This window comes from Duganella sp. SG902 (assembly GCF_013376005.1).
In the GTDB taxonomy this organism is placed as follows: Bacteria; Pseudomonadota; Gammaproteobacteria; order Burkholderiales; family Burkholderiaceae_D; genus Rugamonas.
The window spans coordinates 1-456769 of the sequence record NZ_JABMJK010000005.1 but is presented as its reverse complement, the minus strand read 5'-3'; the positions used below and the strand labels follow the sequence as shown (position 1 = coordinate 456769).

General features: G+C 64.4%; 413 protein-coding genes, 5 tRNA genes and 2 pseudogenes (1 of these 420 cut by a window edge). 212 read left to right on the top strand and 208 right to left on the bottom strand.

Annotated elements, in window-relative coordinates:
* The 6 genes from FHW83_RS14170 to FHW83_RS14145 form a co-directional block, all read right to left on the bottom strand.
* On the bottom strand, nt 1-1023 hold the 5' end (the start) of the coding sequence (locus FHW83_RS14170) for a hypothetical protein (RefSeq protein ID WP_176646981.1). 5796 nt of this gene lie to the left of the window's left edge; only the first 1023 of its 6819 coding nucleotides appear in the window; its start codon is at nt 1021-1023; the stop codon falls past the left edge of the window.
* Between the two features lie 155 nt (nt 1024-1178).
* Entirely contained in the window at nt 1179-2075 is an 897-nt protein-coding gene (locus tag FHW83_RS14165; protein WP_176646980.1) for a recombination-associated protein RdgC, read from the bottom strand.
* Between the two features lie 72 nt (nt 2076-2147).
* The gene (gene dinB, locus FHW83_RS14160) at nt 2148-3296 is read right to left on the bottom strand and encodes a DNA polymerase IV (protein ID WP_176646979.1); all 1149 of its coding nucleotides are present in this window, start codon (nt 3294-3296) and stop codon (nt 2148-2150) included.
* A 75-nt stretch (nt 3297-3371) separates the two neighbouring features.
* The gene (locus tag FHW83_RS14155; RefSeq protein WP_176646978.1) at nt 3372-4190 is read right to left on the bottom strand and encodes a helix-turn-helix domain-containing protein; all 819 of its coding nucleotides are present in this window, start codon (nt 4188-4190) and stop codon (nt 3372-3374) included.
* 35 nt (nt 4191-4225) lie between these two features.
* A complete protein-coding gene (locus tag FHW83_RS14150) occupies nt 4226-4582 on the bottom strand; it encodes a nuclear transport factor 2 family protein (protein WP_176646977.1) in 357 nt (118 codons plus the stop codon).
* A gap of 64 nt (nt 4583-4646) precedes the next feature.
* Nucleotides 4647-5918, bottom strand: coding sequence for an MFS transporter (locus tag FHW83_RS14145; protein ID WP_176646976.1), 1272 nt, complete (start codon nt 5916-5918; stop codon nt 4647-4649).
* 102 nt (nt 5919-6020) lie between these two features.
* Here FHW83_RS14145 and FHW83_RS14140 point away from each other — a divergent pair.
* From FHW83_RS14140 to FHW83_RS14110, 7 genes are all read left to right on the top strand, one after another.
* A tRNA-Val gene (locus FHW83_RS14140) sits at nt 6021-6096 on the top strand.
* Nucleotides 6097-6117: 21 nt separating this feature from the next.
* Nucleotides 6118-6194: transfer RNA gene (locus FHW83_RS14135), tRNA-Asp, on the top strand.
* A 78-nt stretch (nt 6195-6272) separates the two neighbouring features.
* Nucleotides 6273-7373: a hypothetical protein gene (locus FHW83_RS14130; protein WP_176646975.1), complete on the top strand. Its 1101-nt coding sequence runs from the start codon at nt 6273-6275 to the stop codon at nt 7371-7373.
* Entirely contained in the window at nt 7364-7969 is a 606-nt protein-coding gene (locus tag FHW83_RS14125) for an ATP-binding cassette domain-containing protein (protein WP_176646974.1), read from the top strand. The genes FHW83_RS14130 and FHW83_RS14125 overlap by 10 nt, the downstream gene beginning before the upstream one ends.
* An 81-nt stretch (nt 7970-8050) precedes the next feature.
* Nucleotides 8051-8533 carry a cyclic nucleotide-binding domain-containing protein gene (locus FHW83_RS14120; protein WP_176646973.1) on the top strand — a complete coding sequence of 161 codons (483 nt, stop codon included), beginning with the start codon at nt 8051-8053 and terminating at the stop codon, nt 8531-8533.
* The gene (locus tag FHW83_RS14115; protein ID WP_176646972.1) at nt 8530-9657 is read left to right on the top strand and encodes an AI-2E family transporter; all 1128 of its coding nucleotides are present in this window, start codon (nt 8530-8532) and stop codon (nt 9655-9657) included. The genes FHW83_RS14120 and FHW83_RS14115 overlap by 4 nt, the downstream gene beginning before the upstream one ends.
* Nucleotides 9658-9827: 170 nt before the next feature.
* Entirely contained in the window at nt 9828-10595 is a 768-nt protein-coding gene (locus FHW83_RS14110) for a hypothetical protein (RefSeq protein ID WP_218106265.1), read from the top strand.
* 226 nt (nt 10596-10821) lie between these two features.
* Here the strand turns inward: FHW83_RS14110 and ahpF are convergent, their stop codons facing one another.
* The 10 genes from ahpF to FHW83_RS14060 all read right to left on the bottom strand — a co-directional run bounded on the left by ahpF (nt 10822) and on the right by FHW83_RS14060 (nt 26120).
* Nucleotides 10822-12420: an alkyl hydroperoxide reductase subunit F gene (ahpF, locus tag FHW83_RS14105; protein WP_176646970.1), complete on the bottom strand. Its 1599-nt coding sequence runs from the start codon at nt 12418-12420 to the stop codon at nt 10822-10824.
* A gap of 99 nt (nt 12421-12519) precedes the next feature.
* The gene (gene ahpC / locus FHW83_RS14100; RefSeq protein ID WP_176646969.1) at nt 12520-13083 is read right to left on the bottom strand and encodes an alkyl hydroperoxide reductase subunit C; all 564 of its coding nucleotides are present in this window, start codon (nt 13081-13083) and stop codon (nt 12520-12522) included.
* A gap of 86 nt (nt 13084-13169) precedes the next feature.
* Complete coding sequence (locus FHW83_RS14095) at nt 13170-15977, bottom strand: EAL domain-containing protein (RefSeq protein WP_176646968.1); 2808 nt, start codon at nt 15975-15977, stop codon at nt 13170-13172.
* 84 nt (nt 15978-16061) lie between these two features.
* Complete coding sequence (locus tag FHW83_RS14090; RefSeq protein ID WP_176646967.1) at nt 16062-17516, bottom strand: Ig-like domain-containing protein; 1455 nt, start codon at nt 17514-17516, stop codon at nt 16062-16064.
* 151 nt (nt 17517-17667) lie between these two features.
* On the bottom strand, nt 17668-20022 hold the full coding sequence (locus tag FHW83_RS14085; protein ID WP_218106264.1) for a YgiQ family radical SAM protein: 2355 nt from the start codon (nt 20020-20022) through the stop codon (nt 17668-17670).
* A 296-nt stretch (nt 20023-20318) separates the two neighbouring features.
* On the bottom strand, nt 20319-20594 hold the full coding sequence (locus FHW83_RS14080) for a DUF4404 family protein (protein ID WP_176646965.1): 276 nt from the start codon (nt 20592-20594) through the stop codon (nt 20319-20321).
* A gap of 13 nt (nt 20595-20607) precedes the next feature.
* On the bottom strand, nt 20608-20811 hold the full coding sequence (locus FHW83_RS14075) for a VF530 family DNA-binding protein (RefSeq protein ID WP_176646964.1): 204 nt from the start codon (nt 20809-20811) through the stop codon (nt 20608-20610).
* A gap of 80 nt (nt 20812-20891) precedes the next feature.
* Complete coding sequence (locus FHW83_RS14070; RefSeq protein WP_176646963.1) at nt 20892-23018, bottom strand: M3 family metallopeptidase; 2127 nt, start codon at nt 23016-23018, stop codon at nt 20892-20894.
* 26 nt (nt 23019-23044) lie between these two features.
* Nucleotides 23045-25168, bottom strand: a complete 2124-nt coding sequence (locus tag FHW83_RS14065) for a M3 family metallopeptidase (protein ID WP_229224172.1) — start codon at nt 25166-25168, stop codon at nt 23045-23047.
* 385 nt (nt 25169-25553) lie between these two features.
* The gene (locus FHW83_RS14060) at nt 25554-26120 is read right to left on the bottom strand and encodes a TMEM175 family protein (protein ID WP_176646962.1); all 567 of its coding nucleotides are present in this window, start codon (nt 26118-26120) and stop codon (nt 25554-25556) included.
* A gap of 111 nt (nt 26121-26231) precedes the next feature.
* On the opposite strand from FHW83_RS14060, the gene FHW83_RS14055 reads away from it, so the two are divergent.
* Entirely contained in the window at nt 26232-26507 is a 276-nt protein-coding gene (locus tag FHW83_RS14055) for a hypothetical protein (RefSeq protein WP_176646961.1), read from the top strand.
* Nucleotides 26508-26575: 68 nt separating this feature from the next.
* Here FHW83_RS14055 and FHW83_RS14050 read toward each other — a convergent pair whose 3' ends face one another.
* Entirely contained in the window at nt 26576-27022 is a 447-nt protein-coding gene (locus FHW83_RS14050; protein ID WP_176646960.1) for an SRPBCC family protein, read from the bottom strand.
* Nucleotides 27023-27171: 149 nt separating this feature from the next.
* Here FHW83_RS14050 and FHW83_RS14045 point away from each other — a divergent pair, with 149 nt between their 5' ends.
* From FHW83_RS14045 to FHW83_RS14035, 3 genes are all read left to right on the top strand, one after another.
* Nucleotides 27172-27609, top strand: a complete 438-nt coding sequence (locus FHW83_RS14045) for an energy transducer TonB (protein ID WP_176646959.1) — start codon at nt 27172-27174, stop codon at nt 27607-27609.
* 235 nt (nt 27610-27844) lie between these two features.
* A complete protein-coding gene (locus tag FHW83_RS14040; RefSeq protein WP_176646958.1) occupies nt 27845-28111 on the top strand; it encodes an SEL1-like repeat protein in 267 nt (88 codons plus the stop codon).
* A 55-nt stretch (nt 28112-28166) separates the two neighbouring features.
* Complete coding sequence (locus tag FHW83_RS14035) at nt 28167-28634, top strand: heme-degrading domain-containing protein (protein WP_176646957.1); 468 nt, start codon at nt 28167-28169, stop codon at nt 28632-28634.
* On the opposite strand, the gene FHW83_RS31070 is transcribed toward FHW83_RS14035, so the two are convergent.
* The 3 genes from FHW83_RS31070 to FHW83_RS14020 are packed head-to-tail and all read right to left on the bottom strand — an operon-like array spanning nt 28635 to nt 31461.
* Nucleotides 28635-28847, bottom strand: a complete 213-nt coding sequence (locus FHW83_RS31070; protein WP_176646956.1) for a SlyX family protein — start codon at nt 28845-28847, stop codon at nt 28635-28637.
* A 38-nt stretch (nt 28848-28885) separates the two neighbouring features.
* Complete coding sequence (locus FHW83_RS14025) at nt 28886-29344, bottom strand: cache domain-containing protein (RefSeq protein WP_229224171.1); 459 nt, start codon at nt 29342-29344, stop codon at nt 28886-28888.
* A 53-nt stretch (nt 29345-29397) separates the two neighbouring features.
* Entirely contained in the window at nt 29398-31461 is a 2064-nt protein-coding gene (locus FHW83_RS14020; RefSeq protein WP_176646955.1) for a UvrD-helicase domain-containing protein, read from the bottom strand.
* A 118-nt stretch (nt 31462-31579) separates the two neighbouring features.
* Here FHW83_RS14020 and FHW83_RS14015 point away from each other — a divergent pair, with 118 nt between their 5' ends.
* Complete coding sequence (locus FHW83_RS14015) at nt 31580-32062, top strand: SRPBCC family protein (RefSeq protein ID WP_176646954.1); 483 nt, start codon at nt 31580-31582, stop codon at nt 32060-32062.
* A gap of 3 nt (nt 32063-32065) precedes the next feature.
* On the opposite strand, the gene FHW83_RS14010 is transcribed toward FHW83_RS14015, so the two are convergent.
* Together FHW83_RS14010 and FHW83_RS14005 are read right to left on the bottom strand one after the other, a co-directional pair.
* Nucleotides 32066-33118, bottom strand: a complete 1053-nt coding sequence (locus tag FHW83_RS14010) for an HD-GYP domain-containing protein (RefSeq protein WP_229224170.1) — start codon at nt 33116-33118, stop codon at nt 32066-32068.
* 150 nt (nt 33119-33268) lie between these two features.
* Nucleotides 33269-34711, bottom strand: coding sequence for a dihydrolipoyl dehydrogenase (locus FHW83_RS14005; protein WP_176646953.1), 1443 nt, complete (start codon nt 34709-34711; stop codon nt 33269-33271).
* 96 nt (nt 34712-34807) lie between these two features.
* Between FHW83_RS14005 and FHW83_RS14000 the strand changes: the two genes are divergently transcribed.
* Nucleotides 34808-35695 carry an ArgP/LysG family DNA-binding transcriptional regulator gene (locus FHW83_RS14000; RefSeq protein WP_176646952.1) on the top strand — a complete coding sequence of 296 codons (888 nt, stop codon included), beginning with the start codon at nt 34808-34810 and terminating at the stop codon, nt 35693-35695.
* Between the two features lie 31 nt (nt 35696-35726).
* On the opposite strand, the gene FHW83_RS13995 is transcribed toward FHW83_RS14000, so the two are convergent.
* Entirely contained in the window at nt 35727-37742 is a 2016-nt protein-coding gene (locus tag FHW83_RS13995; RefSeq protein ID WP_176646951.1) for a primosomal protein N', read from the bottom strand.
* Between the two features lie 95 nt (nt 37743-37837).
* On the opposite strand from FHW83_RS13995, the gene FHW83_RS13990 reads away from it, so the two are divergent.
* Entirely contained in the window at nt 37838-38170 is a 333-nt protein-coding gene (locus tag FHW83_RS13990; RefSeq protein ID WP_176646950.1) for a hypothetical protein, read from the top strand.
* Nucleotides 38171-38477: 307 nt separating this feature from the next.
* Here the strand turns inward: FHW83_RS13990 and hemE are convergent, their stop codons facing one another.
* Entirely contained in the window at nt 38478-39551 is a 1074-nt protein-coding gene (gene hemE / locus FHW83_RS13985) for a uroporphyrinogen decarboxylase (RefSeq protein ID WP_176646949.1), read from the bottom strand.
* A 325-nt stretch (nt 39552-39876) separates the two neighbouring features.
* On the opposite strand from hemE, the gene FHW83_RS13980 reads away from it, so the two are divergent.
* From FHW83_RS13980 to FHW83_RS13960, 5 genes are all read left to right on the top strand, one after another.
* The gene (locus FHW83_RS13980) at nt 39877-41790 is read left to right on the top strand and encodes a S9 family peptidase (RefSeq protein WP_176646948.1); all 1914 of its coding nucleotides are present in this window, start codon (nt 39877-39879) and stop codon (nt 41788-41790) included.
* Complete coding sequence (locus FHW83_RS13975; protein WP_176646947.1) at nt 41787-45944, top strand: DEAD/DEAH box helicase; 4158 nt, start codon at nt 41787-41789, stop codon at nt 45942-45944. Before FHW83_RS13980 ends, FHW83_RS13975 begins: the two co-directional genes overlap by 4 nt.
* Before the next feature lie 73 nt (nt 45945-46017).
* The gene (locus FHW83_RS13970; protein ID WP_176646946.1) at nt 46018-46470 is read left to right on the top strand and encodes a CBS domain-containing protein; all 453 of its coding nucleotides are present in this window, start codon (nt 46018-46020) and stop codon (nt 46468-46470) included.
* Nucleotides 46471-46585: 115 nt separating this feature from the next.
* Nucleotides 46586-48502 carry a DUF885 domain-containing protein gene (locus FHW83_RS13965; RefSeq protein WP_176647043.1) on the top strand — a complete coding sequence of 639 codons (1917 nt, stop codon included), beginning with the start codon at nt 46586-46588 and terminating at the stop codon, nt 48500-48502.
* 96 nt (nt 48503-48598) lie between these two features.
* Nucleotides 48599-49147 carry a coiled-coil domain-containing protein gene (locus FHW83_RS13960; protein ID WP_176646945.1) on the top strand — a complete coding sequence of 183 codons (549 nt, stop codon included), beginning with the start codon at nt 48599-48601 and terminating at the stop codon, nt 49145-49147.
* Between the two features lies 1 nt (nt 49148).
* Here FHW83_RS13960 and tatC read toward each other — a convergent pair whose 3' ends face one another.
* The 30 genes from tatC to FHW83_RS13810 form a co-directional block, all read right to left on the bottom strand.
* Nucleotides 49149-49904 (bottom strand): twin-arginine translocase subunit TatC, encoded by a 756-nt coding sequence (gene tatC / locus FHW83_RS13955; protein WP_176646944.1) that lies wholly within the window; start codon nt 49902-49904, stop codon nt 49149-49151.
* Complete coding sequence (tatB, locus tag FHW83_RS13950) at nt 49905-50414, bottom strand: Sec-independent protein translocase protein TatB (RefSeq protein ID WP_176646943.1); 510 nt, start codon at nt 50412-50414, stop codon at nt 49905-49907. It abuts the gene before it with no gap.
* Between the two features lie 12 nt (nt 50415-50426).
* A complete protein-coding gene (tatA, locus tag FHW83_RS13945) occupies nt 50427-50630 on the bottom strand; it encodes a Sec-independent protein translocase subunit TatA (protein ID WP_072783665.1) in 204 nt (67 codons plus the stop codon).
* 91 nt (nt 50631-50721) lie between these two features.
* A complete protein-coding gene (locus FHW83_RS13940) occupies nt 50722-51090 on the bottom strand; it encodes a histidine triad nucleotide-binding protein (protein ID WP_176646942.1) in 369 nt (122 codons plus the stop codon).
* Nucleotides 51091-51102: 12 nt separating this feature from the next.
* Entirely contained in the window at nt 51103-51441 is a 339-nt protein-coding gene (locus tag FHW83_RS13935; RefSeq protein ID WP_176646941.1) for a phosphoribosyl-ATP diphosphatase, read from the bottom strand.
* Nucleotides 51438-51866 carry a phosphoribosyl-AMP cyclohydrolase gene (gene hisI, locus FHW83_RS13930; protein WP_176646940.1) on the bottom strand — a complete coding sequence of 143 codons (429 nt, stop codon included), beginning with the start codon at nt 51864-51866 and terminating at the stop codon, nt 51438-51440. The genes FHW83_RS13935 and hisI overlap by 4 nt, the downstream gene beginning before the upstream one ends.
* An 11-nt stretch (nt 51867-51877) precedes the next feature.
* The gene (gene hisF / locus FHW83_RS13925; RefSeq protein ID WP_176646939.1) at nt 51878-52639 is read right to left on the bottom strand and encodes an imidazole glycerol phosphate synthase subunit HisF; all 762 of its coding nucleotides are present in this window, start codon (nt 52637-52639) and stop codon (nt 51878-51880) included.
* 2 nt (nt 52640-52641) lie between these two features.
* Nucleotides 52642-53430 (bottom strand): 1-(5-phosphoribosyl)-5-[(5-phosphoribosylamino)methylideneamino]imidazole-4-carboxamide isomerase, encoded by a 789-nt coding sequence (hisA, locus tag FHW83_RS13920; RefSeq protein WP_176646938.1) that lies wholly within the window; start codon nt 53428-53430, stop codon nt 52642-52644.
* A 29-nt stretch (nt 53431-53459) separates the two neighbouring features.
* On the bottom strand, nt 53460-54098 hold the full coding sequence (gene hisH, locus FHW83_RS13915; protein WP_176646937.1) for an imidazole glycerol phosphate synthase subunit HisH: 639 nt from the start codon (nt 54096-54098) through the stop codon (nt 53460-53462).
* A gap of 10 nt (nt 54099-54108) precedes the next feature.
* Complete coding sequence (gene hisB / locus FHW83_RS13910; protein WP_092280997.1) at nt 54109-54699, bottom strand: imidazoleglycerol-phosphate dehydratase HisB; 591 nt, start codon at nt 54697-54699, stop codon at nt 54109-54111.
* 18 nt (nt 54700-54717) lie between these two features.
* Nucleotides 54718-55812 (bottom strand): histidinol-phosphate transaminase, encoded by a 1095-nt coding sequence (gene hisC, locus FHW83_RS13905; protein WP_176646936.1) that lies wholly within the window; start codon nt 55810-55812, stop codon nt 54718-54720.
* A gap of 13 nt (nt 55813-55825) precedes the next feature.
* On the bottom strand, nt 55826-56617 hold the full coding sequence (locus tag FHW83_RS13900; RefSeq protein ID WP_176646935.1) for a site-specific DNA-methyltransferase: 792 nt from the start codon (nt 56615-56617) through the stop codon (nt 55826-55828).
* On the bottom strand, nt 56614-57921 hold the full coding sequence (gene hisD, locus FHW83_RS13895; RefSeq protein ID WP_218106263.1) for a histidinol dehydrogenase: 1308 nt from the start codon (nt 57919-57921) through the stop codon (nt 56614-56616). Before hisD ends, FHW83_RS13900 begins: the two co-directional genes overlap by 4 nt.
* Complete coding sequence (gene hisG, locus FHW83_RS13890) at nt 57918-58580, bottom strand: ATP phosphoribosyltransferase (RefSeq protein WP_176646934.1); 663 nt, start codon at nt 58578-58580, stop codon at nt 57918-57920. The genes hisD and hisG overlap by 4 nt, the downstream gene beginning before the upstream one ends.
* A 110-nt stretch (nt 58581-58690) precedes the next feature.
* The gene (gene murA, locus FHW83_RS13885; RefSeq protein WP_176646933.1) at nt 58691-59941 is read right to left on the bottom strand and encodes a UDP-N-acetylglucosamine 1-carboxyvinyltransferase; all 1251 of its coding nucleotides are present in this window, start codon (nt 59939-59941) and stop codon (nt 58691-58693) included.
* A gap of 2 nt (nt 59942-59943) precedes the next feature.
* Entirely contained in the window at nt 59944-60180 is a 237-nt protein-coding gene (locus FHW83_RS13880; RefSeq protein ID WP_176646932.1) for a BolA family protein, read from the bottom strand.
* Nucleotides 60181-60194: 14 nt separating this feature from the next.
* A complete protein-coding gene (locus FHW83_RS13875; protein ID WP_176646931.1) occupies nt 60195-60962 on the bottom strand; it encodes an ABC transporter permease in 768 nt (255 codons plus the stop codon).
* Entirely contained in the window at nt 60959-61873 is a 915-nt protein-coding gene (locus FHW83_RS13870) for an ABC transporter ATP-binding protein (protein WP_176646930.1), read from the bottom strand. The genes FHW83_RS13875 and FHW83_RS13870 overlap by 4 nt, the downstream gene beginning before the upstream one ends.
* Nucleotides 61874-62033: 160 nt before the next feature.
* The gene (locus FHW83_RS13865; RefSeq protein WP_176646929.1) at nt 62034-62453 is read right to left on the bottom strand and encodes an STAS domain-containing protein; all 420 of its coding nucleotides are present in this window, start codon (nt 62451-62453) and stop codon (nt 62034-62036) included.
* Between the two features lie 7 nt (nt 62454-62460).
* A complete protein-coding gene (locus tag FHW83_RS13860; RefSeq protein ID WP_176646928.1) occupies nt 62461-63105 on the bottom strand; it encodes a phospholipid-binding protein MlaC in 645 nt (214 codons plus the stop codon).
* A 31-nt stretch (nt 63106-63136) separates the two neighbouring features.
* Nucleotides 63137-63940 carry a VacJ family lipoprotein gene (locus FHW83_RS13855; protein ID WP_176646927.1) on the bottom strand — a complete coding sequence of 268 codons (804 nt, stop codon included), beginning with the start codon at nt 63938-63940 and terminating at the stop codon, nt 63137-63139.
* Nucleotides 63937-64407: an outer membrane lipid asymmetry maintenance protein MlaD gene (mlaD, locus tag FHW83_RS13850; RefSeq protein WP_176646926.1), complete on the bottom strand. Its 471-nt coding sequence runs from the start codon at nt 64405-64407 to the stop codon at nt 63937-63939. The genes FHW83_RS13855 and mlaD overlap by 4 nt, the downstream gene beginning before the upstream one ends.
* A 25-nt stretch (nt 64408-64432) precedes the next feature.
* Nucleotides 64433-65218 carry a lipid asymmetry maintenance ABC transporter permease subunit MlaE gene (mlaE, locus tag FHW83_RS13845; protein WP_176646925.1) on the bottom strand — a complete coding sequence of 262 codons (786 nt, stop codon included), beginning with the start codon at nt 65216-65218 and terminating at the stop codon, nt 64433-64435.
* A complete protein-coding gene (locus FHW83_RS13840; protein WP_176646924.1) occupies nt 65215-66030 on the bottom strand; it encodes an ABC transporter ATP-binding protein in 816 nt (271 codons plus the stop codon). The genes mlaE and FHW83_RS13840 overlap by 4 nt, the downstream gene beginning before the upstream one ends.
* A 247-nt stretch (nt 66031-66277) precedes the next feature.
* Nucleotides 66278-67741, bottom strand: coding sequence for a glutamate synthase subunit beta (locus tag FHW83_RS13835; protein ID WP_176646923.1), 1464 nt, complete (start codon nt 67739-67741; stop codon nt 66278-66280).
* A gap of 121 nt (nt 67742-67862) precedes the next feature.
* Entirely contained in the window at nt 67863-72587 is a 4725-nt protein-coding gene (locus FHW83_RS13830) for a glutamate synthase-related protein (protein WP_176646922.1), read from the bottom strand.
* Nucleotides 72588-72811: 224 nt separating this feature from the next.
* Nucleotides 72812-73516, bottom strand: a complete 705-nt coding sequence (locus FHW83_RS13825) for a transposase (protein ID WP_176646921.1) — start codon at nt 73514-73516, stop codon at nt 72812-72814.
* A 106-nt stretch (nt 73517-73622) separates the two neighbouring features.
* Entirely contained in the window at nt 73623-74303 is a 681-nt protein-coding gene (locus FHW83_RS13820; RefSeq protein WP_154375606.1) for a response regulator transcription factor, read from the bottom strand.
* 51 nt (nt 74304-74354) lie between these two features.
* The gene (locus FHW83_RS13815) at nt 74355-75491 is read right to left on the bottom strand and encodes a PAS domain-containing sensor histidine kinase (RefSeq protein WP_176646920.1); all 1137 of its coding nucleotides are present in this window, start codon (nt 75489-75491) and stop codon (nt 74355-74357) included.
* Between the two features lie 3 nt (nt 75492-75494).
* Nucleotides 75495-78623 (bottom strand): DEAD/DEAH box helicase, encoded by a 3129-nt coding sequence (locus FHW83_RS13810; protein WP_176646919.1) that lies wholly within the window; start codon nt 78621-78623, stop codon nt 75495-75497.
* 184 nt (nt 78624-78807) lie between these two features.
* Between FHW83_RS13810 and FHW83_RS13805 the strand changes: the two genes are divergently transcribed.
* Nucleotides 78808-81156: a Tex family protein gene (locus FHW83_RS13805; RefSeq protein WP_176646918.1), complete on the top strand. Its 2349-nt coding sequence runs from the start codon at nt 78808-78810 to the stop codon at nt 81154-81156.
* On the opposite strand, the gene FHW83_RS13800 is transcribed toward FHW83_RS13805, so the two are convergent.
* A complete protein-coding gene (locus tag FHW83_RS13800; RefSeq protein WP_176646917.1) occupies nt 81153-81671 on the bottom strand; it encodes a DUF2812 domain-containing protein in 519 nt (172 codons plus the stop codon). The genes FHW83_RS13805 and FHW83_RS13800 overlap by 4 nt on opposite strands.
* Nucleotides 81668-81988 (bottom strand): PadR family transcriptional regulator, encoded by a 321-nt coding sequence (locus tag FHW83_RS13795; RefSeq protein WP_176646916.1) that lies wholly within the window; start codon nt 81986-81988, stop codon nt 81668-81670. Before FHW83_RS13795 ends, FHW83_RS13800 begins: the two co-directional genes overlap by 4 nt.
* Nucleotides 81989-82118: 130 nt before the next feature.
* Between FHW83_RS13795 and grxD the strand changes: the two genes are divergently transcribed.
* Together grxD and FHW83_RS13785 are read left to right on the top strand one after the other, a co-directional pair.
* Nucleotides 82119-82433, top strand: coding sequence for a Grx4 family monothiol glutaredoxin (gene grxD, locus FHW83_RS13790; RefSeq protein WP_176646915.1), 315 nt, complete (start codon nt 82119-82121; stop codon nt 82431-82433).
* Nucleotides 82426-83031 (top strand): UbiX family flavin prenyltransferase, encoded by a 606-nt coding sequence (locus FHW83_RS13785; RefSeq protein ID WP_176646914.1) that lies wholly within the window; start codon nt 82426-82428, stop codon nt 83029-83031. Before grxD ends, FHW83_RS13785 begins: the two co-directional genes overlap by 8 nt.
* Nucleotides 83032-83034: 3 nt before the next feature.
* Here the strand turns inward: FHW83_RS13785 and FHW83_RS13780 are convergent, their stop codons facing one another.
* Together FHW83_RS13780 and FHW83_RS13775 are read right to left on the bottom strand one after the other, a co-directional pair.
* Complete coding sequence (locus FHW83_RS13780; RefSeq protein WP_176646913.1) at nt 83035-83205, bottom strand: hypothetical protein; 171 nt, start codon at nt 83203-83205, stop codon at nt 83035-83037.
* A gap of 230 nt (nt 83206-83435) precedes the next feature.
* The gene (locus tag FHW83_RS13775; protein ID WP_176646912.1) at nt 83436-83843 is read right to left on the bottom strand and encodes a hypothetical protein; all 408 of its coding nucleotides are present in this window, start codon (nt 83841-83843) and stop codon (nt 83436-83438) included.
* A gap of 303 nt (nt 83844-84146) precedes the next feature.
* Between FHW83_RS13775 and FHW83_RS13770 the strand changes: the two genes are divergently transcribed.
* The 6 genes from FHW83_RS13770 (at nt 84147) to FHW83_RS13745 (ending at nt 90711) form a co-directional block, all read left to right on the top strand.
* Nucleotides 84147-84536, top strand: coding sequence for a MerR family DNA-binding transcriptional regulator (locus FHW83_RS13770; protein ID WP_176646911.1), 390 nt, complete (start codon nt 84147-84149; stop codon nt 84534-84536).
* Between the two features lie 65 nt (nt 84537-84601).
* A complete protein-coding gene (locus FHW83_RS13765; RefSeq protein WP_176646910.1) occupies nt 84602-85786 on the top strand; it encodes an isovaleryl-CoA dehydrogenase in 1185 nt (394 codons plus the stop codon).
* Nucleotides 85787-85885: 99 nt separating this feature from the next.
* Entirely contained in the window at nt 85886-87706 is a 1821-nt protein-coding gene (gene aceK, locus FHW83_RS13760) for a bifunctional isocitrate dehydrogenase kinase/phosphatase (protein WP_176647041.1), read from the top strand.
* Nucleotides 87699-88898 carry an acetyl-CoA C-acyltransferase gene (locus FHW83_RS13755; RefSeq protein ID WP_176646909.1) on the top strand — a complete coding sequence of 400 codons (1200 nt, stop codon included), beginning with the start codon at nt 87699-87701 and terminating at the stop codon, nt 88896-88898. The genes aceK and FHW83_RS13755 overlap by 8 nt, the downstream gene beginning before the upstream one ends.
* On the top strand, nt 88898-89566 hold the full coding sequence (locus FHW83_RS13750) for an SDR family oxidoreductase (protein ID WP_176646908.1): 669 nt from the start codon (nt 88898-88900) through the stop codon (nt 89564-89566). Before FHW83_RS13755 ends, FHW83_RS13750 begins: the two co-directional genes overlap by 1 nt.
* A 17-nt stretch (nt 89567-89583) precedes the next feature.
* On the top strand, nt 89584-90711 hold the full coding sequence (locus tag FHW83_RS13745) for an acyl-CoA dehydrogenase family protein (RefSeq protein ID WP_176646907.1): 1128 nt from the start codon (nt 89584-89586) through the stop codon (nt 90709-90711).
* Between the two features lie 37 nt (nt 90712-90748).
* Here the strand turns inward: FHW83_RS13745 and FHW83_RS13740 are convergent, their stop codons facing one another.
* From FHW83_RS13740 to FHW83_RS13725, 4 genes are all read right to left on the bottom strand, one after another.
* Entirely contained in the window at nt 90749-91042 is a 294-nt protein-coding gene (locus tag FHW83_RS13740) for a GIY-YIG nuclease family protein (RefSeq protein ID WP_176646906.1), read from the bottom strand.
* Between the two features lie 109 nt (nt 91043-91151).
* Nucleotides 91152-91727, bottom strand: a complete 576-nt coding sequence (locus FHW83_RS13735; RefSeq protein ID WP_176646905.1) for a flavin reductase family protein — start codon at nt 91725-91727, stop codon at nt 91152-91154.
* Between the two features lie 337 nt (nt 91728-92064).
* On the bottom strand, nt 92065-92982 hold the full coding sequence (locus tag FHW83_RS13730; RefSeq protein ID WP_176646904.1) for a YihY/virulence factor BrkB family protein: 918 nt from the start codon (nt 92980-92982) through the stop codon (nt 92065-92067).
* Between the two features lie 20 nt (nt 92983-93002).
* Complete coding sequence (locus tag FHW83_RS13725; protein WP_176646903.1) at nt 93003-94667, bottom strand: ABC transporter substrate-binding protein; 1665 nt, start codon at nt 94665-94667, stop codon at nt 93003-93005.
* 89 nt (nt 94668-94756) lie between these two features.
* On the opposite strand from FHW83_RS13725, the gene FHW83_RS13720 reads away from it, so the two are divergent.
* Together FHW83_RS13720 and dacB are read left to right on the top strand one after the other, a co-directional pair.
* The gene (locus tag FHW83_RS13720; RefSeq protein ID WP_176646902.1) at nt 94757-95995 is read left to right on the top strand and encodes a nucleoside recognition domain-containing protein; all 1239 of its coding nucleotides are present in this window, start codon (nt 94757-94759) and stop codon (nt 95993-95995) included.
* On the top strand, nt 95979-97478 hold the full coding sequence (gene dacB / locus FHW83_RS13715) for a D-alanyl-D-alanine carboxypeptidase/D-alanyl-D-alanine-endopeptidase (RefSeq protein WP_176646901.1): 1500 nt from the start codon (nt 95979-95981) through the stop codon (nt 97476-97478). The genes FHW83_RS13720 and dacB overlap by 17 nt, the downstream gene beginning before the upstream one ends.
* Here the strand turns inward: dacB and FHW83_RS13710 are convergent.
* Nucleotides 97438-98337, bottom strand: coding sequence for a LysR family transcriptional regulator (locus tag FHW83_RS13710; protein ID WP_229224169.1), 900 nt, complete (start codon nt 98335-98337; stop codon nt 97438-97440). The genes dacB and FHW83_RS13710 overlap by 41 nt on opposite strands.
* 104 nt (nt 98338-98441) lie before the next feature.
* Between FHW83_RS13710 and FHW83_RS13705 the strand changes: the two genes are divergently transcribed.
* The 4 genes and pseudogenes from FHW83_RS13705 (at nt 98442) to ampC (ending at nt 102400) form a co-directional block, all read left to right on the top strand.
* Nucleotides 98442-99419 (top strand): aldo/keto reductase, encoded by a 978-nt coding sequence (locus FHW83_RS13705; RefSeq protein ID WP_176646900.1) that lies wholly within the window; start codon nt 98442-98444, stop codon nt 99417-99419.
* A gap of 85 nt (nt 99420-99504) precedes the next feature.
* Nucleotides 99505-100392: pseudogene (locus FHW83_RS30730) on the top strand (M56 family metallopeptidase); the annotation flags it as partial.
* 66 nt (nt 100393-100458) lie between these two features.
* A complete protein-coding gene (gene blaOXA / locus FHW83_RS30725; protein WP_229224185.1) occupies nt 100459-101256 on the top strand; it encodes a class D beta-lactamase in 798 nt (265 codons plus the stop codon).
* Between the two features lie 40 nt (nt 101257-101296).
* Nucleotides 101297-102400 carry a class C beta-lactamase gene (ampC, locus tag FHW83_RS13695; RefSeq protein WP_176647039.1) on the top strand — a complete coding sequence of 368 codons (1104 nt, stop codon included), beginning with the start codon at nt 101297-101299 and terminating at the stop codon, nt 102398-102400.
* On the opposite strand, the gene FHW83_RS13690 is transcribed toward ampC, so the two are convergent.
* The 7 genes from FHW83_RS13690 to FHW83_RS13660 all read right to left on the bottom strand — a co-directional run bounded on the left by FHW83_RS13690 (nt 102397) and on the right by FHW83_RS13660 (nt 109492).
* Nucleotides 102397-103011: a M15 family metallopeptidase gene (locus FHW83_RS13690; RefSeq protein WP_176646898.1), complete on the bottom strand. Its 615-nt coding sequence runs from the start codon at nt 103009-103011 to the stop codon at nt 102397-102399. The two genes, ampC and FHW83_RS13690, sit on opposite strands and share 4 nt — an antisense overlap.
* Nucleotides 103012-103023: 12 nt before the next feature.
* Nucleotides 103024-103890, bottom strand: a complete 867-nt coding sequence (locus FHW83_RS13685) for an N-acetylmuramoyl-L-alanine amidase (RefSeq protein WP_176646897.1) — start codon at nt 103888-103890, stop codon at nt 103024-103026.
* A gap of 18 nt (nt 103891-103908) precedes the next feature.
* Entirely contained in the window at nt 103909-104808 is a 900-nt protein-coding gene (locus FHW83_RS13680) for an N-acetylglucosamine kinase (protein ID WP_176646896.1), read from the bottom strand.
* 1 nt (nt 104809) lies between these two features.
* Nucleotides 104810-106477, bottom strand: a complete 1668-nt coding sequence (locus tag FHW83_RS13675) for a family 10 glycosylhydrolase (RefSeq protein ID WP_176646895.1) — start codon at nt 106475-106477, stop codon at nt 104810-104812.
* A gap of 32 nt (nt 106478-106509) precedes the next feature.
* Nucleotides 106510-107769: an MFS transporter gene (locus FHW83_RS13670; RefSeq protein WP_176646894.1), complete on the bottom strand. Its 1260-nt coding sequence runs from the start codon at nt 107767-107769 to the stop codon at nt 106510-106512.
* A 100-nt stretch (nt 107770-107869) separates the two neighbouring features.
* Nucleotides 107870-108748, bottom strand: coding sequence for an N-acetylmuramic acid 6-phosphate etherase (locus tag FHW83_RS13665; RefSeq protein WP_176646893.1), 879 nt, complete (start codon nt 108746-108748; stop codon nt 107870-107872).
* A 3-nt stretch (nt 108749-108751) separates the two neighbouring features.
* Complete coding sequence (locus FHW83_RS13660; protein WP_176646892.1) at nt 108752-109492, bottom strand: GntR family transcriptional regulator; 741 nt, start codon at nt 109490-109492, stop codon at nt 108752-108754.
* 101 nt (nt 109493-109593) lie between these two features.
* Between FHW83_RS13660 and FHW83_RS13655 the strand changes: the two genes are divergently transcribed.
* The 10 genes from FHW83_RS13655 to FHW83_RS13610 all read left to right on the top strand — a co-directional run bounded on the left by FHW83_RS13655 (nt 109594) and on the right by FHW83_RS13610 (nt 120944).
* Nucleotides 109594-110031, top strand: coding sequence for a YchJ family protein (locus tag FHW83_RS13655; protein WP_176646891.1), 438 nt, complete (start codon nt 109594-109596; stop codon nt 110029-110031).
* A gap of 113 nt (nt 110032-110144) precedes the next feature.
* Complete coding sequence (locus FHW83_RS13650) at nt 110145-111752, top strand: carboxyl transferase domain-containing protein (protein ID WP_176646890.1); 1608 nt, start codon at nt 110145-110147, stop codon at nt 111750-111752.
* 11 nt (nt 111753-111763) lie between these two features.
* Nucleotides 111764-112549: an enoyl-CoA hydratase/isomerase family protein gene (locus FHW83_RS13645; protein WP_176646889.1), complete on the top strand. Its 786-nt coding sequence runs from the start codon at nt 111764-111766 to the stop codon at nt 112547-112549.
* Nucleotides 112550-112559: 10 nt separating this feature from the next.
* Entirely contained in the window at nt 112560-113888 is a 1329-nt protein-coding gene (gene bioA, locus FHW83_RS13640; protein WP_176646888.1) for an adenosylmethionine--8-amino-7-oxononanoate transaminase, read from the top strand.
* A 2-nt stretch (nt 113889-113890) separates the two neighbouring features.
* On the top strand, nt 113891-115081 hold the full coding sequence (gene bioF, locus FHW83_RS13635) for an 8-amino-7-oxononanoate synthase (RefSeq protein ID WP_176646887.1): 1191 nt from the start codon (nt 113891-113893) through the stop codon (nt 115079-115081).
* Nucleotides 115078-115854 (top strand): dethiobiotin synthase, encoded by a 777-nt coding sequence (gene bioD, locus FHW83_RS13630; RefSeq protein ID WP_176646886.1) that lies wholly within the window; start codon nt 115078-115080, stop codon nt 115852-115854. The genes bioF and bioD overlap by 4 nt, the downstream gene beginning before the upstream one ends.
* 17 nt (nt 115855-115871) lie before the next feature.
* Entirely contained in the window at nt 115872-116918 is a 1047-nt protein-coding gene (gene bioB, locus FHW83_RS13625) for a biotin synthase BioB (protein WP_176646885.1), read from the top strand.
* 145 nt (nt 116919-117063) lie between these two features.
* Entirely contained in the window at nt 117064-119088 is a 2025-nt protein-coding gene (locus FHW83_RS13620) for an acetyl/propionyl/methylcrotonyl-CoA carboxylase subunit alpha (protein WP_176646884.1), read from the top strand.
* 10 nt (nt 119089-119098) lie between these two features.
* Nucleotides 119099-120031, top strand: coding sequence for a glyoxylate/hydroxypyruvate reductase A (locus FHW83_RS13615; protein ID WP_176646883.1), 933 nt, complete (start codon nt 119099-119101; stop codon nt 120029-120031).
* Nucleotide 120032: 1 nt separating this feature from the next.
* Nucleotides 120033-120944, top strand: coding sequence for a hydroxymethylglutaryl-CoA lyase (locus tag FHW83_RS13610; RefSeq protein ID WP_176646882.1), 912 nt, complete (start codon nt 120033-120035; stop codon nt 120942-120944).
* A gap of 203 nt (nt 120945-121147) precedes the next feature.
* On the opposite strand, the gene FHW83_RS13605 is transcribed toward FHW83_RS13610, so the two are convergent.
* The 3 genes from FHW83_RS13605 to FHW83_RS13595 form a co-directional block, all read right to left on the bottom strand.
* Nucleotides 121148-121876, bottom strand: coding sequence for a LytTR family DNA-binding domain-containing protein (locus FHW83_RS13605; protein ID WP_176646881.1), 729 nt, complete (start codon nt 121874-121876; stop codon nt 121148-121150).
* Nucleotides 121873-123168 (bottom strand): sensor histidine kinase, encoded by a 1296-nt coding sequence (locus FHW83_RS13600; protein ID WP_176646880.1) that lies wholly within the window; start codon nt 123166-123168, stop codon nt 121873-121875. The genes FHW83_RS13605 and FHW83_RS13600 overlap by 4 nt, the downstream gene beginning before the upstream one ends.
* Before the next feature lie 118 nt (nt 123169-123286).
* Nucleotides 123287-123363: transfer RNA gene (locus FHW83_RS13595), tRNA-Pro, on the bottom strand.
* A gap of 75 nt (nt 123364-123438) precedes the next feature.
* Between FHW83_RS13595 and FHW83_RS13590 the strand changes: the two genes are divergently transcribed.
* The gene (locus FHW83_RS13590; protein WP_176646879.1) at nt 123439-124044 is read left to right on the top strand and encodes a hypothetical protein; all 606 of its coding nucleotides are present in this window, start codon (nt 123439-123441) and stop codon (nt 124042-124044) included.
* Here the strand turns inward: FHW83_RS13590 and rsmI are convergent.
* Nucleotides 124041-124943, bottom strand: coding sequence for a 16S rRNA (cytidine(1402)-2'-O)-methyltransferase (gene rsmI / locus FHW83_RS13585; RefSeq protein ID WP_176646878.1), 903 nt, complete (start codon nt 124941-124943; stop codon nt 124041-124043). The genes FHW83_RS13590 and rsmI overlap by 4 nt on opposite strands.
* Before the next feature lie 220 nt (nt 124944-125163).
* Here rsmI and FHW83_RS13580 point away from each other — a divergent pair, with 220 nt between their 5' ends.
* From FHW83_RS13580 to cynS, 6 genes are read left to right on the top strand one after another with little or no spacing between them, the layout of a single operon-like run.
* On the top strand, nt 125164-126369 hold the full coding sequence (locus tag FHW83_RS13580; RefSeq protein ID WP_229224184.1) for a penicillin-binding protein activator: 1206 nt from the start codon (nt 125164-125166) through the stop codon (nt 126367-126369).
* 7 nt (nt 126370-126376) lie between these two features.
* Complete coding sequence (locus tag FHW83_RS13575; protein WP_176646876.1) at nt 126377-126727, top strand: YraN family protein; 351 nt, start codon at nt 126377-126379, stop codon at nt 126725-126727.
* Nucleotides 126728-126784: 57 nt separating this feature from the next.
* A complete protein-coding gene (locus tag FHW83_RS13570) occupies nt 126785-127381 on the top strand; it encodes a phosphoheptose isomerase (protein ID WP_155464055.1) in 597 nt (198 codons plus the stop codon).
* Nucleotides 127374-128039 carry a BON domain-containing protein gene (locus FHW83_RS13565; protein ID WP_176646875.1) on the top strand — a complete coding sequence of 222 codons (666 nt, stop codon included), beginning with the start codon at nt 127374-127376 and terminating at the stop codon, nt 128037-128039. Before FHW83_RS13570 ends, FHW83_RS13565 begins: the two co-directional genes overlap by 8 nt.
* Nucleotides 128036-128548: a peroxiredoxin gene (locus FHW83_RS13560; protein WP_176646874.1), complete on the top strand. Its 513-nt coding sequence runs from the start codon at nt 128036-128038 to the stop codon at nt 128546-128548. The genes FHW83_RS13565 and FHW83_RS13560 overlap by 4 nt, the downstream gene beginning before the upstream one ends.
* Before the next feature lie 53 nt (nt 128549-128601).
* Nucleotides 128602-129045: a cyanase gene (cynS, locus tag FHW83_RS13555; RefSeq protein WP_176646873.1), complete on the top strand. Its 444-nt coding sequence runs from the start codon at nt 128602-128604 to the stop codon at nt 129043-129045.
* Here cynS and FHW83_RS13550 read toward each other — a convergent pair.
* The 13 genes from FHW83_RS13550 to yfcF all read right to left on the bottom strand — a co-directional run bounded on the left by FHW83_RS13550 (nt 129042) and on the right by yfcF (nt 141382).
* A complete protein-coding gene (locus FHW83_RS13550; protein WP_176646872.1) occupies nt 129042-129914 on the bottom strand; it encodes a DUF3034 family protein in 873 nt (290 codons plus the stop codon). The genes cynS and FHW83_RS13550 overlap by 4 nt on opposite strands.
* 19 nt (nt 129915-129933) lie before the next feature.
* Entirely contained in the window at nt 129934-130407 is a 474-nt protein-coding gene (locus tag FHW83_RS13545) for a group 1 truncated hemoglobin (protein WP_176646871.1), read from the bottom strand.
* A 41-nt stretch (nt 130408-130448) separates the two neighbouring features.
* Nucleotides 130449-133649: a TonB-dependent receptor gene (locus FHW83_RS13540; RefSeq protein ID WP_176646870.1), complete on the bottom strand. Its 3201-nt coding sequence runs from the start codon at nt 133647-133649 to the stop codon at nt 130449-130451.
* A gap of 34 nt (nt 133650-133683) precedes the next feature.
* The gene (locus tag FHW83_RS13535; protein WP_176646869.1) at nt 133684-134967 is read right to left on the bottom strand and encodes a hypothetical protein; all 1284 of its coding nucleotides are present in this window, start codon (nt 134965-134967) and stop codon (nt 133684-133686) included.
* 76 nt (nt 134968-135043) lie between these two features.
* Nucleotides 135044-136528 carry a tryptophan halogenase family protein gene (locus tag FHW83_RS13530; protein WP_176646868.1) on the bottom strand — a complete coding sequence of 495 codons (1485 nt, stop codon included), beginning with the start codon at nt 136526-136528 and terminating at the stop codon, nt 135044-135046.
* Between the two features lie 187 nt (nt 136529-136715).
* On the bottom strand, nt 136716-137141 hold the full coding sequence (locus FHW83_RS13525) for a PaaI family thioesterase (protein WP_176646867.1): 426 nt from the start codon (nt 137139-137141) through the stop codon (nt 136716-136718).
* A gap of 2 nt (nt 137142-137143) precedes the next feature.
* Nucleotides 137144-137806: a uracil-DNA glycosylase gene (locus FHW83_RS13520; protein WP_176646866.1), complete on the bottom strand. Its 663-nt coding sequence runs from the start codon at nt 137804-137806 to the stop codon at nt 137144-137146.
* A gap of 2 nt (nt 137807-137808) precedes the next feature.
* On the bottom strand, nt 137809-138465 hold the full coding sequence (locus FHW83_RS13515; protein ID WP_176646865.1) for a peroxiredoxin: 657 nt from the start codon (nt 138463-138465) through the stop codon (nt 137809-137811).
* 53 nt (nt 138466-138518) lie between these two features.
* Nucleotides 138519-138749 (bottom strand): PIN domain-containing protein, encoded by a 231-nt coding sequence (locus tag FHW83_RS31325; protein WP_176646864.1) that lies wholly within the window; start codon nt 138747-138749, stop codon nt 138519-138521.
* Nucleotides 138749-138985, bottom strand: coding sequence for a type II toxin-antitoxin system Phd/YefM family antitoxin (locus FHW83_RS13505; RefSeq protein WP_176646863.1), 237 nt, complete (start codon nt 138983-138985; stop codon nt 138749-138751). Before FHW83_RS13505 ends, FHW83_RS31325 begins: the two co-directional genes overlap by 1 nt.
* 101 nt (nt 138986-139086) lie before the next feature.
* On the bottom strand, nt 139087-140061 hold the full coding sequence (lipA, locus tag FHW83_RS13500) for a lipoyl synthase (protein WP_176646862.1): 975 nt from the start codon (nt 140059-140061) through the stop codon (nt 139087-139089).
* A gap of 7 nt (nt 140062-140068) precedes the next feature.
* Nucleotides 140069-140728 carry a lipoyl(octanoyl) transferase LipB gene (gene lipB, locus FHW83_RS13495; RefSeq protein WP_176646861.1) on the bottom strand — a complete coding sequence of 220 codons (660 nt, stop codon included), beginning with the start codon at nt 140726-140728 and terminating at the stop codon, nt 140069-140071.
* Between the two features lie 27 nt (nt 140729-140755).
* Nucleotides 140756-141382 carry a glutathione transferase gene (yfcF, locus tag FHW83_RS13490; RefSeq protein ID WP_176646860.1) on the bottom strand — a complete coding sequence of 209 codons (627 nt, stop codon included), beginning with the start codon at nt 141380-141382 and terminating at the stop codon, nt 140756-140758.
* Nucleotides 141383-141492: 110 nt separating this feature from the next.
* Here yfcF and FHW83_RS13485 point away from each other — a divergent pair, with 110 nt between their 5' ends.
* Nucleotides 141493-142386 carry a transcriptional regulator GcvA gene (locus FHW83_RS13485; protein ID WP_176646859.1) on the top strand — a complete coding sequence of 298 codons (894 nt, stop codon included), beginning with the start codon at nt 141493-141495 and terminating at the stop codon, nt 142384-142386.
* On the opposite strand, the gene FHW83_RS13480 is transcribed toward FHW83_RS13485, so the two are convergent.
* The 4 genes from FHW83_RS13480 to FHW83_RS13465 form a co-directional block, all read right to left on the bottom strand.
* Entirely contained in the window at nt 142387-142662 is a 276-nt protein-coding gene (locus FHW83_RS13480; protein WP_176646858.1) for a DUF493 family protein, read from the bottom strand.
* A 69-nt stretch (nt 142663-142731) separates the two neighbouring features.
* Entirely contained in the window at nt 142732-143517 is a 786-nt protein-coding gene (locus FHW83_RS13475; RefSeq protein WP_176646857.1) for a hypothetical protein, read from the bottom strand.
* 30 nt (nt 143518-143547) lie between these two features.
* Nucleotides 143548-144327: a DUF2491 family protein gene (locus FHW83_RS13470; RefSeq protein ID WP_229224166.1), complete on the bottom strand. Its 780-nt coding sequence runs from the start codon at nt 144325-144327 to the stop codon at nt 143548-143550.
* Entirely contained in the window at nt 144327-145124 is a 798-nt protein-coding gene (locus tag FHW83_RS13465) for a hypothetical protein (RefSeq protein ID WP_176646856.1), read from the bottom strand. Before FHW83_RS13465 ends, FHW83_RS13470 begins: the two co-directional genes overlap by 1 nt.
* 86 nt (nt 145125-145210) lie before the next feature.
* Between FHW83_RS13465 and FHW83_RS13460 the strand changes: the two genes are divergently transcribed.
* Nucleotides 145211-145693, top strand: a complete 483-nt coding sequence (locus tag FHW83_RS13460; RefSeq protein ID WP_176646855.1) for a phage regulatory CII family protein — start codon at nt 145211-145213, stop codon at nt 145691-145693.
* An 85-nt stretch (nt 145694-145778) separates the two neighbouring features.
* Here FHW83_RS13460 and FHW83_RS13455 read toward each other — a convergent pair whose 3' ends face one another.
* Together FHW83_RS13455 and FHW83_RS13450 are read right to left on the bottom strand one after the other, a co-directional pair.
* Nucleotides 145779-147623 carry a FecR family protein gene (locus tag FHW83_RS13455; RefSeq protein WP_176646854.1) on the bottom strand — a complete coding sequence of 615 codons (1845 nt, stop codon included), beginning with the start codon at nt 147621-147623 and terminating at the stop codon, nt 145779-145781.
* A 79-nt stretch (nt 147624-147702) separates the two neighbouring features.
* Nucleotides 147703-148341, bottom strand: coding sequence for a LysE family transporter (locus FHW83_RS13450; protein ID WP_176646853.1), 639 nt, complete (start codon nt 148339-148341; stop codon nt 147703-147705).
* A gap of 100 nt (nt 148342-148441) precedes the next feature.
* On the opposite strand from FHW83_RS13450, the gene FHW83_RS13445 reads away from it, so the two are divergent.
* The 12 genes from FHW83_RS13445 to FHW83_RS13390 all read left to right on the top strand — a co-directional run bounded on the left by FHW83_RS13445 (nt 148442) and on the right by FHW83_RS13390 (nt 161084).
* On the top strand, nt 148442-149362 hold the full coding sequence (locus tag FHW83_RS13445) for a DUF808 domain-containing protein (RefSeq protein ID WP_176646852.1): 921 nt from the start codon (nt 148442-148444) through the stop codon (nt 149360-149362).
* Between the two features lie 110 nt (nt 149363-149472).
* Nucleotides 149473-151107 carry a PAS domain-containing methyl-accepting chemotaxis protein gene (locus FHW83_RS13440; RefSeq protein ID WP_176646851.1) on the top strand — a complete coding sequence of 545 codons (1635 nt, stop codon included), beginning with the start codon at nt 149473-149475 and terminating at the stop codon, nt 151105-151107.
* Between the two features lie 6 nt (nt 151108-151113).
* Nucleotides 151114-152511, top strand: coding sequence for an oxygen-independent coproporphyrinogen III oxidase (gene hemN / locus FHW83_RS13435; RefSeq protein WP_176646850.1), 1398 nt, complete (start codon nt 151114-151116; stop codon nt 152509-152511).
* 7 nt (nt 152512-152518) lie between these two features.
* On the top strand, nt 152519-153322 hold the full coding sequence (locus tag FHW83_RS13430) for a sulfite exporter TauE/SafE family protein (protein ID WP_176646849.1): 804 nt from the start codon (nt 152519-152521) through the stop codon (nt 153320-153322).
* The gene (locus tag FHW83_RS13425) at nt 153301-155748 is read left to right on the top strand and encodes a heavy metal translocating P-type ATPase (protein ID WP_176646848.1); all 2448 of its coding nucleotides are present in this window, start codon (nt 153301-153303) and stop codon (nt 155746-155748) included. The genes FHW83_RS13430 and FHW83_RS13425 overlap by 22 nt, the downstream gene beginning before the upstream one ends.
* Entirely contained in the window at nt 155748-155957 is a 210-nt protein-coding gene (ccoS, locus tag FHW83_RS13420; RefSeq protein WP_176647037.1) for a cbb3-type cytochrome oxidase assembly protein CcoS, read from the top strand. The genes FHW83_RS13425 and ccoS overlap by 1 nt, the downstream gene beginning before the upstream one ends.
* 76 nt (nt 155958-156033) lie before the next feature.
* Nucleotides 156034-157455: a cytochrome-c oxidase, cbb3-type subunit I gene (gene ccoN, locus FHW83_RS13415; protein ID WP_176646847.1), complete on the top strand. Its 1422-nt coding sequence runs from the start codon at nt 156034-156036 to the stop codon at nt 157453-157455.
* A gap of 14 nt (nt 157456-157469) precedes the next feature.
* Nucleotides 157470-158084 (top strand): cytochrome-c oxidase, cbb3-type subunit II, encoded by a 615-nt coding sequence (ccoO, locus tag FHW83_RS13410; protein ID WP_176646846.1) that lies wholly within the window; start codon nt 157470-157472, stop codon nt 158082-158084.
* A gap of 1 nt (nt 158085) precedes the next feature.
* The gene (locus FHW83_RS13405; RefSeq protein ID WP_176646845.1) at nt 158086-158253 is read left to right on the top strand and encodes a cbb3-type cytochrome c oxidase subunit 3; all 168 of its coding nucleotides are present in this window, start codon (nt 158086-158088) and stop codon (nt 158251-158253) included.
* Nucleotides 158246-159193, top strand: coding sequence for a cytochrome-c oxidase, cbb3-type subunit III (ccoP, locus tag FHW83_RS13400; protein ID WP_176646844.1), 948 nt, complete (start codon nt 158246-158248; stop codon nt 159191-159193). The genes FHW83_RS13405 and ccoP overlap by 8 nt, the downstream gene beginning before the upstream one ends.
* Nucleotides 159190-160575 carry a cytochrome c oxidase accessory protein CcoG gene (ccoG, locus tag FHW83_RS13395; protein WP_176646843.1) on the top strand — a complete coding sequence of 462 codons (1386 nt, stop codon included), beginning with the start codon at nt 159190-159192 and terminating at the stop codon, nt 160573-160575. Before ccoP ends, ccoG begins: the two co-directional genes overlap by 4 nt.
* Before the next feature lie 11 nt (nt 160576-160586).
* A complete protein-coding gene (locus tag FHW83_RS13390) occupies nt 160587-161084 on the top strand; it encodes a FixH family protein (RefSeq protein WP_176646842.1) in 498 nt (165 codons plus the stop codon).
* A gap of 100 nt (nt 161085-161184) precedes the next feature.
* Here the strand turns inward: FHW83_RS13390 and fnr are convergent, their stop codons facing one another.
* From fnr to FHW83_RS13375, 3 genes are read right to left on the bottom strand one after another with little or no spacing between them, the layout of a single operon-like run.
* Entirely contained in the window at nt 161185-161943 is a 759-nt protein-coding gene (gene fnr, locus FHW83_RS13385) for a fumarate/nitrate reduction transcriptional regulator Fnr (protein WP_176646841.1), read from the bottom strand.
* A 47-nt stretch (nt 161944-161990) separates the two neighbouring features.
* Nucleotides 161991-162509 carry an RNA polymerase sigma factor gene (locus FHW83_RS13380; RefSeq protein WP_176646840.1) on the bottom strand — a complete coding sequence of 173 codons (519 nt, stop codon included), beginning with the start codon at nt 162507-162509 and terminating at the stop codon, nt 161991-161993.
* A complete protein-coding gene (locus tag FHW83_RS13375; protein ID WP_176646839.1) occupies nt 162506-162718 on the bottom strand; it encodes a DUF2892 domain-containing protein in 213 nt (70 codons plus the stop codon). The genes FHW83_RS13380 and FHW83_RS13375 overlap by 4 nt, the downstream gene beginning before the upstream one ends.
* Nucleotides 162719-162914: 196 nt before the next feature.
* Here FHW83_RS13375 and FHW83_RS13370 point away from each other — a divergent pair, with 196 nt between their 5' ends.
* From FHW83_RS13370 to FHW83_RS13355, 4 genes are all read left to right on the top strand, one after another.
* On the top strand, nt 162915-163661 hold the full coding sequence (locus FHW83_RS13370) for an alpha/beta fold hydrolase (RefSeq protein WP_176646838.1): 747 nt from the start codon (nt 162915-162917) through the stop codon (nt 163659-163661).
* A gap of 115 nt (nt 163662-163776) precedes the next feature.
* Nucleotides 163777-167394 (top strand): response regulator, encoded by a 3618-nt coding sequence (locus FHW83_RS13365; RefSeq protein WP_176646837.1) that lies wholly within the window; start codon nt 163777-163779, stop codon nt 167392-167394.
* 154 nt (nt 167395-167548) lie between these two features.
* Nucleotides 167549-169915: a catecholate siderophore receptor Fiu gene (locus tag FHW83_RS13360; RefSeq protein WP_176646836.1), complete on the top strand. Its 2367-nt coding sequence runs from the start codon at nt 167549-167551 to the stop codon at nt 169913-169915.
* A gap of 73 nt (nt 169916-169988) precedes the next feature.
* Nucleotides 169989-170669: a Fe2+-dependent dioxygenase gene (locus tag FHW83_RS13355; protein WP_176646835.1), complete on the top strand. Its 681-nt coding sequence runs from the start codon at nt 169989-169991 to the stop codon at nt 170667-170669.
* Here FHW83_RS13355 and FHW83_RS13350 read toward each other — a convergent pair.
* Nucleotides 170666-176011: a tetratricopeptide repeat protein gene (locus tag FHW83_RS13350; RefSeq protein WP_176646834.1), complete on the bottom strand. Its 5346-nt coding sequence runs from the start codon at nt 176009-176011 to the stop codon at nt 170666-170668. The two genes, FHW83_RS13355 and FHW83_RS13350, sit on opposite strands and share 4 nt — an antisense overlap.
* A 217-nt stretch (nt 176012-176228) precedes the next feature.
* On the opposite strand from FHW83_RS13350, the gene FHW83_RS13345 reads away from it, so the two are divergent.
* Genes FHW83_RS13345 through FHW83_RS13330 form a run of 4 tightly spaced genes read left to right on the top strand, consistent with a single transcriptional unit; the run spans nt 176229 to nt 181875 of the window.
* Nucleotides 176229-178190, top strand: coding sequence for a TonB-dependent siderophore receptor (locus tag FHW83_RS13345; RefSeq protein ID WP_304506225.1), 1962 nt, complete (start codon nt 176229-176231; stop codon nt 178188-178190).
* Nucleotides 178180-178692 (top strand): YfiR family protein, encoded by a 513-nt coding sequence (locus tag FHW83_RS13340; protein ID WP_176646833.1) that lies wholly within the window; start codon nt 178180-178182, stop codon nt 178690-178692. Before FHW83_RS13345 ends, FHW83_RS13340 begins: the two co-directional genes overlap by 11 nt.
* The gene (locus tag FHW83_RS13335; protein WP_176646832.1) at nt 178689-180554 is read left to right on the top strand and encodes a bifunctional diguanylate cyclase/phosphodiesterase; all 1866 of its coding nucleotides are present in this window, start codon (nt 178689-178691) and stop codon (nt 180552-180554) included. The genes FHW83_RS13340 and FHW83_RS13335 overlap by 4 nt, the downstream gene beginning before the upstream one ends.
* Before the next feature lie 43 nt (nt 180555-180597).
* Complete coding sequence (locus FHW83_RS13330) at nt 180598-181875, top strand: MFS transporter (RefSeq protein ID WP_176646831.1); 1278 nt, start codon at nt 180598-180600, stop codon at nt 181873-181875.
* Here the strand turns inward: FHW83_RS13330 and FHW83_RS13325 are convergent.
* Nucleotides 181872-184364 (bottom strand): cellulose binding domain-containing protein, encoded by a 2493-nt coding sequence (locus tag FHW83_RS13325; RefSeq protein ID WP_176646830.1) that lies wholly within the window; start codon nt 184362-184364, stop codon nt 181872-181874. The two genes, FHW83_RS13330 and FHW83_RS13325, sit on opposite strands and share 4 nt — an antisense overlap.
* A 92-nt stretch (nt 184365-184456) precedes the next feature.
* Entirely contained in the window at nt 184457-185149 is a 693-nt protein-coding gene (locus FHW83_RS13320) for a response regulator transcription factor (RefSeq protein WP_176646829.1), read from the bottom strand.
* A 194-nt stretch (nt 185150-185343) separates the two neighbouring features.
* Between FHW83_RS13320 and FHW83_RS13315 the strand changes: the two genes are divergently transcribed.
* The 5 genes from FHW83_RS13315 (at nt 185344) to FHW83_RS13295 (ending at nt 187841) form a co-directional block, all read left to right on the top strand.
* On the top strand, nt 185344-185556 hold the full coding sequence (locus FHW83_RS13315; RefSeq protein ID WP_176646828.1) for a ParD-like family protein: 213 nt from the start codon (nt 185344-185346) through the stop codon (nt 185554-185556).
* Entirely contained in the window at nt 185553-186323 is a 771-nt protein-coding gene (gene map / locus FHW83_RS13310; protein ID WP_176646827.1) for a type I methionyl aminopeptidase, read from the top strand. Before FHW83_RS13315 ends, map begins: the two co-directional genes overlap by 4 nt.
* A gap of 112 nt (nt 186324-186435) precedes the next feature.
* Nucleotides 186436-186927 carry a type VI secretion system tube protein Hcp gene (locus FHW83_RS13305; protein WP_176646826.1) on the top strand — a complete coding sequence of 164 codons (492 nt, stop codon included), beginning with the start codon at nt 186436-186438 and terminating at the stop codon, nt 186925-186927.
* Between the two features lie 12 nt (nt 186928-186939).
* A complete protein-coding gene (locus tag FHW83_RS13300) occupies nt 186940-187467 on the top strand; it encodes a penicillin-insensitive murein endopeptidase (RefSeq protein WP_176646825.1) in 528 nt (175 codons plus the stop codon).
* Entirely contained in the window at nt 187464-187841 is a 378-nt protein-coding gene (locus FHW83_RS13295) for a hypothetical protein (RefSeq protein ID WP_176646824.1), read from the top strand. The genes FHW83_RS13300 and FHW83_RS13295 overlap by 4 nt, the downstream gene beginning before the upstream one ends.
* Before the next feature lie 307 nt (nt 187842-188148).
* Here the strand turns inward: FHW83_RS13295 and FHW83_RS13290 are convergent, their stop codons facing one another.
* On the bottom strand, nt 188149-188529 hold the full coding sequence (locus tag FHW83_RS13290) for a hypothetical protein (RefSeq protein ID WP_176646823.1): 381 nt from the start codon (nt 188527-188529) through the stop codon (nt 188149-188151).
* A 543-nt stretch (nt 188530-189072) separates the two neighbouring features.
* Here FHW83_RS13290 and FHW83_RS13285 point away from each other — a divergent pair.
* Nucleotides 189073-189807, top strand: coding sequence for a hypothetical protein (locus tag FHW83_RS13285; RefSeq protein WP_373997214.1), 735 nt, complete (start codon nt 189073-189075; stop codon nt 189805-189807).
* Between the two features lie 442 nt (nt 189808-190249).
* Here FHW83_RS13285 and glmS read toward each other — a convergent pair whose 3' ends face one another.
* Entirely contained in the window at nt 190250-192079 is a 1830-nt protein-coding gene (gene glmS, locus FHW83_RS13280) for a glutamine--fructose-6-phosphate transaminase (isomerizing) (RefSeq protein WP_176646821.1), read from the bottom strand.
* 131 nt (nt 192080-192210) lie between these two features.
* Between glmS and FHW83_RS13275 the strand changes: the two genes are divergently transcribed.
* On the top strand, nt 192211-192663 hold the full coding sequence (locus FHW83_RS13275) for an Lrp/AsnC family transcriptional regulator (RefSeq protein ID WP_176646820.1): 453 nt from the start codon (nt 192211-192213) through the stop codon (nt 192661-192663).
* 416 nt (nt 192664-193079) lie between these two features.
* Here FHW83_RS13275 and glmU read toward each other — a convergent pair whose 3' ends face one another.
* Entirely contained in the window at nt 193080-194444 is a 1365-nt protein-coding gene (glmU, locus tag FHW83_RS13270; protein ID WP_176646819.1) for a bifunctional UDP-N-acetylglucosamine diphosphorylase/glucosamine-1-phosphate N-acetyltransferase GlmU, read from the bottom strand.
* Nucleotides 194445-194471: 27 nt separating this feature from the next.
* Between glmU and FHW83_RS13265 the strand changes: the two genes are divergently transcribed.
* From FHW83_RS13265 to FHW83_RS13245, 5 genes are all read left to right on the top strand, one after another.
* Complete coding sequence (locus tag FHW83_RS13265) at nt 194472-195368, top strand: DUF6279 family lipoprotein (RefSeq protein WP_229224165.1); 897 nt, start codon at nt 194472-194474, stop codon at nt 195366-195368.
* A gap of 52 nt (nt 195369-195420) precedes the next feature.
* Entirely contained in the window at nt 195421-196068 is a 648-nt protein-coding gene (gene rsmD, locus FHW83_RS13260; RefSeq protein WP_176646818.1) for a 16S rRNA (guanine(966)-N(2))-methyltransferase RsmD, read from the top strand.
* A gap of 87 nt (nt 196069-196155) precedes the next feature.
* The gene (coaD, locus tag FHW83_RS13255) at nt 196156-196647 is read left to right on the top strand and encodes a pantetheine-phosphate adenylyltransferase (protein ID WP_176646817.1); all 492 of its coding nucleotides are present in this window, start codon (nt 196156-196158) and stop codon (nt 196645-196647) included.
* 12 nt (nt 196648-196659) lie between these two features.
* The gene (locus FHW83_RS13250) at nt 196660-196914 is read left to right on the top strand and encodes a YfhL family 4Fe-4S dicluster ferredoxin (RefSeq protein ID WP_176646816.1); all 255 of its coding nucleotides are present in this window, start codon (nt 196660-196662) and stop codon (nt 196912-196914) included.
* 98 nt (nt 196915-197012) lie between these two features.
* Nucleotides 197013-197597, top strand: coding sequence for a chalcone isomerase family protein (locus FHW83_RS13245; protein WP_176646815.1), 585 nt, complete (start codon nt 197013-197015; stop codon nt 197595-197597).
* A gap of 35 nt (nt 197598-197632) precedes the next feature.
* On the opposite strand, the gene FHW83_RS13240 is transcribed toward FHW83_RS13245, so the two are convergent.
* The gene (locus FHW83_RS13240; RefSeq protein ID WP_176646814.1) at nt 197633-197914 is read right to left on the bottom strand and encodes a hypothetical protein; all 282 of its coding nucleotides are present in this window, start codon (nt 197912-197914) and stop codon (nt 197633-197635) included.
* Between the two features lie 141 nt (nt 197915-198055).
* On the opposite strand from FHW83_RS13240, the gene FHW83_RS13235 reads away from it, so the two are divergent.
* Nucleotides 198056-199027, top strand: coding sequence for a LysR family transcriptional regulator (locus FHW83_RS13235; protein WP_176646813.1), 972 nt, complete (start codon nt 198056-198058; stop codon nt 199025-199027).
* Nucleotides 199028-199059: 32 nt separating this feature from the next.
* On the opposite strand, the gene FHW83_RS13230 is transcribed toward FHW83_RS13235, so the two are convergent.
* Entirely contained in the window at nt 199060-200574 is a 1515-nt protein-coding gene (locus FHW83_RS13230) for a methyl-accepting chemotaxis protein (RefSeq protein WP_373997213.1), read from the bottom strand.
* A gap of 103 nt (nt 200575-200677) precedes the next feature.
* A complete protein-coding gene (locus tag FHW83_RS13225) occupies nt 200678-201133 on the bottom strand; it encodes an Lrp/AsnC ligand binding domain-containing protein (protein WP_008443393.1) in 456 nt (151 codons plus the stop codon).
* A gap of 233 nt (nt 201134-201366) precedes the next feature.
* On the opposite strand from FHW83_RS13225, the gene putA reads away from it, so the two are divergent.
* Nucleotides 201367-205020, top strand: coding sequence for a trifunctional transcriptional regulator/proline dehydrogenase/L-glutamate gamma-semialdehyde dehydrogenase (gene putA, locus FHW83_RS13220; protein ID WP_176646811.1), 3654 nt, complete (start codon nt 201367-201369; stop codon nt 205018-205020).
* Between the two features lie 132 nt (nt 205021-205152).
* Here putA and FHW83_RS13215 read toward each other — a convergent pair whose 3' ends face one another.
* Both FHW83_RS13215 and FHW83_RS13210 read right to left on the bottom strand, forming a co-directional pair.
* Complete coding sequence (locus tag FHW83_RS13215) at nt 205153-205854, bottom strand: 5'-methylthioadenosine/adenosylhomocysteine nucleosidase (RefSeq protein ID WP_176646810.1); 702 nt, start codon at nt 205852-205854, stop codon at nt 205153-205155.
* Nucleotides 205855-206216: 362 nt separating this feature from the next.
* Nucleotides 206217-208892, bottom strand: a complete 2676-nt coding sequence (locus FHW83_RS13210) for an EAL domain-containing protein (RefSeq protein WP_229224164.1) — start codon at nt 208890-208892, stop codon at nt 206217-206219.
* 342 nt (nt 208893-209234) lie between these two features.
* On the opposite strand from FHW83_RS13210, the gene FHW83_RS13205 reads away from it, so the two are divergent.
* The 8 genes from FHW83_RS13205 to FHW83_RS13170 all read left to right on the top strand — a co-directional run bounded on the left by FHW83_RS13205 (nt 209235) and on the right by FHW83_RS13170 (nt 218827).
* Nucleotides 209235-210272: a nitronate monooxygenase family protein gene (locus tag FHW83_RS13205; RefSeq protein WP_176646809.1), complete on the top strand. Its 1038-nt coding sequence runs from the start codon at nt 209235-209237 to the stop codon at nt 210270-210272.
* A 103-nt stretch (nt 210273-210375) separates the two neighbouring features.
* Entirely contained in the window at nt 210376-211992 is a 1617-nt protein-coding gene (locus FHW83_RS13200) for a GMC family oxidoreductase (RefSeq protein WP_176646808.1), read from the top strand.
* A 100-nt stretch (nt 211993-212092) separates the two neighbouring features.
* Nucleotides 212093-212863: an ABC transporter ATP-binding protein gene (locus FHW83_RS13195; RefSeq protein ID WP_176646807.1), complete on the top strand. Its 771-nt coding sequence runs from the start codon at nt 212093-212095 to the stop codon at nt 212861-212863.
* Nucleotides 212863-213570 (top strand): ABC transporter ATP-binding protein, encoded by a 708-nt coding sequence (locus FHW83_RS13190; protein WP_176646806.1) that lies wholly within the window; start codon nt 212863-212865, stop codon nt 213568-213570. Before FHW83_RS13195 ends, FHW83_RS13190 begins: the two co-directional genes overlap by 1 nt.
* 25 nt (nt 213571-213595) lie before the next feature.
* Nucleotides 213596-214792 (top strand): ABC transporter substrate-binding protein, encoded by a 1197-nt coding sequence (locus FHW83_RS13185; RefSeq protein WP_176646805.1) that lies wholly within the window; start codon nt 213596-213598, stop codon nt 214790-214792.
* 126 nt (nt 214793-214918) lie between these two features.
* Nucleotides 214919-215803, top strand: a complete 885-nt coding sequence (locus FHW83_RS13180; RefSeq protein WP_176646804.1) for a branched-chain amino acid ABC transporter permease — start codon at nt 214919-214921, stop codon at nt 215801-215803.
* Nucleotides 215803-216777 carry a branched-chain amino acid ABC transporter permease gene (locus tag FHW83_RS13175; RefSeq protein ID WP_176646803.1) on the top strand — a complete coding sequence of 325 codons (975 nt, stop codon included), beginning with the start codon at nt 215803-215805 and terminating at the stop codon, nt 216775-216777. The genes FHW83_RS13180 and FHW83_RS13175 overlap by 1 nt, the downstream gene beginning before the upstream one ends.
* A gap of 7 nt (nt 216778-216784) precedes the next feature.
* Nucleotides 216785-218827: a 3-hydroxybutyrate oligomer hydrolase family protein gene (locus tag FHW83_RS13170; protein WP_176646802.1), complete on the top strand. Its 2043-nt coding sequence runs from the start codon at nt 216785-216787 to the stop codon at nt 218825-218827.
* A 184-nt stretch (nt 218828-219011) separates the two neighbouring features.
* Here FHW83_RS13170 and FHW83_RS13165 read toward each other — a convergent pair whose 3' ends face one another.
* On the bottom strand, nt 219012-220169 hold the full coding sequence (locus tag FHW83_RS13165; RefSeq protein WP_176646801.1) for an iron-containing alcohol dehydrogenase: 1158 nt from the start codon (nt 220167-220169) through the stop codon (nt 219012-219014).
* A 124-nt stretch (nt 220170-220293) separates the two neighbouring features.
* Between FHW83_RS13165 and FHW83_RS13160 the strand changes: the two genes are divergently transcribed.
* From FHW83_RS13160 to FHW83_RS13090, 15 genes are all read left to right on the top strand, one after another.
* Complete coding sequence (locus FHW83_RS13160; protein WP_176646800.1) at nt 220294-221058, top strand: TSUP family transporter; 765 nt, start codon at nt 220294-220296, stop codon at nt 221056-221058.
* 164 nt (nt 221059-221222) lie between these two features.
* The gene (gene mnmG, locus FHW83_RS13155; RefSeq protein WP_176646799.1) at nt 221223-223148 is read left to right on the top strand and encodes a tRNA uridine-5-carboxymethylaminomethyl(34) synthesis enzyme MnmG; all 1926 of its coding nucleotides are present in this window, start codon (nt 221223-221225) and stop codon (nt 223146-223148) included.
* Complete coding sequence (rsmG, locus tag FHW83_RS13150) at nt 223145-223795, top strand: 16S rRNA (guanine(527)-N(7))-methyltransferase RsmG (RefSeq protein WP_176646798.1); 651 nt, start codon at nt 223145-223147, stop codon at nt 223793-223795. The genes mnmG and rsmG overlap by 4 nt, the downstream gene beginning before the upstream one ends.
* A 102-nt stretch (nt 223796-223897) precedes the next feature.
* The gene (locus FHW83_RS13145; protein WP_176646797.1) at nt 223898-224668 is read left to right on the top strand and encodes a ParA family protein; all 771 of its coding nucleotides are present in this window, start codon (nt 223898-223900) and stop codon (nt 224666-224668) included.
* A 9-nt stretch (nt 224669-224677) separates the two neighbouring features.
* Nucleotides 224678-225547: a ParB/RepB/Spo0J family partition protein gene (locus FHW83_RS13140; RefSeq protein ID WP_176646796.1), complete on the top strand. Its 870-nt coding sequence runs from the start codon at nt 224678-224680 to the stop codon at nt 225545-225547.
* Entirely contained in the window at nt 225540-227651 is a 2112-nt protein-coding gene (locus FHW83_RS13135) for a cellulase family glycosylhydrolase (RefSeq protein WP_176646795.1), read from the top strand. The genes FHW83_RS13140 and FHW83_RS13135 overlap by 8 nt, the downstream gene beginning before the upstream one ends.
* 183 nt (nt 227652-227834) lie before the next feature.
* A complete protein-coding gene (locus FHW83_RS13130) occupies nt 227835-228200 on the top strand; it encodes an ATP synthase subunit I (protein ID WP_373997212.1) in 366 nt (121 codons plus the stop codon).
* Between the two features lie 21 nt (nt 228201-228221).
* Nucleotides 228222-229016 (top strand): F0F1 ATP synthase subunit A, encoded by a 795-nt coding sequence (gene atpB, locus FHW83_RS13125; protein WP_176646794.1) that lies wholly within the window; start codon nt 228222-228224, stop codon nt 229014-229016.
* 62 nt (nt 229017-229078) lie between these two features.
* Nucleotides 229079-229357 carry a F0F1 ATP synthase subunit C gene (gene atpE / locus FHW83_RS13120; RefSeq protein ID WP_072782978.1) on the top strand — a complete coding sequence of 93 codons (279 nt, stop codon included), beginning with the start codon at nt 229079-229081 and terminating at the stop codon, nt 229355-229357.
* A 42-nt stretch (nt 229358-229399) separates the two neighbouring features.
* Nucleotides 229400-229870 carry a F0F1 ATP synthase subunit B gene (locus tag FHW83_RS13115; protein WP_176646793.1) on the top strand — a complete coding sequence of 157 codons (471 nt, stop codon included), beginning with the start codon at nt 229400-229402 and terminating at the stop codon, nt 229868-229870.
* Nucleotides 229871-229872: 2 nt separating this feature from the next.
* Nucleotides 229873-230418: a F0F1 ATP synthase subunit delta gene (locus FHW83_RS13110; RefSeq protein WP_176646792.1), complete on the top strand. Its 546-nt coding sequence runs from the start codon at nt 229873-229875 to the stop codon at nt 230416-230418.
* A gap of 69 nt (nt 230419-230487) precedes the next feature.
* Nucleotides 230488-232029: a F0F1 ATP synthase subunit alpha gene (gene atpA, locus FHW83_RS13105; protein WP_176646791.1), complete on the top strand. Its 1542-nt coding sequence runs from the start codon at nt 230488-230490 to the stop codon at nt 232027-232029.
* 52 nt (nt 232030-232081) lie between these two features.
* Complete coding sequence (gene atpG, locus FHW83_RS13100; protein WP_176646790.1) at nt 232082-232957, top strand: F0F1 ATP synthase subunit gamma; 876 nt, start codon at nt 232082-232084, stop codon at nt 232955-232957.
* A 30-nt stretch (nt 232958-232987) separates the two neighbouring features.
* Nucleotides 232988-234388 (top strand): F0F1 ATP synthase subunit beta, encoded by a 1401-nt coding sequence (gene atpD / locus FHW83_RS13095; protein ID WP_092280724.1) that lies wholly within the window; start codon nt 232988-232990, stop codon nt 234386-234388.
* 58 nt (nt 234389-234446) lie between these two features.
* A complete protein-coding gene (locus tag FHW83_RS13090) occupies nt 234447-234875 on the top strand; it encodes a F0F1 ATP synthase subunit epsilon (protein ID WP_176646789.1) in 429 nt (142 codons plus the stop codon).
* 47 nt (nt 234876-234922) lie between these two features.
* Here FHW83_RS13090 and FHW83_RS13085 read toward each other — a convergent pair whose 3' ends face one another.
* From FHW83_RS13085 to FHW83_RS13075, 3 genes are all read right to left on the bottom strand, one after another.
* Nucleotides 234923-237049 carry an EAL domain-containing protein gene (locus FHW83_RS13085; protein WP_176646788.1) on the bottom strand — a complete coding sequence of 709 codons (2127 nt, stop codon included), beginning with the start codon at nt 237047-237049 and terminating at the stop codon, nt 234923-234925.
* 179 nt (nt 237050-237228) lie between these two features.
* Nucleotides 237229-238278 (bottom strand): ribosome small subunit-dependent GTPase A, encoded by a 1050-nt coding sequence (rsgA, locus tag FHW83_RS13080; RefSeq protein ID WP_176646787.1) that lies wholly within the window; start codon nt 238276-238278, stop codon nt 237229-237231.
* A 196-nt stretch (nt 238279-238474) separates the two neighbouring features.
* Complete coding sequence (locus FHW83_RS13075; protein ID WP_176646786.1) at nt 238475-239308, bottom strand: helix-turn-helix domain-containing protein; 834 nt, start codon at nt 239306-239308, stop codon at nt 238475-238477.
* Nucleotides 239309-239386: 78 nt separating this feature from the next.
* Here FHW83_RS13075 and FHW83_RS13070 point away from each other — a divergent pair, with 78 nt between their 5' ends.
* Together FHW83_RS13070 and FHW83_RS31320 are read left to right on the top strand one after the other, a co-directional pair.
* The gene (locus FHW83_RS13070) at nt 239387-240016 is read left to right on the top strand and encodes a glutathione S-transferase family protein (protein WP_176646785.1); all 630 of its coding nucleotides are present in this window, start codon (nt 239387-239389) and stop codon (nt 240014-240016) included.
* Entirely contained in the window at nt 240013-240705 is a 693-nt protein-coding gene (locus FHW83_RS31320) for a type II CAAX endopeptidase family protein (protein ID WP_176646784.1), read from the top strand. Before FHW83_RS13070 ends, FHW83_RS31320 begins: the two co-directional genes overlap by 4 nt.
* On the opposite strand, the gene FHW83_RS13060 is transcribed toward FHW83_RS31320, so the two are convergent.
* Genes FHW83_RS13060 through FHW83_RS13035 form a run of 6 tightly spaced genes read right to left on the bottom strand, consistent with a single transcriptional unit; the run spans nt 240672 to nt 244510 of the window.
* A complete protein-coding gene (locus tag FHW83_RS13060; protein ID WP_176646783.1) occupies nt 240672-241037 on the bottom strand; it encodes a VOC family protein in 366 nt (121 codons plus the stop codon). The genes FHW83_RS31320 and FHW83_RS13060 overlap by 34 nt on opposite strands.
* Before the next feature lie 9 nt (nt 241038-241046).
* Complete coding sequence (gene speD / locus FHW83_RS13055; protein ID WP_176646782.1) at nt 241047-241439, bottom strand: adenosylmethionine decarboxylase; 393 nt, start codon at nt 241437-241439, stop codon at nt 241047-241049.
* Nucleotides 241436-241615: a hypothetical protein gene (locus FHW83_RS13050; RefSeq protein WP_176646781.1), complete on the bottom strand. Its 180-nt coding sequence runs from the start codon at nt 241613-241615 to the stop codon at nt 241436-241438. Before FHW83_RS13050 ends, speD begins: the two co-directional genes overlap by 4 nt.
* Nucleotides 241612-243081, bottom strand: coding sequence for a DUF4178 domain-containing protein (locus FHW83_RS13045; RefSeq protein WP_176646780.1), 1470 nt, complete (start codon nt 243079-243081; stop codon nt 241612-241614). The genes FHW83_RS13050 and FHW83_RS13045 overlap by 4 nt, the downstream gene beginning before the upstream one ends.
* A gap of 4 nt (nt 243082-243085) precedes the next feature.
* Nucleotides 243086-244105: an SPFH domain-containing protein gene (locus FHW83_RS13040; RefSeq protein ID WP_176646779.1), complete on the bottom strand. Its 1020-nt coding sequence runs from the start codon at nt 244103-244105 to the stop codon at nt 243086-243088.
* 18 nt (nt 244106-244123) lie between these two features.
* On the bottom strand, nt 244124-244510 hold the full coding sequence (locus FHW83_RS13035) for a DUF350 domain-containing protein (protein WP_373997211.1): 387 nt from the start codon (nt 244508-244510) through the stop codon (nt 244124-244126).
* Between the two features lie 90 nt (nt 244511-244600).
* On the opposite strand from FHW83_RS13035, the gene FHW83_RS13030 reads away from it, so the two are divergent.
* From FHW83_RS13030 to FHW83_RS13020, 3 genes are read left to right on the top strand one after another with little or no spacing between them, the layout of a single operon-like run.
* Entirely contained in the window at nt 244601-246112 is a 1512-nt protein-coding gene (locus FHW83_RS13030; RefSeq protein WP_176646778.1) for a polyamine aminopropyltransferase, read from the top strand.
* On the top strand, nt 246112-247722 hold the full coding sequence (locus FHW83_RS13025; RefSeq protein ID WP_176646777.1) for an NAD(P)-binding protein: 1611 nt from the start codon (nt 246112-246114) through the stop codon (nt 247720-247722). Before FHW83_RS13030 ends, FHW83_RS13025 begins: the two co-directional genes overlap by 1 nt.
* 12 nt (nt 247723-247734) lie before the next feature.
* A complete protein-coding gene (locus FHW83_RS13020; RefSeq protein WP_176646776.1) occupies nt 247735-248577 on the top strand; it encodes a PPK2 family polyphosphate kinase in 843 nt (280 codons plus the stop codon).
* On the opposite strand, the gene FHW83_RS13015 is transcribed toward FHW83_RS13020, so the two are convergent.
* Nucleotides 248564-249574, bottom strand: coding sequence for a PHB depolymerase family esterase (locus tag FHW83_RS13015; protein ID WP_229224163.1), 1011 nt, complete (start codon nt 249572-249574; stop codon nt 248564-248566). The two genes, FHW83_RS13020 and FHW83_RS13015, sit on opposite strands and share 14 nt — an antisense overlap.
* 130 nt (nt 249575-249704) lie before the next feature.
* Here FHW83_RS13015 and FHW83_RS13010 point away from each other — a divergent pair, with 130 nt between their 5' ends.
* A complete protein-coding gene (locus FHW83_RS13010; protein WP_176646775.1) occupies nt 249705-250313 on the top strand; it encodes a glutathione peroxidase in 609 nt (202 codons plus the stop codon).
* Here FHW83_RS13010 and FHW83_RS13005 read toward each other — a convergent pair.
* The gene (locus FHW83_RS13005; RefSeq protein ID WP_176646774.1) at nt 250310-250702 is read right to left on the bottom strand and encodes a rhodanese-like domain-containing protein; all 393 of its coding nucleotides are present in this window, start codon (nt 250700-250702) and stop codon (nt 250310-250312) included. The two genes, FHW83_RS13010 and FHW83_RS13005, sit on opposite strands and share 4 nt — an antisense overlap.
* A 96-nt stretch (nt 250703-250798) precedes the next feature.
* Between FHW83_RS13005 and ftrA the strand changes: the two genes are divergently transcribed.
* Together ftrA and FHW83_RS12995 are read left to right on the top strand one after the other, a co-directional pair.
* Nucleotides 250799-251752 (top strand): transcriptional regulator FtrA, encoded by a 954-nt coding sequence (gene ftrA, locus FHW83_RS13000; RefSeq protein WP_176646773.1) that lies wholly within the window; start codon nt 250799-250801, stop codon nt 251750-251752.
* 27 nt (nt 251753-251779) lie between these two features.
* The gene (locus FHW83_RS12995) at nt 251780-252139 is read left to right on the top strand and encodes a DUF1428 domain-containing protein (RefSeq protein WP_176646772.1); all 360 of its coding nucleotides are present in this window, start codon (nt 251780-251782) and stop codon (nt 252137-252139) included.
* Here FHW83_RS12995 and pabB read toward each other — a convergent pair.
* From pabB to FHW83_RS12980, 3 genes are read right to left on the bottom strand one after another with little or no spacing between them, the layout of a single operon-like run.
* A complete protein-coding gene (gene pabB / locus FHW83_RS12990; protein WP_176646771.1) occupies nt 252126-253982 on the bottom strand; it encodes an aminodeoxychorismate synthase component I in 1857 nt (618 codons plus the stop codon). The two genes, FHW83_RS12995 and pabB, sit on opposite strands and share 14 nt — an antisense overlap.
* On the bottom strand, nt 253982-254557 hold the full coding sequence (gene slmA / locus FHW83_RS12985) for a nucleoid occlusion factor SlmA (protein ID WP_176646770.1): 576 nt from the start codon (nt 254555-254557) through the stop codon (nt 253982-253984). The genes pabB and slmA overlap by 1 nt, the downstream gene beginning before the upstream one ends.
* A gap of 29 nt (nt 254558-254586) precedes the next feature.
* A complete protein-coding gene (locus FHW83_RS12980; protein WP_176646769.1) occupies nt 254587-255339 on the bottom strand; it encodes an HAD-IA family hydrolase in 753 nt (250 codons plus the stop codon).
* Between FHW83_RS12980 and FHW83_RS12975 the strand changes: the two genes are divergently transcribed.
* Entirely contained in the window at nt 255338-256237 is a 900-nt protein-coding gene (locus FHW83_RS12975; RefSeq protein ID WP_229224162.1) for a TraB/GumN family protein, read from the top strand. The genes FHW83_RS12980 and FHW83_RS12975 overlap by 2 nt on opposite strands.
* Nucleotides 256238-256261: 24 nt before the next feature.
* Here the strand turns inward: FHW83_RS12975 and FHW83_RS12970 are convergent.
* Together FHW83_RS12970 and argB are read right to left on the bottom strand one after the other, a co-directional pair.
* Nucleotides 256262-256336: transfer RNA gene (locus tag FHW83_RS12970), tRNA-Thr, on the bottom strand.
* Nucleotides 256337-256384: 48 nt separating this feature from the next.
* The gene (argB, locus tag FHW83_RS12965; protein WP_176647030.1) at nt 256385-257278 is read right to left on the bottom strand and encodes an acetylglutamate kinase; all 894 of its coding nucleotides are present in this window, start codon (nt 257276-257278) and stop codon (nt 256385-256387) included.
* A 144-nt stretch (nt 257279-257422) separates the two neighbouring features.
* Between argB and FHW83_RS12960 the strand changes: the two genes are divergently transcribed.
* Both FHW83_RS12960 and FHW83_RS12955 read left to right on the top strand, forming a co-directional pair.
* Nucleotides 257423-257641 carry a cysteine-rich CWC family protein gene (locus FHW83_RS12960; RefSeq protein ID WP_176646768.1) on the top strand — a complete coding sequence of 73 codons (219 nt, stop codon included), beginning with the start codon at nt 257423-257425 and terminating at the stop codon, nt 257639-257641.
* Nucleotides 257642-257661: 20 nt separating this feature from the next.
* Nucleotides 257662-258270, top strand: coding sequence for a hypothetical protein (locus FHW83_RS12955; RefSeq protein ID WP_176646767.1), 609 nt, complete (start codon nt 257662-257664; stop codon nt 258268-258270).
* On the opposite strand, the gene FHW83_RS12950 is transcribed toward FHW83_RS12955, so the two are convergent.
* Nucleotides 258271-259407, bottom strand: coding sequence for a PHB depolymerase family esterase (locus FHW83_RS12950; RefSeq protein WP_176647029.1), 1137 nt, complete (start codon nt 259405-259407; stop codon nt 258271-258273).
* 32 nt (nt 259408-259439) lie between these two features.
* The gene (locus FHW83_RS12945; protein ID WP_176646766.1) at nt 259440-259853 is read right to left on the bottom strand and encodes a CopG family transcriptional regulator; all 414 of its coding nucleotides are present in this window, start codon (nt 259851-259853) and stop codon (nt 259440-259442) included.
* An 88-nt stretch (nt 259854-259941) separates the two neighbouring features.
* Between FHW83_RS12945 and FHW83_RS12940 the strand changes: the two genes are divergently transcribed.
* On the top strand, nt 259942-260154 hold the full coding sequence (locus tag FHW83_RS12940) for a DUF1289 domain-containing protein (RefSeq protein WP_176646765.1): 213 nt from the start codon (nt 259942-259944) through the stop codon (nt 260152-260154).
* Nucleotides 260151-261059, top strand: coding sequence for an MBL fold metallo-hydrolase (locus tag FHW83_RS12935; RefSeq protein ID WP_176646764.1), 909 nt, complete (start codon nt 260151-260153; stop codon nt 261057-261059). Before FHW83_RS12940 ends, FHW83_RS12935 begins: the two co-directional genes overlap by 4 nt.
* On the opposite strand, the gene FHW83_RS12930 is transcribed toward FHW83_RS12935, so the two are convergent.
* A complete protein-coding gene (locus tag FHW83_RS12930) occupies nt 261045-261971 on the bottom strand; it encodes a LysR family transcriptional regulator (protein ID WP_176647028.1) in 927 nt (308 codons plus the stop codon). The two genes, FHW83_RS12935 and FHW83_RS12930, sit on opposite strands and share 15 nt — an antisense overlap.
* Nucleotides 261972-262076: 105 nt before the next feature.
* Between FHW83_RS12930 and FHW83_RS12925 the strand changes: the two genes are divergently transcribed.
* The 3 genes from FHW83_RS12925 to FHW83_RS12915 all read left to right on the top strand — a co-directional run bounded on the left by FHW83_RS12925 (nt 262077) and on the right by FHW83_RS12915 (nt 264455).
* Nucleotides 262077-262712 carry an FMN-dependent NADH-azoreductase gene (locus FHW83_RS12925; protein ID WP_176646763.1) on the top strand — a complete coding sequence of 212 codons (636 nt, stop codon included), beginning with the start codon at nt 262077-262079 and terminating at the stop codon, nt 262710-262712.
* Complete coding sequence (locus FHW83_RS12920; protein ID WP_176646762.1) at nt 262709-263407, top strand: alpha/beta hydrolase; 699 nt, start codon at nt 262709-262711, stop codon at nt 263405-263407. Before FHW83_RS12925 ends, FHW83_RS12920 begins: the two co-directional genes overlap by 4 nt.
* Before the next feature lie 94 nt (nt 263408-263501).
* Nucleotides 263502-264455 carry a nitronate monooxygenase family protein gene (locus FHW83_RS12915; protein ID WP_176646761.1) on the top strand — a complete coding sequence of 318 codons (954 nt, stop codon included), beginning with the start codon at nt 263502-263504 and terminating at the stop codon, nt 264453-264455.
* Between the two features lie 4 nt (nt 264456-264459).
* On the opposite strand, the gene FHW83_RS12910 is transcribed toward FHW83_RS12915, so the two are convergent.
* On the bottom strand, nt 264460-265926 hold the full coding sequence (locus tag FHW83_RS12910) for an amidohydrolase family protein (protein ID WP_176646760.1): 1467 nt from the start codon (nt 265924-265926) through the stop codon (nt 264460-264462).
* A gap of 73 nt (nt 265927-265999) precedes the next feature.
* Here FHW83_RS12910 and FHW83_RS12905 point away from each other — a divergent pair, with 73 nt between their 5' ends.
* The gene (locus tag FHW83_RS12905) at nt 266000-267172 is read left to right on the top strand and encodes a tetratricopeptide repeat protein (RefSeq protein ID WP_176646759.1); all 1173 of its coding nucleotides are present in this window, start codon (nt 266000-266002) and stop codon (nt 267170-267172) included.
* Here FHW83_RS12905 and FHW83_RS12900 read toward each other — a convergent pair.
* From FHW83_RS12900 to FHW83_RS12860, 9 genes are read right to left on the bottom strand one after another with little or no spacing between them, the layout of a single operon-like run.
* Entirely contained in the window at nt 267169-267738 is a 570-nt protein-coding gene (locus FHW83_RS12900; protein WP_176646758.1) for a hypoxanthine-guanine phosphoribosyltransferase, read from the bottom strand. The two genes, FHW83_RS12905 and FHW83_RS12900, sit on opposite strands and share 4 nt — an antisense overlap.
* Nucleotides 267739-267795: 57 nt before the next feature.
* The gene (locus FHW83_RS12895; RefSeq protein ID WP_176646757.1) at nt 267796-269049 is read right to left on the bottom strand and encodes a phenylacetate--CoA ligase family protein; all 1254 of its coding nucleotides are present in this window, start codon (nt 269047-269049) and stop codon (nt 267796-267798) included.
* A 2-nt stretch (nt 269050-269051) separates the two neighbouring features.
* Complete coding sequence (locus FHW83_RS12890) at nt 269052-269402, bottom strand: MmcQ/YjbR family DNA-binding protein (protein WP_176646756.1); 351 nt, start codon at nt 269400-269402, stop codon at nt 269052-269054.
* A gap of 8 nt (nt 269403-269410) precedes the next feature.
* On the bottom strand, nt 269411-270220 hold the full coding sequence (locus FHW83_RS12885; RefSeq protein ID WP_176646755.1) for an ABC transporter ATP-binding protein: 810 nt from the start codon (nt 270218-270220) through the stop codon (nt 269411-269413).
* Complete coding sequence (locus FHW83_RS12880) at nt 270217-271521, bottom strand: ABC transporter substrate-binding protein (protein ID WP_176646754.1); 1305 nt, start codon at nt 271519-271521, stop codon at nt 270217-270219. The genes FHW83_RS12885 and FHW83_RS12880 overlap by 4 nt, the downstream gene beginning before the upstream one ends.
* Before the next feature lie 19 nt (nt 271522-271540).
* The gene (locus FHW83_RS12875; protein ID WP_176646753.1) at nt 271541-272599 is read right to left on the bottom strand and encodes a branched-chain amino acid ABC transporter permease; all 1059 of its coding nucleotides are present in this window, start codon (nt 272597-272599) and stop codon (nt 271541-271543) included.
* 3 nt (nt 272600-272602) lie between these two features.
* On the bottom strand, nt 272603-273505 hold the full coding sequence (locus tag FHW83_RS12870; RefSeq protein WP_176646752.1) for a branched-chain amino acid ABC transporter permease: 903 nt from the start codon (nt 273503-273505) through the stop codon (nt 272603-272605).
* Nucleotides 273502-274323: an ABC transporter ATP-binding protein gene (locus FHW83_RS12865; RefSeq protein WP_229224160.1), complete on the bottom strand. Its 822-nt coding sequence runs from the start codon at nt 274321-274323 to the stop codon at nt 273502-273504. Before FHW83_RS12865 ends, FHW83_RS12870 begins: the two co-directional genes overlap by 4 nt.
* A 14-nt stretch (nt 274324-274337) precedes the next feature.
* The gene (locus FHW83_RS12860; RefSeq protein WP_218106273.1) at nt 274338-276284 is read right to left on the bottom strand and encodes a long-chain fatty acid--CoA ligase; all 1947 of its coding nucleotides are present in this window, start codon (nt 276282-276284) and stop codon (nt 274338-274340) included.
* Between the two features lie 108 nt (nt 276285-276392).
* On the opposite strand from FHW83_RS12860, the gene FHW83_RS12855 reads away from it, so the two are divergent.
* Nucleotides 276393-277082, top strand: a complete 690-nt coding sequence (locus FHW83_RS12855; protein ID WP_176646750.1) for a Crp/Fnr family transcriptional regulator — start codon at nt 276393-276395, stop codon at nt 277080-277082.
* A 60-nt stretch (nt 277083-277142) separates the two neighbouring features.
* Here the strand turns inward: FHW83_RS12855 and FHW83_RS12850 are convergent, their stop codons facing one another.
* Both FHW83_RS12850 and FHW83_RS12845 read right to left on the bottom strand, forming a co-directional pair.
* On the bottom strand, nt 277143-277403 hold the full coding sequence (locus FHW83_RS12850; RefSeq protein ID WP_176646749.1) for a HigA family addiction module antitoxin: 261 nt from the start codon (nt 277401-277403) through the stop codon (nt 277143-277145).
* A complete protein-coding gene (locus tag FHW83_RS12845; protein WP_176646748.1) occupies nt 277403-277681 on the bottom strand; it encodes a type II toxin-antitoxin system RelE/ParE family toxin in 279 nt (92 codons plus the stop codon). The genes FHW83_RS12850 and FHW83_RS12845 overlap by 1 nt, the downstream gene beginning before the upstream one ends.
* Before the next feature lie 125 nt (nt 277682-277806).
* Between FHW83_RS12845 and FHW83_RS12840 the strand changes: the two genes are divergently transcribed.
* The 6 genes from FHW83_RS12840 to FHW83_RS12815 all read left to right on the top strand — a co-directional run bounded on the left by FHW83_RS12840 (nt 277807) and on the right by FHW83_RS12815 (nt 282623).
* Nucleotides 277807-279630 (top strand): aminopeptidase P family protein, encoded by a 1824-nt coding sequence (locus FHW83_RS12840; protein ID WP_176646747.1) that lies wholly within the window; start codon nt 277807-277809, stop codon nt 279628-279630.
* Nucleotides 279627-279875, top strand: a complete 249-nt coding sequence (locus FHW83_RS12835; RefSeq protein ID WP_176646746.1) for a hypothetical protein — start codon at nt 279627-279629, stop codon at nt 279873-279875. Before FHW83_RS12840 ends, FHW83_RS12835 begins: the two co-directional genes overlap by 4 nt.
* Before the next feature lie 11 nt (nt 279876-279886).
* The gene (locus FHW83_RS12830; RefSeq protein WP_176646745.1) at nt 279887-280633 is read left to right on the top strand and encodes an MgtC/SapB family protein; all 747 of its coding nucleotides are present in this window, start codon (nt 279887-279889) and stop codon (nt 280631-280633) included.
* A gap of 2 nt (nt 280634-280635) precedes the next feature.
* Nucleotides 280636-281214 (top strand): DUF924 family protein, encoded by a 579-nt coding sequence (locus FHW83_RS12825; RefSeq protein WP_176646744.1) that lies wholly within the window; start codon nt 280636-280638, stop codon nt 281212-281214.
* A complete protein-coding gene (locus FHW83_RS12820; RefSeq protein WP_176646743.1) occupies nt 281214-282038 on the top strand; it encodes a Rossmann-like and DUF2520 domain-containing protein in 825 nt (274 codons plus the stop codon). The genes FHW83_RS12825 and FHW83_RS12820 overlap by 1 nt, the downstream gene beginning before the upstream one ends.
* Nucleotides 282039-282260: 222 nt before the next feature.
* Nucleotides 282261-282623, top strand: coding sequence for a hypothetical protein (locus FHW83_RS12815; protein WP_176646742.1), 363 nt, complete (start codon nt 282261-282263; stop codon nt 282621-282623).
* Here FHW83_RS12815 and FHW83_RS12810 read toward each other — a convergent pair.
* Nucleotides 282614-283195: a molybdopterin-dependent oxidoreductase gene (locus FHW83_RS12810; RefSeq protein ID WP_176646741.1), complete on the bottom strand. Its 582-nt coding sequence runs from the start codon at nt 283193-283195 to the stop codon at nt 282614-282616. The two genes, FHW83_RS12815 and FHW83_RS12810, sit on opposite strands and share 10 nt — an antisense overlap.
* Before the next feature lie 42 nt (nt 283196-283237).
* On the opposite strand from FHW83_RS12810, the gene FHW83_RS12805 reads away from it, so the two are divergent.
* The 4 genes from FHW83_RS12805 to FHW83_RS12790 all read left to right on the top strand — a co-directional run bounded on the left by FHW83_RS12805 (nt 283238) and on the right by FHW83_RS12790 (nt 286819).
* Nucleotides 283238-283834, top strand: coding sequence for an alpha-ketoglutarate-dependent dioxygenase AlkB (locus FHW83_RS12805; RefSeq protein ID WP_176646740.1), 597 nt, complete (start codon nt 283238-283240; stop codon nt 283832-283834).
* A gap of 94 nt (nt 283835-283928) precedes the next feature.
* Nucleotides 283929-285638, top strand: a complete 1710-nt coding sequence (locus FHW83_RS31150) for a methyl-accepting chemotaxis protein (RefSeq protein ID WP_304506224.1) — start codon at nt 283929-283931, stop codon at nt 285636-285638.
* 185 nt (nt 285639-285823) lie between these two features.
* Entirely contained in the window at nt 285824-286432 is a 609-nt protein-coding gene (locus FHW83_RS12795) for an outer membrane beta-barrel protein (RefSeq protein ID WP_176646738.1), read from the top strand.
* 234 nt (nt 286433-286666) lie between these two features.
* On the top strand, nt 286667-286819 hold the full coding sequence (locus tag FHW83_RS12790; RefSeq protein WP_218106261.1) for a hypothetical protein: 153 nt from the start codon (nt 286667-286669) through the stop codon (nt 286817-286819).
* Nucleotides 286820-286876: 57 nt separating this feature from the next.
* Here FHW83_RS12790 and ettA read toward each other — a convergent pair whose 3' ends face one another.
* A complete protein-coding gene (gene ettA, locus FHW83_RS12785; protein WP_176646737.1) occupies nt 286877-288544 on the bottom strand; it encodes an energy-dependent translational throttle protein EttA in 1668 nt (555 codons plus the stop codon).
* A 75-nt stretch (nt 288545-288619) separates the two neighbouring features.
* Complete coding sequence (gene rarD, locus FHW83_RS12780) at nt 288620-289495, bottom strand: EamA family transporter RarD (RefSeq protein WP_176646736.1); 876 nt, start codon at nt 289493-289495, stop codon at nt 288620-288622.
* A gap of 206 nt (nt 289496-289701) precedes the next feature.
* Between rarD and FHW83_RS12775 the strand changes: the two genes are divergently transcribed.
* Together FHW83_RS12775 and FHW83_RS12770 are read left to right on the top strand one after the other, a co-directional pair.
* Nucleotides 289702-291582 (top strand): potassium transporter Kup, encoded by a 1881-nt coding sequence (locus FHW83_RS12775; protein ID WP_176646735.1) that lies wholly within the window; start codon nt 289702-289704, stop codon nt 291580-291582.
* Between the two features lie 114 nt (nt 291583-291696).
* Nucleotides 291697-292572 (top strand): FKBP-type peptidyl-prolyl cis-trans isomerase, encoded by an 876-nt coding sequence (locus FHW83_RS12770; protein ID WP_229224159.1) that lies wholly within the window; start codon nt 291697-291699, stop codon nt 292570-292572.
* Nucleotides 292573-292634: 62 nt separating this feature from the next.
* On the opposite strand, the gene FHW83_RS12765 is transcribed toward FHW83_RS12770, so the two are convergent.
* From FHW83_RS12765 to FHW83_RS12755, 3 genes are read right to left on the bottom strand one after another with little or no spacing between them, the layout of a single operon-like run.
* On the bottom strand, nt 292635-295037 hold the full coding sequence (locus FHW83_RS12765; RefSeq protein WP_218106271.1) for an ABC transporter permease: 2403 nt from the start codon (nt 295035-295037) through the stop codon (nt 292635-292637).
* Nucleotides 295037-295717, bottom strand: coding sequence for an ABC transporter ATP-binding protein (locus FHW83_RS12760; RefSeq protein WP_176646732.1), 681 nt, complete (start codon nt 295715-295717; stop codon nt 295037-295039). Before FHW83_RS12760 ends, FHW83_RS12765 begins: the two co-directional genes overlap by 1 nt.
* Nucleotides 295718-295748: 31 nt before the next feature.
* Nucleotides 295749-297044 (bottom strand): efflux RND transporter periplasmic adaptor subunit, encoded by a 1296-nt coding sequence (locus FHW83_RS12755; RefSeq protein WP_229224158.1) that lies wholly within the window; start codon nt 297042-297044, stop codon nt 295749-295751.
* Nucleotides 297045-297202: 158 nt separating this feature from the next.
* Here FHW83_RS12755 and FHW83_RS12750 point away from each other — a divergent pair, with 158 nt between their 5' ends.
* Nucleotides 297203-298597, top strand: a complete 1395-nt coding sequence (locus FHW83_RS12750) for a sigma-54 dependent transcriptional regulator (RefSeq protein WP_176646731.1) — start codon at nt 297203-297205, stop codon at nt 298595-298597.
* A complete protein-coding gene (locus FHW83_RS12745; RefSeq protein ID WP_176646730.1) occupies nt 298587-299825 on the top strand; it encodes a PAS domain-containing sensor histidine kinase in 1239 nt (412 codons plus the stop codon). The genes FHW83_RS12750 and FHW83_RS12745 overlap by 11 nt, the downstream gene beginning before the upstream one ends.
* Here FHW83_RS12745 and FHW83_RS12740 read toward each other — a convergent pair.
* Both FHW83_RS12740 and FHW83_RS12735 read right to left on the bottom strand, forming a co-directional pair.
* Entirely contained in the window at nt 299809-300276 is a 468-nt protein-coding gene (locus tag FHW83_RS12740; RefSeq protein ID WP_176646729.1) for a GNAT family N-acetyltransferase, read from the bottom strand. The two genes, FHW83_RS12745 and FHW83_RS12740, sit on opposite strands and share 17 nt — an antisense overlap.
* A gap of 42 nt (nt 300277-300318) precedes the next feature.
* The gene (locus FHW83_RS12735; RefSeq protein ID WP_176646728.1) at nt 300319-300744 is read right to left on the bottom strand and encodes an organic hydroperoxide resistance protein; all 426 of its coding nucleotides are present in this window, start codon (nt 300742-300744) and stop codon (nt 300319-300321) included.
* Between the two features lie 294 nt (nt 300745-301038).
* Between FHW83_RS12735 and FHW83_RS12730 the strand changes: the two genes are divergently transcribed.
* The 5 genes from FHW83_RS12730 (at nt 301039) to FHW83_RS12710 (ending at nt 308505) form a co-directional block, all read left to right on the top strand.
* Entirely contained in the window at nt 301039-301908 is an 870-nt protein-coding gene (locus tag FHW83_RS12730) for an SDR family oxidoreductase (protein WP_176646727.1), read from the top strand.
* An 81-nt stretch (nt 301909-301989) separates the two neighbouring features.
* Complete coding sequence (locus FHW83_RS12725; protein WP_176646726.1) at nt 301990-302868, top strand: LysR family transcriptional regulator; 879 nt, start codon at nt 301990-301992, stop codon at nt 302866-302868.
* Nucleotides 302869-302984: 116 nt separating this feature from the next.
* Nucleotides 302985-305045 carry a TonB-dependent siderophore receptor gene (locus FHW83_RS12720; RefSeq protein WP_176646725.1) on the top strand — a complete coding sequence of 687 codons (2061 nt, stop codon included), beginning with the start codon at nt 302985-302987 and terminating at the stop codon, nt 305043-305045.
* Nucleotides 305042-307426 (top strand): sulfite reductase flavoprotein subunit alpha, encoded by a 2385-nt coding sequence (locus FHW83_RS12715; RefSeq protein ID WP_176646724.1) that lies wholly within the window; start codon nt 305042-305044, stop codon nt 307424-307426. Before FHW83_RS12720 ends, FHW83_RS12715 begins: the two co-directional genes overlap by 4 nt.
* Nucleotides 307427-307452: 26 nt before the next feature.
* The gene (locus tag FHW83_RS12710) at nt 307453-308505 is read left to right on the top strand and encodes a serine hydrolase (protein WP_218106260.1); all 1053 of its coding nucleotides are present in this window, start codon (nt 307453-307455) and stop codon (nt 308503-308505) included.
* Here the strand turns inward: FHW83_RS12710 and FHW83_RS12705 are convergent.
* Both FHW83_RS12705 and gshA read right to left on the bottom strand, forming a co-directional pair.
* Nucleotides 308471-309514, bottom strand: coding sequence for a histone deacetylase family protein (locus tag FHW83_RS12705; RefSeq protein ID WP_176646723.1), 1044 nt, complete (start codon nt 309512-309514; stop codon nt 308471-308473). The two genes, FHW83_RS12710 and FHW83_RS12705, sit on opposite strands and share 35 nt — an antisense overlap.
* A 5-nt stretch (nt 309515-309519) precedes the next feature.
* Entirely contained in the window at nt 309520-311121 is a 1602-nt protein-coding gene (gshA, locus tag FHW83_RS12700; RefSeq protein WP_176646722.1) for a glutamate--cysteine ligase, read from the bottom strand.
* A gap of 156 nt (nt 311122-311277) precedes the next feature.
* Here gshA and FHW83_RS12695 point away from each other — a divergent pair, with 156 nt between their 5' ends.
* A complete protein-coding gene (locus FHW83_RS12695) occupies nt 311278-312192 on the top strand; it encodes a hypothetical protein (protein ID WP_176646721.1) in 915 nt (304 codons plus the stop codon).
* Here the strand turns inward: FHW83_RS12695 and prmC are convergent.
* From prmC to FHW83_RS12670, 5 genes are all read right to left on the bottom strand, one after another.
* Nucleotides 312182-313003: a peptide chain release factor N(5)-glutamine methyltransferase gene (gene prmC / locus FHW83_RS12690; RefSeq protein WP_176646720.1), complete on the bottom strand. Its 822-nt coding sequence runs from the start codon at nt 313001-313003 to the stop codon at nt 312182-312184. The two genes, FHW83_RS12695 and prmC, sit on opposite strands and share 11 nt — an antisense overlap.
* Nucleotides 313000-313470, bottom strand: coding sequence for a disulfide bond formation protein B (locus tag FHW83_RS12685; protein WP_176646719.1), 471 nt, complete (start codon nt 313468-313470; stop codon nt 313000-313002). Before FHW83_RS12685 ends, prmC begins: the two co-directional genes overlap by 4 nt.
* 66 nt (nt 313471-313536) lie before the next feature.
* Nucleotides 313537-314613 carry a peptide chain release factor 1 gene (gene prfA, locus FHW83_RS12680; RefSeq protein ID WP_176646718.1) on the bottom strand — a complete coding sequence of 359 codons (1077 nt, stop codon included), beginning with the start codon at nt 314611-314613 and terminating at the stop codon, nt 313537-313539.
* A 71-nt stretch (nt 314614-314684) separates the two neighbouring features.
* Complete coding sequence (gene hemA, locus FHW83_RS12675) at nt 314685-315959, bottom strand: glutamyl-tRNA reductase (protein WP_176646717.1); 1275 nt, start codon at nt 315957-315959, stop codon at nt 314685-314687.
* Nucleotides 315960-316013: 54 nt separating this feature from the next.
* Nucleotides 316014-316703 carry a response regulator transcription factor gene (locus FHW83_RS12670; protein WP_176646716.1) on the bottom strand — a complete coding sequence of 230 codons (690 nt, stop codon included), beginning with the start codon at nt 316701-316703 and terminating at the stop codon, nt 316014-316016.
* Between the two features lie 247 nt (nt 316704-316950).
* On the opposite strand from FHW83_RS12670, the gene FHW83_RS12665 reads away from it, so the two are divergent.
* Complete coding sequence (locus tag FHW83_RS12665; protein WP_176646715.1) at nt 316951-317469, top strand: hypothetical protein; 519 nt, start codon at nt 316951-316953, stop codon at nt 317467-317469.
* On the opposite strand, the gene minE is transcribed toward FHW83_RS12665, so the two are convergent.
* The 4 genes and pseudogenes from minE to metE form a co-directional block, all read right to left on the bottom strand.
* Complete coding sequence (minE, locus tag FHW83_RS12660; protein WP_154377244.1) at nt 317466-317717, bottom strand: cell division topological specificity factor MinE; 252 nt, start codon at nt 317715-317717, stop codon at nt 317466-317468. The genes FHW83_RS12665 and minE overlap by 4 nt on opposite strands.
* Nucleotides 317718-317719: 2 nt before the next feature.
* Nucleotides 317720-318535 (bottom strand): septum site-determining protein MinD, encoded by an 816-nt coding sequence (gene minD, locus FHW83_RS12655; protein ID WP_176646714.1) that lies wholly within the window; start codon nt 318533-318535, stop codon nt 317720-317722.
* Between the two features lie 26 nt (nt 318536-318561).
* Nucleotides 318562-319335 carry a septum site-determining protein MinC gene (gene minC / locus FHW83_RS12650; RefSeq protein WP_176646713.1) on the bottom strand — a complete coding sequence of 258 codons (774 nt, stop codon included), beginning with the start codon at nt 319333-319335 and terminating at the stop codon, nt 318562-318564.
* Between the two features lie 106 nt (nt 319336-319441).
* Nucleotides 319442-321757 (bottom strand): annotated as a pseudogene (gene metE / locus FHW83_RS12645) (5-methyltetrahydropteroyltriglutamate--homocysteine S-methyltransferase).
* A 107-nt stretch (nt 321758-321864) separates the two neighbouring features.
* Between metE and FHW83_RS12640 the strand changes: the two are divergent.
* The 6 genes from FHW83_RS12640 to FHW83_RS12615 all read left to right on the top strand — a co-directional run bounded on the left by FHW83_RS12640 (nt 321865) and on the right by FHW83_RS12615 (nt 327028).
* Nucleotides 321865-322773 (top strand): LysR family transcriptional regulator, encoded by a 909-nt coding sequence (locus tag FHW83_RS12640; RefSeq protein ID WP_176646712.1) that lies wholly within the window; start codon nt 321865-321867, stop codon nt 322771-322773.
* Between the two features lie 250 nt (nt 322774-323023).
* Entirely contained in the window at nt 323024-324202 is a 1179-nt protein-coding gene (locus tag FHW83_RS12635; RefSeq protein WP_176646711.1) for an acetyl-CoA C-acetyltransferase, read from the top strand.
* A gap of 77 nt (nt 324203-324279) precedes the next feature.
* Entirely contained in the window at nt 324280-325020 is a 741-nt protein-coding gene (gene phbB, locus FHW83_RS12630; RefSeq protein ID WP_176646710.1) for an acetoacetyl-CoA reductase, read from the top strand.
* 91 nt (nt 325021-325111) lie between these two features.
* Nucleotides 325112-326071, top strand: coding sequence for a prolyl aminopeptidase (pip, locus tag FHW83_RS12625; protein ID WP_176646709.1), 960 nt, complete (start codon nt 325112-325114; stop codon nt 326069-326071).
* A 43-nt stretch (nt 326072-326114) separates the two neighbouring features.
* Entirely contained in the window at nt 326115-326555 is a 441-nt protein-coding gene (locus FHW83_RS12620) for a DUF2721 domain-containing protein (protein ID WP_155464633.1), read from the top strand.
* Between the two features lie 20 nt (nt 326556-326575).
* A complete protein-coding gene (locus tag FHW83_RS12615; RefSeq protein WP_155464559.1) occupies nt 326576-327028 on the top strand; it encodes a hypothetical protein in 453 nt (150 codons plus the stop codon).
* Here FHW83_RS12615 and FHW83_RS12610 read toward each other — a convergent pair.
* Nucleotides 327025-327573, bottom strand: coding sequence for an SRPBCC family protein (locus tag FHW83_RS12610; RefSeq protein ID WP_229224157.1), 549 nt, complete (start codon nt 327571-327573; stop codon nt 327025-327027). The genes FHW83_RS12615 and FHW83_RS12610 overlap by 4 nt on opposite strands.
* A 147-nt stretch (nt 327574-327720) precedes the next feature.
* Between FHW83_RS12610 and FHW83_RS12605 the strand changes: the two genes are divergently transcribed.
* Entirely contained in the window at nt 327721-329766 is a 2046-nt protein-coding gene (locus FHW83_RS12605) for an NADPH-dependent 2,4-dienoyl-CoA reductase (RefSeq protein ID WP_176646708.1), read from the top strand.
* Between the two features lie 3 nt (nt 329767-329769).
* On the opposite strand, the gene FHW83_RS12600 is transcribed toward FHW83_RS12605, so the two are convergent.
* From FHW83_RS12600 to FHW83_RS12580, 5 genes are all read right to left on the bottom strand, one after another.
* A complete protein-coding gene (locus tag FHW83_RS12600; RefSeq protein WP_176646707.1) occupies nt 329770-330513 on the bottom strand; it encodes an ABC transporter substrate-binding protein in 744 nt (247 codons plus the stop codon).
* 26 nt (nt 330514-330539) lie between these two features.
* The gene (locus FHW83_RS12595; RefSeq protein WP_176646706.1) at nt 330540-332159 is read right to left on the bottom strand and encodes a hypothetical protein; all 1620 of its coding nucleotides are present in this window, start codon (nt 332157-332159) and stop codon (nt 330540-330542) included.
* Nucleotides 332156-333880, bottom strand: coding sequence for a YbaL family putative K(+) efflux transporter (ybaL, locus tag FHW83_RS12590; RefSeq protein ID WP_176646705.1), 1725 nt, complete (start codon nt 333878-333880; stop codon nt 332156-332158). Before ybaL ends, FHW83_RS12595 begins: the two co-directional genes overlap by 4 nt.
* Before the next feature lie 70 nt (nt 333881-333950).
* Entirely contained in the window at nt 333951-334400 is a 450-nt protein-coding gene (locus tag FHW83_RS12585) for a carboxymuconolactone decarboxylase family protein (protein WP_176646704.1), read from the bottom strand.
* An 83-nt stretch (nt 334401-334483) separates the two neighbouring features.
* The gene (locus tag FHW83_RS12580) at nt 334484-335887 is read right to left on the bottom strand and encodes a PLP-dependent aminotransferase family protein (RefSeq protein WP_176646703.1); all 1404 of its coding nucleotides are present in this window, start codon (nt 335885-335887) and stop codon (nt 334484-334486) included.
* Between the two features lie 79 nt (nt 335888-335966).
* On the opposite strand from FHW83_RS12580, the gene FHW83_RS12575 reads away from it, so the two are divergent.
* Both FHW83_RS12575 and FHW83_RS12570 read left to right on the top strand, forming a co-directional pair.
* Entirely contained in the window at nt 335967-336386 is a 420-nt protein-coding gene (locus FHW83_RS12575) for a GNAT family N-acetyltransferase (RefSeq protein WP_176646702.1), read from the top strand.
* Nucleotides 336383-336904 (top strand): FMN-dependent NADH-azoreductase, encoded by a 522-nt coding sequence (locus FHW83_RS12570; RefSeq protein ID WP_176646701.1) that lies wholly within the window; start codon nt 336383-336385, stop codon nt 336902-336904. The genes FHW83_RS12575 and FHW83_RS12570 overlap by 4 nt, the downstream gene beginning before the upstream one ends.
* Here FHW83_RS12570 and FHW83_RS12565 read toward each other — a convergent pair.
* Nucleotides 336901-338022 (bottom strand): beta-ketoacyl-ACP synthase III, encoded by a 1122-nt coding sequence (locus tag FHW83_RS12565; protein WP_176646700.1) that lies wholly within the window; start codon nt 338020-338022, stop codon nt 336901-336903. The two genes, FHW83_RS12570 and FHW83_RS12565, sit on opposite strands and share 4 nt — an antisense overlap.
* A 187-nt stretch (nt 338023-338209) precedes the next feature.
* On the bottom strand, nt 338210-339655 hold the full coding sequence (locus tag FHW83_RS12560; protein WP_176646699.1) for a S41 family peptidase: 1446 nt from the start codon (nt 339653-339655) through the stop codon (nt 338210-338212).
* Between the two features lie 342 nt (nt 339656-339997).
* Here FHW83_RS12560 and FHW83_RS12555 point away from each other — a divergent pair, with 342 nt between their 5' ends.
* Nucleotides 339998-340576: a hypothetical protein gene (locus FHW83_RS12555; protein WP_176646698.1), complete on the top strand. Its 579-nt coding sequence runs from the start codon at nt 339998-340000 to the stop codon at nt 340574-340576.
* On the opposite strand, the gene FHW83_RS12550 is transcribed toward FHW83_RS12555, so the two are convergent.
* The 5 genes from FHW83_RS12550 to FHW83_RS12530 form a co-directional block, all read right to left on the bottom strand.
* Nucleotides 340573-341919: a TolC family protein gene (locus tag FHW83_RS12550; RefSeq protein ID WP_176646697.1), complete on the bottom strand. Its 1347-nt coding sequence runs from the start codon at nt 341917-341919 to the stop codon at nt 340573-340575. The two genes, FHW83_RS12555 and FHW83_RS12550, sit on opposite strands and share 4 nt — an antisense overlap.
* On the bottom strand, nt 341909-343252 hold the full coding sequence (locus tag FHW83_RS12545) for an HlyD family type I secretion periplasmic adaptor subunit (protein ID WP_176646696.1): 1344 nt from the start codon (nt 343250-343252) through the stop codon (nt 341909-341911). The genes FHW83_RS12550 and FHW83_RS12545 overlap by 11 nt, the downstream gene beginning before the upstream one ends.
* Nucleotides 343249-345402, bottom strand: a complete 2154-nt coding sequence (locus tag FHW83_RS12540) for a type I secretion system permease/ATPase (RefSeq protein WP_176646695.1) — start codon at nt 345400-345402, stop codon at nt 343249-343251. Before FHW83_RS12540 ends, FHW83_RS12545 begins: the two co-directional genes overlap by 4 nt.
* Complete coding sequence (locus FHW83_RS12535; RefSeq protein ID WP_176646694.1) at nt 345395-345595, bottom strand: hypothetical protein; 201 nt, start codon at nt 345593-345595, stop codon at nt 345395-345397. Before FHW83_RS12535 ends, FHW83_RS12540 begins: the two co-directional genes overlap by 8 nt.
* A gap of 61 nt (nt 345596-345656) precedes the next feature.
* Entirely contained in the window at nt 345657-346409 is a 753-nt protein-coding gene (locus tag FHW83_RS12530) for a hypothetical protein (RefSeq protein ID WP_176646693.1), read from the bottom strand.
* Nucleotides 346410-346766: 357 nt separating this feature from the next.
* Here FHW83_RS12530 and FHW83_RS12525 point away from each other — a divergent pair, with 357 nt between their 5' ends.
* The 5 genes from FHW83_RS12525 (at nt 346767) to FHW83_RS12505 (ending at nt 355985) form a co-directional block, all read left to right on the top strand.
* On the top strand, nt 346767-349007 hold the full coding sequence (locus FHW83_RS12525; protein WP_176646692.1) for a TonB-dependent siderophore receptor: 2241 nt from the start codon (nt 346767-346769) through the stop codon (nt 349005-349007).
* A gap of 48 nt (nt 349008-349055) precedes the next feature.
* On the top strand, nt 349056-351047 hold the full coding sequence (locus tag FHW83_RS12520) for a M13 family metallopeptidase (RefSeq protein WP_176647022.1): 1992 nt from the start codon (nt 349056-349058) through the stop codon (nt 351045-351047).
* A gap of 66 nt (nt 351048-351113) precedes the next feature.
* Complete coding sequence (locus FHW83_RS12515) at nt 351114-353141, top strand: M13 family metallopeptidase (protein ID WP_176646691.1); 2028 nt, start codon at nt 351114-351116, stop codon at nt 353139-353141.
* A gap of 65 nt (nt 353142-353206) precedes the next feature.
* Entirely contained in the window at nt 353207-355243 is a 2037-nt protein-coding gene (locus tag FHW83_RS12510) for a M13 family metallopeptidase (RefSeq protein WP_176647021.1), read from the top strand.
* A gap of 184 nt (nt 355244-355427) precedes the next feature.
* Nucleotides 355428-355985, top strand: coding sequence for a hypothetical protein (locus tag FHW83_RS12505; RefSeq protein WP_176646690.1), 558 nt, complete (start codon nt 355428-355430; stop codon nt 355983-355985).
* A gap of 45 nt (nt 355986-356030) precedes the next feature.
* Here the strand turns inward: FHW83_RS12505 and FHW83_RS12500 are convergent, their stop codons facing one another.
* Nucleotides 356031-356585: a cytochrome c5 family protein gene (locus tag FHW83_RS12500; protein ID WP_176646689.1), complete on the bottom strand. Its 555-nt coding sequence runs from the start codon at nt 356583-356585 to the stop codon at nt 356031-356033.
* Between the two features lie 200 nt (nt 356586-356785).
* Between FHW83_RS12500 and FHW83_RS12495 the strand changes: the two genes are divergently transcribed.
* A tRNA-Arg gene (locus tag FHW83_RS12495) sits at nt 356786-356861 on the top strand.
* 233 nt (nt 356862-357094) lie between these two features.
* On the opposite strand, the gene FHW83_RS12490 is transcribed toward FHW83_RS12495, so the two are convergent.
* Nucleotides 357095-358654: a DUF3300 domain-containing protein gene (locus FHW83_RS12490; RefSeq protein ID WP_229224156.1), complete on the bottom strand. Its 1560-nt coding sequence runs from the start codon at nt 358652-358654 to the stop codon at nt 357095-357097.
* A 225-nt stretch (nt 358655-358879) separates the two neighbouring features.
* Here FHW83_RS12490 and FHW83_RS12485 point away from each other — a divergent pair, with 225 nt between their 5' ends.
* Nucleotides 358880-360427, top strand: coding sequence for a glycoside hydrolase 43 family protein (locus tag FHW83_RS12485; protein ID WP_176646687.1), 1548 nt, complete (start codon nt 358880-358882; stop codon nt 360425-360427).
* Here FHW83_RS12485 and FHW83_RS12480 read toward each other — a convergent pair.
* Nucleotides 360421-361905 (bottom strand): glycosyl hydrolase family 28 protein, encoded by a 1485-nt coding sequence (locus tag FHW83_RS12480; RefSeq protein WP_176646686.1) that lies wholly within the window; start codon nt 361903-361905, stop codon nt 360421-360423. The two genes, FHW83_RS12485 and FHW83_RS12480, sit on opposite strands and share 7 nt — an antisense overlap.
* Nucleotides 361902-364970, bottom strand: a complete 3069-nt coding sequence (locus tag FHW83_RS12475) for a TonB-dependent receptor domain-containing protein (RefSeq protein ID WP_176646685.1) — start codon at nt 364968-364970, stop codon at nt 361902-361904. The genes FHW83_RS12480 and FHW83_RS12475 overlap by 4 nt, the downstream gene beginning before the upstream one ends.
* Before the next feature lie 186 nt (nt 364971-365156).
* Between FHW83_RS12475 and FHW83_RS12470 the strand changes: the two genes are divergently transcribed.
* Nucleotides 365157-367286, top strand: coding sequence for a hypothetical protein (locus tag FHW83_RS12470; RefSeq protein ID WP_229224155.1), 2130 nt, complete (start codon nt 365157-365159; stop codon nt 367284-367286).
* A gap of 9 nt (nt 367287-367295) precedes the next feature.
* Nucleotides 367296-369134 (top strand): glycoside hydrolase family 28 protein, encoded by a 1839-nt coding sequence (locus FHW83_RS12465; RefSeq protein ID WP_308936753.1) that lies wholly within the window; start codon nt 367296-367298, stop codon nt 369132-369134.
* Here the strand turns inward: FHW83_RS12465 and FHW83_RS12460 are convergent.
* The 6 genes from FHW83_RS12460 to FHW83_RS12435 all read right to left on the bottom strand — a co-directional run bounded on the left by FHW83_RS12460 (nt 369121) and on the right by FHW83_RS12435 (nt 372672).
* A complete protein-coding gene (locus FHW83_RS12460; RefSeq protein ID WP_176646684.1) occupies nt 369121-370008 on the bottom strand; it encodes a DUF692 domain-containing protein in 888 nt (295 codons plus the stop codon). The two genes, FHW83_RS12465 and FHW83_RS12460, sit on opposite strands and share 14 nt — an antisense overlap.
* Before the next feature lie 66 nt (nt 370009-370074).
* A complete protein-coding gene (locus tag FHW83_RS12455; RefSeq protein ID WP_176646683.1) occupies nt 370075-370362 on the bottom strand; it encodes a hypothetical protein in 288 nt (95 codons plus the stop codon).
* Between the two features lie 24 nt (nt 370363-370386).
* On the bottom strand, nt 370387-371133 hold the full coding sequence (locus FHW83_RS12450; RefSeq protein ID WP_176646682.1) for an alpha/beta fold hydrolase: 747 nt from the start codon (nt 371131-371133) through the stop codon (nt 370387-370389).
* On the bottom strand, nt 371130-371612 hold the full coding sequence (locus tag FHW83_RS12445; RefSeq protein ID WP_176646681.1) for a DoxX family protein: 483 nt from the start codon (nt 371610-371612) through the stop codon (nt 371130-371132). The genes FHW83_RS12450 and FHW83_RS12445 overlap by 4 nt, the downstream gene beginning before the upstream one ends.
* A gap of 18 nt (nt 371613-371630) precedes the next feature.
* On the bottom strand, nt 371631-372377 hold the full coding sequence (locus FHW83_RS12440) for a DNA-binding domain-containing protein (RefSeq protein WP_176646680.1): 747 nt from the start codon (nt 372375-372377) through the stop codon (nt 371631-371633).
* A gap of 7 nt (nt 372378-372384) precedes the next feature.
* Entirely contained in the window at nt 372385-372672 is a 288-nt protein-coding gene (locus tag FHW83_RS12435) for a DUF2282 domain-containing protein (RefSeq protein WP_176646679.1), read from the bottom strand.
* Between the two features lie 172 nt (nt 372673-372844).
* Here FHW83_RS12435 and FHW83_RS12430 point away from each other — a divergent pair, with 172 nt between their 5' ends.
* On the top strand, nt 372845-373507 hold the full coding sequence (locus tag FHW83_RS12430) for a response regulator transcription factor (protein ID WP_176646678.1): 663 nt from the start codon (nt 372845-372847) through the stop codon (nt 373505-373507).
* Here FHW83_RS12430 and FHW83_RS12425 read toward each other — a convergent pair.
* The 5 genes from FHW83_RS12425 to FHW83_RS12405 are packed head-to-tail and all read right to left on the bottom strand — an operon-like array spanning nt 373504 to nt 380673.
* On the bottom strand, nt 373504-376545 hold the full coding sequence (locus tag FHW83_RS12425; protein WP_176646677.1) for a sensor histidine kinase: 3042 nt from the start codon (nt 376543-376545) through the stop codon (nt 373504-373506). The genes FHW83_RS12430 and FHW83_RS12425 overlap by 4 nt on opposite strands.
* Nucleotides 376546-376602: 57 nt before the next feature.
* Nucleotides 376603-377631, bottom strand: a complete 1029-nt coding sequence (gene rtcA / locus FHW83_RS12420) for an RNA 3'-terminal phosphate cyclase (RefSeq protein ID WP_176646676.1) — start codon at nt 377629-377631, stop codon at nt 376603-376605.
* A 2-nt stretch (nt 377632-377633) separates the two neighbouring features.
* Nucleotides 377634-378863: an RtcB family protein gene (locus FHW83_RS12415; protein ID WP_176646675.1), complete on the bottom strand. Its 1230-nt coding sequence runs from the start codon at nt 378861-378863 to the stop codon at nt 377634-377636.
* A 23-nt stretch (nt 378864-378886) separates the two neighbouring features.
* The gene (locus FHW83_RS12410) at nt 378887-379111 is read right to left on the bottom strand and encodes a hypothetical protein (protein ID WP_176646674.1); all 225 of its coding nucleotides are present in this window, start codon (nt 379109-379111) and stop codon (nt 378887-378889) included.
* A gap of 8 nt (nt 379112-379119) precedes the next feature.
* Nucleotides 379120-380673, bottom strand: coding sequence for an RNA-binding protein (locus FHW83_RS12405; RefSeq protein WP_176646673.1), 1554 nt, complete (start codon nt 380671-380673; stop codon nt 379120-379122).
* A gap of 140 nt (nt 380674-380813) precedes the next feature.
* On the opposite strand from FHW83_RS12405, the gene rtcR reads away from it, so the two are divergent.
* From rtcR to FHW83_RS12385, 4 genes are all read left to right on the top strand, one after another.
* Nucleotides 380814-382412 carry an RNA repair transcriptional activator RtcR gene (rtcR, locus tag FHW83_RS12400; RefSeq protein ID WP_176646672.1) on the top strand — a complete coding sequence of 533 codons (1599 nt, stop codon included), beginning with the start codon at nt 380814-380816 and terminating at the stop codon, nt 382410-382412.
* A 189-nt stretch (nt 382413-382601) separates the two neighbouring features.
* The gene (locus FHW83_RS12395; protein WP_176646671.1) at nt 382602-384059 is read left to right on the top strand and encodes a glycoside hydrolase family 30 beta sandwich domain-containing protein; all 1458 of its coding nucleotides are present in this window, start codon (nt 382602-382604) and stop codon (nt 384057-384059) included.
* 104 nt (nt 384060-384163) lie between these two features.
* The gene (locus FHW83_RS12390; RefSeq protein ID WP_229224154.1) at nt 384164-385492 is read left to right on the top strand and encodes a glycoside hydrolase family 5 protein; all 1329 of its coding nucleotides are present in this window, start codon (nt 384164-384166) and stop codon (nt 385490-385492) included.
* A 48-nt stretch (nt 385493-385540) separates the two neighbouring features.
* Nucleotides 385541-388228, top strand: a complete 2688-nt coding sequence (locus FHW83_RS12385; RefSeq protein WP_229224153.1) for a TonB-dependent receptor — start codon at nt 385541-385543, stop codon at nt 388226-388228.
* A gap of 26 nt (nt 388229-388254) precedes the next feature.
* Here FHW83_RS12385 and FHW83_RS12380 read toward each other — a convergent pair whose 3' ends face one another.
* Entirely contained in the window at nt 388255-389151 is an 897-nt protein-coding gene (locus FHW83_RS12380) for a LysR family transcriptional regulator (protein ID WP_176646668.1), read from the bottom strand.
* Between the two features lie 92 nt (nt 389152-389243).
* Between FHW83_RS12380 and FHW83_RS12375 the strand changes: the two genes are divergently transcribed.
* From FHW83_RS12375 to FHW83_RS12355, 5 genes are all read left to right on the top strand, one after another.
* Nucleotides 389244-390026 carry a TauD/TfdA family dioxygenase gene (locus tag FHW83_RS12375; protein WP_176646667.1) on the top strand — a complete coding sequence of 261 codons (783 nt, stop codon included), beginning with the start codon at nt 389244-389246 and terminating at the stop codon, nt 390024-390026.
* 113 nt (nt 390027-390139) lie between these two features.
* Nucleotides 390140-393634, top strand: a complete 3495-nt coding sequence (locus tag FHW83_RS12370) for a response regulator (RefSeq protein WP_176646666.1) — start codon at nt 390140-390142, stop codon at nt 393632-393634.
* Between the two features lie 2 nt (nt 393635-393636).
* Nucleotides 393637-394455: a protein-glutamate O-methyltransferase CheR gene (locus tag FHW83_RS12365; RefSeq protein WP_176646665.1), complete on the top strand. Its 819-nt coding sequence runs from the start codon at nt 393637-393639 to the stop codon at nt 394453-394455.
* Nucleotides 394456-394460: 5 nt separating this feature from the next.
* Nucleotides 394461-395063 (top strand): chemotaxis protein CheB, encoded by a 603-nt coding sequence (locus tag FHW83_RS12360; RefSeq protein ID WP_176646664.1) that lies wholly within the window; start codon nt 394461-394463, stop codon nt 395061-395063.
* On the top strand, nt 395063-396244 hold the full coding sequence (locus FHW83_RS12355) for a hybrid sensor histidine kinase/response regulator (RefSeq protein WP_176646663.1): 1182 nt from the start codon (nt 395063-395065) through the stop codon (nt 396242-396244). Before FHW83_RS12360 ends, FHW83_RS12355 begins: the two co-directional genes overlap by 1 nt.
* On the opposite strand, the gene FHW83_RS12350 is transcribed toward FHW83_RS12355, so the two are convergent.
* The 7 genes from FHW83_RS12350 to FHW83_RS12320 all read right to left on the bottom strand — a co-directional run bounded on the left by FHW83_RS12350 (nt 396245) and on the right by FHW83_RS12320 (nt 402518).
* A complete protein-coding gene (locus FHW83_RS12350) occupies nt 396245-396652 on the bottom strand; it encodes an EF-hand domain-containing protein (protein ID WP_229224152.1) in 408 nt (135 codons plus the stop codon).
* Nucleotides 396653-396684: 32 nt separating this feature from the next.
* Nucleotides 396685-398235: a peptidase S10 gene (locus FHW83_RS12345; protein ID WP_373997207.1), complete on the bottom strand. Its 1551-nt coding sequence runs from the start codon at nt 398233-398235 to the stop codon at nt 396685-396687.
* A gap of 37 nt (nt 398236-398272) precedes the next feature.
* Nucleotides 398273-398749 (bottom strand): nucleoside deaminase, encoded by a 477-nt coding sequence (locus tag FHW83_RS12340; RefSeq protein ID WP_176646662.1) that lies wholly within the window; start codon nt 398747-398749, stop codon nt 398273-398275.
* Nucleotides 398746-399735, bottom strand: a complete 990-nt coding sequence (locus FHW83_RS12335; protein WP_176646661.1) for an aromatic ring-hydroxylating dioxygenase subunit alpha — start codon at nt 399733-399735, stop codon at nt 398746-398748. Before FHW83_RS12335 ends, FHW83_RS12340 begins: the two co-directional genes overlap by 4 nt.
* 2 nt (nt 399736-399737) lie before the next feature.
* Entirely contained in the window at nt 399738-400814 is a 1077-nt protein-coding gene (locus FHW83_RS12330; protein WP_176646660.1) for a BMP family ABC transporter substrate-binding protein, read from the bottom strand.
* Between the two features lie 27 nt (nt 400815-400841).
* The gene (locus FHW83_RS12325; protein WP_176646659.1) at nt 400842-401690 is read right to left on the bottom strand and encodes an outer envelope protein; all 849 of its coding nucleotides are present in this window, start codon (nt 401688-401690) and stop codon (nt 400842-400844) included.
* 117 nt (nt 401691-401807) lie between these two features.
* On the bottom strand, nt 401808-402518 hold the full coding sequence (locus FHW83_RS12320) for a GntR family transcriptional regulator (RefSeq protein ID WP_176646658.1): 711 nt from the start codon (nt 402516-402518) through the stop codon (nt 401808-401810).
* Nucleotides 402519-402749: 231 nt separating this feature from the next.
* Here FHW83_RS12320 and FHW83_RS12315 point away from each other — a divergent pair, with 231 nt between their 5' ends.
* The 5 genes from FHW83_RS12315 (at nt 402750) to FHW83_RS12295 (ending at nt 408344) form a co-directional block, all read left to right on the top strand.
* A complete protein-coding gene (locus FHW83_RS12315; RefSeq protein WP_176646657.1) occupies nt 402750-404306 on the top strand; it encodes an ABC transporter ATP-binding protein in 1557 nt (518 codons plus the stop codon).
* The gene (locus tag FHW83_RS12310) at nt 404293-405354 is read left to right on the top strand and encodes an ABC transporter permease (protein WP_176646656.1); all 1062 of its coding nucleotides are present in this window, start codon (nt 404293-404295) and stop codon (nt 405352-405354) included. Before FHW83_RS12315 ends, FHW83_RS12310 begins: the two co-directional genes overlap by 14 nt.
* The gene (locus FHW83_RS12305) at nt 405351-406232 is read left to right on the top strand and encodes an ABC transporter permease (RefSeq protein ID WP_176646655.1); all 882 of its coding nucleotides are present in this window, start codon (nt 405351-405353) and stop codon (nt 406230-406232) included. The genes FHW83_RS12310 and FHW83_RS12305 overlap by 4 nt, the downstream gene beginning before the upstream one ends.
* Nucleotides 406233-406383: 151 nt before the next feature.
* Nucleotides 406384-408033, top strand: a complete 1650-nt coding sequence (locus FHW83_RS12300) for a PAS domain-containing methyl-accepting chemotaxis protein (protein WP_176646654.1) — start codon at nt 406384-406386, stop codon at nt 408031-408033.
* Nucleotides 408034-408065: 32 nt separating this feature from the next.
* Complete coding sequence (locus tag FHW83_RS12295) at nt 408066-408344, top strand: 2Fe-2S iron-sulfur cluster-binding protein (RefSeq protein ID WP_176646653.1); 279 nt, start codon at nt 408066-408068, stop codon at nt 408342-408344.
* Here the strand turns inward: FHW83_RS12295 and FHW83_RS12290 are convergent.
* Nucleotides 408341-409231: an AraC family transcriptional regulator gene (locus FHW83_RS12290; protein ID WP_176646652.1), complete on the bottom strand. Its 891-nt coding sequence runs from the start codon at nt 409229-409231 to the stop codon at nt 408341-408343. The genes FHW83_RS12295 and FHW83_RS12290 overlap by 4 nt on opposite strands.
* A gap of 112 nt (nt 409232-409343) precedes the next feature.
* Here FHW83_RS12290 and FHW83_RS12285 point away from each other — a divergent pair, with 112 nt between their 5' ends.
* Nucleotides 409344-409880, top strand: coding sequence for a carboxymuconolactone decarboxylase family protein (locus tag FHW83_RS12285; protein WP_176646651.1), 537 nt, complete (start codon nt 409344-409346; stop codon nt 409878-409880).
* Here FHW83_RS12285 and FHW83_RS12280 read toward each other — a convergent pair whose 3' ends face one another.
* The gene (locus FHW83_RS12280; protein WP_176647016.1) at nt 409881-410186 is read right to left on the bottom strand and encodes a hypothetical protein; all 306 of its coding nucleotides are present in this window, start codon (nt 410184-410186) and stop codon (nt 409881-409883) included.
* A 60-nt stretch (nt 410187-410246) separates the two neighbouring features.
* Between FHW83_RS12280 and FHW83_RS12275 the strand changes: the two genes are divergently transcribed.
* Entirely contained in the window at nt 410247-410516 is a 270-nt protein-coding gene (locus FHW83_RS12275; RefSeq protein ID WP_176646650.1) for a MoaD/ThiS family protein, read from the top strand.
* 1 nt (nt 410517) lies between these two features.
* Complete coding sequence (locus FHW83_RS12270) at nt 410518-411609, top strand: exo-alpha-sialidase (RefSeq protein ID WP_176646649.1); 1092 nt, start codon at nt 410518-410520, stop codon at nt 411607-411609.
* On the opposite strand, the gene FHW83_RS12265 is transcribed toward FHW83_RS12270, so the two are convergent.
* Nucleotides 411588-412202: a TetR/AcrR family transcriptional regulator gene (locus FHW83_RS12265; protein ID WP_176646648.1), complete on the bottom strand. Its 615-nt coding sequence runs from the start codon at nt 412200-412202 to the stop codon at nt 411588-411590. The genes FHW83_RS12270 and FHW83_RS12265 overlap by 22 nt on opposite strands.
* Before the next feature lie 86 nt (nt 412203-412288).
* On the opposite strand from FHW83_RS12265, the gene FHW83_RS12260 reads away from it, so the two are divergent.
* Nucleotides 412289-413341, top strand: coding sequence for an MBL fold metallo-hydrolase (locus tag FHW83_RS12260; RefSeq protein ID WP_176646647.1), 1053 nt, complete (start codon nt 412289-412291; stop codon nt 413339-413341).
* A gap of 61 nt (nt 413342-413402) precedes the next feature.
* On the opposite strand, the gene FHW83_RS12255 is transcribed toward FHW83_RS12260, so the two are convergent.
* Together FHW83_RS12255 and FHW83_RS12250 are read right to left on the bottom strand one after the other, a co-directional pair.
* Entirely contained in the window at nt 413403-413741 is a 339-nt protein-coding gene (locus FHW83_RS12255) for a hypothetical protein (RefSeq protein ID WP_373997202.1), read from the bottom strand.
* Between the two features lie 132 nt (nt 413742-413873).
* The gene (locus tag FHW83_RS12250; RefSeq protein WP_176646646.1) at nt 413874-416339 is read right to left on the bottom strand and encodes a TonB-dependent receptor; all 2466 of its coding nucleotides are present in this window, start codon (nt 416337-416339) and stop codon (nt 413874-413876) included.
* 157 nt (nt 416340-416496) lie between these two features.
* Between FHW83_RS12250 and FHW83_RS12245 the strand changes: the two genes are divergently transcribed.
* The 8 genes from FHW83_RS12245 (at nt 416497) to FHW83_RS12210 (ending at nt 426288) form a co-directional block, all read left to right on the top strand.
* Nucleotides 416497-417492 carry a LacI family DNA-binding transcriptional regulator gene (locus FHW83_RS12245; protein ID WP_176646645.1) on the top strand — a complete coding sequence of 332 codons (996 nt, stop codon included), beginning with the start codon at nt 416497-416499 and terminating at the stop codon, nt 417490-417492.
* A gap of 88 nt (nt 417493-417580) precedes the next feature.
* Nucleotides 417581-419902, top strand: coding sequence for a glycoside hydrolase family 65 protein (locus tag FHW83_RS31315; protein ID WP_176646644.1), 2322 nt, complete (start codon nt 417581-417583; stop codon nt 419900-419902).
* On the top strand, nt 419899-420540 hold the full coding sequence (gene pgmB, locus FHW83_RS12235; RefSeq protein WP_176646643.1) for a beta-phosphoglucomutase: 642 nt from the start codon (nt 419899-419901) through the stop codon (nt 420538-420540). The genes FHW83_RS31315 and pgmB overlap by 4 nt, the downstream gene beginning before the upstream one ends.
* Nucleotides 420541-420575: 35 nt before the next feature.
* Nucleotides 420576-421844: a sugar MFS transporter gene (locus tag FHW83_RS12230; RefSeq protein ID WP_176646642.1), complete on the top strand. Its 1269-nt coding sequence runs from the start codon at nt 420576-420578 to the stop codon at nt 421842-421844.
* Between the two features lie 10 nt (nt 421845-421854).
* Nucleotides 421855-422874: a substrate-binding domain-containing protein gene (locus tag FHW83_RS12225; RefSeq protein ID WP_176646641.1), complete on the top strand. Its 1020-nt coding sequence runs from the start codon at nt 421855-421857 to the stop codon at nt 422872-422874.
* A gap of 71 nt (nt 422875-422945) precedes the next feature.
* On the top strand, nt 422946-424085 hold the full coding sequence (locus FHW83_RS12220; RefSeq protein WP_176646640.1) for a hypothetical protein: 1140 nt from the start codon (nt 422946-422948) through the stop codon (nt 424083-424085).
* Nucleotides 424086-424165: 80 nt separating this feature from the next.
* Complete coding sequence (locus FHW83_RS12215) at nt 424166-424570, top strand: hypothetical protein (protein WP_176646639.1); 405 nt, start codon at nt 424166-424168, stop codon at nt 424568-424570.
* Nucleotides 424571-424842: 272 nt separating this feature from the next.
* Nucleotides 424843-426288: a polysaccharide lyase family 1 protein gene (locus tag FHW83_RS12210; protein WP_176646638.1), complete on the top strand. Its 1446-nt coding sequence runs from the start codon at nt 424843-424845 to the stop codon at nt 426286-426288.
* A gap of 41 nt (nt 426289-426329) precedes the next feature.
* Here FHW83_RS12210 and icmF read toward each other — a convergent pair whose 3' ends face one another.
* The 3 genes from icmF to FHW83_RS12195 all read right to left on the bottom strand — a co-directional run bounded on the left by icmF (nt 426330) and on the right by FHW83_RS12195 (nt 434368).
* Nucleotides 426330-429620, bottom strand: a complete 3291-nt coding sequence (icmF, locus tag FHW83_RS12205) for a fused isobutyryl-CoA mutase/GTPase IcmF (protein ID WP_176646637.1) — start codon at nt 429618-429620, stop codon at nt 426330-426332.
* 133 nt (nt 429621-429753) lie between these two features.
* On the bottom strand, nt 429754-433272 hold the full coding sequence (locus FHW83_RS12200; protein ID WP_176646636.1) for an indolepyruvate ferredoxin oxidoreductase family protein: 3519 nt from the start codon (nt 433270-433272) through the stop codon (nt 429754-429756).
* 166 nt (nt 433273-433438) lie between these two features.
* The gene (locus FHW83_RS12195; protein WP_176646635.1) at nt 433439-434368 is read right to left on the bottom strand and encodes a LysR substrate-binding domain-containing protein; all 930 of its coding nucleotides are present in this window, start codon (nt 434366-434368) and stop codon (nt 433439-433441) included.
* Nucleotides 434369-434462: 94 nt separating this feature from the next.
* Between FHW83_RS12195 and FHW83_RS12190 the strand changes: the two genes are divergently transcribed.
* Nucleotides 434463-435686 carry an HD-GYP domain-containing protein gene (locus FHW83_RS12190; protein WP_176646634.1) on the top strand — a complete coding sequence of 408 codons (1224 nt, stop codon included), beginning with the start codon at nt 434463-434465 and terminating at the stop codon, nt 435684-435686.
* Here the strand turns inward: FHW83_RS12190 and FHW83_RS12185 are convergent.
* Nucleotides 435683-436726: a GGDEF domain-containing protein gene (locus FHW83_RS12185; RefSeq protein WP_176646633.1), complete on the bottom strand. Its 1044-nt coding sequence runs from the start codon at nt 436724-436726 to the stop codon at nt 435683-435685. The two genes, FHW83_RS12190 and FHW83_RS12185, sit on opposite strands and share 4 nt — an antisense overlap.
* A 258-nt stretch (nt 436727-436984) precedes the next feature.
* On the opposite strand from FHW83_RS12185, the gene FHW83_RS12180 reads away from it, so the two are divergent.
* The 11 genes from FHW83_RS12180 to FHW83_RS12130 all read left to right on the top strand — a co-directional run bounded on the left by FHW83_RS12180 (nt 436985) and on the right by FHW83_RS12130 (nt 446871).
* A complete protein-coding gene (locus FHW83_RS12180) occupies nt 436985-437164 on the top strand; it encodes a Flp family type IVb pilin (protein WP_176646632.1) in 180 nt (59 codons plus the stop codon).
* A gap of 55 nt (nt 437165-437219) precedes the next feature.
* On the top strand, nt 437220-437750 hold the full coding sequence (locus tag FHW83_RS12175; RefSeq protein ID WP_176646631.1) for a prepilin peptidase: 531 nt from the start codon (nt 437220-437222) through the stop codon (nt 437748-437750).
* Between the two features lie 84 nt (nt 437751-437834).
* Nucleotides 437835-439214, top strand: coding sequence for an ATP-binding protein (locus FHW83_RS12170; protein ID WP_229224151.1), 1380 nt, complete (start codon nt 437835-437837; stop codon nt 439212-439214).
* On the top strand, nt 439211-440047 hold the full coding sequence (gene cpaB, locus FHW83_RS12165) for a Flp pilus assembly protein CpaB (protein ID WP_176646630.1): 837 nt from the start codon (nt 439211-439213) through the stop codon (nt 440045-440047). Before FHW83_RS12170 ends, cpaB begins: the two co-directional genes overlap by 4 nt.
* 88 nt (nt 440048-440135) lie before the next feature.
* Nucleotides 440136-441515: a type II and III secretion system protein family protein gene (locus FHW83_RS12160; RefSeq protein WP_176647013.1), complete on the top strand. Its 1380-nt coding sequence runs from the start codon at nt 440136-440138 to the stop codon at nt 441513-441515.
* A gap of 13 nt (nt 441516-441528) precedes the next feature.
* Nucleotides 441529-441792 carry a hypothetical protein gene (locus tag FHW83_RS12155; protein WP_176646629.1) on the top strand — a complete coding sequence of 88 codons (264 nt, stop codon included), beginning with the start codon at nt 441529-441531 and terminating at the stop codon, nt 441790-441792.
* Entirely contained in the window at nt 441789-442961 is a 1173-nt protein-coding gene (locus FHW83_RS12150; RefSeq protein WP_176646628.1) for an AAA family ATPase, read from the top strand. Before FHW83_RS12155 ends, FHW83_RS12150 begins: the two co-directional genes overlap by 4 nt.
* Nucleotide 442962: 1 nt before the next feature.
* Nucleotides 442963-444306: a CpaF family protein gene (locus tag FHW83_RS12145; protein WP_176646627.1), complete on the top strand. Its 1344-nt coding sequence runs from the start codon at nt 442963-442965 to the stop codon at nt 444304-444306.
* Nucleotides 444307-444311: 5 nt separating this feature from the next.
* Nucleotides 444312-445289, top strand: coding sequence for a type II secretion system F family protein (locus tag FHW83_RS12140; protein ID WP_176646626.1), 978 nt, complete (start codon nt 444312-444314; stop codon nt 445287-445289).
* Between the two features lie 10 nt (nt 445290-445299).
* On the top strand, nt 445300-446229 hold the full coding sequence (locus FHW83_RS12135) for a type II secretion system F family protein (protein WP_176646625.1): 930 nt from the start codon (nt 445300-445302) through the stop codon (nt 446227-446229).
* Nucleotides 446230-446238: 9 nt separating this feature from the next.
* Entirely contained in the window at nt 446239-446871 is a 633-nt protein-coding gene (locus tag FHW83_RS12130; RefSeq protein WP_176646624.1) for a LytR C-terminal domain-containing protein, read from the top strand.
* An 87-nt stretch (nt 446872-446958) separates the two neighbouring features.
* On the opposite strand, the gene FHW83_RS12125 is transcribed toward FHW83_RS12130, so the two are convergent.
* The 3 genes from FHW83_RS12125 to FHW83_RS12115 form a co-directional block, all read right to left on the bottom strand.
* Entirely contained in the window at nt 446959-447729 is a 771-nt protein-coding gene (locus tag FHW83_RS12125) for a head GIN domain-containing protein (RefSeq protein WP_229224150.1), read from the bottom strand.
* 23 nt (nt 447730-447752) lie between these two features.
* On the bottom strand, nt 447753-447947 hold the full coding sequence (locus tag FHW83_RS12120) for a hypothetical protein (RefSeq protein ID WP_176646623.1): 195 nt from the start codon (nt 447945-447947) through the stop codon (nt 447753-447755).
* Nucleotides 447948-448060: 113 nt separating this feature from the next.
* Nucleotides 448061-448963: a LysR family transcriptional regulator gene (locus tag FHW83_RS12115; RefSeq protein WP_176646622.1), complete on the bottom strand. Its 903-nt coding sequence runs from the start codon at nt 448961-448963 to the stop codon at nt 448061-448063.
* 152 nt (nt 448964-449115) lie between these two features.
* On the opposite strand from FHW83_RS12115, the gene FHW83_RS12110 reads away from it, so the two are divergent.
* The 4 genes from FHW83_RS12110 to FHW83_RS12095 all read left to right on the top strand — a co-directional run bounded on the left by FHW83_RS12110 (nt 449116) and on the right by FHW83_RS12095 (nt 452837).
* A complete protein-coding gene (locus tag FHW83_RS12110; protein ID WP_176646621.1) occupies nt 449116-450096 on the top strand; it encodes an alpha/beta fold hydrolase in 981 nt (326 codons plus the stop codon).
* 128 nt (nt 450097-450224) lie between these two features.
* Nucleotides 450225-451217: an alpha/beta fold hydrolase gene (locus tag FHW83_RS12105; protein WP_176646620.1), complete on the top strand. Its 993-nt coding sequence runs from the start codon at nt 450225-450227 to the stop codon at nt 451215-451217.
* 116 nt (nt 451218-451333) lie between these two features.
* Nucleotides 451334-452014, top strand: a complete 681-nt coding sequence (locus tag FHW83_RS12100; RefSeq protein ID WP_373997201.1) for a substrate-binding periplasmic protein — start codon at nt 451334-451336, stop codon at nt 452012-452014.
* Nucleotides 452015-452048: 34 nt separating this feature from the next.
* Nucleotides 452049-452837, top strand: coding sequence for a hypothetical protein (locus tag FHW83_RS12095; protein WP_176646618.1), 789 nt, complete (start codon nt 452049-452051; stop codon nt 452835-452837).
* Between the two features lie 14 nt (nt 452838-452851).
* Here the strand turns inward: FHW83_RS12095 and FHW83_RS12090 are convergent, their stop codons facing one another.
* Nucleotides 452852-453736 carry a dienelactone hydrolase family protein gene (locus tag FHW83_RS12090; protein ID WP_176646617.1) on the bottom strand — a complete coding sequence of 295 codons (885 nt, stop codon included), beginning with the start codon at nt 453734-453736 and terminating at the stop codon, nt 452852-452854.
* Between the two features lie 99 nt (nt 453737-453835).
* Nucleotides 453836-454969, bottom strand: coding sequence for a hypothetical protein (locus FHW83_RS12085; protein WP_176646616.1), 1134 nt, complete (start codon nt 454967-454969; stop codon nt 453836-453838).
* Between the two features lie 186 nt (nt 454970-455155).
* On the opposite strand from FHW83_RS12085, the gene FHW83_RS12080 reads away from it, so the two are divergent.
* A complete protein-coding gene (locus FHW83_RS12080; RefSeq protein WP_176646615.1) occupies nt 455156-456328 on the top strand; it encodes a Fic family protein in 1173 nt (390 codons plus the stop codon).
* The last annotated feature ends 441 nt before the right edge of the window (nt 456329-456769 follow it).

Here is a 456769-nt window from a genome sequence, read left to right as displayed (position 1 = left end):
CGCGGCGCGCAGGTTGGCGATCTGGTCTGCCGTCAGCCCGGCGAACTGGGCGCTGCTCATGGCGACGATTTGCTGCGTGGTCAGCGCGCGGATCTGGTCGGTGTCAAGCTGCGACAGCACGTCCGTGCTCAGGCGCGCGATGGCGTCCGTGCCGAGCGCGGCGATGTCGGCGGTCGGCAACAGGATCAGGGCGTCGCTGTTGAGGGCCGCCACCTGCCGCGTGTTGAGCGCGGCGATCTGCGCGGTGGTGAAGCCGGCCAGCTGGTCGGCGCTCAGCATCGACAGCTGGCGCGTCGACCAGCCGGCGATGGCGGCGGTTTTCAGCGCGCCGATGTCTTCCGCTTCCAGCACGGCCAGGTTGGCGTCGTTGAGCGCGGCCAGTTGCGCCGAGCCCAGGGCGCCGGCCTGGCGCGTGGTCAGCGCGATCACCTGGCCCTGGGTCAGGGCCGCCACCTGTTTGCTGGCCAGGCCGGCGATCACCTGCGTGCTCAGCGCGGCGAAGCCGTCGTCGGCGATGGCCTGGATGTCGTCGGTGGAGAACGCCGCGATCTGGCGGCTGCCCAGCGCGGCGAACTGCCCGCTCAGCATGACGGCGATGTCGGACACGTCCAGCGCGCCGATGTTGGCGGCGCTCAGCGCGGCGACGTCGGCGGTTTCCATCGCGGCGATGAAGCCGGGCCGCATGCTCATGAAGGCCTTGGTGCCCAGCGCGGCCACCTGCGCCGTGGTCAGCGCGGCGATCTGGTCGTCGGAGAGCGCGCCCATCAGCGCCGGCGAGGCGGCGCCGGCAGCGTTCAGCACGGCCGGCTTGAGCGCGGCCACGTCCTGGGTGGTCATCACCGCCATGTTGGACGGCGCCAGCGCGGCCAGCTGCAGGCTGGTGAACGCGGCCACCTGGACCGGGCGCAACGCCATCACCTGCTCGTCGGTCAAGTCCAGGATGTCCGCGGCGGTCCACGCGGCGATGGCCGACACCGGCAAGTTGGCGATGTCCTGGGTGCTCAATCCGATCGGCCCGCTCATAGAAAATTCCTCTTTTGCTAAGACTTTTCACTATAGCAGAGATTGACTTAATTTCCACATGGCAATAGCGAATTTTCTTGCGGCGCGCCACAAAGAAAATGCCGCGAAATCAACGACTTCGCGGCATTTTTAATTGAACGGCAAGGACGCGGGGATCAGGCCTTGGCTTCGCCGCCCAGCGCCTCCACCACGTCGGCCATCAGCTTGGACAGTTCGCCGGTCATCAGCATGAAGTCGCCGTCGAAGCGCTCGTCGTCGTTGCGCACGCCGGCATCCTTTTCATCCAGCACGTCCAGCGGCTTGACACCCTTGATCGCCAGCTGCTCGGTGAGCACGAAGGAAATCTTGCTTTCCCAGGTCATGGCCAGACGGGTGCACTGCTTGCCGGCGGCGATGTGGCGGCGCACCTCTTCCGGATCCAGCGAGTGTTTGACGTAGCGCACCGCGGCCTTGCTCTCGCCGGTGGCGCGCAGCTCGGTGTCCATGTCCACCGTGAAGCCGGCCGGCGCCTCGTCGGTTTGCAGCCACTCGGTCATCACCCCCACCGGCGAGCGCTGCACGCGCAGGCTTTCCAGCGGCATGCGGTCGACCGCCTTCAGCAGCAGCTTGATGACTTCGTCGGCCTTGGCCGGGCTGGCGGCGTCCACCACCAGCCAGCCGTTGACCGGGTCGATCCAGGTCCAGACATTGCTGCGGATCGAGAACGCGCGCGGCAGCAGTTCATCGGCCACGCGTTCTTTCAATTCTTTCATGGCTTTCTTGCCGGGCGCGAAGCCCTGGGCCTCTTCCATCTCGGCCGCGCGCGCCTTGGCCACCTGGTTGATCACGGTGTTGGGCAGCAGTTTTTTCTCGGTGCCCAGCAGGATCAGCATCTGCTTGTTGACCACGTGCACCAGGCCGCCATTCGGACGCGGCTTGTCCCAGCCCTGGCGCAGCAACTCATTGCTGCTGGCCGGGGTGAAGGCCTGGCTGGCCAGCGCCTGTTCCAGTTGTTCGGGGGTGTAGGCCCAAGGGGCCGGCAGACGGTAAATCTGTAGATTCTTGAACCACATAAAGTTGATAGGCCTTGTTTCAGAAGTAAAAGCAAAAGGAGCGCCATTTTACACGCTGGCGCCGCGCCGGGCTCAGGCAAACAGCTCGCCTTGCACCGGTTGTGGCGTCCGCACCATGGCGCCGGGCGGTTCCAACGTGCTGGCGCGCACGCCGAGCAGGCGCAGCTTGCGTTGCAGCGGCACCCGCTTCAGACATTCGCGCGCGGCCTGCAGGATGGCGTCGGCGCCGGCCACCGGCAGCGGCAGGGTGACGTTGCGGCTGACGATCTGGAAATCGTCATAGCGCAGCTTGATGCTGATGGTGCGGCTGACGTAGCCCTTGCGCTTGAGGTCGTCCGCCAGCCGCGCGCACAGCGTGGTCAGGATGCCGGACAGGGTCTCGCGGTCCTGGCGCGCGTGCAGGTCGCGCTCGAAGGTGGTCTCGCGCGAGATCGACTTGCTCTCGCGGCTGGTGGAAATGCCGCGCTCGTCGATGCCGCGCGCGGCGCGCGCCAGCCATGCCGCGTAGTGCGCGCCGAAGTAATCCTGCAGCAGGCCGGCGTCGGTGTGGGCCAGCTGGCCGATGGTCTCGATGCCCAGCGAGGCCAGCTTGGCGGTGGCCTTCGGGCCGATGCCGTTGACCTTGCGCACGTTGAGCGGCCAGATGCGCGCCGGGATGTCCTCGAACCCCAGCACGGTGAGGCCGTTGGGCTTTTCCAGGTCCGAGCAGATCTTCGACAGCAGCTTGTTGGGGGTGACGCCGATCGAACAGGTCAGTCCGGTGGCATCGAACACCGCCTGCTTGATGCGCGCGGCCAGCTCGCGCGTCTCGCCCTCCACATGGGTCAGGTCGACAAAGATCTCATCGATGCCGCGATCCTCGATATCGGGCGCGATGCTGGCCACCGCCTGCTTGAACAGGCGCGAGTAGTGCCGGTAGGCGTCGAAGGTGGCCGGCAGCAGGATGGCGTCCGGCGCCAGCTTGGCCGCCTTCATCATGCCCATCGCCGAGCCGACGCCGAACGCGCGCGCCTCGTAGGTGGCCGTGGTGATCACGCCGCGGCCGACGTAATCGCGCAGGCGCTTGAACACCAGCGTGCCGTCGGCGCGCCGCTCGGGTTCATAGCCGCGCCCGCCGATGACCACCGGCTGGCCGCGCAATTGCGGATAGCGCAGCAGCTCGACCGATGCGAAAAAAGCATCCATGTCGATATGGGCAATGCGGCGGTCGGCGTCAGCCATGGTGCGGAAATAATACTGTAAATAAACACAGTATCCATCGAAAACGGCCGTTGCGCAAGTCGCCGGCCAGGCGCGCTAGCGCTGGCGGAACCAGTCGGCGCTCGCCTGGTCGGCCGGGAAGAACGATTCCACCCGCAATTCGTGCACGGTGACGTCGTGCGGCGTGCCCAGCGTGGCGATGCTGGTGAACAGATTGAGCTCCACGCCGTCCTTGCGCAGGGTCATCGGCAGGAACGGCAGGGCGCGCCGGTCGAGGTTGGGCGTGCGCGGCATGTCGGCGATGCCGGGCAGCGCCAGCAGCTCGCCCAGCAGCGTGGTGGCCTCGCTGCCGGGGCCGTCGCTCATGGCTTCGCGCTGTATCCACAACAGCAGGTCGGCGCTGACCTCCTCCCAGTTGGGCAGGTAGCGGCGCAGGCCGTTCGGGTCCAGCGTCTGGCGGATCACGTTGAGCGAGCCGTCGGTGGGGAAGTCCACCGGCGGCGGCAGGCCGTGCAGCCAGCGCAGCATGTGGGCGGCCGGCTGGTTCAGCATCCGCAGGTTCCACAGGCGGTCCACCACCAGCGCCGGATACGGCGCCTGCTGCGCCAGCATGAACTCCAGCGCCTGGCGCACCGCGCCCAGCTCGGGATCGGACAGGTTGCGCTCTTGGTAGGCCGGCGCGTAGCCGGCCGCCAGCAGCATGGCGTTACGTTGTCGCAAGGGCACCTCCAGCACCATGCCCAGCTTGAGGATCAACTCCTTGCTGGGCTGCGAGCGGCCGCTTTCCAGGAAGCTGATGTGGCGCTGCGAGATCGCGCTCTCGGTCGACAACCTGAGCTGGCTGTAGCCGCGCTTGCCGCGCCAGTACTTCAGGGCGGCGGCGAAGTCGCTGAAGTACTGGTCGCGTGCGGTCATGGCGTCTCCGTGATGGATGGGATGGCGGTAATCTATCACGCCGCGTTGAGGAAGCCGGTCACGCTGGCCAGGCGGCCGTCGGCGGCCACGCGCGCCACGTCGGTGCCGTTGGCGACCGGCTTGCCGTCGGGCGCGGCCAGCGTCCACGAGAAGCGCACCACGTCGTTGTGGCCGTCCGGCGTGCCGTCCAGCGCGAAGCGGTGGCCGGGGAAGTGGCTTTGCGCGCCGGCGATCATGGCGTCGATGCCGTCGTGGCCGGCGCCGCGCATCATCGGGTCCACGTAGTCGGCATCCAGGCTGAAGGTGCGGGCCACCAGCGCACGGCGGGCGGCGGCGTCGCGTTCGTTCCAGACGGCCAGGTATTGGGCGGCGATGTGGGCTGGGTTGCTCATGATGATCTCCTTGGTTGAGGTGGTGAGGAAGCCTCATTGTGCGGAGATCGCGCGGCGGCGGCGATTACGTCCCAGGTAATCGCCGCACCGCCGTCACCACCAGCAGCGCGCCGGCCAGCAGGCTGGCGGCGATCAGGTAGATACCGCTGGCGGTGCTGCCGGTGGCGTCGCGCACCGCGCCCACCAGGTAGGGCGCGACAAAGCCGGCCAGGTTGCCGATCGAGTTGATCATGGCGATGCCGGCCGCCGCCGCCGCGCCGCCCAGCAGCGCGGTCGGCAAGCTCCAGAAAATCGGGAAGGTGGTGAGGATGCCGGCCGTGGCCACGCTCAGCGCCGCCAGCGCGATCGCGGTGTCGCCGCTGTAGAGGGTGGCGGCCACCAGCCCCAGCGCGCCGGCCAGCGCGGCGCCGGCCGTATGCCAGCGGCGCTCGCCCGTGCGGTCCGAGCGGCGCGCGACCAGCACCATGACGACCGCCGCGACCAGGTAGGGCACGGCGGACAGCAGGCCAATGTCGAACACATCTTTCACGCCGCTGTTCTTGATCAGCTGCGGCAGCCAGAAGCTCACGCCGTACAGGCCCATCACGCACAGGAAGTACACCAGCGCCAGCAGCCACACCTCGCCGCTGCGGAACAGCCGCGCCAGCGGCATGTGCTGTTGCTGCTGGCGGTCGGCGGCGATCTCGCGTTCCAGCGCCTGCTTGTCCGACTCGCTGAGCCAGCGCGCGCCGCGAATGCCGTCGTCGAGGTAGAACAGGGTCCACACGCCCAGCAGCACGGACGGCACGCCTTCCAGCAGGAACAGCCACTGCCAGCCATTCCATCCATGGACACCGGCGAAGGCCTTCATGATCCAGCCGGACAGCGGACCGCCGACCACGCCGGCCACCGCCACGCCGCTCATGAACACCGCCACCATGCGCGCGCGCCGCTGCGCCGGATACCAGTAGGTCAGGTACAGGATGATGCCGGGGAAGAAGCCGGCTTCGGCCGCGCCCAGCAGGAAGCGCAGCAGGTAGAAGGTGGCCACGCTGTTGGTGAACATCAGCGCCGCCGAAATCAATCCCCAGCTGATCATGATGCGGGCGATCCAGATGCGCGCGCCGGCGCGCGTCATCAGCAGGTTCGACGGCACCTCGAACAGGAAGTAACCGATGAAGAAGATGCCGGCGCCGATGCCATACACCGCGTCGCTGAAACCCAGGTCGGCCTGCATCTGCAATTTGGCGAAGCCGACGTTGACCCGGTCCAGGTAAGCCGCCACGAAGCACAGGAACAGAAAAGGCATCAGCCGCCAGCTGACGCGCTTGTACAGGGAATCAAGATTGTCATTCATGGAAAATTCTAAATAATTTACAAAAGGCCTTGCGGAAGTGAATATCCGTCCTATAGAATACGGCCTCGTTCAGCAGTTGTGACAAACTGCGATAAGTTTTCTGGGTGCTTAGCTCAGTTGGTAGAGCGGCGCCCTTACAAGGCGTAGGTCGGGAGTTCGACCCTCTCAGCACCCACCAGACAACTTAGTAAAACGAATTGGAGCGGTAGTTCAGTTGGTTAGAATACCGGCCTGTCACGCCGGGGGTCGCGGGTTCGAGCCCCGTCCGCTCCGCCAATATTCCGAGAAAGGCCCGATGCTCGCATCGGGCCTTTTTCATTTCCGCCTCAGAATGTTGCTGTAAGCTGATTGGCAATGAAAAATTCCTATCTTCAGTTTCGGCTTCGGCTGGCGCGCCACGCGCTGCTGCAGTTCGCGCGCAGTCTCCAAAGTTCGCTTGAATATATTTTGCTGGGCTTCGGCCCGGTGCTGGTCGGCTTGCTGGCCGTGATCGCCCTGCCCGGCATGTTCGCCGCCACCCGGCCGTGGCCCGAAGCGCTGGCCCTGTTCGCCGGGCAGACGGTGCTGGCCAGCCTGCCGGTGTGGCTGCTGCGCAAGCGCCTGCATCCGGCGGCGGTGCTGGCCTGGAGCCGTCCGCTGCCGATTTCAACGCGCGGCAAGTGGGGCGCCGACGCGGCGGTGGCCGGTATGATCGTCGGCCCGCTGAGCGCGGCCTATGCGGTCTCCGGCGCGATCTGGTTGTACCAATGGCCGGACTGGCTGCGTCCCGTCGCCGCGCAAGCCGTCATGCTGACAATCGCCTCGCTGCTGCTGGCCTGGCTGCTCTCCACGTTGACACTGGCCCTGCGCGCCCGTCCACCCGCCGCCCACAAGCCATCCGCGCATCGCCACGCGCCGCGTGCCTACGTCCCCGCCGGCGTCCGTCGCGGCGGCCTCGCGCTGCCCTACTACTGGCGGCAGCTTTTCTGGCTGCCGTTCTGGCGCGCCGAGAACGTGGTCGGCATTCAGCAAACCCTGCTGCTGGGCGGCGCGCTGGCCAGCGTCGCTGTCTGGCTATGGCATCCGCCCGTGGTGCCTGCCGCGCTGTGGGGCGCCTGCGCCGCGCTGTTCACCATGCTGCTGACCGATCGCGGCGACAAGGCCGTGGCCGAACAAATCGCCCTGCTGCGCCCGGTCGCCGCGCAGTGGCCGCTGCGCGCCGATCACCTGTACCGCCTGGCCATCGGCTTCACCCTGCTGCCCGGCCTGTGCGTGCTCGGCTGGTTCGCACTGCTGACGCTGGGCCGCGCGGCCGAAGGCTACAGCCACATCGTCGCCACCGTCTGGCTGTGCTTCGCCGCGGTCGCCCAGCTCGCGGTGGTCGCGCTGCGCCGCTTGAGCGTGCGCGGCCGCGTGGGCCTGGTGCTCGGCGCCATCGTCATCCTGACCGCCATTGGAAGCGAATTATGGAACTAAGAATCGAACAACTCACCTTCGAATACGCCAGCCACCCGCTGTTCAACCGGTTCGACCTACAACTGGGCAACGGCATCACCTGGCTGCGCGGCGAGAACGGCGCCGGCAAGACCACGCTGCTGAAACTGATCGGCGGCGCGCTGACCCCGCACAGCGGCAAGATCTGGCTGGACGACATCGAAATTCATGCACAGCCGCTGACCTACCGTCTGCATTGCTACTACTGCGGCGGCGACACCCCGCAACTGCCGTGGCTGACCGTGCGCGAAGTGCTGGACATGCACGTCGCCCTGTATGCCGGCGCCGATCCCGCGCGCCTGAACGCCGAGCTGGCGGCCTTCCACCTGCTGCCCACGCTGGACCAGCCGGTCACCACGCTCTCGCTCGGCCAGCACAAGAAGATGCAGCTGTCGCTGGCCCTGTCGCTGCCGGTCGGCCTGCTGCTGATCGACGAGCCCTTCAACGGCCTCGACGCCGACGCGGTCGCCTACCTGCGCCAGCAGCTGGCGGCACCCGAGCGCCTGGCGCGCCAGTGCATCCTGCTCACCAGCCACCTCGATCCGGCGCTGCCGCTTGTGAGCACCTTGCAACTGTGAGTTCTTAACAACAAACACGCAGCAAGGACGGAAAACCGGCGACAATACCAGACACATCCTGTCCTCGCCCCTGGAGTTCCCTTGATTTTCGGTTTCCTCAAATCGCCCGAGCTGTCGCCGCGCCTGCTGCGCCTGAAAGAATCGGCCCTGTTCTCGTCGCTGACGCCGCTCGAACTGAAGATCGTGGACGGCCTGATGCACGAACGCCGCTACCTGGCCGACGAAATCATCTTCGACGAAGGCGAGGAAGGCCAGGCCCTGTACCTGGTGATGTCCGGCCGCGTCATCATCAGCCGCCAGCTCGGCGCCGGGCGCGAGGTGGTGGCCGAACTGTCGGCCGGCTCCTTCTTTGGCGACCTGGCGCTGCTGGACAACTCGCCGCGCAACGCGCAGACGCGCGCGCTGGACAACTGCGAGCTGGCGGTGTTCTTCCGCGCCGACTTCATGGGCCTGATGGATACCGATCCCGTGATCGGCTACAAGATCTCGCTGGCCCTGGCGCGCTACATCGGCCAGCGCCTGCGCGACTGGATGACCGGCAAGCCGCAAGTCGAGGCGCTATGAACCTGCTGCCTTCCCAACAGCGCGGCGGACCGGTGGTGTGGAGCGGCATCATCGCCGCCACCTGCGTGCTGCTGTTCCTGCTGCAGCAAATGCTGTTCCTGGCGATCCCCTTCCTGCTGGGGATCGTGCTGTACTACATCCTGCAACCGCCGACGCAGCGCCTGATCCGCATGGGCTTCAGCCAGAACGGCGCGACCCTGCTGGTGGGCGCCGTGTTCGTGCTGATCGTGACGCTGGCGGTGATGGCGGCGGTGTTCTGGAAATCCTCCCCCACCACCTCGTGGCAAGACATGCTGGGCATCTACCTGGCGGGCGGCCTGGAGTTCGTGCGCCACACGCTGGTGGCGCTGGAGCAGCAATTCCCCATCCTGCGGCAAGTGCAGCTGGCCGACACCATCAACCAGCGCATGACCGAGTTCACCGGCGACTTCCTGCAATCGCACCTGACCGACATCCTGGTGTCGGTGCTGGAATGGCTGCCGTCGCTGCTGCTGGCGCCGTTCCTGACCTTCTTCTTTTTGCGCGACGGCCTGCGCTTCAAGAAGTTCCTGGCGCGCGCGGTGCCGAACGCCTTCTTTGAACGCACGCTGTGCCTGCTGCACGAGGTCGACCAGACGGCGCACCGCTACTTCCAGGGCCTGATCCGCCTGACCATGTTGGACACGGTGGTGCTGGCGTTTGGCCTGTGGGCGATCGGCGTGTCCTCGCCGCTGACGCTGGGCTTAATCTCGGCGGTGCTGGCGTGGGTGCCGTACGTGGGCTCGATCGTCGGCTGCGTGCTGGTGGTAATGGTGGCCTCGACCGACGCGCCGGCCGATCCCTCGGTGGCCTACCTGGCCATCGGCGTGTTCATCTGCGTGCGCCTGCTGGACGACTTCGTGTTCATGCCGCTGACGCTGGGCCGCAGCCTGCACATCCATCCCTTGATCACCGTGCTGATGATCTTCATCGGCGGCTCGGTGGCCGGGGTGGCGGGCCTGATGCTGGTGCTGCCCCTGCTGGGCGTGGTGATGGTGATCGGCGAAACGCTGGGCCGGCTGATCACCGACCCGCGCCTGCGCGCGCGCCACCGCAACGCCATGGATTTGCGCGCCAAGCAAGCCAGCTATGACCTGACGTCCTAGGGACAGTTCAAGAGGGAGCGTTGATGACAAGTGCAAGCGTGATCGGCATTGCAGTGATACTGATAGTTTTCGCGGGCCCCTTGTCACTGGCTTTGGCAGGGCGGTCGAAAGCGACTCGCGCATCCCCTGCCCCGGACCGTGTCATCGCGTGGAACGTGAGACTGACGGTGATGTCGGCGCTGACGTATGTGATCGCTTTCAATCTCACGTTCTTCATCCAGGAGCTGTTCCTCGTATTGCCCAAGGCCTTTACGCCGGGCTTGCGGCCCACGCTGTTTCACAACAACCACATCTGGGAGGGATCAAACCCACTGGCGAGCTTATTCCAGGGGACGGGCGCGCTGGCGACCCTGCTGAGCGGCGGACTTTGCGCGAGGTTGTTCGGACGAGGCGTTGGCCGCTCCGTGGCGCAGCGCCTGTTTTTATTCTGGATGGCTTACAGCGGCGTGTTCATGGCGCTGCCTCAGATCGTGATTGGCGCCCTGAGCGACCAAAGCGATATCGGCATGGCCATGACGTATTTCGGTCTTGGCACGACAAGCAAAACACTCGCCGCCCTGGTCGCGCTGGCGCTCATTCCGCTGGCTGCCGCCTGGCTCGGCCGCCTGCTGTTCGGCCAGTTGGGCGGTCCGGCGCTCTGCGCGACCCCGAAAGGGCGGCAACATTTTGTATTGGGGGCGGCCACCGTGCCGGCATTGTTGGCGCTGCCACTAATCGTCCTGTTCCGCATACCGCGTGAGTGGATCGAAGTGCTCCTGGTACCGATCGCGGTCAGCCTGGTCGGCGTGGTGTGGATCCAGGCTGGCGCCTGGCGCTCCAAGGGCAAGGCCGCAGGCAATGATGTCGTGGTTGGATCCCTCGCATCGCCGCTGGTCGCGGTCCTGGGCTTGCTTCTAATATTCCAGCTCTTACTCAGGCCCGGAATACGCTTCTACTGAGAGATTGGCCATAACCGGCCAGGAGCAGCCCCGCCGCCCCCGCGAAAGCGGGAGCCGAGGCTCTAATGTCGTTCAGTTAGCGTTTAAGTCGTCATTCCGGCGTAGGCCGGAATCTATGCAAAGCTTGCGTTACCACAGTACATGCGTTCTATGGGTTCCGGCCTTCGCCGGAACGACGGCGTTTAACTGTACGGCATTAGAGCCGAGGCTCCCGTTTTCTTTCGGATCAGGCAGTCATTGCATGCTTGTCCGCCGACTCTTCCACCACTTCCGTGTCATCCGAGCGGATCAGGTGGTCGAAGGCGGACAGGGCCGCTTTCGCGCCTTCGCCGGTGGCGATGATGATCTGCTTGTACGGCACGGTGGTGACGTCGCCGGCCGCGAACACGCCCGGCACCGAGGTCTGGCCACGCGCGTCGACTTCGATCTCGCCGTGGCGCGACAGCGCCACCGCGCCTTTCAGCCACTCGGTGTTCGGCACCAGGCCGATCTGCACGAACACGCCTTCCAGCTCGACCTTGTGCGACACGTTGGTGTTGCGGTCGGTGTAGCTCAGGCCGTTGACGATCTTGCCGTCGCCGTGGATCTCGGTGGTTTGGGCCGAGGTGATCACGGTGACGTTCGGCAGGCTGCGCAGCTTGCGTTGCAGCACCGCGTCGGCGCGCAGTTCGGCGCCGAACTCGATCAGCGTCACATGCTTGACCAGGCCGGCCAGGTCGATCGCCGCTTCCACGCCGGAGTTGCCGCCGCCGATCACCGACACGCGCTTGCCCTTGAACAGCGGGCCGTCGCAGTGCGGGCAGTAGGCCACGCCGTGGTTGCGGTATTCCTTCTCGCCCGGCACGTTGATCTCGCGCCAGCGGGCGCCGGTCGCCAGAATCACCGACTTGGCTTTGAGCACGGCGCCGGAGGCGGTCTGCACTTCCACCACCTTGCCAAGCGGCACCAGCTTGCTGGCGCGCTGGGTGTTCATGATGTCGACCTCGTATTCCTTGACGTGCTGTTCCAGCGCGACGGCGAACTTCGGTCCTTCGGTCTCCTTCACCGAGATGAAGTTCTCGATCGCCAGGGTGTCCAGCACCTGGCCGCCGAAACGCTCGGCCAGCACGCCGGTGCGGATGCCTTTGCGGGCGGCGTAGATGGCCGCGGCCGCGCCGGCGGGACCGCCGCCGACCACCAGCACGTCAAACACGTCCTTCTTGCTCAGCTCGGCGGCGGCGCGCACGCTGGCGTTGGTGTCCAGCTTGGCGAGGATTTCCTCGACCGAGGTGCGGCCCTGGCCGAAGTGCTGGCCGTTCAGGAACATCATCGGCACGGCCAGGATCTGGCGCTCTTCCACTTCCTTGGCGAACAGGCCGCCGTCGATGGTGGTGACCTTGATGCGCGGGTTGATCACCGACATGGCGTTCAGCGCCTGCACCACGTCCGGGCAGTTATGGCAGGTCAGCGACATGAAGGTTTCGAACTCGTAATCGCCATCCAGGTTGCGGATTTGCTCGATCACGGCTTCGTCAAATTTGATGGTGTGGCCGCCGACTTGCAGCAGCGCCAGCACCAGCGAGGTGAATTCGTGGCCCATCGGGATGGCGGCGAAACGCACGCCGATATCGGTGCCTGCACGGTTGATGCTGAACGACGGGGTACGCACGCCGGCTTCGGCACGCTCGACCAGCGAGATCTTGTCGCTCAACTCGGCGATTTCGAGGAGCAGTTCTTTCATCTCGCGGGCTTTGGCGCTGTCGTCAAGCGAAGCGACCAGCTCGATCGGCTGTACCACCTTTTCCAGGTAGGCTTTCAACTGGGTTTTGAGGGTAGCGTCCAACATGATTTTTCTTCCTTTTCACAAATATTTAGGCGTATGCCGGGCCGGACGCCCGGTCCGGCATCGCGGTAACTACTTGTTTGCTGCAGTGTCGTTCAAGACTTAGATCTTGCCGACCAGGTCCAGCGATGGGGTCAGGGTAGCCGCACCCTCGGTCCATTTCGCTGGGCATACCTGGCCTGGGTGCTCGGCAACGTACTTGGCTGCCTTCACTTTGCGCAGCAGTTCGGTGGCGTCGCGGCCGATGCCGTTGTCGTGCACTTCCATCACTTTGATGAAGCCTTCCGGATTGATCACGAAGGTGCCGCGCAGTGCCAGGCCTTCTTCTTCGATCATCACTTCGAAGTTACGCGACAGGGTGCCGGTTGGGTCGCCGATCAGCGGGTAGTTGACTTTCTTGATGGCGTCCGAGGTGTCGTGCCATGCTTTGTGCGCGAAGTGGGTGTCGGTCGACACGCCGTACACGTCCACGCCCAGCTTGGCGAATTCAGGTTGCTGCTCGGCCAGGTCTTCCAGTTCGGTTGGGCACACGAAGGTGAAGTCGGCTGGGTAGAACATCAGAACGGACCACTTGCCTTTCAGGGACTCTTCGCTCAGGTCGATGAACTTGCCTGCGTGATATGCGGTGGCCTTGAATGGTTTGATTTGGGTGTTGATCAGGGACATTGTGGTTTCCTCGTTGGGTTGTGAATCATTGAGACGCCAGTTTAAGGGCTTTTACCCTATTTGCAAAATTGATTGTTCCAATAGTTTCAATTGGATTTGACTATCGATGCCGCAAACGGGATAGCATTATCTCGCAGGAAGGCATCGAACTGGGCGGCGGGCAGCGGCCTGGCGAACAGGTAGCCCTGGCCGTAGTCGCAGCCGGCGGCGGCCAGCAGCTCGCGCTGCTCGGGGGTTTCCACCCCTTCGGCGATGACCTTCAGGCCCAGCTTGTGGGCCATCACGATGATCGCCTCGGACAAGGCCATGTCGCTCGAGTCCGGCGCCAGGTTGCGGGTGAAGGAGCGGTCGATCTTCAGGTAGTCGATGTCGAACTTCTTCAGGTAGGACAGCGAGGAATAGCCGGTGCCGAAATCGTCCAGCGCCACCTGGATGCCGGCGTCGCGCAGCTGCAGCAGGCGGTCGCTGACGGCGCTGCTGGCGTCCAGCAGCAGGCCCTCGGTGATCTCCACCACCAGCGACTGGCCCGGCAGCGCCAGCGATTGCAGCTGCCGCAGCCAGCCGTCGTAGGAGCCGCCCTCGCGCTGGAACTCCAGCGGCGACTGGTTCAGGCTGATCTGGAAATCGGGATACAGCTCCTGCCGCCAGCGCCGCACCCAGCGCGCCGACTCGCGGAACACCCATTCGCCGATCTCGATGATCAGGCCGCTCGACTCCGCCAGCGGGATGAATTCCTGCGGGCTCACCACGCCGCGCTGCGGGTGGTTCCAGCGGATCAGCGCCTCGGCCTTGTGGATGGCGCCGCTTTCGAGGTGGACGATGGGCTGGAAGTACAGCTCGAACTGCTCGCCCTTGAGCGCGCCGCGCAGGTCGTTGGTCAGGCGCATGCGGCTGAGCGCGGCCACCTGCAGCGTCGGCGTGAAATAGCTGTAGCGGTTGCGGCCGGCGCCCTTGGCCGCGTACATGGCCTGGTCGGCGTGCTTGAGCAGGTTGTCGATGTCGAGCGCGTCGTCCGGGTACAGGGTGATGCCGATGCTGGCCGAGACGAACGCCTGCTCGGCGCCCAGCTCGAACGGCTGCAGCAGGCGGCTCAGGATGTCCTGGGCGATGCGCTCGACATGGTCGGGCGCGTCCAGCTCGCACAGGATGACGGTGAACTCGTCGCCGCCCAGCCGCGCCACCGTGTCCGACTTGCGCACGCAGGCGCCGATGCGGCGCGCGGCGTCCACCAGCAGCACGTCGCCCTGCTGGTGGCCGAGCGTGTCGTTGACCTCCTTGAAGTGGTCGAGGTCGATGAACAGCAGGGCGATGCGCGACTGGTCGCGCTGGCTCTTGAGCATGTCGTGCGCCAGGCGGTCGAGGAACATGCGGCGGTTGGGCAGGCGGGTCAGGGTGTCGAAGTTGGCCTGCTGCCAGATCAGCGCCTCGCTCTGCTTCTTGGCGGTCACGTCCTCGATCATGCACAGGTGGTGCGGGTGGCTGCCGGCCTCGGTGTCGATGGCGTTGACCGAGACCTCGATCCAGGCCACGCCGCCATCGGGCTTGAACAGGCGGCACTGCGCCTTGAAGCTGCTGATCTGGCGCGCCGTCAGCAGCGCCATCTGCGCCTTGACGTGCACCATGTCGTCCGGGTGGCCGACCTCGAGCCAGCGGATGGCGCGCAGCTCCTGCTGCGAGCGCCCGAGGATCTCCTGGTAGCGGGCGTTGATGTCGCGGTACTCGTAGCTGATCGAATCGACCAGCGCGATGCCCAGCGGCGAGGCCTCGAACATGGTGCGGAAGCGCCGCTCGCCCTTGCGGATGGCTTCCAGCGCGCGCTTGCGCTCGCGCGCCAGCATGCTGAAGTGGATGGCCGCGCCCAGCACCAGCAACAGCGCCACCGCGCCCAGCGCGCGGTACAGCCACAGCAGGCTGGCGCCGCCATTCTCGACGCGGTACATGAAGCCGTCGAAGCGCGCGTGCCGCGGCAGCATGCCGAGGCTGGCGTAGACCTCGGCGATGTGCTGCCAGCGGTCCGGGTTCATGTAGCCGATCTCCACCAGCACCGGCTGCACCAGCGGCACCATCTGGCGCGCCTCGTACAGCAGGTGCTGGCGGTCGGCGCGGCGCGAATACTTGTCGAGGATGAGGTCGGCCGCCTCCTCCTGGTGGCTCATCGCCCATTGCCAGCCGCGCATGCTGGCGGCGCGGAAGGCGCGCACCCGCGCCGGGTGGTTGGCGATCTCCTGCTCGCTGGTGAACAGGTTGTCGCCGTAGAAGTCGATGCCGACCGCGCGCGGGCTGTAGATGTCGTAGGGGAAGCCGAGGCGGTCGAAGGTGTCCGGCTCGTTGGTGGTGTAGATCGCCATGGCGTCCACCTTGCCGCTGACCAGGTCGTCCGGATTGAAGCTGTGCTCGACGCGCTGGAAACTGCCGGGCGGCACGCCCTCCTTGGTCAGGAAGGCCATCAGCTCGTCGGCGGTGCCGGGGTCGTTGGCCAGCGAGCCGATCATCGCGCGCTTGCCGACGATGCGGCGGATGTCGGGCTCGCTGCCGCTCTGGCGCATGGCCAGCGCGTACGGCGAGTGCTGGAAGATCACGCCCAGCACCACCACCGGCTTGCCGGCCAGCCGCGCCAGCAGCAGGCTGCTGCTGCCGATGCCGTACTCGGCCTTGCCGGCGATGACGTCGCGCTCGGGCGCGTCGCCGTCCTGGCCCTCGACGATGCGCACGTCCAGCCCGGCCTCGCGGTAGTAGCCGAGCTCCTGCGCCGCGTAGTAGCCGGCGAACTGGAACTGGTGCACGTGCTTGAGCCGCAGCGTGACTTTTTCCAGCGCCGTGGCCGGCCCGGCGGCGGCCAGCACGAGGATGGCGGCGGCGCACAGCTTGGCGAGGACGGGGGAGGGGAAGGCCATGGCGCTAGTGTAGCGTATGCCATCGCGCGGGGACAAAAAGCAACGGACGGCCAGGCCGTCCGTTGTTGCGCGAAACAGAAAGACTTAGTTCGGCACGTTCACCGGGATCGGCGACAACACGTTCTTGCCGTTGCCCAGCTGGCCCTCCTGGTTGCGGCCCCAGCCCCACAGGGTGTTGTCGGTCTTGAGGCCGAAGCTGTGGCCGGTGCCGACGCTGACCGTGACCCAGTTGTTGCCGGTGCCGATCTGCACCGGCGCCAGCGCGTCGCCGTTGCCGTCGCCCAGCTGGCCCTCGGCGTTCGAGCCCCAGCCCCACAGCGTGCCGTCGGTGCGCACCGCCATGGTGTGGATGGCGCCGGCCGCGACCACCGCCCAGTTGTTGTCGGTGCCGATCTGGGTCGGCGCGGTCAACGAGGTCGAGCCGTTGTTGCCCAGCTGGCCCGAGCTGTTCAAGCCCCAGGCGTACAGGCCGCCGTTGGCGCTGATCGCCATCGAGTGCGCGGCCCCGGCCGACACCGAGGTGAAGGTCAGGTTGCCGATCTTGACCGGCGCGGTGACGTCGGCGCCGGTCGAGGCGTTGCCCAGCTGGCCGTCCGAGTTGCCGCCCCAGGTCCACAGCGAGCCATCCTTCTGGATGCCCAGCGAATGGGTGCCGCCGGCAGCGATGGCGATCCAGGTGGCGGTGCCGATCTTGGTCGGGGTCGATTTACCGATGGTGGTGCCGTCGCCCAGCTGGCCGTTGGCGTTGCGGCCCCATGCATACAGGGTGCCGTTGGTCTTCAGCGCCAGCACGTGGCCCTTGCCGGCCACCACGTAGGCCCAGTCGGTATCCTTGCCGATAATGGTCGGGGTCGAGCGGCTGACCAGTTGGGTGGCGTCCACGCCCAACTGGCCGTTCTGGTTGTAGCCCCAGGCCCACAGCGTGCCGCCGGTAGCGGTGGCGCCGGTGCCGGCGCGGATGCCGACCGCGAACTGGTCGCCCACCGCCACCTGCTTCCAGGCGGTGGTGCCGGCGCCGGCGTTGACCAGCACCGGCGCGTTGCGCGGGGTGGTGCTGCTGTCGCCCAGCTGGCCCCAGTTGTTCTGGCCCCAGGCGTACAGATTGCCGTCGGCCTTGCGGGCGATGGTCTGGAAGCCGCCGGCCGAGACCGCCGTCCACGGCGCGGTGATGGTCAGGGTGATGCTGCCGACCACGCTTTCCTGGGTGGCGTTGATGGTTTCCGTGCCGACCGCCACGCCGGTCACCTTGCCGCTGCTGAAGATCTGCGCCACGCTGGCGCCGCCGCTCTTGGTGGACCAGGTCAGGCCGCTGGCCGCGTTCAGGGCCTTGGTGCTGCCGTCCGAGTAGGTGCCGGTGGCCGTGATGGTCTGGCTGGAGCCGATTGGAATCGTGCTGCTCGGGATGGCGAGGGCGATGCTTTTCAGCGTCGGGGTGGTGTTGGTGGGCGTCGAGCTGCCCTTGTCGCCGCCGCCGCCGCAGGCGGCCAGCACGGCAAACAGCGGCGCCAGCAGCAGGGAGGAGAATTTAAAGTTTGTCATGATCGTCCAGTTCACAGAGAAGGTCTGCGGTGCGAGCAGTGTAACCCTGCGCGCCAGCAGCGCATCGCACGAGCAGACCTGAATTATCCACGCATTTGCGCCGATAAGGAAATTTACAACATTTCCCCTGGGAACGTCGATCTAAACTTGCCTACTTCCGGCCGCGTCCGCCGCTGGCGGCTGCCGCGCGGCCGGGATTGCCGCCCTTGGCCGGGGCCGGCGCGGCTTTCTTGACCTTGATGGTGTCGAGGATGGACGGCTTGGCCTTGGTTTCCACCGACTGGCGCGCGGTCAGCGAGCCGGTCAGGGCGTTCGGACGGCCGCGGCCGCCGGCCACGGGCAAGCCCTTGCCGCCGCGCTTGTCGGCGCCCGGCGCCAGCATCGGCATCGCGCGCTTGCCCTGCGACGCCTTGAAATTCTCCTCGCCCGGCGTGTACGGCGGGATCAGGTGGCGCTCGCCGGTGCCGATCAGGTCGCCCCGGCCCATGTTGCGCAGCGCGTCGCGCAGGATCGGCCAGTTCTTCGGATCGTAGTAGCGCAGGAAGGCCTTGTGCGCCTGGCGCTGCTTGAGGCTGCGCGGCGTGAACACCTCCTCCGAATCCTCGGTGACCTTGTGCAACGGGTTGCGGCGCGAGTGGTACATGGCGCTGGCCATGGCCATCGGGGTCGGCATGAAGGTCTGCACCTGGTCGAGGCGGAAGTTGTTCTTCTTCAGCCACAGCGCCAGGTTCAGCATGTCCTCGTCGGTGGCGCCCGGGTGGGCGGCGATGAAGTACGGGATCAGGTACTGCTTCTTGCCCGCCTCCAGCGAATACTTCTCGAACAGCTGCTTGAACTCGTCGTAGGCGCCGATGCCCGGCTTCATCATTTTGCTCAGCACATTGGTTTCGGTGTGCTCGGGCGCGATCTTCAGCAGGCCGCCGACGTGGTGGGTCACCAGTTCCTTGACGTACTCGGGCGAACGCACCGCAAGGTCGTAGCGCAGGCCGGACTGGATCAGGATCTTCTTCACGCCCGGGATCTCGCGGGCGCGGCGGTACAGCTTGATCAGCGGATTGTGGTTGGTGCCCAGGTTGACGCAGATCGAGGGGTACACGCACGACAGGCGGCGGCAGGTCTGCTCGATTTCCTTGTCCTTGCAGGACAGGCGGTACATATTCGCGGTCGGGCCGCCGAGGTCGGAGATGATGCCGGTGAAGCCTTTGGTCTTGTCGCGGATGTGCTCGATCTCGCGCAGGATCGACGGCTCCGAGCGGCTCTGGATGATGCGGCCCTCGTGCTCGGTGATCGAGCAGAAGGTGCAGCCGCCGAAACAGCCGCGCATGATGTTGACCGAGAAGCGGATCATTTCCCACGCCGGGATGTTGGCGTTGCCATAGCTCGGGTGCGGCGCGCGGGCGTAGTTCATGTCGTAGACGTTGTCCATCTCGTCCATGGCCAGCGGCAGCGGCGGCGGGTTCATCCACACGTCGCGGTCGCCGTGGCCCTGCACCAGCGCGCGCGCGTTGCCGGGATTCGATTCCAGGTGGAACACGCGCGAGGCGTGCGCGTACATCACCGGGTCGTTGGCCACGGTTTCGTAGGACGGCAGGCGCACCACGGTCCTGTGGTGCTTTTCCAGCTCCATGGCGCGGCGTTCCTCGCGGCTCATGATGCGGATCGGCTTGTACTCGGACGGCGCCGGGGCCGGCTCGGGCGCGGACACCGGCCCGGCGGCGGCGGCGGCCTTGGTGGGCTCGACCATGGCCGGATTCGCTTCTTCGGCCGGCTTGGCGTTCGGGTCGCTGCTGGTGGCGCAGGTCGGCGAGTTCGGCTCGACCATCAGGTACGGGTCGACGTGCTTGTCGATCTTGCCCGGCGTATCGACGCGGGTGGAGTTGTGCACGCCCCAGTCCTCGCCCGGCATCCAGCCGGCCGGCACCAGGAAGGCGGTGCCGCGCAGGTCGCGGATGGTCTTGATGCTCTCGCCCTCGGCCATGCGGCGGGTCAGGTCGACCAGCGCGCGCTCGGCGTTGCCGAAGATCAGCATGTCGGCCTTGGACTCGAACAGCACCGAGCGGCGCACCTTATCCGACCAGTAATCGTAGTGGGCGATGCGGCGCAGCGAGGCCTCGATCGAGCCGATCACCACCGGCGTGCCGGGGAAGGCTTCGCGGCAGCGCTGGGCGTACACCGACACCGCGCGGTCGGGACGCTTGTTCGGCTCGCCGTTGGGGGTGTAGGCGTCGTCCGAGCGCGGCTTGCGGTCGGCCGTGTAGCGGTTGACCATCGAATCCATATTGCCGGCCGTGACGCCGTAGTACAGGCGCGGCTTGCCGAGCGCGCGGAAGGCGTCGGCCGACTGCCAGTCCGGCTGGGCGATGATGCCGACGCGGTAGCCGTTCGCCTCCAGCAGGCGGCCGACCAGGGCCATGCCGAAACTCGGATGGTCGATATAGGCGTCGCCGGTCACCAGGATGACGTCGCACTCGTCCCAGCCCAGATCGTCCATCTCTTGACGGGACATCGGCAGGAAAGGCGCAACGGGAGCGCGGGCAGACCGCTTCGGGACGGCCGCAAATAAATTGGTAGGGGGATTCATGGGGCGGTATTGTACCGGAAATGCGACCGCTACGCTCACCGCGAAATAAATTTTCTTTTACTATTCAATCACTTGCAAGAAATGATGTCAGTCTCGCATTGAATTGAGGGGGATCTTTGCTATAACGGAGGAGCGGCAGGACACTTCTGCCAGCAATCGCCGGTGTTTGAGTAACGCTGGCCGCCCGGGGACCTGGCTTCCCCGGGTTTTTTATTGCCTTTTTAAATACCCATGTTCGACAGGATGGTGCCCAGCTCGCGCAGGGCCGGCTCCAGCTGCGGATGCTTGACGGCGAACTTGGCCGACAGCTCCTGCGTGCGCTCGGCCAGGCCGAAGGTGCTGGACTCGCCCGGCGCCGGCTCGGCGCCGCGCTCGATGAGCGTCTTGATGTCGCCATCCAGTTGCCGCAGCAGTTCCAGCAATTCCTCATCGACGGGACCGGCGTTGGCCAGGTTGGCGTGCAGCGTCTTGAGCGAGGTTTTCAGATTGCTGTCCATATGCGTCCCCTGTTCAGAAATTGGTGGCCAGGTATAGTTCCTCGACCTGCGCCCTGGCCCAAGGCGTCTTGCGCAGGAATTTCAGGCTGGACTTGATGCTTGGATCGTTGTGGAAACAATTGATATCGATCCGCCGCGCCAGTTGCTCCCAGCCGTAATACTGGTGCAGGCGAGTCACGATCGCCTCCAGCGTCACGCCGTGCAGTTGGTTGTTCATATCTTACTCAAAAATCAAAAGGCCATACCTGATTTTAACAAAATCAAGCATGGCCTCGTCGTGGGGCAGCTAACGCAGGCTTACTTTTCGGTCAGGCCACGGCGCTCCAGCAGCGGTTCGATCTTGGCGTCGCGACCGCGGAAGTTGCGGTACATCTGCATCGCGTCCAGCGTGCCGCCCTTCGACAGCAGCATCTTGCGGAAGTAATCGCCGTTCTTGCGCAGCATGCCGCCGTTTTCGACAAACCATTCGACCGCGTCGGCGTCCAGCTTCTCGGCCCACACATAGCCGTAGTAACCGGCCGAGTAGCCGCCGGCGAAGGTGTGCGAGAAGTAGGTGGTGCGATAGCGCGGCGGCACCGGCGCGTAATCGATGCCGGCTTCCTTGAGCGCGGCGGCCTCGAAGCCCAGCACGTCGGCCGGGATCTGCGACACGCCCAGCTGGTGCCATTTCTGGTCCAGGATGGAGGCGGCCAGGTACTCTGTGGTGCGGAAGCCCTCGTTGAATTTCTTCGAGGCGATCACCTTGTCCAGCAGCTCCTTCGGCATCGGCGCGCCGGTCTGGTAGTGCTTGGCGTAGTTGGCCAGCACCTCCGGCCAGACCGACCACATCTCGTTCACCTGCGATGGGAACTCGACGTAGTCGCGCGGCACACGGGTGCCCGAGAAGCGCGGGTACTTCACGTTGGAGAACATGCCGTGCAGCGCGTGGCCGAACTCGTGGAACATGGTGCGCAGTTCGTCGTAGGTCAGCAGGGTCGGCTCACCATCGCTCGGCTTGGGGATGTTGAGGTGGTTGGCCACCACCGGACGGGTGCCCATCAGCGACGATTGCGACACGTAGGCGTTCATCCAGGCGCCGCCGCGCTTGTTGGAGCGGGCGTAGAAGTCGGCGATGAAGATGGCCAGCTGCTTGCCGTCGGCGTCGAACACGTCGAACACGCGCACGTCCGGGTTGTACACCGGCAGGTCCTTGCGCTCCTTGAACGACAGGCCGTACACCTTGTTGGCGGCGAAGAACACGCCGTTGGTCAGCACATTGTTGAGTTCAAAGTAAGGACGCAGTTCGTTGGCGTCGAAGTTGAAGCGTTCAGCCTTCACCTTGTCGCTGTAGAAGGCCCAGTCCTGCGCGGCCAGCTGGAAGCCACCTTTTTCCTTGTCGATCACGGCCTGGATCTCGGCGCCTTCCTTCTTGGCGTTGGCCACGGCAGGGCGGGTCAGCTCGGCCAGGATCTTGTTGACGGCGTCGGTGTCGTGCGCGGTCTGGTCGGCCAGCGCATAGGCGGCAAAGTTAGGGTAACCCATCAAGGCGGCTTTTTCAGCGCGCAGCTTGACCAGCGACAGCACCACTTGCGTGTTGTCGAACTTGCCGCCGTGGCTGCCGCGCGCCAGCGACAGCGCCATCAGCTTCTCGCGCACGGCGCGGTTGGTCAGCACGGCCAGATTGGCCTGGCCGGTGGTGTTCACCACCGGGATCAGGAACTTGCCATCCTGGCCCTTGGCCTTGGCGGCTGCTGCGGCGGCGTCGATCGCCTTGTCCGACATGCCGGCCAGCTCCTCTCGCGTGTCGACCACCAGCGCCGAGGCGTTGGCTTCTTCCAGCACGTTCTGGGCGAAGGTGGTTTGCAGCTTGGCCAGTTCGCCATTCATGGCTTTCAGCTTCTGCTTGTCGGCGTCCGACAGCTGGGCGCCGGCGCGCACGAAGTCGGTGTGATAGCGTTCCAGCAGGTATTTCGACTCGGCGTCCAGATGCAGCTTGTCGCGCTTGTCGTACAGCGACTTGATGCGGGCGTACAGCTTACCGTTCAGGCGGATGGCGTCGTTGTGCGCGGCCAGCTTCGGCGACAGGTCGCGCTCCAGCGCCTTGAAGGTGTCGTTGGTGTTGGCGCCGGACAGGCTGTAGAACACGGTCGATACGCGGTTCAGCAGCTGGCCCGACTTTTCCATGGCGACGATGGTGTTGTCGAAGGTGGCCGGCTTCTTGTTGTTGGCGATGGCGTCGACTTCAGCGGCTTGCTGGCGCATGCCTTCCTCGAACGCCGGGGCGTAGTCCTCGTTCTTGATCTTGTCGAAGGCCGGATAGCCGAACGGCAGGGTGCTCGGCTTGGCGAACGGGTTGGACACCGGCAGCAGCGAGGCCGGCTCCGCGTGGGCGATGCTGAAAACGGCCGCTACGCTGGCGGCGATAATGACGTTGGCGTGGTTCATGCAATTATCCTTATAAACTATTTATATTATTTCAGGCCGCGGCGATCCAGCAGCGGCTCGATCACAGGATCGCGGCCACGGAAATTGCGGAACAGATTCATCGCATCGTCGGTGCCGCCGCGCGACAGCAGCTTGGCGCGGAACCAGTCGCCATTCTTGCGTTGCAGGCCGCCGTTTTCCTTGAACCACTCAACCGTATCGGCATCCAGCTTTTCCGACCACAGGTAGGCGTAGTAGCCGGCCGAGTAGCCGCCGGAGAAGCTGTGCGAGAAGTAGGTGGTGCGGTAGCGCGGCGGCACCGGCGCGAAGTCCACGCCCATGTCCTTCAGCGACTGTGCTTCAAAGCCCAGTACGTCGGTCGGGATTTGTGCGGGGGTCAGCTGGTGCCAGCGCTGGTCCAGCAGCGAGGCGGCCAGGTATTCGGTGGTCATGAAACCCTGGTTGAATTTCTTCGCCGCGAGCACCTTGTCCAGCAGCTCCTTCGGCATCGGCGCGCCGGTCTTGTAATGCTTCGCATAGTTGGTCAGCACTTCCGGCCAGACCGCCCACATCTCGTTCACTTGCGACGGATACTCGACGAAGTCGCGCGGCACGCTGGTGCCGGAGAAGCGCGGATACTTCACGTTGGAGAACATGCCGTGCAGGGCGTGGCCGAACTCGTGGAAGGCGGTCTTCACTTCATCGTAGGTCAGCAGCGTGGGCTCGCCGGCTGGCGGCTTCGGAATGTTGAGGTGATTGGCCACCACCGAGTGGTTGCCCAGCAGCGACGATTGCGACACGTACTCGTTCATCCAGGCGCCGCCCTGTTTGTTGGGGCGCGCGTACATGTCGGCCAGGAAGATGGCCAGCTGCTTGCCATCGGCATCGAACACGTCGAACACGCGCACGTCCGGGTTGTACACCGGCAGGTCCTTGCGCTCCTTGAAGCTCAGGCCGTACAGCTTGTTGGCGGCGTAGAACACGCCGTTGGTCAGCACGTTGTCCAGTTCGAAGTAAGGCTTGAGCTGGTTCTCGTCGAAGGCGAAGCGCTGGGCGCGCACCTTGTCGGTGTAGTAGGCCCAATCGGCGGCGCCGATCTGGAAGCCGCCCTTTTCCGCGTCGACCACGGCTTGCAGGTCGGCCGCCTCCTTCTTCGCGTTGTTGACGGCCGGCTTGGCCAGTTCGCCCAGCAGCTTGTTGACCGAGGCGGTGTCGTGCGCGGTCTGGTCTTCCAGCGAGTAGGCGGCGTAGTTGGCGTAGCCCAGCAGGGTGGCCTTCTCGGCGCGCGCCTTGGCGATCTTCAGCACCAGCTCGCGGTTGTCGAATTCACCGCCATGGCTGCCGCGTGCCAGCGACAGCGCCATCAGCTTCTCGCGGGTGGCGCGGTTGGTCAACTCGGCCAACGGCGGCTGGCCGCTGGTGTTGACCACGGCGACCAGGAATTTGCCGTCCATGCCCTTGGCCTTGGCGGCTGCTGCTGCGGCGTCGATGGCGGCGTCGCTCATGCCAGCCAGTTCGGCGCGGCTGTCCACCACCAGCGCCGAGGCGTTGGTTTCCTTCAGCACGTTCTGGGTGAAGGCGGTTTGCAGCTTGGCGATGTCGCCGTTGATGGCCTTCAGCTTTTCCTTGTCGGCGGCCGACAGCTTGGCGCCGGCGCGCACGAAATCGGTGTGATAGCGTTCCAGCAGATGCTTCGATTCCGCGTCCAGCTTGAGCGACTCGCGTTTTTCGTACAGCGACTTCACACGCGCCCACAGTTTTGGATTCAGGAAGATGGCGTCGCTGTGCGCGGCCAGCTTGGGCGACATTTCGCTGTCGATGGCGTCCAGCTTGTCGTTGGTGTTGGCGCCTTGCAGGTTGTAAAACACGGTCTGCACGCGGGTCAGCAGGGCGCCGGATTTTTCCATCGCCACGATGGTGTTGTCGAAGGTCGGCGCGGCCTTGTTGTTGGCGATGGCCTCGATCTCATTCAACTGCTGGCGCATGCCTTCGTTGAAGGCCGGGATGAAGTGCTCGTCCTTGATCTTGTCGAACGCCGGATAGTGGAACGGCAGGCTGCTGGCGGTGGCCAGCGGGTTGCCGGCCAGCGCGGCGGCCGGCGCCGCCAGTACGGTTTGCGAGAACGCCACGCCAAGCGCGGCGGCAATGACAAGCATGTGAGGACGGTTCATGGGGTTCTTTCTCAGGTGCTGGAAAAATGCTGGCGCGCGGACAGGCGCAGCATGAAGCCGACGATCTTAGCAGGGGAATTACACGCGCGTCACCCGCAAAATGTGCTGCACTGCAATTGATTGGAAACCATCGTGGTTTTCCAAACATTGCTTGGCGAAATCGATCTTTGAGCGTTGGATACTCAAAGCTCTCGCAATTTCACCGTGGAAACGCCTCACGTCATGGGTGTGCCGCTAAGTTAAGTGTTTTTCGACCGCAAACTGATGAGCCGTCATTCCCGCGCAGGCGGGAATCCATAGGGCGCGTGGTCATAAGCTCAGCATGGATTCCCGCCTTCGCGGGAATGACGGCTCTTAATTCAGCGGCATTCCGTCACGCGCCTGTTCAGGACTTGTAGCGCGACTCAATACGGCGGTCCGGCAGGAACCAGATCACCGCCACCAGCACGTACATGGCAAAGCCCAGCAGCGGGTAGAAGAACGACAGCGCGACGCCCACGAGGTACAGCAACATCGAAACCTTGCCCTTGCGGTCGCTGCCGAGCGCCGCCTTGACCGCCTCGTTGTTGGCCTCAAGGCAGCGCACCAGAATCAAGTAGGCAAAGCTGGACATGAACAGCACGAAGCCATAGCAAGCCAGCGGCACGGCGGCGAAGTGGTGCTCACCGATCCAGCTGGTCACAAACGGGATCAGCGACAACCAGAACAGCAAATGCAGATTGGCCCACAGCACGCCGCCGGAGGTCCTGGTGACGGCATGGATCAGGTGATGATGGTTATTCCAGTAGATCCCGACATAGATAAAACTGAGCACATAGCTGAGGAACACCGGGAACAGCGGCGCCAGCGCCTCGAACTCCGCGCCATGCGGCACCTTCAACTCCAGCACCATAATCGTGATGATGATCGCGATGACGCCATCGCTAAACGCTTCCAACCTGCCCTTGCCCATGCCTACTCCTCATAAAATTTCCGCAAGCTTAACTGACCTGACTCAAATGTGCGAGCTATGCTCACTGCCGTCGCGGGAGTAAAGTGAGAAGCGAAATCAAAGGAGCCAGCCATGAACGGCGACAATCAATCTCTGCAGGAACAACATCGCATCGCCGAGCGCGTCGCGCACCTTGAGACAGCGGTCCATTACCAAGGCAAGGTTGTCGAGGAACTTGGCGATGCCATGCGGGCTGGCTTCGCCCGCACCGATGCGGAACTGGTGCGCGTGAACGAGCAACTGATGAAAATCCGCACCACGGATTTCCGCATCCTCTTCGGCGTCAGCCTGACCACAGCCCTTGGCACCTTCGGACTCATGCTGAAGATCTTGGGCTGGCTCCAATAAACCTTAGCGCATCAGTACCTCTCGCTATCTCGCACCCTGCGCATAAAGTCGCCTGCCTTGAGATTTATCTACTCGCGGATTTCCGGCTCCACCAGCTGGGCCAGCAGGGTCAGCGATTCCTGCCAGCCGAGGTAGCAGGCTTCGGCCGGGATGACGGCCGGAATGCCTTCCTGGACCACGTGCATCTCGACGCCGCAGAACACTTCGCGCAGGGTGACGGTGGTCTGCATCCGGCCCGGCAGGTTGGGATCGTCGAATTGCGCGCTGTAGCGCAGCTTGCGGCCTGGTTCCAGCTCCAGATATTCGCCGCCAAACGAATGGCTGCCGCCGGTGGTGAAGTTGGTGAAGGACATGCGGTACTTGCCGCCCACCTTGGCGTCCATCTCATGCACCGTGCCGAAGAAGCCGTGCGGCGGCAGCCATTTGGCCAGCGCGTCTGGATGCAGGAAGGCCCGGTACACGCGGTCGGCGGTGGATTTCAGTACGCGGTGCAGTTGTATGGTGTTGGTAGTCATGATCGGTTCCTTCAAGAGAAAGTCAGAGGACGGCCCTCTACATCCTACGACGAACCAAGGTACAGCAAATCGACAACGCCGCGCAAGATAGACAAATTACCATTTTCACAATAAGATCATCCGCGTCCCCCACCACGCTCTATCCACCGATGCGCATTTTTGCCCCGCTCCTGCTGACGATCACCGCGCTCAACGCCGCCCAGGCCGCCGAGGCGCCAGTCAAAACCGCTGCCGTCGCCAATTTCAAGACCTGCGACAAGCCAGAATGGCCGAAAGACGCGCTGCGCAAGCAACAAACCGGCACCGTGGTGCTGGGTTTCCTGATTGGCGACGACGGCAAGGTGATCGACGCGGTGGTGTTAACGTCCAGCGGCGTGGAGTCGCTCGACCAGGCCGCCCTCACCGGCGTCCGGCGCTGCCAGTTCCGTCCGCCACAGCTCAACGGAGCGAGCTTCAGCAGCTGGACCCGTATGCAATATGTGTGGACGCTGGACACCCTGGAAATAGCCACTACGGAAAGCTGCTGCGCGCCGCCGCCGAGCGTGGCCAGGCGGATGCCGAGGCTGAGCTGGCCGGCAATTACCTGAACGGCCAGGCCGGCATGGCCAAAGATCCGGCGCAGGCGCGGACATGGTACGAGCGCGCCGCCCAACACGGCAACGCCTACGCCCAGTTGCGTATGGCGAACGGGCTCGCCACAACCAGGGCCACGCCCGCCGATCTGGCATTGGCGACGGATTGGTATCGCAAGGGAGCCGAAGCCGGCTACGCGGCGGCCAGCTACGGCCTCGGCAATCTCTACTTGCTGGGCCAGGCGACGGCTTGCGCCAGCCATCGGCCGAGGCGGCGCTGGCCAATTTGTATTTCACCGGCAATGGCGTGCCGCAAAACGATGCCGAGGGCGCGAAGTATCTGCGGCGAGCGGCCATCGCCAGCCATCTTGGCGCCATGCGCCAGCTGGGGCAAATGCTGTCGCAAGGGACGCATATGCAGGCCGATCCGGCCGAGGCCGCCGTCTGGCAGGACAAGGTGGCGCGCCTGGCCGGCTTGCTCACGGAAGACCAGGCCGCGCACTTTACCGACTGGTGACAGCGCCGATCTCGGCTACACTGCGGCCTGGACACAATCAACACGGATATGATGCATGGAAAATTACGCGGAACTGCTGGACACGCTGACGCAACAGGAACAGGAATTGCAATTCACCGCCTTCAGCAGCGACACCGCGCTGACGCTGGGCCTGAAGCTGATTGAACTGGCCAAGGCCGGCGACAAGCGCATCACGATCAACATCACCGTCAACGGCAAGGTGCTGTTCCACCACGCCATGCAGGGCGCCTCGGCCGACCAGGCCGACTGGATCCGCCGCAAGAACAATGTGGTGGCGCGCTTTGGCCGCTGCTCGTTCTACGTCGGCATCGACCACAAGCATCGCGGCGTGGTGTTCGAGGACATCAAGTACCTCGATCCCAGGGATCACGCGGCCAACGGCGGCGCCTTCCCCATCACCCTCAAGGGCACCGGCATCATCGGCACCGTCACCGTGTCCGGCCTGCGCCAGGCCGAGGACCACGCGCTGGTGGTCGAGGCGCTGCGCGCGGTGCTGGCCTGATCAGTAATGTGGCGGCCGCTCGTGCGGCAGCTGGCCGCCGCCATTGTTTTGCGCCTGGTTGCGCACGTGCTGCGCCAGCGATGCGCACAGTTGCTCCAGCTTGTCGATCTGCTGTTGCTGCTCGTGGATGCGCTGGCTCAGCGAGTCCACCATGTCCTCGGCATACGCCAGCTTGATTTCAATGTCGATGAAGCGGTCTTCGGTATTGCTCACGGTCTTACTCCTGCCAGAAAGCAGGCATTGTACCGCCCTTACTTGAGGTAGACCCCGCCGCACACCACCATGTCATCCTCGGGCACGCAATACATGGACTTGGGCTCGATCTTGCCGCTGACCGGGTTGGTGAACTTGTAGTCCTGCCAGAACGGCTTGTTTTTCTTGGCCAGCTCGATGCGTTCCTTGATGAAGTACTTGCCGTCGATGTCCTTGATCTCCATCAGGTTCTTGCCGATCATCTTGCCGTTGGCGCCGTGCGCGCGCACCAGGCCGTCCAGGCCGTAGACCACCAGGTACAGGTCGCGGTCGGTGAACTGGCCGTCTTTTTTGCTGACCTCGGCGTACAGCTTGTCCTTGCCATTGCCTTTCAGGTATTTGAGCGCCTTGCCCACCATGGCCTCGGCCTCGGGCTTGGTGACCACATCCTCGGCCCGCGCCGCCGGCAGCAGGGCGCTGGTCAACACCAAAGCAGCAACAAATTGCGCACGCATCATTATCATCTCCATCGGTATCAGGCCGGATCAGCCCGATTTGATGCTAGCACAGCTTAGGTTTTAGGGGTGGCCAAAAGTTCCTTCATGCGTGCCAGCCGCTCCTTGGGCGTGAGCACCTCGGACTCCATCGGCGGCGCCGTGCCCTCGTCCAGCTTCATCTCCTTGATGAAGCGCGACGGATCGCAATGCACCTGCTCGCCGGCGCGCTTGCGCTTCTTGCACCAGGTGATGTGCAGGGTGCGCTGGGCGCGCGTGATGCCGACGTACATCAGGCGCCGCTCCTCCTGCACCCGCGCCGCGATCGATTCGGCCGGCGCGTCGGCGTCGCCCTTGTGCGGCAGGATGCCCTCCTCGCAGCCGACCAGGAACACGTGCGGATACTCCAGCCCCTTGGACGCGTGCAGGGTCGACATGCGCACCGCGTCCGGGTCCTCGTCCTGGCCTTCCAGCATGGACATCAGGGCCACCATCTGGGTCAGCTCCAGCACGTTCTTTTCCTCGCCGTCGCGGTCCTTGCCGCCGCGGCCGCGATCCTTCAGCCAGTTGACGAATTCCAGCACGTTCTGCCACTTGCTCTGGGCCGCGCGCTCGTCGAACATATCGTATAAATAGTTTTCGTAGTTGATCGCTTCCAGCAGATCGTCCAGCACCTGCGCCGCGTTGTCGCCGCTGCCGGACGGGCCGGGACGGCTGGCGCGCGACTCCAGGTTGTTGATGAAGTTGCAGAAGTCGCGCAGCGGATTGAGCTGGCGATCCTGCAGCAAGCCCTCGATGCCGCCCTTGAACACCGCCTCGAACAGCGAGCAGTTCCACTGCGCCGAGAAGGTGCCCAGCGTTTCCAGCGTCGACTGGCCGACGCCGCGCCGCGGCGTGGTCACGGCGCGGATGAAGGCCGGATCGTCGTCGGTGTTGGCCAGCAGCCGCAGGTAGCTGATGATGTCCTTGATCTCGGCCTTGTCGAAGAAGGACTGGCCGCCGGAAATCGTGTAGGGGATGCGCTCCTTGCGCAGCGCCTGCTCGATGATGCGCGCCTGGTGGTTGCCGCGATACAGGATGGCGTAGTCCGACCACTTGTTCTTGCGCGTGAAATGGTCGACCGAGATCAGCATGGCCACCTGGTCGGCCTCGGCGTCGTCGGTCGGCATCGAAGTCACCTGGATCGGCTCGCCCAGGCCGTGCTCCGACCACAGCGATTTCTCGAACAGCTTGGGGTTGTTGCCGATCACCGCGTTGGCCGCCTGCAGGATGCGGGTGGTGGAGCGGTAGTTCTGCTCCAGCTTGATCACCTGCAGGTCGGGGAAATCGGTCTGCAGGGTCTTCAGGTTCTCCACCGAGGCGCCGCGCCAGGCGTAGATGGCCTGGTCGTCGTCGCCCACGGCGGTGAACATCGGCTTCTTGCCAATGCCGGTCACCAGCAGCTTGACCAGCTCGTACTGGCAGGTGTTGGTGTCCTGGTACTCGTCCATCAGCAGGTAGCGCAGGCGGCGCTGCCATTTGTCGCGCACGTTCTCGTGGTTGCGGAACAATTCCACCGGCAGGCGGATCAAATCATCGAAGTCCACCGCCTGGTAGGCCGACAGCGTGGCCACGTAGCTGGCGTAGACGCGCGCCGATTGCGCCTCGTCCTCGTCCTTGGCCTGGTTGAGCGCCTGCACCGGGTCGACCAGGGCGTTCTTCCACAGCGAAATGTCGGTCTGGATGCGGCGCACCACCTGCTTGTCGGTGGTGATCGCCATGTCCTGGATCAGCGAGCCGCAGTCGTCGCTGTCCATGATGGAGAAGCGGTCCTTCAGGCCCAGCTCGGTGCACTCCTGGCGCAGGATACGCACGCCCAGCGAGTGGAAGGTGGACACGGTCAGCTGCTTGGCCTGCTTCGGCTGCTTGAGCAGCTTGGCGATGCGCTCCTGCATCTCCAGCGCCGCCTTGTTGGTGAAGGTCAGCGCGGCGATGGTGCGCGGATCGTAGCCGCGGTCCTCGATCAGGTGGGCGATCTTCTGCGTGATCACGCGCGTCTTGCCCGAGCCGGCGCCGGCCAGCACGAGGCATGGACCATCGAGGTAGGTGACAGCCTGGCTCTGCGGCAAATTAAGGCCGAATACTGGAACTTTGGTGGACATAGCCCCATATTGTATCAGCCGGCGCGGCCGCTACTGACGCGCCGCATGAAGCGCCGGCGGCATTTGCGTTACCATGCGCTCATCGCGGCGCCCGCCCCACCTTACATTGGTTGCAATCATGAAATTTGAACACTTAATCGAAGTTAACGACCCGCTCAACCCGCTGATCGACGTGCTGTCGGTGGAGCAAGTGTGGCGCGGCCTGGTGCTGCGCGCCGAATCGCCCAAGCTGTTCGTGCCACACCTGGACGAGAGCGTCATCGACCAGCGCACCGAGCACGGCTTCCGCCGCCGCCTGCGCTACGGCGAGCTGGTGGTGGAGGACACGGTGGAGCTGCAACCGATGCGCAGCGTGCGCTACCGCGTGGCCGCGCAGCAGGACATCGCCGAGTCCAGCCTGACCATGACCATCGAGACGCCCACCGAGGACACGCTGTTCGTGCGCTTCCAGTACGAGGACAGCCACGACGCCGCCACCGACGAGGCCAACGCCATGTACGACGAATTCCGCCGCTCGGCCTATGTGGAATCGGACATCGACACCATCGGCATGCTGCGCGAGCTGGCCCAGCAGGGCCGGCTGGACGCGCTGCTCAACTAGGCGTCACTCGACGGCCGCCCGCCCCCACACCTGCGCCATGCGCAGCCGGGGGGCGTCCAGCGCGGCCACCTGGGCGTTGCTGAGCACTTCGCGGATGGCGTGCGAGGCGTTGCGGGTATCGCGCTGCAGGAACACCTCCAGCGGCGCGCCGCGCGGCCCGAGCACCGACTCCACATGCGGCGTGGTCGATTGCAGGCCGCGCCGCGCCACCACGCCCACCTCGCCGTTGATCATGCGCACATAGGTGCCGATCGGGTAGATGCCCAGTTCCTTGATCACCAGCGACACCAGGTTGGTGTCCAGCGTGGTGCGCGCCTCCAGCAGCATGTCGCGCAGCGCGCCATGGGCCGTCATGGTGGGGCGGTAGGCGCGCTCGGACACGCGCGCGCAATAGCGGTCGGCCAGCGCCACCAGCTTGGACAGCAGCGGAATCTGGGCGCCGACCTTGCCGTGCGGGTAACCGCTGCCATCCTCGTTTTCCTGGTGATGCAGCACGCAATTCAGCCACGCCTCGTCGTTGACGCCGGCCGCGCGCAGCAGCCGCACCCCGCGCTCCGGGTGCGCCAGCCGGCGCGCGTCGTCGGCCGCGTCCAGCGGGCCCGCGCTGTCGTGCCAGCGCTGGTGATGCTCCAGCATGCCGGTGTTCATGGTCAGCGCGGCCAGCGTCACGGTCATGACGTCGTTGCGCGAGCGTTGGCGCGCGCGCGCCAGCAGCACGGCGATCAGCGCCGTGTTGACGCTGTGGCGCGCGGCGTAGGGCGCCTGGTGCTGGTTGTGCAGCACGCTGGCGGTGGCGATGTCGACGTTCAGGTCGATGGCGGCGTGCACCAGCAGGGCGATGTCGTCCAGCCGGCGGCGGAAGTCGGGCGGCGCGGCGCCGCGCGAGGCCGCGTCCAGCAGCGTGTGCAGTTCCAGGTAGGCGGCGTTCAGCTTGCGCACCACGGACGGCGGATCGGCCAGAATGGATGTTGGCTCGCCGTCTTCAAACACGCCGCGCTCGACCAGATACGCGATCTGGTTGGCGCTGGCGATCATGTGTCCCTTACGGACCAGCAAAGCACCGTTTTCCCCGTACACATCCCACGGTAGCAGCATACCCAGCTTTAAATCCGCCGCAGTCACTTTGCGAATATTCATGCCCGCAGCATAAGGCTTTTTACATGAAAATGTGTGACTATTTTGTATCTTTGATTTAACAATAACAATTTACGGCGCCGGCGTGCAATCGACGCAAGGGCAGTCATGGGCCGGCTCGTGTTGCAGGTGGTGCGCCAGGTCGCGCAGCGCGGTGCGCACGCCTTCCTCCACCACCGGATGGTAGAACGGCATGTCCAGCATGGCGTCCACCGTCAGGCCGGCCTGCACCGCCCACGACAGCAGGTGGCCGATGTTTTCCGCGCGCGGGCCGATCATTTCGGCGCCCAGGAAACGGCCGGTCTGGTATTCGGCGTAGACGCGCAGCATGCCCTTGTTTTGCAGCATCACGCGGCTGCGGCCCTGGTTGTGGAACGACACCTTGCCCACCGCGAAGCGGCCGGCGTGCGACACGCACAGCTCGCTGTAGCCGCTGCCCATGGTGGCGATCTGCGGCTCGGTGAAGGTGATGGCCAGCGGCGTGCGGCGCAGGCCAGGCTTGACGTCCGGGTAGCGCGCGGCGTTGTCGCCGGCGATGCGGCCGTGGTCGGCGGCTTCCGGCAGCTGCGGGCGTTCGTCGTTGGCGTCGCCGGCGATGAAGATGGCGCTCGTGCCGCACTGCATGGTCTGGCTATCGTACAGCGGAATGCCGTGGTGGTCGCGCCGCAGGCCGGTGTTTTCCAGCCCCAGCTGGTGCACATTGGGCCGGCGGCCGATGGCCGACAGCAGGTAGGCGAAATGCTCGGTGTGCTGGTCGCCATTGGTGTCCTCGCTGGTGATGGCCAGGCCGTCGCCCTGCGGCTCGACCTTGACGATGCGGGTCTTGAAGCGCACGTCCAGCTCGTCGGTCATGGCGCCGCGGGCCACGTCCAGCACTTCCGGATCGCTCAGCTGCGCCACGCTGCCGCCGCGGCCGAAGATGGTCACGCGCACGCCGAGGCGGTGCAGCGCCTGCCCCAGCTCCAGCCCGATCACGCCGGTGCCGGCCACCGCCACCGACGCCGGCAGGTCGTCCCAGTAAAACACCTCGTCGCTGGTGATCACGCGCGTGCCGGCCGCGCGCCACTCGTCCGGCACGATGGGCGTGGAGCCGGTGGCGATGACGAAGCGTTCCGCCTCCACCAAGGTGTGGTCGCCGACCTGCAGCCGGGTCGGGCTGAGGAAGCGCGCGTGGCCGTGCAGCTTGTCCTCGGCCGGATAGCCATCCACGCTCTCCACCACGAAGCCGACAAAGCGGTCGCGCTCGCTGCGCACGCGCGCCATCACGGCCTTGCCGTCGATGCGCACCGCGCCCGCGTGCACGCCGAAGCCGGCGGCCGCCTGCAGCATGTGCGCCGCGTCGGCGGCGGAAATGAGAAGCTTGCTGGGCATGCAACCGACGCGCGCGCAGGTGGTGCCGTAGACATTGCCCTCGATCAGCAAGGTTTGCTTGCCGCCGGCCTTGGCGGCGCGATAGCCGGTCATGCCGGCCGTGCCTGCGCCGATGACGGCGACTTCGGTGCGTAGAGTTTTCATAAGAATAAGTCTACTCTGAACTGGCGAATACGTTTTACTTTGCAACAAAACGGCATTAGTATGCCTTATCGTTTTCAAAATTTATAAGCTCAACTTATGGACAATCTGGATTACCGGGCGCTGGCGGTGCTGGATGCGGTGGTCAGCCAAGGCAGTTTCGAGAAGGCCGCCTTGGCGCTGGGCATCAGCCAATCCGCCGTGTCCCAGCGCATCAAGGCGCTGGAGGACGCGGCCGGCCGCCTGTTGATCGTGCGCGGCCAGCCGGCGGTGCCGACCGGATTGGGCCAGCGGCTGGTGTCGCACCACCGCAATGTGAAGCTGATGGAGGCGGCGCTCGACATCGACCTCGGCAACCAGGTCAGCATGCCGGAGATTTCGCTGGCGGTGGACGCGGCCAGCCTGGCGACCTGGTTTCCGCTGAGCTTGCGGCCATTGCTGTCGCCGCCGCGCTGCCAGTTGAACGTGCAACTGGCCGGCACCGAGATGGCCCTGCATCTGGTGCGCGAGGGCAGCGTGTTCGGCTGCGTCGCGGCCGGGCCGGCCGAGGGAGCGGCGAACGGCCCGCAGATCACGCCGCTGGGCCGCATGCGCTATGTGTGCGTGGCGACCAAGGCGTTTGCCAACCACTGGTTCGGCGATGGTTTCCTGATCGAGGCGGCGCGGCTGGCGCCGGCCGTGGTCGATGATCGCGACATGATGGCGGGCTTTCTGCACGAGGTGCTGGAGCTGCGCGGCGCCTATCCGCATCACACGCTGCCGCTGTCGGCGGCCACCAGCGAATGCGTGTTCGGCGGCCTGGCCTATGGTTTGCTGCCCGAGCAGCAGGTGTCGGCGGCGCTTGCCGATGAGCGGCTGGTCGATCTCGCGCCCGGTCATTACGTGGACGTGGCGCTGAACTGGCACGCGTGGAACCTCGACACCCCATTCACGCGCGCGTTGAGCGAACAAATCGTCGCCACCGCGCGCCGCCACCTGCTAGCTTAGCAATGTCGCACCGGCCTGCGCCGGTGCGACGTCAGATATCAAGCGGATCGACTTCCAGCGACCACTTCACGCGGCTCTTCATCTCGCGCAGCGCGTGCATCCACTCCCTGAGGAACGCTTGCAACGCCGGCCGCGAGGGCGACTCCACCAACAACTGCGCGCGATCGACGTTGTGCACGCGGGTCATGGTCATCGGAATCGGATCGTTGATGGTGATGCCGGGATGCGCGACGCAATCCTTGGCCATGTTGAGGAACTCGATCGCCGTGGCCAGCTCACGCGCCTCGGCCCGCAGCAAGGCCTGGAACAGATACGGCGGCAAGGCCGCCTGCTCGCGCTCCTCCAGCAAGGCCGTGGCAAAATGATCGTAATCATGATGCACCACCGCGCCGTACAGCGGATGCTGCGGATAACGCGTCTGAATCAGCACCTCGCTCGGAATCCCGGCCCGGCCGGCGCGCCCCGCCACCTGCATCAGCTGCGCGAACAGCCGCTCGCTGGCGCGGTAATCCTGCGAAAACAGCGCCGTATCCGGATTCAGGATGCCCACCAGCGTCAGCTTCTTGAAGTCGTGGCCCTTGGCGACCATCTGCGTGCCGATCAGGATATCCACCTCGCCCCTGTGCACGGTGTCGAAGGCCTCCTGCGCGCTGCCCTTCTTGCGGGTTGAATCAGCATCGATGCGCAGCACGCGCGCCTGCGGGAACAGCGCCTGCAAGCCTTCCTCCACGCGCTGCGTGCCGCGTCCCAGCGGTTGCAGATCGACGTTGCCGCAGGTCGGACAATGGCGCGGGATGCGCATCTCCAGACTGCAATGGTGACAACGCAGGCGGTGTTCGGGGCGATGCAGCACCATGAAGGAAGTACAGCGCGTGCACTCGCTGATCCAGCCGCACGATTCGCAACAGATCACCGGCGCATAGCCGCGCCGGTTGAGGAACAACAGCGACTGCTCGCCGCGCTCCATGCGCTGCCTAAGCGCCGCGATCAACTGCGAGGTGAGGCCATCCTGCGGCTTGTCGCGCTCCATATCGATCAGCTTCACCTGCGGCAGCACCGCGTTCTTCACCGCCCGCTCGCGCAGCGGCAGCAGGCGATAGCGGCCCGACTGCGCGTGATGCCAGCTCTCCAGCGACGGCGTGGCGGAACCCAGCACGATCGGAATCCGCAGCTGCCACGCGCGCCACACGGCCAGGTCGCGCGCAGAATAGCGCAAGCCTTCCTGCTGCTTGTACGACGGATCGTGTTCCTCGTCGATGACGATCAGCTTCAAATGCGGCAGCGAGGACAAAATCGCCAGCCGCGTGCCCAGCACGATGCGCGCCTTGCCCTCGTGCGCGGCCAGCCAGTGCAGCATGCGTTCGCCCTCGGACAGGCTGCTGTGCAAGGTGGCCAGCATCACGCCGGGGAAGCGCGCGCGGATATTGCCCTCCAGCTGGGGCGTCAGGTTAATCTCGGGCACCAGGATCAGGATCTGGCCATCCGGCTCGCGTGCCAGCACCTGAGCGCAGGCCTGCAGATAGACCTCGGTCTTGCCGCTGCCGGTCACGCCGTACAGCAACGCGGGCTTGAAGCCCTGGGCGCCGCCGATGGCGTCGGCCGCCTGCTGCTGCTGCGCGTTCAGCAGCGGCATATTGGCCGGGGTGGGATCGTGCGGCAGGTCCAGCTTGGCCAGCTTCTTGATGGCCCGGTCCAGCGCCACCGTGGTCAGCACGCGCAGGTTCTTGGGCAGGCCGGGCAGCGCCACCTCGCCCAGCGGGCGCTGATAGTAATCGGCGGCAAAGCCGGCCAGGGCCAGCCACTGGGCCGACAGCGGCGACAACTGGCTGCGCACGGCCAGCGCATCTTTCAACTTATCCACCGGCACATCGGTCTGGTCGGACACGCCGACGATCAGGCCCACCACCTCGCGCCGCGCAAAGGACACCAGCGCCAGCTGGCCGATTTGCGGGCGCTGGTCGTCCTCGCATTGCCAGCGGTAATCAAAAACCGCATCGAGCGGCGTATCAATCGCGATTTGGAGGATGCAAGGGCGTGGATTATTCATGCTGCACCTTGCGAAAATCCCGATGCTGTATGTATCCACAGTTTCTGTGGATAACTTTGTGGACAATGAAAACTTAATGCCCGGAAAGCATCGTCATGCATGTGGATATCATCGTAAACCGGGCAAAAAATCAAAATTTTTTCTCTTTAAAATCAGTTACTTGGAAAATGCTTCCTAGGGGAGCCAAAATCGCCGTCGCTCGGCTCCGGCTGTGCATAAGTGAAGTATTTAGGATGCATTTTTTGTCGAAATCAAGCACTTTTTGGGGGCTTATCCACCATATTGCACAGCACAAAGACACCAAATTTTATACTTATGCGGGGACCAAGCTTTGTGCTTTGATAATGAGCTTGGCAAGCCTGCTATTTTTGCCTAAAAATCGTGCAACGCAACATGAATTTAAAGAAAAACAGCAATATTATGGCTAAGTCACGGTTTACTAAGTCATTTTATTTTTTATCCACAGTTTTTGTGGATAACTTTGTGGAAAATGAAGAAATAAACCAGATGAAGCTTAGCGGGCGGGTTTACCGCTTGCCAGATATTACCTGATGAGCTACGAAATTTATCTTTATAAATCAATTACTTGCAATATTTTCCGGGGCTAGCCAAAAAGCGCTGCCTATTATTTCCGCAGCAAAAAAATTTGTGTATAAGTCGCTCCGGGTAGTCCGTTCGCACCAATGAAAAAGGGCACGTTCCGGCTCGGAACGTGCCCCGGCAAGGAAGGACAGGCTAGGCGGCGCGCTGCGCCTTGCTGTAGCTGTGCACCGCTTCCACCATGGCCGCCACGTTCTCCGGCGGGGTGAACTGCGAGATACCGTGGCCGAGGTTGAAGACATGGCCACTGCCCGCGCCGAAGGCGTCCAGCACCTTGTGGACTTCGGCGGTGATCTGCTCCGGGCTGGCGAACAGGATGGCCGGGTCCAGATTGCCTTGCAAGGCCACTTTATGGCCCACCAGCTGACGCGATTTGGCCAGGTTGGCGGTCCAGTCCAGGCCCAGCGCATCGGCGCCGATATCGGCGATCTGCTCGATCCAGTGGCCGCCGCCCTTGGTGAAGACGATGGCTGGGATCTTCACGCCGTCCTTTTCGCGCTTGAGCAGGGAAACCACCTGCTGCATGTATTGGAGCGAGAACGTCTGATAGGCGCCGTCGGCCAGCGCGCCGCCCCAGGAATCGAAGATCATGACCGCTTGCGCGCCGGCGTCGATCTGCGCGTTCAGATAATCGGCCACCGACTTGGCGTTCACGTCCAGGATGCGGTGCATCAGGTCGGGGCGGTTGTACAGCATCTTCTTGATGGTGTGGAACTCGCGCGAGCCTTCGCCCTCCACCATGTAGCAGGCCAGCGTCCACGGGCTGCCGGAGAAGCCGATCAGCGGCACGCGGCCGTTCAGTTCGGTGCGGATCTGGGTGACGGCATTGAACACGTAGTCCAGCGAACCGGCTTCCGGCGGGCGCAGGGCCAGCACGTCGGCCTCGGTTTTCAGCGGGCGCTCGAACTTCGGGCCTTCGCCTTCGACGAAATGCAGGCCCAGGCCCATGGCATCGGGCACGGTCAGGATGTCCGAAAACAGGATGGCGGCGTCCAGCGGGAAGCGGTCCAGCGGTTGGATGGTGACTTCGGTGGCGTAGTCCGGGTTGGTGGCCAGGCCCATGAAGGAGCCCGCCTTGGCGCGGGTAGCGCGGTATTCAGGCAGATACCTTCCAGCTTGGCGCATCAGCCACACAGGCGTGTAGTCGGTAGGCTGGCGCAACAACGCGCGCAGGAAAGTGTCATTCTTCAGCGGGGCAAATTGTGGCATGGAAGGCAATATAAGACATTCAAAGCGCTATTATCGCATCCCGCGTCGTTTTTCCCGGCCAAGCAATTCGGGGTCAGCTCTGACATTCGGACATGCAAGCACAAAGCTTGAGAAATATCAGCACGCCCTGTTAAATGTGTGCTAGGAAGCTTGGTCTGCTAAGCCTGGCTTGTCTGGTCACAAAAATGCGGAGGCATTGAGAAATATCAAAAGTGCGCCTCCGCTGTCCGAATGTCAGAGCTGACCCTGAATTGGCGCTTTTTTTTTCGCTGACCTTTCTCTATCATGCCTAGCACCGCGTAAAGACCCTTTCTGGAGCCGCCTCATGACTTCTCAACCATCCATCATCGCCCCCTACGGCGCCTGGACCTCGACCATCAGCGCGGAACGTGTGGCGGCCGGGGCGGTGCCGATGTCCGCGCTCATGCTGGGCGGCGCGGATGGCGGTGATATCTTCTGGCTGGCCGGCCGCGCGGCCGAGGCGGGACGCAATACGCTGTTGCGTTATCACGGCGTGACCACGCAGGAGTTGACGCCGGCGCCCTTCAATGTCCGCGCGCGCGTGCACGAGTATGGCGGCGGCGCCTATGCCGTTGACGGCGAAACGGTGTATTTCACGCATTTCAAGGACAACTGCGTCTACCGCATGGCCGCCGGCGAGGCTCCGGTGCAGGTGACGCAGGCCGGCCCGCAGCGCTTCGCCGATTTCGCCGTGGACCGCGCCCGCAACCGCCTGATCGCCGTGCGCGAACTGCATGGCGATGGCGAGCACGCCCAGCCAATCAACACGATTTGCGCCATCACGCTCGACGGCGGCGCCGAGACGGTGCTGGTGGACGGCGCGGACTTTTACTCGTCGCCGCGCGTGTCGCCGGACGGCCGTTCGCTGGCCTGGCTGAGCTGGGACCATCCGCGCATGCCGTGGCAGGGCACCACGCTGTGGCTGGCCGATTTCAACGACGACGGCACGCTGGCCGCGCCGGTCCGCATCGCCGGCGGCGCCGACGAATCCATCTGCCAGCCCGAATGGTCGCCCGACAACCTGCTGCACTTCGTCTCCGATCGCAGCGGCTGGTGGAATCTGTACCGCCTTTGCCGCGACCGCCAGCGCACCGAGGGCCTGTGCCCGATGGAGGCCGAATTCGCCACCCCGCACTGGACCTTCGGCAACAGCATGTACGGCTTCCGCTCGGCCAGCGAAATCATCTGCACCTATATCGACAAGGGCGTGAGCCGCCTGGCGCGCCTGCTGCCGGGCAGCGGCAAGCTGGAATGCATCGCCAACCCCTACGAGGAAATCCGCGAGCTGCGCGTCGCCAACGGCTACATCGCCATGCTGGCCGGCGGCCCGACCATCCCGATGGAACTGGCCCGCATCGATTTCACCGAGGAAGGCGTCGAAATCCTCGCGCAATCGATCGAAGACTTGCCGGATGAAGCCAATCTCTCGATCCCGACCAGCATCAGCTACGCCAGCAATGGCCGCACCGCGCACGCCTTCTACTACCCGCCGTGCAACAAGGACGTGCAGGCGGCGGCGGGCAGCAAGCCGCCGGTGATCGTCATCGGCCACGGCGGCCCCACCGGCATGACGGTCAACACGCTCAACCTGAAGACCCAATACTGGACCAGCCGCGGCTTCGGCGTCCTGGACGTGAACTACGGCGGCAGCACCGGCTTCGGCCGCGCCTACCGCGATCTCCTCAAGGGCCAGTGGGGCATCGTCGACGTCGAGGACTGCGTCAACGGCGCCAAGGCGCTGGTGGAACGCGGCCTGGCCGATGGCGACCGCCTGATTATCCGCGGCAGCAGCGCCGGCGGCCTCACCACCCTGTGCGCGCTGACCTTCCACGACGTGTTCAAGGCCGGCGCCAGCTACTACGGCGTCTCCGATCTGAAAGGCCTGGACCAGGACTCGCACAAATTCGAGTCGCACTACAATGAATACCTGATCGCGCCCAAAGCGCAGGCCGACGCCGTCTACGCCCAACGCTCGCCGATCAATCACACCGACAAGCTGTCGCGCCCCATGATCTTTTTCCAGGGCCTGGACGACAAGGTGGTGCCGCCGCAGCAGTCGGAAATGATGGTGGCCGCGCTGAAAAAACGCAGCATCCCGGTCGAATACGTCCCGCTGGAAGGCGAGGGCCACGGCTTCCGCAAAGCCGAGAACATCATCCGCACGCTGGAAGCGGAACTGGACTTCTATCAACGCATCTTTGGCCTGAACCACGCATGACCGATCCCAAGCTGCTCGCCGAATTCGAAGCGCTGCCCTATAACGAAAAAGCGATACTGGCGCTGCTCGCGCTGGTCGGTGAGCCCATGGGCCGCACCGCCATCCTCGACCACCTGCATCACGCGCGCATCGAATACAACGACGACGGCAAGCAGTACACCGTGGCGACGCTGGAGGACGCCATGTCCAAGCTGGAACGGCTGGCCTTCATCAGCGTGGTGACGGGACGCGGCTTTGTCTGCAATCCCAAGCTGCGCTGGCCGGCGATCCGCTCCGCCATCGGCACCCATGCGATGGAAGACCTGTGCGCCGCCTACGCCGAACTGGTGCCGATGCGCCAGACCTGGAACAGCATGGAGCCGCGCAGCTACCGCGCCGGCATGGCGCGCCTGCGCATGGGCCTTTTGCGCGGCCACGGGCCGCAGCAGATCCAGTCGGTGCTGGCGTTCTGCCTGGGCAGCTACGAGGCGGCGCAGCTGCATCCGATTGTCGACATCTTCGGCCGCCCGTTCGAACCGGGCATGATCGCGCTGGTCAGCCCACTGCTGCAGGACGACGTGCTGGCGGTGCTGATGCACAACGCCCAGCAGGAACCGCACACCGCGCCGGTGCTGCGCGAGTACTGCGAGATGCACATGCAGCGCCGTCACGGCGACATCAACCCGGAACTGCGCATGGCGATGGCGGAAGACGCGCTGCTGTGCGGCCGCCTCGACGACGCCAAGCGCTATCTCGAACGCACCGCCGGCGCGCAAAGCCAGTACCTGGCCAGCATTGTGGTGCTGCTGCGCGGCGCCGGCAGCGCCGCCATCACCGGTTTTGACGTGGCCCTGAAAACCCTGCGCCGCGATACCGGCAAACGCAAGCAGCTGTTCACCGGCATGGGCGGCAACCTGTATCTGTTGTCGGCGCTGCGCAGCGGCGATCCGCGCCATTTGAAAGCGGCCGAGGCCTACCTGGAAATCGCGGTCAAGCTGCCGAAGAACCACGACAGCTCGGTGCACCAGATGATCGACCTGCTGCGCCAGATCCGCGCCGGCGTGATGCAGGTCGATACCGTGTCGGCGCTGCCGTGGGAGCCCGGCCTGCAAACACAGATGTTCCAGTTCCTGCTGTACTACTGGCTGTCGCTGCCGCAGCTGCAGGAGCGCAAGGAGCAGTTGCAGGAGCTGGTGAAGAACGCCGAACGCGCCGGCTATCTGTTCATCGCCGGCCAGGCGGCGGCGCTGCTGGGACAGATGGGCGACAACGAGATGCAGATCCACGCCCAGGCGCTGCGCTCGCGCCTCGGCTTCCCGGACATGACCAGCTGGTTCGAACGGCAGGAAGGCTGGCAGCGCCAGCTCACCGCGCTGATCAACCTGCAGCAGCCGGCGACGGCGGAGGCGGCGGGCAGCACACGCCTGGTGTGGCTCCTGACCTACGACAACCGCCATGGACTGACCGACATCGCGCCGGTGGAGCAGAAGCGCGACGCGCGCGGCTTGTGGAGCAAGGGCCGCGCTGTGGGCCTGAAACGGCTGCGCTTCGAGGCCGAACAGTTCAACTTCCTCACGCCGCAGGACATCCGCGCGGCCGAAGCCATCACGGTGGCGCATCGCGGCTACCAGTCCACCGGCCTCACTTACGAGATCGATCCGCAGCGCGCGGCGCCGGCCCTGGTGGGCCATCCACTGCTGTTCTGGTCCGATCTGCCGGACATGCGCGTGGAGATGCTGGCCGGCGAGCCGGAACTGCTGGTCAAGCGCAGCCCCGGCAACCTGGAACTGCGCCTGCAACCGCCGATCCCGGACGATAACTCGTCGGTGGTCATCACCAAGGAGACGCCGACGCGCCTGCGCGTGGTGAACATCCTCGAGGAACACCGCAAGATCGCCGCCATCGTCGGCGACGCGCTCAACGTGCCGGCGCACGCGGAGCAGCAGGTGCTGTCGGCCATCAGCGCCATCTCGTCGATGGTGACGGTGCAGTCGGACATCGGCGGCGCCGCGCCGGACATGGAGCAGATGGAGGCCGACATGCGCCTGCATCTGCACCTGCTGCCCTATCAACACGGCCTGAAGATGCAGATCCTGGTGCGGCCGCTGGTGAACGGCGCCTACTACAAGCCGGGCGACGGCGCCGACAGCGTGATCGCCGACATCGGCGGCAAGCCGGTGCAGGCGCGCCGCAAACTGATCGACGAACGCGATGCGGAGCGCGACCTGATCGCCAGGTGCCCGGTGCTGGAACAGGCGGAGCAGGATCATGGCGAATGGCTGCTGGGCCAACCGGCGCTGTGCCTGCAGCTGCTGGTGGAATTGCAGGAACTGGACCCGGCCAGCATCGTTATCGCCTGGCCGGAGGGCGAGAGCTTCCGCGTGACGAACAAGGTGGAGACCAAGCAGCTGCGTCTCGCCATCAAGAGCAACAAGGACTGGTTTGCCGCCAGCGGCGAGCTGCAGGTCGACGAGGGCAAGGTCATCGATCTGCGCACGCTGCTGGAGATGATGGAAAAGAGCCATGGCCGTTTCGTGGAGCTGGGCGAGAACCGCTACATGGCGCTGACCGAGGAGCTCTATCGCCGTTTGCAGGAGGTATCGGCCTACGGCGAGATCACCGCCGACGGCGTGCGCGTGCATCCGCTGGTCTCCTTCGCGCTGGAGGAACTGGCCGACGACGTCGGCGGCCTCAAATCCGACAAGCTGTGGAAAGCGCACCTGGCGCGCATGCAGGAGCAGGAAGCCTTCACGCCCGAACTGCCAAGCACCCTGCAGGCGGAGCTGCGCGACTATCAGGTCGAGGGCTACAACTGGCTGTCGCGCCTCGCGCACTGGGGCGTGGGCGCCTGCCTGGCCGACGACATGGGCCTCGGCAAAACGCTGCAGGCGCTGGCGCTGATCCTGTCGCGCGCGCCGCAGGGGCCGACCCTGGTGATCGCGCCAACCTCGGTCTGCATGAACTGGATGAGCGAGGCGGCGCGCTTCGCGCCCACGCTGAACATGCAGCTGTTCGGTCCCGGCGATCGCGCCGAGATGCTGGGCAACCTGCACGCCTACGACGTGGTGGTGACCAGTTACGGCCTGCTGCAGCTGGAGTCCGCGCTGTTTGCGGGCGTGCAGTGGAATACCATTGTGCTGGACGAGGCGCAGGCCATCAAGAACGCCGCCACCAAACGCTCGGCGGCGGTGATGGCGTTGAAGGGAGATTTCCGCATCGCCGTCACCGGCACGCCGCTGGAAAATCACCTCGGCGAGTTGTGGAATCTGTTCCGCTTCATCAATCCGGGCCTGCTGGGCAGCATCGAGCAGTTCAACCTGCGCTTCGCCGCGCCGATCGAGAAGCCGCAGGATCATCGCGCCGAACTGGGCGCGCGCAAGCGTCTGCGTCGTTTGATCCAGCCCTTCATCCTGCGCCGCACCAAGGCGCAAGTGCTGACCGAGCTGCCGTCGCGCACTGAGATCACGCTGGAAGTCGATCTGTCGGCCGATGAAACGGCGCTGTACGAATCGCTGCGCCGCGCCGCGCTGGAGAACCTGGAAAAGGTGGAAGGGCCGGCCGAGAAGAAATCGATCCAGATCCTGGCCGAGATCATGAAGCTGCGCCGCGCCTGCTGCAATCCGAATCTGATCGCGCCGGAGCTCAAGCTGGCCAGCAGCAAGCTGTCGGCCTTCGCGCACCTACTGGAGAACCTGCTGGACAACAAGCACAAGGTGCTGGTGTTCAGCCAGTTCGTCGATCACCTGGCGCTGATCCGCGAGCATCTCGACGAGCAGGGCGTCAGCTATCAGTATCTCGACGGTTCGACCTCGATGGCCGACCGCAAGAAGCGTGTGGACGCCTTCCAGGCCGGCGAGGGCGACGTGTTCCTGATCTCGCTGAAGGCGGGCGGCGTCGGCATCAACCTCACCGCCGCCGACTACGTGATCCACATGGACCCGTGGTGGAATCCGGCGGTGGAAGACCAGGCCTCCGACCGCGCGCACCGCATGGGCCAGTTGCGGCCGGTGACCATCTACCGCCTGGTGGCGCGCCACACCATCGAGGAAGGCATCGTCGATCTGCACCAGCACAAGCGCGACCTGGCCGACAGCCTGCTCGAGGGCAGCGATGTCAGCGGCCGCATGTCCGCCAGCGAAATGCTGGCGATGCTGCAGGAAGGCTTGAAGAAGTAGCGGAACTTCGCACCCGGTTTTCCCGTCTTAGCCTGATGGCGCCAGCCGGCGCCCATCAACGGGAGAGACCACCATGAAAACCATAGCAGATGTGATGAGCCGCGATGTCACCAGCGTGTCGCCGGACGAATCGATACGCCGCGCCGCCGAATTGATGGAAGACCTCGACGTCGGCGCGCTGCCCGTCACCGAGGGGCAGCGGCTGGTCGGCATGATCACCGACCGCGACATCACCATACGCGCCACCGCCGCCGGCCTCGGCCCGGAAGAAACGCAGGTGGCCGAGATCATGACCGACGATGTCTGCCACTGCTACGAGGACCAGAGCACGGACGACGTCATGCAGGACATGCGCGATATCCAGATCCGCCGCGTGCCGGTGGTCAGCCGCGACGATCATCAGCTGATCGGCATCGTCGCGCTGGCCGACCTGGTGGAATGCGAGACCGACGACAGCAAGACCGCGCAAACGCTGCTCGAAATTTCCGCGCCGTTGCCGGCCGGGCAGGCGTCGACCCCGCTATAACTTGGTTGGCAGGAAAACAAAGTTCCATTTGTTTCATATTTTGTCTTGTATCGGGCGCTCTCAAGCGGGCAGATTAGTGATAATCTCCACCGCTTCAGACACAAGGCTGCACATGATGATCAAGACAAAACTCGCACTGGCTGCACTGATGGCGGCTTTGGCCGCCGCGCCAGCCGGTGCCGCTACCCACCACCACAAGGCCGCACCGACCAAGAAGAGCGGCAACAAAGCCAGCACCAGCAAGGCCAAGAGCAACAAATCCTCCCGGCACACCGGCAAGGGCAAGGCCGTGGCCAAGTCGTCCGGCAAGGCCAAGGTCGCCGCTGTGGCCACCGTGCCGGCCCTCAAGGTCGCCTCGGAGCGCTGGCAGGACCGCCAGTTCGACAACCTCAGCAACCAGTTCCTGAACGCGCTGTGGCGCATCGATTCGGAAAGCGCGATCTACGCCGGCAAGTACGACACCGCCGCCACCCTGACCGTGTTCGACAAGGCCGAGCAGGACAAGGAGCTGGCCTTCATCGACGACTGGAAGGCCAAGTTCGGCGCGGTCAACGCGAGCAAGCTGTCGGCCCGGCAGCGCACCGACCTGGGCCTGCTGATCAACAAGCTCGACGGCGACCGCTTCCGCCTGACCACGCTGCGCGAATGGGAGTGGAATCCGGCCAGCTACAACGTCGCCGGGCCGATCGACCTGATCCTGAACACCGAGTACGCGGCGCAGCCGCAGCGCCTGCGCACGCTGCTCAAGCGCATCGCCAGCATTCCGGCGTATTACGACGCGGCGCGCGCCAACATCGTCAACCCGACGCGCGAACACACGCGCCTGGCGATCAAGCAGGCGCCCGGCGTGCAGGCGCTGCTGACCGAGGTGGACAAGGCGGCCCAGGCGTCGATCCTGACGCCGGTGGAGAAGCAGCTGTTCACCCAGCGCGTGAACGCGGCGCTGACCGCTGTGGATGGTTATGTTGCCTTCCTGACCGAGATGGACAAGCAGATGGATACCAAGGGGCGCCGCACTTTCCGTCTCGGCAAGGAGTTGTACGAACAGAAGTTCGCGTTCGATATCCAGTCGGCCAGCACCGCCGAGCAGACCTACCAGAAGGCGCTGGCCACGCGCGAGGAATTGCTGGCCAATATGGACAAGCTGTCCGACGAGCTGTGGGACAAGACCATGGGCAGTACCGCCAAGCCGAGCGACCGTTTCGCCAAGATCGGCATGGTGATCGACAAACTGTCCGAGCGCCACGTGGCGCGCGAGGATTTCGTCAACGAGATCAAGCGCCAGATTCCGGTGTTGCAGGATTGGGTGATCAGCAAGAACCTGCTGACGCTGGATCCGAACAAGCCGCTGGAGGTGCGCGCGACGCCGGCCTATGCCGCCGGCGTGGCGGGCGCCAGCATCGATGCGCCGGGTCCGTATCGTCCGCAGGACCGGACCTACTACAACGTCACGCCGCTCGATGGCGCCACGCCGGAAGCGGCCGAGAGCAGCCTGCGCGAGTACAACCACTGGATCCTGCAGATCCTGAATATCCACGAGGCGATTCCGGGCCACTACGCGCAGCTGGTGTATGCCAACCGTTCGCCATCGATCGTGAAATCGATCTTCGGCAATGGCGCGATGGTGGAAGGCTGGGCGGTGTACGGCGAGCGCATGATGCTGGAGTCCGGCTACGGCGACAATGCGCCGGAGATGTGGCTGATGTATTCCAAGTGGAACCTGCGCAGCGTGACCAACACCATTCTCGACTACAGCGTTCACGTGCTGGGCATGACCGAGGAGCAGGCCATCGATCTGCTGACGCGCCAGGCGTTCCAGACGCGCAGCGAGGCGGTGGAGAAGTGGCATCGGGTGCAGGTGTCTTCGGTGCAGCTGACCAGCTATTTCAGCGGCTACAGCGAGATCATGGAATTGCGCGAGCAGCGCAAGCAGCAGTTGGGCGCCAAGTTCAACTTGAAGGAATTCCACGAGCAATTCCTCAGCTACGGCAGCGCGCCGGTACGCGTGATCAAGGGCCTGATGACGCAGTAGCCCTGCGCTCGCTCAAACCGATGGGCATGTGATTCGATACGATGGAGAACGGCTGCGATGTGGCCGTTTTCTGCTACGATCAAATCGGGAGGTATCATGACCATGCCCCTTAAATTCGACACGCTTGAGTACACCAAAAGATTGGCCGAGGCGGGTATTCCGCCAGATCAGGCAGAGGCGCACGCACGCGCGCTGCTTGCCGCGCTCTCGGAAAGCACCGTCGCGCCCAGTGAGCTCATACTGGCGCGCAGCGACTTGATCGCTCGTATCGAAATGCTGCGAGCGGAAATGAGCGCAAAGTTCGACGAGTTGCGGACGGAAATGAACGCAAAGTTCGACGAGTTACGAGCAGAAATGAACGCAAAGCTCGACGAGTTACGAGCGGAAATGAACGCAAAGTTCGACGGGTTGCGAGCGGAAATGAATGCAAAGCTCGACGAGTTGCGGACGGAAATGAATGCGAAGCTCGGCGAGTTGCGGACGGAAATGAATGCGAAACTCGCCGAATTGCGGACGGAAATTAACGCCAGGATTGTGGAAGTCAAAGCCAAGTTCACTCCAATATATTGGATGCTTGGCATATCCTTTGCGTTGCATGCCGTGACGATCGGCATGCTGGTGAAGGTATTGGAACGCCTGCCCTGAATCAGGCTTTTTCTTCCGGCGCGGTGGAGATGCGCACGAACAGCGGCGCCACCAGCAGACCCAGCTCGAACAGCAGACACATCGGAATCGCCAGCGAGAACATCGACACCGCATCCGGCGGCGTCACAATCGCCGCGATCACGAAGGCGCCGACGATGGCGTAAGGACGTATCTCTTTCAGCTTGGCCACGCTCACCAGGCCCATGCGCACCAGGATCACCACCACCACCGGCACCTCGAAGGTCGCGCCAAACGCCAGGCACATCGACATCACGAAGTCCAGATAGTTCTCGATGTCCGGCGTCACCGCGATCGACTGCGGCGAGAACTCGGCGATGAACTGGAACACCCGGCCAAACACCAGGAAATAGCAGAACGCCACGCCGGCCATGAACAGCACCGACGAGGAAATCACCAGCGGCGCGATCAGGCGCTTCTCATGCGCGTACAAGCCCGGCGCCACGAACGCCCACAGCTGGTACAGCACCCACGGCAAGGACAGGATGATCGAGATCACCAGGGTGACCTTCATCGGCACCAGGAACGGCGAAATCACGCCGGTGGCGATCATCTTGGAACCGGTCGGCAGCGAGCGGATCATCGGCTCGGCGATGATGTCGTAGATGTGCGAAGGCCCCGGCCAGATCATCAGGCCGATACACACCAGCGCAATGCCGATCGATGCCTTGACCAGCCGGTCGCGCAGTTCGATCAGGTGAGAGATAAAGGTCTCTTCGCCCGGATTAGGTGTCGTCATTTAAAAGAAAGAACTGTTGGTGGGACCGCGCGGACGGAAACGGGCCACGCGCGCCGCGCCCGAGGTCACGTGCAGCTTGCCGCCATGGCGCTGCTTGTACCAGTTGGGGATGGCCGAGTTGCGCACCAGCTTCTTGCGGCGGAACTCGCGCGCCTTGCGCGACAAATCTTCTGTGGTGACATGGCCGAACGAGACCGGCTCATACGACGGCGTGCCCTCGTAGGTGCTGTCGCTGAAGGCGTTCTCCACCTCGGACATGTTTTGCGCGATCGAGTTTTCCACATCCGACTTGATGTTCTGGGCCGCCTCCTGCACTTCCTTCTTCAGGTTGCGCAGCTCCTCGAGCTCGATTTCGCGCGTGACTTCGGTTTTCACTTCGTTCAGGTAACGCTGGGCACGGCCGTACAAGGTCCCGGCCATGCGCGCCACCTTGGGCAGCTTTTCAGGACCGATGACGACCAGCGCAACCACGCCGATGACAGCAAGTTTGGTAAGACCGAGATCGATCATAAGAAGTGTTGCTTACTTCTTCTCTTTCGTGTCGACGTCGATGGTGCCCGGCGCTGGCGCGGCTGGCTTGTCTTCGTCCGCACCCTTCACGCCATCCTTGAAGCCCTTGACGGCCTTGCCGATGTCCGAACCCATGTTGCCCAGCTTCTTGGTGCCGAAGACCAGCATCACGATCACCAGCACGATCAGCCAGTGCCAAATACTAAAAGAACCCATCATATTCCCCTTGTTCGTTGAATCGCAGAACTGCTGCGACAGTATAAGCGAAGCGCAGTGCCTACGGTAAATGTAGTGACCCGGCGGCCAATTAACGCTGGCCGCGCCACGGATGAGCGCCGCCGATCACATGCAGGTGTAAATGGTACACCTCCTGGCCGCCATCCGGCCCACTGTTAATCAGGGTCTTGTAACCACGGGTCGGCGCGCCGTCCGCATCATAGCCGACCGCGCAGCCGAATTCCTCTGCCAGGCGGGGGGCCAGCGCCAGCATCTTGCCCAGCAGTTCAGGCTCGGCGGCGGCGTCCTGCAGGGTGGCGAAATGTTTCTTTGGAATCAGCAGCAGGTGCACCGGGGCGGCCGGGTTGATGTCCTTGAAGGCCAGCAGGTCGTCATCCTCGTACACGGTGGTCGAAGGGATTTTCTTTTCAGCGATTTTGCAAAAGATGCAATTTTCCACGAAGGCTCCGATTTATTCTTTGCGGGATGCTTTTTCCTCAATGCCCGACACGCCCTCGCGGCGCGCCAGTTCATCGAGCACTTGCTGCGGCTTGAGGTCGAACTGGGCCAGCAGCACCATGGTATGGAACCACAAGTCGGCCACTTCGTACAGCACCTTGCCGCTGTCGCCGCCGGCGCGCGCGTCCTTGGCGGCCATCACGGTCTCGGTGGCTTCCTCGCCGATTTTCTTCAGGATGGCGTCATCGCCCTTGGCGAACAGCTTGGAGGTATAGGAGGTGGCGGGATCGCCGCCATTGGCCGGCTTGCGCGATTCGATCACGTCCGCCAGGCGGTCAAGAATGGTGCTCATTTGCCTTCCTTGTAGATATCGGACGGGTCTTTCAGCACCGGCTCGGTGTTTTGCCAGTCGCCTTCATGCTCGTCGCCCTCGAACTTCTGGAAGAAGCAGGAATGGCGGCCGGTGTGGCAGGCGATGCCGCCGGCCTGCTCGATTTTCAGCAGCACCACGTCTTCGTCGCAATCGAGGCGGATTTCCAGCACTTTCTGCGTGTGGCCGGACTCCTCGCCCTTGTGCCATAGTTTCTTGCGCGAACGGCTCCAGTAGACCGCCTCGCCCAGTTCCACCGTCTTGGCCAGCGCCTCGCGGTTCATCCAGGCGAACATCAGCACGTCGTTGCTGCCCGCTTCCTGGGCGATCACCGGCACCAGGCCGTGCTCGTCCCATTTGATTTTTTTCAGCCAGGCCGCCTTGGGCTGGATGCTTGGAGTACTCATTTTCTATTCTCTTAGTCCAGGCGCATGGGGATGCCCTGTTGTGCCATGAAGCGCTTGGCTTCCTGCACCGTGTGCTGGCCGTAGTGGAAGATGCTGGCCGCCAGCACCGCGTCGGCCTTGCCCAGCTTGACGCCGTCGGCCAGGTCCTGCAGGCCGCCCACGCCGCCGGAGGCGATCACCGGGATGCTGATGGCGTCGGACACGCCGCGCGTCAGGCCCAGGTCGAAGCCGGACTTGGTGCCGTCCTTGTCCATGCTGGTCAGCAGGATTTCGCCGGCGCCCAGCTGTTCCATCTTTTTGGCCCACTCGATGGCGTCGATGCCGGTGGCCTTGCGGCCGCCGTGGGTGAACACTTCCCACTTGCCGGGCGAGGTCTGCTTGGCGTCGATCGCCACCACGATGCATTGCGAGCCGTGCTTTTGCGACGCCTCGTACACCAGCTGCGGATTCGACACCGCCGACGAGTTCATGCTGACCTTGTCGGCGCCCGCGTTCAGCAGGCGGCGCACATCGGCCACCTCGCGCACTCCGCCGCCCACGGTCAGCGGAATGAACACCTGCGAGGCCACCGCCTCGATGATGTCGAGGATCAGGCCGCGGTTGTCGCTGGTGGCGGTGATGTCGAGGAAGGTCAGCTCGTCGGCGCCCTGCTCGTCGTAGCGGCGCGCGATTTCCACCGGGTCGCCGGCGTCGCGCAGCTCGGTGAAGTTGACGCCTTTGACGACGCGGCCATCGGTCACGTCCAGGCAGGGGATGATGCGTTTAGCCAGCATGGTTATTCGTCTTCTTCCTCGATCAGGTCACCGCTCAGAATGTCCGCGCGTTCCTGCGCCGACGCCAGGTCGATGGTGCCTTCGTAAATCGAACGGCCGCAGATCACGCCCTCGATGCCCTCGTCCTGCACCGCGCACAGGGCTTCCACGTCGCTGATGTTGTGCAGGCCGCCCGAGGCGATCACCGGGATCTTCACCGCCTGCGCCAGCTTGACGGTGGCTTCAATATTCACGCCGCCCATCATGCCGTCGCGGCCGATGTCGGTGTAGATGATCGATTCCACGCCATAGGCCTCGAATTTCTTGGCCAGGTCGATCACCTCGTGGCCGGACATCTTGCTCCAGCCATCGGTGGCGACCTTGCCGTCCTTGGCGTCCAGGCCGACGATGATGTGGCCGGGGAAGGCGCCGCAGGCGTCGTGCAGGAAGCCCGGTTCTTTCACGGCGGCGGTGCCGATGATGACGTAGGTGATGCCGGCGTCGAGGTAGCGCTCGATGGTGTCGAGGTCGCGGATGCCGCCGCCCAGCTGCACGGGGATCTCATCGAGGTCGTTCTCTTCCGCGAAGTCCTGCACCGCCTTCAGGATGGCCTTGATGGCGGCCTCGTTCTTCGGCTTGCCGGCGAAGGCGCCGTTCAGGTCAACCAGGTGCAGGCGGCGCGCGCCTTGCTTCAGCCAATGCAGGGCCATCTCGGCCGGATCTTCGGAGAATACGGTGGCGAGTTCCATATCGCCCTGTTTCAGGCGAACGCAGTGACCGTCTTTGAGGTCGATGGCAGGAATGAGCAGCATGATGGTGTCAGTGTGTTAGAAAATAGAAATCAAGGGTTCCAGTGAACAAAGTTCTTGTACAGCTGCAGTCCGGCCGCGGCGCTTTTCTCCGGGTGGAACTGGGTCGCAAAAATATTATCACGGGCCACGGCGCAACTGAACGGCGCACCGTAGACGGTCTGGCCGACGGTGTGCGCGCTCTGCTCCGGCTGGGCGAAATAGCTGTGCACGAAGTAGAAATACGCGTTGTCCGGAATATCCTGCCACATCGGATGAGACGCCGTTTGCTTCACTTGGTTCCAGCCCATTTGCGGCACCTTGAAGCGCGAGCCGTCCTCCTGCGTCTGGCCGTCCAGCTGGAAGCGCACCACCTTCCCGGGCAGCAGGCCCAGGCCGGCGGCATTGCCTTCCTCACTGACATCAAACAGCATTTGCTCGCCGATGCACACTCCCATTAGTGGGACTTTCCTGGAAGCCGCCAGCAAAGCCTCCTGCACACCGGACTCGCGCAGGCTGCGCATGCAGTCCGGCATGGCGCCCTGGCCGGGCAGCACGATGCGGTCGGCGCTTTCGATGTCGGCCACCTCGCCGGAAATCAGCACGTTGGTTTCCGGCGCCACGGCGCGCAGGGCCTGCGCAACCGAGCGCAGATTACCCATGCCGTAATCAACTACTACGATTTTTTTCATGATGGATGTCTTACAGGGTGCCCTTGGTCGACGGGATGGTGCCGGCGGCGCGCGGGTCCAGCTCGGACGCCATGCGCAGCGCGCGGCCGAAGGCCTTGAACACGGTCTCGCACTGGTGGTGGGCGTTGGTGCCGCGCAGGTTGTCGATGTGCAGCGTCACCAGCGCGTGGTTGACGAAGCCGCGGAAGAATTCCAGCGTCAGGTCGACGTCGAAGGTGCCGATCATGGCGCGCGTGAACGGGATGTGGTATTCGATGCCTGGGCGCCCCGAGAAGTCCAGCACCACGCGCGACAGCGCCTCGTCCAGCGGCACGTAGGAGTGGCCGTAGCGCACGATGCCCTTGCGGTCGCCGATGGCCTTGGCCACCGCCATGCCCAGCGTGATGCCGACGTCTTCCACCGTGTGGTGGTTGTCGATATGAATATCGCCGGTGGCTTCGACTTCCAGGTCGAACAGGCCGTGGCGGGCGATCTGGTCCAGCATATGGTCGAGGAAAGGCACGCCGGTGTTCAGTTTCTGTTTGCCGGTGCCGTCCAGGTTGATGGATACGCGGACTTGCGTCTCGTTGGTGTTGCGGATGATTTCTGCGGTGCGGTTCATGAAAAGCTCGCGATGGTGTCAGGCTGCCTGCGATGCGGCGAAGGCATCGAGGAAGGTGGAATTTTCTTCCGGGGTGCTGACGGTAATACGTAAACAATTGGTCAGCACACTGTGCATTTTACTCACATTTTTAATTAATACCTTGTGAGACAGCAGTTTTGCGTTGATGGCGTCGGAATCGGGCACCCGAATCAAGATAAAATTCGCCGCCGACGGAAAAACCTCCACGTCCGGCATGGCGGCCAGCGCAGCCATCAGATCGGCGCGTGCGGCGCGCAACGCGGCCGCTTGCTGGTTCAACACCTCCAGGTGATCGAGCGCGAATTCGGCCGCAACCTGGGTCAATACGTTGATGTTGTAAGGAGGCCGCACTTTGTCGAATTCCGCCAGCAATTGCGGCGCCGCCGACATATAGCCGAGGCGGATGCCGGCCAGGCCCAGTTTGGACACGGTGCGCATCACCACCAGGTTGTCAAATTCCGGCAGGCGATGCATAAAGGTCTGCTGGGCGAACGGCTCGTAGGCCTCGTCCACGATGGCCAGCCCGAAACCGTCGAGCGCCCTGATGATGGCGACGATGTCGTCTTCCGCAAACAGATTGCCGGTCGGGTTGTTCGGGTAGGACAGGAACACCAGGGCCGGCTTGTGCTCGGCAATGGCGGCCAGCATGGCCGGCAGGTCCAGCGTCAGGTCCGCCTTCAGCGGCACGCCGACGTAATCCATGCCGGCGAATTGCGCCGAGCGCTGGTACATCACGAAGGACGGCGTCGGCGCCACCACGGTCGCGCGGCGGTCCTGCATGGCGCAGGCCATGCACAGGATGGAGATCAGCTCATCCGAGCCATTGCCGAGGATGACGTCATACCCGGCCGGCACGCCCAGCTTGTCCCTGATGCGCTGTTTGACGCTGCTGTAGGCCGGCGCCGGGTAACGGTTGAGCGCCACGTCGGCCAGGCGCTGGGCCAGGTCCTCGCGCAGATGATGCGGCAGGTGGTAAGGGTTCTCCATCGCATCCAGTTTAATGAAACCACTCGCGTCAGCGACGTGGTAGCTGGCTACAGCTTGAACGTCGGGGCGGATGGTGCTGTTGACCAGCGTGGCGATGGGGGACATCTTACTTGGGCTCCTATGAGTTGACTAAACTTCGGGACTTCTTGACGGGTATTTCGGGCGCCTTCAGGCGCTCGTTGATGATGGCGCAGTATTCAGGATTCAATTCAAAGCCGACAAAATTGCGGCCGCAGCGCTGGGCCGCCACCGCCGTCGTACCGCTGCCCATGAACAGGTCCAGCACCACGCCGTCCGGCGGGCACGAGGCCTTGACCATGCGCTCGATAATCTCCAGCGGCTTTTGCGTGGGATGGTCGGCGCGCTCCGGATGCTCGCGGTGCAGGCGCGACACGCTCCACACATCTTTCGGGTTGTAGCCCACTTCCAGCCACTTGGCGCCGACGAAAATGGAGCGCGTGCGGGCCTTCTTGGTCTCGGCGTCATAAGGGATGCGCACCGCGTCCAGGTCGAAGTAGTAATCCTTGCGGCGCACGAAGAAACCGATGGTGTCGTGCACCGACGAGAAGCTGCGCACGCTGCCGCCCATCGACGGCACGCGGCGGTCCCAGATAATTTCGTTCATCATCGTCATGCGCTTTTTCAGCATGACGAAAATCTCCGGCGAAAAACGCCAGGTGAGGAAAATGTACAAGCTGCCGTTGGGCTTCAGCTTGGGCAGGGCGGCGTCGATCCACTGCTCGGTCCAGCGCAGGTAGTCGTCTACCGTTTGCTGGTCCGAGCCATTGCCGTAGTCCTTGCCGAGGTTGTACGGCGGATCGGTCAGAATCAGGTCGATGGAACCATCCGGGATGCGCGCCAGACCGGCCAGCGCATCCTCACAGAAGACCTGATTCAGCCACTCGCTCATTTGAGGCGCAACTCCGCGCTGCGGGCGTGCGCCTGCAGGCCTTCGCCATAAGCCAGTTCCGCAGCGACCTTGCCCAGCGTTTGCGCGCCGGCTTCACTGACGTGAATGATGGACGAGCGTTTCTGGAAATCGTACACACCCAGCGGCGACGAGAAGCGCGCGGTGCGCGAGGTCGGCAGCACGTGGTTCGGACCGCAGCAGTAGTCGCCCAGCGACTCGGACGAGAAGCGGCCGAGGAACATGGCGCCGGCATGGCGGATCTTGTCGGCCCACTGCTGCGGTTCGACGGCGGAGATTTCCAGGTGTTCGGCGGCGATGCTGTTGGCGATGGCGCAGGCTTCGTCCATATCGCGTACTTTGATCAGCGCGCCGCGGTCGCCCAGCGAGGTCTTGATGACTTCCTGGCGCGACATGGTCGGCAGCAGTTTGGCGATGCTGGCTTCCACCTTGGCGATGTAATCGGCGTCAGGGCACAGCAGGATGGCTTGCGCCAGCTCGTCGTGCTCCGCTTGCGAGAACAGGTCCATGGCGACCCAGTCAGGATCGGTGGTGCCATCGGCCACGATCAGGATTTCCGACGGGCCGGCGATCATGTCGATGCCGACGGTGCCGAACACGCGGCGCTTGGCCGACGCCACGTAGGCGTTGCCCGGACCGACGATCTTGTCGACCGCTTGAATGGTTTCAGTACCGTAGGCCAGTGCGGCCACGGCTTGCGCGCCGCCGATGGTGATCACGCGGGTGACGCCGGCGATGGCGGCGGCGGCCAGCACCATCTGGTTCTTCACACCGTCCGGCGTTGGCACCACCATGATGATTTCTTCGACGCCGGCGACGTGCGCGGGAATCGCGTTCATCAGCACCGACGATGGATAGGCCGCCTTGCCGCCCGGGACGTAGATGCCCACGCGGTCCAGCGGCGTCACGCGCTGACCCAGCACCGTGCCATCAGGCTCGGTGTAGGTGAAGCCGTTCAGTTCCTGCTTCTGGCGCTCGTGGAACACGCGCACGCGCAGGGCGGCGACTTCCAGCGCCTTGCGCTGCGCTTCCGGAATCGCCGCCAGTGCGGCTTGCAGTTCTTCCTGCGAGACGTCCAGCGCCGCCATGCTGGTGGCGCCGCCGTTCGGAAGACGGTCAAACTTGTTGGTGTATTCGAGGACGGCGGCATCGCCGCGCGCTTTCACGTCGGCCAGGATTTTGCCGACAGCGGATTCGATGGCGTCATCGGTGCTGGCTTCAAAAGCCAGCAGGGTGTCCAGACGCTGTTTGAAATCGGCCTGGCTGGAATCGAGCTTGGTAATCATTTTTTGGATGCGCGTTCAAATGCTTCGATAATCGGTTGCAGGCGCTCGCGTTTCATCTTCAGCGCGGCTTGATTCACGATCAGGCGCGACGAAATATCCATGATGGCCTCAACCTCTTTCAGGTCATTGGCGCGCAGCGTGCCGCCGGTGCTGACCACGTCGACGATGGCGTCCGACAGGCCGACCAGCGGCGCCAGCTCCATCGAGCCATACAGCTTGATCAGGTCGACGTGCACGCCCTTCTTGGCGAAGTGCGCGCGCGCGGTCTCGACGAACTTGGTGGCCACGCGCAGGCGCGCGCCCTGGCGCACGGCGGTCTCGTAATCGAAGCCGTTGCGCACCGCGACCGACATGCGGCACTCCGCGATATGCAGGTCGATAGGCTGATACAGGCCTTCGCCGCCGTGCTCCAGCAGCACGTCCTTGCCGGCCACGCCGAAGTCCGCCGCGCCATGCTGCACATAGGTCGGCACGTCGGTGGCGCGCACGATCAGCACGCGCACGTTGGGATCGTTGGTTGGCAGGATCAGCTTGCGCGAGGTTTCCGGATTCTCGGTGACGGTGATGCCGGCTGCTTCCAGCAGCGGCAGGGTGTCCTCGAAAATGCGGCCCTTCGACAGCGCAAGAATCAGCTGCTGGTCGGCTTGGAATGCACTCATAAATATTTCCTAAGTTAGCTCCGTCATCCCGGCGCAGGCCGGGATCCATAGAACGCATGCGTTAACACAGCTCACATGTTCTATGGGTTCCCGCTTTCGCGGGAACGACGCTACTTGATTCGCTTGATGTTGGCGCCTACGGCGGAGAGTTTGACTTCCATCTGATCATAGCCGCGGTCCAGGTGATAGATGCGGTCGATCAGCGTTTCACCGCGCGCAGCCAGGCCGGCGATCACCAGCGAAGCGGATGCACGCAGGTCGGTCGCCATCACAGGCGCGCCGACCAGCTGTTCAACGCCTTTGATAAAGGCGGTGTTGCCATCGGTTTCAATTTGCGCGCCCAGACGGTTCATCTCCTGGACGTGCATGAAGCGGTTTTCAAAAATGGTTTCCGTCACGCGGCTGGCGCCTTCGGCGATGGTGTTCACCGCCATGAATTGCGCCTGCATGTCGGTCGGGAAGCCAGGATATTCGGTGGTGCGGAACGTGACGGCGGTCGGTCGCTTGTCCATCTGCGCGCGGATCCAGTTGTCGCCAACGGTCAGCTGCACGCCGATCTCGCGCAGCTTGTCCAGCGCCGCATCCATGATATCGACGCGGGTGTTACGGATCGTGATGTCGCCGCCGGTGGCCGCCACCGCGCACAGGAAGGTGGCCGCTTCGATGCGGTCCGAGATCACGGCGTGTTTTGCGCCATGCAGTTCGCTCACGCCCTGAATCACCAGACGGTTGGTGCCGATGCCTTCGATCTTCGCGCCCATGGCCACCAGCAGGTTGGCCAGATCGGTCACTTCCGGTTCGCAGGCGGCGTTTTCCAGCACGGTCTCGCCTTCGGCCAGCGTCGCGGCCATCAGCAGGTTCTCGGTGCCGGTCACGGTGATCATGTCGGTGACGATGCGCGCGCCTTTCAGCTTGGCGCACTTGGCATAGATGTAACCGCCTTCGACGGTGATGTCGGCGCCCAGCGCCTGCAGGCCCTTGATGTGCTGATCCACCGGACGCGAACCGATGGCGCAGCCACCCGGCAGCGACACCTTGGCCTGGCCGAAGCGCGCCAGCAATGGACCCAGCACCAGAATCGACGCGCGCATGGTTTTCACCAAGTCGTACGGCGCTTCCAGCTTGGTGATGGCGCTGCCGTTCAGGGTGACCTTGTCGCCGTCCTGCGTGACTTTCAGGCCGGTTTCGCCCAGCAGTTTCAGGATGGTCGAGACGTCGTGCAGGTGCGGCACGTTGGACAGCTCGACATCGCCGGACGTCAGCAGGCCGGCGCACAGGATAGGCAGCGCCGCGTTCTTGGCGCCGGAGATGGTGATGTCGCCGTTCAGGCGGTTGCCGCCTTGGATCAGAAGCTTGTCCATGCTTATCCTTGGTATTCGTCAGGGGTGAGGGTTTTCATCGACAGCGCGTGGATTTCTTCACGCATGCGGTCGCCCAGCGCGGCGTACACCAGCTGGTGGCGCTGGATCAGGCGCTTGCCCGCGAACGCGGGCGACACGATCACGGCCTGGAAGTGCTGGCCGTCGCCTTCCACTTCGAGGTGGGTGCATTCGAGACCGGCCTTGATGTAGCCGTGGATGAGTTCTGGAGTAGTAGGCATGATGAATCCTTGAATTAGTGACGCAGACGATATCCGCTGCGCAGCAAACGAATCGCCAGGAACGCCAGCACCACCAGGAAGGCCGCGACAATGGCCACGCTCACCAGCGGATTGACGTCGGACTGGCCGAAGAAACCGTAACGGAAGCCGTCAATCATGTAGAAGAACGGATTCAAATGCGATACCGCCTGCCACACCGGCGGCAGCGAATGGATCGAGTAGAACACGCCGGCCAGGAAGGTCAGCGGCACGATCAGGAAGTTCTGGAAGGCGGCCAGTTGGTCGAACTTCTCGGCCCAGATGCCGGCGATCAGGCCCATGGTGCCGAGGATGGCGGCGCCCAGCAGCGCGAACACGATGATCCACAGCGGCGCCGCGAACGACAGGTGGGCGAACCACGCCGTCACCAGGAACACGCCCATGCCCACCACCACGCCGCGCACCATGGCGGCGATCACGTAGGCCGAGAAAATCTCCCAGTGCGACAAGGGCGTCAACAGCACGAACACCAGGTTGCCGGTGATCTTGGACTGGATCAGCGAGGACGACGAGTTGGCGAAGGCGTTCTGCAGAACGCTCATCATCACCAGGCCCGGAATCAGGAAGGAGGTGTAGTTGACGCCATCGTAGACGTTGACGCGGCCTTCCAGCACGTGGCCGAAGATCAGCAGGTACAGCATGGCGGTCAGGATCGGCGCGGCGATGGTTTGCGTCGCCACTTTCCAGAAGCGCAGGGTCTCCTTGTAGACCAGGGTGCGGAAGCCGGCGGAGAGGAAGTTCATACGGTACCCTTTTCCATGATCTGGATGAAGATATCCTCCAGATCCGCTTGTTGCAGTTGCATCTCGTCGATGATGGCGCCCGATTCGCGCAGGCGTTTCAGGATCTGTTCGACTTCAGCGTATTCATTGATGCGCAGGCTGTACTTCTTGCCGTGCTCCGAGGTTTCCGGGTGCGTGATCAGCGAACGCAGATCGTCCGGCAGATCGCCGTGCGTCATGTTGACGATCAGCTGCGAGCCGGAGATGCGGCGGATCAGCGACGCCATCGAATCCAGCGCCACCACCTTGCCCAGTTTGAGCATGGCCACGCGCTTGCACATGGCCTGCGCTTCCTCCAGGTAGTGGGTGGTCAGCACCACGGTGTGGCCTTCGCGGTTGAGGCGCGAGATGAACTTCCACAGCGTCTGGCGCAGTTCGACGTCGACGCCGGCGGTCGGCTCGTCGAGCACGATCACGGGCGGCTTGTGCACCAGCGCCTGCGCCACCAGCACGCGGCGCTTCATGCCGCCGGACAGGGCGCGCATGTTGACGTCGGCCTTGTTGGTCAGGTCGAGGTTGTGCATCACCTCGTCGATCCAGGCGTCGTTGTTTTTCAGCCCAAAGTAACCGGATTGCAGGCGCAGGGTTTCGCGCACGGTGAAGAAGGGGTCGAACACCAGCTCCTGCGGCACCACCCCCAGCTTCTTGCGGGCGGCGCGGAAATCGCTGACCACGTCGTGGCCGTGGATCTTGACCGAGCCGTTGTCCGGGCGGTTCAGGCCGGCGATGATGGAAATCAGGGTGGTTTTGCCGGCGCCGTTGGGGCCGAGCAGGCCGAAAAATTCGCCTTCTTCAATGTTCAGTGAGACGCCGCCCAGCGCCTGGAGCGACTTGTAGCGCTTCTCGACATTGCTAATTTGGATCGCTGTCATTCTTGACTTATCTATAAGGTTGCGACGGCCGGGCCGGCGCGGGGGAAGATGTTGCGGGGCGCCACGGCTCTTCGGCTGCGGCAACGTTCAATTATATTGGAATTTTGATCCGGCTGAGCCGGACCGGGGATTTACTGCAGGCGGCGGGGTGGGGCGGAGGTCAATGGTGATGGTGGGAGGCGTCGCCTTCCACCTGGGTCTTCTTGCTGAAGACCGATTCCGGCGCTTTCACCGGGGAGAATTCATCGTGCGCCGGGTTGCGCGCGAGGGCGCCGTCCTGCTCCAGCTTGACGTCGGTCGGGAACAGCAGCGAGCACACACCATACAGCTTGGTCAGGCTTTGCAGCGCCGGCGGCAGGTTTTTCAGTTGCAGGTTGATGCCGGCCGCCTGCGCGGCGCGCTGCCACGCCAGCATGACCGACACCGCCACCGAATCCACCGTCAACACATGGCGCAGGTCGAACACGGTCTGGCCGGCGCGCAGGGCGGCCAGGCCGCGCTCCAGCGCCGCCGTGGCGTTGAGCACGGTCAGGGACGTGAGCGACTGCAGGTTGTCGATGGGTTCGGTAACGGCGTTCATGATGTTGTTACTTCGGTGCGTTGGTTTTCAGCGGCTTGCTGGCGAGCTTCTTGTTCTTCTCGGTCAGCGCCTTGATCAGGCCGTCCATGCCGCCTTTCGAGATTTCCGAGGCGAAAGTGCCCTTGTAGGTCTCGACCAGCCACGCGCCCAGCACGTTGATGTCGTAGATCTTCCAGCCTTGCGGGCCCTTGGCGACGCGGTAGTTCAGCGGGATCGGTTCGCCGCGCGGCATGTTGACCTGCGAGCGCACTTCCACCTCGGTGTCGGCCGGATCGGCGCGCAGCGGCTTGAAGTCGATGGTCTGGTCCTTGACCTGCGACAGCGCGCCCGAATAGGTGAACACCAGCAGCGAGCGGAACTGTTCGGTCAGGGCTTTCTGCTGTTCCGGGGTGGCGTCGCGCCAGAAGCGGCCGGCCGCCAGCGAGGTCATGCGCTGGAAGTCCACGTACGGCAGGATCTTGGTTTCCACCAGCTCCATGACTTTCTTGGTGTCGCCGGCCTGGATCGCCTTGTCGGCCTTGGCCGTTTCGATCACGTCCTGGCTGATGCGTTTCACCAGCGCGTCCGGCGCCTCGTTGGCGGGGGCGGCGGCGTGCGCGTTGAAGGCGAGTGCAACAGTTGCTAAAGCGATAAATTGTTTAATGAATTTCATCTTTTCCATGCCTTATGAGTGGTTCTCGGGGTCACTGGCTGTCAGGTTTTGCAGCCGGTGTGCCGGAGTTTAACTCTTTTGGTGCCGATTCGGATGACACGGGAGCGGAAGTTTCTTCGCTATCATCTTTTTTACGCTTGCTCGACGGACCGTCGCCGTCCGGGTGGATCTGGCTCTCGCGGCGCTGCAGATAGCCGTCGCGCAGGAACTCGTAGCGGTCCAGGGCGGCGTCCTCCAGCAGGGTGGAGGCGTCCAGCAGGCTGGCGCGGGTGTCGATCACGCGCAGCGCGGTGCCGATGTTGCGCACATTGGTCGGATCCTTGTAGCGCCAGATGTCGCCCGAGATGTCGACCGGCAGGGCCACGGTGTCACGCACGGTGGACGGGCCCAGCAGCGGCAGCACCAGGTAGGGACCGGAATCCACGCCCCACACGCCCAGGGTCTGGCCGAAGTCTTCCTTGTGCTTGGGCAGGCCGGCTTCCGAGGCGATGTCGAACAGGCCGACGATGCCCAGGGTCGAGTTCAGCGCGAAGCGCGCGACGTCCGACATGCCGTCCTGGCCCTTGCCCTGCAGCAGGTTGTTGACCGCGCTCCAGGCGTCGCTCAGGTTGCCGAAGAAGTTGCTGACGCCGGTCTGCACGAAGCTCGGGGTCACGTTCTTGTACACGGTGGCGGCCGGTTTCAGGGCGTAGGTGTCGACCGTGTCGTTGAAGCTGAACATGGCGCGGTTGTAGCTCTCGTACGGGTCGCGCGGGTTGGGGCCGGCGCAGCCGGCCAGCATGATGGTGACGCCCAGCGCCAGCGCGGCCTGGCGGAATTTCGTGGTGCGGATCATTTATCGTCCTTTCCTTCTGCGGCCTTGCTGTAGATGAATTGATTGATCAGGTCTTCCAGCACGGCAGCCGATTGGGTGCGGGCGATCTTGTCGCCGGCCGCCAGATTGTTGGTGTCGCCGCCGGCTTCGATGCCGACGTATTGTTCGCCCAGCAGGCCGGCGGTCAGGATCTTGGCCGAGCTGTCCTTAGGAAATTTATAACCTTCCTCCATGTTCAAGGTTACCAGCGCCTGGTAGCTCTTGTCATCAAACTTGATCTCCCCCACACGGCCGACCACCACGCCGGAGGCCTTGACCGCCGCTTGCGGGCGCAGGCTGCCGATGTTGTCGAACTTGGCGGTGACGGCGTAGGTTTTGCCGAACGACAGCGAGCTCATGTTGCCGGCCTTGAGCGCCAGGAACATCAGCGCGGCCACGCCGACCACGATGAACAAACCGACCCAGACATCCAGAGATTTGCGTTGCATATTCTTTTTCCTCAGTTTCTTAATCTTATTTGCTGAACATCAGCGCCGTCATCATGAAGTCCAGCCACCAGATCATCAGCGATGAGATCACGACGGTACGGGTGGTGGCGCGCGCCACGTCTTCCGGGGTCGGCTGCGCCTCGTAGCCCTGATACAGGGCGATGAAGGTGATGGCGATGCCGAACACCACGCTCTTGGCGAAGCCGTTGAAGATGTCCTTGTAGATATCGACGCCGGCCTGCATCTGCGACCAGAACGCGCCATCGTCCACACCGATCAGCTGCACGCCGACCAGCCAGCCGCCCAGCACGCCCACGGCGCTGAACACCGAGGCCAGCAGCGGCACCGAGATCGCGCCGGCCCAGAAACGAGGCGCCAGCACGCGCTGGATCGGGTTGACGGCCATCATTTCCATGGCGGACAGCTGCTCGCCGGCCTTCATCAGGCCGATTTCGGCGGTGAGCGAGGTGCCGGCGCGGCCGGCGAACAGCAGGGCGGTGATGACCGGGCCCAGCTCGCGCGTCAGGCCCAGCGCCACCAGCAGGCCCAGCGACTGCTCGGCGCCGTATTTATTCAGCGTGTAATAGCCCTGCAGGCCCAGCACCATGCCGACGAACAGGCCGGACAGGGTGATGATCAGCATCGAGTAATTGCCGATGAAATGCAGCTGCTCGACCACCAGGCGCGGGCGCTTGAGCAGGCCCGGCGACAGGCCCAGCATGGCGCCGAAGGTGCGCGCGCCAAAGCCGATGCTCTCAATGTAGTCGCGCAGGGGCGCGCCCAGCCGGGACAACCAGTTCTTCACACTCATACTTGCACTCCCAGGCCCAGATCGTCGGCCAGGGACTTGCCTGGATAGTGGAACGGCACCGGGCCGTCCGCCTCCGCGTTGACGAACTGCTTCACATACGGGTCGGTGGACACCATCATCTCGTCCGGCGTGCCGCTCGCGACGATCTTGCCCTGCGACAGGAAATAAACATAGTCGGCGATGGCGAAGCTTTCCTTGACGTCGTGCGACACCAGCACCGTGGTCGAGCCCAGCGCCGTGTTCAGGTTGCGGATCAGGTTGGCGGTGACGCCCATCGAGATCGGGTCCAGGCCGGCGAACGGCTCGTCATACATAATCAATTCCGGGTCCAGCGCGATCGAGCGCGCCAGCGCCACGCGGCGCGCCATGCCGCCGGAGATTTCTCCGGGCTTCAGCTTGGCGGCGTTGCGCAGGCCCACCGCCTGCAGCTTCATCAGCACCAGGTTGCGGATCAGCTCTTCCGGCAGGTCGGTATGCTCGCGCAGCGGGAAGGCGACGTTTTCAAACACCGTCAGGTCGGTGAACAGGGCGCCATGCTGGAACAGCATGCCCATTTTGCGGCGCAACAGATACAGGCCGGCGGTATTCAGCTTGTGCACCACCTGACCCTGGACCTTGACGTGGCCTTTTTGCGGACGCAGCTGGCCGCCGATCAGGCGCAGCACGGTGGTCTTGCCGCTGCCGGAGCCACCCATGATCGCAATCACCTTCCCGCGCGGGAAGTCCATGTTCAAGCCCGTCAGGATCGCGCGCTTGCCATAGGTGAAGTGTAGATCACGGATTTCGACTAGATTAGCCACGACTGAACTCATTTTTTGGAATGCCGTATTGTAGTGCAGAAAGGTCAATCTCTGCTGGAGACCACCTCGTTTGCGCGAGATGAATGGCAGATAATACAACACTACTGAACCCAAAGTCAGTAATTTACACCAAGCACTAATTGTTACATTCATGCGGTGCAGCAGGCGATACCTTCAAAAAAAAACCGGATATGGTCGGGGATCGCCCGTCCATACCCGGCAGGGAGTCAGGCAAAGCCTGAGTGCCGTGTCGTTGAGCTTAACGCGGCAACTCGGAACTGCCCATCAGGAACTCGTCGACCGCGCGCGCGCACTGGCGGCCTTCGCGGATCGCCCACACCACCAGCGATTGGCCGCGGCGCATGTCGCCGGCGGCAAATACTTTAGGGGAGGAAGTCTTGTAGCAGCCTTCGCCGTCGGTCGTTGCCTTGGCATTGCCGCGTGCATCTTTGTCAACACCGAACGCGTCCAGGATGTTGGCCACCGGCGAGACGAAGCCCATGGCCAGGAACACCAGATCGGCCTTCATTTCGAATTCCGAGTTCGGCACTTCGGCCATCTTGCCGTCTTTCCATTCGACGCGGCAGGCGATCAGCTTTTCAACCTTGCCGCCCTTGCCTTCCAGGCGCTTGGTGGCCACTGCCCAGTCGCGCTCGCAGCCTTCCTCGTGCGAGGACGAGGTGCGCAGCTTGGTCGGCCAGTAAGGCCACACCAGCGGCTTGTTCTCTTGCTCCGGCGGCATCGGCATCAGCTCGAACTGGGTCACCGAGGCGGCGCCGTGGCGGTTGGAGGTGCCGACGCAGTCGGAACCGGTGTCGCCGCCGCCGATCACCACCACGTGCTTGCCGGTGGCCTTGATCTGGTCTTTCAGCTTGTCGCCGGCGTTGACCTTGTTCTGCTGCGGTAGGAAGTCCATGGCGAAGTGCACGCCCTTCAGCTCGCGGCCCGGCACCGGCAGGTCGCGCGGCTGCTCGGCGCCGCCGGCCAGCACCACGGCGTCGAATTCCTTCTGCAGGTCTTCAGGGAAGATGGTTTCCTTGGCCCAGTTGTTGACGTTGGCCGGGAAATCCTTGCCGATCAGCACCGAGGTGCGGAACACCACGCCTTCGGCTTCCATCTGCTTGACGCGGCGGTCGATGTGCGACTTTTCCATCTTGAAGTCGGGAATGCCGTAGCGCAGCAGGCCGCCGACGCGGTCGGCTTTTTCAAACACGGTCACGGCGTGGCCGGCGCGCGCCAGCTGCTGGGCCGCGGCCAGGCCGGCGGGGCCGGAACCGACCACGGCGACTTTCTTGCCGGTCTGTTTGGCCGCCGGTTGCGGCACCACCCAGCCGTGTTCCCAGCCCTCGTCGATGATCTTGTGTTCGATCGACTTGATGCCGACCGGCGCTTCGTGGATGCCCAGGGTGCAGGCGGCTTCGCATGGCGCAGGGCAGATGCGGCCGGTGAATTCGGGGAAGTTGTTGGTCGAGTGCAGGGTGTCCAGCGCCTCGCGGTAGTTGCCGCGATACACCAGGTCGTTCCAGTCCGGGATGATGTTGTTGACCGGGCAGCCGTTGTTGCAGAACGGGATGCCGCAATCCATGCAGCGCGCGCCCTGGATCTTGGCTTGCTCGTTGGTCAGTGGAATAACGAATTCCGCATAGTTTTTGACGCGCGTCGCTGGCGGCAGATAGCCTTCTTCCTGACGCTGGAATTCCATGAAGCCGGTGATTTTACCCACGATATTTTCCTTCTAAGTTGGTGCTGGCTCCGTCATTCCGGCGGAAGCCGGAATCCATGCTGACTCAGATCAGCCGTTCCATGGATCCCGGCCTGCGCCGGGATGACGTCGTGTCCGTGTTTTAAGCAGCGATCGGTTGAGCGGAAGCGGCTTCGTTCGCCACGTCTTCGGCCATCTCGGCCAGCGCGCGTTTGTATTCGCTTGGGAACACTTTCACGAACTTGGCGCGGCTCTCGGCCCAGTTATCGAGCAACAGGCGGGCACGGGTGCTGCCGGTGTGCTTGAAGTGGCGCTCGATCAAACGCTTCAGGATCACCTCGTCCGACTCGCGGCCGATATCCTTGTGCTGGACGTGCCAGGTTTCGCTCTGCGCTTCCTGTTCCTTGGTGGTCAGCACCGGCTCCAGCGACACCATGGCGGTGTTGCAGCGGGTTTCGAAATCACCATCCGGATCGTAGACGTAAGCGATACCGCCCGACATGCCCGCCGCGAAGTTACGGCCGGTGTTGCCCAGCACCACCACGGTGCCGCCGGTCATGTATTCGCAACCGTGGTCGCCGGTGCCCTCGACCACGGCGGTGGCGCCCGAGTTACGCACGGCGAAGCGCTCGCCGGCCACGCCGTTGAAGAAGGCTTCACCGGAAATCGCGCCGTACAGCACGGTGTTGCCGATGATGATGTTGTTCACCGCCCAGCCGCGGAACTCGGTGTTCGGACGCACGATGATGCGGCCGCCCGACAGGCCCTTGCCGACGTAGTCGTTGCCCTCGCCCACCAGGTCGATGGTGATGCCATGCGCCAGGAAGGCGCACGCCGATTGGCCGGCCGTGCCTTGCAGCTGGATGTGGATGGTGTCGTCCGGCAGGCCGGCGTGACCGTAACGCTTGGCCACTTCGCCCGACAGCATGGTGCCCACGGTGCGGTTCAGGTTCTTCACCGGCGAGATGAAGGACACGCGTTCGCCTTTTTCCAGCGCCGCCTTGGCCTGGGCGATCAGCTTGTGGTCCAGCGCCTTGTCGAGGCCGTGGTCCTGCTCCATCGTGTGGTAGATGGCGTCGCCGTTCGGCACTTCCGGCGAGTAGAAGATGTTGCTGAAGTCCAGGCCTTGCGCTTTCCAGTGCGAGATGGCTTTCGACTTGTCCAGCAGGTCGACGCGGCCGATCAGCTCGTCGTAGGTGCGGATGCCCAGTTGCGCCATCAGCTGACGCGCTTCCTCGGCAACGAAGAAGAAGTAGTTCACCACGTACTCAGGCTTGCCCGAGAACTTGGCGCGCAGCACCGGATCCTGGGTCGCGACGCCGACCGGGCAGGTGTTCAGGTGGCATTTACGCATCATGATGCAGCCCTCCACCACCAGCGGCGCGGTGGCGAAGCCGATCTCGTCGGCGCCCAGCATGGCGGCGATCACCACGTCGCGGCCGGTACGCATCTGGCCGTCGGCCTGGACGCGGATACGGCTGCGCAGGCCGTTCAGCACCAGCGTCTGCTGGGTTTCAGCCAGGCCCAGCTCCCACGGGGTGCCGGCGTGCTTGACCGAGGACAGCGGCGAGGCGCCGGTGCCGCCGTCATGGCCCGCGACCACCACGTGGTCGGCCTTGGCCTTGGTGACGCCGGCGGCCACGGTGCCGATACCCACCTCCGACACCAGCTTGACCGAGATCGAAGCGCGCGGATTGGCGTTCTTCAGATCGTGGATCAGCTGCGCCAGATCTTCAATCGAGTAAATATCGTGGTGCGGCGGCGGCGAAATCAGACCCACGCCCGGCACCGAGAAGCGCAGGGTGGCGATGTATTCCGACACCTTGTGGCCCGGCAACTGGCCGCCTTCGCCCGGTTTCGCGCCCTGGGCCATCTTGATCTGGATCTGGTCGGCCGAGTTCAGGTAGGCTGCGGTCACGCCGAAACGGCCCGACGCCACCTGCTTGATGCGCGAACGCAGCGAGTCGCCTTCCTGCAGCGGAATGTCGACCACCATCTGTTCCTTGCCCATGACCGAGGCCATGGTCTCGCCCTGCTTGATCTTGATGCCTTTCAGCTCCATGGTGTAGCGCGATGGATCCTCGCCGCCTTCACCGGTGTTGGACTTGCCGCCGATACGGTTCATGGCCACGGCCAGGGTCGCGTGGGCTTCGGTCGAGATCGAGCCCATCGACATGGCGCCGGTGGCGAAGCGCTTGACGATTTCCTTGGCCGGCTCGACTTCATCCAGCGGAATCGCCTTGCTCGGATCGATCTTGAATTCGAACAGGCCGCGCAGGGTCAGGTGGCGCTTGCTCTGGTCGTTGATGATCTGGGCGTACTCTTTATAGCTGCTGTAGTTGTTCGAACGGGTCGAGTGTTGCAGCTTGGCGATCGCGTCCGGGGTCCACAGGTGGTCTTCGCCACGGATACGGAAGGCGTACTCGCCGCCGGCGTCCAGGTGGTTGGCCAGCACAGGGTCGTTGCCGAAGGCCAGGTTGTGCAGGCGCAGCGCTTCTTCCGCCACTTCAAACACGCCGATGCCTTCCACGTTGGAGGCGGTGCCGCGGAAGTACTTGTCGACCAGCGACTTGTTCAGGCCGACGGCTTCAAAGATCTGCGCGCCGCAGTAGGACATATAGGTCGAAATGCCCATCTTGGACATCACCTTCATCAGGCCCTTGCCGATGGCCTTGGTGAAGTTGTAGATGGCTTTTTCAGCCGACATATCGCCCGGCATGCCTTGCGCCATCTCGGCCAGGGTCTCCATCGCCAGGTACGGGTGGATCGCTTCCGCGCCGTAGCCGGCCAGCAGGGCGAAGTGATGGGTCTCGCGGGCCGAGCCGGTTTCCACCACCAGGCCGGTGGAGGCGCGCAGGCCCTTGCTGACCAGGTGCTGGTGGATGGTCGAGGTGGCCAGCAGCGCAGGAATCGCCACGCGGTCCGGGCCGATCGAACGGTCCGACACGATCAGGATGTTGTGGCCCGATTTGACGGCGTCCACGGCTTCCGCGCACAGCGAGGCCAGGCAGGCTTCCACGCCTTCCTTGCCCCAGGCCAGCGGGTAGCAGATGCCCAGCTCGTACGACTTGAACTTGCCGCCGGTATGCTGGCTGATGTTGCGCAGACGCTCCATGTCGTCGAAGCCCAGCACCGGCTGCGCCACTTCGAGGCGCATCGGCGGGTTGACGTTGTTGGTGTCCAGCAGGTTCGGTTTCGGACCGATGAACGACACCAGCGACATCACCATCGCTTCGCGGATCGGGTCGATCGGCGGGTTGGTCACCTGGGCGAACAGCTGCTTGAAGTACGAGTACAGCGGTTTCAGCTTGTTGGACATGACGGCCAGCGGCGAGTCATTGCCCATCGAGCCGGTGGCTTCTTCACCGGCGGCGGCCATCGGCGCCATCAGGAATTTCAGGTCTTCCTGGGTGTAGCCGAAGGCTTGCTGGCGGTCCAGCAGCGACGGCACGGCTTTTTCGCCGGCGGCCGGCTTGTCCTTGGCGCGGTTGTGCGCCAGCTGGCTTTCGCTCAGCTTGATTTCGTTCAGCTTGATGCGCACCGCGTTGATCCATGCCTTGTACGGCTTGGCGTTGGCGTAGGTGTCCTTCAGTTCCTTGTCGTCGATGATGCGGCCGGCTTCCAGGTCTATCAGGAACATCTTGCCTGGCTGCAGACGCCATTTCTGGATGATCTTCGATTCAGGAATCGGCAGCACGCCGGATTCCGAGGCCATCACCACCAGGTCGTCATCGGTGACGATGTAGCGGGCAGGGCGCAGGCCGTTACGGTCCAGCGTGCCGCCGATGTAGCGGCCATCGGTGAAGGCCAGCGCGGCCGGGCCGTCCCATGGTTCCATCATGGCGGCGTGGTATTCGTAGAAGGCGCGGCGGTTGTCGTCCATGGTGCCGTGGTTTTCCCAGGCTTCCGGCACCATCATCATCATCGCCTGGGCGATCGGGTAGCCTGCCATCAGCAGCAGTTCCAGCGCGTTGTCGAAGCAGGCGGTGTCCGACTGGCCTTCGTAGATCAGAGGGAACAGCTTTTGCAGGTCTTCGCCCAGCACGGCCGATTTCATCACGCCTTCGCGGGCGCGCATCCAGTTGAAGTTGCCGCGCACGGTGTTGATCTCGCCGTTGTGCGCCAGCAGGCGGTATGGGTGGGCCAGCGGCCATTCCGGGAAGGTATTGGTCGAGAAGCGTTGGTGCACCAGCGCCAGCGCCGAGACGCAGCGCGCGTCTTGCAGGTCTTTATAGTAGACGCCGACCTGGTCGGCCAGCAGCAGGCCTTTGTAGACGACGGTACGGGCCGACATCGAGGCCACGAAGAATTCTTTGCCGTGGATCAGTTTCAGGGCCTGGATGGCGTGGCCGGACGATTTGCGGATCACGTACAGCTTGCGCTCCAGCGCGTCGGTGACCATGATGTCGGCGCCGCGGCCGATGAAGATCTGGCGGATCACCGGCTCTTTGGCGCGCACAGTGGGCGACATCGGCATGTCGAGGTCGACCGGCACGTTACGCCAGCCCAGCACGATCTGGCCTTCGGCGCGGGCGGCGCGCTCGATTTCCTGTTCGCAGGCGATGCGGGAGGCGTTTTCCTTCGGCAGGAACACCATGCCGACGCCGTATTCGCCTGGCGGCGGCAGTTCCACGCCTTGCTTGGCCATTTCGTCGCGGTAGTACTGGTCCGGGATCTGGATCAGGATACCGGCGCCATCGCCCATCAGCGGGTCGGCGCCGACAGCGCCCCGGTGATCGAGGTTCTTCAAGATCAGCAGACCCTGTTCCACAATCGAATGGCTCTTGTTGCCCTTGATATGGGCGACGAAACCGACGCCGCAGGCATCGTGTTCATTGGAAGGATCGTAAAGACCTTGGGCTTTCATGGCTAAACTCCGGACTAATTGGCTCGAAGGCTAAGATTAGTGCAACGCAGCGTAAACCTCAACAACAACAATTAGGGTCGGAGTCGAATTAAATTTTCCTCAGAAGCTTATTTTTTTAATTGGGGACAGAGTGAACGTCATTCCGGCGAAGGCCGGAATCCATAGAACATCAGCTCATATTCAGCATGGATTCCGGCCTGCGCCGGAATGACGGCCAGGGCGTATCAAGTTTCAGTGGCAGGCTTGATTTTGAATGGCCGGCCGCGTTTAGCCGGCAGCACCTGGCGCTTCACCTTGGCCTGCAGCGCGGTCTGGAACTGCTGCGAACCCAACGGCCAACCCTTGAGCAGCGATTTGCCGATGAATGCAATTTCCTCGTCGGTCAGCGGCGGCTGGGACAGCGCGCTGTAGGCCGCTTCGCGCTGGAATGGCGTGTTACCCAGCTCCCAGACCTTGGCATGGTCGGTCACCAGCCCATCCGGGCGGATGCCGGCATGGTGGCAGTAGCTGGACCACGGATAATCCTCCGCCCGCGCCACCATGCCGTTGCGCACGGGATTGAATTCGATGTATCGGCTGCACAACATGAAGTACGCGTCGGCATCGATCAGCGAGGTTTTGTAGCGTCCATTCCACAAAGTGCCACTGCGCGCGTATTTTTGGTTGAAATACGGTACGTAGTAGCGGCCTATCCACTGCATCATCTGTCCGAGACCGGTTTCGTCGGACGGCGTGACCAATAAATGCAGGTGGTTCGGCATCAACACGTAGCAATGGATCGCCACTTTGTAATTCTTGGCGGCCGAGCGCAGCCAGCCCAGGAAGGTTTGGTAGTCCTCGGCATCGAGGAAGACGTTCTGGTTGTTGGCGCCGGTCTGGATGACGTGATGCGGCTGGTGGGGAACGATTAAACGGGGCAGGCGAGCCATGGGATAACAAAAAAGGGCAGATCGGAAACCCGATTCTACCCTTGCCGCATGACTCTGTCCCCGATTATTTTCGCAAATCGGAAAATCGCGCCGACTCTGTCCCTGTTTATGAGAGATTGAAGCTGGCGGACAGGCTGTAGCCCTCGCCATAGGCGCTGCGCAGCGGCAGATCCTGGCCGAGGCCGGTGCGCGCCTTCTTGCGCAGGCGATAGACCAGCATGTCGACGCGGCGGCCGGCATCCGGATCATCGCCACCGATGCCGGCCACGATCACCTGGCGCGGCACGGGACGGGTGTTAATTGTCAGCAGATGCAGGAAGTTGCACTCTTTTTCAGTCAGGGTGATGGCCATGCCCTGCAACTCCAGCTGGCGCGCGCTGACCTTGAGCGTCCACTTGCTGGGCACCGGCACCGTTTCCTGCGGACCGACGCGCCGATCCAGCGCTTCAATGTGCGCCGCCAGTTCGGGAAATTTGATAGGCTTGGTCAAATAGTGGTCCGCGCCCAGGCGCAGGCCAAGAATGCGGTTGTCGAACGCCACCCGGCCGGTCAGCACCAGCAGGCCGATCTGTGGATACAGCTGGCGCATGCGCGGGATGACGTTGAAGCCGTCCTCGTCCGGTAGGCCGAGGTCCAGCACGACCACGCCGACGTTGCCTTGGCTGAGGGCGGACCACATGTCGCTGGCGTTATTGGTGATGTGCACTTCGTGTTCAAGTTCAGTCAGGAACTCCGCCATTTCTTCGGCGTAGTCCAGATTGTCTTCCACGATGAGTATTTGCGTCATTGATGCGCCATTCGTTCGATTGTTGAGCAATTGTGCCCAGACCTGGGACAATCAGCTTGCGTCCAAGGAATTATCACTGCTGGCATCGGCAGGCGCAAGACTTTTCCCCGCATTGGTTGCCACCGGCAACCAAATCCGAAATTCCGCGCCGCTTTGAGAAACATTCCGTGCACTCACCGTTCCGCCGTGCACATCCGCAATCGCGCGCGCCATGTACAGACCCAAGCCCGATCCCGCGACGCTGGACGCATTGCTGCCCCGATAAGCTTTGCCGAAAACCAAGGGCAATTCCGCTTCCAGGATGCCGGCGCCGTGGTCGCGCACCAGGAATTCGACGCCACCTTCCGTTGCAATTCTTCCCACTAATTCTATCGGAATATCATCGTTTGTATACTTTATTGCATTGTCGAGCAAGATTTCCAGGCACAAGCGCATGCCGGCGGGGTCGCAACGCATCCATTGCGGCAGGCCGGAAGTCTCCACCGTGACCTGCGGCCGGCGCAGCCGGGCCTGCTCGGCGGCGGCCTGCAACAGCGTGGCCGGGTTGATTTCGTTGGGCTGGCGCTCGCGGCCGATGCTGGCCATGCGCTCGGGCGACAGGTATTCATCCAGCATGGCCAGCATGCGGTCGACCGCGGTCTGGATCTTGCGGTAGCGCTTGCGTGTGCCTTCGTCATGGTGGGCGCCGGTCATTTCCAGCCGCTGCACGGCGCCGTCGATGGTGGACAACGGGGTGCGGAATTCGTGCGACAACATGGAGGCGAATTTCTTCTGCTGCTGCGCCAGCGCGCGCCGGGCGGTGAGGTCGCGCACCACGCCGACCACGCTGACAGGGACGCCGCCGGCGTCGAGGATCAGGGTCGATTCGATTTCCACCGGCACCGGGTGGCCGTCGCTGTGGGGCAGCTCGGTTTCACGCAGCAGGCGACGCCGGCTGAGGTCGCCCTCGGCGTAGCGCGCCAGGCGCGGCTGCAAGTCCTTGAGCAGGCCGGCCGCCAGCGCTTGGGCGCTATCCAGCGTATAGCCGAACTGGCGTTCGGCCGCCGGGCTGAGCCAGGTGAGCGTGAGGCTGGCGCAATCGGCCATCCAGCTGATCTCGCCGCTGTGGTCGAGCAGCAGCCGGTAGCGGGCCTCGTTTGCCTGCGACCGCGCCAGCGCCGCCTGCAGCTCCGCTATCGTCCGCGCCATCGCTTACTCCACCAGCGGGGCGAAGATTTGCTGCAGATCTTCCTGCGTCAGCGCCATCTTCTGCGATTCGCCCTCGGCCAGGATGGATTGCGCCAGGTCGGATTTCTTCTGCTGCAAGACCTGGATTTTCTCTTCCAGCGTGCCCTTGGCGATCAGCTTGTAGACAAACACCGGCTTGTCCTGGCCGATACGCCAAGCGCGGTCGGTGGCCTGGTTTTCCGCCGCCGGGTTCCACCACGGGTCGTAGTGGATCACGGTGTCGGCCGCCGTCAGGTTGAGGCCGACGCCGCCGGCTTTCAGCGAAATCAGGAAGATTGGCACCGCGCCTTGCTGGAAGGCGGCCACCTGGGCGCTGCGGTCCTTGGTGTCGCCGGTCAGCAGCGCGTACGGGATGTCGCGCGCTTCCAGTTCCTCCTCGATCAGCTCCAGCATGCTGGTGAACTGCGAGAACACCAGAATCTTGCGCTTCTCTTCCAGCAAGTCCTCGACCATCTGCATCAGGTCGGCCAGTTTGGCCGAGCCGGCCTGCTGCTGTTTCTTGGTGGTGGACTTGACCAGCCGCGGATCGCAGCACACCTGGCGCAGCTTGAGCAGCGCCTCCAGGATCACGATCTGGCTGCGCGCCACGCCCTTGCGGTCGATTTCCTCGCGCACTTTCTGGTCCATGGCCAGGCGCACGGTTTCGTACAGGTCGCGCTGGGCGCCGGTCAGCTCGACCTTGCGCACCATTTCGGTTTTTGGCGGCAACTCCTTGGCCACGCTGTCCTTGGTCCGGCGCAACAGGAAAGGCTTGATGCGGCGGTTCAGCAGCGCGCGCCGCAGCGGGTCGTCCTGGCGCTCGATCGGGTGACGGAACACGGTGTTGAAGCCCTTCTCGTCGCCCAGCAGGCCCGGCAGCAGGAAGTGGAATTGCGACCACAGCTCGCCCAGGTGGTTCTCCAGCGGCGTGCCGGACAGGCACAGGCGGTGACGCGCGCGCAGCAGGCCGGCGCTCTGGGCCGCCTTGGAGCGGGTATTCTTGATGTAGTGCGACTCGTCCAGGATGACCAGGTGGAAGTCGTGCTCGCGCAGTTTTTCCTCGTCGCGCGGCAACAGGGCGTAGGTGGTCAGCACCAGGTCGGCTTCGGCGATCTGATCGAATTGCGCCATGCGGTCCTTGCCTTGGAGCAGCAGCACCTTCAGGCCGGGCGCGAAGCGCGCCGCCTCTTCCTGCCAGTTGCCCATCAGGCTGGTCGGCGCGATGACCAGCGCCGGCGCGGTCAGGCGGCCCGCCTCCTTTTCCACCAGGATGTGGGCCAGCGTCTGCACGGTTTTACCCAGACCCATGTCGTCGGCCAGGATGCCGGCGAAGCCGTATTCGCGCAGGAATTGCATCCACGACAAACCGTCGGTCTGGTAGTCGCGCAGCGTGGCTTGCAGGCCGGCCGGGGTGGCCACGCGCTTGACCGCGCCGAACTGGTTCAGGCGGGCGCCCATTTCGCGCAGCTCGGCGCCGCCGGTCCACTCCATCTCCACGTTGCGGGCCAGCTCGTCGAGACGGGCGGCGTCCAGCGTGGCCATGCGCAGCGTGGTCTTGACCTTGTCGCTGAAATACAACTCGCCCAGCGTGTTCAGGATGGGGCGCACGCGGCCCCAGGGCAGGGCGACCCGGCTGCCATCCGGCAGCGTGGCCAGCATCTGGTCTTCCTCGCCGTGGTTGGCGATGGTTTTCGGATTGAAGTCGTTGGGGGCGTTGCGGATCAGTTGCACCAGCACCGGCAGCAGCGGCACGCGCTCCTGCTCGACCATGATGCCCAGTTCCAGGTTGAACCAGGCATGGCCGCCGTCGGCCTCGTCTTCCGTGACCTCGGCGTACCAGTCGCCGACTTCCTGCGTGTCGTAGCGGTACTTGACGGTCTTTTCAATCTTCCAGCCGGCTTCCTTCAGTGCACTGATGCCGTCGCGCGCGAAGCGTATCCACTCGGCCTGGCTGGGCAGCAGCAGGCCGCCCTTGACGCTGCTCAACGGCAGGGTGGTCGGGGCCACGAAGTGGCGCTCGGTCAAGACCGCCAGCGCGTCGTCCTCGGCGCCGCTGTCGCGCTGGATGATCTCGGTCACCTCGCCTTTTTGGCGCACCACGCGCTGCGACGGGTCGAAGGACACGCGCTCGCCGTCGTAGTCGAAGGACAACACGGCGAAGTCGTGCCAGCGCTGCAGCGAGCCGTCGGCCAGCATGGCGGCGTCCAGCGTCAGCACCGGGCGCGGCTTGACGTCGTCGCGGATGCGTTGCGGCAGCGGTTGCGGCAGCGGCATCAGGCCCTGCAGGCCATGCGCCAGCAGCAGCTGCGACACGCGCATCTTGTCGTTGTTGGTCAGCAACGGCGCCTGCGCCACCAGCGCCTGCAGGTCGGCCAGCGGAATCTGGGTGCCGCCCTGGTTCAGCTGCAACACGCCGCACGACAGGTTATCGATGTACCACGGCGGATCGGTCGGCAGCATATAGTCGACCTGGTCGGCGCCGACGTGCTTGGCGCCGGGCGGCGGCGCCACCTGCCAGCCCAGGCGCAGGCCCTTGCCCTCCTCGCGCCAGGCCAGGTTGGCCTCGCGCAGCACGCCGCCCTTGAGCGGATACACCAGGCCGTTGCCGACGTCGGCCCACGAGTTGGCCCACAGCAGCTTGTCCTGCTCGGCCAGCATGTTCAGCAGCGCCGCGCCGATCTTGCCGCGCGGCTCGGTGGCCGAGCCGGTCTGGGAATTCTGGCCGCTGCGCATGGCCACGAAGAAGCGGATCAGGTCCTCGTCGGCCGGGGTCATGAAGCTCGGCGGGGTCGACAGCAGCGAAAACACTTCGCTGACCGGGCTGGCCGCCGCCACGTCGCCGTTCGGGCGCAGGCGGGCCTTGTACAGGCACAGCGCCACGTGGCGGCCGCCGCTGGTCGGCGCCATCACGTAGATCAGTTTGTATTGGGTTTGCTTGGGGTCGTTATCGACCGGCGGCGGGGTGAGCTTGGCTTTCGGGTGTGCTGCCGCATCCACACGCTGCAGCCAGGTGGCGACAGCGTACGACAATTGATTCGCGGGCGGCGCAGGGCGCGTTGGGGCCGGTGCTGGGGCAGCAGGGGCGGCAGGGGCGTCGTCGCGGGTAAAATCCATAGGTCGCATTGTTGTTCAAGATGGTTCAAAAACGGCAACAGGCAATATTATCCGCCATTGAAGCGTTCGTGTTCATGTAATTCTTTATAAAAACTGCCCGGCAAAGTGGGAGCACCCACGTTCGTGGCCTTTTGGGCCGCCGATGTCGTATTATTCCGGCCTTGTCTGTCTAGGAATCATCACCATGTTGCCTTCCATCGAACAACGTCTCGCCCTGGAACTGTCCGCCAAGCCGGCCCAGGTCGCCGCCGCCATCGCCCTGTTGGACGAAGGCGCCACCGTTCCCTTCATCGCCCGCTATCGTAAAGAGGCGACCGGGGGCCTGGATGACACCCAGCTGCGTCTGCTCGAGGAGCGCCTGCGCTACCTGCGCGAGCTGGAAGACCGCCGCGCCAGTATCGTGGCATCGATCACCGAGCAAAACAAGATGACACCAGAGCTGTTAGATGCTGTCATGCACGCGGAAGACAAGACCCGCCTGGAAGACTTATATCTTCCATATAAGCAAAAACGCCGCACCAAGGCCCAGATCGCCATCGAGGCCGGCCTGGCGCCGCTGGCCGACGACCTGCTGGCCAACCCCGAACTGAACCCGGAAACCGAGGCCGCCAAATACCTGCGCGAGGCGTTCACCACCGCCGACGGCAACAATCCGGGCGTGGCCGACACCAAGGCCGCGCTGGACGGCGCGCGCCAGATCCTGATGGAACGCTTCGCCGAGGACGCCACCCTGCTGCAATCCTTGCGCGAATATGTGCAAGAGCATGGCATTGTGGAATCGAAAGTTATTGAAGGCAAGCAAGAAGAGGGCGAAAAGTTCGCCGATTACTTCGATTATTCCGAGCCGCTGGCCAGCGTGCCGTCGCACCGCGCGCTGGCGCTGATGCGAGGCCGCCGCGAGGGCATCCTGGACGTGGCGCTGCGCCTCGACACCGAGCCGGAAAAACCGAAGTGGGACGCGCCGCACAACCCGTGCGAGAGCCGCATCGCCGCCCGTTTCGGCATCAAGAACGCCGGCCGCCCGGCCGACAAGTGGCTGTCCGACACCGCGCGCTGGACCTGGCGCGTGAAGAGCTTCATGCACCTCGACACCGAACTGATGGGCGCCCTGCGCGAGAAATCCGAGCTGGAAGCCATCAACGTCTTCGCTACCAATTTGAAAGCCTTGCTGCTGGCGGCCCCGGCCGGCCAGCGCGCCACCATGGGCCTGGACCCGGGCCTGCGCACCGGCGTCAAGGTGGCGGTGGTCGACGCCACCGGCAAGGTGGTCGATACCGCCGTGATTTATCCGCACCAGCCGAAGAACGACTGGGAGGGCTCGCTGCACACGCTGGGCAAGCTGGCCATGAAGCACAACGTGTCGCTGATTTCGATCGGCAACGGCACCGCCTCGCGCGAGACCGACAAGCTGGCGCAGGACCTGCTCAAGCGCTTCCCCGAGCAAAAAATGAACAAGATCGTCGTGTCCGAGGCGGGCGCGTCGGTGTATTCGGCTTCCGAATACGCTTCGAAAGAGTTGCCGGACATGGACGTGTCGCTGCGCGGTGCGGTCTCGATCGCGCGCCGCCTGCAGGACCCGCTGGCCGAGCTGGTGAAGATCGATCCGAAATCGATCGGCGTCGGCCAGTACCAGCACGACGTTTCGCAGACCCAGCTGGCGCGCACGCTGGATGCGGTGGTCGAGGATTGCGTGAACGCGGTCGGCGTGGACGTCAACACCGCCTCGGCGCCGCTGCTGGCGCGCGTGTCGGGCCTGTCGAGTTCGGTGGCGCAGGCGATCGTGTCCTACCGCGACCTGAAGGGCGCCTTCACCTCGCGCGCCGCGCTGAAGTCGGTGCCGCGCCTGGGCGACAAGACCTTTGAGCAAGCCGCCGGCTTCCTGCGCGTGATGAACGGCGAGAACCCGCTGGACGCCTCGGCGGTGCACCCGGAATCCTACCCGGTGGTGGAAAAAATCCTGGCCGACATCCAGAAGGACATCAAGTCCGTGATCGGCGACAGCACCCTGATCAAGCGCCTGCAACCGGCCAAGTACGCCGACGACAAGTTCGGCGTGCCGACCATCACCGACATCCTCAAGGAACTGGAAAAGCCGGGCCGCGACCCGCGTCCGGAATTCACCACCGCCACCTTCAAGGAAGGCGTGGAGGAAATCAAAGACCTGCGTCCGGACATGATCCTGGAAGGCGTGGTGACCAACGTGGCCGCGTTTGGCGCGTTCGTCGACATCGGCGTGCATCAGGACGGGCTGGTGCACATCTCGGCCCTGTCCAACACCTTCGTCAAGGACCCGCACACCGTGGTCAAGGCCGGCCAGGTGGTCAAGGTCAAGGTGCTGGAGGTGGACGAGAAGCGCAAGCGCATCGCCCTGACCATGCGTCTGACCGACAGCGCGCCGCAAGCCGGTTCGCAGCCGCAGCAGCGCGGCGACCGCGGTGACCGCCGCGCCATGGGCCAGCAGCAAAAACAGCAGGCCCGCGAGCCTGCGATGGGCGGCAGCATGGCGGCCGCCTTCGCCAAGCTGCGCGGTTAAGCGGCGGCGTGGGACTTGAGGGCGGCGATGCGCCGCCCCAGTTGCACGGCGCTGTAGGCGGCCACCGCGCCGAAGACCAGCGCCACCCAGTTCAGCGCCGACAGCGCCGACGGCGCGCGGCCCCAGTCGGTCCGCTGCAACAGCAGCAATGCTTGCACCGCCGCCAGCGCCACGCACGGGACCATCAGGCGCCGGTATTTGCGCAGTTTCTCGGCTGGATCGGTGAAGATTTCCGGCACCCTGCCGCCCTCGATCGGCTTGCGCCAGCAATGCCAGCCGCCATGGGCCGCGACATATTCCCAGCCGGCGTCCTCCAGCAGGCGGCGGTAGTCAGGCTCGAACTTGTTGGGCCATAGATCCCAGCGATACGCGACCTCGGCCGGGGCGCCACGCTCAAAGGTATAAACATCGAATACGCTCGCCGCGCGCAAATGCCATCCCTTGGCCGCCATGTGCTGCAGCCACGCGCCGTGCCGCTCATCCTGCCAGGAAAACCACAGCTTGAATTTCTTCATCGCGTCCCCTTCAATCGCGCCGCGCTGCTGACCATGATTTCCAGCCGGCGCACTTGCTCGGCCAATACCGAGCGCCCCAATTCCGTCAGCGCATAGATCTTGCGCCGCTCTTCCTCCGCCACCTTGACGATCAGCGCCTGCTTTTCCAGGGTCGCGAAAATGCCGTACAGCGTGCCCGGCCCCAGCGTCAGGCTGCCCGCGCTCAGCGTTTCCGCCTGCTGCATGATGGCGTAGCCGTGCAGCGCTTGCTGGCTCAGGGCCAGCATCACGTAAAACGTCGCTTCGGACAGCGGCAGGTAGCGGCCGGGATCGGGCATATATCGTGTTTCGCTATATCGGGTGTCGATATAGCGAATAGTACCGCAATTTTTTGCGGCGTCAAATACGTGGTGGGCGCATTTCTTATAAAATGCCGGTATTCCACATCTTTACACCCTAGAGGCAGCTATGAGCGACGTACAAACCTGGATCAAAGAAACCGTGACCAACACCCCGGTGGTGCTGTTCATGAAGGGCACCGCCCAGTTCCCGCAATGCGGCTTTTCCGGCCGCGCCATCCAGATCCTGAAAGCGTGCGGCGTCGAAAACATTGCCACCGTCAACGTGCTGGAAGATCCGGAAGTGCGCCAGGGCATCAAGGACTACTCGAACTGGCCCACCATTCCGCAACTGTACGTGCGCGGCGAGTTCGTCGGCGGTTCGGACATCATGGGCGAAATGTTTGAATCCGGCGAGCTGAAAGCCCTGCTGCAGAATGTCTGATCGCCCGCGGCGGATAGTCATCGCCATCACCGGCGCCACCGGCGCGGTGTATGGCGTGCGTCTGCTGCAACATTTGCAACATCTGCCCGGCATGGAGACGCATCTGGTGCTCTCCGACGCCGCGGTCCTCACCCTGCACCAGGAAACCGGCTTGCAGCGGCGTGAAGTGGAAGCGCTGGCCCACGTGGTGCACAAGGTGCGCGACGTCGGCGCCGCCATCGCCAGCGGCTCGTTCCAGAGCGACGGCATGGTGATCGCTCCCTGCTCGATGAAAACATTGGCGTCGGTGGCGCACGGCCTGTCCGACAATCTGATCGCGCGCGCGGCCGACGTGGTGCTCAAGGAGCGCCGCCGGCTGGTGCTGATGGTGCGGGAGACCCCGTTCAACCTGGCGCACCTGCGCAATATGACGGCGGTCACGGAAATGGGCGGGATTATCTTCCCGCCGCTGCCCAGCTTCTACCACAACCCCACCACCATCGCGGAGATGGTCGACCACACGGTCGCCCGCGTGCTCGATCTGTTCGGCATCGAACACGCGCTGGCGCCGCGCTGGGCGGGCATGAAAGGCGCGCCGGCGGCAGCGCCTGACGCTTAACCCTTAACGCTTGTCGTCGTAGGAGCTGACGGCGCGCTTCAGTTCACGGGCTTCTTCCACCATGCGGCGCTGGGCGATGCGCTTGCGCATCACTTCGGCGTGCTGGGCGGCGCTCATGGGCGGGGCGGTCATCAAATCCTTCAGCTGGGCGGCGTTGCTGTAATTGCTTTTCATCAAACGGCTCAAAGCGTGACTCCCCGAAAAGTAGGTTCTGCCCTATTGTGCCTGAAATCCGTGTCGGGACCATGACATTTCGCAAAGGTGGCGAAAATAAAAAGGGCGCCGCCCTGGGCGCGCCCCGCTCCAAACAAAAACCGGCGAATCCTGAACCTGGTTTAACGAATATGCGGCGCCACCGGACGCCGCCGCAGTCCACATTTCTGCGTAGTACTACGTAAAAATAACTACTTTTGGTAGTTGACGCGCACCAGCATGCGGATAAATTCGCGGGCGATCTGGCGGTGGTGCTCGTCCAGGCGCTGCAAATCGGCGATCAGCTTGACGTCGGCCGACTCGAAGCGCGACACGCCACCGGCGTTGTCGCCATTCGGCGCGCCATCTTCGGGGCCGCCAAAACGCAACCATTCCGCCGGGACGCCCAGCCATTGGGCGATCATGCGCAGCTTCTCCTGGGTCGGAATCGCCTCGCCTACCAGCCATTTCCGGGCCGCGTGCACGGTAATCGGCCGGCCGTCGAAACGGATGTTGAATTCGCGCGCCAACCGGGTCGGACTGTCGGGCGAGTAGTGGGCGTTCTTGAGGGCCTGTTGCAGGCGTTGGCTAAAGCTTTCGCGTTCATTAGAGGAATTCATAATTGAACTATTTCACGTTGCGCCATGAAAGTCAGTCTCTGCGAAGCGGGCCGGAATCGTGACATCATGGGATTTTATAATTAACATTCTATCCTCTGTCGGGGCGGACGCCGGCGGAATTCCCGGGCGAATTTTATTCGGCCCCGAAGTGTGGATGGCCATCATGCTGCCGCGTCGCGTTTCACGTCGCACGATACCATTACGCGTGCCCGCCAGTCACCTTGTGCCACCAACTCTACGTTTGACGGTGGGTTTCGCGCTACAATGGCTTGACGTTGACGTAAACGGAAATCCATCAAAAACATGTCCACCTACACCATTACCGAACTGGCCCGCGAATTCGACATCACGGCCCGCGCCATCCGCTTCTACGAGGACCAGGGCCTGCTGAGCCCATCACGCGAGGGCGCCGGCGGCCGCAACCGCGTCTACACCGGGCGCGACCGCACGCGCCTGAAACTGACCCTGCGCGGCAAGCGCCTCGGCCTGTCGCTGGCCGAGATCAAGAGCCTGGTCGACATGTACGAAACGCCCAAGGACTCGGTGGCGCAGATGCACCGCTTCCTGACCGTGCTGGCCCAGCACCGCGAGACGCTGGAGCAGCAGCGCGAGGACATCGAAATGTCGCTGGCCGAGATCCAGGCCCACGAAGACGAGTGCAAACGCCTGCTGGCCGCGCAGAACGCCGCTTGACGTTTACGTTAACGTCACATCGGCGTATCATGGCCGCTTCAAATCCATAAAGAATAGAGGAAGACATGCTCCATCTCCCAGGCCTGACCTTTGACCATGGCGAGGACATCGCCGCGCTGCGCGAGGCCGTGCAGCAGTTCGCCGCCGCCGAGATCGCCCCGCGCGCGGCCGAGATCGACCGCAGCGACCAGTTCCCGATGGACCTGTGGCGCAAGATGGGCGAACTGGGCGTGCTGGGCATCACCGTGCCGGAGGAATACGGCGGCGCCAACATGGGCTACCTGGCCCACATCGTGGCGATGGAGGAAATCTCGCGCGCCTCGGCCTCGGTCGGCCTGTCGTATGGCGCCCACTCCAACCTGTGCGTCAACCAGATCAAGCGCAACGGCACCGAAGAGCAAAAGAAAAAATACCTGCCCAAGCTGATTTCCGGCGAGCACGTCGGCGCCCTCGCCATGTCCGAGCCGAACGCCGGTTCCGACGTGGTCAGCATGAAGCTGCGCGCCGACTTCAAGGGCGACCGCTGGGTCCTGAACGGCACCAAGATGTGGATCACCAACGGCCCCGACGCCGACGTGCTGGTGGTGTACGCCAAGAACGACCTCGAGGCCGGCCCGAAGGGCATGACCGCCTTCCTGATCGAAAAAGGCTTCAAGGGCTTCTCGATCGCGCAAAAGCTGGACAAACTGGGCATGCGCGGCTCGCACACCGGCGAGCTGGTGTTCGAGGATTGTGAAGTGCCGGCCGAAAACGTGCTGGGCGGCCTAGGCAAGGGCGTCAACGTGCTGATGTCGGGCCTGGACTTCGAGCGTACCGTGCTGTCCGGCGGCCCGCTGGGCATCATGCAGGCCTGCATGGACGTGGTGGTGCCGTACATCCACGACCGCAAGCAGTTCGGCCAGCCGATCGGCGAATTCCAGCTGATGCAGGGCAAGCTGGCTGACATGTACTCGACCATGATGGCGTGCAAGGCCTACGTCTACGCCGTCGGCCAGGCCTGCGACCGCGCCACCACGCCGGAGCAGGTGCGCAACCTGCGCAAGGACGCGGCCGGGGCCATCCTGTACAGCGCCGAAAAGGCTACCTGGATGGCCGGCGAGGCGATCCAGACCTTGGGCGGCAACGGCTACATCAACGAGTACCCGGTCGGCCGCCTGTGGCGCGACGCCAAGCTGTACGAAATCGGCGCCGGCACCAGCGAGATCCGCCGCATGCTGATCGGCCGCGAGCTGTTTGCCGAGACCAAGTAAAATGAACGTCGCACCGGCGCAGGCCGGTGCCCATAGAACGCCGGCGTAGCCAGCTCAGCATGGGTACCGGCTTCCGCCGGTACGACGATGATGACACTCATGACCCAGGCCGCTTTTCCCAAACTGCTGCGTTCGCAAATCGCGTTCGACATCGCGCGCACCATCCGCGACGGTTTCGACAAGCACTACCGGCTGTTCCGCGCGGCCAGCCAGCAGGCCAAGCGGCACTTCGAGCGCGGCGCCTGGGCCGAGGCGCAGCAAGCGGCCCGCGCGCGCATCGACTTCTACGACCAGCGCGTGCAGGAATGCGTGCAGCTGCTGGAGGACGAGTACGAACCGTCCGAGCTGACCGACGAAGTGTGGCGCGAGCTCAAGCTGCACTACATCGGCATGCTGTCCGACCACAAGCAGCCGGAACTGGCCGAAACCTTCTTCAACTCGGTATGCTGCAATATCCTGCACCGCAGCTACTTCCACAACGAATTCATCTTCGTGCGTCCGGTGGTCTCCACCGAATACATCGAAACCGCCGAACCTCGACCGACCTACCGCGTGTACTACCCGGCGGCGGACGGCATGCATTTCACGCTCAAGCGCATCATCACCAACTTCCAGCTGGAGGCCAGGTTCGCCGACCTGACGCGCGACGTCGAACAGGTGGAAGCACGCCTGAAAGACCTGTACGGCGACGCCAGCATCGAACCGAATCACCAGTTCCAGGTGCTATCGAGCCTGTTCTTCCGCAACAAGGGCGCCTACATCGTCGGCAAGCGCATCAACGGCAATCGCGTCTATCCCTTCGTGGTGCCGATCCTGCACAACCGCCACGGCGAGCTGATACTCGACACCGTGCTGTGCGACCCGGAGCAGATCGCCGTGCTGTTCTCGTTCACGCGCGCCTATTTTTTGGTCGACATGGAGGTGCCATCGGCCTACGTGCAATTCCTGCGCACGCTCATGCCGCGCAAGCCGCGCAGCGAGATCTACACCATCCTCGGCCTGCAAAAGCAGGGCAAGGCGCTGTTCTATCGCGACTACCTGCAGCATCTCAAGCACTCGTCCGACCTGTTCGAGATCGCGCCCGGCATCCGCGGGCTGGTGATGCTGGTGTTCGCGCTACCGTCCTTCCCTTACGTATTCAAGGTGATCAAGGACTTCTACCCGCCGCCCAAGGAAACCACGCGCGCGCTGATCAAGGAGAAGTACCTGCTGGTCAAGCACCACGACCGCGTGGGCCGCATGGCCGACACGCTGGAATACTCCAACGTCGCCTTCCCGCGCAGCCGCTTCAAGGAGGAACTACTGGCGGAGCTGAAGCAGCACGCGCCATCGATGCTGGAGGAGGATGGCGACCAGATCGTCATCAAGCACCTGTACATCGAGCGCCGCATGGTGCCGCTGAATATCTGGCTGAGCGAGAAGGAGCACGACGAGGCGCAGCTGGAACACGGCGTGCTCGAATACGGCAACGCCATCAAGGAACTGGTGGCGGCCAACATCTTCCCCGGCGATATGCTGTACAAGAATTTCGGCGTCACGCGCCACCAGCGCGTGGTGTTCTACGATTACGACGAAATCGAATACGTCACCGACTGCCACTTCCGCGCCATCCCCGAGCCGCGCAACGAGGAGGAGGAAATGGCGTCGGAGCCGTGGTACCCGATCGGCAAACACGATGTCTTCCCCGAGCAGTTTGGCAGCTTCCTGCTGGGGAACCAGAAGATACGCAAGTATTTCCTCAAGCACCACGCCGACCTGCTGACGCCCGAGTATTGGCAGTCGCGCAAACAACGCATTCTGGACGGCGTGCTGGAAGACGTTTATCCCTATCCGCAGCACATCCGCTTCTCGCACAAGCATGACTCGAACATCCCCGCGGTGACCCCACCGCCTTTTATGGAGACCTTAGAAAATGAATGATCCTATCGTAATCGTCGGCGCCGCACGCACGCCCATGGGCGCCTTCCAGGGCGACTTCTCCGCCAAGTCCGCGCACGACCTGGGCGCGGTGGCGATCCAGGCCGCGGTCGAGCGCTCCGGCATCGACGGCAAGCTGGTGGAACACGTCTACTTCGGCAACTGCCTGATGGCGGGCCAGGGCCAGGCGCCCGCGCGCCAGGCGCTGCTGAAAGCCGGCCTGCCGACGTCCACCGGCGCCGTCACGCTGTCAAAGATGTGCGGCTCGGCCATGCAGGCCACCATCTTCGCCCACGACCAGCTGGTGGCCGGCAGCGCCGACGTGGTGATCGCCGGCGGCATGGAATCCATGACCAACGCGCCTTACCTGATTCCCAAAGCACGCGGCGGCTACCGCATCGGCCACGGCATGATGTTCGACCACATGATGTACGACGGCCTGGAAGACGCCTATTCGCGCAACGAGAAAACCGGTGAAGGCCGCTCGATGGGCACCTTCGCCGAAGAGTGCTCGGCCAAGTACGAATTCACGCGCGAGGCGCAGGACAACTTCGCCATCGAATCGGTGAAGCGCGCGCAAGTGGCCACCAACGAAGGCTGGTTCAAGTGGGAAATCGCGCCGGTCACCGTGACCTCGCGCGCTGGCGACACCGTCATCGACAAGGATGAAGGCCCGCTGAAAGCCAAAGTGGAAAAGATCCCGACGCTGCGCGCCGCTTTCAAGAAAGATGGCACCATCACCGCCGCCTCGTCGTCCTCGATCAACGACGGCGCCGCCGCGCTGGTGATGATGCGCGAGTCGAAAGCGAAAGAGCTGGGCCTGACGCCGATCGCCCGCCTGCTCGGCCACGCCACCTTTGCGCAAGAACCGAACTGGTTCACCACCGCACCGATCGGCGCCATCGAAAAGCTGTACAAAAAAGTCGGCTGGGGCACCAAGGACGTTGACCTGTTCGAGATTAACGAAGCCTTCGCCGCCGTGCCGATGGCGGCCATGCGCGACCTCGACATCCCGCACGAGAAGGTCAACATCCACGGCGGCGCTTGCGCGCTGGGCCATCCGATCGGCGCCTCGGGTGCGCGCATCATCGTCACCCTGCTGGGCGCCTTGAAGCGCACCGGCGGCAAGAAAGGCGTGGCGGCGCTGTGCATCGGCGGCGGCGAAGCGACCGCTGTCGCGGTGGAGCTGGTGTAATGGCCACTGCGTTGGTGATCGGCGCCTCGCGCGGCATCGGCCTGGAACTGGTCAAGCAGTACCGGGCCGACGGCTGGCGCGTGATCGCCACCGCGCGCAAGCAGGAAGATTGCGACGCGTTGGCGGCGCTGGGTGCCGAGCCGCACAAGCTGGACGTGAACAACGTCGAGGCGGTGGCCGGCATCGGCTGGAAGCTGGATGGCGAAGAGCTGGACGTCGCCATCCTCAACGCCGGCGTGTACGGCCCGCGCCACGACGGCTTCCCGATGGAGAGCGACTTCAACGCCGTCATGCACACCAACGTGCTGGCAGCCATGCGCCTGCTGCCCATCATCGCGCCGATGGTCAGCGCGGCCAAGGGCAAGCTGGCGGTGCTGTCTTCGCGCATGGGCTCACTGAGCGAGCGCACTTCGCCGGCGGGATCGCTGTACCGCGCCAGCAAGGCGGCGCTGAATTCGGTGTTGATCGATACAGCGCTCATCCACGGCAAACAAGGTGCGACCTGTGTGGCCTTCCACCCGGGCTGGGTACGCACCGACATGGGTGGCGCAAGCGCAGATCTCTCGGTAGAAGAGAGCGCGGCGGGCATCCGCAACACGCTGGCGACGCTACCCGCGTCCGACCAGGCGACCTATCGCAACTACGATGGCACAACCATCGGCTGGTAAAGAATAGAAGAGACAACATGACACTGAGTCAGGAACACGAAATGATCCGCGACGCCCTGCGCGCCTTTTCGCAGGAACGTCTGGCCCCCAACGCGGCGCGCTGGGACAAGGAGCACCACTTCCCCAAAGAAGAACTGAAGGAGCTGGCGGCGCTGGGCGCCTTCGGCGTCGCCGTGCCCGAGGAATTGGGCGGGGCGGGCATGGATTACGTGTCCCTGGCTTTGGTACTGGAAGAAATCGCGGCCGGTGATGGCGGCACGTCCACCATCATCTCGGTCAACAACTGCCCGGTATGCAGCATCGGCATGATGTATGCGAACGCGCGGCAAAAAGAACAATGGCTGCGGCCACTGGCGCAGGGCGAGATGCTTGGCGCCTTCTGCCTCACCGAACCGCACACCGGCAGCGACGCCGCAGCGCTGCGTACCACCGCCACGCGCGACGGCGACCACTATGTGCTGAATGGCGTGAAGCAGTTCATCACCAGCGGCAAGCATGCCGACGTGGCGATCGTGATGGCGGTGACCGACAAGGCGGCCGGCAAGAAAGGTATCAGCGCGTTCTGGGTGCCGACCAATACGGCGGGCTACATCGTGGCCGGCATTGAGCAGAAGATGGGCCAGCATTCATCGGACACTGCGCAAATCCTGTTTGAAAACTGCCGCGTGCCGGCCGAGAATCTGATCGGCGAGGAGGGCCAGGGCTACAAGATCGCCTTGTCCGGATTGGAGGGAGGCCGCATCGGCATCGCCTCGCAATCGGTGGGGATGGCGCGCTCCGCGTATGAAGCGGCGCTGAGCTACGCGCGCGAGCGCGAAAGCTTCGGCAAGCCGATTTTCGAGCATCAGTCGGTGCAATTCAAACTGGCGGAAATGGCGATGCAGATTGAAGCCGCACGCCAGCTGATCCTGCACGCGGCGGCGATGAAAGACGCCGGCCTGCCGTGCCTGAAGGAAGCCGCGATGGCCAAGCTGTTCGCTTCCGAGATGGCGGAGAAAGTGTGCTCGGACGCCATCCAGATCCACGGTGGTTACGGATATGTGAGCGACTTCCCGGTGGAACGCATCTACCGCGACGCGCGCGTCTGCCAGATCTACGAAGGCACCAGCGACATCCAGAAAATCCTCATCGCCCGCGCCCTCTAACCGTCGTACCGGCGAAAGCCGGTACCCATAGAACGCATCAAGCACAGATATCGGGGAACAAATCCCGCCACAAAGGATTTGTTTTCTGAATCAATTCAATCTTCCAATCCCGCCGCCACTCCTTGATCTGTTTTTCCTTGGTGATAGCACCATAAATATCAACATGCTGCTCATACCAGACCAGGTTCTTCACGCCGTATTCATTGGTGAACCCATCAACCAACCCCTCACGATGCTCCCACACGCGCCGGATTAAATTGGATGTAACGCCGATGTACAAAGTGCCGTACATGCCACTCGCCAGAATATAAACGTAGCTCAACTTCTCCATTTTTCTCATCCTTCGATGTTGAGAAAAAATGGTTACGCTTTTACTTGCTGCTAGTGGTGACTTTACTCAATGGTTCTATGGATTCCGGCTTTCGCCGGAATGACGTTGCTCAGGTGTCTGCCACCACCGCCTCGCCGATGGCGTAGAAATTCCCGCCGGCGATGTAGTGCAGGCTGCGCAGCGATGGATCGGCCGTCTCGAAATGCCAGTGGCCGTCGCTGAACACGCGCTCATCGGCATACGCCGCCACCACCTCGCCAATGAACAGGTCATACACCTGCTCATTGCGCGGCTCCGGCAGCACCTTGCAGATCAGCCAGGCCGATGATCCGGCCACCAGCGGCACATCATAACCCTCCACGCGGAACAGCTCCACGCCGGCTTTTGCCAGCTTGTCCGGCGTGTCGTTCGCGCTGATGTGGCCTACCTCGTAGGTCAGCTGCAGCTGCCCCACATTCGGCACCTGCAGCACGAAATAACCACTCTTCTCCACCAGCGGACGCGTGGCCGTGGCCTTGTCCAGCACCAGCGTCACCTTGGGCGGCGCGAAATCCAACGCGCACGACCACGCCGCCGACATCACGTTATCCACACCACCGTGCGAGGCCGACACCAGCACCGTCGGTCCATGATTCAACAAACGATACGCCTTCGCCAGTTCCACCGGCTTGATATGCTGATCCACTGTCTTCCTCGTACTATGCAAAGACATCCATGTTAGACGAAAAAAAAGCCCGCATCGCTGCGGGCTTCGTTCCAATGTATTACCTATTCTTTAATCGTGCCGGGCTCCCTGGCTATCTGCCAGGTGAGGCGGCGTCCCAGGCGCCCATGCTATCTGCGTGGTGCCCCTGACGTGTAAATCGACCAACGTATTCGGAATTACAACTCCAGCTCTTGCGTCACCTGCGCCATCGAACTTACACAACTCTCGGCGCGGCGCATCGGCCGGACGTGGGACTGTTTGCATGCAAACCTCAACCACAAACGCAGTGTACCACATTTTTTGTGCGACGCACAAATTATTTTACTTGTGTGGTTTCCGTGGTCATCGGCCGTGGCGCGCGGTTGGGGCGCCCACGACCCACACGCTCGAACTCGGAAATCACCTGCGCACCAAACAACAGCAAGGTCGCACCGATCTCCAGGCTGAACATGACGACGATGGCGGTCGTCATCGAGCCATACACCACGTTCACCTGCGACAAGGTGGTGAAGTACCACACCAGTATCCGCCGCGCCACCTCCCACAGCAGCGCCGCCGTCACGCCGCCGATCAGCGCGTGCGACAGCGACAACCGCCCGACCGGCATCACCAGGTAAATCGAGGTCAGCACCAGCACCTCGCCGCCCAGCCCCAGCAAATACAACAGCACGCCCGAGACGCCGTTCAGCGACCAGCTGTAGCCAAACAACTGCACGCTCTCTTCGCCCAGCACCTGCAGGCTGCCGGCCACCAGCGTGACCACCAGCATGCCCGCGCCCAGCGACAGGATGTAGCAGTAGGGCATGATGGCCGAGACCATGAAATGCCGCCGCCGTATCGCCACGCGGTGCTTGAAAATCACGCACATGGCGTTTTCCAGCACCGTGAAGGCCAGCGAGCTGAAGAACAGCATGGTCACCACCAGCACCCCGCCCACCAGGTCGCGATGCTCGAGGAAGTGCGCCACCTCGTCGACGATGGGCTTGGACTGCCCCGGCACCAGCCAGTTCAGGTAACGCCCCACCGCCTGCAGCAACTCATCCTGGGAGATCACATGCGACAGGGCCACCACCACCAGCATCAGCAGTGGCAGGATGGACAGCAGCGAGTAATACGCCACCGCGCCCGCCAGCAGCAGGCCTTGATTGGCGCGGAAGCCCTTCAGGCATTGCACCGTGAAATCCATGGGATGACCGGCCACATAGGCCAGCGCCCTGCGGTTGAGTAGGTTCATGCTGTCATTCTAGGCACAGCTCAGTGTGCGGTATGTGCGTCTACGTCCAGATAGCGCCAGTTGGTGAACTCCACCGGGTGTCGACGGTAATTTTTCAACCACGGCTGCTGCAAGTCGGCGGAAATGGGATGCGTCAACAGCACCCACGGCGTGTAGGCGTGGATGATGTTCGCCAGCTCATCATACAGGGCCGTGCGCCGCGGCGACTCTCCCATCAAGCGGGCTTGCTCATAGCGCTGATTGTATGCCGGAAGATTGAAACGCGCGTAATTGGCGCGGCCGGCGTTGGGGCCATACAGCAGCTGGTAAAAGTTGTCGCCGTCGGGGAAGTCGGCCACCCAGTTGGTTTCAAACATCATCACCGCGCCCAGCCGCGAGGCTTTGATGATCTCGGTTTTCTTGTCGCTCTTGAAAACGACTTTGAGGCCGATGGCGTTCAGGTTCTTGCGCCACAACTCGTCGCGCAGGCGGCCGACGGTGGAGGCTTCGCTGTGCATCACCAGCGTCAGCGGCTTGCCGTCGGGCTGGGTGCGGAAACCGTCGCCGGCCTTGCGGTAGCCGTAGCGGTCCAGCAGCGCGTTGGCCAGCGCCGGATCATAGGCCACCGGGCTGCGGTAGCGGGGATCGTTACCCAGCACATTCGGCGGCAGGGGCGTGACAGCCGGCAGGGCCAGACCTTTTTTCATCAGGGCGATGTCCTCGGCCTGGTTGTAGCCGAGCGCGATGGCGCGTCGCAGGGCCACCTTTTCCTTGCTGTAGCCGCCGATCAGCGGGTCGTCCATGTTCATCCACATGTAGTAGGTTTGCAGCACAGGGAAGGGGGCGAGGACGATACCCTTGCGCGCCAGTTCGGGCTTGAGTTGGGCGTCGTCGGTCAGCACCATTTCCTTCATCGATTCCGGCAGCTGTTCGAGGAAATCGAATTCGCCGTTCAGGAAGCCCAGCACGCGCGACTGGTATTCCTCGACGATCTTGATGTCGATGCGGTCCAGTATCGGCAGGCGCTTGCCCTGGAATTCCATCGGACGGAAGTCGCGGTTGGCCAGCAGGATGATCTGGTCGCTACGCTTCCATGTGCCGATCTTGAACGGGCCGCTGCCGACCGGGTGGTTGCCGGCTTGCGCGCCGTACGCCTCCATCACTTCGCGCGCCACCACGCTGGTGGCGGGCATCGCCAGGTAGAACAGGAAGTTGGGGTCGGGCGCTTTCAGGCGGATGCGCAGGGTGAGCTTGTCCGGGGCCTGCACATCGGCCACGCCGTCGAACAGGTAGAGCCATGGGGATTTCAGGGCCGGATCATGCAGGCGCTTGAAGCTGTAGACGTAGTCGTCGGCCGTGACTTGGCGTTTCGCGGCTTTGAAGGCGGCATCCGGTGTGAAATAGACGTCGTCGCGCAGGCGGAAGGTGTAGGTTTTGCCGTCGCCGCTTACCTCCGGCATGGCGGCCGTCGTGTTGGGGATGAGTTTGACCGGGCGGGCCAGGTAGTCGTAGCGCAGCAGGGGATCGAACAGGTTTTCCAGCAGGCTGAGGGTGGCGATGTCCGAGGCGACGGCCGGGTCGAGGGCTGTTTCGCCGGTGCTGAGGAAGGCACGTAGGACTTTTTGCTCGGCATGGGCTCCCGCCTGCGCAGGGGCGACGGTGGTGAGTGCCAACACGACTGCACAAATTTTCAGCATCCTTCGCATGGGGCCTCGCACGGTAAAGCGGCAGCTTATAACTTTTTCGGCTTGCTTACCCGCTATACTTCGCAAATCCATTACTGCGCAAAATAAAAATGTCGCTCAATTACATCTGGTCCGGATTCTTCCTCGTGGGCTTTTTGGCCGCGCTGGCGCAATTCCTCTTCTTGGGCGACACGGAAATCTTCAAGCGCATCATCGACGGCACCTTCGATTCGGCACGCACCGGCGTGATGGACATCGCCCTACCGCTGGCCGGCGTGATGACGCTGTGGCTCGGCATCATGAACATCGGTGAAAAAGCCGGCGCCATCGACCTGCTCGCCAAGCTGATCGCGCCCTTCTTCTCGCGCATCTTCCCCGGCGTGCCGTCCAACCATCAGGCCACCGGCCACATGGTGATGAACTTCTCGGCCAACCTGCTGGGCCTGGACAACGCCGCCACGCCGTTCGGCCTGAAGGCAATGGAAAGCCTGCAGACGCTCAATCCCAACAAGGACGAGCCGACCGACGCGCAGATCATGTTCCTGGTGCTGCACACCTCGGGCCTGACGCTGATCCCGCTGGCCATCATGGCACAGCGCTCGATCCTAGGCGCGGCCGATCCGTCCGACATCTTCATCCCCTGCATGGTGGCGACCTATGTGGCGACCATGACCGGCATCATCGCCGTCGCCATCCGCCAGCGCATAAATTTATTCAACCGCGTGGTGGTGGGCTGGCTGGGCGGCATCACCGCGTTCATCGTGGCCGTGGTCTGGTACTTCACCAACTACCTCACCAAGGGCGAGATCGAAGTCGTCTCCAAGGTGTTCAGCAATTTCGTGCTGATGGCGGTGATCGGTGGCTTCATCGTCGGGGCGCTGCGCAAGAAGGTGAATGTGTACGAGGCTTTTATCGAAGGTGCCAAGGGCGGCATCCAGACCTCGCTGACGGTGATTCCCTACCTGGTCGGCATGCTGGTGGCCATCAGCGTGATCCGCAACGCCGGCCTGCTGGGCTTTGTGGTGCAGGGCTTCAACTGGCTGTTCAGCGCCATCGGCATGAATACCGACTTCGTCGCCGCGCTGCCGACCGCATTGATGAAACCTTTGAGCGGCAGCGCCGCCAAGGCCATGATGATCGACACCATGCAAACCTACGGCGTCGATTCCTTTGTCGGCCGCCTGGCCTGCGTGTTCCAGGGCTCGGCCGATACCACCTTCTACATCGTCGCGCTGTACTTTGGTTCGGTCGGCATCCGCAAGACGCGTTACGCGATCTCCTGCGGGCTGATTGCCGACCTGGCCGGCGTGATTGCCGCGATTGCGATTTCCTATGTCTTCTTCCATTAAGTCGTTGTTGCTGGCCGCGCTGTTCGCGGCCGGCGTTGCCCATGCCGCGCTGCCGGAACCGGTGGCGCAGCTGATGCAGTCCTCGCAGATTCCGCAGGAGGCGGCCGGCATCATCGTCATGCGCGGCGACACCGTGCTGGTGTCGCACAACCCGACGCAGAGCATGCAGCCGGCATCCACCATGAAGCTGTTCACCACCATGACGGCGCTGGAGCAGCTGGGTCCCGTGTTCCGTGGCCGCACCGAATTTCGCACCAACGCGGACGTGGTCAACGGCGTTCTGCAGGGCGACCTGATTCTGCGCGGCGGCGCCGATGCTGACTTCAACGAGGATGCGCTGTCGCACATGCTGCAAGCCTTGCGCAACCAGGGCATCCGCCGGATCAAGGGCGACATCGTAATCGACCGCCAGCTGTTCCAGCCATCGCGCCCGGACGCGGGCCAGCCGCCGTTTGACGAATATCCATGGGCATACTACAACGTCATCCCGAATGCGGCGCTGGTCAACACCAACCTGCTGAAAGTGGAGATGCGCTCCAGCGCCGACAAACTGTCGCTGGTGATGATGCCGGAGCTGGACAAAGTCAGCATCCGCTCGGACATGAAGCTGAGCGACGTCCCCTGCGCCGCATGGGAAAACGGCTGGCGCGCGCCGGATTACAGCCGCAAGGGCGATCGCATCGAAGTGGTCCTGCACGGCAGCTTCCCGAAAGACTGCACCAAGTCCACCAGCATCAACGTCTTGGACAGCCAGGACTACCTCGCCCGCCTGTTGCTGGCCGAGTGGCGCAAGCAAGGCGGCACGCTGGCCGGCGAGGTGCGCGAGAGCGAGGCGCCGGCGCCGGCCAGCCGCCTGCTGGCCGAACACGTCTCGCGCACGCTGCCGGAGATCCTGCGCGACACCAACAAACAATCCGACAACACACTGGCCCGCACCATCTTCCTCAGTTTGGGCAGCTTGGAAGCCGACCCCACGCTCGGCAGCCGCCCGCTGGCGGCCGACGCCGGCGGCGCCAGCACCGCCATGCGCGCCGAAACCGCGATCCGCGCCTGGCTCCAGCAGCACAACATCGACGGCAATGGCCTGATACTGGATAACGGCTCCGGCCTGTCGCGCACCGAACGCGCCACGCCGGCGCAACTGGCCGGCGTGCTGCAAGCCGGCCTGAAAAGCCTGTGGATGCCCGAGTTCCTGGCCAGCCTGCCGATCGCCGCCACCGACGGCACCATGCGCCGCCGCCTCAAGGAAAGTCCGGCCGCCCAACGCGCGCGGCTGAAAACCGGCAGCCTGAAAGGCGTGATCGCGGTCGCTGGCTACATCCCGGACGCCAACAACCAGCCCTGCGTCGTCGTCGCCATCCTCAACGACGAACACGTCGCCAACGGCGCCGGCCGCGCCGTGCTGGACGCGCTGGCCGACTGGGTGGCACGGCAAGGCGGCCCTACAGCGCCGGCGCCGCTTCCTCCACAAGATAATCGATAAAGGCGCGCACCTTGAGCGCCAGGTGAGGTCCAGGCGGGTACACCGCATACACGTTGCCAGCGTAAGGCTCATCCAGCTCCCAGTCGGGCAGCACCTGCCGCACCCGCCCCTGTTCCAGCGCCGCCCGCGCCGTGAAGTTGGGCAGCAGACCTATGCCGCTGCCAGCTTCCACCGCCGCCAGCAACGCCACGCTGTTGTTGATCGTCAGGCGCGACGGCACGCGCAGCGAGCTTACCGCGCCGCTACGGCGAAACGTCCACTCCTCGCCAAAGCGCGCATAACCAAGATAGCTGCAGGCATAGCGGGGCAGATCCTGCGGCGTGGCCGGCGCCCCATGCGCGGCCAAGTACTGAGGCGACGCCACCAGCACATACCGCACCTTGCCCAGCGGGCGGGCGGCCAGGCCGGGCGCCGGCTCGGTGGCGATGCGGATCGCCAGGTCCACGCCTTCCTCGACCAGATCGACGTTGCGGTCGACCAGGATCAGCCGCACCTGCACCTCGGGATAGCGCTCCAGAAACACCGGCAATCGCGGCGCCAGCCAGATCTGCCCCAGCGCCACCGGCGCCGTCACCGCCAGCACGCCGTTGGGACGGGCGCGATAACTGCCCGCCAGCGCGTGGATCTCGCGCGCGGTGCTCAGCATCCGCACGCAGCCGGCGTGGACTTGCTGGCCCAGCTCCGTCAGCGACAGCGAGCGGGTGGTCCGGTGCAGCAGGCGACCGCCGATATGCGTCTCCAGGCGCGACACATGACGGCTGACGGCGGAGGTGGTCAGCCCCAGTATCCGCGCCGCCGCCGAAAAGCCGCCGCTGTCGACCACCTGCGCAAACACCGCCATTTCCTTGAGCATTTCCATGATTTCACCATTGCACCAGCTTCAACAATGTTTTGCATTTTAATGTAATTGTGTATTTTTTAAGCGGGGTTCATACTCAATCCATCACATCGCAAGGAGCCATCATGAAACAACGCAAATTGGGGAATCAGGGCTTGGTCGTTTCCGCGCAGGGCCTGGGTTGCATGGGCATGACGCATGCCTACGGACCGTCCGACCAGCAGGAAGCCATCGCCACCCTGCATCGCGCGCTGGAACTGGGCGTCAATTTCTTCGACACGGCCGAGGTCTACGGCCCGTATAACAATGAGGAATTGCTGGGCCGCGCTTTCGCTGGCCGCCGCGGCGAGGCGATCATCGCCACCAAGTTCGGTTTCGATATCCGCGATGGCGCCACGGTGGGCGTCACCAGCGATCCGGCGCGGATACGCGAGCACGTCGAAGGTTCGCTGCGCCGGCTGGGCACGGACTACATCGATCTGCTGTACCAGCACCGCATCGACCCCAAGGTGCCGATCGAGGAGGTGGTGGGCGTCATGGCCGATCTGGTGCGAGAAGGGAAAGTGCGATACCTGGGGCTGTCCGAGGCCGGGGTGGCGAACATCCGGCGGGCGCACGCGGTGCATCCGATCAGCGCGCTGCAAAGCGAGTATTCGCTGTGGGAGCGCAATCTGGAAGACGACATCATTCCCGTGTTGCGCGAACTCGGCATCGGACTGGTGCCGTTCAGCCCCTTGGGACGCGGCTTCCTGGCCGGCACCGCCAAGCGCGCCGAGGAATACCCGCCGGAGGACTTCCGCCATCAGGACCCGCGCATGCAGGGCGCGAACTTCGACGCCAACATGCAGGCGGCGCAGGCGGTGCGCGATCTGGCCGCCGCGCGCGGGCTGACGCCGGGGCAGGTGGCGCTGGCCTGGGTGATGCAACAGGGCGAGGACATCGTGCCCATCCCCGGCACCCGCCGCCGCGCCAATCTGGAGCAGAACGCCGCCGCCGTCGATATCGTGCTCAGCGCCGCCGAGATGACGGCACTGGAAAGCGCGCTGCAACAGGTGGCCGGCCCGCGCTACAGCCAGGAACGCATGGCGACGGTGGACCGCTAGCCTCTCCCTGTGCGGCTCAGCGGCGCTTGACTTGCTTGCGACAGTTGTCGCACAATAGTGGCAACAGTCGCACACGGGGCATCGCATGGCTATTTCCACATCCTTTACCGGCATTGATTTGCTGGCATTCCAGTTCCTGCTGGCCAGCCTGGGCTGCGTGGCCGCCGGGCTGGGGGTATGGGCCGTGACCGCGCTGGGCCGCCACTGGCTGCCCGGCATTGCCGCGCAGCGCACGGTGTGGCTGCTGGCCCAGTGCACCATCGCCGCCGCCTTCCTGCTGGTTCTGATGCCGCAGAGCGAGCGCTTGCATCTGCTGCCGCCGATCGATATCGAAAGCTTTAGCGCCGAACCAGCCGGCACCGCCGGCGCCGCCGGGCACGCCACCACCGACGGCGGCCGGCCAGCCAGCGCGCCCGACCAGGACCTCACCCCGCGCAATTACCTGGCATGGGCCGCGCAGACCTGGCTGCTGGTCTACGCGGCAGGATTGGGTCTGGCGCTGCGCCAGTTGCTGCACAGCCGGCGCGCACTGCAAGCGCTGGCCAACGCCGGCGACCGCACCGCCACCCGGCCGGTCGATACCATCGAAATCGACGCCCCCATCGCGCCCATGCTGTTTGGCCTGCTTCGTCCGCGCCTGCTGCTGCCGCGCCATCTGCACGGCTTCGCCGACGACCAGCGCGAGCTGATCGTTGAGCATGAACTGACCCACTGGCGCCGCCGCGACCTGCACTGGGCCGGCGCCGGCATCGTGCTGCAAACCCTGTTCTGGTTCAATCCCTTCATGCGTCTGCTGCGCCGGCAGCTGTCGTGGGCGCAGGAACTGGGCTGCGACCGCGACGTGCTGCACGGCCGTCCAGCGGCGCAGCGCAAAGCCTACGCGACGGCGCTGATCGCCCAACTCAAGCTGCAACAGGCCAGCATGCCGACCGCGCTCGCCTTCGGCAACGTCACGCCCGACAGCATGGCTGACCGCATCGCGCTGATCCGCGCGCCGTCGCGCCGCAACCGCTGGACCGGCATCGCCACTGCGGCCGGCCTGGCCGCGGTCTTGGGCGCCAGCCTGGCGCTGCAACCGTCGCTGGCGTCGCAAGCCAGCATGCAGCTGTCCTGCACCGCGCTGATGGACGCCGCCAGCGGCCAGCGCCTGCGCTACGAGGGTCAGTGCGAAGAGCAGGTCACGCCGGCTTCCACCTTCAACATCGTGGTCGCGCTGATGGGTTACGACAGCGGCGTTCTGATCAACGAACACACGCCGCTGCTGCCCTACAAGCCCAGCTACGCCAGCTGGAACAAGGAATGGCAGACCGACACCGACCCATCCAGCTGGATCGTCAACTCCACCGTGTGGTACGCGCAGCAGGTCACCGCGCGGCTGGGGCAGCAACGCTTCCAGCGCTACATCGACAGCTTCAACTACGGTAACCGCGACGTCTCGGGCGACGCCGGCAAACACAACGGCCTGACCCAGTCGTGGATCGGCTCTTCGCTGCAAATTTCGCCGGCCGGGCAGCTGGACTTCCTGCGCAAGATCGTCACGCGCCAGTTGCCGGTTTCGGACCAGGCCTACGAAATGACCAGCCGCATCCTGCATCCGCAAACACTGGCCAACGGCTGGACCATCTACGGCAAAACCGGCACCGCCTCGCCGGTGCAGGCCAATGGCCGCGACGACGAGAGCCGCCAGTACGGCTGGTACGTCGGCTGGGCCACCAAGGGCACACGCACCATCGTGTTCACCCGCATGACGCTGGACCAGCGGCAGCAGACCTACGCCGGCCCAAGGGCCAGGCAAAGCTTCCTGCGCGACGTGGCGTCACAACTCGATACGCTTTAGCCCACCAACCCAAGGAGCCAACTTGTCTACTCTGAGCCGCATGGCATTCGCCATCGCAGCGTGCTGCTGCACACCTATCGCCTACGCCGCCGACCTGCAAACGGTGGTCGACCAAGCCATCAAACCGATCATGCGGGAGTACGACGTGCCCGGCATCGCTGTCGCCGTCACGGTCAACGGCAAGCCGTCCTACTTCAGCTACGGCGTGGCGTCGAAGGAGAGCGGAACGCTGGTCAGCGAGAACACGCTGTTCGAACTGGGCTCGATCAGCAAGACCTTCACCGCCACCCTGGCCGCCTACGCGGTGGCCGAGGGCAAGCTGTCGCTGGACGATCATCCCAGCCGCTACATGCCGCAGCTGAAAGGACGCCCTGTGGATAAAGCCACGGTTCTCCACCTCGGCACCTACACCGCCGGCGGTTTTCCGCTGCAATTTCCAGACGCGGTGAAAAATGACGAGGCGGGGATGCTGGCTTACTTCCGCAACTGGAAGCCGAGAGCAGCGCCGGGCAAGCTGCGCGAGTATTCCAATCCGAGTCTTGGCTTGTTCGGCCATCTGGCCGCGCTGGCGCTGAAGGAGGATTTCGCCGAGGCCATGCAAAAGCATGTGATCTCGCCGCTTGGTTTGAACAACACCTACGTGCGCGTGCCGGAAAGCGCGATGCCGAACTACGCATGGGGCTACGACAAGGACAAGCCGGTGCGCACGCAGCCCGACCTGTTTTATGAGCAGACCTATGGCGTGCGTTCCACCAGCACCGACATGATCCGCTACGTACAGGCCAACATCGACCCGGATGCGCCTATGCGGCCGGTCATCGCCAGCACGCATATCGGCTACTTCCGTACCGGGCTGATGACGCAAGGTTTGGGTTGGGAGCAGTTTGCATACCCAACTTCGCTGGAACATCTGCTGGAAGGGAATTCGAGCGACATGTTCTTTAAGGGCAACGCCACCAAGCGCATCGCGCCGCAGGTGGAATCCGGCTTGTACGACAAAACCGGTTCCACACGGGGCTTTGGCGCGTATGTGCTGTTCGTGCCTGAGAAGAAAATCGGTGTGGTGATCCTGGCGAACCGCAATTATCCGATTCCTGCGCGCGTGAAGGCGGCGCATGCCATCCTGACGCAGTTGGAGAACTAAAGCACGCGCGTGTAGTGCTGGCGAACGTGAATGCGATCGCCGCAATCGAAGTGCCACCACTCGGTGTTGATGCCTTGCCAGCCGTTGTGCAGCATGGCGTCGCGCAGCAGGTGGCGGTTTTCGATGTGTTGTTGGCTTAGCTGACCGATCGCCAGCAGGCCTTCTTCCAGCGCGGGGTGCGAGAGTTCGCTCAGATCGTCGAAGCCGGTGCCCATGTCGAGTTCACGACCTTGCGCGTCCAGCAGCGTCAGGTCGAGCGCCATGCCGAAGGAGTGTATCGAGCCGCGTACCGGATCGGCGATGTAGGTCAGCAGATCGGTGCCTTGCAGGGCGGCCCAGAGTTGTTCCTGCACCCGCTGCGGGCGCAAGGCGTCCAGCACCAGCAGCTTGTATTCCGGCTTGCGCGCGGCCAGCCAGGCGACGGCATGCTCCAACGCGGCGGCGGCATCCTTGTGCAGCCAGCGGCAATCCAGCGGGGAATAGAGATCGCGGCCGACGAAGTTGTCGGCCGAGGCGTAGCGCAGGTCGACCGCGATGCCTGCGATGCTATCCAGCCGGCGGAAATCGGGATGGCCGGGAATCGCTTCGCAGGCAACGGTCGGCGCGCTCATGACGGTGCCGCGTCAGGGCGACTCGATGGGGACGCTGGCCGGTTCCGTCACCGGCGCTGGCACTGGCGCGGCCGGCACCGCGGGCACAGGACTGGTCAACACGTCCAGCATCGCGGCGGTTTCGGCGTCCGGCGTGCCGTCGTAAAGCGATGGGCGGTACTTGGTCTGGAACACCGAAATCACATTGCGCGTGGCCTGATCCAATTCGCCGTTCTGCGGCACCGCGTAGCCGATCTCCGCCAGCTTGCGCTGGAACCACGTCACATCCGGCATCTGCTCCTGCAGGCCCGGAAGGCGCGCCGCCACGCGGCTCGGTTCCGGCCACGGAATCAAGCCCGCATCCGCCAGCTGCTTCCACGGGAAGGCCGGCCCCGGGTCCTGCTTGCGCTGCGGCGCGATATCGTTATGCCCGAGGATATTCCCCATCGGGATATTGTGGCGCTTGACGATATCCTTCAACAGCAAAATCAGCTGATCGATCTGCGCCTGCGAGAACGGCGCGTACACGCGTCCCTGCGCGGTCTCCTTGAAGCCCGGATTCACGATCTCGATCCCGATCGACGCCGAATTGAGCTGGTTGTAAATCTTCCAGCTGCTCAGCCCAGCGTGATTCGACTGCCGCGACTCATCCACCAGCGTATAGAAGAACGGCGGCTCCGTATCCGTCAGCAGATAATGCGCGCTGACCTGCGTGCCATGCGCCAGCGTGTTGATGGAGCGCGGCAGATCGCTCACCGTGTAGTGCAGGATCACATACTTGACGCGGTCACTCTGCGCCTTCGCGGTCAGCGAGTGATCGAAGCGCGGCCCTTGCGGCGGCGCCACCGTGGCGCAGCCGGCCACCAGGGCGGTCAAAGCGAGGAGCGGAACAATTTTCATAAGCGTGTCAGCATCGGTTCAATGATGGGAGTGTAGAGCAATCCGCGCCGCCGCGTGGTGCGCCAGCATATGCCGCTGCTCCATCGATAGCTCGGCGGGCAGCGCCGCCCGCATGCTCTGCGCGATCAGGGGGTGCAGATGCGCCGCCCGTCCACCCAGCGCAATCGGCCGCGCGCCGTGGCGGCCCACCAGCGCCAGCGCGATTCGCGCCAGCTCGCCGCCGGCGCGTTCCAGGATGTCGCGCGCCACCGGATCGGTATCGGCGCTGGCGGCGACGGCCAGCGCCAGCCGCCCGATCGCGCCGCGATCCTGGCCATAGATGAACTGGCGCGACAGCGACCAATCGCTGCCGCCGACCTGCGCGAACACCGCGCGTGCCATGGCCGACTGCTGCCACACGCCGGGCTGTTCATCCTCCAGCCGCCAGATATGGCGCATGGCTTCGCGCGCGATCCAGAAGCCGCCGCCGCCGTCATCGAGCGTGACGCCGCGCCCACCGGCGCGGTGGAACTGGCCGTCCGCATCGATAAACGCGGCGATGGAGCCGGTGCCGGCGTACACCAGATAACCCTCGCCCGGCGCGAAACTGTCCAGATAGGCGATTTCCACATCGTTGCGCATGCCGACCGACGATGGCGCCAGCTTCAGCGCCTCCGCCAGCATCTGCGCGGCTTGCGTGCTGACGCCATCAAAGCCCGTCAGGCCGGCGCACACGCGCACCGGCCGGCCGGCGGCCAGCACCTGCGTCGCCAGCATGGCGAAGATGCCGCGCACCGCGTCGCGCCCGGCGGTGCTGCCCATCTGCGTGGCCGACATGCCGGCCACGCTGCCCTCGGCCACGATGGCGCCCGCCGCATCGGCCAGCGCCCAACGGGTTTGCGTGCCGCCGGCATCGATGCCCAGACCGAGATCGCTCATATCAGCTCCGTGTGTAGACGTTGATACGTTCACTTTCATTGCCAAGGCGGTCGACCGCGCTGACCACCACCGATTGCGCCGCGCCGCCCGCCGCGTCGTCGGCCAGCAGCAGCACCGGACGCGACGCCGGCGCCACCGCGAAGCGCCATTCGGCGCCGTAGCGCGACCAGATGGCGTAATGCGCCACAGGGCGGCCCGCGCCGGCCGACAGTTTCAAGGCCACGCCATTGCTCTCGCGCCGCGCGGCGGCTTGTGGCGCGGCCGGCGCCTCCGCCCCCAGCCACGGCGTGGCCGGCGTCAGCGCGGCGGTTTGATAGGCCTGCGACTTCAATTGATCGGCGATGCCCTTGCGGTTCTCCATCAGCGCCGCGATCGAGAAATGCAGGTGCCCGCGCACGCCGCTGCGGCTGCGCGTGACGCCGATCTGCTTGACGATTTCCTCCGGCGCGAAGGCCTTGGCGCTGTTGTCGATGCGGCTGGTGTACAAGCCCGGCCACACATGGCGCGCGCGCGTGTTCTGCGCCAGCCAGTAATCGAGCAGCACATCGAACGCCTGCGGCGCCTGCGACACCGGCCAATATAGCTGCGGCGCCAGGTAATCGAGCCAGCCATTGGCCAGCCACAGTTCCGCATCCGCATACAGCTTGTCGTACTGGCTGAAGCCCATGATGCCGGCGGGCCGGCGATCCGGACGGCCGATGCCGAACGGGCTGATGCCGAAGCGCACCCACGATTTCTCCTTGCGGATGCCGAGATACATGGCCTCGATCAGCGAGTTGACGTTCTGGCGCCGCCAGTGCGCGCGGTCCAGCGTGCCGCCGCCGAGCAGATAGCGCTGCCACGACGCCTGGTCCGGGAACTCCAGCTCCTGCTTGGCGCCCACGCCGCCGTCCAGCGCCACGCCTTCCGGGCCGGCCGCATTCGGCGTATCGATCGGATACGGATAGAAGTAGTCGTCGATGTGGACGCCGTCGATATCGTAGCGGCGCACCACGTCCAGCACCACATCCAGCGTGTGCTGCGAGGCGGCGGCTTCGCCCGGATCCATCCACAGATAGCGGCCGTACGGCTTGACCACCTCCGGCCGCGTGCGGCCGATGTGGTTGGCCGCCAGCGGCGACCTGGCCGTGGCATGGCGCGCGCGATACGGATTGAACCACGCATGCAGCTCCAGACCGCGCGCGTGCGCCTGCTCGATCCAGAACTGCAGCGGATCCCACGCCTGCGCCGGCGGGCGGCCCTGCTGGCCGGTCAGGAATTCCGACCATGGCTCCAGCGTGGACGGATAAATCGCATCCGCGCTCGGGCGCACCTGCAGCACGATGGCGTTCAGGTTCAGCGCCCTGGCGCGGTCGAGAATGGCGAGGGCCTCGGCCTGCTGCCTGGCCATGCCCAGATTGCTGCGGCTGGGCCAATCGATATTGGCCACCGTGGACACCCAGGCGGCGCGGAATTCGCGCGGCGCGGGTGGCGGCATGGAGGCGTTGACCACCGCCGGCGCCGCCGGCATGACCGGCGTCGATGCCGGCGAGCCCGCCGGCGCGGCGGGGCCGGCTTCCGGCGCGGGCGCCATCGGCGTACTGGAACACCCCTCAAGCAAGGCGGCGATGCCCGCCGCCACGCCGGCCGACAAGGTCAGCCGCTTCTTCGCATTAAAAACCAAAACCACTCTCCGAATCAGTCGAGATCGTATTGTAATAGCTATTGACGGCCGAATTCGGCCGGGATGCGCACCCGCGCGGCCATCGCAAACGCGGGCAGGGTGGAAACGCAGGCCCAGATGAAGAAGTTTTGATAACCCATCTGCTGCTGTATCCAGCCGCTGACCATGCCCGGCAACATCATGCCGAGGGCCATGAAGCCGGTGCAGAGCGCGTAATGGGCGGTCTTATGCTCGCCATCGGCCACCAGCACCATGTACAGCATGAAAGCGGCAAAGCCGAAGCCGTAGCCGAACTGCTCGACCGCAAGGCAGACCGCCACCAGCGCGAGATTATCCGGCAGCGCCGTGGCCAGATAGACAAACACCAGATCGGGCACGTGCATGATGAACACCATCGGCATCAGCGCGCGCTTGAGGCCGAAGCGCGACACCGTCACGCCGCCGGCCAGGCCGCCGATCACCAGCGCGCAGACGCCGATGGTGCCGTAGACCAGCCCGAAATCCGAGGTGCTCAGGCCCAGGCCGCCCTTGTCGCGCGGATCGAGCAGGAAGGGCGCCGCCATTTTCAGCAGCTGCGCCTCGCCGAGGCGGTACAGCAACAGGAAACCGAGCGTGGTGAGGATGGCCGGTTTCTGGAAAAAGCTGCGGAAGGTGTGCAGAAAATCCTGCCACAGCGCGCCGCCGCTGGCGTGGCTGTGGTCCGAGTCCGGGCGCGGCAAGATCACATGGTGATACGCGCACAGCCCGAGGTAGAACGCCGCCACCAGCGCGAACACCACCGACCACGCGTGCGCGGGATCGCCGGTCGACTTGATCAGTTCGCCGGCGATATACACCAGGCCGCCCTGGCCGCCGATCATCGCCAGCTTGTAAAACGCGCTGCGCACGCCGACAAAGGCCGCCTGCTGGTGTTGGGTGGGCAGGCCCAGCATGTAAAAACCATCGGAGGCGATATCGTGGGTGGCCGAGCTGAACGCCATCAGCCAGAAGATGACCAGGGTCCAGCGGAAGAACTCCGGCGCATGCAAGGTGAGCGCGACCGCCGCCAACCCGGCGCCGCCGACCAGCTGCATCAACACCGTCCAGCGCCGCTTGGTGCCGAACATCTCCACGATGGGCGACCACAGCGGCTTGACCACCCAGGGCAGGTACAGCCAGGCCGTATAAAACGCCAGGTCCGCGTTCGAGACGCCGAGATTCTTGTACATCACGGTCGAGAGCATCATCACGGCCACATAAGGCACGCCCTGCCCGAACGACACACTCGGCACCCACGCCCACGCACTACGTTCTCGCATATCCACACTCCGGGGTCAGGTCCGCCATTTCTACACAAGCTGAACTGTAACAGAGGCCTTACGGATCAGGTCGTGTAGAAATGGAGGACCTGACCCCGGATTATTGGAGGGCGGCGCGGACGTTGCCGTCATGCTGGTCGAGCAGGGCCTGGGCCTGGTCGGCGCCCTGGTTTTTCAGCAGCATGAGGATGGCGACCTTGACCTGGTGCTGGCATTGCTCCAGCGCGGCGCGCGCGGCGTCGGCGTCGGCGCCGGTCGCGTGCATGGTCAGGCGGACGGTGCGCTCGGTCAGCTTGGCGTTGGTCGCCTGCAGGTCGACCATCAGGTTGCCGTAGACTTTGTGCAGCCTCACCATCAAGGCCGTCGACAGGGTGTTCAGCACGATTTTCTGCGCGGTGCCGGCTTTCAGGCGGGTGCTGCCGGAGATGACTTCCGGCCCGGTGTCCAGCAGGATGCCGAGGTCGCAGCCGCCCAGCAATGGCGTGCCGGCGTTGTTGACGATGGCCACCGTCAGCGCGCCGATCGTGCGCGCCGCCTGCATCGCGCCCAGCACGTAGGGTGTGCCGCCCGAGGCCGCCACCAGCAGGATCACGTCGTTGTAGGCGGGATAGAGCAGCCGCAGGTCGGCGGCGCCCCGGCTGAGATCGTCCTCGGCGCCCTCGACCGCCTCGAACATCGCGCCCAGGCCGCCCGCCAGCAGGGCCACGGCCCGTTCGTGCGGCCAAGAGAACGTCGGATACAGCTCGGCGCTGTCCAGGATGCCCAGCCGGCCGGAGGTGCCGGCGCCGACGTAGATCAGCCGGCCGCCGGCGGCGATGCGCGGCGCCATCGCCGCCACCGCCGCGCTGATGCTGGCCGCGGCCGCCTTGACGGCGTGCGCCGCCTGCGCCTGGTCGTCGATCAACGCATCGACCAGGTCCTCCACCGGGTAAAGGTCCAGTTGCGTGTGCTGCGTGCTCGGCGTCTCGGTTTTCAGCATGGTTTAGTTGGCGCGGCGCATCTCCGCCACGAAGTCGTAGTGGTCGCTGTGGCAATAGGAATGGGTGAGCTCCATCGCCTCGCCCGATTCCAGGTAGGCGATGCGGGTGATGTACAGCAACGCCTGCCCCTCGGGCACCCCCAGCTGCTTGGCCAGCTCGGCCGACGCGTTCATGGCGCGGATGTGCTGCAGCGCGCGCGCGGGGGCCTTGTTGATGCCCTCCAGGTACTGGTACAGCGAGTTGCCGACCGCGTTCGGGTCGTTCAGCACGGTCTGCGGCAGCACCGACACCTCGTAGGCCATCACCACGTCGTCGGCCAGGCGCAGGCGCTCCAGCCGCGCCACCTTGGAATACGGCGACAGGCCCAGGCTCAGCTGTTCCTCCGGGGTCGGCGTGACGATCGCGCGCTTGAGCCAGCGCGAGCCGGGAATGTGGCCGCGCTGCTGCAGCTGTTCCGAAAAGCTGGTGAGGTTGGACAGCGGCTGCTCGATGCGCGGCGCGATATAGTTGCCCGATCCGCGCCGGCGCACCACCAGGCCCTGGTCGACCAGCTGGTCGATCGCCTTGCGCGCGGTGACCCGGGACACGTTCAACAGTTCCGACAGGGTCCGCTCGGACGGCAGCGCCTGGTCCACCTGGTAGCGGCCATTGAGGACATCGTCGCTTAATTTGCGGGCAATTTGCATGTACAACGGCGAACTGTCGTTGGCATCCGCCTTGAATTCAAAACTGGTCTGGCTCATTCAATTCTCCTCACGCCTCTAGTGTAATCCAAGGGCGGCGAAATGCCCGTATTTGGCGGATAATGCGGGGTTTGCACCACCAGCCCCGGCTGTTTCCGACCATGTCCAAGAAGTCCACCGCGCCCGCCGGCTGTCCCTGCGGCGGCCCCTCGCTCGCCACGTGTTGCGGCCCGTATATCGCCGGCACGGCCATCGCGCCCAGCGCCGAGGCGCTGATGCGCTCGCGCTATACCGCCTATGGCCAGCGCAACGAGCCCTACCTGCTGGCGACCTGGCACCCCAGCACCCGGCCGACCGAGCCCATCATGAGCGACGAGGAAAAGGTGCAATGGCTGGGACTTGAGGTAAAATCCGCTTTACGTTTACGTCAACGTAAAGCAGATGATGCCGATCTGACCACAGATACGGTGGAGTTTGTCGCCCGGTTCAAGATCAATGGCCGGGCGCAGCGCCTGCACGAGATCAGTAATTTTGTACGCGAACCGGCGGAAGGAGGAGACCTGCGCTGGTTTTACGTTGACGGTAGTTTTCCAGAATAAATGATTAATTCGGGGTCAGCTCTGACATTCGGACATCAGGGAACTTTTTTGAAATGGATTAGTTCCGCAATGTCCGAATGTCAGAGCTGACCCCGACGAGAAAAGGAAAAGCAATGCCGCAGATCGAAAGCAAGCTCAACCCTCGTAGCGAGGATTTCAAGGCCAACGCGGCCGCCATGCAGGCCGTGGTCGACGATTTACGCGACAAGGTCGCTAAGATCGCCCTCGGCGGCGGTGAGGCGGCCTCGGCCAAGCACGTCGCCCGCGGCAAGCTGTTGCCGCGCGACCGCGTGCAAATGCTGCTCGATCCCGGCACGCCGTTCCTCGAACTGTCGCAAATGGCCGCCTACGACATGTACGACGACGCCGCGCCCGCCGCCGGCATCATCACCGGCATCGGCCGCGTGGCCGGGCAGGAGTGCGTGATCGTCTGTAACGACGCCACCGTCAAGGGCGGCACCTATTATCCGATGACGGTCAAGAAGCACCTGCGCGCGCAGGAGATCGCCGACCAGAACAACCTGCCCTGCATCTATCTGGTGGACTCGGGCGGCGCCAACCTGCCCAACCAGGATGACGTGTTCCCCGACCGCGATCACTTCGGCCGCATCTTCTACAACCAGGCCAACCTGTCGGCCAAGGGCATTCCGCAAATCGCGGTGGTGATGGGCTCCTGCACCGCCGGCGGCGCCTATGTGCCGGCCATGAGCGACGAATCGATCATCGTCAAGGAGCAGGGCACCATCTTCCTCGGCGGCCCGCCGCTGGTGAAGGCGGCCACCGGCGAGGTGGTGACGGCGGAAGACCTGGGCGGCGGCGACGTGCACACGCGCCTGTCCGGCGTGGCCGATCATCTGGCGCAGAACGATTTGCATGCGTTGTCGCTCGCGCGCACCATCGTCTCGAATCTGAACCGCACCAAGCCGCAACAGGGCGCGTTGCGCGAGGCGGTGGAGCCGAAGTACGCGGCGCAAGAGCTATATGGCGTGATCCCGGTCGACACCCGCAAGCCTTTCGATGTGCGCGAGGTGATCGCCCGCATCGTCGACGGCAGCGAGTTCGATGAATTCAAGGCGCGCTACGGCACCACGCTGGTGTGCGGCTTCGCCCACATCTTCGGCATGAAGGTCGGCATCATCGCCAACAACGGCATCCTGTTCTCGGAGTCGGCGCTGAAGGGCACTCACTTCATCGAGCTGTGCGCGCAGCGCAAGATCCCGCTGGTGTTCCTGCAAAATATCACCGGCTTCATGGTCGGCCGCAAGTACGAGAACGAAGGCATCGCCCGCAACGGCGCCAAGATGGTGACCGCCGTGGCGACGGCCAAGGTGCCGAAGTTCACCGTCATCATTGGCGGCAGCTTCGGCGCCGGCAACTATGGCATGTGCGGCCGGGCGTTCTCGCCGCGCTTCATGTGGATGTGGCCCAACGCCCGCATCTCGGTGATGGGCGGCGACCAGGCGGCGTCCGTGCTGGCCACCGTCAAGCGCGATGGCATCGAAGCCAAGGGCGGCGCGTGGTCGGCCGAGGAGGAGGCCGCGTTCAAGCAGCCGATCAAGGAGCAGTACGAGCATCAGGGCCACCCCTACTACGCCACCGCGCGCCTGTGGGACGACGGCGTCATCGATCCGGCCGACACGCGCATGGTGCTGGGCCTCGGCCTGTCCGCCGCGCTGAACGCGGAAATCGAGGACACCAGGTTCGGCGTGTTCCGCATGTGAGGAGCGACGAGATGAACTACACCACCCTCACCATCGCCCGCGAAGGCCACGTCGCCACCGTCACGCTGAACCGTCCGGACGTGCGCAACGCTTTTAACGAAACCACCATCGCCGAGATTAAGCAGGCCTTCAGTGAACTAGGTGATGATGCCGACCTGCGCGCCATTGTGCTGGCGGCGAACGGACCGGCGTTCTGCGCCGGCGCCGATTTGAACTGGATGAAAAAAATGGCGGGCTACACGCACGCCGAAAACCATGCCGACGCTCTGCAACTGGCGGAGATGCTGCGCACCATCTACCTGTGTCCCAAGCCCGTGGTGGCCAGGGTGCAGGGCGATTGCTACGCCGGCGGCATGGGCCTCGTGGCCGCGTGCGACATCATCGTCGCGGTGGAGGAGGCCAATTTCTGCCTGAGCGAAGTGAAACTGGGGCTGATCCCCGCGACCATTTCGCCTTACGTGATCAAGGCCATGGGTGAAAACGCCTCGCGCCGCTACTTCCTCACCGCCGAGCGATTCGGCGCGCGGGAAGCGCTGCGCATCGGCTTTGCGCACGAAGTGGTTTCCGCCGACGCGCTGGATGCGAAGGTGGCGGAGATCGTCAAAGCGCTGGTCAACAACAGCCCGGACGCCGTCCACCAAGCCAAAGTGCTGGTGCGTGAGGTGGTCGGGCAGGTGGTCAACGACGCGCTGCTGGCCGAAACGGCCGAGCGCATCGCGCAAATCCGCGCCTCGGACCAAGGGCGCGAAGGTGTGGCTTCCTTCCTGGAGAAGAGAAAGCCAGCCTGGTTGAATTAATGGAGCAGTTTTGGAATTGAATAAACAAAGCGACTGGGTGGCGCGCAGCTTGCGAAGCGTGTGGCATCCGTGCACCCAGATGCAGCATCACGAAACAGTCCCGCTGATCCCGGTCAGCCGGGGCAAGGGCGCATGGCTGTACGACCATGACGGCCGCCGCTACCTCGACGCCATCAGCTCGTGGTGGGTGAACCTGTTCGGCCACGCCAACCCGCGCATCAACGCGGCGCTGAAGGACCAGCTGGACACGCTGGAACACGCCATGCTCGCCGGCTTCACGCATGAACCGGTGATCGAGCTGTCGGAGAAGCTGTCGGCGCTGACCGGACATGTGCTGGGCCACAGCTTTTACGCCAGCGATGGCGCCTCCGCCGTCGAAATCGCGCTCAAGATGAGCTTCCACTCGTGGCGCAACAATGGCCACGCGGACAAGCGGGAATTCGTCTGCCTCAAGGGCAGCTACCACGGCGAGACCATCGGCGCGCTGGCCGTGACCGATGTCGCGCTGTTCAAGGACGCCTACGGCCCGCTGTTGCGCGCCTCGCAAACCGTGATGTCGCCGGACGCCCGCGCTGCGCGAGAAGGCGAGACCGCGCAAGACGTGGCCCGCCGCGCCGCCGTCGACGTCGAACGCCTGTTCACGGAACGCGGCGACAAAATCGCCGCCATCATCATCGAGCCGCTGGTTCAATGCGCCACCGGCATGGCGATGCATGATCCGCTTTACCTGCAACTGGTGCGCGCCCTGTGCGACCAGCACAACGTACACCTGATCCTGGACGAAATCGCGGTCGGCTGCGGCCGCACCGGCACCTTCTTCGCCTGCGAACAAGCTGGCGTGTGGCCGGACTTCCTGTGCCTGTCGAAGGGCATCAGCGGCGGCTACCTGCCGCTGTCGCTGGTGATGACGCGCGACGAAATTTATCAGGCCTTCTACAGCGACGACGTCACGCGCGGTTTCCTGCATTCGCACTCCTACACCGGCAACCCGCTGGCCTGCCGCGCCGCCCTGGCGACGCTGCAAATCTTCGAAGAGGACGATGTGCTGAACGCCAACCGCGTGAAAGCCGAGCGGCTGACGCAAGCCCTGCAGCCGCTGGCGCGGCACGAACAAGTACGCCACTTCCGCCAGCGCGGCATGATCTGGGCCTTCGACGCCATCGACGCGCCGAAGGACTTCTCGCGCCGCTTCTTCGCCACCGCCACCGAGCATGAACTGCTGATGCGCCCCATCGGCGCCACCGTCTACATGATGCCGCCGTACATCCTCAGCGACGAGGAGATCGACGGCCTGGCCGCCAACACGCTGGCCGTGTTCAACCAAGTGATGGCGGGCTGACGATGGAACTGCTCAAACGCCTCAACCAGCAGTTGCAGGCGCTGGACGATCAACAGCTGATCCGCAAGCGCCGCACCGTCGATACGCCGTGCGGCCCGCGCGTGAGCGTGGACGGCCGCGAGCTGCTGGCCTTCTGCAGCAACGACTACCTCGGCCTCGCCAACCACCGCATGATCAAGCTCGCGCTGCAAGAGGGCGCGGCCATCTACGGCGTCGGCAGCGGCGCCTCGCACCTCATCAGCGGCCATGTGCGCGCCCATGCGATGCTGGAGGAGCGCCTGGCGCAATTCGTCGGCGCCCATCTGGAAGCGCCGCGCGCGATCAGCTTCTGCACCGGATACATGGCCAACCTGGCCGTCATCACCGGCCTCACCGCCGGTGACAAGCAAGCGGAGATCTTCTCGGAGCAGTTGAACCACGCCTCGCTGATCGACGGCGTGCGCCTGTCGCGCGTGAAAGCCCATGTGTATCCGCACGCCGACCTGCAAGCGCTGGAGGACCTGCTCAAAGCCAGCCAGGCCGACACCAAGGTGGTGGTCACCGACAGCGTGTTCAGCATGGACGGTAACCTCGCGCCGCTGCCGCAAATCCTGGCCCTGTGCGAACAGTACAACGCCTGGCTGGTGGTGGACGACGCCCATGGCTTCGGCACGCTGGGCGACAAGGGCCACGGCGCGCTGGAGCACTTCAACCTGCGCTCGCCCTACCTGGTCTACATGGGCACCCTCGGCAAGGCGGCCGGCGTGGGCGGCGCCTTCGTCGCCGCGCATGAAACCGTGATCGAGACACTGATCCAGAAAGCCCGTCCGTACATCTTCACCACCGCCACGCCGCCGGCGCTGGCGCACGCCCTGCTGACCAGCCTCGATCTGCTGGAAGGCGACGAAGGCGTCACGCGGCGCGCACATTTGCAGGCATTGGTGGCACAATTGGACGATGGCCTGCGCCTGGAGCGCTGGCGGCGCCTGCCCTCGAAGACGGCGATCCAGCCGGTCCTGATCGGCGATAATGCTGAAACCATGCGCGCCGGCGCGGCTTTGTACGAGCAAGGCCTGTGGGTCGGCGCGATCCGCCCGCCCACCGTGGCGCCCGGAACCGCGCGCCTGCGTGTCACGCTGTCGGCGGCACACAACAGCATGGACGTCGCAAAATTGATAGGCGCGCTCAATGCATTGGAAAAGGAGCTGAAATGAGCCTGGACGATCTTGTGTTAGCAGTCGCTCCACAAACGCAAGCGACGGCGGCGGCCAGCGGCGTGCCGCCGCGCTTCAACTGCTTTGTCACCGGCACCGATACCGAAATTGGCAAGACGCTGGTGTCGTCCGCCATGCTGCACGCGCTGGTGGAAAGCGGCGTGCGCGCCTGCGGCATGAAACCGGTGGCCGCCGGCGCGGAACTGGGCGCGGACGGCAAATGGCACAACGACGACTGCGACCGCCTGGCCGCCGCCGGCAATGTGCACCTGCTGCAGTCGATCACCACGCCATTCCTGCTAAAGGAGCCAGCCGCGCCGCACATCGCCGCCGAGCTGGAAGGCATCACCATTTCACCGGTGCCGATCCTGGCGGCCTACGTCGAGATCAACGCCGCTTCGGATGCGGTGGTGGTGGAGGGCGTGGGCGGCTTCCGTGTGCCGCTGAACGACGAATTCGACACCGCCGACCTGGCCGAGCAACTGGCGCTGCCGGTGGTGCTGGTGGTCGGGCTGCGCCTCGGCTGCATCAGCCACGCGCTGCTGACGGTGGAAGCGATTTTGTCGCGCGGCCTGAAGCTGGTCGGTTGGGTGGCAAACGAAACGCAGGACGACATGGCTTTTGCCGATGAAAACGTGGTAGCGCTGGAGCAGCGCATCCCCGCGCCATTCCTCGGCCGCGTGCCGCGCCTGGACGAGCCCACCGCCGAGGCGGCGGCCGAATATATCGATTTTACGCAGCTGCCCAACTGGCCGCTGCCAAACGCAATTTGAACGAAGAAGGAACCAAGATGTCCGAGAACACCCTGCAAGAACCAAAGGTCGTTTCACTGCACCGCCCGACCGCGCCGATCCAGCCTGCGGCGTCCACCTGGCCGCGCGAAGAAGTGCTGGCGTTGTTTGACCTGCCGTTCAACGACCTGCTGTTCAAGGCCCAGCAAGTCCACCGCGCCAACTTCCCGGATGGCGACGTGGAACTGGCCACGCTGTTGTCGATCAAGACCGGCGGCTGCGAGGAAGACTGCGGCTACTGCCCACAGGCGGCGCGCTACGACACCGGCGTGGAAGCCAAGAAGATCCTCGACATCGACACCGTGCTGGACGCGGCCAAACAGGCCAAGGACAACGGCGCGACCCGCTTCTGCATGGGCGCCGCATGGCGCAGTCCAAAAGACCGCGACATGGACAAGGTCGAAGAGATGGTGCGCTCGGTGAAGGCGCTGGGCCTGGAAACCTGCGCCACGCTGGGCATGCTGGAAGAGCATCAGGCGCAGCGTCTGAAGGACGCCGGCCTCGATTACTACAACCACAACCTGGACACCGCGCCCGAGTTCTACGACAACGTGATCTCGACCCGCGAGTACCAGGACCGCCTGGACACGCTGGGCCACGTGCGCGAAGCGGGCCTGAAGGTCTGCTGCGGCGGCATCGTCGGCATGGGCGAATCGCGCGAGCAGCGCGCCGGCCTGATCGCGCAGTTGGCAAACCTGAATCCGTATCCGGAATCGGTGCCGATCAACCACCTGGTGCAGGTGGAAGGCACGCCGCTGTATGGCCTGGATCCGCTGGATCCGTTCGAGTTCGTGCGCACCATCGCGATTGCGCGCATCACCATGCCGAAGGCGCGCGTGCGTCTGTCGGCGGGCCGCCGCCAGCTGGGCGAAGCGGTGCAGGCGATGTGCTTCCTGGCCGGCGCCAACTCGATCTTCTACGGCGACAAGCTGCTGACCACCGATAACCCGGAAGCCAATGACGACCGCGCGCTGCTGGAGAAACTGGGCTTGCGCACGCGCGGCGCAGTACTGGAATCGGTACAAAAAGAAAGCTGCGGCTGTTAACCCGTCGTTCCCGCGAAGGCGGGAACCCATGGAACGCTTAAACGCATGCTCAGCATGGACCGCAGCGGCGGACCGTCCCACCTTCGCGGGAATGACGTCGCGATTACAAAAAAACTTCCGGCCATAAGCCGCAAAGAGAGAGACGATGTTTACAAAAATTCTGATCGCCAATCGTGGTGAAATCGCCTGCCGTGTGGCCGCTACCGCTCGCCGCATGGGCATCAAGACCGTGGCCGTATACTCCGAAGCGGACGCCAACGCCCGGCACGTCGCCGTCTGCGACGAGGCGGTGCTGATCGGCCCTGCCGCCGCCAAGGACAGCTATCTCTGCGGCGACAAGATCATCGCCGTAGCCAAGGCCACCGGCGCGCAAGCCATCCACCCCGGCTACGGCTTCCTGTCGGAGAACGCCGAGTTCGCGGAAGCCTGCGCGGAAGCGGGCCTGGTATTCATTGGCCCGCCGGCATCGGCGATGCGCGCCATGGGTTCCAAGTCAGCCGCCAAACAGCTGATGGAAAAGGCCAACGTGCCGCTGGTGCCGGGCTATCACGGCGATCAGCAGGACGCGGACTTCCTGCACGGCGAAGCGGACCGCATCGGCTACCCGGTGCTGCTGAAGGCGTCGGCCGGCGGCGGCGGCAAGGGCATGCGCGTGGTGGAGAACTCGGCGCAGTTCAAGGATGCGCTGGCATCCTGCAAGCGCGAGGCGATTAGTTCTTTCGGTGACGACAAGGTGCTGGCGGAGAAATACCTCCAGCGTCCGCGCCACATTGAAATCCAGGTGTTTGCCGACACGCTGGGCAATTGCATCTATCTGTTCGAGCGCGATTGCTCGGTGCAGCGGCGCCACCAGAAAGTGCTCGAAGAAGCGCCGGCGCCGGGCATGCCGGCCGAGCGCCGCGCGGCGATGGGCGAGGCGGCGGTGGCCGCCGCGCGCGCCGTCGGCTACGTCGGCGCCGGCACGGTGGAGTTCATCGCCAATCAGGACGGCTCGTTCTACTTCATGGAGATGAACACCCGCCTGCAGGTCGAACATCCGGTCACCGAGATGATCACCGGGACCGACCTGGTGGAGTGGCAGCTGCGCGTGGCGGCCGGCGAGCCGCTGCCGAAGCAGCAGCACGAACTGGCCATCAACGGCCACGCCATCGAGGCGCGCATCTACGCGGAGAATCCTGAAAAAGGCTTCCTGCCGTCGATCGGCACCTTGCGCCATCTCGGCACGCCGGACGCGGTGGCGTTTGAACTGGGCGGCGCCGGCGTCACGCCAGCCGCCGTGCGCATCGACTCCGGCGTGCGCGAGGGCGATGCCATCTCGCCGTTCTACGACCCGATGATCGCGAAGCTGATCGTGTGGGGCGCGGACCGCAAGCAGGCGTTGGCCCGCATGGCGCAGGCGCTGTCGCAGTACCAGATCGTCGGCCTTGCCTCCAACATCGCCTTCCTGAAGCGTCTCGTTGAGGGCCAGGCCTTCGCCACCGCCGACCTGGACACCGGCCTGATCGAACGCAATCACGACACGCTGTTCCCACCCGCGCAGCCCGTGCCCGCCGGTGCGCTGGCCCTTGCCGCCGCCGCGCTGCTGGCCGGCGAGGCGCGCGCCGCCGCCCCGGCCAGCGCCAATCCCGCCGACCCGTGGAGCCACACCACCGGCTGGCGCCTGAACCAATCCTACGCCCGCAAACTCGCCTTCTCCGACGAGCACGCGGCCTACGACACCTATGTGAGCTACCGCGCCAATGATTGGCTGTTCAGCGCCGGCGCCGCCGCGCCGCAGATCCTGTCGCTGACGGCCCGCGATGGCGGCGACTACCGCATCAAGCTTGGCGACAGCGCCACGCACGGCACCGTCCTGCGCGACGACGACGTGTTCCACGTCTTCGCCAACGGCGCCCACCACCAGCTGGCCTGGAACGACCCCATGGCGCACGCCGGCGAAACCGAATCCGAAGGCGGCCGCCTCACCGCGCCGATGCCGGGCAAGGTGGTCGCCGTCCTCGCCGCCAAAGGACAGGAAGTGAAGAAGGGCGAGGCACTCGTCATCATGGAAGCGATGAAGATGGAACACACCATCGCCGCACCGTATGACGGCGTGGTCGACGACATCCTCTACAGCGTCGGCGACCAGGTGGCGGACGGCGCGCCGCTGCTCGCCTTCAAGGCCGCGTAAAGGAGCTCCCATGCGCATCTTGCTACACCGCGCCGACGGCAAAACCGAACCGTGGATCAAGGACTTCGCCAAGTACCTGCCGGAAGCCGAAATCGAAATCTGGCACGCCGGCGAAAAATGCCAGGCCTGCGACTACGCCGTGGTGTGGTCGCCGCCGGAGGCCATGCTGGCCGAACTGGCCACCGTGAAAGCCATCTTCGTCACCGGCGCCGGCGTGGACGCGCTGCTGAAGTTCGGCGATGCGCTGCCGCCGCATGTCCCCATCATCCGTCTTGAAGATGCCGGCATGGCGCTGCAGATGGCCGAATACGTCACGCACGCCGTGCTGCGCTACTTCCGCCGCTTCGACGAATACGAGGCGCAGGCGCGCGCCGGCCAGTGGGCGCCGCTGCCCCAGCACCACAAGGAGGATTTCGCCATCGGCGTGCTGGGCATGGGCGTGCTGGGCAAGCGCGTGCTGGAGGCGCTGGCGCCGTTCGGCTTCCCGTTGCGCGGCTGGAGCCGCACCGAGAAAAGCATGGCCGGCGTGCAGTGCTTCAGCGGCCCCGATGGACTGGACACCTTCCTGCGCGGCACCCGCGTGCTGGTGTGCATGCTGCCGCTGACGCCGGACACCAGCAACATCATGGACCGCACCAACATGAACAAGCTGCCGGAAGGCGCGTACATCATCAACGTCGCGCGCGGCGCGCACATCGCGGAACCGGATTTGCTCGCGCTGATCAAGTCCGGCCACATCGCCGCCGCCACGCTCGACGTGTTCCGCAACGAGCCGTTGCCGGCGCAGCATCCGTTCTGGCAGGAGCCGCGCATCACCATCACGCCGCACATCTCCGCGCTGACCTTGCGCCGCGAGAGCGTGCAGCAGATCGCCGCCAACATTCGCAAGACCGAAGCCGGCGAACGGGTCGCCGGCGTGGTCGACCGCACACTGGGATATTGAAATGAGCAGCTTACCGAAACAAGTCAAAATCGTTGAAGTCGGCCCGCGCGACGGCCTGCAAAATGAAAAGGAAAACGTCCCGGCCGAGATCAAGATCGAGCTGGTGAACCGCCTCACCAGCGCCGGCTTCCAGAACATCGAGGCGGCGGCCTTCGTGTCGCCGAAGTGGGTGCCGCAGATGGCCACCAGCGCCGAGGTGATGGCGGCGATCGAGCGCAAGCCGGGTGTGATCTATTCCGCGCTCACGCCCAACATGCAGGGCTTCGAGGCGGCGCTGGCGGCCAAGGCCGGCGAAGTGGTGATCTTCGGCTCCGCCTCGGAAGCCTTCTCGCAAAAGAACATCAACTGCTCGATCGCCGAATCGATCGCGCGCTTCGAAGGCGTGGCGAAGGCGGCCAGGGAGCACGGCATCCGCCTGCGCGGCAGCATCAGCTGCGCCTTCGGCTGTCCGTATCAGGGCGAGGTGCCGCTGGACGCGGTGGCCGACGTGGTGGGCCGCATGCGCGACCTGGGCTGCGATGAAATCGACATCGCCGACACCATCGGCGTGGCGACGCCGCGCAAGACGCAGGCGGTGATGGAGCGCGCCATCCGCGAATTCCGCGTGGACGGCTTGTCGGGCCACTTCCACGATACCTATGGCCAGGCGCTGGCCAACATCTACGGCAGCCTGGAGCTGGGCATTGCGATTTACCACTCGTCGGTATCGGGCCTGGGCGGCTGCCCGTATGCCAAGGGTGCGACCGGCAATGTCGCCACCGAGGATGTGCTGTACATGATGCAGGGGCTGGGCATCGAGACCGGCATCGACCTCGATATCGTGGTGGACGCGGGCCAGTTCATCTCGCAGTTCCTCAACCGCAAAGGCGCCAGCCGCGCCGGCAACGCCATCGCCGCCAAACGTGCCGCTTGATAACATAACAATCAAAATCCGGGTCAGGTCCTCATGCCGGTAAGTTAAGCCCTTTTCGACCACAAACTGATGAGCCGTCATTCCCGCCTGCGCGGGAATGACGGCCCTTAACTTAGCAATCCGGGGTCAGGTCCTCCATTTCTACACGGCCTCAGCTGCGCCACAGCTGAGGCCGTGTAGAAATGGAGGACCTGACCCCGGATTCACATCTGCCGGAACTGGCGGGTGTAGGCTTCGCTGATGGCGAGTTTTTCCGGCCGGCCTCGCAGGCGGATTTCCATCGCCGTGCCGTCGCGATCGATGCGCTCCACCGCTTCCAGATTGACGATGGCGCCGCGGTGGATTTGCGCGAACTGCGTGGGATCCAGCTGGCCGATCAGGCTTTTCAGCGGCAGGCGGATCAAGGCGTCGCCATCGTGCGTGACCACCCGCGTGTATTTGTCGTTGGACTGGAAATACAGCACATCGCGCACCATCACCAGCCGCACGGTGTTGCCGGCCGATGCCTTGATCCACTTCAGGTGCTGCACCGGCGCTGGCGCCAGCTGCCGCCATACGCCCGCCGGCACCGGCGCCACGCTGCGCGTCTTCAGGCGCTTCACCGTTTGCAGCAGCCGCGCCGCCGTCACCGGCTTGACGATGTAGTCCACCGCCCCCGCTTCAAATGCCTGCACCGCGTGCTCGGCGTAGGCCGTCACGAAGACGATCTGCGTCGCCTCCGCCACGTGCCGCGCGACGTCCATGCCGCTCAGGCCCGGGATCTGGATGTCGAGGAACACCACGTCCGGCTTGAGCGCTTCCAGCATCGACACCGCCTCCACACCATTTTCCGCGTGGCCGGCGATCTCCAGCTCCGGCCACAGCGCCTGCAGCTGGTCGCGCAGCTCGGCGGCCAGCAGCGGTTCGTCTTCCACGATCAAGGCGATCGTCATCCTTGCTCCTTGATGGTCAATGTGGCGACCACGCCGCCGTGTTCCCCGGCAGCGACCGACAGCGAGGCGCGCTCGCCGTACAGCAGCTGCAGGCGCTCGTGGATATTCGACAGGCCGAAGCCTTGGCCCATCTGCTCGGTCAGGCCGACGCCATCATCGCACACCCGCACCCGCAGGCCATCGCCATGCAGCGCGGCGGTGATGACGATTTCGCCGGCGCGGCTGGCGCGCTCCAGCCCATGCTTGACGGCGTTTTCCACCAGCGAGATCAGCATCGCCGGCGGGAAGGGCTGGGCCAGCGCCACCTCATCGGCCTGGATGTGGAAGCGCAGCCGCTGGCCCATGCGGATCTGCATGATGGACAGGTAATCGCGCACCAGCGCCAGCTCGCGTTCCAGCGTCGACGATACCGAGCGCATGTCGGGCAGGGCGTTCTGCAGGTAGCCGACCAGGTGGTCGAGCATTTGCTGCGCCATGTCGGCGTCGGTGCGGATCAGGTATTTGAGGTTGGCCAGGGTGTTGAACAGGAAGTGCGGCTCGACCTGCGCCTGCAAGGCGGACAGCTTGGCGTTCAGGGCCGCGCGCTCCAGTTCCTCCTCGCGCCTGATGGCGCGCAGGGCGCGGTCTTTTTGCTCGAACTGGGCGCGCAGATGCGCCGCCACCGTCTCCACCGCCTGCAAGGCGCCGCCGCGCTGGACCGCGAAGAAATCCATGCCGAAGCGGCGGCGGATGCGCACCTCGACCGGCTGGCCCGGTTCACCGGCCACCAGCACCTCGGTGCACTGCGTCAGCCACACCGGACGGCGCGGGCCGATCAGGATCTTGCCTTCGAACGGCGAGTAGCGGAACACGGCCGGTCCGCCATACCCCAGCGCCATGCCAACCGCCAGCCCGGAGAGGGTTTCGGTGCAGACGTTGTAGGTGGTCAGCGGGTCCAGCGGCGAGATCAACGTGCGGCGGGGCCGCGAGCTGATCATTTCCTCGGTCAGCGGGGTGCCGGCCTCGGACAGCTCTTTCAGGCGCGCCAGCGCCAGGTTGTTGCCGATGATCATAGGCACCAGCACCGGCCATACCACGCCAAAGAAGATGTTGATCCACGTCCAGCCGCCGGCGTGCAAGGCTGGGCGGTTCGGCAGGGAGAACAGGAATCCCAGCAGCACCACCAGGACGAGCACGCCGATGATGGCGACCGCCGCCCAATTGCGCAGCAGCGATTGCCAACGGTAACGCCACACCAGTCGCGGATCGTGCCTGACTTCGGCGGGCTTGAGGTAGAAGGGTGTCGTATTCATGTGGCCATTCTAGCGCTGGCGGGGTGCCGCGACGGCCCGTGCGACGAAGGGGCCAAAATCGGGAGTGAAAAGGAAAAAACCCCGTTTGACGTTGCCATCAAACAGGGTTTTTAGATTTTGGTCGGAGTACAAGGATTCGAACCTTGGACCCTCTGGTCCCAAACCAGATGCGCTACCGGGCTGCGCTACACTCCGAAGAAGCAAGATAATACAGCCTGGCGTGAAGGTCGTCAAGTGCCCGATCCACTTCGGTGCTATTATCTAAAGATCATGAGTGCGACAATTTCATTCGACAGGCCGGCCCGGCTGCGGCGTCCCGGCATCATCGCGGGGGTTGCCATCTCGCTGGCGCTGCACACCGTGTTGCTGTTCGGCTATCGACTTTCCAGCCCGCCCGCGCAGCAACAGCCGGCGCGGACGATGACGGTGTGGCTGCAGCCGCCGGCGCCGCCGAAAGTGGTGGCCAAGGTCGAGCCGCCGCCGCTCAGGCCGGAACCGCGGCGCAAGCGCGAGCCGGTCCGGGCCGCGCCGCCCGAGCGCGCCCCGGCGCCGGCGGCCATCGCGCAGCAGGCGCAGCCATCGCCCGCGACGCAGCCCATCACCGCGACGCCCGATCCGCTTTACCCGGATCAGCAACAGAAGAAGTTCAATATGGATGAAGCGCTGAAAACCGCGCGCAGCGTGGCGAAGGAGAAGGCCACCCCGGGCACGCTGGCGGCACAGCTGGAAGCCCATCCGCTGTCCCCTGAGGACCATCAGACCCAGCTGCAAAAAGGCGTCGCCAGCGCCAAGAAATATGACTGCCTGCAGGCCGGCGCGGGGGCAGGCCTGCTTGCCCCGCTGGTCTGGGCGTTCGACAAGCACTGCAAGTTTTAGCCCTTGAGCTCCAGCGCGCGGTCGTACAGCGCGTTCTTCTTGCGGCCGGTGATTTGCGCGGCCAGGCCGGCCGCCTGTTTGACAGGCAGTTCCGCCAGCAGGATTTGCAGCAAGCGGTCCGCCTCCACGTCGTTTTCGTCATCGGCCGGCGCGGCGCCTTCCAGCAGCACCACGAACTCGCCTTTTTCCCGGTGCGCGTCGGCCTTGATCCACGCTTCCGCCTCGGACAGCGGGCAGCGGTGGATTTCCTCGAACATCTTGGTCAGCTCGCGCGCGAACACCACTTGCCGGGTCGGCTCGAACACCGAGGCCAACGCGGCGGCGCAGTCCAGGATGCGGTGCGGCGCCTCGTAAAACACCATGGTGGCCGTCACCGCGCGCAGCGTGGCGAGGAAGTTTTCCCGCTGCCTGGCCTTGGCCGGCAGGAAACCGACAAAGTAAAACTGATCGTTCACCAGCCCGCTGGCGGACAAGGCCGTCACCGCCGCCGAGGCGCCCGGCAGCGGCAGCACGCGCAGTCCAGCCGCGCGCACCGCGTCCACGATGCGCGCGCCCGGATCGGACACCGCCGGCGTGCCGGCGTCCGAGACCAGCGCGATCCGCTCCCCAGCTTGCAATCGCGCAATCAAGGTTTCCGCCGCCTCACGCTCATTGTGCTGATGCGCGGCGATCAAGGGCTTGTGCAGGCCGAAGCGGTTCATCAAGGTGGCGGTATTGCGCGTGTCCTCGCATGCAACAGCATTGACCAAGCTCAAAACGTGCAGCGCGCGCAGGCTAATATCGGTCACATTCCCGATGGGGGTCGCCACGACGTACAAGGTTGCGCTAGGATAGGTCTGGTGCGCCGTTTCGCCCAGGACGGGCAGGCTGGCGATGGAACTGGATACGTGGTCGCTCATTGGAGGTAGGATGAAAAGTGTGAGGTTGACGCTGCTGTGCATGGCCGCCGCGGTGCTGAGTGCATGCAGCACGCCGTTTTGCGACGCGCCGGGAGGATTGTGCTCGCCCCAGCCGGCAAAAACAAGTCTGCCGCCGCCGCCCGTCCAGCCTCCCGCGCCGCCGCCGCCCAAGGCGCCGCCCGGACCGGACCTGCCGCCGGCCGAGGTGTTCGCCGTGACCATGCCCGGCGCCACCGCCGAGCCTGATGCGGGCGATGGCGCCAGCGGCCAGCCGGCCATCCGCCAGGCCGACACCGGGGCGCGCTTCGTCAACGACAACGCGCCGCCGTCGGGCGCCCCGGTCCGCATCGGCCTGCTGCTGCCGCTGCATTCGGACACGCTGGGCGCGGCCGCCGAATCGGTGCGCGCCGGCTTCATGGCCGGCCTCGAGCGCGACCGCGACAACATCACCGTCACGGTGGTGGAAACCGGCGACGTGCCGCAGGACATCCTGGGCGCCTACGCCCGCGCGCTGCAGGACCAGGACATCGTGGTGGGTCCGCTGTCGCGCACGGCGGTGGCGGCCGTGGCCGGCAGTTCGCTGGTCAGCAAGCCCACCATCGCCTTGAATTATCCCGAGGGCCATGGCCAGACCGGCGCGGCGCTGCCGCCGCAAATGCTGGCCATCGGCCTGTCGATCGAGGAAGAGGCGCGCCAGGCCGCGCAATGGGCCGCCGCCGACCAGCCGAGCGGCGGCGCGCTGGTGCTGACCACCAACTCGGCCTGGCAGCGCCGCGTGGCGACGGCCTTTGCCAACCAGTGGGAAGGGCGGCTCGGCCGGCCGCTGCGCATCGTCGAGCTGAGCGCGCCGGACGGCTACCTCAGCGATCCGGAACTGGTGCAACTGCGCGCCCGCCTGCGCCAGGACACCCCGGCCGTGCTGTTCTCGGCCATGGGCGCCGACCAGACCCGCCAGCTGCGCATCGCCCTGGGCAGTGTGCTGACCACCGAGCCGGACAACCCGATTTTCAGCACCGCCGACAAACTGCCGCCGCCACCAACCGTGCCGACCGAGCAATTCGCCAACCTGCCGATCTACGGCACCTCGGCGCTGAATCCGGGCGCCGGCTTCCCCGGCCGCGACCTGGAGGGTGTGCGCCTGCTGGACCTGCCGTGGCAGGTCCAGCGCGACCACCCGGCGGTGATGGTGTATCCGCGTTCGCTGCAGACCGGGGTCGGCAGCGCCGACATGGCGCGCCTGTACGCGCTCGGCATCGACGCCTTCCGCGTGGCGCGCGAGATCGCCCGCCATCCGGCCGGCCGCTTCCAGCTGGACGGCGTGACCGGCAAGCTGACCGTCGACTTCGGCCAGGGCCCGGCCAGTTTCGAGCGCGTCGAGCAACCGGCCATCTACCAGAACGGCGCCCCGCAGCCGGCCCGCCCATGAGGATGCCATGCCGCGCACCCCACAGCAGCGGCTGGGCCGGCAGGGCGAGGACCGGGCGCTCAGCCACCTCCTCGCCCAGGGCCTGACGCTGCTGGAGCGCAATTTCCTGTGCAAGGCCGGCGAGATCGACCTCATCATGCTGGAGGGGCCGACGCTGGTGTTCGTGGAGGTGCGGCGGCGCGCCGGCGCGCGCTACGGCGGCGCCGTCTACAGCGTCACCCCGGCCAAGCAGCAGCGCCTGTTGCGCGCCGCGCAATATTATCTTTTACGCCACAAGATCCCGCCGCCGTGCCGCTTCGATCTGATTGCCATCGACAATGAGAAGTTGTCATGGATACAAAACGTGCTGGAGATGTAAGCATTTTTAACAGCGCTTGTCCGGCCGGCCGGACGACTGCACTATAATCAGCACACTATGACTAATCAACGCATCCTCTCGCACTTCCACGAAAGTGCCGAACTCAAAATCCAGTCCGCCACCGTCCTCGCCCCGCATATCGCGCAGGCGATCGAGATGATGTTCTCGGCGCTGTCCAACGGCAACAAGATCCTGGTATGCGGCAACGGCGGTTCGGCCGCCGACGCGCAGCACTTCGCGGCCGAGCTGGTGGGCCGTTTCGAGCGCGAGCGCTTCCCGCTGCCGGCCATCGCCCTGACCACCGACACCTCGATCCTGACGGCGGTGGCCAACGACTACAGCTACCGCGAGATCTTCTCCAAGCAGGTGCAGGCGTTCGGCCAGGCCGGCGACATCCTGCTGGCGTTCTCCACCTCGGGCAACTCGGCCAACGTTATGGCGGCCATCGAGGCGGCGCTGGAACGCGAGATGCGCGTGGTGGCGCTGACCGGCAAGGGCGGCGGCGCGATCGGCAAGATGCTGACCGACGCCGACGTGCACATCTGCGTGCCGCACGACCGCACCGCCCGCATCCAGGAAGTCCACCTGGTGACCATCCATTGCATTTGCGACGGCATCGACGTCGCCCTGTTCGGAGGAGATGTGAATGAATAATTCCAGCGCTATCTGGAAAAAGATACAACGTCCGCTGGCCATGAGCGTGCTGTGCGGCGCCATGCTGGCATCGCTGTCGGGCTGCGTCGCGCTGGTCGCGGGCGGCGCGATTTCCGGTACGCTGGCGGCTTCCGACCGCCGCACGTTCGGCGCGCAGACCGAAGACCGCGCGATTGAAGTCAAGGCCGCCATCAAGGTCAACAACGTCGGTGGCGACGCCGCGCACGTCAACATCAACAGCTTCAACCGCCGCGCCCTGCTGACCGGCGAGGTGCGCGATGAAGCCATGAAAGCGCAGATCGAGCGCGAGATCCGCGGCATCGAGGGCGTGATCGACGTCATCAACGAGCTGGAGATCGCCGGCCCGTCGAGCTACACCTCGCGCTCCAACGACACGCTGATCACCACCAAGGTCAAGGCCAGCCTGGTGGACGCCAAGGACATCTCGGCCAACTCCTACCAGGTGGTGACCGAGCGCGGCGTGGTCTACCTGCAGGGCCGCGTGACCCAGCGCGAAGGCCAGATCGGCGCCGACATCGCGCGCGGCGTCAGCGGCGTGACCAAGGTGGTGAAGGTGTTTGAATACATCACCGAGGAAGAGTGGAAGAGCTACCAGCCGAAGCCGGCCAACACCGCCAACAACGCGAGCAGCCAATGAGCGACGCCTCCCGCGCCTGGATCAAACCGGTGATCGCCGCCGTGGCGATCGCCGCCATCGGCTTTGGCGCCTACGCCACCGTGTCCAAGCGCGAGGTGGCGCCCGAGCTGACCTTCATGAGCATCAAGGGCGAGAAGATCACGCCCGAGAGCCTGAAGGGCAAGGTGGTGATGGTCAACTTCTGGGCCACCTCGTGCACCACCTGCGTGGCCGAGATGCCCAAGATGGTCGACACCTACAACAAGTTCAAGGCCGACGGCCTGGAGTTCGTCGCCGTGGCGATGAATTACGACCCGCCCAACTACGTGCTGAACTACGCCGAGACGCGCCAGCTGCCGTTCAAGGTCGCGCTGGACACGGACGGCTCGGCCGCCAAGGCCTACGGCAACGTCGCCATGACGCCAACCACCTTCGTGATCGGCAAGGATGGCAAGATCCTCAAGCGCTACCTGGGCGAGCCGGACTTCCCGGCCCTGCACAAGCTGTTGGCGGAGTCGCTCAAGGGCTGATTGGCACGCCGCTTGCATGGTAACTGGCTTCTCCAACCACAAGGGAAGCCGCCATGGACCGCAACCAAGTCACGCAAAAAATCCTGTCCGCCAAAGTGTCGCGCAAAATGCGCTGGGCCGACATCGCCACGCACTTCGGCCAGAGCAAGGAATGGACCACCGCCGCGCTGCTCGGCCAGATGACCTTCAACCGCGAGCAGGCCGACAAGGCGCAGGAGCTGTTCGAACTGACCGACGAGGAAGCCGCCTGGCTGCAGATCGTGCCCTATAAAGGTTCACTGCCCAGCGCCGTGCCGACCGATCCGCTGATCTACCGCTGGTATGAAATCGTCAGCGTGTACGGCACCACCATCAAGGAATTGATCCACGAGGAATTCGGCGACGGCATCATGAGCGCGATCGACTTCTCGATGGACATCCAGCGTGAAGCCGACCCCAAGGGCGACCGCGTGCAGGTAGTGCTGAGCGGTAAATTCCTGCCCTACAAAAGCTACTAGAAGCCGGCCTGCAGCGACAGGTACCAGCCCTTCTGCTTCTTCGGATTGAAGATGGTGATGTCGCCCAGGTTGGCGTACGCCGCCGTCACCGAGAAGTTCTTGGTCGGGAACCAGGCGATGAAGGCGTCGTAGTACGCCTTCTCGTCGTCCACGCCGAGGTTGTGCGGTTTGCGGCGGTACTCGGCGCCCAGCGCCAGCTTGCGGTTGATGAGATAGGCCGCCGAGAATTCCGGCATCAGGCGCGTGTCGTCGTTCCGGTCGCCGCCGAAGCCGAGGATGCCCATCTGGTTGGCGCGGGTGGCGCGCAGCGTCGCGTTCAGCAGCAGGCTGTGCTCCAGATAGATCTTGGTGGCGGACACATAGTAGTCGTAGCCGCTGTCGTCCTTCGCGCCCAGCTGCTTGACGTTGGTGACGCCCAGCGCCTCCAGTCCGCGCACGCCCTTGTTCTTCTTGTACATGACGCCGATGGCCACCTGCGGCAGCCACACATCCTGCTCGTACACCGCGTCGCCCAGCACTTTCAGCTTGAGACCGACGATGTCCTGCTTGATGTTCAGCTTGTCGAGCGGGGCCAGGCTGCCGGTGAACTCCTGGTTGGCGAAGGACACCTCGAGACGGTCCGCGATGCCGGCCGTGACGCCGTAGGTATGCAACTTGTAGTCCTGCGTGCTGAGGTGGGTGTAGTGCGCGTTGGCGCCCCAGCTGTCGCGCGTGCCATAGCCGCTGATCAGCGCCCACGGCGTGATGCCGCCGCCGCCCGCGCCCTCCACCTGCGACACGCCGCCGGTGGCCAGCAGCTTGCCCATGTCCTGCGCGCCGGCAGCGGCGCATGCGCACACAGCCAACAAAGTCGGAATGATTTTTTTCATTGCTCGGCTCCCGGCGGAATTATTGCGTCACGATGTCGCGTTGCATCGGCGCCAGCTTGGCGACCAGCTTGAGCGCCACGCTGCTGGGCACATTGTGCTGTTCCATGGCGATCTGCAAGTCCTCGGTCAGCGCGTTGAACATGGCGTTGGTGATCTTCAGATCCTGATGCACGGTCTTCATGTCACGCACGGTGCCGACACCGTCCATGGTCTTGTCGCGGTATTTGCCGGTGTACTTGCAGGGGCCGCCGGCGAACTCGCAGAACTGCTCCTGCAGGCGGGTGTTCAGCTGCGGAATATCGAAGTCGGTGAAATTGTCCTTGATGCGCGGATCGGCCAGCACCAGAGTGAGGAAGGTATCGACAATCTTCTTGATACCTTCCTTGCCGCCCAGGCCCTGGTAGGTGGAGTCTTCGGTGTACGGCATCTGGGCCAGCGCCAGCGACGAGGCCAGCAGCAAGCCCAGTGCCAGCAGGCGGGGGCGTTTAATCATCGTTCATCCTCATGTGTGGTGCACGCATGAGGATGAATTTATCAGAAGTGATAACCCATGGCTACCCGGAAGCTGCGGCCCGGATCGAACCAGGAACGTCCCGTGTTGCCGATGTACTGCTGATTGGTCTGCTTGGTCACGGTCCGGGTCAGGTTGCTGACCGCGGCGCTGGCCCACAGGTTGGCGGTGAAGTTGTAGTTGAGACTGGCGTCCCACTGTCCCACCGCCTCCTGCCACACCGGCAAGCCCCAGCCCACGTCCGTCGGCGCCACCCCGTTGACCAGGCGTGCCGGATCGGCGCTGACGGCATCATTGCCGCCGGCGCCAAAGGCGTTGGTCGCCAACAAGGTGCGCGAGCGCCAGCTATACGCCAGTCGCGCCGAAATCGGCCCACGGTCGTACATCAGGCCCAGGTTGAAGGCATGCCTGGACATGTTGACCACCGGCAGGTCCTTGAAGGGCAGACCGTTGGTGTCGCAACCGTAGAGATTGTTCATGGAGGTGGCCGTGCCGTTCTTCGGGCAATAAGGCGCCGTGTAGGGATGGTACAGGTCCTGCTTGCCATCCAGATAGGTCCAGTTGGCGGAAACGCCGAAGCCCTTGGCCCAATCCGGTATGTCCTCCAGGCCGGGCAGCTTGTCCAGATAGGTCTGGCCGGCGATCTCAATGCCGCCCTGCCACAGCTTGGCCGCGTTGGCCGGCCCGGTGATGACGAACTCCTGCGAATTGCCGGCCAGATCCTTCACGCTTCTGGTGTAGGTATCGTTCATGATGATGTCCTTGATCTTCTTGTAGAACACCACTGCCGTGAGCGACTGGCCGGCGCGCGGATACCATTCCAGCGACAGATCGAAGTTGTTCGATTTAAGCGGCTTCAGGTTCGCGTTGCCCGAGTTGGTCCCGACGTAGCTGACCGACTTGATGGTGGTGACGCCGTTGACGGTGGCGTTTTCCACCTTCTGCTGCAGATTGACGTACTCCTGCAACTGGTCGAAGCCGGGGCGGGCAATGCCCTGCGACAGCGCAATGCGCGACTGCAGCTTGTCGGTCAGGTTCACCTTCAGGTTCAGGCTCGGGATCACGTCGGTATGGCTGCCCTTGACGTCCAGCGGCTCGTTGAACACCCCGAACCGCGGCAAGGCGGGATTGGTGGTGTCGCTATATTGCGGATTGAATACCGTGTAGCCGTGCGACTGCGAGCTCGACCGGATCACCCGCACCCCCGCGTTGCCTTCCACCGGGTACTTCCAGTTGTCGAAGCCGAAGCGCAGGGTGCCATACAGGGCCTGGGTGTTTTCGCTGGCGGTCGACAGCGCGCCCTGCACGGGATTTTGCGGGTTGATGTCCTTGGGGTCGTTCGAGAAGATCATCGGCCGCCAGTCGCTGCCCTGGGTCGAACAATCGACGTTGGTGTTCTTGAGCTTGTTGCCATCCTCGCATTGCAAGCGCTTCACCGCCAGCAGCGCCGCGGCCTGGGCCGGATAGTTACGCACCGCGGCCATGGTGGGCACCACGATGGTTGGCGGCATGCCTATCCTGCCGTTGAAGAAGTTGGGGAAGGTGTATTGCTGGACCGGGGCAAGGTTGGCATAGCGCGGATCGCTCAGATAGCCGAAATTGCCGCGCGGTTGCCAGTTGCTGCCCCACTCGGAAGCCATCGGCGGCCGGCCCGCCACCGGGCTCTGCAGCACCGCCCACGGCTCGGACAGGGAATACCAGCCGCTGCCGACGCCGATCGCATGCGACATCGAGCGGTGCGTCACACGCACGCCAAAGCGCAGATCGCGCAGCACGTCGCTGTCGAAGACGAACTTGGCGTCGCCCTTCCAGGCGTACATGTCGCCCTTCGCCTTGTTGAGGTAAGGCTGCAGGGTGTTGAAGTAATAGTTGCCGGGATCGGCCAGGGCGGCGCGGGCGGCGGCGTCGAAACCGACCGTCGGCCGCGGGGTGGTGAGGTCAAAGCTCATGCTGGGCACGAAGGTGCCCATATTGATCATGTTGCCGTCCCCGCCATTGGTGGCGTGCACCCATTGCAGATCGCTCTGGAAGGTCCAGCGCTCATCCATCCTCCATTTCAGGTTCCAGGAGATATCGCGCGTGCGTCCATGCGCATTGTCATAGGAACTGGTGGAGCCGGCGGACAAGCCGCCCGCCGCGAACTGGTTGCGGCCAGTGCCGCCCGGATAGCTCAACGTGCCTTTTTGCAGGATGCCGTTGGCGTCGTACTGGGCATTGGTGAGCGTGAGGTCATACGGGGTCAGGCCGAGATTGCCGTCCGACGCGGTGCTGAAGATGCCGCCGTTGACGCTCTCGGAACGGAAGCCCGAATCGAAGTACGTCAGCGACGACTCCTTGTCGTTCTTCTTCCATTGCAATGCGCCATAGATACCCGCGCGTTCCGACTCGCCCTCGCTGGTGCCCCAGGAGATGCCGTTCGGCACCCACACCGTCTTGCCGGGGACCGGCTTGCTCAGCGGGTAGTAGGCGCCGAGGGTGTAGGAGTCGGAGCGGAACGCCGATTTGCCGTAGGAGACGTCGATCAGGGCGCCGATTTCGCCCATGTCGGTCGACCAGCGGTTGGAGTACAGGCCGGAGAAGGACGGCGTATTCTTCTTGCCAAACGGGCTATAGCTGTCCGAGAAGGAAAAGGCGCCCGATTGCCCCTTGGAGTCGAACGGCAGCCGGGTGCGCAGATTGACCTGGCCGCTGATGCCGCCTTCGATCAGCTCGGACGAGGGGTTCTTGTACACGTCCACGCCGGCCATCAGTTCCGGCGGGATGTCGCCCCAGCTCAATTCGCGTCCGGGCCAGCCGGCCGAGAAGCCTTCGCGTCCGTTCAGGGTGGAGGAGCCCCAGGACAGGCCGCGGATCTGCACGCCCGAGCCCTCGACGTTGTAGGACAGCGGATTGCTGGCGGCGTTGGTGCGGGTGCGCGAGGTATTGCGGTCCATGGTGACGCCCACCACCCGCTGCAGCACTTCGGTGATCGACTTGTCCGGCAGTTTGCCGGCCTCGTCGGCCACGACCGAATCGACGATCAGGTCGGACTCTTGCTTGATTTTTTGCGAGGTCTCCAGCTGCTTGCGCTGGCCGGTCACGACCACGATCTTGTCCGGCGGCGTGTCCTTGCTGACCGGCGGCGGCGTGTCCGTCTGCGCCAGCACGCCGCCGCTGTACAGCAGCGCCAGCTGCGCCGCCACCATCGCCAGCACGGTCATCTTGAGCGGTTTCCTGTTGCTCATCGTCCCTGTGTTTTTCATTATCTTGTTCCTCTTGTCATTGGAAGCTGATGGCGCCGGTCAGCGTCAGCTTGCTGGTAAAGGTGGGCGCGGCCGTGCCTGTGCTCGATGCCGTGGTGTTCGTGTTCACCGCGGAAAACTCGATCTTCGAGATCGGGTAGTCCTGCAATTCATTCCACAGGTCCAGCCCGGTCAGGCCGCACGACTCGCTGATCGTGAACTTGTCCCTCAGGCCGACGCTGTAGTCGGTGGCGGCGGCCTGGGTCGGCGTCACCACGGCGCGCAGCTTCACGTTGCAGTCCTTGCCCTCCTTGAGCGCGTAGTGGCCGAGGTACAGATCGACATTGACCGCGTTTTTGCCGGTGCCGAACCACTCGCTGTTCTGCGCCAGATTGAACTTCAGCGCCGCCTGGGCGTCGATGCGCACGCCGACCAGCGTGTCGCCGCCCGAGGCCATCGCGCTCAGTGTGCCGGCCATCATGGTGAAGCCATAGTAGGCGCCCAGGCCGGCGGGATCCGCCGGCTGGATGCTGTAGAAATACGAGAAGCTGCCGCCGTCGCCGGACACGGCGCTGCCGCACCAGCTGCCGCCGCACCACCAGCCATCGGCGCTGCTGCCGGAATAGGTGCCGACGCTGCCCAGCTCCCTGGTGGTCGAGGTGTCCTTATAGCCGCTCAGGAAAGTCAGCGCGGGCGCCTTTTCCGTGCCCACCGGAATGCTCCGGTCCAGCTTCACGGCCGCAAAGATATCGTCGCCGCTCTGCGTGGCGGTGACCACGCACAGCCCGTTGGCCAGCTTGGACAGTGTGTTGCCGTTGACCGAGCACACCGTCGGCGTGCTGGTCGAGAAGGTGACCGGCCGGCCCGTGTTGACGGTCGCGGTCAGCGTTGCCGGCTGCCCATCCAGCGCTTGCGAGCCCGGATTGCGGAACACGATCGTCTGCGGCCGCTTGGGAATGACGAACAACTGGCTCTGCGAGGCCGGGGCGTAGCCTTGGTAGCCGGGCTGGGTGGCGGTCACCGAGCACTCACCGGCGATCAGCAGGGACACGGTGCTGCCGTTGACGGTGCAAACGGTCGGCGTATTCGAGGTGAAGGTGATCGGTCCGCCGGAACTGGCGGTGGCGACCAGCTGCGTGGTCGCCACGGCGGGCGGGATGGCCACGGTGGCGCCGCCCGGAAAGTCGAAGGCGATGGTCTGCACCGCGCCGCCGGAACCGCCACTGCCACTGCCACCGCCGCCGCCGCCGCAACCGGCCAGCAGCGCGATGCCGGCCAGGCCCAGGGCCGACAGCCGGAATCCTGTCATTCGTTTCATCATGATACTTTGTCTCCTCGATTGTGCTTACAGAAATGTCCCCGCCAGGCTCGCGCCGGTGAGCGGGAAAGACTTGACGTTAGCGCGCCACCATCCGGCGCAGATAGGCCTCGTGGGTGGGCATGGCCGCAACCACGGCGGCAAGGCGCGCGCGCCGCTGGCGCAAGGCCTGCAAGGCCTCCTCGCGCGTGAGCTCCTCCAGCCCCGGGTCGATGCGCTCGGGCCAATGGCCCATGCCGGCGTGGATCGCCAGCCAGCTGTGGGCATCGAAGCCTTCCCAGGCGTATTGATGCAGCACGCCGGCCTGGCGCCAGGCGTGCAGCTTGAACGCCAGGGTGTCGGGCAAGTCCATGCTGGCCATGGCGCGCCACAAGGGGCTGTCGCGGCGCGCCGTGAGGCAGTAGTGCAGGATGATGAAATCGCGGATGCGCGCAAATTGACGCGCCATGCCGCTGTTGTAATGGTCGATCTCGGCCGCGGTGGACGCGCGGCCCTGCTGCAAAACGGGAATCAGATGGCCGAGGCCGCTCTGGATCAGGAAAATGCTGGTCGATTCCAGCGGCTCCAGAAAGCCGGACGCCAGCCCCAGGCCGACCACGTTGTGGACCCAGCAGCGCTGCCGGTGGCCGGTGGTGAAGCGCAACAGGCGCGGCTCGGCCAGCGGCCGGCCGTCCAGCTGCCCCAGCAATTGTTCACGCGCGCGCTCCTCATCGATGTAGCGGCTGGCGAACACATGGCCGTTGCCGATCCGGCTGCTCAGCGGAATACGCCAAGCCCAGCCCGCTTCGAGCGCGGTGGCGCGCGTGTAGGGTGTCAGCGCCGCCCCGCTCAGTTCGGTGGGGACGGCCCAGGCCCGGTCCACCGGCAGCCAGTGGCTGAAGTCGACGAATGGCTCGTTCAGGCTGCGCCCCAGCAGCAGGGAGGCGAAACCGGAACAGTCGATGAACAGGTCGCCGTCCAGCGCGCGGCCGTCGGCCAGCGTCAGCCGGGCCACGCCGCCGTCGGCGCGGCGCACCACCTCGACCACTCGGCCCTCGGTGCGCCGCACGCCGCGCTGCAACGCCAGCTTGCGCAGGAAGACGGCGTACAACGCGGCGTCGAAGTGGTAGGCATAGTTGAAGGGACGGTCCTCTTCCGAGGCCAGGCCCTGGAAACGGCCCTGGCTGGCCATCACGGTCGGCAGGCACTGCTCGCCCAGCGTGCCCAGGCCGGCGTCGCCCACGCGGCGGAAATGGCCCCACAGGGCGTTCGGCCCGCTCAGCTCGCCAAAATCGCCAAAGGTATGGAAATACCGTTCGCCGCGCTCGCGCCAGTCGCGAAATTCGATGCCCAGTTTGTAGGTGCCGTGGGTGGCGCGCAGAAACTCCGCCTCGTCGATGCCGACCAAACGGTGGAAGTTGCGGATCGAGGGAAAGGTCGCTTCGCCCACGCCGACGATGCCGATCTCCTCGGATTCCACCAGCTCCACGGTGCTGGCGGGCAATGCGCTTGCCAAGGCCGTCGCGGCCATCCAGCCGGCCGTGCCGCCGCCAACGACCACAATACGTTTGTATGTGCCGTCCATTCCTGTCCCCGTTGATTTAACCGGCGCCAGGAGGCTGTGCTGTTATCTCCAGGGCGCAAGTTTTTATATATTTGAAACATCATTTTCAAATGCATGCTTCACGGGGACAATTCCAAAAATGCTCAAAACAACAGAGAAAATTGCGTAAATCGCAGGGGGGAGCGGCCCTGCCGGCGACGGCTGGACGCTATTTGGCCGGGTACAAAACCATTTGTGTGCAGCGGAACAACGCTATTGTTTTGCCAGTGGCCTTGTTGATGACGATGGCGTCCCATACCTGCGTGGTGCGGCCCAGATGCACGGCGGTCGCGGTGGCCACCACCGTGCCTTCGCGCGCGGTGCCCAGGTGATTGGATTTGAGCTCGATGGTGGTGAAATTCTGTGCGCCTTCAGGCAGGTGCGCGAAGCAGGCGTAACCGCAGGCCGTGTCGGCCAGCGTGACCACGCTGCCGGCGTGCAGGAAGCCGTTTGGCGCCAGGTGGTTTGGCGTGACGGTGAACTCGGCCACGATCTGGTTTTCCTGCACCGAGGTGATGACGATGCCCAGGTGATCCGGCAGCGTGCCCTTGCCGAAGGTGTTGAAGTAGTCGGGGGTGAATTTGTTCGCGTCCATGTTTAAGCCCACTGTATCGGCGCTTGGCCTTTGGAGGTTAAGTAATCGTTCGCGCGCGAGAACGGCTTGCTGCCGAAGAAGCCCTTGTGCGCGGAGAACGGCGACGGGTGCGGCGAGGTGATCACCAGATGCTTGCGGCTGTCGATCAGCGCGCGCTTGGCGATGGCGTAGCTGCCCCACAGGATAAAGACGATGTTTTCGCGCTGCTGCGACAGGGCGCGGATGGCGCTGTCCGTGAAGGTTTCCCAACCCTTGTTGGCATGCGAGCCGGCCTCGCGCGCGCGCACGGTCAGCACGCTGTTCAGCAGGAACACCCCTTGCCGCGCCCAGTCGCTGAGGTCGGTCTGGCGGCGCTCGAGGCCGAGATCGTTGTGCAGTTCCTGGAAAATGTTTTGCAGGCTGGGCTGCGGGCGGTTGCCCTCGGGGACCGAGAAGCAAAAGCCCATGGCGGCGCCCGGCGTGTGATACGGGTCCTGGCCGAGGATGACGACCTTGACGTCGTGGAAGGGCGTCAGGTCGAAGGCGCGGAAGATGTTCTTGCCGGCCGGGCAGCACTGTCCGGCCGCGTATTCGCCACGCACAAAGGAGGTCAGTGATTCCCAGTAAGGCTGCTCAAACTCGTGCTGCAACCGCAGTTTCCACGACTCCTCGATGCGTACACTCATGCTTAAACCGGCTGCTTGGTCACACGCAGGTAAGGCTTGATGGTGCGGAAGCCGGGGAACTTGGTTTCCGCCTCCTCATTGCTGACGGCGGGGGTGATGATGACGTCATCGCCATTCTTCCAGTTCACCGGCGTGGCCACCTTGTGCTTGGCGGTCAGCTGCATGGAATCGAGCACGCGCAGGATTTCGTCGAAGTTGCGGCCGGTGGTCATCGGGTAGGTCAGCATCAGCTTGATCTTCTTGTCCGGGCCGATGATGAACACCGAGCGCACGGTGGCGTTGGTGGCGGCGGTGCGGCCGTCCGAGGTGCCGGCCTCGTCGGCCGGCAGCATGTTGTACAGCTTGGCGACGGCCAGGTCGGTGTCGCCGATCATCGGGTATTTGACGGCGGCGCCCTGGGTTTCCTCGATATCGGCGGCCCACTTCTCGTGGTTCTCGACCGGGTCGATCGACAGGCCGATCAGCTTGGCGTTACGCTTGGTGAACTCCGGCTCGATCCTGGCCATGTAGCCCAGTTCGGTGGTGCAGACCGGCGTGAAATCCTTGGGATGCGAGAACAGGATGGCCCATTGGTCGCCGATCCAGTTATGGAAATCGATCTTGCCGTGGGTGGTATTGGCGGTGAAATCCGGGGCGATGTCATTGATGCGCAGCGACATGGTGGCGTTCCTATAATGTGAGGTAAATTATAGAAATAATACTACTAAACAGCTCACACAAGTTCTATCAACGCCGAGTACTCGGCCAAAACCCGATCAGCAGTCAGCAACATCCAAATCCACCTTAAGCGCCCCCTACTGACTTTGATCGCGGCTTCCCAAATCGAAACGCTATTCACATAGGCAGCTGATGCCGATTTAATTCTGGCGCGGCAGTGCGGGGATAATTTTCGATCGTTCCGCAACCACCAGAGCACGACATGCGTGTCGAGCAAGACAGGCATTATTTGCCCTCAAACGCCACCAATATATCTTCGGGCACAGAGGCGTCAAAGTCTTCGGACATCCAGATTTGCCCAGCCATAGAGCCGGGTTCCCTCAGCTCGCGACGAGGAGGAATAGCGACCAATTGAGCGACGGGCTGGCCGTCTAGGGAAAGCAGCACTTCCTCGCCCCGGCTGATGGCTTCCAGCACGTTGGGAAGTTGATTTTGGAACGCAGCGATATCGATAGTGTGCATGGCAACCTCCGGTAACCAGTCTACCCCTCCCAATCGCCAGCGCAAGCGCCCCGATCTGACGCAGATCAAAAACAAAGGGCTCCGTGAGGAACCCTAGTTGTTTAGCCGGCGGCCAGCACGTTGTGTGCCTGTTCGTCCGCGTGGTAGGAGGAGCGCACCATGGCGCCGACGGCGGCGTGCTTGAAGCCCATCTTGTAGGCTTCTTCCTCGAACATCTTGAACACGTCCGGGTGCACGTAGCGGCGCACCGGCAGGTGGCTGTTCGATGGCGCCAGATACTGGCCGATGGTCAGCATGTCGATGTCGTGCTCGCGCATGTCGCGCATCACCTGCAGGATTTCCTCGTCGGTCTCGCCCAGGCCGACCATGATGCCCGACTTGGTCTTGACGTGCGGGTACAGGGCCTTGAAGTCCTTCAGCAGCTTCAGCGAGTGCATGTAGTCCGAACCCGGACGCGCTTCCTTGTACAGGCGCGGCACGGTTTCCAGGTTGTGATTCATCACGTCCGGCAAGCCGTCGGCGAAGATCGCCAGCGCCTTTTCCAGGCGGCCGCGGAAGTCCGGCACCAGCACTTCGATCTGGGTCTTGGGCGACAGCGCGCGGGTGTTGGAGATGCACTCGACGAAGTGCTGGGCGCCGCCGTCGCGCAGGTCGTCGCGGTCCACCGAGGTGATCACCACGTAGCTCAGGCGCAGCTTGGCGATGGTGTGCGACAGGTTGGTCGGCTCATCCTTGTCCAGCGGGTCCGGGCGGCCGTGGCCGACGTCGCAGAACGGGCAGCGACGGGTGCACTTGTCGCCCATGATCATGAAGGTGGCCGTGCCCTTGCCGAAGCATTCGCCGATGTTCGGGCAGCTGGCCTCCTCGCACACGGTGACCAGCTTGTTCTCGCGCAGCGTTTCCTTGATTTCGTAGAAACGGGTGTTGGGCGAACCGGCCTTGACGCGTATCCAGTCCGGCTTCTTCAAGCGCTCGACCTGTTCGACCGGCACGATCTTGATCGGGATGCGCGAGGTCTTGCTGGCGCCTTTTTGCTTTTCGCTCGGGTTGTAAGCTGGAGTAGTTTCGGTGGTCATAATTTGTTTATTCGTTGGTCGCCAGGACGCGGACTAATTCCTCGGCCAGTTGCTGTTGTACGTCCGACAGCATTGCCTGCGCGCCAACGGTGCGCATATCGACTGTTTCCAGTCCGGCATAGCCGCAAGGGTTAATCCAGGAAAACGGGGCCAGATCCATCGCCACATTCAGCGACAGCCCGTGGTAGGTGCAGCCATTGCCGCGTACCTTCAAGCCCAGCGCGGCAATCTTGGCGCCTTGGTGGTCGCCGCCGGCCATGTAGATGCCCGGCGCGCCGGCAACGCGCTCACCGGCGAGATTATACGCCTGTAGCACGTTGATGATCGCCTGCTCGATTTTATGCACGAACTGGCGCGCGTACAGCTTGCCGCCCGGCTTGTTGCGGCGCAGGTCCATCAACAGGTAAATCACCACCTGGCCGGGACCATGGTAGGTGACTTCGCCGCCGCGGTCGGTCTGCACCACCGGGATCCCCGAGGCGCCGGCCAGCAGGTGGCCGCGATCCGCGCCCAGCCCCAGCGTGTAGACAGGCGCGTGCTCGACGATCCACAGTTCGTCGCGCGTGTCCGGCGTGCGGGCGTCGGTGAAGGCCCGCATGGCGGCGAAGGTGCTGTCGTAATCGGCTTTGCCGAGATGTTTGATCTCGGGAGAGGTAGGAGACGTCATGCCGGCATTATACCCCGGCTGCCGCGTTCAGCCCGGCTGGTGCCTGGCCAGCCAGGCCTGCACCGGCGGCCGCTGCCACTGGAACTCGACATACTCCCGCAGCTTGGCCGGCACCGGATCGCCGTTGCGCACCAGCCGGCTCAGCAGGATGGCGAGGTCGGTGTCGGCGATCGACCACTCGCCGAACAGATGTTGCGGCCCCTGCACCACGCGCTCGGCCACCTGCACCAGCTTGGCGGCGGCCTGCTGCCCGCTCTCGCTCAGCGGCGCGCATGGCTTCTTGAAGAACACGGTCTCGGTGTCGCGTTCGACGCGCACCGGCACCAGGTCGCTGCGCACCCAGGCCTGGATCTGCCGCGCCTGCGCGCGCTGGCGGCGGTCCTGCGGATACAGCGCCACGTACTCGGGCGCGGGGAAGGTCTCGTCCAGGTATTCGGTGATGGCGCTCGACTCGGTCAGCACGAAGTCGCCCTCGACCAGCGCCGGCACGCGGGCGGTCAGCGCGCGCCCGGCGTAGGCGGCCTGGCGCTGCGCGCCGCTTTCCAGATCCACGGTCTTGATGCTGAACGGCAGGCCTTTTTCGGTCAGGGCCACGAAGGCGGACAGGGCGTAGGGACTGGTGTAGAGGCTATCGACGTACAGTTCAAAAGGCATGGCAGCTCCGCTTAGGTAGATTTATTCACATGGTAAACCTTGTGTAAGTACCTGTATAACGGTATATTTTCGCAATTCTTGTTAGTTTTACTCACATAGTTATCCACAGGATGACACGCCGCCTGCCCAATTTTTCCGCGTTACGCGCCTTCGAGGCGGCGGCCCGCCACGAGAACTTCTCGCGCGCGGCGGAGGAATTGCACCTGACGCACGGCGCCATCAGCCATCAGGTGCGGGGGTTGGAGGAGGAGCTGGGGCGGCCGCTGTTCGTGCGCCATGGCCGGCAGGTGAAAATAACTAACGACGGGCTGAAGTTCGCCCAGTTCCTCGGCAAGGCCTTCGCCGACATCGCCGCCGCCACCGACGCCATGCGCGCGACCAGCATCAGCCAGCGGCTGACGATCACCTCGATCCCGTCGTTCGCGGCGCGCTGGCTGGCGCCGCGGCTGGGCAAGTTCATCGAGCTGTATCCAGATATCGAAGTGGTGCTGCAATCGAGCGGCGCGCTGCAGGACCTGGCGCGCGAGGGCGTGGACGTGGGCATCCGCTTCGGGCGTGGCAACTATCCCGGCATGGTGGTGTTGCGGCTGATGGGGGATGTGTATTACCCCGTAGTGAGTCCCCACTATCGCGGTGGGCAGCTACCGTTGGCGCCAGGCGACCTGAACCGCCACACCTTGCTGCGCTCGGCGGAGCACTGGACGCCGTGGTTCAACGCGGCCGGGCTCGATTACCCGGAACCGTCGGGCGGGCTGCTGTTTGAGGATTTATCGATGCTGATCCGTTCCGCCGCCGACGGCAACGGCGTGGCGCTGGTGCGGCACGTGGTGGCGATGCAGGAGATCGCCTCCGGGCAGCTGCTGCGGCTGTTCGACATCGCCACGCCGAGCCCGGACGAGTATTACTTCGTCACGCCGCCCAACGCGGCCAGCAAGCCGCAGGTGCAGGCGTTCCGCGACTGGCTGCTGGAAGAGATCGCCACCTTCCTGCGCCAGCAAGGTTGATTACATGACAATCTTGACCATCGGGTGACCGGACAGCTCGGTGTACAGCGCGTCGAGCTGCTCGCGGCTGGTGGCGCGCACGGTGCAGGTCAGGCCGGTGTAATTGCCCTTGGCCGAGGGGCGCACCTCCATGCGGCCCTCGTGGAATTCCTTGTCATGCTTTTGCACGACCAAAATGATGGTCGGGGCGAAATCGATATGAGTCGGCCCCATGACCTTGATCGGGAAGTCGCTCGGGTATTCGATGAGGGACTCTGATGGCGGGATCGCTTGCATATTCTGTTTCCATTTCAATAAAGACCGGCGGCGCCAACAGCGGCGTCGCCAGCCTATATTGTAGCCCGATCAGGACTTTGCAAGCGCCAGCGGCTCGCCGCTCTGGCCCGACAAACGCTGCAAACGGGCCAGCGCCGACTCATTGCCGAGCGCCGGCTGGCTGACCGATTTGCGGATCGCCTCCAGCTCGGCGGCCTGGTCCAGCGGCTTCTGGCCGATGTCGGTGACGATGCGCAAGCCCTCGGCGTCGTTGCGGATGCTTTCGGCGCGGCGGGTCAGGGCGCTCAGCGCGCTCGACTGGCCACGCATGCCCTGCAGGCCGGCCAGCTGGGCCTGGCGCTCGGCGCGCAGCTGCTGCAGATCCTGCTGGGCGCGCGCCGAGGCCAGCGCCTGCATCGCCTTCTTCGCCTGGGCGTCGAACTCGGCCAGCTGCTTCGACAGCGCGTCGACGATGGTTTGCAGCTCGTTCATATACTGCTTGGCGTCGGCCTCCTCCTGCAGCTCCTGCGGCAAGCGCGCCTTGTTGCCTTCCAGCTCGTCGCAGAACAGGGTGATGGTCGATTCCGAGATCTTGCCGGCGGCAAGGCGCTCGGCCAGCGTGCCGGCCGCCTGCTCGTCGGTGGCGATCAGCTGGCGCAGCTTGACCACGTCGTCGGCCTCCTTGTTGAAGGCGGCGCGCGCGGCGGCCAGCTTCTGGGCGGCGCTGCGCAGATTGTCGGCCAGGCGGTCGCGGTCGGCCTCGGTGGCGGTTTCAGGATCGAAATTGGCGATCGCCTCGGACACGCGATTGCCCAGCGCGCCAAAATGCTTGGTGATCAGTCGCGCGGTCAAACCCCAGCCATTCAAGTTGCTCATGTCAGTCTTCCTCGTTTCAAAAGTTGCGCATCATTGGATAACGACGCGTTGCTGCTCCACCGGGATGCCGATGACGAAGTCGACATGGATCCCGCGTTTCCTGGTGTCGCCGTTCACGCTGTGGAGGATTTCCGTCGTGATCAGCAGATACTCGTGGCCGCCGCCGCGCAGCTGGCGCACGTACGGCATGAAATACATTTCCTGGCGCAAGCCGGTGTTGCCGCTGGCGTCGTCCAGCCGGGTTTCGGTGCCGGTGAAGGGCGGCAGGTACGGCGTTTCCGGATCGCCGGCGTCGCGCCAGTAGTCCAGGCCCTGCCCGGCGCCGAAAACCAGTTCCAGGTCGAGATCCAGATCGGCCAACTGCTCGCGCCACAACGTGTAGCTGCGGTCGCCCAGGCCGGCACCGGCCTGGCCGGTGTAGGCGTCTTGGTCCTCGGCGGTTTCCGGGATCACGCGCGCCAGCTGGGTGCAGTACAGGATCTCGCTGACCTGACCGCTGGCGTTCTGGTAGACCTGCAGGAACTTTTCTTTGTCATCAAGGTCGCCGGTTTCCAGGTAATAGCGATACAGGCCGCCGGACTGCTTGAGGCGGATCTGCGACACCGCCACGATGCGCGTGTCGTCCGCGTCCGGCAGCGTGATCAGTGAGCCGTCGGCCACCGCGCGCAGCAGCGGAGATTGCTGTATCGCGACCACGCTGCCGATGCGCGCACCGAGCGGCAGGTCGGCGTCGGTGCGCGGGGCGTCGTTGCCGGCCAGCTTGGCCGCGCCGTTGCGCAGATAGTTATAGGCATCGGTCCAACCCATCATCAGTTCCTTTCAAATGAATAATGCGGTGCGGCGCGCAGGCGGCGGAACTTGCGCACCGAATACACGGCCGCCCATCCCAGCAGGCTCAGCACCGACAGCCAGGCGAACCAGCGCAGCACACGGGCCATGAACGATGGCGCGGGCGGCGGCGGCGTGACGGCCGGCGCGCCCAAGCCCGGCATACCGGCCACCATTCCGGCGCCTTCGGTGCCGCCGGGGGTACCGGCCGCCGGTGCCGGGGCGGGCTGGCCGCCTGTGGCCGGGTAGGCCACCGGCTGGTTGCTCTGGCTCATCGCCCGGCCCAGCATGAAGCCCAGCAAACCATGCATCAGGCCGCTCGACTGCTGGGCTGGCGGCGCGTACACCGGCGGCGGGCCGGCATAGGGCGCGCCGCCATAGGCCGGGGCCGGGCGCGACGGTTGCGGCGGCTGGCGCAAGGTACCGTTCAGCGGCGGCAGCGGTTGCGGCGCGTTGGCGGCGGCGCGGCGCTGGTCCAGCGTATTCAGGGCCTGCTCGCGCGCGGCGCCCTGGTCGACGTCGCGCGACAGGGCCGAGGTGGCGCGCTGCGGCTGGGCCGGCGAACCGGCCTGCTTGCCGAACGCGCCGGGGCCGCTCTGGCGGTTGGCGGGCGGCGGCGCCGGACGGCTGTGGGCGGCGGAGTTGTTCTTTTGTGAAGAAAAACCGCTTTTAAACCCCGACGATGTGCCAGAATGTGAAGCCGGGCGCGCTTCCGCCGGCCCATTGCCCAGGAAGGCAAGGCAAACCATCAACAGCAGCGCGGATCGAAATGACTTCATGATGTCTTTTCACAAAGAAGTTGAATGAAAAACAGCATAGCGCCGCGCGTTCGCGGTTGCATCGGTAATAAAAGGCACGCTTCACCATGACACGCAAATACCTGGACATGAATCAGCACGACGCGCTTTACAAGGTGGCGCGCGCGTATCCCGGCGGCATCGACGCCCTGGCGCAGGCGATGGGGATCTCGGTCAACGTCCTGCGCAACAAGCTGGCGCCGACGATCGCGTCGCACTATCCGTCATTCGAGGAGGTGTCGACGGTGGTGGACCTGTGCCACAAGGCGGGGGTGAGCGACGCCCACCTGCCGCTGCACGCGCTGCTGACGCGGCACGGCATGGCGGCGTTCGTGGTGCCGACGCCGGACGCCATCAGCGAAGACGACTTATCGCAGACCGTGTGCAAGGTGATGAGTCAGGTGGGCGCGGTGGCGGAGGCGGTCTCCAGCGCGCTCATGGACGGCAAGGTCACCGCCGCCGAGGCGGATCTGATCGAGCGCGAATTCCAGGGCGCGCTGTCGGCCCTGGGCGAATGGCGCGCCCGCCTGCGCCTCAAGGCGCAGCAATAATTCGGGGTCAGGTCTGTCATTCGGACACGAGCTCAACTATGTAATTGTTGAGCTCGTGTCCGAATGACAGACCTGACCCCGAAGTTTACTTGTCGTTTTGCCGGTTGCGGCGGTCGCCTCGTTCTTCGCTGCGGCGCTGCTCCGGTTCGTGACGCGGTTCGCTGCGGCTTTCGCGTTGCGGCTGCTGCGGCGGTTGCTGCACCACCGGTTGCGAAAACTGACGCGGCGGCTGTTGCATCGGCATCGGCGTTGGCTGCTGCCGGTCTTCGTGCTGGCGGAAACGGCGGTTGTCATCGCCGCGATCGAAGCGGTCGCGCGTTGATGGCGGCTGCGGCGCCACCTGCACTACCGGCGCCGCCGTCATCGGCGTATGCGGCTGCGGCGGCTGGCTGTAACGCGGCCGCACGTCGATCCGCACATCGTTCGGATTGATGGTCTGCGTCGGCGTGTCCGGCTGGCCGAACTGGTTGGGCGCCAGGGTGCTGATTCGGCCGCCCGGCTGTTGCGGCGACACCTGTACCGGCTGCGACGGCGCGGTGATCACCCGGTCGTTGCGGTTACTACGATCATTGCGATCGTTGCGGTCATAGCGCTCATTCCGGCCATTGCGGTCGTTGCGCCCATCATTGCTGTCAAAGCGGTCCGGGATGCCATCATGGTCGCGATCGCCCCAGCCGCCGCGATTGGCGGTCAGTGGGCGGCCGGAAGGCTGCGGCGGCGTCACCGGCGTCACATTGTGTACAAAATTGGTCGATGGAATCAGCGGCGCATGGCGGTTGACCACCACATCGCGCCGCCCGTCAAACTGGTCGCGCGGCAGCACCGTCAGGCCGTCGCGCCGGCCATTCCAGTCATTACGCGGCGTGAATGGCTTGCCGTTATGCGTCCAGGTCACGCGGCGCTCATAATCGGACGATACCCGATAGCCCGGCACGAAGCGGTCGCGCGGCGACAGCGGATACCAGCCCAGCCCCGGCCCCGGACGATTGCCGCCGCCATTGCCGCCGACCCAGCCCACCAGCGCCGGCGCCCACACCAGCCGCCCGGCCGGACGCCCCGGCGCCCAGCACCAGCGGCGGTTGACCAGCACCCAGCGCCCGTAGTGCGACGGCGCGTAGCCCCACGGCGCGTTGTCGACCCAGGTCCAGCCCCACGGCGCCAGCCAGATCCAGCGGCCGTCGCGGTACGGCGCCCAGTCGAGCGCCACGTTGCGCGGCGTCCACAGCGGGCCGTACTCGACGCTCTCGGTCCAGCTGCCGTTGCGGTCCAGCTCCTCGTAGCCGGTGATGCCGTTGGAGACGTAGCGGGTGGTGGTGGTCACGCTGTCGAGCCGGTCGCGGTCCTCGGCCCAGACGTCGAAGCCGTCGCGCCGCGCCACGCTGGTGCGCACGTCCTCCATGCCGACGTCGACGTGGCGGCCGTTGTTGACCACCACCGACGAACCGGCCCCCTCCACCCGCGCCGCGCCGGCCAGCACGCTGATCTGGCTGGTGTCGGGCACGCGGTCCACGTCCACCCGCAGCACGCCGGGCTCGATCATGGTGATGCGCGCCTGCGGCGTGCTCAGCTCGAAGTCGCGCAGCAGCTCGGGGCTGCGCACGCGGATGCTGACGCTGCCGTAGTTCAGGCGCAGGCGCAGCAAGTCCTCGTCCATGCCGGTGATTTCGAGGTCGGAGTCGCCGTCCAGCCGCACCGCCGTCGAGCCGACCCGGAACTCGGCGCGGGCGCCGCTGGCGGTGTTGATGTGGTTGGAGGCCGTCACCGGCCAGTTGAGCGACGCCCCCACCGGCTCGCCGTCGCTCTCCAGCGTGACCTGTCCCTGCACGCTGGAGATGCGCCCGACCATGGCCGGCGGGTCCTCGGCGAACGCCAAAGCACTCCAGCCGGCCAGAGCGGCCAGCACGAGGGTATGGATCATTTTGCGGCTCATGGCAGCGTCTCCTGTGGGTTATGCCTGATTTAACGCCGCACGTTTCAGTCCGACTACAAGGCTTACACTGCGTTACAAATCAGGCGTTGGCGCCGCCGCGCTTGACGAAGAACAGCGCCGCGCCGACCGCCATCAGCAGCCCGCCGAACACCCGGTTCTGCTTCTTGACGGCGCCGGCGTCGCGGAAGAAGCGCTGCATGGACGAGGCCAGGAACGCGTAGCTGTGCATCACCACCAGGTCGATGCAGCACATGGTCACGGCCAGGATCAGCAGTTGCGGCAGCAGCGGCGCCTCGTGGGTGATGAACTGCGGCAGCACCGCCACCATGAAGATGATGCCCTTGGGGTTGGTGGCGTTGGTCAGGAAACCGGTCAGGAAGCGCTTCCTGAAGGTCGGCACCGCGACTTCCACTTGCTGCTGGGCGCCGATGCTGACCTTGGCGCGCCACTGGCTCAGGCCGAGGTAAATCAGGTACAGCGCGCCCACCGTCTTGACCACGTTGAACGCCACCTCGGACGCCAGCAGCAGCGAACCGACGCCGGCGCCGGCGATGAACAGCACCACCAGCAGGCCGCTTTGCAGCCCGAAGATGGTGGCCGTGGTGCGGCGCACGCCATAGGACAGGCCGTGCGACATCGACAACACGGCGCCCGAACCGGGCGAGATCGCGATAATGCAGGCGGCGACGAAGAAGGTGAACCAGGTGGCGAAGCTCATGGCAGTTCCATTCAAGTAAGCAATCTACATTGTAGCGGTATCGCCGGCCATCGCGCTTGGGTTAATATTGCTGATCTCACCACACCACGGAGTATCCCCAATGGCCGGTTCCAGCCTGTTAGCCCTGATCGACGATATCGCCACCATCCTCGACGACGTCGCCGCGATGAGCAAGGTGGCGGCCAAGAAGACCGCCGGCGTGCTGGGCGACGACCTGGCGCTCAACGCCCAGCAGGTGGCCGGCGTGCGCGCCGAGCGCGAGCTGCCGGTGGTGTGGGCGGTCGGCGTCGGCTCGCTGAAGAACAAGGCCATCCTGGTGCCGGCCGCGCTGGCGATCAGCGCCTTCGCGCCTTGGGCCATCACGCCGCTGCTGATGATCGGCGGCCTCTACCTGTGCTTCGAGGGCTTCGAGAAAATCGCCCACAGCCTGCTGCACAAGGACGAGGACGCGCACCACAAGAATGAACTGCACGCGGCGCTGGCCAATCCCGAGGTCGACCTGATGGCGCTGGAGAAGGACAAGATCAAGGGCGCGGTGCGCACCGACTTCATCCTGTCGGCCGAAATCATCGTGATCGCGCTGGGCACGGTGGCGGACGCGCCGTTCTCGCAGCAGGTGACGGTGGTGGTCGGCATCGCCCTGCTGATGACGGTGGGCGTGTACGGCCTGGTGGCGGCCATCGTCAAGATGGACGACGCCGGCCTCTACCTGAGCCAGCGCGGCGGCGGCGCCGTGCGCGCGCTGGGCCGGGTGCTGCTGAGCGCGGCGCCCAAGCTGATGAAGCTGCTGGGCGTGGTCGGCACGGTGGCCATGTTCATGGTCGGCGGCGGCATCCTGACCCACGGCCTGCCGTTCGCGCACGACCTGATCCACCACGCCGCCGAGGCCTCCGGCCCGGTGCTGGGCGCCATCGTGCCGACCGTGCTGGACGCCGTCGCCGGTGTGATCGCAGGCGCCCTGGCGCTGGTGGCGGTCAGCGTCGGCGGCAAGATTGTCAGTCTGTTCAAAAAGCCCAGCTAACATGCCCAATCCGGGGGTTTTTGATCTACATCAATAAATTTTGGGGGTGGACTACGTAAACTGGCTGTGTCTATTGCGATAAGGCAATAAAACCCAGCCGGAGTTACGTTATGCGCAACAATCAACCTGTCACCAACCGCGAAGTGGAAGTCCTGGAAGACCAGGCCATCGTCTCGAAAACTGATCTGGACGGCAATATCGTCTATGTGAACCCGTATTTCACCGAGATCAGCGGTTTCAGTGAGCAGGAGTTGCTGGGCGCGCCGCAGAACATCGTGCGCCATCCGGACATGCCGGCCGAGGCGTTCGCCGACCTGTGGTCCTCGATCAAGTCCGGCACGCCGTGGACCGGCATCGTCAAGAACCGCTGCAAGAACGGCGACTTTTACTGGGTGCGCGCCAACGTCACGCCGATCCGCGAAAACGGCCGCACCATCGGCTACATGTCGGTGCGCACGCGCGCCGAACGCCAGCAGATCGCCAGGGCCGAACAGGCCTACAAGACCATCCGTACCGAAGCCAACCACCGCATCCGCATCAAGAACGGCCAGGTGATCGAGCCCGGCTTCGGCACGCTGCTGTCGCGCCTGAGCCATGTGTCACTCGGCATGCGCATCTGGCTGGCCACCAGCGTGGTCAACGTGCTGCAGGTGATCGTGTGCGCCGCCGCGCTGCTGAACGGCACCAGCGCGCACAACTACGGCATCTTCGCGGCCACCTTCTTCGGCCTGCTGATCAACGTCTTCCTGTGGTACACGCTGCGCGTGTCGGTGCTGCAGCCGCTGGACCGCGCGCTGCAGGGCGCGCGCGCCATCGCCGCCGGCGACCTGTCGTCGTCGTTCGAGACCGAGGCCACCGACGAGGTGGGCCAGCTGCTGCGCGCGCTGCAGCAAATGAACAGCAACCTAATCGCCACCATCCGCGACGTGCGCGTCAACGTCGAGACCATGGCCGTGGCCACCCGCCAGATCGCCGCCGGCAACGCCGACCTGTCCGGCCGCACCGAGGCGCAGGCGGCCAGCCTGGAGGAAACCGCGTCCAGCGTCGAACAGTTCTCGTCCACCGTCAAGCAGAACGCCGACAACTCCGAGCAGGCCAACAAGCTGGCGCAAAGCGCGTCCCAGGTGGCGGTGCAGGGCGGCGAGATCGTGGCCGACGTCATCGCCACCATGGACGAGATCAACAACTCCTCGCGCAAGATCGTCGACATCATCGGCCTGATCGAAGGCATCGCCTTCCAGACCAACATCCTGGCGCTGAACGCCGCCGTGGAGGCGGCGCGCGCCGGTGAACAAGGCCGCGGCTTCGCGGTGGTGGCCGGCGAGGTGCGCAACCTGGCCCAGCGCAGCGCCACCGCCGCCAAGGACATCAAGAACCTGATCGACGTCTCGGTCGGCAAGGTCAGCGCCGGCATGGCGCAGGTGGACCGCGCCGGCGCCACCATGAAGGAGGTGGTGGCCTCGGTGCAGCAGGTGACCGCCATCATGAAGGAGATCTCGGTCGCCTCGCACGAGCAAAGCATCGGCGTCGATCAGGTCAACTCGGCCATCGCCCACATGGACCAGGTGACGCAGCAAAACGCCGCGCTGGTGGAAGAGGCGGCGGCGGCCACCGCCAGCCTGGCGCTCGAGGCGGGCGGCCTGACGCAGGCGGTCAGCCTGTTCAAGTTCGGCCCGTCGCGCACCGTGCGCGGCACGCGCGGCGCACGCGCCACCGCGCCACAATTGAAACGCCTGGCAGCATAAGACATCATGAACACGCCTTTCCCACCCGTTGAATTCGATGCGGCGATCATCGGCAAACTCAGTCAGTCCGGCCCGCGCTACACCTCGTACCCGACCGCCGACCGCTTCCAGAACGACTTCGGCTACAGCCAGTTCCTGGAGGCTGTGGCCGGCCTGCGCATGCGCCGCAGCCGCCGCCCGCTGTCGCTGTACATTCACATCCCGTTCTGCGACACGGTGTGCTACTACTGCGGCTGCAACAAGATCGTCACCAAGGATCACAGCAAGGCCGCCGTCTATCTGGGCTACCTGAAACAGGAAATCGACATGCAGGGCCGCCTGTTCGACGGCATGGGCCAGATCGAGCAGCTGCACTTCGGCGGCGGCACGCCGACCTACCTGAGCGACAAGCAGATGGGCGACCTGATGGCGCACCTGCACGCGAACTTCGATTTCGCCGACGACGCACATGGCGAGTATTCGATCGAGATCGACCCGCGCACGGTCAGCGTGGAGCGCGTGCACAGTCTGCGCAAGCAGGGCTTCAACCGCATCAGCCTGGGTGTGCAGGACTTCGATCCGGAAGTGCAGAAGGCCGTCAACCGCATCCAGCCCGAGGCGGAAACGCGCGCGGTGATGGTCGCCGCGCGCGCCGCCGGCTTCCGCTCGATCAGCATCGACCTGATTTACGGCCTGCCCAAGCAGACCATGGACAGCATGACGCAAACGCTGGACAAGGTGATCGCCGCCGATCCGGACCGCATCGCGCTGTACAACTACGCGCACCTGCCGCACATCTTCAAGCCGCAGCGTCGTATTTCGGAAGCGGACATGCCATCGCCGGCGGTGAAGCTGGAATTGCTGGCGATGTGCATCCAGCGTCTGTGCGACGCCGGCTACATCTACATCGGCATGGACCATTTCGCCAAGCCGGACGACGAGCTGGCGGTGGCGCAGCGGCAGGGACGTTTGCAGCGCAACTTCCAGGGCTATTCCACGCGCGCGGAGTCGGAGCTGATTTCGTGCGGCGTGTCGGCCATCAGCGCGGTGGGCGCGACCTATAGCCAGAATGAGAAGACGCTGGAGGCGTATTACGAAAAGCTGGAGAGCGGCGTGCTACCCGTCACGCGCGGCGTCAAGCTGGATAACGATGACCTGCTGCGCCGGATTGTGATTCAGAAGTTGATGTGCAATTTCGAGTTGTCGATGTCGTCGATCGAGCAGGGTTTCCCGATCAAGTTCCGCCAGTATTTCGCGGTGGAGCTGGAGAAGCTGAAGGCGTTCGAGGCGGATGGCCTGCTGACTATCGACGATGAGTGGATTTCCGTGACGCCGAAGGGGCGTCTGCTGATCCGCAATATCTGCATGGTGTTTGACCGCTATCTCGGCGCGCCGCAGCCGTTGCGTTACTCGAAGACGATCTGAGGATGATATGAATGGCGCACAGCTACTGCCGGTGTTTGTGGTCGGCCTGGCCGGCAGCATCCACTGCGCGGGGATGTGCGGAGGGATTGTCACGGCGATCTCCGCCACCGCGCCCCAACCCGTCGCCACCACCGTCACCGTCATTCCGGCGAAAGCCGGAATCCATAGAACGCGTGCCCGCATGCTCAGCATGGATTCCGGCTTTCGCCGGAATGACGGGGTGGCGCATGTGCTGTCTTATAACGCCGGCCGTATCGGCAGTTACATGATCGCCGGCGCGATGGCGGGCGGCCTGGCCGGCGGTGTGCGCGGCTTGGCGGCGCTGGCCGGCGTTCAAATGAGTTTCTACTGGCTGGCCAACGCCATGCTGGTCGCCCTCGGCCTCTACCTGATGAACGCCTGGCGCGGCCTCGCTGTGCTGGAGCAGGGCGGCCGCGTCCTGTGGCGCCGCATCTCGCCCGCCATCAAACCGCTGATGCCCGCCAATACCCCGGCCAAAGCCTTCACCCTCGGCGCCCTGTGGGGCTGGCTCCCTTGCGGCATGGTCTACAGCGTGCTCACCACCGCCCTGCTCAGCGGTTCCGCCGCCGACGGCGCCGCCGTGATGCTGGCCTTCGGCCTTGGCACCCTGCCGATGCTGACCGGCCTTGGCCTGCTCGGCGCGCGCGTGCAACGCGCCATGCAACGCCGCCCGGTGCGCATCGCCGCCGGCCTGCTGGTGCTGGCGTTTGGCATGATCGGCCTGGCCCGCGCCGCCGGCGGCATCACGCCCGAATGGATGGAGTTGCTATGCCTGACACCACACGCCTGATCGACGCGCCGGCGCTCTGCTACCACTGCGGCCAGGTGCTGCCGGGCGACGCTTCGTGGACGGTGCTGATCGACCACGTCGAACACACCATGTGCTGCCCCGGCTGCGCGGCGGTGGCGCAAACCATCGTCGACCTGGGACAGGAAAACTACTACCGCGATCGCACCGCCTACGCGGCCAGCGCCGAAGGCGCGCAGCAGCTGCCGCCGGAACTGCAACTGTACGACAACGCCGACCCGCGCTTCGCCCTCGATGAAGACAGCCGCGAATCCACCTTCACGGTGGAAGGCATACGCTGCGCCGCCTGCGTGTGGCTGATCGAACAGCGCCTGACGCGCCTGCCCGGCGTCGACAGCGCGCAGCTCAACGTCGCCACCGAAAAACTCTACGTGCGCTGGCACAGCGCGGCGTGCAAGCCCGGCGACATCCTCGGCGCACTGCACCGCATCGGCTACGCCGCCTATCCGTACGACGCCGGCCGCCACGCCGACCAGCAGCGCCGCGCCACCAAAACGCTGGGACGCCAGCTGTTCGTGGCCGGCCTGTCGATGATGCAGGTGATGATGTACGTCGCTCCCGCCTACCTGGCCGAAGACGGTACGCTGGACGACAGCATGGCCTTCCTGATGCGCTGGGCCAGCCTGTTGCTGACGCTGCCCGCCATCTGCTACTCAGCGCAGCCGTTCTGGCGCGGCGCGTGGGCCAGCCTGCGCGCACGCGCGCTCGGCATGGACGTGCCGGTGGCGCTGGGCATCGCCGCCGCCTTTGGCGCCAGCGTGATCGCCACCGTCAGCGGCAAGGGAGACGTGTGGTACGACTCGGTCACCATGTTCATCTTCCTGCTGCTGTGCAGCCGCTACCTCGAACTGCGCGCGCGCCGCAAGGCCGGCGCCGCGCTGGAACGCCTGCAGCACGCGCTGCCGGCGTCGGCCTCGCTGCTGGAAAATTATCCGGCCAGCCGCGCCGCCACCATCGTGCGCGCGGCGGCGCTGGTTGTGGATAACGTCATTGTTATCAAGCCTGGCGAAGCGGTGGCCGCCGACAGCGTCATCATCGAAGGCCGCACCTCGCTCGACCTGTCGCTGCTGAGCGGCGAGAGCGCGCCGCTGCCCAAGAACGTCGGTGACGCCATTCCCGGCGGCGCCATCAACGCCGGCAGCGTGATTCTCGCGCGCGTCACCAAACGCGCGCAGGACAGCACCTTGTCCGACCTGATTAAGCTGATCAACCGCGCCGGTGGCGAAAAGCCGCGCATCGCGCAGTGGGCCGATCGCGTGGCCGCGTGGTTCGTGGCCGGGCTGCTGCTGTTCGCGCTGTCCACCTTCTGCTTCTGGTTCCTGCACGACGGCGACACGACGCGCGCATGGCCGATCGCGATCGCGGTACTGGTGGTGTCCTGCCCGTGCGCGCTGTCGCTGGCCACGCCGACCGCGCTGGCCGCCGCCACCGACCAGCTGCTGCGGCAGGGCGTGTTGATCACCGGGCCGCAAACGCTGGAGACGCTGCACCGCGCCTCCCACATCGTGCTCGATAAAACCGGCACGTTGACCTGGGGCCGTCCGGTGCTGCAAACGGTACAGACGCTGGGCGCCATGCGCGCCGACTTCTGCCTGCAAGTCGCCGCCGCGCTGGAAGCCGGCAGCGCGCATCCGCTGGCGCGCGCCATCGTCACCGCCGCCGACGCGGCGGGACGCGAGAACTGGAGCGCCGGCGCGCTGATCGAAACCGCAGGCGGCGGGCTGGAAGGGGGGGTGCACAACCGCCGCTACCGTCTGGGCAGCGCGCAATTCGTGGCCGGCATCACCGGCTCGCCGCCGGCGCGCGAGCTGCCGGAGGGCGTGACGCCGGTGTATCTCGGCGCCGAGGACCAGTGGCTGGCCTGCTTCCATCTGCACGACGGCCTGCGGCCCGACGCGCAGGCAACGGTCGATTACTTCCGCCGGCGCGGCAAGACCATGGTGCTGGTCAGCGGCGACGATGACGCGCTGGCGCGCCGCGTCGGCGACCAGTTGGGCATCGAAACCACGGTCGGCGGCTATCTGCCAGCTGACAAGCTCAACTTCGTGCAGCAGCTGCAGCGGCGCGGCTGCTTGGTGGCGATGGTGGGCGACGGCATCAACGACGCCGCCGTGCTGGGCGCGGCCGATGTCTCGTTTGCCATGGGCGGCGGCGCCGCGCTGGCGCAGGCGCATGCGGACGCGGTGCTGCTCAACGGCCGCCTGAGCGCGGTCGCGGACAGCGCGCGCAGCGCCGAACGCACCATGCGCGTGATCCGCCAAAACCTGTGCTGGGCCATGGTGTACAACGCGGCGGCGATTCCTGCCGCCGCATTCGGATTGCTCAATCCCTGGCTGTCCGGGGTCGGCATGGCGGTCAGTTCCGCCGTGGTGGTGTTCAACGCCTTACGTCTTCGCAGGAGCGCATGATGGAAGCCTTGTTTTTACTGATACCCCTCAGTGTGGCGATGGTGTTCGCCGCGCTGTGGATTTTTTTCCGCGCGTCCGACGATGGTCAATTCGACGATCTGGTGGGGCCGGCGTATCGCGTCCTGCAAGATGATGACCACCCTGCGCCCCCGCACACTCAGCATGGGTTCCGGCCTTCGCCGGAACGACGTGAATCCGGGCGTTTTTGATCCACATCAAAGTTTTTTAAGGTGCTCCTAAGTAACCTTTGACCTACATCATCAAAGTGTTCTGGGGAGAACTCAATTGGATCAACATTACAACTACAAGGTCGTCAAGCAGTTTGCTGTGGCGACGGTAGTCTGGGGCGTCATCGGCATGCTGGTCGGCGTCATCATCGCCGCCCAGCTGGCCTGGCCGGCGCTGAACCTCGACATACCGTGGCTGACCTACGGCCGCCTGCGCCCGCTGCACACCAACGCCGTGATTTTCGCGTTCGGCATCTGCGGCCTGTTCGCCACCTCCTACTACGTGGTGCAGCGCACCTGCCAGGTGCGTTTGTTCTCGGACAAGCTTGCCGCTTTTACCTTCTGGGGCTGGCAGGCCGTGATCGTTAGCGCGGTCATCACCCTGCCGATGGGTCTCACGCGCGGCAAGGAATACGCTGAACTCGAATGGCCGATCGCCATTCTGATCGCCGTGGTGTGGATCGCCTATGCGGTGGTGTTCTTCGGCACCCTCATCAAGCGCCGCGTCAAGCACATCTACGTGGCCAACTGGTTCTTCGCCGGCTACATCCTGGCCGTGACCATCCTGCACGTGGTGAACGGCGCCGTCATGCCGGCCTCGCTGTTCAAATCGTACTCGGTGTACGCCGGCGTGCAGGACGCCATGATCCAGTGGTGGTACGGCCACAACGCGGTCGGCTTCATCCTCACCGCGGGCTACCTCGGCATGGTGTACTACTTCATTCCCAAGCAGGCCGAACGCCCGGTGTACTCGTACCGCCTGTCGATCGTGCACTTCTGGGCGCTGATCTTCACCTATATGTGGGCCGGTCCGCACCACCTGCACTACACCGCCTTGCCGGACTGGACCCAGTCGATCGGCATGGTGTTCTCGCTGGTGCTGCTGGCGCCAAGCTGGGGCGGCATGATCAACGGCATGATGACCCTGTCGGGCGCCTGGCACAAGCTGCGCACCGACCCGATCCTGAAGTTCATGATCGTCTCGCTGTCGTTCTACGGCATCGCCACCTTTGAAGGTCCGATGATGTCGATCAAGACCATCAACGCGCTCTCGCACTACACCGACTGGACCGTCGCCCACGTGCACGGCGGCGCGCTGGGCTGGGTCGGCTTCATCACCATGGGTTCGATCTACTACCTGCTGCCGCGCCTGGCCGGCGAGCAGAAGATGTACAGCACCCGCCTGATCGATCTGCACTTCTGGGTCGCCACCATCGGCATCGTGCTGTACATCGCCGCCATGTGGATCGCCGGCGTGATGCAGGGCCTGATGTGGCGCGCGGTGAATCCGGACGGCACGCTGACCTACACCTTTGCCGAAAGCGTGAAAGCCACCTATCCCTACTACGTGGTGCGCTTCACCGGCGGCTTCCTGTACCTGAGCGGCATGTGCGTGATGGCCTACAACACGTGGATGACCTTGCGTAACCGCGACACCGCCGTCGCGCCTATCCCGGCCGTGAGCGCCGCCCACGCCTGATATCGGAGCATCGAATGAAATTCTCACATGAATGGATTGAAAAGAATCCCTGGCTGCTGATCGCGCTGGTGACGCTGGTGGTCAGCGTCGGCGGCGCGGTGGAAATCGCCCCGCTGTTCTTCCAGAAATCGACCACCGAACCGGTGGCCGGCCTCAAGCCGTACTCGCCGCTGCGCCTGGTGGGCCGCGACATCTACGTGCGCGAGGGCTGCTACAACTGCCACTCGCAAATGATCCGCCCGTTCCGCGCCGAGACCGAGCGCTACGGCCACTACTCGGTGGCCGGCGAATTCGTCTACGACCACCCGTTCCAGTGGGGCTCCAAGCGCACCGGTCCCGACCTGGCGCGCGTGGGCGGCCGCTACAGCGATGAGTGGCACCGCACCCACCTGAACAACCCGCGCGACGTGGTGCCGGAATCGAATATGCCGAACTACCCGTGGCTGGCGAAAACCGCGCTGGTGCCGACCGAGGTGGTGCCGAAGATGAAGGCGCTGCGCCGCGTCGGCGTGCCGTACAGCGATGCCGAGATCGCCGCCGCGCCGGAGGAACTCAAGGACAAAACCGAGGAAGACGCCCTGGTCGCCTACCTGCAAGGCCTGGGCACCCAGATCAAGACGAGGAACTAACATGGCTCTCAATACCCTGTTTGACAACGCCAGCAGCGTGATGACCGTGGTCTCGTTCATCACCTTCAGCGGCATCCTGTGGTGGGCCTATGTGCACCACAAGGAAGCCGATTTTGCCACGGCGGCCCAGTTGCCGTTCGCCGACGACGAGGAGAAGCACCATGGCTGATTTCACCAATGGCTTCTGGGACTGGTACATCGTGGTCCTGACCCTGCTGGGCGTGATCGGCTGCGGCGTGCTGCTGTACTCGCAATCCAAGGTCAAGTTGCACAAGAACGCCGACGGCAGGATCGACACCACCGGCCACGTCTGGGACGAGGACCTGACCGAGCTGAACACGCCAATGCCGCGCTGGTGGATGTGGCTGTTCTACCTGACCATCGTGTTCGGGCTGGCCTATCTGTTCCTGTATCCCGGCCTGGGCACCTACGCCGGCAAGCTGGGCTGGACCTCCAGCGCCGAGTACAAGGACGAGCTGAAAAAAGCCGATGCCGATTTCAATCCGCTGTTTGCCAAATACCAGAAGCAGGACCTGAAGGCGGTGGCGGCCGATCCGCAGGCGCATGCCATCGGCGAGCGCCTGTTCCTGACCTACTGCGCGCAGTGCCATGGCTCGGACGCGCGCGGCAACAAGGGCTTCCCCAACCTGACCGACAAGGACTGGCTGTTCGGCGGCACGCCGGAGATCATCAAGGAAACCATCCTGCACGGCCGCGTCGGCGCCATGCCGCCGATGGGCGCCGCGCTGGGCGGAGACAAGGATGTGGAAAACGTCGCCCACTACGTGCTGAGCCTGTCCGAATCGACCCACGACCCGATCAAGGCCGTGTTCGGCAAAGAGAAGTTCGGCGCCTGCATGGCCTGCCACAGCGCCGGCGGCAAGGGCAACCAGACCCTGGGCGCGCCCAACCTGAGCGACAAGATCTGGCTGTTCGGCGGCAGCCCGGAAACCATCATGGAAACCATCCGCAAGGGCCGTACCGCCACCATGCCGCCGTTCGAGGACTTCCTTGGCGACGCCAAGGTGCACGTGCTGGCCGCCTACGTGTGGAGCTTGTCGAACGATCCGAATCAACCTGTGGAACCGCCCCCGGTCGCTGAAAAATGAACGCCCCGCAGCCCCAAGTCATCAAGATGTACGCCGCGCGCGAGGAAATCTACCCGCGCGAGATCGACGGCCGCTATGCCCGCCTGCGCTGGCTGTTTGTCTGGCTGACGCAGCTGGCGTTCTACTGCACGCCGTGGCTGCAGTGGAACGGCCGGCAGGCGCTGCTGTTCGATCTGGGCGCGCGCAAGTTCTACATCTTTGGACTGGTGCTGTGGCCGCAGGATTTCATCTACCTGGCGCTGCTGCTGATCATCAGCGCCTACCTGCTGTTCCTGGCGACGGCGGTGGCGGGACGGGTGTGGTGCGGCTTCACCTGCCCGCAAACGGTGTACACCGAAATCTTCCTGTGGATCGAACGTAAGATCGAAGGCAAGCGCAGCGCGCGCATCGCGCTGGACCGCCAGCCGGCCTCGCTCGCCAAGTACGGCAAGAAGACCGCCAAGCATCTGGCCTGGGGCGCGGTGGCGCTGTGGACCGGCTTCACCTTCGTCGGCTACTTCACGCCGATCACGCATTTGATGGACGAGGTGGCGACGCTGACCTTCGGCCCGTGGGAATGGTTCTGGGTGCTGTTCTACAGCTTTGCCACCTACGGCAACGCCGGCTGGATGCGCGAGCAGGTGTGCAAGTACATGTGTCCGTACGCCCGCTTCCAGAGCTCGATGTTCGACCGCGACACCCTGATCATCACCTACGACAGCAAGCGCGGCGAGCCGCGCGGCCCGCTGTCGAAGAACAGCAACGGCAGCGGCGGCTCGTGCATCGATTGCTCGATGTGCGTGCAGGTGTGCCCGACCGGCATCGATATCCGCAAGGGCTTGCAATACGAGTGCATCGGCTGCGCCGCCTGCGTGGACGCCTGCAATACGGTGATGGACAAGACCGGCCAGGCGCGCGGCCTGATCCGCTACAGCACCGAGCGCGCCATGGAGGACCATCTGACGCCGACCGAGATCCGCCTGCGCGCGTTCCGGCCGCGCGTGAAGATCTACACCGCCGTGCTGGGCCTGATTGTGCTGGCCACCTGCGCCGCGCTGTACCTGCGCACGCCGCTCAAGCTGGATGTGATCCGCGATCGCGGCTCGATGGGGCGCGAGGTGGAGGATGGCATGATCGAGAACGTATACCGACTGCAGATCATGAACACTTCCGAGCAGGCCCATGTGTACAAGATCGCCGTCAGCGGCATCGATACGCTGGCGCAGGTGACCGCCGACCGGGTGACGGTGGAGGCCACCGAGACCAAGGGCTATCCGATGCGCCTGCGCGCCGCGCACGGCGCCGGCAAGCCTGGCTCGAACAAGATTGAAGTAACCCTGACCGCGGTCGACGATCCGTCGCTGCATGTGAAAGAATCCGCGGTCTTCATCGTGCCGCGTTAAGGAGCATCGTCATGACGACACTTACCATGCCCGTCACGCCGTGGTGGAAGCAGCGCTGGCCGTGGCTGCTGGCAGCCGGCCCCGCCATCGTGGCGGTGGGCAGCATTTACACGGCTTACCTCGCCATGTCGGCGCCCGATGCGCTGGTGGTGGGGGACTATTACAAGCAGGGCAAGGCCATCAATCAGGATTTGCGGCGCGATCATGTGGCGTCGCAGATGGGCTTGTCGGTGGCGCTCGGTTACGACGCCGCCAGCGGGACGTTGAGCGGGCGCATCAACCGCAAGGATACCGGGCCGCTGCTGCTGCACCTGTCGCACGCCACGCTGCCGGAGAAGGATATCAAGCTGGTGCTGGTGCCGGATGCGAACGGGATGTTCAGCGCTAACCTGCCGCTGCTGGAACGCAGCCGCTGGATCGTGCTGGTGGAGGGGCAGAAGCGCGAGTGGCGCCTGGCGGGCGCGTGGAGCTGGCCGGCGCAGCGCGGCATCGCCCTGCTGCCAGACTAGCCACCCGTCGTTCCGGCGGAGGCCGGAACCTATAGAACGCATGAGCTGTGTTGTCGCACGCGTTCTATGGATTCCGGCCTCCGCCGGAATGACAGGGGTTCTAGGCGCAGGTCTCGGTGCCGGCGGTGATCGCCTTCAGCATGCGCGGATCGAGCAATTCGATCTCGCGGTTGCTGACCCGCACCAAGCCCTCTTTCTTGAACTTGGACAGCAGGCGGCTGATGCTCTCAATGGTCAGTCCCAAGTAATTGCCAATCTCCTCGCGCGACATGCGCAACTGGAAAGTATTGGGCGAATACCCGCGCGCCTCGTAACGCGACGACAGGTTGATCAGGAACGCCGCAAACCGCTGGGTCGCCTGCATATTCCCCAACAACAGCATCACGCTTTGCTCGCGCGTGATTTCCTGGCTCATCATGCGGTGGAAATGGCGCAACAGGGTCGGCATCTCCGCCAGCAATTGCTGCAGCGTGGAGAACGGAATCTCGCACACCTCGCTGTCCTCCAGCGCGACAGCGGTGCAATGGTGCCGGTCGGCGCTGATGGCGTCCATGCCCAGCAGCTCGCCGGCCATCTGAAAACCGGTGATCTGCTCCGCGCCCTCGCGGTTGACCTGGTAGGTCTTGAAGTGCCCCAGGCGGATCGCGTACAGGTTCTGGAACGGATCGCCAATGCGGAACAGCGTGCCGCCGCGCGCGACCTTGCGGCGGCGGCCGATGATCTGGTCGAGCCGCTCCATGTCGTTGTTGTCCAGCCCCATCGGCAAACACAGCTGGTGCATGCTGCACGAAGCACAGCTGGCCTTGAGGATGTCGATGGTGGCGCCGGGAATTACCAGCGAGGGAAGTTCTTGTATCATGCGGCTAGTGTAGCCCATCACACCCAAATTGGGCGCCTATTCCGCAGTCATCCAATCAGGTATTCGCGCGCCATCTGCCTTGCACGATGCAAGCGGCTTTTCACCGCCGCCACCGATTCGTCGATCTCGTCCGCGATTTCCGCGATCGACATTTCCGCGAAGTCGCGCAACAACACCACTTTCAGATAATCGGCCGGCAAGGATTCCAGCGCGCGGATCAGCTCGACGCGCAAGCCGGCCGTGTCCTGGCTGGCCAGCCATTGCTCGGCGCGTTCGTCATCCCATGGGTCATGGCCGAGCGCGCCGCGCGCGAGCCGGTGGCACTCGCGCTTGACCACCTGGAACAGCCAGCCGGAAAACGCCGCCAGCATGCGCACCGAGGACAGCTTGCGCGACAACACCAGCAGCGCCTCCTGCACGGCGTCGTCGACGTCGCCGATCAGGCAGTTGCGCTGGGCGTAGCGGCGGATGTCGGGCTGGCACAGCCGCAGCAGCTGCGCCAGCGCCCCCGGATCGCCGCGATGGGCGGCGTCCAGCACCGGCAGGTGGTGTTCCGCAAGACTCATTGTTTCCCTTGTTTGTCGAGGCGGCGGCCGACCATGGCGCACATCGGGCAAAAGCCGAACAGGCCGGAGGCGACGATGCCGGCCGCCGACGCCGCCACCAGCGTGCCCCACATGCCGCCCAGCAGCGCCAGCGCCGCCGCCGCGACGATCACGCCCATCACCACGCGCAGCACGCGCTCCCAGGTTGGTACATTTTTAACGTAGAACATTGTGCACTCCAATCGGTAGTCGAGGAAGTCCCTCGCCAGCTAAGAGGGTGGCGCGGGGCATTCGGATTCGCGGGGTCGAAAATATTTTTAAAATTTTTTGAAGATACGTATTGCATACGATTGAATTGCGCGCTATAGTTCACCCATCAATACATCGAACACGATTCAATCGCTAACTAATTTAAGGAGATTCACCATGAAACGCACCCTGATCGCTACCGCCCTGCTGGCCGCCACCGCTTTCGCCAACGCCGCCACTCCGGCCAACGACACCACCATCGTGCTGGTCCACGGCGCCTTCGCCGACGGCTCCAGCTGGGACAAGGTGATTCCCATCCTGCAAGCCAAAGGCTACAAAGTGGTGGCCGTGCAGAACCCGCTGAGCTCGCTGGCCGACGACGTCGCCGCCACCCAGCGCGTGATTGACGCGCAAACCGGCAAGGTGGTGCTGGTCGGCCACTCGTGGGGCGGCACCGTGATCACCCAGGCCGGCACCAGCGACAAGGTCAAGGCGCTGGTCTACGTGGCCGCGTTCGCGCCGTCGGAAGGCGAGGCCACCGGCAACCTGGGCAAGGACTACGCGGTGCCACCGGGCATCGCCACCCTGCAAGTGGACGCCACCGGCTACGCCTGGCTGCCGGCCGACTCGGTGGCCAAGAACTTCGCGCAGGACGTGACGCCGGCCCAGGCCGCGCTGATCGCCGCCACCCAGGGCCCGATCGCCCTCAAGGCCTTCGGTGAAACCACCACCGTGGCGGCCTGGAAGAACAAGGCCAACTACTACATCGTGGCCAGCAAGGACCGCATGATCGCGCCGGAACTGGAGCAGGCGTTCGCCAAGAAAATCAACGCCGTCACCACCACCCTGCCGACCGGCCACGTGCCGATGGTGTCGCAGCCGGCCAAGGTGGCCGAGGTGATCCTGGCCGCCGCCCAGCGTTAATCCCGTTTCATCCCTTGCAAAAAGCCAGCGCGCCTCGAGCACGCTGGCTTTTTCTTTCTTGCCAAGGTAAGCCTTTGATAGGAGAATCGATCCAGCCCCCTCTAACAAGGATGATATGAAGCCACTCGGCATCAAGGCTAAAGTCGCCCTCGCCACCAGCATCACCTCGGTCCTGATGATCGGACTGGTCACGCTGGTGCAGACCCAGCGCATGCAGGCGGATTACCAGCGGGTGTTGTTCACGCAACAGACCGCGCTGATCAACCGCACCGCGCAGGACCTCGACGACAAGCTGACCATGCTGCTCGATATCATCGCGCTATCCGCCCGCAACCAGCCCGCCAGCCTGGGCACCTCCGGCGACAAGCTGCGCGAGTATTACCAGAACCGCGCCGTGCTGGCCCTGTTCGACGATCTGCTGGTCATGAACCCGCAGGGCAAGATCATCTCCGACCTGCCGCTGGTGCCGGGCCGGGTCGGCATCGACGCCTCCGACCGCGAATACTTCAAGACCGTGATGCGCACCCGCAAGCCGCTGATCACCGAACCGCTGATCGGCCGCGCCAACAAGCAGCCGATCGTGCAGATGGTGGCGCCGGTGCTGAACGACAAAGGCGAGGTGGTGTGCGTGCTGATCGGCGTGCTGCGCCTGTACAAGGACAATCTGCTGGGCCACCTGCGCACCGCCCAGGTCGGCCGCAGCGGCTACTACTTCGCGCTCACGCGCAGCGACAATCCGGTGTACGTGCTGCATCCGGACATCACCCGCCTGCTCAAGCCGCGCGCGCCCAACGCCAACCCGGCCACCACCCGCGCGCTCGAGGACGGCTTCGAGGGCACGGTGATGGGCCAGGGCGAGGGCAAGGCCACCCTCAACAGCTACAAGAACCTGAAGTCGGTCAACTGGCTGCTGGCCACCTCGCTGCCGGCCGAGGAGGCGTTTGAACCGTTCGAGGGAGTGATCAAGCGCGTGCTGGTGTGGAGCGGCATCGCCGCCGTGCTGACGGCGCTGCTGATCAGCGCGCTCACGCTGCGCCTGATGGCGCCGCTGATCAAGCTGCGCAACGCGATTGTCGCGCTGCGCGCCAATCCGGCCCGCTTCACGCCGCTGCCGGTGCACGCGCGCGACGAGGTCGGCCAGCTGACCTCGGCCTTCAACGATTTGATGCACGAGCGGCTGGCGGCCGACGCGCGCCTGCAGAGCCTGGTCGAGTTCGCGCCGAACACCATCGTCGTGGTGGGCGTGGACGGCCGCATCGAAACCTTCAACCGCGAGGGCGAGCGCTGCTTCGGCTACGAGCGCGACGAGGTGCTCGGCCAGCCGCTGGAGATCCTGGTGCCGGACAAGCTGCGCGAGCAGCACGCCGCGCACCGCAACCGCTTCTTCGCCGACCGCCTGAGCGCCGAACCGGTGCGCATGGGGCAGGGCCGGGTGCTGTACGGCCGCCGCCGCGACGGCAGCGAATTCCCGATCGAGGTCAACCTGAGCGCGGTGCGCACCGACCAGGGCACCAAGGTGCTGGCGGTGATTTCCGACATCACCGAGCGCCACCGCCTGCGCATCGAGGTCGAGGAGCGCGCGCTCGAGCTGGAGCGCGAACGCGACCGCGCCCAGGCCGCCAACCGCGCCAAGAGCGATTTCGTGGCCAATATGAGCCACGAAATCCGCACGCCGATGAACGCGGTGCTGGGCATGGTCTACCTGCTCGGCAACACGCAGCTGACGCCGCAGCAGCGCAAGTACCTGAACATGGTGCGGGTGTCCGGCCAGTCGCTGCTGGGCATCCTCAACGACGTGCTGGACTTCTCCAAGATCGAGGCGCGCAAGCTGGAATTGTCGCCGGTGGAGTTCGCGCTCAACGACGTGATGGACTCGCTGGCCACCACCATGACCATGAACGCCGGCGACAAGGAGCTGGAGCTGGCGATCAGCGTCGACCCGGCCGTGCCCAACCGCCTGCGCGGCGACTCGATGCGGCTGCAGCAAATCCTGGTCAACCTGGCCGGCAACGCCATCAAGTTCACCGAGCAGGGCGAGGTGGTGGTGAGCGTGCAGCTGAGCGCGCGCGACGAGCAGAGCGCGCTGCTGCGCTTCGAGGTGCGCGACACCGGCATGGGCATGACCGAGGCCCAGCTGGGCCAGCTGTTCAACGCCTTCTCGCAGGGCGATCAGAGCATCACGCGGCGCTTTGGCGGCACCGGCCTGGGCCTGGCCATCACCAAGCGCCTGATCGAGCTGATGGGCGGGCAGATCGCCGTCAGCAGCAAGGCCGGGCAGGGCTCGACCTTCTGGTTCAGCCTGCCGTTCGAGATCCAGGCCGACCAGACCGACGAGCGGCGCAGGCCGGCGCTGGGCCAGCGCCGGCTGCTGGTGGCGGACGACAGCCGCACCAGCCGCGAGCTGGTGGCGCGCCTGATCCGCGCCTGGGGCTGGCAGGCCGACGAGGTCGACTCGGGCGAGGCCGCGCTGCGGCGCTACCGCCAGAGCCTGGACCAGCAGCAGCCGTACGACGTGGTGCTGGCCGACTGGCACATGCCCGGCATGGACGGGCTGGCCACGGCCAAGGGCATCCGCGCGGCGGCGAGCGCGAGCTCGCCGGCCGGCCGGCCGCAACCGATCGTGGTGATGCTGAACGCCTTCGCCCGCGACCGCATCGAGGAAATCTCCAGCGCGCCGGAGGCGGACGTGGTGCTGGTCAAGCCGATCACCAGCTCCAACCTGTTCGACGCGCTGCACGAGGCGCTGGCCACCCAGGGCGAGGCCGACGCCCAGGCGGTGACCGAGCAGGGCATCGTCGGCGCGCTGGCCGACATCCACTTCCTGCTGGTCGAGGACAATCTGCTCAACCAGGCGGTCGCGCGCGGCATCCTCGAGCACGCGGGCGCCACATTGGACATCGCCGGCGACGGCCGCCAGGCGGTGGACATCCTGCGCGCGCGCCCGGCCGAGTACGACATCGTGCTGATGGACATGCAGATGCCGGTGATGGACGGCTTCACCGCCACCCGCATCCTGCGCCAGGAACTCCAGCTGACGCTGCCGATCATCGCCATGACCGCCGGCGTGCTGGAGTCCGAGCGCGAGCGCAGCCGCGAGGCCGGCATCACCGACTTCATTCCCAAGCCGATCGAGGTGGACGAGATGCTGGCGGTGCTGCGGCGCCATCTGCCCAAACCGCCGCCGCCCGTAGCCGCGGCGCCCGCGCCGGCCCCCATGCCCAGCGAGGATGACTTGCTGGCCTCCATGGCCGCCGCCGCCTCGCCGGCCCCGGCGCCGGTGATCGGCCCGGCCGAGGCGGTGCCGCTGGCGCCGCCGCAGCGCATGCCGGCGGGCCCGCCGCCGAAGCTGGTCACCTCGCCGATGCCCACCGGCGAGGCCGCCATCTTCAACATGGACGGCCTGATGCGGGTGATGGGCAAGGACGCCAAGGGCCGCGCCGCCATGGTCAAGATGGTGCGCGGCGCCGTCGAGGGCGGCATGGAGCCGCTCGACCAGGCCGCCCTGGCCCTGCGCGAAGGCCGGCTGCGCGACGCCGCCCGCGCCTTCCACAGCCTGCGCGGCGCGGTCGGCGTGCTGGGCGCCAAGCGCCTGATCCAGGCCACCATGGCGGCCGAGGAAGCCATCCACGGCCAACGCGAAGACGAGCTGCAGGAACGCTACCGCGAGGTGCGCGCCGAGCTCGAACAAACCCTGACCCACGCCCGCGCCTGGCTCGAACGCGAGCAATCCTAGCCCCGCCATCCCCGCCCGTTGAGCGTTTACGCAACGCTTTTCCACGCCCGGGGCGCGTCTTTAAATCATATTGATAATAATTCGCATTTACGATACGGTATTTTATTGTTACAATATTTCCCAATATTTTTACCGTTTCCTTATCAGAAAGCACATGGCAATGATTAAAAGTCGCAAACATGCGCAGACGCGCCTCAACCAACACATGAGCGCGGCGCTGGCCGCAATGCTGCTGCCGGTGGCCGCCCACGCCGCCGACGCGCCGGACGCCGCCGACAAGCCGCAGACCCTGCAGGAAGTGCAGGTCAACGGCAGCCGCGAGAACGACTTCAAAGCCGAACGTGCCTCTTCCGCCAAGTACACCGAAAAGCTGGTGGACACCGCCCAGACCCTGACCGTGATCAAGAAGGAACTGATCGAGCAGCAAGGCGCCACCACGCTGACCGAGGCGCTGCGCAACACCCCGGGCGTGGGCGCCTTCTTCCTCGGCGAGAACGGCAACACCAACACCGGCGACGCCATCTACATGCGCGGCTTCGACGCCTCCAGCAGCATCTACGTGGACGGCGTGCGCGACGTCGGCTCGATCTCGCGCGACACCTTCAACATCGAACAGATCGACGTGCTGAAAGGCCCGGCCGGCACCGACAACGGCCGCTCCTCGCCGACCGGCTCGATCAACCTGGTCAGCAAACAACCGCTGCTGGAAAACGCCTACAGCGGCTCGGCCACCTACGGCAGCGGCAAGCAGCGCCGCGCCACCGCCGACATCAACACCGTGATCGACGCCGACAGCGGCACCGCCTTCCGCCTCAACCTGCTGGACCAGGACAGCGAGAACCCGGGCCGCGACTTCGTCAAGAACAAGCGCTGGGGCGTGGCGCCATCGGTGGCGTTCGGCCTGAACTCGACCACCCGGGTCTACCTGAACTACTTCCACGTCAAGCAGGACAATATTCCCGACGGCGGCGTGCTGACCATCGGCCTGCCGGGCTGGACCCCGCCGGCCGACATCGCCGCCGTGCCGGCCACCGCCACCACCCCGGCCAAGCCGGCCAAGAGCTTCGCCTTCATGGCGGGCGCGGCGCCGGTCAATCCGAAGAACTTCTACGGCTCGGTGCTGGACCACGACAACGTCAAGGCCGACATGGCCACCGTCAAGGTCGAGCACGACTTCGCCGGCGGCGCCAAGCTGGTCAACACCACCCGCTACGGCAAGACCAAGCAGGACTACCTGCTGACCTCGTTCATGGCCAGCAACACCAACCTGAACGCCAACACCGCCAGCACCAATCCGGCCAACTGGACCATGGCGCGCACCAACCTGACCACCAAGGATCAGCTCAACGAGATCCTGACCAACCAGACCACCCTGACCGCCGACTTCACCACTGGCGCGCTCAAGCACACCGTGGTGGGCGGCGTCGAGCTGACCAACGAGAAGCAGACCAACTACACCTACGCCAACACCGCGCCGGCCGCCACCGCCGGCCTGCCGGCGACCAGCATCTACTACCCGAACCCGCACACGCCGATCACCAGCGCCCAGGTCAACCTGAAGCGCAACGGCGGCCGCTCCGAGGGCACCACCAACACCCAGAGCGTGTACGTGTTCGACACCATCAAGTACGGCGAGCAGTGGATCTTCAACGGCGGCGTGCGGATCGACCACTACAACACCACCTACAACGCCACCACCGTGCAGGCCGCCACCACGCCGCAAGTGATTCCGGTCGGCACCCTGGTGGCCAGCAACATCGAAGCCTCGGACAACCTGGTCAACGGCAAACTGTCGGCCCTGTACAAGCCGACCAAGGACAGCAGCGTGTACGCGCTGGTGGCGTCGTCGAAAGCGCCGCCGGGCGGCACCACCTTCTCCCTGAGCACCTCGGACAGCAGCGCCGCCAATCCGAAGTTCGATCCGCAGGAAACCACCAACTACGAGCTGGGCACCAAGTGGGATCTGCTGGGCCAGAAACTGTCGCTGTCGGGCGCCTTGTTCCGCACCGAGGTGAAAAACGAAGTGGAGCAGGATCCGGTCGATGCCAAGTACTACCAGACCGGCAAGAAGCGCGTGAAGGGTATCGAGCTGAGCATCACCGGCGAGATCCTGCCGAAGTGGCTGGTCAGCGCCGGCTATGTGCACCAGAAAACCAAGGTCGAGTCGGGCAAGGTGGTGACCGCCAGCGGCGACAACCAGCTGACCTACACGCCTAAGCAATCGTTCACCGCGTGGACCTCGTACACCCTGCCGTTCGGCCTGCAGATCGGCGGCGGCGCGCGCTTCAGCGACAAGCTGGCGCGCGGCACCGACGGCGCCGTCGGCACGCCGAAATACGCCAACTCGTACTGGGTGTTCGACGCCATGGCGTCCTACCCGATCAACAAGCACGTCGACCTGCGCCTGAACGTCTACAACCTGGCCGACAAAGAATACGTGCAAGCGATCAACAAGTCGGGTTATCGTTACACCCCGGGCACACCGCGTTCGGGCAGTCTGACGGCCAACTTCAAGTTCTAAGCACCGGTCCCGGTTCCGGATCGCTGGCCCCGCCCTTACCGGCGGGGCTTTTTACTTTGAGGAGAGTTTCATCATGATGCTGCACATCCCCGGCGTACTGACGCGCGACCAGGTGGCCGACATGCGCCGCCGGCTGGACCAATCGCAATGGGTGGACGGGCGCGCCACCGTGGGCGAGCAGGGCGCCAAGGTCAAGCAGAACCGCCAGCTGCCGGAAACCGCGCCGCTGGCGCTGGAGCTGGGCCAGATCATCCTGGCGGCGCTGGCGGACAACCCGCTGTTCTTCGCCGCCGCGCTGCCGCTGCGCACCATCCCGCCGCTGTTCAACCGCTACGCCGGCGGCGAGCACTACGGCGCCCACGTGGACGGCTCGATGCGCCGCATCCCCGGCAGCGGGGAGTGGGTGCGCACCGACGTCTCGAGCACGCTGTTCCTGAGCGACCCGGACGAATACGACGGCGGCGAGCTGATCGTCACCGACCAGTACGGCGAGCACGAGGTCAAGCTGCCGGCCGGCGACCTGATCCTGTACCCCTCGACCAGCATCCATCGGGTCGAGCCGGTCACGCGCGGCGCCCGCGTCTGCTCGTTCTTCTGGACGCAAAGCATGGTGCGCGACGACCTGCGCCGCGGCATGCTGCTGGAGCTGGACCAGAACATCCAGAGCCTGCGCGCGCGCGTCGGCGACAGCCCGGAAATGGTCGGCCTGACCGGCCACTACCACAACCTGCTGCGCCAGTGGAGCGAGGTCTAGAGCTGGATGTGCGCGCGCAGATCGCGGGCGCGCGCCAGCAGCGGTTCGGCCTGCGCGGTCTGGCCCTGCAGGCGATAGACCTCGCCCAGCTCCAGCAAAATCTCGGCCACGTCGGTGGCGCCATATAGCGGCGTGCTCTCGCGCAGCTTCAACGCCTGTTGCAGGGCCGCTGCCGCCTTGGCATATTGCTGCTGTCCTCTGTAAAGCCGGCCCTGCGCGTACAGGACATAGGACAGCTCATGATGGTCATCGCCCAGCACGCGCGTACGCAGCGTCCACGACTCCTGCAATAGCGCCTCAGCCTCGGCGTAGCGTTGCTGACCGATGCGGATGCTGGCCAGGTTGCACGCAAACGCGGCCTGGCTCAGCCCATCCTGCTCACCGGTTTTGCCCTTCAATGCCCGCGCGCGTTCCATGGCCTCGCTGGCCTTGTCATAGTCGCGTAGCTTGTCATAGACCACGCCAAGCGTGTTCAGGGTGGCTGCCTCGATGCGTTCGTTGCCGGGCCGGGTTTTCTGGACCGCGAGCGAGCGCTGTAACAGTCGTTCCGCCTCGGCATAGTTCTCCTTGCGCAGCATCACCCCTGCCAGATGACGCAACGTGGCTTGCAATGCCGGATCATCCATCGCCTCGTTCAACGCCAGCGCGCGGCGCGTGTAGTCGACTGCTTTGTCGAACTGTTCAGCGACGGCGTACAGGCCGCCGATGCTGTCGAGCATGGCCGCCATCTCTTTACTGCGCGCACCATAGACGGATTCCTTCAGCGCCAGCACGCGCAGGTAAAACGCCTCGGCGTCGGCGTAGCGGCCCAGGTTCTGGTAAAGATCGCCCAGCTCTTCCACATCGCGCATCAGTTCGGGCGACTTCGCGTCGTACAGCTTTTCTGTCAGGACCAGCTGGCGGCGCTGCAGCACCTCGGCTTTCTCGAACTGGTAGATGGACTGATAAAATTCGGCGACCACCGCAAGGTATTCGCGCAGGTAGGCCTCCTGGGTGGCCGGGTCGCGCTCAGCCATTTCCAACCCGCGCGTGTAGGCCCACTCGGCCCTGGTCTTGTCGCCGGCCGAGCGGTAGATGCGACCCAGGCTGGCGAAGCCGGCCGGCAAGCTCTGCGCATCGGCTTGCTGCAGCAGCTGGCGGGCACGTTCCGCCTGCTGTCCGCTCTGCTGGTACAGCAAACCCAGGCGCACCTGCGCCTTCAACACATCCGGCGCTTTTTCATACCAGACGATGGCTTGCGCCTTATCGGCGGGCACGCCCAGGCCGGCCTCATAAGCATGGCCAAGCGCAACATAGGCGTCACGCCATTGCTGCCCGGCCGCTTGCTGCAGCAGCGTCACCGCCTTGGACTTGTCGGCCGGCACGCCCCAGCCAAACAGCAGGATTTCACCGAGCTTGCCCTGCGCCGACGCCAGCCCCTGGGCGGCGGACTTGGCGTACCACACGGCCGCTTCCGCCTGATCCTGCGCGATGTTATCGCCATAAAACAGCGCTTGCGCCAGCGCGTACTGGGCATCCAGGTCGCCGTCCTCGGCCGCACGGCGATACCATTCCAGCGCCTTGACCGGATCGGCCTGGACGCCGCGCCCCTGTTCGTAGGCAAGGGCCAGGTTGAACTCGGCGTCAGGCTGGCGTTGCGCCGCCGCTTTCTCGTACCACGGGATGGCCAGCTCCGGGCGCTGACGCTGCCTGTCGTACAGATAGCCAAGCGCAGTCATGGCGCTGCGGTGTCCTTGCTCGGCGGCCTGAAGCAGATAGCGCTCGGCCATGTCCAGATCGCGCCCGACGCCGCGCCCGTACTGGTAAAAATTGCCGAGATTCTTCTGGCCGTACATATTGCCCTGCTCGGCGGCGCGGCGATACCACGACAGCGCCTCGGCATAGCTCTGCGCCACGCCCTGTCCCGTTTCATACATGAGGCCCAGTTCCACCGCCGCATCGCTGTAGCCGCGCTCGGCTGCCGCGCGGAACAGGATGGCAGCGCGCGCTTCGTCTTTTTCCAGGCCTTCGCCATATTGCGCCGCCAGCCCCAGGTTGTAGGCGGCATGGGCGTTGCCGTGCATGGCACCGCGCTGGTTCCAGAATGCCGCCTGGGTGTAATCCTTGGCCACGCCTTCGGCATGGCGGTACATCGCCCCCAGCTGGGCCATGGCGCCGTCGTGCCCCTGATCGGCAGCCTGTTGCAGCCACCGCAGCGCCTGGGCGTAGTCCTGCTTGACGCCATCCCCCCAGCGATAGCGCCATCCCAGTTCGTACTGGGCCTTGGCGTCGCCCTTGGCGCCGGCCGCGCCCAGCAGCTCCAGGCCCTTGGCGCTGTCTTTCGCCCCGCCTTCGCCATACAGCATCATCAGGCCCAGCAGCGCTTGCGATTCCGCGTTGCCCTGGTCAGCCGCCTGCTGGACCCAATGACGCGCCTGCTCCAGCGACCGCGGCATGCCCTGGCCGCTTATCGCCAGCAATGCCAAGCCATGCTGGCTGCTGGCGTTGCCGGCTGCGGCGCCTTCGCGCCAGGCCGCCGCCGCGCCGGCGTAATCCTTGTTCAGCATGGCTTTCATGCCGGCGTCCGCGTGGCGGTCGCTGCGGAAGTCGAGATTGATCTCGCGCTGCGCCTGGCGTTGCAACAGATGGTTGCGCAAGCCGTTGCCGTTGAGCCAGCGGAACGCCGCAAGCGCGCCTGGCCGGTCGCCGGCCAGCAGACGCTGCTGGCCGATGTAGAACCACGCCTCGTTCAGCGCCAGCGCCTTGCTGTCGCGCCGCATGGCCTCGGCTTGCTGCAGCAACTGTTCCGGCGTCAACAGGCCCAGCTGCATTGCCAGCACCGGCCGCGGCCAGGGGCCATCCGGCAACTCGCGCGCAAATTGCTCCAGCGCCGGCGGCAACGGCTGGCCGGCGCGCTGCAGCAGGGCGATCTGACTGGCGGCATCGGCGGCATCGATCATGCCGCCGGCGGCCAATTCGCGCGCGGCCCGATAGCGCGCCATGGTGGCCACAGCCGCCACACGGTCACCGGTGTAGAACTGCGCCCAAGCCAGCTCATGCAGTAAAGGACTGGCATCGTTTTTCAGCGGATCGGCGGCCAGCGCATCGATCGCCGCCTGCGGTTTGCCGCGCGCGAACCACAGCTCGGCCAGGCAGGCACCCATGCCTGCCTGTGCAGGGGCGCCGGTCACGCGCTTTTCCAGCCGCAGGCCAAGGGTGATGGCCTCGGCGTTCACGAATTCCTCCAGCCCATACTGGTGGTTGACGTAGTCGCAAGCGTCGGTCAAAGAAATCTCGGCGTCTTTTTTAGCCTTCAGTTGCGCGCTACGCTCCACCACCGCATAACTGTCGGACAGGCTTTCCAGGTCACGCATGGAATAGGTCTGCAGCTTGGGCTCGACAACCGACGCTTCCTCTATCCGCACATTGCCTTCCGCGTACTCCTGCAACAGCTTGGATTGCTCCTCCAGCGCCGGCAATTCGGCAGCCGGCACGCTGCGCTGCTTGAGGCGAAAATCCACCAGGTAATCCATGTCGCTGCCGCGCAGGGAGAATTCTTCGCGCGCCTGGAAGTAGGGGTTGTCCAGCATCTTGACGTGGCGCGGGTCGTTGCGCCGCACCTGCTCCGGCCAGTGCACCCGCAGGCGGTAACGGCCGCTGTAGCGGCCGCCGGCCAGCTCAAACGGGAAATTGCGCACCAGCTTGGACGGAATGCCCAGCGTACCGTCCAGTATCTGGCTATTGAACTGCACCTGATAGCGCTTGTCCTTGACGACTACCGCTTTCGGCAGCTTGTAGCGGCTGATGACTTCGACACGGTTGTCGGCGACCACGTCGCGGTATTCCGGCACGCCGTCCAGGCTCACCCCCGGATATAGCTTCTCGTACCTGGACAGCACGCTCTTCTTTTGCTCGTTGACCGACAGGCGCGTGTAATAGGTGCGCATGCCGTCGGCATAGGTACTGCGGTAGACGTCGCGCGTGACCAGGATGGCGGCGCCGCTGAAATCGGCAATGGTGATTTCTTCGTTGTGCTCAAAGGTCGGCAGGCTGTCACTGCGCTCGGGAATAGTGGACAGGCCCCGCGCGGCCGCATCCACCGGCAGCACCTGGCCTCCGGGGAAGGCGATCGGCATGGCGGCCAGCGGTTCCGGCTGGTTGATGCGGGTCGGGTCCACAAAGTAATCTCGGCCATCAATGCTGATTTGCACGATCACGTGGTTGAACCAACTGGGCGAGGGCAGCAGCTTGGCCGCCAGCCTGGGCGCAGTGGCCGACAACAGCACCGGTTGTGCTTGTACACCGAGTTCACGCAGCAAGCTTACCAGCAAGTAGCTCTTGTCCTTGCAGTCACCGTAGCGCCGCTGCAGCACCACGTCCGGCGCTTGGGGGCGATGTGAATTCTCCCCGATCGAGACGCTGAAATAGCGGATCTCATTCTGCACCCAGTGCAGCGCGGCGGCGGCACGCGCCTGCGGATCGGCCTCGGCGGCAAACTGCTGCGCCAGGGTTTTGAGGGCCGGGCTGGCAGGCAGCTTGGGGAACAGACCGTTCGCCCACTGCGCCACCTCACTCCAGTCACGGTATTCAGTGACCTGCAGCACGCGCGCCGGCAGGTAATCGGACGGCACCGATGGTTCGCCCTCCACCGCATCCAGCGCGCGGCCTTCAAAGCGCATGCGTGTCATCTCGCCGAGCTGCTCAATTTGCGGCTCAATCCTGGCGCTGTGAAAATCGCCCAGCTGACGCCATTGCAGCGGGCGGTTGCGCGGATGCGTAATGGTGACCCGGCGCAACTCCACCGGCATGCCGGCGTCCCAGTTGTAGTCGCTGGCCCACTGTTTGCCAAACACCGGATTTTCACCCTCGACGGTGTAACTGATCCACAACGTATCGCCAATGCGCACATCGTCCAACAGCAATTGCAGGGTCGTGGCCCCGCCCAGCATCCCGCTTTCGATGCTGGTCTCGCGCTGCAATGGGCGGATCTGGACGCTGGCGGTGCGGTCAATGCGCTGCGCACCGCGCAAAATCATGACCCGGTGCAGCACCAGCTTCTGGTACTGCGCAAAATAGCTGAGCGCATACTGGCCGATGGCGCCCAATTCGCTCGAATCGTTGACCTGGATGGCGCGGTTGTACAACGTGGCGGAGCTGGCCCCGACCAGTGACTGTGTTTCGTTGAGGCGAATCACCACCGGATCGGTACGCTCGCTGGGCGGGATTTCCGCCAGCGGCGCCGCCCATTTGGGCAGAACCGCGTTGCGGCTAAAGCCGGCCGCTTCCGTGGCAAGTTTGGCGGCAGGTGCGGCGATAACAATGACGGGTATCAAGGCCGCGAGGGCAACTGGAGTGGAGCGCATGGATGGAAATTAATTTTTTTCTAACAGGTTAGTGTAGCCACGGAATTTCCAGTGGTCAACTACTCATCACTGTTGCAACGGCGCACAACTACGTTTGTAAAATGTTACAGAACGGCGTTTTCAGGGTCGGCAGCGGGTAACATGCTTTTCCATAAGCCAATGTTTCTCAAGCCAGATTGTGAATTCCTCCGACCGCCTCCGCAGCTTGCTGCTCCTGTTGTTTGTCCAGTCTTGCCCCGCCCAGGCGTCCGAGGTGTCCGGGCAGGACGAGCTCGCCGCCATGCCGCTGGAAAGCCTGATGGACGTCACCATGGTGACCTCGGCCTCGCGCTTCGCCCAGCGCGTCAGCGACGCGCCGTCGGCGGTGGCGGTGCTGACCTCGCAGGACGTGCGCGAGCATGGCTGGCGCACCCTGGGCGACGCGCTGGCCACGCTGCCGGGCCTGTACGTGTCGAGCGACCGCAATTACGACTACCTGGGCGCGCGCGGCTTCCTGCGGCCGGGCGACTACGACAGCCGCTTCCTGCTGCTGATCGACGGCGTGCGCGTCAACGACAGCGTGTACGACCAGGCCTCCATCGGCAGCGACAGCCTGGTCGACATGGACCTGGTGGAGCGCATCGAGTACGTGCCGGGGCCGGGCGCGGCGGTGTACGGCTCGAACGCGCTGTTCGGCGTGATCAACGTGATCACCAAGGCCGGCAGCGCCATGAGCGGGCCGCAGGGCGGGTTCGCGGTCGGCGGCAAGGGCGAGCGGCGCGGCCGCGCCAGCTACGGCTACCACGCGCAGGATGGCACCGACGTGCTGTTGTCCGTCAACGCCACGCGGCGCCGCGGCGACGCCCTGTACGCGGCGGAATTCGATACGCCCGAGCAGAACCACGGCCTGGCCGAGGGCCTCGACTACCAGCGCACGCACGGCGCGTTCCTCAAGGCCAGCCGTGGCGGCTGGGCCTTCAGCAGCGGCTACATCAACCGCGTGAAAGGCATCCCGACCGCGTCCTTCGGCGCCGTCTTCAACGCGCCCAACTACACGCGCGACACCCAGAGCTTCGCCAGCCTGTCCTACAGCGTGGCGGCCAGCGAGCAGGTGGCGCTGTCGAGCCGGGCCGAATGGGGCCGCGCCGATTACACCGGGGTCGGCTGGTATCCCGACCAGCAGGAGCGGCCGCGCCAGAACGTCGACGGCGACCACGCGGCGTGGTACGCGCTCAACCTCAACGCCACCCTGACCGGCCTGCGCGGCCACAAGCTGGCGATCGGCCTCGACGCCCAGCGCAACCGCCGCCGCGACCAGTTCAACTTCGACCTCGACCCGCGCGAGCAGAAGTTGGACGACCACCGCGCCGACCATCGCGTCGGCGCCTACCTAGAGGACGAGATCCGCCTGACCGGCGCGCTCATCCTCAACGCCGGCCTGCGCTACGACCACGACAGCATCACCGGCAAGCGCTTCAGCCCGCGCGCGGCGCTGGTGTGGCAGGGCAGCGCCTTCGACACCGTCAAGCTGATCTACGGCACCGCCTACCGCTCGCCCAACGCCTACGAGCTGTACTACGCGGTCGGCGAGGGCGAGGGCGGGCTGGCCGCCAACCCGCGCCTGCGCGCGGAGGAGATCTCCACCCACGAGCTGGTGTGGGAGCGCCAGCCGGACGCCTACAGCAAGGTGTCGGTGGCGGCCTACCACTACCGCCTGTCCGGCCTGATCACCGAGATCGTGCGCGACGACGGCCTGCTGATGTTCGACAACACCGAGCGCGCCTCCGCCAACGGCATCGAGCTGGCCGCCGAGCGCCTGTTCGCGGGCGGCACCCGGCTGCGCGCCAGCTACGCCTGGCAGCGCGCGCGCGACGGCGACGGCGCGCGCCTGGTCAATTCGCCGCGCCACCTGGCCAAGCTCAACGTCACCGTGCCGCTGCCGGGCGAGGCCCTGCGGCTGGGCATGGAGGGCCAGTGCGTGTCGCGCCGCCTGACCGAGCAGGCCACCACCGCCGGCTATTGCAACTGGAACCTGACCCTGCTGCCGGCGCGCCGCCGCACGGCCGGGCTGGACTGGTCGCTCAGCTTCTACAACGCCGGCAACCACCGCTACGCCGATCCGGCCGGCCCGGCCTTCGTGCAGCAGGCGATCCCGCGCGAAGGGCGCACCGCGGTCGCCAAGATCGGCTATGCGTTCTGATTTGACGCCCCGCCGGCCATGGCCGCGGCGCGGCCTGGCGCTGGCCTTGCTGGCGCTGGCCCGCTGCGCCTGCGCCCAGTCGGACGACGCCGCGCTCAAGGCCGCCTATGTGTACAACATCGCGCAGTTCACCAGCTGGCCGGCTTCGGCCGGGCCGGCCACGCGGCCGCTCACCGTGTGCGTCAGCGGCGGCCACGCGCTCGGGCAAAGCCTGCGCAAGCTGCACGGCAAGCCGGTGGGCGAGCGGCGCCTCGCCGTGCTCGAGGCCGGCCCGGGCGCGCAATGCGACGTGGCCGTGCTGCGCGGCGGCGGCCCGCGTCCGCCCGAGCTGGGCAGCGGCGTCCTGGCCATCGTCGACGAACCCAAGAACGGCTACGCCGGCGCGGTGGCCCTGATCGAGGAGGATCAGCACTTGCGCTTCGACATAGATACGGTGGAGGCGGCCCGCGCCGGCCTGCACTTCAGCTCGCGCCTGCTGCGGCTGGCAAGGAACGTCCGATGAAACGCACGCCCGACCCGACGCCGGCGCCGATCGCCAGCACGCTCGGCACCAGCCAGATGATCGCGGCCGTGGCCGCGCTGGTGATCACCTGCGTGGTGCTGATCGCCTACCAGCTGCTCGACATGCGCCACGGGCTGACCGAGGGCGCGCGCGTGCAGGCCGCCATCGTGGCCGACAGCGTGACCGCGCCGCTGATGTTTGGCGACCAGGAGGCCGCGCGCGACGTGCTGCGCGCCTTCCGCTACGCGCCCGGCCTGCGCGCGATCGGCATCTACGACAAGGACGGCAGGCTGTTCGCCGAGTTCGCCTATCCGGACAGCCATCTGCCGGCGCGCCAGCCGGCCGCCGGCGCCAGCCCGGACGGCGTGGTGACCGTGACCGAGACGGTGCGCCTGCGCAACAACGTGCTGGGTCAGATCGTGCTGCAGACCAGCACCGGCCGGGTGCGCGCCGCCATGCTGCGCTACCTCGGCCTGCTGGCGGTGGCCTCGCTGCTGGCGATGCTGGCGGTGGCCGTGCTGAGCCGCAAGACGCGCGCGCGCGTGGCGGCCGCCGAGCGCAAGCTCGACTACATGGCGCACACCGACCACGTGACCCAGCTGCCCAACCGCCATTCCACCTACGCGCGGCTGGCGGTCGATCTGGAGCGCGCGCGGGCGCGGGGCCAGCAACTGGCGCTGCTGCTGGTCGACCTCGACAACTTCAAGGTGGTCAACGACACCGCCGGCCACGCGGCCGGCGACGAATTGCTCAAGCAGGTGGCCACCGCCCTGCTGGGCGCGGTGCGCGCGACCGACCTGGTGGGGCGCATCGGCGGCGACGAGTTCGCCATCGTCGCGTGGCCGGTGGCCGACCGCGCCACCGCGCTGGCGGTGGCGGACCAGGTCACGCGGGCGCTGCGGCGGCCGTTCCAGCTGGAGTCGGGCGAGTTCTTCGCCACCGCCAGCGTCGGCCTGTGCCTGTATCCGAACGACGCCGCCAGCATGAGCGAACTGGTGAGCAGCGCCGACACCGCGCTGTACCACGCCAAGCACGGCGGCCGCAACCGCCTGGCCGAGTTCGTGCCGGCCATGACCGCCGCCACCCAGCGCCGCGCCGCGCTCGAGCGCGAGCTGCGCCACGCCATCGAGCAGCGGCAGCTGGCGCTGCACTACCAGCCGCAGTTCGAGTGCGCCGGCGGCGCGCTGGCCGGGGTCGAGGCGCTGCTGCGCTGGCGCCATCCCGAGCACGGGCTGGTGTCGCCGGCCGAGTTCATCCCGATCGCCGAGGACAGCGGCCTGATCGTGCAACTGGGCAGCTGGGTGCTGCACCGCGCCTGCCAGGACGTGATGGCGTGGGACCGCGCCGGCGCGCCGGCGCTGACGCTGGCCGTGAACATGTCGGCGCGCCAGCTGCGCGAGCCGGGCTTCATCGACGACGTGATGCGCGCGCTGGCGCTGAGCGGGCTGCCGCCCGAGCGGCTGGAGCTGGAGCTGACCGAAAGCGTGCTGATGGAGGACGTCGCCGGCGCGGTGGCCTTCATGCAGGCCGCGCGGGCGCTCGGCGTGCGCCTGTCGATCGACGATTTCGGCACCGGCTACTCGTCGCTGGCCTACCTGCAAAGCTTCCCGATCAACCAGCTCAAGGTGGACCGCAGCTTCGTGCAGCTGCTGCCGCAGCGCGGCGAGACGGTGATCCACGCCATCCTGGCGCTGGCGCACGGCTTCGGCCTGTCGGTGGTGGCGGAGGGCGTGGAAGACCAGGCCCAGCTGGACTGGTTGCGCGCGGCCGGCTGCGAGATGGTGCAGGGCTTCCTGCTCGGCAAGCCGATGCCGCCGCAGGACTTCGCCGCGCGCTACCTGGCGCTGGCGCCGGCCGGCTGAGGAAATTCCCGCCCGCACGGCGGAGTTGGCTATACTCGCCGCCATGACGACCCTCCCAGCCCCTTCCGCCCGCCTGCGCGGCCGCCAAACCCTGACACTGGCGCTGCTGGTGGTGTGCGGCGTGATCAACTACCTCGACCGCGCCACGCTGGCCGTGGCCAATGAATTCATCCGCGCCGACCTCGGACTCTCGCTGGGCCAGATGGGCCTGCTGCTATCGGCGTTCTCGTGGAGCTACGCGCTGTGCCAGTTGCCGGTCGGCGCGCTGGTCGACAAGATCGGCCCGCGCTGGCTGCTGGGCGCCGGGCTGCTGCTGTGGTCGGTGGCGCAGGCGGCCGGCGGGCTGGCCGCCACCTTCGGCTATTTCGTGCTGGCCCGCATCGCGCTGGGCATCGGCGAGGCGCCGCACTTCCCGGCGGCGGCGCGCGCCGTGAGCAACTGGTTCCCGCCGCGCGCGCGCGGCACGCCGACCGGCATCTTCAACTCGGCCTCGCCGCTGGGCATGGCGCTGGCGCCGCTGTGCCTGCCGCCACTGATCCAGGCCACCAGCTGGCACTGGGCGTTCTTCGTCACCGGCGCGCTGGGCATCGTCGCCGCCGTCGCATGGGTGGGCCTGTACCGCGACCCGGTGCGTGCGCGGATGAGCGCCGGCGAGCGCGCCTACCTGGAGGTGGCCGGGGCCGGCGCGGCCGCGCCCAAGGCCAGCTTCGCCGCCTGGTGCGCGCTGTTCCGGCACCGCACCACCTGGGGCATGATGCTGGGCTTCTTCGGCTCGGTGTACCTGAACTGGGTCTACCTGACCTGGCTGCCCGGCTACCTGCGCGCCGAGCGCCACATGGACCTGGCCTACGCCGGCATCGCGGCGGCGATTCCCTTCCTGTGCGGCTTCGCCGGCGCGCTGGTGGCGGGCTGGGCGTCCGACCGGGTGGTCAGGCACGCCGCCTCGCCGATCGCCGGCCGCCGCAACGCGGTGGTGGCCACCATGCTGGGCATGGTGGCGTTCACCATCCCGGCGGCGCTGGTGGAGAGCAATGTGCTGGCGGTGGCCTGCATCGCCATGGTGATCTTCCTGGCCAACGCCTCGTCCGCCTGCGCCTGGTCGCTGGCGACGGTGGCGGCGCCGCCCAGCCGCATCGCCTCGCTGGGCGCGATCCAGAACTTCGGCGGCTTCCTCGGCGGCGCGCTGGCGCCGGTGCTGACCGGCTACATCGCGCAGGGCTGGTCCTTCGTGCCGGCGCTGCTGACCGGCGCCGCCATCGCCTTTGGCGGGGCGATGGCGTACCACTTCCTGGTGTCAGCGCCGATCCCGGAGCACGGCTAGTTGCAGACGTCGCCGGTGACGGTCGGGATGACCGAGCCGGTGACGCTGATGCCCACCGTGGCGGTGCCGCCCGGCGCGATGACGGTGTTCCAGCTCTGGTTGGCGGTGGCCGTGTACTCCGGCGCCGAGCCGCTCAACGCCGCATTCCAAGCGCTGCCCACCACCGAATTGTCGCTGTAGCGCCAATGCACGCTCCAGCCATTGACCGCGCTCTTGCGGTTGTTGGTGATGCGGATCTCGGCGGTATACCCGCCCTGCCACGACTTGGTGACCACATAGTCGCACTTGTTGGCCAAGGCCGCGCCGCCGCCTGCCGCCGTCACCGCCACGTCGCCGTCGTCGGCCGGCTGGCCGTAGACCACGCCGCGCCCCACCGTGCTCATGTACACCCGGCCAAACACATTGCTGTCGCCGGTGATGAGGCGGGCGTTGCCGATGCCGCCGTACTGGTGGTCGTCGTCATTCACGCGCACCCAGGTGTTGCCGCGGTCGATCGAGCGCAGCACGCCGCGCACGCCGCCCACGGTGCCGGCGATGTACACGGTGGGATAGTCGCCGCCCCACGGCGCCACACCCAGCCCGACCGCGTCGCAGGCGTTGACGGCCTGGATCCTGGTGAAGCTCTGCGCGGTGTCGGTGGTGTGCAGCAACCCGCCGTCGCCCTGGCAGACCCACAGGTCGCCCTCGGCGCCCGGGGTGGCGGCGATGCGCTTCTCGCCGCCGACTTTCAGCGCGGCGTTGGTGGGCCAGAAGGTCCAGCCGGTGTCGTAGCTGACCAGCATGCGGCCGGCGACGTTGTCGTAGACGTAGAACTTCTTCGGATTGACCGGGTCGCCCACCGGCATGGCGTTGCTGAGCTTGACGCTGTCCACCAGGGTCCAGCTGTTGCCGTAATCGGAGGAGCGGTAGGTGTGCGTGCTGTCATTCTTGTCCGAGGGGCTGTGCAGCAGCACCGCGCCGTCGGCCGACAGCGCCAGCGTGCCATGGGTGGCCTTGGGCGGCTTCGATTGGGTCCAGCTCGCGCCCTTGTCGGTGGAATAGTACAGGTCATTGCCGACCCGCACCATCAGCCGCGCGTCCGGCGTGCTGACCAGGCTGGTCGTGGTGCCCATCGACGGGTTGTGGCGCCAGCCGTACTTGCTCAGGTCCCATTGCAGGAAGCCGTCGAAATCGCCGATGGCCGTCACGGTCGGGCCCCAGTTCGGCAGGCTGAGCACCTGGTAGGGCACCGTCTCCTCCATGCCCTTGACGTCGAACCGCCAGGTGGTGGGCGCGGCGTCGAGGTCGGTCGTGCGGTAGACGCCGTTGCCGGAGATCAGCCAGGCGCTCTTGGTGTCAAACGGATCGAACTGCACGTCGCCGGCCCAGTGGATGGCGACGTTCTTGCTCCAATCCATGTCGTTGGTGTCGACCGCGAAACCGCGCTGCACCACGTCCACCCAGCTGCGGCCGGCGTCGCGCGTGGTGAACACGTGGTCGCCCCAGCTATCGTTCTGCGCCATCCAGGCGCCGCTGGTGGATGCCACCAGATGCTTGGGGTTGCTCGGGTCCATGCTGATGCCGCCGAACGGGCCGCCGACGCCGGCCGGCGTGACATTGGTCCAGCGGTAGTTGACGATGTCGTACTCCCAGATCTGGCCTTTATCCAGCATTTCGTACAGATCCTTGTTGGGGGAGGGGCCGGCGCCGTTGGCGTAGGTGATGTACAACTTGTTGTCCGGCGAGATGACCGCGCGCTGCGGCATCAGGTCGGCCGGGCCGCCCTTGATTTCCCAGAAGCTGGCGCCGCCATCGCCGCTGTAATACAGGTTGGCGCCGACCGACGGCCAGCGCGACACGCCCACCACCAGCCGCTTGGCGGCGCCGTTGTTAGCGCTAGCAGGATCGAGCAGCACAAAACTGATGCCGTTGCCATTGGCGGTGGTGGTCACCGGCAGCGCGGCCAGCCGGTTCCAGCTGGCGCCGCCATCGGTGCTCTTGAACAGGCCGTCCTGCTGGGTGCCGGCGTACAGCACCTGGCTGTCGCCCGGATCGACCTGCAGCCGTTCGCCATTCTGGCGCCCGCCGGCATTGCCGTGCACCTTGAATTGCGCGCTGACATCGACCAGGCTGAAGGTCTGGCCATAGTCGATCGAGCGCAGGATGGCGCTGTTGCCGTTGTTGAAGTAACTGGTGCCGGCCATCACATACAGGTTGGCGGCGTTTTTGGGATCGACCGCGATCGACAGCACGCCCAGCAAGCCGACACGGCTGTCCGACAGCCAGTCCAGCAAGGGCACCCAGCGTTCATTGTGGGCATCCCAGCGGTAGGCGCCGCCGACGTCGGTGCGGGCGTAGAACACGCCACGCTCGGATTTGGCGGGCACCACGCCGGTCACAAAACCGCCGCCGCCCATGGCGATCGCGTCCCACTTATAGGTTTCGGCCTGGGCCACAGGCGCCAGCAACAGCGCTGCCGACAGCAGCGCGCAGATTGGTTTCAACGTCACGAAATTTCCCCCTTTGATATGCTGAGTTGTCTTCCGCGGCGGGACGCGCCCGCCGCAGGAACGCCGAGGCCGGCGTCGAGCAATGGTATGAATTACTGATGGGGACGGACACTGCGGGATTCTGAAAACGCTGTAGGGTTTTCCTGAGTTGGGGTGGGGTGGCAGGACGCCGCCACGGCGTGCACCATGCCATAGCGCAGCATGGCGGTATTGCTCTGGAAGCCCATCTTCTGCATCAGGCTGGCCTTGTGCGCGCTGACCGTGCGGCTGGCGATCGACAACTCCGCGGCGATCTGGTTCACCGTCTTGCCGAGGACCAGCAGCCGGAACACGCTTTGCTCGCGCGCCGACAGTTGTTGGTGGCAATCCAGGTATTGCCCGTACGCGAGCTCGGCGGCCACGGCGGGGGCGAGATAGCGGCCGCCGCCGGCCACCTCGCGCACCGCCAGCAGCAAGGCCTCCGGCTCGCTATCCTTGGTGAGGTAGCCGTTGGCGCCGGCCTTCAGCGCGCGCTGCGCCAGCAGCGCCTCGTTGTGCATGCTTAACACCAGAATGGGCAGGGTCGGGGCCTCGGCGCGGACGCGCTGGATCAATTCGATCCCGCTCAGGCCGGGCATCGACATATCCAGCAGCACCAGGTCGCAGGACGTGCGGCGCAGATGATCGAGCAACTGCTCGGCGTGGCTGGCCTCGGCCACGACCGTCAGGTCATCGGTCTGGCCAAACAATAACAGCGTGGCGCTGCGGACGATGGCGTGATCATCGGCGATGAGAATGCGGATCATGAAGGTATCGGCAACCGGGAGGGACAATCCCGCCAGCGTAGTGCGGTATGCGCGTTCCGCGGTAGCACCGGTGACAGCAATGCTAGCAAAATGCGTTTTGTCTTATAAATTCAAGCCCGGGTGTTAGTCAGCGTTTGCCATGCGGCGCGAGATGCATATATACTTCGTATACGTTTCGTATATTGGAGTGAGGTATGGGGATTGTGAACATCGACGAGGAACTGCACGACCAGATCCGCAAGGCCAGCGCCGTGGGCTGCCGCTCGATCAACGCGCAGGCGGCGTTCTGGATCAAGATCGGCATGCTGTGCGAGATGAATCCGACGCAGAGTTTCAATGAGATCGTCGGCCGCGAACTGCGCGCGGCCGGGGTGGACGCGCAAGCGCTCAGGGCGGTCTCGATATGACCAAGCGGCCGGAGGAAATCGCCTTGATGGCCAAGTCGGGCAGGCTGCTGGCTAGTGTGTTCGGCTATCTGGACAAGCTCGAGCTGATCGGCATGTCGACCATGGAAGTGAATGACCGGGTCGATGCCCTCATCGTGAACGAGCTCAAGGCGCGTCCGGCCAGCAAAGGGCAGTACGGCTACGCCTACGCCCTGAATGCCTCGCGCAACAGCGTGGTGTGCCACGGCGTGCCCTCCGCCTCGGACATCCTGCAAGATGGCGATATCGTCAACTTCGACATCACGCTGGAGAAGAATGGCTACATTGCCGATTCCAGCAAGACTTATCTGGTGGGCGCGGTGTCGCAGCCGGCGCAGCGGCTGGTGCAGACGACCTATGAGGCGATGTGGCAAGGCATCGGCGCCGTGCGCCCGGGCGCGCAGCTGGGCGATATCGGCTACGCCATCGAGCGCCACGCGCGCCGCAACGGCTACTCGGTGGTGCGCGAGTATTGCGGCCACGGCATCGGCCGCGAAATGCACGAAGCGCCGCAGGTGCTGCACTGGGGCCGCCCGAAAACCGGGCTGATCCTGCGCGAAGGCATGGTCTTCACCATCGAACCCATGCTCAACGCCGGCCGCCCTCATGTTCACACCGAAGACGACGGCTGGACCGTGGTCACCAGCGACGGCCAGCTGTCGGCCCAGTTCGAACACACCGTGGCCGTGACCCGCACCGGCGTGCGAGTGCTGACGCTGCGGTCCGAAGAAACTGTGAACAAACAATAATGCTGCTCATCTTTTCCCATTTCAATTGCGTCACATTTGACGCCACCCAAATCAAAGTCGCAAAGCAAAAGTAACAATGCCGGGTGTATTCCTCAAATTATTTGGAGGCACCATGGCAACGGACGCATACCTGCGAATCGACGGCATCAAGGGCGAATCTGCCGACTCGGATCATCAGGGCTGGATCGAGATATCCAGCGCCCATTTCGGGGTCGTTCAACCTCGCAGTGCTACGGCTTCGACGGGTGGAGGCCACACAGCCGAGCGCTGCGAGCATCGCACAATTTCGCTGACAAAGCTGGCTGACATGGCCTCGCCGATCCTAATGCAGACCTGCTCGGTGGGTAGAACTATTCCGAAGGCGAAGCTGGAGTTCTTGCGGGCCGATGGCGATGGGCAACGCGTGAAATACTACGAGGTCGAGCTGGAAAACGTGATCATCTCCAACATGGATCAGGTACTGAGCGACGGCAACATCCTTCACGACGAAATTGGGCTTAGCTACTCCAGGGTGAAGTGGAAATACACCCAGCAGAAGATTGCTGGCGGCGCCGGCGGCAACACCGCTGGGGGCTGGTGCCTGGCCAGTAACAAGTGCGTTTAAGGAGGAACCGCCATGTCGACCGGCGTTCCCATCCAACCGAAGGAGTCACGCGGCTACTATATGCTGCCCCAGGCACCCGAAGATGCGGGCTACTACGTCTACGGCACCCTTCACAATGTGCCGGGTACTGGCCAGTTGGCGCAGTATGCACACCCCAATTTGCTTACTGTGATTTTCCAGATTGAGCGTCAATGGCGAGCCATATGCGACCGGAAGTTCGGGATCGGAAACATCAGTATCGACGGTGGCCTCGCTTACGACAACCACAAATCTCACCAGAAGGGCATCGAGATGGATTGCCGGCCAGTTCGCAAGGACTACATGACCGGGCAAGCCGCGCGCTGCAGCTACAGGGACAAGGAATACGACCTTGAGGCCACTCTCAAGCTGATCTGCCTGTTTGTCGAGCACCCGAAGATCAAGATCGTTTACTTCAACGACGAGCGAGTGCAAAAGACGCTGGGCGGTGGACGCGTCAAGTCCCTCGCGGGCCACAATAACCATTTTCACGCAGAGCTTTGGTCGAGGTACTCATCGTGAACACGCGTCTGGTGTTCATCATTGCGACCCTAGTCCTGTACGCGCTGACCCGCGCTGCCGACAGGCCTGAGACGCAAGGCGTTGGCCAGCAGCCGCTGAAGGGCAGCTATCTGATATATGGCGGCGAACTTGGAGACATAGTGCCTCCGACAAAGACGGACCGGAAGGTGGCATTCACGTTCAAGGGCCCACTCGCCAAGGATTTGTTCGAACAGATTGGGCCAGACAACAAAAATACTTGCGGTGCCGCCCCTGATCACAGGATACGGGACCGAGGCGATCTCTCCTGCGTCTGGGACAAGCGTGATGGATATATTTGCTATTTCGGCTTGGATGTACCGACAGGTAAAAGTACCAACGGTGCAATTTGCTGACTAAGGATAGGCATGCAAGATGTTCTCTGTACACGACGATTAGCTGTTCGCCCATGAAAAACGCAATCCGATGAGGTCCCCAAACCAGAGGATAAAATTCTCGATTGGTACGTCTGTCGCGATGAGCAGAGCAAATAAAGTTGGTCTATTGGTGTCTGATAACTCGTTGGTTTTTACTGGCAGCACGTTGGTTGCAAAGTTGGGCGGAAGACGCCGCTCAGATCGCCTCAGTGTGAGGTTGGAAATAACGTTGGTCGGTGATTAACAAGTTATCATGCAACTGCGGCTAACGGATTTACGGGGGGGCTTAAGGTCGCCTGGCGAATAGGCTGCCATCTGGTGTCGATGCCGGCCAGTCGGGCAGCCCGCGTCCTACAGCGGTTTCCCAAGACTCGCGCTTGTTGAATAACCGATCAGAGATCAGGACGTCCAGTTGATCCGTCAGGGGCTTCAGAGGAAACCATCGTTCACGCTCCGCGTCCATCTCGCTGATGGATAAAGTCTCAATCGGGGCGCCACTGGCCAGACGGGCCGCACGCCAAAACCCGCTTGCTGAGAAGACCTCCTTGATCGTGGTGATGGGCAGCCGATAAGTCGTCGCGAGGTATGCCATCACCGCAAGACCAAAGCCTTGGCGCCGGTTAGCATCCTGGATAGTAATATTGAATATGTAGAGCTTCTTCAACATACGAGCGACTTTCAGTTGAACTCAGCGTCGGTATTGGAGAGGGCATTGATCCGCATCCCCCACGGTTCACTGCCTCGGCGGTGTCACGCCGGGCCGAGAGGCTCAAGCGACGATTACTGGCTATATATTTTTAAGTAAATTTTACCAATGGCTTTGGAGAACCTAGGTGGAACCGGCTAAAATGCTTGGACGCAACGGGTAGGAAGAAGAGTTCCGGCACGAAAATTTGCCCTAGAAAGTCAAAAACCACCCGTGGGTGGCTTTTGTGTTCTGTTACCAAAGTGGCGTCATCGGCTTAGGTCCCTGTACAAGGGGCGAGAGAGGGATCAACTTCGGGCTACAGATAAATTCTACCCCCTTACTCAAAAAAGAGCAATCAAACTTTACCCTATGCCGCCAAACGCAAAAGATGTTATAACAACAATAGGCGCTTCCCGTATAGCGCCCTACCGCTCGCACTTCCAATGCAAAACCGATGAGGAGACGCTGGGAGCGTACTTTTGGGGCCAGGCGGTTTCCTCGGCTTTTCAGGCTTGTCTGGGAATGTACGAAGTTACTTTGCGCAATGCGATTCATGCTGCAGCAAGTAAATTCGCGAAAAATGCCAACTGGTACGACTACTCCCAAACCTGGGCACTTTCCCTTCATGGTACGACCAAGGACAAGATCACGGATGAGCTGTATTCCGGCACCCCTCCCCTTCGCAGAGCCCCACAACCGACGCCCGATGCTGTGGTTTCATCGCTGTCCTTTGGCTTCTGGAACGGCTTCTTGAATGGGCTGACTTCTCGTGAGCAGCCACGTATTCTTACCGACACGTTCGCCTTTCACCCGCACTCCAAGCCAAAGCATTGGTCCATTACTTCCAACGTCTCGGATTTGATGGAAAAGTTGCAAAAGATACAGCGCCTGCGAAACGCGGTTGCCCATCTGGAGCCGATTTGGAAAAAACACCGGTTAAAGGGAACGGAGACCCACTGGTCGCACTGCGTGGTTAGTCTTCGCGAGCTGCACGACGACATGATGCAAATCATCTCGTGGTGCTGCCCTCATGCGGCCTCCGCCATAGAACACAGCTACGCGCGCCGGTTGTTTTTAAGCATCTGTTCCACGAATGCGGTTAAGGCGTTTAAAGCTGAACCGTTTGCCGCCGGGCGCATGACGCCGTTTGCAGACCTCTTGCCGCGTTCCAGTTACGCCATGCCGCCAACGTATGCCTGGCTCGCCTCACAAGGCAACGCCTACTGGTCAGCAATGAGGCCAGTGCTCAGGTATTGACCCCATTGACCGCAAGCACCCTGCCTTAGCTCGCAATCGTTCTGCCCAAGCCACACTGAACATCTTGCGATCACCTGAATTGTGCCCAGTATGCTCAACCCGACGATATGCCGAGCCATACGTGTTGCAAATTGCACGCTCGATGGGGTGGCTTTAGTGACGGGCTACGGCATGACGCAGAACGAGGCTTCACCCACGGGTACGTGCAGAGGGGGCGCGCACAGAATGCGGGGAAAAATCGTACGCTAAGGCGCGCTTGGTCAGCCAATCCAACGGCTTGTAAATGACTGCTTCTGGCCCCAACCGGTCAGTCGCTGGGCTCACTGTACATGAGCCGGCCTGTTGGCGCCACAACGGGGAAAAAGGCGAAGACTGCACGTCCGACCAACTTAATTCGAGCCCGACCAACTTTACTAGCGCTAGTCAGCGAGCCCATCCTAGCCTACTCCACCGTCACTGACTTGGCCAGGTTGCGTGGCTTGTCCACGTCGGTGCCGCGGGCGACGGCGGCGTGGTAGGCCAGCAGCTGCAGCGAGACCACGTGCAGGATCGGCGACAGCAGGCCGTAGTGTTCCGGCAGGCGGATCACGTGCACGCCTTCGCCCGAGGTGATGCGTGAATCGACGTCGGCGAACACGTACAGCTGGCCGCCGCGCGCGCGCACTTCCTGCATGTTCGATTTCAGCTTTTCGATCAGGGTGTCGTTCGGCGCCACCGTGACCACCGGCATTTCCTCCGTCACCAGCGCCAGCGGGCCGTGCTTCAGTTCGCCCGCTGGATAGGCCTCGGCGTGGATGTAGGAAATCTCTTTGAGCTTGAGCGCGCCTTCGAGTGCGATCGGGTAGTGCATGCCACGGCCCAGGAACAGGGCGTTTTCCTTGCGCGCGAAGTCTTCCGCCCACGCGATGATTTGCGGCTCCAGCGCCAGCACCGCCGAGATCGCGACCGGCAGGTGGCGCATGGCTTTCAGGTGTTCGGTTTCTTCGACGTCGCTGAGGCGGCCGTTGACCTGGGCCAGCGACAGCGTCAGCAGGAACAGCGCGGCCAGCTGGGTGGTGAAGGCCTTGGTCGAGGCCACGCCCACTTCGACGCCGGCGCGCGTGATGTAGGCCAGCTTGCATTCGCGCACCATGGCGCTGGTGGCGACGTTGCAGATGGTCAGCGTGTGTTCCATGCCCAGCGAACGCGCGTGCTTCAGCGCGGCCAGCGTGTCGGCCGTTTCGCCGCTTTGCGAGATGGTCACCACCAGCGTATTCGGGTGCGGCACGCTGTCGCGGTAGCGGTATTCGGAGGCGATCTCCACGTTGACCGGGATCTTGGCCACCGATTCGATCCAGTACTTGGCGGTCAGGCCCGAGTAGTAGCTGGTGCCGCAGGCGAGGATCAGCACGCGGTCGATCTGCTTGAAGACGTTGTAGGCGCCGTCGCCAAACAGCTCGGGCATGATGCCGGTGACGCCTTCCAGCGTGTCGCCAATCACGCGCGGCTGCTCGAAGATTTCTTTCTGCATGTAGTGGCGGTACGGGCCCAGCTCGGCCGCGCCGGTGTGCGCCTGCACGGTTTTCACCTCGCGCTGGACTTGCTTGCCGTTGCTGTCGACGATCCACACGCGGCCCAGTTGCAGGTCGACCACGTCGCCTTCCTCCAGGTAGATGATCTGGTCGGTGGTGCCGGCCAGCGCCATGGCGTCGGAGGCGACGAAGTTCTCGCCCTGGCCCACGCCCACGATCAGCGGCGAACCCTGGCGCGCGGCCACCACGCGGTGCGGCTCTTCGCGGCAGAACACGGCGATCGCGTAGGCGCCGGTCAGGCGCTTGACGGCTTGTTGCACGGTGTCGAACAGGTCGCCGTTGTACATGTGGTCGACCAGGTGGGCGATGACTTCGGTGTCGGTCTGGCTCTGGAACACGTAGCCCAGCGCGCTCAGTTCGGCGCGCAGCTCGTCGTGGTTTTCAATGATGCCGTTGTGGACCAGCGCGATGCGCGCCTGGTCGGTGGTGGGCGAGAAGTGCGGGTGGGCGTTGTGCGAGGCCGGCGCGCCGTGCGTGGCCCAGCGGGTGTGGGCGATGCCGGTGAAGCCTTGCAGATGCGCTTCCTTGATCTGGGTTTCGAGGTCGGCCACGCGCGAGGTGCTGCGCGAGCGTTGCAACTGGCCATCCACATGCAGGGCCACGCCGCAGGAGTCGTAGCCGCGGTATTCCAGCCGCTTCAGGCCTTCCAGCAGGATGGGGGTGATATTGCGTTGCGCTACCGCGCCGACGATGCCGCACATGGGAAACCTCTCAGTTAAGTCAGGAAGCCATCGTAGAGCAGGGCTGATGAAATATGCTTTCTTAGTTAGCACTAATTTGGCATAAAATTTCATTACCACCACATCATGAAATTTTATTTCGAAAATACGACATGGATGAAATAGATCGTCGCATTCTCAACGCGCTGCAAGTTGACGCGTCTCAAACCAACGCCGAATTGGCGGCGGCCGTGCACGTTTCGCCGCCAACTTGCCTGCGCCGCGTCAAACATCTGCGCGAAACCGGGGTGATCCAGCGGCAAGTGGCCATCGTGGCGCCGGAAAAAGTCGGCCCCAGCCTGACGGCGCTTGTGGAAATCTCTTTAGATATCCAAGCCGCCGAGCGCATGGCCGAGTTTGAGGCGCTGGTGGCCGGCGAGGCGGCCGTGCTGCAGTGCTATCGCGTGGCCCCGGGGCCGGATTTTGTGCTGGTGGTGCAGGTGGCCGACATGCCGGCCTATCACGCGCTGGCGCACCGGGTGTTCACCAGCCACGCCAATGTGCGCAATGTGAAGGCTTACTTCTCCACCTTCCGCAGCAAGTTCGAGACGCGTATAGCTGTCTGAGTTATACCGACTTATTCGGCCCTTATCCCAGGCTTATGCACCTGCTTATCCCGGCAGTGTGCACAGGCTTAGTCACAGGTTTTTCCACAAGCTTGTTGCGCCTCTACTGGCGATTTCGACCTGAACAACTTATCCCACCCTTACCCCCTGATATTCCACAAGCTTATGCACAAGAATTGAGGCTCAGAAATAGTTATCCGCCGGTTATTCAAGCTTATCCAGCGCTTATTCCCGCACTTACCCACAAAGTTATGCACATTTGCTAAAAACGTGAGCGATGACGGCAAACCAAATACTTCACAGCTGTATTTTTTATTTATCCACCTGTTTTCCCGGCTTTGCACAGGGCTTACACACAAGTTTATCCACAAAAAAAATGACGCCCGCAGGCGTCATTCTGGTTCAGCTGAATTCGCTTACTTTTTGACTTTGACCGGGCGCGTCCAGTTGTCGATGGTGACCTGGCGCGGACGCGATACCGTCAGCTTGCCGGCCGGCGCGTCCTTGGTCAGCGTGGTGCCGGCGCCCAGCGTCGCGCCCTTGCCGACCGTGACTGGCGCCACCAGCTGGCTGTCGCTGCCGATGAAGGCGTCGTCCTCGATCACGGTGCGGAATTTGTTGGCGCCGTCGTAGTTGCAGGTGATGACGCCGGCGCCAACGTTGACGCGCGAGCCGATGGTGGCGTCGCCTATGTAGGCCAGGTGGTTGGCCTTGCTGTGCGCGGCCACCTGGCCGTTCTTGATCTCGACGAAGTTACCCACATGCACATCCTCGGCCAGCACCGTGCCCGGGCGCAGGCGCGCATACGGGCCGATGAGGGAAACCTCGCCCACCACGGCTTCCTCGATATGGCAGAACGGCTTGATCTGCGCGCCGCCCAGGATGCGGGCGTTGACGATCACGTTGTGAGCGCCGATGTGCACGCCATCGGCCAGCTCGACCTTGCCCTCAAACACGCAGCCGACGTCGATGGTCACGTCGCGGCCGCAGATCAGCTCGCCTCGGACGTCGATGCGAGCCGGGTCCAGCAGCGTGACGCCTTGTTCCAGCAGGTGGTTGGCGATGTTGCGCTGGTGGATGCGCTCCAGCTCGGCCAACTGGACCTTGCTGTTGACGCCGGCCACCTCCCACTGCGCCGACGGCTGGGCCGACACCACCGGCACGCCATCGGCCACGGCCAGCGCGACGATGTCGGTCAGGTAGTACTCGCCCTGGGCATTCTCGTTCTTGATGGCGCCCAGCCATTGTTTCAGGCGCGTGGTCGGCGCCACCATGATGCCGCTGTTGATTTCCTTGATGGCGCGCTCGGCCTCGGTGGCGTCTTTTTGTTCGACGATGCGCACTATGTGGCCGTTCTCACGAACAATCCTGCCCAAACCGGTAGGATCGTCTTGTTCGACCGTGAGAATGCCCAGCTTGTCGTTGCCGGCGGCCTCGATCAGCGCCCGCAGCGAGGCGGCGGCGGTCAGCGGCACGTCGCCGTAGAGGATCAGGGTGGGGACGTTGTCGTCCAGTTCCGGCAGCCCCTGCATGACGGCGTGGCCGGTGCCCAGCTGCTGGGCCTGCAGCGCGGTGGCGACCGCTTCCGGCTGTTTGGCGAGCAGCGCCTGCACCGCCTCGGCGCCGTGGCCGTAAATCACGCATAATCGGCTGGCGGACAGGCTGCGCGCCGTGTCCAGCACGTGTTGCAGCAGCGGCTTGCCCGCCAAAGGGTGCAGAACTTTCGGCAGCGCGGATTGCATGCGCTTGCCCATGCCGGCGGCGAGGATAACGACGTTCATAGAGGTGCCAAATCAGTGAGTGTTGAAATGCAAAAGTCTAACATGCCCCCCGCCGGCCGCCGGACGCTGTACTGTCTGTGCTTGATCGCGCTCATGGCCGTGCTGACCGCCTGCAGTTCGCTGCGGCTGGCCTACAACCACGGCGACACGTTGCTGTATTGGTGGATCGACGGCTATGTCGATCTCAACAGCGAGCAGAAGGGCTGGGTCAAGAAGGACATCGACGAGCTGTTCCACTGGCACCGCAAGACCCAGTTGCATGACTACGTGCAGATCCTGCAGACGGCTCAGCGCCAGCTGGCCGCCGGCCCCACCCAGGCCGACCTGCAAAACGACTACGATGAAATCAAGAACCGCACCCAGCTGCTGCTGTTCAAGGCGCTGCCGGAGCTGGCCGACCTGGCGCGCTCGCTGCAGCCGGACCAGATCGCCACGCTGGAGCGCAAGTTCGCCGCCAACAACGCCGAGTTCCGCAAGAAGAATATGAAAAGCGACAAGGAAGCGCAGCAAAAGTTCCGCTATCAGAAATCGATGGAGCAGTTCGAGCTGTGGTTCGGCAATTTCACCGCCGAGCAGGAGGCGCAGATCCGCAAGGCGTCCGACGCCCGCCCGCTCGACAATGAAATCTGGCTGGAGGAACGCCAGCGCCGCCAGAAGGCCATCCTGACGGTGGCGCGCAAGGTGCAGCAGGAAAAACTGGGCAAGGAAGCCACCATGGCGCTGATTCACACCCTCATCAAGGACGGTTTCGACCGGCTGGAGAATTCCGAGCGCAAGGAGTTTTTCGATGCGGCCGAGGCCGCCAATATCCAGCTGATCCTGACCGTGATCCGGGTCGCCACGCCGGCCCAGAAGGCCCACGCGCAGAAGCGCATGCAGGGCTGGATCGACGACTTCAAGCAGCTGGCGGCGGACCAGCGCTGACCGCCGCTGTGGTATGATGGCCTGTTGAATCAATGACTTAGAACACAGCCACATGCCCATCAAGCCTTCCCGCAAGCCAGCCAAGCCAGCCAAAGTCCCGGTCCACGGTCCGCAGCACGCCAACCAGGTGCGGATCATCGGCGGCCAGTGGAAGCGCACGCCGCTGCCGGTGCTGAGCGCGCTGGGCCTGCGTCCGACCCCGGACCGGGTGCGCGAGACCGTGTTCAACTGGATCAACCACCAGCGCGACGCCTACTGGGCCGACGCGCAGGTGCTGGACCTGTTCGCCGGCAGCGGCGCGCTCGGTTTCGAGGCGGCCAGCCGTGGCGCGCAGTCGGTGATGATGGTCGACAGCAACACCCAGGTGGTGCGCCAGCTGGAGGACATCAAGGCCAAGCTGAAAGCCGACAACATCACCATCACGCGCGGCGACGCCGTGGCTACGGCGCAATCGGCGATGGCGCGCGGCCAGAAATTCGACCTGATCTTCCTCGATCCGCCGTATCAGCAGGGCTTGCTGGAGCGTACCCTGCCGCTGTGCAGCAAATTGCTGAAGGCGGGCGGGCTGGTGTATGCGGAATCCGGCATGGCGCTGGAATTCGCCGCCGGCGAAATCCCGGAATGGCTGGTAGACTGGGAGATCGTACGGTCCGACAAAGCCGGCATGGTGTTTTTCTATTTACTAAAATACCAAGGCTAATTGCCGGTAAAACAGCGCCAAATGCGGGCATTCCGGTTTTTTGAGGCATAATGCGCGTTCTATATTGGTGCACTGCAGGGAGCCGCAATGGTAGTAGCTGTTTATCCGGGAACTTTCGATCCGCTGACCCGTGGTCACGAGGACTTGGTGCGTCGCGCCTCGGGCCTGTTCGACACGCTGGTGGTCGGCGTGGCCGACAGCAAGAACAAGAAGCCATTCTTTTCGCTGGATGAACGCCTGGAAATCGCCAACGAAGTGCTGGGCCACTATCCCAACGTGCGGGTCGAAAGCTTCTCCGGCCTGCTGAAGGATTTCGTGCGCGATCACGACGCCCGCGTCATCGTGCGCGGCCTGCGCGCCGTGTCCGACTTTGAGTACGAGTTCCAGATGGCGGGCATGAACCGCTACCTGCTGCCGGACGTCGAAACCATGTTCCTGACGCCGTCTGACCAGTATCAATTCATCTCCGGCACCATCGTGCGCGAAATCGCCATGCTGGGCGGGGATGTGTCCAAGTTTGTGTTCCCCTCGGTCGACCGTTGGCTGCAAAAGAAAATTGCCGCCACCCAGGCCGGATAAGCGAGTTCTGTCATGGCCTTAATGATTACCGACGACTGTATCAATTGCGACGTGTGCGAGCCCGAGTGCCCGAACGACGCGATCTACATGGGCGCGGAAATTTACGAAATCAATCCGGACAAGTGCACCGAGTGCGTCGGCCACTTCGATGAGCCGCAGTGCCAGCAAGTGTGCCCGGTGAGCTGCATCCCCTTCCATCCCGAGCACCGGGAAACCAAGGATCAGCTGTTCGCCAAGTATGAAAAGCTTCAGGCCGGCAAGGCCTGAGGAGCCAAAAAGACGCAAAAAAGCATGACCGTGCGGCCAACTGCGCCGCCGCGTCTCCACGGTGGTATAGTCGAACGACTTCTAACCCGGAGACATTCATGAACCGTAGAACTACCCTGCGTACCCTGGTGGCCGCCGCCCTGCTGGCCGCCATGCCGGCCTTCGCCGCCGTTGAGGTGGCCGGCGTCAAATTCGACGACAGCATCACCCTGGCCGGCCAGCAGCTCAAGCTGAACGGCGCCGGCGTGCGCACCAAGGTCATCTTCAAGGTCTACGCCGCCGGTCTGTACCTGACCGACAAGAAAACCACCGTGCCGGACGTGTTGGCGGCGCCCGGCCCGCGCCGCGTCGCCATCACCATGCTGCGCGAGGTCAGCTCGGACGATTTCGGCAAAGCCTTCCTGGAGGGCCTCAACGCCAACACCAGCAAGGAAGAGCGCAGCAAGATCCTGCCGCAAATCACCAAGTTTGGCGAAGTGTTCGCCCAGACCCCGGCGCTGAAAAAAGGCGACCAGCTGTCGCTGGACTGGACCCCGAACGAGGGCACGCAGTGCTATCTGAATGGTAAAAAACTGGGGGAGTTGATGCCGGACCAGGCGTTCTACAACGCCGTGCTGCGTATTTGGCTGGGTGATAAGCCGGTCGACAGTTCCTTGAAGCCGGCCTTGCTCGGTGAGAAGTGATGCTGCAGCGCGGTAGCGATTACCGCGCTTAATTCTTAGGCACGCGAAGCCATGGCGCGCAGTTCGGCGGCGTGGCTCGGGTCGCAATCGCTGCGGTTTAGCATGCGCTTAAGCAGCATGGCGTCGCGCATCTGGCGGCGCTGCAAACGTTCCTCTTTGCTCAACTTTGGCTTAACGACAAGCACGGCGGCGCGCGCGACGCCGCGCAGCAACGGCTGGAACAGCACCAGCAAACCGCCGCCCGCAGCGATAACCAGCGCCAGCTTAATCGCAGCGAACAATGAAAAATCTTGCATCAGAGAAATCGAGGTGGACATGGTGTAGCTGTAGCCTTAGAATCTGACGTAACTATAGTGCGCCGCAACATAAGTTGCCAATTCTCTTTCTCCATAACAATTATGCGTTTGGTGAATGGACTGTGCTATCGTTATTTCTCCAACACCTCACCCTGAGCCGCTATGAGCTTCCTGACGCTGGACCTGAACTTGCTGCGCGTTTTCGACGCCGTGATGACAGAGCAAAATCTGACACGCGCCGCCGGCCACCTGGCCATGACGCAGCCTGCCGTTTCCAACGCCATCAAGCGCCTGCGCGAGAGTCTGGGCGACGAATTGCTGATCCGCACCGCCTACGGCGTCAAGCCGACCCCGCGCGCGGAATCGCTGTGGCCGTCGGTGCGCAGCGCGCTGGCCAGCCTGGAGGCGGCGGTGGCGCCGGAGACGTTTGACGTCTCGGCCGCCCACGCCACCTTCCGGATGGCGATGGCGGACGCCACCGCCGCCATGTGGCTGCCGTCGCTGATGCGCTCGATCGAGAGCGAGGCGCCGGGCGTCAACGTGCGCATGGTGCCGCTGACCACGCGCGAACCGCGCCCCATGCTGCTGCGCGGCGATATCGACCTGGCGGTGGGTTTCTTCCCCGGCGTGGCGGCGCAGCTGTCGTACGAGACCGGTTCGCCGATCCGTCACGAGCGCCTGTATTCGGGGAAATATGTGTGCGTGATGCGGCGCGATCATCCGCTGTCCAAGGAAGAGCTGACCTTGGATAACTATTGCGCCGCGAATCACTTGCTGGTGAGTTTTTCGGGCCGCGCGCACGGCCTGGTGGACGAGGCGCTGGCCCAGTTGCAGCGCGAACGCCGCATCTTGCTGACGGTGAACCAGTTCTTCACCGCCGGCCGTGTGGTGGCCAACTCGGACCTGATCACCGTGCTGCCGCGCCACCTGATCGCGGCGACCGGCATGACCGACGCGCTGATCCACAAGGAATTGCCATTCCAGCTGCCGGCGGTCCACCTGGACATGCTGTGGCACGAGCGCGACGCGCGCAGCCCGGCCCACAAGTGGCTGCGCATGCATCTGGAAAAAATGAACTCGGTCACCCAGAGCAGGGTGGCCAATCCGCCCACCCCGCCAGCCTCCAGCCGCTAAAGCGTCATTCCGGCGCAGGCCGGAATGACGTGCTACTTGCTGCTGGAACGGTAGCCGATGCGGAAACCGCCCCAGTGCTTGCCGTTCACATAAATCGGCGCCGACAAATCGTGCATCACCTCGCCGGTATCGCGCTTGTACGTCTGCAGCAGGAACGGCTTGGTGTTCGAGCCGCAGCGCTTGCCGGTACGATCACTGAAAATCCGCTTGGTCCGGTTGTTGACGATATCGACGTCATAATTCCCGGTCAACGGCTGGGAAAACTTCTTGTTGTGGGTGGGGAAATAGCCGTTGTTATCCACAGCGCCGGCGTAAGCCAGCTGCGGCATGGCCTGAAGCAAACCCTCCTGCAGCGGCGGCAGCACGCGGTCGGTGAAATCGTCGAAGCGGGTCTTGTGCTTGGGTGGATCGGTGTTGGGGATCGGCGTGTAATGACGGTCCCACAGCGCCTCGTTGGAAATCTTGCCGCTGGCGATGGCCTGCTCGAAGATCTTGCCCACTTCCGCCGCCGCGCGCTGCGCCGCGATGCGGATTTCATCGTGCGAGCTCTCGATATCGGACTCGCCCAGCGCGCCGGTGATGACTTCGGCCCGTTCCGCCAACGCCATGGCCGAGCTGGCCGCGCGCGGCAATTCCTTCTCGGTGGACAGCAGGCTGTCGCGGATGCTGGCGATGGCGTGGGCGATTTCCTCGGTGGTGGCGACGTGCTCGCGCGAGGCGCGCGCGATCTCGCCGATTTGCTCTTCCGACACGCCCGACGAACGCTCGATATTGCCCAGCAGCCCGTGCACGGTTTCCACATTGCCGGCCGCCTCGCTGACCTTGACCGCCAGCGACGTCATGCCGCTGGCCGCCTTCTCGGCCTGCTGGTTAATCTCGCGCACCATGGTGCTGATTTCGTCGGTGGCCTCCTTGGTGCGCAGCGCCAGCTGGCGCACCTCGCTGGCGACCACGGCGAAACCACGACCCTGTTCGCCCGCGCGCGCCGCCTCGATGGCGGCGTTCAGCGCCAGCAGGTTGGTGCGCGCCGAGATTTCACTGATGGCCTCGGTGAAGCCATAGATCTTGCGCGAATTGGCTTGCAGCGACGCCATCACGGCGGCCGCCGTTTGCGCGTCCTCGCGCGCGGTGCGGATGCGCTGCAGGCCGCTGTCGGCCTCGGTGCGGCCGGCCACCGTTTCGCCGCGCACCTGGGCCGCGATCTTGGCGGCGCGCTCGGCGTTGGCGGCGATGCGCTCGGTGGTGTCGGCATTCTGCGACGAGCTCTGGACGATGCCGCCGGCGGTGCTGACGTCGAGCTCGATCTTTTTCTTCACCGAGTCGACGAAGTAGGAGGTTTCCGCCGCGCCGATCATGATGGCGTCGATTTCCTCGCCCACGGTGTGGGCGAAGTGGCGCACGCCGCCCTCGTCGCTGCCCTGGCGCGCCGCCCACCAGGCCACCGCCGCACCGGTCAGCGCGGCCGGGATGGCGGCCGTGACCGGTCCGGCTCCCATCAGGTTGAACAAATAAGCAAGGCAGGTGCCGCCAGCCGTCGCCCCCAACATCCACAATCCACGTTGCACCAACTTATGCTGCAAATGCTTCATCTGTCCCCCGATTTGTCCAACCTGCGCCTTAGGCGACTTTAACTAATTTATTTCTGTGACGCTACTTTATAGGTAACTTGGTGGTATTCTTCACTTCTTCCATGACTGCGTAGGTGTGCGTCTCGCGCACGCCCTTCTGCAGCAGGGTTTTGCCCAGGAATTCGCGGTAGGCGGCCATGTCCTTGACGCGCGCTTTGACCAGGTAGTCGAAGCCGCCGGCGACCATGTGGCATTCCAGCACTTCCGGAATCACCTGGACGCTGTGTTTGAAGGCGTCGAACACTTCGGGCGTGGTGCGATCGAGCACAACCTCGATAAAGACGAGCAGGGACACGTCGAGCAGCTGCGGATTCAGTTGCGCGGTGTAGCCCATGATGTACCCGGACTCGTGCAGCTTGCGCACGCGTTCCAGGCAGGCGGCGGGCGACAGGTTCACCCGCGCGGCCAGCTCCACGTTGGAGATACGGCCGTCGCTCTGCAATTCCATCAAGATTTTTTTGCTGATCTTGTCTAACATTTCCGGGAACTCCCAAATAAATATTATTTGGTTAAATTGTCTCACTAAAAACTATCTATTGCTAGTCCCTCGCATTACCAGAATTAATCCAGAAGAAATCCCTCTACAATCGAATCATTAGCAGTTCACCTCAAAGTACCCACGAAGTACTCATGCTCACGCTCGCCGGCGCGGTCCGACGGGCGTGTTTTTGTAGGTGGATCCGCTCAAAAATTTCTATCTGAGAGTTCCTAATGCAAGCAGCAACCACCTCCGGTTTCATCCCGTTCGCCGCCCTGCGGGCCGAAGTCCTGCGCGACCCGCTTCCCCTGCGCGCAGCAGTCACGGCAGCCTATCGCAAGGACGAAGTCAGCGCTGTCCAGTGGCTGCTCGAGCAGCTGAAAAACCACGACGCCAACAGCATTCAGCAAGCCCAGCAACTGGCCCACAAACTGGTCAGCGCGGTGCGCGCGGAACGCACCCGCGCCTCCGGCGTGGACGCCCTGATGCACGAGTTTTCGCTGTCCTCGGACGAGGGTGTCGCCCTGATGTGCCTGGCCGAAGCACTGTTGCGTATTCCCGACAACGCCACCGCCGACCGCCTGATCGCCGACAAAATCAGCAAGGGTGACTGGCGCAAACACTTGGGCGAGTCGCCGTCGCTGTTCGTCAACGCCGCCACCTGGGGTCTGCTGATCACCGGCAAGCTGGTGGGCACCAACAGCGAGGCGGGCCTGGGCTCGGCGCTGACCAAGCTGATCGCCAAGGGCGGCGAGCCGCTGATCCGCAAGGGCGTGGACTTGGCGATGCGCATGCTGGGCAACCAGTTCGTCACCGGCCAGACCATCGACGAAGCGATCAAGAACGGCCAGGCCAACGAGGCGCGCGGCTACCGTTATTCCTATGACATGCTGGGCGAGGCCGCGCTGACCGAAGCCGACGCCAGGAATTACTACGCCTCCTACGAAACCGCGATCCACGCCATCGGCAAGGCCTCGAACGGCCGCGGCATCCGCAATGGTCCGGGCATTTCGGTGAAACTGTCGGCGCTGCACCCACGCTACAGCCGCGCCCAGCGCGCCCGCGTGATGGAAGAGCTGCTGCCGCGCGTGCGTCAGCTGGTGCTGCTGGCCAAACACTACAACATCGGCCTGAACATCGATGCGGAAGAGGCCGACCGCCTGGAACTGTCGCTGGACCTGATGGAGGCGCTGGCGCACGACCAGGAGCTGGCCGGTTTCGAGGGGATCGGCTTCGTGGTGCAGGCTTACCAGAAACGCTGCCCGTTCGTGATCGACTACCTGATCGACCTGGCCAAGCGCAGCGGCCGCAAGTTCATGGTGCGCCTGGTCAAGGGCGCCTACTGGGATGCGGAAATCAAGCGCGCCCAGGTGGACGGCATGAGCGGTTATCCGGTCTACACGCGCAAGGTCTACACCGACGTGTCCTATCTGGTGTGCGCGCAGAAACTGCTCGGTGCACAAGGCTTGATTTATCCACAATTCGCCACCCACAACGCGCAAACCCTGTCGACCATCTACACCTGGGCCAAGCGCGACGGCATCAACGACTATGAGTTCCAGTGCCTGCACGGCATGGGCGAATCGCTGTACGACCAGGTGGTGGGCAAGGACAACCTCGACAAGGCGTGCCGCATCTACGCGCCGGTCGGCACCCACGAAACGCTGCTGGCCTACCTGGTGCGCCGCCTGCTGGAGAACGGCGCCAACTCCTCGTTCGTGAACCAGATCGTCGACGAGGCGATTCCGATCGAGTCGCTGCTGCGCGACCCGGTCGCGGCCGCGCGCGAGCAGGGCGGCCTGCCGCATCCGGGCATCGCCCTGCCGCTGGACATGTTCGGCGCCGAGCGCAAGAACTCGGCCGGTTTCGACCTGGCCAATGAAAACGTGCTGCGCGAGCTCTCCGAGGCGCTGGCCGCGCCGCGCAGCTGGCACGCCGCGCCGTTGCTGGCCGGTGAGATCAGCGTCGGCCAGCCGGCGCAGAAGGTTACCAACCCGGCCCAGCGCGGCGACATCGTCGGCCAACTGGTGGAAGCCACCGCCAACGACGTCGAAACCGCGCTTGCCAGCGCCAGCAACTTCGCCATGGACTGGCAAACCACCGAGCCATCGGCGCGCGCCGCCGCCCTGACCAGGGCCGCCGACCTGTTCGAGGCCAACGCCATGGAACTGATGACCCTGGCCATCCGCGAAGCCGGCAAATCGCTGCCGAACGCGATCGCCGAGATCCGCGAGGCGGTCGACTTCCTGCGCTACTACGCCGCCGAAGTGCACGGCGCCACCAACACGCTGGCGCTGGGTCCGGTGACCTGCATCAGCCCGTGGAACTTCCCGCTGGCGATCTTCACCGGCCAGGTGGCGGCCTCGCTGGCGGCCGGCAACGTGGTGCTGGCCAAACCGGCCGAGCAGACGCCGCTGATCGCGCACCGCGCGGTTGAGCTGCTGCACGAAGCCGGCATCCCGCGCGCCGCGCTGCAATTCCTGCCGGGCCGCGGCGAAGTGGTGGGCGCGGCGCTGACCGCCGACCACCGCGTCAAGGGCGTGATCTTCACCGGCTCGACCGAGGTGGCGCAACTGATCAACCGCACGCTGGCCAAGCGCGCGGTGGCGGAAAACGCCGATATTCCGCTGATCGCCGAAACCGGCGGCCAGAACGCCATGATCGTCGATTCGTCGGCGCTGCCGGAGCAAGTGGTGCAGGATGCGATTTCGTCGGCCTTCGACAGCGCCGGCCAGCGCTGCTCGGCGCTGCGCGTGCTGTTCCTGCAGGAAGATATCGCCGATAAAACCATCAAAATGCTGAAAGGCGCGATGCTGGAACTGAACGTCGGCACGCCGGACCGCCTGGCGACCGATATCGGTCCGGTGATCGACGCCGAAGCGCAGCAAAACCTGCTGGCGCACATCAACAAGCTGAAAGGCACGGCGGTGGATTACTTCTCGCTGGATCTGCCGGCGAATGTCACCAGCGCCGGCACCTTCGTGCCGCCAACCGTGCTGGAAATCCGATCGCTGGCCGAGCTGACGCAGGAAGTGTTCGGCCCGGTGATGCACGTGATCCGCTACAAGCGCGCCGACCTGCCGAAAGTGGTCGAGCAGATCAACGCCAGTGGCTTTGGCCTGACCCTGGGTGTGCATTCGCGCATCGATGAAACCATCGACTACATCAGCAGCAACGCACACGTCGGCAACATCTACGTCAACCGCAACATCGTCGGCGCGGTGGTGGGCGTGCAACCGTTCGGCGGCGAAGGCAAATCGGGAACCGGTCCGAAAGCCGGCGGCCCGTTGTACCTGAAGCGTCTGCAACGCGGAGCGGCCACCTCGCCGGCGCACGCGCGCCAGGCCACCCCGGCGCTCGATGCGCTGGCGGCCTGGTCGAAAATGCACGGCCATGAACGTGTCGCCAGCCTGGCGGAGCAATACAGCCGCGCCAGCATGCTGGGCAGCGTGACCACGCTGCCAGGTCCGACCGGCGAGCGCAACATGCTGGCGCTGGTGGCCCGTGGCGCCGTCGTGTGCGCGGCCGGTACCCTGCAAGGCTTGCTGAACCAGCTGGCGGCCACGCTGGCCACCGGCAATACCGCGCTGGTGACGGGCGCGGCGGCGAAATTGCTGCCGCCGGACCTGCCGGCGGCGGTGAAGGACCGCATCCTGACCGTTTCCAGCCTCGACGATTGCGACTTCCAGATCGCGTTGGTGGAATCGATGCTGGCGGCCAGCCTGCACGCCCCGCTGGCGGCCCGTAATGGGGCCCTGGTGAGCCTGATCAGCACCAATGAGGAGGCGGCCATCCCGCTGTGGCGTTTGCTTGCTGAGCGCGCTCTGTGCGTGAATACGACGGCGGCAGGGGGCAACGCCAGCCTGATGACGCTGCAGGCGTCGTAAACAAAGCAAAAAGCCGGGCTCAGTTAAACCGTCGTTCCCGCGCAGGCGGGAACCCATGCTGAGCCTAGCGTTCAGGCGTTCTATGGATTCCCGCCTGCGCGGGAATGACGATGTAGCGCTAACTGGATGGCATTACGGGTTCGCCCGGCTTGTCTTGCAGAAGTTCCGGATCACATCAAATGCGTAGCGCGATGCCACGGTTTTGATGAAATGCATGAAATCAACGGCGGCATCGTCGTTGGCGTTGTCCGAGATCGTCCGGATGACGGCAAACGGAATGCCCAGCTCAAAACACACTTGCGCCACCGCCGCGCCTTCCATTTCCACTGCCAATAAATCGGGCAAACTGGCTTTCAGCGCCTGAATTTGCGCCAATTTGCCAATAAATTGGTCACCGCTGGCGATCAAACCGCGATGCACACGCGTCACTTGTCCTGCCGCATCGGCCAGTTTTGCCGTCAACGCCACGTCCGTGGCAAAGCTGGACAAACCGGTTAGCGGGATTTCAAACCTGGGAAACAGCGGACTGGCATCGAAGTCATGCTGGATCAGCGTATCGGCGACCACGATATCGCCGACTTTCACGTTTTTATCCCCACTGCCGGCAACGCCGGTAAAAACAATGTGGGTAACTCCGAACTTCTCCACAAGGATGGCGGCCGTCATGGAGGCCGCGACCTTGCCAATACGCGATAGAACGCACACAGCGTCGATTTCCCACAGTTTCCCGGTGGTGTACTCCCTCATGCCGTGAACGTGCTTGTAGGGGCTCTGAAGGGCTTCTATGAGCCCATGCTGTTCTTCAGCCAACGCGCTGATGATGCCTAAACGCATGTTTTTCCTTGAATGTTGAAAATTTGTCTGTGGAGATCGAAGGCTTTTTCCACAACGCGTAGCGAAAAAAAGTGAATTTTAAGGCGTTTTTTAGGGTCTGGACGGATTCCGGATGGCGAGTAGCCGTCTGATTTGCGGTTTTAGTTGTTTACAAAAGATTTATATAAACATAGTGGTAGTAGTAAACGTGCAAATGATTGTGGATAACTCGTGTATACGTTTACAAATCATTTGTTTACGGCGTAAACAACCTGCTGAATAAGCGCTGTATCAGTTCAGGAACAAATTTTGGATAAAATATGGGCCTGTGGTCAAAGGTGGGCCTTAGTCACAAGTCGTCCTGTGGATATCCAAGACGTTATTCACAGGTGAACCTTGTTTTGTAGTTGTTTTTCCAATTCTTCCCCCGAAATCGGCCTGGAAAACAGGTATCCCTGGCCTAAATCGCACCCGGCGGCCGTCAAGGCCGACAGTTGTTGCGGTGTTTCGATACCCTCGGCGATGACTTTGATGCCCAATTTGTGCGCCATCGCGATAATCGCCTCACAAATCAGCAGTCCATCCGTCCCCTGATGCACAAAAGCCGGGTCGATCTTGATGTAGTCGATGCCGAAGCGCTTCAGAAAGGCCACCGAGCAGTGGCCGGAGCCGAAATCGTCCAGTGACAGCTGCATGTGCGCATGCTGGAACGCCAGCACACGCTCGGAATCGGCGTTGGCGGTCTCCAACAGCAGGTTTTCCGTCACCTCGATGATGATGCTGTGCGGATTCAGCTTCAGTTCCTGCAGAAAATCCAGCCATTGCTGGTAGTTGCTGCCGTCGTCGCGGAACTGCCAGGCCGATTTGTTCACGCTGATCTGGAAATCCGGCGAATTCAGGGCCTGCAGTTTCTGCACTTCACGCGCCGCCTGGTGGAAAACCCAGTCGCCGATGCCGACGATCATGCCGCTGCTTTCCGCCGCGCCGATGAATTCAGCCGGATTCAGCAGTCCACGTACCGGATGTAGCCAACGCACCAGCGCCTCGGCCTTGACGATGGCACCGGTCGACAAGTCGATGATCGGCTGGTACAAGATGCGCAACTGCTCGCGGCCGAGGGCTTCGCGCAATTCGTTGACCAGGGAAATGCGTTCGCGCGTGGCTTCCTGCATGAAGGGCGCGAAATAATTGAAGCGGTTGCGCCCCTGCTGCTTGGCCGCGTACATGGCCTGGTCGGCGTTTTTGATTAAAGTTTCAGCATCCGCCCCGTCTTCAGGGTACAAGGTGATGCCTATGCTGCTGGAAATATGGGCAACATCTTCGCCCAGCTGGAAGGGTGTGCTCATTTGCCGCAGGATTTCCTGGGCCGTCCGCACCACGTCGCCGGCATTGCGCAACTGGGTGATGATGACGGTGAACTCGTCGCCGCCGAGGCGGGCCACGGTATCGGTGCTCCGGACCGAGCTGGACAATCTGCTTGCCACTTCCTTGAGCAGCATATCGCCCTTGTCATGGCCCAGGGTATCGTTGATTTCCTTGAAGTGGTCCAGATCGACAAACACCAGTGCCATCGGCAGCTGTGTGCGGTCGGTTTTTTTCATTGCCTGTCGCAGATGCTCATGAAACATGCGCCGGTTTGGCAGGCCGGTGAGGGCATCGAAGTTGGCCTGGCGCCAGATCAATTCTTCGGATGCCTTTTTTTGCGTGATGTCGCTGAGCAAAGCGACATAGCGGAATGGATTTCCCTGCTCGTCAAACACGGTGTTGATTAGCATGGAAACCAGGTATTCCTCGCCCTCGCGGTTCCGTTGCCACAACTCGCCCTTCCAGTAGCCGGTGGTGGTCACGCATTCGAACATGCGGTCGAAAAATTCCTTGTCGTTGCGGTTGGAAGCGAGTTCATAGGCCCGATGGCCGACCAGCTGTTTCTCGGTGTGGCCGCTGAGTACGGAAAAAGCCGGATTCACGGTGAGGATTTTGCCTTCGGCATCGGTCACCATCATGCCTTCGCCGCTGTTGTCGAACAGCAGGGCGGTGAGTTTCAGCCATTCATCGTTTTTCTTGCGTTCTTCTTCGTTAGCCAGCAGTTGATGTTCCATTTCCCGGCTGGCGTTGTACAAGGTGCGGTAACGTAGCTCGCGCTCTTCCTGCCTTGCGTATGTGCGCAGCGAAAAATGGCCGGCGCCCAGCATCAACAGCAGCAAGATGGCCAGCCCGCCGCCGGCGGTGACGAAATTTTTTCGCAGCAAACGCGCCGATTCGGTGTCATTGCTGCCCACGACGATAATCAGCGGCAAGCCATCAATCACACGGTAGCTGAAAATCCGGGACAGGCCGTCGACCACGCTCACCGTTTTGTAGGTGCCGGAACTGGCGAGCCGGACGTTGTCGAACAGCGGCGTGGGACGCAGGTCACGGCCAAACGCCTGGTCGAAATTCGGCACGCGGGCAATGATTTTCCCGCCGCCATGAACCAGCGAGATCGAAACGTCCGAATTGAACCGCGAATTGTCGAAGACTTTGACGAAGCGCTCGACGTTCAGCGGGGCCACGACCACTCCCAGGAACTCGCCCTTGGCGGTTTCCACGCGACGGCTGAGAAAAAACAATCTCTTTTTGCTGACCTTGCCCATGGCGGGTTCGCCGATGAATAGTTTGCCGTTGAGAGAATTGTCGAGGTGGACCTGGAAGTAGTCGCGATCGGCGTAGGAGTTGCCGACGATGGGGGTGTTGGTCGAGGTCGCCACGCCATTGCCGTTGGCGTCGATAAATGTGATCCAGTAGTCGCTGTCAAAACTCGATCCGCGTGAGGAAAGCAGGTCGGCCATGGTCTCAGGCGAACGGCTTTGTTTGGCGGGCAGCACTTTGATGGCGTTGGCAAAGCCGATCAGCGACAAATCCACCGATTGAATCGAGTAAATCACGTGCGCTTCCATCGCTTTCACGTAATGCTCGGTCTGGGACTGGATGGAAAGTTCGCGTTCCACGTAGGACGAACGGAGTTGGCTCACAACGACGGCAATGGCAAGGGATGCCATCAGAAAAAGGCCGGTGATCAAACGTCGCCGAAACCGCAGATATGCAGGCGACCGGGGATTTTGACGTTGTGAGGACAAAACGGCTCCGGCAGAGGCTGTTTGCGAATTCAGTATATCGGTTTACCCTAAAGATGTAGATATAAAAATAGTGGTAGTTGTTAACACCGACACTTTTCTGTGGATAAGTGCTGCTTTTGAATTAAAATCAGGCGTTTACGGGCTGCATAAGCGGGCGTGTAAACCGTGTATGAGCAGGGAACTGTTTTGGGATAAAAAAAGTCGTCCCAAAAATTCGTTTGTTTACTCACATTTGGCACCTGTGGATATCCAGATGGTTATCCACAGGTGTAAAGAGGGGGATCGATGACGCTGGCTTCCATTTTTCCGCATCCCATCATCCAGGGACCGACCGCCGGCGGGTTTAATACGCCGGCGCAAGTGGCTGCGGTGTCCAATGCCGGCGCGCTGGGTTCGCTGGCCTGTTGCTTGTTGTCGCCGGAGACGATCCGCGCCCAAACCGCGCAGATCCGGGCGCTCACCGATCAGCCTTTTTGCCTGAATTTCTTCGCGCAAGACACGCCGAAACCGTCCGCCGCCGAGGTGGAACAAGCCAAGGAATGGCTGAAACCTTACTGGTCTTCGTTCGGCTGGAGCGAACTGCCGACCCCGGCCAAATGGTGCGAAGATTTCTCCGCCCAGTTTGAAACCTTGATTGAACTGCGGCCTGCGGTCGCCAGTTTTACCATCGGTATCTTGAGCGTGCAGCAAATCCAGCGCTTGCACGAGGCCGGCATTTTCGTGATCGGCACGATTACGCACGTCGATGAAGCCTTGGCGTGGGAAAGCAGGGGCGCCGACGCCGTGATCGCCTCGGGTGTAGAGTCCGGTGGTCATCGCGGCACCTTCATTGGCGCGCAGGAAGATGCCAAACTGGGCACGTTTGAGCTGCTGCCGGCGGTGCTGGCGGCGGTAAATATTCCCGTGATCGCGGCGGGCGGCATCATGGATGGTGCCGATATCAAGCGCGCGCTGGATGCCGGCGCCCAGGCGGTGCAGATGGGCACGGCGTTTCTGGTGACCGACGAGGCCACCGTCAACGCGCCGTACAAGCAGCGACTGCTCACGGCCGGAAATCATCCGACCCGGCTGACCCGCGCTTTTTCCGGCCGGTACGCGCGCGGGCTGGAAAATCGCTTCATGCGCGAAATGGCGTCTATCGAGCGACAACTACCGCCATATCCTATTCAAAATGCGCTAACTTCGCCCATCCGCGCGGAGGCGGCCAAGCGTGGCGAGAGTGAGCTGATGTCGCTCTGGTGCGGCACCGGCGTGGCGCGCGCACGGCCCATGCCAGCGGCGAAACTGGTGGAGACCTTGCTGGCGGAGATCAGCGCAATATAACCGCAGTCATTCCCGCGCAGGCGGGAATCCATACTGACTATGCGATCACGCTCAGCATGGATCCCCGCCTTCGCGGGGACGACGGCGAACTTGGGGGGACGATTTGGAATCAGCAGGTAGCTACGATTACATCATCATAGGCGCCGGCTCAGCCGGCTGTGTATTGGCCAACCGGCTCAGCGCCGACAAAGACAAGGAAGTGTTGCTCATCGAGGCGGGCGGACGCGACGATTACGTGTGGATCCACATCCCGGTCGGCTATTTGCACTGCATCGACAATCCCCGCACCGACTGGAAGTTCCGTACCGAGGCCGATCCCGGCCTGGGCGGCCGCAGCCTGCTCTACCCGCGCGGCAAAGTGCTCGGCGGCAGTTCCTCCATCAATGGCATGATCTACATGCGCGGCCAGGCCGGCGATTACGACCGCTGGGCCGCCCTCACCGGCGACGACAGCTGGCGCTGGGAGTCTGTGCTGCCGCTGTTCAAGAAGAGCGAGGATTACCACGGCGGCGCCTCCGAATTCCACGGCGCCGGTGGCCTGTGGCGGGTGGAGAAACAACGCTTGTCGTGGCAAATCCTGGATGCTTTCCGCGACGCCGCCGAGCAGGTCGGCATCCAGAAAGTGGACGATTTCAACCGCGGCGACAACGCCGGCTGCAGCTATTTCGAGGTCAATCAAAAACGCGGCATCCGCTGGAACACCGCCAAGGCGTTTTTGAAACCCGCCTCGCGCCGGCCGAACCTGACCATCATGACCGGCTGCCACGTTGAACGTTTGCAGATCGAAAATGGCGTATGCAAGGGCGTGATTTTCACCGGCGGCGGTACACGATATCTGGCCAGCGCCAATAAGGAAACCCTGTTGGCGGCTGGCGCCGTTGGCAGTCCGCAGATTTTGCAATGCTCCGGCATCGGTCCCGCGCAGCGCTTGAATGAGCTCGGCATCATGCCCGTGGTCGACCTGCCTGGCGTCGGCGAAAACCTGCAAGACCATCTGCAACTGCGCATGGTCTACAAGGTTGGCAAGCAGGCGCGCACGCTGAACACGATGGCGTCCAACTGGTTCGGCAAGATGAAGATTGGCCTCGAGTACGCGCTGTTCCAGAGCGGGCCGATGTCGATGGCGCCGTCGCAGCTGGGGGCGTTCGCCCGCTCGAACGACAGCGAGCCGACGCCGAATCTGCAATACCATGTGCAGCCGCTGTCGCTGGAAAAATTCGGCGATCCCTTGCACACCTTTCCCGCCTTCACTGCCAGCGTGTGCAACCTGCGGCCGACCTCGCGCGGCCACGTGCGCATCGCCAGCGCCGATCCGTATGCGCCGCCGAAAATTTCGCCGATGTATTTGAGCACGCCGGAAGACCGCAAGGTCGCCGCCGAAGCACTGACGCTGACGCGCAAAATCGTCGCCGCCCCGGCGTTGCGGCAGTACGCGCCGGAGGAATACAAGCCCGGCATCCACTACCGCACGGAGCAGGAATTGGCCGAGGCCGCAGGCGCCATCGGCACCACGATTTTCCATCCGGTCGGCACTTGCAAGATGGGCCGCGCCGACGACCACAGCGCCGTGGTTGACGGCCAGTTGCGTGTAAAAGGCGTGACCGGATTGCGTGTTGTGGACGCGTCCGTCATGCCCTTCATCACCTCCGGCAACACCAATTCCCCCACGATCATGATTGCGGAAAAAGCAGCACAGCTGGTCAAAAGCGTCGTGTTCTAGATCAAAAACCAACCGTAGTTATACTGTATTGTTAGCTAATTTGTTACTGTGTATGATCTAGAAAAATTTAGCACTTTGAAAAGAATAACAGGGAGACAGGATGTCCGACGTTATCTTGGAAACAAAGAATTTGACCAAGGAATTCAAGGGTTTTACCGCGGTCAATGATGTGAATCTCAAAGTCCAGCGCGGGCACATCCACGCGCTGATCGGCCCCAACGGGGCGGGTAAAACCACATGCTTCAATTTGTTGACCAAGTTCCTTGTGCCCACGTCGGGCCAGATCCTGTTCAACGGTAACGACATCACGCCGGCCAGGCCGGCGCAGATCGCCCGCATGGGCGTGATCCGCTCCTTTCAGATTTCCGCCGTCTTTCCGCACCTGACGGTGCTGCAAAATGTCCGCATCGGCCTGCAGCGCCAGCTCGGCACCAGTTTCTTTTTCTGGCAAAGCGAGCGCGCGCTGGACAAGCTCAACGAGCGCGCCATGCAGCTGCTGGCCGAGGTCGATCTCACCGAATTCGCCGACACCATCACGGTCGACATGCCCTACGGCCGCAAGCGCGCGCTGGAAATCGCCACCACGCTGGCGATGGAACCGGAGCTGATGCTGCTGGACGAACCGACCCAGGGCATGGGGCACGAGGACGTGCACCGCGTTACCGAACTCATCAAGAAAGTCTCGGCCGGCCGCACCATTCTGATGGTCGAACACAATATGAAAGTGGTGTCCGGCATCTGCGACAAAATCTCCGTGCTGCAGCGCGGCGCCATGCTGGCCGAAGGCACGTACGCCGAGGTCTCGACCAACCCGCAAGTGATGGAAGCGTACATGGGCACGGAAGCCTCGGTCCTGGAAGGAGCGCACTGATGACGGCCGCTCTGGAAATCTCCAACCTGCAGGCGTGGTACGGCGAATCGCACATCCTGCACAACGTCAACATGACGGTGCAGCCGGGCGAGGTGGTGACGCTGCTCGGCCGCAACGGCGCCGGCCGCACCACCACGCTGCGCGCCATCATGGGTCTGACCGGCGCGCGCAAGGGCTCGATCAAGGTCAACGGGCAGGAGGCGATCGGCCTGCAGACGCACAAGATCGCCCACCTCGGCATTGGCTATTGCCCGGAAGAGCGCGGCATTTTCTCCTCGCTGTCGACCGAGGAAAACCTGATGCTGCCGCCGCAGTTGAACGGCGCGGACAAGGGCATGTCGGTGGCGGAAATCTATCAGATGTTCCCCAACCTGGAGGAACGCAAGCACAGCCAGGGCACCCGCCTGTCGGGCGGCGAGCAGCAGATGCTGGCGGTGGCGCGCATCCTGCGCACCGGCGCGCGCCTGCTGCTGCTCGATGAAATCTCGGAAGGCCTGGCGCCGGTGATCGTGCAGGGCCTGGCGCGCATGATCACGACCCTGAAATCCAAGGGCTACACCATCGTCATGGTGGAACAGAATTTCCGGTTTGCGGCGCCGCTGGCCGACCGGTTTTATGTGATGGAACACGGTCAGATTGTGGAGACCTTTGTTGCATCTGAGTTGAGCGCCAAGATGCCGGTGTTGAACGAGCTTCTCGGTGTTTAAGAACGACAATCTGAAGGAGACGACAATGAAAATCAAAGCTATCACCCTCGCAGCCGCAGCTTGTGCATCCTTCGCCGCCCACGCGCAAATTTCGGGCGACACCGTCAAGATCGGCTTCATCACGGACATGTCCGGCTTGTACACGGACATCGACGGCGCCGGCGGCGCCGAAGCCATCAAGATGGCGATTGCCGATGCCGGCGGCAACATCAACGGCAAGAAGATCGAATTCATCTCGGCCGACCACCAGAACAAGGCCGACATCGCCGCCTCCAAGGCGCGCGAATGGTTCGACCAGCAGGGCGTGGACATGCTGATCGGCGGCACCAACTCGGGCGCCAACCTGGCGATGGCCAAGATCGCCGCCGAGAAGAAAAAAGTCTTCATCTCGATCGGCGCCGGCTCGGCCCGTTTGACCAACGAGGAGTGCACGCCTTACACCATCCACTACGCCTACGACACCATCGCGCTGGCGCGCGGTACCGGCGGCGCGATTGTGAAGCAGGGCGGCAAGAACTGGTACTTCATGACCGCCGACTACGCTTTCGGCCAGTCGCTGGAAAAGGACACGGCGGAGGTGGTAAAGGCGGGCGGCGGCAAGGTGCTGGGCGCGGTGAAGCATCCGCTGTCGGCGTCGGACTTCTCGTCCTTCCTGTTGCAGGCGCAATCGTCGGGCGCGCAGATCCTGGGCCTGGCCAACGCCGGCGGCGACGCCATCAACTCGATCAAGGCCGCCAACGAATTCGGCATCACCAAGAAGATGAAACTGGCCGGTTTGCTGATCTTCATCAATGACGTGCATTCGCTGGGCTTGAACCTGACGCAGGGCATGTACCTGACCGATGGCTGGTACTGGGACGCCAATCCGGAAACCCGCGAGTGGTCGAAGCGCTATTTCTCCAAGATGAAGAAAGAGCCGTCGATGCTGCAAGCCGCCGACTTCTCGGCCGCCAGCAATTACCTGAAGGCGGTGAAGGCGGTCGGCACCGACGATGCCGACAAGGTGATCGCCTACCTCAAGGCCAACAAGATCAACGACATGTTCGCCAAGAACGGTGTGATCCGTCCGGATGGCCGCATGGTGCACGATATGTACCTGATGGAAGTGAAGAAGCCCGCGGAATCGAAATATCCGTGGGATTACTACAAGGTGGTCGCCACCATTCCGGGCGACCAGGCCTACGCCACCAAGGCGGAAACCAAGTGCAGCCTCTGGAAATAAGCTGACCCACCCCCCCGTCATTCCGGCGGAAGCCGGAATCCATGCTGAGCGTGATGGCCAGCGTTCTATGGATTCCGGCCTGCGCCGGAATGACGGTTCCTCTGACACTTGAAATTGTGGATTCCCATGGAAATCTTCGGCGTTCCTTTGCCCGCGATGATGAGCCAGCTACTGCTGGGGTTGGTCAACGGCTCGTTCTACGCGATGCTGTCGCTCGGCCTGGCCGTGATCTTCGGCCTGCTCAATGTGATCAACTTCTCCCACGGCGCGCTCTACATGCTGGGCGCCTTCCTGGCGTGGATGGGCATTGAATATGCCGGCCTGAACTACTGGGCCATGCTGATCATCGCCCCGCTGCTGGTGGGCGCGTTCGGCATCCTCATCGAGAAGACCATGCTGCGCCACCTGTACAAGCTGGACCATCTGTACGGCCTGCTGCTGACGTTTGGCATCACGCTGCTGGTGGAAGGCGTGTTCCGGTCGTTCTACGGCGTCTCCGGCCAGCCGTTCCAGGTGCCCGAGGCGCTGGCCGGCGCGACCGACCTCGGCTTCATGGTGATGCCGAATTACCGCGCCTGGGTGGTGCTGGCCTCGCTGGCGGTGTGCCTGTCCACCTGGTTCGTGATCGAGAAGACCAAACTGGGCGCCTACCTGCGGGCCGGCACCGAGAATCCCAAGCTGGTCGAAGCCTTCGGCATCAACGTGCCGCTGATGGTGACCCTGACCTATGGCTTCGGCGTCGCTTTGGCGGGCTTTGCAGGCGTTTTGGCGGCCCCAATCATCCAGGTGCAGCCCCTGATGGGTCAGAACCTGATTATCGTCGTATTCGCCGTTGTGGTGATCGGCGGCATGGGGTCGATCATGGGCTCCATCCTGACCGGCCTGGCATTGGGCGTGATCGAGGGCCTGACCAAAGTGTTTTACCCCGAGTTTTCGTCGACGGTGGTGTTCCTGGTGATGGTGGTGGTGTTGCTGCTGCGTCCGGCAGGCCTGTTTGGTAAGGAAAAATGATGAACAAGAAAATTGGCTATCTGATCGCCTTCGTCGTTGCCGTGGCCGCGCCGTTTGTCGGCTACCCGGTGTTCCTGTCCAAGCTGCTGTGTTTCGCGCTGTTCGCCAGCGCCTTCAACCTGCTGATCGGCTTCACCGGTTTGCTGTCCTTCGGTCACGCCGCCTTCTTCGGCATGGCCGGCTACGTGGCGGGCAACGCGCTGAAGAACTGGGGCTGGCCCACCGAGCTGGGCCTGCTGGCCGGCGTGGCGGGCGCCGCCGCGATCGGGCTGGTGATGGGCGGGCTGGCGATCCGCCGCCAAGGCATCTACTTCTCCATGATCACGCTGGCGCTGGCGCAGATGGTCTACTTCGGCGCGCTGCGGGCAGGGGAGTTCACCGGCGGCGAGGACGGCTTGCAGGGCGTTCCACGTGGAAAATTCCTCGGCCTGATCGACCTCGCCAACGACACCACCTTGTACTTCGTGGTGCTGGGTATCTGCGTGCTGGCCTTCATGCTGATCGTGCGCACCGTGCACTCGCCGTTCGGCCAGGTGCTGAAGGCGATCAAGGAAAACGAACCGCGCGCCATCTCGCTGGGCTACGACGTCGACAAGTACAAGCTGCTGGCCTTCGTGTTGTCGGCCGCGCTGGCCGGCCTGGCGGGCGCCAGCAAGACGCTGGTGCTGGGCTTTGAGACCTTGACCGATGTCCATTGGACCATGTCGGGCCTGGTGATCCTGATGACGCTGGTTGGCGGCATGGGCACGCTGGCCGGTCCGATGTTGGGCGCGATCATCATCATCGCGCTGGAAAACAAGCTGGGCGACTGGGGCACGCTGCTGGCCCGCCTCTCCGGCATTGAGTGGTTTAACACCATAGGCGAAGCGGTCAACATGGTTGTTGGCCTGATCTTCATTATTTGTGTGCTGTTGTTCCGGCGCGGGATCATTGGCGAGTTCATCGCTCTGGCCGGGAAGAAGAAACCAGTGTGAGGACGATATGCAAATCAAAACCATGGTGCTGGCGCTGGCCAGCATCGTAGTCGCCGCCTGCGGCTCGAACGAGCACGACGAACGCGAAGACCTGAACCTCAAGCCGAGCTTCCTCGGCGACATCAGCAGTAAAACCTACGACGGCGTCAGCGACGATTTGCTGACCGCCGGCCTTGGCAAGACCGGGCTGGCGGGCGCCGCCCCGGCCTACGCCGATCCCGCCAATCCCACCGCAGCCGAACTGCGCCGCAACGCCATCCACGCCAATTACCGGGCGGTGCTGGATATCGCGGCCAACAGCGGCTACGGCACGCTGTACGGCCCCAACGTCGACGCCAAGGGCGTGGCCGGCGCGGGCGAGGGCAAGGTGGCCGGCAGCGAGTACCTCGCCTACACCGACAACAACGTGACGCTGATGGTGCAGGTGCCGGCCGGGTTCGACGTGAAAAATCCGTGCATTGTGACCGGCACCTCGAGCGGCTCGCGCGGCATCTACGGCGCCATCGGCAGCGCGGGCGAATGGGGCTTGAAGAACAACTGCGCGGTGGCGTACGCCGACAAGGGCAGCGGCACCGGCCTCTACACATTCGATGACGACAGCGTCAACTTGCAGAACGGCCTGCGCGCGACCCGCGCGGCCGCCGGCAACAACGCCACGTTCGCGCCCACGCTGACCGATGCCGAGCGCGCGGCGTTCGCCACCGCTTATCCGGGCCGCGTCGCCTTCAAGCACGCGCACTCGCAGCAGAATCCGGAAAAGGACTGGGGCAAGTTCACGCTGCAGGCGGTCGAGTTCGCCTTCTACGTGCTGAACGAAAAGTACGGCACCCTGGCCAAGGACAACAAGAGCCACGTGGTGGTGCTGACGCCCAAGAATACGATCACGATCGCCTCCAGCATTTCCAACGGCGCCGGCTCGGCCTTGTTGGCGGCGGAGCAGGACACCAAGGGCCTGATCTCCGGCGTGGCGGCCACCGAGCCGCAGATCCAGCCCAAGACCGCCGCCGGCTACACGGTGCGGCAGGGCGCGGTGGCGGTGAGCGGGCAGGGCAAGGCGCTGTTTGATTACTCGACCTATGCTGCGCTGTATCAGCCGTGCATCGCTTCGACGGCGGCGGCGCCGGGACGTTGCACGGCGCTGGCCGCCAAGGGGCTGCTGAACGGCGGCGACCTGTTGGCGCAGCAGAGCGATGCGAAGGTGCGCCTCAAGGCGTACGGCTGGCTGCCGGATTCGGATGTGCTGCAGGCGGCGCACGCCGGCACCAATGTGCTGGTGGCGGTGACCTACGCCTACGCTTATGGCAAGTTCTCCGTGACCGATAAAGTGTGCGGCCTGACCTTCGCGCCGACCGATGCGAGCGGCGCCCCGGTGGCGTTCACGGCGGCGCAGAAGGCCAGCAGCTTCACCCAGAACGGGATCATCGGCAGCGTGCTGTACGAGGATTCGGTGGGCGGCGCCAAGGCCTATAACCTGGGCGTCTCGCCAAGCTCGCAGCTGGCTGATCAGTCGCTGGATGCGTTCCTGTGCCTGCGCTCGCTGGCGACCGGCGTCGATCCGGTCTCCGGCGCGGCCTTGGCCGGCACGCTGGCGGCGCAAAGCGCGCGGGTGAGGGCGGGCATGGCGGAGGTGGCGGCGACGGGTAATCTGAAGGGCAAGCCGGCCATCATCGTGCATGGCCGCAGCGATGCGCTGATACCGGTGAACTTCGCTTCGCGCGCGTACGTGGGGTTGAATGCGGCGGCGGAGGGCAGCGCGAGCAAGCTGCGCTATATCGAGGTGACCAATGCCAACCACTTCGACTCGTTCACCAACGTGCTGCCGGCCAACATCGTGCCGTTGCATGTCTACCTGTTCCGCGCGCTCGACGCGATGCTGGCCAACCTGCGCAGCAGCGCCACGCCGCTGCCGCCGTCGCAGGTGGTGCGGACGGTGACGCGGCCCGACAACACCACGCCGCTCACCACCGCCAACTTGCCGGCCATCGCCACCGCGCCGTCGGCCGCCAACGCCATCACGGTCATCGGCACTGCGGTTACAGTACCTGATTGAGTGGCGCGGCGTACCCCGGCAATGCGAGGCCTGTCCCTGATGCCGCTAAGTTAAGTTTTTTCGACCACAAACTGATGAGCCGTCATTCCCGCGCCGGCGGGAATCCATAGAGCGCCTGGCTATAAGTTCCGCATGGATTCCCGCCTGCGCGGGAATGACGGCTCTTAACTTAGCGGCATTAGGGTCAAAGCGCGGCGGCGTAGATGGCGCGCGCGTCCTGCCGGGTCACAGGGCGCGGGTTATTGCCGAGTAAGCGAGTCTGCAACATGGCGTCATCGGCCAGCCGGTCCAGATCCGCTTCCCTGATGCCCACCTGCTGCAAAGTCCGTTCTATCCCCGTCACGATGGCGATTTGTTGCATCGCAACAGCGAGCGCCTCCGCCCTTGCCTCGACGCTGCCGCTGGCCGCCGGCACCACAATCTCCGCCAGCTCCGCATACAGGTCCGCAGCCTCCGGCGCATTAAACCTCAGCACGTGCGGCAGCACCAGCGAGTTCGACAGCCCATGTGGCACGTGAAAAATGCCGCCTATCGGGTAGGCCAGCGCATGCACCGCCGCCACCGGCGCATTGGAAAACGCCTGCCCGGCCAGCAAGGCGCCCAGCAGCATGGCCTGGCGCGCGGCTAGGTTGCGTCCGTTTTCGCAGACGGCGATCAGGTTGGACGACAGCAGTTGCAGCGCCTTGCGCGCCAGCATGTCGGACAGCGGGTTCTTCTTATGCTTGCTGGTGTAGGCCTCGATCGCGTGCACCATGGCGTCGATGCCGGTGGCGGCGGTCACATGCGGCGGCAGGCCTAAGGTCAGCTCCGCATCCAGCAATGCCAAATCGGCATAAAGCTGCGGCGCCACCACGCCCATCTTCGTGGTAGCGCCTGTGGTCACGATGGCGATGTTGGTGACCTCGGAACCAGTGCCCGCCGTGGTCGGAATCTGCACCAGCGGCAGTCGCGTCCCCTTCACGTTGCCGATGCCGTAGATGGCGCTGATCGGCTGCTCGCTGTTGGCCAGCACGGCGATCAGCTTGGCCACATCCATCGAGCTGCCGCCGCCCAGGCCGATCACGATGTCGGCCCGGAACGCGCGTGCGGCGCCCACCGCCTCCAGCACCACCACCTCGGGCGGGTCCGCCACCACCTGTGAATAGATCTCCACAGCCAGCCCGGCGGCGCGCAAACTGGCCGCTGGCGTTTCCACCAATCCGGTCTGGAGGAAGCCCGGATCGGTCACCAGCAGGGCGCGTCTGGCGCCGGGAAAACGCTTGGCGATATGCTCGCCCAAGCGTCCGGCCGCGCCCAGTTCGGAGACGATGTGGGCCACGGTACTGAAAGCAAAATCGGTCATGACGGCGTCCGTTCAGGAGTGGATTGCAGCGTGTAGCTTACCCCAAGCCATGCCGGATCGGCATCGGCCCGCCATAGATTTCTTCCGTACAATAGAGCCTTTGCAAGTTGGGGATGGCGGAATCATGGTGGACTTTTGGGTGTTGGGTGTGGCTGCGTTCGGCGCAGGATTGGTCGACGCGGTGGTGGGTGGAGGAGGGCTGATCCAGCTGCCGACCATGTTCGCGGTCTTCCCCAACATGGCCCCGGCCACCCTGATAGGCACCAACAAGCTGGCCAGTATCTTCGGCACCAGCGTGGCGGCGGCGAGCTATGCGCGGCGGGTGGCGATCGCCTGGTCGGTGGCGACGCCGGCCGCGTTGGCGGCTCTCGTGTTCGCCTTCCTCGGCGCCTATGTCGTCACCAAGGTATCGGCCGATTTCATGCGCATCGCCTTGCCGGTGGTGCTGCTGGCGGTGGCCATTTATACCTTCGCCAAGAAGGACTTCGGCAGCGTGCACGCGCCCATCCATTCCGGCGCCAGGGAGCAGTCGCTGGCGCTGGTGGTTGGCGCCGCCATCGGTTTCTACGATGGCTTCTTCGGCCCGGGGACGGGCAGCTTCCTGGTGTTCCTGTTCGTGCGCGTGTTTGGCTTTGACTTCCTTGGGGCCTCGGCTGTGGCCAAGATCGTCAACGTGGCGTGCAACTTCGCCGCCCTGATCTGGTTCGGCTATAGCGGCCACCTGATCTGGCAACTGGGCCTGACCATGGCGGTGTGCCAGATCATCGGTTCCCTGATCGGATCGCGCATGGCCATGAAGCACGGCAGCGGCTTCGTGCGCAAGCTGTTCCTCGTCGTGGTGTCGGTGTTGATCGTCAAGAGTGGTTACGATGCATGGTTGCGTTGGTGACACTGTTTCACGTGGAACAAAGTTGAGCAAAAAAGGGACACTTCGGTGTCCCTTTTGCATTGTTTCACGTGGAACAAACCAAGAATATTTTTGCCTAAAAAAGTCGCAGCATCAAAAAAACTCTATAATCTGATCTTGATCCCTTCGCTTTAAACTTTTCCACCATGTTATTTCCTACGAATTTCGACGTCATCGTTGTCGGCGGTGGACACGCCGGTACCGAGGCCGCCCTTGCTTCCGCCCGTATGGGGCAGAAGACGCTGCTGCTCACCCACAACATTGAGACGCTGGGCCAGATGTCGTGCAACCCCTCCATCGGCGGTATCGGCAAAGGCCATCTGGTCAAGGAAGTCGATGCGCTGGGCGGCGCCATGGCGATCGCCACCGATGAATCGGGCATCCAGTTCCGCATTTTGAATTCCTCCAAAGGCCCTGCCGTGCGCGCCACCCGCGCCCAGGCCGACCGTATCCTTTACAAGGCCGCCATCCGCTCGCGCCTGGAAAACCAGCCCAACCTGTGGCTGTTCCAGCAGGCCGTGGACGACCTGATGGTGGAGGGCGACCGCGTGGTCGGCGCCGTCACCCAGATCGGCCTCAAGTTCGCCGCGCGCGCCGTGGTGCTCACCGCCGGCACTTTCCTCGACGGGAAGATCCACGTGGGCCTGAACAACTACTCGGGTGGCCGCGCCGGCGATCCGCCCGCCGTGTCGCTGTCGGCGCGCCTGAAGGAACTGAAGCTGCCGCAAGGCCGCCTGAAGACCGGCACGCCGCCGCGCATCGACGGCCGCAGCATAGACTTCTCGCAAATGACCGAGCAGCCGGGCGACCTGGACCCTGTGCCAGTGTTCTCGGTGATGGGCAATGCCGCCATGCACCCGCGGCAGATGCCGTGCTGGGTGACCCACACCAACCAGAAAACCCACGACATCATCCGTGGCGGCCTGGATCGTAGCCCGATGTACACCGGCGTGATCGAAGGCGTCGGCCCACGCTATTGTCCTTCGATCGAGGACAAGATTCATCGCTTCTCGTCCAAGGAATCGCACCAGATTTTCCTGGAACCAGAAGGCCTGACGACCAACGAATTCTATCCAAACGGCATCTCGACCAGCCTGCCATTCGACGTGCAGATCGAGCTGGTGCGCTCGATGAAGGGCCTGGAAAACGCCCATATCCTGCGTCCAGGCTATGCCATTGAATACGATTATTTCGACCCGCGCGGCCTGAAAGCGTCGCTGGAAACCAAGGCCATCAACGGTCTGTTCTTCGCCGGCCAGATCAACGGCACCACCGGCTACGAGGAGGCGGCCGCGCAAGGCCTGCTGGCCGGCGTCAACGCCGCGCTGCAAACCCAGGGCAAGGAAGCCTGGACTCCGGCCCGTTCCGAAGCCTATCTGGGCGTGATGGTCGACGACCTGGTCACGCAAGGCGTGATGGAACCGTACCGCATGTTCACCAGCCGCGCCGAGTATCGCTTGAGCCTGCGCGAAGACAACGCCGATATGCGCCTGACCGAAATCGGCCGCAAGCTGGGCGTGATCGGGGATGCGCAGTGGGAAGCGTTTGACCGCAAACGCGAGTCGGTCGCGCGCGAACTGGAGCGTCTGCGCTCCACGTGGGTGAACCCGCGCATCCTGGAAGCCGCCGAATCGGAGCGCGTGATTGGCCAGGCCATCGAGCGTGAATATTCGCTGGCGGACCTGCTGCGCCGCCCGGGTGTGGAGTACGACAAGCTGATGACGCTGAAAGGCGCCGACGGCCGCGAGCTGGCCGGCCCCGGCGAGACCGACGAAGCGGTCAAGGAACAGATCGAAATCCAGCTCAAGTATTCGGGCTATATCGACCGCCAGACCAAGGAAGTCGAGCGCCACGAGCACTACGAAAACCTGAAGCTGCCGGAGAACTACAACTACTTGGACATCACCGCGCTGTCGGTGGAAGTGCGCCAGAAGTTGCACGCGCAACGTCCGGAGACGCTGGGCCAGGCATCGCGTATTTCGGGCGTGACCCCGGCGGCGATTTCGCTGCTGCTGGTGCACCTGAAGAAGGCCGGTTTTGGTGGTTTCGTTCAGAAAGATGAGGCAGCATGAAGGTGTTTGACCGCAGTGTGGTAGCGGATGTATTGAAACAAGGCATCAGACAGCTGCCAGTGGCGCTGAGCGGGGAACAGGTAGAAAAACTGCTGGACTACCTGCACCTGCTGAACAAGTGGAACGCGGTTTACAACCTGACCTCGGTGCGCGATCCCATGGAAATGGTGAAGCTGCACCTGTTGGATTCGCTGGCCGCCGTTCCCGCATTCAAGGATGCGCAGAACGTGCTGGACGTCGGGGCAGGGGGAGGGTTGCCGGGCATGGTGCTGGCCATCAGCCGCCCGGACATGAAGGTGTCGATGATCGACACGGTGCACAAGAAAACCGCCTTCCTCAACCAGGTGAAGGCGGAGCTGGGATTGAGCAACGTCACGGTGTACACGAAGAAGGTGCAGGAGCTGGAAGTGAAGACGAAATTCGACGTCATCACCTCCAGGGCTTTCGCGGACCTGTCCGACTTCGTCAACTGGTCGGGGCACCTGCTGCAAGAGGGCGGGCAATACATCGCCTTGAAAGGCACGGCGCCGGTGGAGGAGCGCGAGCGACTGCCAGCACCATGGAAAGTGCGAAAACTGGAGCCTTTGGCGGTGCCGGGGCTGGACGCGGAGCGTCACCTGGTTTTCATTCAAGCAGAAACCGCATAAACGATTTATACGGTATAAATGGTTTATATCGTATAAATAGTATAAATCGTTTATACCGTTTATATTGTATAAATCAATCGCATCAACCAAGATAAGAATTACATGGCAAAAATTTTTTGCGTAGCAAATCAAAAGGGCGGCGTAGGCAAAACCACCACCACCGTTAACCTCGCCGCCGGTCTGGCAAAACTGGACCAGCGCGTATTGCTGGTCGACCTGGACCCGCAAGGCAATGCCACCATGGGCGCGGGCATCAACAAGGCGGGACTGAAGGCATCGACCTACGAGGTGATGCTGGGCACGGCCGACGTGGCCGCTGCGCGCCAGCGTTCCGAGCCGGGCCACTTCGATGTGCTGCCGTCCAACCGCGAGCTGGCCGGCGCGGAAGTGGAGATGGTGGAACTCGACAACCGCGAGCGCCGCCTGAAGGACGCGTTGGCGCTGGTGGACAAAGAGTACGATTTCATTCTGATCGACTGCCCGCCGGCGTTGTCGATGCTGACGCTGAACGGCCTGTGCGCCGCGCACGGCGTCATCATCCCGATGCAGTGCGAGTACTACGCGCTGGAAGGGCTGTCCGACCTGGTCAACACCATCAAGAAGGTGCACGCCAACCTCAACCCGGACCTGAAGATCATCGGCCTGCTGCGCGTGATGTTCGATCCGCGCATGACGCTGTCGCAGCAGGTGTCGGCCCAGCTGGAGCAGCACTTCGGCGACAAGGTCTTCAAGACCATCATCCCGCGCAACGTGCGCCTGGCGGAGGCGCCGTCGTACGGCGTGCCGGGCGTGACCTTCGATCCGTCCTCCAAGGGCGCGCAGGCGTACATCGCCTTCGGCGCCGAGATGGTCAAGCGCATCAAGAAAATGTAAGGCAATCACATGGCAACCAAAAAACTCAAAGGCCTGGGTCGCGGCCTGGAAGCGCTGCTTGGCGGCGACGGCGACATCACCACCGCGGACGCCAACACGCCGTCCGAACTGAAGGTCACGCAGATGCAGGCCGGTAAATACCAGCCGCGTACCCGCATGGACGAGGGCGGCCTGCAGGAACTGGCCGCCTCGATCAAGACCCAGGGCATCATGCAGCCTATCCTGGTGCGCCCGGTCGGCAAGGACAAATACGAGATCATCGCCGGCGAGCGCCGTTTCCGCGCTGCGCAATTGGCCGGACTGGAAGTGCTCCCCGTTTTGGTGCGTGATGTAGACGACCAGGCCGCCGCCGCCATGGCGCTGATCGAGAACATGCAGCGCGAGGATCTCAATCCGCTGGAGGAAGCGCAGGGCATCCACCGCCTGATCACCGACTTCAGCTTCACCCACGAGCAGGCCGCCAACGCGGTCGGCCGATCGCGCAGCGCGGTGTCCAACCTGCTGCGCCTGATGAATCTGGCGTCGCCGGTGCAAACCATGCTGATGGCCGGCGACATCGACATGGGTCACGCGCGCGCGCTGCTGGCGGTGGACGCCGCCACCCAGATCAACCTGGCCAATATGGTGGTGGCCAAGCGTTTGTCGGTGCGCGAGACCGAGAAGCTGGTGGCCAAAACGGTGGAAGAACTGAAGGCCGCGCCCAAGGAGGCGCGCGTCAAGGAAAAGTCGGGCGACATTGTCCGCCTGGAAGAGGAACTGTCCGACACCCTGGCCACGCCGGTGGTGTTCAAGATGGGACCTAAAGGCCGCGGCCAGATGATCATCGACTTCGCCGACCTCGACGTCCTCGACGGCGTACTGGCCCGCCTGCGTGCGTAAGCCGTGGAAGGTGTTCTGCGCGGGAATTGCGGCGCTGTTGCTGCATAGTGGCGCCATGGCTGCGGCCGGCGCCACGTTTATTTCCCAGAGCGTGCCCCACACCATGCAACTGGGGCAGACCTATACCGTTTCCGTCACCTATAAGAATACCGGCACCACCAGGTGGACCAGCGGCCAGTATCGCCTTGGCGCCCAGAATCCGGGAGATAACTGGCGCTGGGGATTCGGTCGGGTCGACTTGCCGGCCGGGGTGGAGGTTGCGCCGGGCGCGGTGTACACCTTTAGCTTCGACGTCGCCGTGCGCGAGCCGCGCTATTGCGACGCCACCAGTTATTCACAGGTGGTGGGCTGTCATTTCCAGTGGGGCCTGGTGCAGGAAGGCGTCGAATGGCTTGACCCGGGCGTGACCACCCTGGTGGAGACCTACAACGCGCCGGCAGTCCGCTCGCTGGCGCCGCCGATCGCGCCGCCGGTAGCGGTTGACCCGCTTGCCTTCAGCAACGCCAATTTCCGCGGCGCCAATGTGCTGATGCAAACCTTTGAAGACAACCGCCTGTGCGACCACACAGCCTGGCTGCCGGAAGGCGCGGACGTCGACACCATCATCAGCAATGCCGTTGGCATGGGCCTCAACGTATTGCGCATGGCCGTGATCTTGCCGCCGAAAACCCCGGGCGCACCGTCCGACTGGATGCCTGACAATGCGCGCTATCAGTATGTGTGCGCCGATCCGGCCAAGAGAGAGTGGGGCGCGGAGAGCGACAGCGCGGTGCTGGCCCGGCAGGTTATCACCAAGGTGCAAGGTTTTATGGACAAGGCCGACGCGGCAGGCCTGAAGGTGATTCTGGTACTGGACGGCTACACCAAGTACGACGCCAACTGCTACTGGAAGAAGGGCTTCGTCGATGTGCGCGACAGCGCCGATGCACTGATCAAGCGCTTCAGGAACCACCGCGCGCTGCTGGCGTGGGACATCATGAATGAACCGCTGTGGAACGCGGTGGCGTTCGACTGCATGCACTCGGACCAGGACTATGCTTCGGTCGTGCGCGCGGTCGATTCCATGTACAACCTGGTGCGCAGCAACGATGCCGTCCACCCGACCACGGTGGGCGAGGCGCAGACCCCGCTGCTCAAATACTGGAAAGACATTTCGTCCTTTGCCAGCCCACATTTATATATCGGCGCCAGCAGTCGCGACAGCACCAGCCTGCAACAGGTCAATTTTGTGCAGGCGGCCGCGCTGCGCGAGATGAGCCGCGAGTACGGCAGCGCCATGCCACTGGTGATCGGTGAATTCGGCAGCGCCGATCCAGACGACCAGTTCAATCAGGCGTTTTACGAACGCTTCCTCAACGGCCTGACCGTGGCCGACCGCGGTTTCATGCTGTGGTCGCTTTCGCCCAGCCCCAACCAGCAAGGTTTTTCGGTGATCACGCCGGATGGCCTGCTCAAGCCGGCCGGGCAGCTGGTGCAGCGCCGTCTGTGGTATCCGGTGGTGCAGCAGCTCTATCTGGCCTATGTCGGCTTCCCCGCCGATCCGGGCGGGCTAGACGGATTTGCCGGCCAGTTGACTGATCTTGCCGCCGACATGCGCAGCCGGGGCTTGGTGCTGCAGCCAACGTTGGCCGCCTTGGACCGGGCTTACGACACCGAGCCGGCGCTGCGCCAGATGGTGGACGGCCTGTATCAGAGCGGCGCTTTCCGGCAACTCTATACGCCCGACCGCGTTAACGAGTATGTGCGACAGATTTACGCTCAGCTGTTCCATCGCGAGGCCGATGCCGATGGTCTCAAGTACTGGGCCGACAACATCAATTACTCCGGCCTGGAGAAGAGCAGGGCGGTGCTGGCGATCCATGCCGCGGGCCTGGCCGACGCCAGCGTCCAGGGCCGCATGGATGCCGCCGCGGCAAACAGGAAAGCGGCGGTGGCGGGCGCCTTCACGGCCAGCCTCAACACGCCGCAGCGCCGTGATTGCTATTCGACCAATGAAGCGGTCGCAGCGGGACGGTCGTTGCTGGCCTCGGTGGACAGCCGCGCGGACATGGCGGCCTACCCCGCCAAAATCTCGGCCGCGATCGCCGGCTTGTGCGCCCTGTAGGCCCGACCTGGCAAACGGCTAACTCGCTGCATCATGGTGCAAAGCGCACGGAAATGTTTCTAAAAGCGTCGCTTTCGTGCACCAAATGCCGTGTTGCGGTGCACCATGTTTGACGTGATACAGGAAAGACACATATAATCACGCGTCTTTGGGGTTTAATCGGCTTTTAAGGGAGGCTCGGCAGTGAGTAGTTCCACGAGCATCTCCAAGCCGGTGTTCCGAGTCGTCGCCCTCCAGTTGGCCATCGCCACTGGATTCGCCTTGCTCACCTGGAACATAGGTGGAGTAATCAAAGCTTGGTCGGCCGCCTATGGCGGAGCAATCGCAGTCATCGGGAGTCTGATGTACGCGATGATTGTTGCGGGCGGAACAAATGACGCCAAAAAAGCTTTCCGCGCGCATGTGCGCGCCGAAGTGACGAAGATATTTATCACGGCAGTGCTGTTCGTGTTGGCACTGCTGTTGTTTCAGTCGGCCTCATGGTTATGGCTGATCTTGGGTTTCGCGGTGTCAACCTTCGCCTATTGGCTGGCATTGCTCGCAATTTAATCACCAAAATCTTATATTTTTATGACCACTGAACACGTCGGGCACGAAGCGCCCACCAATATCGAGTACATTCAGCACCACCTTAGCCACCTGAAATCGGCCGACGGCATGTATAACCTGGACACGTTCTGGGTTTCGGCCATTCTGGGCCTGGTTTTCCTCGGCGTCTTCTGGCTGGCCTCGCGCCGCGCCACCGCCGGCGTGCCGGGCAAGCTGCAAAACTTCGTCGAGGCCGTGATGGAACTGGTCAACGAGGTGGTCAACTCGGCGTTCCACGCCAAGAGCAAGGTCATCGCCCCGCTGGCGATCACCATCTTCTGCTGGGTCTGGCTGATGAACGCCATGGACTTCCTGCCGGTCGACCTGCTGCCTAAAATCCTGTCCTTCTTTGGCGTCCACAAGCTGCGCGTCGTGCCGACCGCGGACGTCAACCACACTTTCGGCATGTCCTTCGGCGTCATGCTGTGCATTATTGGTTTCTCGATCAAAGCCAAAGGTCTCGGCGGCTGGGGTAAGGAGCTGCTGACCGCGCCGTTCCACGCGCATGGCTTCATGGCCATCGTGCTGGCCCCGGTCAACTTCATCTTCCAGATGATCGAGTTGCTGGCCAAGCCACTGTCGCTGTCGCTGCGTTTGTTCGGCAATATGTACGCCGGCGAACTGCTGTTCATCCTGATCGCACTGCTGCCGTGGTACGCGCAGTGGCTGCTCGGTGGTCCTTGGGTCATCTTCCACATCCTGGTGGTGACCCTGCAAGCGTTTGTATTCATGGCGCTGACGGTTGTGTATCTGGCCATCGCGGTTGAGAAGCACTAAGCAATAATCGTTTTTAACTTTTTAGTATCTGTAGTCTTTTTTAAATCTTAGGAGAAATTTCAATGCAAGCTCTGATCGCACAAGTACAAAGCATGACCGTTCTGGCAGCCGCTATCATCATCGGCCTGGCCGCTATCGGCACCGCTCTGGGTTTCGCCATTCTGGGCGGTAAATTCCTGGAAGCCTCGGCCCGTCAGCCAGAACTGATGCCACAACTGCAAACCAAGCTGTTCGTTATCGCTGGTCTGCTGGACGCGATCTCGATGATCGGCGTCGGTGTCGCTCTGCTGTACACCTTCAGCAACCCATTCCTGGCTGCCCTGCAAACCGTCGCTCAGTAATCTGCTCCACCCTAGGAGAAACTTTTAGTTAGGAGCAAAGGTATGGACATCAATATGTCTCTCATCGGCCAGATGATCACCTTCGCGGTGTTGGTCTGGGTTTCGATGAAGTTCGTATTTCCATCGCTGAACGCAGCGTTGGATGAGCGTGCCAAGCGTATCGCTGATGGTCTGGCTGCGGCCGACCAAGGCCAGCAAGCCATGATCGTCGCTGAGAAGCGCGCCAGCGAAGCCCTGGCCGGTGCACGCGAGGAAGCTTCGCAACGCGTTGCCGACGCTGAAAAGCGCGCGCAACTGGTCGCGGAAGAAATCAAAGCGAATGCACAAGCTGAAGCGGACCGCATCATTGCGCAAGCCAAGGCCGAAGCCGAGCAGCAACTGGCCAAGGCGCGTGAAGCGCTGCGCGCTCAGGTGGCTGACCTGGCTGTGAAGGGCGCCGAGCAAATCCTCAAGCGCGAAGTCAACGCCTCGGCCCACGCCGAACTGTTGTCGCGCCTGTCTGTCGAGCTGTAATCATGGCAGAAAACGCAACCGTCGCCCGTCCCTACGCGGAAGCTCTGTTCCGCGTAGCCCAAGCAGGTAAGGAATCGTTCACCCTCGCGGCGTGGTCCGAACTGGTGGCCGAACTGGCCCAGATCGGTGCCCACCCCGAGGTGCAAGCATTCGCCCGCAACCCGAAAGCGTCGGCCAGCGATATCGTCGCCGCCATCACGGCTCTGGTGAAATCGCCGCTGAACACGGAAGCGAAAAACTTCCTGTCCATGCTGGTGGAAAATGGCCGTATCAGTCTGCTGCCGGAAATCGGCGCGCAGTTCCAGGCGTTGAAGAACGCCGTGGAAGGCGCCGCGGACGCCGCCATCACCAGTGCCTTCGAGCTGAGCGCCGCTCAAGTAAGCGAGCTGGTCGCTACGCTGGAAAAGAAATTCAGCCGCAAGCTGAACCCGGTCGTGACCGTGGATCCAGCGCTGATCGGTGGCGTGCGCGTGGTCGTTGGCGATGAAGTGCTGGACACTTCGGTCCGCGCCAAGCTGCAGCAAATGCGTGTTGCACTGGTCGCTTAAGAGAGCTGACCCGCTTAGAACAGATTCTTCATCTCGCGCAAGCTGAGAGAAACACTTTTAGGAGTTAGTATGCAACTCAACCCATCTGAAATCAGCGAGCTGATCAAGAGCCGTATCCAAGGCCTTGATGGTGGCGCTGAAGTACGTAACCAAGGCACGGTGATCTCCGTGGCCGACGGTATCGTCCGCATTCACGGCCTGTCGGAAGTGATGCAGGGCGAGATGCTGGAATTCCCAGGCAACACCTTCGGCCTGGCCATGAATCTGGAGCGCGACTCGGTCGGCGCCGTGATTCTGGGCGCCTACGAGCACATCTCGGAAGGCGACACCGTCAAAACCACCGGCCGCATCCTGGAAGTGCCGGTCGGTCCCGAGCTGCGTGGCCGCGTGGTCAACGCGCTGGGCCAGCCGATCGACGGCAAGGGCGCGATCGACACCAAGCTGACCTCGCCAATCGAGAAGATCGCCCCGGGCGTGATCGCCCGCGAGTCCGTCTCGCAGCCGATGCAGACCGGCCTGAAATCGATCGACGCGATGGTGCCGATCGGCCGTGGCCAGCGTGAGCTGATCATTGGCGACCGCCAGACCGGTAAGTCGGCGGTTGCGGTTGATGCGATCATCAACCAAAAAGGCCAAGGCATGACTTGCATCTACGTTGCAATCGGCCAGAAAGCCTCGACCATCAAGAACATCGTGCGCTCGCTGGAAGAGCACGGCGCGCTGGAGTACACCATCGTGGTGGCCGCCTCGGCGTCGGAATCGGCCGCCATGCAGTACATCTCGGCCTACTCGGGCTGCACCATGGGCGAATACTTCCGCGACCGCGGCGAAGACGCCCTGATCGTCTACGATGACCTGTCGAAGCAAGCAGTTGCCTACCGCCAGATCTCGCTGCTGCTGCGCCGCCCGCCAGGCCGCGAAGCTTACCCGGGCGACGTGTTCTACCTGCACAGCCGTCTGCTGGAACGCGCGGCCCGCGTGAACGCCGACTACGTCGAAGCCTTCACCAAAGGTGAAGTCAAAGGCAAGACCGGTTCCCTGACCGCGCTGCCGATCATCGAAACCCAGGCCGGCGACGTTTCGGCCTTCGTTCCAACCAACGTGATTTCGATTACCGACGGCCAGATCTTCCTGGAAACCTCGCTGTTCAACGCCGGTATCCGTCCCGCGATCAACGCCGGTATCTCGGTGTCGCGCGTTGGTGGCGCCGCTCAGACCAAGGTCATCAAAAACCTGTCGGGCGGTATCCGTACCGACCTGGCGCAGTACCGTGAGCTGGCCGCGTTCGCGCAGTTCGCCTCGGACCTGGACGAATCGACGCGCAAGCAGCTGGACCGCGGCGCCCGCGTGACCGAACTGCTGAAACAGAAGCAGTACTCGCCACTGTCGATCTCGCTGATGGCCGCTTCGCTGTTCGCAGTGAACAAGGGCTACCTGGACGACGTCGAAGTCAAGAAAGTACTGCCTTTCGAAGCCGGCCTGCACGCGTACCTGAAGACCAAACAAGCTGACCTGCTGTCGAAGATTGAATCGTCGAAGCAACTGGACAAGGATGGCGAAGCCGCCCTGTCCGCTGCCATCGCCGACTTCAAGAAATCCGGCGCATTTTAAGATGCTTGGCGGCTCCCCGGAGTCGCCTTCAGCGCAGAAGGAGTAAGGACTCATGGCAGTAGGCAAAGAGATACGTGGCAAGATCAAGAGCGTAGAAAATACGAAGAAGATCACCAAGGCGATGGAAATGGTCGCCGCATCGAAAATGCGCAAAGCGCAGGATCGCATGCGCGCCGCCCGTCCCTACAGTGAGAAGATTCGTAACATCGCTGCTAATCTGGCTAACGCAAATCCAGAATACACGCACCCGTTCCTGGCCGATGAAGCCAAGAACGAGGCCAAGGCGCTGGGTTTCATCGTCGTCACGACCGACAAGGGTCTGTGCGGCGGCATGAACACCAACGTGCTGCGTCTGGTGACCAACAAAACGCGTGAGCTGGAAGCCGCCGGCAACAAGATTGCCGCGGTGGCGATTGGTAACAAAGGTTTGGGTTTCCTGAATCGCGTCGGCGTTCCCGTGGTTGCGCAAGTGACCCAGATCGGCGACACCCCGCACCTGGAAAAACTGATCGGCCCCGTCAAAGTAATGCTGGAAAAGTTCCAGAATGGCGAGGTGGATGCGGTTTACCTGTGCTACACCAAGTTCATCAACACGATGAAACAGGAACCGGTGGTGGAGCAGCTGCTGCCGCTGCCGGCCGCGAAGAAACAGGCTGACGCGGGTAATCACAACTGGGATTACATCTACGAGCCAGACGCGGCGACTGTCATCGATGAACTGCTGGAGCGCTATGTAGAAGCGCTGGTGTACCAGTCGGTCGCGGAAAACCTGGCGTCCGAGCAATCGGCGCGCATGGTGGCGATGAAGGCGGCAAGCGACAACGCCGGCAATGTGATCGGCGAACTGAAGCTGATCTACAACAAGACCCGCCAGGCCGCGATTACCAAAGAACTCTCCGAAATCGTCGCCGGTGCGGCAGCGGTTTAAACGAATTTAACTATATTTGAAGGAACGAACATGGCTGATGGCAAAATCGTTCAGTGTATCGGCGCGGTGGTTGACGTTGAGTTTCCACGCAACGCAATGCCCAAGGTATTCGATGCCTTGAAGATGGAAGGCTCCGAGCTGACGCTGGAAGTACAACAACAATTGGGTGACGGTATCGTGCGTACCATCGCTCTGGGTTCGTCGGACGGTCTGCGTCGCGGCATGCAAATCCAGAACACCGGCAAGCCGATCATGGTGCCGGTTGGTAAAGCGACCCTGGGCCGTATCATGGACGTGCTGGGTAACCCGATCGACGAATGCGGCCCGGTCGCGCACGACCAGATCGCCTCGATCCACCGCGCGCCGCCTGCATACGACGAGCTGTCGCCATCGCAGGACCTGCTGGAAACCGGTATTAAAGTTATTGACCTGGTCTGCCCGTTCGCCAAAGGCGGTAAGGTCGGTCTGTTCGGTGGCGCCGGCGTCGGCAAGACCGTGAACATGATGGAACTGATCAACAACATCGCCAAGGCGCACTCGGGTCTGTCCGTGTTCGCCGGTGTTGGTGAGCGTACCCGTGAAGGTAACGACTTCTACCACGAAATGGCCGACGCCAAAGTGGTTGACCTGGAAAACCCGGCCAACTCGAAAGTGGCGATGGTCTACGGTCAGATGAATGAACCACCAGGCAACCGTCTGCGCGTGGCGCTGACCGGCCTGACCATGGCGGAAGCGTTCCGTGATGAAGGCAAGGACGTTCTGTTCTTCGTCGACAACATCTACCGCTTCACCCTGGCCGGTACCGAAGTGTCCGCACTGCTGGGCCGTATGCCTTCCGCGGTGGGTTACCAGCCTACCCTGGCCGAAGAAATGGGCCGTCTGCAAGAGCGCATCACCTCGACCAAGACCGGTTCGATCACCTCGATCCAGGCCGTGTACGTGCCAGCGGATGACTTGACCGACCCGTCGCCAGCGACCACCTTCGGTCACTTGGACTCGACCGTGGTGCTGTCGCGTGACATCGCCTCGCTGGGTATCTACCCCGCGGTGGACCCGCTGGACTCGACCTCGCGCCAGCTGGACCCGCTGGTCGTTGGTCAAGAGCACTACGACACCGCGCGCGCCGTGCAGGGCACCCTGCAGCGCTACAAGGAACTGCGTGACATCATCGCGATTCTGGGCATGGACGAGCTGGCTCCTGAGGACAAGCTGCTGGTGGCGCGCGCACGTAAGATGCAGCGTTTCCTGTCGCAGCCGTTCCACGTGGCTGAAGTGTTCACCGGCGCGCCTGGTAAATACGTGTCGCTGAAAGACACCATCAAGGGCTTCAAGATGATCGCCTCGGGCGAACTGGATCACCTGCCAGAGCAAGCGTTCTACATGGTTGGCACGATCGAGGAAGCCATCGAGAAAGCCAAGAAACTCAACTAATTGCTTGAGTTGTTCGGCCCCGTCGTGAGATGGGGCCGTTCCACCCGATAGGACACACATGGCAAACACTATTCACGTTGACGTGGTTTCCGCCGAGGAGTTGATCTACTCCGGCGAGGCCGAATTCGTCGCGTTGCCGGGTGAGCAGGGCGAGCTGGGCATCTATCCCAAGCACACGCCGCTGATCACTCGCATCCGTCCGGGCGCGGTGCGCATCCAGGTTCCAGGCCAGTCCGAGGAGGAGTTCGTCTTCGTCGCCGGCGGCCTGCTGGAAGTGCAGCCAGGCGCGGTGACGGTGCTGGCGGACACCGCGATTCGCGGCAAGGATCTGGACGAGGCCAAAGCGGTCGCGGCCAAGAAACGCGCCGAGGAAGCGCTGGCCAACAACAGCTCGGGCATCGACTACGCGAAAGCGCAAGCCGAACTGGCGGCGGCCATCGGCCAGCTGGCGGCGATCGCCAAGCTGCGTCAAGTCGCCAAGCACTAAGCAACGCACGCAGCATCAAGCAAAAAGGCAGCCCAGGCTGCCTTTTTTTATGCGCGGCGCGCGACGGCGCCGTGGCGCGTCAGGTAGCGCGCGCAGTCGTCGGCCGCCAGCGGCGGGCTGTACAGGTAGCCCTGGAACACCTCGCAGCCCAGGGCCAGCAGCGCGTCGCGCTGCTCGGCCGTTTCCACGAACTCGGCCACCACCTCGACCGCGCGCGCCGTGCCCAGCGAGGCGATGCTGTGGATAATGTCGCGGCTGATGCTGTTGGTCAGCACGTCCCGTGTCAGCGAGCCGTCGATCTTGATCGCGTGGATGGGGAAGCGGCGCATGTGCAGCAGCGAGGAATACCCCATGCCGAAATCGTCCATCGCCAGCGACACCCCCATGCTGACGATCGCCGCCAGGTTGCTGTCCACCATCTCGTGGGCCGGAATGGCCTGGCTCTCGGTGACCTCGAGCTGAATCTCGCCGGGCGCCAGACGGTTGCGGCGCAGGCAGTCCGCCAGCAGGCGCGGCAGCTCCGGCGCGTCCAGCTGCAGCGGCGAGACATTGATCGCCATGGTGATGTGCGACAGCCCCTGCGCGTTCCAGCGCGCCTTGCAGGCGCAGGCCTCCTCCAGCACCCAGCCGCCGAGCCGGCCGATCAGGCCGCCTTGCTCGGCCAGCATGATCGCCGCGTCGGCGCGCACCGGGCCATAGCGGCCGTGCCGCCAGCGCAACAGCGCCTCCACGCCCACCGCCACGCCGTCGCGGTCGTGCTTGGGCTGGAACGCCAGCGACACCGCCGGCGTGCCGAGGTCGCGCGCCAGCGTGGCCAGCAGGCCGCGCGCGATCATGCCGGATTTGCCGCTGCGCAGCACCGAGCGCAGATGCGGCTGCGCCGGCGCCACGATGGCGTCGATGGCGGTGTCGAACGCGAGCTTCTGTTCGCGCAGGCGGCGCGCCTCGGCGCGGCGCACGAAGGGCAGGTAGATGAGGGTGCTCACCACCAGCCCCAGCGCCTGCAGCGCGGCGCCGTGCCAGGAACCCGTGACCAGGTAGCCGGACAGCAGCGGCGGCGTGGTCCACGGCACCGTGAGGTCGTGCAGCGGCACCAGCCCGGCGTGCGAGGCGGCCACCGCGATCAGGGTCAGCGCCAGCGGCGCCAGCAGGAAGGGCGCGAGGAACATCGGGTTGAGCGCGATCGGCAGGCCGAAGATCAGCAGTTCGCTGATGTTGAACACGGAGGGCAGGGCCGACATCAGCGCCAGGCGCCGCAGCGGTCCTTCGCGCGCGACGATGAACAGGGCCAGCACCAGGCCCAGCGCCGCGCCCGAGCCGCCCAGCAATCCGAACGTGTCGACCAGCGGGCGCCAGCTTAGCGCCTGCTGGAAGGAGTCGCCGGTGATGCCGAACAGCAGATGCGCCAGCTGGTCCACCGCCACATTGCCATGCATGCCGACGAACCAGCATAGCTCGTTGAGCAAGACGACGCAGGTGTTGAGCAGCCAGTCGGCCTCCATCCACGGGTTGATGTTGGCCGCCAGCCGCGCCAGCCACGGCGCGCCGGCCGGCGCCAGCGCGGCCACCGCCTGCGCCGCCAGCATCACGATCAGCCCGAGTATCGCCAGGGGCGCCGTCATGCGCATGGCGTGGTGGAACACCGGCTCGCTGTCGTAGTCCGGCGCGCCCCGGCACACGGTCGCCAGCGGGCGCAGCAGTTCAGCGGTCAGCAGCCCGATGCCGATGCCCTGCAACATCGAGTGCTGGGCCAGGGCGGTGGTGACCGGCAAGCCGACCACACCGGTCCACAGCATGAAATTGGCGAGCGCGGCGATGCCGACCCAGGCCTGGATGCCGTCGTCCCGGCCATCATCCGCCGCCAGCCGGTGCGCCAGGCGGATGCTGACCACCACCGCCAGCGCCAGCCCGAACACGCCGTAGGTGGCGTTCATCACGTGATGGATGGCCGCCGGCCAGGTGGCGCCCAGCACTCGCGACATCAGCTGGCGCAGCGTCAGGAACGGTTGGTTGAGGAGCAGGCTGGCCGTCACGCCCACGAAGGTGATCGGCAGCAGCACGACGAAGCTGTCGCGGATGGTGACGCCATAGATGACGAGGCGGGCTTTGACCGCCGCGGCCAGCGCCGCGATCGGTGTCGGCAGCCTGCGATAAGGGCGCGTGCGCGTGTTCATTGGGTAGCCAAGGCTGGAACGGCGGAAGGGTGGGCGCTGGTATTGTCGAGATCAACGTCAGGGCCTGCCCCCAAGCAGGGCCGGCGCAACCCTGCAATGCATCATACAAACCACGGCCCCCGCCCAGCATCGGGCGATGCTGAAGTTGGTGTAGGGATTTCCTGAACCCCCGCATGCCGCTATTTGCCATGTCCGCCGCCTTTGTGTTTCGCGCGGGCGCTGGCCGCGCGTTGCAGGACCTTCCATTTGCCGACCTCGGCGATCCGCTCCAGCGGCGTTTGCTCGCAACGGCGCGCCTCGCGCAGCAGCTTGTGATAGTTGCGCAGGCGGTCTTCATCGACTGCGCCGCGCACCGCGCAACCGGGCTCGCTGGCGTGGCGGCAATCGCGGAACTGGCAGTGCGCCGCCAGCGCGTCGATGTCGTCGAAGCTGGCCGCGATGCTGGCCTCGTCGGCGTCGGGCTGCCAGCCGCGCAGGCCCGGCGTGTCGATGATGCAGGCGCCGCCTGGGCATAGATGCAGCGAACGGGTGGTGGTGGTATGCCGGCCGCGTCCGTCGCCATGGCGCACGCCGCCGGTTTGCTGGCGCGCCCGCGTCAGCGTGTTGGTCAGCGAGGACTTGCCGGCGCCGGAGGAGCCCAGCAACACCAGCGTCTGTCCCGCGCCCAGCCATGGCGCCAGTTGCGTGATGGCGGTGTCGCTCAGCGTGTTCACGGACAGCAGCGGGACGCCGGCGGGCAGCCGCTGGCGCAGCAGCGCCATGCGCTGTTCCACGTCCCCGGCGATGTCGGCCTTGCTCATCACCACCACCGGCTCGACCTGGGCGGTCTTGACGATGGCGAGGTAGCGCTCCAGCCGGCGCGGATTGAAGTCCTGGTCCAGCCCCATCACCAGCAGCGCGGTGTCGACGTTGCTGACCAGGCTCTGGTGCCGGCCGTCGTTGCCCCGGCGCGCGATGCGCGTGACGGGCGGCAGCACGGCGCACAGCCAGTGTTCATCATGGGCGGGGGTTGTGTGGAGCGCCCAGTCGCCAACGGCCAGGTCCTGCCGGTGCAGGGCCGGCACGGCGCGCGCGCGCAGCTCGGTGCTGCCGTCGTGTATGGTGAGCCACTCGCGGTGGATGGCGGTGATGCGGACCAGCCGGGCATCCGGCGGTGGGTTGTGAAGCTGGCTGACGATGGTGTTGTTCAGGCCGATACGGCGCAGTGATGCGAAATCGATGTCGATCATGATATGGATTCCAGTAAGACGAGCGATACCCTCCGCGACCAGGCGGTGGGCGACGAATACGGGAAGTCAGCTGCGCGATAACGCGCGGATCAACAAGCGGGTGGGTGTCCTGGCGTGATCAGGCAGCCGACAGGAGGGCAATATCTACGTGGCGCATGGGTTGGTCTCCTGTGGTTGAAGTGGAGCAGGCAGTGTCTCACCGCGCCGCCGGTGCGTCAATGGCTTTGCAGCTGCGGCGGTAGTCGGCCGGCGGCTTGCCGATCAGTTTTTCGAAGTCGGTGGTGAAGTGGGCCTGGTCGTAGTAGCCCAGTTGCTGCGCCAGCGCGGCCAGGTCGATGCCGCTGCCTTTGGCCAGCAGGTCGGCGGCGTCCAGCAGGCGGTTGCGGCGGATCACCCACTTGGGACTGGCGCCCACGTAATCCTTGAACAGCAGTTGCAGGCGGCGCACGCTGATGCCGGTGTGCGCCGCCAGTTGCCGCACCTGGATGATCTCCGGCTCGCCCTCGATCACGCGCAGGATGGCGGCGATGCGTTCGGTCTCCGCGTCTGGGGCGGGCAGGGCGGTGCGCAGGATGGCGCTGGCGGCGCTGACCATGGCCTCATCGTCCGGCGCTGCCAGCACGCCACGCTCGGCCGCGGCGTCGTCGCAGTCGAACACGGCCGACAAGGGCAGCTCGCGGTCGGTGATGGACTGCACCGGCTGCCGCAGGAAGCCGCGAAACGCGCCGGGCCGGAAGCTGGCGCCCAGCACGCGTCCGCTGCCGCGCAGCGTGTACTCGAACGCGCCGCTCATGACGCCAAATATGGCGGTGTGGCCGGCGTCGAACACCACGTGGATGGCGTGGCGCGGCAGGGTGCGCTGCACGTGCGTGACGCCCTCCGGCAGCGTCCACGCCACCAGCCAGAAAAAATCGACAAACGGCGCCAGGTCGTCCGGCGGCAGGTAGTGCTCCAGCCGGAACACTTTCTCGCCTGCGGCCGGATTCACCACCCCACGGGTGGGACGCGGTACACTGTGCAGCGTCGTCATTTTGGATTCGCGTTTTTACAAGACCGCCATCTTAGCAAGATTTATCGTGGGTTTTTCATCGCCACCAAGGAGAAACGCATGAACCAGCAACTGACCCTGTTCCACTGCCCGTATTCGCGCTCGACCGGCGTGCTGACGCTGCTTGAAGAGTTGCACGCGCCCTACGAGCTGCATGTGATGAACATGAAAAAAGGCGAAAACCGCGAAGCCGCCTATCTGGCGGTCAACCCGATGGGCAAGGTGCCGGCCATCCGCCATGGCGACGCCGTCGTCACCGAGCAGGTCGCCATCTACCTGTATCTGGCCGACCTGTTCCCGCAAGCCGGGCTGGCGCCGCCGCTGGGCGATCCGCAGCGCGGCCCCTACCTGCGCTGGATGGCGTTTTACGGCAGCTGCTTCGAGCCGGCCATCGTCGACCAGTGGATGAAGAACAAGCCGGCCGACAAGCAAGCCTGCCACTACGGCGATTTCGACACCATGTTCAGCACGCTCATCGAGCAGCTGTCGAAAGGCCCGTACCTGCTGGGCGAGCGGTTCACCGCGCTGGATGTGCTGTGGGCCACGGCGTTTGAATGGATGCTGATGTTCGGCATCGTGCCCAAGCTGCCGGTCATCGAGGAATATGTGCAACGCGTAAACAGCCGCCCGGCCGCCGTCGCCGCGCGCGAGAAGGACGCGGCCCTGGCCGCGGAGCAGGCCGCCGCGTGACGGTCACGGTGATCGGGCTGCTGGTGGCGCTGGGCCTGCCGTCGCTGCTGGCCTGGGTCCGGCGCGGCGAAGCGGAAGGGCGCGCCAAACAGCTGCGCCGCCTGGCGACGGCGTGGGCCGGCTGTGGCGCCCTGCTGGCGCTGGTGCTGCTGTGGGAACGGCGTCCGCTGGCCAGCATCGGCATTGCCTTGGCGGCGCCCAACTATCTGGCCTGGCTGGGCGGCGCCGCGCTGGGCCTGACCATGCTGGCGCTGACCGTCGTCGGCCTGATACAGGCTAGCCGGGCCGGCAAGGAGGTCCGGTCGGAAGGGCTGACGCGACTGCTCGACATGCCGCTGTGGTTCCGTTGCGCCGTGCCGCTGACGGCCGGCATCACCGAAGAGATCATGTTCCGTGGTTATCCGATCGAGCGCCTGCATGAATTGACCGGCAGCCTGTGGCTGGCGGCCCTGCTGCCGCTGGCGGTGTTCACGTTGGCCCACCTCGGCAGCTGGTCGTGGAGGCATCTGGCGGGGGTGGCGTTTGCCGGCACGTTGCTGACCGGGCTTTACCTTTGGCAGCGCGACCTGATCGCCTGCATGATCGCGCATGCGATCATCGACTCGTCGCTGATCTTCCTGCCGGCGCTGATGAAAAAACTGGCGGCGCGCCGCGATCAGCGCTTTTCTTCCATCACCGCCAGCAGGTGACCGTCCGGATCGCGGAAAAAGCCCATCCACAGTTCATGGTCGGGCATTTTGGCGATCAGGTGCGGCTCGCGCTCAAAGCTGACGCCCTTGGCTTGCAGCCCGGCCGCCACCGCCTCGATGTTTTCGACCTTGAAGTAGTGGCATACGCCGCTGCCGGCGTCGACCTTGTCCTTGCCGCCCTCCAGCATCAGCCGCACGCCGCCGCAGTTGAAGAACACCAGTTCGCCATAGCGGAACAGCTTGGGCAGGCCCAGCGCCTCGCCATAAAACTGCTCGGCGCGGTCGGCGCTGGTGACGGGAAGGGCGATCTGGCCCAGCGTGGATAGACCCATGATGTCTCCTTACGGCGGCCCGCGCCGTGACGTGTGAACGTGAGCGGCCCCAGGCTGCAAGGCCTTTCTGATGAGAGCGAGCGCTAACTCCGGTTGCGCGCTGCCGCACATGAAGATGTCGGCGGCGGCGAAATTGCGTTCCGGCCAGGTGTGGATGGTGATGTGGGATTCGGCCAGAAGCACCACGCCGGTGACGCCCTGGCCTGCGCCAAACGCGTGGAAGTGGCTGAACAGCACGTGCGCGCCGGCCGCTTCGGCGGCGCCGCGCAGCAGGGTTTCCAGTGCCGCGCAGTTGCTTAATTTTTCGGCGTCGATGCCGCTCAGATCGGCCAGCACATGGGTGCCCGACGGCGCGTGCACGTTCGACGCGGCCGCGCCGGCGGGGAGCGATTCCAGTTTCACTTGTGGCCTCCGCCGCCCGAGCCGCCACCCCAGCTGCCGCCGCCACCGCCGGTGTGCGAGCTCCAGGTGCTGCCGCGATAGCCGCCGCCGGCGCCGCCGCCGCCGGCCATGCGCAGCCAGCTGCTGCCCGAGGTCAGCACGGTGACGATGATCGCGTAGATGAAAAATTTACTCATGCCTGATCGTTGTTATCCAAGAAAATCGCCGGCAGGTAGATGGCCAGCGCGCCGATCGCGCTCAGGAACCAGGTGCCGGAAAAATTCGCCAGCAGCGGGATCGCATTCAGCGCCAGCATGAACCAGATGATGTACTTGGCCGTGTTGCGATAGCGGTTGTTGGCGAATGGCCTGGTTTTGGAGGGCGACTTCACGCGGCCCTTGAAGGCGGCGCCAAACCACAGCGCCAGCTGGTCGGCCGATACCGGCGAGGAGCGCGACCACGTCATCTCGCTTTCCGTGGTTTCGCTGGCCAGCCGCAACTGGCCGGCCTGGAATTCCTCCACCCGCGTGCGGTCGCCCACGGCCACGCGCCAGTTGAAGGCGCCCACCGCGTACGTTACCACCGAACCATAGTCGTACAGGCGGGAAAACTGGACTTTATCCACAACCACCGCCGGCGCCCCCGGCGTGTAGGCGACCGGCCACTCGGCCAGCACGTTGGCGCCGGACCAGCCATCGTCGGTCTCCACCAGCCAGGAGAAGCCGGAGCGCGGGCCGTACATCAGGTATTCGTTCCACTGCGTGCCCTCGTCGTCGGCGCGGCGCATCATGCCGATGATGGTGAATTCCTGGTTGTTGATCTTCGCGCTCGCGCCCAGTTCCAGCGTTAGCGGCACGGCCGCCACACGCTCGCCGGCGGCCACCACCTGCGCCTCCGGGCTGGCGGCGTCGATCCGGGTGGCGCAGGCGGGGCACACCAGGTTGGCCGTCACGCCGGGCAGGTATTTGATCGGGCTGCCGCAGGATGGGCAATCGAGCGCATCGAGCTTGCCGCGATAACGTCCGGCCGCGCGCTGGATGGTGTCGTCGTCGCGCAGCAGCTGGCATTGCAGGCTGTCCAGCGTCACCGCCAGGCCGGTGTAGATCACGGGGCGCGGCGAATCCGAATAATCGAGCGTGATGAACTCCGCGCCGCGCCGGAAATCGGCCACGCGCGCCTGATAGCCATCGCCCACCTTGAACGGCAGCTCGCCCTGGCCGCCCACGCAATCGGCCACGCGCACCTCGGCCGCCATGTAGGGCGCGCCGTTGATCGGATAATTGCGCCCCGGCGTCAGCTGCTCGAGCGGCGGCACCTGGGCCTCGCCCTGGTACTCGGCGGTAATGGTGTACATGCCGGACGAATCGCCCAGCCACGAGGTCTTGCCATCGTCGAAAAACAGATACCACTCGTTCCACATGCCGGCCGAATAGCGCAGCTGGATGCGGCCCACCACCGTGAACGGCCGCCCGCCCAGCACGCCGGCGGTGCCGATCTGGATCGGCGAGTAGTCCTCCAGCACGGACGACATCTTGCCCAGGTCCTTGACCGCGTCCGCATCCTTGAGCACGCGCGTGCTGCAATATTCGCAGACCGCCATGACCGAGGCATGCGAGCGGAATTTGACCTCCGCGCCGCAGCTGGGGCAGGAAACGATTTGCACGCGCTTAGCCGATCAGTTTTTTCAGCAGTTCGGCCTTGGCGCTGTCGTAGTCGGCGGCCGAAATCAGGCCTTTGTCCAGCAGCCCTTTGAGTTTTTCCAGGCGCGCCTCGATCGGCTCCTCGACCGGCGCGGGGGCGGCTTGCGGCGCCAGCGCCGCGCCCATGCTCTGGCCGATGGCCTGGCCCACCGTCATGCCGGCGCCCAGACCGGCGCCGATGCCGGCCAGGCCGCCCTCGTTCTGCGCCGCCAGCGGAATCGCGCTGGCCACCTGGTACTTGGTGAAGCCGGCCAGCTTGTCGGCGCTCATGCCACCCTTCATGCCGGCCGAGATGCGCTCGTCCAGCGCCGCCTGCAGTTCCTCCGGCAGGCTGACGCTGGCCACGTTGAACTCGTCCAGCCCGATGCCGTAGCGCGCGAAGGCGGTGGTCAGGTCGCCCTTGACCTGCTGCGCCATCAGGGCCTGGTTGGCCGCCATGTCGAGGAAGGGCACTTGCGACGCGCCCAGCGAGCTGGCCATGGTGGCCATCAGGATGCCGCGCAACTGGTCTTCCACCTCATCGCGGGTGTACGTCTCGCGCGTGCCGCTGATTTCGGTGAAGAAGGCGCGCGCGTTGATCACGCGGTAGGAGTACATGCCGAAGGCGCGCACGCGCACCATGTCGAAGTCCTTGTCGCGGATGGTGATCGGCTGCGCCGTGCCCCATTTGCGGCCGGTCTGCACGCGGGTGCTGAAGAAGTACACGTCCGATTTGAACGGCGAGGCAAACAGCTTGTCCCAGTTCTTCAGGTTGGTCAGCACTGGCAGGGTTTGCGTGGTGAGGGTGTGGGTGCCGGGGCCGAACACGTCCGCCACCTGGCCTTCGTTGACGAACACCGCCACCTGCGACTCGCGCACCACCAGCTGGCCGCCGTTCTGGATTTCCTGGTCGGCCATCGGATAGCGCCATGCCAGCACGCCGTCGGTGTCCTCGTTCCATTGCAGTACATCGATAAACTGCTTCTTGATAAAGCTGCCGATACCCATGATGGTCCTCGCTTGAAATTAGGAGATGCAGGCGCCGTTGATCACGCCGATGGAAATGGAGATGGCACTCAGCAGCCCGCCGAACGCCGTGTTGTTTGCCTCGATCTGGTCTTTCGACATATTCAGCACGCGGGTGGTGATGGCGTAGGCCAGCATCTGCACCACCATGGCGCCGAAGGCCCAGGCGAAAAATTCACGGTAATCGGCAGTATGCATCAGCGCCGAACCGATAGTGATGGAAAAACCTATCAGCGCCCCGCCCAGCGATAGCGCCGCCGCCTGATTCCCGAGGCGGATCAGTTTCACCTCGTCGAAAGGTGTCATCCACGTGTAGGCTTTGAAGAACACCGCCAGCAGCACGGCGGCCAGCAGCAGGTGGATCAGATAGTTTAGGATGGCGGGCACGGCGCACCTTCGCAGTCAGCGTCATTCCCGCCTTCGCGGGAATGACGGATAATAAAATGGTTGACTGAATAATAATTCAAACTGGCGTAAATGACCAAAAAGATTCTAATCCTCTCCGTCTTCGTGGTGGCATCCTGTGGGCTGGCGTATGAGCTGATCGCCGGCGCGCTGTCCAGCTACCTGCTGGGTGACTCGGTGCTGCAGTTCTCCACGATTATCGGATGCTACCTGTTCGCCATGGGCGTGGGCGCGCACTTTTCCAAATACGTGCGCGACGAGGATGTGCTGGCGCGCTTTGTGGATATCGAACTGGCGGTGGGTCTGGTTGGCGGCGTATCGGCGGCCACGCTGTTTTTGACTTTCTCGTGGATGCCGGCGCCGTTCCGCACGCTGTTGTACACCATGGTGTTTCTGGTCGGCGCCTTTGTCGGCATGGAGGTACCGCTGGTGATGCGCGCGCTGAACGAGCGCAAGACGGCTTTCAATGAACTGGTCAGCAAGGTGCTGACCTTCGATTATCTTGGCGCGCTGGCGGTGTCGCTGCTGTTCCCGCTGGTGCTGGCGCCATATCTGGGGCTGGTGCGCACCGGCTTCCTGTTCGGGATGCTGAACGTCGGCGTGGCCCTGTGGACAATCAAGGCGTTTTCCACAGAGCTGAAAAATATCACCGGCCGCATGCTGCGCGCCTGCTCGGTCATGTGCCTGCTGGTGTTCGGCTTTGCCTTCGCCGACAAGCTGACCTACTGGGGCGAACATGGCCTGTTCGGTGACGAAATCGTGTTCGCCACCACCACGCCGTACCAGCGTTTGGTGATCACCAAGTGGAAGGACGATACGCGCCTGTACATCAACGGCAACCTGCAATTCTCCTCGCGTGATGAATACCGCTACCACGAGGCGCTGGTGCATCCGGTACTGCAGCCGATGCCGTGGGCCAGGCGCGTGCTGGTGCTGGGCGGCGGCGACGGCCTGGCGCTGCGCGAGATCCTGCGCTACCCGAACATCGAGCACGTGACGCTGGTGGATCTGGACCCGGCCATGACCGGCGCCTTCACGCGGCGCGAGGAACTGGTCAAGCTCAATCATGGTTCCTTCAGCGACAAGCGCGTGCGCGTGGTGAACGCCGATGCGGCCATCTGGCTGCAGCATAACGACGATATGTTCGACGCGGTGATCGTGGATTTCCCCGACCCTTCCAGCTTCGCGCTCGGGAAACTGTACTCGGTGCCGTTCTACGGCATGGTGCGCAAGCATCTGGCGGCGAACGGTTTGATGGTGGTGCAATCGACCTCGCCGTTTTTCGCGCCGCACGCCTACTGGACCATCGACGCCACGCTGCGCGAGGTGGGCATGAAAACCTACCCGTATCACGCCTACGTGCCGTCGTTTGGCGAGTGGGGTTTCATCCTGGCGTCGCCGCAGGCACAGTACACGCCACCCACCAGCTACCGTCTGCCGATGCGCTACCTGAACGCCGATACCACGCGCGAGATGTTCATCTTCCCGCCCGATATGAAGCCGATGGCGATGGAGCCGAACCGCCTCAACACCCAGTCGCTCGTGCATGAATTCGAGCAGGACTGGCGCCGGGTGATCCGCTGATGCTGCGCCGTTCTTTTCTGGTCTGGGCTGGCGCTTCCGGGCTGGCCGCCGCCGGCAGCGGACTGGCGTTCCAGCGCTGGCAGGAGATCACGCCGACCGTTCATTACGTCGGCCGCGATGAGGGCCACTTCCTGCGCGACCGCCGAGCCTTGCCGCCGCCATCGCAAGTGATCCACACCGATATCGCGATTCTTGGTTCCGGTGTGTCCGGCCTCACCGCCGCGTGGAAGCTGAAAAAGCTGGGCAAGACCGATGTGCTGATGATCGACGGCCCTCAGCCCTACGGTAACGCGGCCGGCGGCGCCTTCGGCGAATACGAATATCCGACCGGCGCGCATTACCTGCCGTTGCCCTCGCCGGAGTCCACGCATGTGCGCGAAATCCTGGCGGACCTTGGCATCATCCAGAAGGATGCGTTTGCGGAGAAGCCTTACTACGACGAGCGCTTCATCCTGCACGCGCCGGAGGAGCGGTTGCTGTTCAACGGCCACTGGCAGGACGGCTTCATTCCCACCGACGGCGTGCCGCGTTGGGAGCTCGATGAACACAAGCGCTTCTTCGACGAGGTGCATCGCCTGCGCGGCCTGCATGGCGCGGATGGCCGCCGCGTGTTCGTGTTCCCGACCGTGATGTCGTCGGAGGATCCGCAATGGCAGGCGCTGGACCGCATCACCCTCAAGCAGTGGATGGATCAAAACGGCTACAAGTCGCCCACGCTGCACTGGTATCTGAACTACTGCTGCCGCGACGATTACGGCACCCGCTACGACAAGGTGTCGGCGTGGGCCGGTCTGCATTACTACTGCAGCCGCTGGGGCCAGGCCGCCAATGCCGGCAACGGCGCCTGGCTGACATGGCCGGGCGGCTTGCAGCCGCTGGCTTCCGCCATGGAGCGTGCGGCCGCCATCCCGCGCATGGCCGGGACGGCGGTGTCGCTGAAGAAAACGGCGGACGGCGTGGAGGCCTTGTGCTTCAAGCTGGATGACGGCAAGCCGACCACCTATCTGGTGCGCGCCCGCAAAGCCATTTGCGCCATGCCGACCTATGTGGCGGCGCGGGTTGTGGATAACATCGCGGAATACGGTTTCGACGCGGCCAGGCATGCGCCCGAATACGCGCCGTGGATGGTGGCGAATTTCCTGCTCAAGCGCTTCCCCGAGGAGTTGCCCAGCCAACCGCTATCGTGGGACAACGTGGTGTACAGCGAACCGGGACTGGGCTTCGTGGTGTCCACCCACCAGGATATCCGCGTGCGGCCGCCGGAGAAGACCGTGTTCAGCGCCTATGTCGCGCTGTCCGACCGCAAGGCCAGCGCCGCGCGCCATTGGATGGCGGCGGCCAAGCCGGAGGAGTTGCTGGCGCTGGCCAGCGCCGATCTGAAAACCGCCTACGGCGCGCAGTTCGCGTCCTGCGTGGAGCGGGTCGACATCACGCTGCGCGGCCACGCGATGGCGGTCCCATGGCCCAACTTCCGCGGCAACGCCGGCATGAAGGCGCTGCGCGAGGTCGATGGCCCCATCCTGTTCGCGCACGCCGACCTGTCGGGCTTTTCGGTGTTCGAGGAGGCCGCGTGGTGGGGCTATCGCGCTGCACAGTTGGCCGCGCGGTGATATCCTGAACCGATGACACATAACGCCCGCCAGCGCTTCCGCGCCACCCCGAAACTCAAGCTGCGCGACAAGGACGCCGACGACGCGGCCTTCTCCAGCCGCGCCGCCAATCCCAAGCTTGGCAAGTCGCGCGCCAAGGCGCTGGACCTTGAGCGCACCGCCGCGCTGATCGACCGCATCGCCGCCTTGCAGGACAAGCTGTACGCACAGCACAAGCAGAAGGTGCTGCTGATCCTGCAGGGCACCGACACCGCCGGCAAGGACGGCACGGTGCGCGCGCTGTTCAGCCGCGTCAGCCCCATGGGCTTGCGCGCCGTGGCCTTCAAGGGGCCGACCGACAACGAGCTGGCGCACGATTACCTGTGGCGTGTGCACCAGCATGTGCCGGTGAATGGCGAGATCGCCATCTTCAACCGCAGCCACTACGAGGATGTGCTGATCACCAAGGTGCAGGGCTGGATCGACGACGACGAGTGCAAGCGCCGCTACGCGCAGATCCGCGACTTCGAGCGCATGCTGGCGGAAACCGGCACGGTGATCATCAAGGTGTTCCTGCACATCTCCAGGGAAGAACAGCGCGAGCGCCTGCAGGAGCGTCTGGACGATCCGGACAAGCAGTGGAAATTCAACCCGGAGGACATCAAGCAGCGCGAGAAGTGGGACGACTACCAGCGCGCCTACGAGAAAGCCATCCGCGAGACCGACGCGCCGCACGCGCCATGGTACGTGGTGCCGGCCAATTCCAAGACCCATCGCAACATGGTGATTGCCAGCCTGCTGCTGGAAACGCTGGAGGGTATGGACCTCGCTTATCCGCCGCCGCACCCGGACCTGTCGTCGTTCACGGTGGTGTAGTCAGGCGGTCCACCATGCGCTTGACGGCCGCCATCTGGCGGCCATTTTTTTGCGCGTAGCGCGTGTCGTCATGGGCAAACCAGTCCCAGCACGCATTCGGATTGGTGAAGGTGGCGGCGGTCTGCGGATACAGGATCAGCAGGCGGTTGTTGTCGGCCCAGGCGTTGTAGCCGGCGTGGCGCACAAAGGTGGCGCCGATGCTGTCCGGGTCCTGGTGGCAGCCATGGAACGCCACATGCAGCTTGCAGCCCAGGCCGCCGCCGCTGTCGCAGGACGCCGGAATGTATAGGTAGCCGAAATCCGCCATGCCGTGCCAGGCGGGCAGGGCGATGAATTCCGATTGATCGAAGGCGATGAAGCGGCCGCTCAGGGCGCCGCTGTTGCGCGCGTTGAGCGGGCCGTAGATCCAGTTCAATAGTTCTCCGGCGGCATCGTATCGGCAGTTGTTGATGTAGGGCGAGGCCAGCGTGCGGCAACTGTTGCCGTAGCTGTCGGTGGGCATGGCGTGTTCGGCGTTGAGGTTGCGCCGGTAGCTGATGCGGTTGGCGTCGACGTAATGGCGGTAGTAGGTGTACAGGTCGGTCATCACGGCTTGCGGCACGACGGAGTCGGCGTCGCCGGACAGCATCCAGACGCGGTGGCCGGCCAGCGCGCTGGTGGGGTCGATGGTTTGCGAGGCGGCGAACCAGTCGGTGAGGGTGATCAGGTCCGGCACGCGGGTGCCGCCGGGCCGCACGCGGCACAGCAGCAGGTCGGTGGTGCAACTGCAGACGGTGGTGGCGGTCAGCACGCTGCCTTGCGCGCAGAAGTAGGGGCCGCCGGCGATGACGCCGGCGCCGATCACGCTGCGCGAGTACGCCACCTCGAACTGCACCGCCATGAAGGCGCCGGACGACAGGCCGGAGACGCTGACCTGCCCCGCGCGCATGGTCGGCAGCGACCCCACCTGCGCCTGCGCGGCGCAGACCCACAGTACTAGCAGGCAAAATATTCGCATGACCACCTCCGTCCTTCTGGAGGCAACGGTAACTCCGAACCGGCTATTTTGCTTAATCTGGGTCAATCGTGCGAGGGGCACTAAATTGGACTAGAATGATTTTTTTTCTCATCCTTTCCTGTCGACCATCATGTCCAAGACCATCGCCCAATTGTGCCTCGTTTCCTCGCTGACCGCCCTGGCCAGCGCCTCCGCGTTTGCGCAAGCGCCGGCTGCCGCGCCCGCCGCACCAGCCGCCACGGCGGCGGCTCCGGGCAGCTGCCCTGCCATCCTCAAGCAAACCTTCAAGCGCCTGCAAGATGATTCCCCACAAGACCTGTGCCAGTACGCCGGCAAGGTGATTCTGGTGGTCAACACCGCCAGCTACTGTGGCTTCACCAATCAGTACGAAGGTCTGGAAGGCCTGTACGCCAAGTACGGCAGCAAGGGCCTGGTGGTGCTGGGCTTCCCGTCGAACGATTTCGGCCAGCAGGAGCCGGGTTCCAGCAAGGAAATCGCCGATTTCTGCTACAACACCTACGGCGTGAAATTCCCGATGTTCGCCAAGTCGGTGGTGTCGGGCAAGGAACCTAACCCGCTGTTCGCCAACCTGATCAAGGCGACCGGCAAGGCGCCGGCCTGGAACTTCCACAAATACCTGATCGACCGTCACGGCAACGTGGTGACCAACTTCGGCAGCAAGGTCACCCCGACCGATAAGCAACTGGTCAGCGCGGTGGAAAAAGCGCTGGGTTCCTAAGCCCGAACCAGCTCGAAGCCTTCATCCAGCCAGCCTGTAATCCCGCCCGGCATCACCTTGACCGGGCGGCCCAGCTGCGCCAGCCGCACGGCCGCGCGCGCCGCGCCGTTGCAGTGCGGGCCGGCGCAATACACCACGAACAGCGTATCGGCCGGAAATTCGGCGATCTTCGAGCCGATGATCTTGCGGTGCGCCAGATCCAGCGCGCCCGGCACGTGGCCGGCCGCGTACTTCTCCGTGCCGCGCACGTCCAGCAACACAAAGTCCTGCTTGCCGCTGGTGAGGGCGTCATGCACGTCCCAGCAATCGGTCTCGAAACTGAAACTGGCCTCGAAGTGGGCCAGGGCGGCGGCGCTGTCGGCGGCGGGGATGGCGGTAACGAGGGACATCTGAATCTCCTGTAGTGATGAGCGATGGCCTCATTGTGCGGCAGCCGCGCCACGGCCAGAAGTGGCGCATCAGCCATTCTGCGTTAAGATTGCGCCATGAAAAAACATCTCGTGGTGGCGCTCGCTTACGACCGCCTGTGCACTTTTGAGTTCGGCTGCACGGTCGAACTGTTCGCGCTGGAGCGCCCGGAACTTGGCGTGGACTGGTACGACTTCGCCGTCTGCGCGGTGGAGGAGGGGCCGATCCGCGCGGCCGGCGGCATCACCGTGCAGGCGCCGTACGCGCCGGAGCTGCTGGCGCTTTGCGACACCATCGTCATCCCCGGCTGGCGCGATGCCGACGAATTGCCGCCGCCGCGGCTGCTGGAGTGGATACGCGCCGCCCACGCGCGCGGCGCGCGCCTGTGCTCGATCTGCTCGGGCGTGTTCGTGCTGGCCGCCGCCGGCGTGCTGGACGGCCAGCGCGCCACCACCCACTGGCGCTACGCCGAGCGGCTGGCGCAACGTTATCCCCTGATCGATGTGCAGCCCGACCATCTGTACGTGGACAACGGCCAGGTGATCACCGCCGCCGGCTCGGCCGCCGGGCTGGACATGCTGCTGCACCTGGTGCGGCGCGACCATGGCGCCAAGGTCGGCAACCTGGTGGCGCAGCGGCTGGTGGTGGCGCCGCACCGCGAGGGCGGCCAGGCGCAGTTCCTGCCGCGTCCCATGGCGCAGGGCGAGCAGGGCCGGCTGTCGAAATTGATGGACTGGCTGCGCAGCAACCCGGCGCTGCCGCACACCGTGGCCAGCATGGCCGAGCGCGCCGCCATGAGCCCGCGCACCCTGCAGCGCCAGTTCCAGCTGGCCACCGGCCTCGGCCCGGTCGAGTGGCTGATCCGCGAGCGCGTGGCCATCGTCAAGGACATGCTGGAAGAGCCGGATGTGCCGCTGACGCGGATCGCCGAGCGCGCCGGCTTCGGCTCCGAGGAATCGCTGCGTCATCACTTCCGCAGACTTGCCGCGACGACACCGGGCGCTTACCGGCGGCGCTTCGTGCTACGCTGACCGTCTCTCTCGATGAAGGAGATTGCCATGCCCTACGTAGACGGTTTTGTGATTCCGGTGCCCAAGGCAAACCTTGAGGCATACAAGAAAATGTCGCTGGAATGCGGCGCCGTGTGGAAGGAATACGGCGCGCTGGAATTCCGCGAAACGGTGGGCGACGACGTCCCGCCCGGCAAAGTCACCTCGTTCCCGCAAAGCGTCATCCTGAAGGAGGAGGAGGTCGTGGTGTTCTCATGGATCGTCTACGAATCGCGCGCGCGCCGCGACGAGATCAATGAAAAGGTGATGAAGGACCCGCGCATCGCCAGCTACATGGATCCGGCCAACATGCCGTTCGACGGCAAGCGCATGATCTACGGCGGCTTCGAGATGATTATCGACCTGTGAGCGTGGCGCGCACGGGGCCGCGCAGGGCGTTGCAGATGACCATGTCTTCGGCTTGCTCCAGCATGGCGCGGGTGACGACGGCCTCGCTGGCGTTCCACGCGGGATCGTCCAGCAGCACGGCGCGCATCACGCCGGGCAGCACGCCGCTGCGCAAGGGCGGCGTGAGCCAGCGGCCGCCCACGCGCACGAACACGCTGCTGCGTCCCCCCTCCGTCAGCTCACCGCGTTCATTAAAAAACAGGGTGTCGAAGGCGCCTTGCGCCTCGGCGTCGCGCCAGGCGGCGTCGTAGCGCGCGCGGATGCTGGTTTTGTGGCGCAGGAACAGGTCATCGCTGCTGGTGGCGTCCTCGGCCAGCAGCACGCGCACCGGTTCGGCCAATGGCGCCAGCGGCGCGTGCTGCACGGCGAAGGCGCCGGATGGATTGATGGCCAGCCGCACGCGATACGCCGCGTGCTGCGGCTCCAGCATGGCGCTGGCGGCGTCCATGTAGGCGCTGGCGGCTTTCTCGTCCCACGGGAAGCCGAAATAGGCGGCCGACGCGGCCAGCCGTTTCAGATGACGCTCGCGATGGCGGATGCCGCCGCCCGGTGTGGCGTACATGGTTTCGAAGATGTCGAAATCGTTTTGCAGGCCGGTGAGGAAGCGCGCCTTGAGTTTGCACTCGGCGTATTCTTCGTTGGCGTCGCTGTCGAACACGATGCCGGCGCCGACGCCCATTTCGCCGTGGCGCACGCCGTCGTCGCCCTGCGGTTGCAGGGTGAGCGTACGGATCGGCACCGACATGCAGAAGTCGCCCACCTTGCCATCGTCGCGCGGATCGAACCAGCCGATGGCGCCGGTGTAGATGCCGCGCGCGTCCGGCTCCAGCTCGCGGATGATTTCCATGGTGCGGCGTTTCGGCGCGCCGGTGATGGAGCCGCATGGGTAGAGCGCTTCAAAGATGTCGGCCAGCGTAGCGTCCCCGCGCAATTGCGCGGTGATGGTGGACGTCATCTGCAGCACGCTGGCGTAGCGGTGCACCTCGAACAGCGCCGGCACCTCCACGCTGCCGGTGGCGGCCACGCGCGCGATGTCGTTGCGCAGCAGATCGACGATCATCAGGTTCTCGGCGCGGTTCTTGGCGTCGGCGGCCAGGTTGGTGGCGCGCAGGATGTTTTCCGCCTGCTGCGACGGTGGCGCGGCGGGCGCCGTGCCTTTCATCGGCCGCGCGGTCAGCACGCCATCGCTGTGGCGCACGAACAGTTCCGGCGACAGCGACAGCACGGCGCTGCCGTCATCCAGCGCGATCAGCGCGCCGTAGGGAACCGGCTGGCGCCCGCGCAGGCGCGCGTACAGCGCATGGATGCCGCCAAACGCGTCAAAACGCAGGCGGTAGGTGTAATTGACCTGGTAGGTGTCGCCGGCCGCGATGTAGTCGTGAATGCGCGCCAGCGCCGCGCTGAACGCGTCCTGGTCGATGTTGGCGCGGATGTTGGCGATGCCGGCCGGGCGATCGATCGGAAAGGAACGTGCGGCCAGCCAGTCGCTCACCTGCCGCGCGTCGAGCTGGGCGCAGTCCCTGAACAGCAGGATGCGCGCCAGCGGGGCCGCCGCCGCGGCGCGTGGCGGCAGGCCGGCGCTTTGCAGCGACAGCAGTTCCTCGCCCAGCTCATAGGCGCACACGGTCACCGCGTATTCGCCGCGCGCGAGCGCCGCCCGCATGCGCGCCAGCACCTGCGGCCATTGCGCGACGTCGTCGCAGCGCAGCGTGGCGGTGTGGCCGGTGTAGAGGCGCGAACGGCTGCCGGTCTGCGCTGCTTCCGGGCTGGCGTCGTCCAGCAGGGCGAATACTTCGGTGTTCATTACGATAGGAGCAAAGTGATTTGCACCGCCGCGTCTTGCGTCGGGTTGTTTTTGAAGCCGCTCTTGGCGTAACGGTGCCAGCGGCCGATGACGAAACTGGCCAGCATGCCCGCGCGCGCGGCGGCATCGGCTTCGTGCGCCTGTCCTTCGCTGGCGGCGATGCGCAAGGCCTGCTTTAGCGCCAGCTCCACGCGGTCGTAGAACTGGTTCATGCGCAGCTGCAGGCGCTCGTCCTCGTTGACCAGCGCATCGCCGATCAGCACCCGCGTCATGCCCGGATTCTGCGCGGCGAAGTTGAGCAGCATGGCGACGATGTCGCGCGCCTGCGCCAGGCCGTCGCTCTGGCGCTCGGCGATCTGGTTAATCAGGCCGAACACGGTTTGCTCGACGAACTCGATCAGTCCCTCGAACATCTGCGCCTTGCTGGCGAAATGCCGGTACAACGCGGCCTCGGAAAACTCCAGCTTGCGCGCCAGCGCGGCGGTGGTGATCTTGTCGCCCTTGGGCTGTTCCAGCATCTCCGCCAGCGCCTGCAGGATTTGCAAACGGCGCTGGCCCGGCGGTGTGCTTGCCATATGAATCTCGCGGGTTAAATAAGGGGTGGTCAGCGCAGGCGGTGCAGGCGTGCCGGCAGGTTCCTGACAGATTTTACTTTGACATCGACGTAAGCGGGGCGAATTAAGCGCTTTTGCGGATGCGCCAGGCCGGCCGTGTCGCCAACGGTGAGGTATTGCGTCACCCACGCGGTGCGCATGCCCAGCTGGCGCGCGCTGCGCAGATTGGCCAGCGTGTCCTCGACCAGGATGCAGCGGCGCGGCGTGAGCTGGTGGTGGCGCATCAGTTTGTGCAGCATCAGCCTGGATGGCTTGGGGCGCATCTGCCGGTGCACCGTCATCGACTCCACCGCCACGTGGTGCTGGAACTGGCGCTGCAGGCCGAGATGGCGCAGCACTTGCGACGAGTAGCGGTGCGGCGCGTTGGTCAGCAGGATTTTGCGGCCGGGCAGGCGGCGCAGCAGCTGGCGCAGTCCGCGCTCGGCGCGGATCATGGCCGGCAGGTCGTCGAAGCGATGGGTGGCATCGAGAAAGTGCTCGGCCTTCACGCCGTGGTGCTTGACCACGCCCAGCGTGGTGGCGCCGTAGCGCTGCCAGTACATGGTGCGGGTGGCGTTGACCACCTCGTCGCTGGCGGGCGTGACGCCGTCTCCCAGCAGGCGCGCGAGATAGCTGTTCATGCCGGCCATGATAGCGGGGAAGATGGCATGCGAGGCGTTGTGCAGCGTGTTATCGAGATCAAACAGCCACACGGGCGAGGAGCGAGTAATATTCACGTCATATCTACCAACGAAGGAAACCATGCAGCGCCAGATTATAGTGATGTTCTGCAGTTTGTTCTTGTTTGTGCTGGGTCCCGCATGGTCGGCCGAGCCGGCGCCGGCGCAGAACCGCGGCGCCTTGTTCAAGGTGCGGCAGGGCGCGCATACGCTGTACTTGTTCGGCACCATCCACGTGGGGTCGAAGGATTTTTATCCCCTGGAGCCGCGCCTGGCGGGCCTGCTCAAAAAAGCGCCGGTGCTGGCGCTGGAGATCGATCCGCTGGGCGATCCGCAAAAGCTGGCGCGCGCGGTGCAGCAGCACGGCTTGAGCAACAAGGCCATGGCGGGCATGCCGCCGGCCTTGCGCCAGCGCCTTGATCGCTTGCTCAAGCAGTACAACATCGAACCCGAAACGGTGGCGACCATGAAGCCATGGCTGCTCGCCAGCCTGCTGACGGTCAGCGAGTTCGCCGCGCAGGGCTACGAGGCGTCGATGGCGGTGGATGCGCACCTGTCGAAACAGGCGCATGCCGCCGGCCAGAAAATCGTCGAGCTGGAATCGGCCGACAGCCAGATGGCGCTGTTCGACAAGATGACGCCCAACGAGCAGCTGATGTTCCTGGAGGAGGCCATCGCCGGCATCGAGGACAAGGAACAGGCCAAACAGGCGCGCGAGATCGCCGATGCCTGGCGCAAGGCCGACATCGCGGCGCTGGACGCGCTGGCGCTGAAGGCGGAGCAGGACGACACCTTCTCCGGCCGCTTCGTGCAGCAGGTGCTGCTGGAGGGCCGCAATCCCGCACTGGCCGACGGCATGGTCAAGCTGATGGCGCGTGAAAACAACAGCGTGGCGGCGATCGGCGTGCTGCATTTGCTTGGCAAGACGAGCGTGCCGGAACTGCTGCGCAAGCGCGGGCTGACGGTGGAACGGATTTACTAGAAGGGGAAGGGGTGCTGCGGGAAGTGGTGCCCTTGACGTGGATTGAACACGTGGCCTCTCCCTTACCAAGGGAGTGCTCTACCACTGAGCTACAAGGGCATTTGAAATGTGGCGGTTTCACCGACTGCCGGCGAGACCGCCTTTTTTTCAGTGAGACCGGATCATAGTGCCAAAAGCCTGTTCGGTCAAGACTTCCAGCAACAAAGAATGCTCGATACGGCCATCGATGATGTGAACCGTGTTCACGCCGGACTTGGCGGCGTCCAGGGCTGATGAAATTTTGGGCAGCATGCCGCCCGAAATCGTGCCGTCGGCGAACATCTCGTCGATCTCGCGCGCCGACAGGTCGGTCACCAGATTGCCCTGCTTGTCCTGCACGCCGGCGATGTTGGTCATCATGATCAGCTTTTCGGCTTTCAGGATTTCCGCGATCTTGCCGGCGACGACGTCGGCGTTGATGTTGTAGGCCTGGCCATCCTGGCCGAAGCCGATCGGCGAGATGATAGGAATGAAGGCGTCGTCCTGCAGCGCCTTCACCACGGCCGGGTTGATCGCCTCGATCTCGCCGACGAAGCCGATGTCCAGGGTCTGGCCCGGATTTTCCTTGTCCGGCATGGCCATCTTGCGCGCGCGGATCAGGCCGCCATCCTTGCCGGTCAGGCCGACGGCCTGGCCGCCGTAGTGATTGATCAACATCACGATGTCCTGCTGCACTTCGCCGCCCAGCACCCACTCCACCACTTCCATGGTTTCCTCGTCGGTGATGCGCATGCCCTGCACGAAGGTGCCTTGCTTGCCGATCTTCTTCAGCGCGTTGTCGATTTGCGGACCGCCGCCGTGCACCACCACCGGGTTCATGCCCACCAGTTTGAGCAAAATGACATCGCGCGCGAAGCCGTGTTTCAGGCGGTCCTCGGTCATGGCGTTGCCACCGTATTTGATGACGATGGTTTTGCCGTGGTAATTGCGGATGTACGGGAGGGCCTCAGCCAGAATCTGCGCTTTGATCTGCGGGGAGACCGAGGTCAAATCGTCATTCATGCCTAAGTTCAGGTTGGTCAGTTGGGTCATGGCGAGTCCGGTAGAAAAGATTTTGGGCGCAATTTTACAGCCTGTTGGCGCGGCAAGTACGCATTATAGGGCCTTCCGGTTGTATTTTCCCTTAAGCCCGGCTACGCTGGGGGCATGAGTACCTGTTCCCGCTGCGGTGCGCAGTTTTCCTGCGCGATGAAGGATGCCGATCCCGCCGTCCCGGCGGAGCCGTGCTGGTGCACTTATTTGCCGCCTGCCGTGGCCGTCCCGTCCGCCCCGGGCGCCAGCTGCTGGTGCCCGGCCTGCCTCAGACAGCACATCATTGACACATCTCAAACGCCTCCCGGTACGCCGCTCGACAATGGCGCATAACCCTGCTTGGGAGTGCGCACATGAACACGACCCCGCTTGACAATCAAAGTGGCGCGGCTGACGATGACCATCTCACCCGCATCGTGCGGCTGGAGACGCGCATGGACAATGTCACCAGCATCCTGCTTACCTTGCAACGCCAGCAAGAGCTGTACCACAGCGCGACGCAGGCGCGCTTTGACGAATTGCTCGAAAAAATGGACCGCGACCGGCGCGATACCCAGGCCCGCTTCGAACAGGAGCGGGTGCGGTATGAGCAAGCCGAGCAGGTCAAGCAGGCCCGCTTCGATCAGGAACGCGCGCGGTTCGAACAAGCCGAGCAGGTCAAGCAGGCCCGCTTCGATCAGGAGCGCGCGCGGTTCGAGCAAGCCGAGCAGGCCAAGCAGGCGCGGTTTGAGCAAGCCGAGCAGGCCAGGCAGACCCTGTATGAGCAAATCCGGCAAGCGGACCGGGTCCATTACGATCAGGAACGGCGCAGCACGCATGATCGCATCGATCAGGACCGGCGCGATACCCAGGCCGCTTTCGACCGGGTGAACGCCCGCATCGACAAGCTTACCTACTGGGTGGCCGGCCTCACGTTCAGCATCGTGCTGGCGGTTGCCGGCCTCGCCAGCCGTCTGTTCTGATCAGCTCACGGTGCGGAAAAAGCGCAACATCTCGCGGCTGGCGTCCGGGCCTTTGGCGTCGGTGTAGCTGCCCGATGTGCTGCCGCCCGACCACGCGTGGCCCGCTCCATGCACCACCCAATGTTCGCCCACCGGCGTGCCATCGGCCGTGGTGTGCGTGGTCTGGGTGTAGCGGTAGCCGTTCGGCACCGCCCCCGACTGCACCAGCGGCCGCGCGCCCCGGTGATGATGCAGCCGCTGCGCCATCACCTGCTCGCCGTTGACCGGGTTGACCGTGGTGTCGCTGTCGCCATGGAACACAATGATAGGCTGCGACCCGTTGCCGGCCTTGGCCGCGCGATGCACGCCGCGCTTCATGGCCGTCAGCGCCGACGGCAAATCCTGCGCCGACGCAAACGGCAAGCCCGAATGCACGCCCACCGCCGCGAACAATTCCGGATACAGGGTGCCGACGATCACCGCCATCGCGCCGCCCGCCGACAGGCCCGCCACGTACACCTGACGTTCGTTGACCGGATAGTCCTCAATGATCTGCTGCGCGATGCCGGCGATGATGGACGGCTCGCCCTGGCCGCGCTGCTGGTCGATGGCGTTGAACCAGTTCCAGCACTTGGAGTGATTGGCGTTGGCGTTCTGCTCCGGATAGACCACAAAGCAGCCCATTTCCTCCGCCAGCTGATTCATCTGCGTGCCGGCGGCGAAGTCGTCCGGGTTCTGCGTGCAGCCGTGCAACATCACCAGCAAGGGCATGGCTTGCCCGTGGTAGCTGGCGGGAATGTACAGCTTGTAATTGCGGGTGCCGGCGTGGTTGGTGTAACTGCCGCTGAGAAATTGCGCGCCGTCCGCCGGCGGCTGGACCGGCGTTGGATGCCGCCGCGCCCCGAGATCGATGGCGCGCTCCAGGTTGGCCTGCAAGTCGACGTTGATGCCCATCCGGGTCAATATATCTTGCGCGAACTCGGCAGGATGCGTGGCCGGGTTCGGCGCTGCGTGGGGCGGCTCGGCCTCCGGCGCGGGCCTGGCTGGCGCGGCGCTCGGCGGTGGCGGGTTAATATCGCGCATGGCCGGCTGTGGGCGTCCGGCGGCGCGTTGCTGCGGGATAGTCTTGTTGATGAAATGCTGCGCAGCTTCGCGCATTTGCGTTAGAAAATTAAGCTTCATGGCACTCCTTAATGGATGCGTGGCGCCAGTGCGGTCTTGAGGACGGCGCTGGCATGCAGCGAGCCGAGCACAAAAATGGATTCAATGGTGGCCAGCGCCAGTTCGACCGATACGTCGCTGGCGATGCTGGCCAGGCCCAGCACCTGGATTTGCAGCCGTTCGCCGGCCGCCTGGATGGCTTCCAGGTCGGCGCGCGAGTAATGCTGCATGCCCAATACCAGGCTCTTGCGCGCCACGGTCTGCTTGACCACCTCGGCGTGCTGGTTCAGCTGGTTGCGGATCGCCGTGCGGATCAGATCGGTGCGGTTGGAGTAAAACCCCTCCTGCACCAGCAGGTCAATCTGGCCCAAATCGATCGGGCCCAGATTAATGGTGATTTTTTCTGATTCGGCAATCTTCAGCTTTATTTCTTGCTTGGCCACTATGTCTCCATCTAATCGCCATCTATATGGATGGTGAGTCTACGCTTCCCCGCCCCCAAGTCAAGCGGCTTCGCGGCATAATGTGGCCATGAGTGAAGTCACCAACATAACGCCGTCGCCGGTGCCGTCGCCCTGTGTCAGCCTGTGCAAAATGGACACGGAGCGCCGCTATTGCATGGGCTGCCTGCGCACCATTGAAGAGATCGTGGCCTGGGGCGGGGCCGACGACGATTTCAAGCGCGCCGTCTGGGCCGAATTGCCGCGGCGGCGGTTGAGCGTCCACTTTGACGAGGAAGAATGAACGCGCTGCCGGAGTCGATACAGGTATTTGAGCGGGGTTGGCTGTCGTCCAACAACATCATGTTGCTGGGCCGCCATGACACGGCCATCATCGATACCGGCTACGTCGCGCACGCCGAGCAGACGCTGGAACTGGTGCGCCACGTGCTGCATGGCCGCCATCTCGACCAGATCATCAATACCCATCTGCATTCAGATCACTGCGGCGGCAACGCCATGCTGCAGGCGCATTTCGGCTGCAAGACCTCGATTCCGGTGGCGGAGGCGGACAAAGTCCGCCACTGGGACGTGGAAGCGCTGAGTTTCAAGGCCACCGGCCAGCGCTGCGACCGTTTCACCTTCGACGCCACGCTGGCCCCGGGCGATGTGGTGACGCTGGCGGACATGGAATGGCAGGCGCTGGCCGCCCCCGGCCACGATCCGCATTCCCTGATCTTTTACTGTCCACAGGAAAAGCTGCTGATTTCCGCCGACGCCCTGTGGGAAAACGGTTTTGGCGTCATCTTCCCTGAACTCGACGGAAAATCCGGCTTCGCCGAGGAGCGCGCCACACTGGACCTGATCGCCGGGCTCGATGTGCGGCTGGTCATCCCCGGCCATGGCGCGCCGTTCAGCGACGTGGACGGCGCGCTGGCGCGCGCACGCTCGCGGCTGGATTATCTCGCCGCCGATCCGGTGCGCAACGCGCAGAACGCCTTGAAGGTGCTGCTCAAGTTTCTGCTGCTCGAGCGCCAGCGCATTCCACTGGCCGATGTGCCGACCCTGCTGACCTCAATGCCGGTGTTCGCGGCGGCTAATGCCAACTTCCTCAAGCAATCGCCGGAGCAGTTAGGGGAGTGGGCGGTCAGCCAGTTGGTTCGCAGCCATGCGGCCGAGGTTGAGGGTGAGTACTTACTTAATACCTGAAACACGCTGCTGCTGCATCGTCTGCGGCAGCTCGGCGGCAAGAAACTCGATGAAGGCGCGCACCGCCGGCAACAACCCGCGACGCGAGGCATACACCGCGTGCAGTTGATGGCTTCCGGCATGGTATTCGGGGAACAGCAGCTCCAGCTGGCCTTGCTCGACGGCCTTGCGGCAGGCGTTGTAGGGCACCAGCGCGATGCCGGCCCCGCCGGCGGCCGCGATCGTTAATAGTTCCACATCGTCGCTGACCAAGGCCGGCACATAGCTGATGTCCACCGTTTCCCCGTCCGGCGCGCTGAGGCGCCAGCGGGGTGGTTCGCCGGCCCGGCCGCCGGTGCCGAGTCCCGCCTTGCCGTTCAGCGCCTCGGGACTGGGGAAAGGCCCGTGGCTGGCGATGAAGCCGGGACTGGCGACCAGCACCTGATCGCTGACGCCAAAAGTACGCACCACCAGGTCCGAATCGTCGAGCGCGGTGCGGACGCGCATCGCCACGTCAAAGCCCTCGCCGATCACGTCAACACGGCGATTGGTCAGCTCCAGCTCCAGCCGCACGTCCGGATGGGCGCACAGGAAGCGCGGCAGCAGCGGCGCCAGGAACAGGTGGGCCACGCCGGCCGGCGAACTGACGCGCACCCGCCCCGATGGCCGCTCGCCCGCGTGCTCGGCCGCCTCCAGCGCGGCCCGGGCGGCCTGGGTCATGGTCTCGCAGTGGGCGAAGAAGGCGGCGCCGACGTCGGTCACGCGCATGGCGCGCGTAGAGCGTTGCAGCAAGCGCACGCCCAGCCGTTGCTCCAGCTCGGCGATGCGGCGGCTGATGCGGGACTTGGGAACGCCGAGCGCCCGCGCGGCGCCGGAGAAGCTGCCGTGGGTCACCACGGCGGCGAAGAAGGCGAGATCGTTGAAGTCTTCCATCATGGCGGTATTGTCCTGCTGGTAGAACAAAGTGATCTATTTTAACGGCTGGTGGACATAATCTGGCGGGACTATTCTGCAGGGACTTCTTTTTCGGAGAACACCATGCAAATCCTGCACCTTGATAGCAGCATCTTTGGCGATGCTTCCGTTTCCCGCACCCTGAGCGCGGCCATCGCGGCCGAGCTGGGCCGCCGTTATCCGCACGCGCGCCGCGTCTATCGCGACCTCGCCGCCCAGCCGGTGGCGCACATGGACGCGGTGATCGCCGCCGGCTTCCGTCCCAGCGAAATCGAGCAGTTCAGCGCCACCGACCGCGCCGAGCACGCTTTGTCGGAGCAACTGGTGACGGAACTGCTGGCCAGCGACATCATCGTGCTGCGCGTGCCGATGTATAACTTTTCCGTCCCGAGCCAGCTCAAGGCGTGGTTTGACCGGATCGCCCAGCCCGGCCGGACTTTCCAGTACACCTCGGCCGGCCCGGTCGGCATCGCCGGCGACAAAAAAGTGATCATGGCGTCGACGCGCGGCGGCGGTTACGCGTCCGGTCCGGCGGCGGCCATGGATTTCCACGAGACCTACACGCGGGCTTATTTCAACTTCCTCGGCATTCGCCAGTTCAGCGTGTTGCGCGCCGAATTGCTGTCCAAGGGCGCGGAATTGCGCAGCCAATCGATCAAGGCCGCGCTCGATGGCGTGCCAGAGGCGGTCGCCGCGCTGGCCGCGCCGGTGGCGGCATGAGCGCCGCCCTGTGCGCGGCCGTCAGCATCGTGCTGGTGCACGGCGCGTTTGCCGACGCCTCCAGCTGGTCCGGCGTGATCGCGGCCTTGCAGGAGCGCGGCTGCCGGGTGGCGGCGGTGCAAAATCCCTTGACCTCGCTGGCCGATGACGTGGCGGCCACGCGGGCGGTGGTGGAGCGCCAGCCCGGCAAGGTGCTGCTGGTGGGGCATTCCTGGGCTGGCGTGGTGATCACCGAGGCCGGCAATTTGCCGCAAGTGCAAGGGCTGGTCTACCTGTCGGCCATGGTGCCGGACAGCGGGGAGTCGGCCGCCGCCATGCTGGACCGGCTGGGCGCGCCGATGACCGGGCTGACGCCGGACCAGCAAGGCCGCATCTGGCTGGACCAGCCCGGGCCTTACGCCCAGATCATGGCGGCGGACGTTCCGGCCGCCACGGTGCGCATTCTGGCGGCCACCCAGCAGCCGATGGCGGCCAGCGCCTTTGCCGACAAGATCGGCCACGCCGCGTGGCATGACAAGCCGAGCTGGTATCTGATGACGGCGAACGACAAGGCGCTGCCGTTCGCGGTCCAGCGCAAGCTGGCGGCGCAGATCAAGGCCGACAGCGTGGTGCTGCAATCCAGCCACATGTCGCTGATTTCGCAACCGCGACAGGTTGCCGATTTCATTGTCCGTGCCGCGCAACACTTGCAGTAGAGGAAATGTAGAGGGCAAGGTCTATTTATGGCACGGTCGTACTATTTTCGATCTATAATCGTCCGAACCGATCAACTCACCCAGCGAGTCCGCCATGACCTTGCCTGCAGTCTTGCAAAACCTCACCCTTCCCGTCATCGCTTCCCCGATGTTCATCGCCAGCGGTCCCGCGCTGGTGGCGGCGCAATGCAAGGCCGGCATCGTCGGCTCCTTCCCGGCGCTGAACGCGCGGCCGGCCGAGCAGCTGGACGTGTGGCTGACCGACCTGCAAAACGAGCTGGCGGAGTTCCAGGCCGCCAACCCGGACAAGCGCGTCGGCCCGATCGCCGTCAACCAGATCGTGCACCAGTCCAACGACCGCCTCGCGCATGACGTGGAAGTGTGCGTTAAGCACCAGATCCCGATCATCATCTCCTCGCTGCGCGCGCCGCCGAAAGAGATGCTGGACGCCATCCACAGCTACGGCGGCATCGTGCTGCATGACGTGATTTCGATCCGCCACGCGGAAAAAGCGCTGGAAGCCGGTGTGGACGGCTTGATCCTGGTGGCCAGCGGCGCCGGCGGCCATGCCGGCACGCTGTCGCCGTTCGCGCTGGTGGGCGAGGTGCGCAAATTCTTCAAGGGGCCGATCGCCCTGTCCGGCTCCATCGCCACCGGCGATGCGATCCTGGCGGCGCAGGCCATGGGGGCGGACTTCGCCTACATCGGCTCGCGCTGGCTGGCGACCAAGGAATCCAACGTCAGCGACGGCTATCGCGAGGCCATCGTCGAATCGACCGCGGCGGACATCGTGTACTCCAATCTGTTCACCGGCGTTCACGGAAATTACCTGAAGAAGTCGATCGTTGCCGCTGGTTTGGACCCGGACGCCTTGCCGACCGCCGACAAGACCGCGATGAATTTCGGCTCCAGCAGCGCCAAGGCCTGGCGCGACATCTGGGGCGCCGGCCAGGGCGTCGGCCTGATGGATGACGTTCCATCGACGGCCGAAATGGTGGAACGCCTCAAGCGCGAGTACGACGCCGCCCGCGCCCGCCTGGCCCTGTAATCGCTCAGCGGCCGACGGCCAGGCTGTCGCGCGCCGCCGGCTTGCCCCGTACCCACACCGTGTCTATCGAGTCGTAGGCACGGATGTCCCGCAGCGGGGATTCCTTCATCAGCACCAGGTTGGCCAGCTTGCCCGGCTCGATGCTGCCGAGGTCCGTGTCCAGATGAAAGGCGCGGGCGTTGCTGATGGTGGCCGCCTTGAACACCTGCTCCAGCGACAGGCCCGCCTGGTGCAGGTTGCGCATCTCCAGATAGCCGTTCAGGCCCGGCACATTGCCGTAGGTCGGCGAGGACGGGGTGTCGGAGCCGAACAGGAAATTGGCGTTCTTGCCCGCTAAATAGGCCACCACCTGGCGCTGCCGCCGCAGCGGCGCTTCCAGTCCCTGGCGCGCCGCCTCGTCGCTGGCGCCGTCTTCCGCCACTTCCTCCTTGAACCAGTTGCCTTCCGGCGTCTTGAACCAGGCCAGCATGTCCGGCGGCAGCAGTTTGGCCAGCGCGGGCGTTTTCAGATAGTCGGGATCGACGTAGGCGCGCAAGCCGTACAGCACCTGCATGGTGGGCTGGAAGCCGATCTTGCGCTCGACGATCTGGTCCAGCAGCCGTTTGATTTCGTCCGGCAGTTCGGTGGCTTTGTTCAGCGGCCCCCAGTTCCACAAGCCGTGGGCCAGCACGTCGGCGCCACCGTTGACCGCGAAGGTCTGGGCTTCCAGCGAGTTGCCGTGGGTGATCAGCACCAGTTTTTCCTGGGTGGCCAGACGGCGCACCTCGGCGTAGGTTTCCGGACTCATCACCGGCAGGTCGTGCTGGCTGCCGAAGCCGCGTTCGAAGTGGGTCTTCAGGCAGATGGCGTGGTCGGCCTTGACCCGGGCGACGCCCTTGGCGGGCGTGTAGTCTTCCGGCTTGTATTGGCTCGGGATGCGGTCTTTTTGCGCCGGATCGTAGATGAAGTTGGAGAACGCCTTGAAGCGCACTTCGGGCGGCAGGAAAGTCATCGGATAGCCATTGGCCATCACCAGCGGCGGGCCGCAGTCGTAGATGTCCGGATGCCGCGGCATGGCCTTGACGCGGTCGATGAACTCGCGGCTGCCGGCCGCGAGGTCGATCACGGTGGTGTAGCCGTAGTAGAGGTAGGAGCGCGGCATTTGCGCGAAGTAGGCGTCGGACATCGCCCGCGTGCGCTCGGATTGCTCGAAGCTCATACCGGGCACGGCGATGAGGTGGACGTGGGAGTCGATCAGGCCTGGCGTGAGGTAGTAACCGTGGCCATCGATCCGCGTCGCGCCTTTCGGCGCCTGCGCGCCGGCGCCGCGCTCGACGCGGACGATGCGCTCGTCCTCGATCAGGACGCTGCCGGTTTCGATGCGGTCCAGTTTTTCCGGCGACACCAGTTTGACGTTGGTGATCCAGGTTTGCTGTCCGGCCATGACCGGCGAACAGATGAGCAGGCAGGCGAGAAGGTGCGTGAATTTCATGCTGTCTCCGATCATGTTATTTATCATGCAATCCTGCCATAATAGACCGTCAATGCAAACTGCCGGTGGATCCATGAAAAAAATTATCGCGCTGCTGCTGGCGCTGGTCTGTGTCGCAGGCCATGCGCAGGGCCTGGTGCCGATCAACGCCGAGGCCGAGGCGCTGATCCATCAAGGTCATGCATTGCAGACGCAGGGCAAGTACAAGGAAGCTTTCGAGAAATTTTCGGCTGCCGCCCAGGCCGACCCGCAGGCGTCGCTGCCCTTGTCCAGCATCGCGGGCATGTTGTTGAGTATGGCCAAGCAAACGCAGGAGGCAGGCGCCCTCAAGTTGCGTCAACAGGCGGAAGACATGGCCCGCCAGGCGCTGCAAAAGCATGCCAACGATCCGGTGGCGATGGAGGTGCTGCGTGAGCTTGCCGATGACAGGCCATTGCCGCTGCACCAGCCCACACCGGAAGCGGCCGCCGCGCTGCACGAGGGCGAGCTGCTGTTCACCCAACGCAAGCTCGATGAAGCGCTGGCGCATTACGAGCGTGCCGCCGCGCTCGACCCCAACTATTCCCAGGCCTGGATCTACGCCGGCGATTGCTATTACTTCCAGAAAAAATTTGCCGAGGCCGAGCAACGCTTCCGCAAGGGCGTCGAGGTGGAGCCGCTGAATTCGCAAGGCTGGCGCTTCCTGGCGGACGCGCTGGCGGCCCAGGGCAAGCCGGGGCCGGCCGAAGGCGCGCTGATGGGCGGCATCGCCGCGCAACCGAGTCAAATGCCGAACTGGGTCAAGCTCAATCAGTTGCGCACCAACAGCGGTTTTCCGCTGACTCCCCTGAATCTGGTGCGCAAGGCGAAAGGCCAGCTCGATCCCGCCACGCGTACACTGAATCTGACCGTCGATCCGTCGCTGAAGGGCGCGGACCCCGCCAGGCAACCCGATGCCGGGTTATGGCTGGCGCTGGCCACGCAGCAGGCGATTGAAGGCAAGGCCGGGGCGTCGCCGTTCGCCATCGAGCTGGCGGCATGGCGCAAGGCCTTGCAGGTGGCCGATGAGTTGTCCGCCCAGGGCGGCGGCGAATTGCAGGATCCGGCGCTGAAAACCATGCGAAGGCTGGCCCAGGCCGATCAGCTGGAGCCAGCCTTGCTGCTGTTGCAATACAAGGAATCCTGGCGCGCCGAGTTCGAAGCGTGGAAGAGCGCGCACCCCGACGGCGTACGCAAGTTCATCGACGCTTACCAGTTGCGGCCTTAGGCCTCGGTGTTGATCGCCCACAGGCCGGGCAGGTTGCGCCAGTAGCCGTAGGCGTCCATGCCGAAGCCGACCACGAAGCGGTTGGGGATGGTGATGCCGACGATGTCGGCCTTCACCGGCTTGGCCTTGCCGATGGCTTTGTCGGCAAACACGGCCAGGATCACTTCCTTGGCGCCCATGTCCAGCAGGCGTTGCTTGACGTGGGCCAGCGTTTCACCTTCGTCGAGGATGTCGTCCAGCACGATCACGGTGCGGCCGCTGACGTTCGAGCGCGGCACCACTTTCCACACCACTTCGCCACCCTTGTCTTCGTCGCCGTAGCGGCTGACGTGGATGTAGTCGAATTCCAGCGGGAAGGTCAGCTGCGGCAGCAGGTTGCCGGTGAAGACCACGGCGCCGCCCATCACGCCCAGCACCAGTGGGAATTCCTCGCTGTCCGGTTGGTTGTAGCGGGCGTTCAGCGTCTCGGCCATGGCGGTGACAGCGTTGTCGACGTCCTGCTTGGTGTACAGTTCTTCGGCGCTTTGCATCAGCGCGCGGGCGCGGTTGTGGTGGAACTCTTGCATGATCTTTTGTTAAAAACGAATGTGAAGACCGTTATTATCCCTCAATTACGCGAACTTTTATTGATAGTCGCGCATGTCCGCGATCACCTTGCCGTCGTTGGGCAGGCTGCCCACCGCGACAAACTCCACCTCGCCGCGCAGCTTGGTCAGCTTGCGGATGGACTCGACGATATCGGCGCCGCTTGCGCTGGCTGGATCGGCCACCTCGCAATGCAGCGTCATCGCTTCCTGCGCGATCTGGCCGGAGACCACCAGGCGCGCCTTCACAATCTGCGGGTGGCGGCGCGCGATGTCGTGCACCTGCGACGGATGCACGAACATGCCGCGCACCTTGGTGGTCTGGTCGGCGCGTCCCAGCCAGCCCTTGATGCGGGTGTTGGTGCGCCCGCACGGTGAGGGCGGCACGCCGGTCAATATCGCCGACAGGTCGCCGGTGGCAAAGCGGATCAGCGGGTAGTCCGGATTGAAGACGGTGACCACCACTTCGCCCACTTCGCCGGGAGGCACCGGATCGCCGCTGCCGGGGCGGACGATCTCCAGCAGCACGTCTTCATCCAGCACCATGCCGGGATCGCGCTCGTCGCCGCTGTGGGTCTCGTAGGCGATGCAGCCGATGTCGGCCGAGGCGTAGGCTTGCAGCACGCGCGGCACGCCATGCTCGGCGAACCACGCGCGCAGCGATTCGGGCAGCGCCTCCGCGCTGACCAGCGCGCGCTGGATGCCGCTGATGTCGAGACCCATCTCCCGCGCCTTCTCGATGATGATCTTCAGGAAGGACGGCGTGCCGACGTAAGTGTCGGGCCGCAGCGCGTGGATGGCTTGCACCTGCATCTCGGTCTGGCCGCTGCCGGCCGGGATCACCGCGCAACCGATGCGCGCGGCGCCGCCCTCCACCATGAAGGCGGCCGGCGTGAAGTGGTAGGCGAAGCAGTTCTGCAGCAGGCCGCCGGCGCGCACGCCGGTGGCGTGCAGCGGCCGCGCGAAGCGCCACCAGTCGGCGCCACGTCCCTCGGGATCGAAGATGGGGCCGGGCGACATGTAGACCCGCGCCAGCTGGCCCACCGGCGTGGTGTTCAAGCCGCCGAACGGCGCCTGCTGCCGCTGCAGCGTGTGCAGCTCGGACTTGCGCGTCACCGGCAGCGTGGCGAGGGCGGCGCGGCTGTTGATGTCGGCGGCGTTGACGTCCTTGAGGATGCGCGACCATCCGGCGGCGGCTTTGGCGCGCGCCACCAGCTGCGGCAGGCGTGTCATCAGCTCACGTTCGCGTTGTTCCGGCGCGCGTGCTTCCAGGCTGTCGAAAGTGTCGGCCATGGTCAGGATCCTTGTATTTCGCGTTGCAGCTTCTTGGTCAGTTTGCCGAACACCAGTTCATAGGAGCGTTGCAGCAGTTCGGCCGCCTCCGCGTCGGTGATGGCTTTCGGGTCTTCGATGTAAACCCATTTGGCGCGCGCGAGGTAGGGCGCCGGAATGATGCCGGGACGGTCGGTCAGTTCCAGGAAGCGGTCGTCATCGACCTTGAAGCTGATGCCACGCTCGCTGCCATCTGCGCCGGTGACGGCGAACATTTTCCCGCCGACCGAGAACACCAGGTTGGTTTCCCATTTGATGTCCTCGGTGGCGCCGGGCAGTTTGCGGCAGTAAGCCTTGGCCTTGGTGAGATTCATTTTGTTCCTTATGCCAGCCAGCGCTTGCGGCGCCGGTAGAATTTCATGTCGCGGAAGCTCTTGCGGCCGGCGCCGGAGACGCCGAGGTAAAACTCTTTCACGTCCTCGTTGCACGCCAGGTCGGCCGCCGCGCCTTCCATCACCACGCGGCCGTTTTCCAGGATGTAGCCGAAGTCCGCGTAGCGCAGGGCGATGCTGGTGTTTTGCTCGGCCAGCAGGAAGGAGACGTTCTCCTTGCTGTTCAAATCCTTGACGATGCCAAAGATCTCCTCAACGATTTGCGGCGCGATGCCCATCGACGGTTCGTCCAGCAAAATCATGGACGGCCGCGCCATCAGCGCGCGCCCGATGGCGCACATTTGCTGCTCGCCGCCGGAAGTGTAGCCGGCCTGGCTGCCGCGCCGCTCCTTCAGGCGCGGGAAGTAGTGGTAGACCTTGTCCAGCGATTCCTTGAGCTCCGCGCGCGAGGCGCGGCGCGTGTAGGCGCCGGTCAGCAGGTTTTCCTCGATGGTCAGGTGGCCGAAGCAGTGACGGCCCTCCATCACCTGCGACAGGCCGCGCCTGACCAGTTCATTGGGCGTCAGCTGGTCGATGCGTTCGCCCTTGAACTGGACTTCGCCCTTGGTGACGTCGCCGCGTTCGCCGCGCAGCAGGGTGGAGATGGTCTTCAGCGTGGTGGATTTGCCGGCGCCGTTGGCGCCCAGCAGGGCGACGATCTTGCCCTGCGGGACCTGCAGCGACACGCCCTTCAGCACCAGGATCACGTGGTCGTAGATAACTTCGACGTTATTCACAGACAGGTAGGGCGCCGCCGTCATTTGGCACACCCGGGAGTGATCTTCTTCTCGGCCACGTAGGCCGCGGAGCTGTCCTCCAGCAGCTTGCGGGTCAGCGCCTTGTCGCCGACGATCCAGTTCGGCGTGATGGCGTTCCACTTCTTGCCGTCCCACTGCTGCACCTTCACCGCGCCCGAGCCTTCATGATCGTCGCAGCTGGTCTTCACCACCGGCAGCATGCCGAGGGCGCCGATGGCTTTCTGGCGCGCCTCGTCCACGTTCAGGTTCTCCAGGCCCCAGCGCAGCTGCTCGCCGGTCACACGCTTGCCTTTGCCGAACTTCTCCTGCGCGGTGCGCATCGCTTCCACCCACAGGATGGCCGCGCTCACGCCACGCATGTGATACACGCTGCCGATGCGGGCGGGATCGGCCAGGTTGCCCTTGCCGGCGTCGTACAGTTTTTTGCGGATCTCGTCGAGCACCGGGTAGTTGCCGGGCGTGTTGAAGGTCATCGCGCTGTAGCCCTTGGCGGCGTCGCCGGTCGGCACGGTGTCCTCCTCCGAGCCGGCCCACCACACGCCCAGGATTTTCTCGCGCGGGAAGCCGTTGCGCTGCGCGGTCTTGATGGCGACCGCGTTCATCGAACCCCAGCCCCACAGGATCACATGGTCGGGCCGCGCCTGGCGGATCTGCAGCCATTGCGACTGCTGCTCGCTGCCCGGCGGCGTGACGGGAATCTTGATCAGCTCAAAGCCGTGCTGCTTGGCCAGCGCCTCCAGCACCGGCAAGGGCTCTTTGCCGAACGCCGAATCATGATACAGGTGGACGATCTTCTTGCCTTTGAGCTTGTCGACGCCGCCTTCCTTGTCGCCGAGGTACTTGATCATGGCGGCGGCCTGGTTCCAGTAGCTGGTGATCAGCGGGAAGACATAGGGGAAGACCTTGCCGTTGGCGGCGTCCGAGCGCCCGTAGCCGATCATCGTCATAGGGATTTTGTCGACCGCCAGCCGGTCCAGAATGCCGTAGGCGACGCCGGTGGACAAAGGCTCGACCAGGGTCGCGCCGCCGTTCCTGGTTTTCAAACGCTCGTAGCACTCCACGCCGCGCGACGGGTTGTATTCGGTCTCGCACTCTTCCCACGAAATCTTCACGCCATTCACGCCGCCGGACAGGTTGACCAGGTTGAAGTAGTCGATGATGCCGCCATAAAAACCGGAACCGCCCGCCGCGTAAGGCCCTACACGATACGAGGGCAGGGCGACGTACTGCTCCGCCGGCTGCGCGACGGCGGCGCCGCTGGCGGCAAGCGTGATGCCGGCGATGATGGATGCAAAGCGTTTCATATGTGTCTCCTCTGATTTTTTAATGGGGGAACGGCCACAAACGCAACTTCTCTTTACCAATTTGCCACAGGCGCGCCAGGCCGTGCGGCTCGACGATCAGGAAAAATATAATCAGCGCGCCAAACACCATCAGCTCCAGGTTGGAGGCCACGCTGGTCGGCAGCGCAAGGCTGTGCGCCACCACATTCAGCAGCACCGGCAGCAGCACGATGAAGGCCGCGCCAAGGAAGGAGCCCAGCACGGAGCCGACACCGCCGATGATAATCATGAACAGGATACGGAACGACAGATCGAGGTTGTAGGCTTCCGGCTCCACGGTGCCGAGGTAGGCGTACGCATACAGCGCACCCGCCACGCCGCAGTAGAAGGAGCTGACCGCGAACGCCAGCAGCTTGGTGCGCATCAGGCGGAAGCCGATCACCTCGGCCGCCACGTCCATGTCGCGCACCGCCATCCAGGAGCGGCCGACGTTGGAGCGGATCATATTCTTGGCCAGCAGCGCCATCACCGCCACCACGGCCAGCACCAGCAGGTATTTGCGGTCCGGCGTATCGAAGGCATAGCCGAGGATGACGATGGGCTGCGCGGTGATCACGCCGGAAGCGCTGTAGTTGGTCAGGTAGGGAATCTTGGTCAGGCACCAGACCACGAAGAACTGCGTCGCCAGCGTGGCGGCGGCGAGGTAGAAGCCGCGTATGCGCAGCGACGGCAGGCCGAACGCGATGCCGACCAGCGCCGCGCTCAATCCGCCCAGCACGAACGCCAGCAGCACCGGCAAGCCGGGGATGCGCAGGATGAAGTTATACGACGCGAACGCCCCCACCGCCATGAAGGCCGCCGTGCCGAGCGACAGCTGGCCGGCATAGCCGGTCAGGATGTTCAGGCCCAGCGCCGCCAGCGAGAAAATCAGGAAGGGGATCAGGATGGCCGACAGCGCATACGGCGACGCCACCAGCGGCACCACCACGATGGCGATCGCCAGCAAGGCCAATAGCGCAAGGCGGTCCTGCAGAATGGGGAAGATCTGGCCGTCGGCCTGGTAGCTGGTTTTGAATTGTCCTGCTTCGCGGTAGAACATGGTTTAGATTCTCCGGATGATTTTTTCGCCGAACAGCCCCTCCGGCCGCACCAGCAGGAACAACAGCGCCAGCACGTAAGGGAACCAGCCCTCGATGCCGCCGCCCACCATCGGGCCAATGTACACCTCGGCCATTTTTTCCGACGCGCCGATAATCAGCCCGCCCACGATGGCGCCGGGCATGGAGGTGAAGCCGCCTAGTATCAGCACCGGCAGCGCCTTCAGCGCGACAAAGGTCAGCGCGAACTGCACGCCGTTGCGCGCGCCCCACAGCATGCCCGCCACCAGCGCCACGATGCCCGCCACCGCCCACAACACGGCCCAGATGCGCTGCAGCGGAATGCCGACCGCCAGCGCGGCCTGGTGATCGTCCGCCACCGCGCGCAGCGCGCGGCCTACCTTGGTTTTCGAGAACAGCAGGGCCAGCGTGGTGACCAGCAAGCCGCACACCAGCGCCGCCATGATGTCGAATTGCGAGACCAGGATATTGTAGTGGTCCATCAGGTACTGCGACGGCACGTCTTCGATCGGCAGTTCCAGCTTGCGCACCTGCGCGCCGAACATCAGTTGTGCCAGCCCCTCGATAAAGAAGGCCAGGCCGATGGTGGCCATGAACAGCGTGATCTCGGGCTGGTTCACCAGGGGCCGCAGCACCACGCGCTCGATCGACAGGCCAAGCAGGATCATCACCGCCACCGTGACCGGCAGCGCGATCCACAGCGACACGCCCAGCTTGTCCATCACGCCGACGCAGGTCAGCGCGGCGAAATACACCATCGCGCCCTGTGCGAAGTTGAACACGCCGGACGCCTTGTATATCAGCACAAAGCCAATCGCCACCAGCGCATACATCACGCCGGACAGCAGGCCGCCGATCAGCACCTCGAAGAAGAAGTTGAGATTCATTGGCACTCCACCCCGAGATAAGCGTTGATGACGTCGCGGTTGTTGCGCACTTCGTCCGGCGTGGCGTCGCCGATTTTTTTACCGTAGTCCAGCACCACCACGCGGTCGGAGATGTCCATCACCACGCCCATGTCGTGCTCGATCAGCACGATGGTGGTGCCGAATTGGTCGTTCACGTCGAGGATGAAACGGCACATGTCCTGCTTCTCTTCGACATTCATGCCGGCCATGGGTTCATCGAGCAGCAGGATTTCCGGCTCGGCGGCCAGCGCGCGGCCCAGTTCCACGCGCTTTTGCAGGCCGTAGGGCAGGCGGCCGACCGGCGTCTTGCGGATGGCCTGGATCTCCAGGAAGTCGATGATCTCCTCGGCCTTGATGCGGTGGGCGATCTCCTCGCGCCGCGCCGGCCCCCAGTACAGCGCCTGCATCAGGAAGTTGGACTTCATCTTGAGGTTACGGCCGGTCATGATGTTGTCGAGCACCGTCATGCCCTTGAACAGGGCGATGTTCTGGAAGGTGCGGGCGATGCCGGACTTGGCGGCGGCGTGGCAGTCCATGTTCTTGCGGACTTCGCCGCGATACACGATCTGGCCCTGCTGCGGGCGGTACACGCCGTTGATCACGTTGAGCATGGAGCTCTTGCCGGCGCCGTTGGGGCCGATGATGGCGCGGATTTCATGCTGGCGCACGTCGAACGAGATATCGGTCAGCGCCTTCACGCCGCCGAAGGAAAGCGAGATATTTTTCAGGTCGAGGATCACCGGACCGGTTTTGCGCCGTCCCACGCCGAAGTGTGCCTCTGGTTCGTTCATCTGCATTTGCGCCTCCTCGGTCATGCCGCTGCCTGCACGGCAGGGTAGGTCTTGCACGGCTCGATCTTGAGGTCCGCCGCCACCAGGCCGCTGCGGCCGTCCTCAAACTTCACCTGCGTTTCGATGTACTGCGAGGTCTTGCCGCCGTAGAGCGCGTCGATCAGCACCGCGTACTTTTCAGCGATGAACTTGCGGCGCACCTTGCGCGTGCGGGTCAGTTCATCGTCGTCCGGGTCCAGCTCCTTGTGCAGCACCAGGTAGCGGTGCACTTGCGTGTCGCCCATGCCGGCCTCGGCCGCCAGGTCGGCGTTGACCTGCTCGATGCAATCGCGCACCAGCCCGTAGACGGCCGGATGCGCGGCCAGGTCGGTGTAGCCGGAATAGGCGATGCTGCGCCGCTCGGCCCAGTTGCCCACCGCTTCCATGTCAATGTTGATGAAGGCGCACACCTGGTCGCGCTGGTGGCCGAACACCACCGCTTCTTTGATGAAGGGGAAGAACTTGAGCTTGTTCTCCACGTAGTTGGGCGCGAAGATGGCGCCGCTGTTCATGCGGCCGACGTCGGCCGCGCGGTCGATGATCTTCAGGTGGCCCTCGTGGTCGAACAGGCCGGCGTCGCCGGTGTGGAAATAGCCTTGGGCGTCGATCGCTTCCGCCGTGGCATCCGGGCGCTTGTAGTAACAGTCCATCAACGTTGGCGATTTCACCAGAACTTCGCCGTTCTCCGCCAGCCTGACCTCCACACCAGGCGCCGGCAGGCCGACGCTGTCAAACTTGATTTGGCCATCCGGCTGCAGGCAGATGTAGGCGCAGGTTTCGGTCGAGCCGTAGAATTGCTTCAAATTGACGCCAATTGAGCGGTAGAAGCGGAACAGATCGGGACCGATCGCTGCACCGGCCGTGTAGGCGACGCGGATGCGCGACATGCCCAGCACGTTTTTCAGCGGCCCGTAGACCAGCATGCGGCCGGCGGCGTAGCGCAGGCGGTCGGCCAGCGGCACCGGCTTGTTGTCCAATATTTGCGCACCGCAGCGGCGCGCCACGCCCATGAAGTAGTGGAACATGCGGCGCTTGATGGCGCCGGCGTCCTCCATCCGTATCATCACGGTGGTCAGCATGTTCTCGAACACGCGCGGCGGGGCGAAGTAATAAGTTGGGCCGATTTCGCGCATGTCGGTCATCACGGTTTCACCCGATTCCGGGCAGTTGACGGTGAAGCCGGCCGTCAGCGCCTGCGCGAACGAGAACAGGCAGTCGCCCACCCACGCCATCGGAAGGTAGGACAGGATGTCTTCCTCGTCGGTCAGTTTTTCGAAGCCGACACCGCCGTCGCCGGCCGCCAGCAGCGCGGCGTGGGTCTGGCACACGCCCTTGGGCTTGCCGGTGGTGCCGGAGGTGTAGAGGATGATGGCGTTGTCGCTGGCCTGGCCGGCGGCGACGGCGGCGTCGAAAAAGCCGGGATGGGCCTGGTCCCACGCGCGACCCATCTCCTGCAGGTCGGCGAAGGAAACCAGGCCTGGCTGGCGGTAGTGGCGCATGCCGCGTTCGTCGTCGTAGGCGACGTGGCGGATGTGCGGGTACAACGCTTGCAATTCGAGCAATTTATCGACTTGCTCCTGGTCTTCGACGATGGCGTAGCGGATTTCGGCGTTTTCCAGCACATAGGCCATATCGGCGGCGGGCGCGTCCTGATACAGTGGTACCGGGACGCCCCCCAGACATTGGGCGGCCAACATGGACCAGTACAAACGCGGGCGGTTGTCGCCGATGATGGCCAGGTTCATGCCGCGTTCGAAGCCGAGCGCGGCCAGACCGCAGGCGAGGGCGCGCACTTCGTCATTGACCTGGGCCCAGTTCCAACTTTGCCAGATGCCCAGATACTTTTCGCGAAACGCGGGTTTTCCCGGCCTGACCTGGCCGTGCGCGAGCAAGCGGCGAGGAAAAGTCTCGTATTTAGTTTGCACCAGTGTCTCCTGTTGCCGATTCTTTTTGTGTGATGATATTAGCGTGCCGCGAGAAGGCAGGTTGTCTTTTCGGCGACAATTCACCGACTTTTCTATGATGCGTTGCAAAAAATGTCTGATCGAAACCAAGTTACTTTGAAGGAAGCGCTACGCACGGCGATCTGGGCCAAAGACCTGACGCCGGAACAAATGGCGCGCGTCGAGGCCGATACCTTTGAAACCTTTGTCCCGAAGGGTGGTTATGTCTGCCGCAAGGGCGATATGGTGGAAAACTGGCTGGGCATTATCGACGGCATGGTGAAGATGAATAATTTCTCGTCGGATGGTAAAAGCGTGACTTTTACCGGCGTCCCGCCGGGCGGCTGGTTTGGCGAGGGCACGGTTTTAAAAAACGAGGTTTTAAAATACGATGCCATGGCTTTGCGGGACAGCCGGATCGCACGCATGCCGGTCGCGACGTTCAGGTGGCTGCTGGATAATAGTTTGCCTTTTACGCGGTTCCTGCTGATGCAGTTGAACGAGCGTTTGGGGCAGTTTATCGGAATGGTGGAGAATGACCGGCTGTTAAATCCCGATACGCGCGTGGCACGTTGCCTGGCTTCGATGTTTCATTCGCATTTATATCCCGGACTGGAGAAAATCGTCCATATCTCGCAGGAGGAGCTGGGATTAATATTGGGCGCCTCACGCCAGCGCGCGAACCAGGCGTTGCAGCTTTTGGAAAAGCAGGGATTGCTGAGCCTTGATTACGGCGGCATCCGCATCCTGGACCTGGAGGGATTGCGGCGTTATCAGGCCTGAGGGCTTTTTTGCCCCTTGATTATGCCAATTATTGGCACAAACCCGCCAATTTCCGGCACGTCACGCCGCGTTGCGCTGCCGCTCCAGCCAACGGTCGTGCAGCGCCTGCAGGTTGTTCCAGCTCTGCACCGAACCTCCCAAGGCGGCGGAAAAGCGTTTCGCCATGGCCGGCGTTATTTTGGCCTTGCCATTTAAAATGCGATTGAGTGTCGATGGCGCGATACCCATTTTCTCAGCGCAATCGTGTGCGCTGAGATTTAAAGGCTTCAAATAAACCTCAATAATAAACTCGCCTGGTGTCATCGGGTTGTACATTTCCATTAGTGATAATCCTCGTAATTCACTTGTTGAGCGTTGCCTGAATCAAATTCAAATGTCAGGCGCCAATTTGCGTTGACTTCCACGGCCCAGCGCGGCTTGATGAAGCCCCGAAGGGAATGAAATTTATATCCTGCTTTATTCATGTCTTCCGCGACGTGAGCGATTTCCAGTGTATTCAATAACAAATGTAGCCGTGCGGCATGGCTGGGCTGTATTCCCGCCACGCTGCCGGTCTCGTAAAACTTGCGTAATCCTTTATGACGGAATGAGACGATCATGATCAATATAGTCCCGCGTTGTTAACACAACAAGCTGGACCATTGAATCATTTCGCGTGCACAGCCATTTAGCGGCGGATCAAGTAATCGAGGTATCATGGAGGCAAGCTATTTTGAAATGTCCCATGGATACTCCAGACCCTTCCGAAGTCATCGAACGCCTGGCGCGATTACGGGCCGCGATGCGCCAGCGGCAAGTTGATGCGCTGATGGTGCCCTCCGCCGATCCGCACCTGTCCGAATATCTGCCCGCACGCTGGCAGGGCCGCGAATGGGCTTCCGGTTTCACGGGCTCGGTCGGCACCCTGATCATCACGCCGGAATTCGCCGGCGTCTGGACCGACGCCCGCTACTGGACCCAGGCCGAGCAGCAACTGGCCGGCACCGGCATCCAGCTGATGAAGCTGGCCTCCGGCGCCAGCGTGCAATATGTTGACTGGTTGGCAAGTCAGCTGAAAGCCGGCCAGACCCTGGCCGTGGACGGCGCCGTGCTTGGCTTGGCCATCGCCCGCCTGCTGCAAACCGCGCTGGACGCCAAAGATGTCCACCTGCGCACCGATCTCGACCTGCTGGAACAGGTCTGGCTGGATCGTCCGGCCCTGCCGGCCGCGCCGATCTACGAGCATCTGCCCCCCTACGCATCGAAAAGCCGTAGCGGCAAGCTGGCCGATCTGCGCGGCGCCATGCAACAGGCCGGCGCCAACTGCCACCTGATATCGACGCTGGACGACATCGCCTACCTGTTCAACCTGCGCGGCGCCGACGTCAATTTCAATCCGATTTTCCTGTCGCACGCCCTGATCACTCCCACCCGCGCCATATTGTTTGTCGCCGAGGGCAAGATTTCCGCCGGGCTGAGCGCGGCGCTGGCCGACGATGGCGTCGACGTCGCCCCCTACGCCTCGGCCGCCGCCGCGCTGGCCGCGCTGGCCGCGCTGCCGGCCGACGCCGTCATGCTGCTCGATCCGCGCCGCGTGACCCACGGCACCCGTCAGTGGATTCCGGCCCAGGTCAAGGTGGTTGAAGCGATCAACCCCACCACGCTGGCCAAGTCGCGCAAGAGCGAGGCCGACGCGGCCCACGTGCGCGCCGCCATGGAGCAGGACGGCGCCGCGCTGTGCGAATTCTTCACCTGGCTGGAACAAACCCTGGCCAACCCCGACCGCGCCCCGCTGACCGAAGTCGAGATCGACAAGCAAATCACCGCCGCGCGCGCGCGCCGTCCCGGCTTCATCAGCCCGAGCTTTGCCACCATCGCCGGCTTCGGCCCCAACGGCGCGATCATGCATTACCGCGCCACCGCAGCGCGCCACGCCGTCATCGTGGGCGATAATCTGCTGCTGATCGATTCCGGCGGCCAATATCTGGGCGGCACCACCGACATCACCCGCGTGGTGGCGGTGGGCCGCATCAGCGACGAGCAGCGCCGCGATTTCACGCTGGTGTTGAAAGGCATGATCGCGCTATCGGCCGCGCGCTTCCCGCGCGGCGCCAAATCGCCGATGCTGGACGCCATCGCCCGCGCGCCACTGTGGGCCGAAGGCATGGATTTCGGCCACGGCACCGGCCATGGCGTCGGCTACTTCCTCAACGTGCACGAAGGCCCGCAATCGATCTCGCCCAACACCATGCCGGACGCGCACACGGCCATGGAGCCGGGCATGATCACCTCGATCGAGCCCGGCCTGTACCGTCCCGGCCGCTGGGGCATCCGCATCGAGAACCTGGTGCTGAACCGCGCCGCCGGCCAGACCGAGTTCGGCGAATTCCTCGACTTTGAAACCTTGACCCTGTGTCCGATCGACACGCGCTGCATCGAGCCTTCGTTGCTGCGCGACGATGAAAAACGCTGGCTCAACCACTACCACGCCACAGTGCGCGAGCGCCTGTCGCCACTGTTGTCCGGCGACGCGCTGGCCTGGCTACACACCCGCACGGAGATCCTATGAGTGGACGCGCAACCAAGGCCACCACGGCCGTAGACCGCCTGAAACGCCGCACCGGCAACGAAAAGTATTCGATGTCGGTGACCGGCAGCGGCCACTTCTTCCTGTCCGACGGCGCCGGCAATCCGCCGCTGTGTCCGCCAATGGAGCTGGATGACTTTGTCGCCTTCGTCAAGACCATCGCGCCGGAAGCCCCCAAGCGCATGAGCAAACTGGATATCGCCTTCGAAAAACAACTTAAAAAATAAAGAGGCCCGTCATGCCCGCTATTGAATTCCTGCAAGCGTATTGGTCGCATTCGGAGCTCGCCACCAACGCGGTGGTCCTGTTGAACTTGCTGGGCGCCTTGTTGCTGGGCTTGCTGGTCGGGTATGAACGTTCCTACCACGGCCGTGCGGCCGGCATGCGCACCTACGGCCTGGTGTGCATGGCGTCGGCCGCGCTGACCGTGATCGGCGGCTATCCGGGGCACTGGTTCGGCGGCCACGTGTCGCAATACCTGGTGAATTCCGACCCGACCCGGGTCATCCAGGGCATCGTGACCGGCATCGGCTTCCTGGGCGCAGGCGTGATCATGCGCGAGGGCTTCAACATCAGCGGCCTGACCACCGCCGCCTCGATCTGGGCCTCGTCGGTGATCGGCGTGATGGTCGGCGTCGGTTTTTACCTGGGCGCGATCGGGCTGGCGATGCTGTGCGCCGGCTCGATGATTTTCCTGACCCGGGTGGAGGCATGGCTGCCGTCGCGCCACGCGATCGCCATCACCATGCGCTTCAAGGCCGGCTACAAGCCGCAGGAGCCGGCGCTGCGGGCCATGGCGCTGCAGCGCGGTTATGAAATCGCCGGCGGTTCGATGATGATCGGCAGCGAAGGTGGCATGCAGGAGTGGCGCTTTGTCGCGATCGCCCTGAGTAAACGCAGCGGCGCGCCGATGGCGGTATTATCGGCGGAGCTGGCCGAATTCGACGGCATCCACAGCTTCCAGCTCACTCACGCACGCAACTGAACATGAACCCACAAGCCCAGGCGGTATTCGATTTCTGGTTCGCCGGCGCCGATAGCGTGCGCCGCGAATGGTTTCAAAAGGACGACGCGTTCGATCGCGACATCGACCAGCGCTTTGGCGAGCAGATCGCGCAGGCGCTGGAAGGCGACCTGCACCAGTGGGATGCCGAGGGTCCGCAAGCCGCGCTGGCGCGCATCCTGCTGCTGGACCAGTTTTGCCGCAACGTGTATCGTGGCACGCCGCTGGCGTTCGCCGGCGACCATCTGGCCTTGCAGGCCGCGCTGGACATGATCGACGCCGGCGAGGACCAGCAACTCACGCCTTTACAGCGGGCCTTTGTCTACTTGCCGCTGGAGCACGCGGAAGACTTGGCGATGCAGGAGCGGGCGGTTGCCCTGTTCACGCGCCTGGCCGAGTCGGAGCCCGGCAACCAGGGCCTCGCCGGCATGCTGGACTACGCCAGGCGCCATCGCGAGGTGATCCAGCGCTTCGGCCGCTTCCCGCACCGCAATGCCATTCTCAACCGTCCGTCGACGCCGGCGGAGGTCGAATATCTCAAGCAACCCGGATCGGGGTTCTGATGTCCGCCAGTGTGAATCTGATCGGCGCCGGCCACGTCGGGCGTGTGCTGGGCCGCTTGCTGGCCGCGCAAGGTTTCCATATCCAGCAAGTGTTGACGCGTTCGGCGGACTCGGCGCGCGAGGCGGTGGCCTTCATCGGCGCCGGCGGCGTGGCCACGGCCTACGGGCAATTGCAGCCGGCCGCCGTGCACGTGTTGGCGGTCGGGGACGACCAGATCGCGCCGGCCTGCGCGGCGCTGGCGCGCGCCGTGCCTCTCGCTGGCAGCGTGGTGTTCCATTGCAGCGGCGCGTTGGCGTCGGACCGCCTCCAGGCCGCGCGCGACGCCGGCGCGCTGGTCGCCAGCGTGCATCCGATCCGCAGCTTCGCCGATCCGGACGTGGTGGCGGCGCAATTCGCCGGCACCTTCTGCGGCATCGAGGGGGACGAGGGCGCGCTGGCGGTGTTGACGCCGGCGCTGCACGCGATCGGCGCGCAACCGGTGCCGATCAAGGCCGAGGCCAAGACCGTGTACCACGCGGCCGCCGTGTTCGCCAGTAACTATCTGGTGACGGTGCTGGACGCGGCGTTGCGCGCCTACCAGGCCGCCGGCATTCCGGAACCGGTGGCGCGCCAGCTGGCGCAGCCGCTGGCCGCTGAGTCGATGGCGAATGTGTTCCGGCTGGGCGCGGCGGCCGCGCTGAGCGGCCCCATCGCGCGCGGCGACATGGCCACGGTGGCGCGCCAGCAGCAGGCCGTCAGTGCCTGGGACGAGGAAACCGGAGCGTTGTATCGGTCTCTTGTCGCTCCGACCACTGAGTTGGCGCGCCGAAAAGTGGAGAAATAGCGTATCGGCGCGCAACTCCTTGTAAATTACTACTTAACAACTATATTTTAAGTAGATATAGCTGCGGTCCGCGCCACGTTTTGCAGTTGTATTGCCACGAATTCACAAAATAAGTACCCGTATCAGTCGACAAACCTCTGAATTAGCAATAAGCTTGATTCTTAGAATGTTTTCAAGCGGCAAGCTTAACCGGCGCCAAAAACTGGATAGTAGGGGTAGAACATGTTATTTCTGAAAAGTACGACCGTAACGAAAGCGCCAGGGATTTACGACGTCGACGTCGCAGCCAAGCCGCCAGGCAAGACCTTTGGCGTGTTCATCGCCACCGATCCTGACAATCCGCCGACCGAGGTGCTGGCGCAACTGGCCGCGCTGGGCTTCAAGCAAACCTACAGCGGCGGCTACACCCACAAGGACCGCGGCAAGGTGCTGGACCTGCACTTCCAGAAAGCCGGCACCGACCTGTTCGAGGGCTGGAAAGCGGAAGAGCTGGAGGCCAACATGGCCGCCATCAACGCGCTGTTCAACGGCATCGGCATCACCATCACGCCGCGCGTGATGAGCCTGGCCGAAGCCTACGCCTGAACCTCGATGTGATACAGGCCCCACGGGCACAAGCCAAACCGGTCGGCTAACGGTTTGGCCGCCATCTCGGGGACTTTATCGGCGTCGTAGACCGCCCACAGCGGTCCCAATCCACCCAGCGCCATCGGTGCGCCATCCAGATGCGTGGCGACGATGTAGCGCTGCGCCCTGGCTTGCGCCACCGTCACGGTGGCGGCAAAACCATCAATGGCGCGCAGCACCAGCTTGCTGTTGTCGCTCACCTTGGCGCCGGCCGCCTTCATCACATCCAATAGCAAGGGACCGCGCAGCGTGTGCTGCTTGCCGTCGTATTCCAGCGTGGGCTTGATGGTGATGGCGGGCAGCGCCGTCAGCGCGGCGTAGTCGAACGCGTACGCCTTGTCGAAGCTGAGCTTTTGCTTGTACATCATCTGGTCGCGCACCGGGTCCAGCTTGCCGCGGTTGCCGCTGCCGATGGCGCCGGTGACGGTGAGCAGGGCAGGGCCGCCGGCGGCGGCGGCGCGCGCCGGCAACGTCATGGCGGCGGACAAGCCGGCCAGCGCGGCCGTGCCCAGGAACTGGCGTTTTTTCATGCGGTGACTCCTAGAATGCGTGGTGCCGGTATCATACCGCGCATGGACTTATTTGCCGACGATACCCGCCTTGCGCCGATCCCGATCGAGGATGGCGAACTGTGGTTCCAGCAGCGCCTGCCGCTGGACTTGCCTCCTGACGAGGTGATGCGGCGCCTGCTGGCCGAGACCGACTGGCGCGCGGAGCAAATCCAGGTTTGGGGCAAGCTGCACATGCAGCCGCGCCTGTCGGCCTGGCATGGCGAGGCCAGCTACCGCTACTCCGGCAAGACTTTTCATCCGCAACCGTTCACCGCGCTGCAACTACACATCAAGCAGGCGGTCGAGCGCGTCACCGGGCGGCGCTTCAACAGTGTGCTGCTCAATTACTATCGCGACGAGCGCGACAGCATGGGCTTCCACGCCGACGACGAGCGCGAGCTGGGACCGGAGCCGGCCATCGCCTCGGTCAGCTTCGGCGCGCCGCGCACCTTCATCCTCAAGCACCGGCAACTGCCGAAAACCGTCAAGCTGGCGCTGGGCGACGGCTGCCTGTTGCTGATGGCGGGCGCGCTGCAGCGGCACTGGCTGCACGGCATTAACAAGGAGCGCGCACCGCGCGGTCCGCGCGTCAATTTGACGTTCCGCTTGATTGTCTGAAACGGGCCACACTCGCGGCAAGAAGTGAAGCAATACCGGCCACAGGCTGCTATCGTATTCGTCTACCACATGGGAGGACATTATGTTTAGCAACATGAAAGTCGGTACCAAACTCATCTCGGGTTTCAGCAGCATCGCGATCGTGGGGGCGATCGTGGCGTGCGTTGGCATCTTCAGCATGAGCAAACTGAATGAGGCGGCGGACACCATGTACCGCGAAGACCTGCTCGGACTGTCTTATATCAAGGAAGCCAATATAAACCTGGTCTACGCGGGCCGGGCGCGCAATAATTTCCTGGCCGCGCAAACCGCCGAGGAACGCGACAAGCTGCGCGCGGACATCAAGCGTTACCTGGCCGCGATGGACGATTACCTGGCCAAGGCGCGTCCGCTGTTCGTGATGCCCAAGGGCCAGCAATTGCTGGACGAGTACGTGGAGCCATCGCGCGAATATGCGCGCCTGATGACGGCCGCACTCGACGCCGCCGGCGCCGATCCGCTGGCGCAACGTTCGGAGGCGGCGCAACGCGCGCAAGTGGCCGTGCGCCAGCAGGCCGACCGCCTGGACAAGCTGATGGACGGCATGACCGACCTCAAGGAAAGCCGCGCCAGCGCCAAGGCCGCGGCCACGAGCGAGCTGTACCGCTTTAGCCTGACGCTGATGTTGGTGCTGGTGGTGGCCAGCCTGGCCGCCGGCCTGGCGCTGGGCGTGCAGATCACGCGCGCGCTGACGCGCCAGCTGGGCGGCGAGCCGGCCGAGGTGGCCAAGGTGGCCGGCAAGATCGCCGGCGGCGACCTGACCGTGGACGTGGCGGTGCGCCAGAACGACGACCGCAGCGTGCTGTATGCGATGAAGTCCATGCGCGACAGCCTGGGCGGCATTGTCGGACAGGTGCGCAGCGGCACCGATCTGATCGCCACCGCCTCGGCGCAGATCGCCAGTGGCACGCAGGACTTGTCGGCGCGCACCGAGCAGCAGGCCGGGGCGCTGGAGGAAACCGCCTCGTCGATGGAACAGCTGACCTCCACCGTCAAGCAAAACGCCGACCACACGCGCCAGGCCAACGAGCTGGCGCGCTCGGCCTCCACCGTGGCGCAAAAGGGCGGCGCGGTGGTGGACGAGGTGATCGGCACCATGGGCGCCATCAACGAATCGTCCGGCAAGATTGCCGACATCATCGGCGTGATCGACGGCATTGCGTTCCAGACCAACATCCTCGCCTTGAACGCGGCGGTGGAGGCGGCGCGCGCCGGCGAGCAGGGACGCGGCTTCGCGGTGGTGGCGTCGGAGGTGCGCACGCTGGCGCAGCGCTCGGCCACGGCGGCCAAGGAAATCAAGCAGCTCATCGACGAATCGGTCAGCAAGGTGGGCGCCGGCGCGCGCCAGGTGGACGAGGCCGGTGTGACCATGCGCGAGATCGTCGCCAGCATCCAACGCGTGACCGACATCATGGCCGACATCCAGGCCGCCAACAGCGAACAGAGCACCGGCATCGAGCAAATCAACCAGGCCATCATCCAGATGGACCAGGTGACGCAGCAGAACGCCGCGCTGGTGGAGGAATCGGCGGCGGCGTCCGAGGCGATGCAGGAGCAGGCGCGCAGGCTGGCCGAGCTGGTCAGCGTGTTCACGGTGGAGCAATCGGCCGCCGCGCTGTCCGCGCCGCCCCGGCCGCGGCCGGCCGCGCCAGCACCAGCGCCAGCACCGCGCCGCGTGGCCAACAGTCCCACTGCCACGCTGCCCAAACCGGCGCTCACCAAGTCTGCCGTTAAAGAACCGGCAACAGAATGGGAAGAATTTTAAGCTCGTCTTAAGTTTGGCGCATCTTGAAATTTGCCAATGATCGTTTGGCTTACATCTCGTCACACTTCTTACTAATTCGGTGACCACAGGTGTTGGTTGGAGTGCTATCTTGGACACATCGCAATTCATAGCAACTGCGATCCCAAGCAAGTCCGCTTCAACCATTTTGCTGAAAGATCAAAATCATGAAAAAAATTCTGTTCGCTTTAGTCGCATCCGCAGCCGCCCTGGGTGGCACCGCAGCTTACGCACAATCCAATACGCAGGACGCGCCCGGCACCGCTTACATCGGTGCTGGCGTGGTCGGCAGCCGTTACGACTTCAGTGACGCGGCCGGCGCCGGCGCCCTGAGCAGCGACAACCACAGCGGCACCAAGGCCGCTGGCAAAATCTACGGTGGCTACAACATCGACAGCACCTGGGCTGTGGAAGCCGGTTATACCGACTTCGGCAAACGCAGCTACAACTACACCCAGGGTGGTGCGGCCGGCGGTCTGAACACCGACGCGCACTCGTACTATTTGGCTGGTAAAGGCACCTGGCCGGTGGCCCGCGACTTTGCCGTGTTCGGCAAACTGGGCGTGGCGCGCAACCACAACGATGTGACCACCTCCGGTATCGCATCGGTCAGCGGCAGCGAAAACAAAACCGCGCTGTACGCCTCGGTGGGCGGCGAGTACGCCATCAACAAAAACGTGAAGGTCTCGCTGGAGTATGAAAACTACGGCAAGAGCGACATCGACACCGGCCGCAAAGCCGGCGCCATCACCGCTGGCCTGCGCTACAACTTCTAAGCGCATAGCGGGATAATTCATTACGTTCAGAGGGCCGGGGGCATCGCTCCCGGCCCTTTTGCTTTGTGTAGAGCGTCAGCCCACTTCGACACGGGCGAAGCTGGCGCAGCACGGCGTGCCGCTGTTGCCGAAGCCGGGATAGTCCGGCGCGATCAGGTGATGATGGCGATGCTGTTGCGCCTCCATGCAATCTCCATCGTAATTCCATAGAGCCTGCTGTTCCTGGCGTATCCCTTGTTTGCCGACTATGCGGTCGATGCTATCTTGAGAAAAGAAGCGTCTTCCGCTTTGCTTTATTCATTGATGGTATTGGGCATGCTGGATCAGATCGCCCGGCTGAAAGATATAGGCCTGCGGGTCGCCCCCGGCCGGATCGCCGATGAGTAGCCGGGCGGAACCGGCGCCAGCAAGGCACTGCTGGCGCCGCGCAACGCCTGAAGCCGCTTAGTTGGTCAACGGCTTGTAGCGGATGCGTTTTGGTTTGGCGCCTTCCTCGCCCAGGCGTTTCTTCTTGTCGGCTTCGTACTCCTGGTAATTGCCGTCGAAGAAGGTGACCTGCGAGTTGCCCTCGAACGCCAGGATGTGGGTGGCGATGCGGTCCAGGAACCAGCGGTCGTGCGAGATCACCATCACGGAACCGGCGAATTCCAGCAACGCGTCTTCCAGCGCGCGCAGGGTTTCCACGTCCAGATCGTTCGACGGTTCATCCAGCAGCAGGACGTTGCCGCCCTTGAGCAGGGTCTTGGCCAGGTGCAGGCGGCCACGCTCACCACCGGACAGGTTGCCGACGATCTTCTGCTGATCCGCGCCCTTGAAGTTGAAGCGGCCCAGGTAGGCGCGCGACGGCATCTCGAAGCGGCCCACGCTCAGGATGTCGGCGCCGCCCGAGACGTCCTCGAACACGGTCTTGGCGTCGGCCAGCTTGTCGCGGCTCTGGTCCACCAGCGAGATTTTCGCGGTCTTGCCGATCACCACCTCGCCGCTGTCCGGCGTGTCCAGCCCGGCGATCATCTTGAACAGGGTCGACTTACCGGCGCCGTTCGGGCCGATGATGCCGACGATGGCGCCCGGCGGAATCGTGAACGAGACGTTGTCCAGCAGCAGGCGGTCGCCAAAGCCTTTGGACACGTTCTTGAATTCGATCACTTCATTGCCCAGACGCTCGGCCACAGGGATGAAGATCTCCTGGGTCTCGTTGCGCTTCTGGTATTCGTATTCGCTCAGCTCGTTGAAGCGGGCCAGGCGGGCCTTCGACTTGGCCTGGCGCGCCTTCGGATTCTGGCGCGACCATTCCAGCTCTTTTTGCAGCGCTTTCTGGCGCGCCGACTCGGTGGCCTCTTCCTGCTTCAGGCGGTCCTGTTTCTGCTCCAGCCACGAGGAATAGTTGCCCTTCCATGGAATGCCGTGGCCGCGGTCCAGTTCCAGGATCCATTCGGCGGCGTTGTCGAGGAAGTAGCGGTCGTGGGTGATGCCGACCACGGTGCCCGGGAAGCGCACCAGGAATTGCTCCAGCCATTCCACCGATTCCGCGTCCAGGTGGTTGGTCGGCTCGTCGAGCAGCAGCATGTCGGGCTTGGACAGCAGCAGCTTGCACAGCGCCACGCGGCGCTTTTCGCCACCGGACAGCACGCCGATTTTCTGATCCCACGGCGGCAGGCGCAGCGCGTCGGCGGCCATCTCCAGTTGCAGGTTCAGGTTGCCGCCATCGGCGGCGGCGATGATCGATTCCAGCCGCTCCTGCTCCTTGGCCAGGGCGTCGAAGTCGGCGTTTTCGTCGGCGTAGGCGGCGTACACGGCTTCCAGCTTGGCTTGCGCTTCAAACGCTTCGCCCAGGCCGGATTCGACTTCCTGGCGCACGGTTTTTTCCGGGTCCAGCTGCGGTTCCTGCGGCAGGTAGCCGATGCTCAGGCCCGGCATCGGGCGCGCTTCGCCCTGGATGTCGGTGTCGATGCCTGCCATAATTTTCAGCAAGCTCGACTTACCGGAGCCGTTCAGGCCCAGCACGCCGATCTTCGCGCCCGGGAAGAAGGACAGCGAAATATCTTTCAGGATCTGGCGCTTGGGCGGGACGATTTTGCCCACGCGGTTCATGGTATAGACGTAATTTGCCATTGAGAATCTCGGTGAAAAAATTGGTAGAAATGCAGGGAAGGACGACAGGATACGATAAATCCCGCCATCTTCCCACTATTTAGCGCGCCGGCTCACCCACAGCCCCTCGGCCACGTACAGGATCAGCGCCGCCCAGATGATCAGGAAGCCGATCAGGCGGTCGGCAGTGAAGGCTTCGTGGAAGACCCACACGCCCAGCAGCGCCTGCATGGTGGGCGACAGGTATTGCAGCAGGCCCAGCACCGCCATCGGGATCCTGCGCGCGCCGGCCGCGAACAGCAGCAGCGGGATGGCGGTGATCGGCCCGGCCGCCGCCAGCAGCCAGCGGGTGCTGTCGTGCGGTGTGTTGAGGAAGGCGTTCTGGCCATGAAAGCTCAGCCACAGCACGTACATCAGCGCCAGCGGGAACAGGATCATGGTCTCCAGCGACAAGCCCTCCAGCGCCGCCAGGGCCGCCGTCTTGCGCAGCAAGCCATAGCCGCCGAAGGTGATGCCTAAAATCAGGGCAATCCACGGCATCTGGCCGGCCTGCCAGGTCAGCCAGGCCACGCCGGCCGCCGCCACGCCGACGGAAATCCACTGGCCGCGCCGCAGGCGCTCCTTCAGCACCACCAGCCCCAGCAACACGTTGAACAGCGGGTTGATGAAGTAGCCCAGGCTGGCGTCGATCACGTGGCCGTTGTTGACCGACCAGATGTAGACGCCCCAGTTGGCCGTCAGCAGCAGGGCGCTGGCCACAAAACTGAGCAGCACGCGCGGCTGTCGCAGCACCCTGGGCAGCCATTTCCACTGCTGGCGCGCGGTCAGTACGAGCACCAGGAACAGCAGCGACCACAGCATGCGGTGCGCCAGGATTTGCAGCGGCGGCACCTCGTCGATGGCGTGGAAGTACAGCGGGAACAAGCCCCAGCACAGAAAGGCCGACGTCGCGTACAAAATACCTGGATTCATGGGGCGCAACTGCGAAATGTAAGGAAAAGTCGGTCATTATCCCTCATCCGCGCGCGCTCCGCAGGCGCTGCGCTCGCGCTCGCGTCCGTGGCGGCGTACACTCTCGGTATTGATCTTTTGGAACGACTTCCCATGCCAAAATATTCTTGCCTTTTGCCCGTTCATGGCCTATTGTGCAATGCACCAAAACAACAACAGGTGCAATCTTGACCGAGCAACACAAGAAAAGCAGTCTCGCGGCACTCACCCTGGCCGCTGTCGGCATCGTCTACGGCGACATCGGCACCAGCCCCCTCTACACCCTCAAAACCGTCTTCGATCCCGAGCATGGCCTGGCGCTGACCGAAGGCAACCTGCTGGGCATCATCTCGCTGATCTTCTGGGGCCTGACCGTCATCGTGTCGCTCAAATACGTCAGCCTGGTGCTGCGCGCCGACAACCGCGGCGAGGGCGGCATCATGGCGCTGATGGCGCTGGCGCTGAATTCCGTCAGCAAGGTGGCGCAGGGCTGGCACTATCCGCTGATGCTGCTGGGCGTGTTCGGCGCCACCATGTTCTACGGCGACAGCGTGATCACGCCCGCCATCTCGGTGCTGGGCGCGATCGAGGGCCTGGAGGTGGCGGCGCCGGGACTGGAGCAGTACATCGTCCCGCTCACCATCATCGTGCTGATTTCGCTGTACGCGATGCAGCGCCATGGCACCGCCGGCATCGGCCGCTTCTTCGGCCCCATCATGGTGGTGTGGTTCGCCGCGCTGGCCGCGATGGGCGTGGTCAACATCGTCGAGGCGCCGCAGATCCTGTCCGCGCTCAATCCCTTCCACGCGCTGCGCTTCCTGTACGAGAACCGCATGATCGCCTTCGTCGCGCTGGGCGCGGTGGTGCTGGCGCTGACCGGCGCCGAGGCGCTGTACGCGGACATGGGCCACTTCGGCAAGAAGCCGATCCGCGCCGCCTGGTTCATGATCGTGTTCCCGGCGCTGGCGCTGAACTACCTCGGCCAGGGCGCGCTGCTGCTGACGCATCCGGGCGCGGTGGACAATCCCTTCTTCCACCAGCTGGGCGAGTGGAGCGTGTACCCGCTGGTGGTGCTGTCGACGCTGGCGGCGGTGATCGCCTCGCAGGCCACCATCTCCGGCACCTTCTCGATGACCAAGCAAGCCATCGCCCTCGGCCTGCTGCCGCGCATGCGCATCCTGCACACCTCGGCCACCGAGATCGGCCAGATCTACATCCCGGCGGTCAACTGGCTGCAGCTGGGCGTGGTGCTGCTGGCGGTGGTGGGCTTCGGTTCCTCGGACAAGCTGGCCGGCGCCTACGGCATCGCCGTGACCGCGACCATGCTGGCCACCACCGTGCTGACCTTCTTCGTGATCCGCTACCGCTGGCACCTGCCGCTGCTGCTGTGCTTTGGCGCCACCGGCTTCTTCCTGGCGCTGGATATCGCGCTGTTCTCGGCCAGCACGCTCAAGCTGTTCCACGGCGGCTGGTTCCCGCTGCTGCTGGGCGTGGTGCTGTTCACCGTGATGCTGACCTGGAAGCGCGGCCGCGAGCTGGTGTTCGAAAACCTGCAGAAGCACGCGATTCCGCTGGAGGAGTTCCTGTCCTCGCTGTTCGTGGCGCCGCCGACGCGCGTGTACGGCACCGCCATCTTCATGCGCGGCGAGAGCGATGGCGTGCCGCACGCGCTGCTGCACAACCTGTCGCACAACAAGGTGCTGCATGAGCGCGTGGTGTTCCTGACGGTGCACATCATCGAGGAGCCGTACGTGGCGGAGGCCGAGCAGGTCAAGGTGACGGACCTGGGCCACCAGTGCTACCAGCTCAATATCTACTACGGCTTCAAGGACGAACCGGACATCCCGCGCGTGATGCGCCTGTGCGAGTGCCTGGACCTGCCGTTCGAGATGATGGAAACCTCGTTCTTCATCGCCCGCCAGACCGTGATCTCGGCGCCCGGCTCCGGCATGGCGACCTGGCGCGAGCACCTGTTCGTGGCCATGTCGCGCAACGCGCGCGGCGCCGCCGACTACTACCAGATTCCGCCCAACCGTGTGATCGAACTTGGCACGCAAGTGGAAATTTGAAGACAAAAAAATGTAACTGAATGTAGTGCCGGGAGTGGAAGTGCCGTGGTCTGCTAAACTTCTGCGCCGGGACTACCGAATACGAATACTCATCAAAGGTAAACAATGAAATCGATGTTGCAATTTATCGCCGCTGCGGCCTGCGTAGCGGTGTTGACCGCCTGCGGCGGCGGCGCCAAGACGCCGGCAGCGGTTGTAGTGCCGCAGCCTGACTACAAGCTGACCGAGACCGTGGTCGGCAGCGGCTTGACGGCGGCCGCCGGCGATACCGTGACGTTCCACTATGTGGGTTACCTGTACGACTCGACCAAGTCCGACGGCAAGGGCACCAAGATTCAGAGCAGCGTGGACGCCGGCGCGCCGAAGACCGGCACGGTGGGCGTGGGCGCCTTGCCGGGCGGTAGCTTGCCGGTGTCGCCTGGTTGGGACCAGGCGCTGCTGGGCATGCAGCCGGGCGGCAAGCGCACCGTGGTGCTGCCGGCCAACCTGGCGTTTGGCGCCTACACCATCCCTCAGTCGACGTCGACCGGGATCCTGGCCGACATCAAGGCCAATTCGCCGCTGGTGTACGACTTTGAGATGATCAACGTGACCAAGGCGGTGATCATTCCTAGCGAGCCGCCGCCAACCACGCTGACCACGATCGACCAGACCGTCGGTACCGGCACCGCTGTCGTCAGCGGCAAGACCGTCACCGTGCGCTACGCCGGTTACCTGTATGACGGCACCCGTGCCAACCGTAAAGGGGCCAAGTTCGACGACAATCTGGGTGCGTCGGACGCGGTGCTGACCGTTGCTGTCGGCGGCGCCGGCACCATTACCGGCTTCAACACGGGCATCATTGGCATGCAGGTTGGCGGCACGCGTACCGTGATCATTCCGCCTAGCCTCGGCTACGGTGCGACCGCACAAGGCGCCGGTAAATATGGTATCGGGATTCCAGCCAACTCGACGCTGGTATTCGACATCACGCTGGTCTCGATCCAGTAATCGCTACCTGCGCAAAAAAAAAGCAGCTTCGGCTGCTTTTTTTTATGTGGCCTCAATCGTATTCAGGTGTGCAAAACCAACAGCGGTGTCAGGCGCATGGCGCTCCAGGTATGGCGGGCGGTGGCCGCCGCCGCGATGAGCAGCGCTAACGCCAGCGCCGCCACAGGCGCCCACACTCCCAGCGGCGAACGCTCGGCAAACGGCGCCAGGTAACGCGCTATCGCCAGCCATGCCGGCGGCAGCGCGATCACGGCCGCCGCCGCCGTCAGCAGCACAAACTCGCGGCCCACCAGCAGCGCGATCGCCGCGCGGCCGGCGCCGTGCAGCTTGCGCAGCACGATCTCGCGCGCCCGCCGCTGCACACTGTGCGCCGCCATCACGTAGATCCCGAACGACGCCAGCACCAGCACCACCATCGTGGCGCAGGCCAGCAAACGCACCAGCCGCAGGTCGTCGGCATACGCCAGCGCGTAGTAGCTGGCGGCCGGCCGTATCAGCGCTGGTTGGAGCGGGAAATAGCGCAGCCACAAGGCGGCGATCGCCGGCTCCACATCGGCGCGCGTACCGCTCAAGCGCACGGTGAACAAGCCGCTGTCGCGCGCCAAGTGATACATGAGCGGACGCACCGGATCGCGCAGCGTTTCCCAGCGCAGGTCCGGCACCACACCCACGACGCGCAACTGCGTGCCGTTGACGCGCTGGCCCACCGCCTCGCGCGCGGAGCTGAACCCGAGCGCCACCACGGCGGCCGGATTGAGCACCACGCTTTCCTCGCCATCACCGCCCGCATGGGCCTCGCGGACGTCGAACACGCGGCCGGCCAGCGCCGGCACACCGTACACGCGGAAGAAATCGGCGCCGACAAACTGCAGCGACATGGCCACGCTGCTGCCATCCACACGCTGGACCGTCTGGCTGCCGCGCGTGCCGGTGTGATCGTCGCGGCCCGGCACATTGCGGCTGTAGGCCACGCCGGCAACGCCGGGGATGCGCGCCAGCGCCTCGCGCAGGGCATCGGCCGGCGGCTGGTTCAGGGCGATCGGATTGTCCACCACCAGCAACGGCGCTGGATCGAAGCCGGGCGACGCGCTGGCGGCGAACTGGGTTTGCCACAGCATGGCCAGCGCCATGCTGCCCATGCCGATGGCGGCGCTGAATTGCAAGGCCGTCAGCGCGCGCCGCAGCCATGCGCCGCCGGCCGTTTCACCGCTGCGCTGCGCCAGCGTGGCGCGCATGTCGACGCCGCTGGCCAGCCAGCCTGGATAGATGCCCGCCACCGCGCCCACCAGCGCGCCCAGCGCGAGACAGGCCGCGATCATCGGCGGCGTGAGCGTGCCCTCCAGCGGCCGTTGCAACAGCTCGGACGCCAGCGGCAGCAACAGCCACGCCAGCAACGCTCCCAGCGCGGCGGCGCACACCGACAACAGCAACGCCTCCGTCATGAACTGGATGAGCAACTGGCCGGTGGACGCGCCCATCACACGGCGCACGGCGATCTCGCGCTGACGGCGCACCGTGCGCACCGTCGCCAAGTTGATGTAGTTGACCACCGCCAGCAGCAGGATCAGCAAGCCCATCGCGCCGAGCGCCAGCACCATGCGCATGTCGCCGCGCGGGCCGGTGCCCATGGTGTTGGCGACGCTGCGGTCGAAGTAAGCGTCGGCCAGCGGACCAAGCGCCACGTCGACCATCTTGCGCCCGCCCAGCGCCGCCTTCATCTCCGGCGTGGCCATGCTGGCCCAGGGCGCCGTGTCGATGGCGTGTTGCAGCGCCGCTTGTAGCTGTTGCGGGGCGACGCTGGTCTTGACATAGATGCGGCCATTGATGCCCATCCAGTTGGACAACACCTCCTGCCGTTCCTGTTCCGTCCACAGCGCGCTGCCCGTACCCACCAGCGCGCCGAATGGCATGGTGCTGTTGGAAGGACGGTCCGGAAGCAGCGCACGTACCTGCAGTGTTTGGCCATTGACCACGACATTGCGTCCCAACACCTCCGCGCTGCCGAGCAATCGCAATGCCGCCTGCCGTGTCAGCGCCATGCCGTCCGGTCGGGTGAGCGCCGCTTGCAGATCTCCTTGCAGCGCGCGCAGTCCCGCGATCTGCTCAAAGGCGGGATCCACGGCGGTGATATCGAGCAGGCTCACACGGCCATCCTGATGCACTGCCGCCTGGCTTGGCCACCAGGCGCTCACTTGCAGCGGCAGGCCGCTTTGCAAGGCCACGCCGCGCAGGGCGAACGGCGTGTATTCCATCCATTGCGGCTGCGGGATGAAGTTCAGCCGGTGCTTGATGACATACACCTGTTCGCGCTGCGGCACGTCGCGGTCATAGCTGAACGAGTACCACACAAAGGCCAGTAGTACAATGCAGACGGCGAAACCGGCCGCAAGGCCGAGCAGTTCGATTGCGGTGTTGAGCGGATGGCGCAGCAGCAGGCGCCAGCCGAGACGGAAGTCGCGCAACATCACGCGGCCTGCAGCGCGTCGACCATCACGCGGCCGTCCAGCAGGTTCAGGGTGCGCGAGGCTTGCGCGGCGTGGTCCGGCGAGTGGGTGACCATCACCACGGTCGTGCCTTCGGCGTTGATGTCGCGCAGCAGGCGCATGACTTCATCGCCATGGGCGCTGTCGAGGTTACCGGTCGGTTCGTCGGCCAGCAGCACGGCCGGGCCGGAGACCAGAGCGCGCGCGATCGCCACACGCTGCTGCTGACCGCCCGAGAGTTGCGAAGGGCGATGGGCGGCGCGGTGGCCCACCCCCAGCTTGTCCAGCATCGCCGTCACGCGTGCGCGCCGTTCGCGCGCCGGGGTGCCGTTGTACTCCAGCGCCAGTTCGACGTTTTCGAACACCGTCAATTCTTCGATCAGGTTAAAGCTCTGGAAGATGAAGCCGATACGCCCACGCCGCAACTTGTTCAGCTGCGCCTCGCTCCAGCCGGCCACGTTCTGTCCCTCGAACCAATACTCGCCGCGCGTGGGCACATCCAGCAGGCCGAGAATGCCCAGCATGGTCGATTTGCCGCAACCGGATGGTCCGGTGATGGCGACGTATTCGCCCGCCTCGATATGCAGGTCGATGCGGTCCAGCGCCGTGGTCTGGATTTCGCCCGCTTGATGGATTTTGCTGACGCCGACGAGTTTAAGCATGTGTGTCTACCTTGTGTGTTGTGGTGAGAGGTTACTGCGAAATCTGCAGCCGTGGAGAATTTCCGTATGCGGCGTAGCTGGACAGAATGACTTTTTCGCCCACGCTCAAACCGTCCAATACTTCGATCTGGCTGTTGGAGCGGCGGCCGATGCGCACCATCCGGCGCTCGGCGCCACGGCCGGCCGCATCCACCACATAGACCCAGGCGCCGCCGCTGTCGTTGATGAAGGCGCCGTTGGGCAGCAGCAGCGCGCTGGCCGGTTCGCCCAGCGTGATGCGCGCGTCCAGGCTCTGGCCGGGATTGAGCACCGGCGGTTGTCCCTGCGTGAACATCAGTTCGACGGTGAAGCGGCCGTCCTTGATCTGCGGGTAGATGGTGCTGATGTCGGCGGCGTAGTTGCGGCCATCCTGCTGCACCTGGGCGTGGCGGCCGACCGCCATGCGGTTGAGGTAATACTCGTCCACGCTGGCGGACAGCTTGAAGCGCGCCGGATCGTCGATGCGGCCGATGTTCTTGCCGGTGGCGATGGACTCGCCCACCTGCAGGCGGAAATTGGTCAGGCGGCCCTCGACCGGCGCGCGCACGGCCAGCGCCTCCACGGTGGCGGAGACCAGTTTAAGGCCGGAATTCAGGCCATGGATGGCGCTCTCCAGCTGCTGTTCGGCGTGTTCGCGCACGCGCGCCTCGGCGGCTGCCGACTGCTGCTCCTGCCGCAAGGCACGCTGCTGCTGCGCGAGCTTGTCGGCCGATTCTTCCAGCGCCACTGCGGAGATGTAGCCCTGCGCCGCCAGCCTGACGTTGCGCGCGTGCTGCTTGCTCGCCTGGTCGAGCGCGAACTGCAGATCGTCCAGCCGACGCTGGTGCTCGCTGGCGCTGGCCTCCTGCGACACGCGCAGATTGGACAGATTGAAGATGCTGACCGCGTGCTCGGACTGGCGCGCCAGCAGTTCCAGGTTGCGCTGTGGGTTGGAGATGCGGAACAACAGCTGGCCTTTCTTCACCAGCGCGCCGTCGGTGGCAAAGACCTCCTCCACGCGACCCGACTCCACCGCGTCGAGAATGACGGAATTGAGCGGTTCCGCGCTGGCGCGCACGATGACTTCATCGACAAAGACGCCGCGCGTGACCTGGCCGACGCGCAGGTCGGCGCCGTCGATCTGCAGGCCGCGCGGCATCCACGACCACAACGCGTACGCGCCGATCACGATCGCGGCCAACAGCACGCCGATAGCGGCCACGCGTTTGCCGCGGCGGCGCGGCACCACCACGTCCATGGTGGCGCCATTGTGCGGCGGAGCGGTGTCGAAATTTTTTTTGATGTGCATGCCGGCCTTACTGCAAACGCTGTGCCATGGCTGACAACCCGGTTTTTGCGTACGCGCGGCGGGTAAGTGTCCGGAAATGAACAGTGGCCGCTGTTCGCTAGCGAACAGGCGTGGAATATGGGCGTTTACAGCGTCGGCGCGGCTGCTAGAATGGCCGCATGTCCGCCTATATCCTGATCCTCGATGACGACGCCGACGTGGCCACCGCCGCGCAATTGCTGCTGCGCCGCCGCCACGGTCAGGTGGCCACGCTGTCCGATCCGGCGGGCTTGCCGGCCCTGCTGGCGCGCGGCGTGCCGGACGTGGTGCTGCTGGACATGAACTTCACCCCCGGTCGCATCAACGGCGCCGAGGGTCTGGCACTGCTTGACCTGCTGCGCGCGCAGGCGCGGCCGCCGGCCGTGATCGCGATGACGGCATATGCCGATGTGCCGCTGGCGGTGGAAGCGCTCAAGCGCGGCGCGGGGGATTTCATCACCAAACCGTGGGATAACGCGCGCCTGATCGCGGCCATCGATCAGGCCCTGGCGCGGCGCGAGGCGGTGCGCGGTGGCGCGACCGGCTCGCCGGAATTGATGGGCGAGTCGCGCGCCATGCGCGAGCTGAAAGGATTGATCGCCAGCGTGGCGCCGACCGAGGCCAATGTGATGGTGCTGGGCGAGAATGGCGTCGGCAAGGAGCTGGTGGCGCGCGCGATCCACGCGGCCTCGCGCCGCGCCGCCGGCACGATGCTGGCGGTGGACATGGGCGCGCTGCCCGAGTCGACGTTCGAGAGCGAGTTGTTCGGCCACCGCAAGGGATCGTTCACCGATGCGAAGGCCGACAGGGCGGGGCGCTTCCAGGCGGCGCGCGGCGGCTCGCTGTTCCTCGATGAAATCGGCAACATGCCGCTGGCGGCGCAAGCCAAGTTGCTGACCGCGCTGGAGCGGCGCGAGGTGACGCCGATTGGCGCCGACAAGCCGGAGGTGATCGACGTGCGCATCATCAGCGCCACCAATCTGGACGAGGCGCGCCTGTTCGATCCCTCGGTGTTCAGAGCCGACTTGCTGTTCCGACTCAACACCATCGTGATCCGCGTGCCGCCGTTGCGCGAGCGGCGCGAGGATGTGCCGCTGCTGCTGCGGCATTATCTGAAGCTGTATGAAACACAGTACCAGCGCCCGGCGCGCAATATCGCGGCATCCGCGCTGGATGCCTTGATGCGGCACGATTGGCCCGGCAATGTGCGCGCCCTGCGCCACGCCTGCGAGCGCGCGGTCATCCTCGGCCAGGGCGCCGAGTACGCCATCAGCGATTTCGGCCTCGCATCCGCGCCGGTCACGCTCGCGCCAGCGCCGGACTCGAACGCCCCGACCGGGGCTGTGGCCAACGCGGCAAACGTGTTCCCGGTGGCGGCGGCCGCCGCCGGGGGAGACCTGACCCTGGACGCCATCGAACGCGCCGCGATCGCGGCCACGCTGGCGCAGTTCAACGGCAATATCAGCCACGCGGCCAAGACGCTGGGCATCAGCCGCGCGGCCTTGTACCGCAAGCTGGGCAAGCATGGCATCTGAGCGCGCGCTCAAGTGGGGCGTGGCGGCCGGCGCCGCAGGCCTGATGGCGCTGGCGGTCGCCGCGGACGCGCTGGCGCCAGCGCCCGAGCCGCGCCGCATCGTTCTTTGCGGACTGCTTGCGTTGGCGCCGGCCAGCCTGCTCTGGCAATGCCTGCGCCGCCTCGCTCCACGCGCGCCGCGCATGGAAGGCCCTGGCGCGAGCGGCGCGCGGGCGCACGCGCAAGCCATCCCGGATGATGGCGGACCACCGGCGGGCGCCCTGCTGGCGTTGGAAGCCCGCCTTGAACACGCGCCGATCGCGCTGTTCCGCATCGACCACGCCAGCGGCGCCGGCGCGGTCGCGCCGTTGAACGCGCGTGCGCGCCGGCTGTTGGCGCCCGGCCGGGCAAGCACCCCGCAGGAATTGCATCAATTGCTGGCCGCGCAGGCGGTCGGCCAGCGCCAGTTGGTCAGCTTCGACACCGAACGTGGCGTCGAGCGTGCGCTGGTCGCCATCTCCGCGCTCACGGTGCAAGGCAGCGCGCAGCGCCTGGCCGCCCTGATGCCGGTGGAAAGCGAACTGGAAGCGGAGGCGCTCAACGCCTGGCGCGAGCTGGTGCAGGTGCTCACCCACGAGATCATGAATTCGCTGACGCCGGTGGCGTCGCTCTCGCGTACCGCCTGCGGCCTGCTGGACGAGGCAAAGGACAATCTGCCAAACGACATCCATACGGACCTCGACACCGCGCTGGACGCTATCGCGCGCCGCGCCGCCAGCCTGGTGGATTTCGTCAGCAGCTATCGCAGCCTGTCGACCGTGCCGCAAGCGCAGCCGCAGCGCGTGCTATTGGAAGAATTGTTTGAACGATTAAAAGCGCTGCTGGAACCACAGTGGCAAGGCAGGCTGACGTTCTCGGTCGAGCCGGCGTCATTGGAAGTGATGATCGACCCCGGCCAGCTGGAACAAGCCTTGATCAATTTATTGAAGAACGCGGCGGAAGCGGCGACGCGCGCGCAAGTCGGCGCGCGCCTGAGCCGCGGCGGACGCCTGCGCATCGAAGTATCGGATGATGGCCCCGGAGTGCCGGAGGCGCTGATCGCCCACATCTTCACGCCATTCTTCTCGACCAAAAAACAGGGCAGGGGCATCGGATTGGCGATGGTGCGCCATCTGGTGCACGCCAACGGCGGCACCGTGCGCTACGCGCGTGCGGTGGGCGCCGGCGCGCGTTTCATCCTGACGTTTTAGCGCGCACCATGTCGACGTGCATGATGCCGTCTTCGTCATACGGCTCGGTCACCGTCTTGAAACCGAAACCGCCATAGAATTTTTCCAGGTGCGCTTGCGCGCCGATGCGGATGTCCCAACCGGGATGCAGCTGTTCAGCCAGGGGAATCGCTTTGGCCAGCAGCTCGCGGCCAACGCCGCTGCCGCGACCGGCCTGCGTGGTCAGCACCCGGCCCAGCGACATCTCATCGAACTTCACGCCCGGCGGCACGCAGCGCAGGTAGGCCACCAGCGTGCGCTGGCCGTCGATCTCGCGCCAGCCCATCAGGTGATGGCAGAGCGGATCGGCGCCGTCGATATCGGGATACAAACAGGTTTGTTCAAGAATGAAAACCGCCTGGCGCTGACGCAGTACTTCGTACCAGTCAGCGCGCGGAATGTCATCAAATGCCAGCCAATGCCACTCAATCATCGCTTCTCTCGTTGGGGATCAAAGCGATGATTGTATGTGAAATCAGACGATGGTCAGGGTAACGTCGATGTTGCCGCGGGTGGCGTTCGAGTATGGGCACACGATGTGCGCCGCGTCGACCAGTTTTTGCGCGGTTTCGCGGTCCAGGCCAGGCAGCGAGATTTTGTGCTCCACCTGGATGCCGAAGCCGGTCGGGATAGGACCGATGCCCACCGAGGTTTCCACCGACAGGTCGGCCGGCACGGCGATCTTGTCACGGCCGCCGACGAATTTCATGGCGCCGATGAAGCAGGCCGCATAGCCCGAGGCGAACAGCTGTTCCGGATTGGTGCCGTCGCCGCCGCCGCCGCCCAGTTCCTTCGGCGTGCTCAGTTTCACGGTCAGTTTGCCATCCGACGAAGCGGATTGGCCTTCGCGGCCGCCGGTGGTTTTAGCGTGTGCGGTGTACAGGACTTTTTCGAGCGACATGATGATTCCTTTCAGTGAGTGAATACTGCGAAAGTTTAGTTTGCTATTCAATCGCTTGCTATCTACCTTAGGGTATAACAGCTTGCTAATCTACTACAGCTTGCGCTGTTTGCAGCGCCCATGTACGTACTATACATAGTGTACGATCTAATGGCAAGCGATTTATTTAAAAATTTTGTGATGAGGAGGGTGTTTTGTTTTTGGGACGATCCGTCTCGTTCGTAGGGCTATCGGACCATAAATGATACCGATACTATGAACCTGTCTTTTCAACCAAACCCAAGGAAAACTATCATGACTATTCTCGTTACTGGCGGCACCGGCCGCGTTGGCAGCCAAGTTGTGCAACAACTCGTCAAACGCGGCGCCAATGTGCGCGTCCTCGTCCGCGACCCCTCGAAGGCCAACTTTCCGGCCGGTGTGGAAGTGGTTCAGGGCGACCTGCTCGATATCGACTCGTTGCGCGCCGCTTTCAAAGGGGTGAACGCGCTGTTTCTGCTCAACGCCGTGGCCGGCGACGAGTTCACCCAGGCGCTGATTACCCTGAACATCGCGCGTGAATCGGGTGTGGAACGGCTGGTCTATCTGTCCGTGCTGCACAGCGACCGCTTCGTCAACGTGCCGCACTTCGCCGTCAAGCTGGGCGCCGAGCGCATGATTGAACAGATGGGTTTCAGCGCCACCATCCTGCGCCCGTCGTACTTCATCGACAACGAGCACATGGTGAAGGACGTCATTTTCAACTACAACCTTTACCCAATGCCGATCGGCAGCAAAGGGGTGGCGATGGTCGATGCCCGCGACATCGCCGAGGTAGCCGCAATCGAGCTGATCCGCCGCGCGCAAGCCCCGGGCAAGCTGCCTGTCGAAACCATCAACCTGGTTGGTCCGGACACGCTGACCGGTACGGAAGTGGCCGCGATCTGGTCGGATGTACTGGGACGTCCGGTGGCCTATGGCGGTGATGACCCATCCGGCTTCGAGCAAAACCTGGCGAATTTCATGCCAAAGTGGATGGCCTATGAGATGCGCCTGATGGCGGAGCGCTATGTCACCGACGGCATGATCCCCGAGGCCGGCGACGTCGAGCGCCTGACCCGCATCCTGGGGCGGCCGCTGCACACCTATCGCGGCTTTGCTACCGAAATCGCCCCCGCAGCCTGAAGCGGGAATGATCAAGTGCCGGTTTCATATCTAAAACAAAGGCTATAAACTAACGCCATTTGTGTCAGATATGGGACAGGTATGGATCTCAACGCGCTGGAGGATTTTCAACTGGTCGCCGTTCATGGCGGCTTCGGACGAGCCAGCCGCGCTAGTGGCCGGTCCAAAGCGACCTTGTCGCGCCGCATCGCCGATCTGGAGGAGGCCCTGGGCATCCGCCTGATCGAGCGAGGCAGCCGCAGCCTGGAGCTGACCGAAGCCGGGCAGTTGCTGCGCGCCAGGGTCGAGGGCCCGATGCGTGAGGTGGCGGAGGCGGTGGCGGCGGCGCGCGATGGGCTCCTGACTCCGAGAGGCCGCCTGCGTATCGCCGCGCCGCTGCTGTTCTCGCAGGTCGCGCTGGGGCGGCTGGCCGCAGCCTTCCAGGCCATCTACCCCGAGGTGCAGATCGAAGCCGTGTCCGAGGATCGTTTGGCCAACCTGGTCGACGAGCATTTCGACGTCGCCATCCGCATCAATCCCAGCAAGGACAGCGTACTGGTGGGCAGGTGTTTCGCCCGTGACCAGTTGATCCTCGCCGCCGCTCCCTCCGTTCCCATGCCAGTCGAAAGTGACCAGGCTTTCCGGGTCCCGGCCGTCGTGATGCCGACTTTTCGCGACGGCGAAATCTGGTCCGTCCATGACGGCCAGCTCACCGTTGAGCCGCAACCGGTGCTGCGCCTGTCATCGCTGCTGACGGTGCGGGACGCGGTCGTCGCCGGCGCGGGCGTGGCGATGCTGCCGCGTTCCATCATCGGCAGCCTGCTGGAGAAAGGCGAACTGGTGTCCTGGGGAACCGCCGGCGATGAAACCGAGCTGTGGGTGCTGCACACCTCCCGCCGTCTGCAGAGCCCCAAAGTTCGGGCGTTCGTTGACTTCATATGCGGCCAGTACCCAAGCGGATCGTTCGTTGTGCAGGCATGATCTCGCCATTGATGGCATGTTTCCAAATTAGACGGCGAGGGATGGTGGCAAGTAATTGATAATGATTCGCATTATCTATAGAATGGTGCGCATCGATTCTTTTATCTTCGCGTTCCATGTCATTTCGTCCACTACCGCTGTACCTCGCCCTGTTTGCCGCCTTTCCCGCGTTCGCGCAGGAGGATGAGCAGGTCCTGCAGGCCGTCAAGGTGACGGCCGCGCGGGCGGACGGCTTCGCGCCGAAGACCGTGGAGGCCGGCAGCTTCCGTGGCGCCGACATCATGGACGTGCCATCCACCGTCAACGTGGTCACGCGCGAGGTGCTGGAATTGCAGGCGGCCGGCGGCTTGTACGACGCGTTGCGCAACACCGCCGGCGTCACGCGCCAGCAGAACGGCGGCGAGACCTGGGACCAGCTGGTCATCCGCGGCATCGCGGTGGAGAACCGCACCAACTACCGCTTGAACGGCTCGCTGCCGATCATGAACTTCTCGCAGGTGCCGATGGAGGACAAGGAGCGGGTGGAGGTGCTGAAGGGCGCCACCGCGCTGTATTACGGCTTCACTTCGCCGGCCGGCGTGGTCAACTTCGTCACCAAGCGCGCCGGCGCCACGCCGGTCAGCACGGTGGGGCTGACGGTCGACCAGAACGGCAGCGCGGTCGCCACCGCCGACGTGGCGCGCCGCTTTGGCGACGTGGGCGTGCGCGTCAACGCGGCCGGCGGCACGCTGGGCTCTTATATGGACAACGTCGGCAACGGCAACCGCAAGTTCGCTTCGGCGGCGCTGGACTGGCGCGTGAGTTCGCGCCTGCTGCTGAAGGCCGATCTGGAATACGACAAGCGCCGCGTGACCGAGCAGGCGGGCATCGCCTTGCCGGCCGCCGTCAAAGGCGTGATCACGCTGCCGCCGGCGGTGGATCCCAAGCGCCTGATTGGCCCGGACTGGGCGAAGTTTGAGGCGGAAACCAAAAACGTCCTGCTGCGCGCGGATTATGCGTTGAGCGATGATTGGGCCCTGACCGTGGAAGCCGGCCACTCCGAAACCGCGCGCGACCGTTCGCTGGCCATCTTCCGTCTGACCAATGCGGCGGCACTGGCCACCGGCGCCGGCCGCATCACCGGCAACCTGCAGCATAGCGTGGTCGATTCAAATATGCTGCGCGCCGAACTGGCGGGCACGGTGGTCACCGGGCCTGTGCGGCACGATCTCACCCTCGGCGCCACGCGCACCGACAAGGGTCAGGATCCTATCTATCAGGCCAACTACACCATCGCCGCGCAAAACCTGTACAACCCGGCGCCGATCACCAGCTACACGGTGTCCGCATACCCCACCACGCCCACCACGGCGGCGCTGGATTCGCGCGACAGTGGCGTGTATGCGCTCGACCGCCTGACCTTCTCGCCACACTGGCAGGCGGTGGCCGGCGTGCGCAGCGTGCAGTATCGCAGCGACCAGGGAACGAATCACTATGACGTCAGCAAGACCACGCCGATGGCGGGCTTGATCTACAAGCTCGATAACGACCTGTCGTTCTACGCCTCGACCTCGCAAGGGCTGGAGGAGGGCGAGACCGCGCCGACCGGCACCGCCAACGTTGGCGTGCGCATGGAGCCGGGCGTCAGCCGGCAGAAGGAAGTTGGCGCGCGCTGGCGCGTGGCTGACGGTTCGCTGGTGCAGGCCGCGCTGTTCGATATCAGCCGTCCCGGTTATTACACCAACACCGCCAACGTCTTTACCGCCGATGGTGAACAGCGTTATCGCGGTGTGGAGCTGTCCGCTCAGGGCAAGCTGACGCGCCAGTTGTCGTGGCAAACCTCGGCGCAGTTCATCGATCCTGAATTCCGCCATATCAATGCCGACTACAACGGCAAGCTGCCGGAGAACGCGTCCAAACAGACCGGCAGCGCTTTCCTGTCGTATGAACTGGCGCCGGGCCTGTCGTTCAACGGCGGCGCGTATTACACCGGCCGCCGTCCGGTCAACGATCTGAATCAGGCGTTCCTGGGTGGCGTCACGCTGTTCAGCGTGGGCGCGCGCTATGCGTACAAGAACATGGTGTGGCAGGCGAATATCGACAACGTCGCCAACAAACAATACTGGGCCGGCGCCGGCACGCGCCTCGCTTCCGGCGCGCCGCGCCTGATCAAATTGAGCATGAAGGTCGACCTGTGAAAAAGCTCTGGTTCCAGCTGCATTGGTTTGTCGGCATCACCGCAGGCACGGTCCTGATGGTGATCGGCCTGACCGGCGCCATCCTCGCGTTCCGCGAACAGATACTGGATGCGATCAACCCCGGCGTGCGCAACGTCGCGGTGCAGGACTTGGCGACGCTGGGACCGCAGCAAATCATGCTGGCGGCGCAGGCGGCCCGGCCGCACGAACGCGTGACCAGCATCATCTTCTACGATACGCCGGGCTCCAGCGCGCGCGTCGGCCTTGCGCCGCCGCCGGGCCAGCGCAAGGGCGAAACGATTTACTTCAATCCGTACACCGGCGCGCTGCTGCCGGAGCTGGCCGGTGAGGACTTCTTCGAATGGACCGAACAGCTGCACCGCTTCCTGCTGCTGCCGCGCGATCCCGGCAAGATGGTCAGCGGCACGCTGGCGTTCTGCCTGATGGGCCTTGCGTTGACCGGGCTGTATCTGCGCTGGCCGCGCCGCCTGTGGGACTGGCGCACCTGGCTCACCTTCGACACGCGCATGAAGGGCCGCTCCTTCCTGTGGGGCTTGCACTCGGTGGTGGGCACCTGGGTGATGGTGGTGTTCCTGATGTTCACCGCCTCCGGCGTGTACTGGGCCTTCGAGCCGATCCGCGACATGGCCGACGGCTGGATGGGCACAATGCGTCCGCCGCGCGAGACCACGTCAAAACCGAAAGCCGCCAAGCCGGCCAAGGCGGAACCGGCCGACCTGACGCTAAGCTGGGAGACCTTCCAGAAGAACGCGCCGAACTGGCAGATGGCGTTCCTGCGGCCGCCGGAGCGCGCCAACGCGCCGCTGCAGATCCTGTGGGTGGCCAAGGATGCGACGCACGTGCGTGCGCGCAGCAGCATGACGATCAACCAGCAGACCGGCGCTTTGGTGAAGCATGAGCTGTACAACGACAAGCCGCTGGGTGCGCGCTTCCAGTCGACCATCTACCCGCTGCACATCGGCACCTACTTCGGTGTGGCGGGCCAGCTGATTGTGTTCATCGCCGCGCTGGCGCTGCCCGGCTTTGGCATCACCGGCTGGATGCTGTATCTCGATCGCCGCAAGCAGAAGCGCATCGCGCGGGACGAGCGCGCACGATTGGCCGCAGCTGCGCCGCCGGTCGATGCCGGCGACGACCCGGTGCTGATGGCCTACGCCAGCCAGACCGGCCAGGCGGAGCGCGTGGCGCTGCAAAGCGCGGCGGCCTTGCAGAAAGCTGGCGTCGCGGTGCACGTGCAGTCGCTGGAAAAACTCACGCCGCCGCAGCTGGGCAAGTATCGCCGCGCGCTGTTCGTCGCCAGCAGTTTCGGCGAGGGCGAGCCGCCCGACAGCGCGCGCCGCTTCAGCCGTCTGCTGCTCGCGGCAAGGGAAGAACTCAAGCACGTGCAGTACGCCGTTCTGGCGCTGGGCGACCGCAATTACGCGCAGTTCTGCGGCTTCGGCCGCACGCTGGACCAGCGCCTGGCGTTCATGGGCGCGCAGCCGCTGCATCCGATCATTGAAGTCGACAACGGCGATGCCGGCGCATTGGCGCGCTGGGGCAGCGCGCTGCGCGGCCTGATGGGGCATGACGCGGCCGAGGTCTCGCTCAACGCGGGAGCGGACGACAGCGACTATGACAGCTGGCGCTTGACCGGCCGCACCCTGCTCAATCCTGGCAGCATCGGCTTGCCGCTGTATGAGATCACGCTGGACGGTCCGGTGGGCGCGGGCTGGCGTCCGGGCGCATTGGTCGACATCTGGCCAGGCCATTACGGCAAGGACGTTGCGCCGCGCCGTTATTCGCTGGCCTCCATCGCGCAGGACGGCAGCATGCAGCTGGTGGTACGCCAAGTGCGCGGCGAGCAGGGGCTGGGCCTGGCCTCCGGCTGGCTGACCGCGCAAGCCATGATCGGCGACGAAGTGCGCGTGCGCCTGATCGCCAATCCGGCCTTCGATGCGTATCCGCGGCCGGCGCCCGCCATCTACATCGGCAACGGTTCCGGCATCGCCGGCCTACGTTCGCACTTGCGCGCGCGCGCACTGGAGAACGTGCAGCGCAACTGGCTGATCTTCGGCGAGCGCCAGCAAGCCTATGACGCGATCTGCGCCGAGGAAATCCAGGGATGGCGCGCGCGCGGCTTCCTGCCGGAGCTGGATCTGGTCTACTCGCGCGATGCGGACGGCGGCTATGTGCAGGATCGCCTGCGCGAGCGTGCCGACACGCTGCGCGCATGGATCAGCGACGGCGCCGCCATCTTTGTCTGCGGCAGCCTGCAAGGCATGGCCGGCGGTGTGGATGCGGCGCTGGCCGACATCCTCGGCCGCCCACAACTGGAGCAACTGACGGAAGAGGGGCGCTACCGGCGCGATGTATACTGATTTGAACTAACTTGATTGGAGCTGCGATGATGCGTAAGTTTCTCCCTCTGGTTTTTGTCGTATGCACGGCCGCCGCGGCGGCCGATCCCCTGTCCGACATGGACGCCGCCATCCGCAAGGGCGATTTCAAGCAAATCACCAGCGTCCTGATCTCGCAGGACGACAAGCTGGTACACGAATCCTATTTCGACAACGACGGCGCCGAGGGCCTGCGCAACACGCGCTCGGTCGGCAAGAGCGTCACCGACATGCTGGTGGGGATCGCCATCGACCAGGGCAAGCTGAAGCCCGGCACGCCGGTGTTCGGCTTCTTCCCGGAGAAGCATCCGGTGCGCTATCCCGATCCGCGCAAGGAGAAAATCACGGTCGAGGATTTCCTTACCATGAGTTCCCTGCTGGAGTGCGATGACCAGAACCAGTTCTCGCGCGGGAACGAGGAAGCCATGTATTTGCTGGAGGACTGGACCCAGTTCGCGATGGACCTGCCGATACGCGGCTTCGCCGACTGGGTCACCAAGCCGAAGGACTCGCCGCACGGCCGCAGCTTCTCCTACTGCACCGCCGGCCCCACCATGCTGGGCCCCGTGTTGGAAAAAGCCACCGGCGAAAAAGTCGATCAATTCGCGGCGCGCACCTTGTTCGGTCCACTGGGCATCACGAAATTGAAGTGGCAATACACGCCCACCGGCCCGGCCATGACCGGCGGCGGCCTCCAGCTGCGCAGCCGTGACTGGCTCAAGCTGGGCGAGTTGTACTTGAACGGCGGCGTGTGGGAAGGCAAGCGCGTGGTGTCGGCGGAATGGGTCAGGCAATCACTGTCGCCGCACGCGCAGGTCGATGACGACACCGACTACGGCTATCTGTGGTGGCTCAAGCGCTTCAAGCAGGATGGGCAGGTCTGGCGCGCGGCCATGATGTCCGGCAGCGGCGGCAACAAGGTGTTGGTGCTGCCCGAGCAGCGCTCGGTGGTAGTCATCACCACCACCAATTTCCAGGTGCGCCAGCCGCACGCCATCAGCGAGAAGCTGCTGACCGACTACGTGTTCAAAGCGCTGTCTCGTAGCCCTCAAGCACGTTGACCACGTTGACGCCCAGTTCCTTCACCGCGTAGCCGCCCTCGAAGATGAAGGCAGTCGGCACGTTGAGCCAGGCCAGGCGCTCGCCCACTTTCAGGTAGTCCGCGCTTTGCAGCTTGAAGCGCGACAGCGGGTCGCCGGCGAATGTGTCCACGCCCAGCGACACCACCAGCGCGTCCGGCGCGAAGCTGCCGATGCGGATGCAGGCGGTCTCCAGCGCCGAGAACCAGGCCTGCGCGCTGCTGCCCGCCGCAAGCGGCAGGTTCAGGTTGTAGCCCATGCCGGCGCCTTCGCCGCGTTCATCGGCGTGGCCGAGGTAGAACGGGTATTCGCCGCGCGGGTCGGCGTGGATGGAAATGAACAGCACATCGTCGCGCTGGTAAAAGATGCTCTGCGTGCCGTTGCCGTGGTGGTAGTCGATGTCGATGATGGCGACCTTGCGCGCGCCATCGTCCAGCAGGTGCTGCGCCGCCAGCGCGGCGTTGTTCAGGAAGCAGTAGCCGCCGAAGAAGTCGGCGCCGGCGTGGTGGCCCGGCGGACGGCTGAGGACAAAGGTGCCGCGTTCGCCGAGCCGCAGCGCGTGCGCCGCGTTCACCGCGCAATCGGCGCCGGTCTTGGCGGCGGTCCAGGTGCCGGCTGTCAGCGGCGTGCCGCTGTCCATCGAGTACAGGCCCATGCGCGCGGCGAAGTTTTCCGGCTCGACGTCGCTGCGCAGCGTGCGCACCGGCCACACCGAGGGAAAGGCGTCCTTCTGCGCATTGGCCGGGTCCAGCGCCACCCATTCATTCCACGCGTTGCGCAGGAAGTGCAGGTAGCGCGGCGTGTGGACGCGTTCCAGCGACATCAACGGCACGCCATGCGGCGTGACGATGCGGCCCAGGCCGCGCCGGCCCAGTTCCGCCAACACCGAATCGGCACGCTCCGGCTTTTCAAAGCAGGGCACCTGCTCGCCGCGAAAGAACTCGTGGCGGCCACGGTGCTGCGCGTGCTGTTCGTTGTAGAAGGTCAGCATGTGGATCAGTCACAGTCCTGGCGCGACTGGCACAGGTTGGAGGCGCGGTAGGCCGCCACGTAGTCGTCGAAGTTGGATTGCGGCGCCGCTTCCATCTCCGCCTGCTCGGCCAGCGAGATGGCGGCCAGGTTGTCGAAGTAGGCCGCTTCCTCGGCGGTGGGCGGATGGCTGCGGAAATAGGCCGCGTGCTTTTCGCTTTGCGCCAGTCCGAAGGCGGCGAACGATTTGCCGTTGGCGCGCAGCGCCGCCAGCACCCTGGCCGATGGCGTCAGTTCGGGATCGGCCAGCTTGGCCGCTTGCGCCGCCAGCGCGTCGGCGTGGGCGCTGTCGCCGCGCAGCGTGTCGAGCAGCGCCGCCACCGGGCGAATCCGCTCCAGCAGTTCCGCGCCCCACACCGGCAGCGCCACCTCGGTGTCGCCGTTGCGCAGCGTCAGGCCCGGACGGCGGCCTTCCTTCACGGTGCGCGCGAAGTTTTCGGTGTAGACCGCGCCTTGTTCCGGCGTGATGGCCGGGCTTTCCTCCAGCGCGCAGAACAGCAGGAAGGCGTCGAGGAAGCGGCCGGTGGCGACGCTGATGCCGACCGGCTCGAACGGATCGACGTCCATGCAGCGCACTTCGATGTACTGCACGCCGCGCGCGCAAAGCGCCTGGATCGGACGCTCGCCGGTCTGGATCACGCGCTTGGGACGGATGGTGGAGTAGTACTCGTTCTCGATCTGCAGCACGTTGGTGCTGAGCTGGATCCATTCGCCATCGCGCTTGGTGCCCAGTTTGGCGTACGGTTCGTAAGGCTGGTTGACGGCCTTGGTCAGCGCCGCGACGTAGCTGTCCAGGCAGTTCTCGTGCGGGCTCAGGCCCGACTGCGCGTCGTTCTGGTAACCGAGGTCGCTCATGCGCAGGCTGGTGGCGTAGGGCAGGTAGAGCGTGTCGTCGGACAGCGTCTCCAGCTTGTGCGGACGGCCGCGCAGGAAGCCGCTCGACAGCACCGGCGAGGCGCCGAACAAATACATCAGCAGCCAGCTGTAGCGGCGGAAGTTGCGGATGGTGGCGAGGTAGGCCTCGGACTGGAAGGAGCGCGGCGTCAGGCGCTTGCCGCTCACTTCATTTTCCGCCAGCACGCGCCACAGGCGCTCGTCCAGCGAGTAGTTGTAGTGGATGCCGGCGATGCATTGCATGGCCTTGCCATAGCGCAGCGCCAGGCCGCGACGGTACACGTGTTTCAGGGTGCCGAGGTTGGAGGTGCCGTACCAGGCGATTTCGATCTCTTCTTCCGGCGGCAGCTGGCATGGCATGGACTGGCTCCACAGCAGCTCGTCGCCCAGCTTGCTGTAGGCGTAGCGGTGGATGCCGTCCAGCTTGGCGACGGTGTCGGCGATGTCCTTCTCGGCCGGGGTAATGAATTCCAGCAGGGTTTCAGCGTAATCGGTGGTGATTTGCGGATGCGTCAGGGCCGAACCCATGGCCACCGGATGCGGCGTGTGCGCCAGATGGCCGGCGCGGTCCACACGCAAGGTCTCCCGCTCGATGCCGCGCAAGCCGCCAGCCAGCACGGCGCGGTGCTTTTCATCGGCCAACAGGGCCAGGCGTCGTGTCAAAAGAGTTGGCAATTTGAAATCCTTTCTGGTGCAGCAAAAAATTATTGGTGCTGAGATTAACCGAAATTGGCCGAACTCGCCGGAAGGCGGCAAAAAGAGCATTTTAACAAATGCCGCACACGGCCCCGGTTGGTGCAATAATGGATCACATTCCTGAACGGGAGCGCTATGGAGACCACCACTGCTGCCCAGATCCGCGCGCGCCTGCTGGCGGCGCTGAACCAAGACCTGCGGGCGCCGCTGGCGCGCATTGCCACCAGCGCCAGTACCGGTTTTGCCGACCTGCACGCGCTGGAAGGCGAGGCGCGGCGACAGCTGGAGTGGCTGTCCGACTTGCAGGAGTGTGCCCGCTTCGAGCTGCAGACGCCGGAACTGGCGCTGGCGCCGGCCTATCTGCATGCCCTGATGCAGCATGTGTCGCACGACCGCGCCGAGCTGCCGGGGCTGGCGCTGCTCGATGGGCGGCGCCTGGCACAGGTGATGGCGCGCATCCGCGAGCATGCGGGAGGGCAGTTGGCGCTGAAGGCGCGGCGTTTCCCGGGCACGGTGGAGCTGGCGTTCCAGGCCGGCCAGGCGGATGGACCGTGGTGCGAGGTGAGCGCGTCGCTGGCCGACGACCGCATCCTGCCCGGCGTGATGGTGGCGGCGCATCTGGTGCGCGCCATGGGCGGCATCTTGCGGCAGAGTGGCGAAAGCTTGCGTTTTGCGATCCGCGCGCCGTTGGCGGAAGAGCGGGACGCCATGCCGCCGACACCGCATTTCGACTGGCCGGAGCCGTTCGGCGCCGGCCACGTCATCCTGCTGCTGGAACCGCACCAGCCGATGCAGGATTATCTGAGCGAGATCCTGGAAAGCGCGGAATTCGATGTGCAGTACGAGCCGGGCGACCGCGATCCCGCGCTGATCCTGTGCTCCGACGAAAGCGTGTGGGACCTGTGGCCGCGCGAGGAGGCGCCGCCGGTGCTGCTGCATACCTTGCTGCCGCCCGCGCGGCCGGAGGATTTTGTCGAGGTGATGTACAAGCCGGCGCCGGCGTCGATGCTGCTGTCGGCCTTGCGCCGCCGGCTGGAAATCAGGTTTTGAGGCGGCCGCCGCTCACGCGCTCGATGCCGGCCAGGTCGCGCCAGCTTTGCACTTCCCCGTAGCCGGTGTCGGACAGCAGCGCGCGCACGGCCGCCGCCTGATCGTAACCATGCTCCATCAGCAGCCAGCCCTGCGGCTTGAGGTGTTGTGGCGCGCCGGCGATGATGACGCGCAGCGCCGACAGGCCGTCCGCGTGGTCGGTCAGCGCGCCCACCGGTTCGTAGCGCAAATCCCCCTCGGACAAATGACGGTCGCCGCTGGCGATGTAGGGCGGGTTGGAGGCGATGACGTCGAACGGCGCGGCGTTGGCCCCGGCCAGCGCGGCGTACCAGTCGCTTTGCAGGAAGCTGACGCGGGCGCCGTTGTTGGCGGCGTTGCGCCGCGCCACCGCCAGCGCGTCGGCGCTGACGTCGAGCGCGGTGACGTCGGCGTCCTTGCGCGTGTGCGCCAGCGCGACGGCGATGGCGCCGCTGCCGGTGCCCATGTCCAGCACGCGGCCCTTGAAGGGCAGGCGGTCCAGCGTCAGCTCGACCAGCAGTTCGGTGTCGGGACGCGGGATCAGCACGGCGCCGTTGACTTCAAACGGCAGGCCGAAGAATTCGCGCTGGCCGACGATGTAGGCGATCGGCTCGCCGGCCAGGCGGCGTTGCACCAGCGCGGCGAAGCGTTGCGACTCTTCCGCCGTCAGCACGCGTTCCGACTGGGTGATGAGGGCGATGCGGTTCAGGCCCAGCGCGTGGCACAGCAGCACGCGGTTATCCAGCGCATCCAGCACGGACTGCCTTTGCAGGGATGCGATGGTGGCGCTCATTTGACGCGGCGGATCAGCAGCCAGCCCAGCGCCAGCGTGAACAGGCCGAACCACAGGAACGACCATTGCGGAATCGCCAGGCCGAACCACGGCGCCAGCGCGTCCTCGCACAGGCCGTCGGCCTTGAACAGGAAGGGCAGGTAGGTCGCGGTCGGGATCTTGTTGAGGAAGGTCTCCATCGGATCGATGCCGCAGGACAGGCCGGGATGCGCCAGCACCCACAGGTGTTTGCCGGCGGTGAACAGGCCGCCCAGCGCCGCCAGCAGGCCGACGCCGGCCAGCGCCTTCGGCTTGCCGCTGTAGGCGCCGATCAGCGCGAGCACGCCGATGGCGAGGAACAGGTAGCGCTGGATCACGCACAGCGGGCAAGGCAGCATGTCCAGCCCGTGCTGCAAATACAGGGCGACGCCGATCAGGCCGAAGGCGGCGATGGCGATGGACATCAGCAGGGAGCGGGTATGTATCATGAGCGGGGTCCTTGGAAGAATCGGGGCATTCTCGCACAAAGTTGCTATTTCAGCCTTAGGCCCCTCTTAATCACCGAGCGCCGCCAGCAGCTCGGCCTGGTGCTCGGTGGTCAGCGCGTTGACCAGTTCATTGAGGTCGCCGTCCATGATGAAGTCCAGCTTGTACAAGGTCAGGTTGATGCGGTGGTCGGTCATGCGGCCCTGCGGGTAGTTGTAGGTGCGGATCCGTTCGCTGCGGTCGCCCGAGCCGATCAGGCTCTTGCGGGTGGCCGCCTCCTTGGCCTGCTGCTCGCGCAGCTGCACGTCCTTGATGCGGGTGGCCAGCACCTTCATGGCCTGGGCCTTGTTCTTGTGCTGCGAGCGGTCGTCCTGGCACTCGACCACGATGCCGGTCGGCAGGTGGGTGATGCGCACGGCGGAATCGGTCTTGTTGATGTGCTGGCCGCCGGCGCCCGAGGCGCGGAAGGTGTCGATGCGCAGCTCGGACGGGTTGATGTTGACGTCCTCCACCTCGTCCGCCTCCGGCATCACCGCCACCGTGCAGGCCGAGGTGTGGATGCGGCCCTGGGTTTCGGTGGCCGGCACGCGCTGCACGCGGTGGCCGCCCGATTCGAATTTCAGCTTGGAGTACACGCCGTTGCCGACCAGGCGCACGATCACCTCGCGGTAGCCGCCCAGGTCGGACGGCGACTCCGACACCATCTCCACCTGCCAGCGGTTGCGTTCGGCGTAGCGGGTGTACATGCGCAGCAGGTCGCCGGCGAACAGCGCCGATTCGTCGCCGCCGGTGCCGGCGCGGATTTCGAGGAAGATGTTGCGCTCGTCGTTGGCGTCCTTCGGCAGCAGCATTTTCTGCAGTTCCAGGTCCAGTTCGGCGGTGCGGGCCTTGGCCGCCTCGATTTCCTCCTGCGCGAATTCCTTCATGTCGGGATCGCCCAGCATTTCCTGCGCCGCCTCGATGTCGCCCAGCGCCTCCTGGTAGGACTTGTAGACCGCCACCAGCGGGCCGATCTCGGCGTGCTCGCGGTTCATCTTGCGGTAGGCGTCCATGTTATCGGTGGCGCCTTCGGACATCAGCAATTCATCGAGTTCGACCAGGCGGTTCGCCAGTTGATCGAGCTTGGCCAGCATGGATGGTTTCATAGCGTGTTCTTAATAAGTGAGGGATGCCGCGCCGGTGGCGGGCGGATGCGGATGGAGCGGGGAGGTGGCCGCTAACGGCGGCCGCGGAACATCTGGGGCAGCAGCTCGGCCAGTTGGGCGCGTTCCTCGCCCTGCGCGCGGTGCAGCGCCTGCTGCGGACCGTGCATGAACTTCGCGGTGAGGCCCTTGGACAGGGCTTCCAGCACGGCGTCGACGTCCTCGCCCCGGGCCAGCATCTTGCGCGCGCGCTCCAGTTCCATCTGGCGCAGCGCCTCGCCGTTTTCCTGCAGGTGCTGGATCACCGGCACCACGGCGCGGTCGTCGATCCAGTGCATGAATGACTGCACGCGGGTTTCAATGATGGCCTCGGCCTGGGCGACGGCGGCCTGGCGGTTTTCCATGCCGGTCTGGACCACCTTGCCGAGGTCGTCGACCGTGTACAGGAAGGCGTCGTTGAGGCGCGCCACCTCCGGCTCGATGTCGCGCGGCACGGCCAGGTCGACCATGAACATCGGCTTGTGGCGGCGCGCCTTGATGGCGCGCTCCACCATCCCCAGGCCGATCAGCGGCAGCGAGGAGGCGGTGCAGGAAATCACGATGTCGTACTGGTGCAGCTTGTCCTGCAGGTCGGCCAGGCGGATGGCGCGGCCGCCGAAGCGGTGCGCCAGCGCCTCGCCGCGTTCCAGCGTGCGGTTGGCGATGGTGATGGTTTTCGGATTCTGCGCCGCGAAGTGGGTGGCGCACAGTTCGATCATCTCGCCGGCGCCGATGAACAGCACGTTCTGCTCGGAGATCTTGTCGAAGATGCGCTGCGACAGGCGCACGGCGGCGGCCGCCATCGAGACGCTGTGGGCGCCGATCTCGGTGGTGCTGCGCACCTCCTTGGCCACCGCGAACGAGCGCTGGAACAGCTGGTGCAGATAGGTGCCCAGGCCGCCCGCCTCGTCGGCGGTGCGGATGGCGTCCTTGATCTGGCCGAGGATCTGGGTTTCGCCCAACACCATCGAATCGAGCCCGGAGGCGACGCGGAAGGTGTGGCGCACGGCGTCGTGCTGCGGCAGCATGTACAGGTGCGGGCGCAGCTCGGCGTAGTTGAGCCGGTGGAAATCGGCCAGGAAATGGGCGCCGGCGTCGAGCGGATCGGGCACGGTGCTGGCGGCGTACAGCTCGGTGCGGTTGCAGGTCGAGAGGATGGCCGCCTCGTCGGAACCGCGATGGTCGATGCGCTCGAACCACGAGCGCGCCGCCATCACCGCCTGGCCCAGCTGCTCAGGGGCGAACGCCAGCTGCTCGCGGAGCGAGACCGGTGCGGTGGTGTGGTTGAGGCCGACGGCAAGCAGCTGCATTTCGGGTCCAGGCAATAATTATGCGGTCATTATACCGTGACCACGGCAAGGGACTCAGGCGCCGAGCTTTTCCAGGCGGTAACCGTAGCTGTAGACCGGCACCAGGCGGAAGCCGTTCTCCGGCTTCAGTTGCAACTTGTTGCGGACGCGGGAAACGTGGGTGTCCATGGTGCGCGACGGCACGGCCGTCTCGCGGATCCAGACCGCCTCGTGAATGTAGGCGCGCGACAGCGGGCGGCCGATGTTGCGGAAAAATAACAGTGCCAGGTAGAACTCTTTGTGGGTTACATCCAACACTATGCCATCCATCAGCAGGCGGCCGGGGCGGGTTTCGAACACATATTGGCCGAATTGCAGCGATTCGGCGCCGTTTTGCGCGGGATAGGCGCGGCGCAACAGTGCTTGCACCCGGGCCACCATCTCGCTGCGGCGCAGCGGCTTGATCATGTAATCGTCGGCGCCGGCGGCCAGGCCGGCCACGATATCGTCCTCGCCGGAGCTTGTGGTCAGGAACAGCACCGGCGCGTTGTCCGGCAGCTTTTCCTTGGCGCGGCGCAGCACCTCGGCGCCGCCCAGATCGACCACTTGCCAGTCGAGAATCAGCATGTCGTAACTGTCCTTGCGCAACTGCGCCAGCACGTCCTTGGCGGTCTGGAAGCTGTGGCAGATGTGGCCGGCCGAGGTGAGCACCTGGCAGATCAGATCGGCTTGGCTGCGGTCGTTATCGAGTACGGCAATTCGCATACTGCTGCCTGCTGGAAAATGTTAAAGAGAAGTTACTTTGAATATAACAGAGATTTACAAAAGGATTAACAAAACCGCTAATTTATTTTTTCTATGGATACTATAATTGATTCTCTATCAATGCTTGCATTTCCCCGTGCGGGCCCGCACATTCAGCACATTCATTACACGGTACACTGGAAAAACGCTGAGTTCAATGTAGAAGTTGAAAAATGGAAAGAATGCCCAACGCGGGCCGGGAGTGCGCATGAGCAGCAAAAAAGACACAAATTGGACCCTGGTGCCGGGCTCGGAACGTGACATTGCCAGCGTGCGCGAACGTTGCCGCCAGCTGGTGCGGCGGCGCGCCATAGTGTCGGCCGGGGTGGCGGCGGTGCCGATCCCGGGGCTGGACGTGGTGTCGGACCTGCGCCTGTTCGCGCTGTTGATCGACGACATCAACCAGGAATTCGGCCTGTCCGAGCAGCAGATCGAGCGCCTGCAGCCCAAGTTCCGCCTGATCGCCTATGAGGCGGCGATCGGCGTCGGCGGCATGCTGGTCGGGAAGCTGGTGACGCGGGAGGTGGTGCTGCAGCTGCTGCGCAAGACCGGCTTCAAGGCGGTGGCGCGCCAGGCCGGCAAGCTGGTGCCGCTGGCCGGGCAGCTGGCCTCGGCCGGCATCGGCTTTTTGGCCTTCCGCCAGATCGGCTACCAGCACGTGGATGCCTGCGCCAGGGTGGCGCGGGAGTTGTTGGCGGCCGGCGTGCACCGGCCGTCGCAGGCTTAGGCGTCCGGCAGCACCACGTTGACGTCGAGCACCTCCAGGTTGCCCTGGCGGTCCAGCGAGATCTTGATGTCGTCGGCGTTGACCTTGGTGTACTTGGAGATCACCTCGATCAGTTCCTTGTGCAGGGCCGGCAGGAAGTCCGGACCGGCGCGGCCGTTGCGCTCGCGCGCGATGATGATCTGCAGCCGCTCCTTGGCCGCGGTGGCGGTTTTCGGTTTAGGCGGAAACAGGAAAGAAAGCAGTGCCATGATTACTTGCTCCCAAAGATACGCTGCAGCAGGCCCGGCTTTTCATAGGTGATAAAGCGCAGCGGCATTTCCTGGCCGAGGAAGCGCGAGACCACGTCCTCGTACGCCTCCGCCACGTCGGTGCCCTTGAAGTGAATGGCCGGGTTGCCCTGGTTCGAAGCATGCAGCACTTGTTCCGATTCCGGAATGATGCCGATCAGGGGAATGCGCAGGATTTCCTGCACGTCCTGGTACGACAGCATCTCGTCCGCTTCCACGCGCTTGGGCGAGTAGCGGGTGATCAGCAGGTGCTCCTTGACCGGCTCGCCGCCGGTCTGGGCGCGGCGCGACTTGGCCTGGATGATGCCGAGGATGCGGTCCGAGTCGCGCACCGACGACACTTCCGGGTTGGTGACGATGATGGCCTCATCGGCGAAGGTCAGCGCCATCAGCGCGCCGTGCTCGATGCCGGCCGGCGAGTCGCAGATGATGAACTCGAAGCCCATGTTGATCAGCTCGTGCAGCACTTCTTCCACGCCGTCTTCCGACAGCGCATCCTTGTCGCGCGTCTGCGAGGCCGGCAGGATGAACAGGTTGTCGCAGTGCTTGTCCTTGATCAGCGCCTGGGTCAGGGTCGCTTCCTTGTTGATGACGTTGATCAGGTCGTACACCACGCGGCGCTCGCAGCCCATGATCAGGTCCAGGTTGCGCAGGCCGACGTCGAAGTCGATGACGGCGGTCTTGTGACCGCGCATGGCCAGCCCGGTCGAGAAGCTGGCGCTGGAAGTGGTTTTACCTACACCGCCCTTGCCGGACGTTACAACAATAATTCTTGCCACGAATAATCCTTTTCAGAGAGGTGTGCTTAAGCGCGGTTGGCAGTATTGACAGATAGTATATCGATTCGGTCGCCGACCAAGCGAATTTGCGCCGGCGCGCGTGCATATTCCGTTGGGAAACCATCCTCGAACGTGCGGTAGACGCCGGCGATCGAGACCAGTTCCGGCGCCATGCTCATGGCGAAGATGCGGGCCTGGGCGTTGCCCGAGGCGCCGGCCAGGGCCCGGCCGTTGAGCGTGTTGTACACGTGGATGCTGCCGTCGGCGATGATCTCGGCGCCGTTGTTGACCACGGCGGTGACCACCAGGTCGCAGCCGCGCGCGTAGATGCGCTGGCCGGCGCGCACCGGGGTGTCGATGATCATGACGTCGGTGCCGTTGCTGGCCGGCGCCGGCGGCTGGGCCTGGGCGGCGCTCACCGCCACCGGCGCGGGGGCCGGCTTGGGCGCGGGCGTCGGCTCGGCCTCTTCGCGCTTGGCGTTGGCCGGTTCCAGCGTCAGGCCGTGGGCGGCGATCTCGGCGGCCAGCTCGGGCGGCGCGTTGCGCACCGCGACCGGGTTCAGGCGGTATTTCTTCAGCAGGGCGATCAGGCCGGCCCAGTCGATCTGGCCGCAGCCGGACGGCAGGGCGGCGACGTCGATCACGGTCAGGTCGTCCTCGAAGAAGTCGGCGGTGCCGCCGGTCATTTCAGCCAGCGCGGCGTCGAGAGCGATGCTGTCGGCCGTCGACAGAATGGCGGAGACGGCGACGACGGTGGAAATCTTGATTTCTATGGGCTTTTGAAACAGGCTCTTGGACATGGGCGACAGTATCAGTGGTTATCCACGCGCGCATGCGCGGGCACCAGCATTCTACTGTAAAAATGCGGCGTTACGGCGTTCCGGCGCGGGCCGGAACCCGATCACGCTAGTAATTTGCCCGCAGCTGACGAGCGGCGGCCACCATGTTGCGCAGGGCGGTTTCGGTTTCCGCCCAGCCGCGCGTCTTCAGGCCGCAGTCCGGATTGACCCACAGGTTGGCCGGCGGGATCACCGTGCTGGCCTTTTGCAGCAGGCGCACCATCTCGGCCTGGGCCGGCACGCGCGGCGAGTGGATGTCGTACACGCCGGGGCCGATCTCGTTGGGGTAGCGGAACTGGCCGAAGCCGTTCAGCAGTTCCATGTCCGAGCGGCTGGTCTCGATGGTGATGACGTCGGCGTCCATGGCGGCGATCTGCGGCAGGATGTCGTTGAACTCGGCGTAGCACATATGGGTGTGGATCTGGGTCTGGTCCGCCACCGCGCTGGCCGCGACGCGGAACGCGCGCGTGGCCCAGTCGAGGTATCCGTCCTAGCGGCCGCGGCGCAGCGGCAAGCCCTCGCGCACGGCCGGCTCGTCGATCTGGATGATGCCGATGCCGGCCTGTTCCAGGTCCGCCACCTCGTCGCGGATGGCCAGCGCGATTTGCAGCGCGGTGTCGGCGCGCGGCTGGTCGTCGCGCACGAACGACCATTGCAGGATGGTGATGGGGCCGGTCAGCATGCCTTTCATCGGCTTGGCGGTCAGGCTTTGCGCGTGCACGGTCCAGTCCACCGTCATGGCTTTCGGGCGGCGGACGTCGCCGTAGATGATGGGCGGCTTGACGCAGCGCGAGCCGTAGGATTGCACCCAGCCCAGCTGTGTGAAGGCGAAGCCGTCCAGTTGTTCGCCGAAGTATTCGACCATGTCGTTGCGTTCGGCCTCGCCGTGCACCAGCACGTCCAGGCCGAGCTCCTCCTGCCGCCGCACGGCGTGGGCGATTTCCGCGCGCATGTGCGCCTCGTATTCTGTCAGGCTGAGCTCGCCGCGCTTGAAGCTGGCGCGGGCGCCGCGGATGGCCGTCGTTTGCGGGAAGGAGCCGATGGTGGTGGTGGGGAAGTCCGGCAGCCGCAAATGGGCGCGCTGCAGCGCCTGGCGCTGGGCGAACGGCGAGCGGCGCTGGTCGGCGTCGGCCGGCAGCGCTTGCAGGCGTTCGCGCACGGCCGGCTGGCGCACGCGCGGGCTGGCGCGGCGGCCGGCGATGGCGGCGCGCGAGACGGCCAGGGCTTCGCTGACGTCGCCGCCGTGCAGGCTGCGCTTGAGGAGGTCCAGTTCCTCCAGCTTTTCGGTGGCGAAGGCCAGCCAGCTGCGGATCTCGCCGTCCAGCGCGGTCTCGGCCGCCAGCGTGAACGGCGTGTGCAGCAGCGAGCAGGAGGTCGACAGCCACAGCTTGCCGGCGCGCTTTTCAATGATGGGCGTGAGCGCGGCCAGCGCGGCGTCGAGGTCGGCGCGCCAGATGTTGCGGCCGTCGACGATGCCGACCGACAGCACCTTGTGCACCGGCAGCCAGTCGGCGATGCTGGTCAGTTCGTGCGGCGCGCGCACGCCGTCCACGTGCAGGCCGGCCACCGGCAGGCGGCACGCCAGGCTGAGGTTTTCCTCCAGCGGCGAGAAGTAGGTCGCCAACAGCAGCGGCACGCCGACCTGGTTCAGCTGCCAGTAGCTGTTTTCGAAGGCGCCGCGCCAGGCGGCCGGCAGGTCGAGGCCGAGGATGGGCTCGTCGACCTGCACCCATGGCACGCCCATGGCCTTCAGCCGGTCCAGTATCTGGCTGTAGACCGGCAGCAGCTGGTCCAACAGGGAAAGGCGGTCGAAATCCGCCGCGCCGCGCGCCTTGCCCAGCCACAGGAAGGTCAGCGGGCCGATCAGGGCGGCCTTGACGGCGTGGCCGAGCGCCTGGGCTTCGGCCACTTCCTCGAACAGGCGCTCGCAGGACAGCTTGAAGCTGGTGTCCGGTGTGAATTCCGGGACCAGGTAGTGGTAGTTGGTGTCGAACCACTTGGTCATTTCCAGCGCGGCGGCGTCATGCGCGTGGCCGCAGCCGCAGCCAGGCTCGGCGCCGCCGCCGCGCGCCATCGTGAAATAGCGGCTCAGTTGCGACTGTCCGGCCGTGAAGCCGAAACGCGCCGGCTCGCAGCCCAGCAGCTGGATATGGTTGGCGACCTGGTCGTAGAAGGCGAAGTCGCCCACGGTCACGAAGTCCAGCCCGGCGTCGCGCTGCAAGGCCCAGTGGCGGGCGCGCAGCTCGCGGCCGACGCATTCCAGTTGCGTCTCGTCCTGCTCGCCGCGCCAGTGGCGCTCCAGCGCGAATTTCAGCTCGCGCGCCGCGCCGATGCGCGGGAAGCCGGGAACGTGGGTGTGGATTGCTTTATTAGTGTTCGTCATGATGCCTGTCATCCGCATTTAATATTGGTGATATAAAGTGTGCGGCAAACCGGTCTATAATCAAAACGAAAGATTTTGCGGGTTTACATGAAAAAAATTAATAGACCATGCTAGAGATACGCCACCTACGCACCCTGAGCGCGCTGCGCTCGGCCGGCAGTCTGGTGCGCGCCGCCCAATTGCTCAACCTGACGCAGTCGGCGCTGTCACATCAAATCAAATTGCTGGAGGATCGCTACGGCGGGCCGCTGTTTGAGCGCAAATCGGTGCCGATCGGCTTCACCGCCACCGGCGCGCGCCTGCTCAAGCTGGCCGACCTGCTGCTGCCCGAAATCGAGGCCGCCGAGCGCGAAGTTGCGCGCCTGATGCAGGGAGATAGCGGGCAGTTGCGGGTGGCCCTGGAATGCCACACCTGCTTCGACTGGCTGATGCCGGTGATGGATGAGTTCCGCAAGCGCTGGCCCGAGGTGGAGATCGACCTGGTGTCCGGCTTCCATAGCGAGCCGGCCGATTTGCTGCGCAGCGGCGAGGCCGATCTCGTCATCGGCTCGCCGTACGGCCCCGAATTCACCACCTTCCCGCTGTTCCGCTTCGAAATCCTGACCGTGATGGCGCAAAAGCACCGCCTGGCCGGCCAGCGCCGCCTGCGGGCGGCCGATTTCGAGGGCGAAACCCTGATCACCTACCCGGTGCCGGAAGAGCGCATCGACCTGATCCGCGAAGTGCTGAAACCGGCCGGCGTGGCCTTCCAGCGCCGCACCGCGGAATTGACGGTGGCGGTGCTGCAATTGGTCGCCAGCCGGCGCGGGATCGCCGCCTTGCCCAACTGGGCGATCAAGAATTACGTCGATTACGACTACGTGATCGCACGGCCGATCGGCGAGCAGGGCCTGTGGAGCGACCTGTACGTATCGGTCCCCGAGGCGCAGAAACAGCGGGCCTACGTGCTCGATTTCGTCAACGTGATACGGGAGCAGTGCGCGGCCTCGCTCGATGGTATCAAATTATTATCGTGACAAATAATTACTATTTCTTCAAAATAGTGATGAAAGGGTTTGATGCGCATCAAGGTAAGCGCTGAAACCTGCGCATACGATGAGTGCCCGACGGTTGCGCGTTTGGCATGGATGCTGCTAATAATCCTGGCGATTCCTCGCGGCGACGCACCATCGAAACCTGCTACACCCAGCGTGTGGACGGCGTATGATAAAAGTTCGCGTTGTTGCTCAACTTAGCCGGCTGCTGCCGGCAGCATTGGAGAATCAAATGGATGATGTAGTTATCGTGGCCGCTGGCCGCACTGGTGTGGGCAAATTCGGCGGTAGCCTGGCAAAGACGCCCGCCTCCGAGCTGGGCGCCCATGTGATCAAGGGCCTGGTGGCCAAACTGGGCCTCGACCCCAATCTGATCAGCGAAGCGATCCTCGGCCAGGTGTTGACCGCCGGCGTCGGCCAGAATCCGGCGCGCCAGGCCGTCATCAAGGCCGGCCTGCCGAACACCATTCCCGGCTTCACCATCAACCACGTTTGCGGCTCCGGCCTGAAGGCCACCCACCTGGCGGCGCAAGCCATCAAGGCGGGCGACGCGCAGATCGTCATCGCCGGCGGCCAGGAAAACATGAGCGCCTCGCCGCACGTGATCCCCGGCTCGCGCGACGGTTTCCGCATGGGCGACTTCAAGGCGGTGGACAGCATGATCGTCGACGGCCTGTGGGACGCCTACAACCAGTACCACATGGGCACCACCGCCGAGAACGTCGCCAAGAAATACGAGATCTCGCGCGCCGAGCAGGATGAATTCGCGCTGCAATCGCAGCTGAAGGCGGAAGCGGCGCAAAAGGCCGGCAAGTTCAAGGACGAGATCCTGCCGCTGGAAATCGTGCAGAAAAAAGGCAGCATCGTGTTCGACAGCGATGAATACATCAAGCCGGGCTCGACCCTGGAAGGGCTGGCCGGCCTGCGTCCCGCCTTCGCCAAGGACGGCACCGTCACCGCCGGCAACGCCTCCGGCCTGAACGACGGCGCCGCCGCCGTCATCATGACCTCCGCCACCAAGGCCAAGGAACTGGGCCTGCCGGTGCTGGCGCGCATCAAGGCCTACGCCTCGTCCGGCCTGGACCCGGCCTACATGGGCATGGGCCCGGTCTCGGCCACCAAGCTGTGCCTGAAAAAGGCCGGCTGGACCCCGGACGATCTGGACCTGCTGGAAATCAACGAAGCGTTCGCCGCGCAGGCGGTGGCGGTCAACAAGGAAATGGGCTGGGACACCAGCAAGATCAACGTCAACGGCGGCGCCATCGCCATCGGCCACCCGATCGGCGCGTCGGGCGCGCGCGTGCTGGTGACGCTGATCCACGAAATGATCCGTCGTGACGCGAAAAAAGGCCTGGCCTCGCTGTGCATCGGCGGCGGCATGGGCGTGGCGCTGGCGATCGAGCGTCCATAACAACAAGCTGCAAGCGGCCCGGCATGCGGCCGGGCCGTGTTTTCCGATTTTTGGTGTTTCTTAAGAAGGGGACAAAAATGGCAAGAGTTGCATTAGTAACCGGTGGCATGGGTGGTCTGGGCGAAGCGATTTGTTTCAAGCTGTCAGCGCTAGGCTATTGCGTCGTCACCACGTATTCCCCTGGCAATCCTAAAGTTGAGCAATGGCTGGCCACCACGCGTGACCAGGGCTACAACTTCCGCGCCTACCCGTGCGACGTGGCCGACTACGATTCGGCCCAGGCGTGCATCGCCGCGATCGAGAAAGACATCGGTCCGGTGGATGTGCTGGTGAACAACGCCGGCATCACGCGCGACATGACCTTCAAGAAAATGGACAAGGTCAATTGGGACGCGGTCATCAAGACCAATCTGGATTCGGTATTCAACCTGACCAAGCCGGTGTGCGACGGCATGGTCGAGCGCGGCTGGGGCCGCATCATCAACATCTCGTCGGTGAACGGCCAGAAGGGCGCCTTCGGCCAGACCAACTACTCGGCGGCCAAGGCCGGCATGCACGGCTTCACCAAGGCGCTGGCGCTGGAAGTGGCGCGCAAGGGCGTCACCGTCAACACCATCTCGCCGGGCTACATCGGCACCAAGATGGTGATGGAGATCCCGCAGGAAGTGCTGGACACCAAGATCATTCCGCAAATTCCGATGGCCCGCCTGGGCAAGCCGGAAGAGGTGGCCGGCCTGGTGGCCTACCTGTCCTCGGACGAGGCGGCGTTCGTGACCGGCGCCAACATCGCCATCAACGGCGGCCAGCACATGTCCTGAGCGGCCGCATCGCCACCACATAAGGGCCGGGTTCGTTCGCGATCCCGGCTTTTTTTTCGTACAATCTGCTATCGATGCCCAAAGGATAGCCATGTTCGACCCCAGTTCCGCCCTGTTCCCGCCCATCACGCCGAGCCGTTCCGGCATGCTGGCGGTGGACGACCTGCACACCATTTACTGGGAAGAGGTCGGCAATCCCAACGGCATTCCCGTGGTCTTCCTGCACGGCGGCCCGGGCGCCGGCCTGTCGCCCCAGCATCGCCGCTTTTTCGATCCCGAGCAGTACCGCGTGATCCTGTTCGACCAGCGCGGCGCCGGCAAGTCGCTGCCGCTGGGCGAGTGCCGCAACAACACCACCCAGCTGCTGATCGAGGACATCGAACGCCTGCGCGTGATGTTCGGCGTCGAGCAATGGCTGGTGTTCGGCGGCTCGTGGGGCTCGACGCTGGCGCTGGCCTACGGCCAGGCCCATCCCGAACGCTGCCTCGGCTTCGTGCTGCGCGGCATCTTCCTGTGCACCAGGCAGGAGATCGACTGGTTCCTCGATGGTGCGCGCTGGTTCCACCCGGAGGTGCACGCCGAATTCATCGCGCCGATTCCCGAGGCGGAACGCGGCGACCTGCTGCAAGCCTACGTGCGCCGCATCATGAGCGACGACCCGGCGGTGCACATGCCGGCGGTGCGCGCGTGGAGCCGCTTCGAGGGCCGCCGCGTGTTCCTGCTGCCGCAGGCGGAAGATCCGCCGTCGGATGCGCTCGACCTCGGCGTCGGCCGTCTGGAATCGCACTACATGGCCAACCTCGGCTTCTTCAGCGACGACCAGCTGGTGCGCGACGTCGGCCGCATCGCCCACCTGCCGGCGGTGATCGTGCAGGGGCGCTATGACGTGATCTGCCCGCCGGTGTCGGCATGGCGCTTGCATCAGGCCTGGCCAGGATCGGTGCTGAACGTGATTCCGGACGCCGGTCACGGCGCCATGGAGAAAGGCATCGCGCGCGCGCTGGTGGCGGCCACCGAGCAGTTCAAGCGCGGCCGCGGGTTCGCGGCCTGATACACTGTGCACCATTCGATAAAAAAATACAAATATGGCCATCATGAACATCCAGACCGGCGACATCGGTCACATCATCCAGCTGGCGATCGCGCCGGTGTTCCTGTTGTCGGGCGTGTGCACCAACCTGATCGTGCTGACCAACCGGCTGGCGCGCATCATCGACCGCTCGCGCGTGCTGGAGGACAGGCTGGACGTCGCCTACAGCGACCCCTACCTGAACGAGCTCGATGTGCTGTATCGCCGTTCGCATCTGATCAATATGTCGATCGCGCTGTCGACCGCCTGCGGGCTGTTCGTGTGTGTGATCGTCGCCATGCTGTTCCTCGGGGACATCACCAACATCGGGCTGGACAAGTATATCGCCGGCACCTTCGTGGTCTCGGTGCTCTGTCTGGTCGGCAGCTTCATTTCGCTGCTGCGCGAAATCTTCATTGCGTCGGCGTGGATGCGTTCCCAGCGCCACGTCCGACGCAAGCGTTAAACTTTTTATGTGAGAACATCATGCACGACTATCAACGCCCGCCCACCCTGTACCGCTACGGCGTGCGCGAAGACCTGGAACTGGCGCTGAGCCAGGGCCAGTTCATCCTGCGTCCGGCATCCAACTGCCTGACGCTGAGCTTTTCCCAGGCCTGGGATCCCAAGCTGTTCGAGCTGTTCTCGGCCGACGCCTGCCTGATCATCCACAACACCGAGGAATTCGGCGAGCGCGTGCACCGCGCGGTGCAGCGCACCTTGCCAAGCTGGGCCGGCATCGACGGCGCGGTGGAATACGGCACCCGCGCGGCGCTGGGCGCCGCCTTCACCAAGACCGTGGCCGAGGCGCAGGAACAGGAGTGGCAGTTCGCGTGGCGCGCCATGCAGGCGCAACTGAGCTTGAATCCGGTGCTGATCAAGATCGGCAACCTGGAAAACTTCGCCGAGCTGCGCTCGAAGGACGCGTATCTCGCTTAAGGCTGCGGGATAGCTTCGACCTTCGGCGCGTCCTTGCGGTCGAGGCGCGCCAGCACGGCGCTCATCATGCGCTCGATGTCGCCGCGGATCATCTTGGAGCCGAGCAGGCCGGGCACGTAAAAGTTCGGCGCCATGCGGCCCTTGTAGACGATCTTGGTGCCGCCGGTTTCCGGCACCGGGATCAATTCCCAGTGCGCCTCATAATGCTTCATGTCGCCCGAGATCAGCGAGATGTCGATCGAGGACATCGGCTGCTCGGTGGCGCGCACGATCAGGTGGATGGTGCGGGTCATGAACAGGAAGCGGGCCACGCCGAATTGTTCGATGATGACTTCATTGCCATTGCGGGACAGGACCTTGCACGACTCCATGTCGGGCACGAATTCCGCCATGCGCTCGTAACCGGTGAGGATGCGCCATACCTTCGGCAGTGGCGCCGCCACCGTGCCGGTGGCGTCCACTTCATACATATGTTGTCCCTCGTGATCCACGCGGTTGACCGACACCTCCAGCTTGGGCAATTCAAGCTTAGGTGCTTGCGCCATCCCGATTTGCGCCGTCACACCTAACAACAAAAACAGAAGGAATCGCATCATTTGACCAGCGTACGGTAAAGGGTGGCAGAATACAAGCGCGGCACGCACGGACTTTAGAAGCCCATATCTAGAGAATTGGGATTTAATGCGGGCATTATGAAAACGACAAACTACCCACACCTGCTGGCCCCACTCGACCTGGGACACACCACGCTGCGCAATCGCGTCATCATGGGGTCGATGCACACCGGCCTTGAAGACCGCTTCTACAACTACGGCAAACTGGCCGCATTCTATCGCGAACGCGCGCGCGGAGGCGTGGGTTTGATCGTCACCGGCGGCATTTCCCCTAACAGGTCCGGGTGGCTGCTACCCTTTGGAGGTACGCTCAACTTCAAAGGCGACGTGATCAACCACCGGCGCGTGACGAAAGCGGTGCACGAGGAGGGCGGCAAGATCCTGATGCAAATTTTGCATGCTGGCCGTTATGGCTATCAGCCGCTGGTGGTGTCGGCGTCGGACAAGAAATCGCCGATCTCGCCGTTCAAGCCGCGCGCGCTGACGGAGGCCGGCATCGAGCAGACCATCCGCGATTACGCGCGCTGCGCCAGGCTGGCGCGCGAGGCCGGCTACGATGGCGTGGAGGTGATGGGCAGCGAAGGTTATTTGTTAAATCAGTTCCTGTGCGCGCGCACCAACCTGCGCACCGACCGGTGGGGCGGCAGCATCGAGAACCGCATGCGCCTGTCGGTGGAGATTGTTAAACGCATCCGCGCGGAAGTGGGCAACGACTTCATCATCATGTATCGCCACTCGCTGCTCGATCTGGTCGAAGGCGGCAACACCTGGGATGACGTGGTGGCGGTGGCCAAGGCCTTGCAGCAGGCAGGCGTGTCGATCCTGAACACCGGCTACGGCTGGCACGAGGCGCGCGTGCCGACCATCGTCACCTCGGTGCCACGTGGAGCCTTCGCTTCGCTGGCGGGCCGCCTGCGGCTGGAGGTGACGGTGCCGGTGGTGGCGTCCAACCGCATCAACATGCCGGCCGAGGCGGAAGGCATCCTGCAGCGCGGCGAGGCGGACATGATTTCGATGGCGCGGCCCTTCCTGGCCGATCCGCATTTCGTGGTGAAGGCGGCCGAGGGCCGCGTCGACGAGATCAACACCTGCATCGGCTGCAACCAGGCCTGCCTCGATCATACATTCTCGAACAAGCGCGCCAGCTGCCTGGTGAATCCGCGCGCCTGCCATGAGACGGAGCTGGTGTACGCGCCGGCCGCGCGCAAGCGCCGTGTCGCTGTCGTAGGCGCGGGACCGGCCGGCCTGTCGGCCGCCACGGTGGCGGCGGAGTGCGGGCACGACGTGACCTTGTACGACGCGTCGGACAGCGTCGGCGGCCAGTTCAAGATCGCCATGCAGGTGCCGGGCAAGGAGGAATTCGCGGAGACCATCCGCTACTTCGGCCGCAAGATCGAACTGACCGGCGTGAAGCTGCGATTGAATGCGCGCGTCACGCGCGAGCAGCTGCTGGCGGAAGGCTATGACGATGTGATCGTCGCCACCGGCATCAAGGTGCGCATGCCGCCGATCCCGGGCGTCGATCATCCGAAGGTGCTGTCGTACGTGGACGTGCTGCGCGATAAAAAGCCGGTCGGCAAGCGCGTGGCGATCATCGGCGCCGGCGGCATCGGCTTCGACATGGGCGAATTCCTGCTGCACGACACCAGGCATCCGCTGCCGCTGGCGCTGGATGTCTGGGCGAAGGAATGGGGTGTCAGCTTCAAGGGCGAGACGGCGGGCGGCCTGGTGCCGGCCTCGCAGCCGGAACCGGTGCGCCAGCTGTACCTCCTGCAGCGCAAGGCGTCGCGGCTGGGCGCGGGGCTGGGCAAGACCTCCGGCTGGGTGCATCGCGCCGTGTTGGCGCGCAATGGCGTGGTGATGATCGCCGGCGTGCAGTACGACCGCATCGACGATCAGGGCTTGCACATCACCGTCGGCGGCGAGCAGCGCTTGCTGTCGGTCGATAACGTGGTGATCTGCGCGGGGCAGGACAGCCTGGCCGAGTTGATGCCTGGCGAAGAGGAAGCGAAGGCGCATCCGTCCTGGCCGCGCTTCCACAAAATCGGCGGCGCCGCGCTGGCGGCGGAGCTGGATGCCAAGCGCGCCATCAAGGAAGGCGCGGAACTGGCGGCGCGGCTGTAGGCGTCAGCAGCCGGTGACGTTGGCCACGCTGTCGACGGCTTTCTGCATGCTGCCGTTCCTGACCAGGTGCGTGATGGCGTTGTTCAGCACCGGCAGCAGCTTGTTCATGCTGGCGTTTTTCGGCACGGCGATCAGCAGCGGCTCGAAGCCGACCGACTTGTCGGCCACCACCCAATGATCGTTGGGGAAGCGGCAATTCAGGCTGGCGCCCAGTTGCGCGGGATTGCGGAAGCTGTCGAGCAGCACCGCGTCCACGTGGTGGGCGCTCAGCATCTTCATGCGGCTCTCCGTCGAGGTGGCGTTCTGCTCGATCTTGAACAGCTTGTCGCGCCGCGCCTCGAACTCCGGTCCGAACTTGCCGCCGCCGCCAATCGAGATCACCTTGCCGCGCAAATCCTCCCAGCGATGGAACACCAGCGGCGCCTGTTCGGAGGACACCAGCCATTGATTGGCGTCATACACCGGCTTGGTGAACCGGAACACGCGCTGCCGCTCCGGCGTGCTGGCGGCGCCGTACAGCAAACCCTCGCCCTGTTCCGCCATCACCAGCGCACGCCGCCACGGATAGGCGCGTATCACCAGGTTCAACCCCGTCTCCTCCGCGAGCAGGTTGACCACGGCCGAGATGATGGCCGGCGTGGGCAACTGATTGCCGCGCGCATCGATGGATTCGGCGATCAGTATCGGGATTTCCTCACTCTTGTCGGTTGCGTGTGCGGGAGCCGCCGGCAGCAATACGGCAAACATCAAAGAGGCAATAACACGTTTCATCATCAGGGTACGTGAGCTAGATTTTTCAATGCGGCGTCGACATCGACGTTGTAGAGTTCCGTCGGCACTTCGATTGCATCGCAAGCGATGCTCACTGTGGCGCCGCCTTGCAGATCCAGGTTGGCCTGGCGCCTGCTCGCGCAAGCGGCCTTCGCAGCCTGGGAGGCAAGCTGGCTGGCGCTGAAAGGATGTCCTTCGACGCCTGTCACAATCATATCCAGGCGCAGTGCCTTGCAAGTCGGGCCGTCCGCAACCTTGAAGCCATTCTCCACGTTGTAAAAACTGACGCCGCCATTGCAGTCCGCGCGCATGAGCTGGTGCATCATCAGGCTGGCCACCGAGGCGCTCAAGGCAGGACTCCAGGTGCTGGCCGGGCGTATCAATGCGCAGGGTGATTTCGCATAGTCCGCGAAGATGTCCGCCACCGGTTCGTCACCACCGAGGCGCGATAGCCACCGCGTGCCGCAGGTCTCGCCCGCACGGCACTCCAGTTGCCCGAAATTGGCGCTTTTCTTTTCAGCGGCATCCCGATAGTAGTCGCGCAGCGCGAGCGCGGCCGGCTGTGCTCCGCCCCGGCCGGCCAGGCCGATGACGTGGAAGGCGAGGCCGCAGGCATAAGGTGTGCGGCCCCATTTCCGGTTGATGGTGCGCTTCCAGCTCTTGCCATTGGTCGCGATGATGCAATCGCTGAATGCGGATTCGAGATCGCTCCGCAGCGCCGCCTTGTCCCGCCAGCCCATGGCGGCGCTGACGCTCCAACGCAGGAACTCGGCGCCACCTTCCTTGAACATGGTGATGTCATCGTCCCACGCATCCTTCCACTCCAGCGGTTGCGTCAGATGGCTGGTTTCATGCGCGATCAGCGAGCGGATGTTGGACTTCATCTCCTCATTGGGCGACGAGGGAAAGCTCAAGCGGATAGTGGTGCGATTGGCGGCATCGCCGCGCCAGTTGTAGGCATTGGGTGAAACGGTGGCGACGACGTAAGGAGACGGCAGGCTCAAACCCGGCAAGGCTTTTTGCAGATAGTCGCTGGCGCCGCGCAAGGCGTCATCGAGCAGACGCTGGTCCTGCTTCGTGAATCCCGGCCCCATGTGAACAGGCGCCTTGGACTGCGTGGCCAGCAGCATCACTGGCGAGTCATCGATCAGCGCCTGCGTGGCCGGCACGGAGGCCTGTGCGCCCATGACCACGCCGTTGACGATCACCGTGCCGGGCGCGATGAACTTCCAGTCCACCGGGCCGCATGACGGCGTCACCGCGTAGACACTGGTGTGCGCGAAGAAGCCGCCGCCGATCGGATATGCCCAGGGATAGATGCGGTCCACATCGCGTGTGGTGGCCGGGATGCGAAGCCGCAAGCTGGCGCAACTGGCAGCCTCGCGCTGAACGTGTTGGCCGTCCACCCTGGTGCAATCGTCCACTGGTTGCCAATCGGCGCGGATGCCGGCGGCCACCTGCGGACGTATACCGTCATTCACAAAGTCCAGAGATTGACACGATGGCGGCACGTCGTAGCGCAACTCAAGCGAATTGTCGTCGATGACGCTGAGTGTCGCGGTGACGTTTTGCGCCGCCGCCGTGCCGGCGGCGAGTGTTAACAGCGGTAACCAGTTCTTCAATGGTGCTTGTCCTGTTTGGCTTGGAAGTGATCGAGTACATACGCCGTCATGCCCTTGGCCAGTTCCTGCTCGCCCATGAAGATTTCGCCGGCGCGTTCATTGCGCAGCAGTTCCGCCTCTTCATCGTTGTGGGTGCGTACCACGGTTTTAATGTTCGGATTGAGCGCGCGCGCCGTTTCGATCATGCCGCGCACGTGGAAGGTGTCCGGCGTGGCGATCACCAGCATTGATGCATGGGCGATGTGGGCCTGGATCAGCACCGCCGGCTCGCCGGCGTTGCCGGCCACCGCGTTGACGCCGTCCTTGCGCAGTTGATCGACCACTTCGCGATTCTGCTCGGCCACCACGAACGGGATGCCGCGCTCCTTGAGCGAGGCGGCGATGCGCCGTCCCACGCGGCCGTACCCGACCAGCACCACCTGGCCGCGCAGATGCTCGTGCGGCACCGACATCGGCAGCTCGGCCAGTGGATCGGCCGCGCGGTCGAACTTCGCCGCCAGGGTGGGGTTGTTACCGAGCCAGCGCTCCAGCGGCCTGGTCACGCGGAACACCACCGGATTCAACGCGATGGAGATGATGGCGCCGGCCAGGATCAGGCTTTGTCCTTCCACCGGCATCAGCTTGAGCGACAGGCCTAGCGCGGCGAGGATGAAGGAGAACTCGCCGATCTGCGCCAGGCTGGCGGAGACCATCAGCGCGGTCTTGGCCGGGTAGCGCAGCACCAGCACCAGCAGGAAGGCCGCCACCGATTTTCCGACCACGATGATCGCGACCACCGCCAGCAGCTGGAGCGGCTGCTCGACCAGGATGGAGGGTTCGAACAGCATGCCGACCGAAACGAAGAACAGCACCGCGAACGCATCGCGCAGCGGCAGCGATTCCTCGGCGGCGCGGTGGGCCAGCGCCGACTCGCGCAGCACCATGCCGGCGAAGAAGGCGCCCAGCGCGAACGACACGCCGAAGTAGTGCGTGGAGGCGTAAGCGATGCCGACCGCCGCCGCGATCACGCACAGCGTGAACAGCTCGCGCGAGCCGGTGCGCGCCACCTGCCACAGAATCCAGGGGAACAGCTTGCGGCCGACCACCAGCATCAGCACGATGAAGGCGGTCACCTGGCCCAGCGTGATGGCCAGCGTGGTCCACAGGCCGCCACCGCCACCACCATGGCCGCCGTGCGCGTCGAGCGCTTCGCCGCCGAGCGAGCCGGCCAGCGCCGGCAGCAGCACCAGCACCAGCACCGTGACCAGATCCTCCACCACCAGCCAGCCGACCGCGATGCGGCCGTTGAAGGTATCGAGGATGCCGCGCTCCTCCAGCGCGCGCAGCAGCACCACCGTGCTGGCCACGGACAGCGCCAGGCCGAACACCAGGCCGCCGCCTATGCTCCAGCCCCAGTAATGGGCGAGGCCCATGCCTAGCGCGGTGGCGACGGCGATCTGCAGCACCGCGCCGGGCAGCGCCACCTTGCGCACCGCCCACAGGTCGTCGAGCGAGAAGTGCAGGCCGACGCCGAACATCATCAGCATCACGCCGATTTCGGCCAGCTGGCTAGCCAGGGCGGTATCCGCCACGAAGCCCGGCGTGGCCGGGCCGATGATAATGCCCGCAGCGAGATAACCCACCAGTGCCGGCAGCTTCAGGCGCGTTGCCAGATAGCCGAACAGGAGACCGGCTCCGAGCGCGGCGGCGATGGTGGTAATCAGGCTGATGTTATGGGGCATGCGTGAGGGCCTCCTTGGCAAAAAAACTACGGGAAACCCTCACCTTAGCACACTCACATTGCAAGCCGCCTTAAAGTGCCAACGCGGCCGGCTGCATGCGCATGCTGACGCCGAAGCGGTTGAAGGCGTTCATCAGCGCGACGGCGACGGTGACGTCGGCCAGCTCCTGTTCGCTCAGCACCGCCAAGGCCTTCTGGTAGTCGGCGTCCGGCACCTTGGTTTGCTCGACGCGGGTGACCACCTCCGCCCACGCCAGCGCGGCCTGTTCTTTTTCGCTGAACAGCGCGGCGGCTTCGTCCCATACCGGCAGCAGTGCCACCTTGTCGATCTTGACGCCTTGCTTCAGCAGGCCGCGGGTGTGCATGTCGATGCAGTAGGCGCAGCCGTTGATTTGCGAGACGCGCAGGTTGATCAGCTCCACCAGCTCGGCCGGCAGGGCCGAGTGCACGTATTCCTTCACGGCGCCAAAGCCCTTGTACGCTTCCGGCGCAAATTTGAAGATTTCCAGACGCTTGCTCATGATGACTTCCTTGGTTGATTGACGATGGAGTCATTGTGCGCGTCCATGGCCTAGCCGGAAAGGGCCAAGAATAGTGTTCTGGACTAGGCCATGAGCTTGAGGATGCGCTTGCCCAGTTCGCGCGCGCGTTCGGGCGTGTCGACATTGGTGAAGGCCAGCAGCAGCGCCGATGCGCCATGCGGCAGCACGCCGCGCTCGGACAGGGCGAGCGCCGACATGCCATGCTCGCGCATGCGCGCTGCCACCGCGCGGTCGGTATGGTGGCCCTTCATGCGCAATATCAGGTGCATGCCGCCCGGTTGCGGATCGATCCGCACATGCTTGCCCAGCACCGCCGACAGGCCCTCGGCCGCGATCTCGCGCCGTTCGGCGTACAGGCGGCGCATGCGCTGGATGTGGCGGGCGAAGTGACCCTCGTTCATGAAGTCGGCCACGATGTGCTGCATCAGCGTCGGCCCGCTGGCGGCGAAGGTGCGGCTGATTTCCTCGAAGCGCGGCACCTGCGCCGGCGACACCACGATGTATGCCAGCCGTATCGCCGGAAACAGCACCTTGCTGAAGGTGCCGGAGTACAGCACGCGGCCTTCGCGGTCCAGGCTTTGCAGCGCGGGCAGGGGGCGGCTGACGTAGCGGTATTCGCCGTCGTAGTCGTCCTCCACGATCCAGGCGCCGCTTTGCGCGGCCCAGTCCAGCAACGCCAGGCGGCGCGGCAGCGAGAGCGAGACGCACAGCGGGCTTTGATGGCCGGGCGTGACGATGGCCGCGCGGGCCTGCGGCGCGCTGGCGATGCCGTGCGAGACCATCACACCTTCGCCATCCACCGCCACCGGCGCCACCCGCATGCCCGCCTCGCGCAGCAAGTCGCTGGTGGGCGGATAGCCGGGGTCCTCGACCCACACGCCGTCGCCCGGTTTCAGCAGGGCGCGCGTGACCAGCTCCATGCTGTTGCGGTAGCCGTTGGTGATGAACACCTGCGACGGCGTGCAGTCGATGCCGCGCGACAGCTGCAGGTAGGCGGCGATCGCGATGCGCAGTTCGGGCAGGCCGGCCCATGGCGGATAGATCATGTCCTGCGGCCGCATGGCGCGCACCGCGCGCGCGGCCAGCCGCGCCCACACCTTGCGCGGGAAGGCGTCCAGCGCCGGTATGCCCATCTGGAATGGCATTGTAGTGGAGGCGGCGTCGCCAAGATTGTCGTGCGCCGGGGCGTGGCGCGGCGTGGGCGCCACCGGCGCGTGCCGCGCCAGCGCCGGTGTGACCACGGTGCCGGCCTGGCCGCGCGCCTCCACGTAGCCTTCCGCCGTCAGCAGGCCGTAGGCCGATTCCACCGTGCCGCGCGCCAGGCCCAGCTCCAGCGCCAGGGCACGCGCGGCGGGGATGCGGTCGCCCGGCTGCAGCAAGCCTTGCGTGATGGCGTCGCGGAAGCGGAGGTAGATCTGGCGATAGAGCGGATCGGCGGCGCCGGTGTCCAGCTGGAGAAAATCCATGGCCTACTCCAAAAATCAGTTTATGGATCTGGGGATTATGCCATTGGCAGCCTACGATGGCGTTTTGAAAGGACCTGCCATGAAAATCGTCGAGACCGAACAGGAACTGCGCGCCTGCTACCCTGTGATGAAAGAGCTACGCCCGCACCTCCCATCGGAGGAGGCCTTCGTGGCGCAGATTATGCGACAGTATGAGCAGAACTACCGCATCCTCGCGGTGTGGGACGAGGGCGAGGTGGCGGCGCTGGCCGGCTATCGCTATCAGGAGAACACGGTGTACGGGCGCTTCCTGTACGTGGACGACCTGATCGCGGCCGAGAAGCACCGCGGCCGCCGCTGGGGGGCGCTGCTGCTGGCCAAGCTGACCGTGTTTGCGCAGGAGGCGCAATGCGCGCGGCTGGTGCTCGATACTGGATTGACCAACGTGCTGGCGCAGCGCTTCTATTTCCGTGAAGGCTTGCTGCCCGGCGCACTCCGTTTTGGAAAGACGCTTGCATGAAAAAGATATTGCACATCACCGCCAGCGCGCGCGGCGAGGAATCGGCCAGCTACCTGTTGTCGCAACAGGCCATAGCGCGGCTGCGTGAACAGCATCCGGAGGTGCGCGTGGTGGTGCGCGACCTGCACGCGGAGCCGCTGCCGCATGTGGACAACCTTTATGCCAACACATTGGGGCGCAAGCAGGGCGGCACGCCGCACGCGCAGGGCCGCTCATCGCTGGCTTGGTCGGATTTGCTGATCGAGGAATTGAAGGCGGCGGACGCCCTGGTGATCGCCACGCCGATGCACAACTTCACCGTGCCGTCGTCGTTGAAAGCGTGGCTGGACCACGTGGTGCGGATCGGCGTCACCTTCAACTCCACCTCGGCGGGCAAGATCGGCACGCTGCCGGATCGGCCGGTGTACATCGCCATCAGCCGTGGCGGCGCGCGCGACCGCCAGCCGGACTTCCTCGAACCCTACCTGCGCGCCATCCTGCCGACGATAGGGTTAAAGGATCTGCGCTTCATCGATTAGATGCGTTTCACCACCACGCAGCCGATCGAGTAGCCGGCGCCGAAGGAGCAGATCACGCCCAGTTCGCCGGACGGCATGTCGTCGGAGTGCTTATGGAAGGCGATGATGGAGCCGGCCGACGAGGTGTTGGCGTACTCGTCCAGGATCACCGGCGCCTCGCCCGGCTCGGCGTCGCGGCCCAGCACCAGGCGGCTGATCAGCAGGTTCATGTTCAGGTTGGCCTGGTGCAGCCAGAAACGCTTCACCTGCGACACCTCCAGGCCGGCGTGGGCCACGGTGTCCTTGATCATCTCGGCGGCCATCGGGCACACGTCCTTGAACACCTTGCGGCCCTGCTGGCGGAACAGCTTGTCGGGCTGGCCGATGCCGGACTCGTCAAAGCGGTTGAGGAAGCCGAAGTTGTTGCGGATATTGTTGGAGAAGCTGGTTTTCAGCTTGGTGTCCAGGATCGCCCAGCGGTGCGCGCCCTTGGCGGTGTCGGCCGCTTCGACGATGATGGCGGTGCAGGCGTCGCCGAAGATGAAGTGGCTGTCGCGGTCGCGCCAGTTCAGGTGGCCCGAGGTGATTTCCGGATTCAGCACCAGCACCGCGCGCGCCTGGCCGCTTTGCACCGCCGCCACCGCCTGCTGGATGCCGAAGGTGGCCGACGAGCAGGCCACGTTCATGTCGAAGCCATAGCCGTTGATGCCGAGCGCGCTCTGCACCTCGACCGCCATGGCCGGATAGCCGCGCTGCATGTTCGAGCAGGCCACCAGCACCATGTCGATATCGGCGGCGGTCTTGCCGGCGCGGTCCATGGCCTGCTGGGCGGCGGCCACGCAGATCTCGGCCTGCAGCGACAGTTCCTCGTCCGCGCGCTCGGGGATGCGCGACACCATGCGTTGCGGGTCGAGGATGCCGGCCTTTTCCATCACATAGCGCGACTTGATGCCGGACGCTTTCTCGATGAAGGCCACGCTGGACGGTTCCAGCGCCGTCACCGTGCCTGCCGCGATGGCGGCGGCGTTGTCGGCGTTGAACTGTTCAACATAGGCATTGAAGCATTCGACCAGTTCCTCGTTGGAGATCGACTGCGCGGGCGTGTAGAGGCCGGTACCGCTGATGACGGCTTGTTTCATGGTTAAACTTTCAAATTAAGCAATGGCCGATGCCAATAATGAGGCAAATTCTACACAAAATGCCTGCACGTTACTGGAAAATAAAACTCCGGGGTCAGGTCCGCCATTTCTACACGAGCCCAACAGTAGGCATGCCTACTGTTGGGCTCGTGTAGAAATGGCGGACCTGACCCCGGAGTTGCCTTGCTTATTTTTTGGCCAGATCCTTCTTCAGGTCGGCCTCGACCGAGACCACCGTGGTGGCCGGCTTGGCGGTCTGCACCGGCAGGCCTTTCAGGTGGTTGAGCGCCTGCTGCAACTGGAAGTCGTCGCCGCTGCCGTATTCCAGCGGTTTGCGTTTCTTTTCCAGCGCGACGATGCGCAGCTGTTCCTCCAGCTCGTCGCGCCTGGATTTCTCGCCTTCCTGCTCGCGGTCGTTGCTCAGGTGTTTGGCCAGGTCGGCCTCGCGCGTGCGCAGCGCGTTCAGGCCGTCGCCGTCGGCGTATTCGTCCACCGGCACGTCCGGCGTGATGCCCTTGGCCTGGATCGAGCGGCCGTTCGGCGTGTAGTAGCGCGCCGTGGTCAGCTTGACCGCGGTGTCGGCCGTCAGCTGGCGGATGGTTTGCACCGAGCCCTTGCCGAAGGTTTGCGTGCCGAGGATCTCGGCCCGCTTGTAGTCCTGCAGCGCGCCGGCCACGATTTCCGACGCCGAGGCCGATCCGGTGTTCACCAGCACCACCATCGGCACCCGCTTGACGGCCGCCGGCAGCTTGGCCAGCGCGTCGCTGTCGTTGCGCAGCGCGTAGTATTCGGGACGGCCGTAGAAGATTTGTTTCTGGTCGGGCAACTGGCCGTTGGTGGAGACGATCGGCGAATCCTTCGGCAGGAAGGCCGCCGCCACCCCGATCGCGCCCTGCAGCACGCCGCCCGGGTCGTTGCGCAGGTCCAGCACCAACCCTTTGATGTTGGGGTCTTGCTTGTACAGTTCGACAATCTTGGCGGCCATGTCGTCCACCGTCGGTTCCTGGAACTGCGAGATGCGCACCCAGGCGTAGCCCGGCTCGATCAGCTTGCCCTTCACGCTCTTCTGGTGAATCTCCTCGCGCGTGATGTTGAACACCAGCGGCTCGGCCTCGCCCTTGCGCAGCACGGTCAGGCTGACCTTGCTGTTCGGCTCGCCGCGCATCTTCTTGATCGAGTCGTCCAGCGACATGCCTTTGACCGGGGTGTTGTCGAGGCGGCTGATCAGGTCGCCCGGCTTGATGCCCGCGCGCCACGCCGGCGAGTCCTCGATCGGCGCCACGATCTTGATGTAGCCATCCTCGCTCTGGCCGATCTCGATGCCCAGGCCGACGAACTTGCCCTGCGAACCTTCGCGCAGCTCGGCGTAGGCTTTCTTGTCCAGGTAGGCCGAGTGCGGATCGAGCGAGGCCACCATGCCCGAGATGGCCTCGGTCAGCAGCTTCTTGTCTTCGACAGGTTCCACATAATCGGATTTGATGAGGCCGAACACGTCGGCCAACTGCCGCAGTTCCTCCAGCGGCAGCGGCGGATCCACCGGCTTTTGCGCCATGGCGGAAAATTGCAGGGAGATGGCGACACCGGCCACCACACCCAGTCCAACCAGACCGGAATTCTTTAATTTCTTGCCCATGTTTCACCTGTCTAACTAGCCGCCGCGAACGTGCGGCCTGCATGAATCGAGTATAAACCTGATTTCCGGCAAACGTAGTAGCCGTCACGAAATGATTTATACCTTTACGAGGTTTTACAACGCTTTGCGTTGACATTTAAAGTACACCAACGCCCGCTTGGTGAAACGCCAAGTTTGCTGATTTGTACCCAGTGTATCCCTAACGTTCACGACAGTAAGTATTTGTAAGAACCCCTGAAACCCGCAAATTCGCGGCCTACACTGAGCTCGTATTTCTCTCTACCCTGAAGTGGTTTTTGCCAGCGCCCCAAGCGCTGGCTTTTTTTTGCCTACGGAGCACCCATGCGATTGTTGTCATTTTCCCTGCGCCGCGTCAGTGCGGCGCTGGCCCTGTCGGCGCTGCTGTCGCCGTCCTTTGCCCTGCCGGTGACGGAGATGCGCGCCGAGGATTATTTGCCGATGGCGTCCGAGCTGAAAAAATCGCTGAACCTGAACGCCAATCAGCAAACCCTGTGGTCGCAGACGGAATCGAAGACCCGCAAGCTGCTGAGCGATCGCAAGGCCCGCCGCGAGCGCCTGCAGGCGGCCGCGCTGGCCGGCGCGCAGGGCGCCAACGTCGAGCTGCGCGATCTGGGCAAGGCGCTGGACGAGGAAAGCAATATCAGCGCCGCCGAGGAAAAGCAGTTGCGCGAATGGTGGCTGACCGTCAATGACGCCCTGAACGAGGAGCAGCGTCAGGCCGTGGTGCAGTTGGTGAGCGAACAACTGCAGCGCGTGCCGGATAACGGCGCCAGCCCGCGTCCGGAACGCCGCGAGCCGAGCGGCGAGCATCGCGGCGGCAAGGGCGGCGGACACGGCGGCATGGGCATGGGCGTGGGCGCCGGCGGCGTCAACGTCAATCTGCCCGGCGGCGGCGGTTAAGGCGCGGCCGGCAGCCGGCCCAGGATGCCGGCGTTGGCCATCAATCCCAGCCGCGCGCTGCGCCACTCCATCTGGCAGCGGATGCGTTCCTGGCGCGCGTCCAGCCAACTCGATTGGGCGGTCAGCAACTCCAGCAGGTCGGCGGCGCCGCGGTCGAATTTGCGCTGGGTGCTGGCCAGCCCGTCCCGCGCGCTCTCCAGCAGTTGTTGCGACGCCGCCAGGTTGTCCAGCGCCGCGCTGGCGTCGGCGTAGACCTTGATCACTTCCTGCAGGATCTGGTGTTCCGTGTCCGCCAGTTCCGCCTCCTTCTGCTCGATCTGCGCCTGCGCGCCGCGCACCTTGTAGGACTGGCTGTGGCCGTCGAACAGGGGAATGTTGAGCGTAACGCTGAGCAGCGTTTCGCGCGAGGTGATCGGCGGCAGGCCCTGGTTGGGCCGGCCGTTCTGGTAGATGTTGGCGCCCACGTCCACCGTCGGCAGGCCCTGCGCGCGCAGCGCGGCCGCCTTTTGCCTGGCCGCCTCCACCCCGGCGCGCGCGGCCCGGATGGCCGGGTGGCGCTGCGCCACCTCCAACCACTCTTGCAATTGGCGGCGCAGCGGGGCGGCATCGTCCACGCTGTCGTCGCTGATCTCCACCGCGGTGTCCGGCGCCAGCCCCAGCGCGTACACCAGCAGCGTCAACGATTTTCGGTAGCCGCTGGCGGCGCGGTTGCTCTCCAGGCGCGCCTTGGCCAGCGCGGTTTGCGCCTGCAGCACGTCCGCCGCGCCGGCGGCGCCATGCTGGGCGCGCCGCTGCTCGGACGCCAGGGTCTGTTCCGCCAGCTGCTGGCTTTCCAGCCGCGCCTGCCGGGTGGCGAGCTGGGTCTGCGCATCGAAATAGGCGTTGACCACGCCGGCCAGGGTTTTCTGCAGCACCGCCTCGTGGTTGGCGTAGGCCGCGTCCAGCAGCGCCTGCGCCAGCTGGTTGTTGGCGTCGCGCTCGCCGAAATCGAACAGACGCCAGTTGAGGCCGATGGTCGGCGCCAGCCCCGCCAGGCTGGTGGTGCCGTGCCCCAGGCCCGGATATTCGGTGCGGTCGTTCAGGTGGGTGACGGCGGCGTTGACGGTCGGCAGATAGGCCGCGCGCGCCTCGCCCAGCGCGGCCGCCTGCACGCGGATGCCGGCCCACGCCGCGCCGATGCGCGGGTTGTTGCACAGCGCCAGGTCCACCGCCATCGCCAGGCTCAGGTGTTGCAGGTCGGCGGTCGGCGCGCCGCAGGGAGCGCTGTCCTGCGCCGCCGCCGGGCCGGCGGCCAGCCAGGCCAGCCACAGCGCCGGCAGCCAGCGGCGCCGGCTAGCGTTCACGGAAGGTCTCATGCTGATGTTGTAGCAAAGGTGACAACAGGTATTCGATGATGCGCCGTTCGCCGGTCTTGATTTCGACGTTGGCCGACATGCCGGCCGACAGCGGCAGCAGGCGGCCGTCGACCGGTATCGCCGCGCGGTCGATGCTGACCTTGACGGCGTACAGCGGCCCCTTTTTCTCGTCCTCGATGGCGTCGCGCGAGATATGGCTGACGTGGGCCGGAATGGTGCCGTACTTGGTGTAGTCGAAGGTGTCGATCTTGACCGCCGCCGTCTGCCCCTCGCGCACGAAGCCGACGTCGCGGTTCTCGATGCGCGCCTCCATTTCCACCTGCGGGCTGGCCGGCACGATCAGCATCAGCGGCTGCGCCGCCGGCACCACGCCGCCCACCGTGTGCACCGCCAGTTGCTGCACCGTGCCATCCACCGGCGCGGTCAAGGTCAGCAGGCGGGCGTGGGCGGCGCTGCGGCGGGCGTCCTGGTCGTTGTCGGCGGCGACGCGCAAGCCGTCGGCCAGCGCGTCCTGCGCCTCCTTGCGGGTGTCGCCGCGCAGCACCGCGCGCTGGGTCAGGGCGTCCGCCAGCTGCGCCTGCAGTTCGATGGCGGCCTGCTGCTTCTCGATCCACGCGTGCTCGCCGACGTCGTGCTGCGCCAGCAGGGCCTTGTAGTCGTCGGCGCGCTGCTGCGCCAGCGGCAGTTCGGCGCGGTAGCGGGCGATCTGCGCGTCGATGCGGTCCAGTTTGGCGCGGTAGGCCGCGTACTGGTCATCCAGATGCTGTTGCGCGACGCGGCGCTGTGCTTCGTCGATGCCGTCCAGCGGCGGCAGGCGCGGCGCGCCGCCATGTTCCAGCGCGGCGATCAGTGCCCGCGCGCGGGCCACCTGCAGCTGCGCCATGCGCATGTCGCCGGCGGCCTTGTCGTGATCGGCCTCGGGCGCGGTGGCGTCCAGCTCCACCAGCACCTGGCCGGCTTTCACCGCCTGTCCCTCGTTGACCAGCAGCGCGCGCACCACCGCCACGTCGATCGACGACACCGCCTTGGTGTAGGCGTGCGGTATTAGCTTGCCCTTGGCGTTGACGACGATGTCGATGTGGCCGAAGATCGACCACAGCAGCAGGGTCAGCACCAGCAGCACCAGCGTGGCGGCCGTCAGGCGCGCCGTGCGCGACAGCGGGCGGTGCTGGATGGCCAGCGCGGCCGGCAGGAACTCGGCCTCCTCCGCGCGCAGCGGCGCCGCCTCCAGCGCGTCGCGCCGCTGCCAGAAGTAGCGGAAGGTGTCGCGGTATTTCTGCCACAGCGCGCCGTGCGCGGCCAGGCGATGGCGCCAGCTCATGCCGCCTCCGGCTGGCTGATGCGCGGCGCCGCCGCCACGCTGCCCTGGCCGGCCTGCAGCCGGCACAGCCGGGTGTACAGGCCGTCCGGATGGCGCAGCAGTTCCTCGTGGCTGCCGATCTCGGCGATCTGGCCGCGCTCCATCACCACGATGCGGTCGGCGTCGCGCACCGCCGACAGGCGGTGGGCGATGATCAGCACCGTGCGGCCGGCGCAGATCTGCCGCATATTGTGCTGGATGATGTGCTCGGACTCGTAGTCGAGCGCGCTGGTGGCCTCGTCGAAGATCAGGATGCGCGGGTCGTTCAGCAGCGCGCGGGCGATGGCGATGCGCTGGCGCTGGCCGCCCGACAGGCCGGCGCCATGCTCGCCGACCAGGGTGTCGTAGCCCTCCGGCAGCTCGCAGATGAATTCGTGCGCGCCGGCCAGCCGCGCGGCCGCCATGATGGCCTCGATCGGCAGCGCCGGGTTGGTGAGGCCGATGTTGTCGCGGATCGAGCGCGAGAACAGCATGTTCTCCTGCAGCACCACGCCGATCTGGTGGCGCAGCGAGGTGGTGTCGACGATGGCCAGGTCCTGGCCGTCGATCAGCACGCGGCCGCGGTCGGGCACGTACAGCCGCTGCACCAGCTTGGTCAGCGTGCTCTTGCCCGAGCCGGAGCGGCCGACGATGCCGATCACCTCGCCGCTGCGGATGTGCAGGTTGAGCGCGCGCACCACGTCGCTGGCGTCCGGGCGGTAGCGGAACGACACCTGGTCGAATTCGATCTGGCCCTCGATGCGCGCCATGCGCGTCTTCTGGCCGGCGACCTCGGTGCGGGCGTTGAGGATGTCGCCCAGCCGCCCCATGGCGATGCCGACCTGCTGGAAGTCGTTCCACAGCTGCGCCAGGCGCAGGATGGGCGAGGAGATCTGCCCGGCCAGCATGTTGAAGGCGATCAGCTCGCCCACGGTCAGGCGGCTGTCGATGACCAGGCCGGCGCCGGCCCACATGATGCCCACCGTGACCAGCTTGCTGATCAGGGTGACGCCGCCGTTGGCCACAGTGGCCATGTTGGTCGCGCTCAGGCCGGCGCTGACATAGGCGGCCAACTGGCGCTCCCATTTCTGCTGCCAGCGCGGCTCAACCGCCATCGATTTCACCGTGCCGATGCCGCTGATCGATTCGACCAGGAAGGACTGGTTCTCCGAGCTGCGGTTGAACTTGCGGTTCAGGCGCGCCCGCAGCACCGGCGTGAACACCAGCGACAAGACCGCGTACAGCGGCAGCGACAGCGCCACGATCAGCGTCAGCCGCGGGCTGTACCAGAACATCACGCCGAAGTAGACGAACGAGAACAGCACGTCCATCACCAGCGTCATGGCGTTGCCGGTCAGGAAGGCGCGGATGTTTTCCAGCTCGCGGATGCGCGCCACCGAGTCGCCGATCTTGCGCGCCTCGAAGTAGGCGATGGGCAGGCTGAGCAGGTGCTGGAACAGCTTGGCGCCGAGCTCGACGTCGATCTTGCTGCTGGTATGCGAGAACACATAGGTGCGGATGGCGGTCAGCACCACCTCGAACACGGTGGCGAACACCAGCCCGATGGCGATCACGTTCAGCGTCTTGAGCGCCTGGTTGACCAGCACCTTGTCCATCACCACCTGGAAGAACATCGGCGTGGCCAGCCCGATCAGCTGCAGCACCAGCGACACGATCAGCACCTCGCCCAGCATGCGCCGGTATTTGATGATGGCCGGGATGAACCAGGTGAAGTCGAAGCGCGCGCTGTCGCCTTCGTAGTTGGCCTTGCTGGTGAACAGGATCAGCTGGCCGCTCCACAGCGCCAGGAATTCCTGCAGCGACAGCACCGACGGCGCCTCCAGCGGCCGCTGGATCAGGATGCGCTCGGCCCCCGGCTGCGCCGCGTCGAACTTGGCGATCACGAAGTACTGGCCGTGCTGGTCGCTGGCCATGGCGGGCAGCGGCGTGTACAGCAAGCGCCTGGGGTCCGGGCGGGTCTGTCGCGCCTTCATGCCCAGCCGTTTGGCCGCCAGCACGATGGTCAGGCTGTCAAACTGGTCGTGGCCGAATTCATGCAGGAGCTGGGCGGCGTCGGCCGAAATGCCGTGCAGGCCGGCCATCAGCACCAGCGACAGCAGGCCGCTATTCATGATGGGTCGGGTCGGTGGCCTTGAGCGCCTTGCGCAGTTTTTGGTTCTCAAAAATCAGCGCCACGATGGTGACGATATAGAGAATATCGAAGCCGGCGCTTTTGAAGTACGACCAGAAAAACCAGGCCGCCAGCGCGCACAGCGCACCCGTGATCAGCAACAGCGCATTGTCTTTCAAACCGGACGATTTCATTCTTTTCTCCTGGGCATGGGATGGACTTGCAAACGGCGCGGCGCCGTTTGCAAACAGTCGTTCAAGCGGCCGCGTGCGCCAGCACCGGCGTGGTGGTCACCTGCTGCTGAGGATGTTCGACCGTGGCGCTGGCCGGCACCGCGAAGGTCGACATGGCCTGCACCAGCTGCGCCGAGCTGGCGGTCTGGGGCTGGGCCTGGTCGGCGGTGTTCGCGGTGGGCGCCTTCACCCGTTCCTCCTCGACCGGATACGGATCTTCGCCGCCGCCACCACCCCCTCCACCGCCGCCGCCATCGCCGCCGCCGCCATCGCCACCGCCGCCGGTATCGCCGCCGCCACCCAGGCCGCCGCTGCCGTCGCCGCCGCTGCCGCCATCGCCGTCGTAGGTGATGGTGCCGCTGCCGTAGCCGCCATCGCCGGCCGCCACCGCGCCGTCGACCGCCACGGTGTAGTCGCTCGAGTAGTCGGACGGCCACCAGGACGGCAGGTCGACCGGCAGATTGTTCAGGCCCAGGAGCAGGTCGGAGATGGACGCGCCGTCACTGATCACCCGGCCGATCGCCACGGCGGTGCTGCCGATCACCGCGCCCACGTAATACGAGGCCGACAAGGCGCCCGCCACCGCGAGCTCCTCCGAGACGGTGCCGGCGCCGATCAGATCCTGGATGGTGACGTTGGGGCCGAAGGTTTTAATGGCGTTGCTGATGGCGGCCGCGTTGCTGACGGCGCTACCGATGCTTGAAAATATCGTCGAGGGCGTGGGCAGCCCCAGCGCATCCATATTTTCTTTGAAATAATCAGCGAAACTTGGCATGAATACTCCTTCAAAAGTTGAGAAAAGCACGCGGGAACAGGGATAAACCCGGAGCTGATTCTTCTCTTTTGATGAGCCTGATTCAATTGTAATTTTGTAACGTATTATGAAATTATGTGTATAAATTGAAAATTGTTTCAGGTGAGGATTGGTGAGAATGCAACCTTGTTTCTTATGGTATTTCGCGCGCGCTTTCCCGTGGGACGCGCGGGGGCGGGGTGGGCGCGCACGGCAGGGAGCGAATGTTGGTTGTATGTATCGCTAAGTAAAAAAACGCGGCTTTGTGAGATCGGTCCGGAGGCCAAAGGTAGAATGTTTTGCGCGGAAATTCAGCCGCGGTTCCACCCGATGATGATCATGAACAAATTACCTTTCCTGGCTGGGCTTTCGCTGGCCTTGCTGGGCGCCAGCCATGCCAGCGCGCAAACCGAGGCCGCGCCGGCCGATGCGCCATCCCCCGCCGTCAAGGCCGCCGGCGACGGCAAGCAGATGCAGCAAGTCACCATCAGCGGCGGCCGCGCGGACGACATGACCGAGCGCCGCAATTCCGTGGCCGGCAAGCAGATTTACGGCCGCGAGGAGCTGGACCGCAACGGCGACAGCAACCTCGGCGACGTGCTCAAGCGCTTGCCCGGCGTCACCATCGGCGGGCGCCCGGGGCGCGGCGGCGACGTGCGCATGCGCGGCATGGGCAGCGGCTACACGCAGATCCTGCTGAACGGCGAACGTCCGCCGGCCGGCTTCTCGATGGAGTCGCTGTCGCCGGACCAGGTGGAGCGGATTGAAATCATGCGCGGCCCGATTGCCGAGCACAGCACGCGCGCCATCGCCGGCACCATCAACATCATCCTGCGCGACGGCTACCAGCAGCGCGACAACCAGCTCAAGCTGACCGACACCATCGAGCAGGGCCGCCACGCGCCGAATGTCTCGCTGACCGTGCCGGGCAAGACCGGCAGCCTGACGTGGCTGCTGACCGGCACCATCGCGGAAAACCGTCAGCACGACCAGACCGAGACCCACAACCTCGACACCCGCGGCGACGGCGTGGTCACCAAGGACGAGAACGTCCTCGACGAAACCGCGCGCGAAACGCGCAGCCTGCACCTGACGCCGCGCCTGTCCTACAAGTTCGACAACAGCGACACGCTGAACTTCCAGCCCTTCCTGATGGTCAACCGCAGCGATGGCGATACCCGCAGCGACCTGACGCAGAATCCGGGCCTGGTGCCGGCCGCGCTGCTGCAGCCGCCCGAGTACAACCTGGCGCTGGCCAACTCGCATGCGGAATCGACCTTCCTGCGCGGCTTCGGCAACTGGGTGCACAAGCTGGAGGGCGCGGCCAAGCTGGACGTGAAGTTCGGCTTCGGCACCGGCCACAGCGACAGCGACGCGCTGCGCTACCAGTACGACAACGCCGGCACGCTGCTGGACCGCTACACCGACACCGCCAGCGTGCGCGACCGCAGCGCCAACAGCGGCGGCAAGTACAGCACGCCGATCGGCAAGCAGCACTCCCTGGCGGCCGGCTGGGATATCGAGCTCGGCCACCGCGAGGAAACCAAGACCTCGGTCGACAAGGATGGCAACGCCCAGTTCGCCGATTCCGGCGACAACCTGACCGCCGACACGCGCCGCCTGGCCGTGTTCGTGCAGGACGAGTGGGATATCTCGTCGCAATGGTCTGGTTACGCCGGCATGCGCTGGGAGGGCATCCGCACCACCAGCAGCCGCGGCGGCGGCGGTGGCGACATCAGCAACACCAGCAGCGTGCTCAGTCCGCTGTTGCACGCGGTGTACCGCATTCCCGGCCACGAGAAGGACCAGATCCGCGCCAGCCTGACCAAGAGCTACAAGGCGGCCAACATCCAGGACCTGATCGCCCTGCCGTCGCTGTCGCGCCTGAACAGCGCGACCAAGCCGGACCGCGTGGGCAACCCCAACCTGAAGCCGGAGCTGGCCACCGGGCTGGACCTCGCCTACGAGCACTACCTCGGCCGCGCCGGCATCCTCAGCGCCAGCGGTTTCATCCGCGATATCGACGACCTGATCCGCCGCGACATCGCGCTGCAAGATACCAGCACCGGGCCGCGCTGGGTGTCGACGCCGCGCAATATCGGCCACGCGCGCACCAAGGGCATCGAGCTGGAAGCCAAGTTCCAGTTGCAGGAGCTGGTGGCCGGCGCGCCGGCCATCGATTTCCGCAGCAACTACAGCCGCTTCTGGTCCAGCGTCGACGATATTCCCGGCCCCAACAACCGCATCGACGCCCAGCCCAAGCAGACCGCCAATGTCGGCCTGGACTACCGCATGAAGGATGCGCCGCTCACGCTCGGCGGCAGCCTGAACTGGACGCCGGAGACGCTGATCCAGACCAGCCTGTCGCAGCTGGTCTACACCAGCCGCAAGCGTTCGTTTGACGCCTATGGCTTGTGGAAGTTTAATGCGCGTAACCAGCTGCGCATTTCCGCCAACAACCTGGCGGCGGAGGACGCCATCGGGGCCAACACCGTCACCACCAGCGGCCTCACACAATTGGCCACCACGACCAACCAGACTTACACGGTCTGGAGCGTCAAGTACGAAATGAAATTCTAAAAAGGATACGTTGTGAAACCACTGCTGACCGCACTGACCCTGAGCCTGATGACCGCCTTCGCCAGCGCCGCCGAGCCGGCCGCGCCGATCTCCGGCATCGAGATCCCCAACATGGACACCAGTGTGCGTCCGCAGGACGACTTCTTCACCTACCTCAACGGCAGCTGGCTCAAGACCACCGAGATCCCGGGCGACAAGTCCAGCTGGGGCACCTTCGCCAAGCTGCGCGACGACACGCTGCCGCAATTGCGCGGCCTGATCGAGAAGGCGGCGGCGGAGAAGGCCAAGACCGGCACCGAGTCGCAAAAGATCGCCGACCTGTACGCCAGCTTCATGGATGAAGACAAGTTGAACCAGCTGGGCATCCGTCCGCTCACCGGCGAGCTGAACCGCGTGCGCGCCATCAAGGACAAGAAGGGCTTGCCGATGCTGTTCGCCCACCTCGGACAGATCGGCGTGACGGTGCCGTACAGCGTGAGCGTGCGCCAGGATGCGCGCGAGTCGAGCAAGTACGCGGTGTACATCGGCCAGAGCGGCCTGGGCTTGCCGGACCGCGACTACTACCTGAAAAAAGACGACGCCAAGATGGCCAACGCGCTGGCCAAGTACGAGCTGCACGTCGGCAAAATCCTGACGCTGTCGGGCGACCGCAATGGCTATGCCAACGCGAAAAAGATCGTCGCGCTGGAAACCGCGCTGGCGGAGGCGCAGTGGACCAAGGTGGAGAACCGCGACCCGGTCAAGCGCTACAACAAGATGCCGATCAAGCAGCTGGCCGAACTGGCGCCCGGCTTCGACTGGGGCCACGCGCTGGCCGCGAGCGGCGTGGCCAACAAGGTCGACTATGTGATCGTCAACCAGCCTAGCTACCTGAGCGGCTTCAACGCGGTGCTGGAAAAGACCGACCTCGCCACCTGGAAATCGTATTTTGAATGGCAGCTGCTGCGCCAGGCCTCGCCTTACCTGTCGAAGGAATTCGCCGACGCCCATTTCGATTTCTACAGCACCGTGCTGACCGGCGTGGCGGTCAAGCCGCCGCGCTGGAAATCGGCGGTGGCGCTGGTCGAGGCGAGCCTGGGCGAGGCGCTGGGCAAGCTGTACGTGGCGGAATACTTCCCGCCCGAGCGCAAGGAGCGCATGGACGCGCTGGTGAAGAACCTGCTGGCCGCCTACAAGAACAGCATCGACGGTCTCGACTGGATGAGCCCGGCCACCAAGCTGGAGGCGCAGGCCAAGCTGGCCAAGTTCACGCCGAAGATCGGCTACCCGAGCAAGTGGCGCGATTACTCGACCCTGTCCATCGTCAGGAACGACTTGCTGGGCAATGTGCTGCGCTCGGAATACTTCGCCCACCAGCGCATGGTCGCCAAGCTGGGCAAGCCGATCGACCGCGAGGAATGGAGCATGACGCCGCAAACCGTCAACGCCTACTACAACTCGACCATGAACGAGATCGTATTCCCGGCCGCCATCCTGCAGCCGCCGTTCTTTGACGTGCGCGCCGACGACGCGGTCAACTACGGCGCCATCGGCTCGGTGATCGGCCATGAAATCGGCCACGGCTTCGACGATGGCGGCAGCCAGTCGGACGGCGACGGCAACCTGCGCGACTGGTGGACCAAGGAGGACCGTGCCAACTTCCGCGCCAAGGCCGACGCGCTGGTCAAGCAGTACAACGGCTACAGCCCGCTGCCGGGCTACCACGTCAATGGCGCGCTGACGCTGGGCGAGAACATCGGCGACAACAGCGGCACGGCGATCGCCTACAAGGCCTACAAGCTGTCGCTGGCCGGCAAGCCGGCGCCGGTGATCGACGGCTTCACCGGCGACCAGCGCTTCTTCATGGGCTGGGGCCAGCTATGGCGCGTGAAGATGCGCGAGGACCAGCAGATCCTGCAGGTGAAGACCGATCCGCACTCGCCGGGCCAGTTCCGCGTCAACGGACCGGTGGTCAACCAGCCGGGCTTCTACGAAGCGTTTGGCGTCAAGCCCGGCGACAAGCTGTATGTTGCGCCGGAACAGCGTGTGATCATCTGGTAAGCGTGACCTGAGGTGGCTTTTTTGCTATTGTTCCGGGGCTTGCCTATACATATCGGAGAGATAGACTTGAAAGCTCACCTCGCTAGTGCCCTGCTGCTGGCGCTGCTGGCCACGGCCGGCGTCCATGCGGAACCGAAGACCTCGGGCGTGGACCTCGCCAACATCGACAGCAGTGTGCGTCCGCAGGACGATTTCTTCCTGAACCTGAATGGCAAGTGGCTGGCGCGGACGGAGATCCCGGCCGACAAGTCGAGCTGGGGCTCGTTTGAAAAGCTGAACGACGACACCAAGCCGCAGTTGCGCGCCATCATCGAAGCGGCGGCCGCCGACGCCGGCAGGCAGCCGGGTTCGGACGCCCAGCGCATCGGCGACTTCTTCGCCAGCTACATGGACGAAGCCAAGCTGGAAGAAGTGCGCCTGGCGCCGCTGAAGGCCGACTTCGACCGCGTGGCCGCGCTCAGCGACAAGAAGATGATTCCGGCGCTGATCGCCCACTTCAACCGCTACGGCTACACCGCGCCCTACGGTTTCGTGATCCATCAGGACAACAAGGACTCGACCAGGTACGTGGCGGACCTGGTGCAGGACGGCCTGAGCCTGCCGGACCGCGATTACTACCTGAAGAAATCCGACAGGAAGCTGGCGGACACCCTGGCCAGGTACGAGCAGCACGTCGCCAAAATGCTGGCGCTGGCCGGCGACGCCAACGCGGCGGCCGACGCCAGGGCCATCGTGGCGCTGGAAACCGAGATGGCCAGGCTGCATTGGACCAAGGTCCAGCTGCGCGACCCGGTCAAGGCCTACAACAAGGTGGCGCTCGACAAGCTGCCCAAGCTGGCGCCGGGCTACGACTGGACCAGCTGGCTGAACGACACCGGCATTGGCGGCAAGGTCGATTACGTGATCGTCAGCCAGCCGAGCTACATCAGCGGCTTCAACAAGTTGCTCAACAAGACGCCGCTGGCGACCTGGAAGGCTTACTTCCACTGGCAGGTGCTGAACGCCAACGCGCCGTATCTGGCCAAGGACTTCGCGCAGGAAAACTTCGCCTTTTACGGCAAGGTGCTGAGCGGCGTGAATGAGCAGGAGCCGCGTTGGAAGCGAGCGGTCAACTTCACCGATAGCGCGCTGGGCGAGGCGCTCGGCAGGCTGTACGTCGAGCGGCACTTTCCGGCCGAGCGCAAGGCGCGCATGGAACAGATGGTGAGGAACCTGCTGGCCGCGTTTGCGCAAAGCATCGATACGCTGGACTGGATGGGCCCGGAAACCAAAAAGCAGGCGCAAGCCAAGCTGGCCAAGTTCACCACCAAGATCGGCTATCCGAACAAATGGCGCGACTACTCGGCGCTGGTGGCGGCCAAGGATGACCTGGTCGGCAACCGCATGCGCGCCCGCGCGTTCGAGTACGCCAAGGAGATCAACAAACTGGGCAAGCCAATCGACCGCGACGAGTGGGGCATGACGCCGCAAACCATCAACGCCTACTACAATCCGGAGCTGAACGAAATCGTGTTCCCGGCGGCGATCCTGCAACCGCCGTTCTTCGACGCGGCGGCCGACGACGCGGTCAACTACGGCGCCATCGGCGCGGTGATCGGCCACGAGATCAGCCACGGCTTCGACGACCAGGGCGCGCAATACGACGGCGACGGCAACCTGCGCGACTGGTGGACCAAGGCCGACCACCAGAACTTCGCGGCCAGGACCAGGATGCTGGTCAAGCAGTACAACGGCTATAGCCCGGTCAAGGGCTACCACGTCAACGGCGAGCTGACCCTGGGCGAAAACATCGCCGACAACAGCGGCGCGGCGATCGCCTACAAGGCCTACCTGCTGTCGCTGGGCGGCAAGCCGGCGCCGGTGATCGACGGCCTGACCGGCCAGCAGCGCTTCTACATGGGCTTCGGCCAGGTATGGCGCAGCAAGATCCGCGACGCGCAGCAAATCGTGTATCTGAAAACCGATCCGCATTCGCCGGATCAGTTCCGCACCAATGGCACGGTGCGCAACCAGCCGGGCTTCTACGAAGCCTTTGGCGTCAAGCCGGGCGACAAGATGTATCTGGCGCCCAAAGACCGCGTCATCATGTGGTAATGTAATCAGTCGTATCTAAAAACCTTGAAGGAAAACTCGTGAAACGTCATCTCGTTAGTGCATTGATGCTGAGCCTGATCGCAGGTTTGGCCGGCGCCGCGGACAGCGCCAAAAGCGCCGCCCCCACCAGCGCCAAAGTAGCAAGCAAGCCCACCTCCGGCATCGCCGTCGAATACATCGACCCGGCCGTGCGCGTGCAGGACGACCTGTTCACCCACATGAACGGCAAGTGGCTGGCCACGACCGAAATCCCGGCCGACAAATCGAGCTGGGGCAGCTTTGCCAAGCTGCGTGATGACATTCAACCGCAGCTGCGCGCCATCATCGAGGGCGCGGCCGCCAACAAGGCCGGCGGCCCCGAGGCGCAGCGCATCGGCGACTTCTACGCCAGCTTCATGGACGAAGCCAGGCTGGAGCAACTGGGCATCGCCCCGCTGAACGCCGAGCTGGCCAAGATCGCCGCCCTGAGCGACAAGAAACAACTGCCGCAGCTGATCTCGCACTTCAACCAGATCGGCGTGACCGCGCCGTACAACTACGGCGTCCACCAGGACAACAAGGATTCGACCAAGTACGTGGCCGACATCTACCAGGACGGCCTGGGCCTGCCGGACCGCGACTACTACCTGAAGGCGGACGACGCCAAGCTGGCCGACACGCTGGCCAAGTACGAGCTGCACGTCGGCAAAATGCTGACCCTGGCCGGCGACGCGCACGGTGCCACCACCGCCCACGCCGTGGTCGAGTTCGAGAAGGAACTGGCCAAGCTGCAATGGACCAAGGTCGAGCTGCGCGATCCGATCAAGGCCTACAACAAGGTCGACATCGCCAAGCTGGGCGAGATGGCGCCGGGCTACGACTGGAACGCCTACCTGACCGACGCCGGCGTGGCCGGCAAGGTCAGCTACGTCATCGTCAGCCAGCCGAGCTACCTGAAAGGCATGACCGCGCTGCTGGAAAGCACCCCGCTGGAGACCCTGAAAGCCTACTTCCAATGGCAGCTGGTGCGCGCGCACGCGCCCTACCTGAGCAAAGCCTTCGTCGATGAAAACTTCGCCTTCTACGGCACCGTGCTGAGCGGCGTGACCGAACAGCGTCCACGCTGGAAGCGCGGCGTCACCGTGACCGAGGGCGCGCTGGGCGAGGCCGTCGGCAAGCTGTACGTGGGCGAGCACTTCCCGGCCGAGCGCAAGGCGCGCATGGAAGCGCTGGTGAAAAACCTGCTGGCGTCGTACAAGACCTCGATCGACAAGCTGGACTGGATGACCCCGGTCACCAAGAAGCAGGCGCAAGCCAAGCTGGCCAAGTTCACCTACAAGATCGGCTACCCGAACAAATGGCGCGACTATTCCAAGCTGGACATCAGCAAGGACGACCTGGTCGGCAACGTGATGCGTTCGCGCCAGTTCGACTACAACAAGGAACTGAACAAGCTGGGCAAGCCGATCGACCGCGACGAATGGGGCATGACGCCGCAGACCGTCAACGCCTACTACAACCCGGAGATGAACGAAATCGTGTTCCCGGCGGCGATCCTGCAGGCGCCGTTCTTCAACGCCGATGCGGATGACGCGGTCAACTACGGCGCCATCGGCGGCGTGATCGGCCACGAAATCAGCCACGGCTTCGACGACCAGGGCGCCCAGTACGACGGCGACGGCAACCTGCGCGACTGGTGGACCAAGGAAGACCACAAGAACTTCGCGGCCAAGACCAAGATGCTGGTGGAGCAGTACAACCAGTTCAGCCCGCTGCCTGGCTACCACGTCAACGGCGAGCTGACGCTGGGCGAGAACATCGCCGACAACAGCGGCGTGGCGATCGCGTACAAGGCCTACAAGCTATCGCTGAAAGGCAAGAAAGCGCCGGTGATCGACGGCCTGACCGGCGACCAGCGCTTCTACATGGGCTTCGCGCAAGTGTGGCGCATGAAGATGCGAGAAGCGGCGCAGATCCAGCAGATCAAGACCGACCCGCACTCGCCGGGCCAGTTCCGCGCCAACGGCACGATGCGCAACCAGCCGGGCTTCTACGACGCCTTCGGCGTCAAGCCGGGCGACAAGATGTACCTCGCCCCGAAAGATCGCGTGATCATGTGGTAATCAAATATTGAGGCAACCCGAAAGGCCGCGGTGACGCGGCCTTTTTTAATCCGGGGTCAGGTCCTCCATTTCTACACGAGCCCAGCCGTAGCGGTCGCTACGGCTGGGCTCGTGTAGAAATGGAGGACCTGACCCCGGAGTTGATTTACACTACGGGCTTCCGATTCGATGAAGTCCGATTGCCATGCGCTTGCGTTATACCGTTCCTCTCGTCCTGCCGCTGCTGCTGAGCGCTTGCGGCGATTCCTATACACCGGTCGATGTGTACATGGCGACCTCGCCGGACTGCGCAAGCTGGCAGGAGGGCTCGCGCTTCGAGCTGCCGCGCGGGATCAGCGTGTCGACCACGCCGCCGGTGATGCAGCCGGACGGCAGCACGGAGTTCACCTTCGTCTATATCGTGCCGCGCGGCGAGCGCGCCATGTTCCTCACCCGTGACTACAACGTCAACGCGCCCAAGGGGCCGGTGCTGGCCAAGGCGCAGCTGGTGACTTTCTACCAGCGCACCACCAACTCGCCGGCCGAAATCGTCGAGGCGATTCCGAAAGTACCAGACATGCTGATCGCCGGCGCCACCGGCCCGGAAACCATCTGGCGCGTGCGCCTGCGCGTGACCGAGAAATTGCCCGAGCGGTTCGACATCACCCCGCCAGCCTTCGAAATCGCGCTGAACAAGTACCCGATGCGCACCTTCACCTACCGCTACTTCGCCGACCGCAAGGCCTTCGGCCTGTGCAAATAAAAAAACCGGCCGCGAAGGCCGGTTTCTCCTGGAAGCGGAAGGCGCTTATTTCAGTGGCTCGGCGGCGGCTGGCGCAGGCGCGGCGGCCGGCGCTGGCACGGCCGGCTCCTTGAACTTGCCGCCCGATGCGTTGGCCATGTAGACCACGGCGCGCGCCACTTCCACGTCATCCAGATCCGGATTGCCACCCTTGGCCGGCATCGCGCGCAGGCCTTCGATGGCGTGCTTGAGCACGGTGTCGTAACCCTGGGCGATGCGCGCGCCCCAGGAACCGGCATCGCCAAACTTCGGCGCGCCCGCCGCGCCGGAGCCATGGCAGGCGGCGCAGGTGGAGTTGTAGATGGCCTCGCCGGTCTGCAGGACTTTCGGCGCGTTGGCGTCCTTCAAGGTGTAGCCTTGGTCGGCCACGGGGGCGATACGGGCGGCGACCTCTTCCGGCGCCTGGCTGTTGGAGCCGGCCCCGGTCAGCTTGTTCGTGGTGACATACTGGACCAGGAGAATGATGCCGAAGATGGTGACTGCGAAGAAGCCGATAACAGCTGCAACGAGTTGTTTAGGCGTTCTGATGGCGGATTCGTGTTCGTTATGTGCGTCGCTCATGATTTCCTTAACAGACAAATTTCAAGCCGGGTGGCGCAAAGCATGGACAGCAGCTACCTTGTAAAACCTTCACCAAACGGGTGATTATAGGCACAAGAATGCCGCGAAGGAAACGCAAACTTGTTTAAAACGACACTGCCCCATGGACGGGGTGCGAGAAAAACGGTATCCTACGGCACACCTTCGTGTATCCCCCTGTCGCGGCTGTAGCTCAGTGGATAGAGTATTGGCCTCCGAAGCCAAGGGTCGTGGGTTCGATCCCCGCCAGCCGCACCACAAATTTCCCGCAAAATCAATCACTTAGATTGTGCGATACCATCTCCTCCACGCTTGAGAGTACGGGGTTTTGCGCTGTCGCCGTGTGCCTGGCTGTGCCAAATTGCCGTTCGCCCGGGCTGTGCCGTGCGCTTGTCAGGCTCGAATCGCGTGAGCTGCGGCCGCGCGACGGCAATTTGACAAAAAATTTTCTTGTGGCTTTTTGACTTGCATCAAAAAAGCCACGAATAGTTCTAGCTGTGATGCTCCTGCGCGTCGTGTTTGTCGTGATGGTGGTTGTTCTCCTCGTGTTTCTCCACGTGTGGCTTCGCCGGCGCCGGCTTGGCGGCCTGAGGTTTCGCGGTGTGCATGGCCAGCATGTCCTGATGCGGCGCGTGAGGCGGCATCCGCTCCGCCATGCCGAGGTCGCGGTTCGGCGGCGGGGCATGTGGCACGGCTGCCTCGGCGTGCTGGATTGGCGGCGGGTGCATGGCGGCGACGCTGTGCTCCTGAGGCGGCAACGTGTGTTCGCGGTCGGCATCGGCATGCGCGCGCATGGCGTCCGCGTGGGGATGTTCCAGCGTTGCCGGGACTGATGCGTGCTCACTGAACGGTTCCGCACGCGGCGATTTGTTCGCCATCGGCGGCATTTCCTGTGCCAAGCGCGGTGGCTGGCGCTGCTCATGCTGAATCGTTGGCGGCGTGGCCCGCGCGTGCATGTCCATCGCGACCGGCGCTGGACGTGAACCGGGCACGGCATCGCGCGCGGTGAAGTGGGGCACGGTCATCGGCCCGCCCGCCTGCTGCGGCGGACGCGCCGGCGCGTTGTTGATGGCGATGTTTTGCGTGCGGTTGACGACGTTGTTGGTGGTCCGGTAGTTGTTGTTGGTGACGTTGATATTGTTGACGTGATTCACCACGGTGACCGATTTGGATATATAGGTCGAGTTGTTGTACACCACGGCAGGCCGCTGCCAGCCGCCGTTATAGCCAGGATGCGGCGCGCCCCAGTTGACGCCCCATGCGTTCCAGCCCCAGTCATGGTGATGGCCCACCGCCGCGCCGACCAGCACGCCCACGCCAAACGACAGCACGCCGGTGGTGACCAGGGCCTCGCTGGAATAGGCCGGCTGACGATATGTCCAGCCGGGGTAAACCGGCACCGGCTCGCCATACACGACCGCAGGGTTGTAGTGGGGCACATAGACCACGTCCGGCTGGGCCGGTTCGATGATGATGGTTTGCGGCGGCGGCTGGATCACTGCCGGCCCCGAGTACACCACTGGCTCCGTCTCCGACCGGATGACCTCGGGCGGCGGCGCCGGCGCGCGCACCGTGGTGGAAACCCGCAGCTGGGGCGAGGTTTTCAGGTTGCCCGCCTGCTGGGCGCGCTGGCGCAAGACCTGTATGGCGTTCATCACGTCGTTCGGGTCGTTCACGTAGGCATCGCCCAGCGCCCGGGTCCACTGCATGTTGCCGGCCATCTGGTTCAGTACGGTCGGGAAGGCGGTCAGCGATTTGACGCTCACGTCCCACGGCTGGTCATTCTCCGCGTTTTGCAGCGCGTCGCCTTTTAACGAGGGATGCTGCGCCAGCCACTGGTCGGCGGCCGCGATCTGCTCTGGATAGGTGGCGCCCGCCAGCACCTGGCCAACCAGCTTGTCTGGAAACAGGGCGATCGGCGCCACCATCTGCGACAGCTGTTCCGCCGTAGGCGGCGTGTATGGCGCGGCCGGCGCCGGTGCCGCCGCAGCCGCTTGTGGCGGGGCCTCGGCCGGCTTGTTGCACCCCGCGAGAGCGAGCAAGCTCAGCATAAGTGTCGAGGACACGGCGGTTTTAAAATGTTTCGTTTGATCACCCATGGCAGATCCTTCCTCGCTGACGTATGGGCGAAGATTAGCAATCTGAAGCGGGCTTAGCTGTTACCGGTTGTAACGTGCGCGGCCCCCTGGGCGCGATAGTTTTTCAATCACAATGTTGATTGCCACGGGATTTGCGCCCGTGGTTTACTGTTCAGCTGTTGAACGGTGGAGATGACGATGCGGAAACTGGCGGTGGCGTTGATGGTGGCATTTGCCTGCGGCTGTACGGCGGCGGAATATGCCAATCCGGTGATTTACGCCGATTACTCGGACCCGGATGTGATCCGCGTCGGCACGGATTATTACCTCGTGGCCTCCAGCTTCCATTTCTCGCCGGGGATTCCGGTGCTGACCTCCAAGGATCTGGTGCACTGGAAGATCGCCGGTCATGTGCTGCCCAGGCTGGGCTTTCATCCTTCCTATGATATGCGGCCGCCGTTTCCGCTGACCGACGCGGTGTCCAAGCCGGTGGGCGAGGGTTTGCGTTACGCCGGCGGCGTGTGGGCGCCTTCGATCCGCTTCCACCAGGGCCGCTTCTATGTGTATTGGGCCACGCCGGGCGAGGGCATTTTCATGAGTTCGACCACCGACCCCGCCGGCGCCTGGAGCGAGCCGGTCATGGTGCTGGCCGGCGCGGGCTATGAGGATCCCTGCCCGTTCTGGGACGATGACGGCAAGGCGTATCTGATCCACTCCAGGGTCGGCGCCGGCCCCGGCATCCTGCACGCGATGAGCCCGGACGGCACGACGCTGTATGACGCCGGCAAGACCATCATTGAAGACAAGGCCAACCTTCCCATCTTTGAAGGGCCGAAGGTCTACAAGCGCAACGGCTACTACTATGTGTTCGCGCCGATCGGCGGCGTGGAGACCGGGCCGCAGGCGGTGCTGCGTTCGCGCAGCATCGAGGGACCTTATGAAGCGCATCTCGCGCTCAAGCCGGGCAATGGCCTCAAGGGGCCGCATCAGGGCGGCTATGTCGAGACGCCTTCCGGCCAAGGCTGGTTCATCCACTTCAACAGCACCGGCGCCTTCGGCCGCATCGCGCATTTGCAGCCGGTGGTGTGGAAGGACGACTGGCCGATCATGGGCGACAACACGGTGCCGGTATCGCGGCACGAGGCGCCGGACACGGCGGAGAAATCCCCGGACTACCGCTTGCAGGACAGCGACGAGTTTTCCTCCGCCAGGCTGGGCTTGCAATGGTCGTGGAACCACAACCCGGACGACGCGCGCTGGAGTCTGACGCGGCGGCCCGGCTTCATGCGCATTCAGGCCAGCAAGGCGGAGTATCTGGTCGGCGCACGCAATACGCTGACGCAGATTCTGCAAGGCCCGCAATCGGAAATCACCATGCGCGTGGAGCTGCAAGGGCTGGCTGACACGCAGCGCGCCGGCCTCACGCTGTTCGGCGTGAAGGTGCCGTGGGTGGGCGTGGTGCGGGAGGGTGGTGTGAATTATCTGACCTACGCCAACGCCGGCGAGGAAACGCGCATCGGCAAGATCGAGGCGGCGGCCGTGATCCTGCGCGCGCTGGTGAAGGAGGACCAGACAGTGCAGTTCTCCTACGCGTTGAGTGAAAACGGCCCGTACACGAATGCCGGCCCGGTCACCCAGCTGGCGAAGTTTTCATGGTGGAAGGGCAGCCGGCCGGCCGTCTTCACTTACGTGAAAGGCGACCAGACCGGCTATATCGACGTCGACTGGTTCCGCGTCGCTCACTGACGGCAGGCGTCGGCCAGCACTTCCGGCCGCGCGTCCTTGCCGTTGACGCGGAAGCGCACCCGCTGCAAGGTCAGGTGCTGGATGTGGCGCGCCCACAGGCCGTAAGCCGGCATCACGGTGGAGAACATGTGCGGATCGGGATACTCGGCCGGCGCTTCCGGCACCTCGGCGGCCACGGCCGCCGCAGCGGTGGCCGCGGCCATGGTCAGGTCGATGTCGCGCAGCAGCACGTGTTCGATCTGCGCGCCGGGGATGCCGGTGAAGAAGGAGCCGCGCATGCCGTTGTCGTCCCCGCTGATGCGGTCGTAGACGATGTGGCGCAGCACGCCCGGCCCCGGCCGTTTCTGTTCTGGCCGCATGCGGCCCCGATCGCCCAGCCGCAGGAACAGCGGACTTTCCGCCCGCACGATGCGCGCGTCATGCACCAGCACGCGCTCCAGCGTGCCGCCATCGACGATTTCCCACGAGATGCCGCCATCGGCCTTGCGGCGGTTGATGGCGCGCATGTCGTTGGCCGGTCCGCCCAGCGTCACATTGCGCACCAGCACATTGCGGAAGTCGCCCTGCGAATCGGTGCCGAACTTGAGCGCGTTGCAGGTGCTGTAGAACTGGCAGTTTTCGATCAGGATGTTTTCCGCCAAGCGCTGTCCGGCGCCCTTGAAGCACATGGCGTCGTCCTGCGCGTTGATGAAGCTGTTGCGCACGATGACCCGGCGGCAGCTGTCGATGTCGAGGCCGTCGTTGTTGTGGTTGGCCTGGTTTTCGACGTGGATGCCGTCGATCAGCAGGTCTTCGCAGTTGAGGTAGTTCTGCATCCAGCACGGCGAGTCTTTCAGGCGGATGTCGCGCACCACCACCTGCTTGCAATCGATGACGCGGATGATGAACGGGCGGCCCGGCGTGGCGCCGACGGTTTCCTCGCCGGGGAAGTTGTCCTTGGTGCCGCGCCCGTCGATCAGGCCCTTGCCGCTGATGCCGATGCGCTCGCAGCCCTCGGCAAAGATCAGCGACTGGTTCATGCCCATGTTGCTGTCCTGTACCGTGGGACGTTTGGCGCGATGTTCGGGGTAGTCGCGCAGGTCGGTGCTGGCCAGCAGGCGGGCGCCGGCGGCCACTTCCAGCATCACGCCCGAGCGCAGCACGATGGTGCCGCTGACGTAGTCGCCCTTGGCCAGCCGCACCGTGCCGCCGCCGGCCGCCGCGCAGGCGTCCACCGCGCGCTGGATGGCGGTGGTGGCGAGGCCGCCGCCAGCCGCCAGGCCATGCTGCTCGGGTGTGAACACCCGCGCCGGCACCTGCCACGGCTTCAGCGTTTGCGTCAGCCGCGCCGCCATGTCGTCCAGATGGCGCCGCAGCGCGTCGGCCCAGCCGACATCAGCCGGGCACGCTGCCGCAGCGCCTGGCGGCATGCAAGCGCCCAGCAGACCGGCGCCCAGTGCCAGCGTCACGCGCCGGCGTTGCAGTTGGCGGCCGTTCACAGCTTGACGTTCAGGCTGAAGAACAGGTTGCGGCCCAGCGGGTCATAGGTCGCGGCGATGGTGTTGTTGGCCGGCAGCTGCGACGAGCCCAGCACTGGAGGTTCCTTGTCCAGCACGTTGCGGATGCCCGCCGTCAGGCTGACCGATTTGGTGAAGTCGTAACCGGCCGTCAGGTCGAGGTAGGTGTAGGCCTTGATCTTCGGATTGGTCAGCGTATCCAGCGCCGGCGCCGAGCCGCCCGAGGTCGATGGCAGCACATAGGTATCCACCGTCACCGAACCGATGTAGCGCGCGCGTGCCGACAGCATCAGCTTGCCCGAATTCATGGTCAGGCGCGCCGTGCCTTTCCACTTCGGCACCGGCTGGCCGCAGGTCTGGCCGAAGCTGCCCACGCACTGGTTGGTGATGTTCGGCAGGTCCTGGATAGGCGTGAAGGTCAGTTCTTTCACGTAGGTCCAGTTGGTGTCGATGTTCCAGCGCGTATCGGCGCCCATCAGGCCCCAGCTGCTGCGGAAGCCGTAATGGCCGGCCAGGTCGTAGCCCTGGGTCTTGATGCCGCCGATATTGGCCGCCGTGGTCATCACGTAGCTGGGCGCGGCGATCTGGCCGGTCAGCGGATCGCGGTTGATGGCCTTGCAGTACACGCTGTTGGCGTTCTGGATGGTGTTGTAGCACAGGTTCAGCACCGACTGGATGCCGCCGCCGCCCAGCGTCGAGATGGCGTCGTCCAGCGTGATCTTGTAGTAGTCCAGGCTCAGTTGCAGGCCCTGCACCGATTTCGGCGCGAACACGGCACCGACAGTAGTGGTGTGCGAGGTTTCCGCCTTCAGGTTCGGATTGCCGCCGACGATTTGCGTGATGAAGTTGGTCGGTTGCACCGACTGGTCGAACACCAGGTTGGCCGGCACGCCGGTCGCCACGCACAACGCGCGCACGGCGGCGGTTTGCTGCGCGGCCGGCTGGCGGCTGGAGCAGGGGTCGGTCGCGGTCGGGCCGTTGGTGCCTTGGCCGCCGAACAGTTCGCCCACGTTCGGCGCGCGGATCGATTTCTGCTTTTGCGCGCGGAAGGTCAGGCTGTCGACCGGCGTCCATTCGGTGCCGACCGAGTTGGTCCACACGGTGCCGACCGATTCCACGTCGTAGTCGGAACGGCGGAAGGCGCCGCTCAGGCTCAGGTTCTTGGCGAACGGTTTGTCCGACAGCAACGGCACGCGCGCCTCGCCGAAGATTTCTTTCACGGTCGATTCACCGGAAGTGGCGCGCGCCGCGTTCCAGCCCGACACGTCGCCCGACGACAGGTAGGCGTCCGGCGAGTAGCGGCTGAACGCATGGCGGCGCTCGACGCCGGTGGAGAAGTCGACCGGGCCGGATGGCAGCTCCAACAGGCGGCCGGTCAGGTTGGCCGCCAGGCCTTGTTGCTCGGCGGTGATGCTGGAGTTGGAGGCGATCGACACCGCGCTGGCCGCCGCCGCCGTGATGTTCTGGCCGAACGGATTCAGCACCGGCGCCGCGCCGCCCTGCGACAGGATGGCGTTCTGGTAGCGGCTCAGCGAAATCGAGCCGCTCTGGAACTGCGATTCCGTGGTGCGGCTGTTGGTGTAGTACATGTCGTACTTGAGGTCGGTGAGGTAATTCTCCGACACGTCGTTCAGTTTGCCCTTCAACCCCAGCGCGATGCGGAAGGTCGAGTGGTCGGTGGCGGCAAAGCGGTTGCCGACGTCGGTCAGGCGGCGGTTCAGGTTGAGGATGGCCAGGCCGTCGCCCGGCGTGGTGGTCAGGGTCTGCGAACCGTTGGTGATGCGCGAGGTGCCGCTTTCCTTCAAGTCCAGTTGGCGCAGCACTTCCTGCATTGGCGCGCTGAGGTAAGGATTGTTGGTATTGACCAGGAAGTTGGCGCCGGCGCCGGCCGGCGCGATCTGCACGTTGGCGGTATTGTTGCTGAAGTGGACTTCGGTATAGCCGGTCGCGTATTCGTTGAAGTTGTAGTGCGCGAAGGCGTTGGCCACCCAGCGCTTCTGCGGCGTAACCACATACGATTGCGGGCCGAGGTCAAACGCGTCGGCGGTGGTGTAGGGACGTACCACCTTGCCGGTCGGGTCGAAGATGGCGCCCAGCGAGGTCATATTGCGCAGGCCGGCCGCCGCCATGGCCGCATCCAGCGCGGCGTTGGAGCTGGACGAACCATACAGCGGCAGGTTGCCGATGCGGCCGGTAGGCACGGTGGAGGAGCCGCTGTACACCAGGCCCGGACGGCCGCCGGCCGACAGGCAGGTCTGGCCGGACGGCACGCTGAGCGGTGTGCCCGGGCCGGTGGCCGACCACGAGGCGGCCGTCACGCAGCCGTCGCCCAGCGAGGGCAGGGAATAGCCGCCCAGGTCGCCGCGCGTCATGCCCTGGCGGTCCTGGAAGTTGACCGACAGAACGGCGTTGCCCTTGTTATTGTTGAAGTTGCCGCCGACGGTCAGGTCGATGCTCTTGGTCGGGGTGCGGGTCGGCTGGTCCCAGTTGCCCTGCACATTGATTTCCGCGCCTTCAAAGTTATCGCGCAGGATGAAGTTGACCACGCCCGAGATGGCGTCGGAGCCGTACACGGCCGACGAGCCGCCGGTCACGGTCTCGATCCGTTTCACCAGCGCGGTGGGGATGGTATTGATGTCAGTGGTGAAGTCCGGGCCGGTGATGGCGAAGCGGCGGCCGTTGACCAGCACCAGGTTGCGCGTCGGGCCCAGGTTGCGCAGGTTGAGCGTCGAGGTGCCGGACGGCTGGCCGGCCTGCACGGTGTTGGCGGTCGGGCTGTTCAGCTGGTTGGCGGTGAATTGCGGCGTGTCGTTGAGCAGGTTTTCCAGATTCTGCGTGCCGGACACCTTCAGCTCGGTGGCATCGACCACGTTCACCGGCGTCGGCGCCAGGAAGCCGCGGTTGACCAGGCGCGAGCCGGTGATGACGACCTTGTTCTCTTCGGCGTTGCTTTGCGGGGCGGCGTCCTCCTGCGCGTGGGCGGCGCCGGCGATGCCGGCGGCCAGCAGCAGAACAGCATTGCTTATCGCGGTTGTTTTGGTTCTCATTGTTGAGTCTCCTTTTTTGGATTTATCACCGTCAGGCGGCTCAGCCGATAGTAGGAAACTGCGGGGAACAGCGTCAATCCGGATTCGGTCATCCATTTGACTAATTCAGCTATAGTCATCAAGTTGATTGTTTGGGCCCAAAAACTGTTGCATTTGGTGGGTATGATCGCCGTTCGTGAGCGTTTGATGAGCGATATGGAGACCAAGATGAAGCGCGCCATGGCGCTGGTATGGATACTGATAAGCGGCGCGGCGCAGGCCGGCCCCGCCGCGATCGACCGGCAGGCGCTGGTCGCGCGGCACAATCCGCAATTGAAGGCGGTCGATCCGTGGGCGCCGCTGAGCGTTGGCAATGGCCAGTTTTGTTTCACCGCCGACGTCACGGGTTTGCAAACCTTCCCCGAGCATTACGGCGGCAAGGGCATCGCGCTGGAAACGCAGGCGCGCTGGTCGTGGCATGAAGACCCCAATCCGAACGGCTACCAGCTGGCCGACACCAACCGCGATTACACCGCGCATGGGCAAACGGTGGGCTATCCCACCATCATGGACGGTCCGGCGGCGACCTGGCTGCGCACCAATCCGCATGTATGGCCGTTGGGGCAGCTTAGCTTGCGGCGCGGTGACGGTTCGGCACTGGCGCTGGAGGATATCCGCAATATCGATCAGAAGCTGGACATGTGGAAGGGTGTGCTGACCAGCCGCTATACCATCGACGGCCAGCCGGTCAGCGTGATCACGGCGGTGAGTCCGCAGCAGGATACGCTGGCGGTGCGGATCCAATCGCCGCTGCTGGCCAGCGGCAGGCTGAAAGTGCAACTGGCGCTGCCGCGCGGCTATGACATGAGTGTCAAATACAATCCGCCGCTGGACTGGAGCCAGCCGGCGTCGCACAGCACGCGCATCACGGCGCGGAACGAACATCTGCTGGCGCTGGAACACCAGCGCGATGCGGCCCGCTACGCGGCGGCCGTGCACTCGGCGCAGGCGATCAGCGTATCGCGGCCGGGGCCGCATACCTTCCAGCTGGCGCCCAAGCGTGGCGAGGCGCTGGACTTCACCGTGTCTTACGCGGCGGCCAAGGTGGACGCGGTGCCGGATGCCGGCAAGATCATCGCACAGAGCGCCGCGCACTGGCAGGCGTTCTGGAACAGCGGCGCGGCCATCGATTTTACCGGCAGCACCGATCCGCGCGCGGCCGAGCTGGAGCGCCGCGTGGTGCTGTCGCAATACCTGACCGCGATCCAGTTCGGCGGCGATTTCCCGCCGCAGGAAAGCGGCCTCACCACCACCACCTGGTACGGCAAGAACCACACCGAAATGATCTGGTGGCATACCGCGCACTTCGCGCTGTGGGGCCGCCCGCAATATCTGGAAAACGCGCTGCGCTGGTATCAGAAGACCTTGCCGGTGGCGCGCCGGATCGCCGCTGAGCGCGGCCTGAAAGGCGCGCGCTGGCCGAAGATGACCAGCCCGCAGGGCCGCGAAAGCCCTGGCGGCAATCCGCTCATCGTATGGAACCAGCCGCATGTGATTCATCTGGCCGAGCTGCTGTATCGCGGCGCGCCCAACCGGCAGACGCTGGAACGCTACCGCGAGCTGGTGTTCGCCACCGCCGACGCCATGGCGTCCATGCTGCACTGGGACGGCCAGCGTTACGTGCTGGGACCACCGCTGTGGATCGCGCAGGAAATTTACGATCAAAGCACCAGCATGAATCCCGGCTATGAGCTGAGCTACTGGGCCACCGGTCTGGCGCTGGCGCAGCAATGGCGTGCGCGCCTCGGCCTGCCGCCGGATGCGGATTGGGACCGGAAACGTCAGCAGCTCTCGGCCCTGCCGCAAAAAGACGGCAAGTACGTGGCGCTGGAATCGACGCCGGATACCTGGGACAATCCGGCTAGCCGGCATGACCATCCATCGTTCCTGATGTCGCTCGGCCAGTTGCCGGGCGCGGGTGTGGACCGCGCCGTCATGCGCCGCACGCTGGATGCGGTGCTGGCCGACTGGGACTTCAAGACCAAGATCTGGGGCTGGGATTATCCGATGATCGCCATGACCGCCGCCCGCCTCGACGCGCCACAGCAGGCGGTGGATGTGCTGCTCAAGACCGACGGCCCCAACAACGGCTACACGGCGGCAGGGCATAATCCGAATACCGATCTGCCGGTCTACCTGCCCGGTAACACTGCCCTGCTGGCGGCGGTCGCCATGATGGCGGGCGGCTGGGATGGCGCACCGCAGCGCGCCACGCCCGGCTTCCCGCAGGATGGCCGCTGGGTGGTGCGGGCCGAGGGATTCCAACCATTGCCATGAGGAGTTATCTTGCGTGAACCAGTTCTCAATCCACGTCGTCGTGAGGTCATGCGCGTGGGGGCGGGCGTGATTGCCGGCGCCGGTCTGCCGCTGGGCGTGACCACGGCCGTGGCGGCCACGCTCGATCCGTGGGCGGAGGCCGAGGCGATCATCGCGCGCTGCGCGCGCCCGCTTACGTTCCGGCCGCAGGATTTCGTGATTACCGCGTATGGCGCGCGGCCGTGCCAGACCGGGCAGGTCGAGGGCTTTGTGGCGTACCAAAAGAAGGGCGTGCTGACTGCGCCGCTGGCCGGCGCGCCCGATTGCTACCCGGCCATCAAGGCCGCCATCGAGGCATGTCATGCGGCGGGCGGCGGCAGGGTGTTGATCCCGGCCGGCAACTGGCTCAGCTGCGGGCCGATGGTGCTGCGCTCAAACGTGCACGTGCACCTGGCGGCTGGCGCCCATCTCTACTTCAACAACAACCCGCTCGACTACGCGTGCGATGGCGATATCGATTGCGGACCGAACGGCAAGCTGGTGATCTCGCGCTGGCAAAGCAACGACTGTCTGAACTATTCGCCGATGGTGTACGCCTACGGCCAGCACAACATCGCCCTGACCGGCGACGAGGGCAGCGTGCTGGACGGCATGGGCGGCGTGCCGTTCAAGGACAGCAAGGATTGCTGGTGGGGCTGGACCGGCCGCAAACCGGACGACGCGCCGGCCAGCGACCATCAAGGTGTGATCAATCCGCGCAATCCATCCTCGCTGGACCAGTTGGCGCCAGCGCTCGATCCGGCGCTGCGGCGGCAGATCGAGGGCGGGCGCGAGACCTGGCGTTCCGATCACTACTTCCTGCCGGCGCTGTCCGAGGCCGGCGTGCCGCTGGCCAGGCGCGTGTTTGGTATCGGCCACTTCCTGCGGCCGTGCATGGTGCAGCTGATTGGCTGCAGCGATGTGCTGCTGGAAGGCTATCAGGTGCAGGGGGCGCCGTTCTGGCTGCATCATCCGGTGAATTGCCGCAACGTTCGCTTCCGCAATGTGCAGATGAACAGCCTCGGCCCCAACAGCGACGGTTTCGATCCCGATGGCTGCGACCATGTGCTGGTCGAGGGCTGCACCTTCAACACGGGCGACGACTGCATCGCCATCAAATCCGGCAAGAACCTTGATACGCAGTTCGGTCCCAGCCGCAATATCGTGATTCAGGATTGTGTGATGAATAGCGGCCACGGCGGCGTCACGCTGGGCAGCGAGATGGCGGCCGGCATCGAAAATGTCTATGTGCAGAACATCGAGTTCCGCAATGTCCACTGGGCCAGCAATCCCTTGTGGACGGCGATTCGGCTGAAGACCAATATGAACCGTGGCGGCTACCTGCGCCATTTCTACGCCCGCAAGCTGACGCTGCCAAACGGTGTGAAGACCCAGCCGATGTTCAGCAAGCGCCTGCCGGAGGCGGAGGTGGCGCCGGACGTGGCCTCGTCCGGTGGTGGCGCGGTGATTGTGTTTGATTGCGACTATGCGCCGCAGGATGATGTGATGCGCATCCGGCCGCCGCAGGTGTCGGATGTGCATATCAGTGGTATCCGTGCCGGTGATGTGCAGGTGGGCGGGGCGCGGCATTCGTGTTATCAGGCGTTTGTGCTGTTGGGGCCGCTGGCGTCCAGTTATAACGGTGCTGGCACGCCGGTGGTGGCGCCGATTAGTAATGTCAGTATCAGCGACAGCGATTTTGGTCAGCCTTTCAATCGGCAGCAGCCTTGGTTTATCCATAATGTGCGTGGGCTTAGGCTGAGTAATGTGCTGATTGCTGGCAAGCGCTATGATCTTGACCTGTCCACCAATCCCGTCATTCCGGCGTAGGCCGGAATCCAATTTGGGTGTGCCTGGGCGCGCGCGTTCTATGGATTCCGGCCTTCGCCGGAATGACGGGGGTGGGGTTGAGTTGGCGGGCTAGGTTTAGTTCGCGCAGCAGTTCTGGCAGGGGCGGGATGTCGGCGTCGCGCTCGATCATGGTGGCGACAGGGCCGGTGCGCGTCATGACTTCCGCATACAGCGACCATACGGCCGGGCACACGGCGCGGTCATGCGTGTCGATCAGCACCTCGCCGGGCGTGTGGCCGGCCAGGTGGATCTGGCGCACGTGCTGGAATGGCAGGCCGTCGAGGTAGTCCTCCAGCGCATAGCCGTGGTTGACCGAGCTGACGTAGATGTTGTTCACGTCCAGCAGCAGGCGGCAGCCGGTGCGCTCGCACATGGCGGACAGGAAGTCCCATTCGCTCATGTCGGCCGGTTCAAAGTGCAGATAGCTGGACGGGTTCTCGAACAGCATGGCGCGGCCCAGCACGTCCTGCGCGCGGTCGATGTTGGCGCAGACGATGTCCAGCGCCTCTTCTGTGTACGGCAGCGGCAACAGATCGTGCGAATTGAAACCGCCGATGCGCGACCAGCTCAAATGATCCGACACGAACAGCGGCTCGATCTCGTCCGCCAAGGCGCGCAGCAGATGCAGGTAGTCGGTGCGCAAGCCGTCGGCCGAGCCGATCGACATCGACACGCCGTGCAAGGCCACCGGATGGCGCTCGCGGATCCGGCGCAGGATGTGGCGCGGCTGGCCGCCGGCCACCATGAAATTCTCGGATATCACTTCCACGAAATCGACCGCGACCTGGCCGTCGAGGAAATCGGCATAGTGTTCCTTGCGCAAGCCGAGGCCGTAGCCGGAAAAAGTGTGCATGGCGATTGCTTCAAAAAGGGAAAAACCGCCCGGCGCGCGGTAGTGCGTGCCGGGCGGGCGTGAGGGTTACTTGGTCTTCGGTTCGGTCAGGGTGCCGCCGGCGGCCAGGCATTCGCCCTTGGTCTTGACCAGCACGCCTTCGCCCTTGCAGTTGTTGAGGCCCTTGCAATCGTTCTTGGCGGTGGCGCACAGGCTGGTGCCCTTGCAGGTGTTGATGCCGTAGCAGCGGCCTTTCGGCTCCGGCGCGGCCGGCTTGTCGGCGGCGTCGGCATGGATGGCGGCGCTCAGCGTGCTCAGGGCCAGCAGCATGGAGGCGGCGGCGCGCGCCGAACGGGAAGCGGGGTTGTGGCTCATGGTTATCTCCTTGGTTGAAAAATATCAGCGGGCATTGGCCGCGTCGTCGATCACTTTTGCTACCTGGTCCGGCTGCGAGATGTAGGCCAGGTGGCTGGCCTTCACTTCGGTGACCTTGGCGCCGGCACGTTGGTACATCCACCGCTGCAGGTCGGGGCTGAGCGCGCGGTCCTCGGTGGACAGGACGGCGTAGCTTGGCTTCTTGCGCCAGGCCGCCGCCCAGATCTGGGTGTTGAAGGTGGCCACCGTGGCAGGCACTTGCGAGATGGCCATGAAGTTGGTGCGGTTTTCCGGCAGGTCGGCGCCAACGTCGGCGTGGAAGCGGGCCGGGTCGACGAACAGGTGGCCGTCCTGGGTCGGCTTCACGCTGTTGCTGGGCGCGGGCTTGGAACCGATCACCTGGGCCAGGCTTTCGCCCACGTCCGGCAGCAGGGCCGAGACGTAGACCAATGCCTTCACCTTGTCGCGCTCGCTGGCGGCGGAGATCACCGCGCCGCCCGAGCTGTGGCCGACCAGCACCACCGGGCCGACTTGCTGGTCGAGGATTTCGCGGGCGGCGGCGATGTCGTCGTCGAGGCTGGTGTGCGGCTGGGCCGCCACCGTGACCTTGTAGCCTTTCTGCGTGAGGATGTCGTGGATCACGCGCCAGCCCGAGCCGTCCACGAAGGAGCCGCTGACGATGACGATGTTCTTGACCGGTTCGGCGGCCGCATGCAGGGCCGGGGCGGCGGCCAGCGCCAACGCGGCGGCCAGGGTGCGGATGGTGTTCATTGCGATGCTCCAGTTGAGTGGTGGGAAGAAAAACGGCGCCACAGCAGGTGGTCCAGCGACCACGCGCCGGCGCCGCGCGCGATCAGCGGCAGCAGCAGGCCGGCCCAGCTCAGGTGGGTGGGCCAGGCGTCCGGGTAGACGAAGATTTCAATCACCGCCGTCATGCAGAACATGCCGGCGGCGGCCGGCCGCGTGGCCAGCCCCAGCGCAAGCAGCACTGGCAGGCAATTCTCGGCGGCCGTGGCCAGTTGCGCCGCGATGTCTGGGGGCAGCAGCGGCAAGGCGTATTCGCTGCGGAACAGCTCGTAGGTGGAGGGCTTGATGGTCATGAAGCCCTGCACCTTGGTGCGGCCGGACAGGAAGAACACCGCGCCTATGCCCAAGCGGGCGATCAGCAGCAGCAGATTGTCGGGCAACAAACGGCGCAGCCACGCGCTGAGACTGGGCGGCGCGGCTTGATGGAGATGTAGCGTAGTCATGATGTTCCTTGTATCGGTTTAAACCACGTCGATGCCGGTGATGAGTTCGGCGCCTAGCCATTGCGCCAGCAGCGCGCCTGCCTGGGTGATGCCTTCCTGTTCGCCGCGCTCGGCCACCAGCCAGTCGCACAGGGCGGCAAAGCCGCCGTCGCGCTGGAGTTGCAGCAGCGCCGCGTATTCCAGCGTTTCAGCCTGGCGCAGCACGGCGGTGTGACCGCGCCGCCAGACGATGTAGCCGCCCGGCTCGGTCAGCATTTCGCCTTCCGGCGCCGTGCGCTGCCCCCACAGCGCGCTCCAGATGGCCTCGGCATTGGTGGCGGCCTTGCGCAGTTGCAGCGATGGTGTCAGCCGCAGCAGCGCGCGGTCCCAGTCCAGTGTCGCCAGCCTGTCCTGTGCGACGGGCGCGGCGTCGGCCGCCACGAAGGCGGTGTTGAGCGCGTGCTCGATCCACGCCAGCTCGTGCAGGTCGGGGTGGTCCGGGTAGAGCGCCGCCAGCGTGGCGTGGAAACCGTCGGCGTACGCGTCCAGGGTCCAGCCATGCGGCGGATGGGCATCGATATGGCTTACCGCGGCGCCGAGAAAGGCATCCTCGCCCATCCAGCCGCACAGCAGCGGATACGAGTGTTCGAGGCAGCCGACCAGCTGGCTGCGGTAGTTGTTCTGGTACACCGCCAGCCGCGCCGCCGGCCCCAGGCGCTTGGCCAGCGGGACGGTCGGCGCCACCAGCCAGGTGCTGAAATCGCGTTGCAGCTGGGCGAGCTTCATGGCGGCGCTAGCGTGGCGTCAGCGAACCAAAGCCCTTCGGCGTCTTGATCTTGGTGCAGGTGCCCTTGTCGACCAGCACCCAGGCGTTGCCTTGGTAGTCGGTCTTGGAGGTGCCGGCGCAGGTGGTGCCGGCGCCGGCGGCGCAATCGTTCTGGCCGGCCTTGGCCACGCCATAGCATTTCTCGGTTGGTTTCTTTTGCTCGGCGGGCTTGGTGTCGGCCGCGTGGGCGCTGCCGGCCAGGGCGGCCAGCGACAGGGCCAGGGTGGCCGCCAGGGCGGCATTGGTGGTTTTCATGGTGTGCTCCTCGTGTCGGTGAAAGGGAAGGGACAGCGGGAACCAGTGTAGGAGAAGGGCGGAAGCGCCGAATCCTCAGATATTGATAGATCGGCATCGTCCGATCGAGTAGGTGAGGGTAAACGTTTTTTATGGCAAAGTAGAGGTTTCCAGTTCCGCCGAAAGCCTAGCCATGACGACCGCCCCGATCACCGTGCTGATGGTCGATGACCATCCCATCTTCCTCGCGGGCGTGGCCAGCGCGCTGGAGACCATGCCGGGCGTGCGGCTGGTGGGCCAGGCCGGCAGCGGCGCCGAGGCGGTGGCCCAGCACCGCCGCCTGCGCCCGGACGTGACGCTGATGGACCTGCAACTGCCGGACATGCATGGCAGCGAGGCGATCGCCGCCATCCGCAACGAGACACCGGAGGCGCGTGTGATCGTGCTGACCACGTACGAAGGCAACGTCCAGGCGGCGCAGGCCATCCGCGCCGGCGCGGTCGGCTACATGCTGAAAAGCGCGGTGCGCCATGAGTTGCAGGAAACCATCATGACGGTGCACAGCGGCCGCCGCCGCATCCTGCCATCGGTGGCGTGCGCGCTGGCCGAGCAGATGTACATGAGCGCGCTCACGCCGCGCGAGGTGGAGGTGCTGCAGCTGGCGGCGATGGGCAACACCAACCAGAAGATCGGCGACCGGCTCGGCCTGTCCGAAGGCACCATCAAGACCCACATGAAAAACGTGCTGGCCAAGATGCAGGCCAACGACCGCACCCACGCCGTGCTGTTGGGCATACAGCGCGGCATCATCGGCATGGATGCCGGCGGGCGCCTGCCGCCCGGCTTGCGTTTCTAGGCGCCGCGCCAGCGGCTGAACAGGGACGCCACGCGCCGCCGCCACGATGGCCGGCCCTGGCCGCCGTACGCGCGCGTGGCCGGTATATGCAGCCGCACCGTCAGTCCGCGCGGCGTGGCCGCTTGCAGCGTCAGTGTCCCGTGCAGATTGTGGGCGCGCTCGCGCATACCCACCAATCCCCAGTGGCCGTCGCGCTGGCCATCGCGCAGCAGGTCGGCGTCCAGACCCTTGCCGTTGTCGCGCACCAGCAGCGTCAGGCCCTGCGCGCCAAAGTCGAGCTCCATGACGATGCGGCTTGCGCCGGCGTGACGGCAGGCGTTGAGCAGGGCTTCGGCGCCGATGTGGTACACCTCCTCCCATGCCAGCGGATCGAGCCGGCGGCGCGTGCCGCGCACGCTGAGCGCCATGCTTACCTGATGTTCGGCCTGCATGCGTTCCACCAGCCGGCGGAAGGCCAGTTCGATATCGCCGCCATGCACGCTGGCCAGACGCAAGCCCATCACCGCGTTGCGGCCCTCGACGATCACGCCGTCCGCCTCGTACAGCAGGGTGTTCAACTGCTGGCGCGCTTCGCTGTCCGGCGGCAGCGACTTGCCGAGCGCGCTGAAGCGCAGCACCAGCGCCTGCACGCTCTGCAGCAGGCTGTCGTGCAGCGCGCGGGCGATGCGCTCGCGCTCCAGCAGGCGCGCCGCCAGCACCGCGTTCATGCGGCGCACCAGCTGGCGCAGGCGCATCAGGTACAAGCCGTACGCCACGGCGATCGCCGCGCCCGCGCACAGCAGGTAGAACCACACGGTCTGGGTGAAGGCCGGCTCGATGGCGAATGACAGGCTGGCGCCGCCCTCGTTCCAGACGCCGTCGCCGTTGGCGGCCTTGATGCTGAAGCGGTAGCTGCCGGGACCGAGATTGGAATAGCTGACCATGCGGCGCGTGCCGGCCAGTTGCCAGTCGCGGTCGACGCCGTCCAGCTTGTACCAGACTTGCATGCGTTCCGGCATGCCGATGCTGAGGGCGGCGAAGCCGATGTCCACCCGCATCGGCTTTTGCGGCAGGCGCAGGCCGGCTTGCGGGGGATACAGCTGGTTGTCGACGCTGAGCGCGTTGATCTCCAGCGCGGGCGGCACCGGATTGCGGTACAGCCGGTTGGTGTCGAGCACGCCGATGCCCTCGGTGGCGGCGAACCACAGCTTGCCGGCGTCGTCGAGCGTGCCGTTGGCGATCGGCGCGAAGATCATCGGCGCGCCCGGATAGCCGTCGGCCGCGTCCAGCACCTCCATGCGCAGCGGGCGGCGCGGATCGGCCATGCTGGCCTGCCAGTCGGCGGCGGCCACGCGCGCCAGGCCGGCGCCGACGTGCAGCCAGCGGTCGCCGTTGGGCATGACCACCACGCCGGCCACGTAGTTCAGGGCATCCGGCTCGGCCGCGTGCAGGCGCTCGAAGCGGCCCTGGCGCAGCACGGCCATGCCCTCGGCGCCGGAGATCAGGATCTCGCGCTGGGTGTCGATCAGTTGCAGCGGACCCAGGCTGCGGCCATCGGCCATGGCGTAGCGGGTCAGCTGGCCATCGAGAAAGCGCAGCACGTCGCCGTTGCGGTAGCCGAACCACATGGCGCCGTCGGGGGCGGCGGTCATCACGCGCTCCTTGGGCGGAATACCCAGCCCGGCGCCGGGATGCCAGGCGCCGTCGCGGTAGCGGAACAGGCCGCAGTTGCGCAGGCCGGCCCAGATGCTGTCGCGGTCCTCGGCCAGGCGGTTGACCAGCGGCGCCCGCACATTCGGGCAGTCGGACGGCAGCGGCAGCACGGTCAGCTTGCCGTCGCGGCGGTGCTCCACGCCCTGCGCGCTGGCGCTCAGGATGGCCCCGGCGCGGCCCGCCACGGCGATGCGGCGGGCGCCGGTGCGTGGCGCCGGCGGCGTCGAGCCGGCCACGTCCCATAACTGCTCGAGGTTGTCTGCGCCGACCCAGATGCGGCCTTGGCCGTCGGCCGCCAGGTTGGGCGAGGCCAGGTTTTCCGGCAAGGCGATGGTGCGGATGCGCTGGTTGCGCCAGCGCTCCAGGCCGCTGAGCGACATCGCCCACAGATTGCCCTCGCGGTCCTCCAGCATGCCGATCAGGTGCGGATTGCTGAGCTGCCACGGCTGGTCCAGGCGCTCGGCCGGCAGCAGCGAGGGATCGAAGCTGTCGCTGCGCGGCAAGTCCTGCTTGCGCACGCGGGCGATGCCGTTGGGCGAGCGCAGCAGCCACAGATTGCCGTCGGCGTCGAACATATCGCGCGTCTGGCGGAACAGGTGACGCTGCGCCTCCAGCCGCGGCAACCGCGGCCCCGGCTGGCCGCTGGGCACGCGCTCGATCAGCTTGCCCTTGCGCCGCCACATGGCGCCGTCCGGCGAGAAGAAGGCGCCGTCCTCGTCGCGGCGGCCGGTGGGCTGGAAGCGCCGCGCGTCACGGTCCAGCTTGTACCATTCGCGGCTGACCAGCACCCATAGCTGATCGTACTGGTCGAGCGTGGCCTCCTCGATGGTTTTCTGCGGCAAGCCCCAGCTGGCGTCGACGTTGTGCCAGGCGCCCTTGGCGTAGCGCACCAGGCCGGAGCGGGTACAGATCCAGATGGTGCCGTCGCGGTCGACCATGATGTCGTACACCGTGTCGACCTTGGCGGCGTTCCATGCCGGCAGTGGAATGATCTCGCCGCGCCGTATCAGGTTGATGCCGCCGTCGAGGTGGCCCACCACCAGGTCGCCGCCGAGGGTGGCGGTGAGGGTGGAAATGCGCGCGCTGAGCAGGGCCCGCCCCGATGGCGAGCGGTAGCGTTCGAAGTGCAGGCCGTCGAAGCGGTACAGGCCCTGTTCGGTGCCCAGCCACAGCCAGCCGTCGGTGGTTTGCGCCATGCTGGTGATGCTGACCGGCGCGCCGTCCTTGTGGCGCCAGGTGTCGTGATGGTAATCGAACAGGCTGACGCCGGGATCGAGCGCCCAGGCGTGCGGGCCGCCGGACAGCACGCCCGCCACGAGGCAAAGCCGGGTAATCAAACGGCGCATTTGTTGTTTAACTAAGAGTAGGGGTGAATGCTATCGATGGGAGACCCATCATAGCATTCACAGCTGGTGCGCAGAGTTCAACTGGCAATAGATCTTGTCGGCCATGTGCTCGAAATGGAAGCGGACCGGTAGGAAGCGGCTGATCACCCCGGCATTGGTGGTCGCATGCGAGGACAGCACGTTGGTGGTGAAACAGCCGCCACCGGCGAGGGCCATTGGCAGCATCAACTGGTCCGCCAGATGTTCGCCAACGGCGGCGCCGGACGCAAGATAGGCGCGTGCCTCCTGCAAAACGTGCTTGGCCACAGTTTCCGCGCGCACCGCCTTCTCGCCGAAGCCGGCGAACACCTCGGTCACATGCTCATGGTCCAGCGTCAGCAGCAGGGCGTTGCCCGGGCCCTGTTCTCCCGGCAGGCCGCGATGCAGCAATTGCTCGTCGGTCCAGCCCATGCCGGAGCCGATGACCGCCAGCTCACGCGTCGCCACGTTGGCGGGCACGCCGGCGATGAAGCTCTCCGCATAGCCGTGGCGCCGCGCGCCGCGTTCCAGCAATTCAAACGGACGCAGCTGGGCGCACGGTGCGATCGAGGCCAGCACTTCGCCGCCGCCGGCTGGATAAAAGCCGAAGCGCTTCAGCTGGATGTCGATCCGGGCGCCCATTTCGCCCAGTACCCGGCCATATGCGCGCTGCAGGAAGTGCAGCGGCGGCGCCATCGAGTTGTGCGTGCCGCCGCTGATGCTGATGGTCGCTGGCCCATCGGCGTGCAGCAATGCCGGCAGCAGCGTTTGCAGCACCAGCGTGCAACTGCCGGCGGTGCCGATGGCGAACGCGTAGTCGCCGCCGCGTATCGGGCCCGGCGCAAACCGCAGCGCCAGCGATCCGGCCTCGGCGCCGCTCACGTCGGCGCCGCTGATGCGGGCCGAGGCCTGCACGGCGGCCAGGTGCTGGCGCATCAGGCCCGGCTTGGGCCGGTTGGCGCGGATATTGATCATGCGGAAGGGCTGGCCGGTGATCATGGACAGCGTCAGCGCGCTGCGCAGGATCTGGCCGCCGCCCTCGCCTTGCGCTCCGTCGAGTTCGATCATCGCTATCCTTTCACGCAAACGATTTGCTTCAGCACGTGGACCACGTCCACCAGTTCGCGCTGGGCCAGCATGACGGCGTCGATGTCCTTGTACGCCATCGGGATTTCATCGATGACGTTTTCATCCTTGCGGCACTCCACACCCTCGGTGGCCTTGATCTGGTCCTGCAAGGTGTAGCGCTTCTTGGCGGCGGTGCGGCTCATGGTGCGGCCGGCGCCATGGCTGCAGCTGTTGAAGCTTTCCGGATTGCCGCGGCCACGCACGATGAAACTCTTGGCGCCCATCGAACCGGGAATAATGCCCAGCTCGCCTTCGCGTGCCGACACCGCGCCCTTGCGGGTGACCAGCACATCCTTGCCGAAGTGACGCTCCTGCTGCACATAGTTGTGGTGGCAGTTGACCGCCTCCACGTGCGTCTCGAACGGCTTGGCGATCACGGTGCGCACGGCGGCGATCAGGTTGTGCATCATCACCTCGCGGTTGGTGCGCGCGAACTTCTGCGCCCAGCCCACCGCCTCGATGTAGTCGTCGTAGTGCTGCGTGCCTTCGCTAAGGTAAGCCAGGTCCTGGTCCGGCAGGTTGATGAAGTGCGTCTGCATGTCTTTTTTCGCCAGCTCGATGAAGTGCGTGCCGATGGCATTGCCCACGCCGCGCGAACCGGAGTGCAGCATGAACCACACCGAGCCGGCTTCGTCCAGGCAGATCTCAATGAAGTGATTGCCCGAGCCCAGCGTGCCCAGATGCTTGTAGTTATTGGTGTTTTTCAGGCGCGGCGTTTTCTCGCAGATGGCGTCGAACTCCGGCTTGAGCGCGGCCCACGCCAGATCGACCGGCTGCGGCGGCGTGTTCCAGGCGCCGTTGTCGCGGCCGCCGCGCCGCTGCGGCGAGGAGCCGTGCGGCACGGCTTTCTCAATCGCCGCGCGCAGCGGGCCCAGATTGTCCGGCAGGTCGTTGGCGGTCAGCGTGGTCTTGGCGGCCATCATGCCGCAGCCGATATCGACGCCGACGGCGGCAGGGATGATCGCGCCCAGCGTCGGGATCACGCTGCCGATGGTCGAGCCCTTGCCGACGTGTACGTCCGGCATCACGGCAACGTGCTTGTAGATGAAGGGCATCCTGGCAGTCTTGGTCAACTGCTCGCGCGCCTCCGCCTCGACCGGCACGCCGCGCGTCCACATTTTGACCGGCTTGCCGCCTTCGATGTTCAGTACTTCGTAGTCTTGGTTTTCCATATTGTTCTCCATCTTATCTATATTTAATCAAACCCGACAAGGGTCGACAGGACGTTCCGGCAAACCTTATCGGCTTGCCAGGCCGGAATCGAACCGGCGTCACCAGATGTAGTCCTGTCTGCATTCGGGGTAAACCGCCATTGAGCACCTGCGAGACAAATAGTTGCTGCGATTTCTTTGGATGTAATCGCAGCGGCATTCTTGCCGGACTCAAAACCTTTGCTACTCACGCTCAGTGTCCATCCCATGATGGCCTCTAGAGCGTTACCGCTTCAATTTCTCCCAGCCAGTGGCTCGCGCTCAACTGGCCGGCCGCGAAGGCGGCGATGATTTTGAAGACGTCATCAGAAAATCCGCCCACGTTCAGCACGTCCTCGCGTTCGACCGCCTGCGTGGTGGCGTGCGGCGTTAAATCGATGCACACCAGTTTGGCGTCTGGATTGCGCCGCTTGAACACTTCCCACTCCCGCATCGTCGCCGTGGCGCTGTTGCGTCGTGCATCAATCCACGATTCGTTGTCCGAGACATAGATCACCAGATCCGCGCGCAGCTTGCGCTTGTTCATGTACGCAAGCGGCGCGCTACAGTTGGTGCCGCCACCGCCTATCGACGCCAACTTGGTGGCATTCGTCATCACGGTATCGCGATGATCCAGTCCGCAGCGCACCATATCCACCTCAAATGGCAGCACCACGGTGTCCGGATTCTTGCGCAGCAAGGCAGCGGAGATCAGCGCGGCCACATCGATACAGCGCATGGAGGACGTCGCGCCGCCACGATAGCCCGTTACGGGCGATGACATCGAGCCGGAAACATCCGGGCACACCACCACGTCGCCGTCGATTTGCGGCACATTGGCCAATGCGATTTCCAGCGCATCGTGCAAGGCGTCGCGTATTTCCACCGGCATTTCCATGTCGATGGCTTTGTAAGCGGCCAGCAGCTGATACGGAAACACCTTGGCCTTGGCGATGAGTTCGGCATTCCGCAGCTTGGCCGCGATGGCTTCCGTCATGCCCGGCAGCGCATACACGCCGTGGCGCGCAAACGTGTTCAGGTTCATGCGCACCATCTGCCAACCGCCTTGCATCGCGATGCGCGCCCAGGCTTGCGCCGGCAGTTCCAGCGCGGTCAGCATCTGAAACGGCACATCCGGTACGGGTTGCGCGCGATCCCGCTGGTATGCCTTGAAGCTGGCCAGCAGCGGTGGCAACGCCTCGGCCTGATGCGGCTTGTCGAGCAGCCAGGCAAAGAAAGCTTCGCGCCATGCTTCCGCTGGTTTTGGGTGCACCATCTTCACCACATCGGCCAGCGACGGCGAGGAGCCGACCGAGGCAGACAGCAGCGCTTTTTCGCTGGCGTTGTTCAGCCATGCCTGCACCAGTTTCTTCGGACGCGAACCCAGCGATTTGCGGCCGGTGGCGCCCGAGCGCACGATCTGCACGAAGGTGCGCAGCATCTTGCCGTTGTCGATGACGCGGTTGAACACGGCGCTCAGCTGTGCATGTCCCTGTGCCGCCAGGATGGCGGTCAACAGCACAGGCATATCCTTCATGTAACCGCGTTCGCGGCAGTACACGGCGGCCTGCGCGATGAACTGGGGATCGATGCCCTGGCACAGCTCCTGTACCTTGGCCAGTTGCGCTTCGGCGCTGGCGTAGTAGGTCGCGTTCAGGCAACCGGTGGCGGCGTACCGCGCCAGCTGGTGCTTGGGCGTCAGCACGTAGGCTGGCGCGCCGGCCTCGTTGATCGCGGTGGCGAGCGGCAGGAACTTGTTTTTCAGCGATTGGAACAACTGGACGTTAGCCATTTTCATCTTCTCGTTATCGTTTGTTATCTCATCTATTGCAAGCGGTGTGCCAGCTTGCTATCTCATTGATTTAAAAAGAATATTGAAAATGGACTCAGTTTTTGTTTCGTGATAAATTATCCTAAAGGATAAAAATTTATATGAAAAAGATTGTTGTCATCGGCTTTGTGGGTACGCAACTGGACGCCGGCAAGGCGTCCGCGCGCTGGGAGCGCTGGCGTCCCAGTGTGGCCATCACTCAGCATCCGGATCTGGTGGTCCACCGTTTTGAGCTGCTGTACAGCGGCAAGTTCGGCGAGCTGGCGCGCTCGGTGGCGGCCGATATCGCCACGGTGTCGCCGGAAACCACAGTGGCGTTGCATGATGTGCCGATGGATGACCCGTGGGACTTCGAGCAGGTGTATAGCGCGCTGTATGACTTTGCGCAGTCCTACCGCTTCGATACCGAGAACGAGGAGTACTGGATCCACATCACCACCGGCACGCACGTGGTGCAGATCTGCCTGTTTCTGATGACCGAGGCGTTTTATTTTCCGGGCCGCCTGCTGCAAACGTCGCCGCCGCGCCGGCAGGGGCCGGGCGAGCCCGGCTCTCATGTGCTGATTGATCTGGACCTGTCCAAATATGACCGCATCGCGCAGCGTTTCTCGCGCGAGCAGGAGGAGGGCGTGGCCTTTCTCAAGTCCGGCATTGCCACGCGCAACGCGCGCTTCAATGCGATGATCGATGAGATCGAGCGGGTGGCGATACGCTCGCGCGCGTCGATGCTGCTGATGGGACCCACCGGCGCCGGCAAGTCCTTCCTGGCCCGGCGCGTGTACGAGTTGAAGAAAGCGCGGCACCAGATTGATGGCCGTTTTGTGGAAATCAACTGCGCGACCTTGCACGGCGATGGCGCGGGATCGACGTTGTTTGGCCACATCAAAGGCTCCTTCACCGGCGCGTCATCGGACCGGCCGGGCTTGCTGCGGGCGGCGCACAAAGGCTTGCTGTTCCTGGATGAAATCGGTGAACTCGGCCTGGATGAACAGGCCATGCTGCTCAAGGCGGTGGAGGAAAAGCGCTTCTTCCCGGTGGGCGGCGACCATGAGGTGCAGAGCGATTTCCAGCTGATCGCCGGCACCAATCGCGACCTGGCGCGTGAGGTCGCCGCGGGCCGCTTCCGTGAGGACTTGTTCGCGCGGATTAATTTGTGGACGTACGAGTTGCCAGGCCTGGTGGACCGCCCGGAAGATATCGAGCCCAACATCGACTATCTGCTGGCGCAGGTGGGAGCGGAGCAGGGGCAGATCGCACGCTTCAACAAGGAGGCGCGTGAGCGCTATATGCGTTATGCGGCGTCGCCTCAGGCGGCGTGGAGCGGCAACTTCCGTGACCTGTCGGCCTCGGTCACGCGCATGGCGACGCTGGCGGAGGCCGGACGCATCAACGATGAAGTGGTGCAGGTGGAGCTGGCGCGCTTGCGGCGCCAATGGCGGAGCCATGACCAGCGGCCGGAGCCGGCGGACTTCGATCTGGAAAGCGTGATGCCGGCGCCGGCCGTGGCGAACCTGGATTTGTTCGACGCCATGCAACTGCGCTCGGTGATCGAGGTGTGCCGGACATCGAAATCGATGTCCGATGCCGGCCGCAAACTGTACGCGGTCTCGCGCGACGCCAAGGCCAAGCCCAACGATGCCGATCGCCTGAAAAAATACCTGGCCCGGTTTGAGCTTGACTGGGAAACCATCACCCGCTGAACCGCGCACGTTTGACGGCGCGGCTTGACTGCCGGCTGCCGACAAAAATCCCACACCCGCAGCGCTTTCGTTGACATCGCAGATTTGCCGGTGCTATAGTTCTTTCAATAAATGGAAACGCTTCCATTTAATTTATAAGTGAATCAAGTGAGATAGGCGACCACGATATCGCCTGCGCGAGGAGACAGCATGTTGACAGCCAGCCCTGCATTGCCGGGCGATGGAGCGTTGCGCCCGTCGTCTTTCAAATCCCTCTCTACACTGCTCGCGGCTGCGCTGCTGACGCTGGCCGGCGCCGCGCACGCGCAGACGGTGCAGGCGTGGATCACCACCGGCGATCAGACCCAGCTGCTGGCGCGCGGCGCCGACGCCAGGTTCCACAACGGCGCCACGGCCGCCACTATCATTGAAGTCGATCCCAAGCAGCGTTTCCAGGAAATGGTGGGCTTCGGCGCAGCCATCACCGATGCTTCGGCCTGGCTGATTCAAAACAAGATGAACCCGCAGCAGCGCACCGATCTGCTCAACGAGCTGTTTGGCAAGGCGCCCGGCCTCGGCTTCAGCTTCACGCGCCTGACCATCGGCGCCTCGGACTTCTCGCGTCATCACTACAGCTTTGACGACATGCCGCCGGGCCAGACCGATCCCGAGCTCCAACACTTTTCCATCGACGCCAACCGCGCCGATGTGCTGCCGGTGACCAAGGCCGCGCTGTCCATCAATCCCAAGCTGCGCGTGATGGCCTCGCCGTGGAGCGCGCCCGGCTGGATGAAATCCACCGACAGCCTGATCCAGGGCACGTTGAAGCCGGAGGCGTTCGCGCCTTTCGCCAACTACCTGTCGCGCTATGTCAGCGCGTATGAAAAGGAAGGCGTGCCGATCTTCGCGCTGACCCTGCAGAACGAACCGCACTTCGAGCCCAAGGATTATCCCGGCATGCGCGTCGATCCGGCCAAGCGCGCCGCCTTCATCGGCGGTCATCTCGGCCCGCTGCTGGCCAAGGAGCATCCGAAAACCAAAATCCTCGACTGGGACCACAACTGGGATGAGCCGTGGTCGCCGGCCGACGTGCTGAAAGACCCGGTCGCCAACAAGTACGTCAACGGCGTGGCCTGGCACTGCTACGGCGGCGACGTGCGCGTTCAGGCCGCGCTGCATGACCGCTGGCCGGACAAGGAAACCTACTTCACCGAATGCTCGGGCGGCAAATGGGCGCCGGTGTGGTCGGACAATCTGCAGCATTTCGCCAGGGTGCTGGTGATCGGCACCACGCGCGGCTGGGCCAAGGGCGTGTTGTTGTGGAACCTGGCGCTCGATGAAAACGACGGTCCGCATCTCGGCGGCTGCAAGGACTGCCGCGGCGTGGTCACCATCGACAGCCGCGACGGCAAGGTCACGCGCAACGAGGAATATTACGCGCTCGGCCATGCCAGCCGCTTCGTGCGCCAGGGGGCGCGCCGCATCGCCTCCACCAGTGGCTACGACCAGCTCGACACGGTCGCCTTCCGCAACGCCGACGATGGCTCGGTGGCGCTGCTGGTGGTGAACTCGGCCAAGCAGGCGCGCAGTTTCGCGGTCCGCTTCGGCCAGCGCAGTTTCGATTACACCTTGCCGGCGACCAGTGTCGCCACCTTCAGTTGGCGATGAGCTGGCAATAAACCGGCGCTGCCTTGGGCAGCTTTTCTCTACTTTGATCTGGAAGCGCTTCCACACGAGGGAGGTTGGGGATGCTTTTTCGCGCGATTTGTAGTTTGAGCTTGTTCGTACTGGCTGGATGCGGTGGTGGCGGCACGCCCACCGCGCCGCCGGTGGTGACACCGCCCGTGACGGAAGTCATCAAGCCGACCCCGGTAACGCCGGTGCCAGCGCTGCCGCTGACCATGCTGCGCACCCAGGGCGCGAAATGGCTGAAGGCCGACGGCAGCCCGATCACGCTGAAAGGCGTCAACCTCGGCAATTGGCTGATCAATGAATTCTGGATGATGGGGCAGGGCGGCAACGGCATCGATGACCAGTGCAAGCTGGAGGCCAAGCTGGATGAACGCTTTGGCTACGTCGAACGCCAGCGCCTGATGCAACTGTTCCGCGACAACTGGATCACGACCCGCGACTGGGATCAGATGCAGAAGTTCGGCCTGAACGTGGTGCGCCTGCCGTTCATCTACAGCGTGGTGGAAGATGAAAAAAATCCGCGCACGCTGCGGGCCGACGCCTGGCGTTATCTGGACGACGCCATCGCCCAGGCCGAAAAGCGCGGTATGTACGTCATCCTCGACCTGCATGGCGCGGTCGGCGCGCAAGGCTGGGAGCAGCACAGCGGCTGCGCCGGCAAGAACCTCTACTGGAGCACGCCGGAATACCAGCAACGCACCATCTGGCTGTGGCAGCAGGTGGCGGCGCGCTACAAGGACCGCGTCAGCGTGGCCGGCTACAGTGTGCTCAACGAGCCATGGGGCACGGATGCCGCCACGCTCGCCAGCGTGGTGAAGACCTTGTACAGCGCCATCCGCGCGGTCGATCCCAACCATGTGGTGATCCTGCCCGGCCACAACAGCGGCATCAATGCTTACGGCAAGCCGTCCGAGCAAGGAATGAGTAACGTCGCCTTCGAGATGCATTTCTATCCCGGTCTGTTTGGCTGGGGCCAGATCGGCCTGCAAGTGCACAAGGATTGGCTGACCTGCGCCGGCGGCAGCAACAGCGGCGTGTGCGAGTGGGACAACCGCATCCGCAATGTCGACACAGCGTTCTTCATCGGCGAGATGCAGCCATGGACCGGCCTGGGCCTGGACCTGGGCGGCCAGATCGCCCGCGCCGCCTTCGATACCTACGCCAGATATGGCTGGGCCGTCACCGCGTGGAGCTGGAAAGTGGTGACCAACAGCGGCGGCCAGGGCAATGGCACCTGGGGCATGGTCACCAACGCCGCCGGCGCGCCTGTGCCCAAGATCGATTTCACCACCGCATCGCTGAGCGATATCGAAACCCTTTTCAAGTCCTTCGGCAGCCAGGCGTATGAAGTCCACCAGCCGCTGCGGGACTGGATGACCAGCAGCACCGCACCGCAGCCTTTCCGTTAAAACTATAAGAGTGAGATGACAATGAACAAGCAAAACTACGTAATCAGGATGACTCCCATTGCCGCCGCCTGCGCCGCCATGGCGTTCGCGGCCGCGCCGGCCCACGCCCAGCAGGCGGCCCAGCCCAAGGCCGAGGACGCGCCGGTGCAGGAGGTGGTGGTGACCGGCATCCGCCGCAGCATCGAAACCTCGATGGCCATCAAGCGCGACGCCGATTCCATCGTCGAGGCGGTGACGGCGGAAGACATCGGCAAGCTGCCGGACGTGTCAATCGCCGAATCGATCGCCCGCCTTGCCGGCCTGACCGCGCAGCGCGTGGAAGGCCGCGCGCAAGTGATTTCGATCCGCGGCCTGGCGCCGGACTTTTCCACCACGCTGCTCAACGGCCGCGAGCAGGTTTCGACCAGCAACAACCGCGGCGCCGAGTATGACCAGTATCCATCCGAGCTGATCAACGGCGTCACCGTGTACAAGACGCCGGACGCCTCGCTGGCCGCCGGCGGCCTGTCGGGCACGGTGGACCTGCAAACCGTGCGCCCGCTGGACGTGCGCCAGCGCACCATCGTGCTGAATGTGCGCGGTGAGCATAACTCCAATGGCAAGCTGAATTCCAACACCTCGGCCAACGGCAACCGCCTGAGCGCCTCGTATGTGGACCAGTTCCTCAACAACACGCTGGGCGTGGCGGTCGGCTATGCCCACCTCGACTCGCCGGGGCAGCAGAAGGAATACAAATCGTGGTGGTGGGGCCGCGACAACAAGCTGCCGGCCGGCATGGAAGACGTGGTGGCGCTGAAAGGCGCCGAAGTCACGGCCTCCTCGCGCGAGCAGAAGCGCGATGGCCTGATGGGCGTGCTGGAATACCGCCCGTCGAAAGAATTCCGCAGCACGTTGGACCTGTACTATTCCGAGTTCAAGCAGAACACCACCATGCGCGGCATGATGTGGAACTCGCACCAGTGGAGCGACGTGACCTACCGCGATCCGATCGTGGAAACCATCGGCGGCACGCGCCTGCTGGTGGGCGGCAAGCTGGTCAACCTTGAACCGATCGTGCGCAACGACTACAACCAGCGCAAGGACAAGATGGGCGCGCTGGGCTGGAACAACACTTTCAGGAAAGATGGCTGGACCCTGATCGGCGACCTGTCCTACTCGACCGCCAAGCGCCGCGAGGAAGTGCTGGAAACCTACGCCGGCCTTGGTCCGGCCGGTTCGCACATCACCGACAACGACTTCGGCTTCCGCATCCCGACCGCCAGCGGCCTGCCGACCTTTACCCCAAGCTTCAACTACACCGATCCAAAGATCATCAAGCTGGCCGACGTCGGCGGCTGGGGCAAGGATGCGGACATGCACCATCCGGTGGTGGACGACAAGCTGGGTTCGGCCAAGTTCTCGGCCAAGAAGGAACTGGACGGCATCTTCCGCAGCCTGGAAGGCGGCGTCAATTTCACCCGCCGCGAGAAGACCCACGCCGACACCAACAACTACTGGTTCCTGAAGAACGGCCGCGCTCCGGCCACCGTGTCGTCCGACCTGCTGCAGCCATCGACCTCGCTGTCGTTCGCCGGCATTCCGGCCGTTATGAGCTATGACGTGCTGGGTGTGCTCAACAAATATTACGACAAGCAGCCGGCACGTCCGGATGACCAGGCGTTGCAGGACTGGGGCGTGACCGAGAAGATCACCACCGCCTACGCCAAGCTGGGCATCGATGCCGATCTAGGCCCGATTCCGCTGCGCGGCAACCTGGGCCTGCAAGCGGTCAACGTCGATCAGCAATCGCGCGGCGCCACCGTCAACGCGGGCAAGCTGGGCACCATCAACGGCGGCGCCAACTATACCGACGTGCTGCCCAGCCTGAACCTGAATTTCGACCTCGACAAATACCTGAGCACCACCAACCTGCGCTTCGGCGCGGCCAAGACCGTGGCGCGGCCGCAGATGTCGGACATGCGTGCCGGCATCGCCGGCGGCGTCGACTCCACCACCCGGATGTGGAACGGCAGCGGCGGCAATCCGAACCTGGAACCGTGGCGCGCCAATTCGTATGACTTGTCGATGGAGAAGTACATCGGCAAGCGCAGTTACATCGCCGGCGCGCTGTGGTACAAGAAGCTGCAAAGTTACATCTACAACCAGCAGACCGCGTTCAGCTTCGCCGGCTTCCCCAACCCGTCGGCGGTGGTGCCGATCCAGGACATCGGCACACTGAACCGTCCGGCCAACGGCACCGGCGGCATGGTCAAGGGCGTGGAAGTGTCGGGCTCGCTCGACGCCGGCTTGCTGTGGGCGCCGCTGGAAGGCTTCGGCGTGACCGGCAGCATGTCCGGCACCGAGAGCTCGATCCATCCCAACGGTCCGGGCACCAAGGAGAAGCTGCCCGGCCTGTCGGGCGTGGTGTCCAACTTCACCGTGTACTACGAGAAGGACGGCTACTCGGCGCGCGCCAGCCGCCGCTACCGTTCCGCGTATCGCGGCGAGGTGACCGGCCTGTTCGCCCAGCGCGCCTTCAGCGAGATCCTGGCCGAGCGCCAGATCGACCTGCAGCTGGGCTATGCGATCGAGGAGGGCCGCTACAAGGGCCTGTCGTTCCTGTTCCAGGTGAACAATCTGAACAACTCGCCCTACCAGACCCGCCAGGGCGACCCGTTCTCGGGCGGCTCCTACGCGCCCGAGCGCTACACCACCTACGGCCGCCAGATCCTGCTGGGGCTGAACTACAAGCTGTAAAGCGGTTGGCCAGCCGTCCTGCTTGCCTACTCCAGCGTCGCCGCCAGCATGTCGGTGAACGCGCGGATTTTGGCGGCGCCACGGCGGTTGGCGGGGTAGACGGCGTAGATGCCGACGTCCATGTCGCCGGGGTTGGCCTGGTAGTCGGCCAGCACGGTGACCAGCGCGCCCGCGTCCAGGTCCTGCTGGATCAGCCAGCCCGGCAGCAGGGCCAGGCCGAGGCCGCCCAGCGCGGCCTGCCGCAGCATTTCCGCATTGTTGACCTGTAGCTTGCCGCCTACTTCGACCTCGGTCGCCAGGCCTTCCCGGCGCAGCCGCCAGGTGGCGCGCTGGCTGTCGTAGGCGAATAGCAGGCAGTTGTGGCGCGCCAGTTCCTCCGGTGTCTGCGGCGCGCCGTGCGCGGCCAGATAGGCGGGACTGGCGACGATGTGGCGCTGGTGGCCGGCCAGCTTGCGGGCGATCAGGTTGGGCTGTTGCCGCGGGTTGCCGATGCGGATGGCGACATCGATCGCCTCGTCCACCATATTGGTCAGCGCGTCGCTGAGCCGCAGGTCCAGCTCCAGGCGCGGATAGCGCTGCGCCAGCGCCGGCAGCAGCGGGGCGATGTAGCGGATCGCCAGCGTGACCGGGGCGGCGATGCGCAGCACGCCGGCCGGTTCGGCGTCGCGGCCGGCGGCGGCATCGTCGGCCTCATCGAGCGCGGCGAGGATCTGGGTGGCGTGTTCGAAGTAGGCGCGGCCACTGTCGGTCAGGGTGATGCTGCGCGTCGAGCGGTTCAGCAGCGGCGCCGCCAGCCGTTGTTCCAGCGAGTCGACCAGCCGCGTGACCGAGGAGGTGGCCACGCCCAGCTGGCGCGCGGCGGCGGAAAAACCGCCATTGCTGGCGACCAGGCAAAACGCCTTGAGTTCGGCAAATCTATCCATGTCGTTGCGCCTTGCGCAAAAGTGAGTGCGAATCTGACCATATTATCAGCAGATTGGGTGCGGATTATAGTGTTTTTCATTTAGGAGGCCACATGAAAATCACCCCGCTACCTGTTGGTTTTGGCGCTGAAATTGCCGGCGTCGATCTGCGCCGTGCCGATGAGGGCATGGCTGAGTTGCTGCGCGCGGCATTGCTGGAATACGGCATGCTGGTGGTGCGCGGCCAGTCGTTTACCCCGGAAGAACAGCTGGCCGCCAGCCGTCTGTTCGGCAGCCTGGAGACCTTCCCCACCATGCGCGGCCAGCTGCAGGGCTGGCCGGAAATCTTCCGCGTCGCCAGCCGGCCGGAGGACGGCCATGTGGAGGTGGGCCGCTACTGGCATTCGGACGGCTCGTTCCGCGAGGATCCGACGCCGATCAGCTTCTGGTATTCGGAAGTGCAGTCGCAGGAGGGCGGCGACACCCTGTTCACCGACCTGCAGCGCGCCTATGCCGAGCTGCGGCCGGAGATCCGCCAGGAGTTCGACGGCCTGAAGACGGCGCACCGCAATGGCGTGGTGCATCCGCTGGTGTTGCGCCATCCGAAAACCCGGCTGCCGGCGCTGTACCTGAACATGGGCCTGACCGCCGGCGTGCTGGGCTATGGCGCCGACCACTCGCGCGCGCTGATGGAGGCGGTGGACCGGCATTATTCGCGCGAGGGCGCCACCTACCGCCACCACTGGCTGCCCGGCGACGTGGTGATCGCCGACAACCTGCACGTGGGCCACAAGGCGACTCCGATCACGCCGGCCACGCGCCGCATCCTGAACCGCACCACCATCCGCGCCGACGGCGTGATCTGGTACGGCGGCGCGGAGAAACAGGCTGCCTAGCGGCAAGCGTGTGCGGGCTGTGTTATTCCCCTCACGCACGGTTGAAATGGTGAGTTGGTCAAACTTGTATTTGAGATAAACTTCTTGCTTCTCAAGTTAACTTGGCCCGTATCATGCCCAATTCCGCCACGCTCGACGAACGCGGCTTCCGTCGCATCCTTGCCCGCAATGTCACCTTGCCGCTCGCGGCCGGGGTGGTGAGCGCCGGGGTGTTCGTGGTGTTGCTGGCTTATCTGGTCAACACCATGAACTGGGTCGAGCACAGCGAACGCGTGATCGGCAACGCCAACCAGATCGGCAAGGAAATGGTGGACATGGAGACCGGCCTGCGCGGCTATCTGCTGGCTGGCGACGAGACTTTCCTACAACCCTATATATTGTCCAAGCCCAAGGTGGCTGCCAACCTGGCCGGCCTGGCCAAGATGGTCGAAGACAGCCCGATGCAGGTCGACCGCTTGCGTACCATCCAGTACCAGCAGCAGCAATGGGACCAGTACGCGCAGGAAATGATACGGCTGCGCGCCGCCAACGGCGACGTTACCGGCTCGGTCAAGACCGGCCGCGGCAAGAGTCAGTTTGATGAGATCCGCCGCCAGCTCGATGGCTTCGTCGCCGCCGAGATGCGCATGCGCCAGCAGCGCAACGAGGACGCGCGCGCCGTCACCACCTGGGTGGCGGTGATTTATCTGGTGCTCACGCTGGGCGTGGGCGGCCTGCTCGCGTGGTTCGGCCGCCGTGAGCTGACCGGCCTGTCCAAGGTCTTTAACAAGGCATTGAACGAGCACGCCACGCACGCCGCGCAGTTGCAGCAGCAAGCCTGGCTGCGCACCGGCCAGAGCGAGCTGGCGCAGCAGGGATTGGGCCAGCTGGCGCTGCCGCAGTTGTCGTCGGCGCTGCTGCAATTCCTGGCGCGTTACATGGGCGTGGTGGTGGGCGCGCTGTACGTGCGGGCGGCGGACGGCAGTTTCCGCCGCGCCGCGTCCTATGGCTTCAGCGAGGAATGGGAGCGGCGCGAGCAGCAGTTCAAGCCGGCCGAGAGCCTGGTCGCCCAGGCCGCGCTGGAACGCCGCATCATCCGCCTCGAACCGTTGCCGGCCAATTACATCCAGGTGGCGTCCGGCCTGGGCGCGGGCGCGCCGGCCAGCGTGCTGCTGGCGCCGGTGGACAGCGATGGCGAGATCAATGGCGTGATCGAGCTTGGCCTGCTGCGCCCCGTCAGCGAGCGCGATCTCGATTTCCTCGCGCTGGTGAAGGGCAATATCGGCACCGCCATCGAGGCCAGCGCCTCGCGCCAGCGCCTGCAGGAGGTGCTGGCCGAGACCCAGCAACTGAACGAGGAATTGCAGGTGCAGCAGGAGGAGTTGCGCACCGCCAACGAGGAGCTGGAGGAGCAGTCGCGCGTGCTGGAGGAGTCGCAGGCCAGCCTGGAAAACCAGAAGGCCGAGCTGGAGCAGACCAACGAGCAGCTGGCCGATCAAGGCCAGGCGCTCGACCAGAAGAACGCCGAGCTGCTGAAAGCGCAGCAGGATCTGGAGGAGCGCGCGCGCGAGCTGGAGCGGGCCAGCCAGTACAAGTCGCAATTCCTCGCCAATATGTCGCACGAGCTGCGTACGCCGCTCAACAGCTCGCTGATCCTGGCCAAGCTGCTGGCGGACAACGCGCCCGGCAACCTGAACGAGGAGCAGGTGCGCTTCGCCAACACCATCTACTCGGCCGGCAACGACCTGCTCAACCTGATCAACGACATCCTCGACATCTCCAAGGTGGAGGCCGGCAAGCTGGAGCTGGTGCCCGAGCAGCTGTCCGCGCGCGACGTGGTGGAGGGCATGGCGATGGTGTTCGATCCGCTGGCCCGGCAGAAGAAGCTGGCCTTCCAGCTGCAGGTGGCGGACGACGTGCCCGGACCCATGGTGACCGACCGCCAGCGGCTGGAGCAGATACTGAAAAACCTGCTGTCGAACGCGCTCAAGTTCACCAGCACCGGCCAGATCACGCTGTCGGTGCAGGCGCACGGCGCGGACGCGGTGGCGTTCTCGGTGCAGGACACCGGCATCGGCATCCGCCCGGAAGACCAGCAGGGCATCTTCAACGCCTTCCAGCAGGCCGATGGCACCACCAGCCGCAAGTACGGCGGCACCGGGCTGGGCCTGTCGATCTCGCGCGACCTGGCGCAGTTGCTGGGCGGCGCCATCAGCCTGGTCAGCGAGCCGGGCAAGGGCAGCTGCTTCACGCTGACGCTGCCGGTGGCGTGGACCGCGCCGGAACCGGGGCCGCGCGCCGGCAGCGCCAGCGCGCCGGCCGTGGTGGAAACCAGCGCCGCGCCGCTGCCCGAGGTGCCGCCGCCACCGCCGGCCCCCGCGCCGGCCGCGCCGCGCCCGTTCGACGACGACCGCGCGCTGGTCGCGGCCGCCGGGGCGGCGCGCGGCCGGCTGGTGCTGGTGGTGGAGGACGACGCCCCGTTCGCCCGCATCCTGTACGAGCTGGCGCACGAGAAGCAGTACCAGTGCCTGGTGGCGTTCGACGCCGACGAGGGCCTGGCGCTGGCGCGCGAATACAAGCCGAACGCGATCCTGCTCGACATCCGCCTGCCGGACCGCTCCGGCCTGTCGGTGCTGCAACTGCTGAAGGACGACGCGCAAACCCGCCACATCCCGGTGCACGTGGTGTCCGGCAGCGACAACGGCGAGGCCGCGCTGCACCTGGGCGCCATCGGCTACGCGCTCAAGCCGACCACGCGCGAGCAGCTGATGGAGGTGTTCCGCCGCATCGAAACCAAGCTCACGCAGAAGATCAAGCGCGTGCTGCTGGTGGAGGACGACGACCGCCAGCGCGACAGCGTGGTGCAGCTGATCGCCGATGACGATGTCGACATCGTCGCCGTCGGCAGCGGCGAGGAGGCGCTGGCGCTGCTGCGCACCACGGTCTACGATTGCATGATCATCGACCTCAAGCTGCCGGACATGCAGGGCAACGAGCTGCTGCAGCGCATGGCCAACGAATCGCTGGCGGCGTTCCCGCCGGTGATCGTGTACACCGGCCGCAACCTGTCGCGCGCCGAGGAGGCCGACCTGCACCGCTATTCGCGCTCCATCATCATCAAGGGCGCGCGCTCGCCGGAACGGCTGCTGGACGAGGTGACGCTGTTCCTGCACAAGGTCGAGGCCGACCTGTCGAGCGAACGCCAGCGCATGCTGAAGACGGTGCGCGCGCGCGACCGCGTGTTCGAGGGCCGCCGCATCCTGCTGGTGGACGACGACGTGCGCAACATCTTCGCCCTGACCAGCGCGCTGGAGCAGAAGGGCGCGCTGGTGGAGGTGGGCCGCAACGGCCACGAGGCGCTGGAGAAACTCGACACCGTGGCCGACATCGATCTGGTGCTGATGGACGTGATGATGCCGGGCATGGACGGGCTGGAGGCCACGCGCCGCATCCGCGCCGACGAGCGCTTCGCGCGCCTGCCCATCATCGCCATCACCGCCAAGGCCATGAAGGACGACCAGGAGCAATGCCTGGCGGCCGGCGCCAGCGACTACCTGGCCAAGCCGATCGACCTGTCGCGCCTGTACTCGCTGCTGCGCGTGTGGATGCCGAACGCCGAGCGGAGCTGAACATGCAGCACAGCGACACCGACATCGAGCTGAAGATGCTGATGGAAGCCATCTACATGAAGTACAGCTACGATTTCCGCGACTACACCGGCGCCTCGCAAAAGCGCCGCGTGCTGCACGCGCTGAAGGAGATGGATTGCGCCAGCATCTCGGCGCTGCAGGCGCGCATCATCCACGAGCCGGCCGCGTTCAGCCAGCTGCTGCAATTCCTGACCATCCCGGTCACCTCCATGTTCCGCGACCCGAGCTATTTCGCCGGCCTGCGCGAGCACGTGGTGCCGGTGCTGCGCACCTACCCGTCGCTGAAGATCTGGGTGGCCGGCTGCAGCACCGGCGAGGAAGTGTATTCCTTGGCCATCCTGCTCAAGGAGGAGGGGCTGCTGGAGCGCAGCATGATCTACGCCACCGACATCAACCCGCAGTCGCTGGAGAAGGCGCGCAAGGGCGTGTTCCCGTTGGAGGCGATGCGCGAGTACACGCAGAATTACCAGGCCGCCGGCGGCACCCGCAGCTTTTCCGAATACTACACGGCCGCCTACAACGCCGCGTTGTTCGACAGCGCGCTGTGCGAGAACGTTACCTTCGCCGACCACAGCCTGGCCACCGACGCGGTGTTCGCGGAAACCCACCTGATCAGTTGCCGCAACGTGATGATTTATTTCAAGCGGAAATTGCAGGACCGCGCGCTGGGCCTGTTCCACGAGTCGCTGTGCCATCGCGGCTTCCTCGGCCTGGGCAGCAAGGAAAGCCTCGACTTCTCCGCCTACGCGCCGCATTTCGAGCCGGTGCTCAAGCGCGAGCGCCTGTACCGCAAGCGCTGACCGGCATGGACCCCGCCCAACTGCAAGCTGCGCTGGCCGGCCGCGAGATCGAGGCGGTGGTGATCGGCGCCTCGGCCGGCGGCGTGGGCGCGCTGCTGCGCCTGTTGCCGGGCTTGCCGGCCGGGTATGGCCGGGCGGTGGTGGCGGTGCTGCACATTCCGGACGGACGGCCCAGCCACCTGGCCGGGGTATTTCAGCAGCGCATGAAACTACCTGTATGCGAGGCGCGCGACAAGGAAGAAGTGTCATCCGGAACGCTATACTTCGCCGGTTCGGGCTACCATCTCTCTGTAGAGCGCGATCGCAGCTTTTCCCTGAGTTGCGAGGCGCCACTACATTTTGCCCGACCCGCAATCGATTACTTGATGCAATCGGCGGCCGACGCCTACGGACCGGCGCTGGCCGGAATTTTGCTCACCGGCGCCAACCAGGATGGCGCCGCCGGTCTGGCGGCCATCGGCGCGGCCGGCGGCCTGACCGTGGTGCAGGACCCGGCCGAGGCCGACGTGCCGACCATGCCGCGGGAAGCCATCGCGCTGCGCCAGCCGGACCTGATTTTGACCCTGGATGATATACACACATTGCTGATGATGCTGGAGAAGAATTAATGCAAGACGCATCCCCTACCAAGCTGCTGATCGTCGACGATCTGCCGGAAAACCTGCAGGCGCTGGAGGCGCTGGTGCGCGGCGAGGGCCGCGAGGTGTACCAGGCGGGTTCCGGCGAGGAAGCGCTGGCCCTGCTGTTGCAGCATGACTTCGCCATGGCCTTCCTGGATGTGCAGATGCCCGGCATGGATGGCTTCGAGCTGGCCGAGCTCATGCGCGGCACCGAGCGCACGCGCCAGATCCCCATCGTGTTCGTGACGGCGGCCGGCAAGGGCTTGAACTACTCGTTCAAGGGTTACGAGGCGGGCGCCGTGGATGTGCTGTACAAGCCGCTGGACCCGCGCGCGGTCAAGGGCAAGGTGCAAGTGTTCGTGGCGCTGTACGAGCAGCGTGAGGCCATGCGCCGCCAGGTCGAGGCGCTGGAGGCCGCGCGCAAGGAGCAGGAGGCCATGCAGGCCAAGCTGCAGCACGCGCTGGTGATGCGCGACGAGTTCATGTCCATGGTGTCGCACGAGATGCGCACGCCGCTCAACACCTTGTATCTTGAAACCCAGCTGCGCAAGATGCAGCTGGAGCGCGGCAATATGGCGGCCTTCGGCCCGGATCAGCTGCAGCGCATGGTGGCGCGCGACGACCGCCAGATCCAGAGCATCATCCGCCTGATCGACGACATGCTGGACGTGTCGCGCATCCGCAGCGGCAAGCTGTCCTTGCGGCCCGGCTGGGTGGAGCTGTCCGGCCTGCTGCGGCGCGTGGTGCAGGACCTGACGCCGCAGGCCGCCACGGCCGGCACCAGCATCACGCTGGACGCGGCCACCCCGGTCAGCGGCTGGTGGGACGAGTTCCGCATCGAGCAGATCGTGGTCAACCTGCTGACCAACGCGCTGCGCTACGGTTGCCAGAAACCGGTGACGGTGACGCTGACGGTGGACCAGGATTGGGCGCGGGTGGATGTGCGCGACTGCGGCACCGGCATCGCGCCGGAAAACCAGGCCAAGATCTTCGAGCCGTATGAGCGCGGCGTCGGCAGCGAGGGGCCGGCCGGGCTGGGGCTGGGCCTGTACATCTCGCGCCAGCTGGCCGAGGTGCACGAGGGCAGCCTGACGCTCCAGAGCAAGCCGGGCGAAGGCTCGGTGTTCAGCCTGACCCTGCCGCGCCGCGACGCGCCGCCGCAGCAGTAGCTAGCGCGAGCGCGCCTCCTCGCGGCGCTGGATCAGGTAGACCTTCAAATCATCAAACGTGATCTTGCCACGTTGCGCGGTGTCGATATGCTCGAAGTTCTTGTCCACAAAGCCCAGGCCGGCTTGGCGGGCCTCGTCGCGGGTCAGCGTGCCGCTGCCGTCGAGGTCGGCGTCGTCGAAGCGTTTCTTCAGCTTCTGCATGGCCTGGTAGCGCAGCAGCACCGGGCCGGAGGAATAGTCGCGCAGCGGCTTGCGCAGCGCCGGCGGCAGGTAGGGTTCGGGATAGGCGGGAGACGCCCGCACGGCGGTGGGCGCCGGTGCCGCCGGGTCGGTGGTCGGCGTCTGCGCGCCGGCATGCGACAGGGCCAGCGTGGTGGCGGTCAGCATGGCTAGTTGCATAAGCTTCATGGTTGTCTCCCCCGCATCCTTGGATGCATGGCTTAGTGTGACACTGTGACGCTGTTCAGGAAATTAATCAAATCTGTTTGTTGTACGCGGCGCGCGGTGTCGTCTAGATACGTCATATGGCCGCTTGCATAATATTTGAGCACGATTGACGGATTGGCATCGAGCCGCGCCAGGTCCAGTTCGGTCTGGTGGAACGGGGTGGCGAGGTCGTGGTAGCCGTTGATGGCCAGGATCTTCATGGCCGGGTTCAGCGTCAGGGCGGCGGCCAGGTCGGGAATGGTGTCCGGCAGCTGTTTGCCGTCGTGGCTGAAGTTCCAGCGGTTGATGATGTCGATGAACGGCGCGTAGGCCGAGCCGGCCGTATAGTGCAGCTCGCCGGCCAGGTAGCTGACGATGCTGCTGGAGAAGGCGGCGTTGACCACGGTCAGCGAGGGGTCGCCGTCGCGCGTGAGCGTGCTGCCGTTGGGCGCGATCACGCGGGCGTCGTAGCGGCCCAGCAACTGGCCGCCGACGGCGTTCTGCTGGTAGTAGCCGGGCTGCATGTTGAAGTTCTGCTGCCAGACCAGGGTGGACAGGCCGGTCAGGTCGGACAACTGGCCCAGCACGGCGGGCGGCGGCGCCACCTTGCTGGCCAGGTAGGCGGCGACCGCGGTGCGGTAGCTGCCGGCGGCGAAGGTGCGCACGCTGCCCACCGGCACCGCCGCTGCGCGCTGGTGGTAGGCGCTGGTGAGGGCGTAGGTGGGAATGTAGCCTTCGCAGCTGACGGCGCCCGGATCGAGCACGCCGCAGTTGCTGTTGTAGTCCATGATGGCCGATTGCAGCACCAGGCCATCGATCTGCACGCCGGCGGTTTCCAGCAGGTTGGCCAGCACGGCGGTGCGCGGCGCGCCGTAGGATTCGCCAAACAGGAATTTGGGCGAGGCTTCGCGCTTGTTGACCGCGACGTAGCGCTGCACGAAGTCGCGGAAGGCGGCGGCGTCCTTGTCCACGCCCCAGAAGTCGGCGTTGGTGTTGGGAGCGATGGCCTGGCTGTAGCCGGTGCCGACGGCGTCGACAAATACCAGGTCGGCGTTGGGCAGCAGGGTCTCCTGGTTGTCCACCAGCTGCACCGGCGGGATGGTGGAACTGGGGATGGCGCTGACCAGCCGGCGCGGGCCGAAGGAGCCGAGGTGCAGATAGGTCGATGCCGAGCCGGGCCCGCCGTTGTAGAAGAAGATCAGCGGCCGCTTGGCGGCGTCGGCGCCGGCCATGGTGTAGGCGACGTAGAAGAAGGACACCGTGGGTTGGCCGCTTTTGACGTCGACGGCGCTCAGGTGGCCGGTGGTGGCGGTGTAGTTGAACTGCTGGCCGTTCAGCTGGATATGGCTGGCGATGACGGCGGCGTTTTCGTTCGGCGCCGCCAGCGCGGCGTTGCCGGCGCTGGAGTACACCGTGCTGTCGGCGAAGGCGCCCGGTACGACCGGGGTGGTGACCGGCGGCGTGGTGACCGTGTTGCCGCCACCTCCGCCGCCGCAGCCAAAGAGGATGACGGCGCATGCCGCCGCGATCGTCCGCCGCCATTGCAATCTTGTGCAAATCGCCACGATACCTCCTGTCGGGATGTACCGTGAATCATACCTCTTATTTTCGCCAGAAATCCTTGTGCGCGGCGCGCGCCTCTTCTTCGCGCAACGGGCCGATTACCTCGGTCGGGCGCTGGCCGGCGGCGAACACCGTGCGGCAGGGCAGGGACAGCGTCGGGTTTTCCGGATCGCTGCCGGTCAGCTCCAGCAAGCTCGCCTCGGACATGGCGTACACCACGCGACCAACGCCGCTCCAGTAAGTGCCGCCGCTGCACATGGCGCACGGCTCCGCGTTGGAATACAGCGTGGCGCCGGCCAGTTCCGCCGGCCCGTATTGTTGCGACGCCAAACGCAAGGCGTTCATCTCCGCGTGCGCGGTGCGGTCGGCGCTGGAGGCGTTCATCGCTTCCGAGATCAGCGTGCCGTCGGCCGCCACCACCATGGCGGCGAAGGGATGATGGCCTTCGTCGCGCGAGCGCTGCGCCAGCGCCAGCACGCGTGTCAGGAATTCGTGATCCCGGGGTGTTGCGTTCATCTGATGACTCCGTAGTGCAAATCCTGCTGTTTCAAATAAGCGCGGTATGCCAGCGACATGCGGTCGCACAGCACCGACACTTCGGCGCCGGGCGTCAGCGGCAGGCGCGCCGGATGCTGGCTTTCCAGAATCGGTTGATCCTGCAGGAAGATGGTGTCCTGGAACTCGCGCATGGCGTCGTAGCTGGAGACGAAGTCGTTCAACGCCATGATGATCCACACGCGCGTGCTGGTTTCCGTCAGCGGTTGCGAGAACAAGGCGATCGCCTCGCGGATCGCGCCCGGCGGATGCTTGGTCAGGATGGTGGTCAGCGGACGCACCACGCGGTAGGTGTATTCGATGTCGCTGCCGCCGCTGGCCGAGTGGCTGGCTTGCGGCTGGTAGGCGTAGCACTGTTTGGCCCACACGCCGCTGCCGTACTGCGCATCCTCGAACGTCTCGACCGTGTAGTCGGGCACCACCGGCCGCTCCTTGTCGCCCAGGATACCCTCGTGCACAAAGGCGAAATGCGCCATGTCGAGAAAATTCTCGACGATGCGCGGCGCGCTGGCCCGCACGTCGTAGGGCCCGCACCACACCTTGCGCAGTCCCTCGTCGGCGAATTCGGGAAACGCCGGCGGCTCGGCGTGCGCGGGCGTGGGCGCGCCGAGGCATACCCACGCCATGCCGTAACGCTCCCGCGCATGGAACACCGCGACTTGCGCTTTCAAGGGCGCGTCCGGCAGCGCCGGGATGTGGGTGCAGCGTCCTTCCTTGCCGAAGGCCCAGCCGTGATAGGGGCAGCGCACCGTGTCGTCGCGCAACGATCCCATGGAAAGCCGCGTGCCGCGATGCGGGCAGCGGTCCTCCCATGCGTGCAGGGCGCCGCCGGCGTCGCGCCACAACAGCACGCGCGTTTCCAGCAGGTCGGCGGCCAGCATGGCGCCGGCCGCGATCTGGGTGGAGAGCGCGACCGGGTGCCAGTCGTTGTACAGGACCGGATCCATGCTTACTTCGGTATCGTGCCTTCCACGCCTTGCACGTAGAAGTTCATCGACAGCAGCTCCTTCTCGGGAATCTTCACTCCGGCCGCGTACTTCACGGCGCCCGATTGATCCTTGATCGGACCGGTGAACGGATCGAAGGTGCCGGCGGTGAGCGCGGCTTTCTTCTCGTCGAACAGCTTGACCGTTTCAGCCGGCACCACCGCGTTCACCTTGGACATCTTGACCATGCCTTCCTTCATACCACCGCGATACGACTCGGTTTTCCAGGTCCCGGCCAGCACCGCCTTGGCGGTGTTGATGTAGTAGCCCGACCAGTCATTGGTGGCGGCCGTCAGATGCGCCTTCGGCGCGAACTTGGACATGTCCGAATCCCAGCCGAACGCGTACACGCCTTTTTCCTGCGCCACCTGCAGCGTGGCCGGCGAGTCGGTGTTCTGCGCCATCACGTCCGCGCCCTGCGCCACCAGCGTTTCCGCCGCCTGGCGTTCCTTGGCGGGGTCGTACCACGAGTTCACCCAGATCACCTTGGTCTTGATCTTGGGGTTCACGCTTTGCGCGCCGAGCGTGAAGGCGTTGATGTTGCGGATCACCTCCGGCACCGGGAACGAGGCGATGAAGCCGAGCGTGTTCGACTTGGTCATCTTGCCGGCCAGGATGCCGTTCAGGTAAGCGCCTTCATACAGACGCGATTCGTAGGTGCCGAGGTTCTTGCCGGTCTTGAAGCCGGTGGCGTGCACGAAGGTCACACCGGGCGTGCTCTTGGCGACTTTCTCGGTCGCGTTCATGTAGCCGAACGACGTGGTGAAAATCAGTTTGTTCCCTTCGGCCACCAGCTTGCGGATCACGCGTTCGGCGTCCGCGCCTTCCGGCACGTTTTCGACGTAGCTGGTTTTCACCTTGCCACCCAGTTCCTTCTCCATGGCCAGGCGGGCCTGATCGTGGGCGTAGGTCCAGCCGGCGTCGCCCACCGGGCCGACGTAGATAAAGCCTACCTTCAGCGGATCCGCGGCGAACGAGGGAGCGGCGGCCAGCGCTGCGGCGGCGGCCATGGTGGCCAGTATTCTGCGACGATTCATCATACGGTTTCCTTTGCGTGGAGGTGTGGGTTAGAAGTGGTACTCGGCGCGCACCATCGGCGTTTTGGCCGTGGCGCCGGGGTTGTTCGTGCTCGGGTTGCCGAACTTGTTGCGCCAGTATTGATACTCGACGCCGATCTTGAAGGTGTTCTTCGGCGTGCCGACCGCTTCGCTGATGTCGTACATGATCTGCATGTCGATGTTGGTCTCGGGCGCGGTGCCGCCGCCGAATTCATTGGTGCCCTTGGCGGTGATGAAGTTGGCGTAGCCCTCGAACGACAGCGGGATACCGATGTTGAACGGGATGCCCCAGGCGCCGGTCAGCATGGCGTGGGTTTTGTACGCGTAGCGCGGCGTGGCCTGGTTGGTGAAGGTGTTGTACGGCGCGTTCGATTCCCACAGGGCCAGCAGGCTGATGTCGAGGAAGCCCGGCACGTCAAGCATCAGGGTAGGGCCGGCGACCACCATGCGCTTCTTGGAGTTGTAGCCGGCGTCGGTCTTGCTGTTGTAGTCAAAGCCGACGGTGGCGCCGACGCCGCGCACCGGGCCGAAGGCGTAGCTCTTGTTGAAGATCTTGCCGAAGTCCAGCGTGTGGCGGTACACCACGTAGGCCTCGTGCGCGCCGCTGTTGGAGCCGGCCGCCGACGGGTCCAGTTCGGACGACATCAGCAGGTCGACGCTGAAGAAGTTCTTGCCGTATTTATAGCCGGAGACGCTGCTCAGATTGACGATGTTCTTGGTGATGTCGTTGTTGTTGAATGGTTCGGCGAACTTGGTGCCATAGCGGTAGCTCAGCGACGTGTCGCTCCAGTCGGCCGCCTGTGCGGCGCAGGTGGCGAAGAGGGCGATTGCGGCGGTACAGCGGACGATGTGCGACATACGAGCTCCGTTCAAGTTGGGTGTGGTAAGCGTGTGAAAGTACTTTTTTTGTATCCAATCGTTTTAGCAATTGGATTCAATCTCGTCTATGGCTTTAGCAAGATGCGGGCCAACTATTCAGAAGCCTGACAACGCTTCGGCCAGATTCACTTTTCTGTCTTGTTCCGCCAGCCGCAGGCGCGCTTCGATTTCCAGCAAGTGGTGCTCGATCAGGTGGGTGGCTTCCTTGACCTTCTTCTTTTCGATCAGGTTGGCCAGGTCCTGATGCTCGTCGTTCTCGCACATGGCGCTGCCGGGCGTTTCGTACAGCGCGATGATGAGCGAGCAGCGCGACACCAGTTCCGCCATGAAGCGCTGCAGCACGTGGTTGCCGGCCAGTTGCGCCAGCAGCAGGTGGAATTCGCCGCCCAATCGTATCCAGCCGGCGCGGTCGCCGTTGCGGCGCGCCGCGTCCTCCGCCGCCAGCGCGGCGCGGATTTGCCGGTTGGATTCCGGCGTGGCGTTGCGGATCACCAGCGGCACGATCTCGCGCTCGATGGCGCGCCGCGCGGCGAAGATCTCGCGCGCTTCCTGCGGCGTGGGCGAGGCGATCACCGCGCCGCGATTCGGCCGCAGCTCGATGATGTGATCGTGCGCCAGCCGCTGCAGCGCCTTGCGCACGGTGGTGCGGCTGACCTGATACAGCTCGCAGAAATCGGCTTCGCCGAGGTGGGTGCCGGGCGGGAGGCGGTGGCTCATGACGGCGTTGACCACCGCTTTGTAGATGCGCATGTCGATGGCGGTGGTGCCGCGCTTGACTGCTGGATCGGCTTTGCGCTTGTCGGGCATTGCTGGGTTCTCCATTGTGGTTGAGGCGTGCCGCTGGTCAAAGCAGGAAGCGTGCTAACCCGTGTACAAACCGGATGCGCGAATTGTGTACGAAACGACTTTTTTTGCCGCGTTTGCGCACGCTTTTGGGGAGCAAGTAACCAAAACGGCGCGTTTTTCGGTGCGTGGATGTGGCATGTTACTTGCGTCTCCAGCGCTGTCCAATTTTGTATACGATGGAGGAACACGCCGATGATTGAACCGCGCTTGCAGATGCTCGGCATCTCCAAGATCTATCCCTCGGTGGTGGCCAATGCCGATGTGAACCTCACCGTGCTGCCGGGCGAGATCCACGCCGTGCTGGGCGAGAATGGCGCCGGCAAGAGCACGCTGATGAAGATCATCTACGGCGTGGTCAAGCCGGACCAGGGACAGATCATGTGGGAGGGCCGCCAGGTCCACATTCATTCGCCGCACGACGCGCGCAAGCTGGGCATCGGCATGGTGTTCCAGCACTTCGCCCTGTTCGAGACGCTGACGGTGGCCGAGAACATCGCGCTGGCGCTGGACGACAGGCAGTCGCCGGCCGCGCTGGCGCCGCGCATCCGCGCCGTCTCCGAACAATATGGCCTGCCGCTGGACCCTGAGCGCCTGGTGCACAGCATGTCGGTGGGCGAGCGTCAGCGCGTGGAGATCGTGCGCTGCCTGCTGCAGTCGCCCAAGCTGCTGATCATGGATGAACCGACGTCGGTGCTGACGCCGGACGCGGTGCTCAAGCTGTTCGAATCGCTGCGCCGGCTGGCGGCGGAGGGCGTGAGCATCCTGTATATCAGCCACAAGCTCGATGAGATCCAGGCGCTGTGCGACAAGGCCACCGTGCTGCGCGGCGGACGCGTGTCCGGCACGGCGCTGCCGAAGCAGGAAAGCGCGAAATCGCTGGCGGAGCTGATGATCGGCCGCGAGCTGCCGGTGTGCGTGCACCAGCCGCGCGAGCCGGGCGAGGTGCTGCTGTCGCTGGATAAGCTCAACGTGGAAAGTGACGATCCGTTCGGCACGCGGCTAAAGGACATCAGCCTGTCGCTGCGCAGCGGCGAGATCGTCGGCATCGCCGGCATCTCGGGCAATGGTCAGCAGGAACTGCTCAAGGCGATCTCCGGCGAACGCCCGTTGCGCATGCGTGAAGGGATGATACGGCTGTGCGGACAGGATGTGGGCGCGCTCGACGCGGCGCAGCGCCGCCAACTGGGACTGGGCTTCGTGCCCGAGGAGCGGCTGGGCCGTGGCGCGGCCCCCGATTTGTCGCTGGCCGATAACGCGCTGCTGACCGGTTACGTGCCGGCCGCGCGAACGGGCATGGTGAACAAGGGCCTGATCCAGCGCAGCGCGGTGCGGGCGTTTGCGCAAAAAGTGATCGAGCGCTTCAAGGTCAAGTGCGGCGGAGATGCGTCGGCTGCTGCCTCGCTTTCCGGCGGCAACCTGCAAAAATTTATCGTCGGCCGCGAGATCCTTCTCGCGCCGAAGGTGATGGTGTTCGCGCAGCCGACATGGGGCGTGGACATCGGCGCCGCCATGCTGATACGCCAGGCCATCATCGACATGCGCGACCAGGGCGTGGCGGTGCTGGTGTTGTCCGAGGAGCTGGACGAGTTGTTCATGATGAGCGACCGCATCGCCGTGCTGGCGGATGGCCGGCTGTCGCGGGCGGTGCCGGCGCAAGCCACCAGCATCAACCAGATCGGCGTGTGGATGAGCGGCGATTTCGATACTTCCACCCCAGAGCACGGAGCTCCAGAATATGTCCAGGCTTGAACGACGTCCCGAACCCTCGCGCCGCATGATGCTGGCCTCGCCGCTGATCGCGGCGCTGGCGATGCTGCTGACCGGCTCCGTGCTGTTCTTCTTCATGGGGCAGGAACCGCTGCATGCGTTCTACGTTTACTTCATCAAGCCGTGGACCACGGCGTACGGCGTCGGCGAGCTGCTGCTGAAAGCCACGCCGCTGATCCTGTGCGGCGTCGGCCTGGCGATTGGCTTCCGCGCCAACGTCAACAACATCGGCGCGGATGGACAGTTGACCATCGGCGCCATCACGGCCGGCGCGGTGGCGCTGTATTTCGACGAGGTGCAGGCGTGGTGGGTGCTGCCGCTGATGCTGCTGGCCGGCGCCGTGGGCGGCATGCTGTGGGCGGCCATACCGGCGCTGCTGCGCACGCGCTTCAACACCAGCGAAATCCTCGTCAGCCTGATGCTGGTCTACATCGCCTATCACCTGCTCAGCTATCTGGTGCACGGGCCGATGCGCGATCCGGCCGGCTTCAACTTCCCGCAATCGAAGATGTTCAGCGAATCGGCCACCCTGCCGCTGCTGGTGGAGGGGCTGCGCGTGAACGCGGCCTTCATCCTGTCGCTGCTGGTGGCGGCGGCAGCGTGGTTCTTCTGCAAGCACACCTTCGCCGGCTATCGCATGCAGGTCAGCGGCATGGCGCCGGCCGCCGCGCTGTACGCGGGCTTCAGCGAACCGCGCAACGTGTGGCTGGCCTTCATGGTCAGCGGCGCCCTGTCCGGCATCGCCGGCGTCGGCGAGGTGGCGGGGCCGCTGGGGCAGTTGCAGCCGTCGGTGTCGCCGGGCTACGGCTTCGCCGCCATCATCGTCGCGTACGTGGGGCGCCTGCACCCGCTGGGCGTGGTGTTGTCGGCGTTGTTGATGTCGCTGCTGTACATCGGCGGCGAGACGGCGCAGATCGAGTTGCAGGCGCCGTCGGCGATCACCGGCATTTTCCAGGGGCTGCTGCTGTTTTATCTGCTGGCCGCCGACCTGTTTATCCATTACCGCATCAAATCCGAGGTCTACGCATGATGACGACTGAATTGTTGATCGCCTTCCTCGCCAGCACCGCCGGCGCGGCCACGCCGCTGGTGGTAGCGTCCATGGGCGAGCTGGTGACCGAGCGCTCCGGCGTGCTCAATCTCGGGCTGGAGGGCATGATGCTGGTGGGCGCGGTGGTCGGCTTTGGCGTCACGCTCACCAGCGGCAGCATGACACTGGGCCTGCTGGCCGCGATGGCGGCGGGCATGCTGATGTCGCTGGTGTTCGGCTTCCTGGTGCTGACGCTGCAAACCAACCAGGTCGCCACCGGCCTGGCGCTGACCTTGTTCGGCATCGGCGTCTCGGCCTTCCTCGGCCGCGGCTACGTGGGGCAGACGGTGGAGCGCATGCCGATTCTGTTCGGCTTTGACGGCATGGTCTACTTCTCGATCGCGCTGGTGCTGGCGATAGGCTGGATGCTGGCGCGCACGCGGCTCGGTCTCGTCATCCGCGCGGTGGGCGAGTCGCCGCACAGCGCCCACGCGATCGGCTTCCCGGTGATCGGCCTGCGCTACGGCACGGTGCTGTTCGGCGGCGCCATGGCGGGGCTGGGCGGCGCCTACCTGTCGCTGGCGCTGACGCCGATGTGGGTGGAGGGCATGACCGCAGGCCGCGGCTGGATCGCGCTGGCGCAAGTGGTGTTCGCGACGTGGAAGCCGCGCGGCGTGCTGATCGGCGCCTACCTGTTCGGCGGCGTGACGGTGCTGCAGTTCCACGGGCAGGGCATGGGGCTGGCGATCCCGGCGGAGTTCCTGTCCATGCTGCCGTACGTCGCGACCATCGTGGTGCTGGTGGTGATCTGCCGCAATCCGCAGACAATCTTGTTGAATAAACCAATGTCGCTCGGTCAGAACTTCAAACCGGACTAGTCAGCTGTTGTTTCTGTGCCGCATTGTTACAATTGTTGATATTCCAGCATACCAAATACTTTTATTCTGGGCCCTCAGGTCATGCTGGCCTGCGGCGCCCCCCAGACCCCGGTTCGCCTCCCTACTAAAAAACAAAAGTAAAGGAGCGGTCATGCGAGTCAATTCCCCGGTCACGCAAAAAGAATTCATCATGGAGGATGGCCGGACCATCGTGTCCAGCACGGATTTACAGGGCAACATCAATTACGCCAATCCCTACTTCATCGAGGTGAGCGGCTTCACCGAAGAGGAGTTGATCGGCGCGCCGCAAAACATCGTGCGCCATCCGGACATGCCGGTGGAGGCGTTCGCCGATTTGTGGCGCACCATCAGGAGCGGCACGCCTTGGACCGGGCTGGTGAAGAACCGCTGCAAGAACGGCGACTTCTATTGGGTGCTGGCCAACGTCACGCCGGTGATCGAGCATGGCAAGCCGGTCGGCTACCTGTCGGTGCGCACCAAGCCATCGCGCGAACAGGTGCGCGAGGCGGATGCGCTGTACCGCGAAATCAAGGCCGGCAATCCACGCAGGCTGCGCATCGAGAACGGCCGCGCGATATCGACCGGCATGGTGGCGCGCGCGCAGCGGATGCTGCGCACTTCGTTGTCGACCCAGATCGCGCTGGCCACTTCGCTGCTGGTCGGCGTGCTGGCGATCGTGTCCCTGACCTTGCTGCTGGTGGACGACGCCACCGTGGTCAGCTTGCACGGCTGGCTGGCCGGCGCGGCCATGGTGGCGCTGGCCGGCATGCTGCTGTTCGGCCGCAACCTGTATGTGAATGTGGCGCTGCCTCTGCGGCATGCCACCAGGGCCGCGCGCATGATGGCCGGCGGCGACCTGACCGCCGCCATCGAAATCCGGCGCGACGATGAGGTCGGGCGGCTGCTGGCGGCGCTGCGGCAGACCAATATCAACCTGCACAGCATCATCGGCGACGTGCGCGCCAACTTCGACGAGATTTCCGTGGCCACCGGCGAGATCGCCGACGGCAATCTGGATCTGTCGGGCCGCACCGAATCGCAGGCGTCCAGCCTGCAGCAGACCGCGTCCAGCATGGAGGAACTGACGGCCACGGTGCAGCAAAGCGCAAGCAATGTGGCCAGCGCCAACGAGCTGGCCGAGCGCGCGCGCGAGGTGGCCACGCAGGGCGGCACCATTGTGTCGCAGGTGGTGAGCACCATGGGCGACATCAGCGCCTCGTCCAACAAGATCCTGGACATCATCGGCCTGATCGACGGCATCGCCTTCCAGACCAACATCCTGGCGCTGAACGCGGCGGTGGAGGCGGCGCGCGCGGGCGAGCAGGGACGCGGTTTCGCGGTGGTGGCCAGCGAGGTGCGCGGCCTGGCGCAGCGGTCGGCCACGGCGGCCAAGGAGATCAAGGCGCTGATCGATACCTCGATCGAGAAGGTGCAGGCCGGCACCTCGCTGACCAACAGCGCGGGCCAGACCATGAACGAGGTGATCGCGTCGGTCGCGCGCGTGTCCGAGGTGATGAGCGAGATTTCCAATTCCACCCGCGAGCAGAGCGACGGCATCGGCCAGGTCAATCAGGCGGTGATCCTGATCGACGACATCACGCAGCAGAACGCGGCGCTGGTGGAGCAGGCCGCCGCCGCCGCCGGCAACCTGGCGCAGCAGACGCGCTGCGTGTCGCAGGCGATGGCGGTGTTCAAGCTGCGGCATGGCGGCGCGGGCCTGCAACAAGTGAAGCGTGCGCCCGCGGTCAGCAATAAACCGCGCCTGCAACTGCATGGCTGATACCATGTCGCTTTCAACAAGCGGCATGGACCATGAAGATCACGCTGGCGGGGCAGGGATGGACGTTCGAGGCGGCGTCCTCGGACACGGTGCTGGAAGCGGCCGAGATGGCCGGCGTCCGCCTGCCCAGCTCCTGCCGCAACGGCACCTGCCGCACCTGCATCTGCCTGTCCACCAGCGGCGCGGTGCGCTACAAGATCGAATGGCCGGGCCTCAGCCTCGATGAAAAGCGCGAGGGCTACATCTTGCCTTGCGTCGCCATGGCCGCCACCGACCTGGTGATCGAAGCGCCCGCAGCCAGTCAGTTTTAAACGCCGCGTTTGCGGTAGGCGCCGGGGCCGACGCCATACTGGCGCTTGAAGGCGCGGTTGAAGGCGGCTTCCGATTGGTAGCCGACCGCCTCCGCCACCATGCCGGCGGCGCGGCCCTCGTCCAGCAGGCGGGCGGCGCGCGCCATGCGCAGCTGGGCCAGCACATCGGCCGGCGTGGCGTTGGCGGCCTGCTTGAACAGGCGCGCGAAGGTGGCGCGCGACATGTGGCTGGCCTCGGCCAGCTGCTCCAGCGTCCACGGTTTTTCCGGTGCCGCCAGCATGCCGTTGATGGCCGGCCGCAGGCGGCGCTCGGCCAGCACCCCAAACAGGCCCGGCACCGACAGCGCCTGCTCCAGCCAGGTGCGCATCAACAACGCGAACAAGGCCGACGCCAGTTGCCGCACGATGGCTTCCGAGCCGTTGCGCGGCGTCTCGGCCTCCTCCTGCAGCATGCGCATCAGGTGGCGCAGGCTTTGCGCGTCCGGCCGGCCGGCGGTGCGCACCACCAACATGGCGGGCAGCGCCGCCAACAGGCCGGCGCCGCCGTCGGCGTCGAAGTGGAACTCGCCGCACAGGATGTCCGTTTGCGGTCCGTCGCCCTGGTTGCCTTCAAAGCGCAGCAGACCCGGTGTGCTGTGCAGGGGCGAGGCTTGCGCCGGATCGCCGATGTGCAGCCGGTGCGCGGCGCCATGCGGGAACACGATGATGTCGCCGCCTTGCAATTGCAGACCGTCGCACAGGGCCTCGCCGCGCACGATCAGGTGGTAGGGCGCGACGCCGTGTGGCGTGCCGCCGTGGTCCAGCACCCACGGCGCGCCGAAGCGGCAGCGCACGTCCAGCGCGGTGCGCACGGGATAGAGGGCAAGCAGGTGGCTGAGGGTATCCATATCGATGCGGATGAGACGATGGAGCAAATTATAGAGTATTTAAGGCATTTATCATCGCATGCGGCCGGACTAGACTGTGTTCCATACCAACCCACTTTGAAAGGAACACATCATGTCCCGTCTGTTCACCCAACCCGTCTCGGAAGCCAGCGGTCACGCCGCCCAACTGTTCACCGCCATCAAGGGTGCGATCGGCAAGGTGCCGAACGCCTACGTGGCGATCGGCAGCAACAGCCCGCTGGCGCTGGAAGCCGCGCTGAATCTGGACGGCGCGCTGCGCAAAAGCAGCCTGAGCGCGAAGGAGATCGAAGTGATCAAGCTGGCCGTCAGCCAGGATGCGCTGTGCGATTACTGCCTGGCAGCGCACACGCTGATGGGCGGCAAGGCCGGTCTGGGCAAGGAAGCCATCCAGGGCGTGCGTCATGGCCGGCCGACCGGCGATGCCAAGGTGGATGCGTTGGCGGCGTTTGTCCACGCGGTGGCGCGCACCAGCGGCGACGTGCCGGCCGAGGTGGTGCTGGCGGTGAAACAGGCCGGCTACAGCGATACACAAATCGTCGACACCTTGCTGGCGATTACCTCGATCACCTTCACCAACCTGTTCAACCGGGTGAATCTGACGGCGCTGGATTTCCCGGCCGCTGACTGATCAGTCCTTTCCGCGGAGGCGGCTCAACAGCGCCTCCGTGGTGTGGTTGAGCGGCACGTCGTGCTGGCGCAACATCTGCACGTGCAGCACCAGGTTTTCCAGCACCAGCTTGGCCGCGACCGCGAGCAGGGTCAGGCGCTTGTCTTCCTCGCTGAAGTTCTCCATGGCGTCCGCCATCTCGCACAGATGATTGGCGATCAGCTCGCGCAGCTCCTCCTCCTTGAACGGCAGGTCGGCAAAGTCGATGGGATCTTCCTTCTCCACTTCCAGCATCAGCAGTTCCAGTTCTTGCGGCGTAATCGACATGCACAGCTCCGGTGGTTGAGGCGTTTTCATTTTAGCCGCAATCGGCATAGAATCTGAAGGATGGCGAAACTGATATTTACCCAGCAGCTGGGCCGCTTCATGCGCGTGCCACAGGTGGACACCACCGCGGCCGATCTGCGCGGCGCGCTCGACGGCTGTTTCGCCGACCATCCGCGCCTGCGCGGCTACGTGCTCGACGAGCAGGGCGGCCTGCGCGAGAACGTGGTGATCTTCATCGACGGCCGGCGCGCCCGCGATCCCAAGCGGCTGGACGATGCGCTCGCGCCCGATTCCCAGGTGTACATCTTGCAAGCACTGTCAGGAGGCTGATATGTCCGATCGCGCCTACATCGCGACCCGCAAAGGGCTGTTCGAAGTCTATCGCACGCACGAGGCGTGGCTGCTCGACCAGCAGCACTTCCTGGGCGATCCGGTGTCGATGGTGTTGCCGGACCGGCGCGACGGCACCCTGTACGCGGCCTTGAACCTCGGCCACTTCGGCGCCAAGCTGCACCGCCGCGATCCCGGCGGCCAGGACTGGGTGGAGGTGGCGGCGCCGGCCTTTCCGCCCAAGCCGGTGGACAGCGCCGATCCGGTCGAGTGGACCGTCAGGCAGATCTGGTCGCTGGCGGCGGGCGGCCCGGACGAGCCGGGCGTGCTGTGGGCCGGCACGCTGCCGGGCGGGCTGTTCCGCTCGACCGATCGCGGCGACAGCTGGCAATTGGTGGAGGGACTGTGGAACGTGCCCGAGCGCGCCAAGTGGATGGGCGGCGGCTACGACGTGCCGGGCATCCACAGCATCTGCGTCGATCCGCGCGACAGCAAGTCGGTGCTGGTGGGGATTTCCTGCGGCGGCGCCTGGCTGACCGAGGATGGCGGCGCCAGCTGGACCATGCGCGCCAGGGGCATGAAGGCCACCTACATGCCGCCCGAGCTGGTGGACGACCAGGCGGTGCAGGACCCGCACCGCATCGTGCGCTGCGCGGGCGAGCCGGACAAGCTTTGGTGCCAGCATCACAACGGCATCTGGCGCAGCGTCGACAACGGCGCCAACTGGACCGAGATCACGCCGGCCGCGCCGGTGTCCAATTTCGGCTTCGTGACGGCGGTGCACCCACAGGATGGCGAGACGGCGTGGTTCGTGCCGGCCGAGGCGGACAGCAGGCGGATTCCGCCACAGGCCTCGCTGGCGGTCACCCGCACCACCGACGGCGGCCGGCACTTCACCGCCTGGCGCGGCGGGCTGCCGCACCAGCATTGCTACGACCTGGTGTATCGCCATGGGCTGGCGGTCAGCGACGACGGGCAGATTCTGCTGATGGGATCGACCACCGGCGGAGCCTGGCTGTCGGAGGATGGCGGCGGCCAGTGGCAGACCATCTCCACCACCTTGCCGCCGATTTACGCGGTGGCGTTCGCGTAGGCGAGGAACATCTCGACGGTGGCCTCGACCACCTTGTCGCGCATCTCCGGATCGAGCGGCGGCTGGCCCATGGTCACCTGCGGCCAGAAGGCGAAGGTCTTGAGCTGGCCTTGCAGCATTTGCGAGACGATGAAGGGATCGGCCCGGGCGAACTTGCCGTCGGCCTGGGCCGCGCGCAGCCAATTGGTGACGGCTTCCTCCTTGGCGCTCAGGCGCGCCACCATTTCCTGCGCCCGCTGCGGCGAGTGGATCCCCTCGGCGATGGCGACGCGGGCCAGGTCGAGGAAATAGGCGTCGTGCAGCAATTCCATCTTCTTGTTCAGTAATTCCAGCAATTGCTCGCGCAGCGGCCGCGCCGGGTCGTAAGGCGCCGGCCCGACGGCGGCCGTGCTATTCCACAGCTCATGCAATATTTGCTCGAACAGTTCGTCTTTACTGGGGAAGTGGTTGTAAACCGTGCGCTTGGATACCCCGGCCGTGGCCGCGATCTTGTCCATGCTGGTGGATTCGAAGCCGCTGGCGCGGAATTCGGCGATGGCGGCGTCGACAATCGCTTGCCGCTTGCGGTCGGTGAGTTTGAGGGGCGCGTTCATGGCTTTATTTTACACCGACTAGTTTACTTTTCCAAAAATAGGAACTACACTGTGTAGTGTACATTATTTACCCGGGAGTGCCCATCATGAGTTTTACCGCTGTTGATAACCTGGACGGTCTGTCGGTGCCGAGCGCGCCGCGCTCGCGCGACGGCCGTTTCCGCAATCCGGTCAAAATGCAGAAGATGGGCTTGCTCAAGGGGCTGAGCATCATGCTGCGCTTCGCTTTCGACAAGCCGAAGGACACGGTGCCCACTCAACCGATACCCGTTCACGCGATCACGCAGCAGCAGTTAATGGATGCTCCGGATCGCAGCCTGTTCCGCCTCGGCCACTCGACGGTGCTGCTCAAGCTCAACGGCCAGTTCTGGCTGACCGACCCGGTGTTTTCCGAGCGCGCCTCGCCGGTGCAGTGGGCCGGCCCGCAGCGCTTCCACGCGCCGCCGATCAGCATCGATGAGCTGCCGCCGATCAAGGGCATCATCCTGTCGCACGACCATTACGACCATCTGGACCGCGCGGCCGTGCTCAAGCTGGCCGCCAAGACCGACCATTTCATCACGCCGCTGGGCGTGGGCGACCGTTTGATCAAGTGGGGCATCCCGCGCGGCAAGGTGCAGCAGTTGAGCTGGTGGCAGTCCACCTTTGTGGCGGGCTTGAAGCTGGTGGCGACGCCGGCCCAGCATTTTTCCGGCCGCGGCCTGGGCGACCGCAACAAGACTCTGTGGGCCTCGTTTGTGATCGAGGATCGCGGCGTTCGGTTGTTTTTCAGCGGCGATAGCGGTTATTTCGATGGTTTTAAGGAAATCGGGCGGCGTTATGGGCCGTTCGACCTGACCATGGTGGAAACCGGCGCCTACGATCCGCAGTGGCCGGACGTGCACATGCAGCCGGAGGAGTCGCTGCAGGCGCACATCGATTTGCGCGGCAAGGTGCTGCTGCCGATTCATAACGGCACTTTCGATTTGTCGCTGCATGCCTGGCATGATCCGTTCGACCGCATCACCCAGTTGGCGGCCGAGCGCCGGCTGCCGATCGCCACGCCGGAAATCGGCCTGCCGCTGGACATTCGGCAGCCGCATGCGGACAACAAGTGGTGGGAGCCGCTGGTGGCGCAGGAAGCTGTTGTTCCGGCGTAGCCATAGGCTTTGCCGCAGCTCACGCGTTCTATGGCTTCTGGCCTTCGCCGGAACGACGTGTTCAGGCGGTGATGTTGATGTATTGGCCGATGGTTTGTCCCAGCGTGTTGACGCGCGGCTTGGGTTGAGCCAACTCGGCCGGTAGTTGCTGGGCCGCGCGCGGCGGGTTTTCGATCGCGCTATTCAAATTGACCGGGGCCGCCGGCTTTTCCGCCGCCTGCGCCGCCCGGCTGCTCTCGCGCTGGTTGTCGGCCAGCGTCTGCTTGTCCTTCGCCAGCTGGTCGCGGCTGGCGTCCAGCCGGGCCGCGTCCTGGCTCACGCGCACCTGATCCTTTTGCACCTGCCTTTCAGCCTGTGCAACGGATGCCTGCAGCGCGTTGATGGAGAGGAGCGTGGCCACTTTTATTTCCCAAGTGCAAAATTCTGGACATGGTAAGGCAGGATCGTGTCATACGATCTATTGCAGATTAGGCCAGAAAAACAAAAAAGGCAAGGCCAACCGCGCCTTGCCCAAGAGGGACGTTACCGGAGATCAGAAGCGGTACAGCAGGGACGCCTCCCAGGTGCGGCCGAACAGCGGACGCGCGTTGATCGGGCCGACATTGCCGGTGGTCAGGCGCGAATTGCCTTCGGTCAGGCCCAGCTCGTTATTGAGGTTGGTGCCGGCCAGGCGCACTTCGATCTTGTCGCCCAACGAGAACAGCACGCCGGCGTCGATGGTGCGGTAGGACGGCAGGTACTGCTGGTTGGCCTGGTCGGCCCAGCGCTCGCCGATCGAGGTGTAGGTCGCGTACAGCTTGGCGGCGTTGCCGTCGCCAAACGGGATGCGGTAGGTCGGCGTGAAGCGGAATTGCAGCTTCGGCTGGCGCTGCACGGTCTTGCCTTCGGTGGCCGGGTTGTCGCGGTATTCCGACTTCTGATAGTCGCCGGTCAGCTGCAGCTGCAGGTTCTCGATCGGCCGCACCGCCACTTCGAATTCGACACCGTTGCCCTTGGAGCCGCTGGTCGAACGCAATTCCTGGCCGTTGGACAGGATCTGCGTGAAGGCGATGCCGTCAAACGAGGTGTGGAAGGCGTTGATGTACGCGGTGTACAGCGGCGTCGCCGTCTTGAAGCCGATCTCGTACTGGCTCACCTTCGGCGTCGGCAGCAGGTTGCTGTCGTTCACATTGGCCTGGGTGCCGGCGCCGCGCAGGTCGTCAAACGAGATGAAGGTGTGGCCGCGGTTGGCGCGCACGAACACCGAGGTGTCGCGCGCCAGCTTGTAGTTGCCGCCGATGGTGAAGGAGTTGGCGCTGTCGGTGCGGGTCAGGTAGGTGTTCGAGCCGTTCGGCATCGAGGTGCCGTTGTTGTACACGGTCAGCGGGTTGTTGTCGGTGTCGCCCGAGGTCAGGTTGGAGATGGTGCCGCTGATCTTCTGCTGCTCGTGACGCATGCCGAAGTCGGCCTTGATCTTGTCGGTGACCTGCCATTCGTCCGAGATGAAGCCGGCCGTGTTGCGGCCGTCGTAGGATGCCACCGGCGCATAGTTGACCGGGCCATCCTTGCCGTTCCGGGACACCACCACGCCGTTGTTCAGCGTGACGTTGATCAGGCTGGCTTGCGGCACGGCCGTCATCAGGTAGCTGTTGCCCAGGTACCAGACGTCGTTCGACGAGTAGTCGGCAAAGTAGCCGCCCACGGTGAGGGTGTTGCCCTTGAAGAGTTCCTTGCTGACGCGCAGCTCGTCGGTGAAGGACTTGAGTTTCTTTTCCACCGACCACAGGCCGGCCTGCACCACTTGCTGGCTGCCGCTGACCGCGCCGCCCTTGACGAAGGTGGCGGTGCCGGCGGTGGCCGGTGCGCCCGCCGCGGCCAGCACGGCGGCGTTGCCGTTGGCCGAGGCGATGGCGGCGTTGAGGTAGTCGTTCATCGACAGCGGGTTGTTACCGGTGAACATGGCGATGGTGTTGAGGTCGCCGTCAAAGCGGTTGAACTTGTTGGAGATGCTCCAATCGCCGATCTTCTGGTCGAAGTTGGCGCCGAACACGGTGGCCTTCAGGCCGCGGCCGTCGCCGAGGTCCCGGGTCAGGGTCTTGCCGGGCGCCGCCTCGATGGTGAAGTTGCGCATCTCGCCGCTCATCAGGGTGCCGGTCAGCGGATCGAAGCCGGGGAAGGCGGTGATGGTGCGGCCGCCGTTGCTGGAGATCAGCGGCACGCCGGTGTAGAAGGCGTTCTTGTCGTCGGTGCTGCGGGCGTACAGGGTCAGCTTGCCCTGATCCAGGTTGCGGGTCAGGGTGGCGGTGATCTGGTGGCCGTCGTCGGCCGGGAAGCCGGCGTCGCGCACGCCGTCGGTCTTGCGGTAGAAGCCGCCGACCGAGCCGTACCAGCCATCGCTGATCTTGCCGCCGTAGTACATGTCGACGCGGCGCAGGCTGCCGGTGCCGGTGGTGAAGCGCACCGAGCCTTCCGGCGTGTCGGTGCCTTCCTTCAGGATGAAGTTCATGGTGGCGCCCGGCTGGCCGTTGGACCAGATGGTGGACGGGCCGCCGCGCAGCACCTCAACACGCTCGACGGTGTCGTCCAGGCGGAACGCCGACGAGCCCTCGAAGAACGACAAGGTTGGCGGTGGGAAGATCGGGTTGCCCATCATCTGCACCGAGACGAACGGAGAGTCGGAGCCCGACGGGAAGCCCCGCACCTCGATGTTGGCGCCGGACTGGCCGCCGGTCGACTCGGCATACACGCCCGGCACGATTTTCATGATGTCGGCGGTGCTGGACGGGGCGGCCTGCTTGAGCTGCTCTTCGTTGGCGGTGGTGATCGAGAAGGCCGAGTCGACCTTGCGCACACCGCGCGCCGAGGCCACGCCGGTCACCACGACCTGCTGGATTTCTTTGGAAACTTCCTTGGATGGCTCGGCCGCCGGGGCGTCGGCCGTTTGGGCCTGGGCGGCAGCCTGGTTGACTAAAACGAGGACGGCGGCCGCGATGGCCGATGGCAGGAACGGGTTTTTCATCGTGTCTCTTCTTTCTTATTAGGTGTTGAGTTCGGCCATTGAAACAAGAAATGATATCGATGTCAATTGAAATGTTATCGATGTCATTTTTCGCGACAAAATAAAAATTTCTGTCATAATGCGTCCGCGCCCCCGCTTTTTGAACAGAAAAACAACGATGCCCGCGAAGAAGACCGTAGCAACAACCCTGACCATGGAGGACCTGGCCAAGCTGGCCGGCGTGTCCAAGATCACGGTGTCGCGCGCATTGCGTGATAGTCCGCTGGTGACGCCGGAAACGCGCGAGAAAATCCGCGCGCTGGCCGAGCAGCAGGGCTACCGCCTGAACGTGAGCGCCCGCAATCTGCGCATGGGGCGCAGTTACTCGGTGGCGGTTGTGGTGGAAATGACACCCGTGCGCGGCCGGCCGATGTCCGATCCGTACCCGCTGGAGCTGTTGGGGGGCATTACGCAGGAGCTGACCACGGCCGGCTACAGCGTGGTGCTGACCTCCAAGCAGTTGATGAACACCGCGCCGGTGATGGGCGCGGACGGCTTGATCCTGCTGGGCCAGGGCTCGCACGGCGAGGCGGTGCGCACCCTGCAGCAGACCGGCATGCCGCTGGTGGTGTGGGGCGCGCCGGAGCAGGGCGCCGATTACATCGTGGTCGGCTCGGACAACCGCAAGGGCGGCGTCAGCGCGGCCGAGCGCTTCATCGCGCAGGGGCGGAAAAAGCTGGTGTTCCTGGGCGACGTCGACCACGCCGAGGTGCAGGAACGCTGCGCCGGCTTTATCGACGCCATGGGTGGCGCGGCCACGGTGCACATCATCCGTCCGAAGGCGTTCACCTTCGAGGCGGGCTTCGACAGCATCTCGGCGCTGTTGAGGAAGAAGGGTGCGTCGTTCGACGGCGTGTTCGCCGCCAGTGACTTGCTGGCCATGGGCGCGATCCGCGCGCTGGCCGAGAAGAATTTGCGGGTGCCGGAGAATGTCTCCGTCATCGGCTACGACGATACGCCGGGCGCGGCCAGCTTTGTGCCGCCCCTGACCAGCGTGCACCAGTACCTGCGCGATGGTGGCGTGTTGTTGGCCAGGAAGATGTTGGGCCTGATCGAAGGCCAGCCGGTCGCCTCTGAAATGCTGCCGACCACGTTGATGGTGCGTCACACCTAGTTTTCCCGAAAAACACCTGGAATCGTCCGAAAACCGGTGTTTTTTAAAATTCAAACCGCTTTGAATCGCTTTTTCTAAGGAATTCGCTGTGCAACAACACACTTATCCTCTTGAAGCCTGGTGCATCCGCGAGACCAGCTTTGACACCGCCTCCCACTTCCTGGACGAGACCCTGTTCGCGCTGGGGAACGGCTACATCGGCTTGCGCGGCACCGGCGAGGAGGGCTACAGCGGCCCGGCCGGCACCTCGCTGGATGGCACCTACCTGAACGGCTTCTACGAATCGGAGCCGATCCAGTATCCGGAGGCGGCGTATGGCCTGGCCAAGGTCAACCAGTTCATGCTTAACGTGCCGAACGCGAAAGGCGTGGAGCTGTGGCTGGAGGATGAGCGTTTCGACCTGCTCACCGGTTCCATCCAGACCTATGAGCGCGTGCTCGATTTCCGCACCGGCTTGCTGACGCGCGTGGTGGAGTGGACCTCGCCGCAAGGCCGCGGTGTGCGCGTGCGCAGCCGCCGCCTGGTCAGCTTCGAGAACAAGCATTTGTTCGCGATCGCGTTCGAAGTCACCTCGCTGAACTTTGAAGGCCGTATGCGGCTGGTGTCGGCGCTGGATGGCGCGGTGAAGAACCAGGAGGCCGGCGACGACCCGCGCGTCGGCTCGGCCATCTCCGGCCCCACGCTGCATCTGGTGGACAGCGAACAGGCGGACGGTTTCTCTGCGCTGGTACAGAAGACCCACAACAGCGGCTTCACGCTGGTCAGCGCCACCGAATCGGTGTTGAGCGCCGGGCTGCCGGCGGTCAGCGCGCGAAACGGCCAACGCCTGACGCAAAGCTGGGAGCTGGCGGCGAGCGCGGGCCAGTCGGTCACGCTGACCAAGTACGGCAGCTACTACTCCTCGCGCGACTACGATGCCAAGGAGCTGATGTGGCGCAGCAAGGACACGCTGGCCAGCGCGGCGGCCGCCGGCTTCGACGGCCTGCGGTTGGCGCAGGAGCAGTACTTGGCCGATTTCTGGCAGCAGGCCGACGTGCAGATCGCCGGCGACGACGCGCTCCAGCAGGGCATGCACTTCAACCAGTTCCACCTGCTGCAATCGGTGGGCCGCGACGGCAAGACCAATATCTCGGCCAAGGGCGTGACGGGCGAAGGCTACGAGGGTCACTATTTCTGGGACACGGAAATCTACATCTTCCCGTTCTTCCTGTATTCCAAGCCGGAGATCGCGCGCAAGCTGCTGGAGTACCGCTACGCCGGCCTGCCGAAGGCGCGCGAGCGCGCACGCCAGATGTCGCACGAGAGGGGCGCGCTGTACCCATGGCGCACCATCGCCGGCGACGAGTGCTCGGCCTACTTCCCGGCGGGTACGGCGCAGTATCACATCAACGCCGATATCGCCTATTCGATCAAGATGTACATGGAGGCCACCGACGATCAGGAATACCTGGTCAAGGCCGGCGCGGAAATCGTGATGGAGACGGCGCGCATCTGGACCGGTATCGGTTCATATGACCGCGATGGGCGCTTCTGCATCAACCAGGTGACCGGTCCGGACGAGTACACGGCGCTGGTCAACAACAACTACTACACCAACGCCATGGCGCGCATGCACCTGAACTTCGCTGCCTCCATCGCGGAGCAGCTGCAGGCGCAGGCGCCGTCCGAGTTCGCGCGCATCGCGGCCGCCATGGCGCTGGATGCCGGCGAGCCGGCCGAGTGGCGCCGCGCGGCGTCGTTGATGCACCTGCCTTACGACAGCGCGCTGCAAATCCACGCGCAGGACGACAGCTTCCTGTCCAAGAAAGTATGGGACTTCGCCAACACGCCGAAGGAAAACTATCCGCTGCTGCTCAACTATCACCCAATGGTGATCTACCGCCACCAAGTGTGCAAGCAGGCGGACGTGGTGCTGGCGCTGCTGCTGCTCAGCGATCAGTTCTCGCTTGAAGACAAGCGCCGCGACTTCGATTACTACGAGGCCGTGACCACGCACGATTCGTCGCTGTCGTCCTGCATCTTCGGCATCATCGCGGCGGAGGTGGGCTATCAGGACAAGGCGTACCACTACTTCATGGAGACCGCGCGCCTCGATCTGGACGACACGCACGGCAACACCCACTACGGCGTGCACACGGCGGCGATGGCCGGCACCTGGCTCGGTGTGGCGTATGGTTTCGCCGGCATGCGCGTGGAGGGCGGCGCGCTGCGCTTCGCCCCGCAATTGCCGAAGCAATGGCGGCACTACACCTTCAAGATTCACTTCCGTGGCGCGCTGCTGGAAGTGCATGTGGAAGCGGGCCGCGTTGAATATCGCCTGCTGCAGGGCGAGGCGCTGGAATTGTCCCATGGCGGCGAAGCGGTGCAGCTGACGCTGTCGCAACCCAAGCAAGCAAGGAGCTTCGCATGAGCCGCTTCAAGGCAGTTATCTTCGATCTGGATGGCGTCATCACCGATACCGCGCATTACCACTATCTCGCGTGGAAGCAGCTGGCGGAATCGCAGGGCGTGCATTTCGATCACGAGTTCAATGAGAGCCTGAAAGGCATCGACCGCATGGGCTCATTGGATTTGATCCTGGCCTCGGCCGCGCGCCAGTACACGCCGGAAGAAAAGCTGGCGCTGGCGGACGTCAAGAACCGCCACTATCAGGAGCTGATTTCCACCATGTCCGCCGCCGACCTGCTGCCCGGCGCGGTGGAGGCGCTGGATACGGTACGCCGCGCCGGCTTGCGTATCGGCCTGGCCTCGGTCAGCAAGAACGCGTTCACAGTGCTGGGCCGCCTTGGCATCACCGATAAATTCGATTACGTGGTGGACGCGGCCACCATCGCGCGCGGCAAGCCGGACCCGGAGATTTTTCTGCGCGCCGCGAGTGAGCTGGGCGTGGCCCCGGCCGACTGCCTTGGCGTGGAGGACGCGGTGGCCGGCGTGGCGGCGATCAAGGCCGCCGGCATGTTCGCGCTGGGGATAGGCCATCCCTTCGTGCTGACGGAAGCGGACGTGGTGATCACAAGCCTGAAGGAATTCAACCTCGCCGCATACTGACGCCGCGCCGCACGCGGGAGAATGGAGACAACAGCATGAAAAACAACAAAATACTATTCGCGCTCTTCCTGATCTACTTTGTATTCGCCATCCTGCTGAACAGCGTGGGCACGGTGATCCTGCAGGTGATCGGCAACTACGGCGTGAGCAAATCGGCCGCCAGCGTGCTGGAAGGCTTCAAGGACCTGCCGATCGCGGTGGTGTCGTTCCTGGTGGCGTCCTTCCTGCCGCGCATCGGCTACAAGAAGGCCATGCTGATCGGCCTCGCCATCGTGACCGCCGCTTGCGTGGCGATGCCGGTGCTGCCGTCGTTCGCCACTACCAAGGCCTTGTTCTTCTGCGTTGGCGTGTCGTTCGCGCTGGTGAAGGTGTCGGTGTACTCCACGCTCGGCCTGATCGCCGCCGACCGCAAGCAGCACGCCAGCACCATGAACCTGCTGGAGGGCTTCTTCATGCTGGGCGTGTTGAGCGCCTATTGGGTGTTCGGCTACTTCATCGACTCGCACGATCCGCTATCGCAAAGCTGGCTGCACGTGTACTGGGTGCTGGCCGTGCTGTGCGCGCTGACCTTTGTGCTGATCCTGTCCACGCCATTCAACGAATCGTCGGCCGCGCTGCCGGAGGGGCGCGGCATCGCGCAGGATTTCGCCGCCATGCTCAAGCTGTTCTTCAAGCCGCTGGTGTGCGTGTTCGTGATCACCGCCTTCCTGTATGTGCTGATCGAGCAAAGCGTGGGCACCTGGCTGCCGACCTTCAACAACGAAATCCTCAAGCTGCCGGCGGCGATGAGCGTGGAAGTGACCAGCATCTTCGCGGCCTGCCTTGCGCTCGGGCGCCTGTCGGCCGGTGTGCTGATGCGCAAACTGAACTGGTATCCGGTGATGAACGCCTGCGTGATCGGCATGGCGGCGATGGTGCTGCTGGCGCTGCCGCTGACGCATGACGTGGTGGCCGATCCGCACATCACCTGGGCCACGGCGCCGCTGGCGACCTTCCTGTTTCCACTGATCGGGCTGTTCATGGCGCCGATCTACCCGGGCATCAATTCGGTGATGCTGAGCTCGTTGCCGAAGAATCAGCACTCCGCCATGACCGGCCTGCTGGTGATTTTTTCAGCGCTGGGCGGCACCACCGGCTCGCTGATCACGGGTTATGTTTTTGGTAATTTCAGCGGGCATTTCGCCTTCTACCTGACGCTGGTGCCCATCACCATCGTGCTGGTGATGTTGTATTTCTTCAAAAGAGCGGTCGATGACGGTGGCGGTAAATTCGACGCCAACGCTATAATCAGCGGTCAACATTGAACAATAGGCTATGAACCTCGCGCATCTCGCAAACCACCTGGGCATGTCCAAGACCACGGTGAGTCGCGCGTTAAACGGTTACCCCGAGGTCAATGTGCGGACCCGCGAGCGGGTGTTGAAGGCGGCCAAGGAGGTCGGCTACCAGCCGAATCCGATGGCGCGCTCGCTGGCGCTGGGCCGCACCAATGTGTTTGGCATCATCTATCCGCTGCAGCCGGCGGATCTGGGCGACTCCATGTTCCTCGAAGTGATGGCCGGCATGTCGGCCGCGCTGGAAGAGGTCAGCAAAAGCCTGATCATCGCGCCGGTGTCGCCGGCGGCGGAGCAGCGCTCCTACCAGCAGATCGTGCGCGGACGGCGTGTCGATGGCCTGGTGGTCGGGCGCACGCTGGTGCGCGACGAGCGCATCGCCTTTCTCAGCAAGGCCAAGTTCCCGTTCGTGGCCCATGGGCGAACCGACTTCAACGCGCCTTACGCGTGGTTCGACTACGACAACGAGGCCGGCATCCGGCTCGCGATGGAGCGCCTGCTGGGCCTGGGCCACCAGCGCGTGGCCTTGATCAGCGCGCCGCTGGAGCTGAACTTCGCGCGCCAGCGCAAGGACAGCTTCATGGCCGCGCTGGCGGCGGCGGGCCTGCGGGCCGATCCGCGCTACCTCATCGACAACACGCTGGACCGCCGCAGCGGCTACCAGGCCATGCAGCAATTGCTGGCCTGCTCGCCGCGGCCGACGGCGGTCATCGTCGACAACCATCTGTCCGGCGTGGGCGCGATGCGCGCGCTGCTGGATGCGGGGGTGGAGATCGGCAAGGAAATCTCCGTCATCGTCTGGGGCAATATGGCCGACACCCTGTCCGGCGCCAACGTCACCACCATCGACCAGCCCGACCCGCGCAAGGCCGGCGCGCGCATGGTCGCCATGCTGCAATCGCTGGTGGACGGCACGCCCGCCAGCGAACTGCACGAGCTGTGGCAGCCGGTGCTGTTGGAAGGCGCCACCGTCGGCCCGGTCAAGACGAGCCAGACCTGATCAGCCGGACGCCATCCGCAATTACAGTGAATTACAATGAACCGTTGTAATTACACTTGCGGCGGTAATTTATGGCAAAGCGGAAGACTCCCATCGCTTGGCATTATCCGCGGACCTCGTTGGCGCAGACGTACCTGAGGACATTGGACGCTGGCCTGATTTCTTCGCTCGTCTTATTTGCGCCGCGCCGCAAGGGGAAGACGGAATTTTTGTTGGAAGACTTGTTGCCAGCCGCCGAGTCCTCCGGCTACAGAGCGGTGTATTGCAGCATGTGGCAGCACCGCACCGATCCGCTTTCCGCGCTGCTGGCCTCGTTCATGCATGCCGCTAGGCCTCGCGCCAAACTGCATCGGCGTCTCTTGCTTCCGTTTAAAAAGACCAGCATCGAAGTGGAAGTCGAGCATTTAGGCAAACTCAGCGCTGAGGCAGAGTTCCTTGCGCGCGAGGATGCTGAACCTGATCGGTTACAGCGATTGCCTGAATTGCTGGATGCGGTCATCGCCGCATCCAAAGGGGGCGTTCTGATCGCCTTCGATGAGATCCAGCATTTGGCCAAGCCGGAATTTCAGGAGTTGGTCGCAGCGTTGCGCACGACTTTGGACTTGCGCAAGAAATCAGTGAAGAGTGTTTTCACCGGGTCTTCCCGGCATCGTTTGCAGATGATGTTCAGCCAGATCAAGGCGCCGCTTTTCCAGTTCAGCCAGACAACGGACTTCCCCGACCTGGACGACGAATTTGTCATCTTCATGGCGGCAGCCTTTCAACGAGCCACGCGGCGCCGGTTATCGCTCAGCGCCGCGCACAACGCCTTCGTGCTGCTGGGTCGAACGCCAGGGTTATTTCATGACGCTATCGAGCGTTTGATGAAATCAGGTGATACGGACATTGAAGAGGTGGCGCGGCACGTACAGGTAGAGTCGCATCAGGCTGCAGGATACGCTCCGCGCCTGGCGGCTATGCGGCCACTCGACCGTGTTGTCTTAAACGCCGTGTTAAAAAAGATGGCGCTATATTCCGATGAGAGCCGTAGCAAGTTCTCGACAGAGATTGGTATCGAAGGCGAACTGCTAACCGCGCGGCAGATACAAGTGGCGGTAGAGCGCCTGCTCTCGGAGCAGATCATTTATCAAAGCGGCAGGGGACAATATGAAATCGAAGACCATCAACTGGCGGAATGGCTGCTGATGGTGTCGGGCGACGATGAGGTTTAAGTCTGGTATCCGAATGAGTTCACGGCCTGTACTTGGACGGTATAAGGTAAAGTGATGGTTTTCATCTTTCGTGAAATCGCATGAAACCTTATCTGGTGTACGCCGCTTTGGCGTTTGTGATGGGCGGTTGCGCCGGTGTGCGGCCGCCCGCGTCCGCGCCTGTGATTTTAGAAAATACCGGGACGGAGTTTCCGACCATGTGCATGCTGCTGCAAGCGGATGGCAGTCTGGTGTTTCGCGGTGGATTCGGGTTTTACCAGCCAAGCACTTGGCGTCGTGCGGATAACGATATTTTGATTATTACGCTGGGCGGCAAGGAGCCGTTCCCGACCGAAGTGCTTAAGGAACAGCTGCCCAAGCATGCCGGCGGCCTGCTTGGTTTTGACGAGAAGCGGCGGGAGATTACTTACCGCTTCGACGCCCAGACGGAATTTCTTAACTTCGGCAACTTCTATTTCTATCGTTCCGCAACTTGCCACGCTTAAATCTCGGGCGTCGCCGCGTATTTCCGTTAGTTGCATTATTTTTTCTTCAGGATTAGTATTTAAGCACCGACAACGAGCTCGGTTTCGTTGTCGGCTTTTGACCTGAGCGAACTCGGTTTCCTCAACCCTCTTCGCAACGGCGGCAGGTACGCAAGGTGCCTGAATGTTGATCCAGTCCCACCCATAAAAATTCCACATTGCTGCCCGCAAGGCAGGCGCACGTGGGTATGGATCATCGCGAGTTGTCAGTGCATTTCAACCTGGAGACAAACATGAAATATCCACTACTCGTGGCCGGCCTGCTGCTGGCCTCCTCCGCGCATTCCGCCACCATCGACGCCAAGACGCTGACTGGCGCCAGCACGCCGCTGCAGATCGCGCAGTACGGCGTGCGCAATTACTCCGCGCCGGTGCTGGTCAACGGCCTGCACGATCCGGCCAGTTACATGGCCGCGCCCAAACTGCCGGTATGGCAGTTCGCCGCCGCCGATCCGACCGGCGGCGTGCTGACCTTCGAGCGCGACCCCGCGCCGGCCACCGGCTGGCACGCCCAGTCGCGCAAAGGCCCGGTGCTGGTGACCGGCGGCGGCTCGGCCATCGCGAACCGCGTCTACACGGTGTACAACGGCCAGCAACTGGTGGCCGCCCTCAATGAAGCCGGCAACGATCCGAAAATCATCCGCGTGATTGGCCATATCGATTTGCGCTGGAGCCAGAACAACACGGTGTTCCGCGAGTACACCAGCTATTCGGACCAGAAGTATGGCGGTTCGATCGCGCTGCCGTCCAACACCACGCTGGTCGGCATCAATGACGCGCAAGGCCGGCCGGCGCGCATCACCGGCACCGCGTTGCTGATCGGCGGCGAGCTGCCGCTGACCGCCGGCGGCGATCCCGAGGCGGATTTCAAGAAGTGGATCGCCGACGGCAAGGACGGTGAAGACTATCCCACCTGGACCCGCAACGTCATCGTGCGGAACCTGGTGATCGATACGCCGTGGGACGTCAACCCCGAGGATTCGGATAATGCCTACGCCGACGGCCTGACGGTATCGCGCGGCCAGAACATTTATCTGGACCACCTGACCATCAGCGACGGCGACACGCCGGATTCGCTGGCCACCGGCACCTACGACACGCGCCACGACGGCGCGCTGGACGTGGTGCGCGGCAGCGACTACGTCACTATCGCCAACAGCGTCTTCGGCAAGCACCACAAGACCACGTTGGTTGGCAACGGCGACTCCGGCCGCGCATGGAGCGACGAGGGCCGCTTGCATGTGACCTTCAGCGGCAACTGGTGGGACGGTGCGACCACCCGCCTGCCGCTGAACCGCTTTGGACAGGTGCATATGTTCAACAACCTGATCTCCGGCAGCATCTCGACCACGAACACCGACATCAAGTTCGAAAGCGGCAGCGATGCGCGTTATCGTTCCAATATGCTGCTGGAGAACCAGTACTACAACATCACTGGTTTGAAACTGGTTGATTTCTGCGGCAAGGCCATCAAGGGTAAGACCTTCATTGGCTTCCGTTCGTCGGGCCACGTGTTCACCAGCGATAAGTCGGGCACGAACGCGGTGGATGGGCAGTGTGGCTACGCGCCGCCGACCGGGACCAATGTCTGGACGCCGCCGTACGCCTACACGCTGCAAAGCGCCACGGCGACGTTGACCGCGGTGCCAGCTAACGCGGGCGCCGGGAAATTGAAGTAAGCCGATGGCCCGGCGCGGAGCCGGGCCTTGCCAACACGGGCTTACATATTGCGGCGGTACTGGCCGCCGACTTCGAACAGCGCGGTAGTGATCTGACCTAGTGAGCACACACGCACGGCGTCCATCAGCTTCTCAAACACGTTGGCGTTGTCGATGGCGGCTTGCTGCAATGCCGCCAGCGCTTGCGGCGCTTCGGCCGCGTGGCGCTGGTGGAAGTCTTCCAGGCGCTTGAGCTGCGATTGCTTCTCATCGTCGGTGGAACGCGCCAGCTCGATCTGCGCCGGCGCCTCCACGCCCTTCGGATTGCGGAAGGTGTTGACGCCGATGATGGGCAGGGTACCGTCGTGCTTCTGGTGCTCGTACAGCATGGACTCTTCCTGGATCTTGCCGCGCTGGTAGCCGGTTTCCATCGCGCCCAGCACGCCGCCACGTTCGGCGATGCGTTCGAACTCCTGCAGCACCGCTTCTTCCACCAGATCGGTCAACTCGTCGATGATGAACGAACCCTGGTTCGGATTCTCGTTCTTGGCCAGGCCCCACTCGCGGTTGATGATCAACTGGATCGCCAGCGCCCGGCGTACCGATTCGTCGGTCGGCGTGGTGATGGCTTCGTCGTAGGCGTTGGTGTGCAGCGAGTTGCAGTTGTCGTAGATGGCGATCAGCGCCTGCAGCGTGGTGCGGATGTCGTTGAAGTCGATCTCCTGCGCGTGCAGCGAGCGGCCCGAGGTCTGCACGTGGTACTTGAGCTTTTGTGAGCGGTCGTTGGCGCCGTATTTGTCGCGCATCGCCACTGCCCAGATGCGGCGGGCGACGCGGCCCAGCACCGTGTATTCCGGGTCCATGCCGTTCGAGAAGAAGAACGACAGGTTGGGCGCGAAGTCGTCGATGTGCATGCCGCGCGCCAGGTAGGCCTCCACGAAGGTGAAGCCGTTCGACAGCGTGAACGCCAGCTGCGAAATCGGATTCGCGCCCGCCTCCGCGATGTGGTAGCCGGAGATGGACACCGAATAGAAGTTGCGCACCTGGTGGTGGACGAAGTATTCCTGGATATCGCCCATCACCTTCAGCGAGAACTCGGTCGAGAAGATGCAGGTGTTCTGGCCCTGGTCTTCCTTCAGGATGTCCGCCTGCACGGTGCCGCGCACGTTCTGCAGCACCCATGCCTTGATCTTGGCCGCTTCGTCGGCGCTCGGCTGGCGCTTGTTCTCTTCGACGAACTTGTCGATCTGCTGGTCGATGGCGGTGTTCATGAACATCGCCAGAATGGTCGGTGCCGGGCCGTTGATGGTCATCGACACCGAGGTGCTTGGGCTGCACAGGTTGAAGCCGTCGTACAGCACTTTCATATCGTCCAGCGTGGCGATCGACACGCCCGAGTTGCCTACTTTGCCGTAGATGTCCGGGCGCAGCGCCGGATCGGCGCCGTACAGGGTGACCGAGTCGAACGCGGTCGACAGGCGCTTGGCGTCCATGCCGGTGGAGACCAGCTTGAAGCGGCGGTTGGTGCGGAAGGCGTCGCCTTCGCCAGCGAACATGCGGGTTGGGTCTTCGCCTTCACGCTTGAACGCGAACACGCCGGCGGTGAAGGGGAAAGAGCCCGGCACGTTTTCCAGCATCAGGAAGCGCAGGATTTCGCCGTGGTCTTCGTAACGCGGCAGCGCCACCTTGCGGATGCGCGTGCCGGACAGCGTGTGCTGCACGAGACGGGTGCGGATTTCCTTGTCGCGGATTTTCACCACGTAGTCGTCGCCGGCGTAAGCGGCCTGCATGTCGGGCCATTGCGCCAGCAGTTTCTTGGCGCCTGCGTCCATCTCGGCGTCGCGTTCCGCGATCAGGTCGTCGAAGTCGGCGCTTTTATGCGCGATGGCCAGCATGCGCTTGGATTCGCTCAGCTGCTGGCGTTCGCGTGCCAGCGTGACTTGCTTGCGCGTGAAGCGATGGTAGCCGCGCACGGTGTCGGCAATCTCCGCCAGATAGCGCGCACGCGCAGGCGGCACGATGACGTTCTTGCCGCTGGAGTGGCGCACGTCGGCCGATATCAGCTTGCCCGGCTGCGCGCGCAGGCCCAGTTGCACCAGGCGTGGCAGCAGGCCCTGATACAGTGCGGTGACGCCGTCGTCGTTGAAGCGCGACGCCTGCGTGCCGTAGACCGGCATTTCGTCCGGGCGCTTGCTCCACAATTCGCGGTTGCGCTGGTACTGCTTGGCGACGTCGCGCAGCGCGTCCTGCGCGCCCTTGCGGTCAAACTTGTTGATGGCGATGAAATCGGCGAAATCGAGCATGTCGATTTTTTCCAGTTGCGAGGCGGCGCCGAATTCCGGCGTCATCACGTACATCGACACGTCCACATGCGGCACGATGGCGGCGTCGCCCTGGCCGATGCCGGAGGTTTCAACGATCACCAGATCGAAGCCGGCCACCTTGCAGGCGGCGATGACGTCCGGCAGCGCCTGCGAAATCTCGGAACCCGCTTCGCGCGTGGCCAGGGAGCGCATGAACACGCGCGACTGGCCGGCCCATGGATTGATGGCGTTCATGCGGATACGGTCGCCCAGCAGCGCGCCGCCGGATTTGCGGCGCGACGGGTCGATCGAGATCACGGCGATGTTCAGCGTGTCGCCCTGGTCGAGGCGGATGCGGCGGATCAGTTCATCGGTCAGCGAGGATTTGCCGGCGCCGCCGGTACCGGTGATGCCCAGCGTGGGCACCGGCAGGTCTTCGGCGGCGGCCAGCAGTTCGGCGCGCAGTGTCGGCGCCACCTTTTCGTTTTCCAGCGCGGTGATCAACTGGGCCAGCGGGCGATGGCGCGCGGCGATGTCCGCGCCGTCGCGCAGCGACGCCAGCGAGGTAGGCGAGTATTGCGACAGGTCGATGTCGCACTGCTGCACCATCCACTGGATCATGCCGACCAGGCCCATACGCTGGCCGTCTTCCGGACTGAAGATTTTGGTGACGCCGTAGGCGTGCAGCTCTTCGATTTCGTGCGGCACGATCACGCCGCCGCCGCCGCCGAAGACCTTGATGTGCGCGCCGCCGCGCTGGCGCAGCAGGTCGATCATGTATTTGAAGTATTCGACGTGGCCGCCCTGATAGCTGGAGATGGCGATGCCTTGCACATCTTCCGCCAGCGCGGCGGTGACCACTTCATCCACCGAGCGGTTGTGGCCCAGGTGGATGACTTCCACGCCGTTCGATTGCAGGATGCGGCGCATGATGTTGATCGAGGCGTCGTGGCCGTCGAACAGCGAGGCCGCCGTCACGAAGCGAACCTTGTTCCTGGTGCGGGGCTGGTCATCCACCGCCGCGATTTTCGGGGTCGAGAGATCGTTCATTGGTGTCCCTGATAATATTTTTTGTTCATTATATGACGTTTACGTTAACGTCAACCAATTCGTCGTTCCCGCGAAGGCGGGAACCTATGCTGAATATGCGCCCTATGGACTCCCGCCTTCGCGGGAGCGACGGTCAGGCGGCGCGTTGTTGGTTGAATTGCGCCAGCAGGCGGGCTTTTTCGGTGCGGAAGGCGGCCACGGCCTTTTCCTTCACATGACCGAAACCGCGCACTTTCTCCGGCAGCGCGGCCAGGTCGACCGCCGTTGCATGGTTATCCGCATTGAGCCCGGCCAGCAGCGACACCACCATCTCGCGATATTCGACGATCAGCGCGCGCTCCATCCTGCGTTCCTCGGTGTAGCCGAAAATGTCCAGGGCACCGCCGCGCAGGCCCTTCAGTTTGGCCATCAGCTTGAAAGCGCTCCACATCCACGAGCCGAATTCCGCCTTCACCAGATGGCCCTTGGCGTCCTTTTTGGCGAACAGCGGCGGCGCCAGGTTGAACTTGACGCTGAAATTGCCCTCGAACTGCTGCTGCAGCTGTTCGACAAAGCGGCCGTCGGTGTACAGGCGTGCCACTTCGTATTCATCCTTGTAGGCCATCAGCTTGAAGTAAGACTTGGCGACGGCGGTGGACAGCTTGTTGCCCAGGCCGAGCGAATTTTCCTTCGCGCGCACTTGCGCCACCAGTTCCGAGTAGGTGTCGGCGTAGGCGGCGTTCTGATAAGCGGTCAGGAACTCCATGCGCTTGGCGACGATGGTGTCCAGGGTCTGCGGCATTTGCAGTACGATGGCTTGCGCCGGCGTCGCGGTGCGCTCGACGCGTTTGAGGTCCACCGCCGCACGGCGGCCCCACAGGAAGCTCTTCTTGTTGGAGGCGACAGCCACGCCATTCAGTTCGATGGCGCGCAGCAGCGATTCCTCTTTCAGCGGAATGCGGCCGCGCTGCCAGGCGTAACCCAGCATGAACAGGTTGGCGGCGATCGAGTCGCCCATCAACGCGGTGGCCAGCTTGGTGGCGTCGATGAAGTCCGCCGCGCCAGCGCCCACCGATTCCTCGATCAGCGCGCGCACGTCGGCCGCTGGATATTCCCAGTCGGCGTTTTGCGCGAAGGTGCCTGGCGGCTGCTCGTGCAGGTTGACGATGGCAAGCGTGCGGCCCGGACGCATCTTCGATACCGCATCGGCGGCGCCGGCGGTCAGCATGTCGCAGCCAAGGATGACGTCCGCTTCGCCGGTGGCGATGCGCTGCGCGCGCAGATGCTCAGGCGTGCGCGCGATCTTGACGTGCGAGGTGACGGAGCCGTTTTTCTGCGACATGCCGGTCATGTCCAGCACCGAGGCGCCTTTGCCTTCGATGTGCGCGGCCATGCCCATCAGCGCGCCGACCGTGATCACGCCGGTGCCGCCGATACCATTGATCAGGATGTTGTACGGGTGCTCGCAGTCCGGCAGCGCGGGCGCGGGCAGGGCATCCCAGCCGTCATCGCTTTGGGTGGCGCCGGTCTTGGATTTTTTCAGCGCGCCGCCTTCCACCGTGACAAAGCTCGGGCAGAAACCCTTCACGCACGAGTAGTCCTTGTTGCACGACGATTGATCGATGGTGCGTTTGCGGCCGAACTCCGTTTCCTTCGGCAGGATGGACACGCAGTTGGACTGGATGCCGCAGTCGCCGCAGCCTTCGCATACGGCTTCGTTGATGACCATGCGCTTGGCGAGGTCGGGGAACTCGCCTTTCTTGCGGCGGCGGCGCTTCTCGGCCGCGCAGGTCTGGTCGTAGATCAGCACCGAGGTACCCGGCAGTTCGCGCAGCTCGCGCTGCACGGCATCCATCTCCTTGCGGTCGTGCAGCGAGACGATGGAAGGCAGCGCCGAACGGTCGGTGTAGCGCGACAGGTCTTCCGTCACCAGCGCGATGCGTTTCACGCCTTCCGCCGCCATCTGCTGCGCGATCATCGGCACCGAGGTCTGACCGTCCACCGGCTGGCCGCCGGTCATGGCCACCGCGTCGTTGTAGAGGATCTTGTAGGTGATGTTGACCTTGGCCGCCACCGCCGCGCGGATGGCCAGGTAGCCGGAGTGGAAGTAGGTGCCATCGCCCAGGTTCTGGAACACGTGCGGCACTTTGGAGAACGCGGCCTGCCCGATCCACGGCGCGCCTTCGCCGCCCATGTGGGTGGTCAGCTTGTTGTACTCGGGGTAGATCGAGGTGGCCATCACGTGGCAGCCGATGCCGGCCAGCGCGAACGAGCCGTCCGGCACCTTGGTCGAGGTGTTGTGCGGGCATCCGGAGCAGTAGAAGGCTGGACGGAACGGGGTGCTGATGGCTTTCTTTAGCACCGCGTCCTTGGTGTCGAGGAAGGTCAGGCGCGCCTTGATCTCGTCCTGGATGTGGGCGTCGGTGATGTAGCGCGACACGCGGCTCGCGATCACGCGCGCCACTTGCGAGACCGAGAAATCGGCCTTCGGCGGCAGCAGCCATTCGCCGCGCGGCGCCACCCATTCGCCCTTGTCGTCAAACTTGCCGATCACGCGCGGACGCACGTCGTCGCGCCAGTTGTACAGCTGTTCCTTCAACTGGTATTCGACGAACTGGCGTTTTTCCTCGACCACCAGGATCTCGTCCAGGCCCTGCGCGAACTCGCGCACGCTGTCCGGTTCCAGCGGCCATGGCATGGCGACCTTGAACAGGCGCAGGCCGACCTTGGCGGCCATCGCTTCGTCGATGCCCAGTTCTTCCAGCGCTTCCAGCACGTCCAGATACGATTTGCCGGAGGCGATGATGCCCAGCTTGGCGTCTTTCGAATCGATGGTGGTGTGATTCAGCTTGTTCTCGCGTGCGTAGGCCAGCGCGGCGTAGATTTTATAGTCCTGCATCAGCGCTTCCTGATTGCGCGCTTGCTGGCCCAGCGGGATGCTGGACAGACGCGCGTTCAGGCCGCCTTCCGGCATGACGAAGTTCTTCGGAATTTTGGTCTCGACCCGGAACGGATCGGCATCGACCGACGCCGACGATTCCACCGTGTCGGCCAGCGCCTTGAACGCTACCGCGCAACCGGAGAAGCGCGACATGGCCCAGCCGTGGATGCCGAGGTCGAGGTATTCCTGCACATTGCAGGGGTAGAGCACCGGCACCATGCAGGCCGAGAAGATGTGGTCCGACTGGTGCGGCAGCGTGGACGAGTAGGCGCCGTGGTCGTCGCCTGCCACCAGCAGCACGCCGCCGTGCCTGGAGGTGCCTGCGTGGTTCATGTGCTTGAAGACGTCGCCGCAGCGGTCCACGCCCGGGCCTTTGCCGTACCACATGGCAAACACGCCGTCGTACTTCGACTCGCCAATCAGGTCCACCTGCTGCGAGCCCCACACCGCCGTCGCCGCCAGATCCTCGTTCACGCCCGGCACGAACTGCACGTTGTGCGCTTCCAGATGCGGCTTGGCCTTCCACAGGTTTTCATCGAGGCCGCCCAGCGGCGAGCCGCGGTAGCCGGAGATGAAGCCGGCCGTGTTCAGGCCCGCCATCTTGTCGCGCACTTGCTGCATCATCGGCAGGCGCACCAGGGCCTGAATGCCGGACAGGAAGATGGTGCCTTTGGTGGAGGTGTACTTGTCGTCGAGGCTCACGGACGTGAGCGAGCTGCTGCCGTCTGGCATGGTGGTGTCTCCGTTTTTGGTATCAGATCGCGCTCGAACTGGGGGATGCCGGGTGGGCAGGCCAGGCTCAAGCCATTTAGCCGCATGGTTGGCGGTTCTATGACCAGTATGGGCGCTACTTGACGTATACGGAAATACCGTTTGCCGATGGGGGTATAAGAAAAACTTATAACGGCTTGGCGCCGGGCCAGCTGCCCTCGGCGCACAGGCGGTCGCTGACCTGGCGCACCAGCCGGCTGATGGCCGCCGCCGCGTTGGTCGGCGGGATGTTGCGGGAGCTGCACAGAACCACCGTGCGCGAAATCGATGGGCTGTGGATGCGCAGGGCCCGCAGGGTGCCGCGCTGGAGCTCGTCCAGCACCGGCGCGGACGGCAGCAGGGTGGCGCCCATGTCGGCCAGCAGGGCGGATTTCAGTATCGCGATCGAGTTGATCTCGATCACGTTGCCGACGCTCAGACCGGCCTCGCGCGCCACGCTTTCGATGCGCGGGCGCACGCCATGCTGCAGCCCGGGCAGGATCAAGGTGGCCTGCAATGCCTGTTGCAGCGTGAGTGAATGCTCACCTTGCGCGTAGGCCGCGTCGGCGCGGCAAATGAAGTGCAATTCCTCCTCGGCCAGCGGCGTGGTGGCGAACTGGCTCAGTTGGCCATCGTCGAACAGCACGGCCAGGTTGACGCGGCCGGACTTGAGCTGGTCGCTCAGGTTGCCGGTCAGTTCCTCGGTCAGTTGCAGGGTGATTTCCGGATACTGGCTGCGCGTGGCGGTCAGCAGCGGCAGGGCCAGCGCGCCGGAGATGCTGTGCGGCAGGCCCAGCGTGACGCTGCCGCTGGGCCGCTCGGCCGACTGCGCCACTGCCGAACGGGCGTCGGCCACCTGCTTGAGGATGGCCTGGGCGTGTTCGTAGAATACCTTGCCGGCGTCGGTGCTGAGCACGCCCTGGGCGGTGCGGTGCAGCAGCTGCACGCCCAGCTCCTCCTCCAGCTGGCGCAACTGCTGGGTCAGCGCGGGCTGGGCCACGTGCAGGATCAGCGCGGCGCGCGACAGCGAGCCGTGATCCACAATTGCAACAAAATAGCGCAGCTGACGTAATTCCATAGTTCTAAGTGTAAATTTAATCCCGGCAGGAAACAGTTTGTTATACTTATGCTAGCGCATTTGCCGCCTGGCCTCTATTTTGACGGGTATCCGTATGTTAAAGAAAGTCGACGCTTCCCAGCTGAAGGTGGGCATGTACATACATGACCTGAGCTGCGACTGGATGACCCATCCGTTCGTGCGCAATCGCTTCCTTATCTCCAGCTACGACGAAATCCGCAAGATCCTCAACGCTGGCATCCACGACGTGGTGATCGACAGCGCCAAGGGCCTGGACGTGCAGGATGCGCCGACGCTGGCCGAAGCGCAAGCGGCCACCGAACGCGAGATCGTGGAAATCGCCGCCAAGGCGCCGGTGCAGACCCGCGTGCCGCTGGGCGAGGAGATGCAGCGCGCGGTGCAGATCCGCCATCAGGCCTCGACGCTGGTGCGCACGGTGATGCAGGACGCCCGCCTCGGCAAGGCCATCGAGCTGGACCAGGTGCAGCCGGTGGTGCAGAACATCACCGAGTCCATCCTGCGTAATCCGGGCGCGCTGGTGGGGCTGCTGCGCATCAAGAACAAGGATGACTACACCTTTTTGCATTCGGTCAGCGTGTGCACGCTGCTGGTGGCCTTCTGCCGCTCGCGCAGCATGGCGGCCGACGTCACCCACCAGGCCGGCCTGGGCGGGCTGCTGCACGACACCGGCAAGGCGCTGGTGCCCGATCACATCCTCAACAAGCCCGGTCCGCTGACCGACGAGGAATTCGCCATCATCCGGAAGCATCCCGAAGACGGCTACAAGATTCTGAAGCAATCGCCGGAGATCGGCCCGATTCCGCTCGACATCACGCTGCACCACCACGAGCGGCGCGACGGCAGCGGCTATCCTGGCAAGCAGGCCGAGGACGGCATCAGCGAGCTGGCGCAGATGGCGGCCATCGTTGACGTGTACGACGCCATCACCGCCGACCGCTGCTATCACAAGGGCATGTCGGCGGCGGCGGCGCTGCGCAAGATACACGAGTGGAGCAAGTTCCACTTCAACCCGCAGTACACGCAGGAATTCATGCGCTGTGTCGGGATCTATCCGGTGGGCACCATGGTGCTGCTGGAGTCGGGTCGCCTGGGCGTGGTGATCGAGCCGCACGAGACCAATCTGCTGGCGCCCAAGGTCAACGTGTTCTTCCATACCAAGAAGAATGTCTACATCAAGCCGGAAACGGTGGACCTGTCGCGCGGGGTGGGTTTTGGCGGCGGCGACAAGATCGTCAGCCACGAATCGCCGGCCAAGTGGAATGTCGATCCGATGCGCTTCCTGACGGTCGCGGCCTAGAAGAATTCAGCGGTATCGTTGGATTCGATGGTCTGCAGCAGGCCGCCGCTGACCAGTTCGTCGTAGTGGCAGACCAGGTTGCGGCCATGGCTCTTGGCGTAGTAGAGCGCCTGGTCGGCATGGCCGAGGATGATCACCGGCGCCTCCAGCGCGCTGATGCTGACAAAGCCCACACTCACCGTCACCTTGCCCACCTGCGGGAAATCGTGCGCGGCCACGTTCTGGCGGAAGCGCTCGATGATCTTCTTGGCGTTGTCCAGCGTGGCCGAACGCAAGAGCACCACGAATTCCTCGCCGCCGAAGCGGAACACGCGGTCTTGCGCGCGGAACGAGGAGGTCAGCAGGTTGGCGATCAGGATCAGCACCTCGTCGCCGTAGAGATGGCCGAAGCGGTCGTTGACGTGCTTGAAGTGGTCGACATCCACCACGGCCAGCCATTGCTTTTCCTCGTCGCTGTGGTGGCGGCGTTCCGCCTCGCCCGGCAGGGTGATGGCGTCCTGGTCGGTGCAGGCGGCCAGCATCTTGGACAGCTGGTCGTCGAAGGTCTTGCGGTTGAGCAGGCCGGTCAGCGAATCGCGCTCGCTGTAGTCCAGCAAGTTCTGGAAGTTGCGGTAGACGCTGACGATGGCGCCGATGATGTGGATGGTTTCGCTGGTGTACGGCGTCGGGTTGACGATTTCGAGGCAGGTGTCGGCCTTGTCGCCCAGCCAGATCGGCAGCCACAGGGTGTGCTCGTCCGCCTCGTTGGCGACGTCGGCGCTCGACTCGTGGCGCGCCAGGCATTGCGCCAGCGCCGGGTAGATCTCGACCGGCTCGCCGGGATGGTGCTGGTAGGAGGTGTCCACCATGCGCGCGGCTTCGCCGGCAACGATGATGGCGCGCGGACGCACGAAGATCTTTCCTCGGATGGTGGCCAGGGTCAACACACGGACCTGATCGGCGCGGGCAAGCTCCTGCACCGCTGAAATCACCGAGATGTCGAGCATCGTGTGATCGCGGTGACCGGTCATGTCCACCATGTGTTTCAGTAGGGAGTCCATTTGCCTTTCCAAAGAACAGCTAAGCAGGATAATAGCTTTTTGCAATCAGGGCAATTCTTGTGTGCGAAAAAAAACTTCCATTGCCTAAGAATGCGACCTTTTTCCTACAGTCCGCTTGATCTGCCGCCAAAAAGATTCCGTAAGGAAAACTTGCGTAGTGTCAACTCTTTAAAAAACCTGGTCCGTATAGTGTAACCAATGGCGCGGCAAGCATGGCGCGCCAGAGAATTTCTTGTGGACTAACCAAAGGAGAACGACATGAACTCGATTATTGCAATCGCAAAAGAGTTTGCGCGTGACGAGGAAGGGATCACGGCCATTGAATACGGCCTGATCGCGGCGACCATGGTGGCCGCCGTGGGCGCCGCCTTCGGCCTGCTGGGGCCGGCGCTGGAGACGGCCTTCACGACCATCGCGTCCAACATCACGTCGCCATAAGCGGGAGAGCTTCCCGGCCGCGGCTGGCCGGGAAGTTCTTTTGGGAGAGACCTTCATGCTGAACGCGATCGAAGTGATTCTGATCTGCCTGGTCGCGCAAGCGGCGCTGACAGATCTGGCGATGCGCAAGATTCCCAACGTGCTGATCCTGAGCGGCCTGATGTTGGCGCTGATCCTGCACCTGCTGAGCGGGCAGCCGGGAGCCTCGGTGTCGTTCTGGCTGGCCGGCGGATGCGCCGGCTTTTTTTTATTCCTGCCGCTGTACCTGGCGCGCGGCATGGCCGCCGGCGACGTCAAGCTGATGGCCATGGTGGGCGCGTTCGCCGGCCCGTGGCAGGCGCTGCAGATCGCCGCGCTGTCGGCGCTGGTGGGCGGGGCGATGGCGCTGCTGATGTTGTTGTTCAGCGGACGCTGGCGCGAGAGCGCGCGCAACCTGCGCCTGATCTGCAAACCGATGGTGCTGCGCCTGCTGGGCGTACCGCTGCTGCCGGTGCCGCTGCCGCCGAGCGCCAGCGTGGGCGGCATCCCGTACGGCGTGGCGATCGCGCTGGGCACGGTGGGCGTGGTCGCCTGGCGGCATCAATGAACGGTGCTTGCTGCACGTCAATGTCCACAAAGCATGGCTGGCTAAACTTGATTCCACGTTGAAACTAGTTTCCCCGCGGAGATAATGATGCTAGCCCTGGAACCCCCTTCCCCCTACAGCAAACTGCTCGACGCCGAGCCCGAAGCCGCGCTGCCGCCGCAACCGAAATCGGTGCGCGACACCGGCCTGCCGCAACAACTGCTGGTGGAGTTGGTCGCCAAGGCGCTCTGCCTCGGCGGCAAGAGCCACCTGCCGGTGCTGACCACCAAGCTGCACCTGTCGATCAATGTGCTGCGCGAGGTGCTCGATTTCATGGTGGCCGAACACGTGGCGGAAGTGGCGTGGCGCGGCGAGTCCGACATCGACGTGCAGTATCAGCTGACCGGCGCCGGCAGGCAGCGCGCCGGCGCGTGGCTGGAACGCTGCCCGTACGCCGGCCCGGCGCCGGTGACGCTGGAAGCGTATCGCGCCATGGTGGAGCGCCACGCCCTGCACGTGCCGCAGGCCTGCGCGGAGGATCTGGCGGCCGAATTCACCGACGATTTCCTGGCGCCGCCGGTGCAGCGCATGCTGGGCGCGGCGATGTACGCCGGCCGCAGCATGCTGTTGTACGGTCCTTCCGGCAGCGGCAAGTCGATGCTGGCGCGCCGCCTCGGCGCGCTGCTGCAAGGGCTGGTGGCGGTGCCGCACGCGCTGGTGGTGGGGCAGGACATCGTGCAGGTGTACGACCCGGCCGTGCACCGCGCGCCCCAGCCGCGCCACGCGCGTCTCGCGCAACAGGCGCCGGAGCGCCGCAGCGGCGACCCGCGCTGGGTGTTGTGCCAACGGCCCGTGGTGGCGCTGGACGCCTCGCTCGACGCGGACATGCTGGACCTGCGGCCCGACGCCACCAGCGGCTGCTACCGCGCGCCGCCGCAGCTGAAGGCCAACAACGGCCTGCTGATCGTCGACGATCTCGGGCGCCATCGCATGCCGGCCGCCGAACTGCTGAACCGTTTCGCCCAGGCCCAGGAACTGGAGCGCAGCGCGCTGTCGCTGGCGGGCGGCTATCACTTCCATGTGCCGTGCCGCATGCGGCTGGTGTTTGTCACCAGCCTGCCGCCGGCGTCGCTGCTGGACGACGCGGCCTTGCGCCGCGTGGGCTACAAGATACCGGTGGCCGCGCTCAGCGCCGCCAACTACCGCACGCTGTTGCGCCAGCAGTGCCTGAGCATGGGCGTGGCGTACGACGAGACCGCGCTGCGCTACCTGCTGGACGAGCTGCACGCCGGCAGCGGCCTGCCGCTGCTGGCGTGCTACCCGCGCGAGATCGCCGGCCGGGTGGCGGATTTCGCCGGCTTCATGGGCGAGCCGGCGCGCTTGTCGATCGCGACGCTGGACCAGGCCTGGATCAGCATGTTCGCCGGTGGCCAGCCATTGGCAGGCGCCACCGCCGCCGACGACGTGGAGCCGCGGATAGCATGAAGAACCGGCGCGCACTGTTGATGATGGCGCTGGCCGTCGCATTCGGGCTGGCGGCGGTGGCGCTGGCGTCGCGCTGGCTGCTGCGGCAGGCGCCGGGAGCCTCGAACAAGATCGTGGTGGCGGCGCTGGACGTCAACCTCGGCCAGCGCCTGACGCCGGAGATGCTCAAGCAGATCGACTGGCCGGCCGAGACCCTGCCGCGCGGCGCGCTGCGCGACGGCGGCAAGCTGGTGGGCCGCGTGCTGAGGACCAGCGTGCTGCGCGACGAGCCGCTGAGCGAGGCCAAGCTGGCGCCGGCCGGCACGCTCGGCGGCCTGTCGGCGCTGATCGCGGAAGGCAAGCGCGCGATCACGGTGCGCGTGAACGATGTGGTGGGCGTGGCCGGCTTCGCGCTGCCGGGCAATTTTGTCGACATCATCGTCAACACCCAGTCCAATGAGCGGGCGATTTCGAAGATTGTGCTGGAACGTATCCTGGTGCTGGCGGTGGCGCAGGAGGTGGGGCGCGACGAGACCAAGCCGCGCGTGGTGAACGCGGTCACGCTGGAGGTGACGCCGGCGCAGGCGGAGAATCTGGACCTGGCGCGCAGCGTGGGCACGCTGTCGCTGGTGTTGCGCAATCAGGTCGATCCGCGTCCCGGCACCACGGAAGGCGCCACCAAGGGCACGCTGCTTGGCGCGCATGAAGCGCCGCCCGCGGCGACGCCGGTGGCGGAGCCGCCGCCGGCCGCTCCGCCCGCGCGCCCGCGCATGCAGGTCGCCAATGCCGCGCCGCGTGCGCGCTCCTGTGTCGGCGTAATCGCGGGCGTGCAGCGCACGCAAGAATGCCTGTGAGCGCGCCATGGCCATCCCCCTTTCATTCGCGCCGCCGCGCTCCCAGTTGTCACGCCACGCGCGGCGGCTGGCGACGGCGTGGGCGCTGATGTTCATGGCGGCGCTGGCGAGCGCCGCGCCGGCCGCTCCGCCGCAGGCGCCGGGTGAGGGCTTGCGCTGCACCGGCCAGGCCGCGCAGCCCGGTGGCCTGCAGCTGCAACTCGGGAAATCCACCCTGATGCGCATGCCGGAGGCGGTGCAGGCGCGCAGCGTCGGCAATCCCGCCGTGCTGCAGGCCATGCTGGTGGCGCCCGACACCCTGTATGTGGTCGGCGTCGACATCGGCAGCAGCAACATGATCGTGCAAGGCCGCAGCGGCTTGTGCAACGTGGTGGAGGTGGTGGTGGGCATCGATCCCGCCGCCTTGCGGCAGGCCTTGGCCGCCCTCATGCCCGAACAGAAAGACATCCAGGTCAGCGCGGCCGGCGATACGCTGGTCCTCAGCGGCACCGTCGACGACGCGCCCACGGCCGCGCGCGTGCTGGAACTGGCCACCGCCTTCGTGCGCCGGCCCGCGCAGCCGCTGGACGCCAGCGGCAAGGCCGCCGCCGCCGTCGCGCCGCAGGGTGGGTTGGGCGGGCAAGCGGCGCAGGCAACGCAGGCCAGCGCCCGCGTGGTCAACTTCCTCAACATCGGCGCGCCGCAGCAGGTGATGCTGGAGGTGAAAATCGCCGAAGTCTCCAAATCCCTGCTCGACAAACTGGAGGCCGGCGTGACCTTCGATTTCGGCGGCGGCAGCTGGGCCAGCACGTTGTCGTCCAACTTCGTCAGCGGCACGCTGAAAGGACTGCTCAGCGTCGGCAACCGCGCCCGCGTCGCCGCCGACAAGCACGATGGCCTGGTGCGCATGCTGGCCGAACCGACCGTGATGGCGATCAGCGGGCAGGAGGGCAGCTTCCTCGCCGGCGGCCGCATCTTTGTGCCGGTGGCGCAGGACAACAACAAGGTCACGCTGGAGGAAAAGGAATTCGGCGTCGGCCTGCGCTTCACGCCGACCGTGCTGGCGGGCGGCCGCATCAACCTGCGCGTGGCGCCGGAGGTGTCCGAGATATCGCGCGAAGGCATCGGCATCTCGGCGTCCGGTTATTCCGGGTCTTCCGTGCTGCCGCTGATCACCACGCGCCGCGCCTCCACCACGGTGGAGCTGTACGATGGCCAGAGTTTCGCCATCGGCGGCCTGATCAAGAACAGCCACAGCGCCAACATCAACGGCCTGCCCATCCTTGGCGAGCTGCCGGTGCTGGGCGCGCTGTTTCGCAGTACCGACTTTCAGCAGGACCGCACCGAGCTGCTGTTTGTCGTGACACCCCACCTGGTGCGACCGTTACCGGCCAATTACAAGCTCCCGACCGACAGCGTCACCGCGCCAAGCCGCGCCAGGCTATTCCTCGGCGGCCGCATGGAAGGCGAGCCGGAACCGGGCAAATAACCTAGGAACCTCTATGCGATATCTCTTGCCCCTGCTGGCGGCAGGCACGCTGTCCGCCTGCGCCGACCTCCTGGTCCAGACCACACCGCGGTGGGACGCCCGCTTTGGCATCGATACGCGCATGGCGCTGGCGCGGCAGATCCTGCACCCGGAGGCGGCGCGCAACACCGACCCGGTGGCCGGGATGGACGGCCGCGGCGGCCGCGCCGCCTACGAGCGCTATCAGAAGAACGGCGGCGAGCAGCCCTCGCCCTTGCTGAACAGCGGTGCCAAATGAAGGCGCTCATGATCAGCAAGGACAGCCTGCTGCACGCGGAGGTCGCGGCGCAGGGCTCGGCGCGCATGCCGGCGCTGCAGCTGGTGGCGTCCCGCAACGGCCTGCGCGACGCGGTGGAGCGCCAACTGCCTGAAACACCGGAGCTGGTGGTGCTGGACGCCAGCGACATCGCCGTCGAGGAGGGCGAGTTGGTGGACCGCCTGGGCAAGCAATATCCCTCGGCCTCGTTCATGCTGCTGACGCGCGATCCGCAGCAGGACCTGCTGATCCGCGCCATGCGCGCCGGCATGCGCGAGGTGCTGCCGCTGCCGCTGGTGCACCGCGCCTTCCACGAGGCCATGGACCGCATCGAGGTGGCGGCCGGCCTGACGCCTGTCCGCGAGGGCAAGGTGCTGGCCTTCATCTCCTGCAAGGGCGGCAGCGGCGCGACCTTCTTGTCCACCAACTTCGGCTACGCGCTGGCCGCGCTGGCGGACCGCAAGGTGCTGCTGATCGACCTGCACGCCCAGTTCGGCGACGCCACGCTGTACGTGTCCGACCAGAAGCCAGCGATGACGCTGTCCGACATTTGCGCGCAGATCAGCCGCATGGACGGCGCCTTCCTCGATTCCTGCCTGGTGCACGTGGCGTCCAATTTCGGCGTGCTGGCGGCGGCCGACGATCCCAATCGCACGGTGGACATGAAGCCCGAGCACATGGACACCATCCTGCGCGTGGCGCGCCAGCATTATGACTTCGTGGTGCTGGACGTGGGCCGCCAGATCGACGCCATCTCGCTGCGCGCGCTGGACCAGGCGGACACCATCTACCCGGTGCTGCAACTGGCGCTGCCCGATATCCGCGACGGCCGCCGCCTGCTGGACATCTTCCGCTCGCTCGGCTATCCGAACGAGCGCACGCGCCTGATCGTCAACCGCTACGAGAAGGGCGGCCGGCTGCGCTTGATGGACCTGGAGCAGGCGCTGGGCGCGGACGTGGTGCACACGGTGCCCAACGATTACCTGTCCGCCACCGATTCCGTCAACCAGGGCATACCGGTGCTGCAGCTGTCGCGCAGCAGCGCGGTGGCGCGCAGCCTGGCGGAGCTGGTGGAGCTGGTGGCGGCGCGCCGCGTCTCGGAAAGCAAGGGACTATTCGACCGCATCTTCGGCCGCAACGATGGAGGATGAAATGAGCTTACGTGAACGCCTGTCCAGTGCGGACGATGCCCGCGGCAACAACGGCTTGCCCGGCCTTGCCGCGGCGGCCTATCAGGAACTGAAGAAGTCCATGCACCAGACCATCCTGGACCGCATCGACCTCGAACGCCTGAAGCGCCTCACGCCCGAGCAGTTCAAGCACGAGCTGGCGCTGCTGGTCCAGCGCATCATCGAGGAAGAACGCATCGTGCTCAATCAGCACGAACGGCATAACCTGGTGCTGGATATCCAGCACGAGATGCTGGGTTTCGGCCCGCTGGAGCCGCTGCTGGCCGACCCCGGCGTGTCGGACATCCTGGTCAACACCGCCGCCAAGGTCTACGTCGAACGCGCCGGCAAGCTGGAATTGACCGAGACCACCTTCAATGACAACGCCCACCTGATGAAGATCATCGAGAAGATCGTCTCGCGCGTGGGCCGGCGCGTGGATGAATCCAGCCCCATGGTGGATGCGCGCCTGCCGGACGGCTCGCGCGTGAACGCGATTATTCCGCCGCTGGCGATCGACGGTCCCATCCTGTCGATACGGCGCTTCGCGGTGAACCCGCTCAGCATCGAGAACCTGCTGGACTACCGCAGCCTGACGCCGCCCATGGTGGAGGTGTTGAAGGCGCTGGGGCAGGCCAAGATCAACATCCTGATCTCCGGCGGCACCGGCTCGGGCAAGACCACCATGCTCAATGTGCTGTCGGGCTTCATTCCCGCGCACGAGCGCATCGTCACGATCGAGGATGCGGCCGAGCTGGCGCTGCGCCAGCCGCACGTGGTGCGGCTGGAGACGCGGCCGCCCAATATCGAGGGCAAGGGCGAAGTCAATCAGCGCTCGCTGGTGCGCAACGCCTTGCGGATGCGGCCCGACCGCATCATCCTCGGCGAGGTGCGCGGCCCGGAGGCGCTGGACATGCTGCAGGCGATGAACACCGGTCACGAGGGCTCGCTGGCCACCATCCACTCCAACACGCCGCGCGACGCGTTGGCGCGGCTGGAAAACATGGTCGGCATGGCCGGGGTGAACCTGACGCCGCGCGCCACGCGCCAGCAGATCTGTTCCGCCGTCACGGTGGTGATGCAGGTCTCGCGGCTGACGGACGGCACGCGCAAGCTGGTCAGCCTGCAGGAAGTCACCGGCATGGAGGGCGAGGTGATCGCCATGCACGAGATTTTCCGTTTCGAGCAGAAGGGTGTGGATGCGCTGGGCAAGGTACAGGGGCGCTTTTACGCCACCGGCGTGCGGCCGCGCTTCGCCGACCGCTTGCGGATGTTTGGCGTGGCCGTGCCGGACGCGGTGTTCGATCCGGACAAGATCTACGAGTAAGCGCCATGGACGCGATCTTTTCCGCTTTTGCCGTGCTGCTGTTCGCGGCGGTGATCCTGATGATCGAGGGCGCGTGGCTGTGGTGGTCCGGCGCGCATGGCGGCGCCGCGCGCCGCATCTCCAAGCGCCTGCGCCTGATGGCGGCCAGCGGCGATGGCGGCAGCGAACGGGTCGACATCCTCAAGCGCCGCACCTACAGCAGCTATCCGGCGCTGGAAAAACTGCTGCGCCGCGTGGTCCAGCTCAATCTGCTGGACCGGTTGCTGCTGCAGGCCGGCGTGCGCTGGTCGGTCGCGCAATTCATCGCTTGTTCGCTGGGGGCGGGGGTGCTTGGCCTGCTGGCGCCGCGGATGCTGCACATGCCGGCGGCGCCGGCGATAGGTGTGCTGGCGCTGGCGCTGGCGGCGCCGTGGCTGGTGTTGATGCGCACGCGTTCCGCGCGGCTGCGCAAACTGGAGGAGCAGCTGCCGGAGGCGGCCGACTTTCTCGGCCGCGCGCTGCGTGCCGGCCATTCCTTCGCCAACGTGATGCAGATGGTGGGCGAGGAAATGCCCGATCCCATCGCCGGTGAATTCAAGTTCGCCTACGAGGAGATCAACTATGGCGTGCCGATGAACGAAGCCTTGCACAACCTGGCGCTGCGCGTGCCACTGACGGACTTGCGCTATCTGGTCATCGCGGTGCTGATACAGCGCGAATCGGGCGGCAACCTGGCCGAGGTGTTCAGCAATATCAGCCGTTTGATCCGCGCGCGCCTGAAATTGCTGGCGCAGGTGAGGGTGATGTCGGCCGAGGGCCGCATGTCGGCATGGGTGCTGGGCTTGCTGCCGCTGGGCGTGATCGCGCTGATGATGGTGACCAATCCCACCTATGTGCGCGTGCTGTGGACCGATCCGATCGGCGTGCGGCTGATGTGGTACGCCGTGGCGATGGCGATGGGCGGTGTGCTGTGGATGCGCAAGCTGATACGCATCCGTATCTGATGGAGGAGCCATGAACGGTTCGCAGATCATATTCCTGGCCGTGGTGTTCCTGGTGGCCGCCGGCATGGCGGTGGCGGCCTTGTTGGTATTCGCGCCGGTCGCCTTGCGCGAGCGCCTGAACGAGGTGGTGGAGCCCACCGAGACCGCGCCCGATCCGGCCGGCGCCGGCTGGGTGGAAAAGGTGGCGCAGGCGGCGCAGCCATTTTCGCGCTTGTCGCTGCCGGAAGAGGGCTGGGAAAGGTCGCCGTTGCGCACCCGCTTCATGAATGCCGGCTGGCGCAGCGCCTCGGCGCCGTCGCTGTACTTCGCCGCCAAGACACTGTTGGCGCTTGGCCTGCCCGCCCTTGTGGCGCTGGGCGGCGCGTTTACGCTGAATGGTCCGCAGAAGGGTTTCATGTATTTGCTGTTGCTGGTGGCGGCCATCGGCTACTACCTGCCGAACGCGGTGCTGGCGCACAAAGCCGCCGCGCGCTGCCGCGAGATCTTTGAAAATTTTCCCGACGCGCTGGACCTGCTGACGGTATGCGTGGAGGCAGGCCTGAGCCTGGAGCGCGCGCTGGCCAAGGTGGCCGGCGAGATCCATATCAAGAGCATGGCGCTGGCGCAGGAGCTGCAACTGGCGCTGATGGAGATGCGCGCCGGCTTCACCAAGGAGCGCGCCTTGCGCAACCTGGCCTTGCGCAGCGGCGTGGAGGATGTCGATACGCTGGTGGCGATGCTGATTCAATCGGAGCGTTTCGGCACCAGCATGGGCGATTCGCTGCGCGTGCATTCCGAAAATCTGCGCGGCAAGCGCAGCGTGCTGGCCGAGGAGGCGGCGGCCAAGATCGCGCTCAAGCTGTTGTTCCCGCTGATCTTCTGCATTTTTCCCACCTTGATGCTGGTGCTGATCGGCCCCGCCGGCATACAGGTGTACCGCATGATGCAGGCCACTCATTAGGAGGCCAGGATGAAAAAGCCTGTCGTTGCGGGCTGCATGCTGCTGGCGGCATGCGCCAGTGTGCAATTCGAGGAGCCGGCGGCGGACCTCATCACGCCGTTGGAGCAGGCCTGCCTGCGCGATCCGCTCGATCCGGAAAAGTGGGAAAGGCTGGCGGCGGCATTGGCCGTCGAGGGAGAACGTGAGCGAGCGGCGCTCATGTATCTGCAGGCGGCGTCGCTACGCACACACGATGTGCAGCAGGACTACGTCACGCTCAAGCAGGCGGTGGCCGAGACGATGCCGCGCACGCAGGTGCGGCGCGTCAACGCGGCGCTGGTGGAGGTGCTGCGCATTCCGGCCGCTGACGAGCCGGCGGCCGCCAACCTGGTGCGGCTGGAGATCAGCAATGGCAACGGCGTCACCGGCGCGGCCGCGCGGCTGGCGCGCAAGCTCGATGTGGATGGCGTGAAGACGGTGCGCCTGTCCAATCTGCGGCCGTTCGTGGTGCCACAAAGCCGGATCGAATATCAACGCGAACAGCAGCGGATGGCGCAAGTGCTGGGCCGCCGCCTCGGACTGCCGCTGCGGGCCGCGAGCGGCACGACCGCCTACGCCGACCTGCGCATCGTGCTGGGCCACGACGCGCGCTACCTGAAATAAAAAAACCGTCCGAGAGGGATCACCTCTTGGACGGTAAAAACACACCCATGTGTTTACAGTGCCCGGCCACGCAGGCCGGAGCGTTCCTTACTGCCAGGCGATGCTGCCCATGCCGCGCGCGCTGGCGTTACGAGTGGCCGGGTTGCCGTACACCTTGGCCGAACCCATGCCCGTGAGTTTGAGATTGGCGCTGGTCTTGGCGTAGACCGCGGCGCTGCCCAAGCCGCTCATGTTGACGTCGATGACATCCGCGCGCAGCTGCTGCGCATCCAGGCTGCCGACGCCGCCAAGGCTGGCGTGTAACTGTTTGGTCTGGCCTATCATCTCGATGCGGCCAGCACCATTCAGATGCAGGTCGACGTTGTCGCTGTTGCCGCCGTTGACGGTCATGCCGCCCACGCCGCCGAGGCGCACGTCGAGGTTGCGATACTGCGCGTCGACCTTGACGGAGCCGGCGCCGTCCAAAGCCAGGCGCAGATTGTCGCCGTTAAATCCGCTCACTTCCGTCGCTCCCACGCCGCCCGAGGTCAGCTGGCGCAGGTTCGGCAGCGTCAGCTCGGCGCGCAGTTCGCGCTTGTTGCCGAAGTGGATGGTGTTCACTTTCTCGGTGCCGATGTGCAGCGTTTCGCCGCTTTGCTCGACCACCACTTTCTTGATGGCGTCCGGTTCGCCGTAGATGGTCAGCGAGGCGGTCGCGCCTTGCTTCACCTTCAGGCTGATCACGCCGTCCAGCTCGATCTTCACGGCGCGCGCATCGACGGTGCGGTTCTCGCTGATCACATCGGCGGCCAGCGCGGCGTGTGCGCCACTGCCCAGTACCGCTGCCAGCATCGCAGTCTTCATCAATTTTTTCATCATGCGCTCCGTGTGGTTCGAGTGGATTACAGGGCTGCTTTTTCAGCGGCGGTCAGGCGTTTTGCGGAGACCGTCACGGTCGGCATCACGCTGGCGTCGGCCTTCACAGCGGCGATCACTGGTGCGGCCGGTTCGTTCACCGCGGCGGTGGCGAAGGTGGTGGCGCTGGCGACCACGATGGCGGCGACGAAGATGGCTTCCATGTTTTTTGCGATGTTCATTTTGAGCTCCTTGTGGGTGAATAGTTCGTTGCGTTGAGTGAACTATAGACAAGGGCTATCCGTCACTCCACCGGGATGTGACGAACTGCAAAAAACGGGGGATAGACTGCGGTTTAGGGGTTTAAAACCGCGCCACACAGCTGCTGCTCGCTGCTGGCGTAGACCTGCGACAGCCAGCTCGAGACGGTTTTAAAGCGGGCGATTGAGCCGGCGTCGCGATGGCTGAGCAGCCAGATGTCGCGCTGCACTTCCACGTTCTCGCCAATGCGTTGCAAGCCGTCCTGCTGGCCCATGATGCAGGGCAGGAGCGCCATGCCGACGCCGGCGCGGCAGGCGCGCACCATGGTGCTCAGGCTGTTCACCTTGAGCACCTTGCGCGGCTGCGGCTCCATCGCGGCCAGCCATTGCATCTCGCCGGTGCCGGCCAGCGTGTCGTCGTAGGCGATCCATGGTTGCGTGCCCCAGCAGCCGCGCGGCGTGCCGGCGAACCTGGCGTGGCCATAGACGGCGAAGCCGAGGTCGCCCAGCTTGCGCATCACCAGCGCCGCATCCTCACTCGGCTTGCCAAGGCGCAGGGCGAAGTCGGCCTCGCGGCGGGTGAAGGAGAGATTCTGGTTTTCCGCCTGCAGCGTCAACTGCAGATGCGGGTGCTGGGCGTGCAGGGCCGGCACATGGTCCAGCAGCCAATAATCGAACAGGAAATCGATCGAGGTGATGTTGACAGGGCCGGCTGTGGCGTCGGCCTCTTGCGCCGACGCTTGGAGCATGCTTTGCACATTGCCGTAGACCGCCTCGCCATGCTCGACGAAGACCTGGCCGGCGTCGGTCAGCTGGTAGCCGGTGTTGTCGCGGATGAACAGGCGCAGCTTGAGCGCCTTCTCGGCGGCGGCGATGCGGCGGCTGATGGTGGAGGCGTCGACGCCCAACTGGCGGCCGGTGGCGCTCATGCTGCCGCTGCGGGCGAGCGCGAGGATCAGCGGGATATCGTTCCAGTCAAAGTCGTTGCTTGTTGCCATGGTGGGGTCTGCGTTTTTGCAAAGTGGCCTTGCAGAGTTGTCTGTTCCGCAAATGTTTTGCGAGGTCTAAGATTCACTCCATCGCAGCTGCAGAACGAAACGACTGTAGCACAGCACTGAATATCCATACATAGACTAAAAGGAAGAAAATCATGAACGCCAACGATGTGAACCTGTCCCGCCGCAACGCCCTGTTCAACTCCGCCGGCGCAGCTGCCGCCGCCGTGGCCCTGCCACTGGCCGCGCTGGGCACCGCCGAAGCGCAAGCCGCCACCGCCAAGGGCGGCCCGGTCGGCAAAACCGCCAGCACCATCACCACCCGCGACGGCGTCGAGATCTATTACAAGGACTGGGGCCCACGCAACGGCCAACCGGTGATCCTGAGCCACGGCTGGCCGCTGAGCTCGGACAGCTGGGAATCGGCGGCGTTCTTCCTGGCCAATAACGGCTTCCGCGTGATCACCCACGACCGTCGCGGCCATGGCCGCTCGAGCCAGCCCTGGGACGGCAACGACATGGACCACTACGCCGACGACCTGGCGCAGCTGATCGAGGCGCTGGACCTGAAAAACATCATCCTGGCCGGCTTCTCGACCGGTGGCGGCGAGGTGGCGCGTTATGTGGGCCGCCACGGCACCAAGCGCATCGCCAAGCTGGGCCTGATCTCGGCCGTGCCGCCGCTGATGCTGAAAACCGCAGACAATCCGGACGGCCTGCCGCTGGAAGTGTTCGACGGCATCCGCGCCGGCCAGATCAAGGATCGCGGCCAGCTGTACCTGGACATCGCCTCGGGCCCGTTCTACAACTACAACCGTCCGGGCGCCAAGCCATCGCAAGGCATCATCCAGGCGTGGTATTCGCAGGGCATGCAGGGCGGCTTTAAAAACACCTACGACTCGATCAAGGCGTTCTCGGAAACCGACTTCCGTGACGACCTGAAAAAGTTCGACAAGCCGACCCTGATCATCCACGGCGACGACGACCAGATCGTGCCGATCAAGGCCTCGGGCATCGCCTCGGCCAAGATCGTCAAGGGCGCCAAGCTGATTGTCTACCCGGGCGCGCCGCATGGCCTGACCGACACCCACAAGGACAAGTTCAACAACGACTTCCTGGCATTCGCCAAGTCGTAATCACACTGGGCCGCCTCGGCGGCCCATAAAAAATTTTCAAATTATGCTTGCTATTAAATAGTGCGCGATATATATTGAGCACATGTCGCGCACTACTCAATCACTAACTAACTAAATCGGAGTCCATCATGAGCAAAGCTACCCAAGACCAAGCCGTCAGCCTGTCCCGCCGTTCCGCCCTGTTCAACTCCGCCGGCGCCGCTGCCGCCGCCGTGGCCCTGCCGCTGGCCGCGCTGAGCACCGCCGAAGCGCAAGCCGCCACCGCCAAGGGCGGCCCGGTCGGCAAAACCGCCAGCACCATCACCACCCGCGACGGCGTCGAGATCTATTACAAGGACTGGGGCCCACGCAACGGCCAACCGGTGATCCTCAGCCACGGCTGGCCGCTGAGCTCGGACAGCTGGGAATCGGCGGCGTTCTTCCTGGCCAATAACGGCTTCCGCGTGATCACCCACGACCGTCGTGGCCATGGCCGCTCGAGCCAGCCTTGGGACGGCAACGACATGGACCACTACGCCGATGACCTGGCGCAGCTGATCGAGGCGCTGGACCTGAAAAATATCATCTTGGCCGGCTTCTCGACCGGTGGCGGCGAGGTGGCGCGTTATGTCGGCCGCCACGGCACCAAGCGCATCGCCAAGCTGGGCCTGATCTCGGCCGTGCCGCCGCTGATGCTGAAAACCGCCGATAATCCGGACGGCCTGCCGCTGGAAGTGTTCGACGGCATCCGCGCCGGCCAGATCAAGGATCGCGGCCAGCTGTACCTGGACATCGCCTCGGGCCCGTTCTACAACTACAACCGTCCGGGCGCCAAGCCATCGCAAGGCATCATCCAGGCGTGGTACTCGCAGGGCATGCAGGGCGGCTTTAAAAACACCTACGACTCGATCAAGGCGTTCTCGGAAACCGACTTCCGCGACGACCTGAAAAAGTTCGACAAGCCGACCCTGATCATCCACGGCGACGACGACCAGATCGTGCCGATCAAGGCCTCGGGCATCGCCTCGGCCAAGATCGTCAAGGGCGCCAAGCTGATTGTCTACCCAGGCGCGCCGCACGGCCTGACCGACACCCACAAGGACAAGTTCAACAACGACTTCCTGGCCTTCGCCAAATCGTAACCGGTTGACCGGGTTCCCCTGACAGCGCAGAATGGTTCACCGTTCCGCGCTGTTTCATCATGAGAAAATCCCTGGTCGTTCTGGCAATGCTGTGTGTAGGTCTGCTCTGCGGAGCGGTGCGAGCGGAAGTCATCCCGGTCTACACCAGCGCCCAGGTGGCGCCACTGGTGCTGCCGGATGGCACCGGCGTCTATCCGGACATGGTGGCCTACCTGAACCGCCATAAACTGGGCGACTTCAGTTTCAAGCTGGTCTACCTGCCGCGCAAGCGTCTGCAAATGAAAGTGGAAAGCGGCGCGTTGGAAGGCATCGTCATCGGCATGATGCCGCACTGGTTCGACGACGCCGGCCAGAAAAAATACCTGTGGACCGCACCTTTCGCGCTGGACCGCTACGTGGTGGCGCTGCCGGCCGACAGCGCTTACACGCCGGGCGCGAAGGGCGCGCTGTCGGGCCGCACCCTCGGCATGGTGCTGGGCTATAGCTACCCGGATCTGGCCGACTGGCTGCGCCAGCAGCGCCCGATCCGCGCCGACGCCCTGAGCGATGAGCATAATCTGGAGAAGCTGCGCTTTGGCCGGGTGGACAGCGTGGCCCTGGCCGAATCGGTTTATCGCTACCACAAGAAAAAGCACCCGTCCGACAATTTCCGCGTCTACGTGCTGCCCTCGCGGCAGACCGAGCGCCGCTTCCTGGTGCCGCACGAGCTGCAAGCCGTCTATGACAAACTGGCGCCCGTGCTGCGCAAGGCCAGGGACGACCCCGAATGGCAGCGCCTGATGTTGCGTTATGAGTAAGCCGCGTTATACTCGACTTATTCATAGGAAATAAATGAAACCCTGGGTCAGCCTGTTATTGTTCCTGAGCGTGGGAGCGCATGCCGCCGATGCCTGCAAGCCGGTGCGGGTGGGGTACTCCGATCGCGAACGTCTGCCGTACTACGTCGGCAACGGGCCGGCGGTGCCTGAGCGGCCGGGCGCGCTGGTCGAGTTGTTCCGCGAGGCCGTCGGCAAGGGCGGCTGCCCGGTCGTGTTCGTGCGTCTGCCGGCGGCGCGGGTGCGCATGGCGCTGGCCAGCGGCAAGATCGACATCGCGCCGGCCTACACCCCGGGCGACCGACGCGCCGACTACGTGGTGGCCACCGTCGCCGGTGGCGAGGTCGACACGCGGCGCGCGCTGCGCAGCATGGCGATCGTCTTCGTGCGCAGCGAGGACAAGCTGGCGCCGGGCACCGATCCGGAGCGCTACTTCAAGTCCCATATGCTGGCCGCCAACCAGGGAACCGTGCTCGCGTCCCAGCTCAAGACGGCGGGTCTGCAGGTGGACGACGGCAGCGTCAGCTCGGAAAGCAACTTCGACAAACTGCTTCTGAAGCGCGTGGATGGCTTTACCGTGGCCGTGATGACGCCGTCCGCGCTGGACCCGTACCTGAACGAGCACCATGGCAAGCAGCTGACGCGGCTGGACAAGCCGCTCAGCGCGTCGTACGTGTGGCTGGGCGCCAACCGCGATTACTACCAGCGCAACCGCCAGCAGGTCGAAGCCATCTGGAACTGGCTGGGCACGCACGGCGCCCAGGAACTGGATGCGCTGACCCGCAAATACGCGGCGGCGCCGTAGTTTTCGCCTCGGGCTCAGGCCAGGCGCGCGCGGAAGAAATCGATGGTGCGCTGCCACGCCAGCTTGGCGGCGGCGGCATCGTAGCGCGGCGTGGTGTCGTTGTTGAAGCCGTGCTCGACGCCGGCGTACACGTGGTACTGGTAATTCACTCCCGCATCCTTCAACGCCTTCTCGTAAGCTGGCCAGCCGGCGCGGATGCGTTCGTCCTTTTCGGCGTCGTGGATCAGCAGGTGGGCCTTGATGCGGGGCACGTCTTCGGCTTTCGGCTGCGAACCGTAGTAGGGCACGGCGGCCAGCAAGTCCGGCAGTTGCGTGGCGAGGTAGTTGGCGATGCCGCCGCCGTAGCAGAAGCCCACCACGCCCAGCTTGCCGTTGCCATCCGGCTGTTGCCGCAGCCAGCGCGCGGCCGCGACGAAATCGGTGCGGGTCCTGGCCTGGTCCAGCTTGCCGAACAGCGCGCGCGCGTTGTCCTCGTCGCCGGGATAGCCGCCCAGCGTATGCAGCGCGTCCGGCGCGAAGGCGATGAAGCCGTCGAGCGCGAGCCGGCGCGCGATGTCTTCGATGTGCGGGTTGAGGCCGCGATTCTCGTGCACCACCAGCACCACCGGCAGCTTGCCCTTGGCGTCCTTGGGCGAGACCAGATAGCCGCGCACCGTGCCGTTGCCTTCCGGCGAAGGAATCTCGACGAAGCGGGCGTTGAGGCGCTTGTCGTCCGGCGCGACCAGCGGCGCGGCGAAGCTCGGGCTCAGCGCGCTGAGCAGGCCGGCCGCCGTCACGCCGCCCACCGCGTAGCGCGTGGCCGACGACAGGAAGTCGCGCCTGGAGATGCGGCCGTGCACGTACTGGTCGAACAGCTTGAGGACTTCCGGATCAAAATCGGCGGCGGTCTTGCGGGTCATGTGCGGGCTCCGTAGGAGTGTGATGAAGAGCCCAGTGTAGCCCAGCCACCGTATGGTTCGATTGGAATACTTCTACATATTCATGCAGCCGATTTTCATTCAACGTCCGTAGCTCACCCTGACTTCAATTCGCCCCTCCCGACTGCCGGTGCCATCGGAAAAAACAACAAGTTCGGGGTTGTCGATTTGTTCTTTCAGCGTTGCTGCAACCGCTGTAACGCGTCGTTTGGCGAAAGCCTGGCTCTCGGTGTCGCCTGCAACGCTATGACCGTGCACAGCGAGTTTCACCGGCTTGCGGTGCTGGACGATGGCATCGGCAAGGTCTTTCAGGCGGAGTTTCGCCTCAGGGCCGAGTTCATCTTTTCCAGTGTTGAACAATTGATTGTCAGGAAGGTCAAAACAGGGATCGATGTAGGGTTTGGTTTTGATGATGTGGAGCGACTTGGTCTCCAGGTTAAAGACGGCTTCCGGGATATTGTTTCTTTCCGCAGCGAACACGCTGCGCTTTTCCGTCTCGTAACCACGCAGACGGATGAGGGTTTGATCGCCGATGCCGGTCCACAGCACGTCCGCATCGTGTACCAGGATCTTGCCTGGCTGTGCGCGCCGGCAGTCGATCAGGGGACGGCGTATGAGGTCGGAAATGCGCTCGATATTGCCTAATTCGCTGTCCGGCATCTCGATAGCGACGTTCTCGGCACGGATGCCCAGTCCCCGGAACACAACGCTAAAGAAAGGCATCGGGCCGAGATAAGTGAAGATGATCAACAGCGGAATTAGCGCTATGGCGGCAATTCTTGTTTTCGCGTTGGCGGAGAATTCTGAGGGCGTATCCGCAGTAAGCAACATCAGCACCATAATTCCGACGAATAAACCTGTCCAGGCGAACTCTGCAAAACGTACGGAGTTGCCGAGGTAAGCCTGAATGGCGAATAGCGTGAAAGCCAGCACCGATGCAATACCCAGGGTCCAGCCTTGGGCAAACTTGGGGACCAATGATTTTTTGTCCAAAGCGGCTCGGGTGATGGTCAACCTGAACCTGCGCCACGACAAAGGCATGCTGCTCGGGATCGGGTCAAACAGCTGCGCGACCAGCTTTTTGTCCCGGTAGCGCGGACTCCGGAAAAGAAAGGTGATGAGGTGGGCCAGCCATAGTGCTGAAAAAGCGCCATACCCAATAAACACGGCATAGATGAAGGCGAACGCCAAGGCAATGAAAACAAAAAAGATCACCTCGCCAGGCGTGAGTCCGGACGGGAAGAAGTGAATCAGGAATAGGTAGGTTTGCGTGTGCCGTAGCCGCAACAGGGCGGCAGATAAAGCGGCAGAAAATTCCTGAAAAATTTGCTTTCAGTTGAAAAAAGATACGTATAATCAGATAGTTGTAGATTTTCGAAACTGGCGAATAAAGCGGCAGAAATGTACGATTTACCCCATCAACTCGAACCGCTCTTGCTTAGCGAGCGCCAACTGGAAACGGTGATCCCGCTTAGCGAGCGCGTTGTCACGGCTTCGGTAAAGCTGTCGGCGGCGGCCCACGAAACCACGAGGGCGACTCTGCGCGAATTGGTGCGCCAGATGAATTCCTTCTACAGCAACCGCATAGAAGGGCAGAGCACCCATCCGCGCAATATCGAGCGAGCGCTGCGTAACGATTTTTCCAACAAGCCAGGCCAGGCCCGCCTGCAACGCATCGCGCTGGCGCATATTGACGCGGAAAAGGAACTGGAGGCGCTGGCGCGCAATGGTGCTGCGCTCCACTCGGCCTTTCTGCTGGATGCGCACCGGGCGTTGTATGAGCGCTTGGCGCCAGACGATCGCGTGTTGGACGATGGGGAAGTGATTGCGCCGGGCCAGATCCGCATTCGTGATGTGCAGGTGGGGCGCCATGTCCCACCAACCTTCGCATCCTTGCCCGCTTTTCTCCAGCGGCTGGACCAGGTGTACGGCGCCGCGTGGGGTTGGGAGCGGGTGTTAATTCACACTGCCTGTGTCCATCATCGTGTGGCCTGGGTCCATCCTTTCCTGGACGGGAATGGCCGGGCCACGCGGCTGCAGAGCCATTGCGCGCTGTGGAGGCTGTCGGAAGGTTTGTGGTCACCAAGCCGGGGATTGGCACGCTCCACCGAGGCGTATTACGCCGCCTTGCATAACGCTGATTCGCCGAGACGGGGAGATCTGGACGGCCGGGGCAACCTCAGCGCTCAGGGCTTGCTGGATTGGGTCCAGTATTTCCTGGGCGTGTGCGAGGACCAGGTGACGTATATGTCGAAGATGCTGGCCCTGGACGGGGTCAAGCAGCGGATCGAGGCGCTGGTCATCTTCCGTTCCACGCAGGACAAGGGCGTGAGGCGAGAGGCCATTCTGCCGCTGATTCACGTTTTCGGCCTTGGCCCGGTAACGCGGGGGGAGTTTGCTCAGATGACCGGGCTGGGCGAGCGCAACGCCAGGTCACTATTGTCAAAGCTGCTGGCGACCGGACTGCTGGTCAGCGACACGCCATATGGCCCTGTTCGTTTCGGTCTTCCGCTTGATGCGCTGGGGATGTTGTTCCCGAATCTCTATCCAGAGGCAAATCTTCCTTTGGACTGATCGCGAGCGCCTCAATCCCGTAAGCGCTCGTCACCGTCTCTGGAAAATCTTTGAGGTTATAGGTAATGATGGCGTCGGCATGGCCGGCGATCGCTGCCGCCAATACGTGACGATTGTCCGGATCGGGGAGTACGGGTCCATCGAGCGTGAAACACCCCCTCAGCGGCAAGGCTGATGAGCAAATCACGTAACGGCGCTGGATAGAGAACACAAGCATCCAAGACCGCCGTATAACGAAAATACCCGGCCATTAATATCCAAGACCCAGTTCCTGGGCTTGGTCCATGAGTTGTTGAATCGCTTCCTGCGATGCGGCGCGCCGCTCGTCCTTGTACTTGACCACATCTGTAATGACCCAGCGATTCCTGCTCAACTCAAGCCGCTAATGCAAATGCCTTAGCGGGTGTTTTCATGCCCAGCGCCTGATGCGGGCGCCGGTTG

Coding starts and splice junctions, on each gene's coding strand:
- FHW83_RS12385 (WP_229224153.1), top strand. CDS start 385,541: ATGACTCCCATTGCCGCCGCCTGCGCCGCCATGGCGTTCGCGGCCGCG.
- FHW83_RS13110 (WP_176646792.1), top strand. CDS start 229,873: ATGGCAGAAAACGCAACCGTCGCCCGTCCCTACGCGGAAGCTCTGTTC.
- FHW83_RS12540 (WP_176646695.1), bottom strand. CDS start 345,402: ATGAATAGCGGCCTGCTGTCGCTGGTGCTGATGGCCGGCCTGCACGGC.
- FHW83_RS12570 (WP_176646701.1), top strand. CDS start 336,383: ATGAAAAAGATATTGCACATCACCGCCAGCGCGCGCGGCGAGGAATCG.
- FHW83_RS13275 (WP_176646820.1), top strand. CDS start 192,211: ATGGATGAAATAGATCGTCGCATTCTCAACGCGCTGCAAGTTGACGCG.
- prmC (WP_176646720.1), bottom strand. CDS start 313,003: ATGAGCGCCACCATCGCATCCCTGCAAAGGCAGTCCGTGCTGGATGCG.
- FHW83_RS12305 (WP_176646655.1), top strand. CDS start 405,351: ATGATGACGACTGAATTGTTGATCGCCTTCCTCGCCAGCACCGCCGGC.
- FHW83_RS31150 (WP_304506224.1), top strand. CDS start 283,929: ATGAAAGTCGGTACCAAACTCATCTCGGGTTTCAGCAGCATCGCGATC.
- atpG (WP_176646790.1), top strand. CDS start 232,082: ATGGCAGTAGGCAAAGAGATACGTGGCAAGATCAAGAGCGTAGAAAAT.
- FHW83_RS12805 (WP_176646740.1), top strand. CDS start 283,238: ATGGACTTATTTGCCGACGATACCCGCCTTGCGCCGATCCCGATCGAG.
- FHW83_RS12500 (WP_176646689.1), bottom strand. CDS start 356,585: ATGAGCGACGCACATAACGAACACGAATCCGCCATCAGAACGCCTAAA.
- FHW83_RS12560 (WP_176646699.1), bottom strand. CDS start 339,655: ATGGGCAAGAAATTAAAGAATTCCGGTCTGGTTGGACTGGGTGTGGTG.
- lipB (WP_176646861.1), bottom strand. CDS start 140,728: ATGACGTCTCCTACCTCTCCCGAGATCAAACATCTCGGCAAAGCCGAT.
- FHW83_RS12835 (WP_176646746.1), top strand. CDS start 279,627: ATGAGTGGACGCGCAACCAAGGCCACCACGGCCGTAGACCGCCTGAAA.
- FHW83_RS12325 (WP_176646659.1), bottom strand. CDS start 401,690: ATGTCGCACATCGTCCGCTGTACCGCCGCAATCGCCCTCTTCGCCACC.
- FHW83_RS13195 (WP_176646807.1), top strand. CDS start 212,093: ATGTCCGACGTTATCTTGGAAACAAAGAATTTGACCAAGGAATTCAAG.
- FHW83_RS14110 (WP_218106265.1), top strand. CDS start 9,828: ATGTCGGCGCTGACGTATGTGATCGCTTTCAATCTCACGTTCTTCATC.
- FHW83_RS13615 (WP_176646883.1), top strand. CDS start 119,099: ATGCGCATCTTGCTACACCGCGCCGACGGCAAAACCGAACCGTGGATC.
- FHW83_RS13470 (WP_229224166.1), bottom strand. CDS start 144,327: ATGATGGGTTGGACCGATGCCTATAACTATCTGCGCAACGGCGCGGCC.
- FHW83_RS13870 (WP_176646930.1), bottom strand. CDS start 61,873: ATGACAGCGATCCAAATTAGCAATGTCGAGAAGCGCTACAAGTCGCTC.
- FHW83_RS13455 (WP_176646854.1), bottom strand. CDS start 147,623: ATGAGCCGCAAAATGATCCATACCCTCGTGCTGGCCGCTCTGGCCGGC.
- FHW83_RS12605 (WP_176646708.1), top strand. CDS start 327,721: ATGAAAACGACAAACTACCCACACCTGCTGGCCCCACTCGACCTGGGA.
- dinB (WP_176646979.1), bottom strand. CDS start 3,296: ATGGCTGACGCCGACCGCCGCATTGCCCATATCGACATGGATGCTTTT.
- FHW83_RS12120 (WP_176646623.1), bottom strand. CDS start 447,947: ATGAACATCGCAAAAAACATGGAAGCCATCTTCGTCGCCGCCATCGTG.
- FHW83_RS12545 (WP_176646696.1), bottom strand. CDS start 343,252: ATGAGCTGGCGCCATCGCCTGGCCGCGCACGGCGCGCTGTGGCAGAAA.
- FHW83_RS12535 (WP_176646694.1), bottom strand. CDS start 345,595: ATGAAATCGTCCGGTTTGAAAGACAATGCGCTGTTGCTGATCACGGGT.
- FHW83_RS13475 (WP_176646857.1), bottom strand. CDS start 143,517: ATGAGCAACTTGAATGGCTGGGGTTTGACCGCGCGACTGATCACCAAG.
- FHW83_RS12435 (WP_176646679.1), bottom strand. CDS start 372,672: ATGAAAACCACCAATGCCGCCCTGGCGGCCACCCTGGCCCTGTCGCTG.
- FHW83_RS13860 (WP_176646928.1), bottom strand. CDS start 63,105: ATGAAATTCATTAAACAATTTATCGCTTTAGCAACTGTTGCACTCGCC.
- FHW83_RS14005 (WP_176646953.1), bottom strand. CDS start 34,711: ATGAAAACTCTACGCACCGAAGTCGCCGTCATCGGCGCAGGCACGGCC.
- FHW83_RS12115 (WP_176646622.1), bottom strand. CDS start 448,963: ATGGCAACAAGCAACGACTTTGACTGGAACGATATCCCGCTGATCCTC.
- FHW83_RS12110 (WP_176646621.1), top strand. CDS start 449,116: ATGAACGCCAACGATGTGAACCTGTCCCGCCGCAACGCCCTGTTCAAC.
- FHW83_RS12600 (WP_176646707.1), bottom strand. CDS start 330,513: ATGTTTGCCGTATTGCTGCCGGCGGCTCCCGCACACGCAACCGACAAG.
- FHW83_RS13460 (WP_176646855.1), top strand. CDS start 145,211: ATGACACGCAAATACCTGGACATGAATCAGCACGACGCGCTTTACAAG.
- FHW83_RS12695 (WP_176646721.1), top strand. CDS start 311,278: ATGGAGACCACCACTGCTGCCCAGATCCGCGCGCGCCTGCTGGCGGCG.
- minC (WP_176646713.1), bottom strand. CDS start 319,335: ATGTCCAAGAGCCTGTTTCAAAAGCCCATAGAAATCAAGATTTCCACC.
- FHW83_RS13650 (WP_176646890.1), top strand. CDS start 110,145: ATGCCGCAGATCGAAAGCAAGCTCAACCCTCGTAGCGAGGATTTCAAG.
- FHW83_RS14055 (WP_176646961.1), top strand. CDS start 26,232: ATGAACGGCGACAATCAATCTCTGCAGGAACAACATCGCATCGCCGAG.
- FHW83_RS13830 (WP_176646922.1), bottom strand. CDS start 72,587: ATGAAAGCCCAAGGTCTTTACGATCCTTCCAATGAACACGATGCCTGC.
- FHW83_RS12580 (WP_176646703.1), bottom strand. CDS start 335,887: ATGGATTTTCTCCAGCTGGACACCGGCGCCGCCGATCCGCTCTATCGC.
- FHW83_RS13660 (WP_176646892.1), bottom strand. CDS start 109,492: ATGAGCCAGACCAGTTTTGAATTCAAGGCGGATGCCAACGACAGTTCG.
- FHW83_RS12485 (WP_176646687.1), top strand. CDS start 358,880: ATGCGGAAACTGGCGGTGGCGTTGATGGTGGCATTTGCCTGCGGCTGT.
- FHW83_RS12895 (WP_176646757.1), bottom strand. CDS start 269,049: ATGGCCGACACTTTCGACAGCCTGGAAGCACGCGCGCCGGAACAACGC.
- FHW83_RS12140 (WP_176646626.1), top strand. CDS start 444,312: ATGGACGCGATCTTTTCCGCTTTTGCCGTGCTGCTGTTCGCGGCGGTG.
- FHW83_RS14065 (WP_229224172.1), bottom strand. CDS start 25,168: ATGAACCGTCCTCACATGCTTGTCATTGCCGCCGCGCTTGGCGTGGCG.
- FHW83_RS13840 (WP_176646924.1), bottom strand. CDS start 66,030: ATGAGTTCAGTCGTGGCTAATCTAGTCGAAATCCGTGATCTACACTTC.
- FHW83_RS12745 (WP_176646730.1), top strand. CDS start 298,587: ATGGCATCTGAGCGCGCGCTCAAGTGGGGCGTGGCGGCCGGCGCCGCA.
- FHW83_RS13605 (WP_176646881.1), bottom strand. CDS start 121,876: ATGACGATCGCCTTGATCGTGGAAGACGAACCGCTGCTGGCCGCCGAG.
- FHW83_RS12950 (WP_176647029.1), bottom strand. CDS start 259,407: ATGCGCGAAGCTGCGCAGCATTTCATCAACAAGACTATCCCGCAGCAA.
- FHW83_RS13745 (WP_176646907.1), top strand. CDS start 89,584: ATGACACTGAGTCAGGAACACGAAATGATCCGCGACGCCCTGCGCGCC.
- FHW83_RS13785 (WP_176646914.1), top strand. CDS start 82,426: ATGTCTGATCGCCCGCGGCGGATAGTCATCGCCATCACCGGCGCCACC.
- FHW83_RS13030 (WP_176646778.1), top strand. CDS start 244,601: ATGACCAAAAAGATTCTAATCCTCTCCGTCTTCGTGGTGGCATCCTGT.
- FHW83_RS12585 (WP_176646704.1), bottom strand. CDS start 334,400: ATGAGCAAGCGTCTGGAAATCTTCAAATTTGCGCCGGAAGCGTACAAG.
- FHW83_RS13425 (WP_176646848.1), top strand. CDS start 153,301: ATGCCTGACACCACACGCCTGATCGACGCGCCGGCGCTCTGCTACCAC.
- FHW83_RS12145 (WP_176646627.1), top strand. CDS start 442,963: ATGAGCTTACGTGAACGCCTGTCCAGTGCGGACGATGCCCGCGGCAAC.
- FHW83_RS12615 (WP_155464559.1), top strand. CDS start 326,576: ATGCACGACTATCAACGCCCGCCCACCCTGTACCGCTACGGCGTGCGC.
- atpE (WP_072782978.1), top strand. CDS start 229,079: ATGCAAGCTCTGATCGCACAAGTACAAAGCATGACCGTTCTGGCAGCC.
- rsmD (WP_176646818.1), top strand. CDS start 195,421: ATGCCCATCAAGCCTTCCCGCAAGCCAGCCAAGCCAGCCAAAGTCCCG.
- FHW83_RS13430 (WP_176646849.1), top strand. CDS start 152,519: ATGAATGGCGCACAGCTACTGCCGGTGTTTGTGGTCGGCCTGGCCGGC.
- tatC (WP_176646944.1), bottom strand. CDS start 49,904: ATGACGACACCTAATCCGGGCGAAGAGACCTTTATCTCTCACCTGATC.
- FHW83_RS12355 (WP_176646663.1), top strand. CDS start 395,063: ATGCAAGACGCATCCCCTACCAAGCTGCTGATCGTCGACGATCTGCCG.
- dacB (WP_176646901.1), top strand. CDS start 95,979: ATGTCTTCTTCCATTAAGTCGTTGTTGCTGGCCGCGCTGTTCGCGGCC.
- pabB (WP_176646771.1), bottom strand. CDS start 253,982: ATGAACACCGAAGTATTCGCCCTGCTGGACGACGCCAGCCCGGAAGCA.
- FHW83_RS13800 (WP_176646917.1), bottom strand. CDS start 81,671: ATGAAGAAATTCAAGCTGTGGTTTTCCTGGCAGGATGAGCGGCACGGC.
- FHW83_RS12845 (WP_176646748.1), bottom strand. CDS start 277,681: ATGATCGTCTCATTCCGTCATAAAGGATTACGCAAGTTTTACGAGACC.
- FHW83_RS31325 (WP_176646864.1), bottom strand. CDS start 138,749: ATGCCTGTCTTGCTCGACACGCATGTCGTGCTCTGGTGGTTGCGGAAC.
- FHW83_RS13235 (WP_176646813.1), top strand. CDS start 198,056: ATGAGCTTCCTGACGCTGGACCTGAACTTGCTGCGCGTTTTCGACGCC.
- FHW83_RS13350 (WP_176646834.1), bottom strand. CDS start 176,011: ATGCGCTCCACTCCAGTTGCCCTCGCGGCCTTGATACCCGTCATTGTT.
- FHW83_RS12415 (WP_176646675.1), bottom strand. CDS start 378,863: ATGGAAAACCAAGACTACGAAGTACTGAACATCGAAGGCGGCAAGCCG.
- FHW83_RS12225 (WP_176646641.1), top strand. CDS start 421,855: ATGAACCTCGCGCATCTCGCAAACCACCTGGGCATGTCCAAGACCACG.
- FHW83_RS12440 (WP_176646680.1), bottom strand. CDS start 372,377: ATGAAGCTCGCCCAGCTGCAACGCGATTTCAGCACCTGGCTGGTGGCG.
- FHW83_RS12725 (WP_176646726.1), top strand. CDS start 301,990: ATGGATCTCAACGCGCTGGAGGATTTTCAACTGGTCGCCGTTCATGGC.
- FHW83_RS13480 (WP_176646858.1), bottom strand. CDS start 142,662: ATGCAAGCGATCCCGCCATCAGAGTCCCTCATCGAATACCCGAGCGAC.
- slmA (WP_176646770.1), bottom strand. CDS start 254,557: ATGGCAAGCACACCGCCGGGCCAGCGCCGTTTGCAAATCCTGCAGGCG.
- FHW83_RS13620 (WP_176646884.1), top strand. CDS start 117,064: ATGTTTACAAAAATTCTGATCGCCAATCGTGGTGAAATCGCCTGCCGT.
- FHW83_RS12125 (WP_229224150.1), bottom strand. CDS start 447,729: ATGATGAAAAAATTGATGAAGACTGCGATGCTGGCAGCGGTACTGGGC.
- hisD (WP_218106263.1), bottom strand. CDS start 57,921: ATGATTACCAAGCTCGATTCCAGCCAGGCCGATTTCAAACAGCGTCTG.
- FHW83_RS12530 (WP_176646693.1), bottom strand. CDS start 346,409: ATGCCAAGTTTCGCTGATTATTTCAAAGAAAATATGGATGCGCTGGGG.
- FHW83_RS12215 (WP_176646639.1), top strand. CDS start 424,166: ATGAAACCTTATCTGGTGTACGCCGCTTTGGCGTTTGTGATGGGCGGT.
- FHW83_RS12935 (WP_176646764.1), top strand. CDS start 260,151: ATGAACGCGCTGCCGGAGTCGATACAGGTATTTGAGCGGGGTTGGCTG.
- FHW83_RS12955 (WP_176646767.1), top strand. CDS start 257,662: ATGAACACGACCCCGCTTGACAATCAAAGTGGCGCGGCTGACGATGAC.
- FHW83_RS13285 (WP_373997214.1), top strand. CDS start 189,073: ATGTACGAAGTTACTTTGCGCAATGCGATTCATGCTGCAGCAAGTAAA.
- cynS (WP_176646873.1), top strand. CDS start 128,602: ATGGACCGCAACCAAGTCACGCAAAAAATCCTGTCCGCCAAAGTGTCG.
- FHW83_RS13340 (WP_176646833.1), top strand. CDS start 178,180: ATGCGTTCTGATTTGACGCCCCGCCGGCCATGGCCGCGGCGCGGCCTG.
- FHW83_RS13180 (WP_176646804.1), top strand. CDS start 214,919: ATGGAAATCTTCGGCGTTCCTTTGCCCGCGATGATGAGCCAGCTACTG.
- FHW83_RS12670 (WP_176646716.1), bottom strand. CDS start 316,703: ATGCGAATTGCCGTACTCGATAACGACCGCAGCCAAGCCGATCTGATC.
- FHW83_RS12295 (WP_176646653.1), top strand. CDS start 408,066: ATGAAGATCACGCTGGCGGGGCAGGGATGGACGTTCGAGGCGGCGTCC.
- FHW83_RS13810 (WP_176646919.1), bottom strand. CDS start 78,623: ATGGATTTTACCCGCGACGACGCCCCTGCCGCCCCTGCTGCCCCAGCA.
- FHW83_RS14070 (WP_176646963.1), bottom strand. CDS start 23,018: ATGAACCACGCCAACGTCATTATCGCCGCCAGCGTAGCGGCCGTTTTC.
- FHW83_RS13360 (WP_176646836.1), top strand. CDS start 167,549: ATGGCAATGATTAAAAGTCGCAAACATGCGCAGACGCGCCTCAACCAA.
- FHW83_RS14155 (WP_176646978.1), bottom strand. CDS start 4,190: ATGACCGCACGCGACCAGTACTTCAGCGACTTCGCCGCCGCCCTGAAG.
- FHW83_RS12410 (WP_176646674.1), bottom strand. CDS start 379,111: ATGGGATGGACACTGAGCGTGAGTAGCAAAGGTTTTGAGTCCGGCAAG.
- FHW83_RS13670 (WP_176646894.1), bottom strand. CDS start 107,769: ATGCGAGAACGTAGTGCGTGGGCGTGGGTGCCGAGTGTGTCGTTCGGG.
- FHW83_RS12885 (WP_176646755.1), bottom strand. CDS start 270,220: ATGACGGCGGCGCCCTACCTGTCTGTGAATAACGTCGAAGTTATCTAC.
- FHW83_RS13020 (WP_176646776.1), top strand. CDS start 247,735: ATGACACATAACGCCCGCCAGCGCTTCCGCGCCACCCCGAAACTCAAG.
- rsmG (WP_176646798.1), top strand. CDS start 223,145: ATGAAGGTGTTTGACCGCAGTGTGGTAGCGGATGTATTGAAACAAGGC.
- hemN (WP_176646850.1), top strand. CDS start 151,114: ATGAACACGCCTTTCCCACCCGTTGAATTCGATGCGGCGATCATCGGC.
- FHW83_RS13245 (WP_176646815.1), top strand. CDS start 197,013: ATGAACCGTAGAACTACCCTGCGTACCCTGGTGGCCGCCGCCCTGCTG.
- FHW83_RS13465 (WP_176646856.1), bottom strand. CDS start 145,124: ATGAAGTCATTTCGATCCGCGCTGCTGTTGATGGTTTGCCTTGCCTTC.
- FHW83_RS13875 (WP_176646931.1), bottom strand. CDS start 60,962: ATGAACTTCCTCTCCGCCGGCTTCCGCACCCTGGTCTACAAGGAGACC.
- FHW83_RS13330 (WP_176646831.1), top strand. CDS start 180,598: ATGACGACCCTCCCAGCCCCTTCCGCCCGCCTGCGCGGCCGCCAAACC.
- cpaB (WP_176646630.1), top strand. CDS start 439,211: ATGAAGAACCGGCGCGCACTGTTGATGATGGCGCTGGCCGTCGCATTC.
- FHW83_RS14000 (WP_176646952.1), top strand. CDS start 34,808: ATGGACAATCTGGATTACCGGGCGCTGGCGGTGCTGGATGCGGTGGTC.
- mlaE (WP_176646925.1), bottom strand. CDS start 65,218: ATGAGTGTGAAGAACTGGTTGTCCCGGCTGGGCGCGCCCCTGCGCGAC.
- FHW83_RS13990 (WP_176646950.1), top strand. CDS start 37,838: ATGCATGTGGATATCATCGTAAACCGGGCAAAAAATCAAAATTTTTTC.
- FHW83_RS13935 (WP_176646941.1), bottom strand. CDS start 51,441: ATGAGCACCATTCTTGACCGCCTGGCGGACGTGATCGAATCGCGCAAG.
- FHW83_RS12940 (WP_176646765.1), top strand. CDS start 259,942: ATGAGTGAAGTCACCAACATAACGCCGTCGCCGGTGCCGTCGCCCTGT.
- ftrA (WP_176646773.1), top strand. CDS start 250,799: ATGAAAAAACATCTCGTGGTGGCGCTCGCTTACGACCGCCTGTGCACT.
- FHW83_RS12820 (WP_176646743.1), top strand. CDS start 281,214: ATGTCCGCCAGTGTGAATCTGATCGGCGCCGGCCACGTCGGGCGTGTG.
- ettA (WP_176646737.1), bottom strand. CDS start 288,544: ATGGCAAATTACGTCTATACCATGAACCGCGTGGGCAAAATCGTCCCG.
- hisA (WP_176646938.1), bottom strand. CDS start 53,430: ATGCTGCTCATTCCTGCCATCGACCTCAAAGACGGTCACTGCGTTCGC.
- FHW83_RS13710 (WP_229224169.1), bottom strand. CDS start 98,337: ATGGAAATGCTCAAGGAAATGGCGGTGTTTGCGCAGGTGGTCGACAGC.
- FHW83_RS13390 (WP_176646842.1), top strand. CDS start 160,587: ATGACGACACTTACCATGCCCGTCACGCCGTGGTGGAAGCAGCGCTGG.
- FHW83_RS13375 (WP_176646839.1), bottom strand. CDS start 162,718: ATGTTCTACGTTAAAAATGTACCAACCTGGGAGCGCGTGCTGCGCGTG.
- FHW83_RS12930 (WP_176647028.1), bottom strand. CDS start 261,971: ATGGAAGACTTCAACGATCTCGCCTTCTTCGCCGCCGTGGTGACCCAC.
- FHW83_RS12830 (WP_176646745.1), top strand. CDS start 279,887: ATGCCCGCTATTGAATTCCTGCAAGCGTATTGGTCGCATTCGGAGCTC.
- FHW83_RS13975 (WP_176646947.1), top strand. CDS start 41,787: ATGACCGATCCCAAGCTGCTCGCCGAATTCGAAGCGCTGCCCTATAAC.
- icmF (WP_176646637.1), bottom strand. CDS start 429,620: ATGAACGATCTCTCGACCCCGAAAATCGCGGCGGTGGATGACCAGCCC.
- FHW83_RS13970 (WP_176646946.1), top strand. CDS start 46,018: ATGAAAACCATAGCAGATGTGATGAGCCGCGATGTCACCAGCGTGTCG.
- FHW83_RS13190 (WP_176646806.1), top strand. CDS start 212,863: ATGACGGCCGCTCTGGAAATCTCCAACCTGCAGGCGTGGTACGGCGAA.
- FHW83_RS14020 (WP_176646955.1), bottom strand. CDS start 31,461: ATGTCCACCAAAGTTCCAGTATTCGGCCTTAATTTGCCGCAGAGCCAG.
- FHW83_RS13175 (WP_176646803.1), top strand. CDS start 215,803: ATGAACAAGAAAATTGGCTATCTGATCGCCTTCGTCGTTGCCGTGGCC.
- FHW83_RS13590 (WP_176646879.1), top strand. CDS start 123,439: ATGAGTGCGACAATTTCATTCGACAGGCCGGCCCGGCTGCGGCGTCCC.
- FHW83_RS13685 (WP_176646897.1), bottom strand. CDS start 103,890: ATGAAAATTGTTCCGCTCCTCGCTTTGACCGCCCTGGTGGCCGGCTGC.
- FHW83_RS12445 (WP_176646681.1), bottom strand. CDS start 371,612: ATGACTACGCTACATCTCCATCAAGCCGCGCCGCCCAGTCTCAGCGCG.
- ccoO (WP_176646846.1), top strand. CDS start 157,470: ATGAAATTCTCACATGAATGGATTGAAAAGAATCCCTGGCTGCTGATC.
- FHW83_RS12285 (WP_176646651.1), top strand. CDS start 409,344: ATGTCCCGTCTGTTCACCCAACCCGTCTCGGAAGCCAGCGGTCACGCC.
- FHW83_RS12870 (WP_176646752.1), bottom strand. CDS start 273,505: ATGAATCTCAACTTCTTCTTCGAGGTGCTGATCGGCGGCCTGCTGTCC.
- FHW83_RS14125 (WP_176646974.1), top strand. CDS start 7,364: ATGGAACTAAGAATCGAACAACTCACCTTCGAATACGCCAGCCACCCG.
- FHW83_RS12665 (WP_176646715.1), top strand. CDS start 316,951: ATGAGCAGCAAAAAAGACACAAATTGGACCCTGGTGCCGGGCTCGGAA.
- FHW83_RS12995 (WP_176646772.1), top strand. CDS start 251,780: ATGCCCTACGTAGACGGTTTTGTGATTCCGGTGCCCAAGGCAAACCTT.
- FHW83_RS13015 (WP_229224163.1), bottom strand. CDS start 249,574: ATGCGAATATTTTGCCTGCTAGTACTGTGGGTCTGCGCCGCGCAGGCG.
- FHW83_RS12340 (WP_176646662.1), bottom strand. CDS start 398,749: ATGAACGCAACACCCCGGGATCACGAATTCCTGACACGCGTGCTGGCG.
- FHW83_RS13740 (WP_176646906.1), bottom strand. CDS start 91,042: ATGGAGAAGTTGAGCTACGTTTATATTCTGGCGAGTGGCATGTACGGC.
- FHW83_RS13755 (WP_176646909.1), top strand. CDS start 87,699: ATGAATGATCCTATCGTAATCGTCGGCGCCGCACGCACGCCCATGGGC.
- FHW83_RS13820 (WP_154375606.1), bottom strand. CDS start 74,303: ATGACGCAAATACTCATCGTGGAAGACAATCTGGACTACGCCGAAGAA.
- FHW83_RS13290 (WP_176646823.1), bottom strand. CDS start 188,529: ATGTTGAAGAAGCTCTACATATTCAATATTACTATCCAGGATGCTAAC.
- FHW83_RS13025 (WP_176646777.1), top strand. CDS start 246,112: ATGCTGCGCCGTTCTTTTCTGGTCTGGGCTGGCGCTTCCGGGCTGGCC.
- FHW83_RS12755 (WP_229224158.1), bottom strand. CDS start 297,044: ATGCACATCAAAAAAAATTTCGACACCGCTCCGCCGCACAATGGCGCC.
- mlaD (WP_176646926.1), bottom strand. CDS start 64,407: ATGCAACGCAAATCTCTGGATGTCTGGGTCGGTTTGTTCATCGTGGTC.
- FHW83_RS12175 (WP_176646631.1), top strand. CDS start 437,220: ATGCTGAACGCGATCGAAGTGATTCTGATCTGCCTGGTCGCGCAAGCG.
- FHW83_RS12490 (WP_229224156.1), bottom strand. CDS start 358,654: ATGCTGAGCTTGCTCGCTCTCGCGGGGTGCAACAAGCCGGCCGAGGCC.
- FHW83_RS12155 (WP_176646629.1), top strand. CDS start 441,529: ATGCGATATCTCTTGCCCCTGCTGGCGGCAGGCACGCTGTCCGCCTGC.
- FHW83_RS13655 (WP_176646891.1), top strand. CDS start 109,594: ATGTCCAAGAAGTCCACCGCGCCCGCCGGCTGTCCCTGCGGCGGCCCC.
- FHW83_RS12505 (WP_176646690.1), top strand. CDS start 355,428: ATGCGCTTGCGTTATACCGTTCCTCTCGTCCTGCCGCTGCTGCTGAGC.
- FHW83_RS12460 (WP_176646684.1), bottom strand. CDS start 370,008: ATGCACACTTTTTCCGGCTACGGCCTCGGCTTGCGCAAGGAACACTAT.
- FHW83_RS12925 (WP_176646763.1), top strand. CDS start 262,077: ATGCAAATCCTGCACCTTGATAGCAGCATCTTTGGCGATGCTTCCGTT.
- FHW83_RS12170 (WP_229224151.1), top strand. CDS start 437,835: ATGATGCTAGCCCTGGAACCCCCTTCCCCCTACAGCAAACTGCTCGAC.
- FHW83_RS12975 (WP_229224162.1), top strand. CDS start 255,338: ATGCAGCGCCAGATTATAGTGATGTTCTGCAGTTTGTTCTTGTTTGTG.
- prfA (WP_176646718.1), bottom strand. CDS start 314,613: ATGAAACCATCCATGCTGGCCAAGCTCGATCAACTGGCGAACCGCCTG.
- FHW83_RS13010 (WP_176646775.1), top strand. CDS start 249,705: ATGTCCAAGACCATCGCCCAATTGTGCCTCGTTTCCTCGCTGACCGCC.
- argB (WP_176647030.1), bottom strand. CDS start 257,278: ATGAATGACGATTTGACCTCGGTCTCCCCGCAGATCAAAGCGCAGATT.
- FHW83_RS14090 (WP_176646967.1), bottom strand. CDS start 17,516: ATGACAAACTTTAAATTCTCCTCCCTGCTGCTGGCGCCGCTGTTTGCC.
- FHW83_RS12265 (WP_176646648.1), bottom strand. CDS start 412,202: ATGAACGCGCCCCTCAAACTCACCGACCGCAAGCGGCAAGCGATTGTC.
- FHW83_RS14015 (WP_176646954.1), top strand. CDS start 31,580: ATGAAATTTGAACACTTAATCGAAGTTAACGACCCGCTCAACCCGCTG.
- FHW83_RS12900 (WP_176646758.1), bottom strand. CDS start 267,738: ATGCAAGAGTTCCACCACAACCGCGCCCGCGCGCTGATGCAAAGCGCC.
- FHW83_RS12190 (WP_176646634.1), top strand. CDS start 434,463: ATGTTAAAGAAAGTCGACGCTTCCCAGCTGAAGGTGGGCATGTACATA.
- FHW83_RS12245 (WP_176646645.1), top strand. CDS start 416,497: ATGCCCGCGAAGAAGACCGTAGCAACAACCCTGACCATGGAGGACCTG.
- ccoS (WP_176647037.1), top strand. CDS start 155,748: ATGGAAGCCTTGTTTTTACTGATACCCCTCAGTGTGGCGATGGTGTTC.
- phbB (WP_176646710.1), top strand. CDS start 324,280: ATGGCAAGAGTTGCATTAGTAACCGGTGGCATGGGTGGTCTGGGCGAA.
- FHW83_RS13145 (WP_176646797.1), top strand. CDS start 223,898: ATGGCAAAAATTTTTTGCGTAGCAAATCAAAAGGGCGGCGTAGGCAAA.
- FHW83_RS12810 (WP_176646741.1), bottom strand. CDS start 283,195: ATGAAAAAACGCCAGTTCCTGGGCACGGCCGCGCTGGCCGGCTTGTCC.
- FHW83_RS12620 (WP_155464633.1), top strand. CDS start 326,115: ATGAACATCCAGACCGGCGACATCGGTCACATCATCCAGCTGGCGATC.
- FHW83_RS12825 (WP_176646744.1), top strand. CDS start 280,636: ATGAACCCACAAGCCCAGGCGGTATTCGATTTCTGGTTCGCCGGCGCC.
- FHW83_RS14130 (WP_176646975.1), top strand. CDS start 6,273: ATGAAAAATTCCTATCTTCAGTTTCGGCTTCGGCTGGCGCGCCACGCG.
- FHW83_RS12270 (WP_176646649.1), top strand. CDS start 410,518: ATGTCCGATCGCGCCTACATCGCGACCCGCAAAGGGCTGTTCGAAGTC.
- FHW83_RS12280 (WP_176647016.1), bottom strand. CDS start 410,186: ATGTCGATTACGCCGCAAGAACTGGAACTGCTGATGCTGGAAGTGGAG.
- FHW83_RS13725 (WP_176646903.1), bottom strand. CDS start 94,667: ATGCGAAGGATGCTGAAAATTTGTGCAGTCGTGTTGGCACTCACCACC.
- FHW83_RS12260 (WP_176646647.1), top strand. CDS start 412,289: ATGAGTTTTACCGCTGTTGATAACCTGGACGGTCTGTCGGTGCCGAGC.
- FHW83_RS12375 (WP_176646667.1), top strand. CDS start 389,244: ATGAAAATCACCCCGCTACCTGTTGGTTTTGGCGCTGAAATTGCCGGC.
- lipA (WP_176646862.1), bottom strand. CDS start 140,061: ATGACCACCGAAACTACTCCAGCTTACAACCCGAGCGAAAAGCAAAAA.
- tatB (WP_176646943.1), bottom strand. CDS start 50,414: ATGATCGATCTCGGTCTTACCAAACTTGCTGTCATCGGCGTGGTTGCG.
- FHW83_RS13730 (WP_176646904.1), bottom strand. CDS start 92,982: ATGAACCTACTCAACCGCAGGGCGCTGGCCTATGTGGCCGGTCATCCC.
- FHW83_RS14115 (WP_176646972.1), top strand. CDS start 8,530: ATGAACCTGCTGCCTTCCCAACAGCGCGGCGGACCGGTGGTGTGGAGC.
- FHW83_RS12525 (WP_176646692.1), top strand. CDS start 346,767: ATGAACAAATTACCTTTCCTGGCTGGGCTTTCGCTGGCCTTGCTGGGC.
- FHW83_RS13205 (WP_176646809.1), top strand. CDS start 209,235: ATGACGCTGGCTTCCATTTTTCCGCATCCCATCATCCAGGGACCGACC.
- pip (WP_176646709.1), top strand. CDS start 325,112: ATGTTCGACCCCAGTTCCGCCCTGTTCCCGCCCATCACGCCGAGCCGT.
- FHW83_RS13965 (WP_176647043.1), top strand. CDS start 46,586: ATGATCAAGACAAAACTCGCACTGGCTGCACTGATGGCGGCTTTGGCC.
- rtcA (WP_176646676.1), bottom strand. CDS start 377,631: ATGATCGAACTCGACGGAGCGCAAGGCGAGGGCGGCGGCCAGATCCTG.
- FHW83_RS13355 (WP_176646835.1), top strand. CDS start 169,989: ATGATGCTGCACATCCCCGGCGTACTGACGCGCGACCAGGTGGCCGAC.
- FHW83_RS13075 (WP_176646786.1), bottom strand. CDS start 239,308: ATGACGACGCTGCACAGTGTACCGCGTCCCACCCGTGGGGTGGTGAAT.
- FHW83_RS12795 (WP_176646738.1), top strand. CDS start 285,824: ATGAAAAAAATTCTGTTCGCTTTAGTCGCATCCGCAGCCGCCCTGGGT.
- FHW83_RS12210 (WP_176646638.1), top strand. CDS start 424,843: ATGAAATATCCACTACTCGTGGCCGGCCTGCTGCTGGCCTCCTCCGCG.
- FHW83_RS12135 (WP_176646625.1), top strand. CDS start 445,300: ATGAACGGTTCGCAGATCATATTCCTGGCCGTGGTGTTCCTGGTGGCC.
- FHW83_RS13240 (WP_176646814.1), bottom strand. CDS start 197,914: ATGTCCACCTCGATTTCTCTGATGCAAGATTTTTCATTGTTCGCTGCG.
- FHW83_RS12290 (WP_176646652.1), bottom strand. CDS start 409,231: ATGGATACCCTCAGCCACCTGCTTGCCCTCTATCCCGTGCGCACCGCG.
- FHW83_RS12310 (WP_176646656.1), top strand. CDS start 404,293: ATGTCCAGGCTTGAACGACGTCCCGAACCCTCGCGCCGCATGATGCTG.
- FHW83_RS12840 (WP_176646747.1), top strand. CDS start 277,807: ATGGATACTCCAGACCCTTCCGAAGTCATCGAACGCCTGGCGCGATTA.
- FHW83_RS14165 (WP_176646980.1), bottom strand. CDS start 2,075: ATGTGGTTCAAGAATCTACAGATTTACCGTCTGCCGGCCCCTTGGGCC.
- FHW83_RS12300 (WP_176646654.1), top strand. CDS start 406,384: ATGCGAGTCAATTCCCCGGTCACGCAAAAAGAATTCATCATGGAGGAT.
- FHW83_RS13525 (WP_176646867.1), bottom strand. CDS start 137,141: ATGGACGCGAACAAATTCACCCCCGACTACTTCAACACCTTCGGCAAG.
- FHW83_RS12095 (WP_176646618.1), top strand. CDS start 452,049: ATGAAACCCTGGGTCAGCCTGTTATTGTTCCTGAGCGTGGGAGCGCAT.
- FHW83_RS12315 (WP_176646657.1), top strand. CDS start 402,750: ATGATTGAACCGCGCTTGCAGATGCTCGGCATCTCCAAGATCTATCCC.
- FHW83_RS12575 (WP_176646702.1), top strand. CDS start 335,967: ATGAAAATCGTCGAGACCGAACAGGAACTGCGCGCCTGCTACCCTGTG.
- FHW83_RS12890 (WP_176646756.1), bottom strand. CDS start 269,402: ATGAATCTCACCAAGGCCAAGGCTTACTGCCGCAAACTGCCCGGCGCC.
- FHW83_RS13815 (WP_176646920.1), bottom strand. CDS start 75,491: ATGGCGCGGACGATAGCGGAGCTGCAGGCGGCGCTGGCGCGGTCGCAG.
- FHW83_RS12200 (WP_176646636.1), bottom strand. CDS start 433,272: ATGCCAGACGGCAGCAGCTCGCTCACGTCCGTGAGCCTCGACGACAAG.
- FHW83_RS12815 (WP_176646742.1), top strand. CDS start 282,261: ATGTTATTTCTGAAAAGTACGACCGTAACGAAAGCGCCAGGGATTTAC.
- FHW83_RS13300 (WP_176646825.1), top strand. CDS start 186,940: ATGTCGACCGGCGTTCCCATCCAACCGAAGGAGTCACGCGGCTACTAT.
- FHW83_RS13580 (WP_229224184.1), top strand. CDS start 125,164: ATGCCCGGCGCCACCGCCGAGCCTGATGCGGGCGATGGCGCCAGCGGC.
- FHW83_RS13720 (WP_176646902.1), top strand. CDS start 94,757: ATGTCGCTCAATTACATCTGGTCCGGATTCTTCCTCGTGGGCTTTTTG.
- tatA (WP_072783665.1), bottom strand. CDS start 50,630: ATGGGTTCTTTTAGTATTTGGCACTGGCTGATCGTGCTGGTGATCGTG.
- rsmI (WP_176646878.1), bottom strand. CDS start 124,943: ATGAGCGACCACGTATCCAGTTCCATCGCCAGCCTGCCCGTCCTGGGC.
- FHW83_RS13535 (WP_176646869.1), bottom strand. CDS start 134,967: ATGATGAAACGAATGACAGGATTCCGGCTGTCGGCCCTGGGCCTGGCC.
- FHW83_RS12330 (WP_176646660.1), bottom strand. CDS start 400,814: ATGATGAATCGTCGCAGAATACTGGCCACCATGGCCGCCGCCGCAGCG.
- FHW83_RS12875 (WP_176646753.1), bottom strand. CDS start 272,599: ATGTTCTACCGCGAAGCAGGACAATTCAAAACCAGCTACCAGGCCGAC.
- atpA (WP_176646791.1), top strand. CDS start 230,488: ATGCAACTCAACCCATCTGAAATCAGCGAGCTGATCAAGAGCCGTATC.
- FHW83_RS13070 (WP_176646785.1), top strand. CDS start 239,387: ATGAACCAGCAACTGACCCTGTTCCACTGCCCGTATTCGCGCTCGACC.
- FHW83_RS13305 (WP_176646826.1), top strand. CDS start 186,436: ATGGCAACGGACGCATACCTGCGAATCGACGGCATCAAGGGCGAATCT.
- FHW83_RS13880 (WP_176646932.1), bottom strand. CDS start 60,180: ATGCCTACTACTCCAGAACTCATCCACGGCTACATCAAGGCCGGTCTC.
- FHW83_RS12370 (WP_176646666.1), top strand. CDS start 390,140: ATGCCCAATTCCGCCACGCTCGACGAACGCGGCTTCCGTCGCATCCTT.
- FHW83_RS12510 (WP_176647021.1), top strand. CDS start 353,207: ATGCTGAGCCTGATCGCAGGTTTGGCCGGCGCCGCGGACAGCGCCAAA.
- FHW83_RS13405 (WP_176646845.1), top strand. CDS start 158,086: ATGGCTCTCAATACCCTGTTTGACAACGCCAGCAGCGTGATGACCGTG.
- FHW83_RS12475 (WP_176646685.1), bottom strand. CDS start 364,970: ATGAGAACCAAAACAACCGCGATAAGCAATGCTGTTCTGCTGCTGGCC.
- coaD (WP_176646817.1), top strand. CDS start 196,156: ATGGTAGTAGCTGTTTATCCGGGAACTTTCGATCCGCTGACCCGTGGT.
- hisI (WP_176646940.1), bottom strand. CDS start 51,866: ATGAGTACTCCAAGCATCCAGCCCAAGGCGGCCTGGCTGAAAAAAATC.
- FHW83_RS12090 (WP_176646617.1), bottom strand. CDS start 453,736: ATGACCCGCAAGACCGCCGCCGATTTTGATCCGGAAGTCCTCAAGCTG.
- FHW83_RS12520 (WP_176647022.1), top strand. CDS start 349,056: ATGACCGCCTTCGCCAGCGCCGCCGAGCCGGCCGCGCCGATCTCCGGC.
- FHW83_RS12740 (WP_176646729.1), bottom strand. CDS start 300,276: ATGATTGAGTGGCATTGGCTGGCATTTGATGACATTCCGCGCGCTGAC.
- atpB (WP_176646794.1), top strand. CDS start 228,222: ATGACCACTGAACACGTCGGGCACGAAGCGCCCACCAATATCGAGTAC.
- FHW83_RS12220 (WP_176646640.1), top strand. CDS start 422,946: ATGGCAAAGCGGAAGACTCCCATCGCTTGGCATTATCCGCGGACCTCG.
- FHW83_RS13705 (WP_176646900.1), top strand. CDS start 98,442: ATGAAACAACGCAAATTGGGGAATCAGGGCTTGGTCGTTTCCGCGCAG.
- FHW83_RS14025 (WP_229224171.1), bottom strand. CDS start 29,344: ATGATGCGTGCGCAATTTGTTGCTGCTTTGGTGTTGACCAGCGCCCTG.
- FHW83_RS13050 (WP_176646781.1), bottom strand. CDS start 241,615: ATGAGTAAATTTTTCATCTACGCGATCATCGTCACCGTGCTGACCTCG.
- FHW83_RS12130 (WP_176646624.1), top strand. CDS start 446,239: ATGAAAAAGCCTGTCGTTGCGGGCTGCATGCTGCTGGCGGCATGCGCC.
- FHW83_RS12320 (WP_176646658.1), bottom strand. CDS start 402,518: ATGCCCGACAAGCGCAAAGCCGATCCAGCAGTCAAGCGCGGCACCACC.
- FHW83_RS14145 (WP_176646976.1), bottom strand. CDS start 5,918: ATGAATGACAATCTTGATTCCCTGTACAAGCGCGTCAGCTGGCGGCTG.
- hemE (WP_176646949.1), bottom strand. CDS start 39,551: ATGCCACAATTTGCCCCGCTGAAGAATGACACTTTCCTGCGCGCGTTG.
- FHW83_RS12640 (WP_176646712.1), top strand. CDS start 321,865: ATGCTAGAGATACGCCACCTACGCACCCTGAGCGCGCTGCGCTCGGCC.
- atpD (WP_092280724.1), top strand. CDS start 232,988: ATGGCTGATGGCAAAATCGTTCAGTGTATCGGCGCGGTGGTTGACGTT.
- FHW83_RS13770 (WP_176646911.1), top strand. CDS start 84,147: ATGTCCACCTACACCATTACCGAACTGGCCCGCGAATTCGACATCACG.
- FHW83_RS12105 (WP_176646620.1), top strand. CDS start 450,225: ATGAGCAAAGCTACCCAAGACCAAGCCGTCAGCCTGTCCCGCCGTTCC.
- pgmB (WP_176646643.1), top strand. CDS start 419,899: ATGAGCCGCTTCAAGGCAGTTATCTTCGATCTGGATGGCGTCATCACC.
- FHW83_RS13690 (WP_176646898.1), bottom strand. CDS start 103,011: ATGAGCGCGCCGACCGTTGCCTGCGAAGCGATTCCCGGCCATCCCGAT.
- FHW83_RS13185 (WP_176646805.1), top strand. CDS start 213,596: ATGAAAATCAAAGCTATCACCCTCGCAGCCGCAGCTTGTGCATCCTTC.
- FHW83_RS14050 (WP_176646960.1), bottom strand. CDS start 27,022: ATGACTACCAACACCATACAACTGCACCGCGTACTGAAATCCACCGCC.
- grxD (WP_176646915.1), top strand. CDS start 82,119: ATGAGCGACGTACAAACCTGGATCAAAGAAACCGTGACCAACACCCCG.
- FHW83_RS14095 (WP_176646968.1), bottom strand. CDS start 15,977: ATGGCCTTCCCCTCCCCCGTCCTCGCCAAGCTGTGCGCCGCCGCCATC.
- FHW83_RS13960 (WP_176646945.1), top strand. CDS start 48,599: ATGACCATGCCCCTTAAATTCGACACGCTTGAGTACACCAAAAGATTG.
- FHW83_RS12910 (WP_176646760.1), bottom strand. CDS start 265,926: ATGAAATTCACGCACCTTCTCGCCTGCCTGCTCATCTGTTCGCCGGTC.
- FHW83_RS13570 (WP_155464055.1), top strand. CDS start 126,785: ATGACTAATCAACGCATCCTCTCGCACTTCCACGAAAGTGCCGAACTC.
- rarD (WP_176646736.1), bottom strand. CDS start 289,495: ATGAATCCAGGTATTTTGTACGCGACGTCGGCCTTTCTGTGCTGGGGC.
- FHW83_RS13565 (WP_176646875.1), top strand. CDS start 127,374: ATGAATAATTCCAGCGCTATCTGGAAAAAGATACAACGTCCGCTGGCC.
- bioD (WP_176646886.1), top strand. CDS start 115,078: ATGAGCCTGGACGATCTTGTGTTAGCAGTCGCTCCACAAACGCAAGCG.
- FHW83_RS13115 (WP_176646793.1), top strand. CDS start 229,400: ATGGACATCAATATGTCTCTCATCGGCCAGATGATCACCTTCGCGGTG.
- rtcR (WP_176646672.1), top strand. CDS start 380,814: ATGAAAAAGATTGTTGTCATCGGCTTTGTGGGTACGCAACTGGACGCC.
- FHW83_RS13250 (WP_176646816.1), top strand. CDS start 196,660: ATGGCCTTAATGATTACCGACGACTGTATCAATTGCGACGTGTGCGAG.
- ahpC (WP_176646969.1), bottom strand. CDS start 13,083: ATGTCCCTGATCAACACCCAAATCAAACCATTCAAGGCCACCGCATAT.
- FHW83_RS13665 (WP_176646893.1), bottom strand. CDS start 108,748: ATGCTGAAAACCGAGACGCCGAGCACGCAGCACACGCAACTGGACCTT.
- FHW83_RS13040 (WP_176646779.1), bottom strand. CDS start 244,105: ATGGGTATCGGCAGCTTTATCAAGAAGCAGTTTATCGATGTACTGCAA.
- FHW83_RS13560 (WP_176646874.1), top strand. CDS start 128,036: ATGAGCGACGCCTCCCGCGCCTGGATCAAACCGGTGATCGCCGCCGTG.
- FHW83_RS13610 (WP_176646882.1), top strand. CDS start 120,033: ATGAGCAGCTTACCGAAACAAGTCAAAATCGTTGAAGTCGGCCCGCGC.
- fnr (WP_176646841.1), bottom strand. CDS start 161,943: ATGATACAAGAACTTCCCTCGCTGGTAATTCCCGGCGCCACCATCGAC.
- ccoG (WP_176646843.1), top strand. CDS start 159,190: ATGAACGCCCCGCAGCCCCAAGTCATCAAGATGTACGCCGCGCGCGAG.
- FHW83_RS13445 (WP_176646852.1), top strand. CDS start 148,442: ATGGCCGGTTCCAGCCTGTTAGCCCTGATCGACGATATCGCCACCATC.
- FHW83_RS12430 (WP_176646678.1), top strand. CDS start 372,845: ATGACGACCGCCCCGATCACCGTGCTGATGGTCGATGACCATCCCATC.
- FHW83_RS13090 (WP_176646789.1), top strand. CDS start 234,447: ATGGCAAACACTATTCACGTTGACGTGGTTTCCGCCGAGGAGTTGATC.
- FHW83_RS13900 (WP_176646935.1), bottom strand. CDS start 56,617: ATGAGCGAGTGGCTGAATCAGGTCTTCTGTGAGGATGCGCTGGCCGGT.
- FHW83_RS13515 (WP_176646865.1), bottom strand. CDS start 138,465: ATGTCGCTGCGCATCAATGACATCGCCCCGGATTTCACCGCCAATACC.
- FHW83_RS13225 (WP_008443393.1), bottom strand. CDS start 201,133: ATGTTAGACAAGATCAGCAAAAAAATCTTGATGGAATTGCAGAGCGAC.
- FHW83_RS13530 (WP_176646868.1), bottom strand. CDS start 136,528: ATGGACGGCACATACAAACGTATTGTGGTCGTTGGCGGCGGCACGGCC.
- FHW83_RS12360 (WP_176646664.1), top strand. CDS start 394,461: ATGGACCCCGCCCAACTGCAAGCTGCGCTGGCCGGCCGCGAGATCGAG.
- FHW83_RS13485 (WP_176646859.1), top strand. CDS start 141,493: ATGACACGCCGCCTGCCCAATTTTTCCGCGTTACGCGCCTTCGAGGCG.
- FHW83_RS12960 (WP_176646768.1), top strand. CDS start 257,423: ATGAGTACCTGTTCCCGCTGCGGTGCGCAGTTTTCCTGCGCGATGAAG.
- FHW83_RS12750 (WP_176646731.1), top strand. CDS start 297,203: ATGTCCGCCTATATCCTGATCCTCGATGACGACGCCGACGTGGCCACC.
- FHW83_RS13995 (WP_176646951.1), bottom strand. CDS start 37,742: ATGAATAATCCACGCCCTTGCATCCTCCAAATCGCGATTGATACGCCG.
- FHW83_RS12730 (WP_176646727.1), top strand. CDS start 301,039: ATGACTATTCTCGTTACTGGCGGCACCGGCCGCGTTGGCAGCCAAGTT.
- FHW83_RS12565 (WP_176646700.1), bottom strand. CDS start 338,022: ATGAAACAAGCCGTCATCAGCGGTACCGGCCTCTACACGCCCGCGCAG.
- hisF (WP_176646939.1), bottom strand. CDS start 52,639: ATGCTGGCTAAACGCATCATCCCCTGCCTGGACGTGACCGATGGCCGC.
- glmU (WP_176646819.1), bottom strand. CDS start 194,444: ATGAACGTCGTTATCCTCGCCGCCGGCATGGGCAAGCGCATGCAATCC.
- FHW83_RS14080 (WP_176646965.1), bottom strand. CDS start 20,594: ATGGACAGCAATCTGAAAACCTCGCTCAAGACGCTGCACGCCAACCTG.
- FHW83_RS12920 (WP_176646762.1), top strand. CDS start 262,709: ATGAGCGCCGCCCTGTGCGCGGCCGTCAGCATCGTGCTGGTGCACGGC.
- FHW83_RS12610 (WP_229224157.1), bottom strand. CDS start 327,573: ATGGCGCAAGCACCTAAGCTTGAATTGCCCAAGCTGGAGGTGTCGGTC.
- FHW83_RS13265 (WP_229224165.1), top strand. CDS start 194,472: ATGCAAAAGTCTAACATGCCCCCCGCCGGCCGCCGGACGCTGTACTGT.
- FHW83_RS14075 (WP_176646964.1), bottom strand. CDS start 20,811: ATGAACAACCAACTGCACGGCGTGACGCTGGAGGCGATCGTGACTCGC.
- FHW83_RS12710 (WP_218106260.1), top strand. CDS start 307,453: ATGATGCGTAAGTTTCTCCCTCTGGTTTTTGTCGTATGCACGGCCGCC.
- FHW83_RS13140 (WP_176646796.1), top strand. CDS start 224,678: ATGGCAACCAAAAAACTCAAAGGCCTGGGTCGCGGCCTGGAAGCGCTG.
- FHW83_RS14035 (WP_176646957.1), top strand. CDS start 28,167: ATGGAAAATTACGCGGAACTGCTGGACACGCTGACGCAACAGGAACAG.
- FHW83_RS12455 (WP_176646683.1), bottom strand. CDS start 370,362: ATGAGCCACAACCCCGCTTCCCGTTCGGCGCGCGCCGCCGCCTCCATG.
- FHW83_RS13170 (WP_176646802.1), top strand. CDS start 216,785: ATGCAAATCAAAACCATGGTGCTGGCGCTGGCCAGCATCGTAGTCGCC.
- FHW83_RS13315 (WP_176646828.1), top strand. CDS start 185,344: ATGGGGATTGTGAACATCGACGAGGAACTGCACGACCAGATCCGCAAG.
- hisC (WP_176646936.1), bottom strand. CDS start 55,812: ATGTCCCCCATCGCCACGCTGGTCAACAGCACCATCCGCCCCGACGTT.
- FHW83_RS12760 (WP_176646732.1), bottom strand. CDS start 295,717: ATGCTTAAACTCGTCGGCGTCAGCAAAATCCATCAAGCGGGCGAAATC.
- FHW83_RS12395 (WP_176646671.1), top strand. CDS start 382,602: ATGTTGACAGCCAGCCCTGCATTGCCGGGCGATGGAGCGTTGCGCCCG.
- FHW83_RS12850 (WP_176646749.1), bottom strand. CDS start 277,403: ATGGAAATGTACAACCCGATGACACCAGGCGAGTTTATTATTGAGGTT.
- FHW83_RS13980 (WP_176646948.1), top strand. CDS start 39,877: ATGACTTCTCAACCATCCATCATCGCCCCCTACGGCGCCTGGACCTCG.
- FHW83_RS12720 (WP_176646725.1), top strand. CDS start 302,985: ATGTCATTTCGTCCACTACCGCTGTACCTCGCCCTGTTTGCCGCCTTT.
- murA (WP_176646933.1), bottom strand. CDS start 59,941: ATGGACAAGCTTCTGATCCAAGGCGGCAACCGCCTGAACGGCGACATC.
- FHW83_RS12365 (WP_176646665.1), top strand. CDS start 393,637: ATGCAGCACAGCGACACCGACATCGAGCTGAAGATGCTGATGGAAGCC.
- FHW83_RS12380 (WP_176646668.1), bottom strand. CDS start 389,151: ATGGATAGATTTGCCGAACTCAAGGCGTTTTGCCTGGTCGCCAGCAAT.
- FHW83_RS14045 (WP_176646959.1), top strand. CDS start 27,172: ATGCGCATTTTTGCCCCGCTCCTGCTGACGATCACCGCGCTCAACGCC.
- FHW83_RS13335 (WP_176646832.1), top strand. CDS start 178,689: ATGAAACGCACGCCCGACCCGACGCCGGCGCCGATCGCCAGCACGCTC.
- FHW83_RS13865 (WP_176646929.1), bottom strand. CDS start 62,453: ATGAACGCCGTTACCGAACCCATCGACAACCTGCAGTCGCTCACGTCC.
- FHW83_RS13365 (WP_176646837.1), top strand. CDS start 163,777: ATGAAGCCACTCGGCATCAAGGCTAAAGTCGCCCTCGCCACCAGCATC.
- FHW83_RS13780 (WP_176646913.1), bottom strand. CDS start 83,205: ATGAAAAGCAATTACAGCAACGCCGCCCAGCTGAAGGATTTGATGACC.
- FHW83_RS12635 (WP_176646711.1), top strand. CDS start 323,024: ATGGATGATGTAGTTATCGTGGCCGCTGGCCGCACTGGTGTGGGCAAA.
- FHW83_RS12705 (WP_176646723.1), bottom strand. CDS start 309,514: ATGCTGACCTTCTACAACGAACAGCACGCGCAGCACCGTGGCCGCCAC.
- FHW83_RS12905 (WP_176646759.1), top strand. CDS start 266,000: ATGAAAAAAATTATCGCGCTGCTGCTGGCGCTGGTCTGTGTCGCAGGC.
- FHW83_RS13505 (WP_176646863.1), bottom strand. CDS start 138,985: ATGCACACTATCGATATCGCTGCGTTCCAAAATCAACTTCCCAACGTG.
- FHW83_RS13160 (WP_176646800.1), top strand. CDS start 220,294: ATGGTGGACTTTTGGGTGTTGGGTGTGGCTGCGTTCGGCGCAGGATTG.
- rsgA (WP_176646787.1), bottom strand. CDS start 238,278: ATGATCGACATCGATTTCGCATCACTGCGCCGTATCGGCCTGAACAAC.
- FHW83_RS14085 (WP_218106264.1), bottom strand. CDS start 20,022: ATGTCCCGTCAAGAGATGGACGATCTGGGCTGGGACGAGTGCGACGTC.
- aceK (WP_176647041.1), top strand. CDS start 85,886: ATGACCCAGGCCGCTTTTCCCAAACTGCTGCGTTCGCAAATCGCGTTC.
- FHW83_RS12555 (WP_176646698.1), top strand. CDS start 339,998: ATGCGATTGTTGTCATTTTCCCTGCGCCGCGTCAGTGCGGCGCTGGCC.
- FHW83_RS12915 (WP_176646761.1), top strand. CDS start 263,502: ATGACCTTGCCTGCAGTCTTGCAAAACCTCACCCTTCCCGTCATCGCT.
- FHW83_RS13215 (WP_176646810.1), bottom strand. CDS start 205,854: ATGCGTTTAGGCATCATCAGCGCGTTGGCTGAAGAACAGCATGGGCTC.
- FHW83_RS13540 (WP_176646870.1), bottom strand. CDS start 133,649: ATGAGCAACAGGAAACCGCTCAAGATGACCGTGCTGGCGATGGTGGCG.
- FHW83_RS13825 (WP_176646921.1), bottom strand. CDS start 73,516: ATGGCTCGCCTGCCCCGTTTAATCGTTCCCCACCAGCCGCATCACGTC.
- FHW83_RS13855 (WP_176646927.1), bottom strand. CDS start 63,940: ATGATCCGCACCACGAAATTCCGCCAGGCCGCGCTGGCGCTGGGCGTC.
- FHW83_RS12275 (WP_176646650.1), top strand. CDS start 410,247: ATGGCGAAACTGATATTTACCCAGCAGCTGGGCCGCTTCATGCGCGTG.
- FHW83_RS12195 (WP_176646635.1), bottom strand. CDS start 434,368: ATGGAATTACGTCAGCTGCGCTATTTTGTTGCAATTGTGGATCACGGC.
- FHW83_RS13450 (WP_176646853.1), bottom strand. CDS start 148,341: ATGAGCTTCGCCACCTGGTTCACCTTCTTCGTCGCCGCCTGCATTATC.
- FHW83_RS12250 (WP_176646646.1), bottom strand. CDS start 416,339: ATGAAAAACCCGTTCCTGCCATCGGCCATCGCGGCCGCCGTCCTCGTT.
- FHW83_RS12230 (WP_176646642.1), top strand. CDS start 420,576: ATGAAAAACAACAAAATACTATTCGCGCTCTTCCTGATCTACTTTGTA.
- hisH (WP_176646937.1), bottom strand. CDS start 54,098: ATGAAAAAAATCGTAGTAGTTGATTACGGCATGGGTAATCTGCGCTCG.
- glmS (WP_176646821.1), bottom strand. CDS start 192,079: ATGTGCGGCATCGTCGGCGCGGTAGCGCAACGCAATATCACCCCCATC.
- ccoP (WP_176646844.1), top strand. CDS start 158,246: ATGGCTGATTTCACCAATGGCTTCTGGGACTGGTACATCGTGGTCCTG.
- hemA (WP_176646717.1), bottom strand. CDS start 315,959: ATGCAGCTGCTTGCCGTCGGCCTCAACCACACCACCGCACCGGTCTCG.
- FHW83_RS13545 (WP_176646871.1), bottom strand. CDS start 130,407: ATGATTAAACGCCCCCGCCTGCTGGCACTGGGCTTGCTGCTGGCCTCG.
- FHW83_RS12735 (WP_176646728.1), bottom strand. CDS start 300,744: ATGTCGCTCGAAAAAGTCCTGTACACCGCACACGCTAAAACCACCGGC.
- FHW83_RS12470 (WP_229224155.1), top strand. CDS start 365,157: ATGAGCGATATGGAGACCAAGATGAAGCGCGCCATGGCGCTGGTATGG.
- FHW83_RS12855 (WP_176646750.1), top strand. CDS start 276,393: ATGTCTGATCGAAACCAAGTTACTTTGAAGGAAGCGCTACGCACGGCG.
- FHW83_RS13600 (WP_176646880.1), bottom strand. CDS start 123,168: ATGAATACGACACCCTTCTACCTCAAGCCCGCCGAAGTCAGGCACGAT.
- mnmG (WP_176646799.1), top strand. CDS start 221,223: ATGTTATTTCCTACGAATTTCGACGTCATCGTTGTCGGCGGTGGACAC.
- FHW83_RS13440 (WP_176646851.1), top strand. CDS start 149,473: ATGCGCAACAATCAACCTGTCACCAACCGCGAAGTGGAAGTCCTGGAA.
- bioB (WP_176646885.1), top strand. CDS start 115,872: ATGTCCGAGAACACCCTGCAAGAACCAAAGGTCGTTTCACTGCACCGC.
- FHW83_RS12405 (WP_176646673.1), bottom strand. CDS start 380,673: ATGGCTAACGTCCAGTTGTTCCAATCGCTGAAAAACAAGTTCCTGCCG.
- ybaL (WP_176646705.1), bottom strand. CDS start 333,880: ATGCCCCATAACATCAGCCTGATTACCACCATCGCCGCCGCGCTCGGA.
- FHW83_RS13805 (WP_176646918.1), top strand. CDS start 78,808: ATGTTGCCTTCCATCGAACAACGTCTCGCCCTGGAACTGTCCGCCAAG.
- FHW83_RS13370 (WP_176646838.1), top strand. CDS start 162,915: ATGAAACGCACCCTGATCGCTACCGCCCTGCTGGCCGCCACCGCTTTC.
- bioF (WP_176646887.1), top strand. CDS start 113,891: ATGGAACTGCTCAAACGCCTCAACCAGCAGTTGCAGGCGCTGGACGAT.
- FHW83_RS13575 (WP_176646876.1), top strand. CDS start 126,377: ATGCCGCGCACCCCACAGCAGCGGCTGGGCCGGCAGGGCGAGGACCGG.
- FHW83_RS13775 (WP_176646912.1), bottom strand. CDS start 83,843: ATGAATTCCTCTAATGAACGCGAAAGCTTTAGCCAACGCCTGCAACAG.
- FHW83_RS13230 (WP_373997213.1), bottom strand. CDS start 200,574: ATGTTGGGGGCGACGGCTGGCGGCACCTGCCTTGCTTATTTGTTCAAC.
- FHW83_RS12180 (WP_176646632.1), top strand. CDS start 436,985: ATGAACTCGATTATTGCAATCGCAAAAGAGTTTGCGCGTGACGAGGAA.
- FHW83_RS13680 (WP_176646896.1), bottom strand. CDS start 104,808: ATGAGCGATCTCGGTCTGGGCATCGATGCCGGCGGCACGCAAACCCGT.
- FHW83_RS13165 (WP_176646801.1), bottom strand. CDS start 220,169: ATGACCGATTTTGCTTTCAGTACCGTGGCCCACATCGTCTCCGAACTG.
- FHW83_RS12150 (WP_176646628.1), top strand. CDS start 441,789: ATGAAGGCGCTCATGATCAGCAAGGACAGCCTGCTGCACGCGGAGGTC.
- FHW83_RS13060 (WP_176646783.1), bottom strand. CDS start 241,037: ATGGGTCTATCCACGCTGGGCCAGATCGCCCTTCCCGTCACCAGCGCC.
- FHW83_RS13380 (WP_176646840.1), bottom strand. CDS start 162,509: ATGAGTCTTGCGGAACACCACCTGCCGGTGCTGGACGCCGCCCATCGC.
- FHW83_RS14060 (WP_176646962.1), bottom strand. CDS start 26,120: ATGGGCAAGGGCAGGTTGGAAGCGTTTAGCGATGGCGTCATCGCGATC.
- map (WP_176646827.1), top strand. CDS start 185,553: ATGACCAAGCGGCCGGAGGAAATCGCCTTGATGGCCAAGTCGGGCAGG.
- FHW83_RS13765 (WP_176646910.1), top strand. CDS start 84,602: ATGCTCCATCTCCCAGGCCTGACCTTTGACCATGGCGAGGACATCGCC.
- FHW83_RS13520 (WP_176646866.1), bottom strand. CDS start 137,806: ATGAGTGTACGCATCGAGGAGTCGTGGAAACTGCGGTTGCAGCACGAG.
- FHW83_RS12865 (WP_229224160.1), bottom strand. CDS start 274,323: ATGCAGATGAACGAACCAGAGGCACACTTCGGCGTGGGACGGCGCAAA.
- FHW83_RS12770 (WP_229224159.1), top strand. CDS start 291,697: ATGTTGCAATTTATCGCCGCTGCGGCCTGCGTAGCGGTGTTGACCGCC.
- yfcF (WP_176646860.1), bottom strand. CDS start 141,382: ATGCCTTTTGAACTGTACGTCGATAGCCTCTACACCAGTCCCTACGCC.
- FHW83_RS12765 (WP_218106271.1), bottom strand. CDS start 295,037: ATGTTGCGCGACTTCCGTCTCGGCTGGCGCCTGCTGCTGCGCCATCCG.
- FHW83_RS12350 (WP_229224152.1), bottom strand. CDS start 396,652: ATGAAGCTTATGCAACTAGCCATGCTGACCGCCACCACGCTGGCCCTG.
- FHW83_RS12685 (WP_176646719.1), bottom strand. CDS start 313,470: ATGATACATACCCGCTCCCTGCTGATGTCCATCGCCATCGCCGCCTTC.
- FHW83_RS13750 (WP_176646908.1), top strand. CDS start 88,898: ATGGCCACTGCGTTGGTGATCGGCGCCTCGCGCGGCATCGGCCTGGAA.
- putA (WP_176646811.1), top strand. CDS start 201,367: ATGCAAGCAGCAACCACCTCCGGTTTCATCCCGTTCGCCGCCCTGCGG.
- FHW83_RS14150 (WP_176646977.1), bottom strand. CDS start 4,582: ATGAGCAACCCAGCCCACATCGCCGCCCAATACCTGGCCGTCTGGAAC.
- FHW83_RS13005 (WP_176646774.1), bottom strand. CDS start 250,702: ATGTCCCTCGTTACCGCCATCCCCGCCGCCGACAGCGCCGCCGCCCTG.
- FHW83_RS12160 (WP_176647013.1), top strand. CDS start 440,136: ATGTTCATGGCGGCGCTGGCGAGCGCCGCGCCGGCCGCTCCGCCGCAG.
- FHW83_RS12880 (WP_176646754.1), bottom strand. CDS start 271,521: ATGAAACGCTTTGCATCCATCATCGCCGGCATCACGCTTGCCGCCAGC.
- FHW83_RS13320 (WP_176646829.1), bottom strand. CDS start 185,149: ATGATCCGCATTCTCATCGCCGATGATCACGCCATCGTCCGCAGCGCC.
- minE (WP_154377244.1), bottom strand. CDS start 317,717: ATGGCACTGCTTTCTTTCCTGTTTCCGCCTAAACCGAAAACCGCCACC.
- FHW83_RS12450 (WP_176646682.1), bottom strand. CDS start 371,133: ATGAACACCATCCGCACCCTGGCCGCCGCGTTGGCGCTGGCCGCCGCC.
- FHW83_RS13550 (WP_176646872.1), bottom strand. CDS start 129,914: ATGAAAAAAATCATTCCGACTTTGTTGGCTGTGTGCGCATGCGCCGCT.
- FHW83_RS12425 (WP_176646677.1), bottom strand. CDS start 376,545: ATGCGCCGTTTGATTACCCGGCTTTGCCTCGTGGCGGGCGTGCTGTCC.
- FHW83_RS13795 (WP_176646916.1), bottom strand. CDS start 81,988: ATGCCCGATCCCGGCCGCTACCTGCCGCTGTCCGAAGCGACGTTTTAC.
- FHW83_RS12080 (WP_176646615.1), top strand. CDS start 455,156: ATGTACGATTTACCCCATCAACTCGAACCGCTCTTGCTTAGCGAGCGC.
- FHW83_RS12335 (WP_176646661.1), bottom strand. CDS start 399,735: ATGGATCCGGTCCTGTACAACGACTGGCACCCGGTCGCGCTCTCCACC.
- ampC (WP_176647039.1), top strand. CDS start 101,297: ATGGCATTCGCCATCGCAGCGTGCTGCTGCACACCTATCGCCTACGCC.
- hisB (WP_092280997.1), bottom strand. CDS start 54,699: ATGAACCGCACCGCAGAAATCATCCGCAACACCAACGAGACGCAAGTC.
- FHW83_RS13645 (WP_176646889.1), top strand. CDS start 111,764: ATGAACTACACCACCCTCACCATCGCCCGCGAAGGCCACGTCGCCACC.
- FHW83_RS12980 (WP_176646769.1), bottom strand. CDS start 255,339: ATGGTTTCCTTCGTTGGTAGATATGACGTGAATATTACTCGCTCCTCG.
- FHW83_RS13085 (WP_176646788.1), bottom strand. CDS start 237,049: ATGAACACGCGCACGCGCCCTTATCGCAGGCTGCCGACACCGATCGCG.
- FHW83_RS12185 (WP_176646633.1), bottom strand. CDS start 436,726: ATGGACTCCCTACTGAAACACATGGTGGACATGACCGGTCACCGCGAT.
- ahpF (WP_176646970.1), bottom strand. CDS start 12,420: ATGTTGGACGCTACCCTCAAAACCCAGTTGAAAGCCTACCTGGAAAAG.
- hisG (WP_176646934.1), bottom strand. CDS start 58,580: ATGAGTGCATTCCAAGCCGACCAGCAGCTGATTCTTGCGCTGTCGAAG.